This window comes from Pseudomonas segetis (genome assembly GCF_900188155.1).
Taxonomy (GTDB): Bacteria; Pseudomonadota; Gammaproteobacteria; order Pseudomonadales; family Pseudomonadaceae; genus Aquipseudomonas; species Aquipseudomonas segetis.
The window spans coordinates 312412-768827 of the sequence record NZ_FZOG01000002.1 but is presented as its reverse complement, the minus strand read 5'-3'; the positions used below and the strand labels follow the sequence as shown (position 1 = coordinate 768827).

Sequence of the window (456416 nt, the reverse complement as noted above, 5' to 3'; positions counted from 1 at the left end):
CAAGTACCTCGCCGCTGCTGGGGGCTTCACCGTATTGTTCCTGTTTATCCTTATCGCGGCGTCGGCAGCTCGGGTGTTTGTGTTCAAAAAAGAAACACTGGACAGCCAAGAGCGTGTCAGTCGCGAGCAGTTAGGGGTGGTAAATGAACAACCCATTGCCTGATGTATTGCTGAGCGAAGCGCCGGTTACCTGGTCTGATGTCGTCAACGTGGCGCGCCATGGCGCGCGCATGGAGCTGTCGGCTTATCGCTGGATGCGGGTTAATGAAGCCCGTGAGGCGGTGATGGCGATTGCACATTCAAGCAAGCCGCACTACGGCATCAACACTGGCCTCGGTGCCTTGTGCGATGTGGTGTTTGCCCCCAGCGAGCTGAGCAAGCTTTCGCGACACACCCTGATGAGCCATGCCTGCGGTGTGAGTTCACCGCTGCGCAGCGAGCAGGTGCGGGCCATCATGTGCTGCGCGGTGGTTAACTACAGCCACGGTTATTCCGGGGTGAGCGCCGATGTGGTCAACGGTCTGCTGAACTTGCTTAACCAAGGCATCACGCCGGTGGTGCCCGGGCAGGGCTCGGTCGGTTACCTGTCGCACATGGCGCATATTGGCCTGGCGCTACTGGGTATTGGCGATGTCGAGTTTGCCGGGCAGATTGTGACCGCCAGCCAGGCCTTGGCCAGTATCGACATGCAGCCTGTTGAGCTAGGTCCCAAGGACGGCTTGTGCCTGGTCAACGGCACGCCGGCGATGACCGGTCTGGCCTGCTTGACCCTGGCGGATGCTTATCACCTGGCGAGCTGCGCCGATGTGGTCGCGGCGATGAGTTTCGAGGCCTTGGGCTGCCAGTTGGATGCGATCAGTTTTGCAGCCATCCAGCGGAAAACCCATGCGGGCATGCAGCAGACCATGGCCAATCTGCATCAGTTGCTAGCGGGCAGTGAAGTGGTCGCCAAGAGCCAGGGCGCGCATCTGCAGGACGCCTTGAGCTTGCGTGCCATCCCGCAAGTGCATGGAGCTTGTCGGGATCAGCTGCAGCACGCGGCGCGCCAGGTCAGTGACGAGCTGAACTCGGCCACCGACAACCCATTGGTGGTCAAGGAAGGCGCTGAATATCGGATCATTTCCCAGGCCAACCCCCACGGCGAGTCGGTGGCCATGGCGTGCGACCTGTTGACCATCGCGGTGTGCGAGTGGAGCAGTATCTCCGAGCGCCGGGCTTACCGTCTGGTCACGCCGCAGGCCAATAAGCTGCCGCCGTTTTTGACCAAGGGTGGTGGGGTGAAATCCGGGATGATGATCGCGCAATACAGCGCAGCTTCCCTGGTGGCGGATAACAAGCGCCTGGCATTGCCAGCAGTGACCGACAACTTCCTGACTTCCGGGCTGCAAGAAGACCATCTGAGCCTGGGTGAAAGTGCCGCATTGAAGCTGGACAAAGCCATAGAAAATGCGTTTTACGTCCTGGCGATCGAGTATCTGCTGGCAGCCCAGGCGTTCGACTTCATTGAGGTCCGGCCATTCGGCCAGGGCACAGGTTGTGCCTGGGGCTTGTTGCGCGAACTGGTGGCCAGCTATGAAGAAGAGCATCCCTTGTATCAGGATATTCGTCACACCTATGAAGTGCTGCGCGATGTGAACACGCTGTTCGCCCTGCGTCAGGCGCTGCCGAATTTCGATCTCTGAGTGGATACCATTATGTCCGTTTTGACCTTGATACCGGGCCAGTTGAATCTTGCCCAGTTGCGCAATTTTTACCAGCATCCACAACAGGTAGTGCTCGATGCGAGTGCTGACCAGGGGATTGAAAACAGTGTTGCCTGCGTGCAGGGCATTCTTAGCCAGGGCCGCACGGCCTACGGGATCAACACCGGTTTTGGTTTGTTGGCGCAGACCCGTATTGCGACTGAAGATTTGGAAAACCTGCAGCGCTCGCTGGTGCTTTCCCACGCCGCCGGTATTGGTGAACCGCTGGATGACGCCATGGTGCGCCTGATCATGCTGCTCAAGGTCAACAGCCTGTCGCGTGGTTTCTCGGGTATCCGGCGCAAGGTTATCGATGCCTTGCTGGCGTTGATCAATGCCGAGGTATATCCGCATATCCCGCTCAAGGGGTCGGTGGGCGCATCCGGTGACTTGGCGCCATTGGCGCATATGTCCCTGGTATTGCTGGGTGAAAGCCAGGCCCGTTATCGCAGTGAATGGATGCCTGCAAAAGAAGCATTGGCAGTCGCTGGGCTGGAGCCTCTGACGCTGGCTGCCAAAGAGGGCTTGGCGCTGCTCAATGGCACGCAGGTTTCCACCGCTTACGCACTGCGCGGCCTGTTTGAGGCCGAGGACTTGTTTGCGGCCGCGTCGGTCTGTGGCGCCTTGAGTGTTGAAGCCATGCTCGGTTCGCGGGCGCCCTTTGATGCTCGGATTCATCAGGCCCGCGGCCAGCGTGGGCAGATTGATGCGGCGGCGGTATATCGCTATTTGCTGGAATCAAGCAGTGAGGTTGGCCGCTCCCACGAAGCCTGCGACAAAGTGCAGGACCCCTACTCGCTGCGTTGCCAGCCTCAGGTCATGGGCGCTTGCCTGACGCAGTTGCGCCAGGCAGCTGAAGTGCTTGAGGTCGAGGCCAACGCGGTGTCGGATAATCCCTTGGTGTTCGCCGCCGAAGGCGATGTCATCTCGGGTGGTAATTTCCATGCCGAGCCAGTGGCCATGGCGGCGGATAACCTGGCGTTGGCCATTGCTGAAATCGGTGCGTTGAGTGAGCGCCGCATCTCGCTGATGATGGACAAGCATATGTCGCAGTTGCCGCCATTCCTGGTGGCCAATGGCGGCGTCAATTCAGGTTTCATGATCGCCCAGGTGACGGCTGCGGCGCTCGCCAGCGAGAACAAGGCATTGGCCCATCCGCACAGTGTCGACAGCTTGCCAACCTCGGCCAACCAGGAAGACCATGTTTCCATGGCGCCCGCTGCCGGTAAGCGCCTGTGGGAAATGGCGACCAATACCCGTGGGGTATTGGCGGTTGAGTGGCTGGGGGCCTGCCAGGGCCTGGATTTCCGCGCCGGGCTGACAAGTTCCGCACGCCTGGAACAGGCGCGCAAGGTGTTGCGCGATGCTGTGCCTTATTATGTTGAGGATCGCTTTTTCGCACCCGATATCGCCGCCGCCGATGAACTGCTCAAGCAACGCGTGCTGTCGGGCCTGATGCCTGCCAGGCTATTGCCATCGCAACCTGTGGAGGCGTAGCAGGCGAGTGGTCGCGACAGTTGTAACGGGCTGTGCATGTGGCTCGTCCTAATCTGTCGCGGCCTGTATTATTAGGACGACGCCCCCACACAAAGGAATCTACGTGGCCAGCAAGACCCCACGTTATCGTGTTATCGAGGAGCACCTGCTGGAGCGCATCAGCAGCGGGGCATATCCGGTTCATCACCAAATTCCTCCCGAGGAACAATTGGCCCGCGATTTTGGCGTAAGCCGAATGACGGCGAACAAGGCTATTCGCGATTTGGTGCAAAAGGGTTATCTGATCCGCCAGGCCGGGCTTGGCACCTTTGTTACCGACCGCAAGGCTGAGTCGTCGCTGCATGAGGTGCTCAATATCGCCACCGAGGTCATCAGTCGTGGCCATGCCTACAGCAATGATGTGATCCGCTGTGAGGCCATCGAGGCAGATGATGAAGTGGCGCTGCGCCTGGGTGTGCGTCTCGGCACCGAGGTGTTCCATACCATTTTGGTCCATCGTGAAAGTGGCGTGCCTATCCAGCTCGAAGATCGTTTCGTCAATCCGCGCTGGGTGCCTGATTACCTGCAAACCGACTTTTCGCAAAAAACACCCAATGAGGTGCTGGTCGCCAACTGCCCGATTTCGGATGTCGAGCATGTTGTCGAAGCCTTGTTGGTCGACAGCCAAACTGCCCAGTGGCTGGATATCGACACTGCCGCGCCGTGCCTGAGCATGGTTCGTCGCACCTGGTCGGATGAGCACTTGGTCAGTTACGCCCGGTTGATACATCCCGGTGACCGTTACAAGCTGCGCTCGCGTTCCAGCCGGCGTGGTTGAGCCGGGCTCGACTCGATAGCCGACAGTAAAATGCCGGGCCACAGTTGGCCCGGCATTTTTGCAATTGTCACAGGCGTCTATTTCACCCTGGTTGCCGGGAAGGCTTGGCTACCCAGGACGCTGCCATCAAGCTCCTTGCCGTAATAGCCGTTGTCATCTGCGTGAAACGTCTTGGCCGTAGTGGCTACATCCTTGGTGAAGCGCGGGTCCTGCGGGCGTTCGCGACTGTTCATGTAGGCGGCTACATCCCAGGCTTGTTGAGGGGTGAGCTGTACGGCCTTGCCCAATGGCATGTTCTCGAAAATGAAGGTCGCTGCAGTATTGACCCGGTGCATGCCGGCGCCCCAGTTATAGGACTGCGCTCCCCAAAGGGCCGGAATGACCGGCACATCCGCCATTACCCTGCCTTGGCCTTCGCTGCCGTGACACAAGGCGCAGTGTTGCTCATAGACCTTGGCGCCCCGCGCAGGCGAGGGGGCTTGCGCAGGCTTGTCGAGTGCAGCGAAGGCGCGCCCCGGCATATGACCGCGAGCGTCGAGCTTGACCTTGTCGGTCAAGGGACCGGGCAGTTTGAATGAAGCCACATTACCGCCTTCTTGCAGGGCTTTGTCGCTCATCTCTGGCACAGGCTGGTCCTGCATGCCGAATGCATCCAGCAAACCGCCCATCAGCAGCCAGTACGAATAGGCCGATATTGCGACCAGCTCTGGCGAGTCGATTGCCGGGGCCTTGCCGTTCATGGAAAAGTTGAAACAACCCTGGACGCGTTCGGCAAAGTTGCTGATCCTATTGTTTTTCTTACGAAACTCAGGGTACGCGAGATACGCGGCCCACATTGGCGCTGCATAGGCCTTGCTGCCTGCGTCGAGATGGCAATTGGTGCAATTGAGTTGATTGCCCACATATTGGCCGCTCAGTTGCTGGCTGTTGACGAACAGTTGGTAGCCCTTGCGGATCTTGTCGCCAAAGGCGCCTTTAGGAATCTCACTCAGCTCACGGGGCTTGAAATAATCCAGGTTTGCCGCTTTGGGTTGCGCCGGGATTTCATCTTGCATGTCGGCCATCGGCACCTCGGCGCGAGCGAATCCGCTAGCAGCCAGTAACAGGAACAGCCACGCTTTGTTGATAGGCATAGGTCGCTCCTCTATTGGATGGCTGACAGGTAATCGGCCAAAGCCTGGATTTCACTGTCTTTGAGTTTGCTGGCGATGTGGCCCATGGTGTTGTCCGGGTCGCCGCTGCGTTGTTTTTTTTGCCAGGCGACTAGCTGGTCTTTCAAATAGCTGCTCTGTTGTCCCGCCAGGCGCGGAAAGGGGCCACCGCCAACGGCTGATGGGCCATGGCAGCTGTAGCAAGCAGGCAGTGAACGGTGCGGGTCACCTTGGTAATAGAGCTTTTCAGCACCTGACTGAACCAGGGTGTCACCGCGTTTTTGCAACTCAGGCGCAGTACCTTGCTCGGCGTAGTAGGCCAGTGCTTGTTGGCGAACATTGAGGTCGACCAGACTCTCAGCCATTAATGTCATGACCACGTTTTTTCGCTCGCCAGAAATGAAATGCTCGATCTGTGCGTTCATATATAGGCTGGTAAGCCCGGCGAGCTTGGGACCTTGTGATGTGCCTTGCCCTTGCGCGCCATGGCAGACAACACAGCTTTGCGCGGCCTCGGGCACTTCAACTGCACTGGCGTGGTTTACCAGAAACAGTGTCAGCAGCGAGCTGATAGCTAAGTGTTTGTTCATACGATCCTTCGAGTGAGCATGAATATGCCTTAATCATAGGCGCCTTCGTCAGCCCCGCCACTGTTTCATCGGTTGGTACTCGCAGGCAGGGCATGATCCCCGAGCCCTTGATCTGGAGCAGTAAGGCGACCAGCAATAGCCCAGATAATGTTTGTGCTACTCGCAGTGCAAGGTGCGAGAACCTGCATAAATAACAGTCAGGCTCTGGTGTGAACGAGCTCCGGCCTTCTCACGCACAGGCCATGAGCAGCTATATTTTCAACCGCATGCCCGGTTGATGCCCGACCCGTTTAAGGAGCAACCATGAAACCGATCCCGGCGTTAATCGCCTTGACCATTGCTCTGTCGATTTGGTTTGTTATTCCTGTCCCTCAAGGCGTAACGCCCGAGGCCTGGCATTTATTGGCGATCTTTATCGGCACTATCGCCGGTATCATCGGCAAGGCAATGCCCATAGGCGCGCTGGCGATGATTGGCATCATGCTGGTGGCGATTACCGGGGTGACCAGTGATAAGCCCAGTGTTGCGATCAAGGATGCCTTGAGCGGGTTTTCCAATTCGCTGATCTGGTTGATCGGTATTGCCATCATGATTTCGCGGGGGCTGATCAAGACAGGCCTGGGCAACCGTATTGCGTATTACTTTATTTCGATATTCGGCAAGCGCACTTTGGGTATCGGCTACGCGCTGGCGCTTTCAGAGTTGACCCTGGCGCCAATCACACCGAGCAATACGGCCAGGGGCGGGGCGATCATGCACCCGATCATGCGCGCCATCGCCAGCAGCTTTGGTTCCTCGGCGGAGCAGGGCACGGAAAAGAAAGTCGGCGAGTACCTGGCGCTGGTCAACTACAACGCCAATCCTATCACCTCGGCGATGTTTATTACCGCCACGGCCCCCAATCCCCTGATTGTCAGCTTGATCGCCAAGGGGACCGGCAGCCACATCGAGATATCCTGGGCCATGTGGGCATTGGCGGCCCTGCTGCCGGGGCTTGTGGCGATTGTACTGATGCCGCTGATTCTCTATGTCTGCTTCCCGCCAACGCTAAAGCAAACCCCGAATGCCACGCTGTTTGCCAAGCAAAAGCTGGAGGAACTGGGTGGTTTTAAAGGGCCGGAGAAGATCATGCTGGCTGTATTCGCCCTGCTGTTGTTGCTTTGGGCAGGGGTTCCCGCCATGGTCTTTGGCGAGGCCTGGAAGTTCGATGCCACCACTGTTGCGCTTTTAGGGCTTTCGATACTGCTGGTAACGGGTGTCTTGACCTGGGAAGACATTCTTAAAGAAAAGACCGCCTGGGACACCATTACCTGGTTTGCTGCCTTGGTCATGATGGCCAGCTTCCTTGGCAAGCTAGGCTTGATTGGCTGGTTTTCAGGGGTGATCCAGCAGCAGATTGGATCATTCGGACTGGGCTGGGTTGGAGTGATCGCCTTGCTGGTGCTGGTGTACTTCTATTCACACTATTTCTTTGCCAGCACCACGGCGCATATCACCGCGATGTACGCAGCTTTTCTGGCAGCGGGTATTGCCTTGGGCGCGCCACCATTACTCTTGGCCCTGATCCTGGCGTTTTCCTCATCCTTGATGATGTCACTGACCCATTATGCGACCGGAACCGCGCCTATTGTCTTTGGTTCAGGCTATGTGAGCCTTGGGCGCTGGTGGATTGCCGGGCTGGTCATGAGTATCGCCAACCTGGCTGTTTGGGGTGGAGTCGGTGCGTTCTGGTGGAAGGTTCTGGGCTATTGGTAAGTGACAGGCTGGACGGGTTGTTTCAGCCGATGCGTTGGGAGATGTGATTGTGAACCCAGCGATGGTGGGCAAGCTTCGCCTTGCCGCACCCTGAGTATGGACACAACCGCGCGGGTGGATGAGGTGCTTTATCCACCCGCGAGTAGCTCTCAATAGTTGTACCACTTGAGTTCCAGCATCAAGGTGTTTTCTGGCGTGCTCTGGTGGCTGAAGTCACGGGCGGCGCTGAAACGCACACCAAGGTCGCGTGAGATCTCCCATTGCTGGGTCAGGTTGATGCTGCGACGTACCTCGCCGTTATAGAAATAGTCGGCCTTGCCTTCCAGGAGCAGGTTGCCCAGAGGGTTGCGCCATAACAGCCCGCTATTGAACCCGGCTGCTGGGGCGACAAAGGCGGCAAAGTCACGGTTGTTTTCAATACGTGCAGTGGCCAGCGCAAAGCCGATGGTGTTGCCAGCCAGTTGCCATGTGCCGCCACCGCCGCCAGTCAAATAGGTCGCCAGGGATTCGTCGTCATCCTTGCCCGAGACGCGTTCCGCTCCACCTGAAACCTGCCATGACCAGGGTTGCAGCAGTTCATTGCGTGGTGTCAGCGAGCGAATCTTGGCCAGGTCGAGTTGCTGCAACTGCCAGTGGTTGTTTTCATATTGGCGCAGTTTGAGCTGGGCGATCTCAATCTGGGCGCCTATGGGGAAGCCGTAGAGGTTGTCGTTGAGGTCGTGATAAGCCATGCGCAAGCCATATTCGGCAAAGGCCTTATCACCACGGCTACCGGCACCCAGTTGCCATGTGCGTGACTCGTGCCCCTCTTCTGGCAAGTCGGGGCGCTCAAGGTCGAGCAACGGCGGCGGGTTCTGATTAATGGCCTTGAGTAGATTGAAGCTGCGCGCAGCAGTTGTTGCGTCACGTTCGCCACTGGTGGACTGATAGCGCAGCAAGCGGAATGCACCGTCTTGAATCAATGCCCGGCGCTTTTCGGGTAGTTGCCCAAATGCCGGGTCATCCAGTGCGGACTGATCGGCCGCCAGGCGCAGCACCCATTGTTGCTCGTCATCTGTGAGCTCAACGGCGCGGCCGAGCAGTTCGCGCTCACGGGATGGGCGGTAGTCAATGCGTTCGATCAGCCCGGCATCCTTGACTGCACGCACTGTGTCGGTCGGAATGGCTGTAATCGGGAAGTCGTCCGTCAGCTCGATGCCGGGCCGTGCGATTTCAAGTAATTCAAGCAGGCGATACGAGCAGTTTTCATCGAAAAAGAAGTAGTCGAACTCGATATCCTTGAGCTCCCAGACATGCTCCATCATGCGCCGGGTTTCCTGCGGGGTCAGGTTAAGCCGGTACTCCCACAGGTCGCGATTTTCCAGGCTGCGATATTCCGCCAGTTTTTCCCGGTAGGGCACCACTGCAAAAAAGCCGGGGTAGCCGCCCATCAGACCCTTCCAGGCGTAGAGCATGCTGTTGTCCATGCCCTCGATAAAGGCCCCGAAGTTGAGCGCGTAGCTGAGCAGGGCCGTGTTGTTGCTGTCCACGTCAGCCTGGTCGATGCGCAGCAATGTGTGGCCAAACATCGAGGACGGGCTGTTCAGATAGGCCGCCGGGAACACCAGTACGGTGCTGTTGGGCGAGACTTCAGTCATCCACTCGCTGTATTTCTGGCACTGCGGTTTCGGCAGGTCGGTCAGCGAAAGCTGCTCGTTCAGCCAGCGGGTGCGCGCCGGATATTTGCACTGGGCATGCTGGTCGGCGAGTGTGGCGGGTGCATACAGCGCTTTGACGGTGGCGCTCAGCTCAGCCGCAGGATCGCTGTCGCCATTGCTGGCGATAAAGAAGTCGTCGTCATCGATATAACTGCGCCAGCCGCCAAGCTTGCCGGTTTCATAATGGCCCAGGGATATCCAGAAGGGTTGCATAGCCAGTGCTTGCAGCTGAGCTTCAGGGATATTCGGGGCGGCGTGTAGCGCTGCGCAGCAAGACGCCGCCAAGACTGCCAAAATCCGTTTCAATGTTTAGATTCTTATACGAAAAGTCAGACAGGAGCTTTGGCGATGCTGGCCGCTGGTGTCAAGGTTCTGAATCAAGATCTCAGCTATCCATCTAAATTAGTGGCTTGGAAGGTGCAGGTTTCCCAATAAAGACACACACTGTATGCAGATGATCAGCGAGGAAGCAGCCATGACTGACTTCGATCCCTCTGCGTTACTCGATGCCTTGCACCACGAGTACAACGTGCGGGCGACGGCTATTCGGGCAAGTCTGTCCGGCAGTCACTCGCCGGACTTTACCGAACAGGCCGCGCAGCGCCAGAACGATGAGGTGCTCGAGGCCCTGCTGGCAGATGCAGAAGAGGGCCTGCATGCGGTCGGCCTGGCCAAGCTTCGCCTGGCTGAAGGAACCTATGGTCAGTGCATGAAGTGCGCCGCACCCATTGAGCTGGCTCGACTGCAAGTGTTGCCGACAGCTGTTTATTGCCTGGCATGCGCCGAGCAAAGCGCAATCAGCGACTGAGCCCGAAGGCAAATAGGCCCAGATCGGAATTAGTCGGCATTGATCCGCTGCTTTAGCTTGTGATCAGCGTCCGAAGCGGCGATTATTTCTATCGTATGTGCCCTCCGTACAAGGATCTCCAATGCCTGATTCTGTTGCTACCCAATTGCGGCTAGCGCCTGATGCTCTAACCCGTCCCTTTGCTCCCGAGCAGTTCAACTTTACGACCACAGATGACTTGGAGCCATTTCGCGGTATTTTGGGCCAGGAACGTGCAGTAGAAGCCCTGCAGTTCGGCGTGGCGATGCCCCGTCCCGGTTATAACGTTTTTGTCATGGGTGAGCCCGGAACCGGCCGCTTCTCGTTTGTGCAGCGTTACCTCAAGGCCGAAGGTAAACGCATGGACACGCCTGCCGACCATGTCTATGTCAATCATTTTGACGAGCCGCGCGAGCCCCGCGTGCTTGAACTAAGCGCGGGTTCCGCTGGCGAGTTCATTGCCGATATCAACCTGCTGATCGACAACCTGCTGGCGACATTCCCGGCAGTGTTCGAGCACCCCTCGTATCAGCAGAAGAAGAGCGCCATCGACCGCGCCTTCAATAAGCGCTATGACCAGGCGCTTGATGTGATCGAGCGCCTGTCATTGGAAAAAGGCATCGCGCTTTATCGCGACAGCAGCAACATTGCCTTCACCCCCATGCTGGAAGGCAAGGCATTGGATGAGGCCGAGTTTGCGCAACTGCCCGAAGCGGATCGCGAGCGCTTTCATCTCGATATTGCAATGCTTGAGGAGCGCCTGAACGAAGAGCTGGCCAGTTTGCCGCAGTGGAAACGTGAGTCGAGCAACCAGTTACGTCAGCTGAACGAAGAAACCATCACTGTTGCCCTGCAGCCGCTGTTATCGCCTCTGTCGGAGAAGTACGCCGAGAACGCAGAAATTTGCGCCTATCTCCAGGCAGTGCAGGTCAATCTGCTGAAAACCGTAGTTGAACAGCTGGTTGATGTTGAGAAGGTTGACGCCCAAACCCGCAAATTGCTTGAGGAGCAATACTGCCCAAGCCTGGTGGTTGGCCATCACGTCGACGGCGGTGCTCCGGTTGTTTTCGAGCCGCATCCGACCTACGACAACCTGTTCGGCCGTATTGAATACAATAATGACCAAGGCGCGTTGTACACCAGTTATCGCCAGCTACGTCCAGGGGCGCTGCACCGCGCCAATGGCGGCTTCCTGATTCTAGAAGCCGAGAAAATGCTCGGTGAGCCCTTTGTCTGGGACGCACTCAAGCGCGCCTTGCAATCGCGGCAACTGAAGATGGAGTCGCCGCTGGGGGATCTCGGCCGGATTGCGACCGTCAGCCTCAATCCCCAGGTTATACCGCTGCAGATCAAGGTCATCATCATCGGCGCGCGCCAACTGTATTACGCATTGCAGGACCATGATCCAGACTTCCAGGAAATGTTTCGCGTGCTGGTCGATTTCGACGAGGACATTCCCTTGGCCGATGAAAGCCTGGAGCAGTTTGCCCAGTTGATGAAAACCCGCACCTCAGAAGAAGGCATGGCGCCCTTGACTGCGGCGGCAGTAGCGCGCCTGGCCACCTTCAGTGCCCGGCTGGCAGAGCATCAGGGACGCTTGTCGGCGCGTATTGGCGACTTGTTTCAACTGGTCAGCGAGGCTGACTTTATCCGCCAACTGGCCAGTGAAACCGTGACCGATGTCGGCCATATCGAGCGCGCGCTCAAAGCCAAGGCAACCCGCACCGGGCGCGTTTCTGCGCGGATTATCGATGACATGCTGGCCGGGATTATCCTTATCGACACCAGCGGCGCGGCCGTGGGCAAGTGCAACGGCCTGACCGTTTTGCAGGTTGGTGATTCTGCATTCGGCGTGCCTGCGCGAATCTCGGCAACTGTGTATCCGGGCGGCTCCGGCATTGTCGATATTGAGCGTGAAGTTAACCTGGGGCAGCCGATTCACTCCAAGGGCGTGATGATTCTGACCGGGTATCTCGGCAGTCGTTATGCCCAGGAGTTTCCGCTGGAGATCTCCGCGAGCATTGCGCTTGAGCAGTCCTACGGCTATGTCGATGGTGACAGCGCCTCGCTTGGCGAGGTCTGCACGCTGATTTCAGCCTTGTCGCGCACACCGCTAAAACAGTGCTTTGCGATTACCGGCTCGATCAACCAGTTTGGCGAAGTGCAAGCCGTTGGTGGTGTGAACGAGAAAATCGAAGGCTTCTTCCGCCTTTGCGAGGCGCGTGGGCTGACGGGCGAGCAGGGCGCGATTATCCCGCAGTCCAACGTCACGACCCTGATGCTCGATGATCGTGTGCTGCAAGCGGTTCGTGACGGGCAATTCCACATTTATGCGGTGCGCCATGTCGATGAGGCGCTGAGCCTGCTGGTTGGCGAAGATGTGGGCTCGCCAAACGACAAGGGCCAGTTTTCGACGGGCAGTGTCAACGCACGGGTGGTTGAGCGTCTGCGCGAGATCGCTGAAATCGACATGGGCGAAGAAGACAAGGAGCCTGAAGCTCTAGCCGAAAAGGTCGCCAAGGCGGTGCCAACGCCGTCCGATAAAAAGCCGCCTGCCAAAAAGCCTGTGCCAGCCAAACCTGCTGTATCCAAGACGGAAAAGCCTGAGTAAGGCATTGCCCCTATAGCGTTCGGTACCGGGCAAGTTGCCCGGTATTCGAGCGCGGCGCGGCAGGCTCCTGGCGCGGGTTCATCCACACACTTACCCACAGGCCGGGCGACCGCGCCTGTGGCTTCCCTATCAGTGCTTTTCGGGTGTAGGCTGTAGACCTGATCATGAGAGGGTCGCCGCGATGTCGCGTAGTCTCTGCCTCACACGTCAATGCCTGGGCTTGGTCACGCGTATCGAATGCGTGGTGTTGCCACTGGCCGGCGAAAATGGACTTTGGACGCTGATCTGCGCCGCCGGTATTTCCGGGTCTCAACCTTCTGTAATCAAGGCGCAAGGCCCATTCTACGGGCCTTCTGTGGCAGAGGGGGTCTTGGCGGGAATCGCCGAAAGCCTGGCTGATCAAGGTTATGGCTGTTGTCCTGATCTGCTCATCTGGCGCTTGCATATACAGTCTGAGTTGCGTCAGTTAAATGGCCATCGCTGCCGTAATCTTGGCGACTACCAGTTCCATCCGGAAAACTGATCAAAGGATTGCCAAGGGCTTTTCGGCAAGGCTTGTATCTTCTGCGTTTGCGCGGTTAATCCCGAGCCTCTCCACAGAGTTATCCACAGTTGGCCGAATAAGTCTTCAAGGTGTTTCAGAGGGCTTTTACGGCGCAACCGCGCAGGTATAATCGCGAGCCAATCTATCCCTGGTGAGGCTTCATGGAACGCTTTATTGAAAATGCGATGTACAGCTCGCGTTGGTTGCTCGCACCTATCTATTTTGGCTTGTCGTTGGGGCTGCTGGCCCTGGCGCTCAAGTTCTTCCAGGAAGTCTTGCATATCCTGCCCAACGTGTTTTCGATGGCTGAAGCCGACCTGGTCCTGGTTATTCTTTCGCTGATCGATATGGCGCTGGTTGGCGGGCTGTTGGTCATGGTGATGCTTTCGGGCTACGAGAACTTTGTCTCTCAACTCGATATCGACGCCGGCAAGGAAAAGCTCAGCTGGCTGGGCAAGATGGACTCAGGTTCATTGAAGATGAAGGTCGCGGCGTCGATCGTGGCCATTTCCTCCATTCACTTGCTTAAAGTGTTCATGGACGCGAAGAACATTCCGGACAACAAGTTGATGTGGTACGTGCTGATCCACATGACTTTCGTGCTCTCGGCATTTGCCATGGGTTACCTGGACAAGCTCACCAAGCACGAGAACTGATCCAGTCCTTTACTTGCGTGCCGGTTAGAGCCTGGGCCTGGCTTTGTGCTAGGCTTGCCGGCCTTTTAAACCCGCAGCGGAGCAGTTCATGTCCGAACTTAATCTTTCTACTGACGAAACACGCGTCAGCTACGGCATTGGCCGTCAACTTGGCGGTCAACTGCGTGACAACCCGCCACCGGGCGTGAGCTTGGAAGCGATCCTGGCTGGCCTGACCGATGCTTTTGCCGGCAAAGAAAGCCGCGTTAGCGAAGCTGAGATGAACGCCAGCTTCAAGGTGATCCGTGAAGTCATGCAGGCTGAAGCCCAGGCCAAGGCCGAAGCGGCAGCCGGCGCTGGCATCGCCTTCCTGGCTGAGAACGCGAACCGTGACGGCATCCAGGTTCTGGCCTCCGGCCTGCAGTATGAAGTGCTGGCTACAGGTGACGGCGCAACCCCGACTCGCGAAGACACCATTCGTGCCCACTACCACGGCACCCTGATCGACGGTACTGTTTTCGACAGCTCCTACGATCGCGGCCAGCCTGCTGAATTCCCAGTCGGCGGCGTGATTGCCGGTTGGACTGAAGCACTGCAGTTGATGACTGCAGGCAGCAAATGGCGCCTGTATGTGCCTAGCGAACTGGCTTACGGCGCCCAAGGCGTTGGCAGCATCCCGCCGCACAGCGTTCTGGTGTTTGACGTCGAGTTGCTCGAAGTCCTGTAATTCCAGTCCGTACTGAGTCCGGCAGCGGTTATGCCGGGCTCAGAAACGCTGAGTGCCGTGATTGCTGTGTTCTGGCATAGCGTTCACGCAGTGTGATTGCGCGCTTTTTGCGCAAAGCAAGGGTTTGATCGTCCAGGCGCAATGCCCGGGCGTAGCAGAACAGGAACAGGTTGCGCACCAGTTCTTTCAGCACCAGGGGTTCGCTCGAACTCAGTTCGTGTAGATCCAAATCGCCCATGTCCCGCAACTCATCCAATGCTTCTTCCTCAAGCACTACGCAGACTTCACCTGTGTCACGATTGAGGATGCGCAGATAAGGATGTGGCCGATCAAGCCAGGCATCAATCAAATAAGTCATATCTCATCTCCCTGTAAGTGTTAGATGATAATAATTCTTATTCGCATAATAGCAAGGATCAATTGGTGTTATTCGTCGGGCATCAAAAAGCCCGTCACTTGGACGGGCTTCACGGGGAGCAGGCAATGCCTCAGTTCGTTCGGGCCACGGCAAAGCGGCTTAATTCGACCAGTGCATCGCGGTATTCGTTGGCAGGCAGCACATCCAGGCAGGCGATTGCCCGTTCAGCATAGTCGCGAGCCTGCCTGGCGGTGTAGTCCAGTGCGCCAGCGGCTTCGACTGCGTTGCGAATGCTTTCGAGGTTCTCGATGCCGCCTTTCTGGATCGCTTGGCGCACAAGGGCGGCTTGCTCGGCTGTACCTTCGCGCATGGTGTAGATCAGCGGTAGGGTCGGCTTGCCTTCAGCCAGGTCGTCGCCGACATTCTTGCCCAAAGTGGCCGCGTCGCCGCGATAGTCGAGCAGATCGTCAACCAGTTGGAAGGCAACGCCAAGGTGGTCACCAAAGGTGCGCAGGGCTTCGGTCTGTTCTGCCGTGGCACCGGCCAATGCTGCAGCACTGTGGGTCGAGGCCTCGAAAAGCATGGCGGTTTTGCCGCGAATGACTTCCATGTAGGTCGCTTCAGTAGTACTGGCATCGCGAATCTTTGACAGTTGCAGCACTTCGCCTTCTGCAATCACGCGAGTGGCTTTGGAGAGGATTTTCATGACCGGCATCGAGCCAAGCTCGACCATCATCTCGAAGGAGCGCGAATAGAGGAAGTCACCGACCAGTACGCTGGGGGCATTACCCCACTGGGCATTGGCGGTGCTGCGCCCGCGGCGCATATCGGACATGTCGACCACGTCGTCATGCAGCAAGGTGGCGGTGTGCAGGAACTCGATAGTCGCCGCGAGCAGGCGCAGGTTCTCGTCCTGCAGTCCAAGTGCCTTGCCGCTGAGCAGGACCAATAGAGGACGCAGGCGCTTGCCGCCGGCTGAAATAATGTAGTCGCCGATTTTCTCTACCAGCGGTACACGCGAGACAAGTTGTTGACGGATAATGCCATCAACGGCGGTAAAGTCGTCCGCCACCACGCGGTAGAAAGCCTGGGGTTGCATCAGTTGCAGGTGCTCCTCTAAGGTTGCGCGGCATGCTAGGCGGCAGGCTCAGGGCTGTCAAGGTAATGGCCAGAGTCGCTTGAGCAGATTAAGGTGTTTGGATGACAGCTTAACAAAGGCTGAGCGCAGCTATATTACTGTCATAAAATGCAGCGCTGCATCAATATACTGCACAGCGTCCCATGGCCTCCTGTTGCTTGGTGATTGTGGGGCTTGCGCGGCGTTACCAGCTTGCGTACAATCGCGCACCCTGAACTTCCCCCTGGGCATTTCCCTGCCTTACGCAATTGCAAGGGCGTCTTTTCCGGCCCCGAGCAGCCATGCCAGCCGATAACTATCCCTCTAAAGAGCTGGGTGAGCAGGATTAACGGAGATATACCATGTACGCTGTAATTGTTACTGGTGGCAAGCAATACAAAGTCACCGAAGGCGAATTCCTGAAGATCGAAAAACTCGAAATCGGCACTGGCGAATCCGTCACTTTCGATCGCGTTTTGTTGGTCGGCAACGGTGACGACGTTCAAATCGGTGCACCGGTTGTAGATGGCGCTAAAGTTGTTGCAGAGGTTGTGGCGCAAGGTCGTCACGATAAGATCCGCATCATCAAGTTCCGTCGTCGTAAGCACCACATGAAGCGTCAGGGCCACCGTCAGTGGTTCACTGAGATCAAAATCACCGGTATTTCGGCCTGATTCATTTCAGCCTGATCCCTTTATAGGAGTATTGACTCATGGCACACAAAAAAGCTGGCGGTTCCACCCGCAACGGTCGCGACTCAGAAGCCAAACGCTTAGGCGTTAAGATGTATGGCGGCCAGGCTATCAAAGCAGGCAACATCATCGTGCGTCAGCGCGGCACCCAATTCCACGCTGGTTACGGCGTTGGCATGGGTAAGGATCACACTCTCTTCGCTAAAATCGAAGGCGTGATCAAGTTTGAAGTAAAAGGCGCCTTCGGTCGCCGTTACGTGAGCGTTGTCGCGGCTTAATCGCGGCAAGGTTAAAAGCCCTGTCCTTGCGACGGGGCTTTTTTGTTTTTGTATTCTTGGGGTTCTTGCCAAACTGTCCTGATAAAAGGCTTATGATTAAGCTCTTGTGCTAGGTCAATTTTGCAAGCACCTGTGTTCTTTGATTGTTGTTGACCCGCTGTACTGGTGGGAGGCGTGCTCATGAAATTCGTCGATGAAGTATCGATTTTTGTAAAAGCCGGTGACGGTGGAAACGGTTGTATGAGTTTCCGTCGTGAAAAGTTCATCGAAAATGGTGGGCCGAACGGCGGTGATGGTGGTGATGGTGGCTCGGTGTTCTTGATGGCCGATGAGAACCTCAACACCCTTATCGATTACCGTTACACCCGGCGTTTCGATGCTGAGCGTGGCTCCAACGGTGGCAGCACCGATTGCACGGGGCGCAAGGGTGAAGAGTTGGTCCTGCGTGTGCCGGTTGGTACCACGGTGATTGATGCGGGCACCCAGGAAGTGATTGGTGACCTGACCAAGGCGGGTCAGCGCCTGATGGTTGCTCAGGGTGGTTGGCACGGCCTGGGTAATACCCGGTTCAAGTCCAGTACCAACCGTGCGCCGCGCCAGACCACGCCGGGTAAGCCGGGTGAGTCGCGTGACCTCAAGCTTGAGCTTAAAGTGTTGGCTGATGTCGGTCTGCTGGGTTTGCCTAACGCCGGTAAGAGCACCTTTATCCGGGCGGTCTCGGCGGCCAAGCCGAAGGTTGCAGATTACCCTTTCACCACACTGATCCCTAATTTGGGCGTTGTCAGTGTCGATCGCTACAAGAGTTTCGTGGTTGCCGATATTCCAGGCTTGATTGAAGGTGCCTCCGATGGTGCTGGCCTGGGTATTCGTTTCCTCAAGCATCTGGCGCGTACGCGTCTGTTGCTGCATCTTGTCGATATGGCGCCGCTGGATCTGACCGATCCGAGCGAGTCGGCGGTCACTATCGTTGACGAACTGACCAAGTTCAGTCCGGCGCTGGCTGAGCGTGATCGCTGGCTGGTGTTGAACAAGTCGGATCAAATGCTCGAGGAAGAGCGTGATGAGCGTGTGGCGGAGATTGTTGCAAGCCTCGACTGGAAGGGGCCTGTCTATGTAATCTCGGCTATTTCTGGCGAAGGCACCCAACGCCTGTGTCAGGACATCATGACCTACCTTGAGGCGCGTACCGAGAAGATCGCTGAAAACCCTGTGTTTGCTTCCGAGCTGGCTGAGTTGGATCAGCGCATCGAAGATGAGGCGCGTGCGCGCCTGCAGGCCTTGGATGATCAGCGTGCGTTGCGTCGTTCGGGTGTCAAGAGCGTCGAGGATGTCGATGAAGACGACTTCGATGATGAAGATGACGACGACGGCCCGGAAATCTTTTACGTCCGGGATTAAGCCATTATCAACGCCGCTTAATAGCGGCGTTTTTGTATGTTTCGTGACTGGTAAATGTTTTGCATTTTGCTGCAAGGCTGGGGTTGAGGAATCATGCGTGACAAGGTAACTGGCGCACGGCGCTGGGTGGTTAAGATCGGCAGCGCGCTGCTGACTGCAGATGGTCGTGGCCTGGATCGCGCGGCGATGGCTGTGTGGGTCCAGCAAATGGTCGCACTGCGTGAGCAGGGTGTGGAGCTGGTGTTGGTGTCTTCGGGTGCCGTAGCCGCTGGTATGAGCCGTCTGGGCTGGTCGTCGCGGCCAAGTGCGATGCATGAGCTGCAGGCCTCGGCCGCCATTGGCCAGATGGTGCTGATCCAGGCGTGGGAGTCGAGCTTTGCCGAGCATGGCCGGCGCACAGCGCAAATTTTGCTGACCCATGATGACCTGTCTGATCGCAAGCGCTATCTGAATGCACGCAGCACCTTGCGCACCCTGGTCGAGCTCGATGTGGTGCCGGTGATCAATGAAAACGACACCGTGGTCACTGATGAGATTCGCTTCGGCGACAACGATACCCTGGCGGCGCTGGTGGCCAATCTGGTCGAGGCTGACTTGTTGGTGATCCTCACTGACCGCGACGGGATGTTCGATGCCGATCCGCGTAATAACCCAAATGCCAAGCTGATCCACGAGGCGCGTGCCGATGATCCGGCCCTGGACGCCGTGGCAGGAGGTGTGGGTGGTGCTCTGGGCCGTGGTGGCATGCAGACCAAGCTGCGTGCTGCGCGTCTTGCTGCGCGCTCGGGGGCGCATACGGTTATTGTCGGCGGTGCCATTGAGCAGGTTCTGGCGCGGCTCAAGTCGGGCGAGCGCCTGGGTACGCTGCTGGCGCCTGAGCGCGGTATGTTGGCGGCGCGCAAGCAGTGGCTTGCCGGGCACTTGCAGACCCGCGGGACATTGGTTCTGGATGATGGTGCGGTCAAGGCGCTGTCGACTGGGCGTAAAAGCCTGCTGCCTGTTGGTGTGCGCGCGGTAAAAGGCAGCTTTCGCCGTGGTGAAATGGTGGTCTGTGTGGCTGCTGATGGTCGGGAGATTGCGCGTGGCTTGGCCAACTACAGTGCGCTTGAGGCGCAAAAGATCATTGGTCAGTCCTCCGATGCGATTCAGGGTTTGCTGGGTTATGTTGATGAGCCGGAATTGGTTCATCGGGATAATTTGATACTGGTCTAGGAGGGCGCTTTATGCGTATGGCAAATGGATTGCTGGGTGCGTTGCTGATATTGCCTGTGCTGGCTTCGGCGGAGGAGATCGGCGAGGTATCCACCGTTTTCAAGTGGATGGGGCCCAATGACAAGATTGTCGTTGAGGCTTTCGATGATCCCAAGGTCCAGGGCGTAACCTGTTATCTGTCGCGCGCCAAGACCGGTGGTGTCAAAGGTGGCTTGGGGTTGGCTGAGGATCGTTCTGATGCCTCGATTGATTGTCGCCAGACCGGGCCGATCAGCTTCACTGGCAAGCTTAAAGAGGGTGAAGAGGTGTTCAAGCAGCGCACCTCGCTGGTATTCAAGACCATGCAGGTGGTGCGTTTCTTTGATCAGAAGCGCAATGCGCTTGTCTATCTGGTGTACAGCGACAGGGTGATCGAGGGCAGTCCGCAGAACTCGATGGCGGCAATTCCAATCATGCCCTGGCCGGCAGCCAAGTAGGGCGCGACAACTCCAAGCTTGTCCGGCTCAGGCGGCTGACCTTTAAATTGCAGGCAATAAAAAACCGGTCATGAGACCGGTTTTTTAAGGCGTTACGCCAAGAACTGACTGCTAATTAAGCAGCAGTGCTGAGTGCCTTGATGTGGGCATTCAGGCGGCTCTTATGACGAGCTGCTTTGTTCTTGTGCAGGATGCCTTTGTCAGCCATGCGGTCGATGACCGGAACAGCTGCAGTGTAAGCAGTTTGGGCCAGGCCAGCATCTTTAGCGTCGATAGCTTTCACAACGTTTTTGATGTAGGTACGGACCATCGAGCGCAGGCTGGCGTTATGGCTACGACGCTTCTCAGCCTGTTTTGCGCGTTTTTTGGCAGAAGGTGTATTGGCCACCGTCAAGCTCCTCGAAAATTTGGGGTTGCAAACAAATAAGGCCGCGAATCATGCCTAGAAGGTATTCGTCTGTCAAGACTAATGACGTTTCCCAGCTATAGCCTGACAAGTGGCAGGCCGCTACACTCGACGCCTTCGTGAGCCGGTGGATTGTCCGCTGGCTCACTTGCATGCGGAAAAATCATTATCTCATGAATTTGCTCAAGTCGCTGGCCGCCGTTAGTTCCCTGACCATGCTTTCGCGTGTTTTAGGTTTTGTGCGCGATACCATTATTGCCCGCACATTCGGTGCTGGCGTGGCTTCGGACGCCTTTGTGGTGGCTTTCAAGTTGCCAAACCTGCTGCGAAGAATTTTTGCCGAAGGGGCATTTTCGCAAGCCTTTGTTCCTATTTTGGCTGAGTACAAGACCCAACAGGGCGATGAAGCGACGCGAACCTTCATTGCATTCGTCAGCGGATTGCTGACCTTGGTGCTTGCATTCGTGACCTTGCTTGGCGTCCTGGCGGCGCCGTGGATCGTGTGGATTTCCGCGCCGGGCTTTGCCGATGAGCCCGATCGCTTTGCGCTGACCACTGATCTTCTGCGGGTTACCTTTCCTTATATATTGCTGATATCCCTGTCGTCGCTCGCCGGGGCTGTGCTCAACACCTGGAATCGCTTCTCGGTGCCGGCCTTCGTGCCGACCTTGCTTAACCTCAGCATGATAGTGTTTGCCTTGTTTTTGACCCCTTACTTTGACCCGCCGATCATGGCGCTGGGCTGGGCGGTGTTGGTCGGTGGGGTATTGCAGTTGCTTTACCAGCTGCCGCACCTGAAGAAGGTGGGAATGTTGGTGTTGCCGCGCCTGAACCTTAAGGATCGCGGCGTATGGCGCGTTCTCAAGCAAATGGGACCAGCGATTTTTGGTGTGTCGGTCAGTCAGATTTCACTGATTATCAACACCATATTTGCTTCGTTTTTGGTCGCGGGCTCGGTTTCATGGATGTATTACGCTGATCGCCTGATGGAGCTTCCATCTGGTGTGCTTGGCGTTGCGCTGGGTACCATTTTGCTGCCGGCGCTGTCGAAAACCTATGCCAGCGCCAACCGTGAAGACTACTCGCGTCTGCTCGACTGGGGGTTGCGCCTGTGCTTTGTCCTGGTGCTGCCAAGTGCGGTAGCCCTGGCGGTATTGGCTGAGCCCTTGACCGTATCTTTATTTCAGTACGGCAAATTCAGCGCCACTGATGCACTGATGACGCAGCAGGCGTTGATTGCCTACGCCGTGGGGTTGCTCGGGATTATCCTGGTGAAGATTCTGGCGCCTGGCTTCTATGCGCAGCAGAACATCAAGACGCCGGTAAAAATCGCAATCTTCACTTTGTTTTCAACCCAGCTTATGAACCTGGCCTTTATCGGTCCGCTAGCCCATGTGGGGCTGGCCTTGTCCATCGGTTTGGCGGCGTGCCTGAATGCAAGCTTGCTCTATTGGCAGTTGCGCAAGGCTGATATGTTCCAGCCGCAGCCGGGCTGGGCGATGTATCTGGTCAAGCTGGTGGTGGCGGTAAGTGTGATGGCCGGGGTGTTGTTTGGCGTCATGCATTTCATGCCGCAATGGTCCTCCGGCGGAATGCTTGAGCGTTTGTTGCGCCTGGGCGTGTTGGTGGCGGCGGGCTTGCTCAGCTATTTCGCCAGCTTGCTGTTGATGGGCTTCAGGTTGCGCGACTTTTCACGCAAGGCCATCGCCTAGCTTGCAACTTAACTTTTCAGCCCTAAATCAGTAGGGTGGGTACCGCTTTTTGCCCGCGATCTGTCTGCACAAATATTTGGATAATGGGTTGTGTTTGGTGGGCAAGCTTCGGGTTGTCACACTCTAGAGGTGATTTAGGGCGGACAGCGCTTTTCTGTCCGCCGCTTAGGGCGCGGAGCAAGGTTGTTTGTTGGCAGTGATGGAACGGCTAGCGTTTTTTACTCACGCTTGTCCGTTCGATGAATCGAAACCGGGTTAATTGAGTAGCAGATTTCTGATCTGCTGCGACGTTGTTGCCTGTTGTCTGCGGTCGGGTATGCGTATAATCGACCACTTTATGAGCAAGAAGCGCGTTATGCAGCTGGTACGAGGCCTACACAATCTGCGCCCCCAGCATCGGGACTGTGTTGCCACCATTGGTAATTTCGACGGCGTCCATCGTGGCCATCAGGCTATTTTGGCGCGTTTGCGCGAGCGAGCCGCAGAGCTTGGCGTACCCAGCTGCGTGGTGATTTTTGAACCACAACCCCGTGAGTTTTTTGGTCCGGATACCGCGCCGGCACGGCTGACCCGCTTGCGTGACAAGCTCGCACTGTTGGCGGCTGAAGGGGTTGATCGGGTATTGTGCCTGGCGTTCAATCGCCGTTTGCGTGAGCTGAGCGCCGCAGAGTTTGTGCACAAGGTGCTGGTTGAAGGCCTGGGCGTGCGTCACCTGGAAGTGGGTGACGACTTTCGCTTCGGTTGCGATCGTGCCGGTGATTTTGCGTTTTTGTCCGCCGCCGCCAAGCGCGAAGGCTTCAGTGTCGAGGCCGCGACCACAGTTGAGCTCGATGGCATCCGTGTCAGCAGTACGCGGGTTCGTGAGGCGCTGCAAAACGCTGACTTCAGCCTTGCAGAGCACTTGCTGGGGCGACCATTCCAGATCGCGGGGCGCGTGTTGCACGGCAAGAAGCTGGGGCGCCAACTGAATGCGCCAACCGCGAATATTCAGCTCAAGCGCCGTCGTGTGCCGCTGACCGGGGTTTATCTGGTCAGCACTGAAATTGACGGTAAGACCTGGCCCGGGGTTGCCAACATCGGCGTACGGCCCAGTGTGGACAGTGATGGTCGCGCCCACCTTGAGGTGCACCTTTTGGATTTTGCCGGTGATGTCTATGGCCGGCGTTTGACGGTGGCGTTCCACCACAAGCTGCGTGATGAGCAGCGATTTGCCTCTCTTGAGGCGCTGAAGACGGCAATTGCTGCCGATATTGCCGCCGCCCGTGCCCATTGGCAGGGCCAACCGCTTAAGTGAAGAGCCGAGATGACCGACTATAAAGCCACGCTAAACCTGCCTGATACCAAGTTCCCGATGAAGGCTGGCCTGCCGACGCGCGAGCCGGAAACCCTGAAGCGCTGGAACGATATCAACCTGTATCAGAAACTGCGCGAGCTGGGCGAGGGCCGTCCAAAGTTCGTGCTGCACGATGGCCCTCCATACGCCAACGGCAGCATTCACATCGGTCATGCGGTCAACAAGATTCTCAAGGACATCATCACCCGCTCGAAAACCCTGGCCGGCTATGATGCGCCTTACGTTCCGGGTTGGGATTGCCACGGCCTGCCGATCGAGCACAAGGTCGAGACCACGTTCGGCAAGAACCAGCCCGCCGATCTCACCCGTGAGCGTTGCCGCACCTATGCGGGCGAGCAGATCGAAGGCCAGAAAGCCGACTTCATCCGCCTCGGTGTGCTTGGTGACTGGGAAAAGCCTTACCGCACCATGGATTTCGCCAATGAAGCCGGTGAAGTGCGCGCTCTGGCTGAGATGGTCAAGCAAGGTTTTGTCTTCAAAGGCCTCAAACCAGTCAACTGGTGTTTCGATTGCGGCTCGGCCCTGGCTGAGGCTGAAGTTGAGTATCAGGATAAAAAGTCCGACGCCATCGACGTCGCCTTTGCCTGTGAAGACAACGATAAGCTGGCCGCTGCATTCGGCTTGGGCAGCCTGCCAAAGCCTGCCAGCATTGTTATCTGGACCACCACGCCATGGACCATCCCGGCCAACCAGGCGCTCAACGTTCATCCCGAGTTCAACTACGCACTGGTTGATGTCGGCGACAAGTTGCTGCTGCTCGGTGAAGAACTGGTACAAAGCAGTCTTGAGCGTTACGGCCTGCAGGGCAGCGTCATTGCTACCGCCAAGGGCGAGGCGCTGGAACTGATTCGTTTCCGCCATCCGTTCTACGAGCGTTTATCGCCTGTGTATCTGGCTGATTACGTCGAGATGGGCTCCGGTACCGGTATCGTTCACTCCGCTCCGGCCTATGGCGAGGACGACTTCCGTTCGTGCAAAGGCTACGGCATGAGCAACGACGATATCCTCAGCCCTGTGCAGAGCAACGGCGTCTATGTTGAATCGCTGCCATTCTTCGGTGGCCAGTTCATCTGGAAGGCCAACCCGAATATCGTCGCCAAGCTCGATGAAGTGGGCGCGTTGCTCAAGCACCAGCCAATCCAGCACAGCTACATGCATTGCTGGCGCCACAAGACACCGCTGATCTACCGTGCGACTGCGCAGTGGTTCGTCGGTATGGACAAGCAACCCAATGAAGGCGGCACGCTGCGTGAGCGCGCGCTGGGGGCAATTGAACAAACCGAGTTTGTGCCAGCCTGGGGCCAGGCGCGTCTGCACAGCATGATTGCCGGCCGTCCTGACTGGTGCATCTCGCGTCAGCGTAACTGGGGCGTGCCGATTCCGTTCTTCCTGCACAAGGAAAGCGGCGACCTGCACCCGCGCACCGCTGAGCTGATGGAAGAAGTGGCCAAGCGCATCGAGGTCGAAGGTATCGAGGCCTGGTTCAAGCTCGATGCAAGCGAGTTGCTCGGAGATGAAGCAGCGCAGTACGACAAGATCAGCGACACGCTGGACGTCTGGTTCGACTCGGGCACCACACACAGGCATGTGCTGCGTGGTTCACATGCCTTGGGTCACACCTCTGGCCCGCGTGCGGACCTGTATCTGGAAGGCTCTGACCAACACCGCGGCTGGTTCCATTCTTCGTTGCTCACTGGTTGTGCAATCGATGGGCATGCGCCTTACAAGGAACTGCTGACGCACGGCTTTGTGGTCGATGAAAATGGCCGCAAGATGTCCAAGTCGCTGGGCAATGTGGTTGCGCCGCAGCAAGTCAACGACAGCCTGGGCGCAGACATCATGCGTCTGTGGGTGTCGTCGACCGATTACTCTGGTGAGATGGCGGTGTCTAACGTCATCCTGCAGCGCAGCGCTGACTCCTACCGTCGTATCCGTAACACTGCGCGCTTCCTGCTCTCAAACCTCAGCGGCTTTGACCCAGCCGAGCACGCATTGCCAGTCGATGAAATGCTTGCGCTGGATCGCTGGGCTCTGGATCGCGCCTTGCTGTTGCAGCGTGAAATCGAGGAAGCCTACGACAGCTACCGTTTCTGGAATGTGTACCAGAAGGTGCACAACTTCTGCGTGCAGGAGTTGGGCGGTTTCTACCTCGACATCATCAAGGATCGCCAATACACCACGGCGGCCAATAGTGTTGCGCGCCGCTCTTGCCAGACTGCCCTGTTCCACATCGCCGAAGCGCTGGTTCGCTGGATTGCACCAATCCTGGCATTCACCGCCGATGAAATCTGGCAGTACCTGCCGGGCGAGCGTAACGAGTCGGTGATGCTCAACGGCTGGTACCAAGGTCTGACCGAGCAATCGCAAGACGTGGAAATGAACCGCGAATTCTGGGAACGGGTCATGGCGGTCAAGGTTGCGGTCAATAAAGAGCTGGAAAACCAGCGCAAGGAAAAAGCCATCGGTGGCAACCTGCAGGCTGAAGTGACTGTATACGGTGAAGACAGCCTGATTGCGGACTTGAACAAGCTCGGCAACGAGCTGCGCTTTGTGCTGATCACCTCGACGGCAAGCCTGGCTCCACTCAGCGCTGCGCCAGCCGATGCGGTAGAAACTGAAGTGGCTGGCCTGAAGCTGAAAGTGGTCAAGTCGACTCATGCCAAGTGCGGTCGCTGCTGGCACCACCGCGAAGACGTGGGCGTGAACCCGGCCCATCCGGAGATCTGTGGTCGCTGTGTCGATAACATCGAAGGCGCGGGCGAGGTTCGTCATTATGCCTAATGTCTCAAGCCGCTTTGGGCGGCTTGCCTGGCTGTGGTTGACGCTCTTGGTGTTCGTCATCGATCAGGCCAGCAAGTTCTATTTCGACAACACCTTGAACATGTACCAGCAAATCGTGGTGATTCCTGATTTGTTCAGTTGGACGCTGGCCTACAACAAGGGCGCGGCCTTTAGCTTTCTTGCTGCTGAGTCTGGCTGGCAGCGCTGGTTCTTTGCTGCAATTGCGATTGTAGTGAGTGTGGTTCTGGTGGTCTGGTTGAAGCGCCTCAAAGCCGATGAAACCCTGCTTGCGGTGGCGCTATCGCTGGTCTTGGGCGGTGCTGTCGGCAATCTGTTCGACCGTATTGTGTTGGGCCATGTGGTCGATTTTATTCTGGTGCACTGGCAAAACCGTTGGCACTTTCCTGCATTCAACTTTGCTGACAGCGCAATCACTGTAGGTGCAATCCTGTTGGGGCTGGACATGTTCAAAAGTAAAAAGTCCGAGGAGCAAGCGGATGTCTGATGTACGTATTGGTCCGGACCGGCAAGTGACTCTGCATTTCGCCATAAAGCTGGAAAACGGCGACGTGGTCGACAGTACCTTTGACAAGCAACCCGCCACCTTCAAGGTGGGTGACGGCAACCTGCTGCCGGGCTTTGAAGCGGCCCTGTTCGGGTTCAAGGCTGGCGACAAGCGCAGCATTGAAATCCTGCCGGAGCAGGGCTTTGGCCAGCCAAACCCGCAAAACCTGCAGGTGATGCCGCGCAGCCAGTTCGAGGGCATGGATTTGTCCCCAGGCTTGCTGATTATTTTCAATGATGCAGCCAACGCCGAGCTGCCGGGTGTGGTCAAAGAGTTTGATGATGCCCAGGTAACGATCGACTTCAACCATCCCCTAGCCGGTAAAACCCTGAGCTTTGATGTTGAAATCATCGAGGTCAAGGCGCTCTAATCAGGCATCGGGGGCGGGCATCTGTAAGGTGCCTGCCTGCAAACAGGCCGTCACTCGGCGTTAAACTGGGCATTCCGTATCAATTCAATCGCACGGCGCAACGAGGCCAATATGCAGATCAAACTCGCTAACCCACGTGGCTTCTGTGCCGGTGTCGACCGTGCTATTGAGATTGTGAACCGTGCCCTGGAAGTCTTTTCGCCGCCGATCTATGTGCGTCATGAAGTGGTGCATAACAAGTTCGTGGTCGAGGATTTACGCGCGCGCGGGGCAGTATTTGTCGAAGAACTGGACCAGGTGCCAGACGATGTGATCGTTATCTTCAGTGCTCACGGCGTATCCCAGGCTGTGCGTGCCGAAGCAGACCGTCGCGGGCTAAAGGTCTTTGATGCGACCTGCCCGCTGGTGACCAAAGTGCATATGGAAGTGGTGCGCTATAGCCGGGAAGGGCGTGAATGCATTCTTATCGGTCATGCCGGACATCCTGAAGTCGAAGGCACCATGGGCCAGTACGACGACAGCAATGGCGGGGCTATCTACCTGGTCGAAGACGAGAAAGACGTCGAAAAGCTTGAAGTGCGCAATCCGGATGCCCTGGCTTTCGTCACTCAAACCACGCTGTCGATGGACGACACCAGTAAAGTCATCGACGCCTTGCGCAGTAAATTCCCGGCGATCGGTGGACCGCGCAAAGACGATATCTGCTATGCCACGCAAAACCGCCAGGATGCTGTAAAACAGCTGGCTGCCGAATGCGATGTGTTGTTGGTCGTCGGCAGCCCCAACAGCTCCAACTCCAACCGCTTGCGCGAGTTGGCAGAGCGCATGGGCACGCCAGCCTACCTGATCGACGGCGCAGAAGACCTCAAGCAAGAGTGGTTTGCGGGTGTGGATGGCATCGGCATCACCGCCGGCGCCTCGGCACCAGAGGTCCTGGTACGCGGGGTTATCGCCCAGTTGCACGCCTGGGGTGCAACCGGCGAAAGCGAACTCCTCGGCCGACCCGAGAACGTAACCTTCTCGATGCCTAAAGAGTTGCGGGTGAAGCAGGTTTAGTTGTTCCGCTAATTTCTCCAATAAAAAACCGCACAGTGTGCGGTTTTTTATTGGTAGTTTTGCGCTTACCAGCAGTCTTGGAAGCTGGCGGCGGTACCGCTTTCACCTTTGGTTCCGCGACTGTTGAGGGTTAGGGTGCCGCACTCGTTATCTTGGGCCTGGGCACCGCGAGGCGCTGCACTTAGCATCACGCAGTTGGCTATTGTTACGTTGGCGCAGGCTGCAGCTGTAATGCTGTAGCGCTGGTCTTCTGAGATTACAGCAGCGTTTGCGTTACCGGCCATTGCCAGTCCACCTGCGCCCAGATTCGTAGTGTAGGTCTGGTTTTGTGAATAGAAACGCTCCTGCGCCTGCATGATGCGCATCAGCCACGCCTGCCCATCTGAGCGGCCGCTGCGCAAGACATAGTTCTGATAGCTCGGGTAAGCAATCGCACTCAAAATTCCGATGATCGCGACGACGATCATCAGCTCCATCAGGGTAAAACCCTTTTGCCTAGACATTAATTCTCTCTCCAATACAGACCGCGAATTGGGTTCTTGATTTCACAGAGTTTTTCGCCTTCAGCGCAGGCTATATCACCCTCTTCATCGCCATCGCCACGGTCCTTTAGGCAGCTCTCGGCACCGCAAAGCAAGCCTACGGCATTGCCATCGCTTAATACAGTTGCAGGCACAGAAGGAATACCGCCGTGGGTGAGGTCAAAGCTGCGCTTGGGTGTTTTGGTTCCAGATATGGTCTGGGTAAACACCGCGCTTGCGTCCGTAATGTTCAAGGCGTAGAAGCGACCGCTACCAACGTCAGGGCCGCAGGTTGTCACTTGCGATCCGTTAGGCCGGAAGGTGGTGAACAATACAGCTCCAGCGAAGGTCGTCGAGTTCGCCAATACTTTCTCACCTGCCGGGAAGCGTATAAACCAGCCGCTGCTGTTGGCTAATGTAGTTGCATCAGGCGTGTAGTCGTCGCCTGGGGTGAGCTGAGCATACAAGTCATTGATCTCAGTGCGTTTGCCCGGTATTTGCGCCGCAGCTATCGCCTGGGCCTTGTTGATCAAGTAGTTGTAGGCATCAAACATGGTCAACGGAGCAACTGCGTCATTGGCGGTTGCATCGGCCAATTCGGTTGCTGTAAGCACATTGCTACTTGGGTCGTAGGCGGTATCAGCAAGGGCTTGGATATCAGCTTGTAGTCCGGAGGCCACACCAGCTAGCGCCAGGCGCTCGCTTTGCAGCGTTTGCAGCAGTTGAGCCTGAGTCACCAGGGGAGAACTGACCTCTTCAAGTGCAGCTTGGTCAGTTGCTACCGTTTGCGCCAGTAAGGCGGTGTTATCTATACCGCTTGGTGCCGCGGGCAAACCGGCAAGCAATGCTTCGAGTTCTGCTTGCTTGGACGCTAGTTGAGCTTTCTTTGCATCGCCTGTGGCTATGTCGCTTGAGTTGTAGGCATTGAAGGCTTCCTGCTGTAGCGACTTGACCTCAGTCATGGCGGCGTTGATTGCGGCTGCTTGGTCAACGACTTCGGCGCGAGCCATAACATCTGACGAGTTTTGATAATTGTCGTTCAGAGTGTCCAACTCAGCTTCAAGTGCTGTGGTGTCGCCGTCTACTGCTCTGGTCTCAATGATCTGTTGTTGCTTGGCAATAATCGCGTTGTAGTCATTTTCCAGCGCAGGTGACGTGGTTAGAGCCGTTAATCTGGCCTGAATGGCGCCCCAGTCGGTGGCATCATCATTTTGCAACTGAGCGGCTTTGAATGCCGAGGCTTCGGCAGTGGTCGGCTGCAGGTCGGATATTTGTTTCAGGCCATCCTGGGCAACTACTGTCAGGCTGTGCAACTGCGTTTGCTGATCCGCTTCTTCTGCATGCGCTGTGACGTATGGATCGTTCGTTAGAATTGCATCAATTGCACTTTGTTTCTGGTTGATGCTGGCATTGGTCGTCAACAACTGCTCTGCCTTGGCGGTGTAGCCGATAGAGCTTTGATAGTTGCTGAAGCTTTCCCGCGCCGATGTCTCGTTGGCGGTAAGTGCATCGATTTCAGCACGTTTTACATCGATTTGGCGCTGCAGATCTGCCGCCTGGCTGGTCGACAAATTAACGCTACTAACGTCGGTCAGATTGCTTTCTGTTATCGAGGTGTAGGTCGATGGTGCGGCGTATACGTTCGTATCTTTGATTACATAGAAGCGATCAATGGCTGCTTCGCTCAATGGGTGGCCGCGATAGCCAGAACCGATGCTGATGGTGAAATAGGTTTTTCCGCCGCGCTCTTTGATCAGAGAAACGTCTGGTTTGTTGTAGAAACGACGGTTGTTCAACTGATCAGTGCCAGCAATATTGGCAATTCGACCACCGGTTGCAAAGTTGCCGGCTCCAGTGTTGTTGGACTTGATATCGAAGCGGAAGATTTGACCGCGGGTATCGGAGGTGAAGATGGTATCGATCAAACCATCGCCGCCCAGGTCAACCAGGGTTGGGTCAGCGGGCATGCTGTTGGTCATGGTTGCTAGCTTCAGGTTGGCATCGGTATCCCCGCTAGGACCAGCCATCCACAGTTTTTGTCCTGTCGCGGCGTCAACCACATAAAGCGCATTGCCATAAGTATCTGTTTTTGGGAGGTCCGGTGTGGTGTCGTTGTCTTGGATAGGATCATATCCGCCAGTGAAAATCAGTACGTCTTTCGCATTGCCATTCCAATTGACCTTGGCAACTTTAGGTGTCGACCAGGTTTGGCCCAGGCGAGCAAAGCCTGTGCTTGCGCCGCCGCGGATGACCCAATTCAGTTTAGGGCTGATGGACGATGGGTTGCCCGCTGTGTTGGGTGTTACGTCCAAGGAATAATAGTTACGACCACCACGGCCCATACCCGCATATAAGTTCACTGCAGTTACCGTGCGCAACTTGGTCGTTTGATCAACATTGCCATAGCTAACTTTTAGGTCGAACTGGCCATCGATGCCGTATTTCTTATTAACGCTGCCCTGTGGGTCTTCGTAATAGGCCTTTAGGTTGCCCAGCAGTTCTTTAGGCACGAATGAAAAATACTCAGCGCCTGTCTCAGGATTGATTGCGCCAATGAAGCCTTCGTTGGTGCCATAGAACAGCGCCAGTTTATCCTGGTTGTTACTGGTGTTAGCCCGGGTCAGGTCTTCATCGCTGGTGTAAGCGACGACTTTGGGGGTGTTATGCAGAATATCGCCGATCTGGTAGCGAACCGAGTTATCTGCCGGGTTGGTTCCCCGTGCCCAAGTCAGAATGTTGGTTTTCTGGGTATTGGACATTGCGCTGTCACCGAGCATGGCCTTGGTGATAGCGCTGTTGTTTGTCGTCAGCAGATTCGCGCTGGTGGTCAAGTTGACAGGGGAAGGGTTTGCACTGGGCTCGAGGCTACTGCCCGTATAGGTGTATATATTTCGGGTCGATGGGTTGTTCAAGTGGCTGGCTGCACCACCCGCTTCGGCGTTTTTGCCATCAACGGACGGACTCCAAAAGCTTTGGGCGCTATCGCTAAAAAAGCCTGTGCTGGAATCGATCGCATTTTGCCCCCTACTGTCGGTGACGACCAGGTCGCCATTGACGGTGGTGGCTTTATATTTCTTGACGTTGCCGACCCAGCGAGCACCCTCAGCCGGACGAAAAAGGGCGTAATAAAGATCATTGCGATAACCAAAGTTACTGTAGGCACTCACCGAAACTGTTGGTGTGGTGAAGGTGGTGTTTTCGGCCAGAATATCGGTAACGATGGATTTCAAGGAGCTGACCAGGCCAGATGTATCAGAGGTGACAAAGAATTTCCCCTGACCGTATGTAGCTGTGTCTTGTAGCAGTCGAGTGTCGCTGATGTTGCCGAAGCCAATGGTGTAGGTCGATACTGTCTGTTTGCCAGTCAATGAGGCAGGGCCGCTATCGTTATTGGCCATCCATTCTGCCAAGCCTGGCATCCAGCAACCCGCATTGCTTTCACCGTCAGTCGGGTAGCCGCGGTTGCATGATGTGTACTGGGTGTTGGCGACCCCGGTTCTTACCAAGCTGGAGATGGTGTTGTTACTGCTACTGTCTCCGTTGGGCAAGCCGTCGGTCAGTACAATGATGTTGGATTTCTGGCATGAATTTGTAATGGGCGATATATAAGTGTTGCCATTTCGAGAGCCGCTGTTACTGTTTTCGTTGCGTGAAGTCGAGCCTGTACCATTCTCATAGACGCCACGGGAGCTGTTGCCATAAATGAGATTGCTGCCGCGCATATATTGTACGGCTTCATGGTAACTCTCAAGTAAAGGCGTTGATCCACTTGCATAGTAGCTGGAAAGGTTCGATTTGAACGAGTTGGCAGCAGTGCTGGCCTGCTTGACAGGGTTATTGATAAACCCGCCTTCGTTGTCAGAACTAAAGCGTGCCAGTCCGATATTTGAATCATCGGTGATCGCGAGTTCGTCGACTAATTGGTTGACGACCTGTTTTACAACTTGTAAACGTGTGAGTTGGCCATTGTTATTCTTGTCGCTCCGTCCTTCGGTGCTGGTACACCAGTCCCGCGGCATACCATTCCTGTCATTGTAAATAGGTGTGAGGCTGTCGCAGTCAGTACCGGGTACGCCGCTCTGCATTGAGCCTGAAGTGTCAATCAAAAATAGAATGTTTGGCCTGACCCGCTGATCTGCCGGAAGATCGCGGGTGGTATAAATTTCGGTGTCATCCGCCAGTGCAGTGCTGAGTGATAAGGCTAAATAGGTAAAGGCTGAGGCGCCAATTGCGAGTTTACGTTTCAGGCTCATGGACGAGTCCTCAGTTTTGATTCAAAAAAAGTTCAGTTGCAACCGGAATGCGAGACGGTGTGTAAAACACAGAGCCTTGCCAGTCAATTTTGAGGCCCAGTTGATTGTATTCCACGGGCTTGCCGTTTAAATAAACTACTGTGTTGTTATCTAACTTCAGTGTCAGTGGTGCACAGCCAGTGCAGGGTGTCGCTAGTACGGTGCCGTCAATACTTCCTGGTGCTGAGTTTTTAATGTTTAAAATAAATACGGCGCTTTCAATATATTGCGGCTCTTTATCATCAGCATTTGAGCTGGTGGCTAATGCTGCAGTTGTAAGGATCAGGCCAATGAGTGCAATTAATTTTTTCATTAAGGGTCTTGTCCTTATTTAAGGTTGAAGAAAACAAAACCCTGAGTCTGATCAGAGTAAGCGCTGTCGGCTATTGTTGAGCGTGCTTTCAATTCATATTGCTGACAGGTGTAGGCGTCGAAAGAATAACCCTCGCCGTATGCTGCGCAGTCGAGTTTGCCCATGCTGCGCAACTGATTAGCTTGGGTGAGGCCTGGGGCGGTGGTTAATGCCGTTAAATTAGTGAACACTCTCAGATCCGGGAAGCGTTGCCTTAATGTCGCATTCGGTTCAGCCGCCGCATTAGCTTTAGTGAGGTCGATTGCCGTTTGTAATTGTCCCCGGTTGGCTTGGTTGCCGAAAAATGCCATCTGCGATCTTATTTCGGTTTGCGCTAACTGAAAGGCGGTATTGCGGAACTGATTACTGCTGGCCATTCGTTCTTCGTTGGTGGCGAAGCGTGCAGCGGTTATACCGGCAACTGTCAGTACAACCAGAAAGATAAGTGCTACTAATAGGGTTGCACCTTGCTGCTGCTCTAGAGAGTGTTGAGTGATTTTCATAATGATATCTCTAGATGTTTTTCAGCTGGATGGTGGTAGTGAAAATCTGTCGTGCCAGGCCGTCATCAGGTGCAATCGGTGGTGCGTCGAGCAGGTAAAAGTTACGAACAGGTGGGCGAGGGCTGATTGTGTCTATGGAGGTTGCCAGCAGTGCAATACGCACCGAAAGGACCTTGCCCCAGTTAGTTACGCGATCCGCTGATACGAATTGATTGACGCTGGTGGAGTCGCCTCCTGCATCTATCCCGTATAGCACCTGCATATTCTCAACCCCGTCAATCAGGCGCGAGGTCGGGCTGACTGGCTGATTTGTCGTGCGATTGAAGGATCGGCAGGCCAGCGCCGGCGAGGGATTATTGGCATCCGGCGCGGCAATGAAGTAGGTGTTAATGATGATTTGGTTATCCGGTATAACCACGCCAGCGCAGTCGCGCTTTGCACCATCGATAGAAGGGGGTTCAAAGGTAAAGCTGACAGTGTCAGAGACATTGCCCCCGCCATTTGCCGAACAGGCGGCGCCACTGTTGAGTGCGCAGTTGCGAGGTTCGATGGGGAAGGGTTTGCTCAGGGGCGTGCCGGGTGAGGTATAGCCTGCAATGCGCGCGCTTTGCGAAATGAACTCCAGGCCAAAGCGCCCATTCTCTTGAAGCTTTGACATCGCGTCATTGACAGCAAGGGTTTGGCGGCTCGAGAGAAAAACTTGAATCACGCCCAGCAGCAGGATAAGGCCCAAGGCCATGCCAATCATCAACTCAACCAGGCTGAGGCCGGACTGCCTGTTCTTGGCTGCATATTTTAGTGGGTTTCTCATCGTTCAACCTGCACAGTGCCGGACATGTTTTCTGGGGTTGCGCCGCTGGTGTTCGTGGATTTGCTTTGCCAGTTCGCGGTAATGGTAAATACGTTGCCATTCGCGCCAATGTCTAAAGGCGCAACACCTGCCGCTGCTGGTCCCAGAAAGTCGCGACTGGTGTAGCGCGCGTCTGCGGCTGTGGCATTAGCTCCATAGGCAGCGGTTGCGCCGTAGCTGCACTGGGCTTCCCAGCGATCAAATGTGGCCATCTGTGCGGCCGAACAGTTGCTGGCGTTTACTTTCGCGCCACTCAGTGGGTCAAAATAGTCGCTGCATCGCTGCGGGGGTAAGCTTGCACAGTCGACCGCTGCGGTGTAGTCGGCAACATCGGCATCGGGGTTTGCGCGCATGCGTTCAGCCAACTCCTGCACCACCCAGGTGGCTTGAGTGCGAAAGCCACTGTCGCTTGAACTCTGCAAAGCACTGAGCTGCAGAGCGGCAAAGCCCAGCAGGCCGACAGTGAATACCAGGAGCGTAACCAGGGCTTCAATCAGCGATGTGCCGTTCTGAAAGCGCCGCATCTCAGCAGTCATCATCACGATTTACCTTTTTGTAGGAGGCCTTGCCGATTGCGCCAATATAGATGCAGCGTGCTTTTGTACCCGTGGCCTCGAGTTTCGGAGAGGTTATTTTGAATGCCTGTGCACTCACCCCAGAAAGCAGTGTGCCGTCACGGCGAAACGTCAAGCGATTGGCCGACTGCAGATAAGGCGCGGTAATCTGTACGCCGCTGCTGGCCGACTGGAAGTTGCGGATGACGTTGTCACTGGTGCAGTTGGCCATGTCGGTTGGACCTACACACCAACCGTTGCTCCAGCCGGATGAGCTGTTCGTCGCGGGTATGACGGAGACATTGGCGTTAAGTTTGGTTGCCTCGGTACGAGCGAATGCCAAGGCATTCAGTAATTCACTGGATTGGCTGCTCACGCTCTGGGAGACAATGAATGTACTCATGTTTGGCGCCGCAACAGCGACTACGATTGCAAGCACTACAATCGTGACCAAAAGTTCTATGAGGGTGAAACCGCGTTCGCGTTGCATGAGTATCCCCTTTGCCGAGCCTGCAACTTAATCAGTCGCAATCATAGCTACAATCAGCAGTTTACTGACTGGCTGTTGCAAAGGGATGAGTGGTTTCGCACAGAATTATTTTGTCGGCTGCGTCACTTTTTTGATTTTTACTTTGCCGAGTCGGCTAACGATAACGTGGCGTCTTTGCTCGTTTTTTTTCACACCGAGACGAAATGTGCCGTTGCTGATTGATGTGATTCCTCGACCGTTGAAATGCAGCGATTTACCTGCGCCGACTCCGCGCCAATTCAGATCAATCTGATCTGGGATCTCAAGCACCTTCATCAGCCTGTCCTTAGGGTCTAGTTTACGATTGCCATCAAGGTCTTCGAATACGCTTATTTGTTTTGCCCAAACCTTGGTGCAATTTTGTGACTCATCGAGCGGGCACATTGTTATCCGTTTGCCCCTGGCCAATGCCTGGTGGCGGGTGAAGCGTATAAAATTGACTAGCTCGGCACTGAACGAGGACAGGGCGTTGGCCTGCTGTATACGTTGTAGCCCGGGAAGGCTGATACTCAGAATAATTGCTAAAACGACGAGTGTTATGAGCAGTTCAAGCAAGCTTAGTCCTTGCTGTTGTTTAATATGCATATTGCAATTTCCCTTCCTTGGAATCTTGCGGTAGATGCTTCTGGGAGTCTGATGTGGTCGCTGTAGTCGTTGGTGGTGGTGTTATTGGTCTTTTGTCTGCGCTGAATCTGGCAAAACACTGCGATGTGGTTTTGCTTGATTCGACAGCCGTTGGTACTGAGGCGTCCTGGGCGGGTGGTGGCATCGTCTCGCCGCTTTACCCGTGGCGATACAGCGATGCGGTAACAGCCTTGGCGCAGTGGTCGCAGGACTTTTACCCAGGTTTGGGGGCGCAACTGCTTGAGACCACGGGCATTGATCCTGAGGTGCATTCAACAGGTTTGTATTGGTTGGATCTGGATGATGAAGCCGAGGCATTGGCTTGGGCCTGCGCTGCGCAAAAAAATCTCAGGTCCGTGGATATCACTGATGTCCAGGCACAAGTACCGGCTTTAGGGATGGGCTATCAGCGGGCGATTCATATGCCGGGTGTGGCCAATGTGCGCAATCCCAGGTTGGTCAAGGCGTTGCGTGCCGCCTTGTTGCAACTGCCCAATGTCAGCATCAAGGAACACAGTCCGGTCAGCGGCTTTATCCGGGATGGCCAGCGAGTGGTTGGCGTGCAAACGGTTTCGGGCGCGATCATGGCCGATCAGGTTGTGTTGGCAGCAGGTGCGTGGAGTGCCGAGCTGCTCCGGCCACTTGGTATTGAGCTTCCGGTGGAGCCGGTCAAAGGGCAGATGATCCTGTACAAATGCGCTGATGACTTTTTACCGAGCATGGTGTTGGCCAAGGGACGCTATGCGATCCCGCGCCGTGATGGGCATATCCTGATCGGCAGCACACTGGAGTATGAAGGCTTTGATAAAACGCCTACCGACGTCGCGCTGCAAAGCCTGAAAGCCTCGGCCGAGGAGCTTTTGCCTGCGTTGGCTGATGCGCAAGTGGTTGGCCACTGGGCCGGTTTGCGCCCGAGTTCGCCTGAAGGTATTCCGTTTATTGGCCCGCTGCCTGGATTTGACGGGCTGTGGCTCAATTGTGGCCATTACCGCAACGGTCTGGTCCTTGCGCCTGCATCCTGCCAGTTGCTTGCTGATTTGATACAAGGCCGCACACCTATCATCGACCCGGCGCCTTATGCGCCAGAAGGCAGGCTTTGACTCGCGTGGTCGAGCAGGATGCGTCCCCACGTAGCTTGTTCGCCAGATAGCGCCAAGCAAACAATCTGCGTGGCAAATGGCGGACAGAAAAGCGTTGTCCGCCCTACAGGATGAAATCGTCGCTTGGGGTTGGAGGGCGTGAAGCTTGTTCGGCAGTCATCGACAAATAACCAAGCTGCGCGTGGCAAATGGCGGACAGAAAAGCGTTGTCCGCCCTGCAGGATGAAGTCGCCGCTTTGGGTGTGAGGGCGTGAAGCTTGTCCACCGGGCGTGGTCAGTCAATTCCGAGTTTCTTCAGCCTGTAGCGCATCGAGCGAAAGCTCAAGCCGAGGCGTTGTGCCGCCGCCGTGCGATTCCAGCGGGTTTCCTCCAGTGCCTGGACGATAAGCTTGCGCTCGATATCTTCCAGGTAGTCTTCCAGATTATCGATTTGCGCCAGGCTGGTTTCACCTTGCTCGGACGATGAACTCGTATCTGCAAGGCGCAGGTCGCTCGCAGTGATCTGGTCGTTTTCGCAGAGGGTGTAGGCGCGTTCGAGCATGTTTTCCAGCTCGCGAACGTTGCCGGGAAAACGGTAGCTCTTGAGCTTTTCCAGCGCATCTGGCTGTAGCGTTGCAGCGTTGGCGCCATCACCATTGGACAGGCGCTTGAGCATGATGCCTGCGAGTTCGGCAATATCTTCGCGCCGCTCACGCAGGGCAGGGACCCTGAGTTCGATCACGTTTAGCCGGTAGAACAAGTCTTGGCGAAAACGCTCGGCGGCAACTTCGGCAGCAAGATCCTTGTGGGTCGCGCAAAGTATGCGCACATCAACCACCACTTCATGCTGGCCACCGACAGTGCGCACGGCTTTTTCCTGGATCGCCCGCAGCAGCTTGACCTGCATGGCCAGTGGCAAGTCGGCCACCTCGTCGAGAAACAGGGTGCCGCCATTAGCCGCCTGGAACAGCCCTTGTTTATCTTCCACTGCGCCAGTAAAGCTGCCCTTTTTGTGGCCGAAAAACTCACTTTCCATCAGCTCGGACGGGATTGCGCCACAGTTGACCGGAACGAAAGGCTGTTCTGCGCGCGGACCTTGTTCGTGGATCAATCGCGCCACGAGCTCTTTACCACTGCCTGACTCGCCGCTGATGTAGACCGGCGCCTGGCTTCGCGCAAGCTTTTGGATCTGTTTGCGCAGCGTGCGCATTGGTGGGGAATCACCGAGCAGACGACTGTCTACAGGCACTTCCTTGCCGTCAGCAGCCTGAATGCGCAGGGCAGTGGTGACCAGTTCGCGCAGACGCCCCAGGTCGACCGGCTTGGTGAGAAAGTCGAAGGCGCCTGATTTCAGTGCATTAATCGCAGTATCGAGGCTGCCGTAGGCGGTAATCATGGCGACGGGCATTTGCGGGTGACGCTGGGCGATGTATTGCACCAGGTCCATGCCGGTCCCGTCAGGCAGGCGCATGTCGGTCAGGCATAGGTCGAAGGGCTCTTTGGCCAGCCATTCGCGTGCTTCTTTGACATTGCGTGCACAGCGTGTGTCGAGTTTCATCCGGCCTAGGGTTATTTCTAGAAGCTCGCGGATATCGGGCTCATCGTCGACGATCAGGGCTCTCTGGCGGGTCATTGTAAGCTCAGTTTGCTGGCGTGGGCGAAGGTGATGCGAAAGCAACTACCGCCCTCTTCGCGGGGTTTATAGTCAATGTGGGCCTGATTGCTCTCGCATAGTTCACGAGAAATATACAGGCCCAAGCCGGTGCCTTTGGCTTCAGTGGTGAAGAAGGGCTCAAAGATATTTTGGCTCTGTTCTGGTGAGACGCCCGGACCATCATCGAAGATCTCCAGCACGGGCAAATCGCGCTCAGGCTCGCGGAACAGCTGTAACCAGACCTGGCCTCGCGGGTTTTTTTGCGAGCTGTAGCGCAAGCCGTTTTCGACCAGGTTGGTCAGCACTTGAGTGAGCTGGTTGGGATCCATACGGGTCTGGATCGTGCCCACTTGCGTGTCTAGGTGCAGGGTTTGGTTGGCGGGCATATTGCTGCGGAATTCGCTGGCAAAACGGTGCAGCCAGTACTTTAGGTCGAGAAGCTGTGGTTCGGCCTGGCGCCGACGTGAAAGTTGCAGAACGTTCTCGATCACCAGGTTCATGCGTCTTGTGTGATCGTGAATGATTTGTGCCAGGCGCTGGTCTGGCTGGCTGAGCTCTTCAGACTCTTGGAGCAATTGCGCGGCATGGCTGATTGCACCGAGCGGGTTGCGAATTTCATGGGCAATGCCGGCTGTCAGGCGGCCAAGCGATGCGAGCTTGAGCTGCTGGGCCTGCTGGGCGATCTGCGAGACGTCGTCCAGGAACACCAGAATATGACGTTGCTGGCCGCGCTGCAGGGCAATAAAGCTGGGTTGCACTATGGGGCCGTCCGCAACCGCTTGCAGGCTGGCCGGGCGCATGGCCGGGTTTTGTCGCCATTGCTGCAGGCGTTTCACCAGCTCGGGTGTATGCGGGTCAAGTATCTTGCCGGCCAGGGCGTCAGCGCCGAGCAGGGTCAAGGCGCCCTGGTTGGCCAGCAGGACCCGGTGCATGTTGTCCAGTACCAGAATGCCAGTACGCATGCGCTCAATAATCAGGGCGTTGAGGGTTTCCAGGCTGGCAACGTCCGCGGCACGCTCGCTGGCCAGTTGTTCGCTGTCATGCAGGCGCCGGGTAATGCCCTGGACAAACAGCGCCGCCGCGAAACAAAGGGCGCCAAGGGCACCAGCCTGGATATATTGGCTGGCAGCGGCGGGGCGACTGAGGCTCAGGTAGAAGGTCAGGTAGATCAAGCCAACGGCGGCGGTGGCGGCTATAAAGATGCCGATGCGCCCGCGCAGCAGGATGTTGGAGATGGCGACCGCGACGATCAGCAGGTTGCCTATGCCACTGGGCGTGCCGCCCGCTGCATAAAACAGGCAAGACAACAGGATAACGTCGACCATCGCCAGGCTGACAACCTGCATCGAGCGCTTTGGTTGCTGGACTGCAAGCGTGACCAGCACGTTGAATATCAAGTAGAACCAACTGATGCTGCGAAACAGTGTTGCATGGCTCATTTCCAGCAACTGGACGTCCATTTCGCTTGATATCAGTAGCACAAGCAGCAGGCCAATGATCAGCCTGTATAGGTGATACAGCTTGAGAATCCGTATGCCCTGGGTGCCTCCCAAGGCCAGAATGTCAGTGGTCACCTTGCTGTGGGCCTTGCTTCAGGTGCTCTGTACTGCAAAACCATTGCGGTCCATTTTGCTTTGCATGCTCGCGGGGCAGGTGCACGCCGCAATTAGCGCAGCGCACCATGGGTTCTGGCTTAGCAGGCGCTACTGGCTTGGTAGCGCTGCGGGCTCCAATATAGCGGCGCCATAGCCAGTAAAGGGTTGCGGCGATTGCCAGCACAAGTAACAGACGAAATAGGCCCATAACAGACTCTTCTTGATTGATAGCGGCAGTTTAACCAAGCACGCGTGCGCGGCACAGTCGTTATGTCACGCAACGAGCATCTGCTTTGGCGATTGTCATGGTTTTTGCCGGTTGTGAGTGACGCCTGGCTGCATCCGCACGCGCATGGCTTTTGCCGGCAATAAAAAAGGAGGCCAGTGATGGCCCCCTTTTCGGTCACGCAAGAGTGCAGGCTATGTTCAGTCGAACAGGCCGAATGTCATGTAGCTGAACCATGAGCGGTCTTTGCCTTCGGCTTCATCGAGCTGCTGGTCAACATCCTTGAGTTCATCCGGAATTTCGTCTTCGGCTTCTTCGTACTGGCGGATGACGTCTTGGCTGGCGCGTGTCTCGCCTGGCGGCAGTGGCGCGTCGTTTTCGATCAGGCCCAGGGTGACTTTACTCAGCCAGGTCCGGTCATCGTCATCCTGGCGCAGCGGTACGAATTCGCCGTCTTCGAGGCTGGCGTTGTCCGGATAGTTGAGCTTGAGGGTTTCCAGGCTGCTTTGCGCCAGGTCATTGAGCGTCAGGTGCTGGTAGGACTCGACCATCACCGCCAGGCCGTCACCGACAGAAGGGGTTTCCTGGAAGTTTTCCACCACATAGCGGCCACGGTTGGCGGCTGCGACGTAAGCCTGGCGGCTCATGTAATAGTGGGCTACGTGAATTTCGTAGGCCGCCAGCAGGTTGCGCAGGTAAATCATGCGTTGCTTGGCATCCGGCGAATAACGGCTGTTCGGGTAGCGGCTGGTCAGCTGGGCGAACTCGTTATAAGAGTCGCGTGCGGCACCCGGATCCCGCTTGGTCATGTCGAGCGGGAGAAAGCGTGCAAGCAGGCCACGATCCTGGTCAAAGGATGCTAAGCCTTTCATATAGTAGGCATAGTCAACGTTGGCGTGCTGCGGGTGCAGACGGATAAAACGCTCGGCGGCAGAGCGCGCGGCTTCTGGCTCGGCGTTCTTGTAGTAGGCGTAGATCAGCTCCAGCTGTGCCTGTTCGGCGTAGCGGCCGAAAGGGTAGCGTGACTCGAGCGTCTTGAGCTTGGTCACCGCGCTGGTGTAGCTATTATTGTCGAGATCCGTTTGGGCCTGCTGGTACAGCTCAGACTCGCTGAGGTTGTCATCCACGGTTTCCTTGGATGAGCAGGCGGCAGTAACGGCGAGAATGGCGATCAGCAGCAGGTGTTTCACTTGCATGGCGGCTTGCGTCCCTGTGACGGCGGCTGTCTTGAACAAAGCCGTCCTGTTATGATGGGCGCCCCTGGCACTCCCGGGGCAAAGACGCCGTATTTAACCACAAGCGCGTAGCTGAAACCAAAGGCTATGCCCCCGCCGTTGCAGAGCATGTCATCTATAAATAAGCAGTCCATACAATTAAGTGCCGAAGTACCGAGTGATTTAGGCGGTCAAAGGCTAGACCAAATCGCCGCGCAGCTCTTTGCGGAGCACTCGCGTTCGCGCCTGACGGCGTGGATAAAAGAGGGCTTGCTGACGGTTGATGGCAAGGTCATTCGTCCGCGCGATATCGTTCACGGCGGCGCCCAGCTTGAGCTAAATGCTGAGCAAGAGGCCCAGGGTGAGTGGATTGCGCAGGACATCGCCCTGGATATCGTTTACGAAGACGATGATATTTTGGTGATCAACAAACCAGCAGGTTTGGTGGTGCATCCGGCTGCGGGGCATTCCGATGGCACCTTGCTGAATGCCTTGTTGCACCATGTTCCAGACATCGTCAATGTGCCGCGCGCCGGGATTGTTCACCGTTTGGATAAAGACACCACCGGCTTGATGGTGGTTGCAAAAAATATCCAGGCGCAGACGCAATTGGTTGATCAGTTGCAAAAACGTACCGTTAGTCGCATTTATGAATGCGTGGTGATTGGTGTTATCACTGCTGGCGGCAAAATTGATGCGCCTATTGGTCGCAGCTCATCGCAGCGCCAGCGTATGACGGTGACAGACGGTGGTAAGCAGGCAATCAGCCATTACCGCGTGCTTGAGCGTTTCCGCTCTCATACCCATGCCCGGGTCAAGCTGGAAACAGGGCGTACTCACCAGATTCGTGTGCATATGAGCCATGTCGGCTTCCCGCTGATCGGTGACCCGGTCTATGCCGGGCGCTTCCGTATTCCGCCAGCGGCGAGCCCAACGCTGGTGCAAAGCCTGAAGGAATTTCCGCGCCAGGCCCTGCATGCACGGTTCCTGGAGTTGGATCATCCGGTGACGGGTAAGCGCATGAAGTGGGAATCAGCGCTGCCAGACGACCTGGTTTGGTTGCTGACCTTGCTGCGTCAAGACCGCGAGGCGTTCGTCGGGTGAAACGCGTTGCTCATGATTGGTTGATTCCTGACTGGCCGGCGCCGGTGCGAGTCAATGCTTGCGTCACCACCCGCAGCGGAGGCATCAGCCCTGAACCCTTTGCCAGCCTTAACCTGGGCCTGCATGTTGATGACGACCCGGTTGCCGTGGCTAAAAATCGCCAGCGCCTGATCAGCCAGGTTGGCTGCCAGCCCGCGTGGCTGAACCAGGTGCACGGTATCGTGGTCGCCGAGGCGGATACCCGTCGAGTGATCGAGGCAGATGCCAGCTGGACACAAGCGCCGGGCGTAGCCTGTGCAGTGATGACTGCCGATTGTTTGCCGGTGTTGTTTTGCGACCGGGCTGGCAGCCGTGTCGCGGCGGCCCATGCCGGTTGGCGCGGGCTGGCCAATGGCGTGCTGGAGGCGACCCTGGATGTGCTCGGCTTCGAGCCTGCGGAAACCCTGGTCTGGCTCGGTCCGGCCATCGGGCCTGACGCCTTTGAAGTTGGCCCGGAAGTGCGTGAGGCGTTCGTCAGCCAGCACCCGCAAGCCGCCGAGGCTTTCGTGCCAAGTCGCAATGCCGGACGCTTTATGGCGGATATCTACCAGCTGGCGCGAATTCGCCTGGCGGCGCGGGGTGTGACCGCGGTCTATGGCGGCGGTTTTTGCACATTCAGCGATCCGCGCTTCTATTCCTACCGCCAGGCATCGCGCACTGGGCGCTTTGCTTCTTTAGTCTGGCTGACTGACTAAAAGCATTTATCGGGCAGACTTGAAAAACGGTCTTGACAGCCTCATCTATTATCCATCTCGGCAGGCTTCCTTGATTAAAAACTAATCAAGTGCTCACTAGCGCGATTTCTATAGCGCGGCCTGCTTTTTAAAGGAAGGATGACGCCATGCGAATAGACCGTTTAACCAGTAAGTTACAACTCGCGCTGTCCGATGCCCAATCTTTGGCCGTCGGCCTTGACCATGCCTCAATCGAGCCGCTGCACCTGATGCAAGCGCTGCTGGATCAGCAGGGTGGTTCGATCAAGCCGCTGTTGATGCAGGTTGGCTTTGATGTCAACAGCTTGCGCCAGGCGCTGAGCAAAGAGCTTGATCATCTCGGTAAGATTCAAAACCCAACCGGCGATGTGAACATGTCGCAGGACTTGGCACGTCTGCTCAACCAGGCTGACCGCCTGTCGCAGCAGAAAGGCGACCAGTTCATCTCCAGTGAGCTGGTGTTATTGGCTGCATTAGACGACAACACCAAGCTTGGCAAGCTGTTGCTGGGTCAGGGCGTGAGCCGGAAGGCGCTGGAAAACGCCGTCAATAACCTGCGTGGCGGCGATGCAGTCAACGACCCCAATATCGAGGAAGCGCGCCAGGCATTGGATAAATACACGGTCGACCTGACCAAGCGTGCCGAAGAAGGCAAGCTTGACCCGGTTATCGGACGTGACGATGAAATTCGCCGAACCATCCAGGTGCTGCAGCGCCGGACGAAAAACAACCCGGTACTCATTGGTGAGCCTGGCGTGGGTAAAACCGCCATTGCCGAAGGTTTGGCGCAGCGCATTATTAATGGCGAAGTGCCGGATGGCCTGAAGGACAAGCGTCTGTTGGCGCTGGATATGGGCGCACTGATTGCTGGTGCCAAGTTCCGTGGTGAGTTCGAGGAGCGCCTCAAGGCGGTGCTTAACGAACTGTCCAAGCAGGAAGGCCGGGTGATCCTGTTTATCGACGAGTTGCACACCATGGTTGGCGCCGGTAAAGCCGAAGGTGCAATGGACGCGGGCAACATGCTCAAGCCGTCCCTGGCCCGTGGCGAGTTGCATTGTGTCGGTGCGACCACGCTCGACGAATATCGCCAGTACATCGAGAAGGATGCCGCCCTTGAACGGCGCTTCCAGAAAGTGCTGGTCGATGAGCCGAGCGAGGAAGATACCATTGCGATCTTGCGCGGTTTGAAAGAGCGCTATGAGGTGCATCACCGTGTCGCCATTACCGATAGCGCGATTATCGCGGCGGCCAAACTCAGCCATCGCTACATTACCGACCGGCAGTTGCCCGACAAGGCCATTGACCTGATCGACGAGGCGGCGAGCCGTATTCGTATGGAGATCGACTCCAAGCCAGAGGTGCTTGATCGCCTTGAGCGGCGCTTGATTCAGCTTAAGGTTGAGCGCGAAGCCCTGAAGAAAGAGGACGATGAGGCAACCCTCAAGCGTTTGGAGAAACTCAAGGACGACATTGCGCGCCTGGAGCGTGAGTACGCTGATCTGGAAGATATCTGGAAGTCGGAAAAAGCCGAGGTCCAGGGCTCTGCGCAGATTCAGCAGAAAATTGAACAGGCACGCCAAGAGCTGGAAACGGCCCGCCGCAAGAGTGATCTTGAGGCCATGGCCAAGCTGCAATACAGCGTGATTCCTGATCTTGAGCGCAGCCTGCAAATGGTCGATCAGCACGGCAAGACCGAGAACCAATTGCTGCGCAGCAAGGTGACCGAGGAGGAAATCGCCGAAGTAGTGTCCAAGTGGACCGGCATTCCAGTGTCGAAAATGCTCGAAGGCGAGCGTGACAAGCTGCTTAAAATGGAAGATCTGCTGCATCAGCGGGTTATCGGCCAGAACGAAGCTGTGGTTGCCGTCGCCAATGCGGTGCGCCGTTCGCGTGCTGGTTTGTCCGACCCGAACCGGCCAAGTGGTTCGTTCCTGTTCCTCGGCCCGACCGGTGTGGGCAAGACCGAATTGTGCAAGGCGCTCGCCGAGTTCTTGTTCGATACCGAAGAAGCCTTGGTGCGCATTGATATGTCCGAGTTCATGGAGAAGCACTCGGTTGCTCGGCTGATTGGTGCGCCGCCAGGTTATGTGGGTTACGAGGAAGGCGGCTACTTGACCGAGGCCGTACGTCGCAAGCCGTACTCGGTGATCCTGCTCGACGAAGTTGAGAAGGCGCACCCGGATGTCTTCAACGTGCTGCTGCAGGTGCTTGAGGATGGGCGCCTGACCGATAGCCATGGCCGTACCGTTGACTTCAAGAATACGGTCGTGGTGATGACCTCGAACCTGGGTTCCGCACAGATTCAGGAGCTGGTGGGAGATCGCGAGGCGCAACACGCTGCGGTGATGGACGCCGTTACGACCCATTTCCGTCCGGAGTTCATCAACCGTATTGATGAGGTTGTAGTGTTTGAACCTCTGGCGCGTGAGCAAATCGCGGGTATCGCCAAGATCCAACTGGGCCGCCTGCATCAGCGTTTGGCTGAACGTGAGTTGAGCCTTGAGTTGAGTGACGAGGCGATGGATAAGCTCATCGCCGTGGGCTACGACCCGGTTTATGGCGCGCGGCCGCTCAAGCGTGCGGTGCAGCGTTGGGTCGAGAACCCATTGGCGCAGCTGATTCTGTCGGGCAAGTTTGCACCGGGAAGCACAGTTACCGGTACTGTTGTCGACGACCAGATCAGCTTCAGCTAAGCCTGAGTCATGACCTTGAAGCCCTGCATTATTGCAGGGCTTTTTTATTGGCCTGGGGATTTTGGTTGACAAGCTTCGCGTTGTCACACCCTGCGCGTGTGATGTAGGGCGGACAGCGCTAGATGAGGCAGGGCGTGTCTTACAGGTGTTTGAGCAGGGTTTCGAGCAATACTGCCTGGTCATCGGCGATATCGATGATATGAAAGCCGGCCCAGCAATGCTGGCCATCCGCACCGGGGCGGCTCCACAGGCAATCCGCACCCAGCTGTACCTCTCCAATCCCCTCAATCAATTGCTCGCTGACAATCCGGCACTCAATAAGCGCATCGACCGCCAGCGGGGTATCGCTAAACAGCATGAATCCTTCGTTGGAAAGGTCTACAACTCGGCCCAAGCGTTGTCCTGAATGTAAGTCGAAGACTTCCAGCTGCAATTCGGTGCTTAGCCGATTGTGCTGACGACGATCCTCCATGTGAGCTCCTTAGGTTGTTTCGGCTGCGCGGCCGGTAAAGCGCTGCAGCACACGATAAATTGAAGACAGCGCCCGGTCGACCAGTGGTACGTTGCGCTCTGCTGGAACGACCCGGGCGAGTCCTTGCTCCATTTCTGTGGCGAGGGTCGCTAAAGGTTTGATCGCAACGCGCTGGCCGCTGTGATCGACAAACATGTAGTTACGGGTTGTCGGGCTAAACCACGAAAGCTTGAGGCGCTGGGTCTGTCCATTGCTGAAAAATTCAAACCAGGTGTCAAAATCGATCTGGCTGAGCTCCTTGGCGATGGCTTGAGCCCGAGATGACAGCCCGGAAACCGATGGTGCCTGGCTGGCCAGCGCTGCATCCTCTCCCAGCATGGCGCCGAGCTGGCTTTCCAGTAGTTGCGGGCTGAGCTTGGCGGCGACCTGGGGTTGGTTGGCCTGCACGGCATGCTGGCAGGTTACCAGGTCCTGGAGCAGGCGACGGATACCGTCCTCGTGATAGCCACCGAGCAGTCGCAGGCCCTTGCTCAAGTCTTCAAGCAGGCTCACTCGTATGCTTTGCAAGCGGCTCGCACCGGCCTCATCAAGCACTGTGCCGCTCCAGGCAAGCTGTTCGGCAATCTCGCAGGAGCGCAGCCATTCTGAGCTTGTATCACCGTGGCGCAGTAGCACGAAGACCAATACATCGGCCCAGGTCAGTTCAAGGAAGTTGCGAATGATCGCGGGAGGCTGGCGATTGCTCAAAGACGCATTGATGACTTCGATGGCTTGCTGGCGAGCGCCGAGAAGTTTGTCGCGGCCCTTGGCGGCCTCTACTGCGCGACGCTCACGCAAGTCCACCTTATGCTTGAGGGTTGCGACGAACTCATTGAATTCCTCGAGTAAATTATCAAATAGCTGCAAATCACCGCTGAAACCATGGATGACACGCTCGACTACCCAATGCATTTTGGCCAGCAGGCCGCGTTCATCACCTTCGCCGCCATAGAGCACGCCGGCCTGCGCCATGCTGTTGAGCAGCTTGCGCGCCGGGTGGTGATGTTGGGTGAACAGGGCTTTATCAAGCAGCGCGACTTTGAGGTAAGGCGTATGCAGGTGGGACAGCGCGGTTTTGCAGTTGTCGGGCAGGTTGTCGTCATCAAGGATGAAGTCAAACAACATGCCGACCAGGTCGATAATATCGGCTTCTTGATCCGAGACTTTCTGCTGTCCCGGCAGTTCGCTGTGTTCTTCGAGTTGGCTTTGCAAGTCGGCTTTCAGGCCATCGACCTGTTGCGGCTGATGCAGGCGCTGGGCAAAGTCATCCGCTGATTGACGTTGCATCCTGTTCAAGGCGTCAATCAGCTCGTTAGCACTGTAGGTCCGGGTGGCCTCGGCCGGGGCAAAACTGCTGATACTGCGTGTATTGCCTTGCAGTGGCGTATTCGGAGCGCGCCGCCGATGCTCGTTGAGCAGTGAGGCCAGGCTGTTAAGTAGCGCCGTGGGATCGCTGGGCAGCGGGGCATCCGCTGCGGGAGGTGGCGCGTAACCATGTTCGACGCTCGACATCCTCCAGCCCGTGCCTGGCTGCGCTGCGCCTGCAGGCTGTTCGGACGAGCCCTGTTCATGCGTCGTTTTGCTGGCAGGATTGCTGTTGCGCGGCGCCGTGTATTTCAGGTTTGGCAGGATGCCGCCCTCGATCAGGCGCTGGTTGAGTCCGTCATAAAGGCTGTCGAGGCTGCTCATGACATGCTGGTCGAACAAGGTGTAGAGAATGACTTTGATGCGCAGTGGAAAAGGGCAGGGTTCAAGGGCTTCACGAAATGCCATGGCGATCATCTGTGGCCCAAACGGATTATTGTCCTCCACCAGCTTTACACCATTGTTAAGCAGTGCAAGTCGCTGTTCCAGGGCAAATAACGGTTGGGCGCAGCGCGCCTTTACCCGGCTCACCATATTGGTTACTTGCAGGCTTTCTTCATACTCTTCGTTCTGGATCAGGCTAAGGGCATCAGCCTTGATCTCGCTGACCGCATCGGCGGGCTTGAGCTTGCCTTCAAGAAATTCAGAAAAGTTATGCGCTATTTTCTGGTGGTACATGCGCTCAATTTGTGGCCGCTGCTTGCGGATCTCGCGCATGTTGTCAAAAAAAAGCGTCTGTACCTGGTTGTTTTCAGCCTTTTCGGCGCACTCGAACAGGGTATCGTCGACCTGGCCGAATACACCGGTCAGGTGCTCCGCCAGCCGGTTCATCACTAATTGCCTGCAATGCTGTACCAGCCCACCAAAGCGCGGTTGAATGCCGCGGCTGGCGAGTGTGCGTCCAGATATTGGGTGAACGTTCGGTGGGCCTGGTTTGCTCATGTACTTTCCTAGCAAAAGTGCTTCTAGCCTTTGCATCCTGCGCTGGCTTTATTAGTAGAAGATATAGCAGGCGTTGGGCGCCGTGCAAAGCATTGTCATAAAAGCAAAAAAGGGGGTTGACAGTACGGCCGTAAACCGTAAAATGGCGCGCCTCAGATACGGGAAAGGACTTGAGTCCAGACGCATATCTGAGGCTTGAAGGTATGTAGTTCCGCGATAGCTCAGTCGGTAGAGCAAATGACTGTTAATCATTGGGTCCCAGGTTCGAGTCCTGGTCGCGGAGCCAAACTTTCAATATCGGGGTATAGCGCAGTCCGGTAGCGCGCCTGCTTTGGGAGCAGGATGTCGGGAGTTCGAATCCCCCTACCCCGACCATTTTTGGGTCGTTAGCTCAGTTGGTAGAGCAGTTGGCTTTTAACCAATTGGTCGTAGGTTCGAATCCCACACGACCCACCATTTTCGCTCTTGCTGTTGATAAGAGTTGAATCTTAGGAACAGAGTCATTCACTCTGTTCCAATTAAAAAAGCGCCGATAAGGCGCTTTTTTTATGCCTGCAATTTGCTGCCGAGCCTGTGTCACATCCAAGTTACTGATATGTACCTTGTAGGGCGGACAGTGCCTTTCTGTCCGCCATTTGCGGTTGTGGATCGCTGGAGGCATTGCCTCGACTCGCTGCTTCGTCAAGCCTCATTCTCCGAAACTACCCTGCTCATGCGTAGGGCTGGCGCACCAGTCTTCGGAGTAAATACCCATTGCAACTGCTCGGTGAAAGCTCGAATAGGGCCAGTCAGCCAGCCTTTGAGCATGCTTATGTTTCAGTGGGTTGTAGTGAATGTAATCGAAATGCAGTTGGTAGTCCCTTGGGTCGCGAATCAAGTGCTCCCAATAACGGCGTTGCCAGATACCGCGTTCTCTGCGGTTGAGTTGGCAGCCTGTTCGTGGTTCGGTTTTCGGCAGGCGTTTGCTGAAGGTCTGTTTAATTACCTTCCAGCGCAGGGCGAACTCGTGGTCGTTCGGTGGCAGTGTCCACATGCAGTGCATGTGCTCGGGCAGCACCACCCAGGCATCGATATGAAATGGGTGACGAGCCCTTGTTGCGCGGACTGTATCGCGCAATAAGTCGATTTCGCGGATCAGCAGATCGCTTTTTCGATCACGCAGATTAACGGTAAAGAAATAAGTAGCACCCCGAACACAGGCGCGGCGGTAATTAGGCACAGCGGCTCAATCTTGAGTGGCTAGGTACCTAAGCCATGGTGGACAAGCTTCGCGTTGTCGCACCCTACCGTTCGGTTGGAGTGCGCTTGCGATGCTGCGTAGGGCGGACAGTGCCTTTCTGTCCGCCACTTGTGCCTATGGTTGTTGGTTCTGTGTGTCGATTAGTGCAGCTTGAGCCTTGGTTCTGTGCTGCGGCCTATGCGGTCGCTGAGCATCAAGAGCGCGGTGCGAAAGAAGCCGTACAGCGCCATTTGGTGCATGCGATAGAGCGATACATAAAACATCCGTGCCAGCCAGCCTTCGAGCATCACGCTGCCGGTCAGGTTGCCCATCAAGTTGCCCACTGCCGAGAAGCTCGACAAGGAAATCAGCGAGCCGTAATCGCGGTACTGGTATTGCGGCAACTCTTTATCCAGGCCCAGCACGCGGATCTTAAGGGTTTTCGCCAGTAGCGATGCCTGTTGGTGGGCGGCTTGAGCGCGTGGTGGCACGTTGCGCCCTTCGGTGCCGGGATGCGGGCAGGCGGCGCAGTCACCAAAAGCGAAGATGTCGTCATCTTCGGTGGTTTGCAGGGTCGGGCGCACCACCAGTTGGTTGATGCGATTGGTCTCCAGGCCAGCGATTTCCTTGAGGAACTTGGGTGCGCGAATGCCGGCTGCCCAGATTTTCAGGCTGGCAGTGATGGTTTCTCCGTTTGCGGTAACCAATGCATCGGCCGTCACTTCGCTGACCGCTGAATTGGTCAGCACCTTGACCCCGAGTTTTTCCAGGGTTTTATGCACTGGCTGGCTGATACGCTCAGGCAGCGCGGGAAGCACGCGCGGTCCCGCCTCAATCAAGGTGATGCGCATGTTTTCCGGCAGTATGCGGTTAAGGCCGTAGGCTGCAAGTTCGTGCGCGGCATGGTGGAGTTCGGCTGCCAGTTCAACACCTGTGGCGCCGGCACCGACAATCGCCACGCTGATCTGCTCGATGTTTTCGCTTTGGCTGGCATGTGCGCGCAGGTAGTGATTCAGCAGTTGGTTGTGAAAGCGCTCTGCCTGCTCACGGGTGTCAAGAAACAAACAGTGTTGCGCAGCGCCCGGTGTGCCGAAGTCATTGGTGGTGCTACCCACTGCGATAACCAGGCTGTCGTAGTGCAGTTCGCGCTGGGGAACCAAAACCTGGCCGTGCTCATCCAGCGTGGCGTCCAGGCGGATTGTCTTGTTGTTGCGATCCAGCCCGGACATGCGCCCGAGTTGAAACTCAAAATGATTCCATTTTGCCTGGGCGACATAGTTCAGCTCGTCGCCTGATGAGTTGAGTGAACCTGCCGCCACTTCGTGCAGCAATGGTTTCCAGATGTGGGTGAGATTGGCGTCGACCAGAATTACTTTGGCTTTACCGCGCTTGCCCAGGGATTTACCCAGGCGGGTAGCAAGCTCCAAGCCGCCGGCGCCACCGCCGACGATCACGATTTGATGGCTCATTTAATAGACTCGCAAGGCTTTGAAAAGAAGAGTTAACACGGGGTAGGGCGAGCGCTAGGCAGCTCATAGCACCAAACTCCCAAGAAATCGGCTGAGGAACCCGAGGGCGATGACTATACACAGCACCACCAATAGCAGGCGCCAGACCTTAAAAGGGCGGCGTTCGACTTGGTGTTGTGGGGCGCTCAGATACTGGTCAACACGTTGTTGGTCGACAGGCTTAAGGCGGCTGGTCATGGAAACCTCGATGGTCGAGTGCATCATGGGCCTGATTATAGAAAAATTCCCAATTGCTTACAGGCTCTTGTGCGTTCAAGCCTAGCGCAATTAACCGGACAGGGCGTAATTGATGTTCAGCTGCTGGCCTGTAACAAGCTGGTGCAGGATTGCCTCTTAGTCCGTATCTGCCAGGGGTTCTACCGTCAAGCTGTCGCCGCAACGAATGATGCCACTTTGCAGCACTCTGGCGGTAATGCCGCCGTGGCCCCTCATCGCCTGGAATGTGCCTAACCCAAGCCGTTCTTCCAGGCGTGCGCAGGGTTGGCACCAACCTGTGGTTTCGAACACCGCTTGCCCGATTCTGAAGCGTCGGCCCTTGAGGCTGAATAGGTTGATACCGCTGATTGCGATATTGCGGCGCAGGTCTTCGGCGCGAATCGGGTTGTCTGCGTGGCGATTCAATAATGCGCTTACGACCGCGAGGTGTTCCCACTGGATAAAGGTGACTTGGCGAGCATTGCGCGGGCCAGGGCGGCTGTGATCGCCGGTCAGGCCTTCATCGCGTCGCGCTTCCACGGCATCGAGCATGATCATTGGCGCGCGCGATGCGGGGCGTACACCAATCCAGCGTACCTGACCCTGTTGCGGAACTGCTGCGAGTAATGCTTTGAGCGGGCTCATTGAATGGTCCGAGTTTGATTTGTGAGTGGTGGACAAGTTTCGCGTTGTCGCACCCTGCGAAGGGCGATTCATTGGGGCGGACAAGGGTGTTTTATCTGCGAAATACTGACTGCGATTATTGGCAGATATTACGTTTACAGGCTCATGCCTGCATCGAAAATGACGCTGCGACCAAGGTTGTTGCGTAAAAAGTCGGGCGCATCGGCGTGAGCAAAAATCACCCGGGCGAAGGTCGGGGCAACCACCGAAAGCGAGCGCCAGCCTTGACGAAGGAAGTCGGTGGGCGGCGGGAAGTGGCTGTTGAAATCAAGTATCGAGCGTTTCAGGTTGATGTAGGCGACTAGATCCAGTTCGCCAAGATCAAGGTTGCGTTCACGGTAGTTGTGGGCTTTTTTGCTCAGTGTGGGGGCAAGGTGGGCGAGCAGATCCTTGGCCGGGATGCGTTTGGGCTTGGCCTCGCGTCGGACCAGCTGGCTCAGGGAGAATGCCCGCCGACGGCGTTCGAGTTCGGCCCGCCACTCATCATTGAGGCGGCGACCTTCATCGAGCACAAAGAACACCTCGAAATTGGCCTCGCGAAATAATACATCGGGCGGTTCATTACCGGGCGCATTGAACTCTTCAAGCCTGTGGCGCAGGTTGAACGCTTGCAGCAAGCGGTGGCAAACCCAGCGCTCACGCTCCCATTTACGTGCATTCGACAGGAATGTATTGGCTTGCTCGGCATGGTCGGTGAGCAGGCGCAGGTAGTCAGAATCATCCATCTACTTAGCTTAGCTCTATTGTTTGGCCACGCGTGACGATCAGCTGGCGGTTTAGAGCCTTTGGTCAGCGGTGTAGACTGTCGCTCATCTGTCCTGGCTGAGGTGTGGCGAGATGATTGGTGCCGAGTTACTCACGACCACTAGCACGCTGGCAGGCTGGCTGTTGTATGCGCCCGTCGTGCTCTGGGCGATTTGGCGTGCGCCCTGGGTGGCGCTGATCAGCGACCTGCGCCGCCAGCATCTGGTGTTTGCCACGGCTTTGGCGTTGTTTTTGTTATGGCTGGTGCGGCGAGATTTCGAGTCGGGCCTGTCCTATCACTTTATCGGCATGACAGCTGTGACCTTGCTGCTCGACTGGCCGCTGGCGGTGCTGGTTGGCCTGCTGGCGCAACTTGGGTTGCTGGCGTTGGGGCTGCAGGACTTTTCGGCGCTTGGTGTAAACGGTGTGTTGTTGGTGGCGCTGCCGGTGCTGGTGACCGAGTTGTGTGCGCTACGTGTCGAGCGCGAGCAACCGGAAAACTTGTTCGTGTATATCTTCTTTTGCGGCTTTTTCCCGGCGGCGTTGGCGACCTTGCTGGTCATACTCTCGGCATTTGGTCTGTTGTGGCTGGATGGCGTGTTCGAGATGCCGCCCTGGATTGAAGACTACATCGGCTATTTATGGTTGGTGATATTTCCAGAGGCCTTTATCAATGGTTTGGTGGTGAGTGCGCTGGTGGTGTTCTATCCGGACTGGCTGGAAACCTTCAATCGCAGCCGCTATTTGTCTGCGCCCTGGAAAAACGACAAGCAACCACCCGATTCGTAAGGGAACCTCTGAAAAACTACTGCGCTAGATATTACGGCGTTAAAAAACTGCTCAAAATGCTCATTTAGGCCACTAAACTCCGCTTTTTCGCAGTTTTTTGCCTTGTACTATCGTCGCTCGCTACCTTTTTCAGAGGTTCCATAGGGTGGATGACGCTTTTTTCATCCACCATTTACACTGGCCGATTTGTTTGTTGATCGGGTTAGGGTGGGCAAACTTCGCGTTGCCCACCCTACGAAGGGTATGGAGCCCTTTGTCAGTGGGTGCGCGGCGGGATTTCCTCGGAAAACACATCGTCTTCCAGTTCATTACCGGGTATCGCATGCTCCTCGGATGCCCAGGCGCCCAGGTCGATCAGCTTGCAACGTTCCGAGCAAAACGGCCGGCTAGGGCTTTGTGGGCCCCATTCAACAGGTGCTGCGCAAGTCGGGCAGGCGACGAGTGTGGGTGTGGTCATGGTTGGCCCCTATTTAGAGTCAGGTAAAAAGTATGCAGGCGTTCAACTTCGCTGCGCAGCCAAATGAGATCGCGGTCGTTTACCAGTACGTCATCGGCTATTTGCAAGCGCTGCTGGCGTGTAGCCTGGGCGTTAAGAATCGCCTGCACCTGTTCGAGTGAAGTATTGTCGCGCATCAGCGTGCGTTCAATCTGCAGCGTTTCGGGTGCGTCGATCACCAGTACGCGCTGGGTCAATGCGTGCTGGCCGGTTTCCACCAGCAAGGGAGTGACCAGAATTGCATAAGGCGAGGTTGCCTGGGCCAGATACTGGATGATCTCTTGATTGATCAGCGGGTGCAGTAAGGCTTCGAGCCAGCGTCGCTGTTCGGCATCCTGAAAAATCAGCTTGCGCAGCGCTGCGCGATCAAGCTGGCCATCCGCTTGCAGGATAGCTTCGCCAAAGTGCTCGGTTATCTGGCGTAGGGCAGGGCGACCAGGCTCAACCACCCAGCGCGCCGCCTGGTCGGCATCCACCAGATGCACGCCAAGGTCGATAAAGCATTGCGCAACCGCGCTTTTACCGCTGCCGATGCCGCCGGTGAGGCCCAAAATCCAAGGTTTCATGCGCGTGCAGTGGCTCTAATCAATCAAACAGACTGCAGATTGTAGAGCAGGGGGCTTGTTGCTGGCGACCCGGAAGATGAGATGCATGATGAGCGCATGGCCAGTGCGCTCGATCGAGCTATTTCATGCCGGCAAATTGCAGGTAGGTTGAAGTGATCTGCTCGCCCCAGATCAGGGCTATCCAGCCCGCGATAGCCAGGTAAGGACCAAAGGGGATTGGTGTGCTGGTTTCGGCATTGCGCATGCGCAACATGATCACGCCAAGGACTGCGCCAACCAGAGACGACAGCAAGATTGTCAGCGGCAGGATCTGCCAGCCCCCCCAGGCGCCTAGCATGGCCAGTAACTTGAAGTCGCCATAACCCATGCCTTCCTTGCCCGTGACCAGCTTGAACAGCCAAAACACCGTCCACAGGCTCAGGTATCCGGCAACCGCACCCCAGAGTGCATCGCCAAGGCTGGTAAACAGGCCAAAGTAGTTGGTGATCAAGCCGAGCCAGAGCAGCGGCAGCACCAGTACATCGGGTAGCAATTGGTGGTCGGCATCAATCAGGCTCATTGCCAGCAAGCCCCATGTGAGCAAGAGCATCAAGCCGGTTTGCCAGGTAAAGCCAAAGTGCCAGGCAATAAAGAATGACAGCGCCCCGCAGGCCAGCTCAACCAAGGGGTAGCGCTTGCTGATCGGGGTTTTGCAACTGGAGCATTTGCCACGCAGTGCCAGGTAGCTGACGACCGGGATGTTCTCCCAAGGGCGAATCTCATGCTTGCACGAAGGGCATGCTGAATTGGGCAGAAACAGGTTGAAGCTTTGTTTAGGGGCTTCGGCAGGCAACTCCAATGCTTCACGCGCCTGGGCCTGCCAATCGCGCTGCATCATGATGGGCAGGCGATACACCACAACATTCAGAAAACTGCCAACCAGCAAGCCGATAACCAGCACGCATAAAGAAAAGGCCAGCGCAGAGCTGGCCAGAAAGTCGAGTGTTTGCATGGGTTAGACGACGTTGCCCAGTTGGAAGATGGGTAGGTACATGGCGATAATAAGGCCGCCAACGAGGACACCTAAAACAGCCATGATGACTGGCTCCATTAGGCTGGTAAGGCCATCGACCATATTGTCGACTTCTTCTTCGTAATAACTCGCCACTTTGCTCAGCATGTCGTCGAGTGAGCCAGATTCTTCACCAATAGCAGTCATCTGGATAGCCATTGAAGGAAACACTCCTGTTGACCTCATGGAGAAGTTCAGCTGCATGCCTGTCGATACATCTGACTTTACTTTGTTAGTTGCATTTTTAAAAACAATGTTGCCCGTGGCGCCAGCTACTGAGTCAAGGGCGTCCACAAGTGGAACACCTGCGGCAAATGTAGTTGAAAGTGTTCGTGCAAAACGGGCAATGGCGGACTTGTATATAATGTCGCCTACCACGGGCATCTTAAGCAACATTCGGTCTATCGAATCTCGGAATTTTTGTGACCGTTTATGGGCTTCTTTAAAAATTATGCCGAGTAAAAATGCTCCAATGATGAATACGTACCACCACCTTTGTAGACCTTCGGAAATATTGATGACCATTAATGTAAATGCTGGTAGCTCTGCGCCGAAGCTATCGAATACTTCTTGAAACTGCGGAACTACTTTGATCAGAAGGATTGAGGAAACAATGATTGCTACCACAATTACGGCAATCGGGTAGTTCATTGCTTTTTTGATTTTTGCCTTGAGAGACTCGGTTTTCTCTTTGTAGGTTGCAATTCTGTCTAATAAACCTTCAAGAGCTCCCGCCTGTTCGCCAGACTCAACCAAATTGCAGTAGAGTTCATCAAAATACTGGGGTTTTGTTCGTAGGGAGGCAGCAAAACTATTACCTGCTGCGACCTGTTGCTTGATCTCATCAACTAGCTTGCGCATATTAGGGTTGTCAAAACCCTCGCTGATAATATCGAACGACTGCAGTAGCGGCACCCCAGCTTTCATCATGGTCGCCATTTGCCTTGTAAACAAGGCAATGTCCATGGGCTTGATCTTTTTGCCTGCACTGAAGATTGAGGCAGATTTTTTGCGTACCTTGGTGGGGTTGATACCTTGTTTGCGCAGTTGGGCTTTGACCAAGGCAGGGTTTTGGCCGTTAAGCTCGCCTTTGACCACTGCGCCTTTCTTATCTTTACCTTCCCAGGCGAATACGCTGGTTTTTAATGCTTTTGCCGCCATGGTTAATCCTTGGTTACGCGGTTGACTTCCTCAAGGCTGGTGACGCCTTGCATCGCTTTCACCAGTGCCGAGGTGCGTAGATCATTAAAGCCGTCTTTGCGCATCTGCGCGGAAATGTCGATGGAGTTGCCTTCCTCCATGATAATCCGTTGCAGGTTAGGCGTGTTTTTAACCACTTCATATATTCCGACACGGCCTTTGTAACCGCCTTTGCAATTTTCACATCCCACGGGGCCGAAAATCTTGAATGTGCCAATTTTTGCCTCGGGGAACCCTTCTCCCAAAAGCGTCTCGCGCGGTACGTCAATTTCTTTTTTGCAACTGCTGCACAGCTTGCGCGCCAGGCGCTGGGCAATAATCAGGTTGACCGAGGTGGCGATGTTAAACGACGGCACGCCCATATTGCGCAGGCGAGTCAGGGTTTCTGCGGCACTGTTTGTGTGCAGGGTCGACATCACCATATGGCCGGTTTGCGCGGCTTTTACCGCAATGGAGGCGGTATCGAGGTCGCGGATCTCGCCAACCATGATGATATCCGGGTCCTGGCGCAGGAATGCGCGCAGTGCCTGGGTAAAGTCCATGCCCTGCTTGGGGTTGACGTTGACCTGGTTGATGCCCTCAAGGTTGATCTCGACCGGGTCTTCGGCGGTGGAGATGTTTACATCTGGCGTATTGAGGATATTCAGGCCTGTATAAAGGGAAACGGTTTTGCCTGAACCGGTCGGGCCGGTAACCAGAATCATGCCCTGCGGTTGTTTGAGGGCCGTCATATACAGCTCTTTTTGATCTTCCTCATAGCCCAGCGCATCAATGCCCATTTGTGCGCTGGTGGGGTCGAGAATCCGCATCACGATCTTCTCTCCCCACAGCGTGGGCAAGGTGTTGACCCGGAAATCGATGGACTTGGTCTTGGAAATACGCATTTTTATCCGGCCATCCTGCGGTTTGCGCCGCTCGGAAATATCCAGGGAGGCCATGACCTTAAGGCGAGCGGAAATTCGTGGCGCAAGCTGAATCGGCGGGCGCGCCACTTCATGCAGGATGCCGTCAGTGCGCAGGCGTACGCGATAGCTTTTTTCGTAGGGCTCAAAATGCAGGTCGGAAGAGCCGCCTTTGATTGCATCCAGCAGCATCTTATTAACGAAGCGCACCACCGGCGCATCATCGGCTTCCTGGCCGCCATCACCACCACGCGGCTCATCATCTACCGCTTCAACATCCAGCCCGTCCAGGTCAACATCGGCAAGGTCTTCCATGCCGTTGGTGCCTGAGTCGAAGAACTTCTCGATGGCGTCGCCAAGCTTGTCATCTTCAACCAGGATGGCTTCGGTATTGAGGCCGGTGCTGAACTGGATATCCGTGACCGCTTGATGGTTGGTCGGGTCGGATACGCCAATAAACAGCTTGTTACCGCGCTTCCAAAGCGGAATCACCCGGTGTTGGCGCACCAACTTCTCGCTGACCAGGTCGCGTGGTTGGCTTTCTTTGTCTATGGCACCCAAATCAACGAATGACACACCAAACTGGTCGGAAGCCAGCTCGGCCAGTGCCCGGCTTTTAACCAGCTTGTTTTGCACAAGGTAGGTCACCAGCGACATTTTATTGCGCGTGGCTTGCTGCTGGGCTTGCTGGGCTGCTTTTTCATCAAGCAGCTCAGCGATAACCATTTGCTTGGCCAGGCCAGTGAGAGAGACGACGTCGTTCATTGCGGGCTCCAGAAACTATGCCTGCGTTATAGCCTAGTTGAAGGGCAGAACCAAATTGACATTCCAAGACTGACAAAATGCGTCACATAATGTCGCTAATCAGGATCGCTTTTAGCTGTATAGAGATCTTTGGACGGGGATTTTCGGCATTTTGGAAGTTGGCACAGTGAATGCATTGATCTGGTCAGGTCGTTGGGCCTATTCATTTCTAGGAGAGTTACATGAAAGCTCAAAAAGGTTTTACCCTGATTGAATTGATGATCGTAGTTGCGATCATCGGTATCTTGGCTGCTATCGCTATCCCTCAGTATCAGAACTATGTTTCTCGTACTCAAGTTACTCGTGCCGTTGGCGAATTATCTGCACTCAAGACTGCAGCAGAAGAGCGGTTTAGTCGTAATGATCCTGCAACTACTGCTGCTGAACTAGGGTTCACGACTTCAAGTCTCATGAATGCTGCGCCAACTGTTACTATGGATACTGCTGCTGGAACTGCTCTTATCCAAGGCACGCTCAATGGGAGTGTTGCTTCTGCAGTGAACGGTGCAGTAGTTAACCTGCGTCGTACTGCTGCTGGTGCTTGGACCTGCAGCCTTACAGCATCTTCGAACTCAGGTTGGGATGATACCTTTGCTCCCGCTGGTTGCCCAAGAAGCTAATCTAGTTTTCTATATTTGATTTACTTTAGAACGCCTCGCACATGCGAGGCGTTTTTTATGAGATACAGTCTCTTGTAGAAGGCTTGCCATGGATTTCAATCGGCTAGAGTTTCAGAAAGTTTCGGCTTTAGTGGTAGTTTTTTTTGCGTTTTCTTTTTTTTCAATATCTTGTGTGTTGATTTTTATATCAGAATTAAAGTGGCATGATCAGCAACGAGTCGCCCAGTTGATATTGCTGTTTTTTGCTTTGATAGGGTTTGTGTTCTCAGGGGCGCAAAGGTTTAGTCATCAGTTCTTTTTCATTTTTGTTTTTATTTTTATTTGCGGGCTTTTTTCGTGCGCTGACTCGGAATATGTTATCTGGTCTTTGAAAGAGTGGGCGTGTTATGGGGGGCTTGTTATTTTGGCTTTGTATGTTTCGGAATTGCCGCTTCGTACGCATGTGGTGTTTCCGGGAATGATTGTTTTTGTTTTGGTGTTGTTGTCGTTTCAGTTTTTAGTAGCTTATATATCTGCTTACTTAAGTGGTATATATATGCTTGAGTCTAATGTTTTGATTGGTGGTTTTTCTAATCCACGGTTTTATGGCCAATTCCAGGTTATTGCCCTGCCGATTGCAACTTGTGCTCTTCGATGGTTGTGGTCGCGTGACAATAAGGTAGGGGCAGTTTTTTTGTTCGGAGTTTTGAGCGTTCAATGGGTAGTTGCTTATTGTTTGGCTGGGCGTGGAGTTTTGGTTGGTTTGATGGTGGCGAATATAGCTCTATTAATTGTTGCGGTTAAATTTTGGCGTATCGTTGCTTTGCAAGCCGCTGTCGCAGGTGTTGGGCTAGGTTTGTATTTGGTGTTTTTCTTTTTAATTCCAAGCTGGTTTGATATTGATGTAAACCTAAGAGACGGCCTAAGGACTTCATTGTCGGGGCGAGAAGTGATTTGGGGGATCGCCTGGGAGCTATTTATAGCCAATCCAGTTTTGGGTGTTGGTCCAATGAATTTTTCCGCGGTATTAAATCCGATTGCAGCTCACCCTCATCAATTTATTTTGCAACTTCTAGCTGAATGGGGTGGCGGAGTGGCTGTTGCCGTTTTGCTTTTAATGATTTATGCGGCGAGAGCAGGTTGGCGATTTATTAGGTCGGGCTTAGCTACGGATTTTGATGCAGTGCTTGCTATATCGCTTGTTTCTGCAGTTGTTCTTGCTCAGGTTGATGGTGTATTTGTTATGCCTTATACAGAAACATGGCTTGCAATTATTGCTGGCCTGGCAACTGCGCGCTGGACTCAAAATGCTTCTTTTGGTTATTCAGCGACACGCTACAAGCTTATGGGTGTAAGGCTGTTAAGTATTCTGTTTTTAGTAGTTATCGGTTATACGCTAATGATTGATGTGCCGGATTTGCAGAATAAGCAACAAGCGTATCTCGATTCACACTTCGCAGGTTACATGCCACGCTTTTGGATTTTAGGTCAAATTCCCTGGGAATAGGCCTCACAACCCCAACCGCATCGACAAATCCACCGCCTTTATATCTTTGGTCAGCGTACCAATCGACACATAGTCCACGCCGGTTTCGGCGATGGCTCTTAGTGTGGACTCGTTGACGCCGCCTGAGGCTTCGAGTTTGGCTTTGCCTTGGGTGATGGCGACGGCTTGGCGCATGTCATCGAGTGACAGTTCGTCGAGCATGATGATATCGGCGCCGGCGTCCAGCGCTTCTTGCAGTTCAATCAAGTTTTCGACTTCGACTTCCACTGGCTTGCCCGGTGCGATCTTGTGTGCGGCCTTGACGGCAGCGTCGATATTGCCGCAGGCGGCGATATGGTTTTCCTTGATAAGGAAGGCGTCGAACAGGCCGATGCGGTGGTTGTGGCAACCGCCGCAGGTGACGGCGTACTTCTGGGCGAGGCGCAGGCCCGGCAGGGTCTTGCGCGTGTCGAGAATCTTGATCTGGGTGCCTTGCACTATATCGGCGTAGTGCTGGCAGCGAGTGGCCACGGCAGAGAGGGTTTGCAGGAAGTTCAGTGCACTGCGTTCGCCGGTGAGCAGGGCGCGTGCCGGGCCTTCAAGATGGAACAGCGCCTGGTTGGGTTCGACGCGATCGCCGTCAGCCACTTGCCAGTGCACTGCCACGCGGTCGTCAACCTGGCGAAATACCGCATCCACCCAGGCGGTACCGCAGATCACCGCTGCATCGCGGCTGATGACGGTCGCGTGAGCCAGTCGCTCGGCGGGGATCAGTTGGGCGGTGATGTCACCGCTGCCCATGTCTTCTGCCAGTGCCCGGCGAACGTTGGCCTCGATTTCGGCGGTTAGGTCGGCGAGGGTCAGGTTAGGCATGGTGCGCTCCATTTTCGGTGAGCCGCGATTATAAAAGCAGATTTCGCTGCTCTGCAGCTATAAATGCCGGTTTGGCGCAGGCATTGGCCGGCTCTGTCAGGTTGGCTGCAGTTTTTCAGGGGCGCCTTAGAGTGAATCATTTGATGATTTGATGCTCTTAGAACCTAACTGGCTGGTGATCTGTACCGCTCGTCAGTTGGGGCTGCCATGTGTGACCTGAGTCATGCCTGATGCTGTTGAAGGCTTGGTAAGTTGTGCTAGATGGCTATAATGCGTTCATATATAGATTATTGACGCCATTGTATTGACGTTCAGTGCTGGCGATTGAGTGCATGCAGAGATAGCAGCCATGGAGGGCGATCTGCAGGAGACGGACAACTATGACAACTGACGCTAAGGTGGTTCACCTTAATCCTCTGACTGCGGAGCAGAACAACGCTGCCTCTGCGGCGAGGCTGCCTGCCGCCTTGATTCAGTTGCGCGACAAAGCTGCACTGCAGCTCAAGCAGGCTTTGCAGGCCCTGTTTGATAATGCCGACGACACGCTGTTTGAAATGGCCGATCGCGCTACCAGCAACGGTGAGCAGAATGCCTTTTTCGAGGCCATGCGTGACCTGCGCTTGAAGCGAAAGAACGTCGAGCGCGAGTTTCTGCAAGCCATCTTCGAGTCTTTCTCCAGCCTCAATCAATACGCCATTGGCAAAGCGCCAGCCCTCGATAGCGTTTCGTTCGACAGCTTGTCGCTGGTACAGAACGATGAGCTTGAGGAGACGGTGGCCACTGATGCGATGGTCGCCAAGGTGCTCAGCCGTGACAGCCAGGCGCTGGGCCACCTGACTACACGCTTGAATGCAGTGATCAGCCGCAAGCTCGATGACAAGAGCAATCCCTTGGGGCCGGCTTCCTTGTGCGCGGACTTCCTGAGCGCTTGTGCCAGCTTGGGTGTGGATATTCGCGTCAAGCTGATCATCCTCAAGCTGTTCGAAAAATTTGTCCTGGCCGATCTTGATCAGCTTTATGCCGAGGCCAACCAGCAATTGGTCGCGGCAGGTATTTTGCCTGAGTTGAAATCGACACCTGTTCGTCGCTCGCCCAGCCAGGGGCAAGCTGCAAGCCGTGGCGTTGCCGGTGAGGCGGTATCGCACTCGGCCGTCGCTGGTGAGTTTGCCGAACAAGATGTACAGGAGGTTTTCAGCGCACTCCAGGGGTTGTTGTCACAGGCTCGCGGCTCGCTCACCCAGCGCCAGGCGCCGGTCGATGCGATGCCTATTACCAGCAATGACCTGATGCGCCTGCTGTCCCATATGCAGCAGCGTGCGCCTGCGCAGGCAAGCGCCGAGTTCGACTTGCGTGACCAGCTCGAGCAACTGCTCAGCCGGGCCAGTGCCAAGAGCGGTAAGACACGGGTTGTGGGTGAGGTCGATGAGGACGTCATCAACCTGGTGTCGATGCTGTTTGAATTTATCCTTGATGACCGCACCTTGCCAGACTCGCTAAAAGCGCTGATTGCGCGCCTGCAGATTCCGATGCTCAAGGTGGCGGTACTCGACAAGACATTTTTCAGCCGTGGCAGTCACCCGGCCCGCCGCCTGCTCAACGAAATTGCTGCCGCCTCGCTGGGTTGGGGCGATCAGGACAACGCGCAGCGCGACAGCCTGTTCCAGAAGATCGAGCAGATTGTCCAGCGTCTGCTGAATGACTTTGTTGACGACCCACAGATTTTCTCCGAGTTGCTTAGCGATTTCATGGCGTTCACCGTCGATGAGCGCCGCCGCAGCGAGTTGCTTGAACAACGCACCCGGGATGCGGAAGAGGGCAGTGCCCGTTCCGAGTTGGCGCGCAAGCAGGTCGAGCAGGCGCTTAACCAGCGTTTGCTGGGCAAGAAGCTGCCCGAAGTTGTGGTGCGTTTGCTGCAAGAGGGCTGGAGCAGCGTGCTGACGTTGACTTGCCTCAAGCACGGGGTTGAGTCAGACGAGTGGAATGCTGCGCTGGCGACCATGGACGATTTGATCTGGAGCGTCGAGCCCCATGACGATCCCGAGGCGCGCCTGCGCTTGCTGGAATTGGTGCCGGGCTTGCTCAAGGCGTTGCGCGAAGGCATGACCAGCGCAGCCTTTGATCCCTTTGCCACCAGCGAGTTCTTCAGCCAGCTCGAGAGTCTGCACGTTCATGCCTTCCAGCGTTTCAAGCGGATCATGGCCGCGCCGGTGGCCGAGAAAACCCGCGAGCAAAACCAGGCCTTGCTTGATGCCGGGATCGAAGTGCCGCTGCTGGAAGTGCCACCCGCTGATGAGCCTGATGTAGCGCCCATGGTCGAGGTGGTCGAGGAGATTGTGCTCCTGGCTCCTGGTGAAACCGAGGCGCCGCAGCCTGAAGTCGCCTTGCCGGACGATGATGAAATGCTGCCCAAGGTTGATGCGCTGCGTGTGGGCAGTTGGGTTGAGTTTATTGAGGACGATGAGCACAAGCTGCGTTGCAAGCTGGCGGCGATCATCAAGCCAACAGGCAAGTACATCTTCGTGAACCGTACCGGCATGAAGGTTCTGGAGAAAACGCGCATGGCCTTGGCCATTGAGTTTCGGCGCAATGCCATACGCTTGCTCGATGATGCGCTGTTGTTTGATCGTGCGCTTGAGTCGGTGATCGGGAATTTGCGTCGCTTGAAGAACGGCTGATTTCTCAGTAGCGCTTCAAATAAACGCCCGGCCTAGTGTCGGGCGTTTTGCTGTCTGGGGCTCGCTTATTGTGGTGGCGTGGTGGGCAAGCCAAGCGTTGTCACACCCTACGGATGATGTTTATCTCGTAGGGCGGACAGCGCTTTTCTGTCCGCCGTTTATGGTGCGCAAGGCTTTGAGCGGTTTTCCCCCTTGGCCCTGTCATGCTGCTGCTCTAGAGTAGTCGCCTGTTTAGAGGAAATTGTATGCAACTGGATTCTCGTACAGGTTGGTTTCAAGGGGTTCGCCACTGTCCGTCACCGAATTGCAATGAGCGCCCGGCGGGTGAGATCTCGTTGTTGGTGATACACAATATAAGCCTGCCACCAGGCGAATTCGGTGGCGGCCATGTACAGGCTTTTTTCCAGAACCGGCTCGATGTTGACCAACATCCCTATTTTGCTGAGATTGCAGCGCTGACTGTTTCCGCGCACTTCCTGATTGAGCGTGATGGCAGCATCACCCAGTTTGTCTCCTGTCTGGACCGAGCCTGGCATGCGGGCGTTTCGTGTTTTGACGGTCGCGAAAACTGTAATGATTTTTCCCTGGGGATCGAACTGGAAGGCACCGATGAACTCCCTTTTAGCGATGCGCAATATCATGCATTGAAAACCCTGACTTTAGCCTTGCAACGTGCTTATCCGCAGATCACTCTTGAGCGCATGCGCGGCCACAGTGATATTGCTCCTGGACGTAAAACCGATCCGGGCCCGGCGTTTGATTGGCAACGTTTGCGCTCTGGCTTGACTGAACAATGAGGCGGATATGAATTTTCTGGTGTTACTGCTGGTGCTCTGGGTAGAGAAGTTTTCGTCCTGGCGCAGTGCCGTCCAGCAAGATGGCCCCTGGTTGCGGCTGCTGGCCAAGGTTGAACGCAACAAAAAGCAATTGGCTAGCCCCTGGTTGACGCTCGTTGGCATGCTGGCCTTGCCACTGGTTATCCTGGCGCTGGTTCTCGCTGTGTTGTCCACTGTTGCCTATGGATGGTTGGCCCTGCCTGTTCATTTGCTGGTCGTGGTCTACAGCCTTGGGCGTGGCGACTTGTGGGTCGCGCTGGGGCCTTTTCGCGACAGTTGGCGGCGCAGTGACAGTGAGTCGGCTTATCTTGTGGCGCGGCGCGACCTGGGCATTGATGCGCAGACTCCCGAAGCCTTGCTGTCCGATGTGCAGCAATACCTGGTCTGGCAGGCCTATCAAAGTTTCTTCGCTGTTATTTTCTGGTACGCCTTGCTTGGCCCACTGGTTGCGCTGGCGTATCGGCTATTGGCATTGATCGAAGAGCACTCGCAACAACCTGCATTGCAAGTGCGAGCCAGCCAGCTGCGTCATGCCTTTGACTGGCTGCCCGCTCGGCTGCTCTGCGTCAGTTTTGGCCTGGTCGGTAACTTTGTGGGCGTCAGCCGGGCGTTGCTGCATGAGTTACTGAGCTGGGATATCAGCGCTGCACGGCTGGTCACCAATGTCGCCAGGGCCGCCAGTGAAGTGACTGCGCCCGTGCTGGGGGAGGCTGGGGTCAATAGCCTCGATGAGCTCTGGCAATTGCTGGTGCGCTGCGCAATTCTTTGGTACGCCATCTTTGCGTTGTGGACCCTGTTCCTCTAAGCCTCTGCAGCTTCCCGAGCGTCTCAACCTGCCAGGCCAAGGGCCGGTTGAGCGCTTGATCGCGAAGCGTTGCGCCGCTGAGTGTGTGGTCGTTTATCAGGCGATATTCAGTTCGTCACTTACCTTAAGTTACAGAGAATCAGGTCGATAACAGGTATACATTGTCCCTCGCAGGTGTGATGGATTGTGCTGCCTGGCCAATCGTCCTGTTCTGCTGCGTTGAAGTGCGCGTGAGAAGTTAAAGGTAGTCCGTCTGAGAACTACCAATTAATAAAAATAATTCGATCTGGAGACGTCTTGTGAAGACTGCGTTGTATCCGGCCATCGCTCTGATGAACCGCCTCAGCTTCGGCATGAAGTTTGGTTTGATCAGTATCTTGTTTTTCCTGCCCATGCTGGTGACCAACTACTTCCTGATGCATGACGCTTACCGTCAATATCAGGTGAGCGAGTCTGCGCGCAACAGCATTGAGTTGCTGTCGAGTTCGTTGAAACTACGTCGAGATGCCGAGCTTTACGCTAATTTACTCAGTGTCGATGCCGAACTGGGCAGTAATAGCACTGGCAGTGGCCTGGCTGACGAGTTGAGCGCGACTAAATCCTCGATCGAGAATAATCTGGCTGGCATGCAGCCTGCTGTCAGTTCAGAGGCGGATCTTGCGGAGTTCAACGCCCAGTACGAACAGGTAAAGGCGGCTCTGGAAGCGATTGAGGCAGAGCCATCGCTGCGCAGTAAAGTCAACCTGGGCCGTGAGCTGCTAAGTCGGGCCGGCGTGTTTAGCAAGTTGATCGCCAGCCAGGCTGGCTTGATCCAGGACAGTGAACGGGCTGTACGCCAACTGACGAACCTGCTGATCAGCAGCATGCCCCAGGTGACCCAGGCCTTGGGCCAGGGGCGCGAATTGGGGGCGGCAACCCTGGGACAGGGGCTGTTGAATTCGGCCGACAGCAACACCTTCGCGGATTTGCTTGAGTTTCTGGAAACCCTCGGCAGCGCCTATTCTGTTGATGTCCAGCAGGCCTTGAGCGCTAGCGAGGATGTGCGCTCGGCACTGGCGGGACTGGCCGATGCCAGCCAGAAATCGCTGCCTGAGGCGATCCGTTTGTTCGAGGATCGAGTGGTAGTAGCCGACTCGCTCAATGCGCCATGGCGCGCCTTCTTTACTGATACCACGGCCTTGATCGCCAAGACCTATGATTTAAGCGATGCCGTGGTCAGCCTGCTTGACCAGCGTCTTGAAACGCGGGTGCAAGCCAGTCAAAACCGAATGGTGCTGATGGCTGTAGCGCTGGGGCTGGTTTTGCTGCTCATCTTCTATCTTTACAGCGGTTTCTATGTGTCGGTTCGTACCAGCCTCAAGCAGCTTGGCCTGACCATGAACCAGGTTGCCACTGGTGATATGACCGTTAGCTTCAAGGCCAGCAGCCAGGACGAGGTCGGGGAGCTGGGGCTGGTGTTCAACGGCACCGTGGTGAAAATCCGCGAGCTGATCAATCGCGTGGGGCAAACGGTTGTCGAGGTTGAGCGCCAGGCTGGGCGGGTTGAGTCGGTGTCCGCGCAGAGCAACCAGGCGGTGGCGGGGCAACTGGGGCAGATCGAGCAGGTCGCCACGGCGATGAACCAGATGTCTGCGACCGCGCAGGAGGTGGCAAGTAGCGCTGCGGCTGCGGTAGGCAGCGCCAACAGTGTCAATGATGAAACCATCAGTGGCCGCGCCTTGCTTGAGTCGCAAGTCAGCAGTATTCAGCGGCTTGCCGGCGAGATAGATCAGTCGGTTCTGGTCATCAATCAGTTGGCCAGCGACAGCGCGTCGATTTCCCAGGTGCTGGACGTGATCAAGGGCGTGGCCGAGCAGACCAACCTGCTGGCTCTCAATGCCGCAATTGAAGCTGCACGCGCCGGTGAGCAGGGCCGGGGCTTTGCCGTGGTTGCAGATGAGGTGCGTAACCTGGCCAAGCGCACGCAGCAATCCACTGAAGAAATTGAAGTGATGATTTCAAAACTGCAGGGCGGCGTGGGCGCGGCAGTGAAGACAATGGGCGTGAGCCATAAAATGGCTGATGACACGGTGAGCGAGTCGAGCAAAGTGCAGGCCGCGCTGGAAAATATCCTCGGCGCAGTGGGCATGATCGTTGACCAGAACCAACAAATCGCCGCCGCCGCCGAGCAGCAGACGGCCGTTGCCCATGACATCGACCAGAACATCGTGCAGATCAATCAGGCGGGCGAGCGAACCGCAGAGGGCGCCAGCGATACCGAACAAGCCAGTCGTGAGTTGTCGGCGCAAGTGTCGCAGCTCAAGCAACTGATTGGTGCCTTCCGCGTCTGAACCGGCGGGCAAGCCCCCCGTCAGGCGGGTCTTGCCCGAGTGCAGGGGTGCGCAGGGCATGTCTGCGCACCCCGCGTCCCTTAAACCTCGGCGCTGCAATCATGCAGGCAGGCGTTCGGCAATGCGCGCCAGCTGTTGTAGGATGGTGCTTGCGCGCGGTAGATGTTCCAGCCATTGGTTATCGACAGTTCTCCCCCGCCATGGATTGCGCTGATGCGCCATTGCGACGGTCATCCGTGCTTCAGGATTGTCCGCGTTCATGACTGATTCGCGCACTGCCAATCGCTAAATTCACGCTCATACAGGAGGCGCTCCATGCTCGAGATAGAGGCTGCGCAGATCCAGATGGGTCGTAATGCAGGCGATAAGCACGAAGTACTGTGCATGCTGGCTAAAAGGTTGGCTGACGATGGTTTAGTCATGCCCGGTTATCTGGACAGCATGCGCGCGCGTGAAGCGCAGAATTCGACCTTCCTCGGCCAGGGTATGGCGATCCCGCACGGCACTGCGGATGGCCACGACCTGATCATCAAGTCCGGTGTGCGTTTGATCCACTTCCCGCAGGGCGTCGATTGGGGGGATGGCCAGCAGGTGTATCTGGCTATCGCCATTGTTGCGCAGACTGATGAGCACTTACGTCTCCTGCAATTGCTCACCCATGCCCTGAGTGATGAAGGCCTGGGCCGGGCCCTGCACCAAGCCACTGAAGCCGAAACCATAGTCGCTTTGCTGCAAGGCGCGCCGCAGGAACTGTTGCTCGACAGCCAGCTGATTCGCCTGGGTGTCACGGTGGAGGATTTTGACGAGTTGGTATGGCAGGGCGCGCGGCTGCTGAAAAAGGCTGGCTGCGTTGACTCCGCTTTTATTGCCAAGCTGATGCAGGCCGAGCCGCTGGCCTTGGGCGATGGCTTGTGGTGGCTCGGTTGTGAGCAATCGGTGCAATTGCCAGGTTTGTCTTTTGTTTCGCCCAAACGCGCCGTTGAGCTCAATCAACAGCCGGTCAAGGGACTCTTCTGTCTGGCCAGTCTGGGAGAAGCGCATCGCCCGGTACTTGAGCGTTTGTGTGACCTGTTGATCGAGGGACATGCCGACAGATTCAGCCAGGCTAGATCAAGGCGTACCGTGCTCGAGGCATTGGGTGGCCAAGTACCGGCTGACTGGAGTCGGGTCTGTGTCACCCTGGCCAACTCACATGGCCTGCATGCCCGGCCAGCCAAGGTGTTGAGCGAGCTGGCCCAGGGTTTCATGGGCGATATTCGCGTGCGTCTCGCTGAGGAACCGGGGCTTGGCGTGTCTGCCAAGAGCTTGAGCAAGCTGCTTGGGCTGGGTGCGCGGCGTGGCCAGGTGCTTGAGTTCAGCGCCGAACCCAGTATTGCCGAACAGGCATTGGCTGCCCTGAAAACCGCAGTTGAACAGGGCCTGGGTGAACAGGTCGAGCCATTGCCTGTGTATACCGAGCCTGCCGTCCAGGCAGCGATTGAGGATGCGCTGAGCTCGACGCAAAGGCTTGATCAACCCACTGCCGGTTCACGCATGCGTGCGGTTGCCGCGTCTCCGGGGATCGCCATTGGCCCTGCCTTGGTGCGAGTGCCGCCAGTGCTTGAGTATGCGGCAGAAGGACGGGGCGAGCGTCACGAGCGTCAGCGGCTTGATGATGCCCTCGAAGCGGTGGCCGCCGATATCCAGGTGGTCGTTGATCAGTGCCAGGAAACCGATGTGCGCGATATTTTGCTGATGCATCAAGCGATGCTGAGTGACCCGGCGCTGCATGATGACATTCAAGCAAGGCTGGCAGGCGGTGCCAGTGCCGAGGCGGCCTGGAGCGTCGAAGTCGATACCGCTGCCAGGCAACAGGAGTCCTTGCACGATGCCCTGTTGGCGGAGCGTGCAGCCGACCTGCGTGATATCGGTCGGCGCGTCCTGGCCAGCCTGTGCGGCGTGAAACCGTTGGAGGAGCCCGATGAGCCTTATGTGCTGGTCGTTGAGGAAGTTGCGCCCTCGGATGTTGCCAGTCTCAACCGCCAGCGCGTTGCCGGTATTTTGACTGCACGCGGTGGCGCCACGGCGCACAGTGCAATTATCGCCCGGGCGTTGGGGATTCCTGCGGTCGTCGGTGCTGGAGAAAGCGTGCTGGCCTTGTCGCAGGGTACGCAATTGTTGGTCGATGGTGATCACGGCATGGTGCGTATCGCGCCCGACGAGCAGGCCTTGCAGCAAGCGCTGCAAGAGCGCGAGGTGAGCCAGCAGCGACAAGAGCGCGCCTATGCCGAGCGCTCGAAGCCCGCCATCACGCGCGACGGTCATGGCGTCGAAGTGGCGGCCAATATAGGTTCGAGCAGTGAGGCCGGGCTGGCGATCGAGTCCGGCGCTGAAGCGATAGGCTTGATGCGCACCGAGTGGATATTCATGAACCATGCCCAGGCGCCGGATCAAGCGACCCAGGAGCGTGAGTACCGGCGCGTGCTTGATACCCTTGATGGCTTGCCGTTGGTGGTGCGCACCCTTGATGTTGGCGGCGACAAGCCACTTGCCTACTGGCCTATGCCAGCAGAAACCAACCCCTTTCTTGGCGTGCGTGGGATCCGCATGAGCCTGTTGCGCCCTGAGCTTCTCGAAACCCAGTTACGGGCATTGTTCAGCTGTGCCGGTGAGCGTCCGTTGCGGGTGATGTTCCCGATGGTTGGTGGGGTTGAAGAGTGGCGTGCCGCGCGGGATATAGCGCTAGATGTCCGCGCCCAGGTTCCGGTTAAAGATTTGCAATTGGGCATCATGATTGAAGTGCCAAGCGCTGCCCTGCTGGCGCAGGTTTTGGCCCGGGAAGCGGATTTCTTTAGCATTGGCACCAACGACTTGACGCAGTACACCCTGGCCATTGATCGTGACCATCCAAGGTTGTCGGCGCAGGCCGATGGCTTGCATCCGGCGGTGCTAGGCCTGATCCACCAGACGGTCAGCGCTGCTCATGCGCATGGCAAATGGGTGGGCGTTTGCGGCGAGCTGGCCACTGACAGGGTGGCGGTGCCTCTGCTGGTTGGGCTTGGGGTTGATGAGTTGAGTGTTTCTGCGCGTTCGGTTGCGCGAGTCAAGGCGCGGGTGCGAGAGCTTGACTGGGGGCTTTGCCAGCAACTTGCACAACAGGCGCTTGGGCAAGACAGCGCCAGTGCAGTGCGTGCGCTGGTCGAGGCTATTTAGCTCGACCAGCCGAATAGCGCTGCGGCATTGGCGCTGGTGATTGATGCAAGCTGTTCGGCGTCGAGCTTGAAGTGTAGGGCCAGCGCATGGCAGATATCCGGCAAGTGTTCAGGGCTGTTGCGTTGCTGCGGATACATGGCCGGCGGCATATCCGGCGAGTCTGTTTCGAGCACTATCGCGTCGAGGGGAAGTTGCGGCAGTACGCGGTGCATGCGCAATGCTTGTGGCCAGGTCGGTGCGCCGCCAAGGCCGAGCTTGAAACCGAGCTTGATGTATTCGCGAGCTTCCTCATAGCTGCCGGAAAACGCATGGATAATGCCGCCACGCTTTAGCCTTATGCGCTTGAGTGTGGCGATAACCTTGGCATGGGTACGACGCACATGAATCAATGCCGGAAGTTCGAACTCAGCTGCGAGCTGCAATTGTGCTTCGAACCAGGTTTGTTGCTGTTGCCGGTCGAGTGTCTCAATAAAATAGTCGAGACCAATTTCACCCACGGCGCAGAGTTGCGGGTGACCTTCAAGGCGTTGCAGCCACTCGCGCAGCTCCTGCAGGTGATGGGGCTGATGTTCTGCCAGGTAGATCGGGTGTAGTCCCAAGGCGGCGTACAGGTTCTTGTCGCCCTCAACCAATTGCCAGACACGTTGCCAGTTGGCCTGATGCACGCCCAGGATCACCAGGCGTTCAACTCCCAGCTCGCGGCTGCGCGCCAGCACATCAGTGCGGTCGGCATCGAAGTCGGGAAAGTCGAGATGAGTGTGTGTATCGATCAGGCGCATAAAGGCAGGGATGTCTTGGGACGTCTGCCTAGCATCGACGATTTAACCCAGAATCGCCAGTTCTAAGGCTGGCCCTGTTCAGGGTTGCCTGGCTCCGGCGCCTGTTTTGTCTGCGCTTGGGCGGCTGCAGCTGCGCTGTCCTGCTGTCTTTTGCTGCGCCGCTTGGCAATGGATTCACGCTCGACGTCCAATAGCTGCGTGGCCAATGCGCGGTAAAGCGGTACGGGGGAGATGCGTCCAGAAATAGCACTGGCCAGCAGGCTTGCGGCCAGGATGGGCAATGCCATGTCCTGGCTGTGCGATAGCTCGATGGTGATGACCGTGGCGGTCAGCGGTGTTCGGGTGACGCCGGCAAGGTACGCAGCCATGCCAATCAAGCCTGCCGCCTGCAAGCTGATACCGGGTATCCAGTCGGTCACCCAGGGGGCAAAGCTGGCGCCCACCGCCAAAGAGGGAGAAAACAGCCCGCCGGGAATACCGGCCAGGTAGGAGACGACATTGGCGAGGAACTTCCAGATGACAAAACTGGCATCGGTGACCGGCTGGCCTTCAAGAATTGCCCGGGTTTCGGCATAGCCGGTGCCGAAAACATGCTGTCCGGAGATCAATCCAAGCAATGCCATGACCAAACCACAAATACCCGCGAAGATCACCGGACGCCTTGCCCGCCAGGCTGCCATCAGCGCCAACGGGCCTAGTTTGGCCGGCAATACCAGGCGACAGTACAAACCACCTGCCAGACCGCCTGCCGCCCCGCAAACCAACACTGCAAGCCAGTCGCGACTCAGCGGTAGCTCGGCACTGAGTTGGCCGAAGTAGCTGTAGTGGCCCATCAAGCCAAGGGTGACCATGCCGCCGATCAAGACCGCAGTCAGCACCAGGCCATTGAGACTTTGCTCAAAGCGGTGGCTGAGTTCCTCAATCGCGAAAACAACCCCGGCCAGTGGTGTATTGAATGCCGCGGCGATACCCGCCGCGCCGCCCGCGATGATCAACCCGGAGCCCGCGCTGCGTGCCTGCAAACCCAGGCGCCTGCCGAATGTGTACATCAATGCCGCGCCAACATGCACGGTCGGGCCTTCACGCCCAATCGAGGCGCCCACCAGCAGGCCCGCGACTGAAAGGACCATTTTTACCGCAGCAATAGGCAGCGACAGCACCCGGTTGCGGAAGCGGCTGGATGGGCGCTCAAGTGTGGCAATCACCTGCGGGATACCACTGCCCTTGGCGTTTCTGAACCAGCCTTGAGTGGCCCATGCCAGAGCAGCGAACCCTAACGGGGTGACCAGCCACGGCCAGTAATTGCTATGGTTGAGCATCCGTTGGAAATAGATATTTGCCTCATCCGCCAGCCAGGCAAAAGCAAGTGCAACCAAACCAACCAGCAGCGCCCCAACCCAGAATGCAAGGCGCTGTCGCAAAACGCGCAGGTAGCGACGCCGGGCGCGAAAACGTTGGCGCGCAGTTGGGGTTTTCTGGGCTTCAGAATTGCTGGGCATAAGGCACTGGACCGCATAAGGAAGAGGTCAGGCAAGCCCATGGCGGGCTTGTTGTAATATCTTGCCACATATCGCCGTATGATGCCCCATGGTCTAGGCTGATAACCGTTCCCTGCAGGTGATATTGCCAGGCCAACCGGGGTAGATCGGCACCATATGCATAGCGCCCTGGGTTGATTTCAGTTCTGTAGTAATTCGAGTAAGCCTATGAATGTGCTGACGCCGAATATTGTGCTGGTCATCGCCTGCCTGGTCTTTGCAGCCGTATTCTTTTATCCGCGCCTGATCCGGGCAAACCTTTGGCGGGCGACTGTTACGCCACTGGCTTCGATCATTGGTTCGGGCTTTTTGGTAGCTGGGCCGATCCTTGCCCACGCCGCAGGTGCCTGGGCTTGGCTGGCGATGCTGGCGCTATGTCTGTTGGCATATTGGTTCGGCGCTGCGATTCGCTACAACATCACCCATCTTGAAAAGCACCTGGATGATAATCCGGCGCCTTACCATGCCTGGCTTGAGCGACTTTCTGAATTGGCTCTAGCTCTGGCCTATTTCGTTTCGGTCGCGTACTACCTCAACCTGTTTGCCGCGTTTGGCCTGCGCATTGGCGAGGTGCTTGACACCTTGTGGATCCGCATTGTGTCGACGGCAGTCATCGCGGCTATTGGTCTTTTGGGCACATTGCGCGGCCTGGCGGGTCTGGAGCGACTCGAGGTGTGGGTTGTTTCACTGAAAATGACGTTGATTGGTGGCCTTCTGGTCGCGCTGGCCTTGGCTAATTTTCATGAGTGGCAAGCGGGTGAACTGGTTTGGGCGGTCAAGCATCACGATCAGGGCATGCAGTCACTCACGGTGTTGCTGGGGCTGGTGATCCTGGTGCAGGGCTTCGAGACGTCACGCTACCTAGGCTCGAAATACAGTGCCGAAGTCAGGGTGCGCAGCATGCGCTGGGCACAGTGGATTGCCACCGCGATCTACATTGCTTTCCTGTTGCTGATTACCAGCCAGTTCAGTGGCGGCCTGCCAAAGCAGGGCGGTGAAACCGCAATTATTGATTTGCTCAAGCCCATTGGTAGCTTGCTCGGGCCATTATTGATTCTCACGGCATTGTCGTCGCAACTGTCAGCTGCGGTCGCTGACATGAATGGCGCAGGCGGCCTGTTGGCAGAAGCCTCGGGGCGACGCTTTCCTGTACGCATTGGCAATCTGCTAACGGCCTTGGTGGCAATCGGCATCACCTGGTTTGCCAATATCTACGAGATCATCACCTACGCCTCGAAAATGTTTGTGGCCTATTACACCTTGCAGTCGCTGCAGGCGATGCTGATGTCCTGGCGTAAAGGTCACAAACTGCGGGCGGTGTTTTTTGCGTGCGCGGTGTTGATTGGGCTATGCGTGATTATCTTCGCCCAGCCGGTAGAAGCCTAGGCACTGCAGCAACGCTAAGCTTGTCCGCCCGGATCAAACTGCGAGCATGCTGGAGTTCGGGCATCTGCAGAGGCGCCAATGGTGGATGAAGAAAGCGTCATCCACCATTGGCGATCCGCTCGTTTAATGGTGCTCGCGAGTGGCGCGGAACTTGATATCCGGCCAGCGTTCTTCCATCAGCGCCAGGTTGACGCGGGTTGGCGCCAGGTAGGTCAGGTGTCCGCCACCATCAATGGCCAGGTTCTCATGGGCCTTGTTCTTGAAGTCTTCGAGCTTTTTCTTGTCGCTGCATTCGATCCAGCGCGCCGACCATACGGTGATCGGCTCGTAAGCGCATTCGACCTTGTACTCGCCCTTCAAGCGGCTGGCAACCACATCAAACTGCAGTACACCAACCGCCCCCAGGATGATGTCGTTGCTGCGCTCCGGGAAGAACACCTGTGTTGCGCCTTCTTCGGCAAGCTCCTGCAAACCTTGGCGCAGTTGCTTGGACTTGAGCGGGTCTTTCAGGCGAACGCGACGGAACAACTCTGGGGCGAAGTGCGGGATGCCGGTAAAACCGAGGCTTTCACCTTCGGTGAAGGTGTCGCCAATCTGGATGGTGCCGTGGTTGTGCAGGCCGATGATGTCGCCGGCGTAGGCTTCTTCCAGCTGTTCACGCTCGGATGAGAAGAAGGTCAGCGCATCGGGTACGCGTACATCCTTGCCCAGGCGTGCGTGACGCATCTTCATGCCTTTTTCGTACTTGCCCGAGCATATGCGCATGAAGGCGATACGGTCGCGGTGCTTGGGGTCCATGTTTGCCTGGATCTTGAACACGAAACCGCTGAATTTTTCCTCGGTTGGTTCAACCAGCCGCTCATGGGCAGCCCGAGGCAATGGTCGCGGTGCCCAGTCAACGACGGCATCGAGAACGTGATCAACTCCAAAGTTGCCCAATGCGGTGCCGAAGAAGACCGGGGTCAACTGACCGCTTAGGAACTCGTCCTGATCGAATTCGTGGCAGGCGCCTTGCACCAGTTCGAGTTGCTCTACAAAACGCTCGTATTCATCGCCAAGGTGCGCACGGGCTTCGTCAGAATCGAGGTGCTTGATGATCTTGGTTTCAGTGCGCTCGTGGCCGTGACCTGCGGTGTAGACGATGATGTAGTCTTCGCTGAGGTGGTAAACACCCTTGAAGTCGCGGTAGCAGCCAATCGGCCAGGTGATAGGCGCGGCTTTGATCTTGAGTACGGCCTCAATCTCGTCAAGCAGTTCGATCGGGTCACGTATGTCGCGGTCGAGTTTGTTGACGAAGCTGACAATCGGCGTGTCGCGCAGGCGGCAAACATCCATCAGGGCGATGGTCCGTGGCTCAACCCCTTTACCGCCGTCGAGCACCATCAGCGCACTGTCCACAGCGGTCAGTGTGCGGTAGGTATCTTCCGAGAAGTCTTCGTGGCCGGGGGTGTCGAGCAGGTTGATCATGTGCTCGCGATAGGGGAACTGCATCACCGAGGTGGTAATCGAGATACCACGCTGCTTTTCCATTTCCATCCAGTCGGAGGTCGCATGGCGGTCGGATTTTCGCGATTTGACGGTACCCGCCACTGCAATGGCTTTACCCATCAGCAGCAGTTTTTCGGTAATGGTGGTCTTACCGGCGTCGGGGTGGGAAATAATGGCGAACGTGCGACGTTTCGCGACTTCGGCGGCCTGAGTGGTCATGGGTGATTGCCTGACTGAATACGGTTGCGGGCGGGCGAACGACAGCCGACCCGTAAAACCGCCAATTATAACGTGAAAAGCAGCTACATTTGGTGAATCAGCCGATCAGCAGTCAGGCATGTGCCAATTTGTATTGCCGGGGGGCCGCAATGGGCGGCTCAGATCGACCACTCAACTGGCTGCAAAGGTTGTCATCCTGGATTCACATTCTGGGCCGATAGTGGCCTCAATGCTCAATTCGTGCAGCATAAAACACGTTTTGTTTTGAATCTAAAACGATCAGCTGCTTATGGGTCAAATAGGGCTAAAAAAGCGCTTATTGGTGATTGATATACAGGGCGCATGGCCCTAAAGTTCCGCCCCGAACGTCCATGCTGGCAACGATCCATCCGGCTCAAGTACAGACGACGAGAGGTCGCTCTTTTGTGAAAACAGCACAAGGGTGATTCTCGGCGAAATGCCTTGGGAAGTAGGCGACCAAAGTGGGGAGACTGATCAGACGTTCAAAGTTGATGCAGGCGCCGTAAACCTTGGTTACTGCCTCAATTTGCGTTGTTTCGACTGACTGTTGCCAAGGCGCTTTCAATCGAAACAACCGGCCCCGCCGAATAATTGAACCCTAGCGGACTCAGTTACTCGAAATTTATGTATTCCGGTTTAGCCAAATGGAGTCCACGCATGTCGATCAATGTTGATGATTACTACGCACCCGCCACTTTCCAGAAGATGAAGGCGTTTGCCGATAAGCAAGAAACGCCATTCGTGGTGATTGATACCCAAATCATCAGCAAGGCATACGATGACTTGAGCGCAGGCTTTGAGTTCGCCAAGATTTATTACGCGGTCAAGGCCAACCCGGCCGTGGAAATCATCCAACTGCTCAAGGATAAAGGCTCGAACTTCGACATCGCCTCCATCTATGAACTGGACAAGGTGATGGCCTGTGGCGTGAGCGCCGACCGTATCAGCTACGGCAACACCATCAAGAAAGCCAAGGACATCCGCTACTTCTACGAGAAGGGCGTGCGCATGTACTCCACCGACTCCGAGGCGGACCTGCGCAATATTGCCAAGGCCGCACCTGGCTCGAAGGTTTATGTGCGTATCCTCACCGAAGGTTCGACCTCGGCTGACTGGCCACTGTCGCGCAAGTTCGGTTGCCAGACCGACATGGCGCTGGACTTGTTGATCCTGGCCAAGCAACTGGGCCTGGATCCGTACGGCATCTCGTTCCATGTGGGTTCGCAGCAGCGCGATATCGACGTCTGGGATGCGGCAATCGCCAAGGTCAAGGTGATTTTCGAGCGTTTGAAAGAAGAAGACGGCATTGTCCTGCGCATGATCAACATGGGCGGCGGTTTTCCGGCCAACTACATTCAACGCACCAACAGCCTGGAAACCTACGCTGAAGAAATCATCCGTTTTCTCAAGGACGATTTCGGTGATGACCTGCCGGAAATCATTCTTGAGCCGGGTCGTTCGTTGATTTCCAACGCCGGTATCCTGGTCAGCGAAGTGGTACTGGTTTCACGTAAGTCGCGCACTGCGGTCGAGCGCTGGGTGTTCACTGACGTCGGCAAGTTCTCGGGCCTGATCGAAACCATGGACGAGGCAATCAAGTTCCCGATCTGGACCGAGAAGAATGGCGAGATGGAAGAAGTGGTCATTGCCGGTCCAACCTGTGATAGCGCCGACATCATGTACGAAAACTACAAGTACGGCCTGCCACTGAATCTGGCCAGTGGCGATCGCCTGTACTGGCTCTCGACCGGCGCCTACACCACCAGCTACAGCGCCGTGGAATTCAATGGTTTTCCACCGCTCAAAGCCTTTTACCTCTAAGCGATAGAGCAATGCAAAAGCCCGCCAATTGGCGGGCTTTTGCGTTTTTGGTGTTGTGGAATCGTCAATGGCGTTTATGCGCACCGACGAGTGCTAGGCCGCTTAGCTGTTGATGGTTTCGGCGTGATGGCAAGCCACTTGCCGTGAATCGATCAGGCGCAGTTCCGGGCGTTCGACTTCACATTGTTCGGTCGCATAGGGGCAGCGCTTGTGGAAGGCGCAACCTGTTGGCGGGTCGAGCGGGTTTGGCAGCTCGCCACTGATCTTGATCTTGGGTTTGCTAGGGTCTGGATGAATGGCGGGCGTCGCAGACAGTAGCGCCTTGGTGTACGGGTGCAGCGGGCGTTGGTAAATCTGCTCGCTTGGCCCCATCTCCGCTGGCCGGCCCAGGTACATCACCAGCACGTCGTCGGCTACGTGACGCACCACCGAAAGGTTGTGCGAGATAAAGACATAACCGGTATTGAGTTCTTCTTGCAGGTCCATGAACAGGTTGAGCACCTGGGCCTGGATCGATACGTCCAGCGCCGAGGTCGGCTCATCCGCAACCAAAACCTTGGGCGTCAGCATCATGGCGCGGGCCAGGGCGATACGCTGACGTTGGCCACCGGAAAACATATGTGGATAACGCTGGTAATGTTCTGGTCGCAAACCGACTTGCTGCATCATGGCCTGGACCTTTTCGCGCCGCTCGCTTTTCGACAGCCCTGTGTTGATCAACAGTGGCTCGGCCAATTGGTCACCAATTTTTTGCCGGGGATTGAGCGATGCATAAGGGTTCTGGAAGACCATCTGCACATCGCGGCGCAGCTGCTTGCGCTGGGCCTTGTTGGCACCTGTGACTTCCTGCCCGGCAATTTGCAGCGAGCCCGAGCTGGGCTCCTCAATCAAGGTCAGTGCTCGCGCCAGGGTAGATTTGCCGCAGCCGGATTCACCAACCACCGCCAGGGTCTTGCCTGCGGCCAGTTCGAACGAGACGCCATTGAGTGCCTGCACCGTGGCGTTGGGCTGGAACAAACCGGTTGATACCGAATAGTGTCGGGTGAGGTCGCGGGCAGACAACACGCTGTTAGTTGTAGGCGTGCTCATCAAGCCACCTCCGAAGTCAGGTTAAGCGGGAAGAAGCAGCGCACGGCGCCTCGCTCATGCGCCTCAAGGGCCGGCCGTTGCTGGCGACATTGCTCCTGCACGTAAGGGCAGCGTGGCGACAGCAGGCAACCCTGTGGCCGGTCGTAGCGGCCGGGAACGATGCCCGGCAATGTCGATAAACGTTCGGCGCCGAGAGAGTGTTCGGGGATCGCCTTGAGCAACGCCTCGGTGTAAGGATGGGTTGGGTTGTTGAACAGCTCAGGCACCGAGCCGACTTCCACTGCCTGGCCTGCGTACATGACGCATACGCGCTGCGCGGTTTCGGCAACCACCGCAAGGTCGTGGGTGATCAGTACCAGCGCCATGTCCTGCTCACGCTGCAGGTTGACCAGCAGTTCCATGATCTGCGCTTGAATGGTTACATCGAGGGCGGTGGTCGGTTCGTCGGCGATCAGCAATTTAGGTTCGGCGGCAATGGCCATGGCAATCGCAACACGCTGGCTCATACCGCCAGAGAGCTGATGCGGATAGGCTTCGAGCCGGCTGGATGCTCCCGGTATTTCGACTTTCTCCAGTAATTCCAGCGCCCGTTGTCGCGCGGCTTTGCCTTTGAGGCCCATGTGCTGGCGCAGCACTTCTTCGATCTGGAAACCAACGGTGAAGCTCGGGTTGAGTGCGGTCATCGGGTCCTGGAAGATCATCGACAGGTCCTTGCCGATGATGTTTCGACGTTGCTTGCCCTTGAGGCGCAGCATGTCGGTGCCGTCAAACTGCAGGCTGTCAGCGTTAACTCTGCCCGGTGCTTCGATCAAACCCATCAGCGCCATCATGGTGACTGATTTACCTGAACCCGATTCGCCAACAATCGCCAGCACTTCACCTTTGTCGACACTTATGTCGAGGCCATCCACAACCGGAACGGCATTCGCGTCGCCGAAGCGTACGCTGAGGTTTTTAATATCAAGCAAACTCATTGTGGGCTCCTCACACTGCGTTCTTGAGTTTCGGGTCTAGCGCATCGCGCAAACCGTCACCCATCAGGTTGATTGCCAGAACGCTGAGCAAAATGGTCAAGCCGGGCAGGGTTACTACCCACCACGCGCGCTCAATGTAGTCGCGTGCCGATGCCAGCATGGTGCCCCACTCAGGTGTTGGTGGTTGCACCCCAAGCCCCAGGAAGCCCAGTGCCGCGGCATCGAGAATGGCAGATGAGAAGCTCAGGGTTGCCTGCACGATCAGGGGCGCCATGCAGTTGGGCAGCACCGTAATAAACATCAGGCGGGGCAGGCTGGCGCCAGCCAGGCGTGCCGCTGTTACGTAGTCGCGGTTGAGTTCGCCCATGACGGCTGCACGGGTCAGGCGCACATAGGATGGCAGCGAGACGATGGCGATGGCGATTACGGTATTGATCAGGCCAGGGCCGAGAATGGCCACAATCGCCACCGCCAGCAGTAGCGATGGCAAGGCCAGCATCACGTCCATCAAGCGCATGATCCCCGGGCCCATGACCCGTGGAAAGAAGCCTGCAACCAGCCCGAGGAAAATGCCGGGGATCAGTGACATCAGTACCGATGCCATGCCGATCATCAGCGACAGGCGCGCACCGTGAATCAATCGTGACAGCAGGTCGCGGCCGAGTTCATCGGTGCCCAGCAAGAATTGCCATTGGCCACCTTCGAGCCATGCCGGTGGCGTCAGCAGGAAGTCGCGAAACTGCTCGCTCGGATTGTAGGGTGCTACCCAGGGGGCAAACAGCGCACAGAACACGATCAGGATCATGAACATCAGGCCTGCCACTGCGCCTTTGTTATGGGCGAAGGCTTGCCAGAATTCTTTTAGCGGTGAGGGGTAGAGCAAGCTCTGATCAACCGCCGGGAGGGAGTTAGCTGTAGTCATTTCAGGCCTCCTTAGCGCTGATGGCGAATGCGTGGGTTGGCCAGGCCGTACAAGATATCGACGACGAAGTTGACCATGATGACCAGGCAGGCGATCAGCAGGATGCCGTTTTGCACCACCGGATAATCACGTGCGCCAATGGACTCGATCAGCCATTTGCCCACCCCGGGCCAGGAGAAAATAGTTTCAGTCAGCACCGCGCCTGCGAGCAGCGTGCCGACCTGTAGACCGATCACCGTGAGCACCGGGATCAGCGCATTGCGCAGGCCATGAACGAAAACCACCCGCGCTGGCGACAGGCCTTTGGCGCGCGCGGTACGCACATAGTCTTCGCGCAGCACTTCGAGCATGGCCGAGCGGGTCATGCGGGCGATGACGGCCAGTGGAATGGTGCCAAGCACGACTGCCGGCAAGATCAGGTGTTGCAGGGCGTCGACAAAGGCGCCTTCTTCATCCGAAAGCAGGGTGTCGATCAGCATAAAGCCGGTGCGCGGCTCTATGTCGTAGAGCAGGTCAATGCGTCCTGATACGGGGGTCCAGCCAAGCCAGACCGAGAAGAACATGATCAGCAGCAGGCCCCACCAGAAAATCGGCATGGAGTAACCGGCCAGTGATATGCCCATGACGCCGTGATCGAACAATGATCCCCGCTTGAGCGCTGCAATCACGCCGGCAATCAAGCCGACGGTTCCTGCAAACAACAAGGCGGCCAGCGACAGCTCAAGGGTCGCAGGGAAGAGAGTGATGAACTCATGCCAGACACTTTCGCGGGTACGTAGTGACTCGCCCAGGTCGCCGTGGGCAAGGTTGCCGATGTAGTCGAAATACTGGGCATACAGCGGTTTGTCCAGGCCCAGGCGATGCAGTGCCTCGGCGTGCATGGCTGGGTCGACACGGCGCTCGCCCATCATCACTTCCACCGGGTCACCGGGAATCATCCGGATCAATGCGAAGGTCAGTAGGGTCACGCCGAAGAAAGTCGGGATCAGTAGTCCCAAACGCCTGGCAATAAAAGACAACATAGGGTTTTAACACTCCAGCAATTTTCGGTTCACCTGGCTGCGTGGCCTGGCGATGTTGTTATAACGAGTGCGCAACATGACCCAATACAGTGTTTGCATTCGGTCAGCCTCGGCTATTAAGGCTTGATGCTCACGCGCGCGTAGTTATTTGAGCCCAGGGGACTCTGCACAAAGCCCTGCACATTGGTGCGCAGGGCGGTGAACTGTTTTGGATAGGCAAGGGCAATCCAGGGTGCCTGGTCCTGAAATATCGACAACGCCTCGCGATAGAGCGCAGCACGTTGCGAGCGTTGGTTTACCCGGCGTGCTTCATTGAGTAGGGCGTTGAAGTCTTTGTTACACCAACCTGACATGTTTTCACCGGACTTTGCCGCAGCGCATGACAGGTTTGGCGTGAGGAAATTGTCTGGGTCGCCGTTGTCGCCAGCCCAGCCCATAAACACCAAGTCGTGTTCGCCGTTTTTGGCACGCTTGATCAACTCGCCCCATTCATAGACGCGGATATCTGCTGTGATACCGATGGCGGCGAGGTCTGCCTGAAGCATTTGCGCGCCAATGCCGGGGTTGGGGTTGGTCGGGCCGCCACCTGGGCGCGTCCAGATCGACAGCTTGAAGCCATCGGCGTGCCCCGACTCTTCAAGCAATTGCCGCGCGCGCTTTACATCATTGGGCCAGCCAAGCAATTGTGCGTCATGGCCCCAGAGCGTCGGTGGATAAGGCGCAACGGCAGGCGTTGCACCTTCCTCGCCATATTGCGCGCGTACATAGGCGGCCTTGTCGAATGCCATGTTCAGCGCCCGGCGTACACGCACATCGTCCAGCGGTGGTCGGCGGGTGTTGATCGCGATGTAGGCTGTCAGCAGCGAGTCCAGCGCCTGGACCTTGATCCCGTTGCTGGTCTTGAGCGCCGCAATGTCAGTGGGCCGTGGATAGAGCGCTATCTGGCAGGCGTTGGCCTTGAGTTGCTGAATGCGCACATTCGGATCAGGGGTGATGGCGAACAGCAGCTTCTTGATGGCTGGCGTGCCGTCCCAGTAGTCCGGGTTGGCGTGAAAGCGTATTTGCGAATCCTTGCTGTAGCGGTCAAACACAAAGGGGCCGGTGCCAATCGGATGGCTGTTGAGCTGCTTGCTGTTGTTTTGGGCCAGTAGCTGGTCGGCGTACTCGGCAGAATAGATAGAGGCAAAGCCCATCGCCATATCGGCCAGAAAGGGTGACTCAGGGTGATTCAGGGTGAAGCGCACTGTGTGGTCGTCGAGCTTGTCGATGCGCTCAATGATGCTGGCCATGCCCATTGATTCTGCGTAGGGATAGCCGCGCAGCGCCTGGTCGTGCCATGGGTGCTTGGGATCGAGCTGGCGGTTGAAGCTCCAGAGTACATCGTCGGCATTGAAGTCACGGGTTGGGGTAAATGTCTTGGAGTGGTGGAACTTGACGTTCTGGCGCAGGTGGAAGGTGTAGCTCAGGCCGTCCTCGGAAATATCCCAGCGTTCGGCGAGCGCCGGTTCCAGGTCGGTGGTGCCCGGGACGAACCGGACCAGTCGTTCAAGCACTGTTTCTGCCGAAGCATCGGCAGTGACCGCCGCGCTGTATTGCACTACATCAAAACCTTCGGGGCTGGCTTCGGTGCAGACAATCAAGCTGTCTTCGTTCGCGGCTTCAGCGGCAGCGGTATCAAGGCCGGTGGCGAGCAACAGCAGGCTGAACAATACGAGTGATTTGGGTTTGGGCATTGAGTAATCCCTGATGCGTATGCGGAATGCGAGCAGCAGCCGTGTAGGGTGCCGGCGCCCGGTTATCCAGCCGAGGATTGCTCGGCTGGATAACAGCTGCCAGGGTTATTTCTCCACGCTTACACCGTAGAACGAGTTAAGGCCGAATGGACTGATTTTGAAGCCCTTGACCGATTTGCTCATTGGCTGGAATACGGTTGAGTGGGCGACCGGAGTGATAGGCACGTTGTCCTTCAGGATGTGCTGCGCCTGCATGTAGAGCTTGCTGCGCTCATCCTTGTCGTTGAGGGTTTTGGCTTTCTTGACCAGGCCGTCGAAGTCCTTGTTGCACCAGCGGCTGTAGTTGTTGCCGCCGATGGCATCGCAACCGTAGAGCACACCCAGCCAGTTGTCCGGGTCCCCATTGTCGCCAGTCCAGCCGATAAGGAGCGCATCGTGTTCACCTGCCTTGGCGCGCTTGTTGTACTCGCCCCACTCATAGCTGACGATCCTGGCCTTGATCCCGATCTTGGCCCAGTCTGCCTGCAGCATTTCAGCCATCAGCTTGGCATTCGGGTTGTAGGGGCGTTGCACCGGCATGGCCCATAGGGTGATTTCTGTACCTTCTTTGACACCCGCGTCCTTGAGCATCTGCTTGGCTTTTTCAGGATCGAAAGGGGCATCCTTGATGCTGTCGTCATAAGACCATTGGGTCGGCGGCAAGCTGTTGACGGCCAGCTGGCCCGCACCTTGGTAGACCGCGTTGATAATGGCTTTTTTGTTGACCGCCATATCCAGCGCCTGGCGCACTTCGAGTTTGTCGAATGGCGGGTGCTCGATGTTGTAGGCGATATAGCCAAGGTTGAAGCCTGCCTGGTCCGGCAGTTGCAGCTTGGCATCGGCCTTGAGCGATTCGATGTCCGCAGGACGTGGGAACACGCTGACCTGGCATTCACCAGCCTTGAGCTTTTGCATGCGCACCGAGGCGTCGGTGTTGATGGCGAAGATCAGGTTGTCGATCTTCACATCGTCCGGGTTCCAGTATTGCTTGTTGCCGGTGAAGCGAATCTGCGCATCTTTCTGGTAGCGCTTGAACACGAACGGGCCAGTGCCGATTGGCTTTTGGTTGATGTCGCTGGCTTTGCCTTCTTTCAACAGCTGAGCCGCATACTCGGCGGACTGGATGGAGGCGAAGCTCATGGCCAGGTTCTGGATAAATGCCGCATCGACGCTGTTGAGGGTGAAGCGCACCGTCATGTCATCGACCTTGTCGATTTTGGCGATGTTTTGATCCATGCCCATGTCGGTGAAGTAAGGAAACTCTGTTGGATAGGCTTTGCGAAATGGATCGTCTTTGTTGAGCATGCGGTGGAAGGTGAACAGCACGTCATCCGCATCAAAGTCGCGGCTTGGCTTGAAGTAGTCGGTGGTATGGAACTTGACGCCAGGGCGCAGGTGGAAGGTGTAGGTCAGGCCGTCATCGGAGATATCCCACTTTTCGGCAAGGCCAGGAATGACTGTGGTACCACCCCGTTCAAATTGAGTCAGGCGATTGAATACGGTCTCTGCGGCCGCATCAAAGTCGGTGCCCGTGGTGTAGAGCGCAGGGTCGAAGCCTGCAGGACTGCCTTCTGAACAAAACACTAGATTGCTTGCGGCCTGGGCAAATGGCGCGCTGGCGAGTAGTCCAGCTACGAGCATTGCCTGGATGACGGCATTCTTACGCATAGAAACCTCATGGTTGTTGTGGTTATGTTGAGGGGCCCCTTGTGGAGACCTTGGATCAAACTATGCAGGGCACATGCCGGAGACAAGTGCGCCAAGTCATAAACAGGGCTATCAGTAGGTGTGGTGTAACTTGCTGTCGCATTTAGACAAAATTTAGGCCAGAACATGGCGAAACGCCGCTATAGAAGCATAGCGGCGCTGAGCGATTATGGTGCTGTGAAGTGTTACCTTTTAGGGCATCTGCACTTCGATGACGCCATCGGCATTAACCGTGACCTGGCTGGTGCCAGCCTCAACTTCCGGTGGCGCCGAGTCCATCATCATTTTCATGCTTGAGCCGCGCGCCATGCGAATGGGCATTGGTGGCTGGAACCCCCCGCTGTTGATGTTCAGGCTCACCAGCTTATAGCCTTTGCCGCCCAGGGCTTGGGTGGCCAGGTCTGCGCGGGCTTTGAAGGCTTCGACTGCATCCTTGAGCATGGCGTCTTCCTTGCTCTTGCGCGTGTTGTCGGCAATGCTGAAACTCATTGAGCCCATCTGCATGGTTTTCAGCATCTCACCGGTTAGCTTGGATAGCTTGGCAAAGTCTGCACTCTCAAGGCGCACTTCGGCGCGCTCGCGCCAGGCGATGATCTTCTTGCCTTTGTCGTCATACACCGGATAACTGTTGCGGCTGCCGGTTGCCACGCTGACACCCTCCACGGCGCGCGCTTGTTTCAGGGCCGCATTGAGGGTTTGGGTGGTTTCTGCAGCGAGCGCTGCGGGGTCAGTATTTTGCGACTCGGTATAGAAGGTCACGTGCATCAGATCATGGGCGATTTCTTGACTGACTTCAGCGCGCAGCGCCACTTGGTTGTAGTGGGCTTCATCGGCATGTACCGAGAAGCTCAGCAGGCTGCCGGCTGTCAGCAACAGGGCAGTGGCAAAGCGTGGGAGGCGTGAAATTGGTTGCATGGAGACTTCCTTAGTTGTCGAGTTGGCGCACATGCGCACTGGGTTCAAAAGAGTAGACGGCGTTTATTGTCGATTGGGGTTAAACAAAATTAAAAAAATAAATCGACCGGGCGGCAGTCTGTTTATTGGCCTGTTTAACCAGGAGCAGGAATTGCTCGCCTGGCTATCTGAAATGACTTCGAGTGCTCTGGCCCGATGTTGTTCAGCCGACAGCTGTTGCAAAAAGCGTCGGCTGCGGCGTGTTGACGCACTAAGCCGTTTGGTGGCTTGGTTATACTCGCCAGACTTGTTACAGGCGTTCTTGGAGAGCTTATGCTCGCACCGGTGCAGTTGTTGTCGGCCAGTCGGCAAAATCTCAGGCGTTTGATCCTGATTCGCTTTTTGGTGCTCGCCGCCCAGGCGGGCGCGGTGGGGCTGGTCTATAAATCGGGTTTGCTGGTGCTGCCCTGGTTTGAACTGAGTATTACCCTGGGCCTGTCTCTGGTCCTGTGCTTGCTTACGGCCCTGCGTTTGCGAGGGCCGTGGCCGGTGACCGAGCAGGAATATGCGCTGCAGCTGAGTTTCGACTTGATTATCCACAGCGTCTTGCTGTTCTACTCTGGCGGCTCCAGCAACCCCTTCGTGTCTTATTACCTGGTGCCCTTGACCATTGCAGCCGCGACCTTGCCCTGGCTCTACACCGTGACTTTGTCAGGACTGGCGCTAACCGGTTATACCTTGCTGTTGGTCTGGTCGCATTCGATTGCCGTGCCCCAGGAACAGCGCCAGAGCCTGCTGATCTACGGCATGTGGCTGAGTTTTGCCATGGCCGCCGGGCTGATTACCTTTTTCGTTGCGAAAATGGCCGAAGAACTGCGTGGCCAGGATCAACAGCGCGCAGAGCGGCGCGAAGAGAACCTGCGTGACCAGCAATTGTTGGCGGTTGCCACCCAGGCGGCCGGAGCTGCACATGAACTGGGTACGCCACTGGCGACCATGAGCGTGTTGATCAAAGAGTTGCGCCGTGAGCATCCCGAGCCATTGCTGCAAGAAGATCTGGCTGTGCTGCAGGAACAGGTGAAGCTGTGCAAAGACACGCTGCAGCAGTTGGTTCGCGCCGCCGAAGCCGACCGCCGCCAGGCCGTTGTCGAACAGTCGAGTGTTGAGTGGCTGGAGGTCACGCTCAATCGTTGGCACCTGATGCGCCCTGAAGCGAGCTATCGTTACCAGTGTCTGGGCCGTGGTACGCCGCCGCGGCTGATGCCGCCAGCAGATCTGACCCAGGCCTTGCTTAACCTGTTGAATAACGCTGCCGATGCCCACCCAGACAAACTGGATATCCGCCTGAACTGGGACCACCAGTGGCTGTACCTGACCATCCGCGATTTTGGAGCCGGTGTGCCGCTGGCGATTGCCGAGCAACTGGGGCGCCCCTTCTTCACCACCAAGGGCAAGGGATTTGGCCTGGGCTTGTTTTTAAGCCAGGCCAGCGTTACGCGGGCAGGCGGTACGGTTAAACTGTATAACCATGAAGAGGGTGGCACGCTTACCGAGTTGAAACTGCCGCGTGCCTATGGCCGCGCATAAATGCGACCTGCAAGGGAGCCGATTGCTCGCCCCCTCTTGAGGGCTGTAGCAAGGACTGCCCTAGCACGGGCTGCCCCAGCATGGGCTGCCCCAGTAATACCGAACACAGTAGTTTTTCAGCGGTTTCCAAGGAGTTAAGCATGTCTGAAGAGGCACTATTTGAAGGTGACGAGCAGCCGCATCTGTTGTTGGTCGACGATGACCCAACCTTTACCCGGGTCATGGCGCGGGCGATGAGTCGTCGTGGCCTGCGTGTATCAACCGCAGGTTCTGCCGAAGAAGGCTTGCTATTGGCCGAGCAGGATATGCCGGAGTACGCAGTTGTCGACCTGAAGATGGATGGTGATTCAGGCCTGGTACTTTTGCCTAAACTGCTTGAGCTCGATGCCGAGATGCGGGTGGTCATACTTACCGGATATTCGAGCATTGCCACTGCTGTCGAGGCGATCAAGCGCGGTGCCTGCAATTACCTGTGCAAGCCGGCGGATGCCGATGACGTGCTGGCGGCCCTGCTGACGCAACATGCCGACCTCGACAGCCTGGTCCCGGAAAATCCGATGTCGGTCGATCGCCTGCAGTGGGAGCACATTCAACGCGTATTGGCTGAGCACGAAGGCAATATCTCTGCGACTGCCCGTGCCCTGGGCATGCATCGACGGACCTTGCAGCGCAAGTTGCAAAAGCGACCGGTGCGTCGCTAAGGCATCTGCGAAAAACTACCGGGCTAGGCTTTACCGGGCCAGCCCATCCGCTGTGTGCAAATAGCTTGAGCATCTAGCCGCGACGGCGGCGGATGAAAAAAGCCGCATCGACCCGATTAGCCAAATCTTTTCATTGGCAAGCTTGCTATTATTGTTAGCAGGCTACGGACTTGTCCTGTTCTCCAGATCAAAACGTGCCTAGATACCTGGACGCCTGGAATTGGACTGAGGCAGCTGTGTTCGAAATCGTTCTGCAAACCGTCAGCATTACCGCACCTGTATTCGCCATGCTGTTCCTTGGCGTGGTGCTCAAGCGCTTGCGCTGGATTGATGACAACTTTATCGGCACGGCTTCGGAGCTGGTATTTCGCGGCACCATGCCGACCTTGCTGTTTCTCGGTATCGTCAACGCCGACATGAGCCAGGCCTTCAAGCCGGGACTGATAATCTATTTTGTGCTTGCCACCCTGGTCACCTTCGCCGTGGCCTGGGGCTGGGCGGTGCTGCGTTGCCCGGAGATTGAGCGCGGCATCTATACCCAAGGTGCATTTCGTGGAAACAATGGCGTCGTTGGCCTGGCCCTGGCGACCAGCATGTACGGTGACTATGGCCTGGCGATAGGCAGCGTGCTCGCCGGAGTGGTGATCTTTTGCTACAACATCCTCTCCGTGCTGGTGCTGGCGATATATAGTCCCGGTGCCAAGACTGATCCGGGCACATTGTGCAAAAGCATCCTGACCAACCCGCTCATTATCGGCGTGGCACTGGCGGTCCCCTTCGCCTATTGGCAGATAGAGCTGCCGCAATGGCTGCTGGCGTCGGCCGAATACTTCGCACACATGACGCTGCCTTTGGCGCTGATCTGCATTGGCGGCACACTGTCCCTGGCCTCCATGCGCCAGAGCAGCGATATTGCAATCGGCTCAAGTATGATGAAGCTGGTCTGGTTGCCGCTGCTAGCCACGCTTGGCGCATGGCTGGCGGGCTTTCGCGATGCTGATCTGGCTGTTTTGTTTCTCTACTTCGCCAGCCCAACTGCGGCGGCGAGCTATGTCATGGCTCGCGCGGCCAATGGTAACCATGAACTGGCAGCGGCGATTATCGTGATCACCACGCTAGGCTCTGTGGTTTCCATCAATATTGGCTTGCTGATATTGCAAGCTCTTGGCTGGATCTAGGCCCTGATACCGCCCTGGTTTGTTTGCGCTCGGCCACATAGCGGTTGAAGGCATCGAAATCACTGGTACAGAGGAGCGGGGCGATGGCCCTGATTTCTTCGGCAGGCCAGTCCCACCAGGCGGACTCTTGCAGCATCTGCCGGGTTGGTTCATCGAAGCGCCAGCGGATCAGGCGTGCAGGATTGCCCCCCACCACTGCGTAGGCCGGAACATCTTTGGTGACAACGGCACCCGCAGCGACTATTGCACCATCGCCAATGGTCACGCCAGAAAGAATCATGGCCTTTGAGCAGATCCAGCAATCATTGCCGATGATGACGTCACCATTGCTGCCGTGCGCATCCACGATATGAGCGAGTTCTTCCATCTGCAGTGGGAATGGATAGCTGGTTATCCAGTCGGTGCGGTGATGACCACCCAGGTAGATATTTACGTCACCCGCAATTGAGGTGTAGGCACCCACATGCAGTTTGGTGCCTTCATTCCAGTCATGGACTGTGGGCTTGCCGTAGGTCCCGTCGCCGAAGCTGTATTCTGGGTAACGCTGACGCAGTTTCAGCGCTCCTCGATAGAGCCTTGGCGAGTTTTGAATATACTTTCTGGCGCTGCGTTTAAGCAGCTTGGTTAAGCATTTCATATGTATCCCATCCATAGGATCGAAGCTATCCGCTAGCTAATACAAATATTACGGTAGTGTGATGTTGGTGATTTCTGTCGCTGTTTGAAGTTTGATGCGTGACAGACCAATAAAAGGTTCAGGCAAGGCGCTATTGTAAACGGCTCCGCGAACCAGTAAACGGGGCAGTTCGTCCGGATTTTTCTTGCCTGGGCATCAGTTTTTTTGCTGATGCTCGTCAATGATTTCCTGTGCGGCGCGGAATGCATCGATTGCAGCGGGGGCACCGGCGTAAGCTGCGCAATGGAGCAGCGTTTCGCGGATTTCCTCGACGCTGCAGCCATTGTTCAAGGCGCCGCGCACGTGGCCTTTTAGTTCCTGCGGGCACTTGAGCGCGGTGAGTGCAGCAAGGGTAATCAGGCTGCGGGTTTTGCGCTCCAGCCCTTCACGGTTCCAGACGGCACCCCAGGCATGGTTGTTGACGTAGTCCTGCAGTGGCTGGGTGAAGTCCGTGGCGTTGCCCAGGGCGCGATCGACGAAAGCATCGCCCATGACTTCGCGGCGCACCTGTTCGCCGTCTAGGGGTTTATTACTCATATTCGCCTGCTCCCGTGATTTGAGTATCAAGTCAGTCGCTGTTTCTGCCAGCTACGCACGCTGATAATAATCAAGGTGACCACTGTAAGTGGAATGACATAGCCGATCATGGCGTGGCCAAAGGTTTCAACAATCGGTCGGCCAGTGGCGAACAGCACCAGGTACAGGGTGTAGGCACCGTAATAGGCCAAAAACAGCAAGCCTTCCCAGCGATTGATTCGGTAGCCGGTGAAGAAAATCGGCAGGCAAGCCACTGCCACGGCAATCATCACCGGGAAGTCGAACGCCAGTGCATTGGGCGATACCGAAATAGGGTTTGGCGAAACCAGTGCCGCCAGCCCAAGTACGCTGAGCAGGTTGAACAGGTTGCTGCCGACGATATTGCCCACGGCGATATCGCGCTCGCCCTTGAAGGCGGCCAGGATCGAGGTGGCCAGTTCTGGCAGGGAGGTACCGATGGCGATTACCGTCAAGCCGATGACCAGTTCAGACAGACCCAGGGCGCGGGCCAGTGTCACTGCGCCTTCAACCAGGAAGTGCGAGCCGCCGACCAGCAGTGCCAGGCCAATGATGATCAGTATCAGGTTGATCAGCCATGCATTGGGTTTGGCTGGCTGGTCGAGCCCGAACTCTTCGGCAAACTCATCGTTGTCTTGATCAGCGCCTTGCTTACGGCTGCTGCGCACCAGAAAGAAGGTGTAGGCGACGATGCCCGTGAACAATATTGCGCCATCAATGCGGCTCAGGTCGCCGTCATAGGCGAGGCCAAAGGTGAGCAGGCTGGCGCCGATCATCAGGGGCACATCCATGCGGATCAACTGGCGCGAGACAACCAGCGGTGCAACCAGCGCGGTGGCACCCAGTACCAGCAATACGTTGGCGATGTTGCTGCCCACCACGTTGCCAATGGCCAGGTCGCCACTGCCGCTCATTGCCGACTGCACGCTGACGGCGGTTTCCGGGGCGCTGGTGCCGAAGGCAACCACCGTCAGGCCGATCACCAGCGGTGGTATGCCGAATTGGGCTGCCAGCTTGGCTGCGCCACGTACCAATACTTCAGCGCCAGCCACCAAGAGCACCAGGCCGGCGATCAGGTATACAAATGTCAGTAACGTCATACAGGGCTCCAGAAAGATGCGGCTAGTTTAGCCAGTCGCAGATTCGGCGCTAGAGGTAAATAAGGCGATTGGTAACCAGTCTTTACAGCTGATGGCTAGGGTTCCAGTAGCTTGATGCTGACCGGTACGACGCCATCGCGCAGCATGTCGAGTTGTTCGGCGGCTTTTTTTGACACGTCGATTATTCGTCCGCGAGCAAATGGGCCTCGGTCATTTATGCGCACTATCACGGTTTTATCATTGCGCAGGTTGGTCACCTGTACACGGCTGCCGAAGGGCAGGCTGCGGTGCGCCGCGGTGAGCGCGTTCTGGTCGAAGCGTTCGCCATTGGCGGTTTTCTTGCCATGATGCTGGGCGCCGTAATAGGAGGCGTTGCCCGTTGCGCTATAGCCCGCGCCAGTAGTCGAAGTGCGAGGGCTGTCGATGGTGTTGCTGGCGCAACCGGCCAGTAGGCTGAACAGTCCGAGGATCAACAGCGTAGGTCGCATACAGGCTCCGAAAAAAATCCTGAGCTGTTGCAATGCGTAGCTTGCCTGCCCTGCACAGCTCAAATTCTTGCTTACGACTAGCCACCTCTGGTGGCATTCGTCATCAGCCCTGCAAGCCAGAGGCTCCAGCTTGCAGGGCGGCGGCGCGAAGCTGATCTTGAAACAGTCAGCTCGTTTGTCGCGCGATGACTTGTTAGCCTTCGAGTTTCTTCTTGAGCAGTTCGTTCACTTGTTGCGGGTTGGCTTTGCCTTTGGAGGCTTTCATGGCCTGGCCGACGAAGAAACCGAACATCTTGCCGCGCTTGGCTTCTTCTGCTGCGCGGTATTGTTCAACCTGTTCGGCATTGGCGGCGAGCACCTCATCAAGCATGGCCTCGATTGCACCGCTGTCAGTCACTTGCTTGAGGCCTTTGGCTTCGATGACCTGATCAGCAGAGCCTTCGCCGGCGGCCATGGCTTCAAAGACCATCTTGGCGATCTTGCCGGAGATGGTGTTGTCCTTGATGCGCAGGATCATGCCGCCCAGTTGCTCGGCGCTGACCGGGGACTGCTCGATATCGAGGTTGTCCTTGTTGAGCAGGCTGGAAAGCTCGCCCATTACCCAGTTAGCGGCCAGCTTGGCGTCACCGCAGGTTTTTTCCACCGCCTCGAAGTAGTCGGCCATTTCACGGCTGGCTGCCAGCACGTTGGCGTCGTAGGCCGACAAGCCAAATTGCGCCTCGAAGCGCTCGCGTTTCTGCACGGGCAGTTCCGGCAGGGTGGCGCGCAAGTGCTCGAGGTAGCTCGGTTCGATAACCACAGGCAGCAGGTCCGGGCAGGGGAAGTAACGGTAGTCGTTGGCTTCCTCTTTGCTGCGCATCGAGCGGGTCTGGTCTTTGTTCGGGTCGTACAGGCGGGTTTCCTGAACAACTTTGCCGCCATCCTCGATCAACTCGATTTGACGCTGTACTTCATGGTTGATGGCTTTTTCAATGAAGCGGAACGAGTTGACGTTCTTGATCTCGGCGCGGGTGCCAAATTCAGCCTGGCCCTTGGGGCGTACCGATACGTTGCAGTCGCAGCGCAGCGAGCCTTCGGCCATGTTGCCGTCGCAAATGCCCAGGTAACGCACCAGTGCATGGATCGCCTTGACGTAGGCCACGGCTTCCTTGGCGCTGCGGATATCCGGTTCCGAGACGATTTCCAGCAGCGGCGTGCCAGCGCGGTTGAGGTCGATACCACTCATGCCCTGGAAGTCTTCGTGCAGGCTTTTGCCAGCATCTTCTTCAAGGTGGGCACGGGTGATGCCGATGCGCTTGACGGTGCCGTCTTCCAGGGTAATGTCCAAATGGCCGATGCCGACGATTGGGTCGTCCATCTGGCTGGTCTGGTAGCCTTTTGGCAGGTCCGGGTAGAAGTAGTTTTTACGCGCAAAAATATTGCGCGGGGCGATATGGGCATCAATTGCCAGGCCGAACATGCATGCCATGCGCACGGCTTCGGCATTGAGCACCGGCAGTGTGCCGGGCATGCCCAGGTCAACCAGGCTGGCCTGGGTATTAGGCTCGGCGCCGAATGTGGTGGCGCTGGCCGAGAAAATCTTCGACTGAGTCGCGAGCTGTGCGTGAATTTCCAGCCCGATCACGGTTTCCCATTGCATCTGAGTGATCCTTAAAATCCGGCTGGCACGCGAGTGTGCCAATCAGTGACTTGTTGATATTGGTGCGCCACGTTAAGCAGGCGACCCTCCTCGAAATACGGTGCCAGCAACTGCACGCCGACCGGCAAGCCGTCGATGAAACCGGCAGGCATCGACAAACCGGGAATGCCGGCCAGGTTGGCGGTGATGGTGTAGATGTCTTCAAGGTAGGCCGCGACCGGGTCGTTGCTCTTCTCGCCAAGTTTCCAGGCCGGGTTGGGCGTGGTCGGGCCAAGAATCAGATCGACATCGTTGAATGCAGCCACGAAGTCGTTCTTGATCAAGCGGCGGATCTGCTGCGCCTTGATGTAGTAGGCATCGTAATAACCGGCAGACAGGGCATAGGCCCCCACCATGATCCGGCGCTTGACCTCGGCACCGAAGCCTTCACCGCGCGAGCGCTTGTAAAGGTCTTCAAGGTTGGCCGGGTTCTCGCAGCGATAGCCAAAGCGCACGCCATCGAAGCGCGACAGGTTGGACGATGCTTCGGCAGGGGCAATGACGTAGTAGGCCGCAATCGCGTTCTGGGTGTTGGGCAGGCTGATGTCTTTGACTGTGGCACCCAGGGCTTTCAATTGCTCAACCACGGCCATTACCGCGTCTGCGATACGGCTGTCGAGGCCAGCGCTGAAGTATTCCTTCGGCAAGCCAATGCGCAAGCCTGTCAGCGGCTTGGTCAATGCGGCAAGGTAATCATCAACCGGCTGATCGACACTGGTGGAGTCTTTGGGGTCGAAACCGGCCATGGCCTGCAGCATCAGTGCGCAGTCTTCTGCCGTGCGGGCCAGTGGGCCACCCTGATCGAGGCTGGATGCATAGGCAATCATGCCCCAGCGGGAGACGCGGCCATAGGTCGGCTTGATCCCGGTGAGGTTGGTCAGCGCGGCCGGTTGACGAATCGAGCCGCCGGTGTCGGTGCCTGTAGCTGCAGGCAGCAGGCGCGCAGCTACGGCCGCTGCCGAGCCGCCAGAGGAGCCGCCCGGGACGCGCTCGAGGTTCCACGGGTTCTTGACCGCGCCATAGTGGCTGGACTCGTTGGCCGAACCCATGGCGAATTCGTCCATGTTCAGCTTGCCCAGGGTTACCGCGCCAGCCGCCGCCAGTTTTTCAACCACGGTGGCGTTATAGGGGGCTTTGAAGTTGTCGAGCATCTTCGAGCCGCAGCTGGTGCGAATGTCGAGGGTGCAAAACAGGTCTTTATGACCGATGGGGGCGCCGAGCAGGGCGCCAGTCTCGCCTGCGGCTCGACGTGTGTCAGCGGCTTTGGCTTGTTGGATCGCGAGGTCTTCAGTGACGCTGATAAAGCTATTGAGTTGCGGATCGAGTTGCTGAATACGCGCCAGCAGGGTGCGGGTCAGTTCTTCGGATGAGAATGTCTTGTCGGCGAGTCCGCGGGCGATCTCGGCCAGAGTCAGTGGATGCATGCTAGGCTCTTTCCCTTACTCGATAACTTTTGGAACAAGATAGAGTCCGCTTTCGACCGCCGGGGCAATTGCCTGGTAGTCGTCGCGATGATTTGTTTCAGTCACTTCGTCGGCTCGCAGGCGTTGTGTCGCCTCCAAGGGATGAGCCAAAGGTTCTATACCGTTGGTGTCGACCGACTGCATGTGGTCAATTAGGCCGAGAATGTTGTTGAGGGTCTCGGTAGTTTGTGGGATTTCGCTGTCATTAAGGCCCAGTCGTGCCAAATGGGCGATTTTTTCCACTTCGGAGCGTTCAAGCGCCATTGGATTTCCCTGTGTTAAGCCGCCTGTAAAAAGGCCGCCTTAAAGTGTGATTGAGTCGTCATGCATGCGATATGCAGGGAACGTATTTCGCAAACCTGCGGTCAAAGGCCGCGATGGTGGGGCACAAGCCCGGAAAAACAGGCAATCTAACACATTGGTGCCTTGCTCAAAATCCCTTCCATTGTTAGAGTTTGCCGCACTTTTTTTACCCACGCGTTTCCTAGGGTCCTATATCCCATGTTCAAAAAACTGCGTGGCATGTTTTCCAGCGATCTCTCTATTGACCTGGGCACTGCCAATACCCTTATTTATGTTCGCGAGCGCGGAATTGTTCTCAATGAGCCTTCCGTCGTTGCTATCCGTACCCACGGTAACCAGAAGAGCGTCGTTGCTGTCGGTACAGAGGCCAAGCGCATGCTGGGTCGTACACCGGGCAACATTGCCGCAATTCGCCCGATGAAAGACGGCGTTATCGCCGACTTTAGTGTCTGTGAAAAGATGCTGCAGTACTTTATCAACAAGGTTCACGAGAACAGCTTTCTGCAACCCAGCCCACGGGTTCTGATCTGTGTGCCATGCAAGTCGACCCAGGTTGAACGTCGCGCCATCCGCGAATCTGCAATCGGTGCCGGTGCCCGCGAAGTGTTTCTGATCGAAGAGCCAATGGCAGCGGCGATCGGTGCCGGCCTGCCGGTTGAAGAAGCGCGTGGCTCCATGGTCGTGGATATCGGTGGTGGTACCACTGAAATCGCCCTGATCTCCCTCAACGGTGTGGTTTACGCTGAATCCGTACGTGTCGGCGGTGACCGTTTCGACGAAGCCATCATTACCTACGTGCGTCGTAACTACGGCAGCCTGATCGGTGAGTCGACGGCTGAGCGCATCAAGCAGGAAATCGGTACTGCCTATGCGGGTGGCGAAGTACGCGAAGTTGATGTCCGTGGCCGCAACCTGGCTGAAGGCGTGCCGCGTAGCTTCACGCTCAATTCCAATGAGGTGCTCGAAGCGCTGCAAGAGTCGCTGGCGACTATTGTCCAGGCAGTCAAGAGCGCGCTGGAGCAATCCCCCCCAGAGTTGGCTTCCGATATCGCCGAGCGTGGCCTGGTGCTGACCGGTGGCGGTGCGCTGCTGCGTGACCTCGACAAGCTGCTTGCCCAGGAAACCGGTCTTCCGGTGATTGTTGCCGAAGATCCGCTCACCTGTGTTGCACGTGGCGGCGGTAAGGCGCTAGATATGATGGATCGCCACACCATGGACTTGCTGTCCACGGAGTAAAGCCTTCCGTTTTAGGGATTCTCTGAAAAAGGTAGCGAGCGTAGATAGTACAAGGCAGAAAATGCGAAAAAGTGGCGTTTAGCGGCCTAAATGAGCATTTTGAACAGTTTTTTAACGCCGTAATATCGAGCGCAGTAGTTTCTCAGAGTCTCCCTAAACAAAAGCTGCAAGGCGGGCCCCAGGCTCACTTGCAGCTTTTTGTTAATGTCTGATGCTACGAGGACCCGCCTATCAAACCGCTATTTGCCAAAGGACCTTCGCTCGGTGTGCGCCTGCTGGTGCTGGCCGTGCTTTCGGCTGCCTTGATGGTGGTGGATGCGCGTTTTGATGTGCTCAAGCCTGTGCGCAGCCAGTTGGGCGTGATTGTCGAGCCGGTGTATTGGCTGGGTAGCTTGCCTGTGACGCTGTGGGAGAACACCACCCAGGAGCTGAGTTCGCGCACCGAGTTGGTGGCCGAGAATGAAAAGCTCAAGACCGAACGCCTGTTGATGCAGCGGCGCCTGCAAAAGCTGGCGGCGCTGACCGAGCAGAATGTGCGCTTGCGCGAGTTGCTCAATTCGGCGGCACTGGTTGATGACGATGTGCTTGCGACCGAGCTGATCGGTATTGACCCGAACCCGTTTACCCATCGCATCCTGATTGATAAAGGCTCCAAGGACGGCGTGGTCATTGGCCAGCCGGTGCTTGATGCGCGAGGGCTGATGGGGCAAGTGGTCGAAGTCATGCCTTATTCGGCGCGGGTCTTGCTGCTCACCGATACCAACCACAGTATTCCTGTTCAGGTGAATCGTAACGGTTTGCGAGCGATTGCCAGCGGCACCGGTAACCCCGAGCGGCTTGAGTTGCGCCATGTGGCCGATACAGCGGACATCAAGGAAGGCGACCTGTTGGTGAGCTCTGGCCTGGGCCAGCGTTTTCCGGCGGGCTATCCGGTGGCGACTGTGTCGCAGGTGATTCACGACTCGGGCCAGCCTTTTGCTATTGTCAGGGCCATTCCAACCGCCAATCTCAACCGCAGCCGCTACATGTTGCTGGTGTTCACCGACCCGCGTTCGCCAGAGCAACGGGCCACTGAGTCTGCCGAAGCGCAGGAAGCCGAGGATCGCCAGGCAACCGAGCCAGGGGCGCGCACTGCGCCACCTGCAGGCGAACAGGCTCCGGCCGCCGCGCCAGCGTCTTCCAGTCCGGCTCCGGCGCCGCCAGTACCCGCGCAACCAGAAGGGACGCAGCAATGAGCAGTGTGCGTGCACGCAATACCTGGGTCGTCTGGCTGAGCTTGATGTTTGCGCTGTTGCTCAGTGTTTCGAGCCTGCCTGCGTTCATGGAAATTGGTCGGCCGCTGTGGCTTGCGCTATTTCTGACCTATTGGGTGCTGGCGCTACCGCACCGGGTTGGCATGGCAACCGCCTGGGTATTCGGCTTGTTGGCGGATGTGCTCAATGGCTCCCTGCTCGGCCAGAACGCGCTGATCCTCAGTCTGATCACCTTCCTGGTGTTGAGCCTGCACCAGCGTTTGCGGATGTTCCCGATGTGGCAACAGTGCCTGGTGTTGATGGTCGTATTTGGCCTGGCGCAGTTGGTACAGTTGTGGCTTAACGCACTAACCGGCAGTCGGCCGCCGACCCTTGCCTTTATCCTTCCGGCGGTGATCAGTGTGCTGCTTTGGCCGTGGGTCAGCGTTATCCTGCGCAGTATCCAGCAGCGCTTGGGCGTCAATTAAGCTGGCACTTTCAAATTCGACAAGGAGAATTCTGCATGGCCACGTTGTATCTGGCGTCAGGTTCGTCGCGTCGGCGTGAGTTGCTCACCCAGATTGGCGTACCCTTCATCACCCAAGTGAGCTCGATAGATGAAGCCGTACTGCCCGATGAGCAGCCAGGTACTTATGTAGAGCGCCTGGCCCGGGCAAAGGCACAGGCAGTCTTCGAATCCCTTGATTCACCGGCCGACGCTGTCGTGCTCGGGTCGGATACGGCGGTCGTTCTCGACGGCAAAATCCTCGGCAAGCCAGCCGACCGGAGTGAGGCGCTGGCGACCCTGCAGGCGTTGTCGGGGCGCGAACATCAAGTATTGACTGCGGTCGCGCTGGTCGCGCGCGATAAAACCAAAGCCTTGGTGGTGACAAGTCAGGTAACCTTTAGATGTATTTCAGAGGCTGAAGCACAGGCATACTGGGCCAGCGGTGAACCGCAAGATAAAGCGGGCAGCTATGGCATCCAGGGGTTGGCGGCCGTGTTCGTCAGCCAATTGCAGGGCAGTTATTCGGCAGTGGTTGGCCTGCCCCTGTGTGAAACAGCTGAGTTACTCGCAGAATTTGCAGTTCCGTGCTGGCAAACCTTGCCAGTCCACACTTAAGGAAGTTGTAGGTCACGGGCGAGCGGGCTCCCCGAGTTTGCAGCTTCATCTCAAAAGAGATGGACGCATGAGTGAAGAAATCCTGATCAACATCACGCCGATGGAATCGCGCGTGGCAGTAGTCGAAAACGGTGTGTTGCAGGAAGTCCATGTCGAGCGTACACAGCGCCGCGGGATTGTCGGCAACATCTACAAGGGCAAGGTGGTTCGCGTGCTGCCAGGGATGCAGGCAGCGTTTGTCGACATTGGCCTTGAGCGTGCCGCCTTTATCCATGCGTCTGAAATTTCCAGCCGCGAAGGCGCTGCCGTCGAATCCATCAGCGCCCTTGTGCATGAGGGGCAGAGCCTTGTGGTGCAGGTCACCAAGGACCCGATTGCCAGCAAGGGGGCGCGGCTGACCACGCAGCTATCCTTGCCCTCGCGCTACCTTGTCTACATGCCGCGCACCAGCCACGTTGGCATTTCCCTGAAGATCGAAGACGAGGCCGAGCGTGAACGCCTCAAGCAAGTGGTCGCCGATTGTGTCGGTGCCGAGGGCAGTGAAGAGGCCGGTGGCTTTATCCTGCGCACTGCCGCCGAAGGTGCGGGTGCCGATGAAATTCTGGTGGATATCCGTTACGTACGCCGGTTGTGGGGACAAATCGCCGGGCAGATGAAGTCCGCGCCGTCGCCCTCGGTGATCTATGAAGACCTGAGCCTGGCCTTGCGTACATTGCGTGACCTGGTCAGCCCGCGCACCGAGAAAATCCGCATTGATTCGCGTGAAACCTTCCAGAAGATCACCCACTTTGTCAGCGAGTTGATGCCGGAGATTTCCGACCGCCTTGAGCATTACCCGGGCGAGCGACCGATTTTCGATCTCTATGGTGTTGAGGACGAGATCCAGAAAGCCCTCGACCGCAAGGTACCGCTGAAGTCCGGAGGCTACCTGGTGGTCGACCCGGCTGAGGCGATGAGCACCATTGACGTCAATACCGGCGCTTTTGTCGGGCATCGCACGCTAGAAGAAACCATTTTCAAGACCAATCTGGAAGCCGCCACGGCCATTGCCCGGCAACTGCGTTTGCGCAACCTGGGTGGGATCATCATCATCGACTTCATCGACATGGAAGATGAAGAGCACCAGCGCCAGGTTCTGCGGACCCTGGAAAAACAATTAGAGCGCGATCACGCAAAGACCAATATCATTGGGATTACCGAGTTGGGTCTGGTGCAGATGACCCGCAAGCGCACGCGCGAGAGTCTTGAGCAGGTGCTCTGTGAACCTTGCGCTTGTTGTCAGGGACGCGGCAAGTTAAAAACCCCGGAAACCACCTGCTATGAGATTTTCCGGGAAATATTGCGTGAAGCAAGAGCCTATCAGCCAGAGGGATACAGGGTGTTGGCCAATCAAAAAGTTGTAGACCGTCTGCTCGACGAAGAGTCAGGCAACGTTGCAGATCTAGAGGCGTTCATCGGTCGCACCATCAAGTTCCAAGTGGAAACCATGTACTCCCAGGAACAATACGATGTGGTGCTGTTGTGACGTACTTGCCCGCTAAACAGGTTTGAGTTAGTTGGCACGCTCAGGAGGCTGGCTGGCAAGGGTTCTGCGTTGGAGCCTCGGGCTCTGTGCGCTGGTGTTAATTACCACGGCGCTGCTGGTCAGTCTTGGCCGGCTGTTCACCCCGATGGTTGCCGAATACCGCATCCAGGTCGAAGACAAGGCGCAGGCAGTCTTGGGCCTGCCTGTGTCCATAGGCTCGCTGGTAGGTAGCTGGCACGGCCTGGCCCCGGTATTTGTGGCCCACGACGTGACCCTGGGCAAAGGCGCAAATGCCGTACGCCTTGATCAGATTCGCCTGATTCCCGATCTGGTCGCCAGTGCAATGGCCATGCAGCCTCGCGCCGAATTACTGGCGATCGATGGGCTGCAGTTGAGTGTGGTGCAGGGCGACAGCGGCCAATGGCAGGTCGAAGGCCTACCCAGGCCGCAAGACGATACAGCGATTGATGTCGAAAAACTGCTGGCCCAGTTGAAAATGGTGCGACACCTGTCGCTGCTCAACAGCCAGGTGACCCTGGCGGCCGCAGGCCAGCCCGCACATAGCTTGCGTTATGTGAACCTGACATTGGGCTTTGCTGGCGGTCATCAGCGCCTGGACGGACGTTTGCAGTTGCCGGATGGCAAGCCCATGGAGTTGCAGGTGCGCACGCAGATGGACGTCAAGAAGTGGCGCGACCTGCAAGCTGAGGTTTACCTGCAATTACCCGAGACCGACTGGGCCAGCTGGTTGCCACAAGGTCTGACGCAAGAGTGGTCCTTGAGTCATTTGCAGCTTGGCGGGCAATTCTGGCTGTCCTGGGCCGACGGAGCCCTGCAGCGGGCGGTCACGCAAGTCAAAGTGGCCAGGCTTGAAGGCCAGTACGCTGAGCGCAAGCCGGCAAGCCTGACGGACATGCAACTCAACAGCTACTTCGGGCGTGATGCCGAAGGCTTGCAAGCCCAGTTGGCGAATTTTTCGGCGCGCGCAGGTGAGCAACAAATCGGCCCCATGAACCTTACCCTGCGACAGCATGCCAAGCAGGGAGATGCTACCGAGTTCTGGACGCTCAGTTTTGATCGCCTGGAGGTTGCGCCCTTGCTGCCGCTGGTGGAGTCACTGGCGCCAATACCAGACAAAGGGTTGTCGGCACTGGCCACGCTTAATCCTCGTGGCGCCCTGACCAACGCCACGGTTGGTTTTCACCCTGATGCAGAGGGTGATAAGAGGGTGCAGTTCGCAACCAATACCGATGCAATCAGCTTTTCGGCCTATGATCATGTGCCGGGCATTGAAAATATCACTGGCAGCGTCACCGGCGACCTGGGTTCGGGCACTATTCTGCTCGACGCCAAGGAGTTCTCGCTCGACCTGGCGACCTTGTTCCCCAAGGCCTGGCTGTATCACACCGCCCGTGGCCAGGTTGACTGGCGGATCAACGAGCAAGGCCTGACGTTGCGCAGCCCCTATGTCCAGGCCACGGGCGATGAAGGCAAGGCTGCGGCTGACTTTCTTATTCGCTTGACCGGTGATCCCGAGGTCGAGGATTACATGGATCTGCGTGTCGGCATTACCGAAGGCGATGCGCGTTTCACAGAAAAATACCTGCCCACACGGGTTCCGGAGTTCAGTCCGGAACTGGCCAATTGGTTGAAAACCTCGATCAAGGCCGGCGCTGTCGATCAAGGCTATTTCCAGTTTCAGGGCTCGCTCAACAAGGGGTCGAGCAAGGCATCCCACAGCATCAGCCTGTACTTTGCCGTGCATGACGCCGAGTTGGCCTATCAGCCGGGCTGGCCAGAGCTCAAGAATGCCCGGGGTGAAGTGCTGATTGAAGACGATCAGGTGCGCATACGTGTTCCACAAGGCCAGGTGTTGAACAGCACGGCGAAGAACGTCCAGGTCAGCATTCCACTTGAACGTCCGGATACACCACCAAACCTGCTGTTGACCGCCGACCTGGAAAGCAGTGTGGTCGATGCCCTGAAGATTCTTAAGGAAGCGCCGATTGGCACCTCCGACATCTTTGCCGGCTGGCAGGGCAAAGGTGATTTAACCGGTGCTCTGGACTTGGATATTCCTCTGCACAAGGGTGCGCCCCCCAAGGTGATCGTGGATTTCACGGCGAAGGATGCCGAGGTCAAAATCGGCAATCCCAAGCTTGATCTCAGCCATGTCTCTGGTGCGTTCCGTTATGACACGGCAAAAGGCCTGAGCGCGCCGAGCATCGAGGCCCAGTTGCTGGGCCATAAAGCCAGGGGCAAGGCCGTTGCGCAAGCGGTTAACGGCCGGGCAACCAGTTTGATTGATGTGAGCGGGCAAGTCCCGTTGCAGAGGCTGACCCAGTGGCTGGCGGTTACCCAGCCTATCCCTGCCAATGGCAATTTGCCCTACCGATTGCGCTTGAACATCGATGGTGAGCAAACCGGCCTGCAGATAGATTCCGGGCTTAAAGGTCTGGCAATCGACCTGCCAGCGCCCTTTGGCAAGTCTGCCGAGGATCAACGCAATGCGACACTGGAACTGGGGCTTGGCGGGGACCAGCGGAGCTACAAGCTGCGTTATGCAAACCTGCTGAGCTTCAATGGTGTCGCTCCCGCCAGTGATTTTCTGCAAGGCCGTGGCGAGTTGCGCTTGGGTGGCGGTTTGGCGCAACTGCCATCGCAGAAGGGGTATCGCTTACGCGGCTCGGTCGCAGAGCTGGACTTGTCCGATTGGCAGCGGGCAATCGAACCCTACATGAACTCATCCAAGGGTTCGGCGTTGCAGGCATTCAGCGATGCGCAGTTGGATATCGGACGCTTTGTCGGTTTTGGTAAAACGGTCAACAACCTTGGCTTGGGCGTGCGTCGTTCGGGGGCGGCCTGGGCCTTGTCAGTCGACAGTACGCTGGCCAAGGGCAATGTGATATTTCCAGATGCGTCATCCCGGCCAATCAGCGCGGACCTTGCCTATATCCACCTACCCGAAGATAAGCCAGGCACCACGGCTAAAGAAGAGGGACCCGATCCGCTGGCGGATGTAGATCCGCGCAAGATTCCTTCGATTGACCTCAAGGTGGCTGAAGTCAAACTGGGTAAGCAGTCGTTGGGGGCGTCGTCCTTGAAAGCTCGTCCGGCGGCCAACGGTGTCCAGTTCAGTGACCTGAATATCAACCTCGCGGGGTTGAGGGTTAACGGCACAGCAGGTTGGCAAGGTGAAGGCAGTGGCGCCAGAAGCTGGTACAAGGGCCGCTTTGAAGGCGAAAAGCTGCAAGATGTCTTGAAGGCCTGGGGCTTTGCTCCGACTGCAACCAGTGAGCATTTCCGCCTCGACGTGGATGGCAACTGGCCCGGCTCGCCCTTGAATCTTAGTCTGGCGCGGTTCAGTGGCGCTATGAACGCCTCGCTGCGCAAGGGCCAGTTCGTCGAAGTGCAAGGCTCGGCATCGGCATTACGGGTCTTTGGTTTGCTCAACTTCAACTCGATCGGCAGGCGCCTGCGTTTGGATTTTTCCGATTTGCTGGGTGAAGGCTTGAGTTACGACCGGGTCAAGGGTGATCTGCAGGCGACCAATGGCGTGTATGTGACCAGTCGGCCGATCACCCTCAAGGGGCCATCAAGCGACCTGGAACTCAATGGCACGCTGAACATGGTTGACGAGTCGATCGATGCCAAGTTACTGGTGACGCTACCCGTTACCAATAACTTGCCGATTGCCGCGCTGATCGTTGGCGCACCGGCAATCGGGGGGGCATTGTTTGTCGTCGATAAACTGCTTGGCGATCATTTCGCGCGCTTTGCCAGTGTGCAGTACGATGTCAAAGGGCCGATCCAGTCACCGAAGATCGACTTCGATAAACCCTTTGAAAAACCCAAATGAGCGGCTCGCCCGGCCTGCCAGAATATTGCCAGGGGCGTAGACTGACGGGAAACAGCTGTCTCGTCGGGGAGAGATCATGAGCCTCTCAGTTATTCAGATGGTTAGCCAGGATGATATTCCGGCTAACCTGCAGCAAGCGCGCAGGCTGCTTGAAAATGCTGCCGAGCAAGGTGCCCGCCTTGCTGTACTGCCGGAAAACTTTGCCGCAATGGGGCGTCGTGACTACAACCAGATTGGTCGTCAAGAGGCGCTGGGGCAGGGGCCGATTTTGCCATGGTTGAAACAGGCCGCTCGCGACCTCAGGTTATGGATAGTGGCCGGCACTATTCCATTGCCGGCTGATGGCAAGCCAGACGCCAAGCCCAATGCCTGCTCTTTGTTGATTGATGCGGATGGCGAGCGCGTTGCGCGCTATGACAAATTGCACTTGTTTGATGTTGATGTCGCAGATAATCGTGGTCGCTACCGAGAGTCGGATGACTATGAGTTTGGCGCCCATGTGGTGGTCGCCGATACCCCCGTCGGGCGTCTTGGATTGACGGTCTGCTACGATCTGCGGTTTCCTGAGCTTTATGGCGCCCTGCGTGAAGCCGGTGCCGAGTTGATAACAGCGCCGTCCGCATTTACCGCAGTGACCGGCGCTGCACATTGGCAGGTGCTGATACGTGCGCGTGCCATTGAGACGCAATGTTACCTGCTGGCTGCCGGGCAGGGCGGTGTTCACCCTGGCGGTCGAGAAACCTATGGTCATTCAGCCATTGTGGATCCATGGGGCCGCATTTGTATAAGCCAGGCACAAGGCGAAGGTGTCCTGGTTGCACCGCGAGACGCTGTCGAGCAGGCTTCGATTCGTCAACGCATGCCCGTGATGGGGCATAAACGATTTTTTGCAGCGGCCGAACCGCGGCTGCCAGGTTTGGAGTAGTTATGAGCGAGATGTTGGTGTCGGTGAGCGATCACCTGTTAAGTCCGGGTGGCCTGACTATCGATAGTTTGCCGGGCGTTCTGGGCGAACTGGCCGGGCCTGGAATTGATGCGGCTGATTTGTACTTTCAAAGCCAGGTATCTGAAACCTGGGTGCTGGAAGACGGTATCGTCAAAGAGGGCAGTTTCAATCTTGATCAAGGTGTTGGTGTACGTGCCCAATCCGGCGAGAAAACCGGCTTTGCCTATAGCAATGCGATCACCGCCGAGGCCTTGAGTCAGGCCGCTTTGGCTGCGCGCTCTATTGCTCGTAGCGGCCAAAACGGCTGCGTTCGCGCCTTTAGTGCCACAGATGTTACTGCGCTGTATGCGCCAAACAACCCGCTTGATGTCATGAGTCGTGCCGAGAAGGTTGAGCTGCTAAAACAGGTTGACCAGGCAACCCGAGCGCTCGATTCGAGGATCAAGCAAGTCACCGTAAGCCTGGCTGGCGTGTGGGATCGTGTCATGGTCGCCTCGACCGATGGCGCGCTCGGTGCTGATATTCGCCCCTTGGTGCGTTTTAACGTCAGCGTTATCGTTGAGCAAAATGGACGCCGTGAACGCGGCGGGCATGGCGGCGGCGGACGCACCGATTATCGCTACTTCCTCAACGAGGATCGCGCCATGGGCTACGCCCGCGAAGCCTTGCGTCAGGCCTTGGTCAATCTTGAAGCCATCGCTGCACCGGCTGGCAGCATGCCGGTGGTGATGGGGGCAGGCTGGTCGGGTGTGCTGTTGCATGAGGCCGTTGGCCACGGTCTGGAAGGTGATTTCAATCGCAAAGGCAGTTCTGCTTACAGCGGCCGCATGGGCGAAAAAGTCGCATCGAGCCTGTGCACCATCGTCGATGATGGCACCTTGGCTGAGCGGCGTGGTTCCCTGAGCATGGACGACGAAGGAACGCCTACGCAGTGCACCACGCTGATCGAAAACGGCGTGCTCAAGGGCTATATGCAGGACAAGCTCAATGCTCGCCTGATGGGCGTTCGTGCCACGGGTAACGGGCGGCGTGAGTCCTATGCGCACTTGCCCATGCCACGTATGACCAACACTTACATGCTGGCAGGCGAAAGCGATCCGCAAGAGATTATCCGTTCGGTGAAGAAGGGCCTTTACTGCGCCAATCTGGGTGGCGGGCAGGTCGATATCACCAGCGGCAAGTTCGTTTTTTCAACCAGCGAAGCCTATCTGATCGAAGATGGCAAGATCACCGCCCCCGTCAAGGGCGCAACCCTGATCGGTAACGGCCCTGAAGCCATGAGCCGGGTTTCGATGGTAGGGAATGATCTCGCGCTGGACAGCGGCGTAGGCACATGCGGTAAAGATGGCCAGTCTGTCCCGGTCGGGGTGGGCCAGCCTACCTTGAAAATTGATGCTATTACCGTCGGTGGTACCGGCGCTTAAGATTAAAAGGCTGCAATCTTTAATGCAAAAAGCTGCAGGGCGAGCCGTTGCAGCTTTCAGGCGCGGGAGGGACCCCGTGCAGTGGTGTTGGACAGATCAGCGCAGGCCGCGCTTGCTCTCGTCCAGTTCGCGGATGTATTTGAAGATTTTACGCGAGGCCGTAGGCGCCTTGTTTTGTGCGGTTTCATGCTGGCCCTGGCGGATGAGTTGGCGCAGGTGCTGACGATCGGCCTCGGGGTATTCGCCGACGAAGCTTTCAAGGGTTTCGTCGTTGCCGTTGAGCAAGCGGTCGCGCCAGCGCTCAAGGTTGTGAAAGCGTTCGTTGTACTGGCGGGTCGAGGCGTCCAGTTGATCGAGCAGGGTCAGGATCGCGTCAGTGTCCTGATCGCGCATCAACCGGCCGATAAACTGGCTATGGCGTTTTTTCGCCGAATTAGCCGTGTGTTTGGGCGCTTCTGCCAGCGCGGTACGCAGCTCTTCGGTGAGAGGGAGTTTGTTTAGCAGGTCAGGCTTGAGGGCCGCCAGGCGTTGACCGAGCTCTTGCAAGGCATGCAGTTCGCGTTTGACCTGGGTTTTACTCTTCTCTGTGGAGAAGTCGTCAAGGTATTCAGACATGGGGGCGATCCAGTGGAAAACCCCGTCATGATAGCAGTTAGTTCCGAGTTGTAAGCGGTTGGGCCCGACAGGGTGCGGCTCACAACGAAAATAATTTCAGGAGTAGGTATGAGTTCAGTAGACGTCGTTGGCCCACAAGCGGTGCCGCAGTTACAGGCTCAGGTGGAGCAGATCATCGCCGAAGCCAGGAAGCAGGGCGCAAGTGCCTGTGAGGTTGCGGTTTCTGTTGAGCAGGGCTTGTCGACCACGGTGCGCCAGCGTGAGGTCGAGACCGTTGAGTTCAATCGTGACCAGGGCTTCGGCATCACCCTGTACCTGGGGCAGCGCAAAGGTTCTGCAAGTACCTCGGCCACGGGTGATGCGGCTATTCGGGAGACGGTAGCGGCTGCGCTGGCGATTGCCAAGCACGCCTCTGAAGATGAATGCGCGGGCCTTGCAGATGCAGCGTTGATGGCGCGGGATCTACCGGATCTGGATTTATACCATGGCTGGTCGATTACTCCCGAGCAGTCGATCGAACATGCCTTGCGCTGCGAAGGCGCAGCATTCGACGCCGACAAGCGAATCAAGAACGCCGATGGCACCTCCTTGAGTACGCATCAGGGCTGTCGTGTCTATGGCAACAGCAATGGTTTCATCGGCGGTTACGCAAGCACCCGGCACAGCTTGAGCTGCGTGATGATCGCCGAAGACAAGGGGCTGATGCAGCGCGATTACTGGTATGACGTCAATCGCCAGGGCGAACTGCTGGCCAGTCCGGAAGCCATTGGTGCGCGCGCGGCCATGCGTGCTGTCAGCCGTCTTGGTGCACGGCCGGTGCCAACCTGTGAAGTACCGGTGTTGTTCGCCGCTGAGTTGGCCACGGGCTTGTTCAGCAGCTTTCTGGGGGCTATTTCGGGCGGCAGTATCTATCGCAAGTCTTCGTTCTTGGAAGGGGCTATTGGCCAGCAGCTTTTCCCGCAGTGGCTGAGTCTTGATGAGCGTCCGCATATTCCGCGGGCAATGGGCAGCGCGTCGTTTGACGGCGACGGCCTGGCGACTTATGCCAAGTCCTTTGTCGAGAACGGTGAGTTGCTGTCCTATGTGCTCAGTACTTATTCCGGGCGCAAGCTGGGAATGCCAAGCACCGCCAACGCCGGTGGCGTGCATAACCTGTTTGTCACCCATGGCGATGAAGACCAGCAAGCACTGATCAAGCGCATGGGACGTGGCCTGCTGGTGACCGAGTTGATGGGCCACGGCCTGAATATGGTGACGGGTGATTACTCACGCGGTGCCGGCGGTTACTGGGTCGAAAACGGCGAGATCCAATTCCCGGTCCAGGAAGTAACCATCGCCGGCAATATGCGGGATATGTTCAAGCAAATCGTTGCGGTAGGGAATGATCTGGAGTTGCGCAGCAGCATCCGCACCGGTTCCGTGCTGATCGAGCGCATGACAGTTGCAGGTAGCTGATCAAGCAGGGCGGATGATTTGTCATCCGCCCATTGGTTTGCGGCAATCGCGCACTATTCGCCTTCATCGAAGTAGTTGTTGATCAACTCGAGCAGGGCATCGAGCGCCTGTTCATCCTGCTCGCCTTCGGTTAGCAGGTGTACCGAGGTGCCTTTGCCTGCCGCCAGCATCATCACCGACATGATGCTTTTGCCGTCGACCAGGCTCTGTGATGTACGGCCAATCTTGATGCTGCAAGGATACTGTGTGGCAACGCCGACAAATTTGGCGGCAGCCCGTGCGTGCAAACCGAGCTTGTTGATAATGGTTACTTCGCAGGCGGGCATCGCGGCAATTCCTTAACTGAGGTCGCGGTGGCGAGTCTGGACGTTTTTGAGCTGGGCCTTGAGCGCTTTGCCCAGGCGGTTGGCGATATACACCGAGCGGTGATGCCCACCCGTGCAGCCAATGGCGATCGTCACATAGGCGCGATTGCTGGCCGCGAAGCGTGGCAACCATTTGCTCAGGTAGGCATGGATGTCCTGATACATCTCCTGGACATCCGCCTGGCTGTCAAGATAGTCAATAACGGGTTTCTCAAGCCCCGAGAAATCGCGTAGTTCAGCGCGCCAATACGGGTTTGGCAGGCAACGCACATCAAATACCACATCTGCGTCAACCGGCATGCCTCGCTTGAAACCAAAGGATTCAACCAGAAATGCAGTGCCCGGATCCGGCTTGTTCAGCAGGCGCAAGGCCAAGGTGTCGCGCAGTTGGTAGAGATTCAGGTGGGTGGTGTCTATCTTCAGGTCGGCCAGATCAATGATTGGCTCAAGCAGCAGGGTTTCATCGGTAATGGCTTCCGCCAATGACCGATTGTCGTTGGTCAGCGGATGGCGCCGGCGCGTTTCAGAGAAGCGTTTGAGCAGCGTTTCTTCGTTGGCGTCCAGGTACAGCAGGTCGCACTGAACATTGCGCGCACGGACTTGCTCAAGCAACTCGGGAAACATGTTCAAGTCGCTTGGCAGGTTGCGGGCATCGATCGACACCGCGACATTGGGGTGAGCTGAATCTTTCTGCTGAAACGCTCGTTCAGCTAGCTGGGGAAGCAAGCTGGCCGGCAGGTTGTCTATGCAGTAGAAACCGTTGTCCTCAAGTACATCAAGGGCGGTGCTTTTACCTGATCCTGAACGCCCGCTGACTATTATCAAGCGCATGTAGGTTCTCTGTCGTTTAGCTGTTGTTCTGTACGTCGACAACAACCTGGTACAGGGCTTCATTGCTTTGTGCCTGGCGCAGTCGCTCACGGACGTCGCTGCGGTCAAGCATGCTCGCTATTTGACGAAGCAGCTCTAGGTGTTCATCCGTAGCGGCTTCAGGAACCAGTAGCACGAACAGCAAGTCAACCGGAGCGCCATCAATCGCGTCGAAGTCGACAGCTGAGTCGAGCTTGAGCAAGGCGCTGATGGGGGCATTGCATGCAGGCAAACGGCAGTGTGGAATGGCAATGCCATTACCAAAACCAGTGGACCCGAGTTTTTCGCGGGCGATCAGGCTTTCGAAAATGTCTTGTCCATCGAGGTCGGGCAATTCGCGCGCAACCAGGTTGGCAATCTGTTCGAGAACGCGTTTTTTACTGCCGCCCGGCACGTTCACCAGGGAACGGCCGGGGGTCAGGATATTTTCAAGTCGGATCATAGGAGTAGGGCGATATCAACGGGCCATTGCGCCCTGTTGACGGTCGAGCTGCTTTTCCTTGTGCTTGATAAGTTGTCTATCGAGTTTGTCGGTCAGTAAATCGATTGCTGCATACATGTCATCATGTTCGGCGTTGGCGACTATCTCGCCGCCTGCAATGTGTAAGGTGGCTTCGATCTTCTGCTTGAGCTTCTCGACCTCCATAATGACTTGTACGTTCGTGATCTTGTCGAAGTGGCGCTCTAGTCGACTGAATTTTTCGTCGATGTACTCGCGCAGGGCGTCGGTCACATCCAGTTGGTGTCCACTGATGTTGACTTGCATACCGCTTTCTCCTTGTTGCCGTGTGTAAGAGACAGGCCGAGTTGCCTGCCGCCGGAACACTGTGGCGCGTAAGACCCCCAGTAACCGAGCCTGACACCTTTACGCCCTTAGTATGGCTGCTTTTAGCTAAGAGCGGGTCAGTTCGATAGTGATTGAGACGATCTTCCTGTTCATCAGCTGTTACATCAATCGCTTGCGTTCACTTGAAGGCGCGATACCGAGTGATTCCCGGTATTTAGCAACTGTGCGTCGAGCTACTTGAATGCCTTGTGTCTCCAGTAAACCAGCGATCTTGCTGTCACTCAACGGCTTTTTTGCATTTTCCGCTGCAACCAGTTTTTTGATGATCGCGCGGATCGCTGTAGACGAGCATTCTCCGCCTTCGGAGGTGCTGACGTGGCTGGAGAAGAAGTATTTCAACTCGTAAATGCCACGGGGGGTGTGCATGAATTTCTGGGTGGTGACCCGGGAAATGGTCGACTCGTGCATGCCCACCGCTTCGGCGATATCGTGCAGCACCAGTGGTTTCATCGCCTCGTCGCCGTAGTCGAGAAAGCCCCGTTGATGTTCAACGATCTGGGTCGCAACCTTCATCAGCGTTTCGTTGCGGCTTTGCAGGCTTTTGATAAACCAGCGGGCTTCTTGAAGCTGGTTGCGCATGAAGGTGTTGTCGGCGCTGGAGTCAGCGCGGCGCACAAAACCCGCGTATTGCGCATTGACGCGGAGTCGGGGCATGGCTTCCTGGTTGAGTTCAACCAGCCAGCGCTCGTTGTGTTTGCGCACAATGACATCGGGTACCACGTATTCGGGTTCGCTGGACTCAATCTGCGAACCCGGTCGTGGGTTGAGGCTCTGGATCAATTCGATGACCTGGCGTAGCTCGTCTTCCTTGAGCTTCATGCGGCGCATCAGCTGGCTGTAATCGCGGTTGCCCAGCAAATCCAGATAGTCATTGGCGAGTCGTTGCGCTTCGGCAAGCCAGGGGGTCTTGGCTGGCAGCTGGCGCAGTTGCAGGGTCAGGCATTCGCGCAGGTCGCGGGCGGCAATGCCTGAGGGTTCAAACTGCTGGATGCGGTGCAGGACGGCTTCTATTTCGTCCAGTTCGATGTCCAGTTCCGGGTCGAAGGCTTCGAGAATCTCTTGCAGGGTTTCTTCGAGGTAGCCCTGGGGATTGATGCAGTCGATCAGGGTAACCGCAATCAGGCGATCCTTGTCGGACATGGGGGACAGGTTGAGCTGCCAGAGCATGTGGCTCTGCAGGCTATCGCCGGTCGAAGTGCGCGTGGTGAAGTCCCATTCGTCGTCATCGCTGCTGCTGGGCAGGCTGCTGGCGCTGGTTTGGTAGACATCTTCCCAGGCGGTATCCACTGGAAGTTCGTTGGGGATACGCTCGTTCCACTCGCCATCCTCGAGGTTGTCCACGGTTTGCGGAGCATCCTGGAAGCTGGTTTCCTGGAAATTGTCCTGCTGTGCAGGCTGCTCGGCGGTGGCGGTCTCGGCGCCGTCGGCCATGGGGTCCGAGTTGTCGAAGTCTTCGCCGTCTTCCTGACGTTCGAGCATTGGGTTTGACTCCAGTGCCTCTTGGATTTCTTGCTGGAGATCCAGGGTCGACAGTTGGAGTAAGCGAATGGCTTGTTGCAGCTGAGGAGTCATCGTCAGCTGCTGGCCCATCTTCAGGACTAGCGATGGTTTCATTGCAGACCTTATTTACCGGCGTCTTTGCGCAATCCACTACAGGGCGCCTGATGGGCGCCTCAAGGAAGCAAATTATATGCCCGAATTGCAGTGCTTTGCCTAGCAGTTGACGCTAATCGGTTGAGAAAAACCGGGTTAAAGGCGGAATTCATGGCCCAGGTAGACTTCTTTTACCGTCTGGTTGGCCAGAATCGCTTCCGAGTTGCCTTCCGCAATGAGCTGGCCGTCGCTGACGATATAGGCTGTTTCGCAAATATCCAGCGTTTCGCGCACATTGTGGTCGGTGATCAGCACGCCGATACCCTTGGCTTTCAAGTGGTGGATGATTTGCTTAATATCGCCAACCGAGATCGGGTCAACACCGGCAAATGGCTCATCAAGCAAGATGAATTTCGGTGCTGTTGCCAGGGCGCGGGCGATTTCAACCCGGCGTCGCTCACCGCCGGACAGGCTCATGCCCAGGTTGTCGCGAATATGGTGAATATGGAACTCCTCAAGGAGGCTTTCCAGTTCAGCTTCACGGCCAGCACGGTCAAGTTCTTTGCGAGTCTCAAGAATCGCCATGATGTTATCGGCAACGCTGAGCTTGCGGAAAATCGATGCTTCTTGAGGCAGGTAGCCAATGCCGGCACGTGCGCGGCCGTGCATGGGCTGATGGCTGACGTCGAGGTCGTCAATCAGGATGCGTCCCTGGTCAGCCTGCACTAAGCCCACGATCATGTAGAAGCAGGTGGTCTTACCTGCACCGTTAGGGCCAAGCAGGCCGACGATTTGGCCGCTGTCGATGCTCAGGCTAACGTCACGGACAACCTGGCGGCTTTTGTAGCTTTTGGCCAGGTGTTGGGCTTTCAATGTAGCCATTAATTACTGCCCTTGGGTGGGTTTGTTCTTCGGCTGGATCACCATATCGATGCGTGGGCGCGGCGAGGTCACCTTGGTGCCTGTTGCGCGGCCAGCATTGACGATTTGGCGCTGCGTGTCGTAGACGATTTTCTCGCCTTCGAAGGTGTTGCCCTCTTGAATGACCTTGGCTTGGTCAATCAGGACAATACGTTCATTGGCTGCAAAATATTGGATGGTCAGGCCGTAGGCTTTGACGATTTCTTTGTCTACCGCAGGTTTCTGCTCATAGTAGGCCGGGCGTCCGACTGAAGTGAAAACGTCGATTTCGCCTTTGGCATTCTGGGTAATGGTGACCGTGTCACCGGTGATTTTCATCGTGCCTTGAGTGATGACGACATCGCCGCGATAAACCGCAACACCTTGCTTGTCGTCAAGTTCTGCGCTGTCTGCCTGCACGCGAATCGGTTGATCGCGGTCAGTTGGCAAAGCCCAGGCATGAACGCTTCCTAGCGATGCACCCAAGCTGAGCAGAAGGGGGAGGGTTTTAACGAACCTCATGCTGGCCTCTTACGTTGGACAGCAAGAGCATCCTGCTGTCATTTAAATACGCTTTCATTCCTTGCGCCGTGGTCACCCCATTGGCTGCGTCGATTCTAACGGCTTGCTGCGTCTGCGCATATTCCTTATCGGGAATTACAGTCAGGCGACTGGTCGTAAGCAGTGTTGGCCGCCCCTTTGCATCGGTGCGTTCAACGCGAACCTTGTCAATCAGCTCGACCTCCTTACCGCCCGGGGAGACTTCGCCTTTTTCACTTTGGACATGCCAGGGCAGCTCTGTTCCGCGGTATAGCAGCAAGTCGGGTTGTGTCAGGTAGGAGATGTCCGAGGCTTTGGCATGCTCGACTTTGTCGGCTGTGAGCTCGTAATGCAATTTCCCGTCGGGTTGATATTGCACGGTTTTGGAGTTGACCACATAAAAGTCAATTGTACTTTGCGACGTGGTCTTTGCAGGTTTGTCCGCGAAGCTGTCCGGGTTGATATTCCAATACCCGGCAGCTGCCACGAGCAGTACGCCGAGTATGAGGAGCAGTATGTTCAGTGGCTTGCGCATAGTTTGCTGTTCTACAGGTAGGCTGCTTGAGCAGCTTCAAGGGTGCCCTGGGCGAGCATGATTGATTCGCAGAATTCGCGTGCTGCGCCTTCTCCGCCCCTGGCTTGGGTTACCGCGAACGCGTGTTGACGCACAAAAGAATCAGCGTTGGCTACCGCGACACCCAGTCCCACCCGGCGAATCACTGGCAGGTCGGGCAAATCATCTCCCAGGTAGGCAACCTGTTCATAGTCTAGGCCGAGTTCGCCAAGGAGCTCGTCGAGCACTGCAATTTTGTCTTCTCGGCCTTGGTAAAGGTGTTGAATCCCCAGGTTTTGTGCACGACGTTCCACCACAGGGGTTTTGCGTCCGCTGATTATTGCGGTGCGTACGCCCGAGTTGATCAGCATTTTTATGCCGTGGCCGTCGAGCGTATTGAACGTCTTGAATTCGCTACCATCGACCAGGAAGTATAACTTGCCGTCCGTCAGCACGCCGTCAACGTCAAAAATCGCCAGTTTGATCGCACGGGCTCGTTCTTTGAATTCTGGGGTCATCACATTACTCCGGCACGTAGTAGGTCGTGCATGTTCAGCGCGCCAATTGGGCGGTCGTTGTCATCAACGACCACCAGCGAGCTGATTTTATGGTCTTCCATGATCTTCAAGGCCTCGGCGGCGAGCATTTCGGCGCGGGCGGTTTTGCCACGGGCGGTCATGACTTGATCGATGGTTGCTTCACGTAGATCAATTTCCCGATCCAGAGTTCTGCGCAAGTCACCATCTGTAAAGATTCCGGCCAGTAAGCCGTTTTCATCGATCACGACTGTCATGCCCAGGCCTTTCTGGGTCATGACCAGTAAAGCCTCGCGAAGCGAGGTGCCTCGCTTGACTGTAGGCAAGCCGTCGCCGGTATGCATGACGTTTTCCACTTTCAGCAACAAACGCCTGCCGAGGGCACCACCCGGATGCGAAAAGGCAAAGTCTTCAGCAGTAAAGCCGCGAGCCTCAAGCAGGGCGATCGCCAGTGCATCGCCCAGCACCAGCGATGCGGTGGTCGATGAAGTGGGGGCCAGGTTAAGCGGGCAAGCCTCTTTCGATACGCTGGCATCGAGATTGACTTCGGCGGCCTTGGCCAGAGCCGACTCGGGGTTGCCTGTCATGCTGATCAGTTTGATGCCCAGGCGCTTGATCAGTGGCAATAGGGTCACGATCTCAGCGGTCGAGCCCGAGTTGGAAAGCGCGAGTACCACGTCGTCGCGGGTGATCATGCCCATGTCGCCGTGACTGGCTTCGGCGGGGTGGACAAAAAAAGCCGTGGTGCCCGTGCTGGCCAAAGTAGCGGCGATCTTGTTGCCGACGTGACCTGATTTACCCATGCCGACTACAACGACCCGGCCTTTGCTTGAAAGGATCAGCTCGCAGGCGCGGATGAAATTGTCATCAATCCGGGGCAGCAGTTCTTCAACTGCTTCGAGCTCTAGGCGAATGGTGCGCTGCGCGGATTTGATCAGGTCGTTTGACTGGTTCATAGCGGTCGGCCAGGTCGTGCTCTGTAAAAGCCAGCGATTATAGCCCGAAAGCGTTGCTGGCTCATCTTAGAATTGTGTCGCACTTGTGTGCTGGTTATGAGTATGAGTGCTTTGCCGTGTTTGCTAATATTGGGAGCGCTTCTGGGGGTGGTGGTATGCTGCATCCCCAATTCGGCCCTAATGGTTGGCATGGTGTCTTCGGTTTAATGCCATGCGTCTACCAAGGGAGTTGTTCGTAAGGAGTTTAGATGGGCGCCGATAGTCATTACGCGGTTGAGCTTAAAAACGTCAGTTTTAAGCGCGGTGACCGAGATATTTTCAAGAATATCGATGTGTGCATCCCGCGCGGCAAGGTGATCGGCATCATGGGGCCTTCCGGAAGCGGAAAGACGACCCTGCTGAGGCTGATAGCCGCTGAGCTTAAGCCCTCTGCCGGGGAGGTGTGGGTCAATGGAGTCGACCTGCCGACGTTGTCGCGCAGTGAATTGTTCGACATGCGCAAGCAGATGGGCGTGCTGTTTCAAAGTGGCGCGCTGTTTACCGATCTCGATGTATTCGAGAACGTGGCCTTTCCCTTGCGTGTGCATACCAAGCTTCCAGACGAAATGATTCGCGATATTGTGCTGATGAAGCTGCAGGCTGTCGGCCTGCGCGGCGCAATCGACCTGATGCCGGATGAGTTGTCGGGGGGCATGAAGCGTCGCGTGGCGCTGGCGAGGGCCATTGCTCTTGATCCGCAGATTCTGATTTATGATGAGCCTTTTGTTGGCCAGGACCCCATCGCGATGGGGGTGCTGGTTCGATTGATCCGTTTGCTCAATGACGCACTGGGTATCACCAGTATCGTGGTTTCCCATGACCTGGCTGAAACTGCCAGTATTGCTGACTACATCTATGTCGTGGGCAATACCCAGGTGTTGGGACAAGGCACGCCCAGTGAGTTGATGAAGTCGGACAGCCCGCGAATTCAGCAATTCATGCAGGGCGCAGCCGACGGCCCGGTACCCTTTCACTTTCCGGCGGCTAGTTACCGCGACGATTTACTGGGGGCGCGCTAATGCGCAAAAGAACACCAATCGAACGGGTGGCATTGCTGGGGCGCGCCGGTATTGATGTGGTCGCAACCCTGGGGCGCTCATCAATGTTCCTGGTGCGTGCCCTGTTAGGGCGCGGTACCTCTGGCAACTCATTTCACCTGCTGGTCAAGCAACTGCATTCGGTGGGGGTCATGTCCCTGGCGATCATTGTGGTGTCCGGCCTGTTTATCGGCATGGTCCTGTCGTTGCAGGGCTTCAATATTCTGTCCAGCTACGGCTCGGAACAGGCGGTTGGGCAAATGGTTGCCCTGACCCTGTTGCGCGAGCTGGGACCGGTTGTTGCCGCGTTGTTATTTGCCGGGCGTGCTGGTTCCGCGCTAACGGCCGAGATCGGCAACATGAAATCCACCGAGCAACTTTCAAGCCTGGCCATGATCGGTGTCGATCCGCTCAAGCATATTGTCGCGCCAAGGTTGTGGGCCGGCTTTATCTCGATGCCCTTGCTGGCGATGATCTTCAGCGTGGTCGGTATCTGGGGTGGCGCCATGGTCGCGGTCGACTGGCTGGGCGTTTATGAAGGATCGTTCTGGTCGAACATGCAAAGTAGCGTGTCCTTTACCGATGACGTGCTCAATGGTGTGATCAAGAGCATCGTTTTTGGATTTGTCGTGACCTGGATTGCCGTGTTTCAGGGCTATGATTGTGAGCCGACCTCGGAAGGCATCAGTCAAGCCACTACCCGAACAGTGGTCTATGCCTCTCTAGCTGTATTGGGCCTGGACTTTATTCTGACTGCTTTGATGTTTGGAGATTTCTGATGCAAAACCGCACACTGGAAGTTGGTGTCGGCCTGTTCTTGCTGGCCGGATTGCTGGCATTGATGTTACTGGCTCTGCGCGTCAGCGGTCTGACAATGGGTAGCTCTGAAGATACCTACAAGGTCTATGCCTACTTTGACAATATTGCGGGCCTGACCGTGCGTTCCAAGGTGACCATGGCCGGGGTGACAATAGGCAAGGTCGTGGCGATAGATCTGGATCGTGATAGCTATACCGGCCGCGTCACCATGTCCATCGACAAGGAGGTCAATAATTTGCCAGAAGATTCGACCGCCTCAATTTTGACGGCCGGCCTGTTGGGTGAGAAATACATCGGTATCAGCGTGGGGGGAGAAGAAGAGGTGCTCAAAGATGGCGGCACCATTCATGACACCCAGTCGTCGTTGGTCCTAGAAGACCTGATTGGTAAGTTCTTGCTTAATTCCGTAAACAAAGACGAATCCAAATAACGGGGACTGATAATGCTCAAAGTACTTCGTAACAGCCTTGTCGTATTGCTGGCGGCGTTGCCGCTGCTCGCCGTTGCTGCGCCAAGCGCAAACGAGGTGGTCCAGCAAACCACCACCAAGCTGCTCAATGACTTGAAAGCCAATAAAGAGCAATATCGCAGTGACCCTGATGCCTTTTATCACGCTCTGGACTCGATCCTGGGCCCGGTCGTCGATGTTGATGGTATCTCGCGTGGGGTCATGACCGTGCGTTATTCGCGCAAGGCAACCCCGGCGCAAATGGAGCGCTTCCAGACCAACTTCAAGCAAAGCCTGATGCAGTTCTACGGCAATGCGCTGCTTGAGTACAACAACCAGGACATTCGTGTCCTGCCGCCCAGCGGTGCTCAGGATCCAGAGCGGGCTACGGTCAACATGGAAATCAAGGACGGTAACGGCACCATTTATCCGTTGGCCTACACCATGGTCAACAAAGGCGGTTCATGGGTGATGCGCAACATGATCATCAATGGCATCAACGTCGGTAAGCTGTTCCGCGACCAGTTCTCACAGTCGATGCAGAAAAATGGCAATGATTTGGACAAGGTGATCGACACCTGGCCTGAGACCGTTGCCAAAGCACGCCAGGCCAAGGGTGAGTCGTGAGCCAGGCAAGTATCGATGAGCTATCGCCCGGGGTATTCCAGCTTTCGGGTGTGATTGACTACAGCTCCGGGCCGCAGTTGCGTAAAGAGGGTGGCAAGCTGCTCAAGGCATGCAATGCCAGCACCTGCGTCATCGACTGCGGTGCAGTGGAGAAATCCAGCAGTGTCGGGCTTTCGCTATTATTGGCCTTTATGCGCGATGCCCAGAGCAAAGGTAAAAGCCTGGAAGTGCGCAACCTGCCTAAAGATATGCAGGAAATTGCCAAGGTTTCCGAGCTGCTGGAGATTTTGTCTGGCCAGCAGAGCCCCGGAGCGACAAGCCCAACTCTACCTTCGGTCGAGTAGTAGTGCCGCACCCTTACCTGCGGATGCTTGTGGATTCGCAGGTTCCTGGCTTTTTTTGTATGATGCGCGACCCCGAGAGCTCAGGCTCCGCTGTCGCTAATGAATACGCTGATTGAGGTTGATCATGCAGGCCCTAGAAGTAAAAAGTCTCCTGGAGGCTAAACTGCCGAATACACAAGTCGAAGTTGAAGGCGAAGGCTGCAACTTCCAGTTGAATGTGATCGGCGATGAAATGGCTGCCCTGAGCCCCGTTAAGCGTCAGCAGCAGGTCTATGCACACCTGAATCCATGGATTGCCGATGGCAGTATTCATGCTGTGACTATGAAATTCTTCAGCCGTGCCGCATGGGCCGCGCGTTCCTAGAGGCAGCGAGACAGTAATGGATAAATTAATTATTACCGGTGGCGTTCGTCTTGATGGCGAAATCCGCATTTCTGGTGCAAAGAACTCCGCACTGCCGATCCTGGCTGCGACCTTGCTCGGTGATGCCCCGGTCACCATCTGCAATTTGCCGCATTTGCACGACATCACGACGATGATCGAGCTGTTCGGGCGCATGGGCATCGAGCCGATTATCGACGAGAAGCTTTCCGTCGAAGTGGATGCGCGGGCGATCAAAACCCTGGTGGCGCCTTACGAGCTGGTTAAAACCATGCGCGCTTCGATTCTGGTGCTGGGGCCAATGGTTGCACGTTTCGGCGAAGCCGAAGTCGCGCTGCCTGGCGGCTGTGCCATTGGCTCGCGTCCGGTCGATCTGCATATTCGTGGCCTTGAAGCCATGGGCGCAGTGATCGATGTTGAAGGCGGCTACATCAAGGCCAAGGCACCGGAAGGTGGTTTGCGCGGTGCCCGTTTCTTCTTCGATACCGTCAGCGTCACCGGCACTGAAAACATCATGATGGCCGCCACCCTGGCCAAGGGCCGCAGCGTACTTGAAAATGCCGCGCGCGAGCCTGAAGTGGTTGATTTGGCAAACTGCCTGATCGCCATGGGCGCCAAGATCCAGGGCGCCGGTACCGACACCATTACCATTGATGGCGTTGAGCGTCTCGGTGGGGCACGCTTTAGCGTAATGCCTGACCGCATTGAAACCGGTACTTACCTGGTTGCCGCTGCTGCGACCGGTGGTCGGGTCAAGCTCAAGGATACCGACGCCTCGACGCTGGAGTCGGTGATTTCCAAGCTTGAAGAAGCGGGCGCTGAAATTACCTCGGGTCCTGACTGGATCGAGCTGGACATGAAGGGTAAGCGTCCCAAGGCCGTGACCTTGCGTACCGCGCCTTATCCTGCGTTCCCAACCGATATGCAGGCTCAGTTCATTGCGCTCAATGCAATTGCCGAAGGCAGTGGCGCTGTGATCGAAACCGTTTTCGAAAACCGCTTTATGCACGTCCACGAGATGATCCGCATGGGCGCGCAAATCCTGGTTGAGGGCAACACTGCCGTTGTAACTGGCACCGATAAGCTCAAGGGCGCGCCTGTAATGGCCACCGACCTGCGTGCTTCGGCCAGCCTGGTTATCGCCGCATTGGTGGCTGAGGGCGATACCTTGATCGACCGCATCTACCACATCGACCGTGGTTATGAATGCATTGAAGAGAAACTGCAACTGTTGGGCGCCAAGATTCGCCGCGTTCCGGGCTGAGTTGCAACGCATGTCCCGCCAGTCAGATTGCGGGTAACGCGAACTTGGAACTTCAAGTTCGCGACGTTTAGCTTTTAAGGATTTACAACCATCATGCTCACCATCGCGCTGTCGAAAGGCCGCATTCTTGATGACACTCTGCCGCTGCTTGCTGCTGCTGGGATTGTGCCTACCGAGAACCCTGAAAAAAGCCGCAAGCTGATTATCCCGACCACTCAGGATGATGTGCGCTTGCTGATTGTCCGGGCGACCGATGTGCCGACCTATGTTGAGCATGGTGCCGCCGATTTGGGCGTTGCCGGTAAAGATGTGCTGATGGAGTACGGTGGTCAGGGCTTGTACGAGCCGCTGGACTTGCGGATTGCCAAGTGCAAACTGATGACCGCAGGTGCAGTGGGTGCTGCCGAACCCAAGGGGCGCCTGCGTGTGGCAACCAAGTTCGTCAATGTGGCCAAGCGTTACTACGCCGAGCAGGGGCGCCAGGTTGATGTGATCAAGCTTTACGGTTCCATGGAACTGGCGCCGCTGGTCGGCCTGGCAGACAAGATCATCGATGTTGTCGATACCGGTAATACCCTGCGCGCCAATGGTCTTGAAGCGCAGGAACTGATTGCAACCATCAGCTCACGCCTGGTGGTCAACAAGGCTTCGATGAAAATGCAGCATGGGCGTATCCAGGCATTGATCGACACCTTGCGCGAGGCCGTCGAGTCCCGACACCCCAATTAATACCTCTACGCAGCCCAGTGCTGCGTCCGCCTATCCGTGTCATAGCCAGAATTCTCAGGTGCCCGCGCGGTGCGGCTGGTATTCTACGGGCGCTTGAGCATTTGCTAATTCAAGAGGCCCGATATGACCGCTCCCATCGCTATACGTCGACTCAACGCCACTGATCAAGGCTTTGCCCATGACCTTGATCATTTGCTGAGCTGGGAGAGTGTGTCGGACGACGGCGTAAACCAGCGGGTGCTGGAGATCATCGCCGCTGTGCGCAGTCGGGGTGATGCCGCGTTGGTCGAGTACACCCAGCGTTTCGATGGCCTTGAAGTGGCCAGCATGGCTGACCTGATCCTGCCCCGTGAGCGCCTGGAGCTGGCGCTGACCCGCATTACTCCGGCTCAGCGTGAAGCACTGGAAGTCGCTGCGCAGCGCGTGCGCAGCTATCACGAGAAGCAAAAGCAGGATTCATGGCGTTATACCGAAGCTGATGGCACCGTCCTTGGCCAGCAGGTCACGCCGCTGGATCGTGCGGGCCTGTATGTCCCGGGCGGCAAGGCAACCTACCCGTCGTCGGTGCTGATGAACGCAATTCCGGCCAAGGTTGCCGGAGTGGCCGAAGTGGTCATGGTTGTGCCGACCCCGCGCGGTGAGATCAATGAGATCGTACTGGCGGCCGCTGCCATTGCGGGTGTCGATCGGGTCTTCACCATTGGGGGTGCCCAGGCAGTAGCGGCACTGGCCTATGGCACCGAGAGCGTGCCGCCGGTCGACAAGATTGTCGGCCCGGGCAATATCTATGTGGCAACGGCAAAGCGTCACGTCTTCGGCAAGGTGGGTATCGATATGATTGCCGGCCCTTCCGAAATCCTGGTGGTGTGCGACGGCCAGACCGATCCGGACTGGATCGCCATGGACCTGTTCTCCCAAGCCGAGCACGATGAAGATGCCCAGTCGATACTGGTCAGCCCGGATGCCCAGTTCCTCGATAAGGTCGCGGCATCTATCGCCAGGCTGCTACCAACCATGGAGCGGGCTGAAATTATCCGCACCTCGCTACAAGCGCGTGGCGCCTTGATTCAGGTGAGCGACATGGAGCAGGCCATTGAGGTGGCGAACCGGATTGCCCCGGAACACCTTGAGCTGTCCGTGGCAGAGCCCGAGCAGTGGTTGCCGCAGATTCGTCATGCGGGCGCGATCTTCATGGGTCGCTACACGGCTGAGGCCCTAGGCGACTACTGCGCGGGGCCGAATCATGTGTTGCCGACATCGGGCACTGCTCGCTTTTCATCGCCACTTGGGGTCTATGACTTCCAGAAGCGCTCTTCAATTATCTACTGCTCGGCCGAGGGCGCCTCCGAACTGGGTAAAACCGCTTCAGTTCTGGCGCGCGGTGAGTCGCTGACGGCTCATGCACGTAGCGCCGAGTACCGGATTAAAGACTGATTCAGTCAATTTGGGGTGGACGGCTTCACCCCGTCGGATTTTAGGAGAGTAGGGCAATGAGTAAGTTCTGGAGCCCCTTCGTCAAGCAGTTGGTGCCCTATGTGCCGGGTGAGCAGCCGAAGCTGGCAAAGTTGGTCAAGCTCAATACCAACGAAAACCCCTATGGGCCGTCGCCTCAGGCGATTGCGGCAATGCAGGCTGAGGTTAATGACCAGTTGCGCCTGTATCCCGATCCGAACAGCGATCGCCTGAAACAGGCGATCGCGCAGTTCCATGGCGTGCAAACAACGCAAGTGTTCGTCGGTAACGGCTCGGATGAAGTGCTCGCCCATGCATTCCATGGGTTGTTCCAGCACGGCAAGCCACTGCTGTTCCCGGACATCAGCTATAGTTTCTATCCCGTCTATTGCGGCTTGTATGGAATCGAGCCCGGGATTATCGAACTCGATGAGCAGTTCAAGATTCGGATCGAAGACTATGCCCGCCCCAATGGCGGCATTATCTTTCCCAACCCTAATGCGCCGACAGGTTGCCTGTTGCCGCTTGAGGCTATCGAGCGGTTGTTGAAACTCAACATCGAAAGCGTTGTGGTGGTGGACGAGGCCTATATCGACTTCGGTGGTGAGTCGGCGATTAGCCTAGTGGATAAGTACCCGAACTTGCTGGTGACCCAGACCTTGTCGAAGTCACGCTCCCTGGCCGGCTTGCGTGTGGGTTTCGCGGTGGGGCATGCCGATCTGATCGAGGCATTGGAGCGGATCAAGAACAGCTTCAACTCCTATCCGCTGGATCGCATTGCGATTGCCGGTGCAGCTGCAGCATTTGCCGACACCGCGTATTTCGAGCAGACCTGTCAGGCGGTTATCAACAGCCGTGAGGAGGTGGTTGTGGGGCTGGAGCGCTTGGGCTTTGAAGTGCTTCCTTCCGCCGCCAACTTCATCTTTGCTCGCCACGCTGGGCGGGACGCCGCGCAACTGGCTGCCCAGTTGCGCGAGCAAGGGATCATAGTGCGTCACTTCAAGCAGGCGCGTATTGCCCAGTTCTTGCGTATAAGCATCGGCACGCCAGAACAAAACCGAGCATTACTGGACGCCTTGCAAGGCATTTGCTGAGCAATGCACTGCAGTCGCCTCGATTGAGGGGCGGCTGCGTATCAGCCGTGGTGTTACTGGTTCTCGTCAGTCCTGATTGAAGCTGGTGGTCGAACACCCACTTCTGCGGTGAGATCCATCGGCTTGCCATTACGTAGAATTTCTATGCGAATCTTGTCGCCGGGCTTGGTGCGGGCCACTTGATTCATCGAGCGACGGCCATCGCCTGCCGGTTCGCCGTCGATGTTCATGATTAAATCACCGGGTTGCAGGCCAGCCCGCTGAGCAGGGCCGTCGCGATAAATGCCCGCGACAACAATACCTGGACGACCTTCAAGGCCGAATGACTCAGCCAGCTCCGGGGTTAGCGGCTGTACTTCAATGCCAAGCCAGCCACGGATCACTTGGCCGTGCTCGATAATCGCCTGCATCACTTCAAGCGCCAGCTTCACTGGAATCGCAAAGCCGATCCCCTGCGAGCCGCCTGATTTGGAGAAGATCGCGGTATTGATACCAACCAGGTTGCCATCGGCATCCACCAGTGCGCCACCCGAGTTGCCGGGGTTGATGGCGGCGTCCGTCTGGATAAAGTCTTCGTAGGTATTAAGACCCAGCTGATTGCGGCCTGTGGCACTGATGATGCCCATGGTGACGGTCTGGCCGACCCCGAATGGGTTGCCAATGGCCAGGGTCACGTCACCAATCCTGATGTTGTCCGAGCGGCCCAGGGTGATTGCCGGCATGTTATCAAGGTCAATCTTGAGCACCGCCAGGTCGGTTTCCGGGTCGCTGCCAATCACGCGGGCCAATGTTTCGCGGCCGTCCTTCAGGGCTACAACAATTTGGTCGGCACCTGCGGTCACGTGATTGTTGGTCAGCAGATAACCTTCCGAACTCATGATCACCGCCGAGCCCAGGCTTGACTCCATGCGGCGCTGTCTTGGCAGGTTGTCGCCAAAGAATTTCTTGAATTGAGGGTCTTCAAACAGTGGCAACGCGGGCTTGTTGACGTATTTGGTGGTGTACAGGTTGGCGACTGCAGGCGATGCCAGGTTCACTGCATTTGCATAGGAAGCCGGGCCAACAGATTGGCTGCGCCTGTTGTTTGGCGTCTGGCGAACTTCTACATCATGGCTAGGCAGGCCAACCCATTCTGGAAATTGCTGGATAAACAGCAAGGCGACCAATATGCCAACGAGCAAGGGCCAGCCAAAGTAACGCACTGCTTTGAGCATCAAAGAAGTCCTGAGAGTTGCGAGGGGCAACTGAGCCCCTTAAGGTGGATCATTATAAAGGCCCCTGCGCGAACATTGCATTGGCAAGTATCAATCAAAGAGGAAACAAAATGGCAATTGCCCTGACCACTCTGGTTGCAGAGGCTCAGCGATATTTGAATGCGGACAGCATCAGCGACTATTGCCCCAACGGCTTGCAGGTCGAGGGTCGGCCCAATGTGCAGCGACTGGTAACGGGCGTCACGGCCAGCCAGGCGCTGATCGATGCTGCGATTGAGGCCGAGGCGGACGTAATCCTGGTTCACCATGGCTATTTCTGGAAGGGCGAGGATCCATGCGTTACCGGCATGAAGCAGCGTCGTCTAAAGGCCTTGCTGGCCAATGATATAAGCGTGCTTGCCTATCATTTACCCCTCGATGTGCATCCTGACGTGGGCAATAACGTTCAGCTTGCCGCGCAGTTGGGAATCACCGTCGAGGGGCCGCTCAACCCGGATAATCCACGCACTGTTGGCTTGGTTGGCTCTTTGGATGAACCGCAGAGCGCTCGTGACTTTGCGCGACGCGTGCACCAGGTCCTGGGTCGTGAGCCGCTGCTGGTGGAAGGGCAGCAGATGATTCGCCGGATTGGTTGGTGCACGGGCGGTGGCCAGGGGTATATCGATGAGGCCGTAGCGGCCGGTGTGGATCTGTACCTGACGGGCGAGGCTTCGGAGCAGACCTTCCACAGCGCCCAGGAGAACGGCATCAGCTTTATTGCCGCCGGGCATCACGCCACCGAGCGCTACGGCGTCCAGGCGCTCGGTGAGTACCTGGCAAAACGCTTCGCTATCGAACATATATTCATTGATTGCGCCAACCCGATTTGAGGCTTGATTAAGCATGTTGCGCTGCTTTGGGCGGTTCGGCTGAGCGATTCCTGAGCAAAATACTGAGCATAAAGTTAGATCGTTTTGATCTAGCAGGCGGCCTGAATAGAAGCTAGCGCTGTGCTAGAGTGCGCCCATGTCCACGGCCCGCTGGCCCCATTACAAAGCAAATCGTGAGTAGCTATGCTCGACAAAATGACCCACCTGAAAGAGCTCGAGGCGGAGAGTATCCACATCATTCGTGAAGTGGCCGCCGAATTCGACAATCCGGTAATGCTCTATTCCATTGGTAAAGATTCCGCCGTGATGCTGCATCTGGCACGCAAGGCGTTCTTTCCTGGCAAGCTGCCGTTCCCGGTTATGCACGTCGACACCCGCTGGAAGTTTCAGGAGATGTATAGCTTCCGCGACAAGATGAAGGCTGAGATGGGCCTGGATCTGATTGTCCATGTCAATCAGGAAGGTGTTGCCCAGGGCATCAACCCGCTGACCCATGGTAGTGCCAAGCATACCGATATCATGAAGACCGAGAGCCTCAAGCAGGCGCTCGACAAGCATGGTTTCGATGCGGCCTTCGGTGGTGCCCGTCGCGATGAGGAGAAGTCCCGTGCCAAGGAGCGCGTGTACTCCTTCCGTGACAGCAAGCACCGCTGGGACCCGAAGAACCAGCGCCCCGAGCTTTGGAATGTCTACAACGGCAAGGTGAAGAAGGGCGAGTCGATTCGCGTCTTCCCCCTGTCAAACTGGACCGAGTTGGATATCTGGCAGTACATCTACCTGGAGCAGATTCCAATTGTGCCGCTGTACTTTGCAGCCGAGCGCGAGGTGATTGAGAAGAATGGCACCCTGATCATGATCGATGATGAGCGCATTCTCGAGCACATGTCCGACGAAGAAAAATCACGTATCCAGAAGAAGATGGTGCGCTTCCGTACGCTGGGCGACTACCCGCTGACAGGCGCGGTTGAGTCGCAGGCGACTACGCTGGCCGACATCATTCAGGAAATGCTGCTGACACGTACCTCCGAGCGCCAAGGTCGTGTAATTGACCATGATGGTGCAGGTTCGATGGAAGAGAAAAAACGTCAGGGGTACTTTTAAGATGTCGCACCAATCTGAATTGATCAGCGAGGACATTCTCGCTTACCTGGCCCAGCATGAACGCAAGGAACTGCTGCGGTTCCTGACCTGTGGCAATGTCGATGACGGCAAGAGCACCCTGATCGGGCGCCTGCTGCACGACTCGAAGATGATCTACGAAGACCACCTCGAAGCCATTACCCGGGACTCGAAGAAAAGTGGCACCACTGGCGAGGAGGTCGACCTGGCCCTGCTGGTCGATGGCCTGCAAGCCGAGCGTGAGCAAGGTATTACCATTGATGTGGCGTACCGTTATTTCTCGACTGCCAAGCGCAAGTTCATCATCGCCGATACACCGGGTCATGAGCAGTACACCCGCAATATGGCAACTGGTGCTTCTACCTGTGATCTGGCGATCATCCTGATTGACGCGCGCTACGGCGTGCAGACGCAGACCAAGCGCCACAGTTTCATCACCTCCCTGCTTGGCATCAAGCACATCGTTGTCGCCATCAACAAGATGGACTTGAAAGACTTCGATCAGGGCGTCTTCGAGCAGATCAAGGCCGACTACCTGAAGTTCGCTGAAGGTATTGCGCTGAAGCCGACTTCGCTGCATTTCGTACCTATGTCGGCGCTCAAGGGCGACAATGTCGTCAGCAAGAGCGAGCGCTCGCCGTGGTATGACGGCCAGTCGCTTATGGAGATTCTTGAGACTGTTGAGATTTCTGGTGACCGCAACTTCAATGACTTGCGTTTCCCGGTGCAATACGTCAACCGTCCGAACCTGAACTTCCGTGGCTTTGCCGGTACGCTTGCCAGTGGCATCGTGCACAAGGGCGACGAGGTGGTTGTCCTGCCGTCTGGCAAGGGCAGCCGTGTCAAATCGATCGTGACCTATGAAGGTGAGTTGGAGCAGGCGGGGCCGGGTCAGGCGATAACCCTGACCCTTGAAGACGAGATCGATGTGTCCCGTGGTGACATGCTGGTTCACGCCGACAGCAAGCCGCAGGTGACCGATAGCTTTGATGCGATGCTGGTATGGATGGCCGATGAGCCCATGCTGCCGGGCAAGAAATATGACATCAAGCGCGCTACCAGCTATGTGCCTGGCTCTATTGCCAGTATTGCTCACCGGGTTGATGTTAATACCCTGGAAGAGGGGGCTGCGAGCAGCTTGCAGCTCAACGAGATCGGCAAGGTGCGTATCGCACTGGATTCCCCTATCGCGTTGGATGGCTACGCACACAACCGCACTACAGGCTCGTTTATCGTGATTGATCGCCTGACCAACGGCACTGTTGGCGCGGGCATGATCATTGCTGAAGCTGTTGGTTCTCAAGGTACGGGGCATCACGGCAAGCTGGCACATGTCTCGGTAGAGGAGCGTGCGGCAAGGCTGGGGCAGAAGCCCGCCACCGTGTTGTTCAGTGGTTTGTCGGGTGCAGGCAAAAGTACCTTGGCATACGCGGTAGAGCGCAAGCTGTTCGACATGGGCCGTGGAGTCTATGTACTGGATGGCCAGAACCTGCGTCATGACCTCAACAAGGGTCTGGCACAGGATCGTTCGGGGCGCACCGAAAACTGGCGCCGTGCCGCTCATGTGGCGCGTCAATTCAATGAGGCTGGCTTGTTGACCCTGGCTGCTTTCGTGGCGCCGGATGCAGAAGGCCGTGAACAGGCCAGGACACTGATTGGTGCCGAGCGCCTGATCACTGTCTATGTCCAGGCTTCGCCGCAGGCTTGCCGTGAGCGTGATCCGCAGGGGTTATATGCGGCTAATGGCGACAACATCCCGGGTGAGTCATTCCCCTACGATGTGCCTCTCGATGCCGACGTGGTTATCGACACGCAGACCGTCTCGGTTGATGAGGGCGTGAAAATGGTCCTGGCTGCGTTGCGCGAGCGTGGTGTGATCTAACCGCAAGGCATAAAAAACCCGCTTAATGCGGGTTTTTTATGCCTATGAACAAAGCGCTTTAGCGCTTGCTCTTCAGACCGTAGTTTTCGTCGAGCATGCCGGGAATGTTCTCCATTTTCGGCGCGTAGTCCTTGGGTGTTTCGTGATCGCGTGGCGGTGTCAGGCGTTCGCGCTTGTCGCGTTTATCACCACCTTCGTCTGCATGCAGTGCAGCCATCAGGCGTTGCCGAGTCAGCTCGTCGAGGGCCAGTTTGCTGGTGCCCTCGGTAAGGTGCTCTTGGACGTCCTGATAGCTCTGGGTCAGTTTCTTAACCAGATTTGCAGTGGTGTTGAAATGGGTGACGACATCACTCTGATAGTTGTCAAAACGTTCTTGCAGGTCGTCCAGCTGGCGTTGAGTCCGGCCAGGAACTGCATTGGGCGCCAAGCGCGCAACTAGAAATCCTATTGCGATACCTGCAACCAGGGCTATGGCCGGTATCAGCCAGGCTGTTAGCGTCTGTTCCACGAGTCCTTCCTCTCTAAACGGCTTTGCTTTACGTTAGCGGTTGGCGCCTGCGCTGTATAGCGTAATGCGAGCCGATATGTTTTTGGCGCAGGCTGACAGCCTAGACGAATCGACCCTGCGATGGGTCACGGAGTTCACTTTTGCTTACCCGTGAAACTGCTTTATTTATTCAAGGTCCGAGCGGCCAGCTTGAAGCCCTTTCTCTTGAAGTGCCCGATGCACGCGGCGTTGCGCTTGTATGTCACCCCAATCCTGTGCAGGGCGGCACTATGCTCAACAAGGTGGTCTCGACTTTGCAGCGTACTGCGCGGGACTCAGGCCTGCACACTCTACGCTTTAACTATCGCGGTGTCGGCAATAGCGAGGGTACGCATGACATGGGCGCCGGCGAAGTCGATGATGCCGAGGCTGTAGCACAGTGGCTGGGTGAACAATACCCGAATATGCCGCTGACCTTGATGGGCTTTTCGTTTGGTGGTTTTGTTGCGGCCTCTCTCGCCGGGCGACTGGAAGCGCAAGGCATCGAGGTGCAACAGCTGTTCATGATCGCGCCGGCGGTCATGCGCCTGGAAAAAACACCCCTGGCGCAGCGCTGCAAGATGACCGTTATACAACCTGAGGCTGATGAGGTGGTCGAGCCACAGCTGGTTTATGACTGGTCAAGTGCGCTAGAGCGCCCACATGAGTTGTTGACCGTGGCAGAATGTGGGCACTTTTTTCATGGCAAACTGACCGATCTAAAAGATTTGTTACTGCCGCGCCTCTAATTAGTAAGCGAACGCACATGACCACTCGTATTCTTACCGGTATTACCACCACAGGCACGCCGCACCTGGGCAATTACGCTGGGGCAATCCGACCCGCGATTGTTGCCAGCCGCAATGCCGATGTGGATTCGTTTTATTTCTTGGCTGACTACCATGCGCTGATCAAGTGCGATGATCCGCTACGCATTCAGCGTTCTCGCCTGGAAATCGCTGCAACCTGGTTGGCCTGTGGCCTTGACGTCAACAAGGCGACCTTTTATCGCCAGTCGGATATTCCGGAAATTCCTGAGCTTTGCTGGTTGCTGACCTGCGTAGCGGGCAAGGGCCTGCTCAATCGTGCGCACGCCTACAAAGCCTCTGTTGACCGGAATATCGAGCTAGGTGAAGACCCGGATGCGGGTGTGACCATGGGCCTGTTCAGCTATCCGGTGTTGATGGCCGCTGATATCTTGATGTTCAACGCGCACAAGGTGCCAGTGGGGCGCGACCAGATACAGCATGTTGAAATGGCGCGAGACATTGCCCAGCGCTTTAATCACCTGTTTGGCCAGGGTAAGGAGCTCTTTACCTTGCCTGAGGCGGTGATCGAAGAAGATGTGGCGACTTTGCCTGGCCTTGATGGTCGCAAAATGTCGAAAAGCTACGACAACACCATTCCATTGTTTAGTGGCGCCAAGCAAATGAGTGACGCGGTGGCGCGCATAGTGACCGACTCCAAGCTGCCGGGCGAAGCCAAGGACCCCGATAGCTCGCACCTGTTCACTCTCTACCAGGCATTCGCTACGCCTGAACAGCAAGCCCAGTTCCGCGCCGAGTTGATTGATGGCATGGGTTGGGGGGATGCCAAGCAACGGCTTAATGATCTGTTGAATGCTGAGTTGGGCGAGCCCCGGGAGAAATACCAGGCCTTGATTGAACGCCCCGCGGACCTGGAAGACATTCTTCTGGACGGCGCAGCCAAAGCACGCAAGATCGCCACTCCGTTCCTGATCCAGCTGCGTGAAGCCGTTGGCCTACGCTCGTTTCGCTCGGTTACCACCAGCACCGAGTCGTCGAAGAAGAAAGCCAGCAAGCGTGCACGTTTTGTCAGCTTCCGTGACGACGACGGCAGCTTCCGCTTTCGTCTGCTCGATGCTTCTGGAGAACAATTGCTGCTCTCGAAGTCCTTTACTGATGGCAAGTCGGCGGGCATGGTCAATAAGCATCTGCAGTCCGGTGAGCCACTTGATGTGCGTGAGCAGGGCAATGGTTTTGCTGTTTGGCTCGATGGTGAGAGCGTGGCAACCAGCCCTGAATTTGCGGATGCAGGGGCCATGAAGGCTGCCGTTGAGCGCTTGCGCGAGGCTTTGGCGCCTGAGCAAGCCTAATAACTCGGCGTTTTGCGCTGATAGCTGATTGATTATCTGCGGGGCAGGGCCTAAAGTACCTGCCCCGTTTTTGTTGCTCAGCTAACGAATATGACTCCGCTAGAACGCTATCAAGCCGATCTCAAACGTCCAGACTTCTTTCATGATGCGGCGCAGGAAGTGGCTGTGCGCCATCTGCAGCGCCTGTATGACGACTTGGTCGCGGACGTGCAAAACAGCAAGCCGGGTTTGTTCGGCAAACTATTCGCCAAGAAAAGCCAGGCGCCGATCAAGGGTCTGTATTTTTGGGGGGGGGTAGGCCGCGGCAAGACCTACCTGGTCGATACCTTTTTCGATGCTCTGCCTTTCGAGCAGAAGGTGCGTACTCACTTCCACCGCTTCATGAAGCGTGTGCACGAAGAGATGCGCGGCTTCAAGGGCGAGAAAAACCCACTGACCATTATCGGTAAGAAGTTTGCCGAAGAGGCGCGGGTTATCTGCTTCGATGAGTTCTTTGTTTCGGATATTACCGATGCAATGATTTTGGCGACCTTGCTCGAAGAGTTGTTCAAAAACGGCGTCAGCCTGGTTGCCACTTCGAACATCGTGCCCGATGGCCTGTACAAGGATGGCTTGCAGCGTGCGCGCTTCTTGCCGGCCATTGCTTTACTTAAAGAGCATACCGACATCGTGAACGTCGACAGTGGTGTTGATTATCGCTTGCGTGCCCTTGAGCAGGCGGAGTTGTTTCATTGGCCGCTAGGTGCTGAGGCCGATGCCAGCCTGCACAAGAGCTTCAAGAGTTTGCTGCCCGATTGCACGCATGCGGTTGAGAACGAGTCGATCAGTATCGAGAACCGGCAGATCACCGCGGTGCGAGTCTGTGAGGACGTGGCCTGGTTCGAGTTTCGTGAGTTGTGTGATGGCCCGCGTAGCCAGAACGACTACATTGAGCTGGGCAAGGTGTTCCATGCGGTACTGTTGGCGAATGTCGAGCAGATGGGCGTTGCCACTGACGATATGGCGCGGCGCTTTATCAACCTTGTTGATGAGTTCTACGACCGTAACGTCAAGTTGATCATTTCGGCAGAAGTTGAGCTCAAGGATCTATACACGGGTGGGCGCTTGACCTTTGAGTTCCAGCGTACGCTCAGTCGCTTGCTGGAAATGCAGTCCCATGAGTTCCTGGCGCGAGCGCATAAACCGTAAACTGCCGTTCAAAAGGCTGCCAATGGGCAGCCTTTTTTATATGTGCCTTGCACTCAATTGTTCGCGAAGCGCTCCTTGAAGCCCGCCAGCAACTGCTTGGCCTGGGCAATCTCCAGTGATTCCATGGCGCTTATTGGTGTGAATGACGCTGCTTGCTGAAGATGCTGCAGGGCTTTGCTGGCTTGATCGTCACCGTAGACGTAGGTCAGCGCATTGGCATATTCATAATGGCCAATGGGAAGGTCGTCGCTAACGGCAAAGGCGCGTGCGAAATAGGCTTCCATTTTTTCTGCGCTGACGCCGTAAGTGAGGCCGCCAAGCATGGAGCCGACCTTGCGAATCACTCCAGCCTGATAGCCACCGTACAGGGTCAGGGCATAAGGTTGCAGTGGTTTCTTGCTGAGCATGGCGTCGAGTTCATCGGGAATCTGTGAGGAATAGCCACGCTTGAGTGATACGGGAATTGGCAATTCTTCGCCCAGACGTGCCTTAGCGTAGGTTCGGCCGAATTGCGCCACTATGTCCAGCTTGATCAGTTCGCCGGCTTCATCTGTCAGCTCAATCACTTGCTCTAGCAGGCGATGTTTCTCGTCTTGATCGGCCTCGAGAAACATTGCATAGATGACTTGCGAGAACATCGCCGGTATTTGCCCGCCAAAACCCAGGGCCATGCCTTGTTCCTTGGCTTGGGCAAAATCACCCCTGAACATGCTGCGCCATGCATCCTGGAGCTTTGCGGCATAAGCGCTGGCAAGTTCCTCCGGCGTGCCTTGGGCCTGCGAGGCAATAATGGGGGCGCCGAGAATTTGCGGATGCAGTTTGGCCATCTTCAATACCCAGGCTTCGTCAGGGTAGGGGTAGTCCGTGCCGAAGCCGCGAGTAAGCTGGGGCCACGCCTGGCGCAGTTTGTCGCCGGAGTAGTCGAAAGCCGATTGGTCGTATGGGAAGGGTTTCCATGCATCCTGCGCGCTGGCGCAGAAACATAGGGTGGCAAGCAGGGCGAAAAGCAGGCTGCGCATGGGAGCGTCCTATGGTTGTTATTGGAGGCCTTGCAAAGGCTGTCTCCGATCATAGGACGCTGGGTTTTAACGCCTACCTATCCAAGGGTTTGCGTTGTATTTGCCTTTTGCCTAGACAGGGCCGTTCTTGTGCTGGAACTGGCGACGGTAAAGGTTGGGTGACAGTTCGGTGTGCTGGCGAAACAGGCGGGCAAAAAAACTGGCGTCGTCGTAGCCCACTTCATAGCTGATGGTCTTGATGCTTTTTCGGGTGGCGCTGAGCAGGCTCTTGGCTGTTTCGATGCGTAACCTTTGCAGGTAATGCAGCGGTTTGTCGCCGGTGGCGCTCTGGAAGCGGCGCATGAAATTGCGAATGCTCATGCCGTGTTCGCGAGCGACGTCTTCAAAACGAAATTTGTCGGCGTAGTGCTCTTCAAGCCACTGCTGGATTTGCAGGATCGTCAGGTCGTGATGCAGCTTCTGGCCGCCAAAGCCAATACGTCCAGGGGTATAGTTGCGTTGCACCTCAAACAGGATGTCGCGGGCCACGCCCTGGGCGACGCTGGCGCCGCAGAATTGCTCGATCAGGTAGATGAACAGGTCGCATGTCGATGTAACGCCACCTGCGCAGTACAGGTTGTCCGCATCCGACAGATGTTTGTCCTGGTTGAGTATTACCTTGGGGAATCGCTCGCTGAACTCGTTAAAAAAGCGCCAGTAGGTGGTGGCCTCCTTGCCGTCCAGCAGCCCGGCCTGGGCCATCCAGAAAACCCCGGTGGCTTCTCCACAAATAGCGCTGCCTGCCGCGTGGCACTCTTGCAGCCAGGTGAGTACGTTGGGATGGCGGTGGCACAGGGTATCGAAGTCATCCCAGAACGCCGGCAGGATGATCACATCCGCCGGTTCCAGGTCGCTGTCGACGGGAATCACCACATCGCTGAAGCTGCGCACAGGCATCCCGTCAGGGCTGACTATATTGATTTCAATGGTTGGGGTCAGGCCCAGGCCTTGCTGCTTGCCGTGGCGCAAGCTGGCCATGTGGAAGAAGTCTTTGGCTTGCAGGACGGTTGAGGCAAACACACCAGTGGTTGCCAAAATGCATACGCGCTTGAGCGGGGTCGAATGAGGGATGATCATGATCTATTTATTCTTATTGAGTGCGGCGTTTGATCAAGGCTGCAATGGTTGCGGTTGCAGGGCTTCAAGCCGTGTATTTCTTATTGAGTCGGTGCCTCTGGCCGAGCATTAATCCATGGGCAGGGGCGATTTGGTCAAGGTACGGCCTGATCGTCTTATTTTTTGGCGCTTGTGTCCAGTGTGACTATCCAGGCTACTGCCCTAAAGTCACACCAGGTTTGAAAACTGACGATTCCAGGTGAAGGCATGATTCCAAGAACAATATTCAGCTCTGACCATGAACTTTTTCGCGACAGCGTGCGCAAGTTTCTTGAGCAGCACGCCGTACCTTTCCATGGGCAGTGGGAAAAAGAGGGTCACATCGATAGAGCGCTGTGGAACAAGGCCGGTGAGGCTGGAATGCTCTGCTCGCACATTCCCGAGGAGTATGGCGGCATAGGCGCTGACTTCCTTTACAGCACAGTGGTGATTGAGGAAGTAGGCCGCCTGGGGTTAACCGGGATCGGGTTTTCACTGCATTCGGACATAGTTGCACCCTATATCCTGCATTACGGCTCCCAGGAGCTTAAGCAAAAGTACCTGCCGAAGATGGTCAGTGGCGAGATGGTCACGGCTATCGCCATGACAGAGCCCGGTGCGGGCTCGGATTTGCAGGGTGTGAAAACGACTGCTGTGCTCGATGGGGACGAATACGTTATCAATGGTTCGAAAACCTTTATCACCAACGGCTTTCTGGCAGATTTGGTAATTGTGGTGGCCAAGACCGATCCTGCGGCGGGCGCCAAGGGCACCAGCTTGTTCCTGGTTGAGGCCAACACACCTGGTTTTTCCAAGGGCAAGCGCCTGGAAAAAGTCGGGATGAAAGCGCAGGACACCTCCGAGCTGTTCTTCCAGGATGTACGTGTGCCCAGGGAAAACCTTTTGGGGCAGGCGGGTATGGGCTTTGCCTACCTGATGCAGGAGCTGCCGCAGGAGCGCTTGACTGTCGGTATTGGTGCCCTGGCTTCGGCTGAGGCGGCCTTGCAGTGGACGCTCGAGTACACCCGTGAACGCAAGGCATTCGGCAAGGCTGTGGCTGATTTTCAGAATACGCGTTTCAAGTTGGCGGAAATGGCCACCGAAATCCAGATCGGCAAGGTGTTTGTTGATCGCTGCCTGGAACTGCATCTGCAAGGAAAACTCGATGTGCCTACGGCGGCCATGCTCAAGTACTGGGGCACGGACCTGCAGTGCAAGGTGCTTGATGAATGTGTGCAGTTGCATGGCGGTTACGGGTTCATGTGGGAATACCCGGTCGCGCGGGCCTGGGCTGATGCGCGGGTGCAGCGGATTTACGCGGGCACCAATGAAATCATGAAGGAGATTATTGCGCGTTCGCTTTAAGCAGGGTGCGCCAATACACAAAAAATCCCGGCTCGTGCCGGGATTTTTTGTAGACGGCTGGTGCTTAGGGAGCTGGGTTGGGCTGTGTCTTGTGGATAGCGTCAATTGCTACGAGTACTTCGCTTGTTAGCTTCAGTTCGCTGCTTTTGAGGTTACTTTCAAGTTGCTCAAGCGTAGTCGCGCCTATGATGTTGCTGGTGACGAATGGTCGGGAGGTTACAAATGCCAGGGCCATTTGCGCGGGGTCCAGGCCGTGCTCCTGGGCCAGGGCGACGTAGCGTGCGCAAGCCGACTCCGATTCAGGGTTGCTGTAGCGCGCGAAGCGACTGAACAGGCTCAGGCGTGCCCCTTCAGGGCGTGCGCCGTTGGCGTATTTGCCTGAAAGCATGCCAAAGGCCAGTGGCGAGTAGGCCAGCAGGCCGCATTGTTCGCGAATTGCAATTTCGGCCAAGCCTACTTCAAAGCTGCGGTTGAGCAGGTTGTAGGGGTTTTGGATCGACACGCTGCGCGGCCAGCCCCGGCTTTGCGCCAGTTCGAGAAACTTCATGGTGCCCCATGGCGTTTCGTTGGATAGGCCAATGTGGCGAATCTTGCCGGCCTTGACCTGTTCGTCGAGCGCTTCAAGCACCTCCTCGATTGGAGTGAAGTCGCTGTCTTGATGCTTGTAGTCAAGCTGGCCGAAGAAGTTGGTCGGGCGTTCGGGCCAGTGCAGTTGATAGAGGTCGATCCAGTCGGTCTTCAGGCGCTTGAGGCTGGCGTCGAGTGCGGCAGTGATATGTGCTCGGTTGTGTTTGAGCCTGCCGTCGCGAATGTAGTCGATGCCGTTGCCTGGGCCGGCGATCTTGCTTGCCAGCACCCAGTCGGCGCGGTCACCGCTCCTGGCGAAGTATTCACCAATGATCTGCTCGGTCTTGGTGTAGGTTTCTGCGCGCGGCGGCACGGGGTACATTTCCGCGGTGTCGATAAAGTTGATGCCGTAAGCCTTGGCTCGCTCAATCTGGGCGAAACCTTCCTCGCGAGTGTTCTGTTCGCCCCATGTCATGGTTCCCAGGCATATGGCGCTAACTGAGATATCGGTTTTACCTAGTTTGCGAAAATCCATTACTTCGTCCTCTGGAAAAAGAGTTATACAATCAGGTTGCTAATTTTTTCGCAATCTGCATAATTGCGCAGCTCTTTCTGCAGTGGAAGTGATGCGCCGTCTGCCGAAGAAATCTTGCCGTGTAACGGACGCGCTGACCCGAGCCCCCGATAGCGTCTGTCTCCGGCTGCCTTTGACCTTGTCAAAGTACGCACTATTCAGTAAGATCCGCCGTCTTATTTATCAGGGCGGCCCCTGAGGCTATAAAGAATGAAAACTTTTACTGCTAAACCAGAAACAGTAAAGCGCGACTGGTTTGTCGTCGACGCTGCTGGTCAGACCCTGGGTCGTCTGGCTACCGAAATCGCTACCCGTCTGCGTGGCAAGCATAAGCCTGAATACACTCCGCACGTTGATACTGGCGACTACATCGTCGTAATCAATGCTGAGCAGGTACGTGTTACCGGTGCCAAGACTACCGATAAAATGTATTACTCTCACTCCGGTTTCCCGGGTGGCATCAAGTCGATCAATTTCGAAAAACTGATCGCCAAGGCGCCAGAGCGCGTGATCGAGACCGCGGTTAAAGGCATGTTGCCGAAGAATCCGCTGGGTCGCGACATGTACCGTAAGCTGAAAGTCTATGCGGGCGCTGCTCACCCTCATACTGCTCAGCAGCCCCAAGAACTGAAGATTTAACGGAATAGTTCATTATGTCGGCGACTCAAAACTACGGCACTGGCCGTCGCAAAACTGCAACCGCACGCGTTTTCCTGCGTCCGGGCAATGGCAGTATCTCTATCAATAACCGCACTCTGGACGTGTTCTTCGGTCGCGAAACTGCCCGCATGGTAGTTCGTCAGCCGCTGGAACTGACCGAGATGACCGAAAAGTTTGATATCTTCGTTACCGTTGTTGGCGGTGGTGTAAGTGGTCAGGCTGGCGCAATCCGCCACGGTATCACTCGTGCGTTGATGGATTATGACGAAACTCTGCGTCCGGCTCTGCGCAAAGCAGGCTACGTGACTCGTGATGCTCGTGAAGTTGAACGTAAGAAGGTTGGTCTGCGTAAAGCGCGTAAGCGTCCGCAGTACTCGAAGCGTTAATTCGCTACCTGCGTTCAAAAGCGCCCAGTTTCCTTTCGGAGCTGGGCGTTTTTTATGGGTGCTAAACTAGTCTGCGACATCGTGACGCATACTTGAATTGCGCGCGTGCTAAGGTATTTAGAGCTTTTGCTGGGGTAATTAACCTTGTCACAAAAGGGGCTTTTCTTTACCATTTGGCGAATTTTTTGCGCGACCAGAATTTTACTTAGTATAGGTCTGAATAACAGGCCACAAAGCTGATGGGAGACGACTGAATGAGCAATGACGGCGTGAATGCAGGCCGGCGTCGCTTCCTCGTAGCGGCCACCTCTGTGGTGGGTGCTGCAGGAGCGGTGGGTGCCGCGGTCCCGTTCGTGGGGTCATGGTTCCCAAGCGCTAAGGCCAAGGCTGCCGGTGCACCTGTGAAGGTGAACGTTAGCAAGGTCGAGCCGGGGCAGCAGATGGTTGCTGAATGGCGGGGGCAGCCGGTATTTATCGTGCGCCGCACTGAGGAAATTCTCAGTAACCTGACCAAACTCAATGACCGTGTAGCGGACCCTGAGTCCAAGGCCTCGGTACAACCTGAATATGTGGACCCGGTAACGCGTTCGATCAAGCCGGAAATACTTATTCTCGTAGGTATTTGCACGCACTTGGGTTGCTCGCCGACTTTCCGTCCAGAAGTTGCTCCGGCAGATTTGGGGCCAGATTGGCTGGGCGGTTATTTCTGTCCTTGCCATGGTTCGCACTACGACTTGGCTGGCCGCGTATTCAAAGCGCAGCCTGCTCCGTTGAATCTGCCAGTGCCGCCATATTCATATGACTCGGATGACATTGTCACCGTTGGCGTGGATCAGGAGAAAGCTTGATGAGCAAATTCATGGAATGGGTTGATGCCCGTTTTCCCGCCACAAAAATGTGGGAAGACCACCTCAGCAAGTACTACGCACCCAAGAACTTCAATTTCTTTTATTTCTTTGGCTCGCTTGCCCTGTTGGTTCTGGTAAACCAGATCCTGACGGGTGTCTGGCTGACCATGAGCTACACGCCGTCGGCTGAAGAGGCGTTTGCTTCGGTCGAATACATCATGCGTGATGTCGACTATGGTTGGATCATCCGTCTGATGCATTCAACCGGTGCTTCGGCATTCTTCGTTGTAGTCTATATGCACATGTTCCGCGGCCTGCTGTACGGCTCGTACCAGAAGCCTCGTGAGCTGGTCTGGGTCTTCGGCATGCTGATTTACCTGGCGCTGATGGCTGAAGCTTTCATGGGCTACCTGCTGCCTTGGGGCCAGATGTCCTACTGGGGTGCCCAGGTTATTATCTCGCTGTTCGGTGCCATCCCGGTTATCGGCGATGACCTGACTCAGTGGATTCGTGGTGACTACCTGATTTCCGGGATTACCCTGAACCGTTTCTTCGCCTTGCATGTCGTGGCCCTGCCGATTGTCATTCTCGGCCTGGTTGTGCTGCATATCCTGGCGCTGCACGAAGTGGGCTCGAACAACCCGGATGGCGTTGACATCAAGAAAAAGAAAGATGAAAACGGCGTTCCGCTCGATGGCATCCCGTTCCATCCGTACTACACCGTAAAAGATATCGTGGGTGTGGTGGTGTTCCTGTTTGTCTTCTGCGCGATCATCTTCTTCTTCCCTGAGATGGGTGGTTACTTCCTCGAGAAGCCTAACTTCGAAGTTGCAAACGCGTTCAAGACCCCAGAGCACATTGCCCCGGTCTGGTACTTCACGCCGTTCTACGCAATTCTCCGTGCGGTTCCCGATAAGCTCCTGGGCGTAATTGCCATGGGTGCAGCTATTGCCGTGTTGTTTGTGTTGCCTTGGTTGGATCGCAGCCCGGTCAAATCGATGCGTTACAAAGGCTGGCTGAGCAAAATCTGGTTGCTGGTATTCTGCATCTCCTTCGTCATCCTCGGCATTCTGGGTGTGTTGGCGCCGACCCCAACGCGTACGTTGATCTCGCAGATCTGTACTTTCCTGTATTTCGCGTACTTCATCCTGATGCCGTTCTATACCAGGATGGAAAAAACCAAACCGGTTCCGGAAAGGGTGACTGGCTGATGAAAAAACTATTTGCTGCAATGATCGTGGCGTGTCTGCCGGTATTCGCATTCGCGAATACTGCGGGTGTTCACTTGGACAAGGTCGATATCGACCTGACGGACAAAGCTGCTATGCAAGATGGTGCACGCACCTTTGCCAACTATTGCATGGGTTGCCATGGCGCCAAGTTCCAGCGTTATGAGCGTGTTGCCGATGACCTTGGTGTTCCGCACGAAGTCATGCTCGAAAACCTCGTTTTCACTGGCGGTAAGATCGGTGATCACATGCAGAGCAGCATGCGCTCTGAAGACGCCAAGGGCTGGTTCGGTGCTGCGCCGCCGGACCTGACTCTGGTTGCGCGTGTGCGCGGTAATGACTGGCTGTACAGCTACTTGCGTAGCTTCTACGAAGATCCATCCCGCCCACTGGGTGCGAACAACACTGTTTTCCATAACGTGGGCATGCCTAACGTTCTGGTTGGGTTGCAGGGTCGTCAATACATGGGCTGCAAGCAGGTCCAGGTGGTTGAGGATGGCAAGAAGCAATACGATCCGCTGACGGGTACACCTATTACCCACAAGGCCTGCGACCAATTGGTTGTCGAGCCTAAGACAGGCTCGCTGTCGGAAGAAGAGTTTGATGAGAAGATCAAGAATCTGGTGACCTTCCTCGCTTACTCGGCTAACCCGGTGAAACTGGAAAGCCAGCGTATTGGTACCTACGTTCTGCTGTACCTTGCCTTCTTCTTTGTATTTGCCTACTTGTTGAAGCGTGAATACTGGAAGGACGTGCATTAATCTGTAATTCTCTGTTGTTGACCTGCGCGCCCTACTGGGCGCGCAGGTTTTTCTGCTTCATATAACTTTATAAGCGAGGAGGACCGCCATGGGCGTGACCAATCGGTTGGCCTGTTACTCCGACCCCGCCGACCACTATTCCCACCGCGTACGTATTGTGCTCGCCGAGAAGGGTGTCAGCGCCGAGATCATCACTGTCGAGCCGGGTCGTTACCCGCCAAAGCTGCTTGAGGTAAATCCTTATGCCAGCTTGCCGACGCTGGTTGATCGTGACTTGGCGTTGTATGAGTCGACTGTGGTGATGGAATACTTGGATGAGCGTTATCCACACCCACCGCTCTTGCCGGTTTATCCGGTGGCTCGTGCAAACAGTCGTTTGTTGATTCACCGTATCCAGCGTGACTGGTGTGCCTTGGTCGACCTGATTCTCGATCCGCGCAGTAAAGAGCCCGCTCGCGTGCAGGCGCGCAAGGAACTGCGTGAGAGCCTGACTGGCGTATCTCCACTATTTGTCGACATGCCCTACTTCCTCAGTGAGGAGCTGAGCTTGGTAGACTGCTGCTTGTTGCCAATTCTCTGGCGTTTGCCAGTCTTGGGTATCGAGTTGCCAAAACCCGCTAAACCGCTGCTCGACTACATGGAGCGGCAGTTCGCCCGTGAGGCCTTCCAGGCCAGCCTGTCCACGGTTGAACGTGATATGCGTTAACGCGCGAGGAGAGACCTATGAACTCGAGTCGTCCCTACCTGGTTCGTGCTCTGTATGAGTGGATTGTTGATAACGATTGCACGCCACACTTGTTGGTCAACGCCGAGTATCCGGGTGTGCAAGTGCCTGCCGGCTTCGCCAACGACGGGCAGATAGTGCTCAATGTGTCACCCAGTGCTGTGCGTCACTTGCATATGGATAACGAGGCGGTGAGTTTCGAGGGGCGCTTTGGTGGTGTGGCGCATACGCTGTACGTGCCGGGGCCCTCGATACTTGCGGTTTACGCCCGTGAAAACGGCCAGGGCATGGTCTTTGACCTGGAGCCGCCTGCTGTTGATGAAGATGCAGTGCAAGCTCCTGATGATCAGGGCCCGCCCGAGACCGATCCGCCACGTCCAAGTGGTCGGCCAAGCTTGAAGGTCGTGAAGTAGCTACAAGGCAATCGACAAAAAAGGCGATCCGAGGATCGCCTTTTTTGTGCCTGCAAGCTGCTAGTTGATGTACTGGAACAGCTTTATGATCTTCTGCACACCAGACACGCCCTGTACTACCTGCGCGGCGCTCTGGGCCTCCTGGCGCGTTACCAGGCCCAGCATGTAGACGATGCCGTTCTCGGTTATAACCTTGATATTGGTGCTCGGAACATTGCTGTTGGCAAGCATTTCAGCCTTGATTTGCGCGGTAAGCAGCGAATCATTGCTGCGAGCGATCAGTGAGGTCGGCGGCAGGATTTGCAGTTCGTTGTAGACCTTCTTCACGCCTTGAACGCTATTGGCCGCTTTTTCGGCGGTTTGCTTGAGTTCTTCGCGCGGGGTTTGCCCGGCCAGCAGTACGATGCCGTTATAGCTGCTTACCACTATATGCGAGGTCGGACTGGTCAGGTCCGGGCTTGCCTTTTGCACGGCGCTGCGTACGTCCGGGTCGAGCAGCTTGTCGTCAATCGAGTTGCCGATGCTGCGGTTGCTGCAGCCACTAACCAGCAGGGTTAGTGCGAGTGCTGCAATAGCCAGTGGTGAACGGATCATTCTTCACTCCCAAATAGTAGGCTGTCGATTAGGTCGCACAAGCAGTGAATGGTCAGAAGGTGAACTTCTTGTATGCGTGCGGTGGATTTTGCTGGAACGCGGATTTCCACGTCCTCGGGCAGCAGCAGCGAGGCCATGTTACCGCCGTCACGGCCGGTAAGCGCAACCACGGTCATTTCACGATCGTGTGCGGCCTGGATGGCTTGAATGACGTTGGCTGAGTTGCCGCTGGTGGAAATTGCCAGGAGTACGTCACCAGGTTGGCCCAGTGCGCGTATTTGCTTGGAAAAAATCTCGTTGTAGCTGTAGTCATTGGCAATCGAGGTGATTGTCGAGCTGTCGGTGGTCAGCGCGATGGCCGGCAGGCTTGGACGCTCACGCTCGAAGCGATTGAGCAGTTCCGAGGAGAAATGCTGGGCATCGCCAGCCGAGCCGCCATTACCACATGCGAGAATCTTGCCCTCGTTCAGCAGGGCGTTGACCATCGCCATGCTGCCTTGCTCGATGAGTGGTGCAAGGACTTCCATTGCCTGCTGTTTAGTGTCGATGCTGGCTTGGAATAACTGGTGAATACGGGCTTGCATATCCATCGAAGATGTCACCTTAAGTTTTGCGGGTGCTGAGGTTTAAGCGAGTTGGAGCTGCCTTGTTGTGACAATGAATGGCGAGGTCGTTCATGTATCAAACGCATTTTTAATCCAATTCAATTGCAACTTGCCTTTGCTGTCGGGGTTTATGGCGACGACATCAAAGCGGCAGGGGTGTTGGTTCCAGCGTGACTCTTGTTGCAAAAAGGTCATGGCCGCTTGCGTGAGTTTACCGCGCTTGCGCCTATCAACGCTTTCTGTCGCGCCGCCCCAGGCGTTGTGGTGGCGATAGCGAACTTCAACAAATACTACTGTATCGATGTCGAGCATGACCAGATCAAGCTCGCCGCTCCTGCACCTCCAGTTTTTTGCGATGAGGCGCAGGTGGTGTTGCTCGAGATGTTGGCAGGCCATCGCCTCGGCAGCGTTGCCGCTGCTCTGGCTGCTGGTGCGATCAATCAAGCGGGGTGTCTGGCAGGCGCTGGATCTGGCCGCCAGTGAATTGTGCCCAGGGCAGCTGGCGTACAACTCGTTGCTGGGCGTCCAGGCTCAGGCTGCCGGTAAGTCCGTCGATGCGCGTGCTTGGCAGTGCCTTCAGCTGATCCAGGCGTGGTGCCAGGATAAAGGCGTCAGCGCCCATCGCGTAGAGACGACCAAGGCTGCCGCCTGCTTGAGGCCACTGGTTGATTATGAGTTGGCGAGTTGGGTCGTCGGTGTTGAGCATCCACGGGGTTTCGGAGAACTCAATGCCTTCCATGTCCAGATACTGGGCCTGGTTGTATACGCCGCTATTGAGGGTTGATGTGGCGTAGACCGGCATATCGCCTGCGTACTGGAACACCAGCGTTGGCTTTATTTGTTGTGCCTGCTGCGGTGTAGCGGCGAGGAACATGAAATCGACATCCTGGCGACGCGAAGGCTGTGCGGCGACTTCGGTGCCAAGTTTTTCCTCGATGCTTTTGCTGCGCGCTTCACTTTGGCGCAGTTGCAGTAGCTTGCCGATTTGCTGGGCCAGTTCAACGGGTTGGGCGATGCTCTGGGCTGCAAGCAGTTCGCCGCCCTGGGCCTCCCAGCTCTGGCGGAATGCGGCGAGGACGCGATTGCCCCAGTCGCCGCTCGGCGCTAGCGCGATGGCGCGGCGCATGCCGTCAGACCAGGCGCGGCGTGCTGCTTCGCGTGCTTCATCTTCGGCGGCGAGGCCAAACTGGAACAGTTGGGGAGGCGCTTCCTGTTCGTTCTGGCTGTAGTTAAGGGCCAGGGTAGTGATGGGCAGTTGTTCGCGGCTGCTGAGTTGGGTTACCAATTCTTTTTCCAGCGGGCCAATCACCAGTTGTGTGCCGGCGCTCTGCGCTTGCTGGTAGAAGCTGTCCATGGAGCGGATGCGCGAGCTGTCGTAAATCTGTACGTCGGGCAGGGTTTCACCCGCTTGCTGGGCTTGGTAGTACGCCGCCATGAACCCATCACGCAGGGCGCGACCAACACTGGAAAGCTTGCCTTCTTGCGGCAAGAGCAGGGCAATTTGGCCAATCGGTTCGCTCGACAGTTGCTTCAGGTCTTGCAGGGGCTTGGGTAATTGCACGGCTGCCGGGTGGGCTGGGTGCGTTGCAACCCAGTTATCAATGGCAGCTTGCTGCTGTTCGAGGGTTGCTGCGCTCTTTGATGCGCTGGCAAGTGCCAGCCAGCCTGTAAGGTCGGCATCGCCGGTGGTTTGCAGCTGATTGGCGGGCAGGCGTGAAACCAGAGCCCAGATGGCTTCGTGGTTGCTCGCGGCCGTCGCATCGCTGAGCAAGGGCGCAATGTAGATGCGTTCGCGGGCTGCGGCGAGCAGTTGGCCGTCTTGCTCCAATGCCTTGGCGCGGGTCAGCTGGCTGCGGATCTGTTGCTCGACCGGTAGCTCGCCGAGGCGCTCGAAGCTTGGGTGGCTAAGCGCTTGAAGGGCGGCCTTGGGGTTTTTCCGTGCCAATGCCAGCTCGGCAGCAAGGGTGCTGGCGAATATCTGTTGGGCAGGCTTGAGTGTTTCAAGCTGGACTTGTTCGAGAATGCTGCTGGAGCGGCCAATATCCTTTTGTTTGTAGGCCTGGTCTGCAGCGGACAGGCGCAATAAGTTGGCTTCCTCGGTCTGCGCATCTCCAGCCTGCTGGAGCAATTGCTCAATGCTGGCTTGAGGTGTGCGCGGTAGTTCACCGACAGAGTTTGATGAGCTGGCACAGGCGGCAAGCAAGCCGACAAGGCAAAGGAGGAGAAGCGGGCGCAGGCGGGCGATCATGTAAGCGTTCCTGATACTTGATCAAATGAGGGGTGAATTGTACCCAAGCTATGCCGAAGGTGCGATGTCGGCGGCGCTAAGGAACCTCTTAAAAACGACTGCGCCAGGTATTGCTGCGTGGGAAAAGTGCTCAAAATGCTCATTTAGGCTAACTAAACTGCGCTTTTTCGCACCTTTTCGCCTTGTGCTACCGGCACTCGCTACTTTTTTCAGAAGATTCCTTAAACGGGCTACAATGCGCGTTTTAGTGATAAATGAGGCGTGTGCAGTGACTTCTACAGATGCGTTGAGTTCAGCTTTGGGCACGCTTTATGTGGTTGCCACGCCCATTGGCAACCTCGATGACATGAGTGCCCGTGCCTTGAAGGTGCTGGCAGATGTGGCCCTTATTGCTGCAGAGGATACCCGGCATTCTGCGCGCCTGATGCAGCACTTTGGTCTATCTACGCCTCTGGCTGCCTGCCATGAGCACAATGAGCGTGATCATGGTGGCAAATTTTTGCAGCGCTTGCAGGCGGGTGAAGATGTTGCGTTGATTTCCGATGCGGGTACGCCGTTGATTTCCGATCCCGGTTATCACCTGGTGCGCCAGGCGCGGGCCGCGGGTGTCGCCGTGGTGCCTGTGCCCGGTGCCTGTGCATTGATCGCCGCACTGTCGGCTGCAGGCTTGCCGTCTGATCGTTTTATCTTCGAGGGCTTCTTGCCGGCTAAGTCGGTGGGGCGTCGCTCGCGATTGGAACAGGTCAAGGAAGAGCCGCGCACGCTGATCTTTTATGAGGCGCCGCATCGTATTGCCGAGTGCCTTGAGGATATGCGTTCGATCTTTGGTGATGAGCGCCCGGCATTGCTGGCGCGTGAACTGACCAAGACTTTCGAAACCCTCAAGGGCCTGCCGCTGGGTGAGTTGAGTGCATGGGTGGCGGCTGACAGTAACCAGCAACGCGGTGAATGTGTCGTGCTGGTCGCGGGCTGGCAAGCCCCGGAAGGAGATACCGCAGTCAGTGCCGAGGCGCTGCGTGTGCTCGATTTGCTGTTAAAGGAGATGCCGTTGAAGCGTGCAGCGGCTTTGGCGGCGGAAATCACGGGTGTGCGCAAAAACTTGCTCTATCAGTTGGCGCTGGAGCGTCAGTCGACGAAGTAACTGCTGAAGCCCACTGGTTTCGTGCTTTGTGTGCGTTTTTTTGTGACGTGTCTTGCCTGTTGGTCAGGTGGTTGATATCGGGTTTTTGCCGCGCCAATGCTCGGTTGCGCTTGTTCTAATGTCCAAGTGCAATTACCCTAGTCGGCGGAGAGTCGATCGGACAGTCGCTGCCGTGCTTTGTTTACAAGGTACGGGGGAGGAAAGTCCGGGCTCCATAGGGCGGAGTGCCAGGTAATGCCTGGGAGGCGTGAGCCTACGGAAAGTGCCACAGAAAATAACCGCCTAAGCGCTTCGGTGCCGGTAAGGGTGAAAAGGTGCGGTAAGAGCGCACCGCACGGCTGGTAACAGTCCGTGGCTAGGCAAACCCCACTCGGAGCAAGACCAAATAGGGTTTCATTGGCGTGGCCCGCGCTGAAACCGGGTAGGTTGCTAAAGGCGTGCAGTGATGTACGTCGTAGAGGAATGACTGTCCTCGACAGAACCCGGCTTACAGATCGACTCTCCACCTTTCTACTTGGTAGTACGCTTGGTGTCCTTCCTTGCGATTCTAATACCTAAATAATCTTACTCTTAACAAACTACTTTAAGTTTGAAGCGCAGTTGCGTGTGTATGCTGGCATTTAATCTTTGAATGTCGACTTGAGCTGTTCTCCCACCTTCGTAAAATTCGCTAAATCTCCGTTCTATAAGGGTTTTTCCCTGTTTAAGCACCTTGACTGTGGGGTATGCGCGTTCCTATAGTGTGCGCAGGTGGTAAGAAGTGGCGAAAAGTGGGTTTTTTGGGCATGGATAGCTAAATAACAAGGGGAAACGCAATCGTGTTTCGTGGAGCCAACACCATAAGTCTCGACGCAAAAGGTCGACTCGCGATGCCCAGCCGGTATCGCGACGAGCTCGTGTCGCGCTGTGCTGGCCAACTGATCATCACGATTGATGCGATCGACCCTTGCTTATGTGTGTATCCCCTGACCGAGTGGGAACTTATCGAAGCCAAGCTCCGTGAATTGGCCTCCTTTCGTGAAGAAAACCGTCGTTTGCAACGCCTGTTGATCGGTAATGCGGTTGACCTTGAGCTCGATGCCAGCGGTCGCTTCCTGGTGCCGCCACGCTTGCGCGAATACGCCAAGCTGGACAAGCGCGCCATGCTGGTCGGCCAACTCAATAAATTTCAATTGTGGGACGAAGATTCCTGGAATGCAGTGGCAGATGCCGATTTGGCAGCTATCAAGCAACCGGGTGCTTTGTCTGACGATCTACGTGACTTGATCCTGTGACTATGAATAGCGATTTTCGCCATATAACCGTGCTACTCGACGAGGCTGTCGAAGGGCTGGCTGTGCGCGCGGGTGGTCGCTATATAGATGGCACCTTCGGCAGGGGTGGGCATAGCCGGCTTATCCTTGACTCGCTCGGCCCTGACGGCCAATTGCTAGGGTTCGACAAAGATCCCCTGGCAATAGCCACAGGGAAAGCGCTAGCGGCCGAAGACGGCCGCTTTGTCGTTGTACAGAGAAGTTTTGCGGAACTTTCTGCCGAGGCGGCTGTCCGCGACCTTTCGGGTAAGGTCAGCGGCATTCTCCTTGACCTCGGTGTTTCCTCGCCCCAGTTGGACGATGCCACTCGTGGCTTCAGCTTCCTCAATGATGGCCCGCTGGATATGCGCATGGATCCATCGCGTGGCGTCAGTGCGGCGCAGTGGATTGCCAGTGCCAGCGAAGAAGAGATTGCCCGCGTTTTCAAGGAGTATGGCGAAGAGCGGTTCGCCAAGCGGATGGCGCGTGCCGTGGTCGCGCGCCGCGCGGAGCAACCTTTCGAGCGCACGGCCGATTTGGCGCAAGTACTGACCGTTGCCAACCCTGCGTGGGAGAAAGGTAAAAACCCAGCTACCCGTGCATTCCAGGGCTTGCGTATTTATATCAATAACGAACTGGGTGATCTGGAAGCCGGGCTTGACGCTGCCATGGAGACCCTGGAAGTTGGTGGGCGCTTGGTGGTCATCAGCTTCCATTCGCTGGAAGACCGGATTGTTAAGCAGTTCATGCGTAAGCACGCCAAGGGCGAGCAGGACAAGCTGCCGCGTGATCTGCCGATTATTCCAAAAGCCTTCGAGCCACGCCTGAAGCTGATCGGTAAGCCGGTTTTTGCATCTGAAGCCGAACTCAAGGCCAATCCGCGCTCACGCAGCGCGGTCATGCGCATCGCGGAGAAGTTGCGATGAACCTGCGCATGGCGAAATCCTTTCCGCGCGGCAGCGTGCTGATGCTGGTGCTGTTTATTGCAGTGCTGGGTTCATCGCTGGCTGTCTCCTATTGCGCGCATTGGAATCGCCAACTGCTCAATGAGCTTTACGCTGAGCTGAGTGTGCGCGACAAGGCCCAGGCCGAGTGGGGGCGTTTGATCCTTGAGCAAAGTACCTGGACTGCACACAACCGTATCGAGACCCTGGCCAGCGAACAGCTGAATATGCGCATCCCGGACGCCGCAGAAGTGCGCATGGTGAAGCCATGATCAAGCTCGAAGGCGCGCTTTATCCATGGCGTTTCCGTCTTGTGCTGCTGCTTTTGGCCGTGATGGTCGGTGCAATCGTTTGGCGAATCATTGACCTGCAGATTTTTGACCACGACTTCCTGCAGGCGCACGGTGATGCGCGCAGCGTTCGCCATATCCCAATTCCTGCCCATCGTGGCCTGATGACTGATCGCAATGGCGAGCCGCTGGCGGTGAGCACGCCGGTGACCACCCTTTGGGCCAATGGCAAGGAGTTGCAAGCCGCCAAGGCTATGTGGCCGACCCTGGCTGAAGCCCTGGGGCAAAAGCCGGATGATTTCGCCAGGCGCCTGCAAGCTAACGCCAATCGCGAGTTTATGTACTTGGTGCGTGGCCTGACCCCGGAGCAAGGTCAAAAAATCCTCGACCTCAAGGTGCCTGGGGTTTATTCGATCGAAGAATTCCGTCGTTTCTATCCTGCCGGCGAAGTGGCTGCCCACGTAGTTGGTTTCACCGACGTCGACGATCGCGGGCGTGAAGGCATGGAGCTGGCGTTCGATGAATGGCTGGCGGGTGTGCCAGGCAAGCGTCAGGTGCTGAAGGATAGGCGCGGCCGCTTGATCAAGGATGTGCAGGTCACCCAGAACGCCAAGGCCGGCAAGGCATTGGCGTTGTCCATTGATCTGCGCCTGCAATACCTGGCACACCGCGAACTGCGCAATGCACTGGTTGAGTTCGGTGCCAAGGCAGGCAGCCTGGTGATGGTTGATGTCAAGACCGGGGAAATCCTGGCCATGGTCAACCAGCCTACCTATAACCCCAATAACCGTCGCACCATTCATCCGGCAGCCATGCGCAACCGGGCAATGACCGATGTATTCGAACCGGGCTCGACAGTTAAGCCGTTCTCGATCAGCGCTGCCTTGGAAACAGGGCGCTGGAAGCCAACCGACACGGTAAACGTAGCGCCAGGCTGGTTGCGTATCGGCAAGTACACCATTCGCGATGTATCACGTAACAGCGGTGTGCTCGACCTGACCGGCATCCTGATCAAGTCGAGCAACGTCGGGGTCAGCAAGGTCGCCTTCGACATCGGTGCTGAAGCCATCTACAGCGTTATGCAGCAAGTGGGTTTTGGCCAGGATACGGGCCTGAGCTTCCCAGGCGAGCGAGTCGGTAACCTGCCGAACCATCGCAAGTGGGGACAAGCCGAGACAGCCACCCTGGCTTATGGCTATGGCCTGTCTGTTACCGCTGTACAGCTTGCCCATGCCTATTCGGTGCTGGCCAACAACGGCCGCTCGGTGCCCTTGTCGCTGATCCGCGTCGACAAAACACCCGATAGCGTCCAGGTTATTCCTGAAGACATCGCCAAGACCGTGCAGGGCATGTTGCAGCAAGTGATTGAAGCGCCGGGCGGTGTTTATCGCGCCAAGGTGCCCGGCTATCACGTAGCTGGCAAAAGCGGCACGGCGCGTAAGACCACCGCAGGTACCAAGGGCTATACGCCGCACTCCTACCGCTCGCTGTTCGCCGGATTTGCTCCTTCGCATAACCCGCGCATTGCCTTGGCCGTGGTGATTGATGAGCCAACCAAGGACGGCTACTACGGCGGTCTGGTTTCGGCGCCGGTGTACAGCCGTGTCATGGCTGGTGGCCTGCGCTTGATGAACGTGACACCTGACAATTTGCCATCTGAAGAAGATGTGAAAACAGTTGATGCAACATCGAATAAAGGAGGGCGCGGCTGATGCCAATGCCTCTTAATCAGCTGTTACCTAAAGCGAGCAGCAGTGTTTTGATTCGCGAGCTGACACTCGACAGCCGCAAGGTGCGTCCGGGCGATCTGTTTTTGGCAGTGCCGGGCCTGAGCCAGGACGGTCGCGAGCACATCGCCGATGCGCTTGAGCGTGGTGCTGCTGCCGTTGCATATGAAGCGGGCGGCGCCTTCGACATGAGTGTCGACAAGGCCGAACTGGTTGCAATCAAGGACTTGGCCGGTCAACTGTCGGCGATCGCCGGGCGCTTTTATGGCGAACCAAGCCGCGGCCTGCATATGGTCGGCATCACTGGCACCAACGGCAAAACCAGTGTCAGCCAGTTGCTGGCCCAGGCGTTGGACAAGCTCGGCGAGCCTTGTGGGATTGTCGGCACCCTGGGCAATGGTTTTTATAACGGCCTGGCCCAGGGGCTGCACACCACACCTGATCCCATTGGCGTACAGGCGGTGCTGGCTGACCTGAAAAAATCCGGCGCCCGCGCGCTGGCGATGGAGGTCTCGTCGCATGGTCTGGACCAAGGCCGGGTTGCTGCACTTGATTTCAACGTTGCGGTCTTTACCAACCTGTCCCGTGATCATCTCGATTACCACGGCACCATGGAAAACTATGCCGCGGCCAAGGCCAAGCTCTTTGCTTGGCCAAACCTGCGTTGCCGGGTGATTAACCTTGATGATGCATTCGGCAGGCAGTTGGCCGTGCAGGGTCATGAGTCGCGCCTGATCAGCTATAGCCTGGATAACGCCGAGGCCTACCTGCATTGCCGTGACGTGCAGTTTGACGATCATGGCGTGCGCGCGACACTGGTTACGCCCCGTGGCGAAGGCAACCTGCGCAGCGCGTTGCTCGGTCGCTTCAACCTGAGCAACCTGCTAGCCGTGGTAGGTGCCTTGCTTGGGCTGGATTATGCCTTGGATGAGATTCTCAAGGTGTTGCCAGGCCTGCAGGGGCCTATTGGTCGCATGCAGCGTCTCGGCGGGGTCGAAGTTGCTGGCGTCAAGCAGCCACTGGTTGTAGTCGATTATGCCCACACGCCGGATGCCCTGGAAAAAGTCCTTGAAGCATTGCGTCCGCACGTCAAGGGCAAGCTGCTCTGCGTGTTTGGCTGCGGCGGTGATCGTGATCGCGGCAAGCGTCCACTAATGGCTGCCGTTGTCGAGCGCTTGGCGGATCAAGTCATAGTCACCGATGACAATCCGCGTAGCGAGAAACCTGAGCAAATCTTCGCCGATATTCGTGACGGTTTGGTGAATGCCGATAACGCACAGTTTATTGCCGGGCGCGGCGTTGCCATCGCCCAGGCGATAGGCGCTGCCAGTGCTGACGACGTGATAGTGCTCGCCGGTAAGGGCCACGAGGATTACCAGGAAATCAACGGTGTGCGTCAACCATTCTCCGACTTGCAGGAAGCGGCCAAGGCTTTGTCCGCATGGGAGGTGGCTCATGCTTAAGGCTCTGCGACTAAGTGAAATTGCCGATGCCTTGAATGCACGCCTGATTGGCGAAGACTGCGCATTTTCTGCCGTGAGTACCGATAGCCGCTCGATCAAGCCCGGGCAGCTGTTTATCGCCCTGAGCGGGCCGAATTTCGATGGCCATGACTATTTGGCCCAAGTGAGTGAAAAGGGCGCCGTTGCCGCGCTGGTTGAGCGTGAAGTGGCAAATGCGCCGCTGCCACAGTTGCTCGTTGCCAATACGCGCCGCGCCCTGGGCCAGTTAGGCGCACTTAATCGCCAGGCGTTTGGCGGTCCATTGGTGGCGGTGACCGGCTCCAGCGGTAAAACCACTGTCAAGGAAATGCTCGCCAGCATCCTGCGTGAAGCCTTTGTCGAGCATGGCTCTGCGGTATTGGCCACGCGCGGTAACCTGAACAATGAGTTGGGCGCGCCGCTAACCCTGCTTGAACTGGGACCCGAGCACAAGGCCGCAGTGATCGAGCTGGGTGCGTCCGGGGTCGGCGAGATTGCCTATACAGTCTCCCTGGCCCAGCCGCAGGTTGCGATTATTACCAATGCTGGCACCGCGCATGTGGGCGAGTTTGGCGGGCCTGAAAAAATTGTCGAGGCCAAGGGCGAAATTCTGCAAGGTCTCGGTGATGACGGCGTGGCGGTGCTCAATCGAGATGACAAAGCCTTCGATACATGGGCTGAAAAGGTCAAAGGCAAGCAGTTGCTGAGTTTCTCGATGGGCAACAGCGCGGCTGACTTCTTCGCCAGCGAGATCGGCCGCGACAGCCGTGGTTGCCCGAACTTCCACCTGCACAGCGAGCAAGGACAAGCACGTATCCAGCTCAATGTGCTGGGTGAGCATAATGTCGGCAACGCCTTGGCTGCAGCTGCTGCGGCAAGCGCATTGTCAGTACCGCTGGTCGATATCAAGACCGGTCTTGAAGCGCTGCTTCCGGTCAAGGGCCGTGCGGTCGCACAGTTGACCGCCAATGGCATGCGCGTCATCGATGACAGCTACAACGCCAACCCGGCTTCAATTTGCGCGGCGATTGACATCCTCAAGGGGTTTTCAGGGCGCAAGGTGCTGGTCCTGGGCGACATGGGCGAGCTTGGCACTTGGGCCGAGCAGAGCCATCGCGATGTAGGCAAATATGCCAAGGGCAAGGTTGATGCGCTGTTCGCCGTCGGCCCGCTCATGGCGTATGCCGTAGAAGAGTTTGCCAGCAATGGCCGGCACTTTGCCGATCAAGCCAGCTTGATCGAAGCCTTAAAGGCCGAAAGCAACGACACCACAATTCTAATTAAAGGCTCACGCAGCGCCGCGATGGAAAACATCGTGGCGGCGCTTTGTGGCATATCCGGGGAGAAACACTAATGCTGCTGCTGCTGGCTGAGTACCTGCAACAGTTCCACACTGGTTTCGCGGTGTTCCAATACCTGACACTGCGCGGGATTCTTGGTGTGCTCACGGCGCTGGCGTTGTCGCTGTGCCTGGGGCCGTGGATGATCCGCACCCTGCAAATCCGCCAGATTGGCCAGTCGGTGCGCAATGATGGCCCGCAGTCGCACCTGTCGAAGAAAGGCACGCCAACCATGGGTGGCGCGCTGATTCTCTCTGCGATTGCCGTCAGCACCTTGCTTTGGGCGGATCTGAGCAATCGCTATGTGTGGGTGGTGTTGGCCGTGACCCTGCTGTTCGGCGCCATTGGTTGGGTCGATGACTATCGCAAGGTGATCGAGAAGAACTCCCGTGGCTTGCCGAGCCGCTGGAAGTATTTCTGGCAGTCCGTGTTTGGCCTCGGTGCGGCGCTGTTTCTGTTTGTCACTGCGCAAACGCCAGTTGAAACCACGCTGATCCTGCCGTTGCTCAAGGATGTGAGCATTCCGCTGGGTGCTGGTTTCGTGATCCTGACCTATCTGGTTATCGTCGGCTCAAGCAACGCGGTCAACCTGACCGATGGTCTCGATGGCCTGGCCATTTTGCCAACCGTTATGGTCGGCGGTGCCCTTGGCATCTTTTGCTACCTGTCGGGCAACATCAAGTTTGCCGATTACCTGTTGATTCCCTATGTACCAGGCGCTGGCGAGCTGATCGTATTCTGTGCCGCATTGGTCGGTGCAGGCCTGGGCTTTCTCTGGTTCAACACCTATCCGGCCCAGGTGTTCATGGGCGATGTTGGCGCGCTGGCGCTGGGTGCAGCGCTGGGCACCATAGCGGTGATCGTGCGCCAGGAAGTGGTGCTGTTCATCATGGGCGGTGTGTTCGTGATGGAAACCCTGTCGGTGATTATCCAGGTCGCATCCTTCAAGTTGACCGGCAAGCGGGTGTTCCGCATGGCGCCGATCCATCACCATTTTGAACTCAAGGGCTGGCCTGAACCACGGGTCATCGTTCGTTTCTGGATCATCACCGTGATTCTGGTGTTGATCGGCCTTGCCACTCTCAAACTGCGCTGAGGACGAGATGAGTCTGATTGCTTCTGACCACTTCCGCATTATTGTCGGCCTCGGCAAGAGCGGCATGTCCCTGGTGCGCTTCCTTGCGCGCCAGGGTGTGCGCTTTGCCGTGGTCGATACGCGTGCGAATCCGCCGGAGCTGGGCACCTTGCGTGAACAGTTCCCGCAGGTTGAAGTGCGTTGTGGCGATCTGGACGTTGAATTCCTTTGCCGCGCCAGTGAACTGTTGGTGAGCCCAGGCATCGCGCTGGCGACCCCTGCATTGCAGGAGGCGGCGAGCCGCGGGGTGAAACTTTCCGGCGATATCGAGCTGTTCGCGCGTAATGCGAAGGCGCCAATCATCGCGATCACCGGTTCCAACGCGAAAAGCACGGTAACCACCCTGGTCGGTGAGATGGCTCAGGCAGCGGGCAAGAAAGTGGCGGTCGGCGGCAACCTGGGAACGCCGGCGCTGGATCTGCTCAGCGACGACGTTGAGCTGTACGTCATGGAATTGTCGAGCTTCCAGCTGGAAACAACCGACCAGCTCAATGCGCAAGTGGCGACATGCCTGAACATCAGCGAAGACCACATGGATCGCTACAGCGGTTTGCCGGCATACCACTTGGCCAAGCACCGGATCTTCCGTGGCGCCAAGCAGGTCGTGGTCAATCGTGATGATGCCTTGTCGCGGCCGCTCATTGCCGATCAAGTGCCTTGCTGGAGCTTTGGCTTGGGTAAGCCGGACTTCCAGCGCTTTGGCCTGATCGAAGAGCAAGGTGAAAAATACCTGGGCTTCAAGTTCGATCGCCTGATGCCTGTTCGCGAATTGAAGATTCGCGGCGCACACAACCAGTCAAATGCATTGGCGGCACTGGCCCTGGGCCATGCTGCAGGCTTGCCGATGCAGGTAATGCTGGACACTCTGAAGGAATTCCCTGGCCTGGCCCATCGCTGCCAATGGGTGGGTGAGCGCAATGAGGTGGGTTACTACGATGACTCCAAGGCAACCAACGTCGGCGCTGCGTTAGCGGCAATTGAGGGTTTGGGCGCTGATATCCAGGGCAAGCTGGTGTTGATCGCCGGTGGTGATGGCAAAGGGGCTGATTTCTCCGCCCTGCGCCAACCTGTTGCCCGTTTCTGCCGTGCCGTCGTGCTGCTGGGGCGCGATGCCGAGCGTTTGGCGCAGGCCTTGGGTGATGCTGTGCCATTGATCCAGGTTAAAACCCTTGCACAAGCCGTACAGCGAAGTGCCGAGTTGGCCGAGCCAGGCGATGCGGTATTGCTGTCGCCGGCCTGTGCCAGTCTCGACATGTTCAAGAACTTTGAAGAGCGCGGACGTTTGTTCAGCCAGGCAGTGGAGGCACTCAACTGATGTTGTCCTTCCTGCGTCCTTATCCTTCGCCACTGTTCAGTCGTCGCGGCTTTGACATGGATTTCGCCATGCTTGCCGGTTGCCTGGCATTGCTTGGGCTGGGCCTGGTGATGATTTCATCGGCTTCAACCGAAGTGGCTGCGGTCAATACCGGCAATCCGCTGTACTACATGATTCGTCATTTGGTGTACCTGTTGATCGGGCTTGGCGCTGCAGCTGTCGTGGTGATGATTCCGCTGGCCACCTGGCAGCGTTGTGGCTGGGTCTTGCTGATTGCCGCGATAGGGCTGCTGGTCATGGTGCTCATCCCGGGTGTAGGGCGCGAGGTCAATGGTTCGATGCGCTGGATCGGCTTTGGTGCTTTCAACGTGCAGCCCTCTGAAATCGCCAAGGTCTTTGCAGTGATCTATCTGGCGGGCTACCTGGTTCGCCGGCAGGAAGAAGTACGCGAAAGCTGGGCCGGCTTCTTCAAGCCCTTTGTCGTGCTGTTGCCTATGGCCGCTTTACTGCTGGCCGAGCCTGATTTTGGTGCCACTGTCGTGATGTTCGGCGCGGCCGCGGCCATGCTGTTTCTGGGGGGCGTTGGCCTGTTCCGCTTTGGCCTTATGGTATTGCTGGCCGTTGGTGCGGTCGTGGTGCTGGTACAGGACCCCTATCGCTGGGCGCGTATGACCAACTTTGCCGACCCATGGGCCGATCAGTTCGGTGCCGGCTACCAGCTTAGCCAGGCCTTGATTGCCTTCGGCCGTGGCGAATGGTTCGGCGTTGGCCTGGGCAACAGTATCCAGAAGCAGTTCTACCTGCCTGAAGCCCACACCGACTTCGTGTTTTCAGTGCTTGCCGAAGAGCTGGGCATGGTTGGTGCGCTGGTCACTGTCGGCCTGTTCGTATTTGTCTGCGTGCGTGCGCTATACATTGGCTTGTGGGCTGAGCGCGCGAAACAGTTCTTTGCCGCTTACACCGCCTACGGCCTGGCATTCCTGTGGATTGGTCAATTCCTGATCAATATCGGAGTAAACATCGGTCTATTGCCGACCAAAGGCTTGACCTTGCCATTCCTCAGCTATGGCGGCAGCTCGCTGGTGATCTGTTGCATCAGCCTGGCGTTGTTGCTGCGAATCGAGTGGGAATGTCGCAATCAACTCGGCAGTGAAGACGCCGACTTTGATGAGTCGGACTTTGCAGAGGAGCTGCCGCTCAAGCCCGGTTCTGCCAAGGAGGCCACTCATGCGCGGTAATGTGCTGATCATGGCCGGCGGTACCGGCGGGCACGTCTTCCCGGCATTGGCCTGTGCGGCTGAGTTCAAGGCGCGTGGCTACAGCGTGCACTGGCTGGGCACGCCGCGCGGTATCGAAAACGAATTGGTACCTGCTGCCGGCCTGCCGCTGCACCTCATTGATGTGTCGGGTTTGCGCGGCAAGGGCAAGCTGTCGTTGCTCAAGGCACCTTTCCAGCTGATCAAGGCCTTGTTACAGGCACGCAAGGTGATGCGCGAGCTGAAGCCTGTATGTGTACTGGGCATGGGCGGTTATGTCACGGGGCCCGGCGGCTTGGCTGCCAGGCTGTCTGGTGCGCCCTTGATCATCCACGAGCAGAATGCCGTTGCGGGTACGGCCAATCGCAGCCTGGTGCCTTTTGCCAGCCGCGTGTGCGAAGCCTTCCCCAATACCTTTGCGGCCTCGGCTAAGCGCCGCACAACCGGTAACCCTGTGCGTGAGGAACTGTTTCTCGAAACCCCGCGTGACAGCTTGCAGGGCCGTAAACCACGGTTGTTGGTGATGGGCGGCAGCCTGGGCGCCGAACCCCTTAATAAATTATTGCCGGCGGCGTTGGCCCAAGTGGCTGTCGAGCTGCGTCCTGAAGTGTTCCATCAGGCGGGCAAGCAACACGCTGAAATTACCGGCGAACGTTATCGCGAAGCGGGCGTCGAAGCGCAGGTCGCCCCATTCATCAAGGACATGGCGCAAGCCTATGCCTGGGCTGATTTAGTGATTTGCCGTGCTGGTGCGCTGACCATCAGTGAGCTGGCGGCTGCCGGGCTGGCTGCCTTCCTGGTTCCGCTGCCCCACGCCATTGACGATCACCAAAGCCGCAATGCCGATTATCTGGTGAGCGAGGGCGCCGCCGTCCTCCTGCCACAACGCTCCACTGATGCAGCCTCGCTCGCTGCACAGCTGACCGAGGTTTTGATGCATTCCGAACAACTGACCGCTATGGCCGCCAAGGCACGCCAACTGGCGAAACCTGATGCAACTCGCACTGTCGTCGATATCTGCCTGGAGGTGGCCCATGGTTGAGAATCAAAAAGCTTACCCGCAGCCTGAGATGCGCCGCATTCGCCGTATCCACTTCGTTGGTATTGGTGGCGCGGGTATGTGCGGTATTGCCGAGGTGCTGCTGAACCTGGGCTATCAGGTTTCTGGCTCGGACCTCAAGGATTCAGCAGTAACCGAGCGCCTGAAAAGCTTCGGTGCGCAGATATTTATCGGCCACCGCGCTGAAAACGCCGAGAGCGCCGATGTGCTGGTGGTGTCGAGTGCAATCAATACCTCGAACCCGGAAGTTGCAGTTGCCCTTGAGCGACGCATTCCAGTGGTGCCTCGCGCCGAGATGCTCGCCGAGTTGATGCGCTACCGGCATGGCGTCGCGGTTGCCGGTACCCACGGCAAAACCACTACCACCAGCTTGCTGGCCTCGGTATTTGCCGCAGGCGGTCTTGATCCGACCTTTGTCATCGGCGGACGCCTCAATGCAGCAGGTACCAATGCCCAGCTGGGCACCAGCCGCTACCTGATTGCCGAAGCGGATGAAAGCGACGCCAGCTTCTTGCACCTGCAGCCCATGGTTGCGGTGGTTACCAATATCGACATGGACCACATGAGCACCTACGAGGGGGACTTCAATCGCTTGAAGAAGACCTTCATCGAATTCCTTCACAACCTGCCGTTCTATGGCCTGGCGGTGATGTGCGTCGATGACCCGGTGGTGCGTGAAATCCTGCCGCAAGTGGCACGTCCGACCATGACCTACGGTTTTGACGAAGGTGCAGACGTGCGCGCGATCAATGTTCGTCAGCAAGGCATGCAAACCTTCTTCACTGTGTTGCGCCGCGACAGCGAGCCACTTGATGTCTCGGTCAACATGCCCGGCAACCACAACGTTCTCAATGCCCTGGCGACTATCGCCATTGCAACGGACGAAGGCATCTCCGACGAAGCCATCGTCCAGGGCTTGTCGGGTTTCCAGGGTGTGGGTCGTCGCTTCCAGGTCTATGGCGAGCTGCCAGTTGAAGGCGGTGAAGTGATGTTGGTCGACGACTATGGCCATCACCCGCGTGAGGTGGCTGCGGTCATCAAGGCGGTTCGTGGCGGCTGGCCTGAGCGCCGTCTGGTCATGGTTTACCAGCCGCATCGCTTCAGTCGTACCCGCGACCTGTACGACGATTTCGTGCAGGTGCTGGGTGAAACCAACGTGCTGTTGTTGATGGAAGTGTATCCGGCGGGTGAGGAACCCATTCCGGGCGCCGATAGCCGCCAGCTGTGCCACAGCATTCGCCAGCGCGGTCAGCTCGACCCTATTTATATCGAACGCGGCGTCGACCTGGCGCCGCTGATCAAGCCGCTGTTGCGTGCCGGTGACATTCTTCTGTGCCAGGGCGCCGGCGATATCGGTGGTTTGGCCCCACAACTGTTGCAAAGCCCGCTGTTTAAAGCGCCGGCAGGTAAGTCGAAATGAGTGATCAACTGTTTTCCGGTTTGAAGTCAGAGCTGCCCGTCAGTGCGTTCGGGCGCGTGGCCGTGTTGTTCGGCGGCAAGAGCGCCGAGCGCGAGGTTTCCCTGAAATCAGGCAATGCAGTGCTTAGCGCGCTGCAAGCCGCCGGTGTCGATGCCTTCGGTATCGATGTCGGTGACGACCTGCTGCAATCTTTGCTCAACGAAAAAATTGATCGGGCTTTTATCGTCCTGCACGGCCGTGGCGGTGAAGACGGCAGCATGCAGGGCTTGCTCGAGTGCGCCGGTATTCCTTACACCGGTAGCGGCATCCTGGCCTCGGCCCTGGCCATGGACAAATTGCGCACCAAGCAGGTTTGGCAGAGCCTTGGCTTGCCGACACCACGCCATGCCGTGTTGGCCAGTGTCGAAGACTGCCGGGCTGCGGCTGACGACCTGGGCTTTCCGCTGATCGTCAAGCCGGCACATGAGGGTTCAAGCATCGGCATGGCCAAGGTCAACAGTGCCGAAGAGTTGATTGCCGCCTGGCAAGACGCGAGCAAATACGACAGCCAGGTGTTGGTCGAGCAGTGGATTCACGGCCCTGAGTACACCGTGGCGACCTTGCGTGGCCAAGTGCTTCCGCCGATTGGCCTGGGCACACCGCACAGCTTCTATGACTACGACGCCAAGTACCTGGCTGATGACACCCAGTACCGTATTCCCAGCGGCCTGGATGCGGCCAAGGAGCAAGAACTCAAGGCGCTGACCGAGCGTGCCTGCGATGCAGTCGGTGTGCAGGGCTGGGCGCGGGCCGATGTGATGCAGGATGCCAATGGGGCTTTCTGGCTGCTGGAGGTCAACACTGTTCCGGGGATGACCGACCACAGCCTGGTGCCAATGGCTGCCAAGGCTGCAGGCCTGGACTTTCAACAGTTGGTGTTGGCGATTTTGGCCGACAGTATCGAGGCTCGGGGTTAAGTCATGAACGCCATTGCCCGCCATCAGCCAGGAGCGACCCGTACCCCAGTACGCGGTAAGCCTGTGCCGCGTGGCGCCAGTCGTTTGGTGGATAAGGAGCCGCTTGGTTCGCGCTTGCGCAAACCCGACCTTAAGTTCCTCAAGCGTCTGGCGTGGCCGCTGCTGTTGCTGGCATTGGGTTTTGGTGCTTATGAGCTGTCAGTGCGCCTGATGCCCTACGTCGACCGGCCGATTGCCAAGGTCAGTGTTGAAGGTGACTTGAGCTATGTCAGCCAGCAAGCGGTGCAGCAGCGGATCGCGCCATTTATCAAGTCGAAGTTCTTCAGTGTCGACTTGACCGGCATGCGCCACGAGCTTGAGCAAATGCCCTGGATTGCCAGTGCAGCAGTGCGTCGTGTGTGGCCTGACCAGATTGTGGTCAGCCTGGAAGAGCAGATGCCAATCGCCCGCTGGGGCGATGGTTCGCTGCTGAATAACCAGGGCCAGGCATTTGCGCCAGAAGAGTTGGCTCATTACGAACATTTACCGCAGTTGTATGGTCCTAAGCGTGCGCAACAGCGGGTGATGCAGCAATACCAGGTGCTTAGCCAGATGTTGCGGCCAATGGGTTTCTCGATCGCACGACTTGAACTGCGTGAGCGCGGAAGCTGGTTTTTAGTGACATCACAGGGGGTCGAGCTGCTGTTGGGGCGCGATCACCTGGTCGAAAAAATGCGCCGTTTCATTGCCATTTACGACAAAGAATTGAAAGAGCAAATCGCGAATATCGCGCGTATCGATCTGCGTTACTCCAACGGCCTGGCCGTTGCGTGGCGTCAGCCGGTAGCGCCCACGGCGGCTGAAACCGCTGCTGTGCAGTGAATCAGGAGAAGGCAAGACACATGGCAAACGTTGAGAGTGGCAAGATGATCGTTGGCCTCGACATTGGCACATCCAAGGTGGTGGCGCTCGTGGGCGAAGTTACGCCAGATGGTCAATTGGAGATCGTCGGCATCGGTACACATCCGTCGCGTGGCCTGAAGAAGGGCGTGGTGGTGAATATCGAGTCAACGGTGTTGTCGATCCAGCGGGCCGTCGAGGAAGCACAGCTGATGGCGGGTTGCCGGATTCACTCGGCTTTCGTCGGCGTGGCGGGGAATCACATCCGTAGCCTCAACTCCCACGGGATTGTTGCGATCCGCGATCGCGAAGTCAGTCGTGCCGACCTAGAGCGTGTGCTTGACGCTGCCCAGGCGGTTGCCATTCCTGCGGATCAACGTGTGCTGCACACCTTGCCCCAGGACTACGTGATCGATAACCAGGAAGGCGTTCGTGAGCCGCTGGGCATGTCTGGCGTGCGCCTGGAAGCCAAGGTCCATGTGGTCACCTGTGCCGTCAATGCCGCGCAGAACATCGAGAAGTGCGTGCGTCGCTGCGGCCTTGAAGTCGACGACATCATCCTCGAACAACTGGCTTCGGCCTATGCCGTGCTGACCGACGACGAGAAAGAGCTGGGCGTGTGCCTGGTCGATATCGGCGGCGGTACCACTGACATCTGCATCTTCACCGAAGGCGCTATCCGTCATACCGCCGTGATCCCTATTGCGGGGGATCAAGTCACCAACGATATCGCCATGGCACTGCGTACCCCAACCCAGTACGCCGAAGAAATCAAGATTCGTTATGCCTGCGCCCTGGCCAAGCTGGCCGGTCCTGGTGAAACCATCAAGGTGCCGAGCGTGGGCGATCGTGCGCCGCGTGACCTGTCTCGCCAAACCCTGGCCGAGGTGGTTGAACCGCGTTATGACGAACTGTTCACCCTGATTCAGGCCGAGCTGCGCCGCAGCGGTTATGAAGACCTGATTCCGGCAGGCGTGGTGCTGACTGGCGGTACCGCGAAGATGGAAGGGGCGGTAGAGCTGGCAGAGGAAATTTTCCACATGCCGGTGCGCCTTGGCGTCGCTCAGGGCGTTAAAGGCCTTGGTGACGTGGTGCGCAACCCGATTTATTCGACAGGCGTTGGCCTGTTGCTCTACGGACTGCAAAAGCAGGCCGATGGAATTTCGATGTCTTCAGTTGGCAGCAATGGCTTCAGCGAAGACAAAAAAGAACCGGTACTCGAGCGCTTGAAGCGCTGGGTACAGGGCAACTTCTGATTGATCAGTGGTTGTTTAAGCGTGTGCAGTAGGCGTTACAAAACTAGAAATATAGGAGAGGGAAAATGTTCGAACTCGTAGATAACATCCCGCAAAGCGCAGTTATCAAAGTTATCGGCGTCGGTGGCGGTGGCGGCAATGCCGTGAACCACATGTGCGTCAGTAACATTGAAGGCGTTGAATTTATTTGCGCCAACACCGATGCCCAGGCGTTGAAGAACATTGGTGCACGCACCGTGCTGCAGCTCGGTACCGGCGTGACCAAGGGCCTGGGTGCTGGTGCCAATCCCGAAGTTGGCCGTCAGGCGGCCATGGAAGACCGCGAGCGCATCGCCGAAGTGCTGCAGGGCACTGATATGGTCTTCATCACCACGGGCATGGGTGGCGGTACCGGCACCGGCGCTGCCCCCGTGATTGCTGAAGTCGCCAAGGAAATGGGGATTCTGACCGTTGCAGTGGTCACGCGTCCGTTCCCATTCGAAGGCCGCAAGCGCATGCAGATCGCCGAAGAAGGCATCCGTGCTCTGTCGCAAAGCGTTGACTCGTTGATCACCATCCCTAACGAAAAACTGCTGACCATCCTCGGCAAGGACGCCAGCCTGCTGTCGGCCTTCGCCAAGGCTGACGATGTTCTGGCCGGTGCGGTGCGCGGTATTTCCGACATCATCAAGCGTCCAGGCATGATCAACGTCGACTTTGCCGACGTTAAAACCGTGATGAGCGAAATGGGCATGGCGATGATGGGCACTGGTTGCGCCAGTGGTCCGAACCGCGCCCGTGAAGCGACCGAAGCGGCTATCCGCAACCCACTGCTGGAAGATGTAAACCTGCAGGGCGCGCGTGGCATCCTGGTTAACATCACAGCCGGTCCTGACCTGTCGCTGGGTGAGTACTCCGATGTCGGTAACATCATCGAGCAATTTGCTTCCGAGCACGCCACTGTCAAGGTAGGCACAGTGATTGACCCGGATATGCGCGATGAACTGCACGTCACCGTTGTTGCAACTGGTCTGGGTGCGAAAATCGAGAAGCCGGTCAAGGTTATCGACAACACTGTACAGGTCAGCTCAGCGCCGGTTTCGGCTCCGTCGACCGCTCAACAGGCGCCTGCTGCCTCTGCAGCACCGCGTAGCGAGCAAAGCGTCAACTACAAAGACTATGAGCGTCCAACCGTTCAGCGTCAGAGCCACGCCGGCGCTGCGACTGCAGCAAAAATGAATCCGCAGGACGATCTGGATTACCTGGACATCCCTGCTTTTCTGCGCCGTCAGGCCGATTAATGAAATGTATCAGGAGCATTAGGGTGATTGGTATTCAGCAAAGGCCGGTTCTGCTATTATCGCCGGCCATTGTTGAAAACAATTCGCAACTAGCGCTATAGCGGCCAGAGACATGATCAGACAACGCACCTTAAAGAACATTATCCGCGCCACTGGCGTCGGCCTGCATTCGGGGGAAAAGGTTTACCTGACCCTGAAGCCGGCACCTGTGGACACCGGTATCGTGTTCAGACGTACCGATTTGGACCCCGTCGTGGAAATTGCTGCGCGGGCGAGCAACGTCGGTGAAACCACCATGTCAACCACCTTGGTTAATGGTGACGTCAAGGTGGATACGGTAGAGCACTTGCTTTCGGCCATGGCAGGCCTGGGCATCGATAACGCCTACGTCGAACTCTCTGCATCCGAAGTACCGATCATGGACGGCAGTGCGGGACCTTTTGTATTCCTGATTCAATCCGCTGGCCTGCAAGAGCAGGAAGCGGCCAAGAAATTCATCCGGATCATTCGTGAAGTAACTGTGGAGGAGGGCGACAAGCGCGCCACCTTCGTGCCTTTCGAAGGATTCAAGGTGAGTTTCGAGATCGATTTCGATCACCCTGTTTTCCGTGACCGTACGCAAATGGCAAGCGTTGACTTCTCCAGTACCTCCTTTGTCAAGGAAGTCAGTCGAGCGCGCACATTTGGTTTTATGCGCGACATCGAGTTCCTGCGTTCACAGAACCTGGCACTCGGCGGCAGTGTAGATAACGCGATCGTGGTGGATGAAAATCGCGTGTTGAACGAAGATGGTCTGCGTTATGAAGACGAATTCGTTAAGCACAAGATTCTCGATGCGATCGGTGATCTTTATTTGCTGGGTAACAGCTTGATTGGTGAGTTCCGTGGTTTCAAATCCGGACACGCCCTGAACAACCGTTTGTTGCGTGAGCTGATCGCGCAGCCGGATGCCTGGGAAACCGTGACCTTTGACGACCCCAAGAACGCGCCGATTTCCTACATGCGTCCAGTGGCTGCGGGTTAAACCGAACACTCTCCGCTTTACGCTTAAGGCCACCTCATGGTGGCCTTTTTTATTGGTCTTCAGATCTTGAGCGACGTTTCAGTTTCTGGTCTCGGAAAGTTCTGACTTTGTAGCGGTCGTGCGAATCAGTCGGCTGGCTTGGTGTGCTTGGCCAGTCGCTCCAGGGCCGCGCGCAGCGTCGGGTCGCTTATACCTTCAGCTGTGGCTTGAATATTTTCTGCCGCACTGTCCGAAAGGATAATTGTGCGACCTCCCGCACGCCTTTCAGCTGTTGATGGTTGCACCTTGAAGTGGATCTTGGTTAATGTCGCGAACGCTTCGAGTGCCTGCAGCTGTTTGAGCAGGCGCTTTTGCTGATAACGCAGGCGGGTGGCCCAATGGCCATCAGTGACAATAAGAAGCAAACAACCGGCACGCCAGGTCGCAACATGACAGTGTTCTCTGGCAGCAGGCTGAAGCTGGCTTTCAAGCAAGCGCTGCAGTTTTTCAAGCCTTTGGGCCTCATTAAACAAGGCTTGCAGGGGCTTTGCTTCGCGCAATAGCGCGGCAGGTGCTTTAGCTGGCAAAGGACGAAAAGACATGGCTGGACGCCTACGATTGTGGAGCCGCCATGGTAGCAGAAATGCTGCTGCCAACTTGGGCACCACCAAAAGGGGAAGTCGTGCAAATAATTCTATTAAGTCGGCGTCATGGCGCCGCTCGTACCTTGAGCTTCGATTTAAGATGGCTGGTGGCGGGATTGTTCATCCTGGTGGCCGGCTCGCTTAGCCTCGGTACTGTTGTCGGCGTGTGGATGTCACCTGATGCCCAGGTGGTCGACCACGATGACACGCAAATAATTACTCAGGCACTGGATGAGCAGCGCGCAGAAGTGGGGGCCGTGCGGGTAGATGCGCAGCGCCAACTGGATGCATTCGCGGCCCATGTGGCCGACTTGCAGGCACGCCTGACGCGCCTTGATGCTTTGGGCGAACGCCTGACCGAATTGGCTGATATCGACTCAAGCGAGTTCGATTTCTCGCTTAATGTGGGTCAGGGCGGTCCAGAAGAGCCATACGGCACCGCCGCCTATGCGCCTCCGGCGTTCATGAGCACCCTCGATGAGCTGGCCTTGCAACTTGATAGTCGAGAGCAGCAGTTGGAGGTGCTTGAGCAGTTACTGGCCGAGCGCCGCCTCAATGAAGCTGAGTACCTTGCGGGGCGTCCGGTTTTGCAGGGCTATGTTTCTTCTCCCTTTGGCCGGCGTACCGATCCACTGACCGGTCGTGCCAGTGTGCACAAGGGGGTGGACTTCGCCGCCAAGGCAGGTAGCCCTGTGGTATCGGTGGCCGCAGGTGTCGTGACCTTTTCCGGGCGTAAGAATGGTTATGGTAATGTAGTAGAAATAAGTCATGCAGATGGCTATGTAACCCTCTACGGGCACAATAAGCGTAACGAGGTACAGGTCGGTGATCTGGTCAAGCGTGGGCAAACAATTGCTCTGGTTGGCAGCACGGGACGCTCTACCGGTTACCATGTGCACTTTGAAGTAACCAAGCTTGGTCGAGTGGTAAACCCTTCCAGCTACATAGCTCGTGTAAGCGACGAAAAATAACGTCGCTTTCATCATCTTCATTTCCGGGTAGAATGCCCCCTTCGCACGCAGCCATTAGGGCTGCATGGGCGACTCTTGGGCCGCCCTCCATCCATACGTGTGGGAAGAACCTGTCGATATGTTTGCGCCTTTGTTGAAAAAACTCTTTGGAAGCAAGAATGAGCGTGAGGTTAAGCGCATGCTCAAGGCGGTTCAGTCCGTTAATGGTTTTGAGGAGCAGATGCTTGCTCTCACGGATGAGCAACTGCGTGCCAAAACCGATGAGTTCAAGGCTCGTTTAGCCAAGGGTGAAACCCTCGACCAACTATTGCCTGAAGCCTTTGCCGTGGCTCGTGAGGCCGGCAAGCGGGTAATGGGCATGCGCCACTTCGATGTACAGCTGATCGGTGGCATGACCCTGCATGAAGGCAAGATCGCCGAAATGCGCACCGGTGAGGGTAAGACCCTGGTTGCAACCCTTGCTGTTTACCTCAATGCATTGGCCGGTAAAGGCGTGCACGTGGTTACGGTCAACGATTACCTGGCCCGCCGTGACGCCAACTGGATGCGTCCGCTGTACGAATTCCTCGGTATGAGCGTCGGCATCGTCACTCCCTTCATGCCGCCCGAAGAAAAACGCGCGGCCTATGCTGCCGACATCACCTACGGCACCAACAACGAGTTCGGTTTCGATTACCTGCGCGATAACATGGCGTTTAGCCTTGAGGATAAGTTCCAGCGTGAACTTAACTTTGCCGTAATCGACGAAGTCGACTCGATCCTGATCGACGAAGCCCGTACCCCGTTGATCATCTCGGGTCAGGCTGAAGACAGCTCGAAGATGTACGTTGAGATCAACAACCTGATCCCGCGACTTGAGCTGCACGTCGAGGAAGAAGAAGGCGTTGTGACCAAAGAAGGTCACTACAGTGTTGATGAGAAAACGCGCCAGGTTGAGCTTAATGAGCAGGGTCACCAGTTCATTGAGGATCTTCTGACCCAGGCGGGCTTGCTCGCTGAAGGCGAGAGTCTTTACTCGGCACATAACCTTGGCCTGCTGACTCACGTCTATGCCGGTCTGCGTGCGCACACCCTGTTCCATCGCAATGTCGAATACATAGTGCAGAACGATCAAGTGCTGCTCATCGATGAGCACACGGGTCGTACCATGCCGGGTCGTCGCTTGTCCGAAGGCTTGCACCAGGCGATCGAGGCGAAGGAAGGCCTGAACATCCAGGCTGAAAGCCAGACGCTTGCATCGACCACCTTCCAGAACTATTTCCGCCTGTACAGCAAGTTGTCCGGCATGACCGGTACGGCCGACACCGAAGCATTCGAGTTCCACCAGATCTACGGTCTTGAGGTCATGGTGATCCCGACCAACCGTGCACTGGCGCGCAAGGACTTCAATGACCTGGTCTACCTGACCCAGGAAGAGAAGTACGCGGCCATCGTTGCGGATATCCAGGAATGCCAGGCGCAAGGTCGTCCGGTCCTGGTGGGCACGGCTTCGATCGAAACCTCCGAGTACATGTCGGCCCTGCTCAACAAGCAAGGTATCGAGCACAAGGTGCTCAACGCCAAGTTCCACGAAAAGGAAGCTGAAATCATTGCCCAGGCGGGTCGTCCGGGCGCGCTGACTATCGCCACCAACATGGCGGGTCGTGGTACCGACATTCTGTTGGGCGGCAACTGGGAGGTCGAAGTCGCGGCCCTCGAAAACCCTACCGATGAGCAGGTTGCCCAGGTCAAAGCCGACTGGCAGAAGCGCCATCAGGCGGTGATCGAGTCGGGCGGTTTGCATGTAATTGCCTCCGAACGCCACGAGTCACGTCGTATCGACAACCAGTTGCGCGGTCGTGCCGGGCGCCAGGGCGACCCAGGCTCCAGCCGTTTCTACCTGTCGCTGGAAGACAGCCTGATGCGCATCTTTGCCTCTGACCGGGTGAAGAACTTTATGAAGGCGTTGGGCATGCAGCAAGGCGAGGCGATTGAGCACCGTATGGTGAGCAACGCTATTGAAAAGGCGCAGCGCAAGGTTGAAGGTCGTAACTTCGACATGCGTAAGCAATTGCTCGAGTTCGATGACGTGGCCAACGAGCAGCGTAAAGTGATTTATCACATGCGCAACACCTTGCTGGCCTCGGAAGAAATTGGTGAAACCATCGAGGAGTTCCGCAAGGAAGTTGTCGAAAGCACCATCAACGAGCATATTCCGCCGCAGTCGCTGCCTGAACAGTGGGATATCACCGGTCTTGAGTCGGCGATCTACACCGGTTTCGGCATCAACCTGCCGATTCAGCAATGGCTGGATGATGACCACAAGCTCTATGAGGAAACCCTGCGCGAGCGGATTCTTCAGGCGTTGGTCGAGGCATACAACGAGAAAGAAGAGGAGGCCAGTGCTGAAGCGCTGCGCACCTTCGAGAAGCAGATTCTGCTGCGTGTGCTTGATGACCTGTGGAAAGATCACCTCTCGACCATGGATCACCTGCGCCACGGTATTCACCTGCGTGGTTATGCGCAGAAGAACCCGAAGCAAGAATACAAGCGCGAGTCGTTCACCCTATTCCAGGAGCTGCTTGATTCGATCAAGCGCGACACCATTCGCGTGCTTTCGCATGTTCAGGTTCGTCGTGAGGACCCAGCCGAAGAAGAAGAGCGCCTGCGCCGGGAAGCTGAAGCCATGGCTGCGCGCATGCAGTTCCAGCATGCGGATGCTTCCGCCCTGGAGCAGCCAGAGGCTGAACCGCAAGACGACACGGCTGTGGCAACCGCGCCCGTGCGAGCGGAGCAGAAGATCGGGCGCAACGAGCCTTGCCCTTGCGGTTCGGGCAAGAAGTACAAGCATTGCCACGGGCAGTTGGGCTAGTTGATGTGACCCTGGTCAGCCGCTGGCTGTCCAGGTTTATTGCAAGTAGCCAGGCTCGACTGACCCGTGAACGCCGCGACCGGTTGAACCGATCGCGGCGTTTTACCATCCACTTAATGGCGTGACGCCGCAACATCTCAAGGAGTTTATTCATGGCTGTAGGTCTTGGCCCGCTGTCTGCCCTGCATCCGGTTGCAGGCTTTGAACTGGGAATCGCGAGCGCTGGTATCAAGCGACCAGGGCGAAAGGATGTTGTCGTCATGCGTTGCGCCGAAGGCTCAAGCGTTGCGGGTGTATTCACCCTGAACTCATTTTGTGCAGCCCCTGTAACTCTTGCAAAAAAGCGCGTGCTGGGGCCTGTGCGTTACCTGCTTACCAATACAGGTAATGCCAATGCGGGCACTGGCGAGTCCGGGCTTGAGAATGCTGCGCGCACCTGCGCCAGGCTGGCCGAGCTTGCGGGCGTCGATGAGCAGTCGGTGTTGCCATTTTCGACCGGTGTGATTGGTGAGCCGCTACCGGTCGAGAAGATCGAGGGCGCCCTGCAAGCGGCGCTGGATAACCTGTCAGAGAATAACTGGGCCGATGCTGCAACCGGCATCATGACCACTGACACCTTGCCCAAAGGCGCCAGTCGCCAGTTCGTGCATGAAGGTGTCACAGTTACCGTCACCGGCATCAGTAAGGGCGCGGGCATGATCAAGCCAAACATGGCGACCATGCTCGGCTATATCGCCACGGATGCCAAGGTCGCCCAAGGCGTGCTCCAGGACTTGTTGCGTGATGCCGCCAATAAGTCGTTCAACCGCATCACCATTGATGGAGATACCTCGACCAATGATTGCTGCATGCTGGTAGCAACGGGCAAGGTCGAGTTGGACGAGATCACCCAGGCCAGCGGTGCTTATTTTGCAGCCTTGAAGCAGGCCGTGTTCGAGGTATGCATGGAGGTCGCGCAGGCCATCGTCCGTGATGGTGAAGGTGCGACCAAGTTCGTCACTGTCGTTGTAAACGGCGGCGCGACCCATCAAGAATGCCTGGATGTTGGCTACGCGGTTGCACATTCACCACTGATCAAGACCGCACTGTTTGCGTCCGACCCTAATTGGGGACGCATTCTCGCGGCTGTTGGCCGTGCAGGCGTTGCCCAGTTGGATGTGAGCAAGATCGACGTGTTTCTCGGCGATATCTGCATCGCCAGTAAAGGCTGTCGGGCTGAAACTTACACCGAAGAGCAGGGCGCGGCGGTGATGGCTGAAGAGGAAATCACCATTCGCATTGAACTGGGCCGTGGCGCGACCAGCGAGACGATCTGGACCACTGACTTGTCGCACGAGTACGTCAAGATCAATGCCGAATATCGCACTTGATACAACGTCCTGGCTCGACTGAGGGGTAGTCGGCTGCTCCTCGGTTACTAGGTCATTCAATGAATTACCGGAGAACTGCAATGACCCTGCAACTCGTCATCGGTGATAAACGCTATTCATCCTGGTCTTTACGGGCGGCGCTGGCACTGGAAATCGCTGGCGTCGATTACGACGAGGTCTTGATCGCGCTGAACAAGCCCGATACTGCCCAACTCATCGCCCAGCACTCGCCAAGCGGTAAGGTGCCACTGCTGAAAACAGCCGATGGTCCGGTTTGGGATTCCTTGGCGATCGTCGAGTACCTTGCCGAGCAGTGTCCCTCACTCTGGCCAAAGGACGTATATGCCCGTGCGGTGGCGCGCAGTGTTTGCGCGCAAATGCACAGCGGTTTCGCGAGCTTGCGTACACATATGCCGATGGATCTGCAGCGTGCCCAGCCGCTGGCCAATGTAGCGGCGGACGTTACTGGCGACATAGAGCAGGTGTGTCGTTTGTGGGCCGAGTGTCGCGCCGGGTTCGGTCAACAAGGTCCGTTCCTGTTTGGCCAGCCAAGCGCTGCCGATGCCTTTTATGCGCCGGTGGCCAGCCGTCTGCGTAGTTATCAGGTGGAACTGCCGCCCGAAGCCAGCGCCTATGTCGAGGCCATCTACAACTGGCCTGCTTTTCAGCGCTGGTACAAGGCCGCACAAGAGGAACAGTTGGGTTGAAACGAGTACATGTTGTAGCTGCAGTCATCCGTGGAGACGATGGTCGGATTCTTATTGCCAAGCGCGCGGATGATCAACATCAGGGCGGTTTATGGGAGTTTCCCGGCGGCAAGGTGGAGGCGGGCGAGGCTGTTGAAACAGCGCTCGCACGCGAGTTGAGCGAAGAGCTGGGCATAGTTCCAACCGCCGCTCGGCCGCTGATCCAGATCCGTCACGACTACCCGGACAAGCAAATCCTGCTCGACGTCTGGGACGTGACTGCCTTTGAGGGCCAACCGCACGGCGCGGAAGGCCAGCCCTTGAAGTGGGTCAATAACCGCCAACTGCTGGAATATGAGTTTCCGGCAGCGAACCGGCCCATTGTGGCTGCCGCGCGCTTGCCCGAGCAATATTTGATTACCCCGCAAGACCTCGATGCAGGGGACCTTTTGCGGGGAATCAAGCGCGCTGTCGATAGTGGTGTTCGCCTGCTGCAGTTGCGGGCGCCTGCCATGTTTGACCCACAGTATCGTGACCTGGCCCTCGACGCGGTGGGCTTGTGCGCTGGCCGTGCTCAGTTGATGCTCAAAGGCCCCCTGGAGTGGCTCAGTGATTTTCCAGCCGCAGGCTGGCACCTAACCTCCAAACAACTGCATCAGTTGGCTTCTGGTGAGCGGCCTATCCCGGCGGAGCGCTGGCTGGCCGCATCCTGTCATTCGGCGCAAGAGCTGTTGCTGGCCCAACAACTGAAGGTCGATTTCGTCACTTTGTCCCCGCTTCTCGCAACCAAAACCCATCCAGATGCGCAGCCATTGGGCTGGCAGCAGGCCGAAGCGCTGCTCGAGGGGGCGCAACTGCCGGTCTATCTGCTCGGCGGTGTAGGTCCGCAAGACGCATCCCGAGCGCGCCAGCTTGGCGCCCAGGGCGTGGCGGGGATTCGGGCATTTTGGCCGCAGTAGCCAAGTAACTGTATCAAGCCATTAGCAGGTTTTCCTGCCGATGCAGCGCCAGTCAAAGAGCTTTCATCGCTGGGGAATCTTGAGTTGAGTCGTACAAGAATGTGGCTGCGATCTTTCTGGCCCGCACCAATGGCAATCAGCAAGAGCCAGCAGGCCGTGAGTTGTCTCGGTGCTTTTTGCGGCTTGTCCTTCACCGCCTGGTTTTGCCATTCAGTCCTCGGTCAGGCCAGTTTATGGCTGATCGCTCCCATGGGGGCCTCAGCAGTCTTGTTGTTTGCCGTGCCTTCAAGTCCTCTGGCGCAGCCTTGGTCGATTCTCGGAGGCTGTATTGTCTCGGCCCTGGTCGGTGTCAGTTGTGCGCGCTGGCTGGGGCATGCCGGCTGGGTTGCAGGTTTGGCGGGAGGCCTGGCAATAGGCGTGATGTTCGCCCTGCGTTGCCTGCATCCGCCTGGTGGTGCCGTGGCCTTGTCGGCCGTCTTGGCGGGTGAGCCTGTCGCTCGGCTGGGTTATCACTTTGTGGTTTTCCCGGTGGCGATAAATGCCGCGATGATGTTGTTGATCGCGCTATTGTTCAACAACCTGCTGAAGCGGCGTTATCCACATCGTCCGGCTGACCATCACAACCCGCATAAAACCGCTGATGCGGTACCACGTGACCGAGTGGGGTTCACGCCTGATGATCTTGATGCGGTGCTCAATGCTCGCGGTGAGTTGTTGGACATTGCCCGCGATGACCTTGAAGAGATCCTTCGACAAACCGAGGAGCGCGCCTACCGCCGCCGGTTTGGCGAGATACGCTGCGGCGATATCATGTCGACGGATGTTCTCAGTGTGAGTCCGCAAACACCTGTCAGCGAGGCCTGGACGCTTTTGCTTGAGCACCGCCTGAATGCGCTGCCGGTGGTCAATCAAAACCGACAATTGCAAGGGATGTTGAACTTGCATGATCTCTTGGCTACAGCCGATGCCCATGGCGAGTGTGAGCACATCATGCAGCGCAATGTACTGACCTGCAAAGGCGAATGGCCGGTGTCCTATTTGCTCGAAAGCCTTGGATCTTCGCCTGAGCACCGGATGCCGGTTCTGGGAGAGGATAAAGTCTTGCTGGGTATCGTCACCCAGACCGACCTTGTCGCGGCGTTGTATCGAACCGCACTTGAGACCCGTGGCTAAGGTTTTGTCTGGCAGGCTGTAGCGCCGGTTGGCAGCCTTGGGCTCTGCATCCGGCAGTTTATTTTTGTAAGGGATCTGTTTTTTTATGGCGTCAGTGCTGAGTATCATCCTGCCGATTTTTGCACTCATCCTGGCGGGCTTCGCATGCCGGAAGTTAAAGCTGTTAGGGCCCGAGGCAGCCTCTGAAATCAACCGGATGGTCGTCTGGCTGTGCCTGCCAGCCATGTTGTTTGAGGCCACGGCTACTGCTGTGTGGTCGCATATCTGGCAGCCTGGATTCATTTGGGTCTATATCCTCGGCACCCTGCTGGTGTTCATTGGCACCTTGATTTGGCGCTTGCGCAAGTCCGGGGATTTGGCGGATGCCAGCATTCAGGGGCTGAGCGCTTCATACGCCAACACCGGGTATATGGGGATTCCCCTGTGCCTGCTGGTATTTGGGGACGATGGCTTGGAGCCCGCGCTTATCGCCAGCTTGATCGTTATTTGCGTGCTGTTCGCACTGTCAGTGGTGTGCATCGAGGTGGCGCTGCAGGGTGAAAAGAACATGTTGCGGGCAGTGCGCAAGGTGGCCCTGGCACTGGCTAAGAATCCTTTGGTGATATCCCCGGTCCTGGGTGGTTTCTGGGCCGTTTCAGGAGCACCGCTGCCCGAATCCGTGCATTCTTTTTTGACCTTGTTGAGCAATGCCACTGCGCCCTGTGCGCTGATATCCCTTGGCTTGTTCCTGGCGCACAAGCAGTCCGGGCAAAGTCAGGGCAGTGTTGCATTGGTCTTGTTGAAACTGTTTTTGCACCCGCTGCTGGTCTGGGTCCTGGCATTCTGGATATTTCAGCTTCCACCCTTATGGGCAATGTCGGCGGTGTTGTTGGCTGCGCTGCCGACCGGGACCGGGCCCTTTATGCTTGCGGAGTTCTATCGACGTGACGCCGCTGTGGTCTCAAGCAGTATCCTGTTGTCGACGGTAGGCTCGCTGATCACTCTGTCGCTGTGCTTGTACTGGATTGAAACGATACGCCAGGCGTCTGGGATGTAGCTGCCGAAGGCCTGTAAAGCACCAGGCAATAGCTGCCCAGGCTGATCAGCCAGCAAAACAATGCCGTCCACAGGTTGTGCGAAAAGAAGTGCGCCCCCTGCAACATCCGCCCGACAGAAAATACCGTGCCGAGGGCGAGAGTGAAAAGCAATGCGGCTTTCGCCAGCTTGGGCCGACGGTCGCGCAGCACGAAAAACAATGCAAACCAGGCGAAGCCGGCAGTGGCATGACCACCTGGCCAGCAGCGGCCAGGTTTCTCGGTTGGTGCGCGTTCGCTGAGTAGCGGGGTGTAAATTTCATTGCCGCCGAACTCAGTCAGGCTCCATGGGCAATGCACTCCCGTAAGGGCCTTTAGCGGCGTCACAAAGCTGGTGGACAGCCCCAGTGCCAGCACCATGTAGCCCAGCGGTTTGCGCAAGTGGTGAAATGGCTTGAGTGCCAGGCTGCTGATAAATCCAATGACGGTAAGCACGCCAACCAGGATAACTGCCTGCTTGGCCCGGTCATGCAGGATATCCTCGAGAAAAAAGCTGTGTTTGCCAATAAATCCCTGGCCGGGCACGTAAGCGAGTCTCTCGAGTGCAAAATCGAGTTGTGTTGGGTCTGCAATCAGCAGCACGGCCATGATCAACAAGGGCACACCAAAGCCTAGATAAAGATTGAATGGCCTTGAAACGGGCAGGCTAGCAGCGCTCATGGAGTTGATCCTGTATCAATAAGGTGCGCAGTCTTACCGACCTGTTGTGAGCCCGGTGTCATAAGTCTGTGAAAGAAACGTTAAGGTGATTGGGGCTCGGGGCAGCAGTCGAGCCGATACATCGACCGCTGCAAGGGGATTGGTGTTTAATACCAGGACATCGTATTACCACAGCATTGTCCGGGGGCATGATCAAGATGCGTATTCTGGTGGTTGAAGACAATCGGGATATCCTGGCCAATGTCATGGATTACCTGGCACTGAAAGGCTACACGGTTGACTGTGCACAGGACGGGGTCAGTGGTTTGCACCTGGCCGTCACCGAGCATTACGACCTGATCGTGCTCGATATCATGCTGCCAGGCATGGATGGCTACCAGTTATGCAAGCGCCTGCGCGAGGATGCCCGCAGTGAAACGCCGGTCATCATGCTCACGGCCCGCGATGCCCTGGATGATCGTCTGCAGGGCTTGGGTGTAGGGGCTGATGATTACCTGCTAAAACCATTTGCACTTTCTGAACTGGTCGCGCGGATTGAGGCTGTATTGCGTCGCAGCCAGGGTAGCCGTCAACGCAAGATGCAGGTTGGCGACCTGGTTTATGATCTCGATACGCTGTTTATCACGCGTGCCGACCAGCCATTGAAGCTCAATCCGCTGGGGCTGAAGCTGCTTGCTGTGTTGATGCAAAAAAGCCCGGCCGTGGTTCGTCGAGAAGTCTTGGAAGAAACCCTGTGGGGGGACAACTGCCCGGACAGCGACAGCTTGCGTAGTCATATCCATCAGTTGCGCCAAGTGCTGGACAAGCCATTCGACAGGCCCTTGCTGCACACCATTCACGGTGTTGGATACCGCCTGGCGGAGTCTGCCGATGGTGTCTAAGCAGCCGCTGCTGCGGCGCATTGTCATTGCTTTTGTGCTGATGACGTTTTGTGTCAGTGGGCTCTTTTCGTTAAGCATCGTGGCGGTTGTTCACTTCATCGAGGCGAACCTGGTTTCACAAGAGCTGGATGAGGAGCTGCTGGGGGTTTTACAGCATGATCTTGCCAATGGCCTGCCGCCAAGGCTTGATTCGCGAACGCGCTTTTTTGCTTCGGACATACCGCGCTATGCAGTGCCTGAGCAGTATGCAAAAGCCCCCGAAGGCTACTCCGAGTCGGTAGACGACACAAATGCCGTATATATATTCAAGCGAAACATTAATGGCCAGAGCTACCTTCTGGTGCAGGAACAGCATGAGTTTGAAGAGCGTGAAGTGGCGCTTTATCGTGCTGTACTGGCAGGTTTTGTCTTCAGTGTGATCCTGGCCTGGGTATTGGGCTTATGGCTGGCTCGCAGGATAGTCGCGCCGGTTGTGCGTTTGGCGGGCCAGGTACGCCACCGCGACCAGCTGCATCACCTTGCACCGAATATCGCGCCTGATTACGCCGATGATGAGGTGGGGCATCTGGCCCAGGCTTTTGACAGCACGCTTGGGCAGTTGCGTAAGTCGCTGGAGCGTGAGCAGCTTTTTACCAGTGACGTAAGCCATGAATTGCGCACCCCGTTGATGGTGATCAACTCATCGTGCGAGTTGCTTGAGGTGGCGCCTAATCTTGAGCCAAGACAACGGGTAACGCTCCAGCGGATCAAGCGCGCAACTGATGAAATGGGCGAGCTGGTACAAACATTTTTGCTCTTGGCACGTTCTACCAACAATTGGTCCATTGAAGGCGGAACCTCCACATTAGGGGCCTTGGCGCAGGAGCAGGGCGCGCGTTGGGGGGAGATGATCAAGGCAAAGGGCTTGCACTTTGAGGTGGTTGATCAAGGTGCCGACGATACGAGCTACAACCTGACATTGCTGCGTACCGTCATGTCCAACTTGTTGCGCAATGCCTTGCACTACACGGAAGAGGGAACTGTGCGCCTGGTGTTAACGGCTGATGGCTTTTGTGTCGAGGACAGTGGCGTGGGTATTCCGCCCGAGCAACATGAGAAAATGTTCCAGCCTTTTGTACGGGGCCAGCAGGCACGTGGCGAAGGTTTGGGGCTCGGTTTGTCCTTGGTCAAGCGTATTTGCGCCCATGAAGGTTGGACTGTGAACGTGAAAAGCCTGGCGACTGGTGGCAGTGAGTTCAGGGTCATTTTAAAAGCGGTTTAAAACCGCTCAGGTAATATCCTGCATCACTTAAAGGCCCCGTATAACGGGGCTTGAGTCGGTTTCACGGTTTTTTCACATTGTCTTGACGCCAGGCTGATGACTGGCTGGTTAGCTTGAGTTCAGGTTATCTACTGAGATCAGGCAATGTCTAAAAACCCTCCAATTGAGCTCGAGTTCTCCGGCAAGTACGATCGCGAGCACGCCAACATGTACCTGAACAAGCACAAGACAGGTTTGTCTCGGCGCCTGTCTCATTGGCGTGAAGTACAAATTGCCCGGGCCGCATTGAAAATGGCGGGTGACCCGAATCTGGTGCTTGATTTGCCATCGGGTGCAGGGCGCTTTTGGCCGATGCTTTGTGAGCAACCCAATCGCATGATCCTGGCTGCCGATAATTCGCAAGACATGCTCGATGCTGGTATGAGCGGGCAGGCACCTGAGGTTACCGCCCGGGTCAAGCCGTTTCAAACCTCGGCTTTTGCTATCGACCTGGGTGAAAATGCTGTGGACTGCATCTTCTCGATGCGGCTGATGCACCACATCGGCAAGGCTGATCATCGCCAGGCCATGCTCAAGGAATTCAGGCGCGTAACCCGCGATACCCTGGTGATTTCTTTGTGGGTGGACGGTAATTACAAGGCCTGGAAACGCAAGCGCAGCGAAGCTCGCCGCCCAGCCGCGCAACGCGACCCCTTGTTGCAAAACCGCTTTGTGATTCCACGCGAGACAATTGAGTCAGAATTCAAGCAGGCCGGTTTTAAAATCGTTGGCCACAAGGATTTCATTCCAGGCTATGCCCTGTGGCGCATATACGTCCTGCGCAAGCTCTGAATATCAACGCGGGTGAGGGCCGTCATTGATTTGGCCGGCTTGCCTGGTTCACGCGGCTCAGTTTATAGGTTTGGTTTATGAAGGTTGAATCAGCGACAGCTGACACCCCTGATGCGAGCGGTTTGAAGGGACGCACCGGGATACGTCGTATTCTTCAGGCAGCCGGGTACTCCCAGGCTGGCCTGCTTGCAGCATTCAAGGGCGAAGCTGCATTTCGCCAATTGGTCTTGCTTAACCTGCTGTTGATCCCGATTGCATTGATGCTTGATGTGAGCAAGGTCGAGCGTGCGCTGATGATCGCCGTATGTCTGCTGGCGCTAATCGTCGAGTTGCTTAACTCGGCAATCGAAGCCACTGTCGACCGTATCTCCTTGTCACTGCACCCGCTTTCCAAGCAGGCCAAGGATATGGGCAGTGCCGCGCAGTTTGTGGTGTTGAGCATGATTGCTGTCGTCTGGGCGGTGATTTTGCTCTAGCAGTTGCGGTGCTCGGCGCGACTGCGGCCTAATAGGCTATTGCTTCTGTAGTTCGTCACCGAGAGTCTGAATGCCTGTTCAAGCCCGCTCCCCGTCAAATATGCGTCCGAGCACCGTCCACTTGCCGCAAGGCCAATGGTCAACGGTGCTGGATTGCTTGTGCGCGCACTTTTCGGGCATCGCCCGGGATGTCTGGATCGATCGTTTTCAGCGTGGACGCGTATTGGACGCCGACGGTGCGGCGCTGGGTTTGCAGCATCCCTACAAGGCCGGCTTGCGAGTGCATTACTTTCGAGAAGTACCGGTTGAGCTGCCGATTCCCTTCGAAGAAGTCGTGCTGCACATTGATGAGCATTTGATGGTGGTCGATAAACCGCATTTCCTGCCGGTCATGCCTTCTGGTGGTTATGTCGAACAGACCCTGCAGGCACGGCTGACCAAGGCTTTTGCCAACCCCGATATCGTGCCGCTGCACCGTATCGACCGGCATACGGCAGGGCTGGTGCTGTTTTCGACCAACGTGCAAACCCGTGGTTTGTATCAAGCCCTGTTTCGTGAGCGAAAAATGTTCAAGCGCTATGAAGCGCTCGCCAAGGCATTGCCTGAGTTAACTTTCCCCTTGCTGCGCAGAACTCGCTTTGCTCCTGGCGAGCCGTTCTTTCGCATGCAGGAAATCGAGGGCGTGCCCAACACCGAGACGCGTATCGAAGTTGCCCAGAAGCTGGGGGAGCATTGGCTGTATGCCTTGTATCCCCTGACCGGTAAAAAGCATCAGTTGCGGGTGCACCTCGCTTCCTTGGGTGCGCCAATCTGCAATGACCCTTTCTATCCCGATGTGATTGATACCCCAGATGTACCTGATGACTACAGCAAGCCGCTGAAACTATTGGCGCAAGGCCTGGGCTTCACTGACCCAGTGAGTGGCGAGGAGCGCTGTTTTCAAAGTCAGCTGAGCTTGCTCTAGGCAATAGGCGCGGCAGCGCCAGGCCTGCTACTTACTCAGCCTGTTTGGGCGCGGCCTGCCAGAGCACTTCGCTGACATTTTGATGCCGTGCGATGACTCTTGCCGCGACAAACAGCAGGTCGGACATGCGGTTGATATAAGCCAGGCCGACCTTGCGCACGGGCTCCTCAGCGTTCAACTGCTGGCAACGCCGTTCGGCACTACGGGCCAGGCTCCGACAGATATGGGCTTGGGCGACGAGTTTCGAGCCGCCGGGAAGGATAAAGTTCTCCAGCGGTCCCAGCACCTCATTCCAACGATCAATTGCCTGCTCCAAGCGCTCGATCTCGGCGACCTGAAGGGCTTGGTAGTCGGGCATTGCCAACTCACCACCCAGGTCAAACAAGCGATGCTGGCAGGGTTCGAGAACCGCAATCACATCGCCGAACCCAGGATGCCGGTCTGCCAGCGCCTGTAACTCTGCAATCAACAGGCCGATGTGGCTATTTAGCGTGTCTACTTCGCCCATGGCTTCAACACGGGGGTGGTCTTTAGCCACTCGGCGCCCATCGGCCAGGCCGGTTTCGCCAGTGTCGCCAGTGCGTGTGTAAATTTTCGAGAGTCGAAATCCCATATCTATAAACCTGTAGTCTGAGCTGGCGCTGTCAGGGGCAAGCGCAGGATAAAGCAGGTGCCTTTATGCTTGTTGGCTTGCACCTCCATCTGGCCTTTGTGGTTGTTGGTGATAATGAAGTAGGACACCGATAGACCAAGGCCGGTGCCCTGGCCGACTTCCTTGGTGGTGAAGAAGGGTTCGAATATGCGTTTGCGCACGGATTCAGGCATGCCAACGCCATTGTCTTCAACCTCGATGATTGCCCATGGCGGGCTCAGTCGGGTACGTAAGCTGATCTGTCCAGGCGTACGTTGATCATCGCGCTGGTGGATGGCCTGCGCTGCATTCTTCAGCAGATTGAGCAGAACCTGCTCCAGCTCATTCGCGGTTGCCGGAACCGGGCCGAGCATTGGGTCGAACTCGCGCTCGATAATCAGGCTCTTGAAGTCGAAACGCTCGGTCAGGTCGAAGTCATTGCTGGCGATTTCCAGCGCCTGGTCGATGAGCCCGGGCAGGTTGCACGGGATCAACTGGCGGTTGCTCAGGCGGCTGAAGTTGAGCATGTGGCTGACGATCTTGGCGGCCCGGGTGCCCGCTTGCTGGATTCCTCCGAGCAGTTGGGGAATATCCCTGGCTTGCAAGTAGCGGTCGATGGCTTCCAGTGAAATATCTTCTTGAGTGGCTATCTCGCGGTTTCGCTCAAGCTCGGGAGATAAGCGCCGACGAATGTTTTGCACGTTATGCAAGATGGCGCCGAGCGGGTTGTTGATTTCATGGGCCATGCCGGCCGCCAAACCGCCGACGGAAAGCATTTTTTCGGATTGCACCATGACTTCCTCAAGATTGAGGCGCTGGGTGATGTCGTCAATTCGGATTACCACGCCGCGTCCGCTAACGCCGGTCAGAGGATAGAAGGTGAGGGCAAAGTGGTGCGGCTGGCCATCCCGACTCCAGGTAATGCGCTCGATCTTTTCTACCTGATGCCTGTCGATCGTGCGCTTGAGTTGGTTGAGATAGAGCTTCAGGTGCGGGAAGGCCAGAAATACGGGCTGATTCAGCGCCTCATCCAGGGTGGTACCCGATAGTGCGCTCGCTTCCTGGTTCCATTGGGTGACGTAGAGCTCGTCATCCAGGGCAATGAGCGCGGAGGGCATCGAGTCGATGATGCTGTTGAGGTAGTTCTGGAAGCCGGTAAGCTTCTTTTCTATCTTGCTGCGAAATTGTACTTCCAGCTCAAGCTTGCGGTTCGAGTGGCGGGTTTCTTCAGCCAGCTGCTGGGCCTGGCCAAACGCTGTTTGTGATTCGTCGCGGGCGCGTTTTAGCTGTTGTTCACGGGCCTCGATGCGCATCAGCATGGTGTTGAACGCATCCGCCAGGCTGCCAATTTCGTCTTTATTGCCACGTTTGGCGCGCAGTGAGTAGTTTTCTTCGCGGGTTACCTGGCGGGACAGTTCCTCAAGCTTGCGAATCGGCTTGGTGACCAGGCGCCGGATCTGGCGTGCGACCAGGAACCAGAGCATGGCGCTGATGATCAGGATGACCAGGCTGGCGGTCCAGGTGCCGGTATAGAAGGCTCCCGGAAGCTCGCTGGACGCCACCAGCAGCAGGTGCCCTGGCTGGCCGTTGGGCTGGGGCAGTTCAATCAGCTGGTTGCTGCGAAATTCGGTCACGCGCCAGGAATCAAGCTCGTCCAGGCGCTCGGGCATATCGAGTTTTTCTCCGCGCTGTAACTGCGCGAGGCTGCGCCCGTCACTGCCGTAGATCACCGCGCCGCGTAGCGGAGGGTAGTCATCCAGTCGCTTGAGCAAGGCTTGCGCTTGATCGGCGGAACTCAGGGCCTGCTGACTCAGCGCCGGGCTGGCGATAATCCGGCCAAGGGTGTGCATGGCCTGTGGCGCCATGCTTTGCTGGGAAATCCAGTAAGCGGCGCTGATAAAGGCCAGGTTGGCAACCAGCAACACGGCGATGACGAGCACCAACAGCGCTGCGAGCATTTTCCGGCCAACTGGCAGGTCTTCTAGATGTTGGCGCAGGGACATGGCGGCACAGATCGCAATGGCTAAAGTGCTATGAGGGTAGCGTGGTGCTAGTGGCGGGGCAATCCGTGTGCAGCAAGGTAGTTGCCAAGCCTGCTGTTCAGGGCACTTAACTTCGGCAACTGTAGTTGCTTGCGTTCGGCACCCGCACAAGCGTAGCCAATCAGGTAGGCGACCTCGGTGCGGCGTTTCTGCGCAACGTCCTGGTGCATCGACGAATAGTTTGCCGCCGTAGCGGTGATAACGCGCAGCACCTCTTCATGCAATCCGGCTGCTGTCGATGGAGTCGTGTAGGCATGGAGTAACAGGCTGAGTTCGTTGCACAGGCTGGCCACTTCAGCCTGATGCTCCAGCAGCCCGCCGTTACGGCAGTCATACAACACCGTGAGCGGGTTAATTGCGCAGTTGAGTGCCAGTTTGCGCCACAGGCGACTGGCGATATCCTCTGTCCAGTCATGATTGATCTGGGCGCGCTGTAGATCTTCAAGCCAGCTTGGGCTGCTGGATTGCTGCGGATCGCCAAGCCAGGTATGGCCCTGTCCGGCAAACACCGTGGAAAAATCTGCCTGACGAAATGCGCCTTCAGTGCTCGAAGCCAAGATGCAGCGAGCCTTTGGGATGAGCCTTGCTACTTGGTCCTGGCTGCCCAGGCCGTTTTGCAGCAGGATAACCTCGGCATCGGCGGTGAGCAGGGGGGCTAGCTGGCTGATGGCCGCTGAAGCATCGTAGGCCTTGCAGGCCAGCAGCAATAGTGACACCGGGCCACAGTTGTCGATGCTGGTTGCGGGTACCGGGTAGCAATGGACCTGTCCGTTTTCGGTCAGGGTCAACCCACCGGCTTGCTGGTATTGCGCAAGGCGTTGCGGGCTGCGCAGAATCAACTCTACATCGCAACCGCTGCGATACAGCCGCGCGGCCCACAGGCTGCCCAGCGAGCCAGCGCCGAGCACATGCCAGCGCCTGTTCACACTGCCTCGGGCAAGCGCATCGCTGCAACGCGGCCACTGGCATAGGCTTCGGGCAGAAGACGCTTGGCGCTGTTGATCAGGTCTGCAGGGCTGACCGGCAAATTGCGATTATCCAGGCCGATCAGGCAAACCCCAGCCTTGAGGCTGATAAAGCCTTCGCTGGTTTTGAAGGCCTTGAGGTTGAGGCCCTCATGCAGGCGCTTGAAGCTACTCGGCGAACACTCTTGCAGGTTGGACAGCAGGGTAATCAGGCCAAAGTGATTGTCATCCAGGCGGGTCAGCACATCCAGTGGGCGCACCAGTTGTTGCAGGCGCCTGCCTACACTGTGCAACAGCTCGTTATAGAGTGTTTCCCCGTGCTGGCTGCGCAGCTCGTTGGCTTCTTGCAGGCCAATCAGCAGGTAACCCAAGGCTCCACCGCGTGATTCAACGTTGCGCAGGCCTGTTTCAAGCTTGCGCTCCAGGTAGCGCGAGTTGCCTAGCCCGGTAAGGGAGTCGACCAGGTTGCGCTGCTCAAGGCTGGCGATATTGTCGGTCAGCAGGCGATTCTCGATCAGCAGACGCTGCAGCGTGTTGCAGAGTCGGTCGGCGGCGAACACACGCGGCACCAGTTGCTCATTCATGGCTGATTTGTTGATGAAGTCGTCCACGCCGCTGTCAAAGGCTTCGCTCAGGATGTTGTCGCCTTCCTTGCCCGTGAGCAAGATCACATAGGTGTAGTGGTCCGAGGTTTCATCCAGTTGGCGAATCTGGGAGGTGAGCATCAGGCCATCTGTTTCAGGCATCAGCCAGTCGGCCAGGACCACACTCGCGGGGCGTGCCTCGAGCTGTCTGAGCGCCTCGCTGGCGCTGTTGGCGTAGCGGATATCGATGTATCCGGCCTGGCTCAACGTGCGACCGATGATTGCACTGGAGAACTTGGCATCGTCCACCACCATGATACTGAGGTGTGGGTTGGGCATTTGAAACTCACAAAAGGTGGCGTGAACGGGGACACCGCTGGGCACTCGATGCCGCTGGCGATATATAATGGCTAAGTTTTTTAATCGTCAAGCAATCTGCGGTCCATTCGTGATGTGGGTCGCGCCAAATACAGGAGGAAACCCATGCCTTCGTTCGACGTGGTGTCCGAGCTGGATAAGCACGAAGTGACCAATGCCATCGACAATGCCATGAAAGAGCTGGAGCGTCGTTATGACCTTCGTGGTAAAGGCAGCTTCGAGGCCAAGGATTTAACGGTGACCATGACTGCTGATGCAGACTTCCAGCTTGAGCAAATGGCTGAGATTCTCAAGCTCAGCCTGGTCAAGCGCAAGATTGACGTGCAGTGCCTTGAGTTCAAGGATGCCTACGCGTCCGGCAAGTCCATGAAGCAGGAAGTCATCCTGCGTGAAGGTATTGATAAGGAGTTGGCGAAAAAAATTGTCGCTCACATCAAGGATGCCAAGCTTAAGGTGCAGGCTGCTATTCAAGGCGAGCAAGTGCGCGTAACCGGCAAGAAACGTGATGACTTGCAGGAAGCAATCGCCGTGCTGCGTGCCAAGGAGTTTGGCATGCCGTTGCAATTCAACAATTTTCGCGATTAAGTCCAAGAGGATTGAACCTTGCTGGCGCTTTGCCGTCGCAAAAAGGTGTAGTTGTAATTCAATCGCCATGGCATGCCGTGGCGATTTCGTTTTGCGTATCTGGTTGGGTGCGTAGTCGTTTAAAAGGGAGTGCTCCATGGATATAACTGTCGATCAAATTCTCACGATGTCCGAGGCATGGTTGCCGATTATCGTGAGTTACAGCTTGAAGTTCGGTTTGGCTTTATTGACCCTATGCATCGGCTGGTGGTTGATCAATTCATTGACTCGCCGCGTTTCGAACATGCTCAGCGCGCGCAAGTTTGACCCTGCGCTCAATGGCTTTATTGGCAGCCTGGCCAATATCATCCTGAAAATACTGCTGGTCATCAGCGTTGCGTCAATGATTGGTGTTGAAACCACTTCATTCATCGCCGTGATTGGTGCCGCTGGCCTGGCGATTGGCCTGGCCCTGCAAGGTAGCCTGGCCAACTTTGCCGGTGGTGTTCTCATCATGATGTTCCGCCCGTTTCGCGTCGGTGACTGGATCGAAGGTCAGGGCGTAGGCGGTACGGTTGATACCATTCAGATCTTCCACACCACACTGAAAACGGCCGACAACAAGGTCATCATCGTACCGAACGGCAGCCTGTCGAACGGCAATATCACCAATTACTCGCGTGAGCCCAAGCGGCGTGCAGATATCGCAGTGGGTATCGATTATTCCAGCGATATCAAGAAAGCCCGTGAAGTGCTGCTCAAAATCGCCCAGGACCCTCGGGTACATACTTCGCCAGAGCCTGTGGTGTATGTGACGGGGTTGGGTGAAAGCTCGGTCAACCTGGTGCTGCGCGTTTGGGTTGCGACGGGGGATTACTGGCCAGTGACGTTCGATTTCACTGAAAGAACCAAGGTGGAGTTGACTGAAGCCGGGATTGGCATTCCGTTCCCACAGCGTGTCATGCATATGGTCCAGGCGCCCACAGCCTAAGGCTGCAAGTGTTACGGATACAGCCCCCGCCAGGCCGCCTGGCGGGGTCGTTAAGCTTTGATCAGTCGGGCAGCTCGCTCAACGTGCGACCAAATTCCTGTTCGTAAGCGTCTTTAAGGATTTTCCAGTCGACTGCACTCCAGTTGGAGTGGCGGCGCAACTGTTTCATGTCGTGCAATGCGGCTTGTTTGCTGGTCAGGCGTTGGCGGCATTTTTCCAGATCCAATAGCGCTGCATGGGCCTTGGCCGAAGCGCCTTTTCCTTCGACATAAACAAACACGTGCTTGGCGTAGATGCAGCCATGCTGCCAGCGCGCGCGGTTCAGACGGGCGATGTTTACGCCTACGGTCTGCAGCAACTGGCTATGCAGTTCTTCGCCATATTTCTCGCGTCCGCCGCCAGCGTACCAGTCTTCAATGGTCTGATAGCCTTCCAGTGCAGCCGTAACCAACAGGCCGCGCTCACCGCTGGTGGCGCAGTAGACTATCTTTGGTACATTGACCCCAGCCTGGCTTGCGCCAGTAAGCGCGTCACGTTCGCGCAGAACCGTCAGCCGGCCAAATGGGTGCAGCCAACTGCGGTGTATATGCCCGGTCTGGCGCTTGGCATAGAGCAGGTTGCCATTGTCGTCATGAATACGCTGGACACCGCTTTCGCCGCCGCGCCTGACATTGGGTTCTTCAACCCATTCACCTTGTTTTGCCCACCAGGCTTCAAACATATTGTCTTCGGCGCTGGAGGCTGAATGTTGCACTGAATGCATATGTGCTCCGTAGCGAAAACCAGTCACTTTTGCCATGCAGCAAAATCAGCATTGCTGCGGCTTCGTCAAGTAAGGTGCTGGTTTCATTATTATTAGGGCTTGGTAGCCCTGGTAAAAATTTCAAGCAAGCCCCCAACGATACCACCACTTTTAGGTGATATCGCCGTAGTTAACCCTTAATTTGTTACTAAAGTGCGTTTGCTGTTGTCGGCAGACGCGGCTTTGGGGTGGGCGTCAGGCTTGCTTGGTCGAACCAGGCGCCTGGGGCGTTTGGGCAGGTGCGTGCGAGTCGCCATGGGGTTGTGAGCCATCACGGCGCCATTGGATGAGGATCAGAAATAGCGTTGGCACACCCATTAACGAGGTAATCAGGAAGAAGTGCGGGTAGCCAAATTTTTCGACCATAACCCCGGAGTAGCCACCGATCAGTCGCGGCAAGAGCAGCATGATGGAGCTGAGCAAGGCATATTGGGTCGCCGAGAACTTGAGGTTGGTCAGGCTGGATAAATAGGCAACGAATGCCGCCGTGGCGAGCCCGGCACTGAAGTTATCGGCTGATATGGTAATGATCAGCATGTTCAGGTTCGCGCCCATGCCTGCAAGCATGAGAAACAGCAGGTTGGTGGCTGCCGAGGCGGCTCCGCCGATAAACAGGATAGGTAGAATCCCGAAGCGTACGATCAGCAACCCGCCAAAGCCGGCGCCCAGCAGGGTCATGACCAAGCCGAACAATTTGCTGACACCGGCGATCTGGTCCTTGGTGAAGCCCTGGTCGATATAGAACACGTTAGCCATCACGCCCATCACGGTGTCGGACATGCGATAGGTGGCAATCAGGCCAAGCAAGACAAAGGCCTGCCAGCGGTAGCGCATGGCAAAGTCGTTGATTGGGGTCAGTACCGGCGCCAGGCTGCGACGGCCCATGGTCGACAGGCACAGGGTGGTGAGGATGGTATAGAGCAGGGCCCGTAGAAATGCCCGGTCGGTGAGCAGCAAGTCAAGCATGCTCATCTGGCCCGATATAACGCTGGCGAAGTCGGTGTTATAGAGCTGGGTGAACATTGCCGGTACTGAAACAAGCAGCACAATCAGCACCAGTACCGAGGCAATCTGATGGCTAAAACCATAACGTGCGGCAGCCATCTGTGTGCGGATCGGCACATCAGGTTCGCGCATCCACAGGCTGGTAATAAGCGCAGGCACCATCAGCAGGGCAAACACGAGGTAAGTGCTCGACCAGGCGCTGAACTGGTAAAGCTGTGTGGTTGAGCCGAAGCCTTCTGCAAAATACAGGGCGCCAGCAGTTGCCAGCAGTGATGCCACGCGGTAGCCAGCCATGTAACTGGCGGCCAGGGCAGCCTGGCGGCTGTCGTCGACGATCTCCAGGCGGTAGGCGTCGACTGCAATATCCTGGGTGGCTGAGGCGAACGCGACCAGTACCGCCAGCGCAATCAACCAGGTCAGGCGGGTTTGCGGGTCGCACATGGCCATGCCGGCCATGCCGACCACGATCAACAACTGTGAGAGCACCAGCCACGAGCGGCGACGCCCAAGTCTTCCAAGCAGCGGAAGGCTCCACTGGTCGAGCAAAGGGGACCAGACCCATTTGAAGGCGTACGCCAAGCCTATCAGGCTGGCAAAACCGATGGTTTCACGAGCGACACCAGCTTCACGCAGCCATACCGAGAGCGTGGAAAATACCAGCATGTAGGGCATGCCGGCAGCGAAGCCAAGCAGCAGCAGTACCAGGGTCGAGGGGCTAGAGTAGGCGGCGAGTGCTTCGCGCCAGCTTTTTTGAGGCATTGGGCAGGTTTCAGCCTAGAGAAATACATAACAAAGGGCGCACTCTAACCGCTGTGCTCCATTGGACGCCAGCCGTGCCGTCGGATATCCACCTTTTCTCCTCGAATTGTTATGCCTTCTGCACGCAATCTGGCACGTTGCTCCGCTCCACTATGGCTGCCTGCACTCAAGCTCAGTCTGCCCCCGGCTGCCACCACGCGATGCCAGGGCAAGGTGCTGCCGTCGGGCAGTTTGCTCAGGGTGCTGCCAACCCAGCGCGCGGCCCGCCCCAAGCCGGCGAGCTCGGCCAACTGGCCATAGCTGACCACGCAGCCCTCGGGAATTTGCGCCAAGACGGTATACAGCGCCGTTCGCCGCTCTTGTTGGCTTGCCTTGGATGATGGCAAGGCGGCATCCTTGGCTGATTTAACCTGTCCAATGTCTGGGTGATCAATCATGTGGCTGCGTACCTGTTTGCTCTTAATCTCATTGGGGGTTGCTACGCCGCTTATGGCCGATACGGTCTGGCTGAATAATGGTGACCGCATCAGCGGCAAAATTATTCTGCTCGAGGGCGGGAAATTGTCGTTAAAGACCAAGTATGCAGGCCAAGTATTAATCAACTGGTCTGATATCGAAACACTAAGCGCCGAGCAGCCACTGTTAATCCGACGCCATGGCCTGGACAGCAAGCACAGCGAACGCCTTGCCGCAGCTGGCAAGGGGATGGTGCGCATCACTGATGGCACCACTGAAACCGTGCCGCTGGCCAGTGTCACGCGCTTGGTTCCGCCCCGTGAGTTCCTCGAAGACTTTACCTGGGAAGGTAATCTGGACGCCAAGCTCGACCTGCAGCGCAAGGACGATAATTCCGATGAGTTCAAACTCAAGGGCGATACCCGGATCGAGCAAGGTCGCTGGCGGCAGGTCATGAATGGCGAGTTTCAGCGCGAGACGAAAAATGGCCGGGTAACCGATGACAACTGGGATCTTGAATACGACATCGACCGTTTTCTGACCGAGCATTGGTTTTGGCGTATTGGTGGTGAACAGCAGGTCGACCACATTGAGTTTGTCGAAAAGCAGCAAATCATTGGCACCGGTCCAGGCTACCGGTTCTGGGATGATTCCCTGGGGCGCTTTGATTTGATTGGGCAGGTCAATCGCATCAAGTTCGATTATCCGGGTGGCGACTTGAGCTTTCGCACCTACTCAGTGGTTTGGGATTACAAACGCCTGTTGTGGGGGACCCGGCTGGAGTTCTACACCAACGCAGAAATCCATTTCCCTGAAATCAGTGAAATTGACTATGTATCGGAAGGCGAGGTGGGTCTGCGCTATCGCCTCAATGACTGGGCACGGTTGTCGATTTTGTATGAGCTTGACCGAATTGAAGCGCAGGCGGGTGATAACAGTGACGAGAGTTTTCTCATAGGCGTGGGCGTGGGTTGGTAGGCAATACCCGAGTCATTTGATCGGAAAATCCTGAACTTGGCTGTAAAAGCCCGGTCAGTGCTTGTTCAGGTGTCGTGGATGTAGATAATGCGCGACTTTTCTAGAATCCGAGCAGTCATAGTCCAACTATGTTTTCACAAAGCGTTTTTCGTACCTTATTGAGCCTCAGCTTGTCATTGGTCGCATCCCCACTTTTGGCCGATACCGTCTGGCTAAAAAACGGTGATCGCCTAACCGGGACAATCAAATTCTTTGACGGCAACAAACTACTCCTGCAAACCGATTATGGCGGAGCTATTCCGTTGGCCTGGAGCAAGGTCAAGACGCTGGAAAGCGATCGTGAGCTGCTGGTCAAGGAAGACGACACCACTGGCGAACGCGCAAAGTCATTGCGTGCTGGCGAGGAGGGGCAAGTAGTGCTGGTCAATGGTGAGGCACCTCGCACCGTTGAGTTGGCGAGCATCAGTCAGATAATGAAACCCAAGCCGGTTGTCGAAGACTTGACGTGGCGGGGTAATATCGATGCAGCCTTCGATTTCAAGCGCTCAGAGAGCGACACCGACGATTACGACCTGGACCTGAAAACCCAGGCCCGCCACGGTCGCTGGCGACACAATGCGACTGCCGGCTATAACCGGGAACTGTCGGATCATGTAGTGACAACCGACAACTGGGATGCCGAGTATGCACTCGACCGCTTCCTTGATGAGCACTGGTTCTGGCAGGGGCGACTTGAGTACAAGCGTGACAAGGTCGAAGACCTGGAGCGTCAGCGCACCGTCGGTACCGGTCCCGGTTACCAGTTCTGGGATGACGAGTTGGGCGCGTTCTCGGTTGCCGGCTTGGTCAACCGTACCGATTACGAGTATGCCAACGGCGACGAGTCTAATTTCTACGCCATCAGCGGCAAGTGGGACTACAACCGTTATTTACTGGGTAAAGCGGTCGAGTTCTTTACTACGGGCGAGGTCGGCAAACCGCTTGATAACGTAGCGGAATACACCTTCGATGCCGAAGTGGGGCTGCGCTACAAGGTGACTGACTGGGCCTCGCTCAATATGAAGGCCGAGAAGGACCTGGTCAGTGGTGGCGACTCCGAGAGCGAACTGGATGAAACCCGTTACAGCCTGGGGTTTGGCGTCGGCTGGTAATTATCCTCGATGCAAGTAAAAAGCCCCGCATGCGGGGCTTTTCCATAACGCCAGTGGGCTTGCTTGCGATCAGAGGCGCAGGCCGCCATCAAGCTCGAGAATTCGACCTGTGTAGTAATCGTTTTCGAGAATGTAGGCCACTGAGTGGGCGATTTCATCCGGCTTGCCCAGGCGGCGTAGCGGAATGCCCGAGGTCATCTTCTCCAGTGCTTCAGGCTTCATGCTGGCAACCATCTCGGTTTCAATAAAGCCAGGCGCAACGCCCGCCACACGAATGCCGTAGCGCGCCAGTTCTTTGGCCCAGACCACGGTGTCAGCAGCCACACCAGCCTTGGCGGCCGAGTAGTTGGCCTGGCCCATGTTGCCTGCGCGTGAAATCGACGAGATGTTGATGATCGCGCCTTGATTCTTGAACTCGATCATCTTGGCTGCAACTTCACGGGTGCAGAGGAACACGCCCGTGAGGTTGACGTCGATAACGGCTTGCCACTGCGCCAGGCTCATTTTGCTCATCTCGCCGTCTTTGACTTTGACGGTCAGGCCGTCGCGCAGGATTCCGGCGTTGTTAACCAAACCATTGATGGCGCCAAAGTCTTCAGCCACCTGGCTGACCATGTGCGTGACCTGTTCTTCATTAGCGACGTTGCACAGGTACGAGCGAGCCTCTGTGCCCAGTGCCTTGCATGCCGCGACGGCCTCATCGAGGCGTTCTTGGTTGAGGTCGACCAATGCCAGTTTGGCGCCCTTGCTTGCCAGGTATTCACCCATGGCGCGTCCCAGGCCCTGGCAGCCGCCGGTGATGATGATGACTTTGTCTTGCAGTTGCATGGATTACCCTCTTGAAAAGTGTTCTGTAGACCCCTGCTGGCGTCGCTTGTTAGCTTTAGACACAGGCGACTGGAGTGTTCGACCTATGAAATCTACTGAATAACCTGGGCGGCAGCGCGTAAACTGTCCGATTCAGCGGATATCTAGCACTGGTTGAAACAGGCTGGCTCGCGCCTAAGGGCGAGTGGCTGCTTGGTCAGTGCTGTTTTTGACGAATTATCAGCAGGGAGTCATTTAATGAGCGTGAGCGCGGCTAAGCATGCCCGAGAATTGCTGCTCAAGGAATACCGGGGCGTAATCTCGACGCATTCCAAGAGCATGCCTGGTTTTCCTTTCGGCTCCGTGGTGCCTTATTGCCTGGATGCGCAGGGTTATCCCCTGATCCTGATCAGCCGGATTGCCCAGCACACCCACAATCTGCAGCGTGATCCAAAATGTTCGCTACTGGTTGGCGAGCGCGAGGCTGACGATGTTCAGGCCGCCGGGCGACTGACGCTCTTGGCCGAGGCCCGCAAGTTGGAAGATCCACGGTCAATTGAGGTCGCTGCTGCGCGCTATTATCGCTATTTCCCCGATTCTGCGGATTATCATCGTGCCCATGACTTTGACTTTTGGCGCCTTGAGCCGCTAAGGAGCCGCTACATTGGCGGTTTTGGTGCGATCCACTGGATTGACCAAGTGACCCTAGACAACGCCTTTGCCGGGGAAGCAGAGCAGGGCATGCTCGAGCATATGAATGCCGATCACAGCAAAGCCATTGCGCACTATGTCGAACTCGCGGGTTTGCCGACCAGCACCCCGGCCCAGTTGGTGGGGATTGATAGCGAGGGTTTTCACCTGCGTATCGGCAAAAGTATCTATTGGTTGGCCTTTCCAACAATTTGTAACACTGCTGGAGCGGTGCGCCAGGCCTTGGTGGCACTGGCTCATGCCGATGAATGGCCGGGAAAAAATCCTGCTTAAGCTTGAATTAAGTGCGCCAACCCATACTTCATCCCTACAGGAAGCTGTTCTTCCGTTAAGGAAACTCCGATGCGTGCTTTTTTGTTTCTATTTCTTTTATTCCCGCTCATAGAGCTGGCCGTATTGATCAAGGTGGGTGGCGCCATTGGTGCGATACCGACCATTTTGCTGGTAGTCGGCTCTGCCGTACTGGGTAGCATTCTTCTTCGTGTCGCCGGGATTGCCACGGCATTTCGCGCCCGCGAACGACTGGCCCGTGGTGAGCTGCCGGAGCAGGAAGTCCTTGAAGGCTTGATGATTGCCGTCGGTGGTGGCTTGCTGCTGCTGCCAGGTTTTATCAGCGATATTTTTGGCCTGCTTTGCTTGGTTCCGTTCACGCGCCGCATCTTCGTTGGAAAAATCCGCGCTCGGGCAGCTGAACAAGCCGCGCGCCAGCGTGCATTTGCTGATGACCTGGCTGCGGCACAACGTCCAGGTGGCTCGCGTCCCAATGTGCTTGAAGGCGAATATGAGCGTCGCGACTAATCCAGTGCCAGCGTCGTCTGTATGAAAACCGGCCCGCGCTCAGCGCGGGCTTTTACTTGCTGGTATCAGTTGTCGATCCAGGCTATTCAAGGCGACAGCAGGCGCCCGCCGAGGCCTGTAAGTGCCGGGTTTATTGTAAAAAAAATTACTTGGCGCCCTTGAAATCCTCTTTTACGCCCACATGTACCAGACACCGCAAGGTTTTCTGTCATTACAGACAGAACAGACTTCAGCGTTGCGCATCGCGCAGCGCTACCGGCAACGCCGGACTTTGCTAACCGTCGGTGACGACACCGGCTGATAAAACAATCTATTGGGAGAGATCGACAATGAAGCTTCGTCCTCTGCATGACCGCGTAGTGATTCGCCGCAGCGAAGAAGAAACCAAAACCGCTGGCGGTATCGTGCTGCCAGGTTCCGCTGCAGAAAAGCCTAATCAAGGCGAGATCGTTGCCGTAGGCACTGGTCGCGTACTGGACAACGGCGAAGTTCGTGCACTGGCCGTCAAGGTTGGTGACAAGGTTGTGTTCGGCCCTTACTCCGGTAGCAACACCGTCAAAGTTGATGGCGAAGACCTGTTGGTAATGGGTGAAAGCGAAATCCTGGCTGTTGTTGAAGCCTGATTTCCACGAATCTCCGTTTAACCGTCAAGAATTGAGGAAGCATTTCCATGGCTGCTAAAGAAGTTAAGTTCGGCGACTCCGCTCGTAAAAAAATGCTCGCCGGTGTAAACGTCCTGGCTGACGCTGTTAAAGCAACACTGGGCCCTAAAGGCCGTAACGTGGTTCTGGAAAAGAGCTTTGGCGCTCCAACCATCACCAAGGACGGCGTGTCCGTTGCCAAAGAAATCGAGCTTAAAGATCGCTTCGAAAACATGGGCGCTCAGCTGGTTAAAGACGTAGCCTCCAAAGCGAACGACGCTGCAGGCGACGGTACAACCACTGCAACTGTACTGGCTCAAGCCATCGTCAACGAAGGCCTCAAGGCTGTCGCTGCTGGCATGAACCCAATGGACCTCAAGCGCGGCATCGACAAGGCGACCATCGCCATTGTCAAAGAGCTGAAGAGCCTGTCCAAGCCTTGCGCTGACACCAAAGCCATTGCCCAGGTTGGTACTATTTCGGCCAACTCCGACAACTCCATCGGCGACATCATTGCCGAAGCCATGGAAAAAGTCGGTAAAGAAGGCGTGATCACTGTTGAAGAAGGCTCGGGCCTGGAAAACGAACTGTCTGTTGTAGAAGGCATGCAGTTCGACCGTGGCTACCTGTCGCCATACTTCATCAACAAGCCAGACACCATGGTAGCTGAGCTTGAAACCCCACTGATCCTGCTGGTCGACAAGAAGATCTCCAACATCCGCGAAATGCTGCCGGTGCTGGAAGCTGTTGCCAAGGCAGGTCGTCCGCTGCTGATCGTTGCCGAAGACGTTGAAGGCGAAGCCCTGGCGACTCTGGTTGTGAACAACATGCGCGGTATCGTGAAGGTTGCAGCTGTCAAGGCACCAGGCTTCGGTGACCGTCGTAAAGCCATGCTGCAGGACATCGCGATCCTGACTGGCGGTACTGTGATCTCCGAAGAAGTGGGCCTGAGCCTTGAAGGCACTACCCTTGAGCACCTGGGTAACGCCAAGCGCGTAATCCTGAGCAAAGAAAACACCACCATCATCGACGGTGCTGGCCAGCAGGTTGATATCGAAGCCCGCGTTGCTCAGATCCGCAAGCAGGTTGAAGACACTTCTTCGGACTACGACAAAGAGAAGTTGCAAGAGCGTCTGGCCAAACTGGCTGGCGGTGTTGCGGTAATCAAGGTCGGCGCTGGTACCGAAGTTGAAATGAAAGAGAAGAAGGCCCGCGTTGAAGACGCCCTGCACGCTACCCGTGCTGCGGTTGAAGAAGGCGTGGTTCCTGGCGGTGGCGTGGCACTGGTTCGCGCTCTGCAGGCTATCGTTGACCTCAAAGGCGACAACGATGACCAGAACGTTGGTATCGCTCTGCTGCGTCGCGCGGTTGAAGCGCCACTGCGTCAGATCGTTGCCAACGCCGGTGACGAGCCAAGCGTTGTAGTCGACAAGGTCAAGCAAGGCGAAGGTAACTACGGTTACAACGCTGCGACTGGCGTGTACGGCGACATGATCGAAATGGGTATCCTCGATCCAGCCAAGGTGACTCGTTCGGCGCTGCAAGCGGCTTCCTCTATCGGCAGCCTGATGATCACTACCGAAGCGATGATCGCTGAAGTAGCTGACGACAAAGCCCCTGCAATGCCTGATATGGGCGGCATGGGTGGTATGGGTGGCATGGGCGGCATGATGTAATCCAGCTCCCTACCGAAAACCCCGCGCTTGTCGCGGGGTTTTTTTTGCCTGAAATTCCTTAACCATTGATCGATAAACTGAGGAAATGCTTTCCTTGGATTCGAAATTGACAGGTTTTTCACAAGCTAAAGGTGAATATCAACCAGGTGATGGAACCAATCACGGGCGACAAGGTTCGAACCCTGGCTTGAGTCAGCATCTGGCTGCTGCAATCTTGCGCCGACCGCTTGTCGCATAAGCTGACAAGATTTCGCTAGCTGTTCTAGGGTAAGAAAACAGCGTTTGGCAGCGCTATCAAGAGGTTGCAGTAATGAAGTTAGAATTTGCTCGAGGTTTGTTCCTGGCCGGTGCCTTGGGGGTCACGTCCGTGGCATTTGCCGCCTGGAATGAAAGCAGCCCGCAAGTCATTACCGGCTTCAGCCAGGGCTATTGCCCATTGCCGGCCAGCCAGCGGGCGGACACGCCGGAAAAGCCTGACGGCGACTTGCTGCTATTTATGTTTGGCATGTCACAAGGCATGCGCTAGACCGGCTTGATACCAGGTCCGTGGCAAACAAAAAGCCCTGCGAATGCAGGGCTTTTGCGGGCTTGGGCCTAAGGTTTGGCTCAGGTTGTGACTGGCGCTTGCTCACCAGTGGTATCAGCTTTCGTGTCAGGGTGAGCAATGAGCGTATATACGCAAGGCAGCACGAACAGGGTGAACAGGGTGCCTACGGTCATGCCCGTGGCAATCACCAGGCCGATATCAAACCGGCTCACGGCGCCTGCACCTGTTGCCAGAATCAGTGGCACCATGCCGAAGACCATGGCAGCGGTGGTCATCAACACTGGCCGTAGGCGAATCGAGGCCGCCTCTTCAATGGCCTGGCGGCGCGACATGCCTTTTTCGCGGCGCAACTGGTTGGCAAACTCTACGATCAAGATGCCGTGCTTGGTGATCAATCCGATCAAGGTCACCAAACCCACCTGGGTGTAGATGTTCATACTCGATAGCCCGAGAAACAACGGTACTAATGCGCCACAGATCGACAGCGGAACCGTGACCATGATCACCAGCGGGTCGCGGAAACTCTCGAATTGTGCCGCCAGTACCAGGAAGATCAGCGCCAGGGCGATGCCGAAGGTTGCATAGAGCGCAGTGCCTTCCTGAATGTACTGTCGTGCAGAGCCGGCATAGTCGAATGAGTAGCCTGCCGGGGCTTCTTCCTCGGCGATCTGGCGCACCGTGTCGATGGCCTCGCCCATGCTGACAATCGGAAAGCCCTGGATGATGGCCGAGTTGAGCTGCTGGAACTGGTTGAGCTGGGTTGGTCGTGCGCGATCACTGACTTTGATCAGCGTGGACAAGGGTAACAGCTCGCCACTTTCACTTTTGACGTAGTAACTGCTCAGCCAGTTGGCGTTATCGCGGTAAGCCCGCTCGACTTGTGCAATAACCTTGTAGCTGCGACCCTCGATGGTAAAGCGGTTGATCTCGCCTTCGCCGAGCAGGCTGGAAAGGGCAGTGCCGATGTCCTCCATCGATACGCCCATCTGCGCGGCTTTTTCGCGGTCGATATCGACCACAACTTCTGGCTTGTCGAAGGCCAGGTCAACATCGAGAAAGGCAAATTTGCCGGATTCCTCTGCACGCTTTTTGATCTTGTCGGTCACCGCCAGCAGCGACTCGTAATCATTTGGCGTGTTGACTACGAACTGGAAGGGCAAGCCATCGCCTGTGCCTGGCAAGGAAGGCAGGTTGAAGGCGAATACCTGCAAGCCCGGGATCTGGTCGAGCTTGGCCTGTACTTCGGGCAGCAACTCCATTTGAGTGCGTGAGCGTTGGTCCCAGGGCGTCAACTGGAAGCCGCCAATACCCGACTGCACACCATTGAAACCGTTGATCTGGAACCAGGAGTTGTACTCCGGAATGTCCTTGAAGATCGGCAGGAACTGATCGGTGTATTTGTTCAGGTAATCAAGGTTGGTCGGTTGTGGAGCATTGGAAAACATGAAGATGATGCTTTGATCCTCTTCGGGCGCCAGTTCGTTTTTGGTGAACTTGAGCAGCACCGGAATCAGGCACATGACGATGATCGCAAAGACCAGTACTACAGCGCGGGTCTCGAGGGTGCTGTGCAAGCTGCGCTGGTAACGGTTCTTCAGGGCATCGAAGATCCTGTCCAGCTTGTGGGTCAGGCCGCTGGGCTTTTCTTCGTGACGCAGCAGTTTAGAGCACATCATCGGCGACAGCGTCAGGGCGACGATGCCGGAGATGATCACCGCGCCTGCCAGGGTCAGGGCAAACTCTTTAAATAGCGCTCCCGTGAGGCCTGTGAGGAAGCCGATAGGGGCATAGACCGCAGCCAGGGTGATGGTCATTGAGACCACTGGCACGGCAATTTCGCGCGCGCCTTCAATCGCTGCATCAAACGGGGTTTTACCTTCCTCGATATGCCTGTGGATGTTTTCCACCACGACAATCGCATCGTCGACCACCAGGCCAATCGCGAGCACCATCGCCAGTAGCGTCAGCAGGTTGATCGAGTAGCCCATGATCTGCATGAAAAACAACACGCCAATCATCGACAGCGGGATGGTGATCACCGGAATCAACACCGAACGCAGCGCGCCGAGGAACAGGAATACCACGATGATGACGATCAGGATGGCTTCGCCAAGGGTCTTTACCACTTCGTCAATCGACGCCTGGATAAACAGCGTGGCGTCGTAGGCGATCGAGACCTTGAGGTTGGGGGGCAACTGCGCCTCAAGCGACGGCATGATCTTGCGCACTTCCTTGATCACGTCCAGCGGGTTAGCGCTTGGCGTGCCTTTGATGCCGATGTAGACCGAGGGAATGCCATCGAATGAGCTGATTGAGTCGTAGTTTTCAGCGCCCATCTCGACACGTGCAACATCACCGATCAGGACCCGGCTATCGCCAACGGTTTTCAGGGGGATTTTAGAAAAGCCTTCAACCGTTTTCAGGTCGGTCTCGGCATTAATGCTGGTGACCACGTACTCGCCTTTGACCTCGCCAGCGGCGGACAGGAAGTTGTACTTGCGCACTGCGCTGTTCACATCACCGGCGGTGATGCCATAAGCCGCCATTTTTACCGGGTCGAGCCACAAGCGCATGGCAAACACCTGGTTGCCAAGGATTTCGGCTTCGGCCATGCCCGGCAGCGTCGCCAGTTTCGGCTGGATGACGCGTGACAGGTAATCGGTGATTTGCGGGTTGGTCAGTTCATCACTGTAGAAACTCACGTACATCAGCGCCGAGGCGTCAGCCGCCTCCTTCGACAGCACCGGGTCCTCGGCTTCTTGTGGCAACTGGTTCTTGACCTCGTTGGCCTTGGCCAGCAGTTCGGTAAACAGGCGGTCGCTGTCAGACCCAATACGCGCGTAAATCGAAATTACCGAGAAGTTCTGGCGACTCACCGAGGTCATGTAGTCAATACCCTCGGCGCTGGCCAGGCTCTGCTGCAAGGGCTGGGTAATGTAGCCCTGGATCGTCTCGGCATTCGCCCCGGGGTAGGAGGTGGTGACTGTGATCAGCGCGTTTTCGAGTTGCGGGTATTCACGGATAGTCAGTTTATTGAACGCCTGCAAACCAAGCAGGATGATCAACAAACTGACCACGGTCGCCAACACTGGGCGCCGGATAAAGGGGTCAGTAAAAGCCATGTCTATTCCTTGGGCTAGGCGCCGCTTATTGTTCGGCGCCAGGCGTGCTGGCCGCAGCTGGAGATGGGTCGACGATCTTTATGTGCGCGTCGTTATCGAGCTTGAGCTGGCCTGAGGTCACCACTTGCTCCCCGGCCTGCAGGCCTTTGAGAATGATGACCTTGCCATCGCGTCGCTCGCCGGTTTCAACCACGCGGCGCTGGGCAACCAGTTGAGGCTTGCCATCCTCTTCCTTGACCAAATTGCCCTGTTCGTCTTTCTTTTCGGCGACCACGTATACCGAATTGCCGTAGAGGGTGTAGGTCACCGCTGTTTCAGGCACGATTTTTTGCGCGCTGTTGTCAGCCAGCAGCAGCTGCAGGTTGGCGAACATGCCCGGCAACAGTTTGTTGTCCGGATTGTTCAGGGTCGCCCGGACCTGAACGTTGCGTGTGCTGTCCTCTACTTTAGGGTTGATGGCGGAAATGGTTGCACTGAAATCCTGCTCTGGATATGCCGCGACCTTGAAGTCGATAGCCTGCCCAAGCGCAATCTCGGGTACGTCCTGCTCAGGCAGGAAGAAGTCCAGATACAGTTGCGAGGTGTTCTGCAAGGTGGCGATATAAGTACCTGATGAGAGGAAGTCGCCCACATCCACCTGGCGGATACCTATGGTTCCGCTAAAGGGGGCAAGGATGCGCTTTTTCGCCAACAAGGCTTCGAGCTGGGCAACGCTGGCATTGGCCTTGGCGTTCTCTGCCGCGAGTCGGTCGTATTCACTTTTCGACAGGTTCTGTTGCGCGACCAGTTTTTTACCGCGCGCAAATTCCACGCGCGCAAGATCAAGGTCTGCTTTGGCGGTCGCCAGATTTGCAGTCTCGACATCGCTATTCATTTGTACCAGTGCCTGGCCCTGCTTGACCTGCTCGCCTGAATTGAACAGCAGGTCCTGGACAATGCCGCTGACTTCGACGGTCAGGTCGACGCCTTGAATTGCCTTGAGCGTGCCAATCGCGGGAATCCGCTGCTGCCAGGGGAGTTCTTCCACAGGGCTGGCGCTGACACTGATCGCCGGCTTGGGTGCTGAGAACATTTGTATTTGCTGGTAGATGGTGTAGCCCTTGTAGCCGCCCAGCGCGAGCACCACAAGCACAACCACGCCTATCATTATTAGCATCCGGCGAAGCAACATGTTGCATATCCTTGGCAGATAAAGGAAGGCCTAAATTTTGGCCAAAGACGAACATTAGTGCCCTTGCGTGGGCAAGTCAAAGACTGCAATTAACAAATGATTTCTAGCTGTGATCGGGCTCATACCCGCAGCCATTGAGGTGTTTGTCCCGCGGTACGACCGTCGTGATGACGGCCATACCTGGCTGCGAGGTTCAGGCGATACGCAGGTGGTTGTCCCATAAGCCAGCGGGCAATTGCAGGGGCTGCATGGCTATTTTTTCTTCCCGGCAATCGTACAGTCGGCAGCGGCCCTGACCGGAGCTGACCACAAAGCCCTGCTCGACAGCACCAACGCCTGCGCAATCGGGCAGCGGGGCGTCGAGTCTTACCGCGCCGCTATCAAGGTCCCAGATAAATACCCGGTTGCCGCGTGGCGCGGTCATGGCCAGCAGGCGTAGCTCGCTGTTGATTGCAACGCTTGCGGTGTACTGGCGCATGGCCTGGCGTTGTTCTTCGGCCAGGGGAAAATGTTCGAATGGCTGCCCTGGGCGTTTGATCGCCAGCAAGGGTACTTTATCCGCCATATCGCCCATGTACTGCTGGCCGCTGACAATGGTGCCGTCGCTGGCAATTGCCAGGTGGCGAACGCTGTTCATGCGTTCGGGGAGCTGTTCCTTGCTGATCAGACTGCCGTCGCGCCTGAGCAGGACCAGGCTCGGTTCCATGGCGTCGAGGTTCATGTCGACACGGCTTTCGGCCTCGGTCCGAATACCACCGTTGGCGACAACCAGCGTCTCTCCGTCAGGCAGCCACAGCAATTGGTGTGGCCCTACACCATGGGTCGACAGTTCGTGGTCGCGCTCAAGCCTTGAGCCTTGCACACGATACACGCTGATGACGCCACGACCGGGTTCGGATGTGTCGTTTTCCGTCGCATAAAGCCAGTCGCCATCCTTGTGGAATGCGCCATGACCATAGAAGTGACGGTCGGCAGGCGAAGTCAGGGTTTGCAGCAGCTTGCCGTCGCGGGTGTCGATCAGGTAGCTCTCGGTGCTTGGGCGACGGCCAACGAACAGGGCCATTGGCAAGCTCGGGTGCGGCACGACGTCGTGGCAGCGCTCTTTGACCTGAGTCGCGAATGCCTGGCTGCCATCGAGATGGTAACCGACTGCGTAGTGCTGGCCATCGCTGCCGTCACGGGCCGAGACCAGCAAGGGTTGCGAATGGTTGTTGACCAGTGTCCAGCCGCCGAAGGCGCTAGCTGCAAGTGCGGTGCCGGCTAGGCCGAGGAATGCTCTGCGTTTCATTCAGTCTCCGTCATTGGCATTAAAACCGAGTTGGATGCCCAGGGTTCTTGCCAGCTCACCTTCGTGCAAACGGTGCAGCACATTGAGACTGTCGTAGAATTCATTGAGAACGGCGCGGCCGTCTTCTTCCTTGAGTAATTCGGACAGTGGGCGTTGCAGTGCTGCCAGACGTTGACGAGTGTCGAGATAAGCGGCGTCGATGCGTTTTTTCAGTGCGTCTTGATCGCTGCCGAGTAAGCTTTGCATGCCATCCTGATTGGCGCCGTGCCACAGGCGTTCGGCGCTGGCCAGGGTCGCGGCGATGTTGGCCAGGCTTGCGTTACTGCGCCAGGCTTCTGCCTGGTAGGGTTGCGGCTGGCCTTTGCTTTGGCGACCCAGTGGTGTACCGAGTTTCTTCTTCAGTACATCAATGGCTGTCACCTGGCTGCGCAGCACGTCGGCCAAGGCCTCAGGTGCTTCAGCGTAGCGTGGGTTAGGGAACTCCTTGAACTGGCTGGCAACGCCATCTTTAGCCTGCCAGTCAGCCAGTATCTCGGCCGAGAGTTTTTGCTGGTGCTTGCCGATTGCCGTAATCAAGGGGCAATAGCTGTTTTTCTGTTGCGCATCGGTCAGGTCGATTGATTCGTCGTAGAGGATGTACTCATAGGCGGTCAGGCCCTGAACGACAACGCTGGATTTCTCCAGGTCGGCAGCGCTGAGTTGTGGATATTTCTTCAGCAGACCTTGTACTTGCCGGGCGACAAGGTTCTTTTTGTCTGGCCAGAACTGTACCTGCCAGGCTCGGTTGCCTTCAGTGATCGGTCCGACCAGAACGGTTTGCAGGCCCGCCCAGGCGCTTTGCGCGGCCCGAAACGCTTCACGTGCTTGCGGCAGGTCTTGCTGGCCTGCACAAAACGCCTGGCCACTTGCAGCCAGCTTTTGGTCGGCTTCCGCCCAGGAGCTGTAGGCGGGCAGGATCACGCCATCGGCTAGGGCAGAGGTGACTTTCTGTTGTGGATCAGCAGGCGTGCAAGCGCCGAGTAAAACGCTCAACAGTGCGAGGGTTAAAGGTGAGCGATTCATGTGCAGCTCCTATAGCGAATTCAGAAAGGCCAGCAGCGCCTTGCGCTCCTCGGCGTTAAAGGCAAAAACGCGTTGTTTGGCCGCTTCGGCCTCGCCTCCGTGCCAGGCAATAGCTTCAAGCAGGTTGCGTGCGCGACCGTCGTGCAAAAACTGGGTGTGGCCATTGACCGCTTGGGTCAGGCCGATGCCCCACAGCGGCGGAGTACGCCATTCTTGTGCCGTGGCGGCAAACTCAGGTCGATTGTCAGACAAACCTGGGCCCATGTCATGTAGCAGCAGGTCGGTGAAAGGGCGGACCGCCTGGTTCGCCAGCTCAGGTTCGGCTGCATCGGCAGCGGTGGTGAACTTCTCCACATGACAGGCATTGCACTGCGCCTGGTAAAACAGGTTCTTGCCCTTGAGCACTTGCGGGCTGTCGACGTCACGGCGAACCGGCACTGCCAGGTTACGGCTGTAGAACAGGATGCTGCCAAGCAACTTGTCGCTGACTTCGGGTTCGCCACCATTGGGTGCGGCCAGGCAATCGACCTGTGCCGCCGTGCAATCGTCGTGTTGCAACAGGCTGGTGGTGAGGCCCATGTCGCCGGCAAAGGCATGGGCGTTTTGTTGATTGAGGTTGGGTTGTCCCGCTTTCCAGCCAAAACGCCCGAGTACGGTCTTGCCGCGCACATCGTCCCAAACCTGATTGGGCCTGCCTGATATACCGTCACCATTGCTGTCGTCCGGGTCGGCGTTGGCAAGTATGTCAGGCTCGGCAATGGCCTCGAGCAATCCCAGGCCAATCATCGGCGGTGCGATGCGTGCCGAGAACATGGTGTCTGGATGCATCGGGCCGTAGCCGAGCTGGGTGATTGCCAATGTCGGTTTGCGCAGCTCAATCTTGCTGCCATCTGCTAGCTCGACACTGCTCAAGGTATAGCCCATGCGTACCTTGCCTTCGGGAGCAACGCCGGGGTTGGCCATATCCTGCAGCTGGCCACTGTAGGTCGGTTCGGGAACTACGCCGAGTTTTTCAATGATTTTCGCTTGTTCAGCCGTGGTTGCCGGGATCGACAACCGCACCAGCATTGAAGTGGCGGTAACGGCATTCGGCTCGGGCGGATGTCCGCGACCGTCCTTGATGTGACAGTTTTGGCAGGCGTTGGTATTGAACAGCGGGCCAAGTCCGTCACGAGCAATTGTGGTGGCCGGTGCAATGACCCATGGATTTCGGAAGAAGCTGTTGCCAACACTGAAATCCAGACGCCGCAGCGGCGACAGGTTTGCCGAGGGTTGGGAAAAGGCATTGTGATCTGCCTTGGACACGCTGGTGCTGCCACCGGAGAGCGCTTCACCAGGCTCGGCCTGGGTGAACTGCACAGGCTTTTCACAGCCGCTCAAGGCCAAGGCTAAAACCAGGCCGGCCAGCAGGAGAGGGCGTTGTAGCAGCGCGGGCATCAGCATCAATCCAAGAAAAACTGCGCGCAATAGTACCAGTACAACGAGGTTTAAATAAGAGCGATTTGCGTTATCAGCAAGATTTAGCCGCGCCTGCGCCACTCGGTCGCAGGGTGGAAGGTGGCCATTCGGTTACAAGCGCTGCTGTACAGGCATAAAAAAACCGGTACGCTGTTAACGCACCGGTTTTGTCGACAAGCCTTTCGCTTAGAACTCGTGATCGGCGTTGTCTGGGTTGAGGTCGCTGATGCCGAGCTTGCCAGCAGCTTGCTCGATAGCGCCAGTTTGCTTGACCAGTGCCGCGATCGCATCGCGAACGATCTGGTTGCCTTTGGCGTTGTCAGCAGCGATCAATTGGTCGTAGTGCTCGCCATTGTTGGCGCTGTCGACCATGACCTGCAATTTGGCTTCGGTGTCAGCCAGGTCGGCCTTGAGAGTCTCGTCGGTTTTTGCGTCGGCCTTGGCAACCAGCGAAGACAGGCTTGGGCCGGTCAGCATGGTGCCATCAACTTTCTTGTACTCGCCCAGGTAGATGTTGCGAACACCTTTGGCATCGTAGAAGTGTGCATTGTGGGTGTTGTCGCTGAAGCAATCCTGCTCGTCTTCAGTCGAGTTGGCTTCCAGGGAAACCTTCATGCGCTCGCCAGCCAGCTCGCCCAGCGACAAGCTGCCCATGCCGAACAGCATTTTACGCATGCCGTTCTTGGCGTTGTCTTTTTCAAGGCTGGCGCGATAGTTATCGGCAACACCGGCTTGCCATTGGCCAACCATTTCATCGAGATCGCTGACCAGCAGGTCGGCAGCGGCTTTGAGGTATTCACGGCGACGCTCGTTATGGCCGCCCGTTGCACCTTCGCCCACAACGAAATCAGTGGCCGGGCGATCACCCGCGCCAGGGTTGGTGCCGTTGAGGTCTTGGCCCCAAAGCAGGAACTCGATGGCGTGGTAGCCGGTGGCAACGTTGGCTTCGGAGCCGCCAAGCTCATTCAGGCTGGCCAGTACTTCCGGGGTGATTTTGCTGACGTCGACTTTATCTTCACCAACCTGGATTTCAGTGTTGGCCACGATATTGGCCGTTGCACCTGGGTTGCCCAGCGCATGCTGGTAGTCCTTGGCAACGTAGTCGATCAGGCCCTCGTCCAGGGGCCAGGCATTGAGCTGGCCTTCCCAGTCGTCGACCACAGCGTTACCAAAGCGGAAGACTTCGCTTTGCATGTAAGGGACGCGTGCGGCGACCCAGGCTTCGCGAGCAGCCTTCAGGTTGGCGTCGTTTGGCGTGGCGAGAAAGGTGTCGATTGCCTCGTGCAGTGCCTTGCCGGTGCTGGCAGCGTCGCTGAACACTGCAAAGGCGATGTCTGCATAGTGAGATACAACAGCTTTGGCAGCCGCTTCATCATAGGCATTGGTGTTGTCGGCTTTCTCTGCAGCAGCCGTTGGAGTGGCTTGTTTAGATTCAGCAGCAGGGGCGGCTGCCTGGGTGGTAGGCGCCTTTTCTTCGCCACAGCCAGCGAGAGAGATAGCGATGGCCAGTAGGCTGGCGGAGGCCAGGGGCATACGAATCATGACAAAATCCTTTGCAGTTGGTTAGAAATAATGAGTGTTGGCACTTCTAAATTCATAACATAATGCGAAAGATTTGCATTCCGTGTAAAGAGCGTTGCGATTAATTCTTATAAAAAACCCATGCACTGAGTCACTGTGTTGGTAACTCGATGCCGCTAGAATGCCATTACTCGCGCCTTTGCGGTGTTCCGGAGAATCCTTTATGAGCATCACCAGTGTTGTGTTGATTGTTATCCTAGTGCTGCTCGCGGGTTACGCAGTGATCTTGTACAACGCCTTGGTGCGCCTGAAACACAGCATCAGTAAAGCCTGGGCCAATATCGACGTGATGCTCAAGCAGCGTCATGAGGAACTGCCCAAGCTGGTCGATACCTGCAAGCAATACATGCAGCACGAGCGCACCACGCTCGAGCGAGTCGTCGCTGCCCGCCAGGCGGTCTCCAGCGCGCGCGAGCGGGGCGATGTCAGCGCCCTGGGCAAGGCCGAAACCGGTCTGCGTTCAGGCCTGGGGCAGTTGTTTGCCTTGGCCGAGAACTACCCCGAACTCAAAGCCAATGAGAGCTTCCAGCACCTGCAACAACGCATTAGTGGTCTGGAGAGCGGTATTGCGGATCGCCGTGAGCTGTATAACGAGGCGGTCAACCTGAACAATGTACGCATCGAGCAATTTCCGGATGTGCTGGTGGCCCGGGCAATGGGCTTCAAGTCCGGTGAGCTGTTGCAGTTCAGTGAGGCTGAAAAAGCCGATGTGGATATCAAATCGTTGTTCAACTGAGTTCTGGTCATGCAAGCGTATTGGCTGAGTTTGCTGCTGAGTGCCGGTGCGGCAGTGGTAGGGATGTGGTGGTGCCTGCGCTGCATTTCACAAGCCCGGCACTTACTGGATACGCCAACCTCCAAGATCCGCTCTGCCGCGCAAGGTTATGTTGAGTTCTATGGCGTTATCACGGCCCGGCCCGACGATGCCATGGTCGGGCCGCTAACCGGCAAACCATGTGTGTGGTGGCGCTTTCGGATCGAAGAGCATGTGCAAGAAGACAACAAACGCAGCTGGCGTTCGCTGGAGTCAGGCGTCAGTGATGCTTTGCTGGCGCTGAGCGATGGTACTGGGGAATGTTTGATTAATCCCAAGGGCGCACAGGTGCGTACCACCACTCGGGAGGTTTGGAGCGGCAATCAGCGCCATCCGCGACTGCCGAGAAAGAACGGCATGCTTGGTTTTCTCAGTATTGGTAAACACTATCGCTACACCGAAGAACGCTTGCAGGTCGGCCAGCCGCTGTATGCGATTGGTGATTTTCGCAGTTCCGGCGGCGGCCGCCAGGGCTTGGATCTGGCCGCGCAGCAAGGTGCCGTGATTCGTGAATGGAAGTCCGACTTTTCTGGCCTGTTACAGCGTTTCGATAGCGATAACAATGGCCAGCTTGATGAGCAGGAGTGGAGTCGTGTGCGCTTGGCTGCGCAGTTGGAGGCCGAGGATCGTCATAGGCTTGAGAGCCTCAGGCCGGTTCAGCATCACATGGCCAAACCGCGGGAGGCGCAACCCTTTGTGCTTTCAACCACGGGTGAGGATGAGCTGGCGCGAGGGTACTACTGGCAGGCTGCGGGCGGCGCGGCCCTGTGCCTGGTGGGGGCGCTGAGTCTTGCATGGCAGCTTGGGCTTCAGCACTGAGCCCAAGCTGTAGATTCGCAGGCGGTTACAAGGCGGCCGAGTCTGAGGCTGCATGTATGCGCCGCGCTTGCTTGAGGTAGAGAGTCAGTTCGCGGGCCGGCAATGGCTTGCTGTAAAAGTAGCCCTGACCTTCGTGGCAGCCTTCGCTGATGATGTAGGCTTCCTGGGCAGCCGTTTCGACGCCCTCGGCGATAACCTGCATGCCCAGGCTCTTGCCCAGTTGGATGATGGCGCGGACGATGGTTGCGTCGTCTTCATCTTCGAGCAGGTCCTGAACGAAGCTCTTGTCGATCTTGATCTTGTCCAGCGGCAGGCTCTTGAGGTAGCTCAATGAGGAATAACCCGTACCGAAGTCGTCAATCGCGATCAGTGCTCCGGCGCGGCGCAGGCTGAGCAAGTGCTGGGCTGCGGTGCTGATATCTTCCATCAGGCCGGTCTCGGTGACTTCCAGTTCAAGGCTGCGCGCAGGCAAGCGATACATTTGCAGCAGGTTGTTAACCATTCTCGGCAGTTCCGCGTGATGCAGTTGCACGGTTGAAAGGTTGATTGCCATGCGCAAATGGTTGAAGCCTTGATCATGCCAGTCACGCAGTTGCCGGCAGGCTTGATCGAGCACCCACTCGCCAATTGCAATGATGCTGCCGTTCTGTTCCGCCAGCGGGATGAACTGGTCGGGTGGAATCCAGCCAAGTTGTGGATGTTCCCAGCGCAGCAGGGCTTCGACCCCAACCACATGCTTGGCCTGGTAACTGATTTGCGGCTGATAGACCAGGTGCAGCTGGTTGCCCTCGAGGGCGATGCGCAGGTCTTTTTCCAGCTCCCGTAGGCGACGCATTTCACTGTCTACGCTGGCGATATAGAACTGATAACGGTTACGCGAGCGACTTTTCGCCAGCGTCATGGTTTGCTCTGCTTTTTGCAGGAGTTTTTCCGTGCTGTCCCCGTCTTCCGGGAACAATGTGATGCCGATGGTTGCGCGCAGGTGTACCAGATGGTCATCGAGGGTGAAGGGGTTGCTTATGTCATCGAGAACGCTCTGCGCCAGCTCGGCAGCTTCGTAGGGCTGTTCTATGTCGGCTTGCACCAGGGCGAACTGATCACCACCCAGCCGCGCCAGGACGCCGAGCCGTCCCCCATGGCCACGCAGGCGGTCAGACAAGGCCAGCAGTAACTGGTCGCCCGCCTGGTAGCTGTACTGTTCATTGACGCCCTTGAAGTCATCCAGGCCCACGCAAAGCACTGCGACACGGCGTTGCAGGCGGCCTGCGTCATTCAGGATCTGATCAAGTTGATGCTGCAGTTGCTGGCGGTTGGGCAGGCCGGTAAGGAAATCATACTGGGCCATGCGTTGCAGGCTGTTCTCTGCTTCGTGACGAAGGCTGGTATTGCGCTCTATGGATTCGAGCAGTTGATTGGCGGTATTGACCCACACGCCCAGCTCATTGTGCTCGTTGCCTTTTATCATCGGCAGCTTGTGTGCGCTGGGGCGATCCGGGTTGATGTCACTCAGGTGTTCAATGATTTTTGCCAGCGGCTTGGTCAGCAGCCAGTGGTAAACCAGATACAGCACCAAGCCCATTGCCAGCGCGCGCAGTACCCCGGAGATAAAGATAATCACCGAGTTGGTGATGAAGTTTTCACCATAGGCCGCAGTGTCGAGGGTGATGTTGAGGTCGCCGTAATACTCGCTGTAAGGGCCCTTACCCACCAATTGGGTCGAGTATTTCTGTGCTTTGCCAAGGATAGGGTCGGTCAGCCAGCGTGTTGCAATTTCTGCCGGTGGCCGCTCACGCTCGGCGAGCATCGGCTCATTCGGGTGGCCGATCGAAGCCATTTGTACCGACTCGTGCTGGAACAGACCTTCGATAACCTGCATGCCCATTTCTCGGTCGAGGCTGTACACCGCCTGGGTCGAGGGGTCGCGAAACATTCCCAGGATTCGGTGGGCATCGTTTGCAACAGACTGTTTGGTCTTATACGCATCAAAGACAATCTGCGCACAACTCAGGACAACGCCGACTATCAATGCCGACAGCAGTACGACCCGGAGTAATCTCAGTGACAGTCTGTTTTTCAGTTCCAACTTCAAAAGATAGATCCTTGTGATGCCGGTTGCCGTAAGGCGCTAAGAGTATTGGCAAACTCAGGGTTGCAGTCAAAAAGCCATTGCTGGTTGAGTGCTTCACGGCTACTGAAATCGATGTCACGCTTGCTAGGCTTGTTGGGGCGATACTGGTATATCGGTGTTAATTGCTCTGGCTTTAATCCATCAAGCAGACTTTCTAGTGTAGTACTTCTGACCAGGATGGCGTTGGGCCATAGTATTTTTAGTACGCTACCGATATCTACAAAATAGTGCAAAAAAAACCCGGCGTTTGCCGGGTTTTTCAAACAAGCACGAGGCTTGTTGTGACGCTGGATCAGGCCGCGAAGTTTTTCGCAACGAAATCCCAGTTCACCAGGTTCCAGAAAGCTTCTACGTACTTCGGACGCGCATTGCGGTAGTCGATGTAGTAAGCGTGCTCCCAGACGTCGCAGGTCAGCAGTGGAGTGTCGCCGCTGGTCAGCGGGCAGCCAGCGCCAATGGTGCTGGCCAGGGCAAGGGAACCATCAGCTTTCTTGACCAGCCAGCCCCAACCAGAACCGAAGGTACCGATCGAAGTCTTGCTGAACTCTTCCTTGAACTTGTCGAACGAACCGAATGCGGAGTTGATCGCGTCGGCCAGTGCGCCAGTTGGTTCGCCGCCGCCGTTAGGGCTCAGGCAGTTCCAGTAAAAGGTGTGGTTCCAGATTTGAGCAGCGTTGTTGAAAACACCACCCGAAGAAGTCTTGATGATTTCTTCCAGGGTTTTGCCTTCAAACTCGGTGCCAGGCACCATGTTGTTCAGGTTCACAACGTAGGTGTTGTGATGCTTACCGTAGTGGTAATCCAGAGTCTCGGCGGAAATGTGCGGCTCGAGGGCGTTTTTCTCGTACGGCAGCGGTGGCAATTCAAAAGCCATGGTTAATCTCCTACTCAGGTCATGTGCGGTGAGCGCAAGGCCGATCACGGGCGGCCATACAATACAGACTGTGTGAAAAAGACTGCGTTCGGCGCAAGGTCGATATAACCCGACAGAAACTACAGGGTGACGTGCTGTCAGCCCAGCCTGCCAGTGTTCGCTGCGCTCTCTACATTTTCACATTAAGGCTGCTCGCGTCGATGATAACTGTTTTTAGAACCTGTTCACCGTATGGGCAGGCTCACAACGACGCAGGCCCATGATGATAGCACCGGCGCTGCGCCATAACCACGCAACAACTGTGTGGGAAAGCATCTGCACCGGAGCTTTCGGCTGGATCAGGCTTCAGACCACTTCGCTTAACAGCTGCCAGGCAATACTGAACATCATCAGGGCAACACCCAGGTCAATCAGGCGCCAGGTAATGGGACGGGCCAACCAGGGCGCCAACCAGGCGGCACCAAGTGCAAGGCTCAGGAACCACAGCAGTGAAGCGCTTGTCGCCCCCATCACATAGGCACCGGGCATGCTTTGTTGCGCACCGAGTGAGCCAATCAGCAGCACTGTATCGAGGTACACATGGGGGTTGAGGAGGGTGACTGCGAGTGTTGCCAGAATCACCGCCTTGAGCGAGCGCGGCAAGGGCGATCCCTGTTGGTCCAGCGCCTGTGGTCGCCAGGCGCGACGCAATGCCTGGCTGCCATACCAAAGTAGAAAGGCTGCACCGCCCCAGCGGGCAATCCCCATCAAGGTTGGGCTCTGGCTGAGAATTGCAGCCAGGCCAAATACCCCGGCTGCAACCAGAACGGCATCACAGGCAATGCATAACAGTGCGGCAGGCAGGTGATGCTCACGGCGCAGGCTTTGAGCGAGGATAAAGGCGTTCTGCGCGCCAATGGCCATGATCAGGCCGATCGCCACCAGCAGTCCGTTGGAATAGCTTTGCCACATGCGATTACTCCTGTGTAGCGGCTTGTCGACTCAGTTGTTGCAAGACCGCCAAGGCCTGTTGACCTTGGCTGGCATCGACAAAAATGTGGTCGTGGTAATAACCGGCAATCACATTGCAACTGATGCCGTGTTCAGCCAGTGCATTGGCAAATGCGGCAGTGAGGCCCACGGCACTCAAGGCGGAATGAACCTCGAGGGTCAGCCATGCTGCTATGTAGTCGGTCTTGAGCGAGAGCTGTTGCGCCTGGGCCTGGGAAATAATCACCGTGAGGCCTTCGCGTTCACGAAAGCTGCCTAGCGGTTCGATGTCACCCAACTGCTTCAGCGACTCGATACTGCAAAACACATAGACGCCTGGGTTTAACCGGGGTGTCATGCTGCGTAGCAAGGTTGGCAAGGATGTTTCGCCGGACATGAGCGGCTACCTCTTGATTGGGATAGCCAGTTTGATAGCTTTGGCTGTATAAGGAAAAACAATCTTGCTCATGCGTCATTAGGAAAACTGATTTGTTCGATTACAAATTACTCGCGGCCTTGGCGGCGGTGGTTGAACAGGCAGGCTTTGAGCGCGCCGCTCAAGTGCTGGGCTTGTCGCAGTCTGCGGTGTCGCAGCGGGTCAAGTTGCTGGAGGCTCGTGTCGGTCAACCGGTATTGGTGCGCGCAACGCCGCCAACACCCACGGAGGTTGGCCGACGCTTGCTCAATCATGTTCAGCAAGTGCGCCTGCTTGAGCGTGACTTGCAGGGGCAGGTGCCAGGCCTGAATGACAACAGCACGCCGGAGCGTTTGCGGGTTGCCTTGAATGCCGACAGCTTGGCGACCTGGTGGGCGGGGGCGGTTGGGCAGTTCTGTGCGGACAAGCATTTGCTGCTGGAGTTGGTCGTGGAGGATCAGGATGTTGGTCTCAAGCGCATGCGTGCTGGTGATGTAGCTGGCTGTGTTTGCGCCACCGATCGTCCGGTGGCTGGAGCGCGCAGTGTCGCACTGGGGGCGATGCGTTACCGGGCCTTGGCCAGTCCTGCGTTTATTCGTCGACATTTCAGCCGCGGGGTGAGCGCCGAGGGATTGATCAAAGCGCCGGCTATAGTGTTTGGGCCAGATGATTTTCTGCAGCATCGGTATCTGGCTGCACAAGGTGTCGAGGGCGGCTTCTTGCACCACCTGTGTCCATCGTCCGAAGGTTTTCTGCGCATGGCCCAGGCGGGTTTGGGTTGGGGCTTGGTGCCCGAGCAGCAAGTGATCAATGAGTTGGCCAGTGGTGAGCTGGTGGAGCTAAGGCCACAGCAGCCAATTGATGTGCCGCTGTATTGGCATCATTGGCGCAATGGTGGCGAGTTGCTCAACCAACTTACAGATCATTTGCTCGGCACGGCGCCTGCTTGCTTGATTGCGCCTTAAGTCCCTGTATGGCTAGTTGATCGTGATCTTGCCTGAGCCTGGCAATTGTTCGATTACGCGAGCACCAAGCAATTTTGTTGGAGTGAAATAGCCTCCATCACCTTGGTAGTCAAGCAGGTGTCGCACCGAATGAAGCACGCCATGAACTGTCACATCATAACCGTTGGCGGTTTGCAAAGAGGCGCTCTTGATCTCGCCAGCGTCGTTGCGCACTTCGCCCCAAAGCCAGGTGCGCTGGCGCTTGCGCTGCTCTTCGCTGGGGCCCTTGATGAATTTTTCGACCAACCCCTTCAAGCCATTCTGGACCGCGCTCAGGCCAAAAAGCCTACGCACTGGGTTGAGTAATGACATGGCAATCGCCACGGCCGAGGGCGCGGGCAGGTAGACCTCGATATTATTGATTGCCGTTGAGTAATAGGCGGTTGCAACATCGCCCCAAGGAATGGTTACTGCCGCTTTAGTGCCACGACCAAAGTCGATCTGGCGGCGCTTATAGCCCAGGGGTACATCGGTAATAACCCCGGCACGGCGGATTTTTCCGCCCAGGCTCAAGCCTTCGATTGTGGTTTTGGCGGTGCCGGGTGATAGCCCGCTTGAGGTTTCAAAGCCCAGTGCCAGTTGCGTTGCGTCAGGCATGGCTTGATGCAGGCAAGCGGCAATGCAGTCAGTCGGTATTACATCAAAACCAACGCCGGGGCAAAGTACCACGCCGGCTTCCCGTGCTTGTTGGTCGCGGGCATACGCCGCCTCGAACACGCTGATTTCGCCGGTGATATCCAGGTAATGGCTTTTGCTGCTCAGGCACGCCGATATCATGGCTGCGCTGGTGGCGGAGAAAGGGCCGGCACAATTGGCGACTACCGCCACATCAAGCAAGGCGTGAGCCGCTTGCGCATGTTGCTGAGGGTCGAAAACCCTGCATTTGAGACTGTGCAGGGTGCCGAGCGCATGAATGGCCGCCGGGTCTCGCCCCGCCAGTATCGGCGTCATTCCCTGGGCCACAGCTTGCGCCGCAATCAGGTGGCCGGTATAGCCGTTGGCACCGTAGATCATCCATTTGTTCTTGGTCACGCAGCAGCCTCCTTACAGCCGGTGTCAGTTAGTTGAGGTTAGCAGATTGCACAAAAAAGCCAGGCCTTGACCTGGCTTTTACGGTTGATAGGCGCCTGCTATAGCAAGTTTTTCAAGTCTGAGCTGAAGGTCGGGTAGGCATAAATCTGTTCTTTTAGTTGGGTGCGGGTGATGTTGAAGCGCATCGCCAGTGCAATCAGGTTGATCAACTCTTCGCCTTGATGGCCGAGCATGTGCGCGCCAAGAATCAGGTCGGTATCTTTATCGACGATTACCTTTGCCCAGGCATGCTTGGCCAGCACGTTCTGGCTGGAAAACCAGTTCGCCATGTCATTACTGACAACTTCGATCGCGGCCTTCGAGTCACGAGCTTCTTTTTCAGTCAGGCCAACGCTGCTCAGTGCCGGAATGGTATACACGGCTGTCGGCAGTACCCGGTAGTCGCTGGTCGAGCCGTTGCTGAGAATGTTGTTGCCGACAATCTGACCCTCGTAGGTGGCCACTGGCGACAACTGCGGCGTAGTAGCGAGGGCATCGCCAGCCACCCAGACATGTGGGTTGGAGCTCGACTGGAAGTTCGGATTGACCTCGATACGCGCGCCGTCATGGCTAATCCCGGCCGCTTCGAGGTCGAGGCCGTCGATATTGGCGACGCGTCCGGCGCCGTTGACCACTGTGTCCGCCTTGAGCACCAAGGCTTTGCCCTGGTGTTGAATATGCACGTTCAGACCTGTTGCATCCTTGCTGATTTTTTCAACAGTGACGCTGGTTTTGACCTCAATGCCAAGCGCCTCGGTCGCGACTTGCAGGGCGGCCACGGCGTCGGCATCAAGGCGCGGCAATAGCTGCGGCATAGCTTCAACAATGGTCACGTTAATGCCTGCGCGGGCATACACATGGCTGAACTCCAGCGCGATCACGCCTCCACCGATAAACACCACGTCCTTGGGCGGTTGGCTGTTGGAAAGCACCTCGTCAGAGGTGATCATCAACTCGGCGCCTGGGATGGGCAGTGGGCGGGTTTTCGAACCGGTGGCGATGATGATGTGCTCGGCTTCAAGGACCTGCCCGTTCACTTCAACCCGGTTTTTGCCAACGAACTTGCCCTGGCCGGTGAAGACCTGCCCACGCTTTTCGGCCAGGCTTTTCATGGCCCCCGGAATAAAGTCGATCATCCGGTCTTTACGGGCGATCAGTGCAGCCCAATCAATACTTGGTTCTCCAACGCTGATGCCATGCCCAGCCGCTTTACCAATTTCATCAAGTGACTTGGCCGCTGCGACCAGAACCTTTTTCGGCGTGCAGCCGCGATTCGGACAGGTGCCTCCAAACTCGGCCTGTTCAATGAAGGCAATGGTCTTGTTGGCCTTGGCCAGGATCGAGGAAACGCCAAACCCGGCGTTTCCTCCACCAATGATAATGACGTCAAATTTATCTGACATTCGAGCATCCTTTCTGTCGATTATTGAGTGGGGCGCCTTGGCTGGCTTGCCGAAACACGCACTTTCATACAAAGGATACTAGGGGGTTGGGGGCATAAGGTCACGCCGGTGTGTGTGGGCGCGAGCGTCAAAAGAGCCGCTTCATGATTGTAATAAGCCCTTGCGTGATGGTTTTTAGGGCGTTTCCTACGGGTGAGGGATTTGTAATGGTTTAGTGTTTCGCGCGTCGAATACAGCGGCACATGAATAAGTATTCGCCGCAAGTCGCAACGCGAGCGGCAATTGAACCGTGCTTGAGGTTGCCTGGGGGAAACACTCAGGCAGCGATTAATACCTGACGAGAGTAGAGGGATCTATGGCCAATCTAGGCAATGAAATCAAATTTGGCGATGTAACCATCAAAATATTGAGCAACAGTGATGACCTGACTGTTTCCGAGCTTGAAATTCCGGCCGGCGCTATCGCAACGCCACATCAGCACCCCCACGAAGAGGTGAATTATGTGGTCAGCGGCTCTTTGGATTTTATGTCGGAAGGTGAAACTGTCACTCTGCATGCCGGGCAGTCGATCACCATCGATCCAAACCAACTGCACAACATTACCAATAGTTCAAACACGACCGGCGTCGTCCTTAGCGTCTGGACGCCTTCTCGCAAGGATCTGATTGCCAAATTGGCCTAGATCGATCCTGTCAGGGCGCTGTTCATGCAGCGTCCTGATGCCTGTGCGGCAGACTCATGCAATATCCTTCCTCCGGCAAATAAGCCGTCCGCGCATTCACAAGCGTGCATAAACCGCTCACGCCATGCCCTGCTCAGCACAGCGGCGCAGGTTCTATCCTCAGGTTTGCCGGTGCCGTTGACTGGCCTTTGCCAGCGCTTGGTTTCCTACTGCACCTGAACGGCTTATAAAGACGTGATTCTGGCATGTTCCGACAGGCCATCAGGCACGCCATGCTGCTAAAGTGCAGCATCTGTCGATAATAATCCGGGGTGCTCAATGAAAATTCTCGTGACCGGCGCAAGCGGTTTTATTGGCGGACGCTTTGCTCGCTTTGCCTTGGAGCAGGGTTTGCAGGTGAGAGTCAATGGACGCCGGCCCGAGGGCGTTGCGCATTTGGTCAAGCGTGGTGCCGAGTTTATCCAGGGTGACTTGAGCGATCCTCAATTAGCCCTGGCGCTCTGTGATGATGTTGAGGCCGTGGTGCATTGCGCAGGCGCGGTGGGCGTCTGGGGTAAGTACGAGCACTTCCACCAGGCCAATGTGGTTGTCACTGAAAACATCATTGAAGCCTGTTTGAAAAAGCATGTGCGGCGCCTGGTGCATTTATCCTCTCCTTCGATTTACTTCGACGGCCAGTCCCATGTCAATATCAGCGAAGAGCAAGTGCCCAAGCGCTTTTCTGATCATTACGGCAAGACCAAATACCTGGCAGAGCAGCAGGTGTTTGGTGCGCAGGAGTTTGGTCTTGAAGTATTGGCCGTGCGGCCACGCTTCGTTACGGGTGCTGGTGACACCAGTATTTTCCCGCGTTTGATCAGGATGCACGGCAAAGGCCGCCTGTCGATTATCGGCAACGGCTTGAACAAGGTCGACTTTACCAGCGTGCACAATCTCAATGATGCCTTGTTCAGTTGCCTGCTGGCCGCTGGGCCTGCGCTGGGCAAGGTCTACAACATCAGTAACGGCGCGCCGGTACCGTTGTGGGATGTGGTCAACTATGTGCTGCGCCAGATGGGCTTGGCCCAGGTGACGCGCCATATACCCTATGGCCTTGCCTACAGCGCAGCGACTTTGAACGAAGGCATTTGCAAGCTGATTCCTGGCCAGCCAGAACCGGGGTTGTTCCGCCTGGGGGTTGCGGTGATGGCCAAGGATTTCTCACTGGATATCAGCCGGGCACGGGAATTACTGGATTACGATCCGCAAGTTAGCCTGTGGACAGCGCTCGATGAGTTTTGCCAGTGGTGGAAGCATCAGCAGGAATGACTCAGGTGTAAACGCGCTGGCCACGGTACATGCGCAATGACCCGGTGGGCTCTTTCGGCTGGATTGGTACTATACCGGACTGCAACGCCTTGCCTGGGGCTGGAAGCGATGTGTCACTGAAACCTGCCAGTTTTTGACCCAGCAGGCGGGTTTCTTCGTTATTGGAGTCGAGGCAGGCACTGAGCATTGCCGTAATGGCGTCTGGCTGGCTAAGGCGAATATCAATCGACATTTCCTCGCGCAGACGTCGACGCAAGCTTTGCATGCAATCGAGCACAGCTTTATTCAACTCCATAGGGTCACCCTCGTAACGGTCAGATTCTTTTAGATTAGAAACTTGGTACGGGCAGACACCGCATTCATGGCGGTTTGGCTGTGCTTGAATCTTTGCAAGGTGCATACCAGTTCACATAATGAGGAACTGTGCGGGTTCTGGCGGGTCGATCTGCTGAGGATTTGACCGGCTTCAGTGCAGCATGCACTGGCTTGGCGCAAAACTGCCTACAGCCCTGCGAGTCGTTATACTAACCGTCGTTTGCCCATGGCACTCGAGCCAGTGCCAGGCAGTTGATTGCCTGCCCTGCCATGCAAAGCATAGGGCTGGTGCTTTGCTCCAGGGCTTTGCAGCTCTTTCTGTGTTTTTTGTTTGAAGGTTTAACCATGCGTAACGATGCTAATGATGAAATTGATGATGTGCCCAGCTTGTCTGTCGGTACGCGTGAGGAAGAAGAATATGTTGCGCCGCGCCGCGCCGCTGCGCCCGAAGTGACGCCACATCGTGTCGCCGCACCGGTAAAAACGGCCAGTACCGGGCCACTCTGGGCGCTGGTGGGCGCCCTGATGATTGCTTTCGCCGGTCTTGGCTGGTGGAGTTTCCAGCAGATCAACCTGATGGAGCAGCAACTTGTTGCCACCCAGGAAAGCTTCGCGCGCATCAGCGAGGAAGCCGCCGGGCGAATCAAGGATATTTCCGGCAAGGTGGTCGCCACCGAGTCATCCGTTACCTCCGGCAGCGAAGCGCTCAAGCTGCAAGTCAAGCAACTGGAAGCCAAGCTGGCCGAACTGAGCAAGCAACAGCAAGGCAGCAGCGGGCAGCAAGGTGATTTGAACAAGCGCCTGGAGCAAGTCAGCGGCGAGCTGAAGGCGCAGCAGGAGGCTAACGCTGAGCTGAGCAAGACCTTGAAGGCGCTGGCTGCTGAACAAACGACCTTGGCCGGGGCCCAGACGGAGCTGAAAAGCACAGTGGCCGAGCAAGCCAAACTGTCGGGCCAGCTCAAGGATCTCAATACGGATGTGCAGGCGCTGAAGAAGGTGGGCAACCCAACCCAGGCCATTAATGATCTGCAAGATGAGCTGCTGGTGCTCAAGAGCACTTTGGATAATCGCCCGGCGCCGAAGAACAACACCGCCGAGTTTGATGCCTTCCGTGCCCAGGTAACCCGTACAACCAGCACTTTGCAGGCGCAGATCCGTAATCTACAGGATCAGATCGACGCCAAATAACTGCAGGCTGTAGAACTAAAAAACCCGCTGATGCGGGTTTTTTAGTACCTGATTGTGCAAATTACAGGCGAGGATAGTCGATGTAGCCTACGGGGCCAGAACCGTAGAACGTCTCTGGTTGTGGTTCATTGAGCGGCGCATCGGCTTGCAGGCGAGCAGGCAAGTCCGGGTTGGCAATAAAGGGCACGCCGAAGGCAATGGCATCGGCCTTACCCGTTGCCAGCCACTCGTTGGACTGTTCTTTGGTGAAGCGCTCGTTGGCGATGAATACGCCGCCAAACGCTTGCTTGAGACTTGGCGCCAGGCTGTCGTCTGCTGCTTTTTCACGGGCACAGATAAAGGCAATACCGCGCTTGCCAAGCTCGGAGGCTACGTAGGTAAAGGTTTCGCTGCGTTGCGAGTCGCCCATGTCATGGGAGTCGGCGCGAGGAGCCAGGTGAACCCCAACACGGCCAGCACCCCAGACCGAGATGACCGCATCAGTCACTTCGAGCAGCAGGCGTGCACGGTTTTCAATCGAGCCGCCGTAACGGTCGGTACGCTTGTTGGTGCTGTCTTGCAGGAACTGATCGAGCAGATAGCCGTTGGCGCCGTGGATTTCCACCCCGTCAAAACCCGCAGCCTTGGCGTTTTCCGCACCCTGGCGATAGGCTTCGACAATGTCATCGAGCTCTTCGGTTTCCAGCGCGCGTGGCACTGGATAATCGCGCAGTGGTCGCAGCAGGCTTACATGGCCTTTGGCCGCGATTGCACTGGGCGCAACGGGCGCTTCGCCGTTAAGGAAGCTTGGATCCGAGATGCGGCCAACATGCCACAGTTGCAGAACAATCTTGCCGCCATTGGCGTGTACCGCCTGGGTAATGTTGCTCCAGCCGCGGATCTGCTCATCGGACCAGATGCCGGGTGTATTGGCATAACCGACGCCCATTGGCGTGACGGCGGTGGCTTCCGAGATGATCAGGCCCGCGCTGGCGCGCTGCACGTAATACTCGGCCATCAGGGCGTTGGGTACGCGACGCTCATCCGCACGGGCGCGGGTGAGTGGAGCCATGATGATGCGGTTGTTGAGTTCAAGGTCGCCGATTTTGATTGGATCAAACAGAGTCGTCATTGCTTGGTTCTCCATCAGGATTATTCGTTGAGTGCAAAAGTTGCAGTCGGTTCAGTGGCAGTTACTGCGTCAGGTCGACGCGTGTTGTAGGTCAGTAAAAGGGCAAACAGCGCCAGAACAGCCAGGGCAGCGGCGGCAAAAGGCACACTTGAGAGGCCGAAGCCCTGGGCGATAACCACGCCACCGAGCCAGGCGCCAAGGGCGTTGCCGACGTTAAATGCGCCGATATTCAGGGTTGAGACCAGGTTGGGAGCACCGCTACCGAAGGTCACGACGTTGACTTGCAATGCAGGCACGGCGGCAAAGGCTGCCACGGCCCACAGGAACAAGGTGATCTCAGCAGGAATCAGTGCCTGGCTGGTCCAGCTAAAGAGCGTTGAGATAGTCGCCATGGAGGCGAATACTGTGATCAGGGTGAGTTTCAACTGGCGATCAGCAAAACGCCCGCCGAGCACATTGCCCAGGGTCAGGCCGAGGCCAATCAGCAGCAGCGTCAGGGTGATGCCATGGGGCGATACGCCGGTGACTTCGCCGAGCAGCGGGGCAATGTAGGTGAACAAGGCAAACATCGAGGCAGAGAACAGCACGGTGGTGCTCAGCGCCAACCATAAGCCTGCGTTGTTGAGTGCACGAATTTCGCTGCGCAGATCGGCTTTTTCAGCGTCATGCCGGTTTGGCAGGTAACGCCACAAACCAATCAGGGCGAGTACACCAATCAGGGTGACGGCCCAGAACGTCGAGCGCCAGCCCGCTGCCTGGCCAAGGGCGGTTCCCAGCGGTACGCCAAGTACGTTGGCCAGGGTCAAACCGGTAAACATCAGGGCAACTGCAGAGGCGCGGCGGTTGGCTGGCACCAGGCTGGCAGCGACAACCGAGCCGATGCCAAAGAAGGCGCCATGACAGAGTGCGGTGACGATGCGAGCGGCCATAAGCATTTGATAATCGGGTGCCAGCGCGCAGAACAGGTTGCCGGCGATAAAAATGCTCATCAGGGTCATCAGCGCGGCTTTGCGCGGCCAGCTGGAGGTCGCCAGGGCCATGATCGGGGCACCAATCGCGACGCCCAGGGCATAACCTGTCACCAGCCAACCGGCGCCAGGAATTGAAACGGACAGGTCCGTTGCGACTTCAGGCAACAGGCCCATGATCACGAATTCTGTGGTGCCGATGGCAAACGCAGATAAAGCAAGAACTATTAGCGCAATGGGCATACCCGCGGCTCCGCTATCAAGAATGTGGATTGAATAATCAGACTCAAAGCTGTTGGCTGAGCTGGCTCAGAAAGGCTTGAATGGTTGGTTCGTTACGTTTGAAGAAGTGCCACTGGCCAACTTTCTTGCTGGTGATCAGGCCCGCTTTCTGCAACGTGCGCAGGTGGGCGGAGACGCTTGATTGGGAAAGCCCGGTGCGTTGATCAATCTTGCCGGCACAAACACCGATCTCCAGTGGATGATCCTGATCGGCAAAATACGCCTCAGGGGTTTTCAACCACGCCAGAATGTCACGGCGAACCGGATGAGCCAGGGCTTTGACTATTTCATCAAGGTCGAGTTGTTGCTGGCTCATGGGATTACCTCCGCGATCTGTTTGTGGCCGGTAGGTTTATATCGGCTTGGGACGAACTTTATATCGGGTTTGCACGATATACAGATCGTTTGTGCCGATAGCCTTTATCGACATCATTGATAAAGCTGTCGCAGCCATTCAGGGCGTGTTTTGCTGGCTCGCCAATATTGCGCAGGCGCAAGAACAGGTAAGCTGTCGCCATGAACTATCTTGCACACCTTCATCTAGGCGGCAATGCGCCGGCCCAGTTGCTCGGCAGTCTCTACGGTGACTTCGTCAAGGGTCCGCTTGCAGGTCAGCGGCCGTCCGATATCGAGGCGGCAATTCGCCTGCATCGGCGGATTGATGTATTCACCGACAACCACCCGCTGCAACTGCAAGCTCGGGCTCGGTTCCCTGCGGCGCGCAGGCGTTACTCAGGCATTTTGCTGGATCTGTTCTTTGACCATTGCCTGGCCTTGAACTGGAGGCAGTTCAGCGATGAGCCGCTTGAGCGGTTCACGACCCGGGTTTACCAGGTCTTGAACGATGAGCCTGAACTGCCTGAACGGCTGGCATATATTGCACCACGCATGGCTGCGCAAGACTGGCTCGGTAGCTACACCGACTTTGCCGTGTTGGAGCAAGTGATTTACGGCATGCAGCGGCGCTTGTCGCGCCCCGAAGGGCTGGCCGGTTCAATGGCTGAACTGAAACAGCTGTATCAGCCGCTGATGGGTGACTTCCAGCTGTTCTATCCGCAGTTGCAAGCCTACGTCGCCGAGCAGTTGGCCTTGGGCTAGGCCGCTTCGAGCTCACTGTCGCTGGTAGCCGGCGCTAAGTTGCTGCCAAACAATGCCGCTGTGATTGCCGTCTGGGCCTGGCGTGCCAAGGCGTTGCGGTTGAGGTCGTGGCTTGCAATGGGCGTCAGCAACTGGATCTCGACTTCGGCGCGGTCGCTGCGAAACAGGCGCAACAGATGCGAGAGCATGTCGTCATCGCCAATAAAGGGGGCAATTTCATCGCGCTTGCCATTGCGTAGGTAACGAATTGCCACCGGTTGCAGTGCCACCGAGCTATCAATCGCACTGCTCAACAAGCGGCCATGAAAGGTGCGTACTGCCTGTCCGTCGGTGGTTGTACCTTCCGGGAACATCAGCAGGTTGCGCGATTGCTGCAAGTGGCGACTCAGTTGCTGGTTGAGCACCGTGCTATCGCCCGCGCCCCGGCGAATGAACAAGGTGCCGGCTTTTTGCGCCAGCCAGCCAGCCACTGGCCAGCTGCGCACTTCGGCTTTGGACAGGAACGAAAGCGGAGCAAGCATGCCCAGCAGTGGAATATCGGTCCAGGAAATGTGGTTGCTGACCCACATCATTGGCGTTTCCGGCAGCCTTCCGCTGACCCTGACGCGAAACGGCAAAGCCGCGCTGAGGCGTGCCATGAACCAGCGGGTCAGGCGTTGGCGGGTGCTCATCAGGTCATGCTTGACGATACGTTCGGCAACGCTGATAACGCCAGCCAGCAAGGCTCCAAGGCCGATGACTGCAAGCAGGCGCAACAGGCGGAAATACAGGCGCAGTTTAATCATTGGGCCCCCATGGCTGGCGAAACGACCAAGTGTACAGGCTGCAAGCGCCTGTGCGCATCAGCCCACCGCTTTGAAGTGACGGGCATAACGCGGGCACAGTTCATCGCGTTTTAACAGAATGAACACGTCGGCCACATGGAAGTCCGGGTCCCAGCAGGGCTCACCGCAGATCTTCGCGCCCAGGCGCATGTAGGCTTTGAGCAATGGTGGCATCTCGGCAATGATGTTGCCGGGGATATCCAGGTTTGGCAGTGGCGTCTTGGGCTCGGCGCGGAGGTGTTCGGTGCACAGGTAACGCTCGCGCAGGCGTTGCATGATGGCCTGGGCCTGAATGCCACCATCTTGCATGGGTATGCTCGCGCAGCCCATCAGGTAGCTGTAGCTGCCCTGGTTGAGGACTTCCGCCAGTTCGCTCCAGAGCACGGCGATAGTGCCCCCATTGCGGTAGGCCGGGGCGACGCAGGTGCGACCGATTTCAAGCACTGGTCCCTGCAAATGCGCCAGGCCGTGCAGGCTGAACTCTTGCTCGCTGTAAAAATGCCCCAGGCTGGCAGCCGCTTGATGATCGAGCAGACGCGTGGTCGCCACAAGCTCGCCCGTGCTGAGGTCGCGCACGCCGATGTGGCTGCAGTGAACGTCGTAGTCATCCATGTCCAGGCCGAATTCGGCACCCTTGAGCTTTGCATCAAACTCACTGCTGAATACGCGAAAGCGCAGTGCCTGGGCTTCTTTAAGCGCGGAACTGCCAATCAGTCGTTCAGCTTGCAAGCGGCGAGTTGCAGTGCTTTTGTCGTGCGCTACCTGAGTCATAACGTTCTCTCCGTTAGCCGACTGTCCTGTGCTGTTGTCGAACCTTGTTGTTCGAAAACCGGCTCAATGCCTTGCAGTCGATCAGTCTTGTTAGGCAAGCTCAGGCTAAGTAGGGCGGGTGTCATCACTGTGAAGCTTTGGTGATGCTTGTGTGACAGCGCCCGCTCAACGCAATACTGCAGAGGACAGACCCATGCCTTGGGACAAGTTGTTGCAACCCTGCCAGCGGATGGCGGATGGACAGGCGCTCGACGATTGGTACACCGCTTTGCTTGAGCACCTGGCAGAGCCATCAGCTTTCGAGCTGGCCGTGCTGGGTGGGCGTTTGGCGCCAACTCCCGGGCTGGCGTTCCTGGCTGGATACCAGGGCGCCTTGCGCGCGCTCTGGCAATCGGCGCCCTGGACGCTGGGGGCACTCTGCGTCACCGAGAACAGAAGCGTTCGGCCTGCTGACATGCAGACTCGCTTGAGTCAGTTACAGCTCAGCGGCCGCAAGGATTTTGTCACCGCTGGTGATGCCGCGCAGTGGCTGCTGGTGGCGGCGCGGGAGGAGGGCGATGGGCTCGCGCCGCAGGTCGCGGTTACTGTGGTGGCCAACGGCGCTGCAGGCGTGCAAGTTGAGCAATTGCCTGCGCTGGGCTTTATGCCGGATGTCAGCCACGCCCGGTTGCAGCTCGACCAGGCCGCTTGTGAACGCCTGCCTGGCGATGGTTGGGATGATTATGTAAAGCCCTTCCGCAGTATCGAAGACCTGCATGTGCTGGCTGCGATATGCGCCTGGTTATACGGCATCGGGCACGAGTCTGCCTGGCCCGTGGATCTGCAGTTGCGTTTGCTGGGCCTGCTCAGTGGCTGTGCCGAGGTCAGCAGGGCGAGCGCCAAGGCGCCCACCACCCATGTGTTGCTTGGCGGCCTGTTCGCCCAGTTCGCGGCATTGGGCCCTGAACTGGATCATGCGCTGGCGGCCGGTGATGAGCACTGGGCGGCACTTTGGCAGCGTGATAAGGCATTGATGTCCATTGCCAGGAGTGCGCGCCAGGCGCGTTTGCAAAAAGCCCTGGCGCAATTGGCCGGCCAGGTTTTCGCGAGTTGAGTTGACCCAGGTCAGTAACAAGTCGGTGCAAGCTGGCTAACGTCGCTTGGTTTGGGGAGAGAACAAATCCATGCGCCGCGAGCCAATTGTGTTGTTTGAGAAAGATGGCCATCAATGCCTGATGTTTGATGACCTGGTCAGCGGCGAAGGCGTACAGTCCAACCAATTCCTGATTATCAATGATGATCAGTACCTGCTTCTCGATCCGGGCGGTGACCTGACCTACACACCGCTTTCGCTGGGGTTATCGAGGTACATAGAGGTCCAGGACCTTACCTATATTTTTGCCTCCCACCAAGACCCGGACATTATCGCTTCGCTGGACAAGTGGTTGTTGCACACCCGCGCCAAAGTGATCTGCTCAAAACTGTGGGCGCGATTCCTGCCGCACTTGACGGCCAATTACCTGGCCATAAACCACGGCATATCGACCTATGACCGGATTATTGCCTTGCCTGATCGCGGTGAGACATTTGCCCTGGGGCGCAGCAAACTGAAAGCCATTCCCGCGCACTTCCTGCACTCGGTCGGTAACTTCCAGCTCTATGATCCACTGAGCAAGATCCTGTTTAGTGGCGATATGGGTGCATCGCTGGTTGATGATGCCAACCCGGTAAACGACTTTATGAACCATGTGCCAAACATGCTCGGTTTCCACCGGCGCTACATGGCAAGCAACAAAGTCTGTCGGCTGTGGGCGGCAATGGTTCGGCAAATGGATATCGAGATGATCGTGCCCCAGCACGGGCGTCCCTTTGTGGGCAAAGAGATGATCAATACATTTTTGCTGTGGGTTGAAAACCTCGAGTGCGGCTTGGATCTGCTCAGCCAGGATGACTTTCGCGAGCCGCGTGATTAAAAGATGTGCCTAATTGCCATGTAATCCGGCGCGTTCGGTACTATTTCGGTCATATTGGCCGTGCTAGGGTGCTGCCTCGAAACTGACAAGAGGCGTATCAATGCCCGCTCCAATTTTATCCAGGCTGAGCTTTGCACTGTTGCTCTGCTTTGCCAGCATCACGGCCCACGCCGAGCACTGGCCGATACCTGATTGGTCGACGCAAACCAGCAGCCATGACGCCGCGCAACAATCGGCGCTGGCGGCACTGGAGGATTACGCCTTTGCTGCGCGTGATGACCAGAGCCGCAAGGGAGTGCGTACCGATGCATTGCTTGTGGTGCGTGATGGCCAGATTGTTTATGAACGCTATGCCGGACCAACCAAGGTCGACACACCACACCTGACCTGGTCCGTGAGCAAGAGCATCTTTGCCGCGGTGCTGGGTGTCGCCTACGGCCAGGGACGTTTCAAACTGGATGCGCCGGTGGCTGATTATTACCCGCCAATGGCGGCGCATCCCGACATCAAGATGGGTCACTTGCTCAACTGGGCGTCGGGGCTCGATTGGGAGGAAGATTACGAGTATGCACCGCTGAAATCATCGGTGGTGGCCATGCTTTACACCCGTGGCCGAGATGACATGGCCGCCTTTGTTGCCAATCATCCAAGCGATGCCGAACCGGGCCAGCGCTTCCGTTACTCCAGCGGTGACAGCACCATGCTCGCCGCAGCGCTCAAGGGCATGCTTGATGCCGAGCAATACAAGAACTATCCGTGGACAGCCTTGTTCGAACCGCTGGGTATCAAGTCCGCGGTCTGGGAAACCGACCCGACCGGTACCTTTGTCGGTTCATCCTATGCGTATATGAGCGCCCGCGACCTGGCCAGGGTTGGCTTGCTGATGCAGCGTGACGGCCGTTGGGGCGAGCAGCAGTTACTGCCCAAGGCCTGGGTGGATTTCAACCTGACAGCCTTTGCCAACTATCAGCCCGATCCGCAACAACCCAATGCTGCGGTTCCGGGTGGCCAGTGGTGGTTGAACCAGGGCGTGAATGGCTCTGGCAAGCCCTGGCCGGATGCACCGCAGGACAGCTTTGCCGCACTCGGCCACTGGGGGCAGAGCCTGTATGTGATCCCCAGCAAAAAACTGATCATCGTGCGCTATGCCGACGACCGCGACGGCAGTTATAACCACAACCAGCTGCTGAAACTTGCGCAGGCAGCCTTTGCCAGGGTGCAACCATGATCCGTCGCTTGCTTATCCGGTTGTTAATCATATTGCTGGCGCTGCTGGCAGTCTGGACATGGTTGAATCGCGAGCACTTGCAGGCATTCCCCGGCATCCTTGGCGCCTACACTGCCAAGGAGTATTGCTCTTGCCGCTATGTAATGGATAACCCGGAGCAGTATTGTGTGGGCTACGCCAAGCAGTATCTGCCGCTCAGCGGATTCTTCGATGACGTGGCCAACAAGCGCGTGACGGCGCGCGCCCTGGGCAGTAGCCAGTCGGCGCAATGGCTCGGGCCGCGTCAAGGTTGCCAGTTGTTGCCGCAGGCTGCGGACTTGCCTGAGTAAGGCGGGCTAGACCGAGGTCGATTTCAGCAGGGGTTTGCAAGGCGTGCTCATGCAGCTATCGTTGCGCATGAGCCGCTGCGCTCAATTGCCAAGCAACCTGCTGATTTCGGAGATTTATGCGCCTGTTGTTCGCCATACTGCTGAGCCTGGGCATTGTGCTGCCGGCTCAGGCCAAATGGTATCTAGACAACGAGTCTTCACGCCTGTCATTTATCTCGACCAAGAACCTCGATACCTCCGAAGTCCATCGCTTCCTGACCTTGCACGGCACTGTGAGCGACAGTGGCGAAGCCAGTTTGCGGGTCGAGCTGGAATCAGTCAGCACCGGGATATCCTTGCGTGATGAGCGAATGCGTTCACTTTTATTCGATATCGCCAAGTTTCCCCAGGCCAGGGTGTCCGCGCAGTTGGATATCCGGCCAATCAGTACGCTTGCGGCGGGCGCGCAACTTGAATTGAGCCTGCCCTTGACCCTGACGCTGCACGGTCAAAGCCACAGTTATAGGGTGGAGCTATTGGCCACGCGCCTTGACGACCACCGCTTCCAGGTTGTCACGCTTGCGCCATTGGTGCTCAACGCCGCCGACTTCGACCTGCTCAAGGGGCTTGATGCCTTGCGCAAAGTGGCTGGGTTATCGGCAATTAGTCGCTCAGTGCCGGTTGGCGCTGTCCTGATCTTTACACACCGCTGATGGCCGGCCTGATTTTCAACTGGCGCCAGGGTAATCGTTTTACCTTGCTCAGCGACGGACCTGAATTCTTCCCGCGCATGATTGATGCCATCGACAGTGCGCGGCAGCAAGTCGAGTTCGAGCTTTACCTGATTGAAAGCGGTACCTGCGCCGATCAGGTGTTGCGTGCCTTGTGTGATGCGGCCCAGCGCGGCGTTACCGTGCGCTGTCTGTTTGACGCCTATGGCGCCCAGGCGTTGACCAAAGCTGATCGTGCACTGCTAAGCAATGCCGGTGTTGAGATGCGCTGGTACAACCCGATACGCTGGCGCCGGGGTATACGCAATTTCTATCGTGATCACCGCAAGCTGCTATTGACCGATGGGCGGCTGGCGTTTGTCGGTGGCGCCGGGGTAACAGACGACTTCTGGTGTACGGACAACCCAGAAAGCGCCTGGCACGAGACCATGGTCGAGATCGATGGTCCGCTGGTCGAGGATTGGCAACAACTCTTCGAGCGCCAGTGGCAGGCGTGCAATACGCGCCTTTCATGGCGGCCCTCGGCAACTGCCGGGCTTAATCGTCTGCCGGTATCGCCGCCAGTAGGTGTCGGCCTTGGTCGTGTTGCCTATGCGGACGCCAAGCAGCACCGCGACATATTGCAATCGATGGTGCGCGCACTGCAGTCTGCCGAGGGCCGCATCTGGTTTGCAACGCCTTATTTCTTGCCGACATGGAAGGTGCGTCGGGCCTTGCGCAAGGCGGCGGCCCGGGGTGTCGATGTGCGTCTGTTGCTCAGTGGGCGACGCACGGATCACCAACCCGTGCGCCTGGCCGGTCACCGTTACTACCCGCGCCTGCTGCGTGCAGGCGTGCAGATCTTCGAGTACCAGCCACGTTTTTCGCATCAAAAAATAGTGCTGGTCGATCAGTGGGTGAGCATCGGTTCATGCAATTTTGACCACTGGAATCTGCGGTTTAACCTTGATGCCAACCTTGAGGCGCTGGATAAACCCTTCACCCAAGCCATAGTCGATCGTCTTACGGCTGACTTTGCTGACAGTCGTCAGGTTGACCTGGATCTATGGCTTGCCCGGCCACTGTGGAAGCGTCTGCAACAGCGGCTTTGGGGCTGGATTGATCGCATTGCGGTCAATCTGCTGGACCGGCGCCGCTAGGCAGCTCCTGAAAAACTAATGCGCCAGGTATTGCTGGGGCCGCTCTTGGTGCTCAGGCTTCGGACCAGTCTTTGGCTGTTGCGTTGCGCCTTGTTCTTCCGTCGCTTGCTACCTTTTGCGAAGGTTCCCAGGGTCGGCTTCAAGTGCTGCACTTTTGTCGGGGCGTCGTTGCTGCAGCCCAGGGCTATGCTCGGCCCATAACAACAAAAGGAATGGTTATGCGCTGCCTTCATCCCTTGCTCATACTGCTCATGCCGATGTGTTTCGGGCTTGGCGCCTGTTCAACCCTAGGTGGATTTTTTGGCGATACACAAGGCGCGGCATATACTGCGCAGCAGCCTACGGCCCCTCAGCGGGCAATTGTCTATCTATACCGGCCCAAGAGCACTTGGGCTGATCAGGAGCTTGAGGCTCCTGGGCTGTTTGTGAATAACCAGCTTCAAGGCAGCTTGCCAAGTAATGGCTACCTGGCATTCGAGATCGATCCTGCGCACTACCAGATCGAGCTGCGCCGCCCATTGCTGGGCAGTTACTGGACCTGGCTCGCTGATAGCTCGTTCGACTTTGTCAGCATCGCCAAATTGACTCTGGTCAGTGAGGCGGGGAGTCGCTACTTCTTTCGCTATGACGAGCTTAATCCGCCACTGGGGAAGAGCCCTGTACCCGCCGTTGGTGATGGGCCGGTGCAACAAGTCCCAGCTGCCGTGGCCGAGACCGAGATCATTCATACGCGCCAGCTCCAACCCTTGCGCGCTGTCACGCCAACTGCTCATGAACCTGATTTCTGGAGCGAGCCTGCACGCTATCTCGGGCTCTGATTCAGTCAATTTGCACATCTGCTTGAAGTAGTTACCGGCTATTACCTGTCTATCCTGCAATGGGCAGATACTGCCTGCCGAGATTAACCACCGAGCGAGGAATGCAAACATGGCTGCGAAGAAAATTCTGATGTTGGTTGGTGACTACGTCGAAGATTACGAAGTAATGGTGCCGTTTCAAGCGTTGCAGATGGTTGGCTATACCGTTCACGCGGTCTGCCCGGATAAAACCGCCGGGCAGTCTGTGCGCACGGCCATTCACGACTTTGAAGGTGATCAGACCTACAGCGAGAAGCCTGGGCACAATTTTGCTCTGAACTTCAGTTTTGCCGATGTCAAAGCCAAGGATTATCAGGGCCTGGTCGTACCTGGCGGACGTTCGCCCGAGTACTTGCGCCTCAATGCCGATGTGCTCAAGTTGGTACAAGCCTTCGCCAAGGCCGATAAACCGATTGCGGCTGTTTGCCACGGCGCGCAATTGCTTGCTGCAGCTGGCGTGCTCAAGGGGCGTGAATGCAGTGCTTATCCCGCTTGTGCGCCGGAAGTGACCCTGTCTGGAGGTACTTTTGTTGAGATCGCCGTTGACCATGCCCACGTTGAGGGTAACCTGGTGACCGCCCCTGCATGGCCGGCGCATCCGAACTGGTTGGCAGGTTTTCTGATGCTGCTGGGAGCCAAGATTTCCCTGTAGGCTAAAGCCATCGAAGCCATGTCTTTATGGCTTTGCCTGGCATGTGAAGGAGGATGAGCCCGTGTGTGAGCTTTATGTAAAAGCCGACCCGATTCTGTACGAGTCGCGTTCGCGCTCTCTGCGAATTCGCGGCGTGGTCACGACCTTGCGCCTGGAGAATCAATTCTGGGACATCCTCCGCGAGATTGCCGAGGCAGATGGCATGACCACCAACCAGTTGATCAGCAAACTCTACGACGAGGTCATGGACTATCGCGGCGAGGTGGTCAACTTCGCTTCCTTTTTGCGGGTGAGTTGCAGTCGTTACCTGGCTCAGCGGCGTGGTGCCGTGGCCGAGTTAAGCCTGGTTGGGCGTGCTGGTTGAGCGCCTGCCAGGAACGCATGCCCTGGGTAACTCAACGCTGACTTCAAGGCCCCCCAAGGGGGAGTCAGTCAATGCAATGGTACCGCCATGCAACTCTATTACCCTCATTACAATTGAAAGGCCAAGCCCGGCACCTTGGCCGTCACCTTGACGGTAAAAGCGTTCAAAAACCTTTGCGCGCTGGTTCTTATCGATGCCTGGGCCACTGTCTTGAACTCGAATCCGCAAGCTATCGGCACTTGACTCTATGCAAACCTGTACATGGCCACCTGCCGGTGTGTATTGCACCGCATTACTGATCAGGTTTTGCAGTAACGTACCGATGCTCGGGCTATCGCCATGCAGGTTGAAGTCGGCATTCTCATCCGCATCGAGGGTCAATTCCTGATTTTTTTCGAGGGCAAGGGGAGTCAGCTCCGCCAGCTCATTCCGGCTGTAGGCCAGCAGGTCGAAGTCAACCATCGCCAGTTGCACAACGTGGGGATCAAGCCGGGCGAGCGTCAACAACTGAGCCACCACCCGGGTTGCCCGCTCGACGCCAACGCCAAGCTGCCTCAGGGCTTCATCGCGGTCGCTCGGGTCGGTGGTTTGCAGCGCGTTCTGCGCATGGATGCGTAGCACCGCAAGCGGAGTACGCAACTCATGCGCGGCATCGGCGATAAAGCGCTTTTCCTGATTGAGCAATTGGTTGACCTGCATCAGCAATCGGTTGAGCGCCGCATTCATTGGTTCCAGTTCCGAGGGTAACGGACCCACGATCATGGGGGAGAGATTGTCCGGGGCCCGCCGCTTGATGTTGTTTGCCATGGTTTGTAACGGACGTAGACCCCAACCTACAGCGCCCCACACCAGCAGTGCGAGCAAGGGCAGGCCGAATAGATCGGGTATCAGGCTGCGCTTGGCTATTTTACTGACCAGTTCTCCTCGTACATCTCCTCGCTCACCGACCATGATCCAGTGGTCATCCTGGAGGTCCCTGAGCATGAATAGCCGCCATTGGTTCTGGTCCATTTTGATGTCGTGATAGCCAATCAGGCTGCGTTCGAGCGCCGAAAGAGGTTCGCCTTCTGTGTGATTGTGCGCGGGAAGGTTCTGCATATGCAGTTTCGCGAGAATACGTTGCAGCGCAGGTTCGGGGGCACTGGCCGAATGCAGTAATACTTTGCCCTGGTCATCAATCACCTGGAAGGCCAACTTGCCTTCGTAAGGATGGCCACCGAGCATTTTCTCGTCGCTACGGCTGTCGGCCAGCGCTTGATTGAGTGCATTCTGGAGCAGGGCTCGCGAGCCGTCGGGCATATCGGCGCCGACGAAGCCCGCCAGCAAGCGGGCGGTTTGTGCAAGTTGCGCGTCAAACAGTTCTTCGGTTTCATGCCTGGCGTCATGGTAGCTCTTGAAGGAAATAACCGTCATGGTCACGCTTAACAAGCCGAGAACCAGCGCCAGTGTCCGTGAACGAATCGAACGCATCATGCTTTATCGACCAAATAACCTACGCCACGGATAGTGCGAATTAACTCAGGGAAAAACTTTTTACGCAAATGGTGCACATGGACTTCAAGTGCATTGCTTTCAATTTCTTCACCCCAGCCATAGAGTGCTTGCTGCAATTTGTCTCGGCTCATGACGCGGCCAGGTTGAGCAAGTAATTCATGCAGCAACAAATACTCTTTGCGTTGCAGGGTGATCGTCTGGCCTTGGTAGTTGACCTCATGGCTGACCGGGTCGAGGCTGATTCCGCGATACTCCAGTGCCGGTTGCGGGCGATTGAAACTGCGGCGCAACAGCGCGCGTAACCGGGCTTTGAGTTCGGCCACATCAAAGGGCTTGATAAGGTAGTCATCTGCACCTGCGTCCAGGCCCTTGATGCGATCAGCCGTGGAGTCGCGAGCCGTCAGCACTAAAACAGGCACCGGATTGGCCGCCGCCCGCAGATGCTTGAGCACTTGCAGGCCATCCATGCGCGGCAAACCCAGGTCGAGCACTGCCAGGTCGAAGGCTTCTTCGCTCAGGGCATGCAGGGCACTTTTACCATCTTGCAGCCAATCAACGGTATACCCCTCGGGCTTGAGTGCCGTACGGATACCTTCGCCCAAGGCTTGATCGTCTTCGACAAGCAGAATACGCATTTGTAACTCCTTTCTTGCTATTCAAGCCTGTCCCAAGTTTATTACTTAAGCTCTGCGTCGATCTTTTTTAGCAGTAAACTGATGTCTTGCATACGACCTTTGTCGGCTGTTTCCCGACCTGGGCGTGGCGCTGCCTGCTGAGCTTTAAGCGCAAATTTTCTCGCGTCTTGGTAGTGTTTCTGGCGAAACAGAAAGTCGGCGTAGAAGTAGTTTGGATCGATGCCACTCGGGTTAATTGCCAGCGCTTGTTTGAGCATAGTCTCTGCTTTGCTGTCGTCACCAAAGCCAATGGGCCAACCGGGTACCTGGTAGTACAAGCTGCCCAGGCTGGTGTAGGCCGATCCGCTTAGCGCGCGCGGGTCTATTTGCAGCGCTTGTTCGAGCTTGGCTTTAGCGTCTTTGACCAAGCCCAGTGCTCCGAGCCCACCTTTTGCACCCGCATAGGTGCTTAGGATAATGCCATTCCAGATCAACAGTTCTGCTGAGTCCGGTTCGGACTTCACAGCTTGTTCGGCGCTGACACTGAGCTTTTCAAAGGCTGCTTCACGCTGGTCAGCTGGCAGGCTGTAATTGATTTCAGCCCAGCGTTGTTGCAGTTGCTTGAGGTTGTCTTGTCCTTCGCTACTGAGTGCCAATGCAGGCAGGCTCGCCAGGCAGAGCAGGATACAGGCAGCGTTACGAATAAATGTGGGCATGGCTGGAGCCTCCTAGTCGTTGTGACGTACAAAGCGTTGGATTGTGGGTAGTTGCTTGCGTAGAGCCTGGTCAACGACACGCGGCAGCAAGCTGTTGAGACGAACAAACAGTTTCTCGGGCCAACCGAGGTAAGACTCTTCGGTTTCCTTGTCTATGGCGTTAGCCAATTGTGCGGCGACTGTTTCAGGAGCATCCATGGCGACCTTGAGCTCGTTGTTCATCGCAACGACAGTATCGGAGTTCATGCGGGTTTGGGTGGCTCGTGGGGCAAAGTACAGCACCTTGATTTGAGTATCGGCGAGCTCGCGGCGCAGTGCTTCAGAGAAGCCGCGCAAGGCGAATTTACTGGCGCAATAGGCGGTGAAGCCTGGATAGCCTATAGAGCCAAATGTTGAGCCCAGGTTAATGACCAGAGAGCGGCCTTGCTGGCGCAGAATAGGCAGCAGACGATGAGTCAGTTGCAGGGTCGAGGTGACATTCAGCTCGATCATCTGGGCTAACTGGTCTTCATCATGCTGCTCAAGCAGGCTGAAGTGATTGAGGCCAGCGCCGTTGATCAATGTATTTATACCGCCGAAACGCTGGGCCGCAGCAACCACCGCTTCACGGCCATTACGCTGGCTGATATCGGCCTGCACGATCTCTAGGTTATTCGGATAGCGCCGGGCCAATGCCTGCAGCGCATCCGTTTGTCGACCGACCAGCAGCAGTCGGGCGCCTCGGGTGGCGAGTTGTTCAACAATGGCTTGGCCAATCCCACCACTTGCGCCGGTTAACAGGGCACGGCATTGCGAGAGATTCATCATGATTTCCTAGGCTGAGAGCGGCAGGCTGCGAAACATATCGCCGTACAGGCGATAAACCACTTTGGCGGTATGGACCACGGCCGCTTGGTCATCTGTGTTATCGAGACGGTTCATCAGCTTTTTGTAGAATTCGATATGTTCGATGTCCAAACTGCCGTGCGAGCTCAGATAGCTAAAGGCGTTGTTGGGCAGTTGCAGCTTGTCTTGGATCACCCCGGCTGCTTGTGTGGCCAGGGTGATGCTGGTGCCTTCGAGCACGTTGACCATGCCAAAGAAACTCACCGGGTTGCTGCGAGCGATACGGTCGTAGACATAGCTGACCATCAACTCTGTCGGCAGCTTGGGTGTCCCGTTGCGTACGGCTTCAGGGTCGCCGCCGCAGGCCGCGATATCATTGAGTACCCACTCCTGGTGGCCGTATTCCTCTTCAACGTATTCAGCCACCGCAGCGCGTAGCCATTCCAACCGCTCAGGCAAGCGTGAGCCGCATGCCATCAGTAATGGAACCGTGTGCTTGACGTGGTGGTATGCCTCGGTGAGAAAGCCAATGTAGCTGTTCAGACTGACGATGCCTGACATGGCCTGCTGGATGATAGGTGCACTGAGTAGGTAGTCACGTTCCTCAGTGGTTTGCTCGAGTAGCGAGTCATAAAAGTTCATGGGAGGGCTCCGGTCATCGGTACATCGGCGATTAAATGGGTAATCGCCTCTTGATAATGCTGCTGCACCGCATTGCGGCGTAGCCGGCCATTGGCTGTGGTCATGTCATTGGTAACGCTGAAGGGCTGTTCGGCGCGTAACCAGTGATGAACTTGGGCGTAGTCCGGCAGTTGCTGATTAACTTCCTGCACCGCAGCCGCCAGGTCTTCATCTGTGGTGTCGGGAAATCGTGGGACCAGTACCGCTACGTTCTGCGCCATGGCTTCGCCTTGAACCCATGCCTGAGCGATGGGAAGTCGCTGGGTGAGTTCGGCTTCCACCCATTCAGGGTTTACGTTGCGCCCGTATGCGGTAATGAATTGGTGCTTCTTGCGGCCATGCAGTACCAGGTAATCGCCGTCAAAGTGGCCAAGATCGCCGCTGGCAAGCCATTCGTCCTGCGCTTCAGCCTCGCCGACATAGCCGAGCATGTGCGGCCCTTTGATCATCACCTCGCCGTCACTGGCCAGGCGGATCTGTAAATGCCCAAGCGGTTTGCCAACAGTGCCAACCTTGCGGGCTTCAGGAGTGTTCAAGCACACGACCGAGGCACATTCCGATAAGCCGTAGCCTTCAAAAACAGGCAAGCCGAGTTCACCGCACCGATCCAGTAGCTGGGGCGCGACTCGACCACCGCCGACGGCGATAAAGCGCAGGGATGAAGGCAGCGGTAGGCCACGCTCAGCTGCTGTAACAAGTGCCAGCAGCAGTTGTGGCAGCAGAATCAGGCTATGGGGTTGCAGCTCATTCAAACTGGTTAGAAATTGCATGAGGTTGAACTGACTGGCACCTTGCAACCCAGATTTAGCCATCGGAATCAGTTCAACCTGTGCGCCCGCTATCAGCGGTGCGTAAACACCTGCCAGGTTTTCCAGCAGCGTCGCCAGGGGAAGAATGCACAGGTGCCGCTCAACCGAGCACGACAAGCTGGCGAGGTAAAGACTGTTGGCTACCTCAAGCTGCGTGGCAATGTCCAGGCACACGCCTTTAGGGTTGCCAGTGGTTCCTGAGGTGTAGGTGATTTTGCAGGTCCCGGCAGGCAGTTCAGGGTAGTGCCCTTGCTTGCGCTGTAACCAGCCTTCAGCATTTTCACTGAACCCCAGTGATTGGCTTGTTTCATTTGGGAGGCCGATCAGGCAATCGACGCCAGCGCTGTCCATGACATGCTTTTGCTGGGCTGCCGAAAAAAATCCAGGCAAGGGGATGCATACCAGCCCCGCGTGCAAAATGGCCAAGTCCCACAGCACCCATTCGATGCCATTGTCCAGTGCCAGCGCGACGCGGGTTACACCCTGTGCTAGGAGTCTTTCGCTGCGTGCACTGACTTCGTCGACCAGTTGGCAGTAGCTCAGGGTGTCAGTGCCTTGGCGCAACGCGACTGAGTCATTGCGGCTGCGCAGTTGCTGGAAAAAGCGCTCAGCTACAGGCCACATTAGGCATTTCCTCAAGTGCGTAGAGTGCTTTGTGACCAAGGCGTGGATAGGCACCGAGTTGCATCAAGCGCTGGTGGCCATTGAAGATATCGCCAGCCATCACCTGCGGATTACTTTCGTAGTAGCTGCCCCAGTCGACTAACTCATCGCCCATGCATTTGGGGTCAGCAGGGCCTAATGCCAGCGGGGTCAGCCCCAGGCGTTGGAAGCTGTTGAGCAGGGCAGGCGTGCTGGTAAATGTTACCCAGCGAAACCCCATGGCTACCAACAAGTCGGTAATGGCAACAATCAGCAGGCGCGCTGCACCGGCGCTATTCGCGGCTAGATTACCGACTTCGACCAGTTGCTCGCGGGTTGGCGCAAGTGTGCCAATGGATTGTGCAATGACGATCTCGGTTTGTTGCCCCAGGTAGCGCTCAAGGAATAAAGGGCCCTGCGCGGCGCTGCGCAGTCCGACAGCACCCAGAAGCTCCCCGTTTTCACTTTCGAGTCCGAATAGACAGGGCATGAAGTGATGCACATTGGCTGCGTATTGTTGAGCAAACCGGTGCCGGATAAACGCCTCGACCTGCAGGCGATGAGCACTGCCTGGGTGGGCGATAATCAAGTTGAGTGGCTTATCACGGCCGATCTTGGCGATTACCTGATCTTGGTCGGTCCAGGGTAAATCCATGGTAGTACTCTCAACGCGGGGGGCTTGATGTGCATCGTGCTTAAAGAGTCTTAACGGATTATTAAGTTACACGCCGGGCTGGATCAATCGCCGACGAGGGGCATGGAACCAAGTTAAACGGCCTATTCACTTGGCTTGCCTGGTATGTATCAATGTATTACTGGCTTAATCCTTTGCCGCTTTGGATCCAGGCAGCACAATGCAAAACGCCCCGAACCAGTCGGGGCGTTTTGTGTTTTGCAAGCCGCGCGCATTCAGCTCGCGGAACCTGCCTTTACTTGACTTCTACCGCCAGGCTTTCGGTAATCTTCTTGTTCCAGATCGCCGGGCCTGTGATGTGCACGGACTCGCCCTGGGTGTCGACTGCGACAGTAACCGGCATGTCCTTGACCTCGAACTCGTAGATCGCCTCCATGCCCAGTTCGGCGAATGCCAGCACTTTGGACTTTTTGATCGCCTGCGACACCAGGTAGGCTGCGCCGCCGACAGCCATGAGGTACACCGCTTTGTTGTCCTTGATCGCTTCGATGGCGATTGGGCCGCGTTCGGATTTACCGATCATGCCCAGCAAGCCTGTGCTTTCGAGGATCTGGCGGGTGAACTTGTCCATCCGCGTCGCAGTGGTCGGGCCTGCCGGACCTACGACTTCGTCACCCACGGGATCAACCGGGCCCACGTAGTAGATGAAGCGACCTTTGAGGTCGACGGGCAGTTCTTCACCACGGTTAAGCATTTCAACCATGCGCTTGTGCGCGGCATCGCGACCGGTCAGCATCTTGCCGTTGAGCAAGACTGTTTCGCCTGGCTTCCAGCTTTGTACGTCTTCCGGGGTCAGGGTGTCGAGATTGACCCGGCGCGCCGATGGACCGGCTTCCCAGACGATTTCCGGGTAGGCGTCCAGCGATGGAGCTTCAAGCTCAGCAGGGCCGGAACCGTCGAGTACGAAGTGAGCGTGACGCGTGGCCGCGCAGTTGGGAATCATGCACACCGGCAGCGAGGCGGCATGGGTCGGGTAGTCCATGATCTTGACGTCGAGCACTGTGGTCAGGCCACCAAGGCCCTGGGCACCGATACCCAGCTGATTGACCTTTTCAAACAGCTCAAGGCGCAATTCTTCAAGGCGGTTCTGCGGGCCGCGGGCCTTGAGCTCGTGAATGTCGATCGACTCCATCAACACTTCCTTGGCCATCACTGCCGCTTTTTCAGCCGTGCCGCCAATGCCAATGCCAAGCATACCTGGTGGGCACCAGCCCGCACCCATGGTCGGTACGGTCTTGAGGACCCAGTCGACGATTGAGTCGGACGGGTTGAGCATGGCCATCTTCGACTTGTTCTCGGAGCCGCCGCCTTTGGCTGCGACGTCAACTTCTACCTTGTCGCCAGGCACGATGGAGAAGTGGATAACCGCTGGCGTGTTGTCCTTGGTGTTCTTGCGAGCGCCTGCCGGGTCCGCCAGGATTGAGGCGCGCAACACGTTTTCAGGCAAGTTATAGGCGCGGCGCACACCTTCGTTGATCATGTCGTCAACGCCCATGGTCGCACCATCCCAGCGAACATCCATACCCACGCGGATAAAGACAGTGACGATGCCGGTGTCCTGGCAGATCGGGCGATGCCCCGTCGCGCACATGCGCGAGTTGATCAGGATCTGGGCCATGGAGTCGCGTGCAGCCGGCGACTCTTCACGCAGGTAGGCTTCGTGCATCGCCTGAATGAAGTCAACGGGATGGTAGTAGGAGATGAACTGCAGGGCGTCTGCAACGCTCTGGATCAGATCGTCTTGCTTGATCACGGTCATGCTTGGCGCTCCTTTATTTGGGCAGGAACTTGATGGGTGCACCGATAGGGCTATCCGGTGTGCGTACGGTAAAAAAGGGCGCGTAGTATAGCGCGCAGCCAGGCTGGCGGGCACCCGCCTGATGCGGTTTAGATTCTGTACATCCGCGGCTAGTTAGTTGACAGAGTTAAAGGTACAGTAGTGGCAAGATGCCTTTATGGGATGGAGTCCATGAGTAAAAGTGCTCAAGCCCTTGCTAGCCGCACCCTGCAAAGCCTCATGCTGAAGCGCTTTGGTATGGCAGTCTTTACCTATTTTCTAGCGATGGCTCTGGGCACTGTCGCCTTTATCTACAATCACCTGGAGATACCGTTGAGCAATTTTCTATTGCTCAACGCTGGTGTCGTAATCAGCCAGTTGGTGTTTCTGGGCCTGTTTCTTTCGGGTAGGAACCTGCTGTTCCAGGACCCCAGCCTGACCGAGCCGCAGGTGCTGGTTGGCTTGGTCCTGCAGACCCTGAGCCTGTCAATGCTCGATGACGCCCGTGGCCCGATGCTGATCATGTATGTACTGATCCTGATGTTCGGGGTTTTCCAACTAAGGCCAAAGGTGTTCGTGCGCTGTGCCATAGTGGCGTTTATCGGCTTTGCCGGTTTGAATATTGTTGAGGCCTACAATCTCAAGCTATCCCGGCCGGAACTGGCGGTACTGGAGGTTTGTGTGCTCAGCGTGGCACTGGCCTGGCTGAGTCTGTTCGCCAGTTATGTGCACAGTATGCGCCAGCGCATGCGTCAACGCCGCTTCGCGCTGCAGGCTCACCAAGACACCTTGCGCGGGATGATGCGCCAGCTTGAAGACCTGGCCTCAACCGATGAACTCACAGGTCTGTTCAATCGTCGGCATTTCCTCAATATTGCCTCGCGTGAATTATCCAGCCTGCGCCGTGGGCACAAGCATGGCCTGGCGCTGATTGACCTGGATCATTTCAAGCGGATCAACGATATCCATGGCCACGCGTCTGGCGATAGGGTGCTGCAGACATTCGCCAGCGTGGCACAAACCTGCCTGCGTGATGGCGATGTAGTTGCGCGTTATGGCGGCGAAGAATTTGTGCTGCTTTTGCCCGACACCGAGCCTGACCACTTCGTCGCCTGTTGCGAGCGCTTGCGCGAGGCCTTTAGTCGGGCGGAGCCTTTAGGTATAAAGGTGGACAACCTCAGTCTATCGATTGGAATGACCTTGTTGGAAATGGGCGACGACCTCGACGAAGCGCTGCACCGAGCCGATCAAGCGCTGTACCAGGCCAAGCGTACTGGCCGCAACCGCTGCGCGGCAGCCTGGGCCAGCGCGGATGCCTGAGCTGCGTGCGGCAGGGCAGGTATTCGACGTTGCACCGGCTGCAAACCTGCTCGATACCTTGCTCAATAACGGCTTGAAGGTGCCCTACAGCTGTCGGGCAGGCAGTTGCCATGCCTGCATCGTGCGTTGTGTGGCTGGCGAACTGCATGACAACCAACCGCAGGCGCTGGATGCCCAAAGTCGGGCCCAAGGTTGGCGGCTGGCTTGCCAATGCCAGATTGTCACTGACCTGAGCATTGAGCTTTATGACCCGAATAAGCAGGCAAGGCGTGCAACCATTTCAGCATGCGATTGGCTCAGCACTGATGTATTGCGGCTGCGCCTGATCCCCGAGCAGCCCGTGGCTTACCGTGCCGGCCAGCATGTCTTGCTGTGGACGGCCGATGGCATTGCGCGGCCATATTCATTTGCCAGCTTGCCCGGGGTCGATCCTTTTCTGGAGTTTCATATCGATTGTCGGCGTAGCGGGGCGTTTTCCAATGCGGCGCGCATGTTCAAGGTCGGTGAAGACTTGCATGTCGGCGTGGTGAGTGGTGGCGCCTTGCACTACGAGCAGGATTGGCAGGAACGCCCCTTGCTTCTACTGGCCGCAGGTACTGGACTGGCCCCTCTTTATGGCGTGCTGCGCGATGCCCTGGCGCATAATCATCAAGGCAGGATTCGGCTTATTCACAGTGCCCATGATACGCAGGGGCTGTATCTGCGCGAGCCTTTGAACGCTTTGCTGGCAAAGGCTTCTCAGCTGGAGATCCAGCAAGTCAGCACGGCTGAGTTGCCCGCGGCTTTGGCGCAACTGCGGCTTGTTTCCCGGCAAACACTGGCCTTAATCTGCGGTCAACCCGACAACGTCGAGTTGTTTGCGCGCAGCCTGTATATGGCAGGCGTGCCGCGTAACCAGACCTTTTCAGATATTTTCTTGCCGCACGCTTAGTCCTTTCATGTGCTTGCGGGCTGTTACCAGGAGTTCGCATGAGTGAGCACATACTGACTGAGCGCGAAGGCGCGGTGATGATTGTGCGTATGAATCGCCCGGAGAAAAAGAATGCGCTGACCCGGGCGATGTACAAAACCATGGCCGAGGTGCTGACCCGGGCCGATCAGGATGCCAGCGTTCGCAGTGTATTGATCACTGGCGGGCATGACTGCTTCACCAGCGGCAATGACGTTGCCGACTTTCTACAGGCTCCGCCGAATGGACTGAACAGTGAAGTGTTCATGTTTATGCAAGCCCTGTTTGACTTCACCAAACCTGTAGTCGCGGCTGTTTGTGGCCCAGCCGTGGGTATCGGGACGACCCTGCTCCTGCATTGTGACCTGGTTTATGCCAGCCGCGATGCAACCCTGAAGATGCCATTCGTGAGCCTGGGGCTTTGTCCTGAGTACGGTTCCAGCATGATTCTGCCGCAGTTGGTCGGTCAGGCAAAGGCTACCGAGCTATTGCTGTTGGGCAGCGCGTTCAGCGGCGAGCAGGCGGCTGCCTGGGGCATTGCCAATCAAGCGCTACATGATGGCGCGGCGACAACCGCCAAGGCCTTTGATATGGCCCAGCGTTTTGGCTCGCTACCGCCTACGGCACTGGCGGACAGTAAACGATTGATGCGAGCGCCCAATCGCGAGCAATTGCGCAAGGTGATTGTTGAGGAAGGCGAGTTGTTCAGCCAGCGCCTGCACTCGCCGGAAGCACGCGAAGCCATGACCGCCTTTATGCAGCGGCGTAAGCCTGACTTTTCTAATTTGTAGGCGCACCTGTTGCACCTTTGAGTGACCAGGCGCGGCAACACAGGATCACGCCCAGAATGTAAAGCTCGCCCGATGCATGCACCGGGCGAGCTTTGCCGAGGCTTAGATCAACGCCTCGCCGACATGCAGGATCTTCATGCCGTTGGTGCCACCGATGGTGTGGTAGCTGTCGCCCTTGGTCAGGATGACCCAGTCGCCTGGCTCAACAACGCCGCGCTTGAGCAGTTCGTCCACCGCGGCCTGGCTGACTTGCTCGGGGGGCAGTTCAGCTGGGTCGAAGGGCACTGGGTAAACGCCGCGGAACATGGCTGCGCGTGCCTGTGTGCCACGGTGCGGTGAGAATGCATAGATAGGCACCGAGGAGCGAATCCGCGACATGATCAGTGGCGTGTAGCCGCTTTCGGTCAGGGCAATAATCGCTTTAACGCCCGGGAAGTGGTTGGCGGTGTACATCGCCGCCAGTGCAATGCTCTCGTCACAGCGCTGGAAACGCTCGCCCATGCGGTGCTTTGAGGTCTTGCTGGTTGGGTGTTTCTCGGCACCGGCACAAATACGGGCCATAGCCTGTACCGCTTCGAGCGGGTAGGCGCCAGCGGCGCTTTCTGCCGAAAGCATGACGGCGTCGGTGTAGTCGAGCACGGCGTTGGCAACGTCGGAAACCTCGGCGCGAGTTGGCATCGGGTTTTGAATCATCGACTCCATCATCTGCGTGGCAGTGATTACAGCCTTGTTGTGCGTTCGCGCATGCTGGATGATTTTCTTTTGAATGCCGACCAGCTCAGCGTCTCCAATTTCAACGCCAAGGTCGCCGCGGGCAACCATCACGGCATCGCTGGCGCGGATCAGGCCATCGAGGGTTTCGTCGTCGGCAACCGCTTCGGCACGTTCAATCTTGGCGACCAGCCAGGCAGTACCGCCCGACTCATCGCGCAGTTGGCGTGCGTATTCCATATCAGAGGCATCGCGCGGGAACGAGACTGCAAGGTAGTCCAGGTCCATTTCTGCGGCGAGCTTGATGTCTGCCTTGTCTTTTTCGGTCAGCGCTGGCGCGGTCAGGCCGCCACCGCGACGGTTGATACCCTTGTGGTCCGAGAGCGGGCCGCCAATCAGTACCGAGCAATGCAGGGCATCACCCGTGGCGGACTCAACGCGCATGACCACGCGGCCGTCGTCGAGCAGCAACTCGTCACCCACGCCGCAGTCTTTCACCAGGTCCGGGTAGTCGATTCCCACGATTTGTTGCGTACCTTCTGTCAGCGGGTGGCTGGTTGAGAAGGTAAAGGTGTCGCCAACCGCAAGCTCGATACGCTTGTTGGTGAATTTAGCGATACGAATCTTAGGGCCTTGCAAGTCTCCGAGTAGTGCTACGTGGCGGCCATGCTTGGCTGCCAGGTCACGAACCAGTTTGGCCCGTGCTTTATGCTCGTCGGGTGTTCCGTGGGAAAAGTTCAGGCGAGCGACATCAAGGCCAGCGAGAATCAGTTGTTCAAGCACCTCGGGCGAGTTGCTGGACGGGCCAAGTGTGGCAACGATTTTGGTACGACGAAAGGTCATGCACAGACTCCTTAGTTGAAGCTGGCTGGGAGGCTACTACGCTGTAAGGCTGTAGTCATTGTTCATCTGCACTACCGGCTTATTTAATCCGTCGCGGCCTGGAAACCACGGAAAAACTACTGCGCTAACCTTTTTACAGATTGCCTTGGTTACACGAATGCAAACCGGGCATGTTATTGCCCGCCATGACGGGCTTAGTAGCACCCAATACCGCCAGTGCTACCTTGCCTATTTCCAGCCAAGGCAAGGGTTCTCGCGATAAGAGTTTAGGCCTTTTAGGTTGCAGCTAATGTTCGTCAGCGCTTTGTGCTGAAGCTTTTTGCGAGCGTGCCGATAGCCTCTTCATTGAAGGAGAGAATATATGCGAACCCTATTGTTGATCGCACTGCTGATCGCCGTGTCGGGCTGTACGCGCTGGGCGCTTGATCGCCATCTGAACAGTGCCTATCAGGCCTATGACAAAGGCAATTGTGAGGCGGTGATGCTGGAATTGTCCCAGGCGGAGCGGTATAGCCGTTCCAGGCGCTATATACAGCCGGAGATCTCATTGCTGCGTGGGCAGTGTCTCGAGCGTCAGAACCTGTTTGTCGATGCCGCGCAGACCTATCAATTCATAATCAGTCGCTATCCGGCTAGCGAGTATGCATATCGTGCGCAAGCCCGGTTGCAAACGCTGAGTGAGCTGGGGCATAAAGTCACGCCGGCCAGGCTGAAAACAACTGGTACTTCGCTCTAGTGAAGGGAGCCGCATGCGCTCGGTTGGCAAGGTTCTCAATTTGCTGCGGTGAGGAATGTATGCGGTTGTTTGTATGGCTGTTGCTGTTGCCGGGATTGGCAACTGCAGAGATTTATCGATGGACCGACGCTAATGGCCAGGTGCATTTTGACCAGAGGCCAGTCGGGCAGGGCGCCGAGGTTGTCGAGGTCAAGCCGCAGGTCATCGAGCGTGACCAGGCCACCCGCAACAGTGAGCAGCGCTCTGAGCGATTTTATGATGCGCGCCGCCAGGAACAGGCCGAGGCAAACGCGGCTTCTGCCCAACGGCGCAATGAGCGGGCTGCGAAATGCCAGGCGTTACGCAATAACCTGGCGCAAATGCCGGAAGGTCGTCGTTATTACCGGGTTGAGGCTAATGGCGAGCGAACGTACTACAGTGATGAGCAACTGGATAAGGCGCGCGCACAATTGCGCAAACAGATAGCCAGTGATTGTCAATGAGCTGGTCTAAATACCCAAGTGCAGCCATACTAACTGACAAAAATAGCGATATGCCATCATGCCAATGCAGCGACACATTGAGCGCCACCAACTACCTTACTACTTGAAGGTATACAATCGCGTCACTGATAAACCTATGGGGTATATAGGCAACGTATCGGTTGACGGCATGTTACTGGTCAGTCAACTACCGATGCTGGTGGGTGGTCGCTTTGACATGCGGATCAAGATTCCGGGCCAGTCGGCACAATGCTTTATCGACTTTACTGCGACCTGCCAATGGTCCCGCGAGGATGTGACGCCAGGTTGCTATGACTCGGGGTTTTCCCTGGTTGCACCACCCACCGAGTACATCGAGATGGTTGAAGCACTTCGCGTCTACTTCAGCTTTCACCCGCTTTCGGCGTCTGCCTGAATCACTATCACACAAGCCACACAACTGCTCTGAGCCTTGCACACAGCTAAGGGTGGCTCGCAGTTCGCCACCCTGCAAGCATAGCCTGCAGGGTGTCGGGATGGCGCGTGCCGCCGTTGCCGGCGGCCTTGATGCAGTTAGCTTAACTCGGCCTGGGCCATTTCTGGCTCGGTGAGTTGCAGAAGTCGGTCGCAGCGCGCCTGGACCTCGCGGTAGCGCTCGGCATCTGTCGCCAGCACATCACTCATTGCCGGGAAGATGGTGTTGAGCTTGTTGCTCCACTGCTCGGACTTGGCCTGCTCAGGGAAACAGCGACGGATGAGATCAAGCATGATCGAAACCGTCACCGATGCGCCTGGTGAGGCACCCAGAAGGGCCGCCAGAGAGCCATCAGCCGCAGCCACGAGTTCAGTACCAAATTGCAGGATACCGCCACGCTTGGGGTCTTTCTTGATGATCTGCACACGCTGGCCGGCAACTTCGAGGCGCCAGTCAGCCGGGTTCAGTTCAGGGTAGAAGCCGCGCAGGGTTTCAATGCGTTTCTCTTCCGACTGCAGCACTTCCTTGATCAGGTAGCGGGTCAGGTCGAAGTTATCGCGGGCAACGGCGAGCATCGGGCCGATGTTGTTTGGCCGTACCGACAGCGGCAGGTCCATCAACGAGCCATGACGCAGGAATTTGGTCGAGAAACCTGCGTAGGGTCCGAACAGCAGGGATTTCTTGCCATCGACAACGCGGGTGTCCAGGTGAGGCACTGACATTGGCGGGGAGCCAACCGCTGCCTGGCTGTAGACCTTGGCTTGATGGTGCTTGACCACTTCAGGGTTGTCGCAGCGCAGCCATTGGCCGCTGACCGGGAAACCGCCAAAGCCTTCACCTTCAGGAATGCCTGATTTCTGCAGCAATGGCAGAGCCGCGCCGCCTGCGCCCAGGAAGACGAACTTGCTCTGTAGCTGGCGGGTGCTGCCATCCTTGGTGTGCTTGATGGTTACGCGCCAGCCATCACCGCTACGCTCAAGCCCGGTGACTTTCTGGTTGCACTTGATCAGCGCATCAGGCTGCTTGCTCAGGTGGTCGAGCAGATGCTTGGTCAAAGCCCCGAAGTTGACGTCGGTACCGGCCATCACACGGGTGGCTGCATTGCGCTCGTTCGGGTCGCGGCCAGGCATCATCAGCGGCATCCACTGTGCCATGGTTTCGCGATCTTCGGTGTATTCCATCTGCTCGAAGGCGTGATGCTTGCTCAACGCTTCGAAGCGGGTCTTGAGAAATGCAATACCCTTCTCGCCGCGCACGAAACTCAAGTGCGGCACCGGATTGATAAAGCTTTTCGGAGAGCCAAGGCTGCCTTGCTCAAGCAGGTAGGCCCAGAATTGCTTGGATTCCTCGAATTGAGTATTGATGGTGACCGATTTTTTGATGTCGATCGAACCATCCGCCGCCTCAGGCGTGTAGTTCAGTTCACACAGCCCAGCGTGGCCGGTGCCTGCGTTGTTCCAGGGATTGGAGCTTTCAACGGCTCCGGAGTCCATCAGTTCAACAATTTCAAGCTTGATGCTCGGGTCGAGTTCTTTCAAAAGCACGGCCAAGGTCGCACTCATGATACCGGCACCGACAAGCACCATATCTACTGCTTCGTAATCGTTTTGCGCCATTACCACTTCTCCAAAATCAGCACCCAAATCTCGGCTTATAGCCTTCGCGTGAAACTTCGCAGGTCAGCTGTAGCCGAGGTCTCCGCTGGCTTGGGGTTGAGTGATAACAGAGCGTTTACCATACGCAATGCTGTTCATATTCTCGCCACACTCTTGTGAAGTTGTTAAAACCGTTTTTTTCACGCTCTTTTGGAGTCGTGAACCTCAAAAGTTCGCGCCGCTGTTTGGCATATGTCAGCCGTTGGCTCAACCGATGCGGCACAAGATGCCAGCATTGTTGCACGACCAAGCAATTGATTGCAGCCAAAGCAGGGTGCGAAGTGGGCGACTCTCTGGGGCATTGCCGATGGCTTGTGCATCAGCGGGACGGCGAGGCCGATCAGGAGGCGTCCTTATAATCGGGGCGCGATTATAAGGCGAAAGCGGAAAAATTGATCGTCTCGTGTGACTTTTATTCTTCCGCCGGTCAGGCAGCCAACGGTTTTTTGCGATTTGAGTATGTGACGACCGGTGCGATTCTGGCGTATGGCGGCAATGGTTGATTGAGCCAGTTGAGGTGTAGCTCGGCAATCTCAACCCAGCCAACGCCAGACGGGGCCTGGGTTGACTGCCTGAAGGCTCGGCACAGGCCATAGCTATCGAGCAGCGCAAAGGTACGGACTGGGCGGTGTGGTGCGAACAGCGAACGCAATAATGACATGGCTAATACCTCGCTTTCACAAAGACTAAGGTTCCTCGGAAAACTGCTGTGGTGGCTATCACTGGGACAGTTCATGCCAGGCGACCGTGGATGATGGTCGTAGAGGCTTGTACCAGTAGCGCTTGTTGCGCCTTCTGAAGACCTTGAAGGTTTTATCCCACAAGCGCATTACAAGGCGATTACAGGAACCGGTGGTGGCCTTTTGCAGTCTTAGTGCTTGACGCTGTTAGCGCCCCCGCTGGCTGGGTATACTGCCGGCAACTTTTTGCGTCTCAAATTAGGGAGAAACGAGCATGCTGCACCGCCTGTTTATTGGTCTGTTAGCTGTAGCGAGCCTGACATTGGCTGGCTGCGCACTCAGCCCTCAACAACTTAATCCCGATCCTAAGCTGACCGGCCCGCTGACAGCCGTTGGTCGCGGCCAGCCGGTTGTGGTCCGTGTGGTTGATGGTCGGCCGTCCCCGGTGCTGGGTACGCGTGGTGGCTTGTACCCGGAAACCAGTTCGATCTCCGTTTCGTCCAACAGCATAGTTCCCAAGCTCCAGGCCCAGGCTGAGGCCGCCGTGCGCCTGCTTGGCTTCACACCAACGGCCAATGCCGTCAATGCACCGACCCTGACCCTGACCCTGGCTGATCTGAAGTTCCAGTCGCCCAAGGACAACATGTTCGTCAATGAGTCTGACATCAGTGCAACCATTCGTGCTGAAGTGCAGAACAGCACCCGTCGCTACACCGGGCGTTACGGCGCTTCGCTGAACCAGCGTTCCGGAACTGCGCCGAATCAGGAAACCAACACCAAGTTGGTCAGCGATGTACTGAGCGATGCGCTGACGCGCAGTTTCAAAGATCCGACTATTGGCCAGATCCTGGCTCAGTAGGCATGGAAACCTCTGCAAATCGTTGTGCTAGAGGTTCTTGGTCGAGTAACAGCAAAAAGCCCGCATTCGCGGGCTTTTTGCTGGGTGTTTAACCGTTTTCATGCGGCGTCGTCATAGAGTTCGGGCAGGCTGAAGCCTGTGTGCATGTCGATATCGGGCAGGTCGTAATGTTCATGACCGCCCATTGAGCAGTACACCAGCCAGTGATTGTCCTGGACGTTGAAAGAAAGCTCGTCGATCACATCGTCCACTTCGTCCAGCGATTCGATCATGTAATCGTGGTCAACAGGTTGTGGGTTGAGCATGACAGTTTCCTCTTCTCTAACCTAGGAGGCGCGCCGCGCAGTATTGCGTGAGTGCGTAGCATGGAGGATTCAAACATTAGGCCAGTTATATGACGATTTTCAGACAGCTTTGATCTGAAATTTTCATTCGTCGGAAGTGAATCATCTAAGCGACGGGTTCGCGTAAACTGCAGCGCTTTATTGCGGGCCTTTCAGGGCATCGAGGGCTTTGATGCCGATGTTCAAGCCCCGCTGAAACAGGGCTGCAGGCAGTTCGATCCAATGGTCTCAAGCGTAAATGGCGTGACCTGGTCCAGGCTTTTTCGGCAGTTTCGGGGTGATTTGTCCCCTTGCTGGTGCAGGCGATTGCAAGTTGCACCAACTTAGATGTGGAGATGTGGATGTTCTTGCAGGCGTTATGGTCGTTGTTTTTGGCATATCCAGGGCGAACGCTTAATAGCTTGGCGTTGTTCTTTGCCCTGGCTGGCGCTGCGTTGCTACTCATGACCCGTTTCCGTGAGCAGCGTGCGTTGGCGCGTATGGCCGGCTGCGATGCAGAGGAGCAAGCTGATGGTGCGGCAATGATTGAGCTGCCGACCCAGCGTTTGAATCCGTTTTTTTACAGCTTCGCCAGTGCGGCGCTGGTGCTCGGCTTGCTTTTGTCCGAGTTGAGCACACGATTTTAGGACATCTCTGAAAACAACCGCGCGGGCCAATGTTGATCCATCCCGTTGCTTGTCGTGCCTTGTCCGGTTTTCGTGAGCTCGCTATTCAAGGGGCTCCTTTGGTGTTTCCAGAGTCAAAAAGGCAGCCATCAGGCTGCCTTTTTTGATTAAGCGCACTGGCTTATAAGGCCAGCCCCGCCTTGACCCGGTATTGGTTGCGTACCGGGTTGGCGTATTGCAGGATCAGGTACGGCTGCTGTTCAGCCGGGCAAGCGGCCAAGCGCTTTTGCCACTGCTCTTTGGCAGTATCAAGCTCATCCTTGCCGAACAGTTCAGCAGCTGTCGGCACCTCTAGTTGTGGGTCACGTTGGGCCCACATTTCGTAAGCCAGGTAGTGGACCGGGAACAAGCGGTAGTCGCCGAGGATGCATTGATCCATTTTTAGCGCCAGTTGCTTGCTGTCTTCGCACTCGTCTTCTATCGGCTTGCCAAAGTGGATATGCACGCGACCTTTGTAGCCTGTGATGCCCAGTGCGATGCTCAGGTCATCTTCGCCCGCGGCCTTTTCATAGCTGCCGGTGGTTGCGCGGATATACAACTCGCGTGCTTTCGCCAGATCGCAGGGGTCGTATTCATAGCTGATCGATACCGGGGTCAGCTTCAGTGAGCGGATCACGTCACCGAACGGCTCGGTTTTGCGACTCATATGAAACATCTTGAGGATTGCCGAGTCAGTTCTGTCGTCACCGTCCTTGGCACGGCCTTCGGCCTGGGCGATCCAGATCGATTCGCAGTCATTGACAATCGAGTGGCTGATATAGGCCGAGAGCAATTGGTAGGCTGCCATTTTCTCGCGGCGGCCACTGATCGTGCGGTGCACGATAAAACTCTTATTGAGGCGCATCAGGTCGCTGACGAAAGGCTTTTGCAGCAGGTTGTCGCCAATCGCGATTCGTGGTGTCGGCAGGCCTGCGTGGTATACGGCGTAGTTGACGAACGCCGGATCCATGACGATGTCGCGGTGGTTGGCAAGCAGTAAATAGGCACTGCCGCGCTTGAGCCCTTCAACACCTGAATAGGTGACGCCGTCGGTGGCATCTTCAATCGAGCGGTCGACATAGGGCTCAACTTTGTCCTGCAGCGCAGAGACAGAATTGACGCCAATAAACTCTTTGCGCAGCCGATAGGCTATAAGTGGTTTAAGCAACCAACCGAATGACTTGGCCAAGCGCGGGAAACGGAACTGGGTGAGGATGCCGAGAAATACGTCGTCCGCAAGCAAGCGCGCCAGAACGGCGGGAACTTCTGCGTCGGCGTAGGGCCGTATGGAATCGAATTCGCCCATCATGATCTCATGTGATTAGCTGGCAACCTGCTGCCAGGCTTTGAAGTAAAGGTCCTGCAAGTACTGCGAATCTGCATCGAGGCGCATATCAACAGTAAGTGCATGGGCTTGCAATAGACCCGCCATTATACGCTCAAGTCACAAGGAGGCTTAGATGCTCGAAAGTCAGATGTATCAATGCCCGTATTGCGGTGAGACCGTTGAGGCCTTGCTCGACCTGTCCGCGGGGGATCAACAGTATATTGAAGACTGCGAAGTGTGTTGTCGGCCGATTGTCTTTGACCTCTCGACTAATGGCGAGGACTGGACATTGGACGTCAGAGGGGAGAATGACTGATGCAACGGATCTATGAACCGCAGGACCTGATCGAGGCTGAGCTGTTGCTCGGCATGCTCGCCAGCGAAGGGATCGAAGCCTTTATTTCAGGGCAACACCTGGCCGGGGCTGTTGGCGAGTTGCCAGCCAGCGGTTTGCTCGGGCTGATGGTCAATGACCGGCAAGCCGGGAAGGCACGCGAGCTGATCACTGCGTACAATGGCGCACAACCGCTACCGGGTGATGAGCCCGAGAGTTATCTGGGCGAACTGGTCTGTTAGAGAAGCTCGTCAAACCCGGCATGCCATGCGCAGCATTGCATGCCCTGCTGCTCAATTGAGTCAAACCATGTGTGGACGTTATGCCTTTTTCCGTTGGTCGCCGGCGTTTTCCGGGTTGCCCGGTTTTCCATCGGACCAACAACCACATTGGAGTATTTCGCCCAACTCCCAAGTGCTTTTGCTGCATCGTGAAGCCGGCGAGTCAAGGCTTAGTCGCGTGCGTTGGGGCCTGACCCCAGCCTGGTTGACCGATCTCAGTAAAACGCCTGCCCAGGCGCGTGCCGAAACCGTCGCCGACCAGCCGATGTTTCGTGATGCATTTCGTCAACGTCGAGGATTGCTGCCCGCCAATGGGTTTTACGAATGGCGTGGTACCACTCGCAAGCGTCCATACTGGCTGGCGGGTGATGCGCCGACCTTGTATTTCGCTGCACTTTGGGAGGCGTATCCAGTCGATGGGGCAGTTTATCTAAGCGCTGCTGTGATTACCCAGGCTGCGGCCAACCAGCGTCGACCACTGATTTTGAATGAGGCCCAGCAGCAACTCTGGCTTGATGAACAGACGCCCCTGGATGTGCTGTTGGACATACTCAACAGCCCGCAACCGCAATTGCGTGAGCGGGTCCTGGCGAATCTGGTCAATGATCCAAAGCTCGATGCCCCCGAATGCCTGACCCCGGCGTAATTGCGCTGCAACCGCTGCCTGCCTGATGTTTTTACAGTTGCTCGGCGGCGCGGTGCGGCCTAGCATATCGGCCTTACTCAAAGGAGATTCAGGATGAAGAAGTCGTTGTCCGTAACGGCGCTCGCTGCGGCCCTGCTGCTGGCAGGATGCCAAGCTGTGAACACCACCAGCGGTGGTGCCGTGGGCGTCGATCGCAAGCAGTACATGTTCAGCATGCTCTCGAGCGAGGAAGTCAATCAGTCTTACGCACAGACCTATAAAGAGACAGTGACTGCAGCTTCAAGCAAGGGCAAGCTGGAAAAGAACACTGCCGATGCCAAGCGCTTGCAAGCCATCGCCAATCGTTTGATCAAGCAAGCGCCGAACTTTCGCCCTGACTCTGCGCAGTGGCAATGGGAAGTCAACTTGATCGATAGCCCAGAACTGAACGCGAATTGCGGCCCAGGCGGCAAGATTATTTTCTACAGTGGCCTGATCGAAACATTAAAGCTGAGCGACGACGAAATTGCTGCTGTCATGGGCCATGAAATTGCCCATGCCCTGCGTGAGCACGGGCGTGAAGCCATGTCCAAGGCCTACGGCATAGAGATCGCCAAGCAGGGGGCAGGTGCATTACTGGGGCTGAGCCAGGATGTCATGGGGCTTACCGACTACGCCGTGCAATATGGCATGACGCTGCCCAATAGCCGTTCAAATGAAAACGAAGCGGACTTGATTGGTCTGGAACTGGCCGCGCGGGCCGGTTACGACCCGAACGCAGCCGTCAGCCTGTGGAACAAGATGGCCAAGGCCAGTGAGGGCGCTCCACCGGAGTTCATGAGTACTCACCCTTCATCAGATAGCCGTATTGCCTCGCTGAAGGCTGCTATTCCGAAGGTTATGCCGCTGTATCAGCAGGCCAAGCACTAACCCAGTGAGGTAAATTGCCCTGCGAGCGCTTAGCTTCTCAGGGCTTTCTATCGGCGAAGGTGATGTTGTGAAGTACGCAGTCATTGGCTCTACAGGTTTACTGGGCCACCACGCCGCACGAGCCATTCGTGCGGCTGGGCATGAGTTGGTGCTGATTCATCGGCCGTCATCACGTATCGAGCGACTTGCCTATCTGAACCCCGAATATCGAGTTGCCGATCTGTTTGATCATGAGGCACTGGCTCAGGCGTTAAGGGGCATTGACGGCGTCATCTTTAGTGCGGGCTATTATCCGACTCGGCCCAGGCGCTGGCAGGACGACGTATCGAGCGCACTCGACCTCAACAGTCACTTCTATGCGGCGTGCCTGGCTGCCGAGGTGCCACGTATTGTCTACACGGGCGCGGCAATCGCCTTGCCGCGTCATCCTCAGGGTGAGCCTGGACATGAGGGCTTGTTCTACTCATCCATGCCGAGCTGGCGCAACGGCTATCTACTGAGTAAATGGGCGCTTGATGAACAAGCCCGTGAGCAGGCTCGCAGCGGACTGCCGGTGATAACGGCGATTCCGGCCATGACCTTGGGCGAATACGATTATGGTCCAAGCACGGGCCGCATGATCACCGCCATCGCCAAGGGGCAAATGACGCGCTATGTGCAAGGTGCGCGCAATGTGATCGATGCGGCCGAGGCTGGGCGCGGGCTTTTGCTGGCGCTGGAGAAGGGGCGCTTTGGCGAGCGTTATCTGTTGACCGGCGAAAACATCATGCTGTCCGAGCTCAGCGCGAAAATTGCCCGGCAATTGGACGTACCGGAACCCAAGCCTGTGTCGTTGAGAGTTGTGCGGGTTATTGCTGCCTTGGGGCGCGTTGGATATCGGCTGACGGGTAGGCTGCCGTTACTCAATGACACCACAATCGCGGTGATGGCTGGGGGACAGTTTCTCGATGGCACCAAGGCCCGTGAAGAGCTGGGTTTTGTCGCCGAGCAGTCACTGGATAAGACGTTGCTGCGCGCTATCCAGTGGTTTCGAGACAATGGCTATATCGATAAATAACTGCGCTGGTTCAGGTGGTGCGGCTGGCTGTCTTCGGTAGCTGCACCACCCGGATCTATTGCGATTTATAGATAGCCGCTGAGTTTCAGTGCCTGGTAGGCCGCGTACAGCGCCAGAACCGCAAAGGCGCTTGCCGCCAGGCGACGAATCAAGGTCAGAGGCAGGCGTTCAGCGGCAAAGTTACCCACCAATACCACGGGTACGTTAGCCACCAACATGCCCAATGTGGTGCCGATCACCACCAGGATCAAATGAGGGTACTGCGCTGCCAGCATCACGGTCGCGACTTGGGTCTTGTCACCCATTTCGGCCAGGAAAAAAGCGATCAGGGTCGTCAGGAAAGGACCATAGCGCTTGAGGCTAGAGGCTTCGTCGTCATCGAGCTTGTCCGGCACCAGGGTCCACAAGGCTACGGCGATAAACGAGATGGTAAGCACCCAACTGAGCGTCGCGGGGGAGAAAAGCCCGGCCACCCAGTTGCCTACGGCTCCGGCGACAAAGTGATTGGCCAGGGTGGCGACTATGATGCCTGCGATAATTGGCCAGGGTTTACGAAAACGTGCCGCCAGCAATAGCGCGAGCAGTTGTGTCTTATCGCCGATTTCAGCCAGGGCGACGATCAGGGTAGGTACGGTTAGGGATTCAAGCATCAAGCTTCCTAAGGGGCGGGTCAAAACGGCTATGACACGTACGACCTCCCCGCCCCGGGTAAGGTGTGCGTGTCATAGGTCTTGTCAAACCGCTGGCCGCTTGGGCCTGGGTCGCACTCGCCATGGCCTGTTGGCCAAGTATGTTGACGAGCGCCGGGCAAACGCGCTGCTGGGCAGGGCTTGCGGGAGACTACTCCCCTAGGACGGCGGGGATTCTGCCAGAGAAGGATGTGAAAAACAACGGCGCCTGCCGAAGCACTGCTAAAGACGCTTATGGGACCTATCGGTTTGGCGTGCCCGACTTTAGCGGAGCTGTTTCTGTCGCTCGTAAAGCCGATTCACAACTGGCAATGGATGGGCCTCGGGGAGGCCGCGCGTCATTTTTTTCGTGCGTCGTAGATACGAAACCCCTTGGCTTCATCCAGGATTGTGCAAGCGCCCAGGTGTTGTTCGATCAGGGGTGGGTACTTCAGGAAACTGTTCGCGACCAGGCGTAGCTGACCATTGGCGTCAAGGTGTCTGGCAGCCTGGCGCAGCAGGTTTTCACTGGCCTGGTAATGGGTGTGCACACCTTGGTGAAATGGCGGATTACTGAGGATGGTGCTCAACCCAAGGGGGGCGGCATCGATTCCGTCGCCGCAAATAACCTCGGCCTCCAGGTTGTTGTGCGCCAGGGTCAGGCGGCTACTGGCAACGGCAAAGGCATCGACATCCAGCATGCTGATCCGGCTGTCTGGATAACGGCGTTTCAGGGCTGAGCCGAGTACCCCGGCGCCACAGCCAAAATCGAGCATATGCCCCGGTTGCAGGCCATCCAGGTGTTGGAGTAGCAACTGGCTGCCCACATCCAGGCGGCCGTGGCTGAACACGCCGGGCAAGCTGACGACTGTTAATGGGCCATCTGCCAGTTGCAGGCTGTAGTACTGCGCCAGTGCCTCCAGGTCGGGGGCGGGTGGCACGTTATCGACTCGGACTTGCCAGAGCTGGCAATGACGCGCGCTGTCGAGTTTTCGTGGTTTGCCGAACGCCGCCATTTGCTTGGCTGCGCGTTCAATGCCGGCACGCTTTTCGCCGACCAGAAATAAATCGCCGCCAGCCAGTTGAGCCGCCAGGGCACTGAGCAGGTATTCGGTTAGGTCACGGGATTTGGGCAGGAACAGCACCGCTGCTGGTGCTGCTACTGGCGCAGGGGTGACGCCAAAGTGATTGCGCCCGGCAAAACGTGATTCAAGCAAACCATGGTCACCTGCGTGCCAACTCCAACTCCGGGCATTGGGTAAATGCCCGAGCAGGTCATCGCTGGGCAGTCCCGCCAAGAGCAGTGGGCCAGCAAACAATTGTGCCTGTCGCAGCAATACTTCACTTCGCGGGTCCATGGTCGCTCCTCGGTGTAAAAGGCGCGCAGCTTAGCTGACTACGCGTCGCGCTGCACCGCTGAAAAATGCCTGAGCATTTTCTGCCATCTGTACCACGATACGCTGGCGTGCCTCTATGCTGCCCCAGGCGCTGTGCGGGGTGATAATCAGGCGTGGAATGTCTCCTGCCAGTAATGGGTTATCGCCGCTGGGCGGCTCCTGGGTCAGGACATCGGTGGCCGCGCCACCCAGGTGACCGCTGCGCAAGGTGTCAGCCAGGGCTTGTTCATTGATCAGGCCGCCACGTGCGGTGTTGATGATATAAGCGGTTGGCTTCATCAATTTGAGTTGTTCGGCGCCGAGCATGTTTTCAGTATCGGCATTGAGCGGGCAGTGCAGGGTCAGCGCATCAACCTGGGGCAGCAGTTCGGCCAGTGGCAGGCGATCAGGGCGGGCCGGGCGACCAGGAATCTGCCCAATCAGAATACGCATGCCAAAGGCCTCTGCCAGTTTGGCCACGGCACCGCCCAGTTCGCCGTGGCCGAGTACGCCAAGGGTCTTGCCTTCGAGTTCGACGATCGGATAGTCCAGCAGGCAGAACTGTGAAGATTTCTGCCACAGGCCTGCCGCAACATCGCGTTGATAGTCGGGAAGTCGAGTCGCCATGGCCAGTAAGAGCATCAGGGCGTGTTGCGCGACTGAAGGCGTGCCGTAGCCTTGGCAGTTGCACACGGTGACTCCGTGCTCGCGCGCGGCCTTCAGGTCGACGTTATTGGTACCGGTGGCAGAGATCAGAATTAACTTGAGGTCAGGGCAGGCAGCCAATGTTTCAGCGTTGATGACGGTCTTGTTGATGATGGCGACCTGGGCACCCTGCAAGCGTTCAATGATCTGTTGCGGCGTAGTGCGATCATGCACGCGGAGCTCGCCAAAGGCCTGTTGCAAAGGCGCCATATCGAGGTCACCGAGGTCAAGAGAACTGTGGTCGAGAAATACTGCGAGGTGACTGTTGCTCATCAGCTATACCTTTATCTGGCGGGTGGAAAGGGCGTAGTCTTGCGAGATTAACAGACTCATGGGAACTAAGACTGCCATGTATTGGGCCGAGTTTTTTACCGTAGCACTGATTCATCTACTGGCCGTTGCCAGCCCGGGGCCGGATTTTGCAATTGTTGTGCGCGAGAGCGTTGGCTTTGGGCGGCGAGCAGGGATTTACACTGCCTTGGGTGTGGGCGTTGGTATTTTTGTCCACGTAGCTTATTCATTGCTCGGCATTGGCCTGATCGTATCGCAATCGATCGTACTCTTTAACGCCTTGAAGTGGCTGGCGGCAGCTTATCTGCTGTATATCGGCATCAAGGCACTGCGTGCTAAACCGGCAGATCCGGCGAGCCTCGATCTGGATAAACCGGCTGGTGAGCGCAGCGCGCGCGGTGCCTTCGTAACAGGGTTTGTGACCAACGGACTCAACCCGAAAGCCACCTTGTTCTTCCTGTCGCTGTTTACCGTCGTGATCAACCCGCATACACCGCTGCTGGTGCAGGCTGGCTACGGCGTGTACCTGGCGGCTGCAACTGCATTATGGTTCTGTTTGGTGGCCATGCTTTTCAGCCAGCAGCTTGTGCGGGCCGGCTTCGCCCGATTGGGGCACTGGTTTGACCGCCTGATGGGCGTGGTTCTGGTGGGCCTGGGAATCAAGCTGGCGTTTACTTCGCTGCGCTAGGTGCTAGCCAGCCCAGCTGAGAGGCTGGTTGCACAGGCGTATTGGCCTGTTGCGGACAGTTGGATTGCGTTTATTGCCAGGTAGACAGCACAGCACTGTCCACCTGGCTGCGATTGGGGTTACAGCAGTTCAACCGCAACAGCCGTGGCCTCGCCACCACCAATACAGAGTGCCGCAACGCCACGCTTGCCGCCCGTGTTCTTCAGTGCATTGATCAGTGTCAGGATAATCCGCGAACCGGTAGAACCCACGGGATGGCCCTGGGCGCAAGCACCGCCATAGATATTGACCTTGGCGTGATCGAGATTGTGTTCACGCATTGCCAGCATGGTGACCATGGCAAAGGCTTCGTTGATCTCAAACAGGTCAACCTGATCCTTGGTCCAGCCGGTTTTATTGAACAGGTTGGTCATTGCACCAACCGGCGCCAGGGTGAACTCGCTTGGCGCTTGGCTTTGCGTGGCATGGCCGACGATTTTAGCCAGCGGCTTGAGGCCACGCCCGGCTGCTTCTTCCGCCGTCATCATGACCAGTGCAGAGGCTCCGTCGGAGATGGAACTGGCATTGGCGGCGGTGATGGTGCCGTCTTTTCTGAATGCAGGACGCAGGCCGGGGATCTTATCCAGGTTGGCGTTATGCGGCTGCTCATCATCTTTTACCACGATATCGCCTTTGCGGCTGCTGACGGTCACCGGGACTATTTCTGCATCGAGCGAGCCATTATTGATGGCCGCCTGGGCGCGCTTGAGCGACTCAATGGCGTAGGCATCCATTTCTTCACGGGTAATGGCGTGGGTATCTGCGGTTTCCTGGGCAAAAGAACCCATCAGCCGGCCCGTGGTTGCATCTTCCAGTCCATCGAGGAACATATGGTCCTTGATCTCCCCGTGGCCCATGCGCAAGCCGTTGCGGGCTTTTTCAAGGACATAGGGTGCGTTGGACATGCTCTCCATTCCGCCAGCGACCATGACTTTATTCGTACCCGCTTTGAGCAAGTCATGGGCGAGCATCACTGCCTTCATGCCCGAGCCACAGAGCTTGTTGATAGTGGTGCAGCCGGTTGCACTCGGCAGCCCGGCATTCAACGATGCTTGGCGGGCAGGGCCTTGCTTGAGACCGGCAGGGAGCACGCAACCCATGATCACTTCTTCCACATCGGCCGGGGCAATGCCCGCACGGTTGACCGCTTCACGAATAGCGGTTGCGCCAAGTTCGACCGCACTAATACTCGCCAGGCTGCCCTGAAAGCCGCCCATTGGGGTGCGAGCGCCGCTCACGATAACGATGTCAGGCATGGTGGTTACCTCTAATGTAAGAACTGCAAGCTGTTTCGGTGACTAATAGTGACCGGTTTGTGGAAGGATTGTATCCGGTGACCAATATCGACCAAAGAGTCACGTCGCAAATCATTCTTTTGGCTGATTTGCTGCCAGCAGCAGGTATCTAGAGTCGTATCAACTTTAACGACCGACTGTAGACAGGTGCCAAATGTTGCAAACCCGGATAATTCCCCCCGCGGCTAACGCTCATCAATCGCCGTTATTGATCAAGCGCTTGTTGCTTTCAGGCGGTCGCTATGAGAAGACCCGAGAAATCGTTTATCGCGACAAGTTTCGCTACGACTACAAGACACTCAACGAACGTATCGCACGCCTTGCCAATGTGCTGAGCGAGGCCGGGGTCAAGGCCGGTGATACGGTCGCGGTGATGGATTGGGACAGCCATCGTTACCTGGAATGCATGTTTGCGGTGCCGATGATCGGGGCTGTACTGCATACCATTAATATCCGCCTGTCCGCCGAGCAAATCCTCTACACCATGAACCACGCCGAGGATAAGTTTGTTCTGGTCAATACCGAGTTCGTCGAGCTTTATAACGGCCTGGCAAGTCAGCTCACTACGGTTGAAAAGACGCTGTTGCTGACGGATACCGAGACTAAAACCTCCAATCTTCCTGGTTGTGTCGGTGAATACGAGCAATTGCTCGCCAACGCCAGCGCGCATTACGATTTTGCCGACTTTGATGAAAACTCGGTGGCGACCACCTTCTATACGACGGGCACCACGGGGAATCCAAAAGGGGTGTACTTCACCCACCGCCAACTGGTGCTGCACACCCTGGCATTGGGCACCACGGTTGGCTCCCTCGACAGTATCCGCCTGCTCGGTAACAGTGATGTGTACATGCCCATCACCCCGATGTTTCACGTACACGCATGGGGTATTCCCTATGTGGCGACCATGCTCGGGATCAAGCAGGTTTACCCAGGTCGTTACGAACCTGAGTTGTTGTGCAAGTTGATTCGTGAGGAAAAGGTCACCTTCTCCCACTGTGTTCCGACCATTTTGCAAATGCTGCTCAACAGTCCTGGCGCCAAGGGCCATGATTTTGGCGGTATGAAGATGATCATCGGCGGCAGTTCGCTCAATCGCGCGGTCTATGATGCTGCCAAAGCGACAGGTATCCAGTTGACTGCTGCATACGGTATGTCGGAGACCTGCCCGCTGATTTCCTGCGGCTATCTCAATGCCGAATTGCAAGCGGGCAGCGAAGACGAGCGCATCACCTACCGTATCAAGGCCGGCGTTCCAGTGCCCATGGTGGAAGCGGTCATCATGGATGGCGCAGGCAAGATTCTCCCATCTGATGGCGAAACCCAGGGCGAGCTGGTGTTGCGCTCACCCTGGCTGACCCAAGGTTATTTCCGTGAGCCGGAGAAGGGGGAGGAGTTGTGGGAGCACGGCTGGATGCACACCGGGGACGTTGCCACTATCGATGGCATGGGGGTTATTGATATCCGCGACCGCATCAAGGATGTGATTAAAACCGGCGGCGAGTGGTTGTCTTCACTGGCGCTAGAAGACCTCATCAGCCGCTGTAGCGCAGTGCGTGAAGTGGCCGTGGTGGGCGTGGCTGATCCGCAGTGGGGAGAGCGGCCCTTTGCATTGTTGGTGTTGCATGAAGGCCAGCAGTTGGATGCCAAGGGGCTCAAGGAACATCTCAAACCCTATGTTGAGCAAGGCCACATAAATAAGTGGGCAATCCCAACGCAAATTGCGCTTGTTACTGAAATTCCCAAGACCAGTGTCGGCAAGCTGGATAAGAAACGAATTCGCGTGGATATCGCTCAATGGCAGGAGGCCGGAAGTGAGTTTTTGTCGACGCTTTAGCCAGTGTCAGTCGAAGGATTGAATGTGACTGATCAGTCAAACAAGCGTTTGGCTTGCTAATTGCTGTTTTACAGCCATTCTTGCTCTGACGGCACATTGTCATGGACATTGAAACCGTTGAGCCAGAGTGGTTGCTGATCTACAAATCACACTTTCGAGGGATCTATCCGTACTACCTGCTGGATATAGTCGAGCCATAAATAAAAATAAAACACCATGGAGTTGTGTCGATGACAATAAAAATAAGTCCACAGTGGCGTTTGGCGAAATTGCCTTTGGCAGTCGGCCTCGCCTCTACTCTTGCAACACCTGCATTTGGTGTGACCTTCAACATCGGTGAAATTGAGGGTCAATTCGACTCATCACTTTCCGTGGGTGCCAGTTGGTCTACCGAAAGCCCTGACAAAGACCTGATCGGCGTCAATAACGGCGGTCGGGGCCTCTCGCAAACCTCTGACGATTCGCGTCTTAACTTCAAGAGCGGCGAGACATTCTCGAAGATATTCAAGGGTATTCACGACCTTGAATTGAAGTATGGCGATACCGGCGTATTCGTGCGTGGCAAGTATTGGTATGACTTCGAACTGAAGGATGAAGACCGTCTATTCAAAGACATCGACGATCACAACCGTAAAACCGCGGCGCAGGCATCGGGTGCTGAAATCCTCGACGCCTTCGTTTATCACAACTATGCCATCGGCAATCAGCCGGGCACCGTGCGTTTGGGTAAGCAGGTGGTCAGCTGGGGTGAAAGTACCTTCATCCAGAACTCGATCAACTCGATCAACCCGGTTGACGTTTCCGCTTTCCGACGCCCAGGTGCGGAGATCAAGGAAGGCCTGATCCCCGTCAATATGTTCTACGTTTCCCAGAGTCTGACCGACAACCTCTCGATGGAGGCGTTCTATCAGCTGGAGTGGGACCAGACTGTTGTCGATAACTGCGGCACCTTCTTTTCCCAGCCTGACGTAGTCGCCGATGGTTGTGATCAAAACCTGGCCGTGCTCTCCAATGACCCGGCTGCGGTCAATCTGATCAACAGCATCCTCGGTGGTGCTGGCTTGGGCGTCACTCCATCGCCTTGGGATGAAGGCCTCGTTGTGAAGCGTGATGGCGACCGTGACGCCAGGGACAGTGGCCAGTTCGGTGTGGCGTTCCGTTACTTCGCCGACCAGCTCGACACCGAGTTCGGCGCTTATTTCATGAACTACCACAGCCGTCTGCCGATTTTCAGTGGCAAGGGGGCTTCGGTAGACGCAACCAATACTATCAACTCGGTGGCAACTGGCGCTGCTGGCTTGGTCGGGGCCTCAACTGCTGCACGCCTGGCGGCAGCCGCCACTGCGGGCAACGGTAGCTACTACATCGAATACCCTGAAGATATTCGCCTGTATGGCTTGAGCTTCTCGACCACCTTGCCTACCGGTACCGCCTGGAGTGGTGAAGTGAGCTACCGGCCGAATGCGCCCGTTCAGCTTAATACCACCGATATCCTGTATGCCGGCTTGAACCCGATCAGCATTGGCGGCAACGCGGTATACGACAACGCTTCGTTGCTGGACGGTCAGGCAGGCCAGGACTTGTCAGGTTATCGCCGTAAAGAAATCACCCAACTGCAAACCACCTTCACTCACTTTATCGATCAGGTGATGGGCGCTAGCCGACTCACCTTGGTGGGTGAAATTGGCTGGACCCATGTAGGCGGTCTTGAAAGCACTAGTGACGTCCGCTATGGCCGTGACCCTGTCTTCGGTCCAGGTGCTTTGCCGGGCCAGATTGGTGGCGCTCCGTCTTGTGAGGCACTGAACGCTGGTACTTTGGGCAGCCCGACTGCCAAGAACGTCAGCCGTTATTGCAACAACGATGGTTTCACCACTGCTGATTCCTGGGGTTATCGTGCTCGGGCAATCTGGGAATACCCGGACGCCATGGCAGGGGTCAACCTCAAGCCAAGCGTTTCCTGGTCGCATGACGTTGATGGTTATTCCCCAGGCCCTGGCGCCAACTTCGAAGAGGGCCGCAAAGGTATAAGCCTGGGACTTGATGCCGAGTACCAGAACACCTACACCGCAAGCCTGTCGTATACCAACTTCTTCGGCGGCGACTACAGCACTCAGTCGGATCGCGACTTTGCTGCGCTTAGTTTCGGTATGAACTTCTAAGGCATCCAGATTTAAAGGAAGAGACTGTATTTATGAAAACAACAAGAAGTCTGCTCAAATCGAGTGCAATGATTTTTGCCTTGAGTTTACTTTCCACCAGCGTACTGGCTGCTGTTTCTGCTGAAGAAGCCGCCAAGCTGGGAACTAGCTTGACTCCAATTGGTGCTGAAATGGCGGGTAACGCCGCTGGCACCATTCCTGCCTGGACTGGAGGCTTGCCAACCAACGCCGGTACGGTTGACTCAGGCGGGTTCCTGTCCAATCCGTACGCCAACGAAAAGCCATTGTTCACCATCACTGCGGAAAACATGGAGCAGTACAAAGCTAACCTGACCCCAGGTCAGATTGCGATGTTCAAGCGTTATCCAACCACCTACAAGATGCCGGTCTACACCACGCATCGTTCGGCAACCGTGCCCGCCAAGATTATCGAGGCGACCAAGAAAAATGCCCTCAACACCAAGTTGATCGAGGGTGGTAACGGCATGGAAAACTTCGACACCGCCAACCCTTTCCCAATCCCCAAGGATGGCCTGGAAGTTATCTGGAACCACATCACCCGCTACCGTGGTGGCAGCATCAAGCGAGTGGTGGCACAAGCCACGCCGCAGCCAAATGGTTCCTACTCACTGGTGTATTTCCAGGATGAGTTTACCTTCCGTAACTCCTTGACTGACTTCGACCCGAGCAAAGAAAGCAACGTACTGTTCTACTTCAAGCAACGGGTAACAGCACCATCGCGTCTGGCAGGTAACGTATTGCTGGTACACGAAACGCTTAACCAGGTGAAAGAGCCTCGTTTGGCCTGGCTCTACAACGCCGGTCAGCGTCGTGTGCGTCGTGCGCCACAGGTATCCTATGACGGTCCAGGTACCGCATCAGACGGCCTGCGTACCTCGGACAACTACGACCTGTATAACGGTGCTCCAGATCGTTATGACTGGAAGTTGGTGGGCAAGGAAGAGAAGTACATCCCTTACAACAGCTATGACCTGGACTCTCCAAAGCTGAAGTATTCGGAAATCCTCAAGCCAGGCCACATCAATCAGGACTTGACCCGCTACGAGCTACACCGCGTATGGCATGTGACTGCAACCCTGAAAAAAGGCGAGCGCCATATCTACGCCAAGCGTGACTTCTTCATTGATGAAGATACCTGGCAAGCGGCTGAAATCGACCATTACGATGGCCGTGGCACCCTGTGGCGTGTAGCGGAAGCGCATTCGCAGTACTACTACAACTATCAGGTGCCGTGGTACACCGTGGAAACCCTGTATGACCTGTTGTCGGGCCGTTATTTGGCTCTGGGCATGAAGAACGAAGAGAAACAAGCTTACGACTTCAACTTCAAGGCCACTGAGAGTGATTTCACTCCAGCTGCACTGCGTCAGGCTGGCGTACGCTAAGCGTATTCAGTTGCTGTTAGAAAAACCGGCCTAGTGCCGGTTTTTTTATTGCCGTCTTAATACTGCAAGAGTCATAACGGCGCATTGGAATACCATCTGGCGCTATAAATTGCCTGGGTCTTGGACTGCGTAGGATTTTGCGGTTGCAAGGCGGGCTTATATGTGTGGTAACACCTGAGGGCTTCAAATGGCTTGATCTAAACGTTAGTCTGGGATTAAGTCATGTAGATTGCTCTCCCAACTAATCCAAGAACTGGCAAATGACCGATTTATCCAACCTGCCCGGCACCTCGCGGATCACCGCCCAGGGGGAATTACGTTTCTACAGGCCACCGCTGCCTGAGGGGCATATTCCCCGGTCCCGCCTTTGCCAGCGATTGCAGCATGGATTGCAAGGTCGTCTATTGCTTGTGTCGGCACCTGCCGGTTTTGGGAAAAGCTCCCTGGCCATCGAGTTTTGCGAACAGCTGCCGAGTAATTGGCAAAACCTGTGGCTGGGCCTGAGTGAGCGGGACAGTGACCCAGGCAAGTGTCTTGAGCGCCTGCTACTGGGGCTACAGCAACATTACCCCAGTGTTGGAGATGAGGCGCTCGGTTTGTTGAAGATGCGCCAGCGTCATCAGCCCTTTGCATTCGAAGAGTGGCTCGATGCCTTTCTTGATGACTTGAGCCAAGCACTGGACCCACGGCAGCCTTTATTGCTGGTGCTGGATGATTATCATCTGGCCCAGGGAGCAGTTCTTGATCGCTGCCTGCAATTTCTGCTGAATCATCTGCCGAGTGGGATGTTGCTCTTGGTAACGAGTCGCCAGCGTCCTGACTGGCACCTTGCCCGGCTGCGCTTATCCCAGCAGTTACTTGAGCTCAACGAACAGGACTTGCGCCTTACGCAGGATGAAATAAGCCAGCTGTTGGGCCGCCAAGGCGCAAGCTTGCCGGCTGAAGCTCTGGCCGAACTATGTGTTCGCAGCGAGGGGTGGATTGCGGGTCTGCGCCTATGGTTGCTGGCGGCGGCCGATGCAGGGCAGTTAGCTGACTTGCAGCATGTCATGGCGGTACCCCATGGTGCGCAAGGGCTGATACGCGAGTACTTGCTGGAGGAGGTCATTGAGCGTCAGCCCACAGACGTTCAGGCGTTCCTGTATGACACCGCAAGCATGGATCGTTTCTGCGCAGAGCTATGCGATGTGATTCGTGATAGCCGTGACAGTGCCAGTATTCTCGATTACTTGCAGACACATCAGGTGTTCCTGGTTCCACTCGATGAGCAGGGCAAGTGGTTTCGTTACCATCACCTGTTTTCTGATTTGTTACGCGCAAGACCTGTGCAGGATTCGGAAACAAAGGTTGCCCATATGCATTTACGGGCATGTCGTTGGTTTACCTCTCATGGTCTTCTGGATGAGGCCATTGAACAGGCCCTGCAGGCTGGCCAACCCGATGTCGCGGCAAACCTGGTGCAAAGCCTTTCAGAAGAGCAATTATTGGCGGAGCAAAATGTATCGGCCTTACTGCGCTGGAAGATGGATCTGCCCGATTACCTGCTCAGCAGTACTTCCAGGCTGATTCTGCTTTACAGCTGGGCTTTGGCCCTGGCCTGCCAACTCGATGCCGCTGAGGAGCTGGCCGCGCAGCTAAGCCGTTTCCTGCCTGCACCTTCTGCCCAGGATCAACAGGAGTTGGTGGCGCAGTGGCTGGCGATCAGTGGGGTGATTGCCCGGGGGCGTGGCGATAGTCCGCGAGCAATCGAATTCTGCACGGCAGCACTGGCTGGGTTATCCCATGAGCGTTATGGACCAAGGCTTACCTGTCTGTCTGTATTGGCGAACCTGGCAATAGTGCAGGGCGATTTATGGCGTGCGCGCGGCCTCAACCGCGACGCACTAGAGCTTGCCCAGCGCATTGGCAATCCGCTTTTTGAGGCGCTTGCATACTATGATCGCGCCCGCGTGCTACAGGCGCGGGGTGAAATCTGCCGGGCCTTGGTTGAGACGCGTCAAGGCCTGGAGCTGTTGCGTGATTTCCCAACGCACCGTTTTTATGCTGCCAGGGCCAGGCTTACGCTGTATGAAGGGACCCTGCTTTCATTCCGTATGCAGCCCCACAAGGCCGCCTCGCATCTACGCGCAGGGATTAAAGAAGCCCGTGCCTGTCGCGATATCAGCGTGTTGATAGGCTACTGCGTTCTAGCCAGTCAGGAAGGGCGTGAAGGGCACTTGTCTGAGGCTTTCGCATTGCTCAGTGATGCCGAGCGACTCATGCATATCTGGGACGTGCCAGCTGTTTATTATCTGGCCATGATCACCCTGATCAAATGTGAGTTGTGGTTGCGGCAAGGTCAGGTTGACCTTGCTGAGGCATGGCTTGAGCGTCTGGATGAAACCTACGGGACTGCTCAGGCTGCGACAGCGCCTGAGTATCACCCGCAATTGGCACTGCACATTGACTTTCACCTGGCCGTTCTTGAGCGGATCAAAGGCCGTACCAGTGAAGCTGAGCGCCGCTTGAAGGCTTTGGTCCAGCGTGCGCAAACAACCGGTGGGCAATTTATTGGCTCGTTTGCGCAAGTGCAGCTGGCTATGCTGGTACTCCACAGTGGGCGTGAGAGCGAGGCACAGCAACATCTTAACAGTGCACTGGACATGGCCGTTGGCGGGGGCTTGCTACAGTTCGACGAGCTCTTGGTGCATAAGCCCAAGTGGCTACGCGAACAACTTGTGGCGCGAACTACAACCCCTGTTACCACGGCCTTATTGGCATTGTTGCCTGTCTTGGAGCCTCTGCCGGAAGTTTCAAGCGACCATGCCAGCCTCACGGAGCCATTGAGCGGCCGGGAGCGGGCGGTACTGGAGTTGATTGCCAAGGGCTGCTCTAACCAGGAAATCAGCGAACGATTATTTATCTCGCTGCATACCGTTAAAACCCACGCCCGGCATATCAACAGCAAGTTGGGTGTTGAGCGGCGAACCCAGGCGGTCGCGCGAGCCAATAGCCTGGGCTTGCTCTGAAATGCGAACTGCCCGAGGCGCACCTAGAAAGGCAGGTCGGATGTGGATAAATCCAGACTCAGCTGTTGTTTGCGCTTGTGTCCATCGGGTCTGCGATTACTGGCGCTGATCTGCTTTTGCATATCATCTTGAAGCGCCACCAGCACCGGCTGTAGTGAGGCAAAGTTGGAGCGTACTGCCGGGTAGGTGTGAGACTTGGCAATAAGGTTGATTCTTTGCAGCAGTTGCTGGCGGGTATCGTTGGAAAGGTGCACAAACAGGCTCGGCAGTTGCTTGCTGAGTTCTGCGCTATACAGGACCAGGTCAGCACGGGCGAATTGCTGGGTGAGCCCTAGGTAATCCAGTGCGCTTTTAGTCAGTAACGCAGCGCCAGCCTTGGTTTCGGTCAAGCCGTTCAGGCGCACGGGATTACGCTGTTCGCTAGGCGAAAGGCTCATCCAAAACTCTGTCGTCAAGGTAAACAGCACCGCTTGTTGATTGAGTGAGTAGCTCATCAACCCCAGTGCCTCAGCCGCATAGGGCTGTTTGGTTGCTGTGAAGTCAAAGTACAGGCGCATCAATTCTTTGAGTTGAAACAATGCCTCCCGAGCCTCGTGCTGGCGTGACTCTAGTGGCCGGTAGATATTCAATTGCGCTTGCAGATTCTCAGTGCTCACCATGCGTCGATAAATGGGGCCGGTAAATTCACCGCTGCGTTTGGGCAGTGCATTGGCCTGGGTTTTATTTACCTGTTGCAGCGCTTCTATCAAGTGCTGGTAATCCCCGCTGCTCCAGGGACGCTGTATGTCCGGGATTGCTTGTCCCAGATAAAACAGTTGCCTGGCCTCGGCGATGTTTAGCCATAGCAATAGCAATACGACCAGTAGAAACCTGATTGATCGGCATGGGGACTTCAGTTTTACCCCGGGTTCTGTTTTGGCGCTCATCAAGTGAGGCTAGCGTGCCGGAGCTGCTTACGTCAGCCGAAGGAAAGTATGGAGTGATCTAGGTGTCGACAAGACGAGGGTGTTACCGCCACCGAGTCAGGCAGTAGCACTCGGGGTGGCCAAGCGCTTCGGCTGCACCTAGGTAAGGTTCCGCGCCAGATTTCCATGTGCTGTTATCCCAGAAGACTTTGTATGTGCTGGTTCATTGGCATGCGTCAGTGCCAACCGGCGGCTGCATCCATATCCTAGCTAAAACAATAGAGGGGCTTTCAATGTCGCTGCCCGGTACCGCGTTGTTCTCGCCTGTGACTAGGTTGTTCACCTCTATGGGGATTGGCTCCCTGACCTTGAATGACCTCACATCCATCTATGCCCCGGCCGGCAGTGGCTCAGCCTTTGTCGAACTCGATGGTTGCAATGTGCACTATCGTGATCAAGGTGACCGTGAGCTGCCTGTAATCATCATGATTCACGGTGTGGTCTCATCACTGCACACATGGGATGACTGGTTTTTCGAATTCAATCCGCATTACCGAGTCATTCGTTTCGATCTTCCGGGTTTCGGCTTGACGGGACCTAGCAAGGACGGTGTCTATACGGTTGAGCGCATGCTCAGGATACTAGGTTTGTTGATGGACCATCTGCATGTTGAGAGGGCCAGTTTCGCGGGTAGTTCTCTTGGAGGTTACCTGGCCTGGAACTTTGCTCTGAGCCAACCAAACCGTGTTGAAAAACTGGTGTTGATCGATCCGGCCGGCTATGCCATGGATAAACTTCCATGGATGATCGCCGCCTCTCAATTGCCCGGCTCAACCATATTGATGCCAATCTGGATGCCCAGGACATTAATCGCCCAGGGGGTCAAAGAAGTCTATGGCGACAGGAAAAGAATCAAGGCGAGTGTTGTTGAACGCTACTATCGACTGAGCCGTCGCCCTGGAAATCGTAGGGCCATGATGCAGATATTCAGGCAACTGGTGTTGACCAACCGTACCCAGCTACTGCAAACACCTGCTGCAGTTGCCAGGCTTGAAGTGCCTACCTTGCTGTTATGGGGCGAGGTTGATCGTTGGATTCCGCCAGCGCAGGTGCGGTTATGGCAGCGTGATTTACCAAGCATCCAAGTCAAGACTTATCCGGGCGTGGGGCACTTGCCCATGGAGGAAATTCCTTGGCAAAGTGCAGCCGATGCCCTGCAGTTCTTACAGGCCGGCGATTGCACTGCCTAAGCCATGAGTTGGCTATAGATTGTGAGCGAAGCCTCTTGTCAGGGCAGTGCGCGAACAGTGCAAGGCCTGGCTGCTCGCTGCTCTGGCCCGAGAGCATTGTTGGTTAGCTAGGCAGCGGCTGGCTCCTGTGCCTTATCAAACTCAAGGCGAGTGGCATACAGCAGTTCAATGTTGTTGTGCTGCCATGGATGAAAGTCTTCTTTGAAGAAGTCTTTATAGGTTTTGATCATCGGCCGGAACGCACCTTCCTTGCCCCACATCCAGCGCAACCCGTCACGCCAGACCCGCCAATTCCACAGCAAGCCGTCTTCTTTGAGCATGTGGGCCAGGCCAAGAAATGTGTCCTTGATGAAAAAAAACGTGCCTATGCGCATCGCCCGGTGAAGGATTTTTCTATTGCCGCCAACCTGATTGTAAACGTCGAAAGCTACCGCCTTATGCTCGGTCTCTTCCAGTGCATGCCAGCGCCACAATTGGCGCATCATCGGATGGGCGCCCTTCATTTGTTTGTCGTTACGCAACAGTTCGTCTGCCATGATCGCAGTAATGTGTTCCATGGCTGCGGTTGCGGCTAGCTGACGTTTTGCCGAGAATTTTTTTTGCGTGTAATGAATACGTTTTTTGGCGCGATTTTCCATGCGCGTAACGTCATAGCCCAGGTCTCTCAACCGGTCGCTGTAGACCAGGTGCTCGCGGCTATGGTGGCCTTCCTGGCCAATGAAACCGCGAATCTGTGCCAGCAGTTCCGGGTCTGTTATTTGTTCGCGAAAGTTGCGAACCGAATCGATAAAAAAGCGTTCGCCGTCGGGAAACAACACCGACATGGCGTCAAACAGATGGCTCTTGAACGCATCACCGCTATGCCAGTGGCGAGGCAGGGGATTGGGGAAGTCAAAGTCCATATGTCTGGGCTGAATCTTCAATCCTGCAGGCGTTGTGCTAACCATGCTGTCTCCTTCTTTTTAATTCTTCTAGAGCATCACTATGAGTGGCCGATGACTATTAGAAAAGGTTATCAACTGCCAATATTCAGGTCATATATGGCCATTGCGGACTTGCTGTGCCCTGGTCAACAATGCATTGAAAAGCTGATTTGGTCTGTGGTCATATCTGGCCAAACACAAAAAGAAAGGGAAGGGCCAACCTTGAACTTCAATGCAGAACTGGTGCCTGTCGCCTATGCAGAGGCGCTGCTTGAGTTATTGAACGAGCTAGGCGTCAACCGGGAGCAGGTTTATGCCCATGCCAATGTTCGCCCGCAGGTTCTGGATAACCCTAACGGGCGCTTGTCCCTTGTTGATTTCAACCTGCTTGCAATCAGTGCATTAGAGCTCTGCAATGAGCCTGCATTGGGGTTATTGCTTGGCCAGCGCTTGAATGTCTCGACACATGGAATCCTGGGCTACGCCGTGCTGGCCAGTGCCAATCTCGATAAGGCGATTCAATTTGCGTTGAAGTATTACCGGGTGCTCGGCATCAGTTTCGAACTTGAGCTTATCGAGTTGGCTGACCGGGTTGAGCTGCGAGCCAGGGAAAGCATGCCGCTGGGTAATCTCAATCGTTTTGCGGCAGAAGGTCTGCTCGCCAGCTTGTTCACCATTGCAGCTTTTCTAGTCGGTGAGCCGCTAAAGCATATTGAAGTGGGCTTCAGTTATGGCGCGCCGGATTATGCGGATCGCTATGAGCAGGTGTTTGGTGTGGGCGCAAAATTCGAGCAACCCTACCACTCCCTGAGCATGCCTATGGCCTACCTGGATAAACCGATGGCCTTGGCTAATCCTGCTACGGTTCAGATGTGCGAGCAGCAATGTGAAGTATTGCTTTCTACCCTGGCTGTTGAAGATCGATTGCTGACTCGGGTGCGGCGTTTATTGCTCGCCCGTCCTGGTGATTTTCCGGATCTGGCAAGCGCTGCCAAAGCCTTGAACACCAGCACTCGAACCTTGCGTCGGCACCTCTCCAATATGGGCACCAGCTACCAACAAGTACTTGATGATGTGCGCCGTGGCTTGGCGCTCCAGTACCTGACATCTACGCACCTGCCGCTATACGAAATCGCATATTTATTGGGTTTCAATGATCCTTCAAATTTTCGCCGGGCCTTCAAGAAATGGACCGGAAAACTGCCCAGTGCCTATCGCTGAAAACACTGTTCTTGACGTGTTGTGCGTACATTTTATGCTCAATATCCAATGCTGGGATGGATAACCATCTATACCGTTTGTCGGTTTTCTAGCGCGTTTGTTCTTTCATCTAAAAGCAGTGTCACTTGGCGATATCGGCCTGTACGGCGCAATTGCTGGCATCTGTGGCAGTGGCTTTTGCTGGTGCATATTTAGTCGGTCAATAACGAATAAGAGTTATTCAGCAAGTATTAGAAACTTGTCCTACGCTGTTTTTTTCAACTAGCCGAAAGTTTTGATTTTTATCAGTCGAGACTGGGCGTTTTGATGATTGAATCGTTGCTTTCAAACTGAACAGATACAGACAAGGATGGCCAGAATGATTGGAAGAACCAATAAAAAATTGATGATGCGTGTCTTGGTCGTCGATGATGATTTGGGCAATCCAAACAGCGCCCGCGGTCGGGTATTGACCGAGCTTGAAGAAGAACTCAGTGGTCGTAATGCCGAACTGGTATTGGCAACGTCTTATGAGGACGGCTTGGCCTGCGTTACATCTGATGCTGCCTTGCACTGCTTTTGTGTCGACTGGACCCTGGGACAAAACGATACCGCCAGCCACATCCAAGCTTTGGAATTACTGCGCGCTGTTCGCCAGCGTCACGAGCGTGCCCCGGTTTTCTTGATGGCTGATCGCGATGCCAAGAAAAGTATTACCGTCGAGGCGATGGAGTTGGCCGATGAGTTTGTCTGGATGCTTGAAGACACCGCACCCTTTATCGCCGGCCGAGTGGTAGCCGCGATCAATCGTTATCTTGAACATCTGCTGCCGCCGTTCACTGATGCATTGCTGCGCTACACGGTCAAGGACGAGCATTCCTGGGCGGCGCCCGGTCATCAGGGCGGCATTGCTTTTACCAAGTCACCAATTGGCCGGGTGTTTTTCGACTTCTTTGGTGAAAACCTGTTTCGTGCCGACAGTGGTATCGAGCGCGGCAACCTGGGTTCAGTGCTGGATCACAGCGGTCCGGTCGGGGAGTCTGAAGCCTATTGCGCGCGGGTGTTTGGGGCCCATGCCAGCTACGCTGTGCTTAACGGTACATCAGGTTCAAACCGCACCATCTTCATGGCGTGCGTAGGTGAGAACCAATATGCGTTGTGTGATCGCAACTGCCATAAATCAATTGAACAGGGCCTGGTTCTGACCGGTGGCTTGCCGATTTACATGACGCCTACACGTAACCGCTACGGCATCATAGGTCCGCTATTGCCTGCGCAATTTGAGCCCGAGCGAATCAATGCTGCGATTGCCTGCCATCCTCTGGCAGCGCAGGCCAAAGGTAGTAAGGCGGTGTATGCGGTGGTCACTAACTGTACTTACGACGGCATGTGCCTGAACGTCGAAAAGGCCGAAGACATGTTGGCGCAGAATGTGGATCGTATTCACTTTGACGAAGCCTGGTACGGGTACGCACGCTTTAACCCCATGTACGAAGGTCGCTTTGCCATGCGGGGCGAGGCCAAAGACCATCAGCCAGATCAGCCGACAGTATTCGCAACCCATTCAACCCACAAGCTGCTTGCAGCATTATCTCAGTCGTCTTTCATCCATGTTCGCAATGGCCGCAACCCGATTGAGCACAGCCGGTTCAATGAGTCCTTCGTAATCCAGGCCACTACTTCGCCGATGTACGCATTGTTCGCTTCTAATGAAGTCGGGGCGGCGATGATGGACGGCAATGGCGGTTATTCACTGACCCAGGACACCATTCGCGAAGCGGTTGATTTCCGGCAGGCGCTTGCCCGCACCCACCGTGAATTTGCCGAGCGTGGCGATTGGTTTTTCGAGCCCTGGAATGCCCCACAGGTCAAAGATGCCAAGACCGGTGAACTGGTTGACTTTGCCGATGCCGACGCCGAGCAATTGGCCACGGATCAGAGTTGCTGGACCCTGGAGCCTGGTGCGCAGTGGCACGGTTTTGAAGGGCTTGAAGATAGCTGGTGCATGCTCGATCCGATAAAGGTCGGAATCATGGTTCCGGGTATGGGCACCGATGGCAGGTTATTGGCCGAAGGGATTCCGGCTCCCGTTCTAGGGGCCTATTTCTATCGTAAGAATATCGTGCCTTCGCGCATTACCGACTTTATGGTGCTGTGCCTGTTCAGCATTGGTGTGACCAAGGGAAAGTGGGGCACCTTGATCAGCGTATTACTGGCATTCAAGCGTGATTACGATAACAACCTTCCCTTGGCGCAAGTGTTGCCAGAGCTGGTTGCTCAGGCACCTGAGCGCTATAGCGGCATGGGGCTGCGCGACCTGAGTCAAGAGATGTTTGAGTTTATGCGCAACAGCCGCATGGACGACCTGCAGGCCTCAGCATTTGGTTCCTTGCCCAAGATTGAAACCACGCCGCGTGCTGCGTTTCAGGCGCTGCAGGCCGGTGAGGCGGAATTGTTGCCTCTGGCCCAGGCTGCCAATCGGGTGACTGGTGTTGGCATCATGCCTTATCCACCGGGTATTCCAATTGTGATGCCGGGGGAAAACCTGGGCCCGCTCGATGGTCCTTGGATTCGTTATATCCAGGCACTGCAAGACTGGGGAAATCATTTTCCCGGCTTTGAGAAAGAAGTCGAGGGCGCAGTGCACAAGGACGGTGACTACCACTTCTGGTGCCTCAAGTAAGCCTCTAGCTGTCTTTAACACGCCTAATGGAGTGAGCGTAAATGGCCAATCGTAAACAGCCTCTGCCAGGACAACTTGCAGAGCAGTATCCCGTGTTGATTATTTCTCAGATACAGGAGCAAGCGGGCAGTGCAATGCTGCGCAGCGCTTTGGAAATCGGCGAGGCATTAGGTGCCTATGACCTGGGTTTTGAGACCGCAACCAGCCTTGAGGATGGTGAAGTTGCCTTGCTTGCAAGCCCGGCCTACAGCTGCGTCATTCTCGGTTGGGGGTTGTGCGAGCAAGACATGGCCAAGGCCATGGACATCATTGAGTTAATCCGCAAACGCACTGCGCAGTTGCCGATTATTGTTGCCATGAGCAAGTCCAAGCATAAGCAGGCGCCGCTAGAGTTTTTTGAGCAGATCGACGGCTTCATCTGGCATCCGGAAGACAGCCCCGCATTTATTGCCGGGCGTATTGCTGCCGCTTCCAAGCGGTATCTCGACAGCATATTGCCGCCGTTTTTCGGGGCCTTGGTCAACTTCTCCGGCACCCATGAATACTCCTGGCATACCCCTGGTCACACAGGGGGAACTGCTTTTATGAAAACTGCGGTAGGGCGTAGCTTTCTCGACTTTTATGGTGAGGAAATGCTCCGTTCAGACCTCAGTGTGTCGGTGGGCGAGCTGGGGTCATTGAATGATCATTCTGGCCCTGTGCTTGAGGCCGAGCGCAATGCCGCGCGAATTTTCGGTTCGGACTACAGTTTCTTTTCGGTCGGCGGGAGTTCGGCCAGTAACGAGATTGTGCTGCATTCTGCTGTGACTGATTCAGATCCGGTGCTGGTCGACCGCAACTGTCACAAGTCTCTCAACTATGCGTTGAACATGACTGGTGCGGTGCCCTTGTACTTGCGCCCACGGCGTAATGCACGAGGTCTGATCGGACCTGTTCCGCAGTCGGAAATGAGCCCGCAAGTCATCGCAACAAAAATTGCAGACAGCCCTTTGCTCGCCGACAAGAAACTCAAGCCGGTATTGGCGGTACTCACTAACTCGACCTATGACGGCCTTTGTTACAACGTGCAAACCACCACGCGCGAGTTGAGCAAGAGCGTTGACCGCATCCATTATGACGAGGCATGGTACGCTTACGCGCGTTTCAACCCCTTGTACGAAGGCCGCTACGGCATGCATCGGGGGCAGCGCCACGCCGATGACGCCACTGTGACTGTCACCCATTCGACGCACAAGTTGCTGGCGGCATTGTCCCAGGCATCCATGATTCATATTCGTTCCGGCAAGGTGCCAGTCAGGCCTGAACTGTTCAACGAAGCTTTCATGATGCATACCTCCACCTCGCCGCAATACAGCATCATCGCCTCGACCGATGTGTCGGCGAAAATGATGGATGATTCCGGCGAGTACCTGACCGATGAGTCGATTGGCGAGGCAATTGCCTTTCGCCAGGCGATGGTCAGGCTTGGCAATGAAATCAACCAGCGCGATTCAGGCGACTGGTGGTTCGGTGTCTGGCAGCCTGACCAGATTGGCGGCGTGCCCTTTGTCGATGTGCCCGTCGAGCAGTTGCGCAAAGGCCAATCCTGGGTGCTCAAACCGGAGGATAGCTGGCATGGCTTTGGTGATTTGGGTGCCGATTACTGCATGCTTGATCCAATCAAGGTCACCATCCTTACGCCTGGGCAAAGCCTTGAGGGGGAGATGCAAGAGGCCGGTATTCCGGCACCGCTGGTTTCGTCCTTTCTCTCCAGTCGCGGCATCGTGGTCGAGAAAACAGAACCTTATTCAATTCTCTTGCTGTTCAGCATTGGCATCACCAAGGGCAAGTGGGGCTCGTTGGTCGCAGGCCTCATGGAATTTAAAAAGCATTATGACCGCAACACGACGTTGGAGCAGGTCATGCCTGACTTGCTCGATAGCTATCCCGAGCGTTACAGCGGCATGGGCCTTAAAGACCTGGCCGATCAAATGCATGCCGAGATGCTCGCTTCGAAGCTGCTGCACAACATGGATGCTGCGTTCACCCTGCTACCGGATCAGGTCAGTTCTCCACGGGCGACCTACAGCCAGTTGGTAAAAGGGCAAATCGAGCAGATTCCTGTACGCGATTTGCTTGGGCGTACCGTGGCGGTGCAGATCGTGCCTTATCCGCCAGGTATTCCGCTGATGATGCCGGGAGAAAAAGCAGGGGCGGATAAGCGCGCAATCATCGATTATCTGCTGGCGATGGAGCTTTTCGACGGCCATTTCCCGGGGTTCGAGCATGATAACCACGGGGTTGAGATAGAGCGAAGCGCTGACGGTGATCTCACCTACATGGTGTACGTGGTCAAGACCTAATTCTGCACGGGGTTCGTGAAATATATTGCCGTCTAGTACAAGGAGCCTTTTATGGCGCAAACAAAGAAAATGGGCCTGATGGGGCTTACCACCCTGGTCTCGGTCAATATGATGGGCTCGGGCATCATCATGCTGCCTTCGAGTATGGCCCAGTTGGGTGCAGTGTCATTGTTGTCATGGATTATTACCGCTGTCGGGTCGATGGCCATTGCTTACTGCTTTGCCCAGTGTGGCATCTTTTGTCACCGTTCCGGGGGGATGTCTGCCTACAGTGAGGAGGCCCATGGCAAGTCGGCATTTTTCCTTTGCTCGTTTTTATACTTCCTCTCGTTGGCAATTGGTAACGTGGCCATTGGCATCTCGGCTGTGGGTTACCTGACACCGTTTTTCCCATGGCTGGGTAGCGGTGCGATCCCGCTGTTCATCGGTACCGTGGGTTTGATCTGGTTGACCACTGCGGCAAACTTCGGTGGGCCGCAGATCACTGGGAAAATTGGCGCCATCACCGTGTGGGGTGTGATCATTCCCGTAGCAGGACTCAGTGTCATTGGTTGGTTCTGGTTCAAGCCAGATGTACTGGTGGCTGCATGGAATCCGCACAACCTGGCCTTGAGTGATGCGATTGGCCAGAGCATTCCCCTGACCCTGTGGGCGTTCCTGGGGATGGAGTCCGCGGCCCAGAACTCCGACGCAGTTGAAGATCCCAAGCGCAACGTACCCTTGGCGTGCCTGTTTGGTACCTTGGGCGCGGCCGTGGTGTATATCCTGTCGACCACGGTGATTCAGGGCATTGTGCCCAATGCTGAGTTGGCAAACTCCAGTGCGCCATTCGCCGCCGTTTATGCCCAGATGTTCAACCCTCTGGTAGGGCAGGTCATCATGGGGCTCGCTGTGATGGCCTGCGTGGGTTCGCTCTTGGGTTGGCAGTTTACTTTGGCCCAGACGGCAAAGGTTACGGCAGACCAACGTATGTTTCCCAAGCTGTTTTCCCGCGTGACCAAGCACAATGCGCCGGTGATCGGCATGGTCGTGTGCGGCATCCTGCAAACCCTGATGGCGGTATCAACCATTTCGCCAAATGCCAGCGAGCAGTTCAGCAAACTGGTTAATCTGGCGGCCGTCACCAACCTGATTCCCTACGTCACCTCGCTTTCTGCCTTATTGGTCATCATGTACAAGGCCAAGGTGAGTGTCGGGGTATTTAGGCGCAATGTGGTGATCTTGCTGGTTGCAATGCTTTATTCCTTCTACGCCCTCTACGCCTCCGGTAAAGACGCGGTATTTGGTGCCATGATTGTCATGGCGATTGGTTACCTGATGTACGGCTTTATTGCCAAGCGGTTTGTCGATGAACCTGCAAGCCAGCCCACCAGCCCATAGTCGTGCTGCCTGCAACGCTTCGGACATCAGGAATCAAGGGATTAGGAAATGAATATGAAACATACCAAAAGACTACTCGGTTGTGCGTTTGCTCTGGCTATCAGCTTGCCCGTGTCGGCAACTGCTGCAACGCTCGATCGGGTGCGCAGTAGTGGTGAGATAACGATGGGCTATTTGCCGGATGTCGAGCCCTTTAGCAGCAAGCAAGGCGACAAGGTGGACGGCTACGCCATAGATATTTGTCGCAATATTGCAGCGCGGGTCAAGCAACAACTTGAGCTTCCCGAACTGCGATTAAACTTCCAGGCTGTTGGCGATGATCATGCCGTCAAGGCAGTCAGCACAGGTGATGTCGATATTCTATGCACGCCGCTGCCGCAAACACTTGCCCGGCGTAAACAGATCAGTTATTCGTTGCCGATCTACACCGCTGGCCTTGCTGCGCTGGTCCGTGATGATGCACCAGAACGCTTGGTGAGAATTCTCCAAGGCAAGGAAGGACACACCGGACCTACCTGGCGGGCGACCATAAATCGCGGTATTGCAACCCATACCTTCGCGGTGATCAAAGGCGGGGTCACCCTCGATTGGATTCGCCAGCAAATGAACAAATTGGGATTGGTCGCCAAATTGGTTACCGTCGACAATCATGAGCAGGGCATCCAGGCCGTGGCTGATGGCGAAGCTTCGGCGTTCATCTCCGACCGGATCCTGCTCACCAGCTACGCTCATAAATCTGCGCACAGCAACAGTGTCCGGGTGCTGGGCAATATCTACGAGCGAGCGCCGGTGAGCATGGTGCTTGAGCGCGGTGATGAGGACTTCCGGTTGCTGGTTGATACGGTGATCAGCGAGATGAGTGAGTCAGGTGACTTGCTCAAGACCTATCGCAAGTACCTTGGTGCTCCAAGTGCTGCCGATGAGTCTCTGCTCAAGCTTTATGCCCTGCCTGTTATTGAGTCCGATCACTAACCCGACACAGAGGTTGCGCCCGCATGGCGTGACCTCTGTGCTGTTTATCTAAGTGGCTTCATGCCCAAGGTTCGTTTGTTCAATGGCTTGCTCCAGCGCTCGCAAGGCGCTGGCCATTCGTTGCGCCTGTTCCTGGGCCTGGAGTGTATCGCCATCATTGCATGCCTGTTCCACGGCCACACAGCTGTTGATTAGCTCATTTGCCCGGATGATTGCCGCCGCACCCTTGATGCGATGCGCGAGTTCCGAAAGTGCATTCAGATCTGCGCTTTCTAACAGATGCTCGAGCTTGGAAAGATCCTCTGCGACAGTGATCTTTATCTGATCAAGCAGTCGGATGCTGACGGCCTTGTTGCCTCCGGATATGCGCTCGAGAGCCTCCTGGTCAAATGGCACTTCCCGGGCCACAGGCTCGGTAGGTGTTACTTCAGTCAGCGCATTGACCAGGTCATCAAGTTCGACCGGTTTGAACAGGCAGCCGTTCATGCCGGCGTCGATGCAAAGCTGAAGCATTTCAGGTTGTGCATTGGCCGTGAAGCCCAGGATCGTGCAGGGGGTTGCACCTTGCATCTGCTCCTTGCTGCGAATGGTCCGGCTCAGGGTATAGCCGTTCATGACAGGCATGTTGCAGTCGGTGATAACAAGGTCGAAGTGTTGCGACTGCCAAAGCGCAAAGGCGTTTTCACCATCCACGGCGCACTCTACCTGCTGCCCGAGAAACTCCATTTGCTGGGCCAGGAGCATGCGGTTGGCCGGATGGTCATCGACCACCAATATCTTGAGCTTGGGCAGCGCCTGTCTGGGGGCATGCTCGGGTGGGGATAAAGTAACGCTGGATTGCACCGGCTCCAAGCACAAGAGCTTTAGTGACACGCTGACGCAGGTTCCCATGCCTTCCTGGCTTTCCAACTCAAGGCTGCCTCCCATCATCTCGACAAGATTTCGACAAATCATCAATCCCAAGCCGCTGCCGCCTGAGGTTTCATGTACCTGAACGAAGGGTTGGAACAAGGTTTTCTGATTTTTGGGGGAGATACCTATCCCTGTATCTGATACTTCGACCCGCAATTGCAAGTAGTCGTCATCCAGTGCGGTACCGACCAGCTTGAGTAAGACATGGCCTCGCGCAGTGAACTTGATTGCGTTGCTGACAAGGTTTGACAACACCTGCCTGAAGCGCAGCGGGTCAAGCAGTACTTGTTCATCGAGGGCGCCCTCTAGTTCGAGGCGCAGCTCAAGCGATTTTTGTCTTGCCAACCCTTCGAAGACCCTGACCACACCTTCGGCTATTTGTCTGAGGTCGGCGCGTTCCGGGTGAATACTCAGGTGTCCGGACTCAATGTGGGCCACATCCAGGATGTCTCCAATCAGCTCCAGCAAGCCTCGGGCTGAGTTATAGGCCACCTCCAGTGATGCATGATCTGCTGGTGCATTGGTTTCACGTTTCAAGGCCAGTTCGAGCATGCCGATCACGGCATTGAGCGGGGTGCGAATCTCGTGGCTCATGGTGGCCAGGAAGGTGGTTTTGGTTCGATTCGCTTTATCTGCCTGGTCCTTGGCCGCACGTAGCTGCTCGATCAAGGCGCGTCGGTCACTGATATCGACCCAACCACCGATGATTCCCCGCACGACTCCCTTGCGGTCAACGTAGGGGAGTTTCCAGTGATAAATAACCCTGGGCTCGCCATTGAGTGTGATCTTTCGGTCAACAATTACCGGTTCACGCTCAGTGATGACCTGGTGATGATCGCGCATAATGGCCTGGGCATCTTCGGGGGAAAAGTGCCTGAGGTCTGCATGGCCAATAACGTCTTCTCTGGAGGCGCCCAATGCTTGCAGATAGCTGTCGTTACAGATGCGAACGCTCATGTCCAGGTCCCGGACATAGATCGGGTGAGGCGTACCGTTGATAAGCAGCTCCATGAACTGTATCTGTTCACTGAGCTCGCGCTCAGCCGCCTTGCGCTTGCGTATCTGATTACGTAGATAGAAATTCCAGCCGAGAAAAATCATCAGCACGATAACCGCAGCGGTTATTGCTTGATAGATCAGGGGTTTGTAGTTGCGCCAAGAAGGAGGGGACAACACGACTCGGCTGCGCCAGCGATTGATCAGCGCGCCATATTCATCTGGCGAGATTTCGACCAGCGCACTGTTGATGATCTCTTGGAGCTGTCGGTCTCCGCGGCGCAAGGCAAAGGATGCAGCCGATAATGGCTTGGTTAACGTCATGCTGATGTGCAGCTGTTTTTGATAGAACCGCGCGAGGTAGTAGCGGGCAACAAACAAGGGCTGGATGGTGAAATCCGCTTCGCCGGCAGCCACCATGGCAAAGGCATCTGGTGTGTCGGTGGCTTCGACCAGCTTCAGATTTGGGTACTGCTCGCGCAAGAAGGGTATCAATGCATGCTCATCGGCGATTGCGATACGTTTATTGCTTGTTTTATCGAGGGACAGAATCCTTTGTTGGCTTACCGGGCTGACAAGCGCGTAGGGCGTCGGTAGGTAGGATCGGCTGAATGTCATCCAGTCGCGCCTTTGATCCGATGGAGAGATATCGGCAAGCATGTCGACTTTGCCATTGATCAATGCTTCGATCATGTCATCGAGCTTGGCAAAGCGAATGATCTCTATTTCCAGATCGGTTTGTGTCTGGATCAGTGTGAGTAGATCGGACGTGATCCCGTAGTAGTGGTCGTCATTGCCGATATACGAGTAGGGTGGAAAATTCTCAGCTACACCAACGCGCAAGGTCGGGTGCGTCGCAACCCAGCGTTTCTGTAGCCGGGTTAATTCTGGCATCTTGATATTCGAGAGGCCGCCACCGTTCCAGCGTTTTATGATCAGCTTGCGCTGCTCGGGTGAAATACCGTTGCGGATAACATTATTGAGAATATTCAGAAGGCGTTGATTATCACTGCGTAATACAAACCGGGCGCCATCCGGGGGCTCTCCCCAAAAGGCATGGATAACTTTCAACTCGTTTGCGTAGAAGGTATTGACCAGGTAATTGGCGGACACAACATTACTGAGCACGGCGTCCTGTGAGCCGAATGCAACCGAGGAGAAGGATTCCAGGTCGCTTGAAAAAGGGGTGAGTATTGCTCCAGGTGCCAAGGCCTGAGCTTGCGAGCGACTTATGTCCAGGTAATTGTAGGCAATCTTGCTGCCTGATAAGTTCTTCTCCGTTGCCTGCCAGCCTTTTTCGGTGCCCTGGACCAACGCGGGTGTTAAATTAACGTAGCGCTTGGTTTTAAGGAGGTCGGGCGCACTTTCTATCGGGCCCAATGAGCTGAGCATGTCCAGCTCGCCGTTTTGGAGTGCCTCCACTGCAGCTTGGCGACTTTTGTAGAGATGGGCCTCGACCTTTATTCCAAGCTCCCGGCTGATAAGCGCGAGAATATCGGCTGTTACACCTGAAAACTCGTTACTGTCGGCGCCGAGCCTGAAAGGCGGGTAGTCTGTGCCATAGGTGCCGAGTACCAATGTTTCTTTCTTGCGTAGCCAGTTCCAGTCGTCCTCGCTTAATTGTGTGCGATGCAAGACTGGCTGCGAGAGGCCCAGTAGTTCCAGGCGCGTAAACTCTCCAGTCGTTTCAGCTGCATGCGCATCTGAGAGGGCGCACAGGCTTAACAAGAACACACAGGTAATGCGCAGGAAATTAGCCATCGGATTCAGGCAACGTTATTGCGCTTGGCAAATTCGAGCAACTCAACCAAAGACGTTGCTCCGAGCTTTTGCAGCAAGCGTGTCTTGTAGGTGCTCACCGTTTTGTTACTCAGCAACATGATGTCGGCAATCTGTTTATTGGTCATGCCCTTGGCTAAGTATTGCAGCACCATCAGCTCCCTGTCGGACAGGCTTTCCAGTAACTGGCTTTCGGGTTGCTCGCTGTCATGTGTCGAGCCAAAGATCCCGTAGGGGAAATAGGTATAGCCGGACAAAATCGCATTGACTGCGCTACAGAGCCCGGCCAGATCCTGGTCTTTACTGACAAAGCCTGCGGCGCCAACCTGCATGCATCTGTTCGCCAGGGTGCTGGCGGGTTGAGAGGTTAGCACCAGGACACGAGTTGAGCCGCCTGTCGCCTTCAGGCGGGAAATGACCTGTAGCCCGTCCAGCCTGGGAATGCCGATGTCGAGGATTACAACATCGGGATTCTTGTCCTTGGTCAATTGCAGGGCATCGACACCGTTGTCAGCTTCACCTACGATTTCATAGCCTTCCTGTTCGAGCAGTACCCGCACGGCTAGACGTATTACTGGATGATCATCAACAATCAGGATTTTGCGCATAAGTTTCCTAAATACTTTAATAACTATTAAGACTTCATGTTCAGGATCTTTTCCAGTAACGGCGTTGCACGGCTGTGGGGACCTTCAAGTTGATCTTCCATTGAGATGGGATCGGAGTCTCCACTGCTGGTCATCAGCCACAGTCCTCATCCTTGGAGTTGGCACGTACATCGAAGTCAGCTGAATCAACACATCGTATCTTTGGGCGAATCCGGTTTCTGTTTCCGATCGCCATGGAGATAGATTGCGCACCTATACATGTAGTTGCACTTCTCGGTGACTTTTGGCCAAGCACAGTCAAGAGTCTAGCTTAAGCAGCAGTCTTTACAGGCTCGTAAGTTTTAGCTTCTCCATTGGGTTGACTGACAACGCAATGGGCGTGAGTCAAAAATAATTATTAGCGTTCTGCTTACTCCAAGGCTTCTCATTGCTGTATTTGTTCCGTGAACTGGAAAGCAAACTTCAGTGCTCATTGGACTTGTTTCATAGTCCAAACCGTCGATTTAACCTTCGTGTGGTGCACGCTGAACGCTTATTAAAAAGCCTTGGGTCTGCATACTTTGATTCTATGTAATTCAACTCAAGCGGATGACCACCAGCTCGCACCGGGGCTATTGCTATGGTGGATAAAATACTATGGGTTTTATGTAAGGTTTTTCCTACCGAGAGGGTGATTGATTCTTAAGTGCCAGTACTTGCGGGGCAAACCATGACTAAAGGTTATGTCTGGGTCACTGTTGGTTATGGTTGATTGATTTTCGTTCGTTAAAGCACTTTGTTGCGATTAAGTACCGGCTGTGTTCTGTTCGCGGCGAAATAAACTTCTGTGCCAGAATCGCAGGGTCTACCCAGCAGGAACTCTCATGGACCCCATCAACTCAGCATTAATCCGCGAAACATTCCCTGTCGGGCCTTTGCAATGCAACTGCACCATCATTGGTGATCCCATCAGCAAGAAGGCAATTGTGGTTGATCCAGGTGGCAATCCCGATGAGATCATGGCTCGGCTTGATAGACATGGATTGAAAGTCGTCAGCATCATTCACACCCACGCGCATCTGGATCACTTTCTGGCCTCTGGGCAGATGAAGGAGAAAACCGGCGCGACGCTGCATCTGCACAAGGAAGACCAATTCCTGTGGGATAACCTTGAAATGCAATGCAAGATGTTTGGTGTTCCCTATGTTCCAGTGCCATCCCCCGATCAGTGGCTGGCCGATGACCAGGCCCTGGATTGCGGTTGCGGGGTTGCATTGCATACGCCCGGGCATACACCAGGGTCGATGAGCTTCTGGTTTCCGCAGGCGAAGCTGTTGATTGCCGGCGACACCTTATTTCGACGTGGTATTGGTCGTACGGACTTGTGGGGTGGGGATTACGCAACCATCGAGCGCTCGATCAAGCAGCGCCTGTATCGCCTTGATGAAGACGCGACAGTGGTGACTGGACACGGTTCCGACACCTTGCTGGGTGATGAGATGCGCGAGAACCCATTTATCAAAGCCTGAGCATCGAACGACTAGCAGCGGGCGAGTAAGAGTTGGTATTGTCGTCAGCCTGAGGGCACAGGTACATGCCTGTTTAACCTATGAAACAAAGGAATCTTTATGAGTAATGTGCGTAATTTTGCACTGATAGTTGCAGCTTCCACTTTTCTTGCAGCATGTACGAACAACCCGTACACCGGGGAAAGCGAGGCGGGCAAGGCTGGTATTTATGGCGGTATTGGCGCCGTTACAGGTGCTGTCATTGGTGCCGCGACCTCAAGCAAGAAGGACCGCGGCAAGGGTGCATTGATCGGTGCTGCCGTTGGCGGTGCTGCCGGTGGTGGCTATGGCTACTACGTTGACAAGCAAGAAGCTCAACTGCGCCAGAAGCTGGTGGGAACCGGGGTTCAAGTCCAGCGTAATGGCGACCAGTTGACCTTGATCATGCCGGGCAATATCACCTTTGCCAGCAACTCTTCCGATATTTCCAGCAGCTTTTACCCAACGCTGAACTCACTGGTAACCGTATTCAAGGAATTCGACAAGAACGGTATCGATATCACCGGCCATACCGACAGCACCGGTTCGCTGGCGCTGAACCAGAACCTGTCCAATGCGCGTGCACAAAGCGTCGCCTCATACCTGGCTGCAAACGGCGTGGCGAGCAATCGCATATCAGCCTTTGGTGCCGGCCCGAACCAGCCGATTGCCAGCAACGCAACCGAAGCAGGTCGTGCACAGAACCGTCGCGTAGAGATCACCCTTCGCCAGCTATAATTCAGGCGAAACACTAAGCCCTCGAATCGAGGGCTTTTTTGTGCCTGTAATTTAGCGGTGCTGGCATAGTGCTATTTTTCGACGGCTAGCTAGACTTGGGTAGAACTGAGATTCAAGAAATCCGTGCCAGAGTCGACAGCAGTGTTATAGGCCAAGGCTGAAAAACACGGGCGCAGGGTTTGGGGGATGCATGTTAGAGCCGCAATTGGATCAGGCCCCGGCTGTATCGGTGGTATTGGTGGTCGATGACCTGCAAGACAACCTGGATGCCATGCAGGAGCTACTCGAGGAACCGAGTCGAGCGATACATTGCGTTGATAATGCCATCGCCGCCTTGGCTTTCCTGCAGTGCCATGACGTCGATCTTATCTTGCTTGATGTGCAGATGCCGGACATGGACGGCTTTGAGTTCGCCAGGCGTTTGCGCGAGCAACCCAAAACGCTTTTGACCCCGATCATCTTTCTCTCCGGGCTGGATCAGACTGATGCCGTATTGGCTCGCGGCTATGCCTCCGGGGCGATTGATTTTATCAAGAAGCCATTTGATCCGGCCGTGCTCAACCACAAGGTCAGGGTGTTGCTTGCACTCGAGCGGCAACGCCGGGAGCTGAGTGCCTTGACCATGCAACTCGAAAGTGCCCGCGCATTCAATGCCTCCATCCTGGAGAATGCTGCCGAAGGCATTATGGTGGTGTCCGAGCAGGGCGAGGTGCGCTACGCCAACCCGGCAATTGCAAATATGTTGCAGCGCTCGATTGATGAGGTTATGGGCAGCCAGGTCCTGGATTTTCTGCAGGCCGAGCCTGTTGCCGGAACATGGCAAGCATCAGACTATTACCAGCGCTGGATGAACGGGGAAACATACTGCGTGCATGATGCAATGCTGTTTGCTGCCAATGCTCAGACCCTGCCCGTGGCATTGTCGTGTTCGCCGATCCCCGCGCAGCGGGCGATGGTTTTCATGGCGCTGGATATGTCCGTCACCAATAGCTTGCATGAGCAACTTGAATCGCTGGCCCTGTCAGATGCCTTGACGGGATTATTGAATCGTCGTGGCTTTCTTCAGGCCATGGCGGGCGCCTTGTCACGCCGTGATCGCAGTGGCAAGGATCTGGCGGTGTTGTACATGGACCTGGATGGGTTCAAGCGGGTCAATGACTTGCTTGGTCACGATGCGGGCGACGCACTTTTGTGTCAGGTCGCCCAACAGTTGCGCGAATGTATTCGCTCGTACGACACACTTGGGCGAATGGGGGGCGATGAGTTTACCTTGCTGCTGGACAGCCTGAGCCGGCCAGAGGATGCAGAGAGTGTCGCCACCAAGTTGATTGGTGTTGTATCCGGGCGACGCAATCTCAATGGATTTGATTTTAATCTGGGCGTCAGTATCGGCATTGCCTATTTGCCTGAAGAGGGCATGAGCATCGAGGCATTGCTGGGTGCGGCAGATATGGCGATGTACGAGGCCAAGCGTGGCGGACGTCGCCAGTACCGTATCTATACCGAGGAAATGCGCGGTCGCGAGAACTCGAAGCGTGCATTCGAGGATCAGTTGCGCAGCGCCGTGAGCCGGCAGCAATTCGCGCTCTGCTATCAGCCACAGGTTGACCTGGCAACAGGGGAGGTTCGCGGCTTTGAGGCCTTGTTGCGCCTGGGGCAAGCTGACAACAGCAGCAGACCTGCCGCCGAGTTCATCCAGGTGCTGGAAGATACGCGCCTGATCAATGAGTTGAGCTTGTGGATTTTCCGCCAGGCGGCTGAGCTGCGCCGGTCACTGGTCGGCAAGGTGGCGGATCAGGTGCGGGTGAGCATCAATATCAGCGCACTGCAGTTTGGTTTAAAGGGATTGGTCGATGAGCTGAACCTTGCACTGCGCGAGTTTGGGCTCAAGCCCGGCCAGATCGAATTGGAAGTCTCGGAAGCTGCGCTGATGCAAAACCTTACCCACAGCCGTGAGCAACTCAAGCGCTTGCGTGCCTTGGGGGTTAAAACCGCGTTTGATGGCTTTGGCCGCGGGCAGTTTTCGCTCGCGGATTTGCGTTATCTGGAGTTGGACTGCCTGAAGATCGATCGCCAGTTCATCAGTGCTATGCTCGAGTCGCAGGCTGATGCGGCAATGGTCAAGTCGATCATCGAGCTGGGGCACAATCTCGGGCTTGAGGTGATTGCCACTGGTGTCGAGAGCAAGGCACAGCGCGACTGGCTGGTGCTCCACCAATGCGATGCGCTGCAAGGCTACTTGATTGCGGCCGAACTCAGACCCGAGGAAATCAGGCTGAGCTGGGCCAATCGTTCGATTGAGCTGCAGCCGGCAGGCTAGCCGACTGCACTGTGTGCGTGGCTAGTGATGCAGGCGAGCGAGCTCGTCGTCTTTTTCTTGCCACAGCACATTGACCCACTGCTGGAACGCCTGGCGGTATTCGGCATCCTGGTCATAGTTCTTGCCAATAAACTCACGTGGGATTTTCAACTCCCTGAAATTGACCACCACCTCCTTGACTTCGCCACTTAGCAGGTTCCAGAAGCCCGGGATGCCTTGCGGGTAGTAGATGGTCACATTGACGATGCTATGCAGTTGCTCACCCATTGCATCGAGCACAAAAGCAATACCGCCTGCCTTGGGCTTGAGCAGGTATTTGTAAGGAGATTGCTGCGCCGCATGCTTGCTCGGGGTGTAACGCGTGCCTTCGAGAAAGTTGAAAATGCCTACCGGGTTTGCGCGGAATTTGTCGCAGGTGCGCCGTGTTGTCTCGAGGTCCTTGCCTTTCTTCTCCGGGTGCTTTTCCAGATAGGCCTTGGAGTAGCGCTTCATAAATGGAAAACCCAGCGCCCACCAACAGAGGCCAATCACCGGCACCCAGATCAATTCTTGTTTCAGGAAGAATTTCAGCGGGCGAATGCGCCGGTTGAGCAGGTATTGCAGTACCAGAATATCGACCCAGCTCTGGTGATTGCTGGTGACCAGGTAAGAGTGCTGGTAATCCAGATCCTTGAGGCCCTCGACCTGCCAGCGAGTGCTGCAGACCAAGTCCATCCATAGTTTGTTGCAGCTTATCCAGAACTCATGGATGAAGTTCATCAGCCAATTACACACCCGCTGTGCCGCAGCAAACGGCAAGCATATTTTCAGGAGCGTGACGGCAAACAGCGGTATGCAGCAAAACAGTGTGTTTAGCGCCAGGCAGCACACACCAATGATGCCGCGCAAAAAAGCAGGAAGGAAACTCAACATGGGGGCAAATGCCTCCAACAAGTGGGCGCGTGCGCCGATTCAGTCAAAGTCTGCAGTTTTTTACCGCAGATCGGTTTGGCGCACAGGTTAACTTGAACTGTATGAAGTTCAACTACTGCCGGGGCGGGTAGTTGCAAAAAAACGGAATTGCAAGGTTGTCGATTGATATCGCCGGGCCAGGCATGCCAAGCCGCCCGGCGATATGATTGACCCCGTTGCCTAGCTTGGCAGGTTGGCGGCCTGGATCGCGGTGAGGGCAATTGTGTAGACGATGTCGTCCACCAGCGCCCCGCGAGAGAGGTCGTTTACCGGTTTGCGCAGACCCTGCAGCATGGGGCCGACGCTGATGCAGTCGGCGCTGCGCTGGACTGCTTTGTAGGTGGTGTTGCCGGTGTTCAGGTCGGGGAATACGAAGACAGTTGCACGCCCTGCTACGGGGCTGTTGGGCGCTTTTTGGCGGCCAACGGACTCGATTGCCGCGGCGTCGTATTGCAAGGGGCCGTCGACGAGCAAACCGGGCTCACTCAACTTGGCCAGGCGGGTTGCTTCGCGCACCTTCTCGACCTCCTCGCCGGTTCCTGAGTCTCCAGTGGAGTAGCTGAGCATGGCCACGCGCGGTGGAATACCGAATGCGGTTGCCGAGGCTGCGCTTTGCAGGGCTATTTCGGCAAGCTCTGACGCACTCGGGTCAGGGTTCACCGCACAGTCGCCATACACCACGACCTGGTCCGGCAAGAGCATGAAGAATACCGAGGACACCAGCTTGTAGCCGGGTGCGGTTTTGATCAGCTGCAGCGCGGGGCGGATGGTGTTGGCGGTGGTGTGAACGGCGCCGGAAACCAGGCCATCGACTTCATCAAGGGCCAGCATCATGGTCCCGAGAACCACACTGTCTTCGAGTTGGGCGCTGGCCATGGGAGCATTCAGGCCTTTGCCTTTACGCAGCTCGACCATGGGGTCGACGTAGCGCTCGCGGATCAAGTCAGGATCCAGGATCTCGAGCCCTTGCGGCAGCTCAATGCCTTGGGCTTTCGCCACGCTCATGACCTCTTCTGGCTTGGCCAGCAACACGCAGCGAGCAATGCCGCGCTCATGGCAGATCGCAGCAGCCTGGATGGTTCTGGGCTCGTTACCTTCTGGTAGCACGATACGCTTGTTTGCCGCCTTGGCACGTTGCACCAACTGGTAGCGGAAGGCCGGCGGCGACATGCGCAATTCACGCAGGGTGCCACAGCGTTTGCCCAGCCATTCATGGTTGATGTGGTTGGCGATAAAGTCGGCGACCTTTTCCGCGCGCTCCTTATCGTCCACCGGAATCTCGCGGTTGAGACGATTGAGGTTAGTGGCGGTGTCATATGAACCGGTGCTCACCGCCATGACGGGCAAGCCGCTTTGCAGGGCACCACGACAGAGTTCGACAATACGTGGGTCCGGCGCGAAGTCGCTGCACAGGAGCAAACCGGCCAGCGGCATGCCGTTCATGGCGGCCAGGCTGGCGGCGAGGATAATGTCGTCCCGGTCACCTGGCGTCACCACCAGGGTGCCGGGCTTGAGCAATTGCACTGTGTTGGCCACGGCACGAGCACAAAGCACGATCTTGAGCATGCGCCGCTGTTCGTAATCACCTGCGTTGAGTACCCGGGCGCCGAGTAGATCGGCAATGTCGCGGGTGCGCGGGGCATTGAGTTCCTCTTCCCATGGAATACAGCCGAGGAGCAGGAAATCATCGCGCCTGAACAGTGGTGACTGCTCTGCTAGGCGCGCGGCAAATGCCTCCATGCCCTCGTCGCAGCGCACCTTGTTGAGGATGGCACCCAGTACCTTGGGGTCTTGGGGGCCGCCGAACATCTGTGCCTGGATTTCAACCCGATCACATAGTTCGCTCAGGCTTTCCTCCTCCGGTGCCGAAACCAGGATCACGTCGGCGTCGAGGCTTTTGGCAAGGTGGAAGTTGACCCGCGCGGCATAGCTGGCCTGGCGGGTTGGCACCATGCCTTCGACTATGACCACATCTTTATCAGCGGCAGCGATTTGGTAGTAGCTGATGATTTCTTCGAGCAACTCATCGAGCTGACCATCGCCGAGCATGCGTTCAACATGGGCAAGGTCAAGCGGTTTGGGGGAGTTCAGGCCGTGGGTGCGGGCAATCAGCTCGCTGGAACGTTCGGGTCCCAAGTCACCCTGATGCGGCTGTGCTATGGGTTTGAAGAAGCCGACCTTGAGCCCCGCACGCTCCAGGGCGCCGACCATGCCGAGGCTGATGGATGTCAGGCCAACGCCGAAACCGGTGGGAGAGATGAAGAAAGTATGCATGCTAGGTCCTGTCGTTAAACCCATGGGGCAGGTGTGCAAGTATGGCGCAGCGGGCTGGCGTGATCATGAGGTGTGTTGTTTCAACAACCCTAGTGTATCGAGCGCAATTTGCCGCTCCTCGTTGGTGGGGATGACCAGTACGCGAGGGTGACCCTGGGTGTGAATCGGGCCGGCCACGCCACGAACACACAGGGCGTTGGCTTCGCGGTCGAGTTGTATATTGAGCAGTTTGAGGTGCTCCACGGTTTTATTGCGGATCAGCGGTGAGTTCTCGCCAATACCGCCGGTAAAGACCAGGCCGTCGAGGCGCGTCAGTGCGCAGCTCATCGACGCCAGTGATTTGGCCAGGCGATAGCAAAATACTTCGATGGCCAGTGTGGCGCCGACATGTCCCTGCTCACGCGCCTGTTCGAGGGTGCGCATATCATTGGACAGTCCGGATAGACCGAGCACACCGCTTTCCTGGTTGAGGACACGGTCGATTTCATCGAGGCTCCAACCCAGTGTTTTGGCGAGATGACTATGCAGGTTAGGGTCGACATCACCACTGCGCGTACCCATCACCAATCCTTCCAGAGGGGTCAGGCCCATGCTGGTGTCGCGGCTTTGACCATTGACCACGGCGCAGGTTGAGCAACCGTTGCCCAGGTGAGCGATCAGCCAACTGCTGTCGCCATAGGCAAGGCCACTGAATGAGGCTGCCTGCGCGCTTACATAGCGATGACTGGTGCCGTGGAAACCATAGCGGCGCACGCCGTGCTGACGGTAGAGCGCCTCAGGCAGTGCGTAGCGAAATGCATGTTCCGGCAGGCTTTGATGGAAGGCGGTATCGAATACTGCAACCTGGGGCAGTTCGGGAAACAGCTTTATAGCCGCCTCGATTCCTTGCAGGTTTACCGGGATATGCAGCGGTGCGAGCGGCTCAAGGGATTTGATTTGTTGCAAGGCTTTGCTGTCGATGCGGCTGGCAGCAGTAAAGTGTTCCCCGCCATGCACAACGCGATGGCCAATGCCCAGCAACTTACCTTGGGTGGCATGCTCGACCAGCGGCAGGAGCTCGGCAAGTGCCAGGCGGTGGTCGGCATTGGCGATGGGTTTTGAGTCTTTGCTGCCACGATGCTGCCAATGCAATACAGCATCGGCACTACCCAGGCGTTCGGCCAGTCCACTGAGGGTGAAGTCGGACTCTGATGGGTTGACCAAGGCAAATTTGATCGATGAACTGCCGCAATTAATCACCAATATATTGCTTGGCTGCATATAGCGTTCCTTAGCACTCTGGAGCTGTGTTTGTAGCTTGCTTGGAGGCGGCTGCGCACCATCCGCAGTCAAAGGGCTTACCCAGCTGCGCACGGCGCAGTTCCGGGTTTTGCACCCATGGGCGGTTTTGCCACGGAGGCTCATGGCGCAAGTGTTGGGTATGGCCGCATGACAATACTGCCACCCAATGACCGTCTTCGTCCTGACGCAAGTCAAGCAAGCGTACGGGCATACTGCCAGTCCGTCCGTCCGGGGCGGGTTCGCTTTCGGGCGATGGCTTGGTTAAACTTGTCCGTTCTTCATTCATAAGCAAAAGGTTCCGCCCCATGCTGATCGCTGCCAATAAGGCCGTATCCATCGACTATACCCTGACCAACGACGCTGGTGAGGTGATAGATAGTTCCGCTGGCGGCGCACCGCTGGTTTACCTGCACGGCGCTGGCAACATCATTGCCGGCCTTGAAAAAGCACTGCTGGACAAGAAAGTTGGCGATGAGCTGGAAGTTTCCGTTGAGCCTGAAGACGCCTACGGCGAATACAGCGCTGAACTGCTGGCAACCCTGAATCGTTCGATGTTTGAAGGTGTTGATGAGCTGGAAGTGGGCATGCAGTTCCACGCTTCCGGTCCAGACGGCAGCATGCAGATCGTGACCATTCGCGAGCTGGACGGCGACGATGTGATAGTCGATGGCAACCATCCTCTGGCGGGTCAGCGCCTGAACTTCAAAGTGAAGGTCGTTGATATTCGCGACGCCAGCGAAGAAGAAGTTGCTCACGGCCACATCCATGGCGAAGGCGGTCACCAGCACTGATTGCTGCGTGCCCTTTGGTCACACAATACGACTTATGGTCCTGTTATAAGTGTGGCTGACTGCTAAGCTACAAGTGAGTCAGAAAGGGGCGCCTCAAGGGCGCCCTTTTTGTCCCATGGGGAATGTGCTGCAAGCTCAAGGAGCAAGCCATGAGTGCCTTTCACGATATAACTTTGCGGGCTCTTGATGGCCAGGAGCTACCGCTGGCGCCACTTAAGGGCAGGGTCGTTCTGGTGGTGAACGTGGCTTCCAAATGTGGTCTGACCCCGCAATACGCCGGTTTGGAAAAGCTCTACCAGGAATATCGCGACCACGGATTCAGCGTGCTCGGTTTGCCTTGCAACCAGTTCGCCGGACAGGAACCGGACAGCGAAGAGGCTATTGGAGCATTCTGTACTCGCAACTATGGGGTGAGCTTCCCATTGGCCAGCAAGATCGAGGTCAATGGTGCCGAGCGCCATCCCCTGTATCGCTTGCTGGCGGGTGAGGGGGCTGAGTTTCCCGGCGATATCACCTGGAATTTCGAGAAGTTCCTGGTCGGCCCCGATGGGCGCGTACTGGCGCGCTTTTCGCCTCGCATGACGCCGGAAGATCCTGCATTGATTCAGGCCATTGAAAGTAGCCTGGGTATTTCCGAGCCAGCCCTCTCTGCCAAGTAATGGACCCATTCATGTCTCCCGCAGGCAGCACGATGGTTGTGCTGCCCACAAGGCATATGACCCTTCAGCGCTGTTGTAGGCATAATCACTGACATCAATAGTGCTGGGCTTGGCGCTTGCCCGGTTCTATTGTCGCGCTCAACACATTAATGCTGCCCCTGTGGCGAATTGCACCTCGATAGCGCGGTACTGCTCTATCGTCGGACTTGCATTGATCATCATTGAATCTGTTTTGTCTGTGCGCGCATCACTCCGTCGAGTTTGATCGTGCCTGCGCTGTTGGAGAACACATGACCGCACAAGCCCTGTTTCAGCCATTTAACCTGGGCCAGTTGAGCCTTTCGAGTCGCGTGGTGATGGCGCCCATGACGCGGTCGTTCTCGCCAGGCGGGGTGCCTAACAGCAAGGTAGTCGAGTATTACCGGCGCCGGTCTGCGGCCGGGGTTGGCTTGATCATTACCGAGGGCACGACCGTTGGCCACAAGGCTGCCAACGGGTATCCGAATGTGCCGCGCTTCTATGGCGAGGATGCATTGGCCGGCTGGAAAAAAGTGGTTGATGCGGTGCATGCCGAAGGCGGCAAGATCGTGCCCCAGCTCTGGCACGTCGGAAATGTGCGCAAGCTCGGAACCGAACCTGACGCGACTGTGCCCGGCTATGGCCCGAGCGAGAAACAGAAGAACGGTGAAGTGGTTGTCCACGGCATGAGCCATGAAGATATCCGCGAAGTGATCGCAGCATTTGCCCAGGCCGCGGCTGATGCCAAGCGCATCGGAATGGATGGGGTTGAGTTGCACGGTGCGCACGGTTACCTGATCGACCAGTTTTTCTGGAAAGGCAGCAACCAACGAAGCGATGAGTATGGTGGTGACCTGGCCCAGCGCTCACGCTTCGCGATTGAATTGATCAAGGCCGTACGCGCCGCTGTCGGGCCGGACTTTCCAATTATCCTGCGTTTCTCACAGTGGAAGCAGCAAGACTACAGCGCTCGCCTGGTGCAAACCCCACAAGCGCTTGAAGCCTTCCTCAAGCCGTTATCTGAGGCCGGCGTGGATATCTTCCACTGCTCGACCCGGCGCTTCTGGGAACCGGAGTTTGAAGGCTCGGAACTGAACCTGGCTGGTTGGACCCGCAAGCTGACTGGCAAGCCAACCATCACTGTCGGCAGTGTGGGGCTTGATGGCGAGTTCCTGCAGTTCATGGTCAACACAGACAAGGTTGCGCAGCCGGCCAAGCTCGAAGGCCTGCTTGAGCGTTTGAATAACCAGGAGTTTGATTTGGTTGCAGTTGGCCGCGCCCTGCTGGTCGACCCGGACTGGGCATTGAAAGTCCGTGAGGGCCGCGAGGAACAGATCTTGCCATTTAGTCGCGAAGCCCTGATGAGCCTGGTTTAAGCGTTAGGTTTGCTTGACCGCATACTGGTTAGGCACACTCCTTGGCCCCGGCACATCGGGGCTTTTTTAGGCCTGGGATTTGAGGCCGTTGTCTTGTTTGGGCCTCAGGGTTGAGTACGGGCTGTTGGCAGGTCGGCGATGGGGATAAGTGCGTTGCGCAGATGTTGCTCAAACAGGTCAATGATAGTCGACCAGCCTTGGCGAGCAGCGTGCTGGCGGCCATTGAGACGCACCCTGCGCAGGCTTTCCGGTGTTTCGAGCAGCCAGCACGCCGCCTCGATAAAAGCCTGGTGATCCTGGGGCATTGCCAAGGCGCCATTGTGCCCATGGCGAATATGCTGGCTGGCGGCAGCTTGATCGTAAGCGACCACGCCAAGGCCAGAGGCCAGTGCTTCAAGTAACACATTGCCGAAGGTCTCGGACAGGCTGGGAAAGACGAACAGGTCGCCTGAGGCATAGTGTGCGGCCAATTGCTCACCGCGCTGCACGCCACAAAATACTGCCTCGGGTAGTTGTGCCTGCAGTTGCGCGCGTTGCGGGCCATCGCCAACCAGAATCAGCTTCAGGTTGTGTTGCGGGTAGCGTTGTTGCAGCGTCCTGAAGGTTTCGGCCAACAGCTTCAGGTTTTTCTCGGCAGCCAATCTGCCAACGTGAATGACCGCCGTGTCGGATTCTTCTAGCCCCCACTGTTTACGCAGCTCGCTGGAGCGCTTGGCCGGATTAAACAGTTGGCTGTCCACGCCGCGCGCAAGCAGTTCCACGCGCTCGAAGCCGCGACGCTCCAGTTCAATTTGCTGGCTGACACTGGGCGCGAGGGTCATGCGTGAAGCATTGTGGAACCAGCGCAGGTAATTGGTGATCAAGCGCGTCAGTATGGCCGCACCATAGTGCCCGCTATATTGCTGGAAATTGGTATGAAAGCCGCTTACAACCGGGATATTCAAACGCCTGGCGGCACTCAATGCCGACCAGCCAAGCGGCCCTTCGGTGGCGATATATACAACATCGGGCCGCTCCTTGCGCCAGCGGCTGAGCAGCTTGTGCCGCGCCGACTGTCCCCACTGTAGCCCAGGATAACCGGGCAGTGGCCAACCGCGTGTGAGTAGCAGGTGTTCGTCGCTTTTGCGCGTTTGGTCGCTGCTTTGCCGAGGCCTGACCAATTGCAACTGATGGCCGCGCGCGCGTAGCCCGTTGACCAGTCGCTCAAGAGTATTGGCCACGCCGTTGATTTCAGGCGTGAAGGTTTCGGTGACTAGCGCGATATACAAGGATGATGTGCTCATGACAGCAGTCTCGACTGCCGTCATGTAGCGAGTGTGACGCTTTTATTGTGAAATTATGACGCTGCTTGGCCGGGCGCCTTGGTGGCGCGAGTGTCCCCGCGCTCACGCACCCAGAACAGGGTTGCGCCCGCCACGGCTGCGGGCATCATCAGGATGTTGACAAAGGGTATCAGCAGCGCGGCGTAGGTAATGCCGCCGAAACCAAGGCTCTGCCAGCGCTTTTCGCGTAGCCAGGCAAGCATGTCCTGCCAGCTCATCTTGTTGTTGTCGGCGGGGTAGTCGATGTACTGGATCGCCATCATCCAGACGCCGAACAACAGCCACAAAGGCGCAGCAATAATGTTGACCACCGGGATAAACGACAGGATGAACAAGCCAATGGCCCGCGGCAAAAAGTAACCCAGCTTGCGCATCTCGCGGCTCAGCGTGCGCGGGATCATTGCCACCAGTTCGCCCCAGCTGAAGGGTGGGAAGTTGTCTTCCCCGCGTACGACTACTTCGACTTTCTCGGCAAGAAAGCCGTTGAAAGGGGCTGCGACAATATTGGCGAGCATGGTGAATGTGAAGAAGATCATCAGCAACACCAGGACCACAAACAGCGGCCAGATGATGTACTCCAGAAAGCTCAGCCAACTGGGCAGGTTGGGCATGAAAGTGTCGACCCAACTACTGAATTGCTGGGTGGCAACGCCTACCAGGGCGCCAAACAACAACAGGTTGATCAGCAGAGGCAAGAGTACGAACAGGCGCAATCCAGGGCTAAGCACCAGTTTCAGGCCTTCGCTGAGGTATTGCGGTCCAGACAGTACGGGAGCAGGCATGGAGATTTCCGTGAATAACAAGTTGTGCCGACCTTACCGGCTTTGGCGCCCTGGGGAAAGTCTGCGCTAACGCTGGTAGGCCGACTTTAGAGGCTTATAGTCGCGCTCTATGCGTTGAATTGTTAAAGCAAATTTCCAACACTCAAAGTGCCTCGATACTCTTGGCCCCAGTTAAATTTTGGGGCTACTGCTTTGACCATGACCTTCCCCTAGGTGTCCGGGTAGTCCCGCTTTATTTGTCAGGCTCAGCGCCTGTAGGAGTCAACTATGTCGGCTACACGCCATGCACGCGTCATTATTCTCGGTTCCGGGCCTGCCGGTTACAGTGCTGCGGTCTATGCCGCACGCGCCAACCTCAAGCCGCTGCTGATTACCGGCATGCAGGCGGGCGGCCAGCTCACAACCACCACTGAAGTCGATAACTGGCCAGGTGATGTGCACGGTTTGACCGGCCCGGCCTTGATGCAGCGTATGCAGGAACATGCCGAGCGCTTTGAAACCGAGATCGTTTTCGACCACATTAATGCCGTCGATCTGGCCGGTAAGCTGTTTACCTTGGTGGGCGACAACGCCACCTATAGCTGCGACGCGCTGATCATCGCGACCGGCGCCAGTGCGCGCTATTTGGGGTTGCCGAGTGAGGAAGCCTTTATGGGCAAAGGCGTTTCAGCCTGCGCCACTTGTGACGGTTTTTTCTACCGCAATCGCGAGGTCGCGGTGGTTGGCGGGGGTAATACCGCTGTTGAGGAAGCCTTGTACCTGGCCAATATCGCCAGTAAGGTGACCTTGATCCACCGTCGTGAAACCTTCCGCGCCGAGAAGATCCTGCAAGACAAGCTGCAGGCGCGGGTTGCCGAGGGCAAGATCGAGCTCAAGCTCAACGCCCAGGTTGACCAGGTGCTGGGCGATAACATGGGGGTTACCGGTGTGCGCCTGCTCAATAATGACGGCAGCCACGCGGAGTTGAAGGTCGACGGGCTGTTCGTCGCCATCGGCCATACCCCGAATACCACATTGTTCGAGGGCCAGCTTGCGCTAAAGGATGGCTATCTTGTGGTGAATGGCGGTCGTGATGGCAATGCCACTGCGACCAGTGTGCCGGGTGTGTTTGCCGCAGGTGATGTGGCCGATCATGTCTACCGCCAGGCGATCACCTCAGCGGGTGCAGGCTGCATGGCCGCGCTGGATGCCGAGCGCTACCTTGATGGCCAGTAAGGATCAGGTCAGTTAACAAAAGCCCCGCATCATGCGGGGCTTCTGGTTTGGGCTGTAGCGTGCTTATGCAGCGCGGGAAAGCGGCTGCTGGGCAAATTTGACTGCGCTCAAGCCATGCACCATCAGCGCACGGATGTTGGCGTGATCCGACCCTTCAGGGGTCGCCAACACGCTGCGATAGTGTTCGCCAAAGCAGCGCAAGGCTTCTTCGTTGCTCAGTTGTTCGAGTAACGCAAGGCCCAGGGTCTTGCACGAGCCTTCATTTTGCCCGGCTGGGTTTTCAACGCCGCCATTGGTAAAGGCGCTGGGCTGGTAGACATAATGCTTGGCAATAAAATCCAGGGTTTCGGCAAAGGTGAATGTGTCGCTATTGAGACGTGTACGAAACGCGTGCAGGGCACTCATGCAACTTATCCTTTGCTGGTTTTATTGTTCATCGCAGCCAATTGTTCGGCTGTGGCTTCTTTCTGGTATTTGGCTTTCCAGTCGGCGTACGGCATGCCGTAGATTTCTTCGCGTGCCTGGTCTGGCGTAATGGCTACACCACTGTCATCAGCGGCTGCCTTGAACCATTTTGACAAACAGTTCCGGCAGAAACCGGCCAGGTTCATCATGTCGATGTTCTGCACATCAGGCCGGCTGCGCAGGTGTTGCACCAGGCTACGGAAAGCCGCAGCTTCGAGTTCGAGACGTTCTTGGTCAGTCATGGCAATGCTCCGGGTGGGCAGGGCAATAATGCGCCGATAATAAAAGGCCAGCAGGCGGGCGGCAATCCTGCCTAGCGATGTCCGGCCAGGGTGATGGATACCGATTCGGCAAAGCGCAGGGCATGTGGCTTGTCGACCTCTACTTCAGCGTAGCGTACGGCCTCGTTGCGCATGACCAAATCGAGAATTTCCTGGGTCAGGCGCTCGAGCAGGGCGAAGCGGTTGTCTTCAACATGCTGGATGATAGCCTTGGTGATGGTGCGGTAGTTCAATGCGTGGTCGATATCGTTGTCGCGCACAGCTTCCACTGCCGGGTACAGAATAGTCAGGTTGATCAACACATCCTGCTTGTTGTTAATCTCTTCCTCCTTGATCCCGATAAAGGTGCGCAGGCGTAGATCCTTGACGCGGATGCGCGCCATTCCCGGTTCCAGTCGCGGCATGGTTATTTACTCCGTCCGATCAGTTGCAAAAATTCGTGGCGGGTATTGTACGACTCACGAAAGGCACCCAGCATCACCGATGTATTCATGATCGAGTTCTGCTTTTCGACACCGCGCATCATCATGCACATGTGCTGGGCCTCAATAACCACTGCAACACCCGCTGCCTGGGTCACTGCCTGGATCGAGTCGGCAATTTGCCGCGTCAGGTTTTCCTGAATTTGCAGGCGACGGGCGTACATATCGACTATTCGGGCTATTTTTGACAGGCCCAGCACTTTGCCGGTCGGGATATAGGCAACATGCGCCTTGCCAATAAAGGGCAGCAAGTGATGCTCGCACAAGGAGTAGAGCTCGATATCCTTGACGATGACCATTTCATCGTTATCGCTGGCAAAAAGAGCACCGTTTACCACTTCCTCAAGGCTCTTGTCGTAACCATGACACAGGTATTGCATGGCTTTGGCCGCACGCTTTGGCGTGTCCAGCAAGCCTTCTCGCTCGGGGTTTTCGCCCACTGCGATCAATATTTCACGGTAGTGCTCGGACAGTTGGTCGTTCATATTGAAACCCTCGGGGTCCGCCTCACTTGAGGTGGCGGCCGCCATTTACGGTAAGCGTGGTGCCCGTGGTGTATGGCGAGTCGAGCAGATAGCGTACGGACTGGTAGATCACAGCTGGACCGGGCTCAATGCCCAATGCTGATTTGTTCAAGGCTTTGTTGCGGTAGTCTTGGTCGTCATCCGGGTTGAACATGATCAGCGCGGGGGCAATGCTGTTGACCTTGATGCGTGGTGCATATTTGGCGGCAAAGGACAGGTTCAGGCTTTCCAGGCCTGCCTTGCTCGCGCAATAGGCTATATGTTTGGCGCTGCCCTTGCGCGCCACATCATCGGTAATGTGGATGATATCGGCGCAGGACGACTGCTCCAGCAACGAGGCACAGTGCAGGTTGATCAGGTAGGGCGCCAACATGTGCACGTTGCTCATTTGCTGGAAGGTTTCGGCTTCGTGGCCCGGTTGTTCGGCCCGCCAGCTGGAGGCATTGTGAATAATGGCCCGCAGGCTTTGGGTCTGCTTTTTCAGTGTCTCGATAAACTCGAGAATACTGGCCTCTGAATTGAAGTCGGCCTGTATCGCCCTTGCTCCACGTTCACGTAGATGCTGAATGCTTTCGCGTTCGGTCCGATAGGTGACGATAACCGCATGGCCCTCTTCCAGCAGGCGCTCGGCGCAGTACAGGCCAATGCGTTGACTGGCTCCGGTAATCAGGATCGGGGCTGGGTTGGGGCTCATGCTTTACTCGGGTTGAAGGTGGAGGCTGTTCAGTCAGGTGCGAGCGCGTGCCGAACCCTGCCTAAAGCTATACCAGCAGTGGGTGTTGTACAACCATGCGGGCATATGCCTCCTGGCCAGCATGGAGGTGGCGCCTTGCCGGGGACAAAAGGTGGTTGGCCTGCCGGGCGGCAGGCCAACATGTGGTCACTTACTTTGATTCGTCCAAAAAGCTTACAAGTGGCTCGATAAATCGATCGAAGGTCTCGATATGCGGCATATGACCGACGTTGTCGAGTTCAACCAACTTGGCGTTGGGAATCGCTTCAGCTGTTTGCTTGCCCAGTCGGTCGTAGCGACCCAGTGAGGCTTTTACTTCACCGCTGACACGGTCCTTGCCCAGTGCTGAGCGATCACGAGTGCCAATGATCAGCAAGGTCGGCATGCTCACTTGTCCGAACTCGTAGACCACCGGCTGGGTGAAGATCATGTCTGCGGTCAACGCCGCATTCCAGGCGAAGCGCGGGTAGTCTTTATCCTTGGTGATTCCAGCCAGGAGGTTGACCCATTCGTCATAGCCAGGTTGCCACTTGTTATCGTAGTAGCTTGTGAGCTGGTACTGCTTGACCTGCTCATAGTTGGTGGCAAGTGTGGATTTGTAGATAGCATCGATTGAGGCGTAAGGAACCTTGGTTTTCCAGTCTTCAAGGCCGATCGGGTTGACCAGGATCAGCTGTTGCGTGAAGTCACTGAACATCAGGCTGAAGCGAGTGGCGAGCATCCCGCCCATGGAATGCCCCAGAATGCTAGCTTTTTCGATTCCAAGGGAGTCGAGCAACTGCTTGGTGTTATTGGCCAGTTGCTGGAAGCTGTATTGGTAGGCGATGGGTTTGGTCGATTTACCAAAGCTGATCTGGTCCGGGGCGATCACGCGATATCCAGCGCTTGTCAGTGCCTTGATGGTGTCGCGCCAATAGGCACTGTTGAAGTTTTTGCCGTGCATGAGCACGACGGTCTTGCCGTTACTTTTGCCTGACGTGGGCGCAACGTCCATATAAGCCATTTTCAGCGGTTCGGTTGTTCCCGCGTGTTGTTGGCTGTTCAGCTCAAAGAAGCTGACGGGATACGGATATTGGTAATTGCTCAGGTCGATGTCGTAAGCCGGTCGCGACGTTGTCGAGGCGCTCGTTTTGGCTGGTTCGCTGGTGGTTGCAGCATTGGCGGGGAGAGAGGCCAGGCTCAGGCTGATAAAGGCAGCAGCCGTGGCAATTAAATTGCTCGAAAAATAGCGGGTCATATAGAAACAGTCCATTTGCGCGCAAGGTTCAGCTCAGGCTGTAAAGCAGAGCTACGAAGAAGGTTGTGCGTTGCTGGCAGTGCCACTTGCCTACAAGTTCGTAGGCTAAAAGTCAGCGGCTTGTGAACAGTCTATAGGAGCTTTTTGGCGTGCTTTCCTGGATTTTGTAACCCCAAACTACCAAGGCAGGTCAGGGCTGCCGAGGTTTAGCTCAACGCGCAAAGTATTGAGCTAAACGGCCTCCGATGTGCTTATCGAGGGCTTGCGGCTTCAAGGGGGCGCAGTGTGGAGCGTCTGCGGCCATGCAGCCAGGGCGCCAGCAGGCGAGTAGACAGCGGGATAAACAAATAGGTCATCAGTGGTGTGAGCGCCAAGGTCGAGAGCAGCACGCGGCTGACCAGTGAGAAGTCGCTCAGCCAGTGGCCGAATATAAGGTTGAAACACAGGGACACCGGGAAGAACGCCAACCAGATCGCCACGCTTTGTTTCCAGCGTGGTGGTTGACGGTTGGTGGCACCAAACCAGCTGTCAATACCGACTGCCCGTTGCTCCTGTGGCTGGGCAAACAAGCCGGTGCCGCGTGCAAGCCAGGCGGTGCGGGAAGCCGAATGTTCCCATGAGGCCAGGGTTTGCTCGTCGGCGAAGCGGAAAATAATCTGGAACTCATCGTCGCCAGGGGGCGGAGCAAGCACGCCCGAACCCAGGTAGCCTGGAAAGTCGGTGGCCAGGTGTTCTCCTTCATGCAGCCAGGCGATGAGGTCGTGATAGCGTCCGCTGGCAACGCGGCGCGCCACCATCAGGGTGACGGGATGTGCAGACATTGTGTATCTCCATTAAACCAGGCCTGTATCCAGGGTATGAATGCAGGCAGTAGGTGGCTCGGGGTGTTGAGCCGCGCTAAATATAAGCAAGGATTATTCCGGTTTTTCACAAATAAGCCAGTCCAGACTTGGTTGCTGTTGCGGCAAGCTGGAAAGTGGCGGACATGCACCGCTCCAGTGCAGTATTCGCCTGAATGTTCAGGTCGCGGGCGGGAGGGGCGAGCACAAGCGGAACTAAAGTCGCATGCGTATGTTTGTGCAGTTTTCAACCAATATGCGATTCAGCCAGCTGAGTTACAATGCCGTGACTTCATCTTGCAGAAATCACCTGCTATGCCAGATCCCGTTGCTGCAATGCCCTCTGGTTCCGATGCTCCTAAGCAGGACGAGCTAATCCCAATTCGTGAGGTTTCACGTTTGACGGGCGTCAACCCCATCACCTTGCGTGCGTGGGAACGGCGCTACGGGCTTGTACAGCCGACGCGCACTGAGAGTGGGCATCGCTTGTATTCTCAGGAGGATGTCGAGTCGGTACGCAGCATCCTGGCCTGGATCGAACGGGGCGTTTCGGTTAGCAAGGTGGGCAAGATTCTCGCCAAGCGCGACGCGGTCAGGGCGGCTAAAGCACCTGTCTATGAGGTGGTTACTTCATCAGAGTGGCAGCAGTGGCAAGACCAGGTACGCAATGCCATAAGCGGCTTTGATGACATCCAGCTTGATCGCCTGTACGGCCAGGTTTTTTCCAGTTACCCGTTGCCAGTTGTCTTCCAGGAAATCCTGATGCCGCTCTGGCAGGACTTGCTTGTCCGCCATGATGATGTGAGCCAAGCCAGTGAGTGGCTGTTCTACGATAGTTTCCTGCGTGGTCGGGTCATGCAGCGCCTGCATCTGGCCCGCAGCCAGGCTGAGTCGCGTGTGCTATTGGCAGCGCTGCCTGGCCATTGTCGTGAGCTTGAACTATTGGTGGCAGGTTTGTTGCTCACCGACTCCAGTGTGTCGGTGAGCGTTCTGGGTGTTGGCCAGCCACTGGGTGAATTGGCGTATCTGTGCGAGCGCATCAAACCCTCGGGGCTGGTGCTGTTTTCCAACCAACCACCCAGCGAGCAGTTGGCGCAGACGCTCAAGCGCCTGGCCTTGTCGGTCAATTGTCCGGTCAGCCTGACGGGGGCCTGTGCCGATTTGATCGAGGATGCGCTGAGTGATTCAGCTATCGCGTGCCTGGGTAATGAAGGGCGCTTGATGTCCCGTCGCCTGCGGCAGTTTCTGGCCGGGCATTTGGATACATAGCCAAAGCAGCCTGGCGATCTATTCCGGATGCGCCTGTGGATACAGGGCGCGGTGCTGCAGATAGAGAAACTGCTGCAAGCGTTCGCTACTGAGGCTGTCCATTGCCTCCAGTTGATAGGCAAGATGCCTTTTGGTCGCTCTGCGCACGAACTGGCCCTTGACCGAAATGGGCTTTTGCTCGCCAAGCGGCAATAACAAGCTGAACTGGGTCGGGGCCTTGCGGTTGGCGGGTTGCTCAATCAGCAGGCCGTTGAGCGACAGTTCATGTACCAGCAAACCCGTTGCACTGCCGTTGAGGTTGCGCAGTTCGATTGGCGGGGTCAAAGGCAGCCGCCACGCGCGCCTGTCAGTGCCGGACTCGTCGAATATCTGCGGGGTGCCTAGCTCAAGATGCTGATTGTGCTGGGCATCTTCGGAGACGAACGGGGTAAAGATCATCCGTTGGTTGGCAAAACGAGCGTCAATGGTCAGCTTTTCGACGTTTGCATAATTGCTTAGCAGGTCTTTCAGCGATTCTTCTAGGTCAATTTGAACAGACAAAGCCCCAGGCTGCTTGGCAGCAGGTCTGTTGTATAGGTGCTGGATAAACTCCAGCTCATCGTCTGTCAGGAGCACTGGGTCTTGCATATCGAACTCTACGCCAAGCGTTATTGTGATATGACAGTTCAGAATAGGTTTAGTTTTACGCCTGGATTAGGTAATAGCGTCCGTTAGTCGGATTTTCAGCTGTGCAACTTCAGCTTCCAGTTGTTTGACGCGTTCCTGAGCTTTTGAGTGCATCGCTGTGTTTGGCTGGATACCAAGTTCGCAGCCAAGTTGCCCGAATTCAGTGTAGACAGGAATAATTGATTGCACATGGCCTTGTTGATTAACAACTCGTACGTCAACGGTGATTTTTTCAAGGTTGCTATAGCCACTGATCAGGTCGTTTATTGATTCTACGAGATCAACTTGGTCGGGCAACGTTTCGGGCTGCTCACTCTCAGGCTGGTTATAAAGCTGCTGAATAAATGCTACTTCTTCATCCGTGAGTAGTGCCGGTTCGTCCATGAGCAACTCTTACGTCAGATATTCAATCACCAGAGAAAAACAACCTAGCATTCAGGCGGCAGGGGTGTAGCTGCGAGTTGGGCTTTGAGTCGTGCAACTTCATCCTCCAACTGTTTGATACGCTCCTGTGCTTGAACCTGCTCCGTAACATTTTTCTGGATGCCTATAAAGTAGACGAGGTTATCACTTTCGTTATAAATCGGCGTAATTGATAGCTCGTTCCAGAAAGGTGAGCCGTCTTTTCGGAAATTTCTGAGGACTTGTCGGCAGGGTTTACCCTGTTTGAGGGCGTCGCGAATGAGCTGCAGCCCCTCTTGGTCGCGGTCTCCGCCCTGGAGGAATCGACAGTCCTGATACAGGATGTCTTCCCTGGCGTAGCCGGTTAACCTCTCAAAAGCCGCGTTGGCGTAGATCAGGATATTGTCATCACCTTCCTGCTCGGCAACCACAATGCCATCATGGGAGGCGTCTATTACCAGCTGTAGCAGTTTGGCGCTGATCATGCACAGAATTCCAAGTCTAGGTTAAGGCATTCTAAAACATCCGTTGAGGCTGTCCAGTTACGGCATAATAGCGCCCAAATTCGATAGTTTTTGGAGCAGTTTTATGAAAGTCGCGATCTTTTCTGGCTCGGTTTATGGCACCGCTGAAGAAGTCGCTCGTCATGTGCAGGGGCTATTGAAGGCCGCGGGGTTCGAAACCTTCTATGATCCGCGAGCTAGCTTGTCCGATGTCCAGGCTTTTGCCCCCGAGGCTTTTCTTGCGGTGACTTCAACCACCGGGATGGGCGAACTGCCGGATAACCTGCAGCCGCTGTATTACGCCATTCGAGATCATCTGCCTGCCTGGAGCGGGCTGCCGGGTGGCGTTATTGCGCTGGGTGATTCCAGTTATGGCGATACCTTTTGTGGTGGGGGCGAACTAGTGCGTGAGTTATATGCCGAACTGGGTATTCGTGAAGTCCAGGACATGCTGCGGCTTGACTCCAGCGAAAGCGTGACCCCGGAAACCGATGCAGAGCCCTGGGTGGCCCGCTTTATTGCGGCGCTCAAGGCCTGACCGCTCTTATTCAGTGGCTGAATATCAGCTGTTAACCCACCGTCCTGACTCGCTGGGCCACTAAGCTGGCTGCCAGGGCAACTAGGCAAGGGCCAGGCACTCGCTAGACTCAATACAGGTCATAACAATAACTGTAGAGGTGTCGAGGATGAGTGCTGCCCAAGAACTGCCCCCTGTAAGTCTCAAAGACCAGGTGTCTGCTGCTGAATGGCAAACCCGTGTCGATCTGGCCGCTTGCTATCGGCTGATCGCGCTGCACGGATGGGATGACCTGATTTTTACTCATATCTCGGCCAAGATCCCCGGTGTTGATGAGTTCCTGATCAATCCATTCGGGTTGATGTTCCACGAAATCACGGCCTCCAGCCTGGTCAAGATCGACCTTGCCGGCAATAAGCTGATGGACAGCCCGTATGAGATCAATCCGGCGGGCTACACCATCCATAGCGCGGTGCATGAGGTTCGTCACGACGTCGCCTGTGTCGTCCATATCCACACACCGGCGGGTATTGCCGTTTCAGCACAGAAACAGGGCTTGCTGCCCTTGTCGCAGCAGTCCTTGTTTGTGCTTTCTAGCTTGGCTTACCACGGTTATGAAGGTGTTGCACTGAACCACGACGAGAAAGCGCGTTTGCAGGCTGACCTGGGCGACAAGAACTTTATGATTCTGCCCAACCACGGCTTGTTGACCGCCTCCTCAAGCATTGCTGACACCTTTTTGATGATGTTCACCTTGCAACGCGCATGCGAAGCCCAGGTCATGGCCCAGAGCGGCGGCGCAGAGTTGATACATATTCCCCAGCAGATTCTCGATGGCGCCAAGGCCATGGTCGCTGGTGTAATGAAGAGTCCGCAAGGCATGGGCGGCTCCCTGGCATGGCCAGCCCTGTTGCGCAAACTCGATCAGCAAATGCCAGGCTACGCCAACTGATGGCGCTGCCAGGCATCGCACTGGATCAGTGGCGCGCCCAATGCCAGCACTTCGAGTTCAAGGGACATCAGCTTTGCTACTGGACCGCCGGGCCTGAGGATGCGCCGCCATTGTTGTTGATCCACGGCTTTCCCACCGCCAGTTGGGATTGGCATTATCTCTGGCGGCCGCTGGCCGAGCATTATCGGTTGATCGCCTGTGACATGCTCGGCTTTGGCTATTCGGCCAAGCCTGCCGGTCACGCCTACAGCCTGCTTGAACAGGCGGATTTGCATCAGGCGTTATTGGCACAGCTTAGGATTACCGACGGTGTGCATCTGCTGGCGCATGACTATGGTGACAGCGTTGCCCAGGAATTGCTGGCGCGCCATCAGGAAGGACGTATCAAGCTGGCGAGTTGTGTGTTTCTCAATGGCGGGCTGTTTCCTGAAACCCATCACCCGGTGTTAGTGCAAAAACTGTTGCTGAGTCCTGTTGGGCCCTTGATCGGCCGCCTGTTCAATCGGAAAAAACTCGAGGCAAGTTTCGCCAAGGTGTTCGGGCCCGATACCTTGCCTGGCAGCGCTGAGCTTGATGATTTCTGGACATTGATCAGTCATGACAATGGCCCGGCAATCATGCACCGATTGATTCGCTACATGCCCGAGCGGCGCCAGCAACGCGACCGCTGGGTGGCGGCGATGCAGGCAACCCAGGTGCCTATGCGACTTATTGATGGTGCTGTTGATCCTATTTCCGGGTTGCACATGGTTGAGCGTTACAGGGTGCTGATTCCCCAGGCCGACACAGTGGTGCTCGATGGCATTGGCCATTACCCGCAAACTGAAGCGCCCGAAGCAGTGCTGGCGCATTACCTGGAATTTCGCCAGGCAGTGGCACAAGCAGCGGATTAGCCTTGCTTGGGTGGCGGCCGATTGATCTGCCTGATCAAGGTCGCCATGGCTTATCTCCTTGTCTTATCGGGCACCATTCAGGGCCACCCGTCATAGTTGTGACTATTATGGCCCTGGTCGACACTCAGCCCAATCATTAACACTGCCAGGAGCCTTTCGATGAGTGAAGCCATTCGTTTCCAGGACCAAGTTGTAATTGTTACCGGCGCCGGTGGCGGCCTCGGTCGTGCCCATGCGTTGCTGTTCGCCAAGCATGGCGCCAAAGTGGTAGTCAACGATTTGGGTGGCAGCACCCACGGCGAAGGCGCCAATGCTTCGGCAGCCGACAGGGTTGTCGAGGAAATCCGCGCTGCGGGTGGCACTGCTGTGGCCAACCACGACTCGGTAACCGATGGCGATAAAATCGTCGAGCATGCCTTGGATGCCTTCGGACGTATTGATGTAGTGGTCAACAATGCTGGCATCCTGCGTGATAAAACCTTCCACAAGATGGAGCAGGTCGACTGGGACCAGGTCTATCAAGTACACGTTGAAGGTGCGTTTAAAATCACACGCGCAGCCTGGCCGCACATGCGTGAGCAAGGCTATGGCCGGGTGATCTTTACTTCGTCGACTTCCGGCATCTACGGCAACTTTGGGCAGTCAAACTACGGCATGGCCAAGCTGGGCTTGTACGGGCTGACGCGTACCCTGGCGATCGAGGGGCGCAAGCACAATATCCTGGTTAACGCGATTGCGCCGACTGGCGGCACACGTATGACCGAAGGCCTGATACCGCCGCAGGTATTCGAGCAACTCAAGCCAGAGCTGGTCAGCCCGCTGGTGGTTTACCTGGCCAGCAACAGCTGCGAAGAAACGTCCGGCCTGTTCGAAGTGGGTGGCGGCTGGATGGGCAAAGTGCGCTGGGAGCGAAGCCTCGGTGCGGGCTTTGATCCGCGTGCCGGTTTCAGCCCTGAAGATGTTGCCGCGCACTGGGCCCAGATCTGCGACTTTGAAAACGCAGCGCACCCAGCCGATAACGTCGAGGCATTGAAAGAGATGATGGCCAACCTGCAAAAATTTGCCATCTGATTCAAGTTGTTGCCTGTGACCATTTAAAGTAGGGGCCAGCCATGTGCTGGCCTTTATTGTGCGGCATGCTAACGGACATATTGCTGGAAACGAGGCAGCCATGAACATCCTTATCGACAAGGCCGGACCTGTTACCACCTTGACCATCAATCGGGCGCAGGTACGCAATGCTGTTGATCGGCCTACCGCAAAGGCGCTGGCGGACGCCTTGCGTGCATTTGAAGCCGATGAGAATGCCAGGGTTGCGATACTGACCGGGGCCGGTGATGGCTTTTGTGCTGGCGCAGACCTTTCAGCCGTTGCCGATGATGCATTGCGCGCCAACCGACTTGAGCGGGACGGGGATGGGCCAATGGGGCCGAGCCGCATGCAGCTAAGTAAACCCTTGATTGCAGCCATTGAAGGTCATGCGGTTGCAGGCGGCCTGGAGTTGGCGCTCCTGGCCGATCTGCGCGTGGCCGCCCAAAGTGCCGTGCTTGGAGTGTTTTGTCGACGCTTTGGCGTGCCTTTGATTGATGGCGGGACTGTGCGTTTGCCACGGATTATTGGTCAGGGACGAGCGCTGGACTTGATTCTCACTGGTCGTCCTGTACTGGCCGACGAAGCCTTGCAAATGGGCTTGGTCAATCGGGTTGTGCCAACAGGCACTGCTTTGGCGGCGGCGCAGGCCTTGGCGCTTGAAATCGCCGGTTTACCGCAAGGCTGCATGCTCAGTGATAGGGCAAGCAGCTATGAACAATGGGACCTGGGTTTCACTCAGGCCCTTGATAACGAGTTTGAACGCGGCATGGCTGTGATTAACAGCGGTGAAACCCAGGCTGGAGCCAAGCGCTTCAAAAGCGGTCTTGGGCGTCATGGCAGCAAGACCTAGTTCTTGCCGGGGATGCCATATTTGCGCAGCCGCACTGCAATAGCGCTGTGCGAGGTGCGCAACCGGCTTGCCAACTGACGGCTGGAGGGGTGGCTGGCGTAAAGCTTTTCGAGCAGTGCTTTTTCAAAGCCAGCAACCGCCGACTCCAGGCTTTCGACCTCATCACTCGATGAGTGGGCTGCGATCGCGGTACTTGCAATATCCAGGTCGTCGATCTGTACCAGGTTGCTTTCACTGATGGCTGCTGCCCGGAAAATGACGTTTTGCAATTGGCGTACGTTGCCCGGCCAGCGATTGCTCAGCAGGGCCGGATAGGTATCCGGCGCAAGGCGGCAGGGCGGTCGTTGGATCTGTGCGCAAGCCTGGCGCATAAAATGGCGAGCCAGTAGCAGGATATCCTGGCCACGGGCGCGCAATGGCGGGACCTCAAGATTGAGTACGTTGAGGCGGTAGTACAGGTCTTCTCGGAAGCTGCCTTCGCTGACCATTTTTTCCAGGTCACGGTGGGTGGCGCTCAGGATGCGAACATCCACCTTCACCTCGCGTTCACCGCCTACCCGGCGAAATGTCCCGTCATTGAGGAATCGCAAAAGCTTGGCTTGCAGGTAGGGCGACATTTCAGCGATTTCATCGAGAAATACCGTGCCATGGTTGGCCAGCTCCAACAAGCCGGGCTTGCCGCCGCGCTGGGCACCGGTAAAGGCGCCGGGGGCGTAGCCAAATAGCTCACTTTCGGCGAGGTTCTCTGGTAATGCCGCGCAATTAAGTGCCAGGAAAGGAGCGTCGCAACGCGTGCTGCTGGTATGGCAGGCCCGTGCCACCAGCTCCTTGCCGGTTCCTGTTTCCCCCTGGATCAACAGCGGGGCATCCAGGGTCGCAACCCGCTGCGCTCGCGCCTTGAGCGTGCGAATCGGTACTGAATCGCCGAGCAGTGAGTCAAAGCCTTCAGCGTGATCATGGTGCAACGCCGAAAGGCGAGCGCCAATTCGGCTGGGTTCATACAGGGTCAGCAGGGCGCCCGCGAGTTGTAGCTGGCCCGCGTCCGCGGTTTCGCTAATCGGCATGGCATCAAGCAGCAAGGCCTGACCGTGAAGGGTGACTTCGCGAAGTGGCAGGCGGAAATGCTGTTCCAGCAGTTCATGCTGCAAGGATGGGTTGGCGAATAAATCGCCCAGGGCCAAGCCTTCCGGCTCCTGTTCGCACAGGGCAATCAAGGCGGGATTGGCCAGCAGCACCCGGCCTTGAGCATCAACGGCAAGCACCGGGTCTGTCATTGCCGCGAGCAAGGCATCGAGCTGCAGGCGTCGGCGTTGGCCAGGGAGAATATCGACGATGGTAACGGCCTGTACCCCCTGAACCTTGAACAAGGCCTCGCGCAATTCATCCAGCACTTCGGAGCTGAGTGTGGGCGCGTCGATATAGACGTTTGGCGGCACCATCTCGACCGCATCCAGGTTCAGGTTGCGCCCGCCCAGCAGCGCAAGCACTTCCTGGGTGATGCCTACACGGTCGATGAAGGTGACGTGGATACGCATGCTGTCTACTGGCCAAGGGTGAATGGCCAAGTATGCCCGGTCTGCGCGCAGAGGTTAACTGTTGCTGCTGACTGTGTGACGACAAAACAAACGTTACGATTATCGTAACGTTTGCATCCAGTGGTTGATTGATGGCCATTGGCACTGGCTCCTAATGTGGCATCACGACAGCGCACACCTGGAGTTAGCATGACAACAATAATATCCCCACCGCCGCAGTGGTCACGTCGTCGAGCCGAGAAACAACGGCGTCTCGAGACAGTCCGCGCCCTTGCCGACGGTGTGGTTTTGCCCAGCGATAAAATCGTAGCGGCGCTTGAAGCATTGATTGCCCCGGGTGATCGCGTGGTGCTTGAAGGCAATAACCAGAAACAGGCCGATTTCCTTTCCCGCTCACTGGCAAAAGCCAGCCCTGAGCGCCTGCATGACTTGCATATGATCATGCCGAGTGTCAGCCGCGCTGAGCACCTTGACCTGTTCGAGCGCGGTATTGCGCGCAAGCTGGATTTCTCCTTTGCAGGGCCACAAAGCCTGCGCATCAGCCAGTTGCTCGAGGACGGTCTGCTCGAAGTAGGGGCGATTCACACCTACATCGAACTCTACTCGCGATTGTTGGTTGACCTGATCCCCAACGTTGCCCTGGTGGCCGGATTCAAGGCGGATCGGGAAGGTAATATCTACACCGGGCCAAGTACCGAAGACACCCCCGCACTGGTTGAGCCGACCGCATTCAGCGATGGCATCGTTATCGTTCAGGTCAATGAGCTGGTCGATGATGCGAGCGAGTTGCCGCGTGTTGATATCCCGGGCTCCTGGGTCGACTTTGTCGTGGTGGCTGACAAACCCTTCTACATCGAGCCGTTGTTCACCCGTGACCCACGCCACATCAAGCCGGTGCATGTGTTGATGGCGATGATGGCCATTCGCGGCATCTATGAAAAACACAATGTGCAGTCGCTTAACCATGGCATTGGTTTCAACACTGCAGCCATCGAACTTATCTTGCCAACCTACGGTGAAAAGCTTGGGCTCAAGGGCAAGATCTGCCGCAACTGGACACTTAACCCCCACCCGACCCTGATCCCGGCGATTGAGACGGGTTGGGTCGAAAGCGTGCACTGCTTCGGCACCGAGCTGGGCATGGAAAACTACATCGCCATGCGGCCCGATGTGTTCTTCACTGGCCGTGACGGTTCGATGCGTTCAAATCGGATGATGTGCCAGTTGGCCGGTCAATACGCAGTCGATCTGTTTATTGGCGCCACCTTGCAAGTCGATGGCGATGGCCACTCATCCACTGTAACGCGTGGGCGCCTGGCAGGTTTTGGCGGCGCGCCAAATATGGGGCACGACCCTCGTGGACGTCGCCACGCGACACCTGCATGGCTGGATATGTGTTCCGATACCGGCGCTCCGGTGACCCTGCTTGAGCGCGGTAAAAAGCTGGTAGTGCAGATGGTCGAAACCTTCCAGGAAGGTGGTAAGCCCACCTTTGTCGACACCCTCGATGCAGTTGAGGTGGCGCGTAAAAGTGGCATGCCGCTGGCGCCGATCATGATCTATGGCGACGACGTGACCCACCTGCTGACCGAGGAAGGCATTGCCTACCTGTACAAGGCGCGCTCGCTTGAGGAGCGCCAGGCAATGATCGCCGCAGTGGCAGGCGTGACCAGTATCGGATTGCGCCATGACCCCAAAGATACCCTGCGCATGCGCAAGGAAGGCTTGATTGCCTTGCCCGAAGACCTGGGCATTCGTCGCGCGGACGCCAGCCGTGAGTTGCTCGCGGCCAAGAGCATCGCCGAGCTGGTTGAGTGGTCGGGCGGCCTGTACAACCCGCCCGCCAAGTTCAGGAGCTGGTGATGACAGCCTTACAGGTTAAACATACGCAACTGAGCCTGGCGGAGTGCCTGGCCGACCTGGCGGTTGAAGTGCTGATTGATGAAGCCGATCTGTCGCCCAAGCCAGGACTGGTTGATCGCCGGGGCAATGGCGCCCACGACGACCTGCACCTGGGCCTGATGCATTCTTCGGCGTTGTCGCTGTGGCCGGCCTTCAAGGAAATGGCCGAGGCGGCGTGCGAGCACGGCGAAGTCAATCAGGCATTGCGAGAGACGCTGGGACGCATCGGTCGTGAAGGCGAGGTTGAAATGCTGCGCGTTACTGGCGGCGTCAACACGCACCGAGGCGCCATCTGGGCGCTGGGTTTGCTGTGTGCAGCCGCAGCGCTGGATGATCAAGCGCTGGATGCCGGCCAAGTCACCTTGCGCGCCGCGCGAATTGCCATGCTTGACGACCGGGCCTTACCCGTCACGACTGAAAGCCATGGCCAGCAAGTTTGCCGGACCTTTGGCTTGCCCGGCGCGCGCGAGCAGGCCCAGCTGGGTTTCCCGGCAATCATCCAGCATGGGTTGCCGCAACTGCTGCGCAGCCGTTCGGAGCGGGCGGGTGAGCAGAATGCAAGGCTCGATGCGCTGCTGGCGATCATGAGCCAACTGACTGATACCTGTGTGCTGTATCGCGCTGGCCTGAGCGGGCTCGATTGCATGCAGGGCGGGGCACGAGCGGTTATCGAGGCGGGTGGTTGTGTCAGCCTCGAAGGGCGCCGATTGCTGCGCGATCTCGATAACGACATGTTGAGGCTGCGTGCCTCACCCGGCGGGGCAGCTGATTTACTCGCCGCGACTTTATTCCTCGACCGCCTTGCGCCTGCCTTGCACGCGCCAATAGGGAGCGTCTGATTATGCAAACCCTGTCTTTTCAATTCAGTGCCGGGCAGCCCGCCCAAGGCCGCGCGCTGGTCGGATGCGTCGGCTCGGGCGATCTTGAGGTGATGCTTGAACCCGGTACCAGCGGCACCTTGGCGATTGAGGTCGTGACTTCGGTCAATGGCAGCGATGCCCGTTGGCAGCAGCTGTTTCAGCGCATGTTCAGTGAGCAGCAGATGCCTGCGCTGAACATTTCGATCCATGACTTTGGCGCGACGCCGGGTGTGGTGCGTTTGCGTTTGGAACAAGCAATGGAGGCCCTGGCTGATGACTGATGCAAATACAGACAACATTGCGCGCTTGCTGCAGCAGCGCAGTTTTATCGAGCTCGGCGCACGCCAGCGTGCACGCGCATTGCTCGACGCCGGCAGCTTTCGCGAACTGATAGATCCATTCGCCAGGGTGACCTCGCCCTGGCTGCCCAAGCAAGGCATCGTGGTGCAGGCTGATGATGGTGTGATTGTCGCCAAAGGCACAATCGATGGTGAGCCTGCAGTGGTTGCGGCAATCGAGGGCGCTTTTCAGGGCGGCAGCCTGGGCGAAGTGGGTGGGGCGAAAATTGCCGGTGCGCTGGAACTTGCCGCTGAAGATAACCGCAAGGGTATTCCTACTCGCGCCTTACTGTTGCTGGAGACCGGCGGGGTTCGCTTGCAAGAGGCCAATCTTGGGCTGGCGGCCATCGCGGAAATCCAGTCGGCGATTGTCGACCTGCGCCAATATCAGCCGGTCATTGGCCTGATTGCCGGCCCGGTTGGCTGCTTCGGTGGCATGTCTATCGCAGCGGGTCTTTGCAGTTATCTGCTGGTGACACAGGAAGCCCGACTCGGTCTCAACGGGCCGCAGGTCATTGAGCAGGAAGCCGGTATTGATGAATACGATTCAAGGGATCGACCTTTTATCTGGAGCCTGACCGGCGGTGAGCAGCGCAATGCCAGCGGCTTGGTCGATGCCTATGTGGTCGATGATCTCGAGGTTATCAGCGAGCAGGTCAGGTCCTTGTTCAAGCAGGGCGTGCCGGTACTTGAGCGCAGCCGCCGACATGCCTGGTTTCTCGAGCGCCTGACAGCGCTTGATGCCACGTCGCAACTCGATGCAGCCCAGGTCCGCAGTCTTTATCAAGGAGAGCAGCCATGAATACAGCTACCGAACAGCGCGGCCGTCATTGGTTCCAGCTGTTGGCTGGCGACGCAGTTGCCGTTGCAGGCTTGCCGGACTCCCTGCTGGTTGCTGACGGCAGTCTCGATGGCCAGCCAGTGCGCTATCTGGCCGTGGTTGCCGACAGCCACAACCCCTTTGTGCGTGCGCGCAATGGCGAGGTCGGGTTGCTTGAGGGCTGGGGGTTGGCCCAGGCGATTGACCAGGTAATAGAGCTGGATCGCGAGCGTAAAGATAAACGCGCGCTGATTGCCATCGTCGATGTGCCGAGCCAGGCATACGGCCGCCGTGAAGAGGCGCTGGGTATTCACCAGGCGTTGGCCGGTGCGGTCGACAGTTATGCCCGTGCGCGGCTGGCAGGTCATGCGGTGGTTGCCTTGCTGGTTGGCAAAGCCATGTCCGGGGCGTTTCTGGCCCACGGTTATCAAGCCAATCGGTTGATTGCCCTGCGCGACCCCAATGTGATGGTGCATGCCATGGGCAAGGAATCTGCCGCACGAGTGACCTTGCGCAGTGTTGATGAGTTGGAGGCATTGGCTGCGACCGTTGCGCCAATGGCTTATGACATTGAAAACTACGCCAGCCTTGGCCTGCTTTGGGAAACCCTGAGTGTGAGTAATGCCGCTCAGCCGCAGGCCGATGACGTAGCCAAGGTGCAGGACTGCCTGGGTAATGCGCTAAAGGATATCGCCAATGGCCCCCTCGACCTGAGCAGCCGACTCGGTGCCAGTAATCGCGAGGCATCGTCCCGGGTGCGTGAACTGCTCCGGGCGCAGTGGTGAGTTTCCCCTAGGGCAACAGGAGTCTAACCAGTGAACGATCGCCTCGATCAAACCAGGCAACAGCACTATCAGGCGCATGATCTGCTCTGGGGGTTCGCCCCTGAGCATCTGCCGCTGAATGCACCTGCCTGGGTGGTTGAGGCATTGCAGGTCGAGCCGCCGGTTGTGGTCAGGCGGGCACAAGGCACCGCGGGCACTATCGCCGTGGGCGTGCGCGGCAAAACCCGTGATCAAAGGTTTGCCTGCTGGATGCCGCGCTCGGCGGTCAGCCACAGCGTGCAGCCGGAACAGTTGATTGAACCTGGGCTTGCTCAAGCGCATCGCGATTGGCCTTTGTTCAAGGCACTCGCACTGTTGGCGGAACCACTTGACCAGAGTGGCTTGCGCTGGGGTGTGACCGGCAGTCTTGGATTCCAGCTGGCCAGCGGTATCGAGGTGATTCATCCTGCCAGCGATCTTGATTTACTGCTGCGAACCCCCCAGCCGATATCCCGCGAACAAGCAAAGGCCTGGCTGGAGTTGATTGCCCAAGCGCCGGCAAGGGTCGATGTGCAGTTGCAGTGTCCGGCGGGTGCCGTTGCGCTAGCTGAGTGGGCAACGAGTAGATCCCAGGTGTTGCTTAAAACCCAGGTGGAGCCGCTACTGGTGGATGATCCCTGGGCTGTGGAGCATGTAGCCCCATGAGCAGCCTGTGGGCTTTCCCCGGTCAAGGCGCGCAGCAGCCGGGGATGTTGCATGCGCTGGTGGACTCGTCTGAGGGGCGCGAGTGCCTGGAGCAAGCCAGTGCGGTCCTGGGGCAGGATGCCTTGGCACTGGACAGCGCCGCTGCGCTCGCCAGTACCCGTGCGGTGCAGCTGTGCTTGCTGATTAGTGGGGTTGCAGGTGCTCGTATCTTGATGCGCCGGGGCCATCGTCCTGATTTTGTCTCGGGCTTGTCGATTGGCGCCTACGCTGCTGCGGTGATCGCAGGCTCCGTCAGTTTCGCCGATGCCCTGCGCTTGGTCAGCTTGCGCGGCGAGCTGATGCAGCAGGCTTATCCGCAAGGCTTTGGCATGACCGCAATCCTGGGCCTGGAACTTGGCACTGTTGAAGAGTTACTGGTGCAGGTAAACAGCCCTGAGCAGCCGGTGTACCTGGCCAATATCAACGCCCAGGCGCAGCAGGTCATCGCGGGCAGTCACAGCGCCATGCAACAAGTCGCTGCGCTGGCGAGAAAGGCCGGCGCCGGGTGTGCAAAACAACTGGCAGTCAGTGTACCTTCGCACTGCCCATTGCTTGAGGCGCCAGCAACAGAGCTGGGCAATGCATTTGCCGGGGTTAAGGTCGAGCCGCCTACGACTCGCTACCTGAGCAGTAGTAATGCGCGCCTGCTGAGCAAACCCGACCAACTACGTGATGACCTGGCAAACAACATGTGCCGCGTTGTCGACTGGCATAGCACGCTGCGCACGGCTTATGAGCGTGGTGTCAGGTTGCACCTCGAATTGCCTCCGGGAAATGTACTTACAGGCTTGGCCCGGCGGCTATTCGAACCGGGTCAGGCCATCGCGTTCGAAGGGGCTCGTCTGGATACATTGGACGCCATGTTGCGTCAGGAGGCGAGCCGCGACTTTTGAACTGAGCTGTACCGCTTGATCGTTACGAAGACAAAAACAACAACTTCGCACGGGTTCATGAGGATAAAAATAATGATTATTTATGGTGTCGCGTTTCTTGCGTTCTGCACCCTGGTCGGCATCACCGTCGGTGAGCTGCTGGGGAAATTGATTGGTGTTCCGGCCAACGTCGGCGGTGTCGGTATCGCCATGATGATGTTGATTTTTCTTGGCGGCTATCTACAAAAGCGCGGTTACCTGAACCTCAAGTCAGAGCAGGGCATCGAGTTCTGGAGCGCCGTCTATATTCCTATCGTGGTGGCAATGGCTGCCCAGCAAAACGTTTATGGTGCGCTTAGTGGCGGGCCAATGGCGATTCTTGCGGGTGTGGCGGCTGTGGTTCTGGCGTTTGTCCTGGTTCCGGTTCTGGATCGGATGGGTCAAAAAAAACCAGAGCAACAGGATGATTCAGAAGTATCCCCCTTGCCTAAACTGCCACGGTGATAGCCATGTACGACAGTATTCTAAAAGTATTCAGCGCCTACAGCCTGGTCGCAGGCTTCGCCATTATCGGCATCACCATGTGGCTGTCTTACTGGCTCTCCGACAAACTGACCCATGGGCGCTTGCATGGCTCGGCCATTGCCATTCTCTTTGGGTTGCTCTTTGCTTATATCGGCGGTGCCTACACGGGAGGCAGCAAAGGCCTGGTCGATATACCGCTGTTATCCGGGATCGGTATTTTGGGCGGCGCGATGCTGCGGGACTTTGCCATTGTCGCGACTGGCTACGGGGTCAATGTTGATGAATTGAAACGTGCCGGAATGGTGGGCGTATTGGCGCTGTTCGTCGGCATTGCCTCTTCATTTGTCGCCGGTGTCGGTGTGGCCATGGCGTTTGGCTATACCGATTCGGTGAGCCTGACCACCATTGGTACAGGCGCCGTGACCTATATCGTCGGACCAGTAACTGGCGCGGCAATTGGGGCAAGCTCCGAGGTCATGGCGTTGTCCATTGGCGCCGGTCTGGTCAAGGCGATCCTGGTCATGATCGCAACCCCGTTTGTGGCGCCCTACATCGGCCTGAACAATCCACGCAGTGCCGTGATCTTTGGTGGTTTGATCGGGACTTCGAGCGGCGTGGCTGGAGGCTTGGCGGCGACTGATCCGAAGCTGGTGCCTTACGGTTGTCTGACGGCTGCCTTCTACACGGCCCTGGGCTGCCTGCTTGGCCCGTCGCTGCTGTTCTTGATCATGCGTGGCCTGATGGGCTGAAACTGATCGAACCTTAAAGTGCGTCTTATCCAGCCTGGGCATTAGTATGCTCAGGCTGGATTGTTGATGCTGTACATCCGGCACTCTGCCAGCAGCGCCAACAGATTGGGATCGCGCTCCTTGGCCTTGAGGAACACCACGCCAATGTGTTGTTGCATGCGGTATTTGGCCTGCAGGGAAATCAGCTTGACGCGGTTTTCATACACAGCAGCAATCCGGCCCGGAAGCAGGGCATAGCCAACGCCTGAGCTGACCATGCTCAGCAGGGTGAATATATCGTTCACCTGCATCGCGACCTTAGGTTCAAACCCCGCATGACGAAACACCTGCGCACCGTCCTGGTGGGTGGCAAAGCCATGGGTCAGGGTAATAAAGGTGGATTCCCTGAGCGCTGCCAGATCCACATCGGTTTGCTCGGCGAAGGGCGAGTCCGTTGGCACCGCAAGAAAAATATCATCAGAGAACAACGGTAATTGCTCGCAGTCCTGATCATTAATATGTTCGTTCAGCGCCACCAGGATTGCATCGACTTCGAGGTTCTTGAGCTTGAACATCAAGTCGACATTGGAACCTAGAATCAGGTCGATATTCAGCTCGCTGCGCCGCAGCTTCAGGCCCATGATCAATTGCGGAACCGTCTTCACCGTCAGCGAATACAGCGAGCCGAGCTTGAAGCGTTCAGCCGAGAAACCTGCCGCTTCCCGGGTCAGCCGTATGGTATCGAGCACATCCTGGATCAGCTTCTGGGCGCGATCCTCGAGCAGGTAGGCGCTCTCCAGCGGGATGAGGTTGCGTCCTTCGTGCTTGAACAGCGGGCAACGCAGCGCACTCTCAAGTGAATGAATCGCGCGATGTACGCTTACGTTGCTGGTCTCAAGCTCGGCAGCTGCACGACTGAGGTTGCCACTGCGCATGAACGCCAGAAATGTCTCAAGTTTCTTCAGTGTGAACTCGTCGTCAATCTGCATGCGTCAGTGCCTGGAGGGGTCGATGGCCTGCAATATCAGCCGCAGGTGATGCGGTCAATCACATCTGCTTCATCGGTGTCGATGTTCAGGCGAGATGACTTGTAATCCATGGTCATTGGGTCGGCTGGGCCAAGTACACGAACGCTTTTGGCGCCGGATTTTTCTTTGATCTGCTTGCGCAGTTCTGGGGTAACACGTTTACCGAGCATGTCCTGAACGACATCGGCATTGCACTTGTCCTTGAAACGATCAGTGGTCGCCGTCTCGGCGCTGGAGCTGCTGTTATCCACCGAGCTGCAGGCGCTCAGCGATACGATTAGGGCCAGGCCAGCGAGATGTTTAAGTTGCATGAAGATATCCTCTGATCGTGTGGTAGCGGCACAGCCTGTGCAAAATTGACGTGCTTGGCAAGCGCAAAGCGACGATCCAAGGCTGTCGGTCGTCGCCCAGCATAACCATCTCGGTGATTACGACCAAGCCCGGGATAGACCGGTATGTGCCGGCAGTCGCTTGCAAAGTCCGAAGGGCCGGCCAGCAAGTTGTGTGTCGTGCCTGATGTTGCAGCTCTTCGCCCATATCGACGGCCTGCAATAAACCCGCTGGCTGTTTTGAGGTCGAACATCCAGTTAGGTAGACTGTGGCAATCTAACATGCGGCTAGAAAACGCTGAAAAAGGTAGTGGGCGACGATAGTACAGGGCGCAACGACTCACGGGAGTAACAGCCAAGGGCTGCCCAACTAAAGTTCGTTCAACCTGAAGGCTGTGAGCAGCTTTTAACAGCCCGATATCGAGCACAGTCGTTTTTCAGAGGTTCCCTAATTGCCCCTCAGACAAGGTGGTTGTGTGCAACCGGTTATCTCGATACAGCAGTTGAGCAAGGTTTATGCCTCGGGCCATACGGCGCTGCAAACCATCAATCTGGACATTCACAAAGGCGAGATTTTTGCGCTGCTCGGACCTAATGGTGCCGGCAAGACAACCCTGATCAGCATCATCTGCGGCATTGTCAATCCGGGCACCGGCAAGGTCCTGGTTGACGGTCACGACATTATTTCGGACTACCGCGCGGCGCGAGCCAGGATTGGCCTGGTGCCCCAGGAGTTGTTCAACGAAGGCTTTGAAAGCGTGCTGGCCACCGTCAAGTTCACCCGCGGCTTGTTTGGTAAGCCGGCCAACCCGGCTTATATCGAGCAACTGCTTCGCGATTTATCGCTCTGGGACAAAAAAGACGCGCGCATCTTTGAGTTGTCCGGCGGCATGAAGCGCCGCGTGATGATCGCCAAAGCCTTGTCCCACGAACCGCAGATCCTGTTTCTCGACGAACCAACGGCGGGTGTCGACGTCGAACTGCGCCGTGACATGTGGAATATGGTGCGGGGCCTGCGCGAGCGCGGCGTTACTATCATCTTGACCACTCACTACATTGAAGAAGCCGAGGAAATGGCCGATCGCATTGGCGTGATCAGCAAGGGCGAAATCATTCTGGTCGAGGACAAGGCTGCGCTGATGCACAAGCTTGGCAAGAAACAACTGACCCTGCACCTGCAACAGCCCTTGACCCATATTCCAGAGGCGCTCGCCAATAACTATCCACTGGAGTTGGCCGACTCAGGCCACGCGTTGGTATTTACCTTTGATGTGCAGCGTGAGCACACCGGCATCGCCGAACTGCTCAAGGACCTGGCGCAGCAGGGGATCGACTTCAAGGACCTGCAATCGAGCCAGAGCTCGCTGGAGGATATTTTCGTGAACCTGGTGAGGAGCCGCGCATGAATTTCTACGCGATTCGCGCCATTTACCTGTTTGAGCTTGCGCGCACCTGGCGCACCTTGTTGCAAAGTATCGCCACGCCGGTAATCACCACTTCCCTATATTTCGTGGTGTTTGGGTCGGCGATTGGCTCGAGCATGACCCAGGTGCATGGCGTCAGTTACGGGGCCTTTATCATTCCAGGCCTGATCATGCTGGCGCTGTTGACCGAAAGCATCTCCAACGCCTCGTTCGGCATCTATATGCCTAAGTATTCAGGCACCATCTACGAGATACTTTCCGCACCGGTTTCCTACCTTGAAATCCTTATTGGCTATGTGGGCGCCGCGGCGACCAAATCCATTATCCTGGGTTTGATTATCCTGCTGACTGCGCGCCTGTTCGTGGATTTCGAGATTCTTCATCCGTTCTGGATGGTGGCATTTCTGATTCTTACCGCCGTTACCTTCAGCCTGTTCGGCTTCATTATCGGGGTCTGGGCCGATGGCTGGGAAAAGCTGCAAATCGTCCCCGCGCTGATCGTTACGCCCCTGACCTTCCTTGGTGGCAGCTTTTACTCGATCAACATGCTGCCGCCGGTCTGGCAGACGGTCACTCTGTTTAACCCGGTGGTTTACTTGATCAGTGCATTTCGTTGGAGTTTTTACGGCGTTTCCGATGTCAGCGTCGGCATTAGCCTGGCCATGATCCTGGGCTTTCTGGCACTGTGCATTGGTGCTGTGGCCTGGATATTCAAGAGCGGATATCGGCTGAAAAATTAGAGCGCTGCTCAAGGGAGGTGCAGTTGAGTACGCCTCAGGCGTTGAACCAGCAACTGGAAGCGCTTTATCGCACTGAGTCGCGGCGCGTCCTGGCGACCCTGATTCGCTTGCTGGGTGACTTCGACCTTGCCGAGGAAGCCTTGCACGAGGCGTTCCGTGCGGCGCTGGAACAATGGCAAAGCCAGGGCGTGCCAGCCAACCCTCGTGCCTGGCTGGTGTCTGCCGGGCGCTTCAAGGCCATTGACGGTTTGCGCCGCAATGCCCGTTTTGAGTCGTTGGATAGCCATGATCAAGTGGCTGGTGATGGGCCAGGCGTGGAGGATTTTGACAGTGTTGAAGACGATCGCCTGCGCCTGATCTTTACCTGCTGCCACCCGGCGCTGGCAGATGACGCCCAGGTTGCCCTGACCTTGCGTGAAGTCTGCGACCTGACAACCGAGGATATCGCCAGGGCCTATCTCACCACCGCCAGTAATATCGCCCAGCGAATCGTGCGTGCCAAAGCGAAAATCCGTGATGCCCGTATTCCCTACGAAGTCCCTGGGCACAGTGAATTGCCGCAGCGCCTGGCTGCGGTATTGCGGGTGATCTATCTGGTATTCAACGAAGGCTATTTTGCCAGTTCGGGCGAGTCGGTCATCCGTAGCCAGCTGTCGACAGAAGCCATTCGGCTGGGGCGATTACTGCACGAGCTTTTGCCAGAGCCTCCAGTAAAAGGCTTGCTGGCATTGATGTTATTGCACGAGTCACGCCGCCCGGCACGGGTTTCCCTGGACGGACAGGCGGTGTTGCTCGAAGAGCAGGACCGCAGTCTATGGTCGCCAGCCTATATTGCCGAAGGCCAGGCGCTGGTCCTGCAAGCACTGCAACAAGGCGGGTACGACGGCTACAACCTGCAAGCTGCGATTGCTGCGGTGCATGCAGAGGCTGCGACGGCGGCAGATACCGACTGGCAGCAGATTGTGGGCCTTTATGACGTGTTGTTGCGCGTGCAGCCCTCGCCGGTGGTGGAGCTTAACCGGGCGGTGGCGGTATCCATGTGTGACGGGCCAGGCGCAGGGCTTGCCCTGATCGAGGCGTTGCTTGTACGTGGTGAGCTTGGACGCTATCACCTGGCGCAGATGGCCAGGGCCGATTGCTTAAGGCGTCTGGGCGATCGAGCGGCAGCACGAAACGCCTATCGCAACGCCCTGGAGATGGCTGGTTCAAGCCCCGATCGCCTGATGATCGAGCGACGCCTAAGTGAGTTGCAAGACTAAGCCAGCCCGGAATTGATCCTGGGTTTTGTTGGCTGAATAAACCTGAATGTGAAGCGAAAAGTGCGTAGAATCCGCCCCTTTTTCTGCGACAGGAGTGCTCAATGAGTTTTAATCTGGCGAACAAATCCGCTGAAGAGCGTAATGCTGGAGAGGCTGAGAAAGCGCGTTTGTTCGAGTTGTGGCAACAAAACCTGCAGCGCTCGAAGGTCGATGCCGCGCGCCTGTTTGGTGAGAAGAGCAAGCGCAAGGGCAAGTGGGACGAGTGGGTGCGTGAGCAGGTTGCGCAACTCACGCCGCCTGAATACGCGAGCATGGTCCAGCGTGAAGTGCGCCGCTTGAACAGTCAGCGCTAGGCATCAAAAACCGCTGCGGCCGCGCGCGCAACAGATCAATGAACTGTTGGGCGCGCTTTTTAGCCGGTGACTCGGGCCTTGAGTCGCGAGCTGTCAGCTATCGTCGCTGAGGCGCTTGTTGTGCCAGCCATCGCCACCCGGCAGCACCAGGTTAAGCAAGATCGCGACTATACCGCAGAGCGAGATGCCCTTGAGGCTGACATCGCCAGCACCAATGACCATGCCGCCAATACCAAACACCAGGGTGACAGCAACCACAACCAGGTTACGCGCCTCGGAGAGATCCACCTGATGGCGGATCAGGGTATTTAGCCCGACCACCGCGATGGAGCCGAACAGCAGGCATAGAATCCCGCCCATCACGGGCACAGGGATGCTTTGCAGGACGGCACCGAACTTACCAATGAATGCCAGGATCATGGCAATGAGTGCTGCCCAGACCATTACCTTGGGGTTGAAGTTCTTGGTCAGCATTACCGCGCCAGTGACTTCCGAATAGGTTGTATTAGGCGGGCCGCCGAGCAGGCCGGCGGCCGATGTTGCCAGGCCATCACCGAGCAAGGTGCGATGCAGGCCTGGCTTCTTCAGGTAGTTCTTGCCCGTGACAGTGCCAATTGCCAACACATCGCCTATGTGCTCGATGGCTGGGGCTATGGCCACCGGTAGCATGAAGAGTATTGCGCTCCAGTTCAGCTCGGGGGCCACAAAGTTGGGCACTGCCAGCCAGGGCGCTGCGGCAATCGGGGCGAACTCGATTACGCCAAGCACCCAGGCCAGGCTATAACCGACCGCCACGCCAAGCAGGATGGGAATAAGCTTGAAGATGCCCTTGCCGACCACCGCGACTATCAGGGTCGTAATCAGCGCCGGAAGCGAGATCATCAGGGCCGTGTCATAAGGCACCAATTGGGCGCTGCCATCACCGGCTTTACCCATGGCCATATTGGCGGCGACGGGCGCCAGGCCCAGGCCAATGGACATGATGACAGGGCCAATGACCACCGGAGGCAGTAAACGGTCGATAAAACCGGTGCCCTTGATTCTGACCGCCCCGGCCAGAAGCATGTAGACCAGGCCCGCAGCAACCAGGCCGCCGAGCGTGGCGGGTAGGCCAAAGTCAGCTTTAGCCGCCAGGATGGGGGCAATGAAGGCGAAAGACGAGGCGAGAAATACCGGGACCTGGTTCTTGGTGACCAGCTGGAAAATCAGTGTGCCAAGACCTGCTGTAAACAGCGCGACATTGGGGTCCATGCCGGTGATCAGTGGCATCAGCACCAGCGCGCCGAATGCCACGAATAGCATTTGTGAACCGGCCAACGCCTGACGCCACGTGGCGTCTTGCATCTGGTCTTGCATGCTTAGGCGTCCTTTTGCTTGGTGCCGAAAATTTTATCGCCCGCATCACCCAGCCCAGGAATGATGTAGCCATTTTCGTTGAGGCGTTCGTCGATAGACGCGGTGTAGATCGAAACGTCCGGGTGAGCGTCCATGACTGCCTTGATCCCTTCAGGCGCCGCAACCAGCACCATGGCGCGGATTTCCTTGCAGCCAGCTTTCTTCAGCAGGTCGATAGTTGCAACCATCGAGCCGCCGGTCGCCAGCATCGGGTCGATAATCATTGCCAGGCGCTCATCGATTTCCGGGACCAGTTTTTCCAGGTAAGTGTGTGCTTGCAGGGTTTCCTCATTGCGCGCGACACCAACGGCACTGACCTTGGCGCCCGGGATCAAGCTCAGTACGCCTTCGAGCATGCCAATCCCGGCGCGCAAAATAGGTACGACCGTGATTTTCTTGCCAGAGATCTTTTCCACTTGAACCGGACCGCACCACCCGGCAATCTCGTAGGTTTCCAGCGGCAGGTCCTTGGTTGCTTCATAGGTCAGCAGGGCGCCGACTTCCTGGGCCAGTTCACGGAAGTTCTTGGTGCTGATATCAGCGCGACGCATCAGGCCGATTTTGTGGCGAATCAGCGGGTGACGAATCTCTTGGATTGGCATGTGTTGGAGCTCTCCGACTGGGCTGGCAAAAAAAACTGGCTTAGATTAAAGCATTAAGTGCAATAAAGGGCGGCACTGTTCTACTTCGATGTCACCTGAATTAAGGTGGGTTTGGTTGATTTGTGGCAATTATCCTCAAAAAAGCCAGAATACCTTGCACAAATAACGCTACGTTTGTCTGCGAAGGCTTGCTCGAAGGCAGACAGATGCGTACCTTTGCCGACTTTTATTTTGACGCACCGATCAGGTTTTCGTGTTGCGCTAACCCCAAGAGGAACGACCATGTCTGCTGATCTCGCGCACATCCGCCAGGTAATGGCTGAGGCTGATTGTCTGTATACCGACGAGCAGGTCGAAGCGGCCATCGCAAAAATGGCTGAAGTTATCAATGCCGAGATGGCTGAGACCAATCCAGTGGTTTTCTGTGTCATGAACGGTGGGCTGATCTTCTCCGGCAAGTTGCTGCCCAAGCTCAACTTCCCGCTGGAACTGTCCTACCTGCACGCGACCCGTTATCGCAACGAGACCAGCGGCGGCGACCTGTTCTGGAAGGCCAAGCCCGAGGTCTCGTTTATTGATCGCGATGTCCTGATCATTGATGACATCCTCGATGAAGGCCACACCCTCGGCGCTATTATCGACTTTTGCCACCATGCAGGCGCTCGCGCTGTGCATACTGCGGTGCTGGTTGATAAAGATCATGACCGCAAGGCGCGTCCGGACCTGAAAGCCGACTACGTTGGCTTGCCCTGCATTGATCGCTACATCTTTGGCTATGGCATGGACTACAAGGGTTACTGGCGCAACGCCGCGGGTATCTTTGCCGTCAAAGGCATGTAAGCCCGTGCGCAGCCCTGCATTTCTCGACCAGGCCTTGTTTGCCGATCTAGCGCGCAAGGCTGAGCAGAATCCGCGCCAGCGCCAGCATCACAATTTCCATGAAATGCAGGAACCCTGTCATCGCATGGCTATTGGTTTGCAGCCAGACACCTACATCCCGCCTCACCGCCACCTTCGTGCGGACAAGGCTGAAGCGCTGCTGGTGGTAAAGGGACGCCTGGGCCTGTTGATATTCGACCAGGACGGGGCCGTGCAGGATAAGCGAATTCTGGCGGCGGGTTCTGATTGCGTGGGGGTTGATCTGCCACCGGGGATCTTCCATGCCTTGGTCGTGCTTGAGGCCGACAGCATTCTGTTTGAATGCAAGGCCGGTCCCTACCTGCCGATAGGTGAGGGCGAGCATGCCAGTTGGGCGCCGCGCGAAGGCAGCCTAGAGGTGGCGCAGTACCTGGGTTGGATGCGCGCCCAATTCGAGTCGCTCGACTGAGCGTTGAGCGCAATGGGTCTGCGGGGTACACTTGCCGCCCCGTGAAGCCCGGTTTAGCTGGAGTCTGTGATGCGTAAAGACAAGAAACAAGTGATTGGTGAAGAGATTGGTGACGAGCCGATCAAGTTGTTCCTCGATGTCGAACCCGCTGATGACACGCCACCTTCGCTGCACAAGCTGGTAAAAGCCTATCGCGGGCTGCGCATCGATGATTTCGAGCGTTTCCTCGGCTTTTTCGTGGCAGCCGGCTATGACGTCAATGCCAAGGACGCCGACGGCAAGGACTTTGTTGCCTTGATTGAAGATCAACGCAATGCCCAGCCTTACATCGAGTTGATCAAGTCCATCGCCTGATCATCATCGCGCAGGCCGAAACCGCTTTATAAGCTGCTCTGACTTTGGCAGCAGCTTATAACAGCGGTTTTTTTGTTTGTGGCTAGATAACGCCTGCTTTCTTCCAGGCTAGATAACGGCTGACCAATTCCGGCCCCAACTCGCTTGGGCGGGCATCAAGCACCGGGACATTGTTGGCCAGTAGCCGCTCGTGCAGTTTGTCGCGGGCGTTGAGATAGTCGACCGTGCCGCAGTAAGCCAGTGCTGAATCGAGGTTCTGCACGGGTGTCTGACGCAACGCATCCAGCACCTCTTCGCGCAAGCTGGCGACCAATACGCGATGCTGGCGGCCCAGGCGTTTAACCGCATTAAGCAGCTCCTGGTCATCCTCATCGCGCAGGTTGGTGACTATCACCACCAGTGCCCGGCGACGCTGGCGGCTCAGTAGCGCATCAGTCGCCGCGCTATAGTCGGCCGGCAGTTGAGTGCTCTTGAGGTCATAGACTGCGTTGAGCAATACATTGAGCTGGGCAACGCCTTTGACAGGTGCGAGGTAGCGGTGCTGGTCGCTGGCAAAGGTGCTCAGGCCCACTGCGTCTCCCTGGCGCAGCGCTATGTAGCTCAAGAGCAGGCTGGCGTTGAGGGCATGGTCGAAATGTGAAAGCTCGCCGTCCTGGCTGCGCATGCGTCGGCCGCAGTCGAGCATAAACACAAGCTGCTGGTCGCGTTCGTCCTGATATTCGCGGGCGATTGGCGTGCGCTTGCGAGCAGTGGCTTTCCAGTCGATCTGGCGTAGGGAGTCGCCATCGCGAAATTCACGTAGTTGGTGGAACTCCATGCCCAAGCCACGCCGTTGATGCTGGCGGACACCGATCTGGCTCAACCAGTCGTCGACCGCCAGCAGCTGTGCGCCGTGCAGGCGCGCAAAGTCAGGGTAAACCCGGGTTTCCCCAGCCAGTTCAAGCCGTCGCCGGCCGTTCCACAAGCCCAGGCGGCTAGGCAAGCTGATCTCAGCCCGTGGGAAGCGGAAGTGGCCACGTACCAATGGTCGCACCCGGTAGCTGGTGCGGGTTTGTTCACCGGGTCTCAATACCACGTCTTGGGGTAGATGCTCGGTGGCCATGTCCTGGGGCGAGTGGTCGAATAACTGCACTTGCGTCTGTTGGTTGTAGCCATGGTGCAGGGTCAGTTGCACATCGCTCCAGCGTCCCAGCGGCAGTTGCCCGGGCAAGTTACGTTCGAGGCTCGGCGAGGGCGCTTTGTGCAATAGCCAGGCATCAATCAGTGCTGCCACGCCGAGTAAAATCAGCAGTGTCCACCAGAGCGAGTTGATGATCGCGGGCAGCTCTATTGCCAATGCATCCAAGGCCCCGAGCAGCAAGGCGCAGAGCAGCAGGATCGCCATGGCGATAAGCAGGCGAGGTGCCGGTTTCATCGCGCAGCCAGCCAATAGCAAGTGATGACAGTTGTCATAGACGTGGCGCCGGTACCTGGTCGAGTAGCTGTTGCAGGACCTGGTCAACCGACAAACCTTCAATATCCAGCTCGGGTGACAGCCTTACGCGATGGCGCAGAATCGCCAATGCACAGCCTTTGATGTCGTCCGGGATAACGAAATCCCCGCCGCGTAATAGCGCACGGGCCCGGCTGCCGCGTACCAGTGCAATCGAGGCGCGGGGACCGGCGCCGATTGCAAATCCAGGCCAGCTGCGCGTGGCGCGGGCCAGGCGTACGGCATAGTCAAGAACCTGCTCGTCAACTGGCAAGTCGCTGGCGATCTTCTGCAAGGCTTGCACGTCTTTGCCTTGCAGCAGAGTCCGTAGCGGGGCGACTTCAAGCATGTCGGCCTTGCTGGAGCGGGTCACCTGGCGAACCATGAGCATTTCTTCGTCTTGCTGCGGATAATCCATGCGCAGCTTGAGCATGAAACGGTCGAGCTCGGCTTCTGGCAACGGGTAGGTGCCTTCCTGTTCGATGGGGTTTTGCGTGGCCAAAACCATAAAGGGCAGCGGCACGACCAGCGCTCGGCCTTCAAGGGTGACTTGGCGCTCCTGCATCACCTCAAGCAGTGCCGCCTGGGTCTTGGCTGGGGCGCGGTTGATTTCATCCGCCAGCAGCAGGTTGGTGAATACCGGGCCTTTACGCAGTTTGAATTGCTCGCTTTGCAGGTCGTAGACCGCATGCCCTGTGACATCGCTGGGCATCAGGTCCGGGGTGAACTGGATTCGCGAGAACTCACCGCCAAAGCATTTGGCCAGGGCGCGTACCAGCAAGGTCTTGCCCAGGCCGGGGACGCCTTCAATCAATACATGGCCGCCTGCAATCAATGCGGTCAGTACATCGTCAATGACCTGGGCCTGGCCGATCAGGGCCTTTTGCAGTTCCAGGCGCAGCGCTTGGGCGAGTTGGCTGGCGCGCTGGCGCTGTTGTGCCGTATTGGCAGCCGAACTGGCCGGTGCTGGGCTGGTTGCAGGGCTGGCGCTGGGCTGGTCCGGAGTATGTTCGCTCATAGGGCATTCCTGAGGGTTTGCAGGTTGGCAACCTGGCGGGTGAAGTCGGTGGCGGTTAGCCGTTGCTGAGGCAGTGGCCGCATGGCTTTACCAATTGTGCTGGTGGAAAGGCGTGTCAGCCGGCTGAGAACCAACCATTGGTCTGCCACTGGCAAACGTTCAAACCCAGGGTGGCGCTTGCGTGCGCGACGTTGGATATCCAGTTGCAAGCCTTGGAGCAGAGTCTGTTGGCCGCTGCGCCTGAGGCTGAAGTCGGCGCTGGCGCGGATATGTTCTTGCAGCTGTCTGCGGCTGAAGCTTGCCGGTAGTTGCAGCGGGCCCTGGCGCATGCCGACGCTCCAAAGCGTAAGTGCCAGGAGCAAGCCAAGGGCCAATAGCGCTTGTGGGAAGTACTCCCAGAGCAAGCTCAGCAGGCCATCATGGTCGGCGCGAAAGAGCATGGTGACGTCGCTTTCCTGGGTCAGGTACCAAAGTAGCCAGGCATTGTCGTACTTGGCGATTTTATTGTTTTGCCAGATCCAGCTATCGGTCAATACCGTGATCAAGCCGTCGCCATGATAGAGCTGGAGCATGTGGGTTGATTGCGCGCTATTGGCCCAGGCTGTGGCAAGGTTCTTGGCGTCATAAAGATGAAAGTCGGTGTCGAAGCCGATGTAGGCCGGCGCTTGCTCGTTTTCAAGATAGAGCTTGGTCAGCTTGGGATAGGCATCTTGCTCTTTGTCAGGTGCCGGGGCTGCGGCCTGCGCTTCATCGGGATCGCTTTGCGACAACTGCTCCAATTGTGAAAGGCCATGTTGTTCTGCCTCATCAGTTTCGCCCTGGGTTGCAGCGGCAGGTTGCTCGGCTGCGCCCTTGGCGTCTTCGGGCTTGTCGAGGTCATCGCTTTCAAGTTGCTGGATGCCCAGGCTGTCGAGAAGTAAATCACCACTCTTGCCTTTCTTGTCATCCCACAAGCGTTCCGCGACAAATATCAGATGTCCGCCTTTGGCTGCCCAGTCGAGCAGCCGCTGGGTTTGCTGTGGCGTGACTTTCTCGCGATCCCCCAGCAGTAACAGGCTGTGTCCGGCACTGGGCAGTTGGCTCAGCTTGGCCAGGCTGTCGGCGGTCTCAACCTTGACACCTTGGGCGCGTAAAAAGGACTGCGCGGCAAAGTAGGGGTTGGCTTTAACTTCAGGCGCCGCGCCATGGTCGATTACCCTTTCATAGGATTCAGCCCGACCCAGCAAATAGCTGGCAAGCCAGCCAAGGGCAAGAATCAGCAGGGCGCCGAGGAGAAAACCGGTACGACGGTTCATGCCTCGACTCCAGGCTCAAACAGCTGGCGCCAACTGTTGCACAGTGATTGCTTGGCCGTGGCTGGCGGCAGGCGGTGTCCGTAGGCCAGGTTTTGCCAATGCAGGGTCAGGCTTGAGCTGAATTGCTCAAGCGAAGGCTGTTGCAGGCTTGCAACCAGTTGCAGCACTTCTGACTCGGTGTGGGCGCTTTTCAGGGCGAGTTTATAGTCATGCAGCAAACGGCTGAGCAAGGCGCGGTAGAGCAGGCTCAACGCTGCGCGTGGCTCATGCTCCCAGAGTTGGCTGACTTCACGGCAAATATCATCGGGCAGGCTTTCAGGCGTGACCTCCAGGCCAAACATCTGGCTCGGCGGTAGTTTGTGGGGGCGCTGGGGCAAGCCAAAACGGCCGGTGAAAGTGCTTAACCAGTCTCGATAACGCCACAGTACCCATGCGATAAGGGCTAGCAGCCCAGCCCAGAGCAGAACTGAGAATACTCTGGCCAGGGTTTCCATTGACTCCCACAGTTTTCCCAAGGTCTTCAAACCTGAAAACAGTGACTCTAGAAAGTCTGGGTCCGGCGTGAACTCTTCCTTGTTGGCGTCGGCCTCGTCCCGCAAGCGCCAGCGCGTGACTGTTTCCGGGTTTTTAAACGGTGGTTTATCGAGAAGCTGGGTAATGCTCTGCTGCGCTGCCTGGCTGCTAAGGGCCTGCTTCTGCAAACGCTCGGCGTGCGGTCCAAGAGGGTCGGGGGTGAGATGTGGCCCGCTTGTCAATTCAGCGCTGGTACTGGAGGCCTTTAGTTCCGGGTTGGCCATGGCGGTGCCGGGTAACTGGCTGAAGAGCAGGCCAGCGCCCAGTAGCAGGGCATAGGCTATGCCTTTGAGGCGTTGCTGCAGTTGGCGAAATACCAGTTCGATATCCCAGGCTTCCAGCGCGGTGCGGCGATTCAGGTACAGGCAAAAGCCGCAGGCTACATAGACCGGCTCCCAGACAATCAGGAGCAAGGCATAGAGTCCGTTGGACAGGTGTTCGAGCCACATCCAGTCGTTCTGGCCAGGGGCAATCAGGCTTTGCCAGCTCCAGTCCAGTTCGAGTTGCTGGGGCAGCATCAGGTAGAACAGGGTGGCCAGGCCAAGGCTCAGGGCCATTTCAAGGTGGACGCCGACGACTGTCAGCCAGGTTGCGGTCCCGGTATTCTTGTGGCCGAGCACTGCCAGGCGCTGGCTGCGGGCTGTTCCGGATAGGCCTTCGAGCTGCATGACCGGCATGTCAAAGCTGCGCGTTGTGCTCAGGCGGCGCCAGGTCAAGCTGGCCAGTAGTTGCGGCTTGAGCAGGCGGGGATAGGCTTTGAGGGCTTGTTTTAGTGTCGGCGTATTGCCAAACAAGCAGTTGGATAAAATGTATAGCGGTAATCGTTCATAGGCTGGCTTGAGCCACCAGAATACGAACATGGCAATGCCCGGCGAATCCCAGAATACCAGGCAAAGCAGGGCGAATATCGGCAGGGTGACCAGTGCCCAGCTGGCCATCAGTAACCCGGCATGTCGCCGCGCAAGCAGCACTCCCAGGTCCATTGCTTCCCAGTTGCTGCGTGGCCGAATTGCTACGCTGGCTTCAGTCAGGCGCATGTACACCTCGGCCTGCAAGGGTCAGGTAACTCAAGACCAATGCCCAGAGCGCGGCGCCTACCGCGTATTTAACATGCGGTGTGGCAAAGGTCATGGATGACCAATAGGCCTCGATAAACGCGGCGAGCAACAGAAACACTGCAGCCCCGGCAACCAGGCGAATGCTGACTGCCGCGGCCAGGCGCAAGGCCTCCATGCGCGGCAAGCGGCCGGGAGCGAGTAATGCCCAGCCAAGTTTCAAACCCGCAGCACCAGCAAGGGCGATGGCGGTTAGCTCGAAAGCACCATGACCGATGACGAACGACCAGAATGTTTCGCTGTAGCCTATTTGTGTCAGGTGGCCGGCCACCGCACCTATCATCACGCCGTTGAACAGAAGGAAGAACAAGCTGCCCAGGCCCAGTAGCAAGCCGCTGGCGAATGTCTGGAAGGCAATGCCGATGTTGTTCATGATGTAGAAGCCGAACATCATCCAGTCGTCGCCGGCGCCACGCTCACTGAAGCGGCCGAGGCGACTTGCTTCCGGGTCGTACATGCTTTCCATGCTGGCCACCTGTTGCGGGTCGACCACGCTGTAGACCAGGTGAGGGAACAAATAGACCAGCAAGCCCATGGTGATCAGGCTGCCAAAGAACAGCAGGCTGGCAGCGGCTACAAAGCGCCACTGGGCTCGAACCAGACGGGGGAAGCCACTGAGCAAGAAGCCCACAAGTTGCGCACCAATGGTGCTGCGATGCCGGTAGAGCTGCTGATGGCCACGCAAAGCCAGTTGTTGCAGATGCTCAATCAAGTAGTTGCTGTAACCGCGGGCCTGGGCCAGCGAGAGGTGCTGGCAAATGCGCCGGTAATCGGCTGCGAAGCCTTTGCTGTGAGCTGCATCGGTCTTGCCGGTTTTTTCCAGGCCATCCAGCTTGCTGGCAAAGTCTTTCCAGCTGGCTTGGTAATGGCTTTCGAATTGGCTCTGCTTCATCTTGGCCCCACCAGGCTATGGGCAATCCCATTGAGCCTGTGCTCGGCTTGTTCGGCAGGTACCTGCAGCTGTTGCGCGATGATGCCTGCCAGTTCGATACGGCGTTCTTTCGACAGACCATTGGCGCGTTCAGCGAAGCCAAGAATTGCGCGTTGTTCTTTCAGGCTGAGCGCGAAGGGAGCGCGTATGGCCTCCGCTTCAGGCAGGATCGGGGGCTGCGGTTTTTCCTCGCGGTAAACTACCAGGGTACCGGCGGCGATATCGCCCAAACGCTTGAATGTCGGGCTGTTGAGGCAACTGAGAATGCCAAAGGTGTAGCCCATCGGCAGGATATCGACAAAGCGCAACAGGTTGCGGGTCAGCGAGGCCGGCCAGCCAACCGGCGTGCCGTCGTCGTGCACCACGCGCAGCCCCATCCATTGCTTGCCAGGTGAGCGGCCCTGGTTGAGCACCTCAAACAGAACCATGTACCACCAGGTCACCAGGAACAGCAAAATAGTGCCCAGGCCCATGCCCAGTTTGCCGAGCATGCCCAGCAACAGGTACATCAGGCCCATGACGACGCCACGAATAATCAAGTCGATGCTGTACGCCAGCGCGCGAGGGACAAGTCCCGCTGGACGCAGGGTGAGATCGATACCTTCTGGTGTTTCGACTTGGTAGCGCGTATCCAGCAGCCCGGCACTGGGCTGGGCCGAGGTCTGGCTGGTGGCGTGTTCTGGGCTGTTTTCGATATGCGGCATCGGCTGACTGCGATGAATAAAGCCCGATGCTAGCCAGCGCGAGGCGCCGAGGCAACCTGTCTCGGCACAATCTGTGGATTAAAGCCGCAACTCAATCTTTTGATTGGTCAAAAGATTGGACCCATAAGCGATGTTAGACTGCACAAGCCATTTGCTCAGGACATGACAGTGACTTCAAGTATCTTCTGGTACGACTACGAGACGACCGGTATCGACCCGCGCCGCGATCGCCCTTTGCAGGTGGCCGGTATTCGTACCGATGAACAACTGAACGAGATTGGCGAGCCGCTCAATATCTACTGCAAGCCCAGCGACGATATTCTGCCGCATCCCGCTGCTTGCATGATTACCGGCATAACGCCCCAGGTATTGGCGGAGTGGGGGCTCGATGAAGCCCAGTTCATGGCTCAGGTCCATGCACAGCTATCGCAGCCTGGTACTTGCGGTGCGGGCTACAACAGTATCCGGTTTGATGATGAGGTCACGCGCTACAGCTTGTATCGCAACTTCTTTGACCCTTATGCGCGTGAATGGCAAGGCGGCAATAGCCGTTGGGACTTGATTGATCTGGTGCGCACGGCTTATGCGTTGCGCCCCGAAGGTATTGTCTGGCCCGAGCTGGAGGGGCGGGTCAGTCTCAAGCTGGAGTTGCTGACCGCGGCCAACGGTATTGAGCATGGTCAGGCGCATGATGCCTTGTCCGATGTGCGCGCAACTATCGCCCTGGCACGGCTGCTGCGCGACAAACAACCCAAACTTTATTCTTATTTGTATGAGCTGCGTAGCAAGTCACGGGTATTGGATCAGGTCAAGTTACTGCAGCCGATGGTGCATGTTTCCGGCCGCTTTGCCGGGGACAACCACTATCTTTCGGTAGTGCTGCCACTGGCCTGGCATCCGCGTAACCGCAATGCGCTGATTGTGTGTGACTTGCAACGTGACCCCAGCGTGCTTCTCGACGAAACCGCCGATTCACTGCGCGAGCGTTTATACACCCGCCATGATGCACTGGGCGAAGGCCAGTTGCCGGTGCCCTTGAAGTTGCTGCATATCAACCGTTGTCCGGTGGTCGCGCCATTGAGTGTGCTGCGAGACACTGATATCCAGCGTTTGCAGCTCGATTTGTCAAAACTCCAGGGGCGCGCCGATCAGCTAATCGCTGCACAGTCCCAGTGGCAGGCGAAAATGCCCGAGATCTACCGCGATGAAGCATTTGCCGGTAGCGATGATCCGGAACAACAACTCTACGACGGCTTTATTGGTAATCGCGACCGTAACTTGTGCGAGCGAGTGCGCAGCTGTGAACCTGAACAGCTGGCCACAGAAAGTTGGCCGTTCGATGATGGGCGGCTACCCGAGCTGCTGTTTCGTTATCGGGCCCGCAACCTGCCATCAAGTTTGAGTGCGGAAGAGCAAGTGCGTTGGCAAGTTTTTTGCCAGCACCGTTTAACGCTGCCCGAATATGGTGCGCCCAATACAATAAGCCAGTTTGCCGAGGCCATGAACCAGGCGCTTTTAACTGCAACAGCTTCTCAACAACTAATTTTGCGTGAATGGCAAGCCTATGTTGAGCAGTTGGCTGTGCGCTACGGGCTTTCTTAGTCGATTATTTTCGCCTGTTAGTGTAGGACTGCGGGCCGTGCTCGGTAGGCATTAATAACAGGGTTAATATTTTTCTGGGGCGGCAGGGGCCAAACTATAGTTGGCAATGATTTTTTGGCATAAAAAACGCCGGTTTAACCGGCGTTTTGTTGAAACAGTGAACAACTTGCGGACGATTAGCCCAGCAAAGTAGCCCAGCTTTCAACCACGTCACCACCCCACTTGGCTTTCCACTCTTTCAGCGTCTTGTGGTTGCCACCTTTGGTTTCGATGACTTCACCATTGTGCGGGTTCTTGTACTGCTTGACCTTGCGAGCACGTTTGGTGCCGGTGGCCTTGCCGGCGCGGGCGTTCTTGCTGACTTTTGCATCTGGATCGAGCAGCGCGATAATGTCGCGCAGGGATTTTTGGTATTCGCCCATCAGTTTGCGCAGTTTGCCTTCAAACTCCAGTTCTTTCTGCAGCTTGTCATCTTGTGACATATTCTTCAGGCGTTCTTGCAGTTCTTTGATGGCTTCTTCTGTAGCGCGGTATTCGTTGATCAGCGACATATTGTGTACCTTGATTCATTCTGAGGTGTCTACGTATAACAAATAATAGACATGCACTTTTCACAAGTAAACAGGTTTATAAAGAAAAGTCACACTCTTGCAAGTAATAGGTTGTTTTACCCTGGGCTAACAACGGAGTGTGTGAAAAAACAATGCCCCTTATTTGCTGTGTCTATTGTCTGGGGCTGCTGATTGGGTGGGGGTTAAGCATTTTTGTATGCCCCATACTGTCAGGATTAATGCGGTTTTTTCTCGCACTGTCTAGAATGGCGCCTTTGTGAATTCAGCAGGAGCTTTTCATGCGCACTTTTCGGCTGGTAATTGCCTGCCCAGACCGTGTTGGTATTGTGGCCAAGGTCAGTAATTTTCTGGCTACTTATAACGGTTGGATTACCGAGGCCAGCCATCACTCGGATAATCAGACTGGCTGGTTTTTTATGCGTCATGAAATTCGTGCTGACTCGCTACCCTTTGATATAGACGGCTTCAAGCAGGCCTTCGGTCCGATTGCCCGTGAGTTTTCGATGGAGTGGCGAGTTACCGATTCGGATCACAAGAAGCGTGTCGTGCTGATGGCGAGTCGTGAGTCCCATTGCCTGGCTGACTTGCTGCATCGCTGGCACAGTGGCGAACTGGATTGCGAAATACCTTGCGTGATATCCAACCACGATGACTTGCGCAGCATGGTGGAGTGGCATGGCATTGCTTTCTTCCATGTTCCTGTTGATCCACAAGACAAGCAGCCGGCCTTCGATGAAGTGGCACGTTTGATCGAGATGCATCAGGCGGACGTGATTGTACTTGCACGCTACATGCAGATATTACCGCCGCAGTTGTGTCGTGATTACGCGCAACGCGTGATCAATATCCATCACAGCTTCTTGCCATCCTTCGTCGGTGCCAAGCCCTATCACCAGGCGTCGTTACGAGGCGTCAAGCTGATCGGCGCGACCTCGCACTATGTCACCGAGGAACTGGATGCAGGTCCGATCATCGAGCAGGACGTGGTACGTGTGAGCCACCGTGAAAGCATCGAGGAGATGGTGCGTCTTGGTAAGGACGTTGAAAAAATGGTGCTCTCACGTGGGCTACGCTATCACTTAGGAGATCGTGTTCTAGTGCACGACAACAAGACGGTTGTATTCGATTGACCGCCTTGTAGACGCCAGCCGGGCGACGCTTAGAGGAATTCGATTATGCTCAAGTCAATCAAGGTTCGTGACTACATGACCACCCACTTGGTGACATTTCGCGCCGAGACCGATTTATTCACAGCAATCAATCGATTGCTTGAGCATCGGATTGCCGGGGCTCCGGTGGTTGATTCACAGGGGCGTCTGGTGGGCCTGATATCGGAGGGGGATTGTTTGCGGGCAACCCTGTCTGGAGCCTATTACGAGTCGATTGGCGGTACGGTTGGTGACTACATGAGTCGCAATATCGAAACCATTACCCCGGAAACCAGCGTAATCGAAGTCTCCGAGCGCTTTTTGCAAGGCAAGCTGGGACGTATGCCGGTGATTGCCGATGGTCGGCTGGTCGGGCAGATAAGCCGCAGTGATGTGCTGCGTGCCGCCAAGGAGTTTGCCCAGCATGAACAGGGCAGGTCGCAGGCGGATTGATTAAGCTGTTTGCCAAGCCACTGGTCATTTCGCACAAGGAGATAACCCATGTCTGACCCATTTGATCGTGCGGTGTCCAAGGCGCCGGATACGGTTGGCGAGGGTTGCCTGAGTCGTTACGACATTGATCAATTAAGCCCCGAGGACGGTGCAGACTTCTCTGCTGCGCAGGCGCTGCTCAAGCAAACGCAGAATATTGATCAAGAGGATGAGCGGGACGATCCTCGCCAGGAGCCGCATGACCAACCCCACAATTAAACAGGGCGCCATGATGGCGCCCTGTTTGAAGCCCTTGTCGCGCTAGATACGGAAGCTGCCCACCAATTGATTGAGACGGGTTGCCTGGCGCTCCAGATCGCTACAGGCGCGAAGTGTGGCCTGCAGGTTTTCGACCCCTTCCTGGTTCAGGGTGTTGATCTCGATGATGTCCATGTTCAGTGATTCGATTACCGAAGTTTGCTCCTCGGTTGCAGTGGCCACCGACTGGTTCATGCCGTCGATCTCGCCAATACGTTGGGTAACACTGCCAAGGCGTTCGCCGGCCTGGTTGGCAATGGCGACGCTTTCCTCGCTGTAACGTTGACTTTCGGTCATGGTCGTCACCGATTCGCGTGAGCCGACCTGCAACTCTTCGATCATGCTTTCGATTTCCTGCGCCGACTCTTGTGTGCGGTGTGCAAGGTTGCGCACTTCATCGGCGACCACGGCAAAGCCGCGTCCTGCTTCGCCGGCCCGTGCGGCTTCAATCGCTGCGTTGAGTGCCAGCAGGTTGGTCTGTTGCGAGATGCTTTTGATCACTTCAAGGATCTGGCCGATGTTTACGGTCTTGCTGTTCAGCGCTTCGATGTTGCTGCAAGAGGTGCTGATTTTTCCGGACAGGTCATTCATCGCCGCGATTGTGCGCTCAACCACCGATCGACCGTCCTCTGCTTGCTCACGCGCATCCGAGGCCTGGGTTGATGCGTCTGCAGCATTGCGCGCGATTTCCTGGGCTGCGGCGCCAAGTTCATTGATTGCGGCGGCGACACTGTTGGTCCGGCTGGCTTGCTCATCAGAGTTGAGCATCGAGGAGTTCGAGGCGTTTACCACCAGTTTGGCAACTTCATTCACCTGGATGGTGGCCGAGGACACTTCTCGAATCGAGCTGTGAATCCGTTCAACGAACTGATTGAACGACTTGGCCATTTCTCCGAATTCATCGTTGCTGGTTGTGGCCAGGCGTTGTGTCAGGTCGCCTTCACCCATGGCGATATCCCGCATGGCCTGGCCCATCGTATGCAGCGGCTGCATAAGTACACGCATCAGGGCACTTAGCAACAGCATGATCAGGACCACGGCAATGATGGTCGCAACAATGGCTGATGTACGGAATTCACTGAGCATCGCATAGGCTTTGTCCTTGTCGATTGAAAGGCCCAGGTACCAGTTAACCGACGGCAAGCCCTTTACCGGGGTGAAACTTATGATGCGCTTGCTGCCGTTGATCTCAGCCTCGCTGATAGTGTCGCTGATGGTTGGCGCATTGGCAGCGTAGACATCCTTGAGTGATTTCATGACCAGCGACTTGTCCGGATGAACCAATATTTGACCGGACGAATTGACCAGGAAGGCAAAGCCGATGCCACCAAAATCCAGGGAGTTGATGGTCTCGACCAGGGTTTTCATGCTCAAGTCGCCGCCAACCACGCCCGCATTCGGAGCGGGTGTGGCGATAGTGATAATCAAACCGCCTGTTGCCGCGTCAACATAGGGCTCGGTCAGCGTGGTGCCTGCTGTGGCCAGCGCTTCTTTGTACCAGGGCCGGGTGCGTGGGTCGTAGCCATCTGGCATCTTGTCGTCCGGGCGCATGGCAAAGCTGCCGTCGGTGCCGCCCAGGTAAGTAAAATCGAAGGTTGAAGTCAGGGCTTTCTGTTCAAGCAGGCCGACAGCCGCTGCGTTATCCGGGTTCTTCGATATTGACTGGGCAGCGCTCTCAACCAGCAGGATTCGGCCGGATAGCCAGTTTTGGATGTTGCTGGCGGTTATGTCGCCCATTTCATGCAGGTAACTTTCGAGGTCCTCGGCAATGGCATTGCGTTGCAGATAATCGTTATAGAGTGTGAAAATCGAGAATGCTGCAACTACCACCAAGGCAGCAGCCAGCAGTATCTTGTGACTGAATTTCAAATTTGTGTTCATACACGCTTGCGCCCCTAGGGTACTGAAGCCAGTCTTTGAGAAGGATATATACGCGGCAACGCAAACTAGCGGCCTTAAGGAACCTGCAAAAAACGCCTGCATCACATTTTTCAGTGGCTCCACAGTCGGATATGTCGGCAGTCGGGCCCAGAAGCTTTAATCCAGAGGACGGTAAATATGGCTGTAGCAAAGCAAATAATCCTAGGGGCTGATCTTGAAGGACAGCCGGTCGGTCAATCCTTGCGTCTGGCCAATCGCCACGGTTTGATTGCAGGCGCAACCGGCACCGGGAAAACAGTGACGCTGCAGCGTTTGATTGAAAGCTTTAGCGATGCCGGAGTCGCGGTGTTCGCTGCGGATGTGAAAGGCGATCTATGCGGTGTCGGCGCCCAGGGCAATCCTCAAGGCAAGATTGCCGAGCGTATTGCCAGCATGCCCTGGCTTAACCATGTGCCCAGGGCCTACCCGGTTTCACTCTGGGACATCAACGGCGAAAGTGGCCATCCGCTGCGCACCACCTTGAGTGAAATGGGGCCTTTGCTCCTCGGTTCGCTGCTGGAGCTCAGCGACAGCCAGCAAGCAGCACTCTATGCTGCATTTAAAGTGGCGGATCGGGAAGGCTTGTTGTTGCTCGACCTCAAAGATCTGAAAGCCTTGCTCGGGCATCTGAAGGATCATCCCGAAGTGCTCGGTGAGGACGGCGCCCTATTTACCAAAACATCAGGCCAGGCTTTGCTGCGCCGGCTTTCCAGTCTTGAGCAGCAAGGTGCCGAGGCCTTGTTTGGTGAGCCGGCCTTGCAGCTCGAAGATATTCTTCAGCCCGATCCAAACGGCCAGGGTCGCGTGCATTTGCTAGACGCCAGTCGCCTGGTGCATGAGGCACCGAAAGTCTACGCCACCTTCCTGTTGTGGTTGCTGGCCGAACTCTTCGAGCAACTGCCGGAGCGCGGCGATGCAGATAAGCCAGTGCTGGCGTTGTTTTTCGATGAAGCGCATCTGTTATTTGCCGATACGCCCAGGGCTTTGCAGGAGCGCCTGGAACAGGTGGTGCGCCTGATTCGCTCCAAAGGCGTCGGGGTGTATTTCGTCACACAGTCGCCAAGCGACTTGCCCGACGATGTGCTGGCGCAGCTGGGCTTGCGCATTCAACATGGCTTGCGCGCATTTACCGCGAAAGAACAGAAGTCCCTACGCGCGGTCGCCGAGGGTTTTCGTCCCAATCCCGCGTTCGACACGCTCAGCGTGCTCACCGAGCTTGGTATTGGCGAGGCGCTGGTCAGTACCATGGAAGAGAAGGGCACTCCAGGCATGGTCCGGCGTGTGTCAATCGCCCCGCCGCAGTCGCGTGTCGGGCCATTGACCGAGGCCGAGCGCAGCACCTTGATCAAGCAGTCGCCGCTGGCTGGACGCTATGACAAGCCAATCGACCGTGAATCCGCCTATGAGTTACTGACTGCGCGAGCGGCCGCCGCCGAGGTTGAGCAAGAGGCCCAGGCACCCGCTAAGACCACAGGCAAGAACAAATCCGTCAAGCAAGACGAAAGCTTGGTGGATATGGCCACTGATATGCTGGGAGGCTTTGCCAGCCAGGCCATGAAAACCGCCGTACGCCAAGCCGCTAACCAGTTTGGCCGACAGTTGGTGCGTGGTTTGCTGGGGTCTTTGCTAGGCAGTAAAAAACGCTGAAAACATCAGGTCGAGTCAGCCAGATGGAGGTCCAATAGCTCTGTCTGGCAGTCGATGACTCAAGGTCCGGTTTTTTCTTCCAGCTCTTTTTCGATTTTCTGTATCTCTTTATCAAAGGCTTGATCGAGAAGAGAGGCTCTTTTACGCCAAGGCTTGCGTTCCGGTTCCGGCTGGGCGGCGTAGGTCAGTACTTCCCCGCCGTAGACATCCTTGTAACGCTGCGCCTGGCGCTCAAGTTCGGCGCGCAGTTCGTCTTTGGTCACGTTAAATCCCAAGGTCTGAGTTATCTATTGAAGTGACAACGCGAGCGGGTTGGGCTCGTTGTTACGGTCACTATTAATGTGGAAGCGTACTGTCAGTTTTCAATTGGCAATAAAACACGCCGACTGGGCGGCTTTAAATACAGTCAATGAAAATAACGCTTGCTGGGTATAGACGCCGACTTTCACTGTCGATCTGAAGCAATTATCGCGATCAGTTGAAAAATGTCCAGCCCTTGCACCACTTGGTTCAGTATTCAGATCGTCATTTGTTGCCTCGTTAGTTGGTAATGGGAGCATGGCCCTGACTGTTGGCTACAGGCGCGAGGCCGTCATGCGTTGTGTATGACTTGCCCAGGGTTAAAAGATTACAGATTGGCAGCCTGGCTTTAAGAAAAATTAAGCGCTGTGTATTTTTTTTGAATTTTTTAATTACCGGTTTTTGCCCTCTAGGACGAGGGTTTCCAGCTGTCAGGGAACTTTGGCTTGAGCTAAATGGAACGGGCTGTGTCGAATGCTAATATCCTCAAACGACTAGATCATAAGCATCACCTACACAGCGCCGCGAAGGAGGCCGTGATGAAGTATTTATGCCTGGTTTACAGCAATGAACAACAATTACACACCTCACCGGACAGCCCGAAAGACGAGGAATGCTGGGCCTATGCAGAAGCGGTGCAACGAAGTGGCCGAATGATTGCCGCCGAAGCGTTGCAGCCGGTGCACAGTGCAACGACCGTGCGTAAGCGTGGTGGCCAGCTCTCAATCACCGACGGCCCTTTTGCCGAAACCAAGGAACAGCTGGCCGGGTTCTATTTGATTGATGCACGTGACTTGAATGAAGCAATTCAATTGGCCGGTGATATTCCAGCCGCACGAGTGGGGTGTGTGGAAGTTCGCCCGGTCAGGGAGTTGGATATTTGAATCGCAAGTCTCGGTTCGAGCGCAGCTCTAGCCGAATGTTCTCATCGGCCAGAGCTTGCATGGTAGCTCACAAGTAGAATTTAGCTGTTTCAATGAGCTGTTCGGAGTGATTGTAGATGTCATCTACGCTCTGTATTGGGTGGCGTGTTTCATTTTTGTTTTGGTCGAAAACCCCCAGATATTTTTGGCTACGATTGAAGTGAAGGCGGCAGATTGGTTTGCGATTGTTATCGTCTAGCAGGACTCCGCAATAGCTCTGGTTATCCCGCATTGCTATACGCTTGACGTCGGTCGCGTGACGAACAATTGCCTTTACAATCATGAACCCCTCGATTTCCTCTTCCGTGGTTTCAATCCTGTTATCAATATCGTCTTGAGGTTCTGAAGAGCTGGAGGTTGAATCTTTTGCTTCATATGTAGCGGGAGTGCTCCCGCTAATCGCGGACTTCAAGCGGTCATTCGCTTGGTCGTTGAGAAACTGCACGGAGGCTTTGCGGGTGAGCTCAGCAAACAGCTCACGTACTTTTTGGGTCACCGCACCGTCATAGACACGTGATGCCACAAACTTTATGAAATCTTCGTCAGGGTTGCTCATCAATCCTGATAGAAACCGCTTAATTTGGCTTACGTATTTCAGCTCTCCAGCGGCATTCACGATTGACTCGATATCAAAAGCAGTTTTGGTCAGCTTCAATAGTTCGGGCACGGCATGCTCATCGATGTTCAATAGGTCAAGCTCCAAGAAGGGCTTCTCATCCATCTTGTTTGGAGCATCTAAGTCGGTAAAGAATTTATAAATTTGACCGTTGGTTAGGATGGCGATGCGAGCATTGGTTACGTGAAAATAGCGAAATAATTGGCTAGCGTTGTTGAGTGTTAGTAGCTCACCAATTTTTTTGCATTCCATTAGTATCTGGATTTCACCTGCCTTTAGGATTGCGTAATCGATTTTTTCTCCCTTTTTGGTACCTACGTCGCACACGTATTCTGGTATCACCTCGCTTGGATCAAATACGTCATAACCTAGAACGGCATGGATAAATGGCATTACAAATGCGTTCTTGGTTGCTTCTTCTGTCTGTATGGATGCGCCCTGTTGGCGAATTTTGACGGACAGACTCTTCAGCTTTTCGGCAAATTCCATGCAAGCATCCCCGAGAATAAAAAAATGAGACTAGCCTAGTTTCAAGGGATAGGTGGGGTTTGCTCTATGCAGGTGCGGTTACAGGCACTATTGAAACTAAAACTCCCGCAATTGCGGGAGTCTTGTTATGCAGATTGTATAGCCACTCCGATTTTGCTGACTAAGGCGTTTGCAGTTTCTTCAATGCTTCGCAGCTAACCGCATAGTTTGCTTTGCAGGCTGCGCTGTAGAGCGCCTTGGCCTGATTGGGGTCGCGGGTTACGCCGTGTTCGCCGGTGAAGTAGAGGTTGCCGAGAATATGCTGGGCCATTGGGTTGCCCCCAGCTGCTGACTGGTTCAAATACTTGAGCATGGCATCGCGATTGGCAAAGGATGCGTCATCACGGCCAGTGTAGAGGTAGGCCAGGCTAACGGCTGCCATGGAGTGGCCCTTGTCAGCGGCTTTTTTCCACCAGAATTCGGCTTGCTTGAGATCCTTGACCGGACGGCCGACGAAGTAGGCGCTGCCAAGCTTGAATTGACTTTCCACGTCGCCGCTTTCGGCCGCTTTTCGCAATTGATCAAACTCGGGGTTGGCAGTTTGTTCCTGGGTGGTTTCGGGTGAGGTGGCAGGAGCGCTTGTATCAGTGCCCGCATCTTTGCTGGCGCAACCGCCGAGGACAAGCAGGGTAAACAGCACGGCTGGTAGGGTTGGGCGCGCCAGTAGATTGGTTTTGATCATGGTTGATTCCTGATTTGACGAGAGCATGGTGCATAAGGCGGCATGACTAAAGAAGCCTCAACAAAGACAACAGTGACGGGAATAAGTTGGCAAAGCCATGGATTTCTTGGTGGATTGAAATTTATATAGTAAATTTTCATGAAATTAAGAGTTGAATATTTCATGAGGCAGCCATGTTCAAACAGTCCGCCCAGCACGTTCAGAGTTATTATGCCGCAACCTATCCAGAACCTTTGCGTTTGCGCGATACCCTTGAGGCGTCGCTGAGTACCGAGGTGCTGATCATTGGTGGTGGCTTTAGCGGGCTGCATTGTGCGTTGCGATTGTTACAGGCAGGCAAGCGCGTGGTGGTTCTCGAAGCCAGTCGGTTGGCATGGGCGGCATCGGGGCGTAATGGCGGCCAGGCGCTGCTCGGTTGGTCATGCGATATGCCGCCGTTCGAAGCGGCGCTGGGTTTGAGTGGTGCGCAACAATTGTGGCGCAGCATGCAATGGGCCGCAGATGAAATACGTGAGTTGCCCAGGCGTTATGGTTTTGATATCGATTACCGTCCGGGCAGCCTCTACACTGCGGTATTGGCGCGGCGAGTGACCCAGTTGCAGGACGCCGAACGCGAAGCGCATGAAAAATGGAACAGCCCGGGCGTGCGCTTTATTGCCGGGGATGAATTGCGCGACTGGATAGGCAGTGATCGTTATCAGGCGGCGCTCTATGACCCGCAGGGAGCGCACATCAATCCGCTGAAACTCGCCCAGGGCCTAGCTACTGCAATTGAGCAACTGGGCGGGCAGATTTTCGAACAGAGTCAGGTATTGGATTACCGGCAGACGGCTGAAGGTTACCGCGCGCGAACAGCCAACGGTGAGGTGCGTGCTGATGTGCTGGTCCTGGCCTGCAATGCTTATATTGATCGTCTGGAACCGACATTGAGCCGGCGCATATTGCCCGTGGGCTCCTATCAAGTTGCAACCGAGCCGTTGGAGGCGGAACTAGCCCAATCGTTGCTGCCGAAAAACAGTTGTGTCATCGATAACCAGTTCGTCCCGGACTACTTCCGCTTGACCCCCGATAACCGCCTGTTGTTCGGCGGTGGCTGCACTTACCTAGGTGGAATTCCCAAGGACGTTGCGGCCGCAACCCGGCCTTATCTCGAACGGGTATTTCCTCAACTGCGCGGAGTTGCGCTGGACTATGGGTGGGGCGGTCATATCGACTGCACCATGAAGCGCACTCCGGATATTGGTTGCGAAGGCCTGCGTTACTGGTTGCAAGGGTTTTCCGGCCATGGCGTTTTACCCACCCTGGCCGGAGCTCGGGCGGTGAGCGATGCGATTCTTGGCGATAGCGAGTTGCTGGCTCTCTACCAAGGGATGCACAACCCGGCTTTCCCCGGTGGTTCCCGTCTTGCAGCGCCCATCGAGGCCCTGGGCAAGGCCTGGTACCGCCTGCGCGATGCGCTTTAGTTCATGCTGTTTGAGGATTCGATATGGATATGCAAGACGAAGTCGAAGGACTGGCGATACTGATTCGTGACCTGCGCAAGCACAAAAAGGTCAGCCTCGAGGCCCTGGCTGGACAGGTGGGGCGTTCAGTGGGCTTTCTGTCGCAGGTTGAACGGGCGATTTCAAAGCCTACGGTAGCTGACCTGACCGCTATCTCGGAGGCGTTGGGCGTCTCTACCAGTTATTTCTATAACCTCAGCAAACCCCGTGAGGTGGCTTGGGTGACCCGTCCCGATGAACGCCGGACCCTGTATTACGCTGGCGGGATTACCGACGTGCTCGTTTCACCAAGCATGTCGGCCGGTTTCTCTATGCTGGAAAGTCATCTGGCGCCTGGCGCCACCAGTGGTGAAGGGCATTTGGATGACAGCTCCGAGCAAGGCGGGTTTGTGCTCGAGGGCGAACTGACCATCTGGATTGGGGATGCTGGCGATGAGCAGGCCAGTCCGGTGACCTTGCGCGCCAACGATGGTTTTCAGTTGCCGCCACACAGCCAGTTTCGCTATGCGAACCTCAGCCAGCAAATGACGCGCGTGCTTTGGGTCTTCAGGTAGGCTGGCCTGCGCGGCCCCATTAATCGCAATTATTTTGTCGTGTTTGGCGTTTGCAACTGGGGCTGGAGCTGCGATGCTTTAGATGGTTTTCTGAATTTAATGTTTTCGAGGTGGGTATGCAGATCAGTTGTGATTTCGACAGTGGCAATATTGAGGTCATTGATGACAGTAATCCTCAACGGGTCCTGCTGGCGATACGACCTGATCTGCGCAGCCATCATTTCCAGTGGTTTCACTTCAAGGTGGATGGCCTGACGCCGGGTCGCCCGATTGGCTTCAGCCTGACCAATGCCCACAATTCTGCGTACAGTCACGCCTGGAGCGGGTACGACACCGCTGCCTCATATGACCAGAAAAAGTGGTTCAGGGTGCCAAGTCGCTTTCAGGATGGGGCGCTGGATTTTGAGTTGGCACCGCACCAGACGCAGATCTGGTTTGCCTATTTCGAACCCTATAGTCGCGCTCGTCATGACCAGTTGATTGCCAGCGCGATTGCCGATGCCGGCGCGCAGCTTTTCGCCACCGGCAAGAGTATTGAAGGGCGTGATATCCAGTTGCTGAAAGTCAGCCGCAACCCCAAGGCGCAACGCAAGGTCTGGATCATCGCTCAGCAGCATCCAGGCGAACACATGGCCGAGTGGTACATGGAAGGTGTGATCGAGCGACTTAAAAATCGTGATGACGCACAGCTCAACCACTTGCTTGAGCAAGCTGATCTGTACCTGGTGCCGAACATGAATCCAGACGGCGCCTTTCGTGGGCACCTGCGCACCAATGCCGCCGGTCAGGACCTTAACCGGGCTTGGCAATCGGCAAGTCCGGAACAGAGTCCTGAGGTGTACTTCGTCCAGCAGCAGATGCGCAAGGTCGGCGTCGACATGTTTCTGGACATTCATGGCGATGAAGAAATTCCCCATGTGTTTGCGGCCGGTTGCGAGGGCAACCCGGGTTTTGACGCGCGCCTGGAGGCGCTCGACAACGAGTTCCGCAGCCGACTGGTTGCCAGTGGTGCTGAGTTCCAGACACGCTTTGGTTATCCGCGCAGTGCGCCTGGCAAAGCCAATACCACCTTGGCGTGCAACTCGGTTGGTATGGAGTTCGACTGCCTGGCGTTCACCATCGAGATGCCATTCAAGGATCACAATGACACGCCGTGCCCACGCACGGGCTGGAACGGGCAGCGTTCGGCGCAATTGGGCAAGGATGTACTTGGCGTCATCGCCGATATGGTCGAGCAATTGCGCTGAGCAGTCGGCCAGGCGGGGGCAGGGCTCTGAACATGGTTTGTAACGCTTGAGGCGTTGGTTTTACTGAACCCTTGATTGAATCTATAGGTCGCAGTTGTCTGCCTGGATAATGATGTTCAGGTGTAACCGTTCTCAAGGACAGTGAATGCTCAGCGTTAACCTTGGCCCCTTGACCATGTCGGTCGCTCATTTGTTGTTATTAGGCAGTTTGTTGGTGGCTACGCTGGTTGGCTGGTGGGTTGGGCGCAATGCCGGGAGCAATCCCGAAAACCGCCTGTTCCTGATGTTCTTGGCCGGGGTGCTCGGTGCCCGTTGCGCATTCGTCGTGCGTTACTTCGAACAGTTCAAGAGTGACCCGTGGCAAGTGATCGATCTGCGCGATGGTGGCTTTATTGCCTGGCCTGGCATCCTGCTGGCGCTGTTACTGGGGCTGTACTGGTTGGTCAGGCAACCGCCGATGCGCCGTCCGTTGGCGATGGCATTGGTGGCCGGGTTATTGGCCTGGGGATCGGGCTCGGCAGTTATGCGCGCGCTGGAGCAGGGCACCCGTTTGCCGGATGTTGCATTGACCACGCAGGATGGCAAGGCGGTTGAGCTGAGCGACTATGTTGGCAAGCCGTTGGTGGTCAATCTCTGGGCAACCTGGTGTCCGCCGTGCCGACGTGAGATGCCCGTATTGGCCGCAGCGCAGGAACGTCATGCCGATGTAACTTTCCTGTTCGTCAACCAGGGCGAGACCGAGGATGAAATCAAGCGGTTTCTCAATGCCGGCCAACTCAATATGGATAATGTACTGCTTGATAGCCATGCGCGCCTGGGGCCAATGCTTGGCTCGCGTGCATTACCCACCACCGTGTTCTACGACGCCCAGGGGCGACAGCTTGGCAGCCACTTGGGTGAGTTGTCTGAAGCCAGTCTGCTGCAGGTATTAGACCTGTTTAAAAAGGATGATAAACAATGACCAAGTTGATACTTGAGCCTTCTCGCTGGTTGACGCTGGCGCTGTTGAGCGCTGCTGCGACGAGCCTGCATGCCGAGCAATGGCCTGCGCCAATCAAGGCCGTCGAGGCGCGCGGCGCTGAAATTGTCGGCCGTTTCGATGCCCCGGGTGGCATGCAGGGGTTTGCCGCCAAATACAATGGCCAAGGCATGGCGCTGTACCTGATGCCGGACGGCAAGCACGTGCTGCTCGGTACATTGCTCGACGAGCAGGGTGCCGATCTCAGCGAAGCGCCGCTGGAGCAACTGGTCTACCAGCCGATGGCCAAGCAAATGTGGGCGCGAATGGAGAAAAGCCACTGGGTTGGCGATGGTAAGGACGATGCACCGCGTGTCGTGTACGTATTCAGCGACCCCAACTGCCCGTACTGCACCCTGTTCTGGAAGCAGTCGCGGCCCTGGGTCGAGGCAGGCAAGGTGCAGTTGCGCCATATCATGGTGGGTATCATTCGCGAGGACAGCGAGGCCAAGGCGGCCACCATTCTTGCGGCCAAATCGCCAGAGCAAGCGCTTAACGAGCATGAGTCTGCTGGGCAATCCAGTACGCTGGCGCCGCTAAAAACCATTCCGCCACACATCCAGAAGCAGCTTGATAGCAATCTTGAGCTGATGAACGAGCTGGGTGGCCAGGCGACCCCGGCGATTTTCTATCTGGATAAAGACTGGCGCCTGCAGCAGCAACAAGGTGCGCCGCGTCCAGATGCCTTGAAAGCGATCATGGGTGAGTAGGGATGTAGGGCGGACAGCGCTTTTCTGTCCGCCATTTATCGCAAGTTAAGGTCTATCGCAAATAACTGGACTCTGGTGGGCAAGCTTCGCGTTGCCGCATCCTAGGAAACACACAATGGCAGACAAGGCTTGCTTGTCCGCCATTGCTGCCAGCTGATCAGCCGCGGTAGTAGCGCTGCTCAACGAAAGGTGTCTTGGCCACTTTCATCGGCACACGCTTGCCCCGCACTATTGCCCAGACATCACTGCCAACCGGCACATGACTCGCCTGAACGTAGCCCATGGCAACCGGCGCGCCCAGAGTAGGGCCGAAACCGCCGCTGGTGACTGCGCCTATGATGTTGCCATCGGCATCGACGATTTCAGCCCCCTCGCGTACTGGTACGCGCTCTTGCGGCAACAGGCCCACGCGCTTGCTGGCAACGCCGGCTTGTTGTTGGGCGAAGATCTGCTCTGCGCCGGGGAAGCCGCCAGCACGGGCACCATCGGCGCGACGTGGCTTGGACATGGCCCAGAGCAGGCTGGCCTCGATTGGCGTGGTGCTGGTGCTCATGTCATGGCCATACAGGCATAGGCCAGCTTCCAGGCGAAGTGAGTCACGGGCACCAAGGCCAATGGCTTCGACTTCTGGCTCGGCCAGCAGGCTGCGGGCCAGGGTTTCAGCGCTTTCGTTAGGCACTGAAATTTCGTAGCCGTCTTCGCCGGTATAGCCCGAACGGCTCACGTAGCAATCAACACCGAGCAGGCGAACCTGGGCGAATTGCATAAAGGTCATCTTCGCCACTTCTGGTGCGAGGCGGCTGAGTACATCAACGGCTTTAGGGCCTTGCAGGGCCAGCAGGGCCCGCGTTTCAAACAGGCTCTCGATCTCGCACTGCTCGCCAATGTGCTTGCGCATGTGCGCCAGGTCCTGGTCCTTGCAGGCCGCGTTGACCACCAGGAACAGGGTGTCGTCGCCGAGGTTGGCGACCATCAGGTCGTCGAGAATGCCGCCGTTTTCATCGGTGAACATTGCATAGCGCTGCATGCCAACTGGCAGGTCGATTATGTCGACCGGTACCAGGGTTTCCAGCGCCTTGGCTGCATTGGCGCCGCGCAGCACCAACTGGCCCATGTGCGAGACATCGAACAAGCCAGCTTGGTCGCGAGTCTGCAAGTGTTCCTTCATGACGCCGAGCGGATACTGCACCGGCATGTCATAGCCTGCGAATGGCACCATGCGTGCGCCCAGTTCAAGGTGCAGTGCGTGCAGTGGGGTTTTTGCGAGTGTTTCGGTAGTCATGCAGGTCTCCTTGGTATTCTGTTCACTGTGCTCCTGTGCGGAACGCAGCGCTCAATCAGCATTCGATAATATTGACAGCCAGGCCGCCGCGAGCGGTTTCCTTGTACTTGCTTTTCATGTCGGCGCCGGTCTGGCGCATGGTGCGAATCACCTTGTCCAGCGAGATAAAGTGCTGGCCGTCGCCGCGCAGTGCCATGCGCACTGCATTGATGGCCTTGACCGAACCCATTGCATTGCGTTCGATGCAGGGCACCTGGACCAGGCCACCAACGGGGTCACAAGTCAGGCCAAGGTTGTGCTCCATGCCGATTTCCGCCGCGTTTTCGACCTGTTGCACGCTGCCGCCAAGCACTTCGCACAAGGCGCCCGCCGCCATTGAACAAGCAACGCCTACTTCGCCCTGGCAGCCGACTTCGGCACCGGAGATCGAGGCATTCTCCTTGTAGAGGATGCCGATGGCCGCCGCCGTCAACAAAAAGCGCACCACGCCATCGTCGTTGGCACCGCTGATAAAGCGTGTGTAGTAATGCAAGACCGCCGGAATGATCCCGGCTGCGCCATTGGTTGGTGCAGTCACGACGCGGCCGCCGCTGGCATTTTCTTCATTGACCGCCAGGGCATAGAGGTTGACCCAGTCAAGCACGCTCAATGCATCGCGCATATTGGCTTCGGGGTTCTTGCACAGTTGGCGATACAACGCCGCTGCGCGCCGTTTCACTTTCAGGCCGCCGGGCATGATGCCTTCGTTGTTGCAGCCCGCCGTGACGCAATCTTGCATCACCTGCCAGATGTTCAGCAGACGTTCACGGGTTTCCGCTTCGGGACGCCAGGCCGCTTCGTTGGCCAGCATCACTTGGCTGATCGACAGATTATGCTCGGCACAATGGGCCAGCAGCTGTTTGCCGGTGGTGAAGGGGTAGGCCAGCTGGGTTTGATCCTCCACGATACGGTCGGCGCCTGCGGCTTCATCGTCCACCACAAAACCACCGCCAACCGAGTAGTACTCGCGGCTGCGCACTTGCAGGCCGGCTTGATCAAAGGCGCGGAAGATCATGCCATTGGGATGGAACGCCAAGGGTTTGCGGATCATCGCCAGGTGTTCTTTTTCGACAAAACGAATGGTTTTTTCGCCGAGTAGATCCAGTTCGCCAGCGGCTCGAATCGCCTTGAGGCGCTCATCAATGGTGCTGGTGTCGACGCTGTCGGGTTGTTCGCCGAGCAAACCGAGCAAGACCGCTTTGTCGCTGCCGTGGCCCTTGCCGGTGGCGCCCAGCGAGCCATAGAGCTCGACCTTGACCTGCTCGGTAGCTGCCAGCAGGTCATCGCGGCGCAAACCTTCGACAAAACGTGCAGCCGCTCGCATCGGCCCGACCGTGTGCGAGCTGGAGGGGCCGATACCAATTTTGAACAAGTCAAAAACACTGAGTGACATATAACCTCGTGGGGCTGCGCCTGTAGCGCGAGCCGCATCAATAATGGCTTGTGAGGCCAGGTGCGCCAGTCGCCTTGTGAGCGGCTGGCGAGCCTTGCTTATTCAGCGTAGACCGGGAAGGTCTTGCAGAACTCGCTGACCTGACCACGTACACGTTCGATAACTGCAGGGTTGTCCAGTTCATCGAGAATGTCGCAGATCCAGCCCGCCAGCTCACGGCATTCACCTTCCTTGAAGCCACGGGTGGTCACGGCCGGGGTGCCAATGCGGATGCCCGAGGTGACGAAAGGTGACTGCGGGTCGTTTGGCACTGCGTTTTTGTTCACGGTGATATGCGCCGCGCCCAACGCTGCATCGGCAGCCTTTCCGGTCAGGCCTTGCTTGATCAGGCTCAGCAGGAACAGATGGTTATCGGTGCCCCCGGAAACCACTTCATAGCCGCGTCCGACAAAGACTTCGGCCATGGCCTGGGCGTTGTTGATGACCTGCAGTTGATAGGCCTTGAAGCTTGGCTCCATGGCTTCCTTGAAGCACACCGCTTTACCGGCAATAACGTGCATCAGCGGGCCGCCCTGGCTGCCGGGGAAAACTGCCGAGTTGAGTTTCTTCTCGATCGCTTCGTTGGCCTTGGCCAGAATCAGGCCGCCGCGTGGGCCGCGCAGGGTCTTGTGCGTGGTGGTGGTGACCACGTCAGCATAGGGCAGAGGGTTGGGGTACAGGCCTGCGGCGACCAGACCGGCAACGTGGGCCATGTCGACGAACAGGTAAGCGCCAACCTTGTCGGCGATTTCGCGGAAACGGGCGAAGTCCAGGGTGCGCGAATAGGCAGAGAAGCCCGCCACTATCATCTTGGGCTTGTGCTCAAGGGCCAGGCGCTCGACTTCGGCGTAGTCAATCAGGCCTTGCTCGTCGATGCCGTACTGGATAGCGTTGTAGAGCTTGCCGGATGAGCTGACGTGGGCGCCGTGGGTCAGGTGGCCGCCATGGGCCAGGCTCATGCCGAGGATGGTGTCGCCAGCCTGCAGCAGCGCCAGGTAGACCGCGGAGTTGGCGGACGAACCCGAGTGTGGCTGGACGTTGGCGTAGTCGGCACCGAACAGCTGCTTGGCGCGCTCGATGGCCAGGCTTTCGACCACATCAACGTGCTCGCAGCCGCCGTAATAGCGCTTGCCCGGATAGCCTTCGGCGTACTTGTTGGTCAAGCCGCTGCCCTGGGCTTCCATCACCGCTGGGCTGGTGTAGTTTTCCGAGGCGATCAGCTCGATGTGGTCTTCCTGGCGGCGGTCTTCTGCTTGCAGGGCGCGGGCCAGGGCAGGATCGTATTCGTTCAAAGTCAGGCTTTTGTAGAACATTGCGGCTGTCCTTAAAGTCGGGCGCGAGCGGTTATCGCTCGCGCCATGTTGAGTTAGCGTTGCAGTGATTCAACACTGCGCTTGACGATGTCAGGGTTGAAATGATCGCGGGTCAGCTTGACCACGACCGGGCTCAACAGCAGCAGCGAGAGCAGGTTGGGCAGGGCCATCAAGCCGTTGAGGGTGTCGGCCAGCAGCCAGGCAAAGTCGAGCTGGGCAATAGCGCCAAACGGCACGGCCAGTACCCAGATAATGCGAAACGGCAGGATCGCCTTGGTGCCGACCATGAACTCCCAGCATTTTTCGCCAAAATAGCTCCAGCCAAGAATAGTGGTGAAGGCAAATACCACCAGCGCAATACTCAGGAATGCGCCGCCGAAACCGGGCATTGCCGACTCGAAGGCCGAGGCTGAAAGGGCTGCGCCACTGACGCCGCTGGTCCAGACGCCTGAGCAGATGATGGCCAGGCCGGTCATGGTGCAGATCACCAGGGTGTCGATAAAGGTTCCGAGCATGCCGATCATGCCCGAGCGTACCGGACTATTGGTGGTGCCGGCCGCCTGGGCGATACCGGCCGTACCGAGACCTGCTTCGTTTGAGAAAATACCGCGCGCCACACCAAAGCGGATCGCTGCCATGACTGCTGCGCCAGCAAAACCACCGGTGGCGGCTGCAGGGCTGAAGGCATAGGTGAAGATCATGCCGAACGCATTGGGGATCTGGTCGGCAAACACCACCAGCACCACGATAGAGGCGACGATGTAGGCAACGCACATGAAGGGCACCAAGGCTGCGGCGACCACGCCAATACGCTTGATGCCGCCAAGGATAACCAGGCCAACGGCAACCATGCTGACGACGCCAGTTACCCACAGCGGAACATTGAAGGTGCTTTCAAGGGCATGGGCCATGCTGTTGACCTGGACCATGTTGCCGATGCCAAAGCCAGCCAGGCCGCCGAAGATGGCGAAGGCAGTGCCAAGCCAGAGCCACTTCTGGCCCAGGCCATTCTTGATTGCATACATGGGCCCGCCGACATGCTCGCCGCGGTCATCTTTCTCACGGTAATGAACTGCCAGAACCACTTCGCAGTACTTGGTCGCCATCCCGACCAGCGCGGTACACCACATCCAGAATAGCGCGCCAGGCCCGCCAAGGAAGATAGCGGTCGCCACACCGGCAATGTTGCCGGTGCCCACGGTTGCCGCCAGGCAGGTCATCAACGCCTGGAATGGGCTGATTTCGCCGCTGGCATCATCGTCTTTCTTGCGACCTTTCCACATCAGGCTGAAGCCCGCGCCAATCTTGCTCAGCGGCATGAACTTCAGGCGCAGCATCAGGAACAGGCCTGTACCGAGAATCGCCACCAGCATCGGTGGGCCCCAGACAAGTCCGTTTATTGAGTTAACCAAAGTGTTGATAAATTCCATGGAACGCACCTTTTTGTTGTTGTTAGCGTCAGGAGGAGCCTGCGCTCGATAGGGGCTGTTAGCAGTGGTCTTACTGTAGCTTGCTGGTTTTGCGCAGTGGCTGACTGCAGTCATGCAGCCAGTTGTTGAATAATCGGGCCACCTAGGCCCGCGACAAACGCCCGCAAGCAGTACGGGCGTTTGCCGGGTGCTGCATCAGGCGTCTTGGTACGCTTCGATAGACGGGCAGGCGCAGATCAGGTTGCGATCGCCAAACACGTTGTCGACACGACCCACTGGTGGCCAGTACTTGCCGTCGATCAGCGAGGCGACCGGATAGACCGCCTGCTCACGGCTGTAGCTGTGCGTCCACTCACCAACCAGCTCAAGGGCAGTGTGCGGTGCGTTTTTCAGTGGGTTGTTCTCTTTGTCGAGATCACCGCGTTCAACCGCGCGAATTTCGTCACGGATGGCAATCATCGCGTCGCAGAAGCGATCCAGTTCTTCTTTGGACTCACTTTCGGTCGGCTCGATCATCAGGGTGCCGGCAACCGGGAACGACATGGTCGGCGCGTGGAAGCCGAAGTCGATCAGGCGCTTGGCCACGTCATCAACGCTGATGCCGCTGGCGTCTTTGATCGGGCGAATATCGAGAATGCACTCGTGGGCAACCAGGCCATTGGTGCCGCTGTAGAGCACCGGGTAGTGTTCCTCAAGGCGGCGGGCAATGTAGTTGGCGTTGAGAATAGCCAGCTGCGAGGCACGCTTGAGGCCTTCGCCACCCATCATGGTGATGTACATCCAGGTGATCGGCAGAATGCTCGCGCTACCAAATGGCGCTGCGCTGACAGCACCTTCCTTGCGCGTCATATTGGCGTGGCCCGGCAGGAACGGGATCAGGTGTTCCTTGACGCCGATTGGGCCAACACCCGGGCCGCCACCGCCGTGCGGGATGCAGAAGGTCTTGTGCAGGTTGAGGTGCGAAACGTCGCCGCCGAACTGGCCTGGGGCGCAGAGCCCGACCATGGCGTTCATGTTGGCGCCGTCGATGTACACCTGGCCGCCGTTGTCGTGAATGATCTGGGCGATCTCGCGGATGCCCTCCTCAAACACACCGTGGGTCGATGGATAGGTGATCATCAGTGCGGCGAGGCGATCCTTGTGCTCCACAGCCTTGGCGCGCAGATCTTCGATATCCACGTTGCCACGGGCGTCGCAGGCGGTAACCACCACGCGCATGCCAACCATGCTGGCGGTCGCCGGGTTGGTGCCATGGGCCGACTGCGGGATCAGGCAGATGTCGCGCTGATCGTCGCCACGGCTGATGTGGTAGGCACGAATGGCCAGCAGGCCTGCGTACTCGCCCTGCGAACCGGCATTAGGCTGCAGCGATACACCGTCATAACCCGTCGCGGCGCAGAGCATCGCTTCCAGTTCGTCGGTGAGTTGCTGGTAACCCTGGCTTTGTTCGGCTGGGGCAAATGGATGCAGGTTGCCGAACTCAGCCCAGGTCACCGGGATCATTTCACTGGCGGCATTGAGCTTCATGGTGCAGGAACCCAGCGGGATCATGCTGCGATCCAGCGCCAGGTCCTTGTCAGCCAGCTTGCGCAGGTAGCGCATCAACTCGGTTTCGGAGTGATAGCGGTTGAATACCGGGTGGCTGAGAATGGCTGATTGACGCAGCAATGCCTGCGGCAGGCGAGTGGCAACGGCCTTGGCCAGTTCAGTGAAGCTTGGCAGGCTGTTGCCTGGCTCGGCAAAGACTTCCCACAGGCTTTCGATTGCAGCCTGATCGGTGGTTTCGTCAAACGACACACCAACCCGCTGTGCATCCACCACGCGCAGGTTGATCGACAGTTCACGGGCCTGCTTGTGCAAGGTCGCGGTGCGCTCACCGGTGGCAATGGTCAGGGTGTCGAAGAAGTTGTCCTGCTCAACCGCAAAGCCCAGCTTGGCCAGGCCTTGGGCAAAGATTGCGGTCATCTGATGTACGCGCTTGGCAATGCGGGTCAGGCCTTGTGGGCCGTGGTAGACCGCATACATGCTGGCGATATTGGCCAGTAGGACCTGTGCGGTACAGATGTTGCTGGTGGCCTTTTCGCGGCGGATATGCTGCTCGCGGGTTTGCATGGCCAGGCGCAGGGCAGGCTTGCCGAAACGGTCAACCGAGACACCGACCAGTCGGCCAGGCATGTCGCGCTTGAACGCATCACGGGTGGCGAAGTAGGCGGCGTGCGGGCCACCAAAACCCAGTGGCACACCGAAGCGTTGGGCACTGCCCAGAGCCACGTCGGCACCGAACTCACCCGGAGGCGTCAGCAAGGTCAGGGCCAGCAAGTCGGCTGCAACCGCAACCAGCGCATTGGCCGCGTGGAACTGCTCGACCAGTGCGCGGTAGTCGAAGATGTCACCGTTGCTGGTCGGGTATTGCAGCAGGGCGCCGAAGTAGGTACTGGCGTCAGTGATTTCGGCTTCATCGCCGATTACAACGTCAATGCCCAGCGGCTCGGCACGGGTGCGCAGCACGTCGAGGGTTTGCGGGTGGCAATGCTTGGAGGCAAAGAAGCTGTTGCTGGCCTTGTTCTTCGACAAGCGCTTGCAGAAGGTCATTGCTTCGGCGGCAGCGGTGGCCTCGTCGAGCAAGGACGCGTTGGCGATAGGCAGGCCAGAAAGATCGCTGACCAGGGTCTGGAAGTTGAGCAGCGCTTCCAGGCGACCCTGGGAAATTTCAGGCTGATAAGGGGTGTAGGCGGTGTACCAGGCTGGATTTTCCAGCAGGTTGCGCAGAATCGGCGACGGCGTGTGGGTACCGTAATAGCCCTGGCCAATAAAGGTCTTGAACTGCTGGTTCTTGGCGGCGATCGCCTTGATCTTGGCCAATGCAGCGGCTTCGCTCAGGCCCGGAGTCTGGCCCAGTACGCTGGTGCCCTTGATGCTCTCGGGAATAACGCTGGCGCTGAGTGCCTCGAGCGAGTCAAAGCCCAGCTGCTGGAGCATGGCGTTGATGTCAGCGTCACGCGGGCCGATGTGGCGCGCAATAAATTCGTTTTCGGTCGTCAGGTCAGTCATCAGCTAGCCTCAGGCGTCAGCGTTAGCGTTTAGCAGGCGATCGTAAGCAGCCTGGTCGAGCAGATCATTGATGGCACTTGGATTGGCAGGGCGGAAGCGGAAGAACCAACCCTGGCCCAGCGGATCTTCATTGACCAGTTCAGGGCTGGCTTCGAGGTCGGTGTTGACTTCAACCACTTCGCCATCGAGCGGCATGGTGATGTTGCTGGCAGCCTTGACCGACTCCAGCACGGCGACTTCGGCTTCAGCGCTGTAGCTTTGCGCTTCCGGCAATTGCACGAATACCACGTCACCCAGTGCTTCTTGGGCAAAGGCAGTGATGCCAACGGTTACCAGGCCATCTTCTTCCAGGCGCAGCCATTCGTGCTCGACGGTAAAACGCAATTCGCTCATGTGAACTCCTCAAGTGACAGTCTCGCCTGTTTCTGTTGCAGACGATGATTCAGGTGCCCGCCATGGACGGGCGTCTTGCCCAGTTTGTCTGCAAACTGGGTGCCATCGTTAAAATATCGAGAAAAATCAAAGGATTGAGGCGATTTTTGGGATGTGGATTTGTTCTGCTGTGTATCGAAATCAATACGGCTTGAGACAGCCATCTTCGAGTAACCAGAGCGAAGCCACTGGAACCGCAAGTTATCGAGTCTGTATTGATTTATATACGATGTATTGATTTGAATACATGGTGGAACGAGAGCCTGTGCAGGCCCGGGCTTTTATCGCGCAAGCAGTCTAGCTCAAGGGGCAAGTGGCTGTCATAGCCAGGCTGGGCGCGGGTTGGCAGGCTGTTGGCTCATTATTCAGTCACTCAATAATGCACCATTGTGCATGCCGATTGACGTCCTGAAACCCCGTGTTGGCGGGGGGATTCACTCTTTCGGCTGACATCCAAAATACCTCTTTCGGGCGCTTATCGCCCGAGGTCGCTCTGGGTAGGTTGGCGGCAACACTCAACACATCGCTTTCAGGAGCGTCGCATGACAACAAAAACAAGACATGCATTCTTTCAGCCTTGTGCGCTGGCTGCTGCGGTCGCGCTCGGCTGTACAACACAAGCCCAGGCTGTGAACTTCAACATTGGCCCAATCGAGGCTCAGTTCGACTCCTCGCTTTCCGTGGGGGCGAGTTGGGCTACCCGTGACGGCGACAAGGACTTTATCTCGACTGCCAGTGGCGGGACTGCCTCGTCGCGCACCTCGGACGACGGCCGGCTCAACTTCAAGAAAGGGGAAACCTTCTCGAAGATCTTCAAGGGTATCCACGACCTCGAGTTGAAGTATGGGGATACTGGCGTGTTTGTCCGCGGCAAGTACTGGTACGACTTCGAAACCAAGGATGAAAGCCGTCTGTTCTACGACATCGACGACCACAACCGCAAAGAAGCGGCGCAATCCTCCGGCGGCGAGATTCTCGATGCCTTCATCTACCACAACTACGCCATTGGCGATCTGCCCGGCAGTGTGCGGGTTGGTAAGCAGGTCGTCAGTTGGGGGGAAAGTACTTTCATCCAGAACTCGATCAACTCGATCAACCCGATCGACGCCGCTGCTTTCCGTCGCCCAGGTGCGGAAATCAAGGAAGGCCTGATCCCGGTCAACATGCTCTATGTCTCGCAAAGCCTCACCGACAGTGTGAGTATGGAGGCCTTCTACCAATTGGAGTGGGACCAGACTGTCGCGGATAACTGCGGCACCTTTTTCTCCACCTCGGACGTGGTCGCCGATGGCTGCGAAGACCGCCTGGTGGTGGCTGGCCCGGACCTGCCGCCTGGCGAGTCGACCAACTCCTTTGTCGATAACGCCTACATTCCGCGTGCCGGTGACCGAGATGCACGGGACAGCGGCCAGTATGGCCTGGCCCTGCGCTGGTATGCAGAGTCGCTCAACGATACCGAGTTTGGCCTGTACACCATGAACTACCACAGCCGTGGGCCGGTGTTCAGTACCATCCGCACCACCTCGCCAAGCGCTGCGTTCATTCCGGGTGCACCAGATGCACGCTACTTTATCGAGTACCCCGAAGACATCCGTCTGTACGGTTTGAGCTTCGCCACCAACGTCAATGGCACCGCGCTTTCCGGTGAATTGAGCTACCGGCCGAATATGCCGCTGCAGATCAACTCGACCGACATGTCATTTGCCGCGTTGGGCCTGCCGTTCTCACCGATCTTTGTTTCCGGTGACTCGCAAAACACGTCAGCGGCTGACCTGCATGGCTACGAGCGCCGTGAAGTGACCCAGGCGCAGATCACAGCTGTGCAATTCATCGATCGGGTATTGGGGGCCAGTCGCCTGACCTTACTCGGCGAGGTGGGCTATAACTACATCAGTGGGATCAGCGATGACGTTGGAGAGGTGCGCTTTGGCCGCGATCCAATCTTTGGTGCTGGTGAGTTTACCGCTCCCGGTGTTTGCGAGGCGTTCAACGCCGCTAATCCTGACGAATGTAATGACGATGGTTTCTACACTTCAAGCTCCTGGGGCTACAGGTTGCGTGCCAGCGCCGACTACAACAACGTTTTCGCCGGTGTGAACCTGACTCCAAGCCTGGCGTGGTCGCATGACGTCAGCGGTTATGGGCCTAACTTCACCGAAGGCAGCAAGGCTATCAGCATTGGCTTGAGTGCCGAATACCAGAACACCTACAACGCCAGCCTCAGCTACACCGATTTCTTTGGTGGTGACTACAACGTGATTACAGACCGTGATTTCGTTGCACTGAGCCTCGGCGTCAACTTCTGATCAACGATAACCAAAGGATCCGTAATCGATGAAAAACAAAAGAATCCTATCGGCAGGCGCGTTGCTCCTGACATTGCTGGCAAGCAGTGTGATGGCTGCCGTGTCTGAGCAGGAAGCTGCCAAGCTAGGAACAAGCTTGACGCCGCTTGGCGCTGAAAAAGCCGGAAACGCCGATGGCACTATTCCTGCGTGGGATGGCGGCCTGCCGAAAACGGCCGGGGCGGTCGACGCGGCCGGTTTTGTCACCGACCCCTTTGCCGACGAGAAGCCCCTGTTCGTGATTACCGCGAGCAATGTCGACCAGTACAAGGACAAGCTTTCCGCTGGCCAGTTGGCGATGTTCAAGCGTTATCCACAGACCTACAAGATGCCGGTTTACCCCACTCACCGTACAGCCGGAGCTCCGCCTGAAATCTATGAGGCCGCGAAGAGAAGTGCGCTCAATACCGTAGGTGTCGATGGTGGTAACGGCCTGCAGAACTTCAGCGACAGTCGTTACTATGCCTTCCCGATCCCCAAGACCGGGGTGGAGGTGATCTGGAACCATATCACCCGGTATCGCGGTGGCAACGTGCGCCGGCATATCGTCCAGGCCACGCCGCAGGTAAATGGCTCATACAGCCTGGTCAAGTTTGACGACGAAGTGGCATTCCCGACCGAGCTTGAAGGTGCTGATCCAGCCAAGACCAGCAATATCCTGCTGTACTTCAAGCAGCGGGTAACGGCGCCGTCGCGGTTGGCCGGTAACGTGTTGCTGGTGCACGAGACCATTGACCAGGTCAAGGAGCCACGCCTGGCGTGGATCTACAACGCCGGCCAGCGTCGTGTTCGTCGCGCACCGCAAGTGGCCTATGACGGTCCAGGTACCGCGTCTGACGGCATGCGTACCGCCGATAACTTTGATGTGTTCTCGGGTGCTCCAGACCGTTATGACTGGAAGCTGATCGGCAAGAAGGAAATGTATATTCCCTATAACGCCTACAAGCTGGATTCGCCGAAGCTCAAGTACGACGAGATCATCAAGGCCGGTCATATCAATCAGGATCTTGCTCGCTATGAGCTGCACCGGGTGTGGGAGGTCGAGGCAACGCTGAAGCCGGGCGAGCGTCACATCTACGCCAAGCGTCACTACTTCGTGGATGAAGACAGCTGGGAGATCGTTCTGGCTGATCACTACGACGGTCGTGGCCAACTCTGGCGCGTTGCCGAAGGCCATGCCCAGTACTACTACCCGCGGCAGATGACCGGTTATACCGTGGAAACCCTCTACGACATAATCGCGGGTCGCTACATTGCGCTGGGCCTGAAAAACGAAGAAAGCACTGCCTATGAGTTCGGTTTCAAGGCCAGTGTTGCCGACTACACGCCAGCGGCTCTGCGCGCATCCGGGGTGCGTTGATTCGAGCCTAGGGCAGACTGACACTCCATGTTTAGAGCGGCCTTCGGGCCGCTTTTTTTATTGGCCGGCATCAGTCGGGCTTATGGAGCTTCATCCTGGGCGGGATAGGGGTTAGCGTCCTATGCTATCTGCTCCACAACAATAATTATGAGTGGCTATGAGCGCTTACGCACTTTCAGCTGGCGTGGCACTTCCCGTCTGCGCCAAAACCACATTGCCCAGAGTGCCGCCTGGGCACGTTGTCCGTTCACAGCTACAACAACGTTTGCTGGCTGAAAACTGTCGCCTGCGCCTTTTGGTTGCACCGGCCGGCTTCGGCAAATCGGTGTTGCTGGCTGATTGCATGCGCCAGTGTCCAGCCGACCTTACAGTGGTCTGGCTCAATTGTGCCGGGGCGAACTGGAGCAGTGCCGAGCTGTGCCAGCAACTGTCCAGCGCCTTGGGTTATTCGCAGGCGCTTTCAGAGAACTCGTTGTTACTGGCAATTGGCGCCGAGACGCGCAAGCTGTGGATCGTGCTTAACGATTATTCGCGTGAGCCCAATGAGCAGCTCGACAGTTGCCTTGATCGCCTGATCAGTAGCGCGGCCGACAGTATCAATTGGTGGCTGGGCAGTCGCCGACGTCCACAGTGTAATTTCCCACGGTTGTTGCTTGAGGGCGAGTTGTTCGAACTGGGCAGCAACGAACTGGCTTTCAGCTACGACGAGCTCTGCCAGTGGTTGGGTAATACAGATGTCGCCCACTTGCCGCATGCGGAACAGTTATTCGATTACTGCGCTGGCTGGCCGGCAGCCATGCGCCTGCTGCACCTGGCTGCCAGCCATTCACGCTATGAAAGCCATCATGAGCTCAGTGGCAGCAGCAGTGTGTTGCTCGATTACATTGAGCATGAAGTGTTCTGCGGGCTGGCGCCGGAATTGCGCCAGGCCCTTTTGCAACTGGCACAGTTGCCGCGCTTCAACGCCGAGCTTTGTGAGCATGTTCTGGGGGTGGGTGAGGGCGCCAATTGGTTGCAGGCGCTACGTGCACGCGGTCTGTTTATCCAGCCGATCGATGACCAGAGTGATTGGTTCCAGCTGTTTGAGCCCCTGGCGACACAGCTTCGGCATTGCGCGCCCAATACGTCCGTAACCGCTATCCATTTGCATGCCAGCCAGTGGTTTGCCAGCAATGGCGATATTCCCGCAGCGGTCGAGCATGCGCTCAAGGCTGGCCAGCCAGAGGTGGCGGCAAGTTTTCTCGAGCGCTTTACCGAAGAGAACTTGCTGCAGGGCAAAGACATAGGCCTGATATTGCGCTGGCGTGCGGATTTGCCTGAAGACCTATTGATGAGCACGCCGCGGCTGGTGGCCTTGAATGGCTGGATCATGCTATTGGCCGGGCGCCTGGACGAGGCAAGCCATTGCGCGGCGGCGCTGGGGCGATTTCAGCCTCGGCCTGATCCGGCCCGTACCCGTGAAATGTTCGCCCAGTGGCAGGCTTTGAAAGGCGTCGAGGCCTGTTCGCGAGTGCGCAGCGATGAGGCCATTGAGCATCTGCAGCAGGCGCTTCAATACCTGCCTGAAAGTGCCTGGGCACAGGCGCTGATCTGCCGCTCCGTGCTGACCCAGATGGCGATTGGTGAGGGCCGTCTGGATGAGGCCCAGCGCCTGGCCCACGAAGCGCTCAGGGTCGCGCGAAGTCATGGCAGTGCGGTGTTCGAGGCGCTATTGGAACTTGACCACGCGCTATTGCTTGAAGTGCGGGGCGAGTTTATTCGTGCGCAGGCGTTGCTGGAACGGGTACGCGACCAATACCAGCATCAGGCATTGCGCAAAACGCCAATTCTGGGGCGTATTTATCTGCGTCTGGGGCGCCTGGCAATTCGTCAGGGCCAGTTCGAGGATGCCCGCTGTTTACTGCGCACGGCCTTGAACGACGCGCTCGATTATGGTGATCCGGGCGCTTTCTACAGTTATCTGGCCATGGCCGAGTTGGCCGCTTATGAGGGTGATATCGCTGGTGCCTTTGCCTTGCTTGCGGAGGCCGAGCGCCTTATGCAGCGTCACCGCGTGGCCGATACCTTGTATCGCGGCGTGTTGCTGTTGGCCAGCAGCCAGTTGTGGATAGGCCAGGGTCATCATGAGCGCGCGCGCGAGGCGCTGACTCAAGTGCTTGCCTATCACCGGCGCGAGCATGCCATGTTGCCGCCACAATATTATCCCGAACTCATCGTACGCCTGCGCTATTCACTCTTGAGTATTGATCTTGACCAGGGCAAGGATGTGCGTGGGCCCGTGTTACAGATGCTTGAAGAGGTCATCGAGCAGGGGCGGCTGGTGGTGGCGTGCGAGCTTTGGGCATTGTTGGCCCGCGCGTGCGAGACGATGGGCGACAGGGCGGGTGAGGCCAATGCCCGTAGCCAGTTGCATGAGCTGGCTGCGCGCTTGAACTATAAGCGTTTGTGGGCCCAGCGCGGCATGGAGGCACCTGTTGCCGCGGATAACGTCGATACCCTGCTCAGTTGCCGCGAACTTGCAGTGTTGAGGTTGATTGCCCAGGGTTGCTCCAACCAGGAAGTCGCCGACCAGCTGTTTATCTCGCTGCATACGGTCAAGACCCACGCGCGGCGCATTAATGGCAAGCTTGGGGTGGCGCGACGTACTCAAGCCGTTGCCCGTGCCAAGGCACAGGGTTTGCTGTAGTCGCCGGGGCTGTCAGTGCAAGGGTTGGGCGTGACCCAGTCTACGCAGGCGTTCGCCAAGGGCTAACTGGGTCACGCCGTCTTCGCTGAGCATCAAGGCCCGCTCAACATCGAAACGCTCGGCTTGCGGGCAGGCCAATTGTTGATAGATATCGGCACGCGCCAGGTGGTCCGCTACGCTGGGAGGGCCAAGCAGGAGCACGCGTTCGGCATCCTTGAGGGCTGCAAGGTAATCATCATCCTGCACATGCAGGTGTCGCAGGTTGCGCGACATGCGCTGGAGCATGCTCGGAGGATCGCAGGCTGTGAAGTTGTCTGCATGCAACTCCCTGTTGCTGCCAAAGTGGCGGATCAACAAGGCACGGCAATCCTGGGTGTACAGGCGACGGCCACTGCAAGGGTCAAGCATATGATCGGCGCCAGGCACCCGGACTAGAAAGTGGCCGGGAAAATTCACCCCCTGCAGCGGTATGTCCAGGCGTTGCGCCAGTTCCAGGGCAATTATCGCCAGCGCCAGGGGTTGCCCGCGACGGCGTCGCATTACCAGGTGCAGCAAGCTTGCCTGGGGGCGCAGGGGCGCGCTGTCATCCTCGTGAAAATCCAGGTCGCCCAAGCAGCGTAGCAGTGGCATTGCCAGTTGAGCGGCTGGCAGCACCGGCAGTCGCGTCCGTACCTGGTGCAGCAACTCATCAAACGCCGCAAGCGTTTCGGTCGGCTGCAGGGCCGGATCATGTTCAGCCGCAAGCCACAGCGCCGCTTCAAGCAAGGCGGGTGGGTTCTGGTCTAGACAGGCAAAGCAGCGTTGGCGTGGGCTCATGGCGATACCTCTGGTCTGCCATTTGTAACCCTCTTGCGACCTGGCGTCCATAGCCGAAAGTTAAATCCAATATGGCAATTTGTCGGTTTATCCAGCGGCTTGCAGGCGCCTGCTTATGCACACAGCGTAGGCCGCTGTACTGGCTTATGCTGAGCCAGTCAGTTGCTTTTTAAGGGGCAAGCTATAATTGCATCAATCCGCATTGGGGGCTGCCACCGTTTCACCGCAGCGCGGCTGGTGATGAAAGGGCGGCAGACCCTAGGGAGCCTTATCATGTTCGACATCATGGACGCCGCCCGGTTTGAGACGCTCCATCTCGCGCAGGATCCGCAGACAGGTCTCAAGGCAATCATTGCAATACACAACACCCAACTGGGGCCTGCGTTGGGTGGCTGTCGATTTTTACCCTACGCCAATACACAGCTTGCGGTGCAGGATGCGATTCGTCTTGCCCAGGGCATGAGCTATAAAGCGGCGCTGGCCGGTTTGGACCAGGGCGGTGGCAAGGCGGTGATCATGCGCCCTCCACATATCAATGACCGCGCCGCGTTGTTTGAAGCATTTGGCCGGTTTATCGAGAGCCTCGATGGCCGCTATATCACTGCCATGGACAGCGGGACTTCCAGCGTTGATATGGACTGCATCGCCCAGGCCACCCAGCATGTCACCAGCACCACCCAGGCAGGTGATCCATCACCCCATACCGCCATGGGCGTGTTTGCCGGTATCAGGGCCACGGCCTACGCGCGCTTGGGTTCCGATGACCTGGAAGACTTGCGGGTGGCGATCCAGGGCTTGGGTAACGTTGGTTACGCGCTGGCGGAACAGTTGCACGCAGCGGGCGCGGAACTGTTGGTCAGCGATCTGGATCTGGGCAAGGTGGAATTGGCGATCGAGCAGTTTGGCGCGCATCCGGTGCCCAATCACGAGATTCTCAGCGTTCCCTGTGACATCCTGGCGCCTTGTGGGGTGGGCAGCGTGTTTGATGAGTTGGCGGTGTCTCGCCTGCGGTGCTCAGCGGTTGCTGGCGCTGCCAATAATCAATTGGCCAGTCCTGATATCTCTGATGCGCTGCAAGCCCGGGGGATTCTCTACGCCCCGGATTATGTGATCAACGCTGGCGGGTTGATTTACGTCGCCCTCAATCACCGTGGCGAAAGCCTGCCGTCGATCACTGCGCATTTGGCCAGGATATCTTCTCGGCTGACCGAGATATTTGCCCATGCCCAGGCGGACAAGCGACCTCCGGCGCGAGTGGCCGATGCGCTGGCAGAGCGCTTGCTATACCCCTGAAAGGCCTGGGATCGGCCAGCCAGATGCCAAGTCAAATATAAATGGCCCGCTGTACCGGGCCATTATGGTGTCCGCCGGGCCCGGTCAGTAACCGAGCAACCTGGGGAGCGTCAGGCTGATTGCCGGCACGCAGGCAATGATAAAGGTCGCAATGGTCAGTATCGCCACGAATGGCAGGGCACGCTTGGATATATCTTCGATAGCGGTGCCGGATATGCCCGAGGCAATAAACAGGTTTTCGCCCATGGGCGGCGTCATGAAACCAATGCTCAGGCAGCAGATCAGTACTATCCCGAAATGCACGGGATCAATTCCCAGGGTGTAGGTGATCGGCAGAATCACCGGGGTCAGGATCATGATCGCGGCCAGGGTTTCCATGAACATGCCGACAAACAGCAGGAAGCCGATAATCAGTATCCAGATCAGGTAGATGTTGTCGGTCAGGCTGAGCATCGAGTCGGCCACTACCGCAGGAATCTGATTCTCTACCAGCAACCGGCCAAATACCGTGGCGGTGAACAGGATGACCAGCACCCGGCCAGTGATCCATGTGGTTGTCTCAAGTGACTTGAAGATCTCCTTGAAACTCAGCTCCCTGTGGATAAACAAGCCGACAAACAAGGTATAGAAGATCGCGACTATGGCCGATTCGGTCGGAGTGAACAGGCCGGTATAGATGCCGCCGAGAATCACGAATGGGGCGAGCATCGACCAGAATCCTTCACGCATGGCCTTGCGTATCCTGCTGGATGACCAACCTTCGCTACTGCCGGTGTAGCCCAGCTTTTTGCAGCGAATGTAGTTCATGGCCAACAGGCCTCCGGCCAGCATCAGGCCAGGCACCACGCCCGCGATGAAGAGTTTCGGAATCGACACCGTATCGAATGCACCGTATTTCTCGATAGCGGCAGGCGGCGGCAGCATGCCCATGGCTGAAATGCCGAAGATGACCATCGGAATCGACGGCGGAATGATGATCCCCAAGCCGCCAGAAGACGCCGTAACCGCCGAGGCATAGCCCTTGGCGTAACCGCGCTTGACCATCGCCGGGATCATCAGCATGCCCACGGCAGCCGTGGTCGCGGGGCCCGACCCTGAGATGGCGCCGAAGAACAGGCAGGCCAGTACCGCAGCGGCCGAGATGCCACCGGTTATGGGGCCTGCAAAACTTTCGGCCAGCGCTACCAGGCGCCTGGAAATGCCCGCTGCCTCCATTAATGCGCCTGCCAGAATAAATGCCGGCAGCGCCATCAAGGGAAACGATCCCACCGAGGTAAAGGCGATCTGAACGAACTTGATCGGGTTTTCGCCAAGGTAGAGAAAAGAGGCCAGGGCCGAAACCGCCAATGAAATACTGATCGGCGTGCCAATCAGCAACAACAGGATAAAGGAGCCAAACAGGATATAAACAACAGTGGTATCAACCATGAACCCGCTCCTGTAGATGAGTTACCTGGCGCGTACTTGGGGGTTGCCCGGCTGTCTGGGCTTGAGCGTCGTGGATGATCTTGTCCAGTTCCTGAGCTTCCGGATCACGGATATCGATGCCCTTGACCAGTTTGTAGTAGTTGACCTGGAGCACGCGCAGGGTCATCAAGCTGAAGGCGATAGGCAAGATCAGGTAGAGGTATTTCATGGGTACGCCCAGAGTCTGTGATTTCCAGAAGACATTGGCCTTCATGAAGAACATCACGCTGAGGTAGACGAAGTAGCAGTTGAAGCAGATCCAGATCAGGTCCGAGAGTGCTTCAAGTGCAACTGCAACCTTGCGCGGCATCAGCTTGAACTGGAACGTCACGCGGTTATGGGCGGCCAGTTTGGCGGCGTAGCTGGCACCAAAGAAGGCGAACCAGACAAACATGTAGGTCACCAGCTCTTCTGTCCAGGAGAGCGAGTGATTGAACAGGTTGCGGCTGAGAATCTGGGCAAACAGGATAATTACAAACAGCGCCAGGAGTACCCGGCAAATGTAATTTTCAAGGTTGTCGATAATGTTGAATAAACGGCTGGAAGATTTCATAGCGCTTTCCCGAACGCGTACCCGGCAATCGGGCTTTGCGCTCTACAGCGTGAGCGGTCAGCCATCGGCGGGGGTTGCACCGATGGCGGTTTCAACGTTCAGGTGCTGGCTTAGATGGTCTCGCGACCCAAGGCCTTGAGCACCACATTGACTTGCTCCTTGCCGCCGAGCTGCTCGTAGTACTTGGGCCAGACCTTCGACACGGCCAGATCAATCCATTCTTTCTCACCGTTGGCCGGATCGCTGATTTCCATGCCCTTTGTGACCAGCTCTTGCTTGATCCTGTCTTCCTGCTCAACCAGCCACTTGGCGCTGTGCAGCGTTGCCGCCTTGCCCGCATCGAGGATGATTTGCTGCATTTGCGGGCTTTGTTCCTGGAACATCGATTCACTGACAATCAGTGGTTCGATAGAGAACAGGTAGCGCAGGTTGGTGACATATTTTTGCACCTCGTCAAACTTCATGGCATTGACGGTCAGGTAAGGGTTGTCCTGACCGTCAACCACCTTCAGCTGCAAGCCGGTAAAGGTTTCGGACCAGGCCATTGGCGTTGGGTTGATGCCCCAGGCGCGGTAGGTGTCGATCATGATTTCGTTCTTGGGTACGCGAATCTGCAGGCCTGCCAGGTCTTCCACTGTCTTGACCGGCTTCTTCGAGTTGGTCAGGACCCTGAAGCCTGAGTAGGCCCAGCCGATAATGCGCACACCGGCATCGCGCACAGTGTTGTCGATCAGGGTCTTGCCGATATCGCTCTGGGTCAGGGTTACGGCGTCATCGAGGCTTTGGATCATGTAGGGCATCGTCAGGATGCCAACCGAGGGCGAGAATGGCGTGACGTTGTTGATGGCCAGGATCGAGAAGTCCAGCGTACCCATGGCCGCGTTGCTGACGGTGTCTTCTTCGCTGCCGAGCTGGCCATTTAAGAAGAGCTTGGCGTCATCCTTGCCACCGGTCCGGGCTTTCAGTTCTTCAGCAAACTTTAGGCCCAGCTCATGTTGGGTGCCACCGGCACCATCGCCTACGGCAACGCGGAAGGTTTTCGCTTGGGTAATGCTGCTGCCCATGACTGCCGCCAGTAAGCATAGGGCGAGGACAATCGGTCGGGTGAATCCTTTGCTGGTTGTCATAACTGCGTACTCCGTTCTAGTTGTTTTGGATTACGAAAGTGCAGATCGAGCGACTGCTGTGTAAGCAAGGCTCGAGTAAGGCTTAACGGGCGCTCCAGGTGCAGTATTGCTGCAAGTGCAGCCGGTTATAACCCGTCAATTACATTTGACCTGATCAATAATCCGCCTGTGTTGCCGGGCTGTTTAGGGCCACATTTGTGGCCTGTCTAGGGCCAGTTTTCCATGCTCGAATGAGGGGCGGAAAAACGCGATAAATCAGGTGCTTGCACCAAAAGACAGCGCAGGTTTCAGGGGTGTTTGGCAGTGCTGGAAGGTGCCAGATAATAGCGGATCTGCATGCTCAGAGACGCCGTTGCAGTAGCTGCAGGATTTCATCGAATATGCGGTTGTCGAAGCTGCTTGCAAGGTCTAGCTCAAGGCTGTTGTGGTAGTAGTTGCTTAGGTCCAGGCCAACCCCAAGTGCATAGAGTTGTACCGCAGATTGCTGCTCGATCTGCCGGGCAACTTGTTTCAGGTGCAGATCGAGGATATCGCTGGTGTTGGCCTGGTGCGTCGCGCCGTCCATTGGGCAACCATCGCTGACGATGATCAATATGCGCCGCGTGGCTTGCAGCTTCAGCAGCCTGCGCTGGGCCCAAAGCAGGGCTTCTCCGTCAATGCTTTCGCGGAACAGGTCGGATTTGAGTAGTGCGGCGATGCTAGGTCGCGCCTTACGCCAAGAGGTGCTGGCGTCTTTGTAGATGCGATGCTCCAGTTCATTCAAGCGGCCAGGTTCGGCGGGCTGGCCGCTGGCACGCCAGTGCTTTAACGGGCGCCCACCATTCCACTGTCCGGTTGTGAAACCGAGTATTTCTGTCTGGGCTCCCGCCAGCTCCAAGGCGCGGGTCAGGCTGTCGACCAGCAAGGCGATGGCGTCGATGTGGTTACGCATGGAGCCAGAGTTATCAATCAGCAGGCTGACTGCGCAATCGCATTTCGGGCGCAGGCGTTCTTGACGGAAAATTTCCTGCTGTTGCGGGCTGATGATCAGGCGACTGAGCCTGCTAGCATCGATCTGGCCGTCCTGTTGGGCAAAGGCCCAGCCATCGCGTTGGGGGCGGGCAAGCAATGCGCTCAGGCGTTTGGCCAGGCGTGGCAGGTTGAGGCCCTGAGCCGCCATGCGTTGGTCCAGGCGCTGGCGTAGTTGTCTAAGCAGGTCTGCGCGAACCAGGTTGTGGGCCAGTACTTCGCGGTCATATTCGCGGCTAAACACCTGATAGCTGAACGTCTGCTGGCTATTGCGTGAGTTGCCCTGGGTGTTGGCATGACTGCTGTCTTGCTCTTCGCCGTCGCCTTCAGCGTCGTCAAGCAGCAGGGCAAAGGCGAGCTGTACCTTTTCGGTGGCTTGGGATGCGTTGCGCTCATCCTTTTGCACATCAAGTTGATCGAGCAGTTCGACGATTTTTTCGGCGATAAACCGCGCATGCAGGCCGTATATCGATTGTTGATGGCGGCAACGGCGCAACAGACCAAAGTGTGGGCCGAAATGTCCAAGCAGGCTCAGCCTGGGGGCCTCGATCAACATCTCAGTCTGCTCGCTGGCCCGCCCGCCGCACAGCAAGAACCAACTCATTTGCGCCAGGGTGTAGAGCATCAGCCCTACATGGCCCTCGGCTTGACCTGAATCGAGAAACTGCTGGCTCCACTGCGCAAAGCGCTGCATCAGGTTACGGCGTACGCCCGGATGACTGTCGCTGACCAGCGACTCAACCCGTAGCTGTTCGAGCAGCTCGAAGACCAGGCGGGCGATCGGCTGGTCTGGCAATTGCGTTTGCAGCAATGCTCTGTCGCTGTGCTTGAGGCGCAGTGCCAGGCTGTCGGCAACGCCACGATAGGCCGAAAAATCATCATGTTCCGGGTTGGGGTGCAGATGGGGGGCGCGTACTGCTATTCGTTGCCCATTGACCTCCAGGCGGGCGCCACGATAACGCAGGCGGCGTTCTCCCGAGAGTGCGCGCAAGGTCGCCGCGCATAGTTCCTCGAGTTGTTGCTGGTGCTTTTCACGCCGAGGCGGCTGCATTTGAATGCTCAAGCCAGTGCCAGCTTGGGCAGGGCGGATTCTTCAAGCTCATGATCGAAGCAGCGCTGGTAATACTCGGCAACTATGCTGCGTTCTGCCTCGTCGCACTTGTTGAGGAAGGACAAGCGAAACGCCAACGCGGTGTCCGCGAAGATCTCCGTGTTTTCCGCCCATGAAATAACGCAGCGTGGCGACATCAGGGTCGAAAGGTCGCCGCAGGCAAAGCCTTCGCGGGTCAGCCCGGCAACGGCAACCATCGCGGCCAGCAGGCTTGAGTCATAAAGCCCAAGCAACTGTGGCACGCGGGCGGCGACAATGGCTTGCTCCTCCTCGGGTGGCAAGTAATTGAGGGTGGCGACGATATTCCAGCGATCAAGCTGCGCCTGGTTGAGCACTTGCGTGCCGTTGTACAAGCCGTTGAGGTTGCCCAGGCCCACGGTATTGGAGGTGGCGAACAGGCGAAACAGCGGATGCGGGGTAATGAGCTGGTTCTGATCGAGCAGGTTAAGCTTGCCGTCGCGCTCGAGAATACGCTGGATAACGAACATCACATCTGGGCGCCCGGCATCGTACTCGTCGAAGATCAGCGCCACCGGACGGCGCAGCGCCCAGGGTAGAATGCCTTCCTGAAACTCGGTGACCTGCTTGCCCTCGCGCAACACTATTGCGTCCTTGCCGATCAGGTCCAGGCGGCTGATATGACCATCCAGGTTGACCCGCACACAGGGCCAGTTGAGCCGTGCGGCGATCTGTTCGATATGGGTGGATTTACCCGTGCCGTGCAAACCTTGCAGCATGACGCGGCGGTTGCGGGTGAAGCCGGCGAGCACCGCCTGGGTGACCTCCGGGTTAAAGCGGTAGGCGCTGTCGATCTCGGGTACTTGATCATCCTGCTTGAGCAATACTGGCACGCGCATCTTGCTGTCTATGCCAAAGAGTTCGCGAGCAGGCACCAGGCGGCTGGCAGGTTCAAGCTTCAGGTCGGTCATGGATGGTGCCTCGATAACAGGACAATGACCTGATTCTAAAGACGCCCATACCGTGGCGAAGGGGCCAGTTGGCTGTGGCTTATACGGCCAACGGTGAGTGGTAAACAGCTGATCGGTATTGCTGGCGCCACCCCTGGTAGCGAACTGGCTCTATTGTCTGGAGCTGAACCCACTAAGGATGGGGCCAGGCTAGCGAGAGGTTTACCCATGCCCACAGATACCCTGATACTCCCGGTCAACAAGCAGTTGCTCGACCTGTTCAAGCGCTATGAGGCGCATACCCAGGTGACGCCCGAGCAATATATAGAGGCGCTTCTGGAGAAAACCCAGCCAACGTTGCAGGCGGTGGTCGATGCCCTGGATGAATCGGGAGGCGACGCGAATGCACTGGCTCAGCTTTTTGCCAGCAAGATGGCGCAGATGAGCACTGCTGCTGAGCCAGTTCAGAGCTAAAACCGCTTCAGCCGAGGCACTCGGCTGCTGGACGAGCTTCAGCTAGCCGGTTTGGTGCGGCCGGGTTCACAATGGCAAGCGGCTCTGCCTGTGGTGCCGGCCGTTGTTGCGCTGTGAGCTGCTCGAGCTCGACCAGCGCGCTGCGCAATACCGGGCTGCTTGGAGCTAACTCAGCGAAGGACTGGCTAAGCCGACTTTGCCCGGGAATGGCCTTGCGCGGATGGGCAAAGGTGAACTTCTGGCTGGGCGAGCGCAGTGCCTTGGCCGGGCGATAAAAGTGAATCTTCAACACATCGCGGTCACTCTCGCGGCGCAGGCTGAAGCGCTTGATGGTTGCGGTAGCGTGGATGCCCAGCTCTTTCAGGGTCGGATAGTCGTTCATGGCAGTGGTTCTCAAGTGTCAGTAATATTCGGCTCCATTTCATACGCACAGCAAAGAATCCAACTGGCTTATTCAGCAGTCGCAAGCTTGGCGCATTGTTATTGTTTTGGTGTTTCCCGATCTGCAGCCTGGGTGCAAGGCGCGATGTTACAAGCGGGAAGGGAGGCGACTCTCCTTTGGAGAGGTGGCTAAAGTCTAGTGCGTCACTGACTTTGGCCAAGAGCCAGGACTGGCAGCTTTATGGGGCCAGTTACGACCAGCCGCCCCGCTTGGATCAACGTCTAAGCGGGGCGGCTGTTTTCCAATTGCCTAGCGACTGGCGGCGGGGGCCGTATTCAGCAGTGACTCACTGGCTGAGCGCTTGTTGCGGTTGCCAATCCACCAGGCGGAGTAAGCGCTCACCGCACCGGCGAACAACACATACAGGCAGGTCGTCCAGGGCTGACCGTCGTTGCTGCGCATCAGCGCGGTGGCAATCATCGGGGTCAGGCCGCTGGCGAAGATTCCGGAGAATTGATAGACAAACGAGATCCCCGTGTAGCGCACCTTGGCGTCAAACAGCTCGCAGAACAGCGCTGCCTCAGGCCCATAAACCGCTGCATAGAAAATACCGAGCGGCACCACAATGGCCAGCCAAATGATGAACATATTGCCGCCGCTGGTCATCATCAGCCAGAACGCCGGAAAGGCTGAAATGGCGGTAATCAGTGATCCCCAGAAATAGACCCGGGTACGGCCAATGCGGTCGGACAACGCGCCAAACATGGGAATGCTAAAACACATGACAACAGCGGCAACCATGACGCCAATCAGAGCCTCCGAGCGTGGCAAGTTGAGTGTTTGCGTCAGGTAGCTGAGCGAGAACACCCCGAAAACATTGAAGAACACGCCGTCGATATAGCGTGCACCCATGCCGGCCAGGACATTTTTCGGGTAGCGTTTCATCATGTCGACAAAGGGGATGGCCGCTTCGGCGTTTGCAGCCTTGACCTTGGCAAACTCCGGGCTCTCCATGACATTGAGACGAATCCAGGTACCGACAAATACCAGTCCCGCGCTGAGCAGGAAGGCAATTCTCCAGCCCCACTCAAGGAATTGCGTATCCGTGAGGAAATATGACAACAGCCCGACAACACCTGAGGCCAGGCACAAGCCGATGGCCAGGCCGATTTGTGGCAGGCTGGCGTAGAAACCGCGTTTGTGTTTTGGCGCATATTCAAAGGCCATCAGCACTGCGCCGCCCCATTCGCCGCCCAGGCCGATGCCCTGGAAGATGCGTAACAGCAGCAAGATAAGCGGCGCCCAGATGCCAATGCTGTCATAGGTGGGCACCAGGCCAATCAGGAAGGTGGCAACGCCCATGATCATCATGGTCATGACCAGCATGCTCTTGCGGCCGATCTTGTCGCCGAAATGGCCGAAAATCACGCCGCCGATTGGCCTGCTCAGAAAGCCAACGGCAAAGGTACCGTAGGCCAGCATGGTTGAAATAAGCGGGTCGTCGCTTGGGAAATACAGATGGTTGAACACGATGCCGGCAACGACACCGTAGAGAAAGAAGTCGTACCACTCAATGGTGGCGCCTATGACACTTGCGACTACGACTTTGCGCACGGGGTTGGACGTGGACATGTCAGTATTCCTATGTGTTTGGCTGGGCAATAAAGCCTGCTTGCAGCTAGCCGACGCGCAGCGCTGGCTTCACTGCTGTCGGTTGCTCAGAGCGCGTGGGAAAGCGCTTCCGAGGACTGTGCTGCAATAGCATTGGGTACAACAGACCTGGGTTTGACGGCGTCTTCGAGAATCATGGTTGCGGCTTTCTCGGCGATCATGACCACCGGCACATTGGTGTTACCGGAAACCAGGGTCGGCATGATCGAGCAATCAACCACCCGCAAGCCCTGGATGCCATGGACACGCAAACGTGAATCAACCACTGCCATGGGGTCGTGCCCCATTTTGCAAGTGCCCGAGGGGTGGAAAATGGTCGCGCCGTACTGGCGACAGAATTCAAGAATCTGCTCGTCACTCTGCTGCTCGATTCCCGGCAGGTGCTCACGCTTGATCAGCTCCTTGAGCGGCCCTGTTTCGGCCAGCTTGCGCGTGTAACGCACTCCGGCAATCACGGTTTGCCGGTCCAGTTCGGTGGACAGGTAGTTGGGCTGCATCGAAGGTGGCTGGTTTGGGTCACTCGAGACGATTCGCACATAGCCACGGCTCTCTGGCCGTAACTGACAGACCGACATGGTGAACCCGGAAAACGGATGCACCTTGCCGCCCGCGGAATCAGCGCTGAGCGTGCCGAAGTGATACTGGATGTCGGGCGTTTTGCTTTGCGCCATGACCCGGGTAAACAAGCCGCCCTGGTTGATACCAATGGCCAGCGGCCCACTGCGGGTGAAGAGCCATTGCAAACCCATGCGCAGTTTGCGCCAGGGCGAGCGCAGCTCATCGTTGGTGGTAATGGGCCGGGTGCACTCGTAGATCATGCGGATCTGCAAATGATCCTGCAGGTTTTCACCGACCCCAGGCAGCTCGTGAACCAGTGGTATCGAGAATTGCTTGAGCAACTCGGCTGGGCCAACGCCTGAAAGCTGCAACACCTGTGGTGACTGCAAGGCACCGGCGCTGAGTATCACTTCGCGTCTGGCATGGATGGTCTGCAGATGACCGTCTTTTTCGAACACCACGGCTGTTGCGCGCTTGGCTTCGAACAGTATCTTTTGCACCTTGGCCAGGGAAATGATGCTCAGGTTGCTGCGCTTGCGCGCCGGGTGCAGATAAGCCACTGCCGTGCTGCAACGCAGGCCCTTGCGAGTGGTCAGCTGGTAATAACCGACCCCTTCCTGGTTACCTGTATTAAAGTCATTGGTGCGCGGTACGCCCAGTGCCTTGGCGGCGTCGATAAAGCCCTCGGTGAGCGGGTGGCGTGCCTTGATGCTGGAGGCGCATAGCGGGCCTTCGGTGCCATGGGTCGGACCGGATCCAAGATCGTTGTTTTCAGCACGGCGGAAGTAAGGCAGAACATCCTTCCAGCCCCAGCCCTGGTTGCCTGACTCGGCCCAGGCATCGTAATCAGCTTGCTGGCCGCGAATGTAGATAAGTCCGTTGATTGAGCTGCAACCGCCCCAGACTCTCCCGCGGGGCCAGTAGATGCGGCGGTTGTTCATGCCGGGGTCAGGGTCAGTGTAGAAGCCCCAGTTATAGACCGGGTGGAACATGGTCTTGGCGTAGCCAATGGGGATGTGGATCCACGGATAGCGATCGGGTGGGCCCGCTTCCAGCAAGCAGACGCTGTAGCGCCCGTTCTCGCTGAGCCGGTTTGCTAGCACGCAGCCTGCTGAACCAGCACCCACTACGACGAAGTCATAGGTGAGCGACATTCGAAATCCTCTTTGTTTTTATTAGTGTGAAACCGAAGTTCGAAATCAAATTAGAACAAAATGGTTCATTAATGTTGGGCCAGAAATGTGTTTCGCTTGAGTCCAAGGGCTTGCTATAACTGGTCTGTGGCGATATTTGTTTTATAATCATGCAGTTAATTTAGGGATGAATTTTTCAAGTGATTAATAAAGTGGAACAAAACGTGTCGAAATTAGAGGTTTTGTCGGCTGGTCTGGATTCGTCTGCAAATCCTGACCGGAGCCTGCGGGCGTTGTTAGTGCTCGAAGCCATTGCCCTGGCTGATGCCCCCATGTCATTGGCCCAGCTGAGCCACCGCCTGGCCACGCCCAAGGCCACGCTGCTGCGTATGGTCCAGGCGCTGGAACGCTTGGGTTTTCTGTTGCGCGAAGTGGATGAAAAGACCTATTTGCTTGGCCCTCGCGCCACTCAACTGGGCTTGCGCTTATTGCGCAACGATGTGGTCATGCAGCGTCATCGGCTGATTCTCGAGTCCTTGGTGCGTACGCTGGGCGAGACCTGCAACCTGACCGCGCTGGATGGAAATCGGGTGATCTATATCGACCGGGTAGAAACCTCCGAGCCTTTGCGGCTGCATGTGGAGCCCGGCACGCATGTGCCCTTGCATTGCACGGCCAGTGGCAAGTTATTCCTGGCCGAGATGGCTGCCGATGCGCGTCAGCAGTTATTGCAATGCCTGCAGTTGACTGCGCAAACCCCGCGCACCATCACCGACATGGGGCTGTTGCAGGCTGAGCTTGAACGCATTGGCAGCCGTGGCGTGGGTATCGACAGCGAGGAGTTTGTCGCTGGGATGGTGGCGGTGGCGGTGCCTATTCGAGATGTGCATGGCCATTGCGTGGCGGCCCTGGCCTGTCATGCGCCTACGGCTCGTAAAAGCCTGAATGACCTGATCGATGGGATTGAGTCGATGCGGGATGCGGCTGCGCAGTTGGCAGCCATGTTCAACCCCAACCTCTAGACATGGGTGTTAGCGGGCAGGCGGGCTAGAGAAACAACCCGCCCAGGGGGGAAGAGGCGTCCCCATCTAGGCGGCGCGGCATACGTCCGGCCAGGTAGGCCTCGCGACCGGCGCAAACGGCTTGGCGCATGGCCGAGGCCATGCGGATCGGCTCCCGGGCGCGGGCAATGGCGGTGTTCATCAATACCCCATCGCAGCCCAGTTCCATGGCAATTGCTGCGTCCGAGGCGGTGCCGACACCTGCGTCGACAATCACTGGAACCTTGGCGTTTTCAACGATCAGCCGGATGTTATACGGGTTACGAATGCCCAGGCCCGAGCCAATAGGCGCCCCAAGGGGCATGATTGCCACGCAGCCCAGCTCCTCCAGGCGGCGTGCAATAAGCGGGTCATCACTGGTGTAAACCATCACTTTGAAACCCAGCTCAACCAGTTGCCGTGCTGCTGCCAGCGTTTCGGTAATGTCGGGATAGAGTGTCTGGCTGTCGCCCAGTACTTCAAGTTTGACCAGGTCATGACCATCCAACAGCTCGCGTGCCAAAAGGCAGGTCCGCACCGCATCCCTGGCGGTGTAGCAGCCGGCGGTGTTGGGCAGCAGTGTGAAGTGCTGCGGTGCAATTGCGTCGAGCAAGTTAGGCGCCTGGGCATCCTGGCCGATGTTGCTGCGACGCACGGCAAAGGTGACTATTTGCGCAGCGCTGGCAGTGACCGCAGCCTGGGTTTCGGCGAGATCGGCATAGTGCCCAGTACCGACCAGTAAACGTGATTTGAAGGATTGTCCGGCGATGATCAGTGGATCATCCAATGGCGTCGCAAGCGTCATATCGACTCCCAGATATAGTAATGGATGGCGCCTGATCAGCCGCCGCCGATGGCATGCACGATTTCAAGGTTATCGCCGCTTTGCAGGTACAAGGCCGGGAACTGGCTACGTGGAATCACCTGCCGGTTGAGCTCAACGGCCAGGCGTCGATTTCCGAGGCCTTGGTCCGCAAGCCACTGGCCAAGGCTCAGGTTGGCAGGCAGTTGCTGAACCTCGCCGTTAATCGTGACTTCAATCATTGCGGCTCCATAAAGAATAGCGTGGCTTGCCATGCGTCATGTTTGTCCTGATCCCGACGTGCCTGAAGAGCCAATGGTGCCAGCCTTATTGGTCCAGCCCGGGGCGGCGCAAGTACCGGGTTGCGGCCCTGGCACCTCAGTTGGGTAACAACTGGTTCTATCTGCGTTGGCGCCATGCTCTTAGTTTCGTCATCAGAGGCTGGCCCAGGTTTTTTGCCCAGCACAGCCTATTGCTGGATGACCGCGCCGCCTGCATGAGCAGGCTGGCCGCTGACAATAACAAGGTTCCACGCAGGAGGTTGGCATGAACAACATGACGAATGAATTTGATGCAGCTGAAGTGCTTGCCAGTGATCGTAGCCACGTTTGGCACCACCTCACCCAGCACAAGCCGCTGGAGCACAATGACCCTATGGTGATTGTCGAAGGCAAGGGCATGCGCGTCCGGGACATCAAGGGCAACGAATACCTGGATGCGGTTTCTGGTGGTGTGTGGACAGTGAACGTGGGATATGGCCGTGAGCGCATTGCCGACGCGGTGCGCGATCAGTTGGTCAAACTCAACTACTTTGCCGGTTCTGCCGGCAACATTCCCGGGGCGTTGTTTGCCAAGAAGCTGATCGAGAAAATGCCTGGCCTGAGCCGGGTGTATTACTCCAACTCGGGTTCGGAGGCCAACGAAAAGGCCTATAAAATCGTTCGCCAGATTGCCCACAAGAAATACGGCGGCAAGAAGCACAAGATTCTGTTTCGCGAGCGTGACTACCACGGCACCACCATCACGGCGCTGAGTTCTACCGGCCAGTTTGAACGTAAAAATCAATACGGCCCTTTTACGCCCGGCTTTGTGGAGTTTGCCCACTGCTGCGAATACCGATCACAATTTGGTGATGTGGCCGACTACGGTGTGCGCGCAGCGCTGGAGATGGAGAAAGTCATACTTGCCGAAGGTCCGGACACTGTTGGCGCCGTTGTGCTTGAGCCGATCACGGCGGGTGGTGGGGTGATCACACCGCCAGTTGGCTATTGGGAAACCATCCAGGCGATTTGCAAAAAATACGACATCCTTTTGCATATTGACGAGGTTGTTTGCGGGCTGGGCCGCACCGGCAAATGGTTTGGTTACCAGCACTATGGTATCCAGCCGGATATCGTGACCATGGCCAAGGGCGTTGCCAGCGGTTACGCCGCGATCTCCTGCACGGTAACCACCGAAGCCGTGTTCGAGGCATTCAAGGATGATGCGGATGATCGCATGGGGTACTTCCGGGATATCAGCACCTTTGGCGGTTGCACTGCAGGACCGGCTGCAGCCCTGGCCAATATGCAGATAATCGAGGAGGAAGGCCTGCTCGAAAACGTTACGCAAATGGGGGAGTACTTCATGGCTCGCCTGCGTGAATTGCAAGACAAGTATCCACTGATTGGCGATGTGCGGGGCAAAGGCCTGTTTTGCGGTATTGAGCTGGTCAAGGACCGCCAGAGCAAGGAGCCGGTTGCCGAGAGTGTTGCCATCGCTATCGCCGCTGACTGCATGCGTCAAGGCGTAATCATTGGCCGCACCAACCGCAGCTTCGAGCAGTTCAACAATACCCTGTGTTTCAGCCCGGCATTGATTGCGACCCGGGCCGACCTGGATCAGATTATCGATGCCCTGGATAACGCCCTTGGGCGGGTTGCCTAAGTAGCGGGCAGGCGCCTACCAAGCCGGGCTGGTGATCAGCCCGGCTTTGGCGTTCTCCCAAAAAATTGTTTTAAATCCTGCCTGGGGCCTGGGTCTTGATGGGGTTTTTGGTTGGATAGTCTTGTCTGACTCTTGGTGCTAGTCTGCCCCGCAGCCACCGCACTTTTGGCGCATTGCAAAGTGGAGTTGCTGGGTTGAACCATAGGGATTCCAGCATGTGCAGTTACTACAACTGAGGCCGCGATATGTTTCATCTATTTCATTTGTCGACTGATAAGCCAACTGGCTTGCAACAGCAGTTACGTGAACAGATTGCCCAGGTCATCCTCAATGGCAATATCCCCCTCGACAGCCCATTGCCCTCCAGTCGCAAACTCGCCAAGCAACTGAATATCGCACGTAATACTGTAGTGCTGGCGTACGAACATTTGCTCGATGACGGCTATCTGGTCGCCCGTGAACGCAGTGGCTACTACGTTAATCCCGACATTCTTGCGCGCAAGGTCGAGCCGGTTAAGGCGCCTGTCGAATCCTCCTTCGATGGCACGCCCGACTGGTCCAGCCGGCTGGTGGTAAAGCCCAGCGAACAACGCAATATGAGCAAGCCGCGAGACTGGCAGAAATACCAGTACCCCTTTATTTATGGCCAGTTCGATCCCGTATTGTTTCCCACTGCCAACTGGCGTGAATGTTGTCGCGACGCAGTGAGTATTCCGGCCATTCGTGATTGGGCGTCCGATCGTTTCGATAATGACGATCCCTTGTTGATGGAGCAGATTCGCACGCGCTTGCTGCCGCGCCGGGGCGTGTGGGCATCGCCCGAGCAGATCCTGGTCACGGTCGGCGCCCAGCATGCGCTCTATATGTTGGCCCGCCTGTTATTGCGCCCCGACAGCCTGATGGGTATCGAAGACCCTGGCTATATGGATATCCGCAACATTGCCATGCTCAATCCGTCGCGGGTGCAACCGCTGGCGGTCGATGCACAAGGGCTGGTGCTCAGTGATCAGCTCAATGCCTGCGACCTGGTCTACACCACACCGAGCCATCAGTGCCCGACAACAGTGACCATGCCGCTGGAAAGACGCTATGAATTGCTGCGCCGTGCCAATGAGCACAACTTCCTGATTATTGAAGACGACTACGAAAGCGAAACCAACTTCAAGGCCAATCCGATCCCGGCGCTCAAGAGCCTGGATAAAAACGACCGGGTGCTTTATGTCGGCAGTCTTTCCAAGACCTTGGCGCCAGGCCTGCGCGTGGGTTATCTGGTCGGCCCCGAACCCCTGATTCGCGAGGCACGCGCCTTGCGCCGGTTGATGGTGCGCCATCCAGCCGCGAACAATCAGCGCTCGGTTGCCCTGTTTCTCGAGCGCGGATATCACGATGCATTGATCATGAGCCTGATGCGAGCCTACCAGGACCGGCACCAGCAAATGGGCGATGCCTTGCGCGAGTACCTGCCGGACTCATCGCGCGAACCGAGCTTTGGTGGGTCCTGTTACTGGGTCAAGGGTCCTGAAGGGCTGGATGCACGCGAACTGCAAAAACAGACTGCCAAGCACGGCATCCTGATTGAGCCGGGCGATATTCACTTCTACGCTGAGCAGCCGCCCTTGAACTATTTTCGCCTGGGCTATTCCTCAATTGCCGCGGAGCATATCCGTCCCGGCATCAAGCTATTGGCCGGGCTGATCGAGCAGCTCAGTGGAGGGGCAACTGAACCGCGACTCCACTAACCGGCAGGGCGCTGCTGGTTCTTTGGTTTTCTGCTAGTGCCTTGCGCTGGCGGTGATCGCGGCATCATCTGAACAACAGCATCAATACACAACTCACCGCAGTCCTTGCCTGTGGTGAGTTGTCGTGCGCGCCAATAAACACTGGATATGCACTGGCGCAACAACTGGCCCGCAACTGGTTCTATCGGGCTGCTCTCTGACGCTCCTACTCTAGGTCCAGTCCAGACGAACTGGCATTCGATGGCGAGTGCCGGGTTTGACTGGGCTGACAAGGCTTCGTCACAAGAATAAGAGGAGAGCGCTACATGCCTAATGGCATCTCGAACATGACCAACTGGCTTGATATGGGGCCAGTTACAGCACTTGTGACGCAGCAGCTGAATACTCAAACAGGGCAGCAGAGCTGTTCTGAAGTTGCCGAGTTTCTCGGCTATCCCTGTGCGCCGATGCCGCTCTGCGGCTAAGCCCCGATTAACCGGCGGCTTGGCCGTCGTACCCTAAGTACTGAGAGGAAAGTCGATATGGCACGCATGACACCCAGCGAAGCGCTTGTTGAAACCATGGTCGCCAATGGCGTAACCGATATTTTCGGGATCATGGGCTCGGCCTTTATGGATGCGATGGATATTTTTGCCCCGGCTGGCATTCGTTTTATCCCGGTGGTGCACGAGCAAGGCGCCGGTCACATGGCTGACGGTTACTCGCGAGTGAGTGGCCGCCATGGCGTATGTATCGCGCAGAACGGCCCCGGCATCACCAATTTTGTAACGGCTATCGCCGCAGCTTATTGGGCGCACAGCCCGGTGGTGGTGATCACCCCGGAAACCGGCTCCATGAGCCAGGGCCTGGGCGGTTTCCAGGAAGCTCAGCAACTGCCGTTCTTTGAAACCATCACCAAATACCAGGGGCACGTGGCCAACCCTGCGCGGATGGCTGAATTGACCGCGCGTTGCTTTGACCGTGCCATGCAGGAAAATGGCCCGACCCAGCTGAATATTCCGCGCGACTTCTTCTATGGCGATATCAATGTTGATATTCCAACCCCCATGCGCATCGAACGTAGCGCGGGTGGTGAGAACAGCCTCAACGAGGCCGCGCAGTTGCTGGCCTCTGCCAAGAACCCGGTGATCATTTCCGGTGGTGGCGTGGTGATGGGCGATGCCGTTGATGCCTGTAAGGCGCTGGCTGAATACCTCGGCGCGCCGGTGGTGAACAGCTACCTGCACAACGACTCCTTCCCGGCGAGCCACCAACTGTGGTGCGGTCCGCTGGGCTACCAGGGTTCGAAAGCCGGTATGAAGCTGCTGTCGCGCGCTGATGTGGTCTTGGCCCTGGGCACGCGTCTCGGCCCATTCGGTACGCTGCCGCAGCACGGCATGGATTACTGGCCAAAGCAGGCCAAGGTGATCCAGATTGATTGCGATCCGAAGATGCTTGGCCTGGTTAAAAAAATCTCGGTGGGCATCTGTGGCGATGCCAAGGCCGCAGCGCAAAACCTGCTCGCTCGCTTGCAAAACCTGGATGTGCTGTGCCTTGAAAACAAGGGCGCCCGCGCTGAAGAAATTGCCATGGAGAAAGCCAATTGGGAAGCTGAGCTGAGCGCCTGGATTCACGAGAAGGATGAATACTCGCTGGATATGATCAACGAGCAGAAAGGCGAGGATGGCAACTACCTGCACCCGCGTCAGGTATTGCGTGAGTTGGAAAAAGCCATGCCGGCCGACGCCATGGTTTCGACCGATATTGGCAACATCAACTCGGTCTCCAATAGCTACCTGCGTTTTGAACAACCGCGTTCCTTCTTTGCCGCCATGAGCTTTGGCAACTGTGGCTATGCCTTGCCAACCATCATCGGTGCCAAGGTGGCTGCGCCGCACCGCACGGCGATTTCCTATGCCGGTGATGGCGCCTGGGGCATGTCGATGATGGAGATCATGACCTGTGTTCGCGAGAACATCCCGGTGACCTCGATTGTCTTCCACAATCGCCAGTGGGGCGCCGAAAAGAAAAACCAGGTCGACTTCTACAACCGTCGTTTCGTGGCGGGCGATCTCGAGAATCAGAGCTTTGCCGGGATTGCGCGATCCATGGGGGCTGAAGGTGTGACTGTGGATCGGCTGGAAGATGTGGGCCCGGCGTTGAAGGCGGCCTGTGACGCGCAAAAAGCCGGCAAGACCACGGTGATTGAAATCATGTGTACCCGTGAATTGGGTGATCCGTTCCGTCGCGATGCCTTGTCCAAGCCTGTGCGTTTCCTCGAGAAGTACAAGGACTACGTGTAAGTCGCGACTGCAACCTGCGGTAACCCCCGTAGCGGCGCCTTTGGGCGTCGCTGCCCATCACCTGTAACGGAGATAAATTATGTTGAGCACCATTGCGCATGAGTGCCCAGCGTTTCTGCTCAACCAGGCCAAGACCCTGCCGCGAGTTGTCACTGCGGTGGTCAATCCGGTCAATACCCTGAGTTTGAGCAGCGCCAGGCAGGCCTGCGATGAAGGCTTGATCGAGCCAATCCTGGTTGGCGATGTCGGTCAGATTCAACAACTGGCAGAACAGCTGGATTGGGACCTGCACGGACTGCGAATCGTCCCGGCCGCTGATGAGGCGCACAGCGCCGCGCTCAGTTGTGCCTTGGCGGGCAAGGGTGAGGCGGGCGCCCTGATGAAGGGGCATCTGCATACCGACACCTTGCTGCGTGCTGTGCTCAAGCGCGATGCCGGATTACGCACTGCAAGTCGGCTCAGCCATGTATTTCATATGACGCTGCCGGGCAGTGATAAAGCCCTGTGCATTACAGACGCGGTGATCAATGTCCAGCCGTCGATCATCGACAAGGTGCATATTGCACGTAACGCCATTCAACTGATGCATGCACTGGGTTATGACTCGCCGCGCATGGCCATACTCTCCGGTACCGAGGAAGTGAGCAGCAGCATGCCGTCGAGCCAGGATGCCGCCGAGTTGGCCAAACTGGCGGCAATCGGCGCAATCAGCGGCGCGCGCGTCGAAGGCCCGCTGGGGTTCGATAACGCCATTTCCTCAGAGGCAGCACGTATCAAGGGCATCAGTGGCCAGGTCAGCGGCAATGCGGACATCTTGCTGGTGCCGAATCTTGAGTCGGGTAACTTCCTGTTCAAGCAGATGGTTTATTTTATGAGTGCAACTGCGGCCGGCCTGGTCCTGGGCGCAGCTGTACCTATCATTCTCACCTCACGCGCAGACCCACTGGAAGCCCGTCTGGCCTCATGTGCCCTGTCTTCCATTTTTGTCGAGTACTGTGCGCAAGGTCCTGAACGGGCCGTCGCGGTTTAATCATTGAGCAAGGGGCATTACTGATGGCTGTGCAACGCTACGGCTTTATCTTCAAGGCACCGGGTATGGATTTTATGACCCATAACGGTCAGCTCGAGTCAGACCGCTTTGCGGCAACCCTGTGTGGCGTCGCCGATGTCGAACAGGCGGTGATGGTGGCGCTTGAGCTGCTGACACGGCATGTGGAATTGATCGAGTTGTGCGGTGCATTTAGCGCAGATGAAGTGGCGCAGATCCGACTGGCGCTCGGCGACAAGATCCCGCTGGGTGCTGTCCAGTACAGCGCCGAAGATCGTCAGCGCTTGCAGTCGGTAGCATCCTGAATATTTACTCCCCGGCAGCTTTGTTTGTTGCTTGGGATTGCCAGGCGCTGAAAACGCGCCGACGCCACCAGTCACTGCCTTCGATCAACTGGCGAATCAATGCCTGCTGCTGCGCGCTTCCTGTAAATACTTGGGGGCGGGGTAGAACTGGCAAGCTGTTGAGCTGTTCCTGATCGGCCAAGGGGTGTTCGCCGATCAACAGGGGCAAGTGCGGGCAAAGATAAAATAATATCGGGCCGGTTTGAGCATGCATGACCGGCGCTTCGAACAGCACCTGACTGGCCTTGTCGAGCAGCTCCCGCGTCAGCTCTATGCCAGCGTTGCCATGACTTCGACGGATCAGGTCCCAGCGGGGCGCCAGCTCGCGGCGTATGAACCCGTCCAGCCGCGTAGCCAGCTCATCGGCACTCAAGCCCTGCATGTCCAACCCGGTGCACTGCCCGACAATGCGCAAATAGGTCTTGTCGATCAGCGCGCGCCCGGCGTTTTGCCACTCATAACCGGCAGCCTTTTGCAGGTTGCCATAGAACAGCAACAGCAAGCCGTTTTCGCTGGAGCGTTGATCGTTACCGCCTGCGAACAGAGGGTTTGGCTGTTGCCAGCCTACGCATAGACGCTCACTTGTATGGATCAGTCCAGGATTGTCCATCAACGCTGTTGCCGCTGTGGTCTCGTCACTTTTAAACACGCTCAATCCTGTCAGATAGATACATAGCAAGCTGCAAACTAGCGCGCTGCAAGCTACCCGGCTAGCACCAGCTGTGGGCTTGCATTGGGCCAGTTGGGCTGGCCCCTAACAAGGTTCCGCAGTGGCCCTAATGAGTGGGGCCAGCTTTCACTAGCATCGGTGGTCAGTTATGAACCAAGGGTGTAGGTGAAAATAATGGCAACAAAACAACACCACACGATTCCTCCGGTAGCGATGCAGGTCGGTGCCCAGGATGGCGCCTCTGAGTCATGGTTAAGCCGCCGTACTCAGAAATGCAAACTCATATTGCCCGGCCTGGTCACCTCGGCAGTGGTTGGGGTCAGTGCTTCATTTCTTTCCGAGCACTACGGTGCGCCTGTGATGCTGATGGCGTTGCTATTGGGCATGGCCTTGGGTTTTCTTTCGGAGGAAGGCCGGGCGGTTGCCGGGATTCGTTTCACCTCCAGCACCATTTTGCGCATTGGCGTCGCGCTGCTGGGCATGCGCATCACCCTTGAGCAAATCATGTCGTTGGGGGGCACCTTGCTGGCAGTGGTGATTGGCGGGGTATTGCTGACCATGACCTTTGGCGTGGTGCTGGCGCGGATACTTGGCCAGTCGCGGGATTTCGGTATCTTGAGCGGTGGCAGCGTCGGCATATGCGGTGCTTCTGCGGCACTGGCAATCTCCGCCGTGTTGCCCCAGGACAAAAACAGCGAGCGCAATATCATCTTCACCGTGATCAGCGTCACCGCGCTGAGCACCATCGCCATGATCATTTATCCGCCCATTGCCCAGTGGCTCGGGCTTGATGCCCGCCAGGCCGGGGTTTTCCTCGGCGCGACAATCCACGATGTGGCGCAAGTGGTGGGGGCGGGCTACAGCATGTCCGATGAAACCGGCGATACCGCCACAGTGGTCAAGCTGCTGCGTGTAGCCATGCTGGTGCCTATCGTGTTTAGCCTGTCGCTGCTGCTGCGCAAGCGCAGTGACGGACCTCGCGCCGCGTTGCCGCTGCCCTTGTTTATCATCTTCTTTGTGGTCTTTGTTGCCATTAACAGCAGCGGTATTGCCACGCCGGTCATTCGTGATTTCGCCGTGAGCGTATCGAGTTGGTGCCTGGTCACTGCGATTGCCGCACTGGGGATGAAGACTTCGCTCAAATCCCTGCTCGAAGTGGGTTGGCGGCCAGCGACCCTGTTGGTCAGTGAGACGCTGTTTCTCGCGACCCTGATTCTGATCTGCGTTCACTGGATGGGATAAGGTCTATGGCTTCATGACCCTGCAACTGCACCTGATGTTCCTGGGCTGCGTGCTACTTGCCACCCTGGCCCAGAATCTCACAGGATTCGCCTTCGGCCTGATCCTGCTGGGCATGGTTGCCTCCATGAACCTGATTCCACTGGCCGAGGTGGCAATTATCATCAGCCTGCTGACCGTGGGTAATGCGCTGGTGAACCTGGGCGGGCCCAGGCCTGAACTGGACCGTAGCGTCTTGATGCCGGTGTTGCTCAGCAGCCTGATCGGCGTGAGCATCGGGATGTGGGGCCTGGGTGCGTTGAATGAGTCGCAGATGACCTGGCTGCGGCTCCTGCTTGGTTGCGTGATTGTGATCGGCAGCCTGCTGCTGGTCGTGCAGAGCAAGCCACGGGAGCGCCTTTCGCGGCAACCAGCCTTCTGGTTGTCGGGCGGCTTGTGTGGGCTGCTCAATGGCTTGTTCTCCAGCGGCGGGCCACCCCTGGTGTACCACCTCTATCGTCAGCCACTGGGTTACGAGGTGATCCGCAACACCTTGATTACCGTGTTCGCGGCAAACTCAGTCACTCGCCTGGGCCTGGTCATCGCTCAAGGTCAGATGACCTGGCACGTGATCTGGTTGAGCCTGGAAGCCTTTCCGTTGGTGCTTGTGGTGACTGTCCTGATGCGACGCTACCCGCCCAGGCTTTCGCTGCGTGCCGTGCGTTGGCTGGTCTTTTGCCTCTTGCTATTGGCAGGGGGAGGCTTGATCCGGGATGCCTTGCCGGGCGTTCTGATGGCTTCAGCCTGACCCAAGGCGAGCGAGTGCGCCTTGGGCCGGTTTGGCGCTTGTATCAGCCTCTACTCGGCAGGCTCCTGGTTCAGGTCCTGCAATGCGTCGGGCTGGTTTTTAAAGGCCTTGGCAAAAATATCGCGGTTCTTGGCCATATAAATACCCAGTTCTTCACCTTGGGTCTCGTTCAGGCTGGGCACTGCCTTTTGCAATACATCGGTGAGCAATTCAGCCAGCTCAAGCATTTTGTCATGACGATCAGCTTCGGCTTTATCCATGAACAAACGCTCCAGATCTCGACTGCTGCGGTACACCACTTCGACGGCCATTCATCACCTCTACGCCTTCACGCTGATTAATATAGCTGGTTATTCATACAGTGCCTGCAAGGATAAAGAACTTGCAGGCATTTGAACAGCAGCAATCCGTGCGCCAATCATCAGAGCGCCGCGAATTGCTTGCCCTGGCTAGCGATCACTGCGAATCGGGCCAAACTCGGTTGGCACCCATGCATAGGCGTCACCTTCCTTGCGTACATGTCCGATACCCGGGAAAGGCAAGTGTGCGCCCGCGACCCAGAGTTTATCCTCGGCTGCTTCGGCAAACAGCTTCTTACGCGCTTGCACGGCCTTGGCGCTGTCGCTATCGAACTCGATTGTCACTTCCGGATGGCTGAATTGCACCGAATGGCTGTGCACTATATCGCCCCACACCAGCAGGTCCTGGCCTTTTGAGCTGAACATATAGGATGTGTGGCCTGGCGTATGGCCGTTGCTAGGTACCACAGCGACGCCTTCGGGTAGCTTGCTATCGGGCTTGAAGGTCTGCATCTTGTCGGCCGCTGCATAGGGTGCGACAGCCTTCTGGCTCATGGCGAACCGGCCACGAGTGGCTTCTGGCGCCTTGGCTTGTTCGGCGCTGCTCAGCCAATAGTCGGCATCGCCCTTGGGGATGTATATGGTCGCATTCGGATAAGCGCTTTTGCCATCGGCGCTCAGCAAGCCGCATGCATGGTCAGGATGCAGGTGGGTCAGCAATACGGTATCGACCTGTTCTGGTGTGTAGCCTGCTGCCTTGAGATTGTCCTGGATGTTGCCCAGTGCAGGGCCAAAGCACTTGGCGGCCCCGGTATCGACCAGCACCAGGTTGTTTCCGGTGTTGATCAGAAAGGCGTTTACCGCTGTTTGCACGCCGTTACTTGAGTCCAGGAACATCTTGGCCAGCAAGCTTTGAATATCGTCGGCGCTGGCGCCCTTGAGCAGTTGCGTACCGATATCGACATAGCCGTCATAGAGTGCGGTGACTTCAAAGTCACCCACCATCATGCGGTAGTAACCGGGAACCTGGTTGTTTTGCTTGGCAACTGGCTCGGCACTGGTGCTGGCCGCCAACAGTGTGCTGGTCGCAACAGTCAGTGTTAGCAGCGCACGGCGAGTAAAGGATTGAATAGTGGTCATGCTAAATCCTGGTCTGGTAAAGGTTTAATCCGTGCATCAAGTGTTAGACCCCCTTGCCAAGGTTTGTCCAGTGCAATTGCATCTTGTTGTGTTACAGGCTGGCAGATTGTGCTTTGCTTGCGATCAGAAACCGATCCAGCATACTTTTGTCGTTGCTGGCGCTGTGGCTAAGCATTTTTAGGGGAATTCGTGATGAAGTGGGTCGATCGCAGCCGCGAGCAAATGCACAAAAGTGCCAATTCGGTGGGAAACCTGTTGGTAGAAGGCTTCCATTACCTGGGGCTGTTCGCCATTGGTGCAGTCACTGCATGGGCGTCAGTCATGGCGTTCATGGCCATGCTCGAGAAAGGCCAGGCCAGCATTGACGATATCCTGCTGCTGTTCATCTACCTGGAATTGGGGGCGATGGTCGGCATCTACTTCAAGACCAATCATTTGCCGATACGTTTTCTGTTGTATGTGGCTATCACTGCACTGACGCGTTACCTCATTGGTGATGTTTCGCACCACCGGCCACCGGATATTGGGCTGGTATATTCCTGTGCCGGTATTTTCCTGTTGGCCCTGTCGGTTGTCGCGGTCAGGTTTGCCTCGTACAGGTTTCCCTCGAGCAAGCCAATTGACTCAACCGGCGAGGTCATTGGCAAAAACACCGGTCAATAAGGGCTACTCGGCTCAGGGCGCCAACGGCTCAAGCAATGCCTGCAGGTCTTCTTCAGTGAGTTGCCACTTGGCCTGGCTGCCACCGTCGAGAACACCACGGGCGAGGTTGGCCTTGGCCTGTTGCAGGTGCTGGATTTTTTCCTCGACGCTGCCACGGGTGATCATCTTGTATACAAACACGGGTTTGTCCTGGCCAATGCGATAGGCGCGATCACTGGCTTGCGCTTCGCTTGCCGGATTCCACCATGGGTCGAAGTGAATCACAGTGTCGGCGGCAGTCAGGTTCAAGCCTGCGCCTCCGGCCTTGAGGCTGATCAGGAAGATCGAGTGATCGCCAGCCTGGAACTGCTCGACCGGGGTGCGCCGGTCCTGGGTGCTGCCAGTTAGTTTTACGTAGCTGATATTGCGTGCGATCAGCTCGGTTTCGATCAAGGCCAGCATCGAGGTGAACTGCGAAAACAGCAGCACCTTGCGACCCTCGGCGAACAATTGCTCGAGCATGCTGAGCAGCGCACTGAGTTTGCCTGAATCACTGCTTTTCAATGATGGGTCGCTCTCGTCGAGCAAACGCAGGTCGCAGCAGGCCTGGCGCAAGCGCAGCAGGGCCTCAAGGATGACGATCTGGCTGCGGGCCAAGCCCTGGCGGCTGATTTCGGCACGCACCTTTTTATCCATGGCCAGGCGCAAGGCTTCATAACGATCACGTTGCGCCGCGCTCAGGTCGACCCAGTAGGTCATTTCGGTCTTGGGTGGTAACTCACGGGTCACATCCTGTTTTTTACGGCGCAGGACAAAGGGTTTGATCCGGCCGTGTAGGTGCGCCAGGCGTTGCTCGTTGCCTTGTTTTTCGATTGGCGTGCGGTAGTCGCGGCTGAAGCTTTTGGCGTCACCGAGCCAGTCGGGCATCAGGAAGTTGAACAGTGACCATAACTCGCCCAAGTGATTCTCAAGCGGCGTTCCGGTCAGGCACAGGCGTTGGCGTGCACGAATCTGTCCGGCGGCGATGGCGGTCTTGCTGCGAGGGTTCTTGATGTTCTGTGCCTCATCAAGAATCATCAGGCGATAGTTGTGCGCGCTCAAGGCTTTCAAGTCCCTGGGCAAGAGCGCATAGGTGGTCAACACCACGTCGTGCTGATCAATCAGCTTGAACAGGCTGCGGCGTTTGCTGCCATGCAGTGCAAGCACACGCAAGCTCGGGGCAAAGCGTGCGGCTTCATCCTGCCAATTGGGTATCAGGCTGGTTGGCATCACGATCAAGGCTGGCTGCTGCAAGCGACCTGCTTGTTTTTCGCCGAGAATGTGAGCAAGGGTTTGCAGGGTTTTCCCCAAGCCCATGTCGTCTGCCAGCAGCCCGCCCATTTCCAGCTCGCTCAAGGCTTGCATCCACGCCAGCCCCTGAACTTGATAGGGGCGCAACTTTGCGTTGAGGTCCCGGGGGACCTTGGCCTTGAACTCCGGCAAGGCCTGCAGGCGATGGGCGAAGCTGCGTATGGGCTCGCCGCCGTTCCATTCAAGCGGTGGGCCGTCGCCTAGGCGGTTCAGGCGCGGTGCATCAGCCCGTGGCAGGCGAATCTTGTTGTTGACCTCGCCAGGTTCGCGGAAGAACAGCTCGCCAAGCGTGGCAAGCATTGGCTTGAGGCGGGCAAAGGGCAAGGCCACGCGCTGATCGGTTTGCGTCAGGCTGACCAGCAGCATCTCTTCGTCCTGGCGCTGGGCTACGGCTTCGCCATTGAGCAACCAGGGCGTGCGGCGGATGGCCTGGAGCAACACAGGTAACAGGCTGACGCGTTGACCCTCGATGGTGATGCCCAATTCAAGGTCGAACCAGTCATGTTCGGCCGACTCTTCAATGTCGGCGTACCAGTGGTCAATCTGCGCCAGATTGTAGTGAAAACCGGGTTGCATCTCGATTTTCCAGCCTTCGGCGCGTAGCGTGGGCAGGTGGTTATCGACAAAGCGCAGCCAGGTGGCTTCATTGGGCAATTCAAAGTGCTCACCCGGGTGTTCGCCCAAGGCTTCGCTCTGGCGCAGGGCAATACTCAGGCCCATGTCGGTCAAGCGCTTGCGCAGCAGGCTTTCCGCACTGGCGTCACGGATGACGCGCAGGTTCAGGTCGGGTTGTTGGCGGATCAACAAATCCTTGCCCTGGCGACCGTAGGCCAGGTGCCCTTGGTAGTCGAATGCAAGTGCGGCACGGTGTTGCGTTTGCTCCTGCATACGGCCTTTGCGAGCGTCAAAATGCACCCGCGCGTGACTGCCCAGGCTCAATATGGGTTTCGGCATGATGCCTTCGAGGCGCTGTTCGGCGACTTTCTGGCTGGGTGTTATCAGGGCGCTGTGATCCACGGCAGACTTTTGTTGGCGCTCAAGGGTTAGCAGGGCTGCGGCTACATGCTTGCAGTTATAGCCCACCGGGCAACTGCAGTGACCATTAATGCTCCAGCCGTGCGCGGTTGGGAACAGCTTGATGCGCTGCTGGTAGATTTGCCCCGACGAGCCTTTGCAACTGGCAAGCAGATTGTTGTCCGTCAGGTTAAGGAGGGTGCTGCGTGTTTCTTCGGCGTAGCCAAGCCCCCGGCGAAAATGCCCGGCATCGAATGTAGAGCGCCAGTTATCCTGACTCAACTGCAGGATATTCAGGGCCATCGTTGGAGGTCTGCTGGGTGGGTCATCGCTGCGCCGTGAAATTAAGCAAAGCCGATGATTCTTGCACAGTTAAGCGGCCTGATGCAGACCGTTGGGGCAAATATTTTGATTGCCTGCGTCGTCACCGACCGGGGTGATGCACTGGCCGATTAGCTTGCAAACACGGCGCGGTACTGGCTGGGCGTTGCGTGATATGCCTGGCGGAAACGGTTGCTGAAGTGACTGGCGCTGGCAAAGCCACAGGCCAGGGCGATCTCAACCAGTGAGCCTTGGCCGTTGCGCAGTAGCTGCGAGGCCAGGTGCAGGCGCTGCTTGAGCACATAACGGTGCGGCGGCAAACCAAAACTCTGGGTAAACATGCGAGCGAAGTGGTACTCCGACAGTGCGCACATACCCGCCAACTGGCCAAGGCTCAGCGGTTGGTCGAGGTGACTGTCGATAAACTCACGTAATCGCCTACGCTGGGCTGGCGCCAGACCGCCACTGACTTTCAGGCCATCACGCTTGCCCACCTGCGAGAGCAGGGCGTGGTCGAGCAGTTGGTGAGCGATGCTGTTGATCAGCAGGTGCTCGCCGGGTTCATGCCAGTTCATCAGGCTGAGCTGGCGAAAGCGCTGGGCTTGCTCGGCGTCATCAAGAAAGGTGCCTTCGCGCAATTGCAACTCGCGCGGCTCGCGGTCGAGCAAGCGCACAGCCGCCAAGGCAAAGTGTTCCTCGCTGATATACAGGTGGGCCAGGTTGATTTCACCGTTGATGATCCACTTTGAGTGATGCCCGGCTGGCATTACGCAGAGTTTGCCGGGCGCGCCCTTGTTGTCGGGTCGCTCGCGGCGAAATGTGCCGGTGCCGCCCGCCAGATAGCACGACAAGGTGTGATGGGTCGGCGCTTCGTAGTCGCGTACATCATGGCTGTTGCTCCACAATGCAGCGGCCAGGCCGTCGCCTAGCTCGGCACTGTGGTGCAAGCGTGCGTTGGGCGATTGGCCCATTGCTTGGAATACCTGGCTTTCTTCGAGTTGCGCCATACATACCTGTCCTCTAGCCCGAACATGCTACTCCGCCGTGGGGCTGCTGCCAGCCCCCGGCGTGAAAAAAGCGCAAGATTGTGTAAGTCGCGCGGGGCCGGCGCGTGGGCGCCATGCAGTGAAAAGCGCAATTTTGTGCAAGCACGCCGGTAGCGGCAGGCGCAGACTCGCTTTATCTACTGGGAGTTGTGCGATGAACCTGTCGTTGTATTTGATGACCGTACTGATCTGGGGCACCACCTGGATCGCCTTGAAATTGCAATTGGGCGTGGTGGCTATTCCCCTCTCTATTGCCTATCGATTTGGCCTGGCGGCTGCGGTGCTGTTTGCGATCCTGCTGCTCAGCGGGCGCTTGCAGAAAATGGATCGGCGCGGACAAATGATATGCCTGGTACAGGGGCTCTGTCTGTTCTGTATCAACTTCATGTGTTTCTACACGGCCAGCCAGTGGATTCCCAGTGGCCTGGTCGCGGTTATATTTTCAACCGCCACGCTGTGGAATGCGCTTAATGCCAGGCTGTTCTTCAAGCAGCGAATTGCAGCCAACGTATTGGCCGGCGGTGCGCTGGGGTTGTGCGGCCTGGGCTTGTTGTTCTGGCCCGAGCTGGCAGGGCATGAGGCAAGCCCCGAGACGTTGCTGGGTATTGGCCTGGCAGTTATCGGTACGCTGTGCTTCTCCGCAGGCAACATGCTCTCGAGCTTGCAACAAAAAGCGGGCCTCAAACCGCTTACGACCAACGCCTGGGGCATGCTTTATGGCGCCTTGATGTTGCTGGTGATCTGCCTGGTTACAGGCACGCCGTTTACCTTTGAGGCCAATAGCCGCTATATCGGCACCTTGTTGTATCTGGCGATCCCGGGCTCGGTTATCGGCTTTACCGCTTACCTGACCCTGGTTGGACGCATGGGCCCGGAGCGGGCAGCTTATTGCACTGTGTTGTTCCCGGTGGTGGCATTGAATATCTCGGTATTTGCCGAGGGCTACCAATGGACCGCACCTGCGCTATTGGGCCTGGTGTTGGTGATGCTGGGCAATATCCTGGTGTTTCGCAAGCCCAAGGCGCCCGCAGCAGCAGTGGTCGTTGCGCGCTAGCTCTGCGTGTTGCCAAGCGCCTGCAATGCAGGTGCTTGGGTGAATGCTTCAGGCTACTGCGGGTGAGCGCTTTGGCGGGGAATCAGGCACACTGCGAGCAGTACCGGGTAGCACAGGTAATGCAGCCAGAACAGGATGTGGCCAGCCCTGCCGGGCTCATCCTTGAGGTACATCATGGCGAGCAGACCCAGGTACAAGACTCCAAGCACCGCCGCATAGATAGCGACCATCACCCAGCGTTCCCGGCGTTCGGGAAACCGTTGGTTGCGCCACTGAAATACTCCGCGCACGGCAAGGCCGACAGCCACGGCGACCAGCAAGGTGGCGGGCAAGCCACCGAGTTTTACCCAGGCGCGCACCATCAGGTTGAGTACGGCCACAGCCACAACCGCGCCGAATGCGTAGTAATGCAATCTGGGTTGCTTCATCAGAGGGTCCGGTTGAGGCCAAAGCGTTTCATCAGCCCTTTTTCGAGCAGTGCCTTGGGCAGTAGGTTGGCCAGCAGCGGCAGCATATGGCTGCCGTTGCCCAGGCGGATAAGCCGAGGACGCTTGTCGCGTTGCACGGCTGCCAGCAGGTTGCGCGCAAAGTGCAGGGCGGGGGTCGGGTTGTCTTGCGATGCATTGGCTCGGGCGCGAATACCCTCGCGGAGGGGCCACCAAGGTGATTTTTCGTCGATTAACTGCTCTGCCTGCTGGCTGGCATTGCTGCCGAAACTTGATGCAATCGCGCCCGGCTGAACCTCCATCACATCAATTGAGAAGGGCGCAAGCTCCAGGCGCAGCGCATCGGTCAGCGCATGCACCGCGGCTTTTGAGGCGCAATAGGCGCCGGCAAAGGGCGTTACAAGCACCCCTGAAACACTGCCGATATTGACCACCAGGCCTTTATTGCGGCGCAGCAAGGGGAACAGGGCGCGGGTAATGCCGACGAGGGCAAAGACGTTGGTCTCGAATTGCTTGCGCATGCCTTCAACCCCGCCGTCCAATAGCGGGCCCATGGCGCCATAGCCGGCATTATTGATCAGTACATCAAGGCCGCCAATCTCTTCGGCAAGACGGGCGCCCAGCTGCTCAACGGCGGATGCATCGTTGACGTCGAGCTGTACCGCATTGAACCCGGCAGCACTGAGGGCCGCCAGGTCAGACTCCTTCCGGGCCGTGGCCCAGACCTTATATCCGGCGGCCTGGAACACCTCGGCCAGGGCGCGACCAATACCGCTGGAGCATCCAGTGATCAATGCAGTGAACTGGGTCGTCATAGCGTTATCCTGAGCTGAATTGGAATGGGTTCAGAATAAGCCAATGGCGGTTCGCAAACCTAGCGTGAATATCCTGTCATGCCCGTCCAGTCAGTCGGCAAAGCTGCCTTGTATGCGCTGCGCCCGAAACTCAAGGCTGCTGGCCCGATATCCGCTGCGCAGCGGAGGTAAAGGCAGGCAGCTTTCCCAGGTCGAACCAGGCAGCAAATCGCCGGGGCCGGTGTAGCGGGGCGAGTCATAGTTGTTTTCCACCAGGTTGACACTGTCCCCAGGACGGAAGGCTGCCATTTGCCATTGCAGGTCGAGCAAGGGCTTGGGGCTGGCGTTTTTCAGGCTCAATGCCAGTGGCTGGTCTGCCGGGCAATTCTGCGGGTCGTAGGTAAAGCGCATTTCCAGTTCTGCCAGGTGACTTTTCTCACGGTTTTCTTGCCAGATCACGATCGAGGCGACAATAAACAAGCCGACAACGGCAACCAGCGTCACGGGCAGGGCTTTGCTCGGGTAGCGAATCAGCAGGATAAACCAGCTGAGAATCAGGATTGCACCGAATAACATGGTGATGACCTTGGGCGGCGAACATCTGTTCATCCTACACAAGCTGGCGCGGTGGGAAAGGAGGAGGGGTTAAAAAATGTAACCGGCAAAGTGCTGAAGTCGCTTGAGTCACCCTCGAGCCGTCTTCTGCTTTGCTGTAGTGCAGCGAACGGCAGCGGTACCGGCTGTGGGCCCGCATCTCGCGACGAATCGCAGCTGACCAGCAATAGGTCCGCATGGATGAAGCTCCAGCGATTTGTCACATAAGCATGCCAGGCCGGCCAGTAGACCAGCGCAACAAAGGCGTACCTCAAGCCGTCATGCTTGCCGAAGTCCTACGCGATCACGGGTATTGGGCTTACCGTGCACGATTGAGCGCGGCCAGCCCGTCGGGAGCAAGGCTCGAGGTACTTGCTCATCTGGGAATTGATCCTGAGGAATGTCCAGCGACCATGCTGCTACTGCGTATCGAGATGCCTGACTCTGCATCGCAAGCCCAGATGCCCACTCTACCTGTTGGTTGGTCGACAGATCCCCGAGCTCACCCGAGGAATAGGCAACCAGTTCCTTGACGAGTGCAGCGCACTGCTACCAGTGCCGAGCGCGATCATACCGAGCACAGTCAACTACCTGTTCAACCCCCGGCATCCCGAAGCACAGAGCGCGACAATCCATATTGAACTTTTCACCCCCGGTTCGAGGCTGTTCTAGCGAACGCCTCTAAACAGCAAAAAACCAGGCAGAAACGCGGGCTCCGTTGCAGAGCCCGCATTGGCTTTAGCGTACTTCTATGCGTGCAGCCTCATCGTGGCTGCGGCCGTAGACATCTTCAAAGCGTTCGATGTCGTCCTCGCCCAGGTAGGTTCCCGATTGCACTTCAATCAGCTCAAGGGGGATTTTGCCTGGATTGCTCAGGCGGTGAACGGCGGTCATCGGGATGTAGGTCGACTGGTTTTCCGTCAGCAAGAAGGTGCGGTCATCACAGGTCACCTCAGCGGTACCGGCCACCACAATCCAGTGCTCGGCACGGTGGTGATGCATCTGCAGCGATAACTGCGCGCCCGGCTTGACCGTGATGTGCTTGACCTGGAAACGGCCACCCATGTCGACCGAGTCGTACGACCCCCACGGACGGTATACCTCGCAGTGGTTTTGCGCTTCGCAGCGGTTCTTGGCGTTGAGTTCGTTGACCACGTGCTTGACGTCTTGCACGCTGTTGCGGTGGGAGATCATGGTCGCATCCTTGGTCTCGACCACAACGATGTCGTCCAGGCCAATGATCGATACCAGCTTGCCGTTGCCCTGTACCAGGCAGTTGCGGCTGTCGTGAACCATGACATCGCCCTTGACGACATTGCCGTGTACATCCTTGTCGTGCACATCCCAGATCGACGACCAGCTGCCGACGTCATTCCAGCCCGCATCGAGTGGCACTACGCAGGCGCGATCGGTTTTTTCCATGACGGTGTAGTCGATCGAGTTGTCCGGGCAGCAGGCGAAGGTCGCTTCGTCGATATTGACCACATGGTCGGTCTCGTTGCTGCGCTCCAGGGCCAGCAGGCAGGTGTCATAAATGTCGGCATCGTGACGCTTGAGCTCTTCGAGGTAGCGGCTGGCACGGAACATAAACATGCCGCTGTTCCAGAAGTAATCGCCGGAAGCCACAAACTCAACGGCGCGTGCGGCATCCGGTTTTTCGACGAAGCTCTCGACCCGCACCACGCCTTGCGGCAAGCTCTGATCAGCTGTCGAGCGAATGTAGCCGTAACCGGTTTCAGGGCTGTTGGCCGGTACGCCGAAGAGCACCATTTCACCTTTTTCGGCGGCCGACCTTGCAATGGTCAGTGCCGCCTCGAATGATGCCTGGTCGTCCAGTACGTGATCGGCCGGTAGGACCAGCAACAGTTCATCGCGCCCTTCGGCAACCAGTTTCATCGCTGCAATTGCAACCGCTGGCGCGGTGTTACGGCCAAATGGCTCGAGCAGGATCGACTGCGCACTGAGGTTCTGTGTGCTCAGTTGTTCCTGGATGATAAAGCGATGCTCTTTGTTGCACACCAATACGGGGGCTTCCATACCTGCAAATGACAGACGCTTGATGGTCTGTTGAAACATGCTATCGCTGCCTGTCAGCGCCAGGAACTGTTTGGGATACTGTTTACGCGAAAGAGGCCAGAGTCGCGAACCGCTGCCACCGGAAAGAATTACTGGGATCATGTGTTCAACTCCTGAAACGTTCATAGATTTGGCTGGTATCACGCGTTATTGCGAGAACACCCGTTAGCAAGCTCATATGAGCCGTAGAGGACTTCTCCGTAGCGCCTGCCTTGGCGGCGCTATCTTTTAGCGACCTGATTTGCGGTCTTTGTATTGTGGGTTCTATCAATCGGTTTTGGCGGGGCGCTTGACCCAGTTCGGCGAGATCTTTGAACCGCTGCCCGTAACGTACAGGCTGACCACTTCGCCGCGGGCCAGGGCAACTGGCTTGAGGTCGCTGATCTTGTTGTCACCCTTGAACAGTGCCAGCTTGATCTTGACCGGGTTGACTTCGCGCTCGCCGTGGCTTGCAGGGGCAACGCTGTCGACTACCTTGGTCTTGCCGTCGGCCGTCTTCAGGGTGACGTTGCTGTCAGAGAGGTTCTGGACCCGTAGCAAGGCCTTTTGCTTGTTCTTGAACGCTGGATCCTCAACCAGCTTTGGCTCAACGCCCGGCTGGCTGACCAAGGTGTAGTAATGGTCGGCATCGAGTTTCACCGGGATGGTCTTGTCGCCCACCTGGGCGCTGTAGCTGCCCGCGGGCATAAAGCTGAAATCACTTGAACCAAGCGGCGAAACTTCATTGAGCGAGGTGTTGCCCACACTGACACTCAGTTCCGTATTGCCAGCGTTGTAGGCGCGAACGAAGGTCGATCCCTTGGGAGCGATAGGTGCATACAAACCACCTTCTCCGGCACTCGCATGGAAGCTGCCAAGGCTCAGCGCTACTGCGCAAGCGAAAGTGGTCAAGTTGCGATTTGTCAGTAAGGCCATCGGTATTTCTCCATCTTCGTTTCACACAACGGCATTGCAGCCGTTAATTAAGCGAGGTGTCATGCCTCTCTATTACTGTTACGCGCTGGCAAGCGATGCCGGCGCGCGGGTTGGCGCATCAGCGGCTGCCGGTAAGCGCCAGGTTTTGCTCATTGCCAAGTGCTTTAAGCTTTGCGATCCATTGCGGGTCGAATTCACTAAGGTCGTTGGGCATGGGCAGGTAACGCTCGGGGAACTCCCAGATCACCACCTCGGGCGGTGAGTTCTTGAAGTCGTCACTCTGTAGGTACTTGAGCATCGGCAGAATCGGGCCACGACCGTCTTCGGCGTAGTTGCTCAAGTCATGTTGCAAGTGTTCGCGTAGCGCACCCTCGAAATTCCAGTTGGGGTTGGCGCTATAGCTGGTGCCCACCAATGCCACCGGTATTTCGTTGTCAGCAAACAGGGCATCAGCGCCTTCGGTTTGCGAGACAGCTTCGGTGCTGCGTTTCTGCAGTTGATCAGGACGTGGCATAAGGCTTTTGAACAGCGGATCGAGCGGGATAAACCGGGTCAGGTCGCCATGGTATGGCTCGGTTTTACGCGCCGAAGTGACGTACTCCTGTGGCTCGCCTGGTAACTTGAAGTTGTTGTGTACTGTCTCGCTCAAGCGCTTGGCGGCAATGTCGGCGCCCAGTGGCGTCCAGTGGGTATCGGTACGCAGGAATACCTGGCCTTGCGCTTTGGCCGGTTTAAGCACGGCCAGCAGGTCTGGCGCAGTGATTCCGGCACGCCGCAACGCGGTGCGAAAGCGTTGGTACAGATCTGCATGGATCGCGCTGGCGTGGTTGTTCCCCGTGTATTCGGGATACAAGCGCGCCTTGGCGGGCACAACTGCCATCACCAGCTTGACGTCATGCTCGGCCAGCAGATTGCGTACGCCTTCAACTGTATTGAGGTTGTCACGCAGGTTTTGCGGGCCCTTGGCGTCGGGCTTGAACTCTTCATCCGAGTAGAGCCAGCCTTCGACACCAATCTTCACGCCCTGGCGGCCTTCGTTGAACAGTAGGTAATCAAGGGCTGCCCAGACATTGGTGCCAATGTCCTTGAGCGGCAATTCCTTGTCGTAATGATGTTCGAAGCTTTGCGCCAGGTTGCCATCAAGCACGCTGTAGGTCTTGGGTTGCTTGTAGTCGAGTACGCCGCTCATCGAAGAAATGAAGCCCAGCGACAACACAGTAATAAACGAGGCGATATAGATTTTTTCTGCGGTTCTTTTCATGGTCGGCCTCACTCAGAACTGGAAGTAAAGGAAGGGCGAGTAGCTCTGCGCCGAGAGCTTCAACAGCGAGGCGCAAAACAGCAGGAACAGCGCCGTACGCACCAGGGTTTGCGCCATGGCCGGGTTTTGCTGTGCCATTACGCTTGCTGTCGCGGTAGTGGAGCTGATGACCGGGTCGCTACCCAGCGTGGCGTCTTTCTCGGGACGCTTGCTGGAGCGGTGACGGTTGAACTCGCGCACGCCACAGACCGCCAGCACCAGGTAGGCGATGACCAGCGTTGCGATTTGCAGATCATTGATATTGGCGCTGTTCAATTCGCTGAGCTGCCAGCCGTTGAAGCTGAACATCGCGCTGTACATGCGCCAGGCGATGTCGAGGTTTTCCGCGCGAAAAATCACCCAGCCAAGCATGACCAGCAAGAAGGTAAAGGCCCATTTGAAGGGGTTGAGTACCCTGGGCGCAGCCTTGACACCCAAGGCGCGTTCAATGGCAAGCCAGGTGCCGTGCCACGCGCCCCAGATCAGGAACGTCCAGTTGGCGCCATGCCAGAAACCACCGAGCAGCATGGTCAGGAACAGGTTGCGATAGGTGTTGAATGTGCCATGGCGGTTGCCGCCCAGGGGTACATAGAGGTAGTCGCGCAGCCAGGTCGACAGGCTGATGTGCCAACGGCGCCAGAACTCGGTGATCGACTGGCTGATATAGGGTTGATTGAAGTTTTCCATAAAGCGGAAACCCATCATCAAGCCAAGGCCGATGGCCATGTCGCTGTAGCCGGAGAAGTCGAAATACAGCTGCGCGGTATAGGCCAGCATGCCCAGCCAGGCATCACCGGTACTTGGGTTGCTCAGGGCAAAACAGTGATCGACCAGCGGTGCCAGGGTGTCGGCGATAAACACCTTCTTGACGAAACCCTGCATAAAGCGCGTGGCGCCTTCGGAGAATTTGTCGATGCTATGGGTGCGATCAGTGAACTGGTCGGCCAGGTCTTTGTAGCGCAGCACCGGGCCTGCAATCAGTTGCGGGAACAGGGCGATAAAGGCTGCGAAGTTGATCAGGTTTTCCGTGGGTTCGGTATCGCCACGGTAAACGTCAATCAGGTAGCTCAGCGACTGGAAAATGTAGAAGGAAATCCCAATCGGCAAGATTACATGGGTCAGTACAAAGGGCTCGAAGCCTGCTGCCTCCATCACCTTGTTGATATTGGCCACACCGAAGTTGGCGTACTTGAAGTAACCCAGGGTCGCCAGGTTACCGGCCACGCCCCAGAGCACCCAGCGTTGTGCGGCCTTGGTACGGACTCCCGCGCGGTATATGCGCAGGCCAAAGCCGTAGTTCCACAATGTGACAGCCACGAATAACAGCAGGAAATCGACTCGCCACCAGGCATAGAAGCTGTAGCTGCCAATCAGGATCAACAAGTTGCGGTAGCGTGCGCCACTGAGGTAGTACAAGCCGAGGAAGATCGGCAAGAACAAAAACAGGAACACGTTGGATGAAAAGACCATCCGTGCTTCTCCATTAACAGGTCAATAACAGAGCTCTTGAGCTCGTCGCCCCGCCAAACCACTTGGCGGGGATGGGGTAGAACGTGGTTTAGCCGCCCTGATGCCTAGGGTTGAATACGCTGCTGACATCACCGCCGAGGCGGAATGTCTTGAACGGGCCAAACTTCTCAATGCCTTTCTCGAAGTCCGCCGAGCAGCTGTAAAGCGTGCAATAGGGCGCGAGCCAGGAAAACTTGGCGCGTTTCCTGAGATCGGTCATGTCCTGCTTGTCTCCGGTCTTGTCCTTGAACTCATCGGGCTCGGACACCCCCTCCATGACCCGCTCGGCAAGGCGCTTGAGCGCTTGCTGGTTTTCCGGGCGGACATCCACGCCATTGGCCTGGGCAAATGCAGCAATCATGGTCAAAGGCGGCAGGCTGTAGTTGTGGTACGCCAGCGCGCGCTGCTTGCGCCTTAGCTCGTTAGGCAGATACCCCTCGTCGTCGACCTGGTTGGCGGCTACCTGAAACTGCTTGATCGACCAGTCGAACAAGTCGCGCCTGTTGGTTGCGACTGCCGTGGCCATCACTGACCAGGCCGCCCAGTAGCTGTGGTTGTTGATCTTGCGTTGCGGCAGGTCGCTCCAGTCGTGGACGGTCAACTCGGCCAGCTTGACGAACCACTGCTCGATTTCCTGCGCCTGCTGGGGGTAAGCCTTGAGCGGTTGGCTCTCGGAGAACTTCAAGCGCAAGTAGGCTGAAGACATGCTGCCCAAGGCCCATTTGCGCATTGATTTGCCGGTGTGGTTGTAATCCGTGCTGAGCAGGGCGCCCGCTTGCGCCCAGCTGTCCATCCACTGCAGCGCGCATTCAAGTTGCTTGGGGTCACCGTTTTGCATGTAGCGCATGATGTAGCGGTTGCTGCCACGCTCCATGGTGGTGATGTCGGCGGTGCTGTCGCGAAAGGCTTTCTCGGCGACTTTATTGAGTGTCGAGCGGGCCTTGTCCGAACCCTCATATTTACTGCGAAACACCAGGCTGCCGGTGTAGGGCTTTGGCGCTGGGTCACAGGACTGCGGCTTCTTCTCGGTGCTGATTACCGGTGCGTAGTAGCCAGCCGGCGGCACCAAGTCACTGGCAAAGCTGGCCTGGGCAAATATCGCACTGGCCAGTAAACAGGGGGTAAGTAGCCATTTCTTCGCTTGCATGGTTGACTCCATCCTCAGTCGGCTTTCGCCGTGAGGTTTTTGCCGGAAGTCGATGGTCGCTTGCACAGCGTTGCTTCAACGCTCAGGCCCGCGGGCATTTGTTCCGGGCTTTGGATTTCAAGGGCGAGCAGGTTGAGATCACGCCAGTCAGGGTCGTTCCTCAGTTCAAAGACATAGCGGCCGCCGGTATCGACGCGATCGCTTTGCTCAATTTTGAATTTTTCCCGGCGGCCATTGAGGTACCACAGGGTGGCTTTGGACTCATGCACACTGGGATCGCTGAAGGTCAGGTCAACCTGGTAGTCGCCCCCGCGTATATCGCGCAACGCGGTGTCTTCACCGTTGACCAGGACCTGGTTGTTACCGGGTTTCATCTTGATTTTGTTATGCATCACCGCCGGGCGGCCTTCGCAGCCGTTGTCGACCATGGGCAGGGCCTGGCGGTAGAAACTGTCTTGCGCCAGGTCGTAGTGGGTGGCGAACTCCCAGATCAGGATCTTTGGCGGATTGGTGCGAAACTCCTCGCTGGCCATGTATTGCAGCAGCGCGCTGTCGAAACCACCGCCACTGACCGCCATGTTCAGCACTTCGGCACCGCTGTACTGCTGCAGGAACCCGGGGAAGTTGTACGCCGGGCCGCTGTTACTGGTGCCGACAATGGCGATTTGCGGAACCGATTCATCACCAAACAAGCTGTCGGCGTCCGCAGCACCAACTGGCTCGGTTTCATATCGAGGCACATATTGAGTGGCGTAGCTGACGCCGCAGAATTCGGCTGCGGTTTTGTGCAAGGTGCCCGCCTTGGGCAGCAGGCCGACAACGTTGCTTTCAAATTCCTTCTTAGGAATGTCATCGAAGCCGGGGATTTGCTTTAGCGTCTGGGCGACCAGTTTGGCTGTGCGTGAGGCACCTGCTGGCGTCCAGTGATGGTCGGCTTCGAAGTAATAAGGCGTCTTGACGTCCTTCTCATCGAACAAGGGCGAAAGGTCGGTCACCCAGATACCGGTCTTGCGTAAATCCGCGACGGCTTGCAAGTAGTTCTTTTTTGCCAGTGCGTAGTTGAAACGTGACTTTTCGGCGTCCGTCAGTTGCTCGCGATTGACCAGGCCCCGGGTGGGTTGATAGACGATCATCAGTTCGATGCCCTTGCGCTTGAGTGCATCACGCAGGCGCTTGAACTGTTGGTAGCCGTGCGCCGTGGTGCCAAAGTCGGTACGCAGGTCATTACGGCTACGAAACAGCCAGTCGCCTTTGCCCTGTACCAGCGCGGTAAAAAAGCTCAGGTACTTGGTGTTGTAGTTCGCCGGGTTTTGCGCGGCCGGGCACAATGGACCAACCCGCTGCACGCTATAGCTGGGTTCAGCCATGGCTGCGCTGGCGGTGCCGAGCAAGACACCGGCTACAGCAAGTTGGCGCAGTTTAAAAATCTTCTTACTCACGTTATTTGCCCTCAATTCTGCAGTTCTGCCTGGCTTTCGACTGGGTCGATCAGCACCGCCAACTTGCGCCGTACCAAGAGGTCGAGAATCTCTTCCTGGCGCTTGCCGAGCACACCCGAGAAACTGATGCCGGTGCTTTTGGTGGGGGCAATCATGTTCACGCGGTACAGCTCAAGGCTTAGCGGTGAGTCGATGGACAGGGGGCCGGAGCCGTTCGCTGCCAGCGTGCCGCCGACCAGAATCATCGACACCTTGGTGTCGAAGGGGTCGAGGTCAATGTCGCGATCGGTGTCCGACAGGTCCTTGATGTGGCCGTACAGACCGGTCAACTTGTTGCCGGCCGAAAGGTTTTCGTAGATGCGAATGTTGACGCTGTTACGCACCCGGATACCGTGGCGGGAGTTGTTCAGTACCTTGTTGCCCCACAGCAGGTTGTGGCTGCTTTCATACAGGGTGATGCCGTCCGAGTGGTTCTGGTAAACCTCGTTGTAGGCAATCAGGTTATTGATGCTGTTACGGTCGATTACGATGCCGGAGAGCTTGTTGTCATAGCTCTTGTTGTTGATGATCCAGCTGTCATCAACCTCACGGGAGATGATGATGCCGTGCTTTTTCTTGGTGCCATGAACGGTATTCTCGGCAATGATCAAGCGGCGTGAGCGGTCGTGCGGGTCAATCCCGTAGACGATGTTGTCGCGGTAGGTATTGCCCTTGAGCACCACATCGTCAGCCTCGTAGCAATAAAAGCCATACCAGTGATCGACAAAGGTCGAGTTAATCAGCCAACCGGTCGGGCGAGGGCGCTTGAGGCGCTTATCCATGCCGGGTGAGTACTGGGTAACACTGATGCCGTAAGACTTACTCTGGTTGTAGCCCAGGCTGGTTATCTCGCTGTTGGAGATGTACAGCTCACTGCCGCCCCAGGACACCAGGAACGGGCGGAACTCATTCGGCGTGCGGAAGGTCGCCGGTCCGTTATCAGCCTCACGCCAGGCGGTGAGCCTGGAATCGGTGATAAACAGCATGCCGTCATTGACCATGAAGGCGCCGCGCTCTTGCGACAGGCGCAGGTCCTTGGTGTCCTTGCCAACCTGCAGGGTTGCACCCTGTGACACCACGATGGGCAAGCGCGCCAAATAGACGCCGGGAGAGGTTTCGGCAAACTGGCTATCGGGCAGGGCCTTGGCGATATCCGCCGGGGTTACGTAGCCACCTTCGATAAAGATGGCGTGGGGCATGCCTTTCTGGCGTTTAACCCATTCGCGCAACCGCTCGTTACCGCCGATGAAGTCTTGCAACTCGACCTGTTGAAGCATGCGCCGCACCACAACCTTGCCGCCGGGTTTGTGCTCGATCTTGGCGGCGACCGCCTCAGCGGTATAGCCGGAGAGATCGGGCAGCTTGGGCTTGTCCATCAGCAAGGGTTCGATTGGCGCGCTGCTGACGGTGTAGTTGTTGGTTTCGTTCAGCACTTTTGTCGAGTCAGGCGCATGCCTCACGGCGCTGTTCGGAGTGCCTTGGCTGTCCAGCGCCAACGCCAACGGCGCGCTGAGCAACAAGGTGCTCAGGAGCAGCAGGTTGATCCCCGCAGTGATCCTGAGTTTGTCAGGTTGTGGATACATGAGCAGTCCTCAGAAGCGCCAGATGACGTCGACAAATGCACGGTGCATGACAGAGTCAGTGCCTTTGGCGTAGGCATCGCCCGGTAGAAAGACGCCACCGCGCAAGCGCACCAGGGCGGCACCTTCATCGACCTGTTCAGCCAATGCAGCGGGCAACAAGCCCTGCTTGAAATAGCGCGTGACAACCAGGTCAACCTCCTGGCCTACGTCTTTTTCACCGTTTTCAAGGTTGGCGATAATCCCGCTGTCACCAATGTCCTGCTTGTCATCGACCCGCCAGAACTTGTGATAAACCAGGCTGGCGTCGTACTCGTCTTGCAACTGCCAGGAGCCAAACAGGGTCGCCGCTTGCAGGTTGCTCAGCTCACCGCGGAAGGCCTCGCCAAAGCGGTGCAGGCGAGCATTGGTCCCGGTGAAGTTGGAGCGATTGCTTTCCATGCCGGTCTGGCGGAACTGTTCCGAGCTGTCGTCATCGCCGCCGCCACTACCTCGGGCGTAAGCACCACCGACTTTCCAGTTCTGGTCGATGTTCCAGCGCAGGCCAAGGTCCATGGCCCAGGCATCGACATCCACATTGCGCGAGCCGTTCGCGAGTTTTTGGTCGCCGACATTGGCGAGTTCCAGTTCGTTGATGTCACCGGTCAGCCAGGTGGCCTGTGCCCAGTAGTTGAGCGGTTGGGTCGAGCGACGGTTGTAGAAATCACCGTCGGCGCTGATGCCCAGCCACGTCAGGTCACCGGTGTAGCGTTTGCTCAATTCATCCACTTCTTCACCGATATTGGGCAGGCTGCCGTTGTCGCGACTGTGGTGCGCCTTGAGGCCAACCCAGTGGCCGGGTTTCCACTGAGTGGAGATGCCACCAAAGTAATGCTGGCGATCTTCATCTTCCGGGGCCAGGTCATCCAGGTCGGTCCGGTAGTCGGAGAACCGCTCGGCCACGCCCAGGTTGGCGCGCAGCAGGGTGGTATCGAATTCCCAGTTCAGCGCTTCGATATTGGTGTCCCACCAGGTGCCTTCGTCGCTGCGAACGCGCTGACGACCGAGGCGCAGGTGCTCGCCGGGATAAGCGGTCAAGCCGGCGTAGTCGACCCAGAACTCGCGCATGGCCAGGTAGCTCTTGTCTGGTTCGCGTCCGTCATTGCTGTTGGCGCTGCTGCTGTCGCTGTCGTCTGCATTGTTTTGCAGGGTGTCGGTTTCAATGATGTCCGTGGCGGTCACCGCCTGGCCCATGGCAAACGCACTCCAGTTGCCGCGCTCGCCGTATAACCAGGGGCGCAGGTCCAGACCGATACCGTTGACGTCGCCGCCACTGCGGGTGCCCAGGTCGCGGTCGTCTTCCGATTGCGCGGTAATCTTGGCGGTGAGGCCGAAGTTCTGGTCCGGGCTGTTCGCCGCAAATGCGCTGGCGCTGGATAAAAGGGTCAGGCCCAGACCGAGGCTCGCTGCGATGCTGTTGAGTTTTGTCGTCGGGTTCTTATTCATTGAAGCTGTGCCTGTAGCTGAGTTTGGTTTTGCAAGGCGGTGCCACGCAGTTCGCGTTCCTCACGGAGCTTTTGCTCGGCTTCACTGCGTTGGGCTGGCGTTAGCTTTTGCGCAACCTCGTTGGCCAGGTCGGTGCTTGCCTGCGTGTTTTTGGGGAGTGCCAGCTGGCTGAAGACATAGGCGTTGCTCAGGTTTGGCACTATGCCTTTGCCTTGCGAGTACATTTGCGCCAGGGCGTAGTCGGCATTGATCTGGCCGCTCCGTGCAGCGCTCAACAGGTGGTCGAGTGCCTGCTGCGGGTAGATATCGCCCAAGTAGCCGCGCAGGTAGATTTGCCCCAGCAGGTAGTTGGCCGTCGGCTCGCTGGGAGCTGCCTTGCGCAGGTGCTCTTCAGCTTTTTTCGGGTCTTGCGGGACCATCTTGCCTTCGTAGTACAGGCGACCCAGCAGCAACTCGGCGCGCGGCAGAGAAGCTTCCCGGCCCTTGTCGAGGTAGGTCATCATGGTTTCGCTGTCGCCTAGCGCCGGGTAGTCGTACAGCAGTCGAGCCAGGCTGACCCAGGCCGCCGGGTAAGTCGGGGCGATGGCTTCAAGCAACTCTTTTGCCTGGCTTTCGTCAGGCTTGCCCAGTTCCGCGTCGGCCAATACCTGGGCGACGGCTTCAACCCGGCGCGGTGGCAAGGCACGGCTGTGGTATTGGTTCATCATGTCGGCGATCAGCGCTTCCTGTTGCTCGCTGTTGCCTTGCATCTGATACACGGTCGCCAGCTCGACATAGCAGGCGTCGGACTCGCTGATCAGTTTCTGGCAGATATCTTCGATCTCTGTCAGGTGCTGGTCGTAGGTGCCTTGAGTGCGATAAAGGAGGATCTGCGCCAGCTCTGCCTGGGCAAAACCTTGTTGGCGCCAGCTAGAAATTTGCTCTTGCACGTTCATAGCGGGAAAGTCCTGTGGGTATTGCAGGTAGAGCATGGTCAGGGGCAGCAAGCTATTGGGTTCGCCGGCACTGAATGCTTCCTTGAGCAATGTCGCCGCTTCGGTACGTTCGGCATGGGTGCTGTCTGGCTTGCGCGCCAGCAGGCGACCCAGGCGTCCCTTGGCGCGAGGTGACTGATCCATTGCCTGGCGGTAGGTCCGCTCTGCTTCCTTGAGGTCTTCTTCAGTGCCGCTGGCGACTTTCATGTCGGCCAGGCCCACTTGTGCCTTGACATAACCCAGCTCAGCCAGCTGTTGGAAGTTGCGTTCTGCGGTGACGGTATCGCCCCGCTTGAGCGCTTCGCTTGCCAGGCGCTGGTCCGGCAAGCCTGCACAGCCAGCCAGGGTGACGGCGGCTGCGAGCATGATGAGTTGAGGATGAGCAGTAGCCACGTGTCGGTCCTCCTTAGTAGCCAGCTGCAGTCGCTTTCTCGATCACCCAGTCGAGGGAGGGGCCGCGATCAATTTCGACTTCGACAGGCTGGCCAGCCAGGGTGCTTGGCAGGGTCTGGTCCGGTTCGATAGTGGCGCGGATATCAGACGACAAGCCGCCGTTGTGCAGATTGGTGCTGATGATCTTGCCGCTGCGTGGCTGGTCATCGCCCGCGACCCAGAACTTGATTCGCGTGCCAGGACGCGCTTCGGCAAACTTGCGATAGGGGAAGCTCGCCAGGACCCTGGCCTTGGTGTCTTGCGGGACCATTTCAAAGATCACGTCGCCTTTGCTGGCGAACTGGCCGTCGGCCACCAGTTGCCGGGCGATTTTGCAATTGCACGGGCTGGTCAAGGTGCCTTTCATCTGTTTGCTGAACAGCTGCTCGATGTTGGCTGGGGTCAGCTGTTCATCGCTGAGCTGGCCTTTGAGCATTTCCAGCATGCTGGCGGAGAACGTCGCAACCGGTGCGCCCTTGTTGATGATGCCGTCGGCGCCAACCAGGCTTTGCACTGTGCCTTCACGTGGCATGGTGATGTTCAGGCTGGGGACGTCGACCATGCCGGATGAGGCGTGGGTGACGAAATACAAGCCGTAGATGGATTTGAAAATGTAGCCAAAGGCGGCGACGCCGACTGCAAAGATGGCAATGCTGAAGGTCACTGCCTTGATCCGGCCGAAAGCACTCATGCCGCCGCTGTTGCCTTGCTTGCGTGGCTTGGTGAAATTTTCCCGTTGCAAGGTGTTGAGCAGGTCGCCGGTGGAGACAATCTCACCGCTCAGGTGTGCGCTGATCAGGTAGCGCAAGGTCGCTATTTCGCGGGGCTTGAGGTTGTGAAACTGGCAGCCCACACGCTTGTTGACCGGGTCGGTCGAGCACACCTGAAACTCGATATCCAGGCTCAGGTTGAGGCTGTCGAGCTGGAATTGCATGCGCGCCTTGTGATAGTCGCCGACATTGGCCGGGGCTTTTTCGTTGTTGAAGCTGAATCCTCCCGCCGACAGGTCGAGCACACGGACTTCAACCTGTTCGCGGTTTTTGGCGATGTAGCGCAAAGTTGCTGGGATTCTGACCCGGGCGTGCTGGCGCTGAGCTTCCGATTCATGGACCACGTTGACATTGACGGCTGTGTTCATGGGTTTGATTTCCTATTCAGTTCTGGTCACACCAACGCGAGAAGCGCGGCGATGAATACGCTGGTGGCAGTAAAAGTCATGGCTCGCGAAGACCAGCTGTTGAACAGTCGTGAAAAGCTGGCCAGGTCTCGGTTGAGTTTGGTGGGCTGACGGGTCCAGGATTGCTGGTCAAGGCGGAAGAACACATAGATCTTCACCATGGCGCCGACAATCTGGTTGTAATAAAGAATCGCGGGGTAGGCTGGGCCGATGCGGTGGCCGCTGAGACTGAGCAAAAGCGTCAATACCAAGCGTGTAATGCCGATCCACAACAGGTAGATGATGATAAATGCCGGGCTGTACTTGATGCTGGCGATCACGGCTACGGCCAAGCCCAGCAAGCTTGTCCACATCGACACGCGCTGGTCGAACAAGACCAGGCTGGTGAAGGCGCCCAGGCGATTTATTCCCAGGCGCAAGGCCCGTGAGTTCTGCCGCAGGTTGTTGCCGTACCAGCGGAACATCAGCTTGCGGCTGGCTTTGATAAAGCTCTTTTCTGGCGGATGTTCGACGGTATTGATTGCCGCGTCTGGCACGTAGAAGGTGTCATAGCCGAGGCGCATCAGGCTGAACCAGCTGGATTTGTCGTCGCCGGTCAAGAACTGGAAGCGACCCAGGCGCCAATGCTCAAGGTGATCACTTTCAACATCGGCAATAAATTCCGGGTTGGTTACCACCTGGGCGCGAAATACAGACATGCGCCCGGTCATGGTCAGTACCCGCTTGGACAAGGCCATGGAACACATGTTGAGGTGACGCTGAGCGAAGCGCAGCTTGTGCCATTCACTCATGATGTAGCTGCCGCGAACCTCGCAAAACTCATTGGTGGTCAGGCCACCAACATTGGGAAACAGCTGAAACCAGGGCACGGTTTTACGCACCACGCCGACATCCAGCACGGTGTCGCCATCGATGACTGCAACCACTGCGTTGTTGTCCGGCATTTGCCGCGAAATGGCGCGAAAACCATAGGCCAGGCCATCACGCTTACCCGTGCCGGGAATGCGCACGAAGTCGAGTTTGACGTGGGCCGGAGGATTCATTTTCTCCCACATGCTTTTCACCAACAGCTCATCGGAAAGCTCGACGATCGAACACACCATGGTTGTTGGGTAACCGCACTCAATGGCCTCGCGTATGACCGAGCGATAGACCATTGCAGTGGTAAGCGCATCGATACGAAAGCTGGTGACCATCAGGAATACATGGGATGGGTCGGCAGCAGTCCCGAGCTTGCGGACCTTGCGCTTGTAATAGGGGTAGACCAGGTAAAGGAACAGGCAGCCACGCACGAAATGTATGGCACCCATGGAATAACGCCAGATACCGACGGCGCCAATCAGCAGCAGATAGTGCTTCGATTCAGGGTCGAAGGTACTGGTCGGCAAGGCCAAGGCGAGCAACATCAGTAATGACAGGTAAAACAGCCAGCCAGCAGCCTCCAGGAGGCCTGTCTTGAGCTTATCCATATGCGTTTCCATCGAATTCACTGGACTCGCCCCGGGCATACGCCTTGCGGCCTGGACCCGGGGCGGGTTCATTTACCAGCAGATGCCTTCGGCACCGCTGCGAGTTGCCGTGGTCATGAAACCAACCAGGTCGATGACGTGCTTGCCTTCGAACTTCTCGTCAGCCAATGGCGCAAAGTCCTTGTCGCCATTGCCCAGCACTATCACGTCGGCATCGGCGACCACTCTTTCGAAATCGCTGTTGAGCAGCGAGGACACGTGAGGGATTTTCGACTCGATGTAGTCTTTGTTCGCACCGTAGACACGGGCGTACTCGACGTTGCGGTCGAAGATGCTGAGGTCGTAGCCCTTGCCGATGAGCATTTCAGCCAGCTCAACCAGAGGGCTTTCGCGCAGGTCATCGGTCCCAGCCTTGAAACTCAGGCCGAGCAAGGCAACCTTGCGCTTGTTGCAGCGCGAGATGATGTCGAATGCCTTTTGCACCTGGACCAGGTTGCTGCGCATCAACGAGCTGATCAGCGGGGCTTCGACGTCCAGGGATGTGGCGCGGTAGGACAGGGCGCGAACGTCCTTCGGCAGGCAGGAACCGCCGAATGCAAAACCTGGGCGCATGTAGTATTTGGACAGGTTGAGCTTGTTGTCCTGGCATATCACGTCCATGACTTCGCGGCCGTCGACGCCAACCGCCTTGGCAATGTTGCCGATCTCGTTGGCGAAGGTCACTTTGGTGGCGTGCCAGACATTGCAGGTGTACTTGATCATTTCAGCGGTATCGATGGTCTTGCGAATGATCGGTGCATCCAGCTCGCTGTAGATGCTTTCAAGCAGGTCGCCGGAGGTGGTGTCCGACTCGCCAATCACTGTCATTGGCGGGAAGTCGTAATCCTTGATGGCCGTGCTTTCACGCAGGAACTCAGGGTTCACTGCAACACCGAAATCGACACCGGCTTTCTTGCCAGAGCAGTCTTCAAGGATCGGAATCACGACATTACGAACGGTGCCAGGCAAGACGGTGCTGCGTACAACTACGGTGTGTCGAGCGCTCTTGTCGCGCATGGCCATGCCGATTTCACGGCACACGCCTTCGATGTAGTTGAGTTCAAGGTCACCGTTCTTTTTGCTCGGAGTTCCGACGCAGATAAATGACACTTCGCTGTCCGCAACTGCGCTGGCTACATCAGTAGTTCCGCGCAGTTTTCCGGCGGCCAGGCCTTTTTGCAGTAGTGCCTCCAGGCCGGGCTCGACGATAGGCGATTTACCATTGTTGATCAGGTCGATTTTAGTGGCGGAGATATCCACGCCGATAACTTCGTGGCCCCGAGCAGACAAGCAACCGGCACATACGGCGCCGACATAACCTAAACCAAAAATACTAATGCGCATGGTCTTAACCTCATTCAGTTATTACAGAATTAATTATGTTTCGCGGGTTTCGATGTGCTGTTTCCTACCTGTATTGTTATCTCGCTTACTTATTACAGTCGCGTTAATGCCCGCCCGCTTAGTTAGGGGCGTGATCAGGCAAATACTGTTTTTACTCATTTCACGGGCGTGAGCGTTCCGCTCAAAAACCTCTTTGAAATGATTGGTTTAGGTGCAAACTGCCATCAGCTACCTAGTCTTTTATCTTGTCTGTCAAATTATCCAGGTGAACAGTTACCTCGACTGTCTTATCGAGAGTTAGGGCAGTTTGGTTCGCGCCAAAAGTTGCGCGAAGAAGTGTGTTACGCGGAATATGAGTGTAGGAAAATTCTGTAAGTTCAGACCGTTCGTCAACTTTTTTTCAAGATAAGTCAGTGGTGCAACTATTAAGTAATTGCACTTTGATGGCAATTAATGGTGGCACTTTGTAATTGTCACGCCCGCGAAGCCGGGTCGATTAAGTGTGGTGTTGAATCTATTTGGATTTCCACTGAACTATTCGTTAGTTAAGTGATATATCAAGTATTGCTGGGCGAAGCGGCTCAACGGGCTGGATATCCAACCCGTTGGAAGAGGAGGGAGTGTCAGCTATTTTGTTGCTCGCGCAGGAATACCAGATTGTCGGGTTTCGAGCGCTCGGGTGCGTAGCGATACCCTTGGTCGTTAAAGTTCATCAGGTCGCGTACGTCGGAAATTTTTTCCTTGATGACGTATCTCGCCATCAGCCCTCGTGCTTTTTTGGCATAGAAGCTGATGATTTTATACTCGCCATTTTTTTCATCGCGGAACTCGGTGTTGATGATGCGGGCATTCAGGGCATTCCGTTTGACTGCGCCAAAGTACTCATTGGATGCCAGGTTGAGCAGAATGTCGTCACCTTGCTCGGCCAATGCGTCATTAAGCCAGCCACTGATGCGCTCCCCCCAGAAGGCATAGAGATCCTTGCCCCTTGGGTTTTGCAGCTTGGTGCCCATTTCCAGGCGGTATGGCTGCATCAGGTCCAGCGGGCGCAGCAGGCCATAGAGCCCCGAGAGCATGCGCAAGTGCCGCTGGGCAAAGTCAAAGTCGGCATCGTTGAAGTCTTCTGCCGCCAGGCCGGTGTAGACGTCACCTTTGAATGCCAGCAGAGCCTGTTTCGAGTTTTCTGGGGTGAAACTCGTCGACCAACTGCCAAAGCGCGCGGCATTAAGGCCAGCGAGCTTGTCTGACAGGTGCATCAATTCGGCAATTTGCTGCGGCGAGTAGTCACGCAATTGACTGATCAATGCGCCGGCATGATCAAGGTGTTGTGGCAAGGTAAAGCGTTCGGTCACAGGCGGCGTCTCGTAATCGAGGGTTTTCGCCGGAGAAATCACCATCAGCATAAAGTCTGCTCCTTAAAGTCTGGAGCGATTTTATGCCTAGCTGGCCTGTGGACTCTAGCTATTAAGCCAATGGGCTAAGCTAATGAACCTTTTCCGATGCCCGGTAAGCTTCGAAGCGCCTCTTTTCGGCCCATTACCAGCAAGGATGTCAGCATGAACGACTGTGATCATTCGCGGTGGCAGCAATCTCACAACTACCGCCCACTTGAAACCCATGCAGAGCGCCAGGCCTGGCGGGTTACTGCGTTGACCGGTGCAACCATGCTGGTCGAGATCATTGCCGGCTATCTGTTCAACTCGATGGCACTGCTCGCTGATGGCTGGCACATGGCCTCGCATATGGTTGCCCTGGGCCTTAGCGCCTTGGCCTACTTCATGGCGCGGCGCTACGCCAATGACCAGCGCTTTGCCTTTGGTACCTGGAAGGTTGAAGTCCTGGCAGGGTTTGCCAGCGCGTTGATGCTGGTTGTAGTCGTGGTCATGCTGGCGTTTGAATCATTGTTGCGGTTATTCAACCCACAGGTGATTGCCTTTGATATGGCCCTGGTTGTCGCGGTCATTGGCTTGCTGGTTAACCTGCTGTCGGCATGGCTGTTACGCGATCAGCATGAGCACGGCCATGCTCATGGGCATGGTCACGAACATGGCGAGTCACATGCAGGGCGGGATCTCAATCGTCATGCTGCCTTTATCCATGTCCTGGCCGATGCCCTGACTTCGGTAGCGGCGATTGCGGCATTGCTCGGCGGGATGTTGCTAGGCTGGGATTGGCTGGACCCCTTGATGGGGGTAATCGGCTCGGTGATCATCGCGGTCTGGGCCAAGGGCCTGCTGGTCGAGACCGGCAAGGCGCTGCTTGATCGGGAAATGGATCATCCGGTTGTCGCGCGCATTCGCTCCACCCTGGAGCAGCATGCCGATACCCATGTCACCGACCTGCATGCCTGGCGGGTGGGGCGCAGCCAGTTTGCTTGCATTGTCAGCCTGGTGACGCACCAGCAGGTCACCGCAGATTATTACAAGCTGCAGTTGGGGCAGATAAGGGAGTTGGTGCATGTGACCGTGGAGGTCAATCGGTGCGAGGCCCCAGACGAGACTGAACATCTTTCGTGCTGATGTTGAAGGTTGTGACGCATTGCAGGGAAATGCCTGGAAAGCGAAATTTTTACTGGCAAAAGCATCGATGGGACTTACGACTTTAACGGCTCATGGCCAGCTCGCCAAGCGCTATTCGTCTGTCCGACAAATAAACATAAAAAAACTGAAATCTTCGTTTAACTGTCATGTTTTTTGGAGTATCAAAGAAGCAGACGCCGAACCCTGCAGTCAGGTGGCGATATTGCTCTTCACCTTGCTTGCAGCTTCTCAGTCGCCCCTGAGAAGTCGGCGGTCCTGTGCAGCGGAGCGCTGATCTGGCATTCCGTTGCTTGGCTTCTACTAGAAGGTGAACGAGTATGGATGACCACGGACGCTGTAAGCCCACCGCTCCAACCCTCTACGCCCTCGACACCAATGTGCTGATCCACGATCCCAACGCGTTGCTCAATTTTGAGGAACATCACGTCGCCATCCCGATGACGGTGTTGGAGGAGTTGGACAAGCTCAAAACGGGTAAGCAAGGGGTAGCTGCTGAATGCCGTCAGGCGATTCGATTGATCGACAAAATTCTGGGGAGCGCATTACCTGAGGAAGTGGAGCACGGCGTACCGATTCAACGAGAGAAGAGCGGCGCATGCGGCTTTTTATCGATCCTGATGAGCAAAAGCGCAGCCCCCATCACCTGGCTGCCGGAAGACCTCAACGACAATAAAATCATTAACCAGTTGGTCGAGCTGAAGTCGCGCCGTCCTGGTTTGTCCGTGGTGCTGGTCACCAAGGACATCAATATGCGCTTGAAGGCGCGTGCCTGTGGCATCGATTCCGAGGATTATCACACCGACCAACTAGTCGATGATGTCTCGCTGTTGTCGCAGGGTTATCACAACATGTCTGGCGGTTTCTGGGACCGTGTGAGCAAGGTCGAGACGCGCCAGGACCACGGCCGAACCTGGCACCGTGTCCAGCTTACCGACAACCTGCCTTCGGTCCATGTCAACGAGTTCATCATTGATGAGCAAGGCTTTGTCGGCTGGATCAAGGAGATCGATGAGGGCGAGATCCTGATACTTGATTTGCATCAGGAGCCGCTGATGCACCAGGAAGCCTGGGGGCTCAAGCCGCGCGATATCTATCAGGCGCTGGCGCTCTACGCCTTGCTGGACCCGGATATTCACCTGGTCAACCTGTCGGGCGCGGCAGGCTCGGGCAAAACCATCCTGGCCCTGGCCGCCGCGATCGAGCAAACCATGGTCAGCAAGCGCTATCGGCGCATCATCGCCACGCGCAGCGTGCAGGGGCTCGACCAGGAAATCGGTTTCTTGCCCGGCACCGAGGCCGAGAAAATGGAGCCCTGGCTGGGCGCTATTACCGACAACCTCGAAGCCTTGCACATGGATGATGAAAACACCCATGGCAGCGTCGACTACATCCTGCAGAAGGTACCGCTGCAGTTCAAATCCCTTAACTATATTCGCGGGCGCAGCTTCCAGCAGAGCCTGATCCTGATCGATGAGTGCCAGAACCTGACACCGCACCAGATGAAAACCATCATCACCCGTGCGGGTACAGGGTCCAAGGTGATTTGCCTGGGCAACCTGGCGCAAATCGATACGCCATATTTGTCAGCACCCAGTTCTGGCCTGACCTACCTGACGGAGCGATTCAAGGATTTCTCCCACGGCGTGCATATCACCTTGCAAGGCGTGCCGCGCTCGATTCTGGCCGAGTACGCTGAAACCCACATGTAATAACCGAACCTGGATCAAAGCCCTGCCGGCGTCAGCTTGCAGGGCTTTTTTATGGGCCACATATGAGTACTTATTGATATTCGCAGGTGCCGAAAGCTGACTCTGGGGTTTACAATCGGACCATCCTAGCTTGGAGTAACGCTGTGCTCACTCATCTTGATTCACAAGGCCGTGCCAATATGGTCGATGTCAGCGACAAGTCATCGACCGTGCGCGCGGCCGTGGCCGAAGCCCTGGTGCGTATGCGCCCGCAAACATTGCAGATGATCGTCGAGGGTGATCACCCAAAGGGTGATGTCTTTGCTGTGGCACGTATTGCCGGGATTCAGGCCGCGAAGAAAACCTCTGACCTGATCCCGTTGTGTCATCCCCTGATGCTGACCAGTGTCAAGGTCGAGCTGAGCGCCGAGGGCTCTGATGCGGTGCGCATTCAGGCACGCTGCAAGCTGAGCGGGCAGACAGGGGTCGAGATGGAAGCACTGACCGCCGCCAGCGTTGCCGCCCTGACTATTTATGACATGTGCAAGGCGGTTGACCGCGGCATGACGATCGAGAGCGTGCGCCTGCTGGAAAAACTCGGCGGCAAGAGCGGCCACTTCAAGCATTCGGCCGCTCAAGTGGAAGGTGAGCAATGATTCGTGTGCAGTATTTCGCCCGCTACCGTGAAGCCTTGGGCCTCGATGGCGAGCAGTTGAGCAACAGCGAAGATTTTTCCACCTTGAACGATGTGCGTGAGTTTTTGCTGGCGCGTGGCGGTGCCTGGCAGGTCCTGGCCGAGCAGAACCTGATGTGCGCACGCAATCAGGAGTTGTGCAGCCTTGATGAGGCCGTGGCCGAAGGTGATGAAGTGGCGTTTTTTCCAACCGTAACCGGAGGCTAGTGATGAGCATTCGGGTTCAGCCTGATGCGTTCGACCCTGGCGACGAGCTCAGCAGGCTGCATGCGCAAAATCTCGGTGTGGGCGCTGTGGTGACCTTCGTCGGCTATGTGCGTGATTTCAACGAAGGGCGTGATGTCGGCGGCATGTTTCTTGAGCACTTTCCCGGCATGACCGAGAAAGCGTTGGCCAAGATTGTTGATGAAGCCACGCAACGCTGGCCATTGCTCAAGGTCGAGTTGATCCACCGTATTGGCCGCCTTGAACCCGGTGAGCCGATTGTGTTTGTCGGCACCAGCAGTGCCCACCGTGAAGCTGCATTCGAGGCCTGCGCGTTCATCATGGATTACCTGAAAACCCGTGCGCCATTCTGGAAAAAAGAAGACACCGCAGACGGCCCTCGCTGGGTCGAGGGGCGCTGCAGCGACCAACAAGCAGCGCAACGCTGGAAGCAGGATTAAGCTCACGACGGACATCCGTCATTTCTGGTGGACAAGCTTCGCGTTGTCGCACCCTACGCGGTGATATTTATCCTGTAGGGCGGATAGCGCTTTTCTGTCCGCCATGTGCGGCGCGGAGCTTGGTGATATGGCCATTTCTGGTGGACAAGCTTCGCGTTGTCGCACCCTACGCGGTGATATTTATCCTGTAGGGCGGACAGCGTTTTTCTGTCCGCCATTTACGGCGCGGAGTTTGGATGCTTGGCGATTTCTGGTGGACAGGCTTCGGGTTGTCGCACCCTACAAGGTGATGTTTATCCTGTAGGGCGGACAGCGCTTTTCTGTCCGCCATTTACGGCGCGGAGTTTGGATGCTTGGCGATTTCTGGTGGACAGGCTTCGCGTTGTCACACCCTACAAGGTGATGTTTATCGACGGATTATTGTCTGCGGAGCGCCTCAAGGCTGCTGATCTGCTGGCCTTGGCTGTCGAAGTTGGCAACGTCCAGCCAGCGCCTGAACGCATCGCGGCATCGCGGCCATTCACTGTCGACTATCGAAAACCAGGCGGTGTCCCGGTTGCGGCCTTTGACCACCATGTGCTGGCGGAATATGCCTTCATGGACAAACCCGAGGCGTTCGGCCGCGCGCATTGAACGGGCATTTTGCGCGTTGCATTTCCACTCCAGCCGCCGGTAGCCAAGGTCTGTCATTGCCTGATTGGCCAGCAGCCAAAGGGTTTCGGTTGAGCTCGGGGAACGCTGCATGACTTTGCCAAAGGAGATATGACCAATTTCGATGGTGCCGTCTTCAGGGTTGATCCGCAGATAGCTGAGCAGCCCGACTGCACGCTGGCTGGCGTTATCGATCACGCTATAAAACAGCGGGTCACTGCTGGCCTGATTGGCGTGGAGCCAGGCATCGAAAGCCGCACGCTCAGGAAAGGGGCCAACCGCCAGATAATCCCATAGCTTGGGGTCCGATTCCGGGCCTTGCAGTGCATGCCACAGGTCGTCACCGTGCTGACTTGCCTGCAGCGGCTCCAGGTGTACAAACCTTCCGCTCAAGACGCTGCGTTGCGGCATCGCAGCCGCCTGCCAATCGAGTGGGTGATCGTTGAGTTGGTAAGTCATCCGGATGCCTCGGTCAAAATAGTTTGCGGTACTGGACAAAGCCTGGGCGGTCGGCAATACGGTCGTAGAGCTGCATCGCGTCGGTATTGGTTTCATGGGTCAACCAATGCACCCTTGAAGCGCCCGCAGCTGCCGCCTGAGCGTAGACGTGCTCAATCAACTTGCGGCCAACACCTGAGCCGCGCAGCTGTTGGGCAACGAATAGATCCTGCAGGTAGCAGTAGTCACCAACAGTCCAGCACGAGCGATGAAATATCCAATGCACAACACCAACCGGTTCGCCGTCCTGCCAGGCGATAGCCGCATGCATTGGCTCGGCGGGGTCGAGAAAGCGTTGCCAGGTGACGGCGCTGGTCGCAGCACTGATTTCGGTTTTATAGAACTGCTGGTAACCCTGCCAAAGTGGCAGCCAGGCGCTTTGATCGGCAGCGGTTACAGGGCGAATTTCAAGAGACATGGCTTGATCCTCCGGTTTAATCGGCGCAGGGCATACGCCCGGCAAGTAACTGGTCGCGTGGGTCGGTGCTGCTTTGCAATCCAGCGCGAACACCCTGTCGATCGGCCGGGTCGCGGTTCTGGCTGAGTTTGTATTTGCCTTCAAGGTGCGCAATGGGCAGGGCAAAGCCGACGATGGCACGCAACATCTTGTCGATGTAGTCAGCGGGCGCGTCATCCACAGACCATGGCTTCTGGCGAGGCGCTTCGTGTTTGTCGCTCAGGCGGCTGACCAGTTGCAGCAGGCGCTGCGGGTCATCGAACAGCTCGATCGGGCCGCGTGCGTGGACACTGATGTAGTTCCAGGTCGGCACCACTTTGCCGTGTTCTGCCTTGGCCGGGTACCAGGCAGGGCTGATATAGCCATCCGTGGTGTTGAACATCACCAGGGCATCGCTGCCCGCTTGCCAGTCGCGCCAATGGGGATTGGCCCGCGCCAGATGACCATAAAGGGTGCCGTACTGGCCTTCCTCGCGAATCAGCAACACGGGCAGATGAGTGGCTTGCAAACCGCTTGCACCGTGGCTAACTACTGTCGCCAAGCGGGCTTTATCGATCTCCTCATGCAGCACACCAAGATCATCCTGACGAAACGCTGTGGGTAAATACATGCTGGCTCTTCTGATGCAGGGTTGTGGATTGATGGCTGCATGCTAGGCAGAATATTGGTCTGTTGTAAGGTCCATTTTTTTTCAACTTGAAGGTGCCAATTATGGTGGTGAATGCACCCTTGCCGGTTGATCTGTCCGGCGTGCGGCTTGGGCCCGGACCTGGCTTGGCACGCCAGCTGTATCAGCGCCTGCGCGAGCGCATCCTCGACGGGCGCTTGCCGGGTGGGGCGCGCTTGCCAGCCAGTCGTGATCTTGCCGACTTGTTGAGTGTGTCGCGCAATACGGTGACACGGGCGTTCGACCAGCTATATGCCGAGGGCTACATTGAGGGCCGGGTTGGCGATGGCACCTATGTTGCCGAGCTTGCGAGCGTTACCGCTGTTGCGGCGGTGCAAGTTGCCAGTCCCGCGCCGAGCGATGCCCTGCGCCTGCTAGATGATCATTATCTGCCCAGGCCACCAGAGGGCGCGCCACGGGCATTTCGAGTGGGCGTTCCGGCATTCGACCTGTTTCCCTTTGAAACCTGGGCAAGATTGTCGGCACGCTTCTGGCGCAAGCCATCGCCAGCCCGGCTGGGTTACGGAGATCCCGCCGGGGACCGTCAGCTGCGCGAGCTGATAGTGGCGTACCTGCGCAACAGTCGTGGCTTGCAGTGCGATCCGGCGCAGGTGGTGATCACCAGCGGAGCGCAACAAGCCATCAGCCTGTGCGCGCAGTTGATGTTGCAGCCGGGCGACCGGGTGGCGGTTGAGAACCCGGGGTACCGCGCAGCTGGCCATGCATTTGCCGTTGCTGGCGGCCGGTTGCAGGGCGTGGCGGTCGACGAAGAGGGTATTGATACGGCGGCGCTTGAGCGGTTGGGGCATTGCCGCTTGGCTTATGTGACGCCTTCACATCAATACCCAACTGGGGTGACCTTGTCGTTGCAGCGTAGGCTGGAATTGCTTGAGTGGGCTGAGCGGCACGACAGTTGGATTGTCGAGGACGATTACGATGGCGAGTACCGTTATCGTGGAACACCTCTGGCGCCCTTGGCTGCACTCGACCGGCGGGGGCGGGTGCTGTATGTCGGCACGTTCTGCAAGATTACCTTTCCGGCCTTGCGCCTGGGTTATCTGATTTTACCGGCGAGCCTGGCAGAGTCCTTCTCGAGGCGCCGCGCCCTGGATATGCGCCATTCAGAGATCGGTACCCAGGCCGTGATGGCCGAGTTTATCGCCGCCGGGCATTTTCAACGGCATATCCGTCGCATGCGCAGTGCCGCCCGCAGTCGCCGCGATGCGCTCTTGGCGGGTTGGCCCAGCACCATTGACGGTTGCGCAGCCATGCCTGCGGTGGACGCCGGGCTTCACCTGTGTGTCAGGGTCGAGACCGTTGCGCGCGAGCAGGAGTTGATCGCAGCGGCGGCGGCGGTCGGTGTTGAAATCAATGCGTTGAGCAGCTATTGGTTGCCCGATAGCGAGCAGACGCCAGACCAGAGGGCTGGCTTGGTACTCGGTTTTGCTGCCGTGTCCGAAGCCGATATCGAGGCAGCGTTGAGCGCCCTGCGCATTGCCTGGAGTGTTTAACAGGCTGTCGAGCGTTTAGTGCCCGACAGCCTGCGTGCCGGCTTACTTGACGACGCGGTAGCAGGGCACGTAGTCGGCGCCGCCTGGCAGTTTCATGCGGTGCTGATCGACAAATGCCTGTAGCAACTCGTCCAGCGGTTGCATAACAGCCTTGTCACCATGAATCTGGTATGGGCCTTTCTCTTCTATCAAGCGAATGCCCTTGTCCTTAACGTTGCCGGCAACTACCCCGGAGAACGCCCGGCGCAGGTTGGCAGCCAGCTCGTGGGCGGGCAGGTCTCGGTTCAATTGCAGGCTGGCCATGTTCTCGTGTGTCGGATCGAACGGACGTTGCAGGCTTTCGTCGATTTTCAGCAGCCAGTTGAAGTGGAATGCATCATTGCGTTCGCGGCGAAACTGTTTTACCGCTTTGAGGCCTGCGGTCATTTCACGGGCGACCTCCGCCGGGTTGTCGATGATGATCTTGTAGTGGCTCTGCGCCTGCTCGCCCAGGGTCGCGCCAACAAAGCTATGCAGTTGCTGGATAAAGGCTGCGGCGCTCTTGGGGCCGGTGAGAATGACCGGGAAGGGCAGTTCGCTGTTGTCCGGGTGCATCAGGATACCCAGCAAATACAGAAACTCTTCCGCCGTACCAGCGCCGCCCGGGAAGACGATGATGCCGTGACCCACGCGAACGAAGGCTTCCAGGCGCTTTTCGATGTCCGGCATGATCACCAGCTCGTTTACGATCGGGTTCGGGGCTTCGGCGGCGATGATGCCTGGCTCGGTCAAACCCAGGTAACGGCTGTTATTGATACGCTGCTTGGCATGGGCGATAGTCGCGCCCTTCATCGGGCCCTTCATCACGCCGGGGCCACAGCCGGTGCAGATATCCAGGCTGCGCAGGCCAAGTTCGTGGCCGACTTTCTTGGTGTACTTGTATTCGTCCGTATTGATCGAGTGACCGCCCCAGCACACGACCATTTTCGGTTCCAGCCCCGGACGCAGGGTGCGGGCGTTGCGTAGCAGGTGAAACACATAGTCGGTGATGCCTTCCGAGCTGCTCAGGTCGATGCGCTGGCTGTCGAGTTCATTCTCGGTATAGACGATGTCGCGCAGGGCGCTGAATAACATTTCCCGGGTGCTGGCGATCATCTCGCCATCAACGAATGCATCGGCCGGGGCGTTGAGCAGTTCCAGGCGGACACCGCGATCCTGTTGGTGGATGCGGACTTCAAAGTCTTGGTAGGCATCGAGAATGGTCTTGGCATTGTCGATATGGGCACCGGTGTTGAGGATAGCCAGTGCACACTGGCGAAACAGTTTGTAGATGCTGGCTGAGCCGGCTTCACTGAGTTGCTGGACTTCCCGCTGAGAGAGGGTTTCGAGGCTGCCCTTCGGGCTTACGGAAGCATTTATTACGTTTCGTTGGGCCATTCTTGGCTCCTTTAGTGCGACCCCGTGGACTCACAACTGCCACAGGCGTCTGAAAATTTGATGCCCGCGCCGGAGCTTGCCGAGCGCTTGCACAGCGCTCAAGGCAGAACAGGCGGGTGAGAATGTGCAAGGCATAGTCTTTTCTACAACGACGCAGGGCCAAGCGAAACCCCTTGAATGAAAAATATCCGCTGGCTCAAGTGTTTAGCTCACTTTTTGCACAATTTGGCCGCTTGCTTTGCAAGCCGGCCTGCATGGATAAGCCATGGCGACGCAGTTCATCTGGCCAGGGGCTTGTAGCCGGGCGTTTTGCACTGCGCCCTAGCGGCGTAAAGCGGGGAGGAAGTTCTGCCAACTTGTGGGTATCTTGCTGCGAAGTTGGGCGCTAAATGCATCCCGACGCTTTTGGTACATCAGGCCCAAACCAATGACCGCAAGGCCAATCAGGCTAAGGATGATCGGGAACAGCAGCGAGTCCGCAAAGACTTCATAGGATAAATGGCCGAGATAGGCGGCGACTCCAAGCCCGCCAAAGATCATGAACAGGCTACGCCGCAGTAGCACGGCAACGGCCATCAAACCGAGGTTGATCAGGCAATACAAGGCTTTGCCCAGCTCGCTGTTGCTGTCCATCAGGCTCAGGCCGCCCCAGAACGCCAACAAGCCTGCCAGATATCCCCAGAATGCATAGTCACGCTGGGTGCGGCCATCAATCCAAAGACTGCCCAGCAACACCAGCAGGCCAAACCATAGCGAGGTCCAGCGACGTTGCTCCCAGTTGAAGCTATCGCTGAACAGCAGTTCGGTCAGGTCCATCGACATAAACCACAGCGCCAGCGCAATCGGCATGACAATAAAGGGGAAGGGCAGCAGGCGTAGCATCAACAAGCCAACAACCAGGGTGCCGGCTTCCATCACCAGCCAACTGCCTTGTACATATCGGTAATAGGCGTCGTAGTTGCCCAGGCCGTCATCCTGCGGCCACCAGCCCATCAGGTGTTGCAGTGCAAATATCAACAGCGGTGTCATGCTGACGGCCACGGCCCCGAGCAAACCACCGGGAATTTGCTGGCCGCGTTGCCACATGCTGCGGCCACACAGGGTAAAGAACAGCATGTAGGCCGCACTGAATAGCAGCAGCGCGCCTTCGCCAATGTTCATCCAGGCTTCGGTCAGCAGCCAACCCATGGCCCCGATGATCAACATGGCGCCAAGGTAGTAGGCGACGTGTGCCAGTTGAAAACTGGCCCGTTCAGGATGTTGCTGCTGTAAAAAATTCAGCAATGCCGCGTCTTGGCCGGGGACAAGCACTCCAGCAGCGACGGCGTTGCGCAGATCGGCGGGCTCTAGTGTCAGGCGCATTTGGGACTCCATTTCCGCAATTTAATTGCTTCAAGACTAGCGCGAAGGGTGGTCAACGCGCAGCTTGTACACCATGACTCAAGCGACCATAGGTGCAATGACCGGCATCTGCCTGCGATTTTGATGGTCGTTTAATGGTGGGCGGTAAAAGCGTCACCCGCCCTACAGTTTGTATGACAACGCTGGGTTTGTTGCAGGCACAAAAAAGGCGAAGCTGTTGGGCTTCGCCTGTTTCAACTGTGCGGCCTAACCTTTGCGGGGCACCGGCTTGAGCAGTTCATCGGGTGGCATTTCACAAGAAATCTTGCGACCCAGTAGTTGCTCGATTGGCGGCAGCGCGTAGGCGTCATCTTCGCCGGCAAAGCTGATCGAAGTGCCATTGGTGCCAGCACGGCCTGTTCGGCCGATGCGGTGAACATAATCGTCCGGGTCTTCGGGCAAGGTGAAGTTGATCACGTGGCTGATGGCGTCAACGTGAATACCGCGGCCAGCCACATCGGTTGCCACCAGAACGCGGATTTTGCCTTCACGGAAGCCTTCAAGCACCTTGATCCGCTTGTGCTGCGGTACGTCTCCCGACATTTGCGCGGCACTGATGCCGTCGCGCGTCAGGCGCTCTTCAATTCGCCGTACCTCGTCCTTGCGGTTAGCGAAGACCATCACCCGAATCCAGTCGTTCTGCGCGATCAGGTTGTACAGCAACTTGTATTTATCGCTGCCGGCAACGGCATAAACGTGTTGCTCGACCGTATCACTGGCCACGCTTTCCGGCTCGATCTCGACAATCGCCGGATTGGTGGTCCATTGCTTGGCCAGGTTCATGACATCTTCAGTGAAGGTTGCCGAGAACAGCAGGGTTTGCCGCTCGCCTTTCATCGGGGTCTGGCGAATGATTTGCCGAACCTGTGGGATAAAGCCCATGTCGAGCATGCGGTCGGCTTCATCGAGCACCATCACTTCAACCATGTCGAGGTGAACTTCGCCGCGCTGATTGAAATCAAGCAGGCGCCCAGGCGTTGCCACGAGGATGTCGCAGTAGCGCGACTCCAGCAGTTTCAGTTGTTTATCGAAATCCATGCCGCCGACAAAACTCATGACATTGAGGTCACAGTATTTAGTCAGGTCCTGGGCATCCTTGGCGATCTGCACGACCAGCTCGCGGGTTGGAGCGATGATCAGCGCGCGTGGCTCGCCCATGTAGCGCTCTTTCGGCGGAGGGGTCTGCTGCAGCTGGGTGATGATCGAGATCAGGAATGCTGCGGTTTTACCTGTACCGGTCTGGGCGCGACCGATAGCATCCTGGCCGCTCAGGGTATAACCCAGAACCCCAGCCTGGATTGGCGTGCAGTACGGAAACCCAAGGTCGTGAATGGCATGCATCAGGCCTGGGGTGAGGTTGAAATCGTGAAAGCGTGTTTTGCCTTCAGCGGGCTCAACCACGAAATCGCTGAGTTTCCAGTTATCAACCGGTTTGGCGGCTCGCTCGCGGCGTGGCCTTGTCGCTTTAGAGGCGTCATTGCGGGCTGGCTTCGCACCAGTTGCGTCAGCCTTTGCTTTGCTTGAGTCACGGTTTTTATCGCGTGCTTTGCTGTTGCGGCCGGTGTTGACTGGTGCAGTATCAAGTGGCGCAGCTGGCTGGTTTACTGGGCTTGGCTGCTCGCCGTCGGCTTTGCCGAACATTTTCTTTAGTGCTTTGAGCACGGTCATCTCGTCAATTGGTTAAGGAGTGAACTGCGCCAGTGTAAAGCAAGAACACGGCGCGGCGAAGTGCCACAGCCGTTTGCTGTTGGCAAGCCGCCTATTCATGGGCGGATTGGCTTTAGGGATACTCCTAATAAGGGGAGCGAGCGAAGATAGGGCAGGGCAATAAATGCGAAAAAGCGACCGGGGTCGCGCTCGACTTAGTTGGTCTCAATGAGCATTTGATTTGCTTTGCTCACCCCTTTGGGGTCGCAGCAAGGGCGGCTCCAGTAAGGACTGCCCCAGCGAGGGCTGCCCCAGCAATATCGAGCGCAGTCGTTTTTAAGCCATGCCTTAGTGGCGCAGGCAGTTGCGGCCTTGCTGCTTGGCCTTATAGAGCGCGCTGTCGGCCCGGGTGAGCATGCTTTGCAAGGTGTCCTGGCTGCACATTGATGACAAGCCTATGGATACGGTAACGCCGGGCAGCGGGCCCATGGGGGAATAAAAGATCGAGACAGCCTGCAAGCTCAAACGCAGGCGTTCAGCGATGCGCAGTGCTTCGTCGATACCCATTTCAGGCAATAAAATGACGAACTCTTCGCCGCCATAGCGAACCAGGCTGTCCTTGTTTCGCAGTTGGTCGGTCAGTGTCTGCGCGACCATGCGTAGTGCATAGTCCCCCGCCAGGTGACCATGTTGGTCGTTGTAGTCCTTGAAGTGATCAACATCGAGCATCAGCAAGCTGAAAGGTTGCTCATTGAAGGCACAGCGCGTGGCTTCTCGTTCAAACACATGCTCCAGCCAGCGGCGGTTGAAGGTGCCGGTAAGGGTGTCGATATTGGCGTGTTGTTCACTGCTGAGGATGGTGCGGTTGCCCTGGCGAACCCGCTGGCACAGTAGTTCAAGCAGGTTCTGCATGAGCTGGGGGGAGTGCTGGAATAAATTGACCAGTGAAGCGCGATGCAGTCGTAGCACCCGGCTGGGCTGGCTGGCCATTACGAATGCACAGGGGTGGTCGTTGTCAATGAAGCTGATTTCGCCAGCACAGTCGCCGACATATAAAGTGCTCACTGGCTGGTTTTCGAGTGAGCCCAGGTAGACTTCGAGCTGGCCGCTGACGAGCACATATAGATATTGGTTGCGGGTTGTCGGCGACAGCAGGATTTCTCCGGCATCGATGTCGTAGGCCAGGAACTCTTTAAGCAATTGCTCGATATTGCTTAGCGCCACCTTGTCGAACAGGCGCAGCTTATCCAGATGCTGCGTCTCGGCTTGCCAGTGAGCTGGTTTCACTGGGGCCACCTGTAGGCGCAGGCCCATATAACCCAACACATCCCTAGCGCTCCCCGCGTGATGAGTCGATCTTGTCATTGCTATGGACAGATTAGCCAAGAACGCCTGATGTACCTTGCCAGCCGACCAGCGGCATGCTGCGCCAGCAAAGGGCTGGGCGCGCACTCACTGAATGGCTATACGGGCCGGCTGGCGATTGCCGAACTCAGGCTAAGCGGAATATTGACGGGGCCGCGCTCTAGGGCGCCCGGTTGCCCAATTGCGCGCTCAGCCAGCTAGCTATGTCATGGATTTGCTGAGGCAGCACTTCGTGTGCCATTGGGTATTCCTGCCATTTTGGGTCGCATCCTCTGCTTTTCAGCCAGTCATAGGCTGCGCGCCCCATGCTTGGCAGCACCACATCATCGTGGCTGCCGTGTTGGCAATAAACCGGCAATTGCTGTTTATCTTGCTCAAGGTCGAGGTCTTCAGCAAAGCCGGGAGCATAGGTCGAGAGCGCCAGCACCCCGCCGAGTGGCCCGGCCCAACGCATAAAGGCGGCGTGGTAAACCACTGCGCCACCCTGTGAAAAACCGGCCAGGAATATCCGCTTGGGGTCAATTCCACTGTCACGGGCCGCTTCTATCAAGGTTATGACCTGTTGTGCCGAGGCTTCCAGTTGCTCGCGGTTGATCGCTCGGGCCGGGCTCATTGCCAAAATGTCATACCAACTGGGCATTTCGAAGCCGCCGTTAATAGTCACGGCTCGCGTTGGTGCCTGGGGAAGCACGAAGCGAGTCGTGGGTAGAACCTGTTGCAATGCTTCGGCGACAGGCAGGAAGTCGTAGCGATCTGCGCCCAAACCGTGCAACCAGATTACGCACGAATCCGGTGCGTGTGTGGGCTGAAGAATCAAGGGTTCGCTCATGTTTGGCTCCATGGTGGTGCTTAGGCTCTAAATTGGTGCGAGCTAAACTTTAGATAGTGGCTATTCTCTGAATTAGATGTCGCAAGGTTGCAAGTTTTGCTATTGACCTGCCTTTATCGTGCTAGTGGCACGGTGCTGGTACGAGGTTTGCTACATCCAACCGGACTGGGGATGTTGTCCGGTGGCAGTAACACTTTTAGGTATTGTTGCCGGATGCAGAACAGACGGGAAGCCAATTTGATCCGGGTTTCCAAAAGGTTCGCCAGAAGCAGTTTTTTTGGTGATGAGCAAATTGCTATCCGTCTCACGTTCGATCTATCGATCAACGTGCGCAAGTTCAAAGCCGATTGAAAAAACGGCAACATAACTCGCGCTAATGCTCAATCCGTGGTTAATTGCGTCGCTGCCAACGTAATTGACTCACCCCACAAGGGTACGGTGGTAGGGCTGAGACTCCAACACAACAAAAGCAACTGGAGGTTTTTAATGAAGATGGTGAAATCCACTCTGGCTATTCTGACTACCGCGACTGTTCTCGGTGTCAGTGGCTTTGCTCAAGCGGGCGCAACGCTGGATGCTGTACAAAAAAAGGGGTTTGTACAGTGCGGTATCAGTGACGGCTTGCCTGGCTTCTCGTACGCAGATGCCAAGGGTAACTACCTGGGCCTCGACGTTGACGTCTGCCGTGCAGTTGCTGCAGCTGTTTTCGGTGACGCAACCAAAGTCAAATACAGCCCACTGACTGCTAAAGAGCGCTTCACTGCGCTGCAATCCGGCGAGGTTGATGTGCTTTCGCGTAACACCACCTGGACCAGCTCTCGTGACGCAGGCCTGGGCCTGAACTTCGCTGGCGTCAACTACTATGACGGCCAGGGTTTCCTGGTTAACAAGAAACTGGGCGTTTCCAGCGCCAAGGAACTCGATGGTGCAACCGTTTGTATCCAGGCCGGTACCACCACTGAGCTGAACCTGTCCGACTACTTCCGTGCCAACGGCATGAAGTACACCCCAATCACTTACGATACTTCTGACGAAAGCGCCAAGTCGGTTGAAGCTGGCCGTTGCGACGTGCTGACCTCTGACCAGTCGCAGCTGTACGCACAGCGTATCAAGCTGGCCGCTCCGGATGAGTATGTAGTGCTTCCGGAAGTCATCTCCAAAGAGCCTTTGGGTCCTGTGGTTCGCCAGGGTGACGAAGAGTGGTTCGACATCGTGCGTTGGTCACTGTTCGCCATGGTTAACGCCGAAGAGCTGGGCATCACTTCGAAAAACGTAGAAGAAATGGCTAAATCCACCAAGAACCCGGACATCGCTCGTCTGCTGGGTGCCGAGGGTGAGTTTGGTAAAGACCTGAAACTGCCGAAAGACTGGGCAGTGCAGATCGTCAAGCAAGTGGGTAACTACGGTGAAAGCTTTGACCGTAACGTCGGTGCCGGTAGCGATCTGAAGATCGAGCGCGGCCTCAACGCCCTGTGGAACAAAGGTGGTCTCCAGTACGCACCACCAGTGCGCTGACCGTCAGTGCCCACATCTGTTCTGGATGTGGGCATGGTTCTGATGATGTGAACCCCATGCCCGCTGATGCGGGTGTGGGTGTTCCAAGAGGGCTTATATGCAAACTAGTGCAAATGCCTCTCACCCCAAGGGCTCCGTCTGGACTGACCCCAAGGTGCGTGCGTGGATATTCCAAATTCTTGCCGTTATCGCTGTCGTGGCGCTCGGCTGGTTCTTGTTTGACAACACCCAGACCAATCTGGATAAACGCGGTATTACCTCCGGCTTTTCGTTCCTCAACAACAGCGCCGGCTTTGGTATCGCCCAACACCTGATCGAATATACGGAAAGCGATTCGTACGGCCGGGTCTTTGTCATCGGCTTGCTCAATACCCTGCTGGTATCGGGCATTGGTATCGTCGGTGCAACCTTGCTTGGCTTTATCCTGGGTATCGCCCGGCTGTCGCCCAACTGGCTGGTCAACAAGCTGGCGACCATCTATATCGAGACTTTCCGTAATATCCCACCACTGCTGCAGATTTTCTTCTGGTACTTCGCGGTCATGCTGGCCATGCCGAGCCCGAAGCAGAGCCTTGAATTTGGCAGCATGTTCTTTATCAACAACCGGGGCCTGTACCTGCCTTCGCCTTCGGCAACGGATGCATTTACCCCCTTCCTGATTGCCTTGGTCCTGACCATTGTGGCGATCGTCTTCATGGTTCGCTGGGGGCGTGCACGGTTTGAGAAAACCGGTCAGCCGTTTCCACTGCTGTTGACCTCGCTGGCAATGCTGCTGGTGATCCCGGGCTTGACCATCGTGTTGTGGGGTAACCCATTGTCGTGGCAGATCCCGGAACTCAAGGGTTTCAACTTCCGTGGCGGCTGGGTAATGATTCCCGAGCTGATTGCCTTGACCCTGGCACTGACGATCTACACCGCGGCCTTTATTGCTGAAATCGTCCGTTCGGGCATCCAGGCGGTAAACCATGGGCAGACCGAAGCGGCTCGCTCGCTGGGATTGCCAGCCGGGAAGATCCTGCGCCTGGTGGTTATTCCGCAGTCGCTGCGGGTGATCATTCCGCCGCTGACCAGTCAGTACCTCAACCTTGCGAAGAACTCGTCCCTGGCAGCCGGTATCGGCTATCCGGACATGGTCTCGCTGTTTGCCGGTACGGTCCTGAATCAGACAGGGCAGGCTATTGAGGTCATCGCCATCACCATGAGCGTGTACTTGGCGATCAGCATCAGCATTTCGCTGTTCATGAACTGGTACAACAAGCGCATTGCGCTGATCGAGCGGTAAGGAGCAGCCATGCAAACTCATACCTTCAAACCTGATTTACCACCTCCACGCCTGAGCGTCGGCGCGCTTGGCTGGCTGCGCAGCAACCTGTTCTCCAGCGTACCCAATACCCTGTTGACCATTGTTGCGGTGTACTTGATCTGGCTGATGATCCCGCCATTGCTAGATTGGGCGTTCTTCAGTGCTGACTGGGTCGGTACAACCCGCGCCGACTGCACCAGCGATGGCGCTTGTTGGGTGTTTATCCAGCAGCGTTTTGGCCAATTCATGTATGGCTTCTACCCAACCGAACTGCGTTGGCGCGTTGACTTGACGCTGTGGGCGGCGATTATCGGCGCAGCCCCCTTGTTCGTACCGCAAATGCCGCGCAAGGCCATGTATGGCCTGGGCTTCCTGGTGGTCTATCCAATCCTGGCCTACGTGCTGTTGCATGGCGGTCACTTCGGTTTGGAAACCGTGCCCACCAGCCGCTGGGGCGGTTTGATGCTGACCTTGGTGATTGCATCCGTGGGGATTGCTGGCGCTTTGCCGCTGGGGATCCTGCTGGCGCTTGGACGTCGTTCGGAAATGCCGGCCATCCGGGTTATCTGCGTGACCTTCATCGAGTTCTGGCGCGGCGTGCCCTTGATCACCGTGCTGTTTATGTCCTCGGTCATGTTGCCGTTGTTCCTGCCCGAAGGCATGAGCTTCGACAAGCTGATGCGTGCCTTGATCGGGGTGATCCTGTTCCAGTCGGCCTACATCGCGGAAGTGGTGCGGGGCGGCCTGCAGGCCATTCCAAAGGGGCAATACGAAGCGGCTGCGGCGATGGGGCTGGGATATTGGCGCATGATGGGCCTGGTGATTCTGCCGCAAGCGCTGAAGATGGTCATTCCCGGTATCGTCAACACCTTTATCGCCCTGTTCAAGGACACCAGCCTGGTCATCATCATTGGCCTGTTTGACCTGCTCAACAGCATCAAGCAAGCGACCACAGACCCGGCATGGCTTGGTATGTCGACAGAGGGCTACGTGTTTGCAGCTCTGGTTTACTGGATTTTCTGTTTTGGTATGTCCCGCTACTCCATGCATCTGGAGCGCAAGTTGGACACTGGCCACAAGCGTTAGGAGCGAGTCAGATGAGTGAAGCAATTAAAAAGCCTGAAGCTGTGGAAAGCATGATCCAGATGCAGGGCGTACATAAATGGTATGGCCAATTCCATGTGCTCAAAGACATCAACCTCGATGTCAAGTCGGGCGAGCGTATCGTCCTGTGCGGGCCTTCTGGCTCGGGCAAGTCGACGACCATTCGTTGCCTGAACCGCCTGGAAGAACACCAGCAAGGGCGTATCGTCGTTGATGGCACCGAGTTGACCCATGATCTCAAGCAGATTGAAGCGGTTCGCCGCGAAGTGGGCATGGTGTTCCAGCACTTCAACCTGTTTCCGCACCTGACCGTGCTGCAGAACTGCACCCTGGCGCCGATGTGGGTTCGCAAGATGCCCAAGCGTCAGGCAGAGGAAATCGCCATGCACTATCTAGAGCGTGTACGCATTCCGGAGCAGGCAAATAAGTTTCCCGGACAGTTGTCGGGCGGCCAGCAGCAGCGTGTGGCCATTGCCCGTGCCTTGTGCATGAAGCCAAAAATCATGCTGTTCGACGAACCTACCTCGGCCCTTGATCCGGAAATGGTCAAGGAAGTATTGGACACCATGATCGGCCTCGCCGAAGACGGCATGACCATGCTCTGCGTGACCCACGAAATGGGTTTCGCGCGTACGGTGGCCAACCGTGTGATCTTTATGGACAAGGGTGAGATCGTCGAACAGGCTGAACCCGACAAGTTCTTCACCAACCCGGAGAACGAGCGGACCCAGTTGTTCCTCAGCCAGATCCTGCACTGATCGTCAGTGCCTTGACAAGGGAGCCTTATGGCTCCCTTTTTTGTGGGGCGCGCGGCCAGTCGAGGCAAGGATTTATACATCGCTACTGCTCAATCTGCCCATGGGCATTAATACGGACTTCGGGCTAGTCTAATAAGAATCATGGAGACAATTACCCAATGAACCCTGCCAACGGCCGACTCATTCAAGATTTTTATACTGCTTTCCAGCAACTCGATGCCGAAGCCATGGCGAATTGCTACGCAAGTGATGTGCGCTTTAGCGACCCGGTATTTCCCGATTTGCGCGGCGAAGATGCCGTTGATATGTGGCGCATGCTGACTCAGCGCGCCACGGACTTCAGCTTGAGCTTCGATAATATCCAGGCCGACGAACAGCGGGGCAGTGCGCAGTGGGTGGCAACCTATGTGTTCAGCCCGACGGGTAACACCGTGGTCAATCGTATCAACGCCCATTTCAAGTTCGCCGATGGCAAGATAGTCGAACATCGTGACCAGTTTGACCTTTGGCGCTGGGCTGCCCAGGCCTTGGGCCTCAAGGGGCGACTACTGGGCTGGACACCCCTGGTGCACAAGGCTATTCGTGGCCAGGCAGCCAAGGGGCTGGCGCAGTTTCAGGCCGCGCGGACATAACGGCGCAACCTGAAGTTTTATGCGGCCAGGGGATAAAGTGGAACATAATGGACAGGTTTTCGGTCTGATATGCATTGGCCTGAACTGACAGGCCACCACGCTGTGAGAAACTTACTGCCATGAATAAAACCGCGCCACTGAGAGAACCGACCATGCAAGGATTGCTGTTGCGACTGGCTCAGGCCAAGGCTTGGGGTGTTCATGCAATGACCGCCAGCGGTGTGATCCTGGCACTGTTAGCCCTGCTCGCTGTGCTTGATGGTAATCCCCGGGCCTCGTTGCTCTGGCTTGGGCTGGCGCTGCTGGTTGATGGCCTCGACGGCACTTTGGCGCGCAAGTACGACGTTAAAACCGTGCTGCCGCAGTTTGATGGCACGACTCTCGACCTGGTCGTCGATTACCTGACCTATGTGTTTATCCCGGCGATTTTCATCTATCGCTTCGTCCCCTTGCCTGAGTACACCCCGCTGCTGGCTGTCGGCTTGATCCTGCTGTCGTCATTATTCTGTTTCTGCAACGTCAACATGAAGAGCCAGGACAATTACTTTGTTGGCTTCCCGGCGGCGTGGAACGTGGTTATCGTGTATTTGTATCTACTCGATGTCACGCCTTGGATGAGCGTAGCCTGCATCCTTGTGCTTTCGGCACTGACCCTGAGCACCATGAAGTTCCTGCACCCGTTCCGGGTCAAGGAGTTCATGCCAGTCAATATCACCATGACCCTGATCTGGATGCTCTGTTGCTTGCTGCTGATACTGCAGTATCCACAGGCGCCGGCCTGGTTGATGGCGTTATGGGCAGTGTCTTCGGTGTATTTCGTGGCGGTTTGCGTTTGGCGCACCTTACGTGAGTGGTTGCGCTGACAGATGACCGCAGTGCCTGATAAAACCTGGTCGGTGTATCTGGTCAGGGCGCAGAACGGCGCCCTGTATTGTGGTATCAGTGATGACCCCCAGCGACGTTTTGCCAAACACCAAAGTGGCAAAGGCGCGCGCTTTTTCTTTTCCAGCCCGGCTCAAGCATTGGTCTATACCGAGGCTTGCGCCGACAAGGGCGAGGCTTTGCGCCGCGAACGGGCGATAAAAAAACTCAACAAGGCGGCCAAGGAAAGCCTGGTCAAAGGCCATCAGGCCGTTATCGCCTTGGCTGATGCTGTGCTATCAACTTAAGCGAGTTGTGGCCTGGGTATTAGGCGCCTGGGCGTTCGGCGCGTAAGCTAGTGGTCTACCAATAATCAGGAATCTTCTGAAAAGATCGCGAGCGATGATCGGGGCATGCGCAACGGCCAACGGGAGTAGCAGCCTAAGGCGGCCCGATGGGCGAGCGCCAGCGAGTAAAAAATGCGAAAAAGCGACCGAGTTCGCGCTCGGCTCTAGTGGTCTAAATGAGTATTTGTTTCGCCTTGCTCGCCCATTTGGAGTCGCAGCAAGGACTTCCACTAAAATGCGTTCAGCCTAAAGGCTGTGAGCCATTTTTTAACGCGGCATGGGCTGTCCCAGTAGTATCGAACGCAGTCGTTTTTCAGAAATTCCTCAGCGGAGACCACCATGCACGAGTTGATCCTGCACCACTACCCTACATCGCCATTCGCCGAAAAAGCGCGCTTGATGCTGGGCTTCAAGCAGCTCTCCTGGCGTTCGGTGATGATACCTCCGATTATGCCGAAACCTGATTTGACCGCGCTGACTGGCGGTTATCGCAAGACGCCGGTGCTACAGGTTGGTGCTGATATTTATTGCGACACGGCGCTTATCGCGCGTCGTCTCGAGGCTGAAAAGGCCACGCCTGCGTTATTCCCGCAAGGGGCAGAATTCACTGCCAGCAGTTTTGCCCAGTGGGCTGACTCCGTGGTGTTCCTGCATGCCGTGAGCCTGGTGTTCCAGCCCGAGTCGATTGCCGCGCGTTTCGGCAAGCTGCCACCCGAATTTCTCAAGGCATTTGTGGCCGACCGCTCGACCCTGTTTGATGGTGGCCTGGCTACGCGCTTGCCAGCCCAGCAGGCCGCTCACCAGTGGCCTGCACTGATGCAGCGTTTGCAGCAGCAGTTGGCGAGTAGCGAGGGGGATTTCCTGTTCGGCGAAGCCTGTATCGCAGACTTCTCGATGGCGCATCCTCTGTGGTTCTTGCGTGGCACGCCCGTGACCTCGCCCCTGGTGGATGATTACCCGGACGTCGCCGCATGGCTGGGCCGTGTACTTGGCATGGGCCATGGCTCGTTGAGCGAAATGAAGAGCGAAGATGCGATTAGCGTCGCTCGCGATGCGACCCCAGCTGCGCTGCCGGATGAAGACTTTGTTGATCCAAACGGCTTCAAGCCGGGCCAGCAGGTTAGCATCAGCGCCGTTGACTACGGGGTTGATCCTGTCGAAGGTGAACTGCTGTTCTGTGGCCGTGAAGAACTGATCCTGCGCCGCGAAGACCCGCGTGCGGGCACTGTTCACGTTCACTTTCCGCGCCTGGGGTTCAAGATCAACGCTGCATAACCAGGACAAGCTTGGCGTACTTGGAGGTAGGGCGGACAACGCTTTTCTGTCCGCCATTTTCGAACCCTACCGGCGCTTGAGCTGATCGGTCAGCTGGGTCGGCAGGTTGCGGATAATCAGCGTGTCCTGCTCCTCGTTATATTCAACCTTCGAGCCCAGCAGGTGCGCCTCGAAGCTGATCGACAAGCCTTCAGCGCGGCCGGTAAAACGCCGGAATTGGCTGAGGGTGCGTTTGTCTGCCGGAATTTCAGGTGACAGGCCGTAGTCCTTATTGCGAATGTGGTCATAGAAGGCTTTGGGACGCTCTTCATCGATCAGGCCGGACAGCGCTTCAAGGGTCATGGGTTCGCCGATCTTGGCCTGGCTGGTAGCATAATCAACCAGGGTATCGGTCTTTGAACGCGCCTGCTCCTCTGGCAGATCCTCGCTTTCGACGAAATCGCTGAAAGCCTTGAGCAGCGTGCGCGTTTCGCTGGGTGAATCGACCCCTTCCTGGCAGCCAATAAAGTCACGGAAGTACTCCGAAACCTTCTTGCCATTCTTGCCTTTGATAAACGAGATGTATTGCTTGGAGTTGGCGTTGTTGCGCCATTCGGAGATGTTGATCCGTGCGGCCAGATGCAGTTGCCCAAGGTCAAGGTGCTTGGCTGGCGTGACATCCAGCTCGTCATTTACCGCAACGCCTTCACTGTGGTGGAGCAGGGCAATGGCCAGGTAGTCGGTCATGCCTTGCTGGTAATGGGCGAACAATACGTGGCCACCGACTGACAGGTTTGATTCTTCCATCAGTTTTTGCAGGTGCTCGACCGCCTTGCGGGTAAAGCCGGTGAAGTCCTGGCTGTCGTCCAGGTATTCCTTGAGCCAACCGCTGAAGGGAAACGCTCCGGACTCCTCGTGGAAAAAACCCCAGGCCTTGCCTTGCTTGGCGTTATAGCTGTCGTTGAGATCGGCCAGCATATTCTCGATCGCTTGCGAGGCGCCCAGCTCGGTTTCACGGGCATGGAGAATGGCGGGCGTGCCATCAGGTTTTTTGTCGATCAGGTGGACGATGCTATGGCGGATCGGCATGAGTATTCTCTTGAAAATCAAATACGGGGTAGCGGGGCTGTGACCTGGCCAGCAGCCCTCGCGAATGAACGGTAGTTTACCTGATTAACCGGCTGACTCCTCGCTCTGCTGGCGACGCTTTTGCAGGGTTTGCAGGCGCTCGATTACATAGCGCAGATGTACGTGCAGGTCATAGAGTTCGTTGGAGTAAGACAGCGGTACATCAACGCTGGCCAGCTCGTCCTGCAGTTGATCAAGGCGCTCGATTTCGGCGTCCAAATGCTCAGGCAAACTGCCTTTATCCAACTGTCGGTCGATTTCACGCAGGTATTTGTACCAGCGGTAGATCCGTGCCCGGATTCGCCAGCGGTAAAGCGGGCCCACTGCCTTGAACAACGGAAAGAGCACGACCAGCAATGGAATCAGCAGGATAATATAGCGATCAGCCAGCGAGGCGACGCGGAAGGGTAAATAGCGTTGCAGCAGTGGCAAACCGTTTTTGTAGTAATGTTCAGCATCGCTGGAAAGTTTGAATGTCTGTGGCTCAGCGCTCGGGAATTGGCCGGCCTTATCCAGCAAGGTCCCGCTTTTCATCACTTCGCGGCTGGCCTCGAGAAACAAGGCAACCAAGCCTGGGTTGAAGTCATCATTGACCACCAATGTCGCAACTGGCGACAGGGTTACCACTTCGCGTGATGGCGCGTTATTGGCCAGGTTGAGCAGGCCTTCGCCCACGGTCAGGCGGTTGAAGAAGGGCAGGCGCGCTTCATAGGCATCAGCCCGGCGAAAGTTGGCAAGGGCAATATCTGGGGCCGCCGCCAGCTTTTGCACGTTATCGTTTTCTGCCGGGCCAACCAAGAAGACGGCATCCAGATCATCATCAAGCAGCGCTTCTGCGGCTTTGCTGCCACTGATGTTTTGCCAGGTCTGGGGATACTGCTCAGGGCGGATGGCGTTGGCTGTAAGGATCGCCTCGGTCGCCGCTTGCGTACCGCTGCCCTGGCTGCCAAGCGCCAGGCGCAGAGGTAGCAGGTCTGCGATACGATCAAGATTGATGTCACTGCGATAAAACAACCAAAGCGGTTCGTGATAAACCGCGCCCAGCGTTTGCAGTTGCTCGCGTTGTTCAGGCGCAAGTTGTCGTTCCAGACCACTTTGCACCAGCGCGATCTGTACGCCTGAGTCTTCATCCAGTAGCTTTTCGATATTATCCCGCGAGCCGTTGCTGGGCATTAGCTTCAGTTCAAAGCCTTCTTTTGCCAGCTCATCCTTGAGGCGCTCGGCAAATATCCGGTAAGCCCCGCCTTCGGCGCCTGTGGCCATGGTCGCGCTTAGCGGCGGCGGTGGGGACACGAAGTAAAACACCGCCCCGACCAATAGCCCCAATACCGGCACCACCCAGAAATTGGCCAAAATCATTATTTTCAGGTCATTCAAAAAGCGGGGCATGGTGCGTCCTTATAAAAGATCCTCTATCAGGATAGAGCCTAGCGGCGCTCAGGGCTAAATATGAGTGGGTGAATTTAGCAAATGCGCTGTTCTGAATAACGGCTGTTGCGGTGGTTGAGGCCGAGCATAAGGCGGGAAACTGCTATAAGGTAAAAGCGCGTGTGGCTGTGCTTATTGCAAGCACAGCTACAACGTGCCCTATGAACACCGTGGATTCGGTGCCTGATCTGGAGATGAATATGTCGAATGAAGGTTATCACGAGCCCATCGGCGAACTGTCCGATGAAACCCGCGATATGCATCGTGCGATTACTTCACTGATGGAGGAGCTTGAAGCGGTTGACTGGTACAACCAGCGGGTCGATGCCTGCAAGGATGATGAACTCAGGGCCATCCTGATTCATAACCGTGACGAAGAAAAGGAGCATGCGGCCATGGTGCTTGAATGGATCCGGCGCCGCGACCCCGTGCTCAATGATGAGCTCAAGGATTACCTGTTCACCACTAAGACCATCGCTCATAAATAAGCCCGTCTGAGTCTTCACGCCAAGGCCGTCATGGTGGCGACCTTGGTGGATCAGCCAGCCTCTGTCATGGGTGAATCATGGCTTTTTTTGCAGCCAGTCCAAGCCGCCAGCTGTTTAGTTTGTCTATCACCAGCAGCATGGCCAGCAAGCCGACCGCGTAGCCGGCATCGATGCCGAGAAACGCCAGCACTATTGTGCAAAGTACTGCGCTGAAGCCTGCGAGCCAACGCCAGATGCCCTTGAGCAACAGCCAGCCTGCCGCCATGCTCAACAGGTAGATAAGGATAAAGTTACCGTTGGCGTAGCGGATAAGCTGGTCTATCGAAATTGACAGGCTCCATGCCAACGTAGCGCAAATGGCGCAGACCAGGACCACCAAGAGCAAGGCACGACTGGGTACGCCGTGGCTATTGCGCTGGGCCAGACCGGCCGGCAGTTTTTGCTCGTCAGCCAGGCTCCAGATCAGCCGTGAAAAACCCTGGATATAGACATTCATCGAGGCGAAACAGGCCAGGTAACCGATGATGGCGCTGATCCAGCGGGCCTTGTCACCTGCCAGTAGATCAAGCATGCGAGGCAGTGAGCTGGCATCGGTATTGACGTTGCCATACACCTCGAAGCTCAGCACCGCGACCGAGCAGGCCCAATAGATCAGCCCCGCCAGCAAGACCCCAAGCAGCAGGGCGATTGGAAAGTCGCGCTGCGGGTTCTTGAATTCTTCCCCCATGTGGGTAAAGGCCTCGATGCCGACAAAGCACCAGAACATCACGCCAAGCGCGACGGGTATCAAGCTCCAGTCGCTGTTTTGTGGCAGCAGCGGCTGGCTGCTGCGCGGCAAGTCGCCGGCCCACCAGATATAGCCAATGGTCAGGATAATGGCCATGGCGATCAGGCTTTGGATCATGCCCGAGGCTTTTGCCGGGCGTTGGCCGAGCAGCAGGATCAGGCCTAGCGTGCCGAGCTGGACCATCAACAACTGGCTGCTATCAAGGTCGAACAATGCTTGCCAGAAGCCGCTGGCAATATTCAGTGCGGCCGGCAAGCCCACGGGTAAAACCGCCAGGAACAGCAAGGCACTGACGCGCTCCATGCGCGCACCAAATGCCCGGCCAATCAAGTGCGGCGCACCGCCTGCATGGGGGAAGTGACGCCCGAGCTGGGCGAAGGTAAAGGCCACCGGTAAAACCAGCACAATCAGTATCAACCATGCCCAAAGCGATGCCTGCCCGGCACTGGTCGCGGCCAGCGCAGGGATAATGAATATTCCCGTTCCCAGCAGTGACGTACTGAGTAATCCGATACCTTGTAGCAGGCTTAGTTCTTGGTTTAGGCGGCTCATGCGTTATGCTCTGGTGGCGAATCATCGGGCGCTGGCGCGGCATGCTAACAGGTGCTGTCTAGAGCCGCTTGGAGGCGCCTTAATAATAAATTGGCGGGCCGCGTTAAGCTTCGCTCGAAATGGCGGTAGTTGCCGTCAAAGTGGCGGAAATAGTCGTCAACCTGTATGCCTGGGATGTTTGAAGTGGACAAATTTGATCAACAGATCATTTCGCTGTTGCGCGCAGATGCGCGTTTATCCGTCAGCCAGATAGCGCGGGAGATAAACCTTTCGCGCTCAGCGGTGAGTGAACGTATCCGCCAACTCGAAAACAACGGCACTATCCTCGGCTATCACGCACGCTTGGCCGAACCGAGCGCCGTGGCGGTCAAGGCCTATCTCGAGCTGTTCTACAGCGGCGGGCGTTGCGTGAACTACGCTGAGCGCATGCGCGTCTTCAGTGAAGTGCGCCGATGCAGTGGTATCAGCGGGGAAACCGACATGCTGGTGTATATCGAAGCACCGAGCATGGAGCGATTCAGCGAAATACGCGGTGAAATCGAAAACTACCCAGGCATGCAAAAAGTTAAAACCCACGTAATAGTCAAAGACTGGGTGATGAGCTGAGCATGCGTATTTTGCACACATCCGACTGGCACCTTGGCCAGCACTTCATGGGCAAGACCCGCCAGTTTGAGCATCAGCAGTTTTGCTCCTGGTTGATAGAGCAAGTGCAGGAGCATCAGGTCGATGCGCTGATTATCGCCGGTGACATCTTTGATACCGGGGCGCCGCCGAGTTACGCCCGCGAGCAATACAACCGCTTTATCGTCGAGTTGCGCAGCACCCGCTGCCAGTTGGTGGTGCTGGGCGGTAACCATGATTCAGTGGCGATGCTGGGTGAGAGCAAAACCTTGCTCGAGCAGCTCGATACAAGGGTCATTCCCGGTGTGTGCACAAACATCGCCGATCAACTGCTGGTGCTGAACCAGCGCGATGGCACGCCAGGCGCGCTGCTTTGTGGAATCCCGTTTATCCGTCCGCGAGATGTGCAGCAAAGCCAGGCAGGGCAAAGTGCCGCTGAAAAGCAGTTGTCGCTGCAACAGGCTATTGCCGCTCATTACCAGGCGCTGTTTGATTTGGCTCAGGCCAGGCAGGCAGAACTGGGCGCCAAGGTGCCCATTATTGCCACGGGTCACTTGACCACGGTCGGCGCCAGCGCCAGCGAGTCGGTGCGTGAGATATACGTAGGTGCGCTTGAGGCATTTCCAACCAATGCGTTTCCAGCGGCAGACTACATCGCCCTTGGGCACATCCACCGGCCGCAGAAAGTCGCCGGGCTTGAGCATATCCGCTATTGCGGCTCGCCAATTGCGTTGAGCTTCGATGAAGCCCGGCAACAAAAGGAAGTTCTGCTGGTCGAGCTTGATGGCAACGGCCTACAGCAGGTCACGGCGCTGGCGGTGCCTCGCGTACAGCCATTGTTGTCGCTGCGAGGATCGCTCAAGGAGCTGCAAGCAGCCATTATCGATGCGGCAAAGCAAGGCTCCAGCGAGCGCCCTGTTTGGCTGGAGATCCAGGTCAGCACCGATGACTACCTGAGCGACCTGCAAACGCGGATCGCTACGCTTTGTGAGGGCTTGCCGGTTGAGGTGCTGCGCATCCGCCGTGAACGCGGCGCTACCACTGCCAGTTTATTCAGCGAGTCCAAGGAGACCCTCGATGAACTCAGTCCGGAGCAGGTCTTCGCCCAGCGCCTGGGCAGCGAGACATTGGACAAGTCAGAGCAGCTCAGGTTGACCGAGTTGTATCGTCAAACCCTGGAGCAATTGCAGGGGAAATAGAACGGCTGGTTGTTGTAGAGGTCTGCAGTAAGAAGCTGTCAGACCTTTATTACTCAGAGTGAGCCCCCCGGCCTATGCTAACCATCATCGTCATCCTTGCTGTTTCAGGAGCCTTGCTGCTCGGCGCTGCGTGGGGAATCTACGGAAGGCTTTCAAAAGCGCTCGAAGGCTTTATCGTTGCGGTTGCGGGCGGCGCGCTGATTATTTCGGCGGTATTGGAACTGATCCAGCCTGCCACCGAAAAAGCTTCGCTTTGGGCGGTTTTTGCCTTTGTCCTTCTAGGCGCGGGGGTCTTTACCGGGTTGGCCTATCTGGTGAAAAAGAAATGGGGTTCAGACAGCGGCGGTGGGCTTCTAGCTGCAATCACCCTCGATGGTATCCCCGAGAACCTGGCCCTGGGCGTAGCTTTGATCGGCAGTGGCCCGATGCAGGTCGCCGCGCTGGCCGGCTCCATATTCCTCTCCAACCTGCCCGAAGCGGCAGGCGGGGCCAAGGAAATGGCCAAGTCCGGACACTCGAAAGCCAAGGTCTTTGGTTTGTGGGCCGCAACCGCAGTCATACTTTCCATTGCGGCCCTGGCCGGCAATCTGCTGATGACCGACGTACCCGAAAGCATTCTGGCCCTCATCAAGTGTTTTGCCGGCGGTGCAGTTGTCGCTTCGTTGGCAACCGAGGTATTTCCCAAGGCATTTAAAGAAGATGCCTACTGGGCTGGAATAGCCACCACCATTGGCTTGGTCTTGGCCCTGTTTCTAGACCAGTTGGGGTAGGTGTAGCTCTAGAGGAAGCACAAGTTAAGAGCGCCGGTTTTAAACAAAGCCTTATGCCAACCCCCTGACGCGGAGTGTGGAGGCCTGAGTAAGTAGGGTGCGACAACACCAAGCTTGGCCACCCTGGCTTACACAACCGTCTGCCAAGGCGCAGCCTTATCGAAGAGCAAATAGCCGGGCATGTCCCTGCAAACACCCTGCGAAAATGCCAGAATAGCCGCTTATTACAGACTGCGACCCTTGCATGAAAATCCTTAGCCTGCGCCTCAAGAATCTCAACTCCCTCAAGGGCGAGTGGAAGGTTGATTTCACTGCTGAGCCTTTCAAGGACAATGGTCTTTTTGCGATTACCGGACCGACTGGCGCGGGTAAAACCACCTTGCTCGATGCTATCTGCTTGGCGTTGTATCACCGCACGCCGCGGATGAATACGGTGTCTGCCAGCAGTAATGAGTTGATGACCCGGCATGCCGCTGAGTGCTTGGCTGAGGTTGAGTTTGAGGTTAAAGGAGTCGGTTACCGGGCGTTCTGGAGCCAGCGCCGGGCTCGCGATAAAGCCGATGGAGCCTTGCAGGCGCCGAAGGTCGAGCTGGCGCAGATGGCCAGCGGGCAGATCATTACCGACAAGATCAACGAAAAGCTGCGCGAAACCGAGCGTCTGACCGGTCTCGACTTTGAGCGCTTCACCAAGTCGATGTTGCTGGCCCAAGGTGGTTTTGCAGCTTTTCTTGAGGCCAATGCCAACCAGCGAGCGGAGTTGCTTGAAGAACTTACGGGCACCGACATCTACGGGCAGATTTCACAGCGCGTATTCGAGCAAACCCGTGAAGTGAAAGTGGTGCTAGATCAGTTGCGGGCCAGGGCTGAAGGGGTTGAGCTGCTCAGCCCTGATCAACGCGCAGTGTTAGCCGAAGAGGTTGCACGCTTGACCCTTGATGAGCAGCGCCTGGCGACTGAGCAACAGGGGTTGCAGGCGCAGCAGCAATGGCGCGAAGCCAGGCTCAATGCGCAGGGACAATTACAACGTGCCAAACAGCAAGCGGGTGCTGCCCAACAAGCGCTGATCGATGCCCAGCCACAGTTGCAGCGACTCACCGCAAGCGAGCCAGCTGCTCAATTGCAGCCGCTTTATCTGGCGCAACAGCAGGTCAGCCAGCGATTGCATGCCAGCCAGCAACTGGCCCGGCAACTAGGCCAAGAGCACGCTGGCGTGCTGCAGTCGATTTCCCAGCAGGCATGGCAGGGGCACGGGTTGAGCCAACAACTGCTGGACATTGAGCAGCAGGCCCTGAATACCTTGCAGCAACGTGCCGATCGAGTTACCCAGCGTTTGGCCACGCAGCCACAGCGTGCGCAGTTGGGCGAGCACCTCAATGCCTGGCAACAGCAGTTTGCAGCGCTGCAACAAGGCCAGCAAGAGCAGGGCGCAGAGCAATCCAGGCAATTGCAGATTAGCCAGCAGTTGAGCCAGCTAAGCAGCGAGTTGGAGCAGCGACAGACAGCGCTCAGCTCAGCCCAGGCATCCCTGGCCGAGGCAGAGCAAGTCGCCAGGCTGGCGCAACAACAGCTCGATACGCTTTTGGCCGGGCAGACAGATAGTGCGTTGCGTGAGCAATCGCAACAACTGGCGGATCAAGCCAGACAACTTGAGCAGCTCGAAGCATTGGCAAGCCTGCGCCACAAGTATGTCGAGCAACGTCGCCAGGCACAGGAACAGCTCGTCGCCCAGCAACAAGAGCTGGTGGAGCAGAACCGGCGGCGTGATGTGCTGCGCACTCAGTTTGTCGATCTCAAACAGCAGATCAGCGATAAGCAAAAGCTGCTTGAGCAGGAGCAGCGCATTCAACAGCTGGAGCACTATCGAGCGGCCTTGCAGCCCGGCGAAGCATGCCCGTTATGCGGCTCGCTCAGCCACCCGGCGATTGCTGAATACCAGGCGCTGAACCTGTCAGAAACCGAACAGGCACTGCAGGCCAAGCAACTTGAGCAAGATGAGGTGCGCACCAAAGGGGAAGCCTTGAGTGCCAAGCTCGAAGTGACCAAGGCTCGAATCGAACAAATACAGGGGCAAATTGGCACGGCTGAACAAGCCATCGCCGAGTGTGATCAGCGTTGGCAACAAGGCTGCGAACTGCTTGGCCAGGCACTTGGCGACGCCGGTGAAGTGCTTGCCGCGCAGCAGTTGAATAATCAGCAAGTGATGCAGCAACAGCAGCGTTTGGCCCAGCTCGACCAACTCAAGCAAGCTGCGCAGCATAGCGCTCAGCAGTTGATGCAGGCTGAGCGCGAGGTCAACCAATGTGTTGCACAGGTCCAGACGCTGCTGGCCCAGCAAAACCATCAACAGCAACGTCAGCAAGACAGTGTTAGCACGCTGCAAAAGCTCGAGTCCGAACATACAAAGCGTCTGGCCGAGCTGCGCAGCAGCTTGCAGGTATTAGGCTTGACCTTGCCCGAGGACCCACAACGCTGGCTGCAAGAACAGCAGCAGGCCTGGCTGGATTGGCGTGGTGATCAAGAGCTGAACCAGCAACTCATTAGCCAGATAAACGAGCAGCATCATCAGCTCAAGCAGGCCCGCGAACAAGCGCAGACCTGGCAACAACGCTGGGCCGAGCAAGGCGAAGATGATCGTGCAGAGGTCTCACCCGTTGCCCAACCGCAAGAACAGCTGCGCAGCTTGCACAATGCCTGGCAACCCGCCCAGCAGCAGCGCGATCAGCTACAGGGTCAGCTACAAACCGTGCTCAAGCGAATCGAGGATGAGCAGCAGGAGCAACTGCAGCACAATCAGGCCTGGCAGGCTGCGCTGACGGCCAGCCCCTTTGCTGACGAGGCTGAGTTCTTGGCTGCTGTGCTCGATGATGAAAAACGCCAAGCATTACGCGAGTTATTGCAGCGCCTGACCCACGACATTACTGCTGCGCAGGCGCTGGAGCAGGATTGTGAGCAGCGTTTGAGCAGGCTGCAAGCCACCGAACAGGCAACACTGTTCAGTGAGATCGCTGATGAGCAGTTGTTGATCGATCTGCAAAGAGTCAATGGTGAGCTCAAGGCCCTGACCGAGCGTCGGGGCGAGATTCGTGCCCAGCTCCAAGGCGACGATGCTCGCCGTGAAAGCCAGCAAGAGCTGTTCGCACAGATCAGTGCGCAGCAGGCCGATTTCGACTTATGGCAGCAACTCAACAGCCTGATTGGCTCGGCCGACGGCGCCAAATTCCGCAAGTTTGCCCAGGGCCTGACGCTTGATCATCTGGTCTATTTGGCCAACCAACAGCTTGATCGCCTGCACGGGCGTTATCAGTTGGGGCGTAAGACTCAGGGCGAGTTGGAGCTTGAGGTCATTGATACCTGGCAGGCCGATGTCGCGCGCGATACCAAGACCTTATCCGGCGGCGAGAGTTTTCTGGTCAGCCTGGCGCTGGCGCTGGCGTTGTCCGACCTGGTCAGTCACAAGACCAGCATCGACTCGCTGTTTCTCGATGAGGGCTTTGGCACACTCGACGGCGAAACGCTGGAGGTCGCGCTTGATGCGCTGGACAACCTCAATGCCAGCGGCAAGATGATTGGCGTGATCAGCCATGTCGAGGCGCTCAAGGAGCGCATTCCTGTGCAGTTGAAAGTGCACAAGGGGGTCGGCATGGGACACAGCACCTTGGACAAGTGCTTTGCTGTCTAGATAAACACCGCTGTAGCGCCAAGCGCTACAGCGGTTCGACCTGTTAGTCAGAGATGTCGATCATCATGCCGATCCCGGCGCCGATCATGCGTCCAGCATCTTCATCGCCCGCCATGCGGCCGACACCGCCGCCTATCATGCCGCCAGCCACGGTGGCGCATGCCGATAGAATGAAGGTCGCGCATATCAGCGCTGCGGTTACCGAGTAAATTCGCTTCATCTGCTTCACTCCTTGATTGGCTCAGTGTTTAGCCTTGACCACTGCCTGCCAAAGCACGCCCATTACCGGCACGCTCTGCTGAGTCGGATTGGCTTGGTACCAATTGGTGATGCGCGCCTCGATGTCTGGCAGCTTCAGGCCAGTGACACCGTTGGCGATCTGGGCACCCATGGGTGGCGCCTCAAGACCATGCTTTTTGGCGTAGGCCGCTTCAGCGATCAGCATGTTGGTTACACCGATCATAAAGGCGTGGCGTTCACTGCTTGAAGAACTTAGCCAGTCATTACCGGTGACGACCACGGCGGACGCTTTTTGCTCAGCAAATCCTGTGCTGCAAATCAATGCCAGGCTGAATGTGAGGATGTACTTGCTCCACTTCATGTCTCTCTCCTGTAAAGCATTGAATCAAGGGCATGCCAACGGCAAATGGCGAGTCGTTCACCTGTGAAGTAAAGCAGATGGCTCGTTGTAAGCGACTGCTGGCTGCATAAGTCTTTGGATACGGATTCTGCAGCGTATGACGGATTACTTAGCGATGCTTTAGAAGTATCAATGAATGCCTAATTGATATTATACAAATCATCATTCGCGCTTTAAGTTTGGGTTGCTGTCGTCGCGTGCAGAGCTGGATCAGAAACCCTGGCCAGCGGTTTCATCAGAACAACAAGTGGGGCAAACCTCACAGAACATCGCAATAACGTCTATCTGCCATTCCAAAAATAAGCATATGTAGTAGAGGACTGATAATGGAAAGTACATTCCACGGCGTAATGGCTTTCGCCTTGCTCGCCAGCATGCTGTTGCTGGGCAGTGTCTTGCGTAATCGGATCGGCTTGTTTCGCAACTCATTGGCGCCAGCAAGCATCATTGGTGGCATGCTCGGCTTCATCTTGCTGTCTTTGGGATTGATTCCAGGATTTGAGGCAGGTGATTTCCAGGCGCTTACTTTTCACTTTTTCACCCTCAGCTTTATGTCCCTGTGCCTGACCGGCAAGAGCAAGAATGCCTCGCTTTCCGGGGGCAGCGTGGTCCGTGGCGGGCTTTGGCTGAC

The 456416-nt window shown here is 56.8% G+C and carries 426 protein-coding genes, 3 tRNA genes, 1 other RNA gene, 4 pseudogenes and 1 riboswitch (2 of these 435 only partly in view); of the genes and pseudogenes, 232 read left to right on the top strand and 202 right to left on the bottom strand.

Annotated features, from left to right (window positions below):
- From CHB79_RS09450 to hutC, 4 genes are all read left to right on the top strand, one after another.
- Positions 1-163 carry the 3' portion of a BCCT family transporter gene (locus CHB79_RS09450; protein ID WP_089359679.1) on the top strand. The gene continues 1442 nt to the left of window position 1, outside the view, so the window shows 163 of its 1605 coding nt (coding positions 1443-1605); its start codon lies off the left edge, out of view; the stop codon is at positions 161-163.
- On the top strand, positions 144-1682 hold the full coding sequence (locus CHB79_RS09445; protein WP_089359678.1) for an HAL/PAL/TAL family ammonia-lyase: 1539 nt from the start codon (positions 144-146) through the stop codon (positions 1680-1682). The genes CHB79_RS09450 and CHB79_RS09445 overlap by 20 nt, the downstream gene beginning before the upstream one ends.
- 12 nt (positions 1683-1694) lie before the next feature.
- Positions 1695-3239 (top strand): histidine ammonia-lyase, encoded by a 1545-nt coding sequence (hutH, locus tag CHB79_RS09440; RefSeq protein ID WP_089359677.1) that lies wholly within the window; start codon positions 1695-1697, stop codon positions 3237-3239.
- Positions 3240-3342: 103 nt separating this feature from the next.
- Entirely contained in the window at positions 3343-4056 is a 714-nt protein-coding gene (gene hutC / locus CHB79_RS09435) for a histidine utilization transcriptional repressor HutC (protein ID WP_089359676.1), read from the top strand.
- A gap of 77 nt (positions 4057-4133) precedes the next feature.
- On the opposite strand, the gene CHB79_RS09430 is transcribed toward hutC, so the two are convergent.
- Together CHB79_RS09430 and CHB79_RS09425 are read right to left on the bottom strand one after the other, a co-directional pair.
- A complete protein-coding gene (locus CHB79_RS09430; RefSeq protein WP_089359675.1) occupies positions 4134-5189 on the bottom strand; it encodes a c-type cytochrome in 1056 nt (351 codons plus the stop codon).
- Positions 5190-5200: 11 nt separating this feature from the next.
- Positions 5201-5797: a c-type cytochrome gene (locus tag CHB79_RS09425; RefSeq protein WP_089359674.1), complete on the bottom strand. Its 597-nt coding sequence runs from the start codon at positions 5795-5797 to the stop codon at positions 5201-5203.
- A gap of 303 nt (positions 5798-6100) precedes the next feature.
- Between CHB79_RS09425 and CHB79_RS09420 the strand changes: the two genes are divergently transcribed.
- Positions 6101-7552 (top strand): DASS family sodium-coupled anion symporter, encoded by a 1452-nt coding sequence (locus tag CHB79_RS09420; RefSeq protein WP_089359673.1) that lies wholly within the window; start codon positions 6101-6103, stop codon positions 7550-7552.
- Positions 7553-7701: 149 nt separating this feature from the next.
- Here the strand turns inward: CHB79_RS09420 and CHB79_RS09415 are convergent, their stop codons facing one another.
- A complete protein-coding gene (locus tag CHB79_RS09415) occupies positions 7702-9555 on the bottom strand; it encodes a DUF7840 domain-containing protein (protein WP_089359672.1) in 1854 nt (617 codons plus the stop codon).
- Positions 9556-9724: 169 nt separating this feature from the next.
- Between CHB79_RS09415 and CHB79_RS09410 the strand changes: the two genes are divergently transcribed.
- The 5 genes from CHB79_RS09410 (at position 9725) to bamJ (ending at position 14592) form a co-directional block, all read left to right on the top strand.
- Entirely contained in the window at positions 9725-10057 is a 333-nt protein-coding gene (locus tag CHB79_RS09410; RefSeq protein ID WP_029529661.1) for a TraR/DksA family transcriptional regulator, read from the top strand.
- 121 nt (positions 10058-10178) lie between these two features.
- Positions 10179-12686, top strand: a complete 2508-nt coding sequence (locus tag CHB79_RS09405) for a Lon protease family protein (RefSeq protein ID WP_089359670.1) — start codon at positions 10179-10181, stop codon at positions 12684-12686.
- 181 nt (positions 12687-12867) lie between these two features.
- A complete protein-coding gene (locus CHB79_RS09400; RefSeq protein ID WP_010489651.1) occupies positions 12868-13209 on the top strand; it encodes a PA4575 family protein in 342 nt (113 codons plus the stop codon).
- A gap of 182 nt (positions 13210-13391) precedes the next feature.
- A complete protein-coding gene (locus CHB79_RS09395) occupies positions 13392-13886 on the top strand; it encodes a TIGR00645 family protein (protein ID WP_010489653.1) in 495 nt (164 codons plus the stop codon).
- Between the two features lie 88 nt (positions 13887-13974).
- Positions 13975-14592: a BamJ family beta-barrel-assembly machinery protein gene (bamJ, locus tag CHB79_RS09390; RefSeq protein WP_089359669.1), complete on the top strand. Its 618-nt coding sequence runs from the start codon at positions 13975-13977 to the stop codon at positions 14590-14592.
- A gap of 136 nt (positions 14593-14728) precedes the next feature.
- On the opposite strand, the pseudogene CHB79_RS09385 reads toward bamJ, so the two are convergent.
- Positions 14729-14950: pseudogene (locus CHB79_RS09385) on the bottom strand (PA4570 family protein); the annotation flags it as partial.
- Positions 14951-15080: 130 nt separating this feature from the next.
- Complete coding sequence (locus CHB79_RS09380; protein ID WP_010489658.1) at positions 15081-16049, bottom strand: polyprenyl synthetase family protein; 969 nt, start codon at positions 16047-16049, stop codon at positions 15081-15083.
- Between the two features lie 380 nt (positions 16050-16429).
- Between CHB79_RS09380 and rplU the strand changes: the two genes are divergently transcribed.
- From rplU to CHB79_RS09355, 5 genes are all read left to right on the top strand, one after another.
- Positions 16430-16741 (top strand): 50S ribosomal protein L21, encoded by a 312-nt coding sequence (gene rplU, locus CHB79_RS09375; protein ID WP_010489660.1) that lies wholly within the window; start codon positions 16430-16432, stop codon positions 16739-16741.
- Between the two features lie 38 nt (positions 16742-16779).
- The gene (rpmA, locus tag CHB79_RS09370) at positions 16780-17037 is read left to right on the top strand and encodes a 50S ribosomal protein L27 (protein WP_053134655.1); all 258 of its coding nucleotides are present in this window, start codon (positions 16780-16782) and stop codon (positions 17035-17037) included.
- A 180-nt stretch (positions 17038-17217) separates the two neighbouring features.
- Entirely contained in the window at positions 17218-18435 is a 1218-nt protein-coding gene (gene cgtA / locus CHB79_RS09365; protein ID WP_010489664.1) for an Obg family GTPase CgtA, read from the top strand.
- A 93-nt stretch (positions 18436-18528) separates the two neighbouring features.
- The gene (gene proB / locus CHB79_RS09360) at positions 18529-19647 is read left to right on the top strand and encodes a glutamate 5-kinase (RefSeq protein WP_010489666.1); all 1119 of its coding nucleotides are present in this window, start codon (positions 18529-18531) and stop codon (positions 19645-19647) included.
- Between the two features lie 11 nt (positions 19648-19658).
- The gene (locus tag CHB79_RS09355) at positions 19659-20123 is read left to right on the top strand and encodes a CreA family protein (RefSeq protein ID WP_089359668.1); all 465 of its coding nucleotides are present in this window, start codon (positions 19659-19661) and stop codon (positions 20121-20123) included.
- Between the two features lie 115 nt (positions 20124-20238).
- Here the strand turns inward: CHB79_RS09355 and rpsT are convergent, their stop codons facing one another.
- Positions 20239-20511 carry a 30S ribosomal protein S20 gene (gene rpsT / locus CHB79_RS09350; RefSeq protein WP_010489670.1) on the bottom strand — a complete coding sequence of 91 codons (273 nt, stop codon included), beginning with the start codon at positions 20509-20511 and terminating at the stop codon, positions 20239-20241.
- Positions 20512-20702: 191 nt separating this feature from the next.
- On the opposite strand from rpsT, the gene murJ reads away from it, so the two are divergent.
- The 6 genes from murJ (at position 20703) to ispH (ending at position 28367) form a co-directional block, all read left to right on the top strand.
- Complete coding sequence (gene murJ / locus CHB79_RS09345) at positions 20703-22241, top strand: murein biosynthesis integral membrane protein MurJ (protein ID WP_089359667.1); 1539 nt, start codon at positions 20703-20705, stop codon at positions 22239-22241.
- A 355-nt stretch (positions 22242-22596) separates the two neighbouring features.
- Positions 22597-23535 carry a bifunctional riboflavin kinase/FAD synthetase gene (gene ribF, locus CHB79_RS09340; protein WP_089359957.1) on the top strand — a complete coding sequence of 313 codons (939 nt, stop codon included), beginning with the start codon at positions 22597-22599 and terminating at the stop codon, positions 23533-23535.
- Between the two features lie 9 nt (positions 23536-23544).
- On the top strand, positions 23545-26376 hold the full coding sequence (gene ileS, locus CHB79_RS09335; RefSeq protein ID WP_089359666.1) for an isoleucine--tRNA ligase: 2832 nt from the start codon (positions 23545-23547) through the stop codon (positions 26374-26376).
- Positions 26369-26881: a signal peptidase II gene (gene lspA / locus CHB79_RS09330; protein WP_089359665.1), complete on the top strand. Its 513-nt coding sequence runs from the start codon at positions 26369-26371 to the stop codon at positions 26879-26881. The genes ileS and lspA overlap by 8 nt, the downstream gene beginning before the upstream one ends.
- A complete protein-coding gene (locus CHB79_RS09325) occupies positions 26874-27311 on the top strand; it encodes an FKBP-type peptidyl-prolyl cis-trans isomerase (RefSeq protein ID WP_010489677.1) in 438 nt (145 codons plus the stop codon). Before lspA ends, CHB79_RS09325 begins: the two co-directional genes overlap by 8 nt.
- 111 nt (positions 27312-27422) lie before the next feature.
- Entirely contained in the window at positions 27423-28367 is a 945-nt protein-coding gene (ispH, locus tag CHB79_RS09320) for a 4-hydroxy-3-methylbut-2-enyl diphosphate reductase (protein WP_089359664.1), read from the top strand.
- 65 nt (positions 28368-28432) lie between these two features.
- Here the strand turns inward: ispH and CHB79_RS09315 are convergent, their stop codons facing one another.
- From CHB79_RS09315 to CHB79_RS09280, 8 genes are all read right to left on the bottom strand, one after another.
- Positions 28433-28870, bottom strand: a complete 438-nt coding sequence (locus CHB79_RS09315; protein WP_089359663.1) for a type IV pilin protein — start codon at positions 28868-28870, stop codon at positions 28433-28435.
- A complete protein-coding gene (locus CHB79_RS09310; RefSeq protein ID WP_089359662.1) occupies positions 28870-33141 on the bottom strand; it encodes a hypothetical protein in 4272 nt (1423 codons plus the stop codon). Before CHB79_RS09310 ends, CHB79_RS09315 begins: the two co-directional genes overlap by 1 nt.
- Positions 33142-33151: 10 nt before the next feature.
- Entirely contained in the window at positions 33152-33493 is a 342-nt protein-coding gene (locus CHB79_RS09305; protein ID WP_089359661.1) for a hypothetical protein, read from the bottom strand.
- A 14-nt stretch (positions 33494-33507) separates the two neighbouring features.
- Positions 33508-34035, bottom strand: coding sequence for a pilus assembly PilX family protein (locus CHB79_RS09300; protein ID WP_010489683.1), 528 nt, complete (start codon positions 34033-34035; stop codon positions 33508-33510).
- Between the two features lie 10 nt (positions 34036-34045).
- Positions 34046-34846 carry a PilW family protein gene (locus CHB79_RS09295; protein ID WP_089359956.1) on the bottom strand — a complete coding sequence of 267 codons (801 nt, stop codon included), beginning with the start codon at positions 34844-34846 and terminating at the stop codon, positions 34046-34048.
- On the bottom strand, positions 34843-35424 hold the full coding sequence (pilV, locus tag CHB79_RS09290; protein WP_010489685.1) for a type IV pilus modification protein PilV: 582 nt from the start codon (positions 35422-35424) through the stop codon (positions 34843-34845). Before pilV ends, CHB79_RS09295 begins: the two co-directional genes overlap by 4 nt.
- Positions 35411-35929: a GspH/FimT family pseudopilin gene (locus tag CHB79_RS09285; RefSeq protein WP_010489686.1), complete on the bottom strand. Its 519-nt coding sequence runs from the start codon at positions 35927-35929 to the stop codon at positions 35411-35413. Before CHB79_RS09285 ends, pilV begins: the two co-directional genes overlap by 14 nt.
- Positions 35930-36034: 105 nt before the next feature.
- Positions 36035-36553, bottom strand: coding sequence for a GspH/FimT family pseudopilin (locus tag CHB79_RS09280; RefSeq protein WP_089359955.1), 519 nt, complete (start codon positions 36551-36553; stop codon positions 36035-36037).
- A 53-nt stretch (positions 36554-36606) separates the two neighbouring features.
- Here CHB79_RS09280 and thiO point away from each other — a divergent pair, with 53 nt between their 5' ends.
- Complete coding sequence (gene thiO, locus CHB79_RS09275) at positions 36607-37692, top strand: glycine oxidase ThiO (RefSeq protein WP_089359660.1); 1086 nt, start codon at positions 36607-36609, stop codon at positions 37690-37692.
- Between the two features lie 274 nt (positions 37693-37966).
- Here the strand turns inward: thiO and CHB79_RS09270 are convergent, their stop codons facing one another.
- The 4 genes from CHB79_RS09270 to CHB79_RS09255 form a co-directional block, all read right to left on the bottom strand.
- Positions 37967-39304, bottom strand: coding sequence for a sigma-54-dependent transcriptional regulator (locus CHB79_RS09270; RefSeq protein WP_089359659.1), 1338 nt, complete (start codon positions 39302-39304; stop codon positions 37967-37969).
- Positions 39301-40899 carry a two-component system sensor histidine kinase NtrB gene (locus CHB79_RS09265; RefSeq protein WP_089359658.1) on the bottom strand — a complete coding sequence of 533 codons (1599 nt, stop codon included), beginning with the start codon at positions 40897-40899 and terminating at the stop codon, positions 39301-39303. The genes CHB79_RS09270 and CHB79_RS09265 overlap by 4 nt, the downstream gene beginning before the upstream one ends.
- The gene (locus CHB79_RS22185) at positions 40889-41128 is read right to left on the bottom strand and encodes a PP0621 family protein (protein WP_010489695.1); all 240 of its coding nucleotides are present in this window, start codon (positions 41126-41128) and stop codon (positions 40889-40891) included. Before CHB79_RS22185 ends, CHB79_RS09265 begins: the two co-directional genes overlap by 11 nt.
- 218 nt (positions 41129-41346) lie before the next feature.
- Entirely contained in the window at positions 41347-42342 is a 996-nt protein-coding gene (locus tag CHB79_RS09255; protein WP_089359657.1) for an outer membrane protein assembly factor BamD, read from the bottom strand.
- A gap of 147 nt (positions 42343-42489) precedes the next feature.
- On the opposite strand from CHB79_RS09255, the gene rluD reads away from it, so the two are divergent.
- The 3 genes from rluD to clpB all read left to right on the top strand — a co-directional run bounded on the left by rluD (position 42490) and on the right by clpB (position 46909).
- A complete protein-coding gene (gene rluD / locus CHB79_RS09250) occupies positions 42490-43464 on the top strand; it encodes a 23S rRNA pseudouridine(1911/1915/1917) synthase RluD (RefSeq protein WP_029529662.1) in 975 nt (324 codons plus the stop codon).
- Positions 43461-44198, top strand: a complete 738-nt coding sequence (gene pgeF, locus CHB79_RS09245) for a peptidoglycan editing factor PgeF (protein ID WP_089359656.1) — start codon at positions 43461-43463, stop codon at positions 44196-44198. The genes rluD and pgeF overlap by 4 nt, the downstream gene beginning before the upstream one ends.
- Before the next feature lie 146 nt (positions 44199-44344).
- Positions 44345-46909, top strand: coding sequence for an ATP-dependent chaperone ClpB (gene clpB, locus CHB79_RS09240; RefSeq protein WP_089359655.1), 2565 nt, complete (start codon positions 44345-44347; stop codon positions 46907-46909).
- Positions 46910-47048: 139 nt separating this feature from the next.
- Here clpB and CHB79_RS09235 read toward each other — a convergent pair whose 3' ends face one another.
- Together CHB79_RS09235 and CHB79_RS09230 are read right to left on the bottom strand one after the other, a co-directional pair.
- Positions 47049-47381: a PilZ domain-containing protein gene (locus CHB79_RS09235; protein WP_089359654.1), complete on the bottom strand. Its 333-nt coding sequence runs from the start codon at positions 47379-47381 to the stop codon at positions 47049-47051.
- Between the two features lie 9 nt (positions 47382-47390).
- Positions 47391-49727, bottom strand: a complete 2337-nt coding sequence (locus tag CHB79_RS09230; RefSeq protein WP_089359653.1) for a DUF1631 domain-containing protein — start codon at positions 49725-49727, stop codon at positions 47391-47393.
- Positions 49728-49937: 210 nt separating this feature from the next.
- Between CHB79_RS09230 and CHB79_RS09225 the strand changes: the two genes are divergently transcribed.
- From CHB79_RS09225 to CHB79_RS09215, 3 genes are all read left to right on the top strand, one after another.
- Positions 49938-50013, top strand: a tRNA-Asn gene (locus CHB79_RS09225).
- Positions 50014-50025: 12 nt separating this feature from the next.
- Positions 50026-50102 (top strand) — tRNA-Pro (locus CHB79_RS09220).
- A 5-nt stretch (positions 50103-50107) separates the two neighbouring features.
- Positions 50108-50183 (top strand) — tRNA-Lys (locus CHB79_RS09215).
- Positions 50184-50415: 232 nt separating this feature from the next.
- Here the strand turns inward: CHB79_RS09215 and CHB79_RS09210 are convergent.
- From CHB79_RS09210 to CHB79_RS09190, 5 genes are all read right to left on the bottom strand, one after another.
- Positions 50416-50946 (bottom strand): REP-associated tyrosine transposase, encoded by a 531-nt coding sequence (locus CHB79_RS09210; protein ID WP_089359652.1) that lies wholly within the window; start codon positions 50944-50946, stop codon positions 50416-50418.
- A 161-nt stretch (positions 50947-51107) separates the two neighbouring features.
- On the bottom strand, positions 51108-52415 hold the full coding sequence (locus CHB79_RS09205) for an NAD(P)/FAD-dependent oxidoreductase (protein WP_089359651.1): 1308 nt from the start codon (positions 52413-52415) through the stop codon (positions 51108-51110).
- Between the two features lie 63 nt (positions 52416-52478).
- Entirely contained in the window at positions 52479-52652 is a 174-nt protein-coding gene (locus CHB79_RS09200) for a DUF3094 family protein (RefSeq protein ID WP_010489710.1), read from the bottom strand.
- Between the two features lie 156 nt (positions 52653-52808).
- On the bottom strand, positions 52809-53315 hold the full coding sequence (locus tag CHB79_RS09195) for an MOSC domain-containing protein (RefSeq protein WP_089359650.1): 507 nt from the start codon (positions 53313-53315) through the stop codon (positions 52809-52811).
- A gap of 134 nt (positions 53316-53449) precedes the next feature.
- Entirely contained in the window at positions 53450-54079 is a 630-nt protein-coding gene (locus CHB79_RS09190) for a DUF1780 domain-containing protein (RefSeq protein WP_010489713.1), read from the bottom strand.
- Between the two features lie 112 nt (positions 54080-54191).
- Between CHB79_RS09190 and CHB79_RS09185 the strand changes: the two genes are divergently transcribed.
- On the top strand, positions 54192-54887 hold the full coding sequence (locus tag CHB79_RS09185; RefSeq protein WP_089359649.1) for an energy-coupling factor ABC transporter permease: 696 nt from the start codon (positions 54192-54194) through the stop codon (positions 54885-54887).
- Positions 54888-55143: 256 nt separating this feature from the next.
- On the opposite strand, the gene yacG is transcribed toward CHB79_RS09185, so the two are convergent.
- The 5 genes from yacG to pilB form a co-directional block, all read right to left on the bottom strand.
- Entirely contained in the window at positions 55144-55344 is a 201-nt protein-coding gene (yacG, locus tag CHB79_RS09180; RefSeq protein ID WP_010489719.1) for a DNA gyrase inhibitor YacG, read from the bottom strand.
- Positions 55341-55949: a dephospho-CoA kinase gene (coaE, locus tag CHB79_RS09175; protein ID WP_010489721.1), complete on the bottom strand. Its 609-nt coding sequence runs from the start codon at positions 55947-55949 to the stop codon at positions 55341-55343. Before coaE ends, yacG begins: the two co-directional genes overlap by 4 nt.
- Before the next feature lie 118 nt (positions 55950-56067).
- Positions 56068-56940 carry a prepilin peptidase gene (locus CHB79_RS09170; protein ID WP_089359648.1) on the bottom strand — a complete coding sequence of 291 codons (873 nt, stop codon included), beginning with the start codon at positions 56938-56940 and terminating at the stop codon, positions 56068-56070.
- A gap of 3 nt (positions 56941-56943) precedes the next feature.
- Positions 56944-58161 carry a type II secretion system F family protein gene (locus tag CHB79_RS09165; RefSeq protein ID WP_089359647.1) on the bottom strand — a complete coding sequence of 406 codons (1218 nt, stop codon included), beginning with the start codon at positions 58159-58161 and terminating at the stop codon, positions 56944-56946.
- Positions 58162-58163: 2 nt separating this feature from the next.
- A complete protein-coding gene (gene pilB / locus CHB79_RS09160) occupies positions 58164-59867 on the bottom strand; it encodes a type IV-A pilus assembly ATPase PilB (RefSeq protein WP_089359646.1) in 1704 nt (567 codons plus the stop codon).
- Positions 59868-60088: 221 nt separating this feature from the next.
- Here pilB and CHB79_RS09155 point away from each other — a divergent pair, with 221 nt between their 5' ends.
- Both CHB79_RS09155 and CHB79_RS09150 read left to right on the top strand, forming a co-directional pair.
- A complete protein-coding gene (locus tag CHB79_RS09155) occupies positions 60089-60526 on the top strand; it encodes a pilin (RefSeq protein WP_089359645.1) in 438 nt (145 codons plus the stop codon).
- 88 nt (positions 60527-60614) lie between these two features.
- Complete coding sequence (locus CHB79_RS09150; protein WP_089359644.1) at positions 60615-62012, top strand: O-antigen ligase family protein; 1398 nt, start codon at positions 60615-60617, stop codon at positions 62010-62012.
- Positions 62013-62015: 3 nt separating this feature from the next.
- Here CHB79_RS09150 and nadC read toward each other — a convergent pair whose 3' ends face one another.
- A complete protein-coding gene (nadC, locus tag CHB79_RS09145) occupies positions 62016-62864 on the bottom strand; it encodes a carboxylating nicotinate-nucleotide diphosphorylase (RefSeq protein ID WP_089359643.1) in 849 nt (282 codons plus the stop codon).
- 380 nt (positions 62865-63244) lie between these two features.
- Between nadC and CHB79_RS09140 the strand changes: the two genes are divergently transcribed.
- The 4 genes from CHB79_RS09140 (at position 63245) to CHB79_RS09125 (ending at position 69510) form a co-directional block, all read left to right on the top strand.
- Positions 63245-65539, top strand: a complete 2295-nt coding sequence (locus CHB79_RS09140) for a DUF1631 domain-containing protein (protein ID WP_089359642.1) — start codon at positions 63245-63247, stop codon at positions 65537-65539.
- A gap of 245 nt (positions 65540-65784) precedes the next feature.
- The gene (gene ampD, locus CHB79_RS09135) at positions 65785-66336 is read left to right on the top strand and encodes a 1,6-anhydro-N-acetylmuramyl-L-alanine amidase AmpD (RefSeq protein WP_010489735.1); all 552 of its coding nucleotides are present in this window, start codon (positions 65785-65787) and stop codon (positions 66334-66336) included.
- A 7-nt stretch (positions 66337-66343) separates the two neighbouring features.
- Positions 66344-67180, top strand: a complete 837-nt coding sequence (gene ampE / locus CHB79_RS09130) for a regulatory signaling modulator protein AmpE (RefSeq protein ID WP_089359641.1) — start codon at positions 66344-66346, stop codon at positions 67178-67180.
- 299 nt (positions 67181-67479) lie between these two features.
- Entirely contained in the window at positions 67480-69510 is a 2031-nt protein-coding gene (locus tag CHB79_RS09125) for a methyl-accepting chemotaxis protein (RefSeq protein ID WP_010489739.1), read from the top strand.
- Between the two features lie 99 nt (positions 69511-69609).
- On the opposite strand, the gene CHB79_RS22035 is transcribed toward CHB79_RS09125, so the two are convergent.
- The gene (locus tag CHB79_RS22035) at positions 69610-69771 is read right to left on the bottom strand and encodes a hypothetical protein (protein WP_176443162.1); all 162 of its coding nucleotides are present in this window, start codon (positions 69769-69771) and stop codon (positions 69610-69612) included.
- 54 nt (positions 69772-69825) lie between these two features.
- Here CHB79_RS22035 and ptsP point away from each other — a divergent pair, with 54 nt between their 5' ends.
- Positions 69826-72702, top strand: coding sequence for a phosphoenolpyruvate--protein phosphotransferase (gene ptsP, locus CHB79_RS09115; protein ID WP_089359639.1), 2877 nt, complete (start codon positions 69826-69828; stop codon positions 72700-72702).
- On the opposite strand, the gene CHB79_RS09110 is transcribed toward ptsP, so the two are convergent.
- Positions 72699-73481, bottom strand: coding sequence for a TatD family hydrolase (locus tag CHB79_RS09110; protein ID WP_089359638.1), 783 nt, complete (start codon positions 73479-73481; stop codon positions 72699-72701). The genes ptsP and CHB79_RS09110 overlap by 4 nt on opposite strands.
- 62 nt (positions 73482-73543) lie before the next feature.
- Complete coding sequence (locus CHB79_RS09105; RefSeq protein ID WP_089359637.1) at positions 73544-74980, bottom strand: chloride channel protein; 1437 nt, start codon at positions 74978-74980, stop codon at positions 73544-73546.
- Positions 74981-75187: 207 nt separating this feature from the next.
- Between CHB79_RS09105 and CHB79_RS09100 the strand changes: the two genes are divergently transcribed.
- Positions 75188-76405 carry a hypothetical protein gene (locus CHB79_RS09100; protein WP_089359636.1) on the top strand — a complete coding sequence of 406 codons (1218 nt, stop codon included), beginning with the start codon at positions 75188-75190 and terminating at the stop codon, positions 76403-76405.
- Between the two features lie 123 nt (positions 76406-76528).
- Here the strand turns inward: CHB79_RS09100 and CHB79_RS09095 are convergent, their stop codons facing one another.
- A complete protein-coding gene (locus tag CHB79_RS09095) occupies positions 76529-78112 on the bottom strand; it encodes a peptide chain release factor 3 (RefSeq protein WP_089359635.1) in 1584 nt (527 codons plus the stop codon).
- Positions 78113-78790: 678 nt separating this feature from the next.
- On the opposite strand from CHB79_RS09095, the gene CHB79_RS09090 reads away from it, so the two are divergent.
- A complete protein-coding gene (locus CHB79_RS09090; protein ID WP_089359634.1) occupies positions 78791-79954 on the top strand; it encodes a type III PLP-dependent enzyme in 1164 nt (387 codons plus the stop codon).
- Between the two features lie 102 nt (positions 79955-80056).
- Here CHB79_RS09090 and CHB79_RS09085 read toward each other — a convergent pair whose 3' ends face one another.
- The 7 genes from CHB79_RS09085 to CHB79_RS09055 form a co-directional block, all read right to left on the bottom strand.
- Positions 80057-81043, bottom strand: coding sequence for a peptide ABC transporter ATP-binding protein (locus CHB79_RS09085; protein WP_010489749.1), 987 nt, complete (start codon positions 81041-81043; stop codon positions 80057-80059).
- Positions 81043-82017 carry an ABC transporter ATP-binding protein gene (locus CHB79_RS09080; RefSeq protein WP_089359633.1) on the bottom strand — a complete coding sequence of 325 codons (975 nt, stop codon included), beginning with the start codon at positions 82015-82017 and terminating at the stop codon, positions 81043-81045. The genes CHB79_RS09085 and CHB79_RS09080 overlap by 1 nt, the downstream gene beginning before the upstream one ends.
- A gap of 10 nt (positions 82018-82027) precedes the next feature.
- Entirely contained in the window at positions 82028-82939 is a 912-nt protein-coding gene (locus CHB79_RS09075; protein WP_089359632.1) for an ABC transporter permease subunit, read from the bottom strand.
- Positions 82940-82950: 11 nt separating this feature from the next.
- Positions 82951-83961, bottom strand: coding sequence for an ABC transporter permease subunit (locus CHB79_RS09070; RefSeq protein WP_010489754.1), 1011 nt, complete (start codon positions 83959-83961; stop codon positions 82951-82953).
- Between the two features lie 116 nt (positions 83962-84077).
- Positions 84078-85694: an ABC transporter substrate-binding protein gene (locus CHB79_RS09065; protein WP_089359631.1), complete on the bottom strand. Its 1617-nt coding sequence runs from the start codon at positions 85692-85694 to the stop codon at positions 84078-84080.
- A 105-nt stretch (positions 85695-85799) separates the two neighbouring features.
- Positions 85800-87401, bottom strand: a complete 1602-nt coding sequence (locus CHB79_RS09060) for an ABC transporter substrate-binding protein (protein ID WP_089359630.1) — start codon at positions 87399-87401, stop codon at positions 85800-85802.
- Between the two features lie 231 nt (positions 87402-87632).
- Positions 87633-88346, bottom strand: a complete 714-nt coding sequence (locus CHB79_RS09055) for an SIMPL domain-containing protein (protein WP_089359954.1) — start codon at positions 88344-88346, stop codon at positions 87633-87635.
- A gap of 321 nt (positions 88347-88667) precedes the next feature.
- Here CHB79_RS09055 and CHB79_RS09050 point away from each other — a divergent pair, with 321 nt between their 5' ends.
- The 3 genes from CHB79_RS09050 (at position 88668) to CHB79_RS09040 (ending at position 91800) form a co-directional block, all read left to right on the top strand.
- Positions 88668-89921: an ATP-binding protein gene (locus CHB79_RS09050; RefSeq protein WP_089359629.1), complete on the top strand. Its 1254-nt coding sequence runs from the start codon at positions 88668-88670 to the stop codon at positions 89919-89921.
- A 140-nt stretch (positions 89922-90061) separates the two neighbouring features.
- A complete protein-coding gene (locus CHB79_RS09045) occupies positions 90062-90622 on the top strand; it encodes a response regulator transcription factor (RefSeq protein WP_010489763.1) in 561 nt (186 codons plus the stop codon).
- A gap of 236 nt (positions 90623-90858) precedes the next feature.
- Positions 90859-91800: an AEC family transporter gene (locus CHB79_RS09040; protein ID WP_010489765.1), complete on the top strand. Its 942-nt coding sequence runs from the start codon at positions 90859-90861 to the stop codon at positions 91798-91800.
- On the opposite strand, the gene CHB79_RS09035 is transcribed toward CHB79_RS09040, so the two are convergent.
- From CHB79_RS09035 to gatC, 7 genes are all read right to left on the bottom strand, one after another.
- Positions 91757-92437, bottom strand: coding sequence for a CatB-related O-acetyltransferase (locus CHB79_RS09035; protein WP_089359628.1), 681 nt, complete (start codon positions 92435-92437; stop codon positions 91757-91759). The genes CHB79_RS09040 and CHB79_RS09035 overlap by 44 nt on opposite strands.
- Positions 92438-92632: 195 nt before the next feature.
- Positions 92633-93013 carry a carboxymuconolactone decarboxylase family protein gene (locus CHB79_RS09030; protein WP_010489769.1) on the bottom strand — a complete coding sequence of 127 codons (381 nt, stop codon included), beginning with the start codon at positions 93011-93013 and terminating at the stop codon, positions 92633-92635.
- Between the two features lie 26 nt (positions 93014-93039).
- The gene (locus tag CHB79_RS09025; RefSeq protein WP_089359627.1) at positions 93040-94131 is read right to left on the bottom strand and encodes a calcium/sodium antiporter; all 1092 of its coding nucleotides are present in this window, start codon (positions 94129-94131) and stop codon (positions 93040-93042) included.
- Positions 94132-94226: 95 nt separating this feature from the next.
- A complete protein-coding gene (locus tag CHB79_RS09020; RefSeq protein ID WP_029529666.1) occupies positions 94227-94619 on the bottom strand; it encodes a septal ring lytic transglycosylase RlpA family protein in 393 nt (130 codons plus the stop codon).
- Positions 94620-94812: 193 nt separating this feature from the next.
- On the bottom strand, positions 94813-96258 hold the full coding sequence (gatB, locus tag CHB79_RS09015; protein ID WP_089359626.1) for an Asp-tRNA(Asn)/Glu-tRNA(Gln) amidotransferase subunit GatB: 1446 nt from the start codon (positions 96256-96258) through the stop codon (positions 94813-94815).
- An 11-nt stretch (positions 96259-96269) separates the two neighbouring features.
- Complete coding sequence (gene gatA / locus CHB79_RS09010; protein WP_089359625.1) at positions 96270-97721, bottom strand: Asp-tRNA(Asn)/Glu-tRNA(Gln) amidotransferase subunit GatA; 1452 nt, start codon at positions 97719-97721, stop codon at positions 96270-96272.
- Between the two features lie 15 nt (positions 97722-97736).
- Positions 97737-98024: an Asp-tRNA(Asn)/Glu-tRNA(Gln) amidotransferase subunit GatC gene (gene gatC / locus CHB79_RS09005; RefSeq protein WP_089359624.1), complete on the bottom strand. Its 288-nt coding sequence runs from the start codon at positions 98022-98024 to the stop codon at positions 97737-97739.
- 237 nt (positions 98025-98261) lie between these two features.
- Here gatC and mreB point away from each other — a divergent pair, with 237 nt between their 5' ends.
- The 8 genes from mreB to tldD all read left to right on the top strand — a co-directional run bounded on the left by mreB (position 98262) and on the right by tldD (position 109408).
- Positions 98262-99299 carry a rod shape-determining protein MreB gene (gene mreB / locus CHB79_RS09000; RefSeq protein ID WP_010489781.1) on the top strand — a complete coding sequence of 346 codons (1038 nt, stop codon included), beginning with the start codon at positions 98262-98264 and terminating at the stop codon, positions 99297-99299.
- 266 nt (positions 99300-99565) lie between these two features.
- On the top strand, positions 99566-100534 hold the full coding sequence (gene mreC, locus CHB79_RS08995; RefSeq protein WP_245851400.1) for a rod shape-determining protein MreC: 969 nt from the start codon (positions 99566-99568) through the stop codon (positions 100532-100534).
- Positions 100531-101019, top strand: coding sequence for a rod shape-determining protein MreD (gene mreD, locus CHB79_RS08990; RefSeq protein WP_089359622.1), 489 nt, complete (start codon positions 100531-100533; stop codon positions 101017-101019). The genes mreC and mreD overlap by 4 nt, the downstream gene beginning before the upstream one ends.
- A 35-nt stretch (positions 101020-101054) precedes the next feature.
- On the top strand, positions 101055-101654 hold the full coding sequence (locus CHB79_RS08985; RefSeq protein WP_089359621.1) for a Maf family protein: 600 nt from the start codon (positions 101055-101057) through the stop codon (positions 101652-101654).
- 67 nt (positions 101655-101721) lie between these two features.
- Positions 101722-103179: a ribonuclease G gene (gene rng, locus CHB79_RS08980; RefSeq protein WP_089359620.1), complete on the top strand. Its 1458-nt coding sequence runs from the start codon at positions 101722-101724 to the stop codon at positions 103177-103179.
- Between the two features lie 31 nt (positions 103180-103210).
- Positions 103211-107038 carry a YhdP family protein gene (locus CHB79_RS08975; protein ID WP_245851399.1) on the top strand — a complete coding sequence of 1276 codons (3828 nt, stop codon included), beginning with the start codon at positions 103211-103213 and terminating at the stop codon, positions 107036-107038.
- Positions 107039-107114: 76 nt separating this feature from the next.
- A complete protein-coding gene (locus CHB79_RS08970; RefSeq protein WP_089359619.1) occupies positions 107115-107963 on the top strand; it encodes a carbon-nitrogen hydrolase family protein in 849 nt (282 codons plus the stop codon).
- 2 nt (positions 107964-107965) lie between these two features.
- The gene (tldD, locus tag CHB79_RS08965; protein ID WP_010489794.1) at positions 107966-109408 is read left to right on the top strand and encodes a metalloprotease TldD; all 1443 of its coding nucleotides are present in this window, start codon (positions 107966-107968) and stop codon (positions 109406-109408) included.
- 96 nt (positions 109409-109504) lie between these two features.
- On the opposite strand, the gene yjgA is transcribed toward tldD, so the two are convergent.
- Entirely contained in the window at positions 109505-110023 is a 519-nt protein-coding gene (yjgA, locus tag CHB79_RS08960) for a ribosome biogenesis factor YjgA (protein ID WP_010489796.1), read from the bottom strand.
- Positions 110024-110131: 108 nt separating this feature from the next.
- Between yjgA and pmbA the strand changes: the two genes are divergently transcribed.
- Positions 110132-111478 (top strand): metalloprotease PmbA, encoded by a 1347-nt coding sequence (gene pmbA, locus CHB79_RS08955; RefSeq protein WP_010489798.1) that lies wholly within the window; start codon positions 110132-110134, stop codon positions 111476-111478.
- A gap of 53 nt (positions 111479-111531) precedes the next feature.
- Here the strand turns inward: pmbA and CHB79_RS08950 are convergent, their stop codons facing one another.
- From CHB79_RS08950 to CHB79_RS08905, 10 genes are all read right to left on the bottom strand, one after another.
- Entirely contained in the window at positions 111532-111804 is a 273-nt protein-coding gene (locus CHB79_RS08950) for an HPr family phosphocarrier protein (RefSeq protein ID WP_089359618.1), read from the bottom strand.
- A gap of 12 nt (positions 111805-111816) precedes the next feature.
- Positions 111817-112674 carry an RNase adapter RapZ gene (gene rapZ, locus CHB79_RS08945; RefSeq protein ID WP_089359617.1) on the bottom strand — a complete coding sequence of 286 codons (858 nt, stop codon included), beginning with the start codon at positions 112672-112674 and terminating at the stop codon, positions 111817-111819.
- A 16-nt stretch (positions 112675-112690) separates the two neighbouring features.
- Entirely contained in the window at positions 112691-113155 is a 465-nt protein-coding gene (gene ptsN / locus CHB79_RS08940; RefSeq protein ID WP_010489804.1) for a PTS IIA-like nitrogen regulatory protein PtsN, read from the bottom strand.
- Between the two features lie 15 nt (positions 113156-113170).
- The gene (gene hpf, locus CHB79_RS08935; protein ID WP_010489806.1) at positions 113171-113479 is read right to left on the bottom strand and encodes a ribosome hibernation-promoting factor, HPF/YfiA family; all 309 of its coding nucleotides are present in this window, start codon (positions 113477-113479) and stop codon (positions 113171-113173) included.
- A 180-nt stretch (positions 113480-113659) separates the two neighbouring features.
- On the bottom strand, positions 113660-115174 hold the full coding sequence (locus CHB79_RS08930) for an RNA polymerase factor sigma-54 (protein WP_089359616.1): 1515 nt from the start codon (positions 115172-115174) through the stop codon (positions 113660-113662).
- Positions 115175-115309: 135 nt separating this feature from the next.
- Positions 115310-116035, bottom strand: coding sequence for an LPS export ABC transporter ATP-binding protein (gene lptB, locus CHB79_RS08925; RefSeq protein ID WP_010489809.1), 726 nt, complete (start codon positions 116033-116035; stop codon positions 115310-115312).
- Positions 116036-116038: 3 nt separating this feature from the next.
- Positions 116039-116575 (bottom strand): lipopolysaccharide transport periplasmic protein LptA, encoded by a 537-nt coding sequence (lptA, locus tag CHB79_RS08920; protein ID WP_010489810.1) that lies wholly within the window; start codon positions 116573-116575, stop codon positions 116039-116041.
- Positions 116562-117128 carry an LPS export ABC transporter periplasmic protein LptC gene (lptC, locus tag CHB79_RS08915; RefSeq protein ID WP_010489812.1) on the bottom strand — a complete coding sequence of 189 codons (567 nt, stop codon included), beginning with the start codon at positions 117126-117128 and terminating at the stop codon, positions 116562-116564. Before lptC ends, lptA begins: the two co-directional genes overlap by 14 nt.
- Positions 117129-117139: 11 nt before the next feature.
- Positions 117140-117664 carry a KdsC family phosphatase gene (locus CHB79_RS08910; protein ID WP_010489814.1) on the bottom strand — a complete coding sequence of 175 codons (525 nt, stop codon included), beginning with the start codon at positions 117662-117664 and terminating at the stop codon, positions 117140-117142.
- Positions 117664-118638 (bottom strand): KpsF/GutQ family sugar-phosphate isomerase, encoded by a 975-nt coding sequence (locus tag CHB79_RS08905; protein WP_089359615.1) that lies wholly within the window; start codon positions 118636-118638, stop codon positions 117664-117666. The genes CHB79_RS08910 and CHB79_RS08905 overlap by 1 nt, the downstream gene beginning before the upstream one ends.
- A 248-nt stretch (positions 118639-118886) precedes the next feature.
- On the opposite strand from CHB79_RS08905, the gene CHB79_RS08900 reads away from it, so the two are divergent.
- The 10 genes from CHB79_RS08900 (at position 118887) to hisC (ending at position 126873) form a co-directional block, all read left to right on the top strand.
- Entirely contained in the window at positions 118887-119696 is an 810-nt protein-coding gene (locus CHB79_RS08900; protein ID WP_089359614.1) for an ATP-binding cassette domain-containing protein, read from the top strand.
- Positions 119696-120493, top strand: a complete 798-nt coding sequence (gene mlaE / locus CHB79_RS08895) for a lipid asymmetry maintenance ABC transporter permease subunit MlaE (protein WP_010489822.1) — start codon at positions 119696-119698, stop codon at positions 120491-120493. Before CHB79_RS08900 ends, mlaE begins: the two co-directional genes overlap by 1 nt.
- Complete coding sequence (mlaD, locus tag CHB79_RS08890) at positions 120493-120963, top strand: outer membrane lipid asymmetry maintenance protein MlaD (RefSeq protein WP_010489823.1); 471 nt, start codon at positions 120493-120495, stop codon at positions 120961-120963. Before mlaE ends, mlaD begins: the two co-directional genes overlap by 1 nt.
- Positions 120964-120975: 12 nt before the next feature.
- Positions 120976-121608 (top strand): MlaC/ttg2D family ABC transporter substrate-binding protein, encoded by a 633-nt coding sequence (locus tag CHB79_RS08885; RefSeq protein ID WP_089359613.1) that lies wholly within the window; start codon positions 120976-120978, stop codon positions 121606-121608.
- Positions 121605-121952 carry an STAS domain-containing protein gene (locus tag CHB79_RS08880; RefSeq protein ID WP_010489827.1) on the top strand — a complete coding sequence of 116 codons (348 nt, stop codon included), beginning with the start codon at positions 121605-121607 and terminating at the stop codon, positions 121950-121952. The genes CHB79_RS08885 and CHB79_RS08880 overlap by 4 nt, the downstream gene beginning before the upstream one ends.
- Positions 121953-122076: 124 nt before the next feature.
- On the top strand, positions 122077-122316 hold the full coding sequence (locus CHB79_RS08875; protein WP_010489829.1) for a BolA family protein: 240 nt from the start codon (positions 122077-122079) through the stop codon (positions 122314-122316).
- A 16-nt stretch (positions 122317-122332) separates the two neighbouring features.
- Positions 122333-123598, top strand: a complete 1266-nt coding sequence (gene murA, locus CHB79_RS08870; protein ID WP_010489832.1) for a UDP-N-acetylglucosamine 1-carboxyvinyltransferase — start codon at positions 122333-122335, stop codon at positions 123596-123598.
- Between the two features lie 93 nt (positions 123599-123691).
- Positions 123692-124327, top strand: coding sequence for an ATP phosphoribosyltransferase (gene hisG, locus CHB79_RS08865; RefSeq protein ID WP_010489834.1), 636 nt, complete (start codon positions 123692-123694; stop codon positions 124325-124327).
- Positions 124328-124450: 123 nt separating this feature from the next.
- On the top strand, positions 124451-125761 hold the full coding sequence (hisD, locus tag CHB79_RS08860; RefSeq protein WP_089359612.1) for a histidinol dehydrogenase: 1311 nt from the start codon (positions 124451-124453) through the stop codon (positions 125759-125761).
- Positions 125762-125817: 56 nt separating this feature from the next.
- A complete protein-coding gene (gene hisC / locus CHB79_RS08855; protein WP_089359611.1) occupies positions 125818-126873 on the top strand; it encodes a histidinol-phosphate transaminase in 1056 nt (351 codons plus the stop codon).
- A 53-nt stretch (positions 126874-126926) separates the two neighbouring features.
- Here the strand turns inward: hisC and algW are convergent, their stop codons facing one another.
- Entirely contained in the window at positions 126927-128087 is a 1161-nt protein-coding gene (gene algW / locus CHB79_RS08850; RefSeq protein ID WP_089359610.1) for a Do family serine endopeptidase AlgW, read from the bottom strand.
- Positions 128088-128197: 110 nt separating this feature from the next.
- Between algW and CHB79_RS08845 the strand changes: the two genes are divergently transcribed.
- The 3 genes from CHB79_RS08845 (at position 128198) to cysN (ending at position 131957) form a co-directional block, all read left to right on the top strand.
- Positions 128198-128956, top strand: coding sequence for a Nif3-like dinuclear metal center hexameric protein (locus CHB79_RS08845; RefSeq protein ID WP_010489841.1), 759 nt, complete (start codon positions 128198-128200; stop codon positions 128954-128956).
- A 183-nt stretch (positions 128957-129139) separates the two neighbouring features.
- Positions 129140-130057 (top strand): sulfate adenylyltransferase subunit CysD, encoded by a 918-nt coding sequence (gene cysD / locus CHB79_RS08840; RefSeq protein ID WP_010489843.1) that lies wholly within the window; start codon positions 129140-129142, stop codon positions 130055-130057.
- A gap of 1 nt (position 130058) precedes the next feature.
- On the top strand, positions 130059-131957 hold the full coding sequence (gene cysN, locus CHB79_RS08835; RefSeq protein ID WP_010489845.1) for a sulfate adenylyltransferase subunit CysN: 1899 nt from the start codon (positions 130059-130061) through the stop codon (positions 131955-131957).
- Between the two features lie 58 nt (positions 131958-132015).
- Here cysN and CHB79_RS08830 read toward each other — a convergent pair whose 3' ends face one another.
- On the bottom strand, positions 132016-132465 hold the full coding sequence (locus CHB79_RS08830) for a Z-ring associated ZapG family protein (protein ID WP_010489846.1): 450 nt from the start codon (positions 132463-132465) through the stop codon (positions 132016-132018).
- A 140-nt stretch (positions 132466-132605) separates the two neighbouring features.
- On the opposite strand from CHB79_RS08830, the gene CHB79_RS08825 reads away from it, so the two are divergent.
- The 3 genes from CHB79_RS08825 (at position 132606) to zapE (ending at position 135787) form a co-directional block, all read left to right on the top strand.
- A complete protein-coding gene (locus CHB79_RS08825; protein WP_089359609.1) occupies positions 132606-133232 on the top strand; it encodes an alpha/beta hydrolase in 627 nt (208 codons plus the stop codon).
- A 17-nt stretch (positions 133233-133249) separates the two neighbouring features.
- Positions 133250-134599 (top strand): tryptophan--tRNA ligase, encoded by a 1350-nt coding sequence (locus CHB79_RS08820; protein ID WP_089359608.1) that lies wholly within the window; start codon positions 133250-133252, stop codon positions 134597-134599.
- A gap of 90 nt (positions 134600-134689) precedes the next feature.
- Positions 134690-135787, top strand: a complete 1098-nt coding sequence (gene zapE / locus CHB79_RS08815; protein WP_089359607.1) for a cell division protein ZapE — start codon at positions 134690-134692, stop codon at positions 135785-135787.
- A gap of 53 nt (positions 135788-135840) precedes the next feature.
- On the opposite strand, the gene CHB79_RS08810 is transcribed toward zapE, so the two are convergent.
- Both CHB79_RS08810 and CHB79_RS08805 read right to left on the bottom strand, forming a co-directional pair.
- Positions 135841-136806 carry a hypothetical protein gene (locus CHB79_RS08810; RefSeq protein ID WP_089359606.1) on the bottom strand — a complete coding sequence of 322 codons (966 nt, stop codon included), beginning with the start codon at positions 136804-136806 and terminating at the stop codon, positions 135841-135843.
- A gap of 111 nt (positions 136807-136917) precedes the next feature.
- Positions 136918-137823 carry a GlxA family transcriptional regulator gene (locus CHB79_RS08805; RefSeq protein WP_176443173.1) on the bottom strand — a complete coding sequence of 302 codons (906 nt, stop codon included), beginning with the start codon at positions 137821-137823 and terminating at the stop codon, positions 136918-136920.
- Between the two features lie 345 nt (positions 137824-138168).
- Here CHB79_RS08805 and CHB79_RS08800 point away from each other — a divergent pair, with 345 nt between their 5' ends.
- Entirely contained in the window at positions 138169-139305 is a 1137-nt protein-coding gene (locus tag CHB79_RS08800; protein ID WP_089359604.1) for an acyl-CoA dehydrogenase family protein, read from the top strand.
- 64 nt (positions 139306-139369) lie between these two features.
- Here CHB79_RS08800 and CHB79_RS08795 read toward each other — a convergent pair whose 3' ends face one another.
- A complete protein-coding gene (locus CHB79_RS08795) occupies positions 139370-140407 on the bottom strand; it encodes an NADP(H)-dependent aldo-keto reductase (protein WP_089359603.1) in 1038 nt (345 codons plus the stop codon).
- A gap of 249 nt (positions 140408-140656) precedes the next feature.
- Here CHB79_RS08795 and rplM point away from each other — a divergent pair, with 249 nt between their 5' ends.
- The 7 genes from rplM to CHB79_RS08760 all read left to right on the top strand — a co-directional run bounded on the left by rplM (position 140657) and on the right by CHB79_RS08760 (position 145467).
- A complete protein-coding gene (gene rplM / locus CHB79_RS08790) occupies positions 140657-141085 on the top strand; it encodes a 50S ribosomal protein L13 (protein ID WP_069897891.1) in 429 nt (142 codons plus the stop codon).
- 14 nt (positions 141086-141099) lie between these two features.
- On the top strand, positions 141100-141492 hold the full coding sequence (gene rpsI, locus CHB79_RS08785; protein WP_010489856.1) for a 30S ribosomal protein S9: 393 nt from the start codon (positions 141100-141102) through the stop codon (positions 141490-141492).
- A gap of 254 nt (positions 141493-141746) precedes the next feature.
- Entirely contained in the window at positions 141747-142340 is a 594-nt protein-coding gene (petA, locus tag CHB79_RS08780) for a ubiquinol-cytochrome c reductase iron-sulfur subunit (RefSeq protein WP_010489858.1), read from the top strand.
- Positions 142340-143551 carry a cytochrome b gene (locus CHB79_RS08775; protein ID WP_089359602.1) on the top strand — a complete coding sequence of 404 codons (1212 nt, stop codon included), beginning with the start codon at positions 142340-142342 and terminating at the stop codon, positions 143549-143551. The genes petA and CHB79_RS08775 overlap by 1 nt, the downstream gene beginning before the upstream one ends.
- On the top strand, positions 143551-144330 hold the full coding sequence (locus tag CHB79_RS08770) for a cytochrome c1 (RefSeq protein ID WP_010489861.1): 780 nt from the start codon (positions 143551-143553) through the stop codon (positions 144328-144330). The genes CHB79_RS08775 and CHB79_RS08770 overlap by 1 nt, the downstream gene beginning before the upstream one ends.
- A gap of 88 nt (positions 144331-144418) precedes the next feature.
- Positions 144419-145036, top strand: a complete 618-nt coding sequence (locus CHB79_RS08765; RefSeq protein WP_010489863.1) for a glutathione S-transferase N-terminal domain-containing protein — start codon at positions 144419-144421, stop codon at positions 145034-145036.
- 17 nt (positions 145037-145053) lie between these two features.
- Complete coding sequence (locus CHB79_RS08760; protein WP_010489864.1) at positions 145054-145467, top strand: ClpXP protease specificity-enhancing factor; 414 nt, start codon at positions 145054-145056, stop codon at positions 145465-145467.
- A gap of 60 nt (positions 145468-145527) precedes the next feature.
- On the opposite strand, the gene CHB79_RS08755 is transcribed toward CHB79_RS08760, so the two are convergent.
- The 4 genes from CHB79_RS08755 to CHB79_RS08740 all read right to left on the bottom strand — a co-directional run bounded on the left by CHB79_RS08755 (position 145528) and on the right by CHB79_RS08740 (position 148914).
- Positions 145528-146061 (bottom strand): BON domain-containing protein, encoded by a 534-nt coding sequence (locus CHB79_RS08755; RefSeq protein WP_010489866.1) that lies wholly within the window; start codon positions 146059-146061, stop codon positions 145528-145530.
- Positions 146058-146651, bottom strand: a complete 594-nt coding sequence (locus CHB79_RS08750) for a phosphoheptose isomerase (protein WP_029529668.1) — start codon at positions 146649-146651, stop codon at positions 146058-146060. The genes CHB79_RS08755 and CHB79_RS08750 overlap by 4 nt, the downstream gene beginning before the upstream one ends.
- 84 nt (positions 146652-146735) lie before the next feature.
- Positions 146736-147110 (bottom strand): YraN family protein, encoded by a 375-nt coding sequence (locus CHB79_RS08745; RefSeq protein ID WP_010489870.1) that lies wholly within the window; start codon positions 147108-147110, stop codon positions 146736-146738.
- A complete protein-coding gene (locus CHB79_RS08740; protein ID WP_089359601.1) occupies positions 147103-148914 on the bottom strand; it encodes a penicillin-binding protein activator in 1812 nt (603 codons plus the stop codon). The genes CHB79_RS08745 and CHB79_RS08740 overlap by 8 nt, the downstream gene beginning before the upstream one ends.
- Positions 148915-149149: 235 nt before the next feature.
- Between CHB79_RS08740 and rsmI the strand changes: the two genes are divergently transcribed.
- The 18 genes from rsmI (at position 149150) to lpxC (ending at position 168710) form a co-directional block, all read left to right on the top strand.
- Positions 149150-150055: a 16S rRNA (cytidine(1402)-2'-O)-methyltransferase gene (rsmI, locus tag CHB79_RS08735; RefSeq protein ID WP_089359600.1), complete on the top strand. Its 906-nt coding sequence runs from the start codon at positions 149150-149152 to the stop codon at positions 150053-150055.
- 148 nt (positions 150056-150203) lie between these two features.
- An RNA gene (gene rnpB / locus CHB79_RS08730) (RNase P RNA component class A) lies at positions 150204-150561 on the top strand.
- A 312-nt stretch (positions 150562-150873) separates the two neighbouring features.
- The gene (gene mraZ, locus CHB79_RS08725) at positions 150874-151329 is read left to right on the top strand and encodes a division/cell wall cluster transcriptional repressor MraZ (RefSeq protein WP_010489877.1); all 456 of its coding nucleotides are present in this window, start codon (positions 150874-150876) and stop codon (positions 151327-151329) included.
- A gap of 2 nt (positions 151330-151331) precedes the next feature.
- Entirely contained in the window at positions 151332-152273 is a 942-nt protein-coding gene (rsmH, locus tag CHB79_RS08720; protein ID WP_089359599.1) for a 16S rRNA (cytosine(1402)-N(4))-methyltransferase RsmH, read from the top strand.
- Positions 152270-152563 (top strand): cell division protein FtsL, encoded by a 294-nt coding sequence (gene ftsL / locus CHB79_RS08715; protein ID WP_010489881.1) that lies wholly within the window; start codon positions 152270-152272, stop codon positions 152561-152563. The genes rsmH and ftsL overlap by 4 nt, the downstream gene beginning before the upstream one ends.
- Positions 152560-154293, top strand: coding sequence for a peptidoglycan D,D-transpeptidase FtsI family protein (locus CHB79_RS08710; protein ID WP_089359598.1), 1734 nt, complete (start codon positions 152560-152562; stop codon positions 154291-154293). Before ftsL ends, CHB79_RS08710 begins: the two co-directional genes overlap by 4 nt.
- Positions 154293-155771 (top strand): UDP-N-acetylmuramoyl-L-alanyl-D-glutamate--2,6-diaminopimelate ligase, encoded by a 1479-nt coding sequence (locus CHB79_RS08705; protein ID WP_089359597.1) that lies wholly within the window; start codon positions 154293-154295, stop codon positions 155769-155771. Before CHB79_RS08710 ends, CHB79_RS08705 begins: the two co-directional genes overlap by 1 nt.
- A complete protein-coding gene (locus CHB79_RS08700; protein ID WP_089359596.1) occupies positions 155764-157143 on the top strand; it encodes a UDP-N-acetylmuramoyl-tripeptide--D-alanyl-D-alanine ligase in 1380 nt (459 codons plus the stop codon). Before CHB79_RS08705 ends, CHB79_RS08700 begins: the two co-directional genes overlap by 8 nt.
- Complete coding sequence (gene mraY / locus CHB79_RS08695; protein ID WP_089359595.1) at positions 157143-158225, top strand: phospho-N-acetylmuramoyl-pentapeptide-transferase; 1083 nt, start codon at positions 157143-157145, stop codon at positions 158223-158225. Before CHB79_RS08700 ends, mraY begins: the two co-directional genes overlap by 1 nt.
- A gap of 7 nt (positions 158226-158232) precedes the next feature.
- The gene (gene murD, locus CHB79_RS08690; RefSeq protein ID WP_089359594.1) at positions 158233-159579 is read left to right on the top strand and encodes a UDP-N-acetylmuramoyl-L-alanine--D-glutamate ligase; all 1347 of its coding nucleotides are present in this window, start codon (positions 158233-158235) and stop codon (positions 159577-159579) included.
- Complete coding sequence (gene ftsW / locus CHB79_RS08685; RefSeq protein WP_176443161.1) at positions 159579-160817, top strand: putative lipid II flippase FtsW; 1239 nt, start codon at positions 159579-159581, stop codon at positions 160815-160817. The genes murD and ftsW overlap by 1 nt, the downstream gene beginning before the upstream one ends.
- Positions 160807-161877, top strand: a complete 1071-nt coding sequence (gene murG / locus CHB79_RS08680) for an undecaprenyldiphospho-muramoylpentapeptide beta-N-acetylglucosaminyltransferase (protein ID WP_089359592.1) — start codon at positions 160807-160809, stop codon at positions 161875-161877. Before ftsW ends, murG begins: the two co-directional genes overlap by 11 nt.
- The gene (gene murC, locus CHB79_RS08675) at positions 161870-163315 is read left to right on the top strand and encodes a UDP-N-acetylmuramate--L-alanine ligase (RefSeq protein ID WP_089359591.1); all 1446 of its coding nucleotides are present in this window, start codon (positions 161870-161872) and stop codon (positions 163313-163315) included. Before murG ends, murC begins: the two co-directional genes overlap by 8 nt.
- Positions 163312-164271, top strand: coding sequence for a D-alanine--D-alanine ligase (locus CHB79_RS08670; RefSeq protein WP_089359590.1), 960 nt, complete (start codon positions 163312-163314; stop codon positions 164269-164271). The genes murC and CHB79_RS08670 overlap by 4 nt, the downstream gene beginning before the upstream one ends.
- Positions 164272-164274: 3 nt before the next feature.
- Positions 164275-165132 carry a cell division protein FtsQ/DivIB gene (locus tag CHB79_RS08665; protein WP_010489900.1) on the top strand — a complete coding sequence of 286 codons (858 nt, stop codon included), beginning with the start codon at positions 164275-164277 and terminating at the stop codon, positions 165130-165132.
- A 20-nt stretch (positions 165133-165152) separates the two neighbouring features.
- The gene (ftsA, locus tag CHB79_RS08660; protein ID WP_010489902.1) at positions 165153-166406 is read left to right on the top strand and encodes a cell division protein FtsA; all 1254 of its coding nucleotides are present in this window, start codon (positions 165153-165155) and stop codon (positions 166404-166406) included.
- Positions 166407-166471: 65 nt separating this feature from the next.
- Positions 166472-167686: a cell division protein FtsZ gene (gene ftsZ / locus CHB79_RS08655; protein ID WP_010489904.1), complete on the top strand. Its 1215-nt coding sequence runs from the start codon at positions 166472-166474 to the stop codon at positions 167684-167686.
- A gap of 112 nt (positions 167687-167798) precedes the next feature.
- Positions 167799-168710: a UDP-3-O-acyl-N-acetylglucosamine deacetylase gene (lpxC, locus tag CHB79_RS08650; RefSeq protein WP_089359589.1), complete on the top strand. Its 912-nt coding sequence runs from the start codon at positions 167799-167801 to the stop codon at positions 168708-168710.
- 125 nt (positions 168711-168835) lie between these two features.
- Here lpxC and CHB79_RS08645 read toward each other — a convergent pair whose 3' ends face one another.
- Positions 168836-169291, bottom strand: coding sequence for a DUF721 domain-containing protein (locus CHB79_RS08645; RefSeq protein WP_089359588.1), 456 nt, complete (start codon positions 169289-169291; stop codon positions 168836-168838).
- A gap of 80 nt (positions 169292-169371) precedes the next feature.
- On the opposite strand from CHB79_RS08645, the gene CHB79_RS08640 reads away from it, so the two are divergent.
- The 7 genes from CHB79_RS08640 to CHB79_RS08610 all read left to right on the top strand — a co-directional run bounded on the left by CHB79_RS08640 (position 169372) and on the right by CHB79_RS08610 (position 178379).
- Positions 169372-170304 carry a M23 family metallopeptidase gene (locus CHB79_RS08640; RefSeq protein ID WP_010489909.1) on the top strand — a complete coding sequence of 311 codons (933 nt, stop codon included), beginning with the start codon at positions 169372-169374 and terminating at the stop codon, positions 170302-170304.
- A 118-nt stretch (positions 170305-170422) separates the two neighbouring features.
- Entirely contained in the window at positions 170423-173155 is a 2733-nt protein-coding gene (secA, locus tag CHB79_RS08635) for a preprotein translocase subunit SecA (RefSeq protein ID WP_089359952.1), read from the top strand.
- Between the two features lie 152 nt (positions 173156-173307).
- Entirely contained in the window at positions 173308-174525 is a 1218-nt protein-coding gene (argJ, locus tag CHB79_RS08630) for a bifunctional glutamate N-acetyltransferase/amino-acid acetyltransferase ArgJ (RefSeq protein WP_089359587.1), read from the top strand.
- Positions 174526-174605: 80 nt separating this feature from the next.
- Positions 174606-175232, top strand: a complete 627-nt coding sequence (locus CHB79_RS08625) for a glutathione S-transferase family protein (RefSeq protein ID WP_089359586.1) — start codon at positions 174606-174608, stop codon at positions 175230-175232.
- Positions 175229-176170, top strand: a complete 942-nt coding sequence (locus tag CHB79_RS08620; RefSeq protein WP_089359585.1) for a Nudix family hydrolase — start codon at positions 175229-175231, stop codon at positions 176168-176170. The genes CHB79_RS08625 and CHB79_RS08620 overlap by 4 nt, the downstream gene beginning before the upstream one ends.
- Before the next feature lie 99 nt (positions 176171-176269).
- Positions 176270-177343: an HPP family protein gene (locus CHB79_RS08615; RefSeq protein ID WP_089359584.1), complete on the top strand. Its 1074-nt coding sequence runs from the start codon at positions 176270-176272 to the stop codon at positions 177341-177343.
- 85 nt (positions 177344-177428) lie between these two features.
- Entirely contained in the window at positions 177429-178379 is a 951-nt protein-coding gene (locus tag CHB79_RS08610) for an AEC family transporter (protein WP_089359583.1), read from the top strand.
- Here CHB79_RS08610 and CHB79_RS08605 read toward each other — a convergent pair.
- Positions 178321-179076: a phosphatase PAP2 family protein gene (locus tag CHB79_RS08605; RefSeq protein WP_176443160.1), complete on the bottom strand. Its 756-nt coding sequence runs from the start codon at positions 179074-179076 to the stop codon at positions 178321-178323. The two genes, CHB79_RS08610 and CHB79_RS08605, sit on opposite strands and share 59 nt — an antisense overlap.
- Positions 179077-179273: 197 nt before the next feature.
- Between CHB79_RS08605 and CHB79_RS08600 the strand changes: the two genes are divergently transcribed.
- The 5 genes from CHB79_RS08600 to CHB79_RS08580 all read left to right on the top strand — a co-directional run bounded on the left by CHB79_RS08600 (position 179274) and on the right by CHB79_RS08580 (position 183489).
- Complete coding sequence (locus CHB79_RS08600; protein ID WP_089359950.1) at positions 179274-179957, top strand: response regulator transcription factor; 684 nt, start codon at positions 179274-179276, stop codon at positions 179955-179957.
- Complete coding sequence (locus CHB79_RS08595) at positions 179947-181218, top strand: sensor histidine kinase (protein WP_089359582.1); 1272 nt, start codon at positions 179947-179949, stop codon at positions 181216-181218. Before CHB79_RS08600 ends, CHB79_RS08595 begins: the two co-directional genes overlap by 11 nt.
- Before the next feature lie 144 nt (positions 181219-181362).
- A complete protein-coding gene (locus tag CHB79_RS08590; protein WP_089359581.1) occupies positions 181363-182049 on the top strand; it encodes a class I SAM-dependent methyltransferase in 687 nt (228 codons plus the stop codon).
- A 77-nt stretch (positions 182050-182126) separates the two neighbouring features.
- Complete coding sequence (locus tag CHB79_RS08585) at positions 182127-182525, top strand: diacylglycerol kinase (protein ID WP_089359580.1); 399 nt, start codon at positions 182127-182129, stop codon at positions 182523-182525.
- A gap of 70 nt (positions 182526-182595) precedes the next feature.
- A complete protein-coding gene (locus CHB79_RS08580; RefSeq protein ID WP_089359579.1) occupies positions 182596-183489 on the top strand; it encodes a pseudouridine synthase in 894 nt (297 codons plus the stop codon).
- Positions 183490-183520: 31 nt separating this feature from the next.
- Here CHB79_RS08580 and CHB79_RS08575 read toward each other — a convergent pair whose 3' ends face one another.
- The 4 genes from CHB79_RS08575 to CHB79_RS08560 are packed head-to-tail and all read right to left on the bottom strand — an operon-like array spanning position 183521 to position 188050.
- Positions 183521-184102 carry a cob(I)yrinic acid a,c-diamide adenosyltransferase gene (locus CHB79_RS08575; RefSeq protein WP_089359578.1) on the bottom strand — a complete coding sequence of 194 codons (582 nt, stop codon included), beginning with the start codon at positions 184100-184102 and terminating at the stop codon, positions 183521-183523.
- Positions 184103-184104: 2 nt separating this feature from the next.
- Positions 184105-186123, bottom strand: a complete 2019-nt coding sequence (locus tag CHB79_RS08570; RefSeq protein WP_089359577.1) for a sensor histidine kinase — start codon at positions 186121-186123, stop codon at positions 184105-184107.
- 47 nt (positions 186124-186170) lie between these two features.
- Positions 186171-187088, bottom strand: coding sequence for a putative 2-dehydropantoate 2-reductase (locus CHB79_RS08565; protein ID WP_089359576.1), 918 nt, complete (start codon positions 187086-187088; stop codon positions 186171-186173).
- Positions 187085-188050 (bottom strand): response regulator, encoded by a 966-nt coding sequence (locus CHB79_RS08560; protein WP_010486210.1) that lies wholly within the window; start codon positions 188048-188050, stop codon positions 187085-187087. Before CHB79_RS08560 ends, CHB79_RS08565 begins: the two co-directional genes overlap by 4 nt.
- A 144-nt stretch (positions 188051-188194) precedes the next feature.
- Here CHB79_RS08560 and CHB79_RS08555 point away from each other — a divergent pair, with 144 nt between their 5' ends.
- Both CHB79_RS08555 and CHB79_RS08550 read left to right on the top strand, forming a co-directional pair.
- The gene (locus CHB79_RS08555) at positions 188195-188674 is read left to right on the top strand and encodes a YajQ family cyclic di-GMP-binding protein (RefSeq protein ID WP_010486212.1); all 480 of its coding nucleotides are present in this window, start codon (positions 188195-188197) and stop codon (positions 188672-188674) included.
- Between the two features lie 136 nt (positions 188675-188810).
- Positions 188811-189644 (top strand): mechanosensitive ion channel family protein, encoded by an 834-nt coding sequence (locus CHB79_RS08550; protein WP_089359575.1) that lies wholly within the window; start codon positions 188811-188813, stop codon positions 189642-189644.
- Between the two features lie 61 nt (positions 189645-189705).
- On the opposite strand, the gene CHB79_RS08545 is transcribed toward CHB79_RS08550, so the two are convergent.
- From CHB79_RS08545 to CHB79_RS08535, 3 genes are all read right to left on the bottom strand, one after another.
- A complete protein-coding gene (locus CHB79_RS08545) occupies positions 189706-190407 on the bottom strand; it encodes a lipopolysaccharide kinase InaA family protein (protein ID WP_089359574.1) in 702 nt (233 codons plus the stop codon).
- Between the two features lie 234 nt (positions 190408-190641).
- A complete protein-coding gene (locus tag CHB79_RS08540; RefSeq protein ID WP_010486216.1) occupies positions 190642-192210 on the bottom strand; it encodes an AmpG family muropeptide MFS transporter in 1569 nt (522 codons plus the stop codon).
- A gap of 44 nt (positions 192211-192254) precedes the next feature.
- Entirely contained in the window at positions 192255-192647 is a 393-nt protein-coding gene (locus tag CHB79_RS08535; RefSeq protein ID WP_010486217.1) for an MGMT family protein, read from the bottom strand.
- Here CHB79_RS08535 and CHB79_RS08530 point away from each other — a divergent pair.
- A complete protein-coding gene (locus CHB79_RS08530; RefSeq protein ID WP_010486219.1) occupies positions 192646-193644 on the top strand; it encodes a DUF481 domain-containing protein in 999 nt (332 codons plus the stop codon). The genes CHB79_RS08535 and CHB79_RS08530 overlap by 2 nt on opposite strands.
- 128 nt (positions 193645-193772) lie before the next feature.
- Entirely contained in the window at positions 193773-194795 is a 1023-nt protein-coding gene (locus CHB79_RS08525) for a DUF481 domain-containing protein (protein WP_089359573.1), read from the top strand.
- Between the two features lie 69 nt (positions 194796-194864).
- Here the strand turns inward: CHB79_RS08525 and CHB79_RS08520 are convergent, their stop codons facing one another.
- Positions 194865-195623 (bottom strand): SDR family oxidoreductase, encoded by a 759-nt coding sequence (locus CHB79_RS08520; RefSeq protein ID WP_089359572.1) that lies wholly within the window; start codon positions 195621-195623, stop codon positions 194865-194867.
- A gap of 237 nt (positions 195624-195860) precedes the next feature.
- Between CHB79_RS08520 and CHB79_RS08515 the strand changes: the two genes are divergently transcribed.
- From CHB79_RS08515 to CHB79_RS08495, 5 genes are all read left to right on the top strand, one after another.
- Complete coding sequence (locus CHB79_RS08515; protein ID WP_089359571.1) at positions 195861-196586, top strand: HugZ family pyridoxamine 5'-phosphate oxidase; 726 nt, start codon at positions 195861-195863, stop codon at positions 196584-196586.
- Between the two features lie 69 nt (positions 196587-196655).
- Positions 196656-197111 (top strand): FxsA family protein, encoded by a 456-nt coding sequence (locus CHB79_RS08510; protein ID WP_010486226.1) that lies wholly within the window; start codon positions 196656-196658, stop codon positions 197109-197111.
- A gap of 329 nt (positions 197112-197440) precedes the next feature.
- Complete coding sequence (locus tag CHB79_RS08505; RefSeq protein WP_010486228.1) at positions 197441-197734, top strand: co-chaperone GroES; 294 nt, start codon at positions 197441-197443, stop codon at positions 197732-197734.
- 47 nt (positions 197735-197781) lie between these two features.
- Entirely contained in the window at positions 197782-199428 is a 1647-nt protein-coding gene (gene groL / locus CHB79_RS08500; RefSeq protein WP_089359570.1) for a chaperonin GroEL, read from the top strand.
- A 310-nt stretch (positions 199429-199738) separates the two neighbouring features.
- Positions 199739-199954 (top strand): hypothetical protein, encoded by a 216-nt coding sequence (locus CHB79_RS08495; protein ID WP_010486231.1) that lies wholly within the window; start codon positions 199739-199741, stop codon positions 199952-199954.
- Between the two features lie 80 nt (positions 199955-200034).
- Here the strand turns inward: CHB79_RS08495 and CHB79_RS08490 are convergent, their stop codons facing one another.
- The 6 genes from CHB79_RS08490 to CHB79_RS08465 form a co-directional block, all read right to left on the bottom strand.
- Positions 200035-203097, bottom strand: a complete 3063-nt coding sequence (locus tag CHB79_RS08490) for a multidrug efflux RND transporter permease subunit (RefSeq protein ID WP_089359569.1) — start codon at positions 203095-203097, stop codon at positions 200035-200037.
- A 25-nt stretch (positions 203098-203122) separates the two neighbouring features.
- A complete protein-coding gene (locus CHB79_RS08485) occupies positions 203123-204268 on the bottom strand; it encodes an efflux RND transporter periplasmic adaptor subunit (protein ID WP_010486234.1) in 1146 nt (381 codons plus the stop codon).
- A 193-nt stretch (positions 204269-204461) separates the two neighbouring features.
- Positions 204462-205556, bottom strand: coding sequence for a DUF1513 domain-containing protein (locus CHB79_RS08480; protein ID WP_010486236.1), 1095 nt, complete (start codon positions 205554-205556; stop codon positions 204462-204464).
- Positions 205557-206618, bottom strand: coding sequence for an imelysin family protein (locus tag CHB79_RS08475; protein WP_089359568.1), 1062 nt, complete (start codon positions 206616-206618; stop codon positions 205557-205559).
- Between the two features lie 9 nt (positions 206619-206627).
- Positions 206628-208055 carry a di-heme oxidoreductase family protein gene (locus CHB79_RS08470; protein WP_089359949.1) on the bottom strand — a complete coding sequence of 476 codons (1428 nt, stop codon included), beginning with the start codon at positions 208053-208055 and terminating at the stop codon, positions 206628-206630.
- 207 nt (positions 208056-208262) lie between these two features.
- Entirely contained in the window at positions 208263-209618 is a 1356-nt protein-coding gene (locus CHB79_RS08465; protein WP_089359567.1) for an imelysin family protein, read from the bottom strand.
- A 202-nt stretch (positions 209619-209820) separates the two neighbouring features.
- Here CHB79_RS08465 and CHB79_RS08460 point away from each other — a divergent pair, with 202 nt between their 5' ends.
- A complete protein-coding gene (locus tag CHB79_RS08460; RefSeq protein ID WP_089359566.1) occupies positions 209821-210393 on the top strand; it encodes a LemA family protein in 573 nt (190 codons plus the stop codon).
- A gap of 9 nt (positions 210394-210402) precedes the next feature.
- Positions 210403-211290, top strand: a complete 888-nt coding sequence (locus CHB79_RS08455; protein WP_089359565.1) for a GIDE domain-containing protein — start codon at positions 210403-210405, stop codon at positions 211288-211290.
- Positions 211291-211315: 25 nt separating this feature from the next.
- Here CHB79_RS08455 and CHB79_RS08450 read toward each other — a convergent pair whose 3' ends face one another.
- The 4 genes from CHB79_RS08450 to CHB79_RS08435 all read right to left on the bottom strand — a co-directional run bounded on the left by CHB79_RS08450 (position 211316) and on the right by CHB79_RS08435 (position 215658).
- A complete protein-coding gene (locus CHB79_RS08450) occupies positions 211316-213379 on the bottom strand; it encodes a putative bifunctional diguanylate cyclase/phosphodiesterase (RefSeq protein ID WP_010486244.1) in 2064 nt (687 codons plus the stop codon).
- A 331-nt stretch (positions 213380-213710) separates the two neighbouring features.
- A complete protein-coding gene (sodB, locus tag CHB79_RS08445; RefSeq protein ID WP_010486246.1) occupies positions 213711-214292 on the bottom strand; it encodes a superoxide dismutase [Fe] in 582 nt (193 codons plus the stop codon).
- A 345-nt stretch (positions 214293-214637) separates the two neighbouring features.
- Positions 214638-215243 (bottom strand): LysE/ArgO family amino acid transporter, encoded by a 606-nt coding sequence (locus CHB79_RS08440; protein WP_089359564.1) that lies wholly within the window; start codon positions 215241-215243, stop codon positions 214638-214640.
- A 4-nt stretch (positions 215244-215247) separates the two neighbouring features.
- Positions 215248-215658 carry an ACT domain-containing protein gene (locus tag CHB79_RS08435; RefSeq protein WP_089359563.1) on the bottom strand — a complete coding sequence of 137 codons (411 nt, stop codon included), beginning with the start codon at positions 215656-215658 and terminating at the stop codon, positions 215248-215250.
- A gap of 92 nt (positions 215659-215750) precedes the next feature.
- On the opposite strand from CHB79_RS08435, the gene CHB79_RS08430 reads away from it, so the two are divergent.
- A complete protein-coding gene (locus CHB79_RS08430) occupies positions 215751-216641 on the top strand; it encodes a LysR family transcriptional regulator ArgP (protein WP_089359562.1) in 891 nt (296 codons plus the stop codon).
- Positions 216642-216653: 12 nt separating this feature from the next.
- On the opposite strand, the gene CHB79_RS08425 is transcribed toward CHB79_RS08430, so the two are convergent.
- Together CHB79_RS08425 and CHB79_RS08420 are read right to left on the bottom strand one after the other, a co-directional pair.
- On the bottom strand, positions 216654-217694 hold the full coding sequence (locus tag CHB79_RS08425) for a saccharopine dehydrogenase family protein (protein ID WP_217898860.1): 1041 nt from the start codon (positions 217692-217694) through the stop codon (positions 216654-216656).
- 116 nt (positions 217695-217810) lie between these two features.
- Positions 217811-219154: a dihydrolipoyl dehydrogenase family protein gene (locus tag CHB79_RS08420; RefSeq protein WP_089359560.1), complete on the bottom strand. Its 1344-nt coding sequence runs from the start codon at positions 219152-219154 to the stop codon at positions 217811-217813.
- Positions 219155-219509: 355 nt separating this feature from the next.
- On the opposite strand from CHB79_RS08420, the gene CHB79_RS08415 reads away from it, so the two are divergent.
- Both CHB79_RS08415 and CHB79_RS08410 read left to right on the top strand, forming a co-directional pair.
- Entirely contained in the window at positions 219510-219836 is a 327-nt protein-coding gene (locus CHB79_RS08415; protein ID WP_089359559.1) for a cupin domain-containing protein, read from the top strand.
- A gap of 318 nt (positions 219837-220154) precedes the next feature.
- Positions 220155-221144, top strand: coding sequence for an NAD-dependent epimerase/dehydratase family protein (locus CHB79_RS08410; protein ID WP_089359558.1), 990 nt, complete (start codon positions 220155-220157; stop codon positions 221142-221144).
- Between the two features lies 1 nt (position 221145).
- Here CHB79_RS08410 and CHB79_RS08405 read toward each other — a convergent pair whose 3' ends face one another.
- Positions 221146-221439, bottom strand: coding sequence for a hypothetical protein (locus CHB79_RS08405; protein WP_089359557.1), 294 nt, complete (start codon positions 221437-221439; stop codon positions 221146-221148).
- A 365-nt stretch (positions 221440-221804) separates the two neighbouring features.
- Between CHB79_RS08405 and CHB79_RS08400 the strand changes: the two genes are divergently transcribed.
- Positions 221805-222647, top strand: coding sequence for an ATPase (locus CHB79_RS08400; RefSeq protein WP_089359948.1), 843 nt, complete (start codon positions 221805-221807; stop codon positions 222645-222647).
- Positions 222648-222708: 61 nt separating this feature from the next.
- Here the strand turns inward: CHB79_RS08400 and CHB79_RS08395 are convergent, their stop codons facing one another.
- Genes CHB79_RS08395 through CHB79_RS08385 form a run of 3 tightly spaced genes read right to left on the bottom strand, consistent with a single transcriptional unit; the run spans position 222709 to position 225324 of the window.
- Positions 222709-223758, bottom strand: coding sequence for an alkene reductase (locus CHB79_RS08395; RefSeq protein ID WP_010486260.1), 1050 nt, complete (start codon positions 223756-223758; stop codon positions 222709-222711).
- Positions 223759-223778: 20 nt separating this feature from the next.
- Entirely contained in the window at positions 223779-224969 is a 1191-nt protein-coding gene (locus tag CHB79_RS08390; protein WP_089359556.1) for an MFS transporter, read from the bottom strand.
- Between the two features lie 43 nt (positions 224970-225012).
- Positions 225013-225324 carry an ArsR/SmtB family transcription factor gene (locus tag CHB79_RS08385; RefSeq protein ID WP_089359555.1) on the bottom strand — a complete coding sequence of 104 codons (312 nt, stop codon included), beginning with the start codon at positions 225322-225324 and terminating at the stop codon, positions 225013-225015.
- Between the two features lie 200 nt (positions 225325-225524).
- Between CHB79_RS08385 and CHB79_RS08380 the strand changes: the two genes are divergently transcribed.
- The gene (locus CHB79_RS08380) at positions 225525-226106 is read left to right on the top strand and encodes an acyl carrier protein phosphodiesterase (protein ID WP_089359554.1); all 582 of its coding nucleotides are present in this window, start codon (positions 225525-225527) and stop codon (positions 226104-226106) included.
- On the opposite strand, the gene CHB79_RS08375 is transcribed toward CHB79_RS08380, so the two are convergent.
- Together CHB79_RS08375 and olsB are read right to left on the bottom strand one after the other, a co-directional pair.
- A complete protein-coding gene (locus CHB79_RS08375) occupies positions 226103-226891 on the bottom strand; it encodes a lysophospholipid acyltransferase family protein (protein ID WP_089359553.1) in 789 nt (262 codons plus the stop codon). The two genes, CHB79_RS08380 and CHB79_RS08375, sit on opposite strands and share 4 nt — an antisense overlap.
- A 57-nt stretch (positions 226892-226948) precedes the next feature.
- Positions 226949-227701, bottom strand: a complete 753-nt coding sequence (gene olsB / locus CHB79_RS08370; protein WP_089359552.1) for an L-ornithine N(alpha)-acyltransferase — start codon at positions 227699-227701, stop codon at positions 226949-226951.
- 193 nt (positions 227702-227894) lie between these two features.
- Between olsB and CHB79_RS08365 the strand changes: the two genes are divergently transcribed.
- The 9 genes from CHB79_RS08365 (at position 227895) to CHB79_RS08320 (ending at position 234932) form a co-directional block, all read left to right on the top strand.
- A complete protein-coding gene (locus tag CHB79_RS08365; protein ID WP_089359551.1) occupies positions 227895-228794 on the top strand; it encodes an acyl-CoA dehydrogenase middle domain-containing protein in 900 nt (299 codons plus the stop codon).
- A gap of 70 nt (positions 228795-228864) precedes the next feature.
- A complete protein-coding gene (locus CHB79_RS08360; protein ID WP_089359550.1) occupies positions 228865-229653 on the top strand; it encodes an oxygen-binding di-iron domain-containing protein in 789 nt (262 codons plus the stop codon).
- A gap of 100 nt (positions 229654-229753) precedes the next feature.
- Complete coding sequence (locus tag CHB79_RS08355; RefSeq protein WP_089359549.1) at positions 229754-230881, top strand: serine hydrolase domain-containing protein; 1128 nt, start codon at positions 229754-229756, stop codon at positions 230879-230881.
- The gene (locus CHB79_RS08350) at positions 230878-231210 is read left to right on the top strand and encodes an amidase (protein ID WP_089359548.1); all 333 of its coding nucleotides are present in this window, start codon (positions 230878-230880) and stop codon (positions 231208-231210) included. The genes CHB79_RS08355 and CHB79_RS08350 overlap by 4 nt, the downstream gene beginning before the upstream one ends.
- A gap of 116 nt (positions 231211-231326) precedes the next feature.
- Positions 231327-231902, top strand: coding sequence for a YceI family protein (locus tag CHB79_RS08345; protein ID WP_089359547.1), 576 nt, complete (start codon positions 231327-231329; stop codon positions 231900-231902).
- Positions 231902-233059 carry a phospholipase D-like domain-containing protein gene (locus CHB79_RS08340; protein WP_089359546.1) on the top strand — a complete coding sequence of 386 codons (1158 nt, stop codon included), beginning with the start codon at positions 231902-231904 and terminating at the stop codon, positions 233057-233059. The genes CHB79_RS08345 and CHB79_RS08340 overlap by 1 nt, the downstream gene beginning before the upstream one ends.
- A gap of 218 nt (positions 233060-233277) precedes the next feature.
- Positions 233278-233877, top strand: coding sequence for a DUF2846 domain-containing protein (locus tag CHB79_RS08330; protein ID WP_245851395.1), 600 nt, complete (start codon positions 233278-233280; stop codon positions 233875-233877).
- A gap of 109 nt (positions 233878-233986) precedes the next feature.
- On the top strand, positions 233987-234568 hold the full coding sequence (locus CHB79_RS08325; protein WP_089359544.1) for a DJ-1/PfpI family protein: 582 nt from the start codon (positions 233987-233989) through the stop codon (positions 234566-234568).
- A 61-nt stretch (positions 234569-234629) separates the two neighbouring features.
- Positions 234630-234932, top strand: a complete 303-nt coding sequence (locus CHB79_RS08320; RefSeq protein ID WP_089359543.1) for a ribbon-helix-helix domain-containing protein — start codon at positions 234630-234632, stop codon at positions 234930-234932.
- Here the strand turns inward: CHB79_RS08320 and CHB79_RS08315 are convergent.
- The 8 genes from CHB79_RS08315 to CHB79_RS08280 all read right to left on the bottom strand — a co-directional run bounded on the left by CHB79_RS08315 (position 234906) and on the right by CHB79_RS08280 (position 243166).
- A complete protein-coding gene (locus tag CHB79_RS08315; protein ID WP_089359946.1) occupies positions 234906-236402 on the bottom strand; it encodes an ATP-binding protein in 1497 nt (498 codons plus the stop codon). The two genes, CHB79_RS08320 and CHB79_RS08315, sit on opposite strands and share 27 nt — an antisense overlap.
- Positions 236402-237061 (bottom strand): response regulator transcription factor, encoded by a 660-nt coding sequence (locus tag CHB79_RS08310; RefSeq protein WP_089359542.1) that lies wholly within the window; start codon positions 237059-237061, stop codon positions 236402-236404. The genes CHB79_RS08315 and CHB79_RS08310 overlap by 1 nt, the downstream gene beginning before the upstream one ends.
- Before the next feature lie 41 nt (positions 237062-237102).
- On the bottom strand, positions 237103-237756 hold the full coding sequence (locus CHB79_RS08305; protein ID WP_089359541.1) for a tetratricopeptide repeat protein: 654 nt from the start codon (positions 237754-237756) through the stop codon (positions 237103-237105).
- A 12-nt stretch (positions 237757-237768) separates the two neighbouring features.
- Entirely contained in the window at positions 237769-238560 is a 792-nt protein-coding gene (locus tag CHB79_RS08300) for an SDR family oxidoreductase (protein ID WP_089359540.1), read from the bottom strand.
- Positions 238561-238569: 9 nt separating this feature from the next.
- Positions 238570-239223 (bottom strand): iron-containing redox enzyme family protein, encoded by a 654-nt coding sequence (locus tag CHB79_RS08295; protein ID WP_089359539.1) that lies wholly within the window; start codon positions 239221-239223, stop codon positions 238570-238572.
- Positions 239220-240695, bottom strand: coding sequence for an AMP-binding protein (locus CHB79_RS08290; protein ID WP_089359538.1), 1476 nt, complete (start codon positions 240693-240695; stop codon positions 239220-239222). Before CHB79_RS08290 ends, CHB79_RS08295 begins: the two co-directional genes overlap by 4 nt.
- Positions 240679-241368, bottom strand: coding sequence for a thermostable hemolysin (locus CHB79_RS08285; RefSeq protein ID WP_010486292.1), 690 nt, complete (start codon positions 241366-241368; stop codon positions 240679-240681). Before CHB79_RS08285 ends, CHB79_RS08290 begins: the two co-directional genes overlap by 17 nt.
- A gap of 274 nt (positions 241369-241642) precedes the next feature.
- Entirely contained in the window at positions 241643-243166 is a 1524-nt protein-coding gene (locus tag CHB79_RS08280; protein ID WP_089359537.1) for a fumarate hydratase, read from the bottom strand.
- Positions 243167-243376: 210 nt separating this feature from the next.
- Between CHB79_RS08280 and CHB79_RS08275 the strand changes: the two genes are divergently transcribed.
- From CHB79_RS08275 to CHB79_RS08265, 3 genes are read left to right on the top strand one after another with little or no spacing between them, the layout of a single operon-like run.
- The gene (locus tag CHB79_RS08275; RefSeq protein ID WP_010486294.1) at positions 243377-244504 is read left to right on the top strand and encodes a GGDEF domain-containing protein; all 1128 of its coding nucleotides are present in this window, start codon (positions 243377-243379) and stop codon (positions 244502-244504) included.
- Positions 244497-245435 (top strand): iron-sulfur-binding ferredoxin reductase, encoded by a 939-nt coding sequence (locus CHB79_RS08270; RefSeq protein ID WP_089359536.1) that lies wholly within the window; start codon positions 244497-244499, stop codon positions 245433-245435. The genes CHB79_RS08275 and CHB79_RS08270 overlap by 8 nt, the downstream gene beginning before the upstream one ends.
- Before the next feature lie 38 nt (positions 245436-245473).
- The gene (locus CHB79_RS08265) at positions 245474-246244 is read left to right on the top strand and encodes an enoyl-CoA hydratase (protein ID WP_089359535.1); all 771 of its coding nucleotides are present in this window, start codon (positions 245474-245476) and stop codon (positions 246242-246244) included.
- 102 nt (positions 246245-246346) lie between these two features.
- Here the strand turns inward: CHB79_RS08265 and pyk are convergent, their stop codons facing one another.
- Complete coding sequence (gene pyk / locus CHB79_RS08260; RefSeq protein ID WP_089359534.1) at positions 246347-247798, bottom strand: pyruvate kinase; 1452 nt, start codon at positions 247796-247798, stop codon at positions 246347-246349.
- 361 nt (positions 247799-248159) lie between these two features.
- Between pyk and CHB79_RS08255 the strand changes: the two genes are divergently transcribed.
- The 3 genes from CHB79_RS08255 to CHB79_RS08245 are packed head-to-tail and all read left to right on the top strand — an operon-like array spanning position 248160 to position 249431.
- Positions 248160-248534: a tetratricopeptide repeat protein gene (locus tag CHB79_RS08255; protein ID WP_010486301.1), complete on the top strand. Its 375-nt coding sequence runs from the start codon at positions 248160-248162 to the stop codon at positions 248532-248534.
- Between the two features lie 59 nt (positions 248535-248593).
- Positions 248594-249016 (top strand): DUF4124 domain-containing protein, encoded by a 423-nt coding sequence (locus CHB79_RS08250; protein WP_089359533.1) that lies wholly within the window; start codon positions 248594-248596, stop codon positions 249014-249016.
- Positions 249017-249074: 58 nt separating this feature from the next.
- Positions 249075-249431 carry a PilZ domain-containing protein gene (locus CHB79_RS08245; RefSeq protein ID WP_010486305.1) on the top strand — a complete coding sequence of 119 codons (357 nt, stop codon included), beginning with the start codon at positions 249075-249077 and terminating at the stop codon, positions 249429-249431.
- Positions 249432-249568: 137 nt separating this feature from the next.
- On the opposite strand, the gene mqo is transcribed toward CHB79_RS08245, so the two are convergent.
- Together mqo and CHB79_RS08235 are read right to left on the bottom strand one after the other, a co-directional pair.
- Entirely contained in the window at positions 249569-251086 is a 1518-nt protein-coding gene (mqo, locus tag CHB79_RS08240; RefSeq protein WP_010486306.1) for a malate dehydrogenase (quinone), read from the bottom strand.
- A gap of 466 nt (positions 251087-251552) precedes the next feature.
- Positions 251553-251786, bottom strand: coding sequence for a hypothetical protein (locus tag CHB79_RS08235; protein WP_010486308.1), 234 nt, complete (start codon positions 251784-251786; stop codon positions 251553-251555).
- A gap of 293 nt (positions 251787-252079) precedes the next feature.
- On the opposite strand from CHB79_RS08235, the gene CHB79_RS08230 reads away from it, so the two are divergent.
- A complete protein-coding gene (locus tag CHB79_RS08230) occupies positions 252080-252664 on the top strand; it encodes a YajG family lipoprotein (protein ID WP_010486310.1) in 585 nt (194 codons plus the stop codon).
- A gap of 98 nt (positions 252665-252762) precedes the next feature.
- Here CHB79_RS08230 and CHB79_RS08225 read toward each other — a convergent pair whose 3' ends face one another.
- On the bottom strand, positions 252763-252969 hold the full coding sequence (locus CHB79_RS08225; RefSeq protein WP_010486314.1) for a hypothetical protein: 207 nt from the start codon (positions 252967-252969) through the stop codon (positions 252763-252765).
- A 380-nt stretch (positions 252970-253349) separates the two neighbouring features.
- On the opposite strand from CHB79_RS08225, the gene CHB79_RS08220 reads away from it, so the two are divergent.
- Positions 253350-253634, top strand: a complete 285-nt coding sequence (locus tag CHB79_RS08220; RefSeq protein WP_010486316.1) for a hypothetical protein — start codon at positions 253350-253352, stop codon at positions 253632-253634.
- A 160-nt stretch (positions 253635-253794) separates the two neighbouring features.
- Here CHB79_RS08220 and CHB79_RS08215 read toward each other — a convergent pair whose 3' ends face one another.
- Complete coding sequence (locus CHB79_RS08215; RefSeq protein WP_029529462.1) at positions 253795-254958, bottom strand: 1-acyl-sn-glycerol-3-phosphate acyltransferase; 1164 nt, start codon at positions 254956-254958, stop codon at positions 253795-253797.
- 154 nt (positions 254959-255112) lie between these two features.
- Between CHB79_RS08215 and CHB79_RS08210 the strand changes: the two genes are divergently transcribed.
- The 5 genes from CHB79_RS08210 (at position 255113) to CHB79_RS08190 (ending at position 258206) form a co-directional block, all read left to right on the top strand.
- On the top strand, positions 255113-255295 hold the full coding sequence (locus tag CHB79_RS08210) for a CPXCG motif-containing cysteine-rich protein (RefSeq protein ID WP_010486319.1): 183 nt from the start codon (positions 255113-255115) through the stop codon (positions 255293-255295).
- Positions 255295-255555, top strand: a complete 261-nt coding sequence (locus CHB79_RS08205; RefSeq protein WP_010486321.1) for a putative signal transducing protein — start codon at positions 255295-255297, stop codon at positions 255553-255555. The genes CHB79_RS08210 and CHB79_RS08205 overlap by 1 nt, the downstream gene beginning before the upstream one ends.
- 67 nt (positions 255556-255622) lie before the next feature.
- Entirely contained in the window at positions 255623-256240 is a 618-nt protein-coding gene (locus CHB79_RS08200) for an SOS response-associated peptidase (protein WP_089359532.1), read from the top strand.
- Positions 256241-256333: 93 nt separating this feature from the next.
- Positions 256334-257149: a M48 family metallopeptidase gene (locus tag CHB79_RS08195; protein WP_089359531.1), complete on the top strand. Its 816-nt coding sequence runs from the start codon at positions 256334-256336 to the stop codon at positions 257147-257149.
- Between the two features lie 67 nt (positions 257150-257216).
- The gene (locus CHB79_RS08190) at positions 257217-258206 is read left to right on the top strand and encodes an NAD-dependent epimerase/dehydratase family protein (protein ID WP_089359530.1); all 990 of its coding nucleotides are present in this window, start codon (positions 257217-257219) and stop codon (positions 258204-258206) included.
- Between the two features lie 65 nt (positions 258207-258271).
- Here the strand turns inward: CHB79_RS08190 and CHB79_RS08185 are convergent, their stop codons facing one another.
- The 3 genes from CHB79_RS08185 to CHB79_RS08175 all read right to left on the bottom strand — a co-directional run bounded on the left by CHB79_RS08185 (position 258272) and on the right by CHB79_RS08175 (position 261228).
- Positions 258272-258856 carry a TMEM165/GDT1 family protein gene (locus CHB79_RS08185; RefSeq protein ID WP_089359529.1) on the bottom strand — a complete coding sequence of 195 codons (585 nt, stop codon included), beginning with the start codon at positions 258854-258856 and terminating at the stop codon, positions 258272-258274.
- A 14-nt stretch (positions 258857-258870) separates the two neighbouring features.
- Positions 258871-259067, bottom strand: a riboswitch (yybP-ykoY riboswitch).
- 166 nt (positions 259068-259233) lie between these two features.
- Positions 259234-260232 carry a methyltransferase gene (locus CHB79_RS08180; RefSeq protein WP_089359528.1) on the bottom strand — a complete coding sequence of 333 codons (999 nt, stop codon included), beginning with the start codon at positions 260230-260232 and terminating at the stop codon, positions 259234-259236.
- Positions 260233-260262: 30 nt separating this feature from the next.
- Entirely contained in the window at positions 260263-261228 is a 966-nt protein-coding gene (locus CHB79_RS08175) for a 2-hydroxyacid dehydrogenase (protein WP_089359527.1), read from the bottom strand.
- Positions 261229-261304: 76 nt separating this feature from the next.
- Between CHB79_RS08175 and CHB79_RS08170 the strand changes: the two genes are divergently transcribed.
- On the top strand, positions 261305-261934 hold the full coding sequence (locus CHB79_RS08170) for a LysE family translocator (RefSeq protein ID WP_089359526.1): 630 nt from the start codon (positions 261305-261307) through the stop codon (positions 261932-261934).
- Between the two features lie 119 nt (positions 261935-262053).
- Here the strand turns inward: CHB79_RS08170 and CHB79_RS08165 are convergent, their stop codons facing one another.
- Positions 262054-263229, bottom strand: coding sequence for an acetyl-CoA C-acyltransferase (locus tag CHB79_RS08165; RefSeq protein ID WP_010486336.1), 1176 nt, complete (start codon positions 263227-263229; stop codon positions 262054-262056).
- Positions 263230-263422: 193 nt separating this feature from the next.
- On the opposite strand from CHB79_RS08165, the gene CHB79_RS08160 reads away from it, so the two are divergent.
- The 4 genes from CHB79_RS08160 to CHB79_RS08145 all read left to right on the top strand — a co-directional run bounded on the left by CHB79_RS08160 (position 263423) and on the right by CHB79_RS08145 (position 271681).
- Entirely contained in the window at positions 263423-265105 is a 1683-nt protein-coding gene (locus CHB79_RS08160) for a fatty acid--CoA ligase (protein ID WP_089359525.1), read from the top strand.
- Positions 265106-265335: 230 nt separating this feature from the next.
- Positions 265336-267267 (top strand): DUF1302 domain-containing protein, encoded by a 1932-nt coding sequence (locus CHB79_RS08155; RefSeq protein WP_010486340.1) that lies wholly within the window; start codon positions 265336-265338, stop codon positions 267265-267267.
- 32 nt (positions 267268-267299) lie between these two features.
- The gene (locus CHB79_RS08150; RefSeq protein WP_089359524.1) at positions 267300-268673 is read left to right on the top strand and encodes a DUF1329 domain-containing protein; all 1374 of its coding nucleotides are present in this window, start codon (positions 267300-267302) and stop codon (positions 268671-268673) included.
- 260 nt (positions 268674-268933) lie between these two features.
- Positions 268934-271681, top strand: coding sequence for a winged helix-turn-helix domain-containing protein (locus CHB79_RS08145; protein WP_089359523.1), 2748 nt, complete (start codon positions 268934-268936; stop codon positions 271679-271681).
- A gap of 23 nt (positions 271682-271704) precedes the next feature.
- Here CHB79_RS08145 and CHB79_RS08140 read toward each other — a convergent pair whose 3' ends face one another.
- Positions 271705-272607 (bottom strand): hypothetical protein, encoded by a 903-nt coding sequence (locus CHB79_RS08140; protein ID WP_245851393.1) that lies wholly within the window; start codon positions 272605-272607, stop codon positions 271705-271707.
- A 272-nt stretch (positions 272608-272879) separates the two neighbouring features.
- Here CHB79_RS08140 and CHB79_RS08135 point away from each other — a divergent pair, with 272 nt between their 5' ends.
- Positions 272880-273836, top strand: coding sequence for an alpha/beta fold hydrolase (locus tag CHB79_RS08135; RefSeq protein ID WP_089359522.1), 957 nt, complete (start codon positions 272880-272882; stop codon positions 273834-273836).
- Positions 273837-273943: 107 nt separating this feature from the next.
- Here the strand turns inward: CHB79_RS08135 and CHB79_RS08130 are convergent, their stop codons facing one another.
- Complete coding sequence (locus tag CHB79_RS08130; protein ID WP_010486349.1) at positions 273944-274783, bottom strand: metal-dependent hydrolase; 840 nt, start codon at positions 274781-274783, stop codon at positions 273944-273946.
- Between the two features lie 93 nt (positions 274784-274876).
- On the opposite strand from CHB79_RS08130, the gene CHB79_RS08125 reads away from it, so the two are divergent.
- The 5 genes from CHB79_RS08125 to CHB79_RS08105 all read left to right on the top strand — a co-directional run bounded on the left by CHB79_RS08125 (position 274877) and on the right by CHB79_RS08105 (position 283336).
- A complete protein-coding gene (locus tag CHB79_RS08125; protein ID WP_245851439.1) occupies positions 274877-275980 on the top strand; it encodes an AraC family transcriptional regulator in 1104 nt (367 codons plus the stop codon).
- A 358-nt stretch (positions 275981-276338) separates the two neighbouring features.
- A complete protein-coding gene (locus tag CHB79_RS08120; RefSeq protein WP_089359521.1) occupies positions 276339-278642 on the top strand; it encodes an Orn/Lys/Arg family decarboxylase in 2304 nt (767 codons plus the stop codon).
- A gap of 41 nt (positions 278643-278683) precedes the next feature.
- Entirely contained in the window at positions 278684-280984 is a 2301-nt protein-coding gene (locus tag CHB79_RS08115; RefSeq protein ID WP_089359520.1) for an Orn/Lys/Arg family decarboxylase, read from the top strand.
- Between the two features lie 51 nt (positions 280985-281035).
- Positions 281036-282364 carry a putrescine-ornithine antiporter gene (potE, locus tag CHB79_RS08110; protein WP_010486356.1) on the top strand — a complete coding sequence of 443 codons (1329 nt, stop codon included), beginning with the start codon at positions 281036-281038 and terminating at the stop codon, positions 282362-282364.
- Between the two features lie 54 nt (positions 282365-282418).
- A complete protein-coding gene (locus tag CHB79_RS08105; protein ID WP_089359519.1) occupies positions 282419-283336 on the top strand; it encodes an amino acid ABC transporter substrate-binding protein in 918 nt (305 codons plus the stop codon).
- 48 nt (positions 283337-283384) lie between these two features.
- On the opposite strand, the gene CHB79_RS08100 is transcribed toward CHB79_RS08105, so the two are convergent.
- On the bottom strand, positions 283385-287005 hold the full coding sequence (locus CHB79_RS08100; RefSeq protein ID WP_089359518.1) for a transporter substrate-binding domain-containing protein: 3621 nt from the start codon (positions 287003-287005) through the stop codon (positions 283385-283387).
- 5 nt (positions 287006-287010) lie between these two features.
- Positions 287011-287631, bottom strand: coding sequence for a response regulator transcription factor (locus tag CHB79_RS08095; RefSeq protein ID WP_089359517.1), 621 nt, complete (start codon positions 287629-287631; stop codon positions 287011-287013).
- A gap of 863 nt (positions 287632-288494) precedes the next feature.
- Here CHB79_RS08095 and CHB79_RS08090 point away from each other — a divergent pair.
- From CHB79_RS08090 to CHB79_RS08080, 3 genes are all read left to right on the top strand, one after another.
- The gene (locus CHB79_RS08090) at positions 288495-289139 is read left to right on the top strand and encodes an MBL fold metallo-hydrolase (RefSeq protein ID WP_089359516.1); all 645 of its coding nucleotides are present in this window, start codon (positions 288495-288497) and stop codon (positions 289137-289139) included.
- A 99-nt stretch (positions 289140-289238) separates the two neighbouring features.
- On the top strand, positions 289239-289895 hold the full coding sequence (locus tag CHB79_RS08085) for a YiaD family glycine zipper/OmpA-like lipoprotein (RefSeq protein WP_010486367.1): 657 nt from the start codon (positions 289239-289241) through the stop codon (positions 289893-289895).
- A gap of 190 nt (positions 289896-290085) precedes the next feature.
- The gene (locus tag CHB79_RS08080; RefSeq protein ID WP_089359515.1) at positions 290086-292215 is read left to right on the top strand and encodes a putative bifunctional diguanylate cyclase/phosphodiesterase; all 2130 of its coding nucleotides are present in this window, start codon (positions 290086-290088) and stop codon (positions 292213-292215) included.
- A 21-nt stretch (positions 292216-292236) separates the two neighbouring features.
- On the opposite strand, the gene CHB79_RS08075 is transcribed toward CHB79_RS08080, so the two are convergent.
- Positions 292237-293076 (bottom strand): acyltransferase, encoded by an 840-nt coding sequence (locus CHB79_RS08075; protein ID WP_245851438.1) that lies wholly within the window; start codon positions 293074-293076, stop codon positions 292237-292239.
- Here CHB79_RS08075 and CHB79_RS22180 point away from each other — a divergent pair.
- Positions 292964-293218, top strand: a complete 255-nt coding sequence (locus tag CHB79_RS22180; protein ID WP_245851444.1) for a hypothetical protein — start codon at positions 292964-292966, stop codon at positions 293216-293218. The two genes, CHB79_RS08075 and CHB79_RS22180, sit on opposite strands and share 113 nt — an antisense overlap.
- A gap of 128 nt (positions 293219-293346) precedes the next feature.
- Here CHB79_RS22180 and pta read toward each other — a convergent pair whose 3' ends face one another.
- The 3 genes from pta to CHB79_RS08060 form a co-directional block, all read right to left on the bottom strand.
- Positions 293347-295440 carry a phosphate acetyltransferase gene (gene pta, locus CHB79_RS08070; RefSeq protein WP_089359514.1) on the bottom strand — a complete coding sequence of 698 codons (2094 nt, stop codon included), beginning with the start codon at positions 295438-295440 and terminating at the stop codon, positions 293347-293349.
- 63 nt (positions 295441-295503) lie between these two features.
- Positions 295504-296700: an acetate kinase gene (locus tag CHB79_RS08065; protein ID WP_089359513.1), complete on the bottom strand. Its 1197-nt coding sequence runs from the start codon at positions 296698-296700 to the stop codon at positions 295504-295506.
- A 10-nt stretch (positions 296701-296710) separates the two neighbouring features.
- Positions 296711-297058 (bottom strand): DUF3565 domain-containing protein, encoded by a 348-nt coding sequence (locus CHB79_RS08060; RefSeq protein ID WP_089359512.1) that lies wholly within the window; start codon positions 297056-297058, stop codon positions 296711-296713.
- On the opposite strand from CHB79_RS08060, the gene CHB79_RS08055 reads away from it, so the two are divergent.
- From CHB79_RS08055 to CHB79_RS08045, 3 genes are all read left to right on the top strand, one after another.
- The gene (locus CHB79_RS08055; RefSeq protein ID WP_010486378.1) at positions 297027-297512 is read left to right on the top strand and encodes an FKBP-type peptidyl-prolyl cis-trans isomerase; all 486 of its coding nucleotides are present in this window, start codon (positions 297027-297029) and stop codon (positions 297510-297512) included. The two genes, CHB79_RS08060 and CHB79_RS08055, sit on opposite strands and share 32 nt — an antisense overlap.
- A gap of 149 nt (positions 297513-297661) precedes the next feature.
- A complete protein-coding gene (locus CHB79_RS08050) occupies positions 297662-298171 on the top strand; it encodes a glutathione peroxidase (RefSeq protein ID WP_010486380.1) in 510 nt (169 codons plus the stop codon).
- 290 nt (positions 298172-298461) lie between these two features.
- Positions 298462-299565 (top strand): NADH:flavin oxidoreductase, encoded by a 1104-nt coding sequence (locus tag CHB79_RS08045; RefSeq protein WP_089359511.1) that lies wholly within the window; start codon positions 298462-298464, stop codon positions 299563-299565.
- A gap of 104 nt (positions 299566-299669) precedes the next feature.
- On the opposite strand, the gene CHB79_RS08040 is transcribed toward CHB79_RS08045, so the two are convergent.
- Together CHB79_RS08040 and cysZ are read right to left on the bottom strand one after the other, a co-directional pair.
- Entirely contained in the window at positions 299670-300872 is a 1203-nt protein-coding gene (locus CHB79_RS08040) for a glycosyltransferase family 4 protein (RefSeq protein WP_089359510.1), read from the bottom strand.
- A 29-nt stretch (positions 300873-300901) separates the two neighbouring features.
- Positions 300902-301669, bottom strand: a complete 768-nt coding sequence (cysZ, locus tag CHB79_RS08035) for a sulfate transporter CysZ (RefSeq protein WP_089359509.1) — start codon at positions 301667-301669, stop codon at positions 300902-300904.
- A gap of 267 nt (positions 301670-301936) precedes the next feature.
- Here cysZ and trxB point away from each other — a divergent pair, with 267 nt between their 5' ends.
- Positions 301937-302884 carry a thioredoxin-disulfide reductase gene (trxB, locus tag CHB79_RS08030; protein WP_089359508.1) on the top strand — a complete coding sequence of 316 codons (948 nt, stop codon included), beginning with the start codon at positions 301937-301939 and terminating at the stop codon, positions 302882-302884.
- Positions 302885-302947: 63 nt separating this feature from the next.
- Here the strand turns inward: trxB and CHB79_RS08025 are convergent, their stop codons facing one another.
- The 7 genes from CHB79_RS08025 to CHB79_RS07995 all read right to left on the bottom strand — a co-directional run bounded on the left by CHB79_RS08025 (position 302948) and on the right by CHB79_RS07995 (position 307427).
- Positions 302948-303289, bottom strand: coding sequence for a HopJ type III effector protein (locus CHB79_RS08025; protein WP_089359507.1), 342 nt, complete (start codon positions 303287-303289; stop codon positions 302948-302950).
- A gap of 5 nt (positions 303290-303294) precedes the next feature.
- Positions 303295-303591: a DUF1244 domain-containing protein gene (locus CHB79_RS08020; RefSeq protein WP_010486394.1), complete on the bottom strand. Its 297-nt coding sequence runs from the start codon at positions 303589-303591 to the stop codon at positions 303295-303297.
- 71 nt (positions 303592-303662) lie between these two features.
- Positions 303663-304034, bottom strand: a complete 372-nt coding sequence (gene folX / locus CHB79_RS08015; RefSeq protein ID WP_010486395.1) for a dihydroneopterin triphosphate 2'-epimerase — start codon at positions 304032-304034, stop codon at positions 303663-303665.
- Between the two features lie 2 nt (positions 304035-304036).
- On the bottom strand, positions 304037-304597 hold the full coding sequence (gene folE, locus CHB79_RS08010; RefSeq protein ID WP_089359943.1) for a GTP cyclohydrolase I FolE: 561 nt from the start codon (positions 304595-304597) through the stop codon (positions 304037-304039).
- Between the two features lie 22 nt (positions 304598-304619).
- Positions 304620-305330, bottom strand: coding sequence for a dihydromonapterin reductase (folM, locus tag CHB79_RS08005; RefSeq protein WP_089359506.1), 711 nt, complete (start codon positions 305328-305330; stop codon positions 304620-304622).
- Between the two features lie 190 nt (positions 305331-305520).
- Positions 305521-306606, bottom strand: a complete 1086-nt coding sequence (locus tag CHB79_RS08000; protein WP_089359942.1) for an alpha/beta fold hydrolase — start codon at positions 306604-306606, stop codon at positions 305521-305523.
- Between the two features lie 251 nt (positions 306607-306857).
- The gene (locus CHB79_RS07995; RefSeq protein ID WP_010486402.1) at positions 306858-307427 is read right to left on the bottom strand and encodes a putative antibiotic biosynthesis monooxygenase; all 570 of its coding nucleotides are present in this window, start codon (positions 307425-307427) and stop codon (positions 306858-306860) included.
- Positions 307428-307760: 333 nt separating this feature from the next.
- On the opposite strand from CHB79_RS07995, the gene CHB79_RS07990 reads away from it, so the two are divergent.
- Complete coding sequence (locus CHB79_RS07990; protein WP_089359505.1) at positions 307761-308714, top strand: MerR family transcriptional regulator; 954 nt, start codon at positions 307761-307763, stop codon at positions 308712-308714.
- 18 nt (positions 308715-308732) lie between these two features.
- On the opposite strand, the gene CHB79_RS07985 is transcribed toward CHB79_RS07990, so the two are convergent.
- The 3 genes from CHB79_RS07985 to CHB79_RS07975 form a co-directional block, all read right to left on the bottom strand.
- Positions 308733-309341: a PilZ domain-containing protein gene (locus CHB79_RS07985; RefSeq protein WP_089359504.1), complete on the bottom strand. Its 609-nt coding sequence runs from the start codon at positions 309339-309341 to the stop codon at positions 308733-308735.
- A 66-nt stretch (positions 309342-309407) separates the two neighbouring features.
- Complete coding sequence (locus CHB79_RS07980; RefSeq protein WP_089359503.1) at positions 309408-309764, bottom strand: hypothetical protein; 357 nt, start codon at positions 309762-309764, stop codon at positions 309408-309410.
- 44 nt (positions 309765-309808) lie between these two features.
- Complete coding sequence (locus CHB79_RS07975; RefSeq protein WP_010486409.1) at positions 309809-310267, bottom strand: PAS domain-containing protein; 459 nt, start codon at positions 310265-310267, stop codon at positions 309809-309811.
- 103 nt (positions 310268-310370) lie between these two features.
- On the opposite strand from CHB79_RS07975, the gene CHB79_RS07970 reads away from it, so the two are divergent.
- The 5 genes from CHB79_RS07970 to CHB79_RS07950 all read left to right on the top strand — a co-directional run bounded on the left by CHB79_RS07970 (position 310371) and on the right by CHB79_RS07950 (position 314589).
- Complete coding sequence (locus tag CHB79_RS07970) at positions 310371-310823, top strand: flavodoxin (protein WP_089359502.1); 453 nt, start codon at positions 310371-310373, stop codon at positions 310821-310823.
- Positions 310824-310971: 148 nt separating this feature from the next.
- Positions 310972-311754, top strand: coding sequence for a class II aldolase/adducin family protein (locus CHB79_RS07965; protein ID WP_010486411.1), 783 nt, complete (start codon positions 310972-310974; stop codon positions 311752-311754).
- Positions 311754-312647 carry an alpha/beta fold hydrolase gene (locus tag CHB79_RS07960; RefSeq protein WP_089359501.1) on the top strand — a complete coding sequence of 298 codons (894 nt, stop codon included), beginning with the start codon at positions 311754-311756 and terminating at the stop codon, positions 312645-312647. The genes CHB79_RS07965 and CHB79_RS07960 overlap by 1 nt, the downstream gene beginning before the upstream one ends.
- A 159-nt stretch (positions 312648-312806) precedes the next feature.
- Entirely contained in the window at positions 312807-313718 is a 912-nt protein-coding gene (locus CHB79_RS07955) for an SDR family oxidoreductase (protein WP_010486413.1), read from the top strand.
- 100 nt (positions 313719-313818) lie between these two features.
- Positions 313819-314589, top strand: a complete 771-nt coding sequence (locus CHB79_RS07950) for a crotonase/enoyl-CoA hydratase family protein (protein ID WP_089359500.1) — start codon at positions 313819-313821, stop codon at positions 314587-314589.
- Here CHB79_RS07950 and CHB79_RS07945 read toward each other — a convergent pair.
- Positions 314586-316124, bottom strand: a complete 1539-nt coding sequence (locus CHB79_RS07945) for a sigma-54-dependent transcriptional regulator (protein ID WP_010486415.1) — start codon at positions 316122-316124, stop codon at positions 314586-314588. The two genes, CHB79_RS07950 and CHB79_RS07945, sit on opposite strands and share 4 nt — an antisense overlap.
- 189 nt (positions 316125-316313) lie before the next feature.
- Between CHB79_RS07945 and mdcA the strand changes: the two genes are divergently transcribed.
- The 9 genes from mdcA to madM all read left to right on the top strand — a co-directional run bounded on the left by mdcA (position 316314) and on the right by madM (position 323698).
- On the top strand, positions 316314-317987 hold the full coding sequence (gene mdcA / locus CHB79_RS07940; RefSeq protein ID WP_089359499.1) for a malonate decarboxylase subunit alpha: 1674 nt from the start codon (positions 316314-316316) through the stop codon (positions 317985-317987).
- Complete coding sequence (locus CHB79_RS07935) at positions 317987-318865, top strand: triphosphoribosyl-dephospho-CoA synthase (protein ID WP_089359498.1); 879 nt, start codon at positions 317987-317989, stop codon at positions 318863-318865. The genes mdcA and CHB79_RS07935 overlap by 1 nt, the downstream gene beginning before the upstream one ends.
- Before the next feature lie 2 nt (positions 318866-318867).
- Positions 318868-319167, top strand: a complete 300-nt coding sequence (locus CHB79_RS07930) for a malonate decarboxylase subunit delta (protein ID WP_010486417.1) — start codon at positions 318868-318870, stop codon at positions 319165-319167.
- The gene (locus tag CHB79_RS07925) at positions 319160-320026 is read left to right on the top strand and encodes a biotin-independent malonate decarboxylase subunit beta (RefSeq protein WP_089359497.1); all 867 of its coding nucleotides are present in this window, start codon (positions 319160-319162) and stop codon (positions 320024-320026) included. The genes CHB79_RS07930 and CHB79_RS07925 overlap by 8 nt, the downstream gene beginning before the upstream one ends.
- Positions 320023-320829, top strand: a complete 807-nt coding sequence (gene mdcE / locus CHB79_RS07920; protein WP_089359496.1) for a biotin-independent malonate decarboxylase subunit gamma — start codon at positions 320023-320025, stop codon at positions 320827-320829. The genes CHB79_RS07925 and mdcE overlap by 4 nt, the downstream gene beginning before the upstream one ends.
- A gap of 30 nt (positions 320830-320859) precedes the next feature.
- Entirely contained in the window at positions 320860-321513 is a 654-nt protein-coding gene (locus tag CHB79_RS07915; protein ID WP_089359495.1) for a malonate decarboxylase holo-ACP synthase, read from the top strand.
- A complete protein-coding gene (gene mdcH, locus CHB79_RS07910) occupies positions 321510-322445 on the top strand; it encodes a malonate decarboxylase subunit epsilon (RefSeq protein WP_089359494.1) in 936 nt (311 codons plus the stop codon). The genes CHB79_RS07915 and mdcH overlap by 4 nt, the downstream gene beginning before the upstream one ends.
- A gap of 72 nt (positions 322446-322517) precedes the next feature.
- Positions 322518-322928: a malonate transporter subunit MadL gene (madL, locus tag CHB79_RS07905; protein WP_010486423.1), complete on the top strand. Its 411-nt coding sequence runs from the start codon at positions 322518-322520 to the stop codon at positions 322926-322928.
- 5 nt (positions 322929-322933) lie between these two features.
- A complete protein-coding gene (gene madM, locus CHB79_RS07900; protein WP_089359493.1) occupies positions 322934-323698 on the top strand; it encodes a malonate transporter subunit MadM in 765 nt (254 codons plus the stop codon).
- Between the two features lie 50 nt (positions 323699-323748).
- On the opposite strand, the gene CHB79_RS07895 is transcribed toward madM, so the two are convergent.
- Positions 323749-324666 carry a LysR family transcriptional regulator gene (locus CHB79_RS07895; RefSeq protein ID WP_089359492.1) on the bottom strand — a complete coding sequence of 306 codons (918 nt, stop codon included), beginning with the start codon at positions 324664-324666 and terminating at the stop codon, positions 323749-323751.
- Positions 324667-324701: 35 nt separating this feature from the next.
- A complete protein-coding gene (locus CHB79_RS07890) occupies positions 324702-325016 on the bottom strand; it encodes an I78 family peptidase inhibitor (protein WP_010486429.1) in 315 nt (104 codons plus the stop codon).
- Between the two features lie 494 nt (positions 325017-325510).
- On the opposite strand from CHB79_RS07890, the gene CHB79_RS07885 reads away from it, so the two are divergent.
- The 4 genes from CHB79_RS07885 (at position 325511) to CHB79_RS07870 (ending at position 328810) form a co-directional block, all read left to right on the top strand.
- On the top strand, positions 325511-326440 hold the full coding sequence (locus CHB79_RS07885) for an ABC transporter ATP-binding protein (protein ID WP_010486431.1): 930 nt from the start codon (positions 325511-325513) through the stop codon (positions 326438-326440).
- Positions 326437-327198: an ABC transporter permease gene (locus CHB79_RS07880; RefSeq protein ID WP_089359491.1), complete on the top strand. Its 762-nt coding sequence runs from the start codon at positions 326437-326439 to the stop codon at positions 327196-327198. Before CHB79_RS07885 ends, CHB79_RS07880 begins: the two co-directional genes overlap by 4 nt.
- 23 nt (positions 327199-327221) lie before the next feature.
- Positions 327222-328457 (top strand): RNA polymerase sigma factor, encoded by a 1236-nt coding sequence (locus tag CHB79_RS07875; protein WP_425439589.1) that lies wholly within the window; start codon positions 327222-327224, stop codon positions 328455-328457.
- 101 nt (positions 328458-328558) lie between these two features.
- Positions 328559-328810, top strand: coding sequence for a hypothetical protein (locus tag CHB79_RS07870; protein WP_010486434.1), 252 nt, complete (start codon positions 328559-328561; stop codon positions 328808-328810).
- Between the two features lie 93 nt (positions 328811-328903).
- Here CHB79_RS07870 and CHB79_RS07865 read toward each other — a convergent pair whose 3' ends face one another.
- Entirely contained in the window at positions 328904-330166 is a 1263-nt protein-coding gene (locus CHB79_RS07865) for a uracil-xanthine permease family protein (protein ID WP_089359490.1), read from the bottom strand.
- Positions 330167-330168: 2 nt separating this feature from the next.
- Positions 330169-330807 (bottom strand): uracil phosphoribosyltransferase, encoded by a 639-nt coding sequence (upp, locus tag CHB79_RS07860; RefSeq protein ID WP_010486437.1) that lies wholly within the window; start codon positions 330805-330807, stop codon positions 330169-330171.
- 282 nt (positions 330808-331089) lie between these two features.
- On the opposite strand from upp, the gene CHB79_RS07855 reads away from it, so the two are divergent.
- The 3 genes from CHB79_RS07855 (at position 331090) to CHB79_RS07845 (ending at position 332488) form a co-directional block, all read left to right on the top strand.
- Complete coding sequence (locus CHB79_RS07855) at positions 331090-331647, top strand: hypoxanthine-guanine phosphoribosyltransferase (protein WP_089359489.1); 558 nt, start codon at positions 331090-331092, stop codon at positions 331645-331647.
- A 4-nt stretch (positions 331648-331651) separates the two neighbouring features.
- A complete protein-coding gene (locus CHB79_RS07850) occupies positions 331652-332134 on the top strand; it encodes a WbuC family cupin fold metalloprotein (protein WP_089359488.1) in 483 nt (160 codons plus the stop codon).
- Between the two features lie 69 nt (positions 332135-332203).
- Positions 332204-332488 carry a PA4642 family protein gene (locus CHB79_RS07845; RefSeq protein WP_010486442.1) on the top strand — a complete coding sequence of 95 codons (285 nt, stop codon included), beginning with the start codon at positions 332204-332206 and terminating at the stop codon, positions 332486-332488.
- Between the two features lie 82 nt (positions 332489-332570).
- Here the strand turns inward: CHB79_RS07845 and CHB79_RS07840 are convergent, their stop codons facing one another.
- From CHB79_RS07840 to CHB79_RS07815, 6 genes are read right to left on the bottom strand one after another with little or no spacing between them, the layout of a single operon-like run.
- On the bottom strand, positions 332571-333902 hold the full coding sequence (locus CHB79_RS07840) for a DUF58 domain-containing protein (protein ID WP_089359487.1): 1332 nt from the start codon (positions 333900-333902) through the stop codon (positions 332571-332573).
- Positions 333903-333936: 34 nt separating this feature from the next.
- Positions 333937-334977 carry an AAA family ATPase gene (locus CHB79_RS07835; RefSeq protein WP_010486446.1) on the bottom strand — a complete coding sequence of 347 codons (1041 nt, stop codon included), beginning with the start codon at positions 334975-334977 and terminating at the stop codon, positions 333937-333939.
- A complete protein-coding gene (locus tag CHB79_RS07830) occupies positions 334974-336272 on the bottom strand; it encodes a DUF4350 domain-containing protein (RefSeq protein ID WP_089359486.1) in 1299 nt (432 codons plus the stop codon). Before CHB79_RS07830 ends, CHB79_RS07835 begins: the two co-directional genes overlap by 4 nt.
- Entirely contained in the window at positions 336269-337882 is a 1614-nt protein-coding gene (locus CHB79_RS07825) for a DUF4129 domain-containing protein (protein WP_089359485.1), read from the bottom strand. The genes CHB79_RS07830 and CHB79_RS07825 overlap by 4 nt, the downstream gene beginning before the upstream one ends.
- The gene (locus tag CHB79_RS07820) at positions 337869-338852 is read right to left on the bottom strand and encodes a stage II sporulation protein M (protein ID WP_010486449.1); all 984 of its coding nucleotides are present in this window, start codon (positions 338850-338852) and stop codon (positions 337869-337871) included. Before CHB79_RS07820 ends, CHB79_RS07825 begins: the two co-directional genes overlap by 14 nt.
- Entirely contained in the window at positions 338849-339595 is a 747-nt protein-coding gene (locus tag CHB79_RS07815; protein WP_089359484.1) for an RDD family protein, read from the bottom strand. The genes CHB79_RS07820 and CHB79_RS07815 overlap by 4 nt, the downstream gene beginning before the upstream one ends.
- Before the next feature lie 162 nt (positions 339596-339757).
- Here CHB79_RS07815 and sbcB point away from each other — a divergent pair, with 162 nt between their 5' ends.
- Entirely contained in the window at positions 339758-341197 is a 1440-nt protein-coding gene (gene sbcB, locus CHB79_RS07810; protein ID WP_425439588.1) for an exodeoxyribonuclease I, read from the top strand.
- Positions 341198-341373: 176 nt separating this feature from the next.
- Here sbcB and mvaT read toward each other — a convergent pair whose 3' ends face one another.
- A complete protein-coding gene (gene mvaT, locus CHB79_RS07805; RefSeq protein ID WP_010486454.1) occupies positions 341374-341748 on the bottom strand; it encodes a histone-like nucleoid-structuring protein MvaT in 375 nt (124 codons plus the stop codon).
- Between the two features lie 299 nt (positions 341749-342047).
- On the opposite strand from mvaT, the gene purU reads away from it, so the two are divergent.
- From purU to CHB79_RS07790, 3 genes are read left to right on the top strand one after another with little or no spacing between them, the layout of a single operon-like run.
- On the top strand, positions 342048-342899 hold the full coding sequence (gene purU / locus CHB79_RS07800; RefSeq protein ID WP_010486456.1) for a formyltetrahydrofolate deformylase: 852 nt from the start codon (positions 342048-342050) through the stop codon (positions 342897-342899).
- 45 nt (positions 342900-342944) lie between these two features.
- On the top strand, positions 342945-343370 hold the full coding sequence (locus tag CHB79_RS07795) for a CBS domain-containing protein (protein ID WP_010486458.1): 426 nt from the start codon (positions 342945-342947) through the stop codon (positions 343368-343370).
- Between the two features lie 48 nt (positions 343371-343418).
- Positions 343419-343628 carry a hypothetical protein gene (locus CHB79_RS07790; RefSeq protein WP_089359482.1) on the top strand — a complete coding sequence of 70 codons (210 nt, stop codon included), beginning with the start codon at positions 343419-343421 and terminating at the stop codon, positions 343626-343628.
- Positions 343629-343670: 42 nt separating this feature from the next.
- On the opposite strand, the gene CHB79_RS22405 is transcribed toward CHB79_RS07790, so the two are convergent.
- The gene (locus CHB79_RS22405) at positions 343671-344435 is read right to left on the bottom strand and encodes a methyl-accepting chemotaxis protein (RefSeq protein ID WP_425439594.1); all 765 of its coding nucleotides are present in this window, start codon (positions 344433-344435) and stop codon (positions 343671-343673) included.
- Between the two features lie 93 nt (positions 344436-344528).
- Positions 344529-345548 (bottom strand): annotated as a pseudogene (locus tag CHB79_RS22400) (HAMP domain-containing protein); the annotation flags it as partial.
- A 177-nt stretch (positions 345549-345725) separates the two neighbouring features.
- Here CHB79_RS22400 and CHB79_RS07780 point away from each other — a divergent pair.
- On the top strand, positions 345726-347234 hold the full coding sequence (locus CHB79_RS07780; RefSeq protein ID WP_089359480.1) for a helicase HerA-like domain-containing protein: 1509 nt from the start codon (positions 345726-345728) through the stop codon (positions 347232-347234).
- Positions 347235-347293: 59 nt separating this feature from the next.
- Here the strand turns inward: CHB79_RS07780 and CHB79_RS07775 are convergent, their stop codons facing one another.
- Positions 347294-347497: a hypothetical protein gene (locus CHB79_RS07775; protein ID WP_010486464.1), complete on the bottom strand. Its 204-nt coding sequence runs from the start codon at positions 347495-347497 to the stop codon at positions 347294-347296.
- A 576-nt stretch (positions 347498-348073) separates the two neighbouring features.
- Here CHB79_RS07775 and CHB79_RS07770 point away from each other — a divergent pair.
- Positions 348074-348418, top strand: a complete 345-nt coding sequence (locus tag CHB79_RS07770) for a YciI family protein (RefSeq protein ID WP_010486465.1) — start codon at positions 348074-348076, stop codon at positions 348416-348418.
- Between the two features lie 67 nt (positions 348419-348485).
- Here CHB79_RS07770 and CHB79_RS07765 read toward each other — a convergent pair whose 3' ends face one another.
- Entirely contained in the window at positions 348486-349562 is a 1077-nt protein-coding gene (locus CHB79_RS07765; RefSeq protein WP_089359479.1) for a type I restriction enzyme HsdR N-terminal domain-containing protein, read from the bottom strand.
- A 160-nt stretch (positions 349563-349722) separates the two neighbouring features.
- Positions 349723-350283 (bottom strand): tetratricopeptide repeat protein, encoded by a 561-nt coding sequence (locus tag CHB79_RS07760; protein ID WP_010486467.1) that lies wholly within the window; start codon positions 350281-350283, stop codon positions 349723-349725.
- Positions 350284-350456: 173 nt separating this feature from the next.
- On the opposite strand from CHB79_RS07760, the gene CHB79_RS07755 reads away from it, so the two are divergent.
- The 5 genes from CHB79_RS07755 (at position 350457) to dsbG (ending at position 355314) form a co-directional block, all read left to right on the top strand.
- Positions 350457-351746 (top strand): NAD(P)/FAD-dependent oxidoreductase, encoded by a 1290-nt coding sequence (locus CHB79_RS07755; RefSeq protein WP_089359478.1) that lies wholly within the window; start codon positions 350457-350459, stop codon positions 351744-351746.
- A 23-nt stretch (positions 351747-351769) separates the two neighbouring features.
- On the top strand, positions 351770-352339 hold the full coding sequence (locus CHB79_RS07750; RefSeq protein WP_010486470.1) for a helix-turn-helix domain-containing protein: 570 nt from the start codon (positions 351770-351772) through the stop codon (positions 352337-352339).
- 116 nt (positions 352340-352455) lie between these two features.
- Positions 352456-353586 carry a M14 family metallopeptidase gene (locus CHB79_RS07745; protein ID WP_010486472.1) on the top strand — a complete coding sequence of 377 codons (1131 nt, stop codon included), beginning with the start codon at positions 352456-352458 and terminating at the stop codon, positions 353584-353586.
- A 145-nt stretch (positions 353587-353731) separates the two neighbouring features.
- Positions 353732-354547: a TlpA disulfide reductase family protein gene (locus CHB79_RS07740; protein WP_089359477.1), complete on the top strand. Its 816-nt coding sequence runs from the start codon at positions 353732-353734 to the stop codon at positions 354545-354547.
- Entirely contained in the window at positions 354544-355314 is a 771-nt protein-coding gene (dsbG, locus tag CHB79_RS07735) for a thiol:disulfide interchange protein DsbG (protein ID WP_089359476.1), read from the top strand. Before CHB79_RS07740 ends, dsbG begins: the two co-directional genes overlap by 4 nt.
- 157 nt (positions 355315-355471) lie before the next feature.
- Here the strand turns inward: dsbG and gcvT are convergent, their stop codons facing one another.
- The 6 genes from gcvT to gcvH all read right to left on the bottom strand — a co-directional run bounded on the left by gcvT (position 355472) and on the right by gcvH (position 364254).
- Positions 355472-356596 (bottom strand): glycine cleavage system aminomethyltransferase GcvT, encoded by a 1125-nt coding sequence (gene gcvT / locus CHB79_RS07730; protein ID WP_089359475.1) that lies wholly within the window; start codon positions 356594-356596, stop codon positions 355472-355474.
- Positions 356597-356651: 55 nt separating this feature from the next.
- The gene (locus tag CHB79_RS07725; protein ID WP_089359474.1) at positions 356652-358028 is read right to left on the bottom strand and encodes an L-serine ammonia-lyase; all 1377 of its coding nucleotides are present in this window, start codon (positions 358026-358028) and stop codon (positions 356652-356654) included.
- Between the two features lie 98 nt (positions 358029-358126).
- Positions 358127-359380, bottom strand: coding sequence for a serine hydroxymethyltransferase (gene glyA / locus CHB79_RS07720; RefSeq protein ID WP_089359473.1), 1254 nt, complete (start codon positions 359378-359380; stop codon positions 358127-358129).
- 53 nt (positions 359381-359433) lie between these two features.
- Positions 359434-360810, bottom strand: a complete 1377-nt coding sequence (locus CHB79_RS07715; protein ID WP_089359472.1) for an alanine/glycine:cation symporter family protein — start codon at positions 360808-360810, stop codon at positions 359434-359436.
- A gap of 195 nt (positions 360811-361005) precedes the next feature.
- Positions 361006-363861 (bottom strand): aminomethyl-transferring glycine dehydrogenase, encoded by a 2856-nt coding sequence (gene gcvP, locus CHB79_RS07710; RefSeq protein WP_089359471.1) that lies wholly within the window; start codon positions 363859-363861, stop codon positions 361006-361008.
- Positions 363862-363870: 9 nt separating this feature from the next.
- Complete coding sequence (gcvH, locus tag CHB79_RS07705; protein ID WP_089359470.1) at positions 363871-364254, bottom strand: glycine cleavage system protein GcvH; 384 nt, start codon at positions 364252-364254, stop codon at positions 363871-363873.
- A 581-nt stretch (positions 364255-364835) separates the two neighbouring features.
- On the opposite strand from gcvH, the gene CHB79_RS07700 reads away from it, so the two are divergent.
- The 4 genes and pseudogenes from CHB79_RS07700 to CHB79_RS22395 all read left to right on the top strand — a co-directional run.
- The gene (locus CHB79_RS07700; protein WP_010486488.1) at positions 364836-366599 is read left to right on the top strand and encodes a DUF1302 domain-containing protein; all 1764 of its coding nucleotides are present in this window, start codon (positions 364836-364838) and stop codon (positions 366597-366599) included.
- 28 nt (positions 366600-366627) lie between these two features.
- Entirely contained in the window at positions 366628-367998 is a 1371-nt protein-coding gene (locus tag CHB79_RS07695) for a DUF1329 domain-containing protein (RefSeq protein ID WP_089359469.1), read from the top strand.
- Between the two features lie 157 nt (positions 367999-368155).
- A pseudogene (locus CHB79_RS07690) lies at positions 368156-370447 on the top strand (winged helix-turn-helix domain-containing protein); the annotation flags it as partial.
- A 48-nt stretch (positions 370448-370495) separates the two neighbouring features.
- Positions 370496-370684: pseudogene (locus CHB79_RS22395) on the top strand (response regulator transcription factor); the annotation flags it as partial.
- 12 nt (positions 370685-370696) lie between these two features.
- Here the strand turns inward: CHB79_RS22395 and CHB79_RS07685 are convergent.
- Positions 370697-371500, bottom strand: coding sequence for a SirB1 family protein (locus CHB79_RS07685; protein ID WP_176443158.1), 804 nt, complete (start codon positions 371498-371500; stop codon positions 370697-370699).
- 273 nt (positions 371501-371773) lie between these two features.
- Between CHB79_RS07685 and CHB79_RS07680 the strand changes: the two genes are divergently transcribed.
- Positions 371774-372793 (top strand): Leu/Phe/Val dehydrogenase, encoded by a 1020-nt coding sequence (locus tag CHB79_RS07680; protein ID WP_089359466.1) that lies wholly within the window; start codon positions 371774-371776, stop codon positions 372791-372793.
- Between the two features lie 84 nt (positions 372794-372877).
- On the opposite strand, the gene CHB79_RS07675 is transcribed toward CHB79_RS07680, so the two are convergent.
- From CHB79_RS07675 to CHB79_RS07655, 5 genes are all read right to left on the bottom strand, one after another.
- Positions 372878-374221, bottom strand: a complete 1344-nt coding sequence (locus CHB79_RS07675; RefSeq protein WP_089359465.1) for a TRAP transporter large permease — start codon at positions 374219-374221, stop codon at positions 372878-372880.
- Positions 374214-374813 (bottom strand): TRAP transporter small permease, encoded by a 600-nt coding sequence (locus CHB79_RS07670; RefSeq protein ID WP_010486496.1) that lies wholly within the window; start codon positions 374811-374813, stop codon positions 374214-374216. The genes CHB79_RS07675 and CHB79_RS07670 overlap by 8 nt, the downstream gene beginning before the upstream one ends.
- A gap of 110 nt (positions 374814-374923) precedes the next feature.
- Positions 374924-375940: a TRAP transporter substrate-binding protein gene (locus CHB79_RS07665; protein WP_089359464.1), complete on the bottom strand. Its 1017-nt coding sequence runs from the start codon at positions 375938-375940 to the stop codon at positions 374924-374926.
- Between the two features lie 340 nt (positions 375941-376280).
- Positions 376281-377999, bottom strand: coding sequence for a cobaltochelatase CobT-related protein (locus tag CHB79_RS07660; protein WP_089359463.1), 1719 nt, complete (start codon positions 377997-377999; stop codon positions 376281-376283).
- Between the two features lie 8 nt (positions 378000-378007).
- Entirely contained in the window at positions 378008-378988 is a 981-nt protein-coding gene (locus tag CHB79_RS07655; protein ID WP_089359462.1) for an AAA family ATPase, read from the bottom strand.
- Positions 378989-379195: 207 nt separating this feature from the next.
- On the opposite strand from CHB79_RS07655, the gene CHB79_RS07650 reads away from it, so the two are divergent.
- Positions 379196-379441 carry a hypothetical protein gene (locus CHB79_RS07650; protein WP_089359461.1) on the top strand — a complete coding sequence of 82 codons (246 nt, stop codon included), beginning with the start codon at positions 379196-379198 and terminating at the stop codon, positions 379439-379441.
- Positions 379442-379448: 7 nt separating this feature from the next.
- Here the strand turns inward: CHB79_RS07650 and CHB79_RS07645 are convergent, their stop codons facing one another.
- From CHB79_RS07645 to CHB79_RS07635, 3 genes are all read right to left on the bottom strand, one after another.
- Positions 379449-379823 (bottom strand): DUF3461 family protein, encoded by a 375-nt coding sequence (locus CHB79_RS07645; RefSeq protein WP_089359460.1) that lies wholly within the window; start codon positions 379821-379823, stop codon positions 379449-379451.
- A gap of 309 nt (positions 379824-380132) precedes the next feature.
- A complete protein-coding gene (locus CHB79_RS07640; RefSeq protein WP_010486506.1) occupies positions 380133-381455 on the bottom strand; it encodes an MFS transporter in 1323 nt (440 codons plus the stop codon).
- An 86-nt stretch (positions 381456-381541) separates the two neighbouring features.
- Positions 381542-383206, bottom strand: a complete 1665-nt coding sequence (locus tag CHB79_RS07635) for a GMC family oxidoreductase (RefSeq protein WP_089359459.1) — start codon at positions 383204-383206, stop codon at positions 381542-381544.
- Positions 383207-383409: 203 nt separating this feature from the next.
- Between CHB79_RS07635 and CHB79_RS07630 the strand changes: the two genes are divergently transcribed.
- Entirely contained in the window at positions 383410-384207 is a 798-nt protein-coding gene (locus tag CHB79_RS07630) for an IclR family transcriptional regulator (RefSeq protein WP_245851390.1), read from the top strand.
- A 25-nt stretch (positions 384208-384232) separates the two neighbouring features.
- On the opposite strand, the gene CHB79_RS07625 is transcribed toward CHB79_RS07630, so the two are convergent.
- Entirely contained in the window at positions 384233-385030 is a 798-nt protein-coding gene (locus tag CHB79_RS07625; protein WP_141133420.1) for a thiazole synthase, read from the bottom strand.
- Between the two features lie 35 nt (positions 385031-385065).
- Positions 385066-385266, bottom strand: a complete 201-nt coding sequence (gene thiS / locus CHB79_RS21900; protein WP_217898858.1) for a sulfur carrier protein ThiS — start codon at positions 385264-385266, stop codon at positions 385066-385068.
- A 307-nt stretch (positions 385267-385573) separates the two neighbouring features.
- Between thiS and CHB79_RS07615 the strand changes: the two genes are divergently transcribed.
- The 6 genes from CHB79_RS07615 (at position 385574) to CHB79_RS07595 (ending at position 392327) form a co-directional block, all read left to right on the top strand.
- Positions 385574-386953 (top strand): aminotransferase family protein, encoded by a 1380-nt coding sequence (locus CHB79_RS07615; RefSeq protein WP_089359456.1) that lies wholly within the window; start codon positions 385574-385576, stop codon positions 386951-386953.
- Positions 386954-387198: 245 nt separating this feature from the next.
- Positions 387199-388692 carry a MocR-like pyridoxine biosynthesis transcription factor PdxR gene (pdxR, locus tag CHB79_RS07610; RefSeq protein ID WP_089359455.1) on the top strand — a complete coding sequence of 498 codons (1494 nt, stop codon included), beginning with the start codon at positions 387199-387201 and terminating at the stop codon, positions 388690-388692.
- A 305-nt stretch (positions 388693-388997) separates the two neighbouring features.
- Entirely contained in the window at positions 388998-389156 is a 159-nt protein-coding gene (locus CHB79_RS22030; RefSeq protein WP_176443157.1) for a hypothetical protein, read from the top strand.
- A 57-nt stretch (positions 389157-389213) separates the two neighbouring features.
- On the top strand, positions 389214-390974 hold the full coding sequence (gene xsc, locus CHB79_RS07605) for a sulfoacetaldehyde acetyltransferase (RefSeq protein ID WP_089359454.1): 1761 nt from the start codon (positions 389214-389216) through the stop codon (positions 390972-390974).
- Positions 390975-391053: 79 nt separating this feature from the next.
- The gene (locus CHB79_RS07600; protein ID WP_089359453.1) at positions 391054-392004 is read left to right on the top strand and encodes a bifunctional enoyl-CoA hydratase/phosphate acetyltransferase; all 951 of its coding nucleotides are present in this window, start codon (positions 391054-391056) and stop codon (positions 392002-392004) included.
- A gap of 23 nt (positions 392005-392027) precedes the next feature.
- Positions 392028-392327 carry a DUF6506 family protein gene (locus tag CHB79_RS07595; protein WP_010486524.1) on the top strand — a complete coding sequence of 100 codons (300 nt, stop codon included), beginning with the start codon at positions 392028-392030 and terminating at the stop codon, positions 392325-392327.
- A gap of 4 nt (positions 392328-392331) precedes the next feature.
- Here the strand turns inward: CHB79_RS07595 and CHB79_RS07590 are convergent, their stop codons facing one another.
- Positions 392332-393015 carry a hypothetical protein gene (locus CHB79_RS07590; RefSeq protein WP_141133418.1) on the bottom strand — a complete coding sequence of 228 codons (684 nt, stop codon included), beginning with the start codon at positions 393013-393015 and terminating at the stop codon, positions 392332-392334.
- 234 nt (positions 393016-393249) lie between these two features.
- Between CHB79_RS07590 and CHB79_RS07585 the strand changes: the two genes are divergently transcribed.
- Together CHB79_RS07585 and CHB79_RS07580 are read left to right on the top strand one after the other, a co-directional pair.
- The gene (locus CHB79_RS07585) at positions 393250-394278 is read left to right on the top strand and encodes a YeiH family protein (protein WP_010486527.1); all 1029 of its coding nucleotides are present in this window, start codon (positions 393250-393252) and stop codon (positions 394276-394278) included.
- Between the two features lie 13 nt (positions 394279-394291).
- The gene (locus tag CHB79_RS07580; RefSeq protein ID WP_089359451.1) at positions 394292-395062 is read left to right on the top strand and encodes a TSUP family transporter; all 771 of its coding nucleotides are present in this window, start codon (positions 394292-394294) and stop codon (positions 395060-395062) included.
- A gap of 50 nt (positions 395063-395112) precedes the next feature.
- On the opposite strand, the gene CHB79_RS07575 is transcribed toward CHB79_RS07580, so the two are convergent.
- Both CHB79_RS07575 and CHB79_RS07570 read right to left on the bottom strand, forming a co-directional pair.
- Positions 395113-395373, bottom strand: coding sequence for a YebG family protein (locus CHB79_RS07575; protein WP_010486531.1), 261 nt, complete (start codon positions 395371-395373; stop codon positions 395113-395115).
- Between the two features lie 138 nt (positions 395374-395511).
- The gene (locus CHB79_RS07570) at positions 395512-396501 is read right to left on the bottom strand and encodes an MBL fold metallo-hydrolase (protein ID WP_089359450.1); all 990 of its coding nucleotides are present in this window, start codon (positions 396499-396501) and stop codon (positions 395512-395514) included.
- Positions 396502-396693: 192 nt separating this feature from the next.
- Here CHB79_RS07570 and CHB79_RS07565 point away from each other — a divergent pair, with 192 nt between their 5' ends.
- Positions 396694-397164: a phosphate-starvation-inducible protein PsiE gene (locus CHB79_RS07565; RefSeq protein WP_089359449.1), complete on the top strand. Its 471-nt coding sequence runs from the start codon at positions 396694-396696 to the stop codon at positions 397162-397164.
- A 12-nt stretch (positions 397165-397176) separates the two neighbouring features.
- Here CHB79_RS07565 and CHB79_RS07560 read toward each other — a convergent pair whose 3' ends face one another.
- Positions 397177-399810 (bottom strand): DEAD/DEAH box helicase, encoded by a 2634-nt coding sequence (locus tag CHB79_RS07560; RefSeq protein ID WP_089359448.1) that lies wholly within the window; start codon positions 399808-399810, stop codon positions 397177-397179.
- Between the two features lie 149 nt (positions 399811-399959).
- Positions 399960-400835: an AraC family transcriptional regulator gene (locus CHB79_RS07555; RefSeq protein WP_089359447.1), complete on the bottom strand. Its 876-nt coding sequence runs from the start codon at positions 400833-400835 to the stop codon at positions 399960-399962.
- Between the two features lie 193 nt (positions 400836-401028).
- On the opposite strand from CHB79_RS07555, the gene CHB79_RS07550 reads away from it, so the two are divergent.
- Positions 401029-401928 (top strand): DMT family transporter, encoded by a 900-nt coding sequence (locus CHB79_RS07550; protein ID WP_089359446.1) that lies wholly within the window; start codon positions 401029-401031, stop codon positions 401926-401928.
- A 53-nt stretch (positions 401929-401981) separates the two neighbouring features.
- Here CHB79_RS07550 and CHB79_RS07545 read toward each other — a convergent pair whose 3' ends face one another.
- The 3 genes from CHB79_RS07545 to CHB79_RS07535 form a co-directional block, all read right to left on the bottom strand.
- The gene (locus CHB79_RS07545; RefSeq protein ID WP_089359445.1) at positions 401982-402356 is read right to left on the bottom strand and encodes a hypothetical protein; all 375 of its coding nucleotides are present in this window, start codon (positions 402354-402356) and stop codon (positions 401982-401984) included.
- A complete protein-coding gene (locus CHB79_RS07540) occupies positions 402356-403189 on the bottom strand; it encodes an SDR family oxidoreductase (protein WP_089359444.1) in 834 nt (277 codons plus the stop codon). Before CHB79_RS07540 ends, CHB79_RS07545 begins: the two co-directional genes overlap by 1 nt.
- Positions 403190-403279: 90 nt before the next feature.
- Positions 403280-403744 carry a hypothetical protein gene (locus CHB79_RS07535; RefSeq protein ID WP_010486546.1) on the bottom strand — a complete coding sequence of 155 codons (465 nt, stop codon included), beginning with the start codon at positions 403742-403744 and terminating at the stop codon, positions 403280-403282.
- 573 nt (positions 403745-404317) lie between these two features.
- On the opposite strand from CHB79_RS07535, the gene CHB79_RS22390 reads away from it, so the two are divergent.
- The gene (locus CHB79_RS22390) at positions 404318-404434 is read left to right on the top strand and encodes a hypothetical protein (protein WP_425439586.1); all 117 of its coding nucleotides are present in this window, start codon (positions 404318-404320) and stop codon (positions 404432-404434) included.
- A gap of 66 nt (positions 404435-404500) precedes the next feature.
- Here the strand turns inward: CHB79_RS22390 and CHB79_RS07525 are convergent, their stop codons facing one another.
- The 13 genes from CHB79_RS07525 to yaaA all read right to left on the bottom strand — a co-directional run bounded on the left by CHB79_RS07525 (position 404501) and on the right by yaaA (position 422090).
- Positions 404501-405940 carry a mannose-1-phosphate guanylyltransferase/mannose-6-phosphate isomerase gene (locus CHB79_RS07525; protein WP_089359443.1) on the bottom strand — a complete coding sequence of 480 codons (1440 nt, stop codon included), beginning with the start codon at positions 405938-405940 and terminating at the stop codon, positions 404501-404503.
- Positions 405941-406105: 165 nt separating this feature from the next.
- Positions 406106-406753 carry an alginate O-acetyltransferase AlgF gene (locus tag CHB79_RS07520; protein ID WP_010486553.1) on the bottom strand — a complete coding sequence of 216 codons (648 nt, stop codon included), beginning with the start codon at positions 406751-406753 and terminating at the stop codon, positions 406106-406108.
- 118 nt (positions 406754-406871) lie between these two features.
- A complete protein-coding gene (locus CHB79_RS07515; protein WP_089359442.1) occupies positions 406872-408014 on the bottom strand; it encodes an alginate O-acetyltransferase in 1143 nt (380 codons plus the stop codon).
- Positions 408015-408026: 12 nt separating this feature from the next.
- The gene (locus CHB79_RS07510; protein ID WP_089359441.1) at positions 408027-409523 is read right to left on the bottom strand and encodes an MBOAT family O-acyltransferase; all 1497 of its coding nucleotides are present in this window, start codon (positions 409521-409523) and stop codon (positions 408027-408029) included.
- A gap of 88 nt (positions 409524-409611) precedes the next feature.
- Entirely contained in the window at positions 409612-410709 is a 1098-nt protein-coding gene (locus tag CHB79_RS07505) for a mannuronate-specific alginate lyase (protein ID WP_089359940.1), read from the bottom strand.
- A gap of 14 nt (positions 410710-410723) precedes the next feature.
- Positions 410724-412148, bottom strand: a complete 1425-nt coding sequence (locus CHB79_RS07500; protein ID WP_089359440.1) for an alginate O-acetyltransferase — start codon at positions 412146-412148, stop codon at positions 410724-410726.
- 11 nt (positions 412149-412159) lie between these two features.
- Positions 412160-413770: a mannuronan 5-epimerase AlgG gene (algG, locus tag CHB79_RS07495; RefSeq protein WP_089359439.1), complete on the bottom strand. Its 1611-nt coding sequence runs from the start codon at positions 413768-413770 to the stop codon at positions 412160-412162.
- 9 nt (positions 413771-413779) lie between these two features.
- Positions 413780-415252: an alginate export family protein gene (locus tag CHB79_RS07490; protein ID WP_089359438.1), complete on the bottom strand. Its 1473-nt coding sequence runs from the start codon at positions 415250-415252 to the stop codon at positions 413780-413782.
- Positions 415249-416592 carry an alginate biosynthesis TPR repeat lipoprotein AlgK gene (gene algK, locus CHB79_RS07485; RefSeq protein WP_089359939.1) on the bottom strand — a complete coding sequence of 448 codons (1344 nt, stop codon included), beginning with the start codon at positions 416590-416592 and terminating at the stop codon, positions 415249-415251. Before algK ends, CHB79_RS07490 begins: the two co-directional genes overlap by 4 nt.
- Positions 416593-416632: 40 nt before the next feature.
- The gene (locus CHB79_RS07480; protein WP_089359437.1) at positions 416633-417796 is read right to left on the bottom strand and encodes a PilZ domain-containing protein; all 1164 of its coding nucleotides are present in this window, start codon (positions 417794-417796) and stop codon (positions 416633-416635) included.
- A 26-nt stretch (positions 417797-417822) separates the two neighbouring features.
- Entirely contained in the window at positions 417823-419304 is a 1482-nt protein-coding gene (gene alg8 / locus CHB79_RS07475; protein WP_089359436.1) for a mannuronan synthase, read from the bottom strand.
- 72 nt (positions 419305-419376) lie between these two features.
- Positions 419377-420687 (bottom strand): GDP-mannose 6-dehydrogenase, encoded by a 1311-nt coding sequence (gene algD / locus CHB79_RS07470; protein WP_089359435.1) that lies wholly within the window; start codon positions 420685-420687, stop codon positions 419377-419379.
- 623 nt (positions 420688-421310) lie between these two features.
- Positions 421311-422090, bottom strand: coding sequence for a peroxide stress protein YaaA (gene yaaA / locus CHB79_RS07465; protein ID WP_089359434.1), 780 nt, complete (start codon positions 422088-422090; stop codon positions 421311-421313).
- 153 nt (positions 422091-422243) lie between these two features.
- On the opposite strand from yaaA, the gene dmeF reads away from it, so the two are divergent.
- The 5 genes from dmeF to moaE all read left to right on the top strand — a co-directional run bounded on the left by dmeF (position 422244) and on the right by moaE (position 426274).
- A complete protein-coding gene (dmeF, locus tag CHB79_RS07460) occupies positions 422244-423206 on the top strand; it encodes a CDF family Co(II)/Ni(II) efflux transporter DmeF (protein ID WP_089359433.1) in 963 nt (320 codons plus the stop codon).
- A 338-nt stretch (positions 423207-423544) separates the two neighbouring features.
- On the top strand, positions 423545-424936 hold the full coding sequence (locus CHB79_RS07455; protein ID WP_010486581.1) for a PhoH family protein: 1392 nt from the start codon (positions 423545-423547) through the stop codon (positions 424934-424936).
- Positions 424937-425079: 143 nt separating this feature from the next.
- Positions 425080-425571, top strand: a complete 492-nt coding sequence (gene moaC / locus CHB79_RS07450) for a cyclic pyranopterin monophosphate synthase MoaC (protein ID WP_089359432.1) — start codon at positions 425080-425082, stop codon at positions 425569-425571.
- Positions 425568-425816: a MoaD/ThiS family protein gene (locus CHB79_RS07445; protein ID WP_010486584.1), complete on the top strand. Its 249-nt coding sequence runs from the start codon at positions 425568-425570 to the stop codon at positions 425814-425816. The genes moaC and CHB79_RS07445 overlap by 4 nt, the downstream gene beginning before the upstream one ends.
- A 2-nt stretch (positions 425817-425818) precedes the next feature.
- Positions 425819-426274, top strand: a complete 456-nt coding sequence (gene moaE / locus CHB79_RS07440; protein WP_089359431.1) for a molybdopterin synthase catalytic subunit MoaE — start codon at positions 425819-425821, stop codon at positions 426272-426274.
- A 417-nt stretch (positions 426275-426691) separates the two neighbouring features.
- On the opposite strand, the gene CHB79_RS07435 is transcribed toward moaE, so the two are convergent.
- From CHB79_RS07435 to CHB79_RS07425, 3 genes are read right to left on the bottom strand one after another with little or no spacing between them, the layout of a single operon-like run.
- Positions 426692-427384, bottom strand: coding sequence for a GNAT family N-acetyltransferase (locus CHB79_RS07435; protein ID WP_089359430.1), 693 nt, complete (start codon positions 427382-427384; stop codon positions 426692-426694).
- 13 nt (positions 427385-427397) lie between these two features.
- On the bottom strand, positions 427398-427841 hold the full coding sequence (locus CHB79_RS07430; RefSeq protein WP_089359429.1) for a GNAT family N-acetyltransferase: 444 nt from the start codon (positions 427839-427841) through the stop codon (positions 427398-427400).
- 16 nt (positions 427842-427857) lie between these two features.
- On the bottom strand, positions 427858-428490 hold the full coding sequence (locus CHB79_RS07425) for an FMN-binding negative transcriptional regulator (RefSeq protein ID WP_089359428.1): 633 nt from the start codon (positions 428488-428490) through the stop codon (positions 427858-427860).
- A 101-nt stretch (positions 428491-428591) separates the two neighbouring features.
- On the opposite strand from CHB79_RS07425, the gene pdxR (CHB79_RS07420) reads away from it, so the two are divergent.
- Positions 428592-430058: a MocR-like pyridoxine biosynthesis transcription factor PdxR gene (gene pdxR, locus CHB79_RS07420; protein WP_089359427.1), complete on the top strand. Its 1467-nt coding sequence runs from the start codon at positions 428592-428594 to the stop codon at positions 430056-430058.
- A gap of 42 nt (positions 430059-430100) precedes the next feature.
- Here the strand turns inward: pdxR (CHB79_RS07420) and ppnN are convergent, their stop codons facing one another.
- The 5 genes from ppnN to CHB79_RS07395 form a co-directional block, all read right to left on the bottom strand.
- Positions 430101-431474 carry a nucleotide 5'-monophosphate nucleosidase PpnN gene (ppnN, locus tag CHB79_RS07415; RefSeq protein WP_089359426.1) on the bottom strand — a complete coding sequence of 458 codons (1374 nt, stop codon included), beginning with the start codon at positions 431472-431474 and terminating at the stop codon, positions 430101-430103.
- A 321-nt stretch (positions 431475-431795) separates the two neighbouring features.
- Positions 431796-432836 carry a DUF2157 domain-containing protein gene (locus tag CHB79_RS07410; RefSeq protein WP_089359425.1) on the bottom strand — a complete coding sequence of 347 codons (1041 nt, stop codon included), beginning with the start codon at positions 432834-432836 and terminating at the stop codon, positions 431796-431798.
- Between the two features lie 246 nt (positions 432837-433082).
- Positions 433083-434537 carry an ATP-dependent RNA helicase RhlB gene (rhlB, locus tag CHB79_RS07405; protein WP_089359938.1) on the bottom strand — a complete coding sequence of 485 codons (1455 nt, stop codon included), beginning with the start codon at positions 434535-434537 and terminating at the stop codon, positions 433083-433085.
- A 333-nt stretch (positions 434538-434870) separates the two neighbouring features.
- A complete protein-coding gene (locus tag CHB79_RS07400; RefSeq protein WP_089359937.1) occupies positions 434871-435809 on the bottom strand; it encodes a GGDEF domain-containing protein in 939 nt (312 codons plus the stop codon).
- Between the two features lie 238 nt (positions 435810-436047).
- On the bottom strand, positions 436048-436716 hold the full coding sequence (locus tag CHB79_RS07395; RefSeq protein WP_010486604.1) for an alpha/beta hydrolase: 669 nt from the start codon (positions 436714-436716) through the stop codon (positions 436048-436050).
- Between the two features lie 486 nt (positions 436717-437202).
- Between CHB79_RS07395 and CHB79_RS07390 the strand changes: the two genes are divergently transcribed.
- The 8 genes from CHB79_RS07390 (at position 437203) to CHB79_RS07355 (ending at position 444511) form a co-directional block, all read left to right on the top strand.
- Positions 437203-438231 carry an amino acid ABC transporter substrate-binding protein gene (locus tag CHB79_RS07390; RefSeq protein WP_010486606.1) on the top strand — a complete coding sequence of 343 codons (1029 nt, stop codon included), beginning with the start codon at positions 437203-437205 and terminating at the stop codon, positions 438229-438231.
- A gap of 97 nt (positions 438232-438328) precedes the next feature.
- Positions 438329-439513: an amino acid ABC transporter permease gene (locus CHB79_RS07385; protein WP_089359424.1), complete on the top strand. Its 1185-nt coding sequence runs from the start codon at positions 438329-438331 to the stop codon at positions 439511-439513.
- Between the two features lie 9 nt (positions 439514-439522).
- On the top strand, positions 439523-440620 hold the full coding sequence (locus CHB79_RS07380; RefSeq protein WP_089359423.1) for an amino acid ABC transporter permease: 1098 nt from the start codon (positions 439523-439525) through the stop codon (positions 440618-440620).
- An 11-nt stretch (positions 440621-440631) separates the two neighbouring features.
- Positions 440632-441396 carry an amino acid ABC transporter ATP-binding protein gene (locus CHB79_RS07375; RefSeq protein WP_010486610.1) on the top strand — a complete coding sequence of 255 codons (765 nt, stop codon included), beginning with the start codon at positions 440632-440634 and terminating at the stop codon, positions 441394-441396.
- Positions 441397-441554: 158 nt separating this feature from the next.
- Positions 441555-442028 carry a nuclear transport factor 2 family protein gene (locus CHB79_RS07370; RefSeq protein WP_010486612.1) on the top strand — a complete coding sequence of 158 codons (474 nt, stop codon included), beginning with the start codon at positions 441555-441557 and terminating at the stop codon, positions 442026-442028.
- Positions 442029-442180: 152 nt separating this feature from the next.
- Positions 442181-442891, top strand: a complete 711-nt coding sequence (gene pcsA, locus CHB79_RS07365) for a phosphatidylcholine synthase (RefSeq protein WP_029529482.1) — start codon at positions 442181-442183, stop codon at positions 442889-442891.
- Between the two features lie 3 nt (positions 442892-442894).
- A complete protein-coding gene (locus tag CHB79_RS07360) occupies positions 442895-443197 on the top strand; it encodes a GIY-YIG nuclease family protein (RefSeq protein ID WP_010486616.1) in 303 nt (100 codons plus the stop codon).
- Positions 443198-443575: 378 nt separating this feature from the next.
- Entirely contained in the window at positions 443576-444511 is a 936-nt protein-coding gene (locus tag CHB79_RS07355) for a glutathione S-transferase family protein (protein WP_010486617.1), read from the top strand.
- Between the two features lie 66 nt (positions 444512-444577).
- Here CHB79_RS07355 and yejK read toward each other — a convergent pair whose 3' ends face one another.
- Both yejK and CHB79_RS07345 read right to left on the bottom strand, forming a co-directional pair.
- Entirely contained in the window at positions 444578-445579 is a 1002-nt protein-coding gene (gene yejK / locus CHB79_RS07350; protein WP_010486620.1) for a nucleoid-associated protein YejK, read from the bottom strand.
- An 84-nt stretch (positions 445580-445663) separates the two neighbouring features.
- Entirely contained in the window at positions 445664-447007 is a 1344-nt protein-coding gene (locus CHB79_RS07345; RefSeq protein WP_089359422.1) for a TAXI family TRAP transporter solute-binding subunit, read from the bottom strand.
- 239 nt (positions 447008-447246) lie between these two features.
- On the opposite strand from CHB79_RS07345, the gene CHB79_RS07340 reads away from it, so the two are divergent.
- Complete coding sequence (locus CHB79_RS07340) at positions 447247-447534, top strand: encapsulin-associated ferritin-like protein (protein ID WP_010486623.1); 288 nt, start codon at positions 447247-447249, stop codon at positions 447532-447534.
- A gap of 64 nt (positions 447535-447598) precedes the next feature.
- Here CHB79_RS07340 and yjeH read toward each other — a convergent pair whose 3' ends face one another.
- The gene (gene yjeH / locus CHB79_RS07335; RefSeq protein WP_089359421.1) at positions 447599-448873 is read right to left on the bottom strand and encodes an L-methionine/branched-chain amino acid transporter; all 1275 of its coding nucleotides are present in this window, start codon (positions 448871-448873) and stop codon (positions 447599-447601) included.
- A gap of 183 nt (positions 448874-449056) precedes the next feature.
- Between yjeH and CHB79_RS07330 the strand changes: the two genes are divergently transcribed.
- The 4 genes from CHB79_RS07330 to CHB79_RS07315 all read left to right on the top strand — a co-directional run bounded on the left by CHB79_RS07330 (position 449057) and on the right by CHB79_RS07315 (position 455145).
- Positions 449057-449479 carry an Lrp/AsnC family transcriptional regulator gene (locus tag CHB79_RS07330; protein ID WP_089359936.1) on the top strand — a complete coding sequence of 141 codons (423 nt, stop codon included), beginning with the start codon at positions 449057-449059 and terminating at the stop codon, positions 449477-449479.
- A 2-nt stretch (positions 449480-449481) separates the two neighbouring features.
- Complete coding sequence (gene sbcD, locus CHB79_RS07325; RefSeq protein WP_089359420.1) at positions 449482-450696, top strand: exonuclease subunit SbcD; 1215 nt, start codon at positions 449482-449484, stop codon at positions 450694-450696.
- Positions 450697-450770: 74 nt separating this feature from the next.
- Positions 450771-451466, top strand: a complete 696-nt coding sequence (locus tag CHB79_RS07320; RefSeq protein WP_089359419.1) for a ZIP family metal transporter — start codon at positions 450771-450773, stop codon at positions 451464-451466.
- A 244-nt stretch (positions 451467-451710) separates the two neighbouring features.
- Positions 451711-455145, top strand: a complete 3435-nt coding sequence (locus tag CHB79_RS07315) for an SbcC/MukB-like Walker B domain-containing protein (RefSeq protein ID WP_089359418.1) — start codon at positions 451711-451713, stop codon at positions 455143-455145.
- A 43-nt stretch (positions 455146-455188) separates the two neighbouring features.
- On the opposite strand, the gene CHB79_RS22025 is transcribed toward CHB79_RS07315, so the two are convergent.
- Positions 455189-455365, bottom strand: coding sequence for a hypothetical protein (locus CHB79_RS22025; protein ID WP_157998235.1), 177 nt, complete (start codon positions 455363-455365; stop codon positions 455189-455191).
- A gap of 21 nt (positions 455366-455386) precedes the next feature.
- Positions 455387-455746 carry a hypothetical protein gene (locus CHB79_RS07310; RefSeq protein ID WP_010486636.1) on the bottom strand — a complete coding sequence of 120 codons (360 nt, stop codon included), beginning with the start codon at positions 455744-455746 and terminating at the stop codon, positions 455387-455389.
- A 365-nt stretch (positions 455747-456111) separates the two neighbouring features.
- On the opposite strand from CHB79_RS07310, the gene CHB79_RS07305 reads away from it, so the two are divergent.
- Positions 456112-456416: the start of a sodium/glutamate symporter gene (locus CHB79_RS07305; protein ID WP_245851388.1), read on the top strand. 1099 nt of this gene lie beyond the right edge of the window; the window shows 305 of its 1404 coding nt (coding positions 1-305); the start codon lies at positions 456112-456114; the stop codon falls past the right edge of the window.

What these genes read in the sequence shown, in the direction of transcription:
- CHB79_RS09445 (WP_089359678.1), top strand. Translation starts at nt 144, where the DNA reads ATGAACAACCCATTGCCTGATGTATTGCTGAGCGAAGCGCCGGTTACC.
- hutH (WP_089359677.1), top strand. Translation starts at nt 1,695, where the DNA reads ATGTCCGTTTTGACCTTGATACCGGGCCAGTTGAATCTTGCCCAGTTG.
- CHB79_RS09430 (WP_089359675.1), bottom strand. Translation starts at nt 5,189, where the DNA reads ATGCCTATCAACAAAGCGTGGCTGTTCCTGTTACTGGCTGCTAGCGGA.
- CHB79_RS09425 (WP_089359674.1), bottom strand. Translation starts at nt 5,797, where the DNA reads ATGAACAAACACTTAGCTATCAGCTCGCTGCTGACACTGTTTCTGGTA.
- CHB79_RS09420 (WP_089359673.1), top strand. Translation starts at nt 6,101, where the DNA reads ATGAAACCGATCCCGGCGTTAATCGCCTTGACCATTGCTCTGTCGATT.
- CHB79_RS09410 (WP_029529661.1), top strand. Translation starts at nt 9,725, where the DNA reads ATGACTGACTTCGATCCCTCTGCGTTACTCGATGCCTTGCACCACGAG.
- CHB79_RS09405 (WP_089359670.1), top strand. Translation starts at nt 10,179, where the DNA reads ATGCCTGATTCTGTTGCTACCCAATTGCGGCTAGCGCCTGATGCTCTA.
- CHB79_RS09400 (WP_010489651.1), top strand. Translation starts at nt 12,868, where the DNA reads ATGTCGCGTAGTCTCTGCCTCACACGTCAATGCCTGGGCTTGGTCACG.
- CHB79_RS09395 (WP_010489653.1), top strand. Translation starts at nt 13,392, where the DNA reads ATGGAACGCTTTATTGAAAATGCGATGTACAGCTCGCGTTGGTTGCTC.
- bamJ (WP_089359669.1), top strand. Translation starts at nt 13,975, where the DNA reads ATGTCCGAACTTAATCTTTCTACTGACGAAACACGCGTCAGCTACGGC.
- CHB79_RS09380 (WP_010489658.1), bottom strand. Translation starts at nt 16,049, where the DNA reads ATGCAACCCCAGGCTTTCTACCGCGTGGTGGCGGACGACTTTACCGCC.
- rplU (WP_010489660.1), top strand. Translation starts at nt 16,430, where the DNA reads ATGTACGCTGTAATTGTTACTGGTGGCAAGCAATACAAAGTCACCGAA.
- rpmA (WP_053134655.1), top strand. Translation starts at nt 16,780, where the DNA reads ATGGCACACAAAAAAGCTGGCGGTTCCACCCGCAACGGTCGCGACTCA.
- cgtA (WP_010489664.1), top strand. Translation starts at nt 17,218, where the DNA reads ATGAAATTCGTCGATGAAGTATCGATTTTTGTAAAAGCCGGTGACGGT.
- proB (WP_010489666.1), top strand. Translation starts at nt 18,529, where the DNA reads ATGCGTGACAAGGTAACTGGCGCACGGCGCTGGGTGGTTAAGATCGGC.
- CHB79_RS09355 (WP_089359668.1), top strand. Translation starts at nt 19,659, where the DNA reads ATGCGTATGGCAAATGGATTGCTGGGTGCGTTGCTGATATTGCCTGTG.
- murJ (WP_089359667.1), top strand. Translation starts at nt 20,703, where the DNA reads ATGAATTTGCTCAAGTCGCTGGCCGCCGTTAGTTCCCTGACCATGCTT.
- ribF (WP_089359957.1), top strand. Translation starts at nt 22,597, where the DNA reads ATGCAGCTGGTACGAGGCCTACACAATCTGCGCCCCCAGCATCGGGAC.
- ileS (WP_089359666.1), top strand. Translation starts at nt 23,545, where the DNA reads ATGACCGACTATAAAGCCACGCTAAACCTGCCTGATACCAAGTTCCCG.
- lspA (WP_089359665.1), top strand. Translation starts at nt 26,369, where the DNA reads ATGCCTAATGTCTCAAGCCGCTTTGGGCGGCTTGCCTGGCTGTGGTTG.
- CHB79_RS09325 (WP_010489677.1), top strand. Translation starts at nt 26,874, where the DNA reads ATGTCTGATGTACGTATTGGTCCGGACCGGCAAGTGACTCTGCATTTC.
- ispH (WP_089359664.1), top strand. Translation starts at nt 27,423, where the DNA reads ATGCAGATCAAACTCGCTAACCCACGTGGCTTCTGTGCCGGTGTCGAC.
- CHB79_RS09315 (WP_089359663.1), bottom strand. Translation starts at nt 28,870, where the DNA reads ATGTCTAGGCAAAAGGGTTTTACCCTGATGGAGCTGATGATCGTCGTC.
- CHB79_RS09310 (WP_089359662.1), bottom strand. Translation starts at nt 33,141, where the DNA reads ATGAGCCTGAAACGTAAACTCGCAATTGGCGCCTCAGCCTTTACCTAT.
- CHB79_RS09305 (WP_089359661.1), bottom strand. Translation starts at nt 33,493, where the DNA reads ATGAAAAAATTAATTGCACTCATTGGCCTGATCCTTACAACTGCAGCA.
- CHB79_RS09300 (WP_010489683.1), bottom strand. Translation starts at nt 34,035, where the DNA reads ATGAAAATCACTCAACACTCTCTAGAGCAGCAGCAAGGTGCAACCCTA.
- CHB79_RS09295 (WP_089359956.1), bottom strand. Translation starts at nt 34,846, where the DNA reads ATGAGAAACCCACTAAAATATGCAGCCAAGAACAGGCAGTCCGGCCTC.
- pilV (WP_010489685.1), bottom strand. Translation starts at nt 35,424, where the DNA reads ATGATGACTGCTGAGATGCGGCGCTTTCAGAACGGCACATCGCTGATT.
- CHB79_RS09285 (WP_010489686.1), bottom strand. Translation starts at nt 35,929, where the DNA reads ATGCAACGCGAACGCGGTTTCACCCTCATAGAACTTTTGGTCACGATT.
- CHB79_RS09280 (WP_089359955.1), bottom strand. Translation starts at nt 36,553, where the DNA reads ATGCATATTAAACAACAGCAAGGACTAAGCTTGCTTGAACTGCTCATA.
- CHB79_RS09270 (WP_089359659.1), bottom strand. Translation starts at nt 39,304, where the DNA reads ATGACCCGCCAGAGAGCCCTGATCGTCGACGATGAGCCCGATATCCGC.
- CHB79_RS22185 (WP_010489695.1), bottom strand. Translation starts at nt 41,128, where the DNA reads ATGGGCCTATTTCGTCTGTTACTTGTGCTGGCAATCGCCGCAACCCTT.
- CHB79_RS09255 (WP_089359657.1), bottom strand. Translation starts at nt 42,342, where the DNA reads ATGCAAGTGAAACACCTGCTGCTGATCGCCATTCTCGCCGTTACTGCC.
- rluD (WP_029529662.1), top strand. Translation starts at nt 42,490, where the DNA reads ATGTCATCTATAAATAAGCAGTCCATACAATTAAGTGCCGAAGTACCG.
- clpB (WP_089359655.1), top strand. Translation starts at nt 44,345, where the DNA reads ATGCGAATAGACCGTTTAACCAGTAAGTTACAACTCGCGCTGTCCGAT.
- CHB79_RS09235 (WP_089359654.1), bottom strand. Translation starts at nt 47,381, where the DNA reads ATGGAGGATCGTCGTCAGCACAATCGGCTAAGCACCGAATTGCAGCTG.
- CHB79_RS09230 (WP_089359653.1), bottom strand. Translation starts at nt 49,727, where the DNA reads ATGAGCAAACCAGGCCCACCGAACGTTCACCCAATATCTGGACGCACA.
- CHB79_RS09205 (WP_089359651.1), bottom strand. Translation starts at nt 52,415, where the DNA reads ATGAGCCATCAAATCGTGATCGTCGGCGGTGGCGCCGGCGGCTTGGAG.
- CHB79_RS09200 (WP_010489710.1), bottom strand. Translation starts at nt 52,652, where the DNA reads ATGACCAGCCGCCTTAAGCCTGTCGACCAACAACGTGTTGACCAGTAT.
- CHB79_RS09195 (WP_089359650.1), bottom strand. Translation starts at nt 53,315, where the DNA reads ATGAGCCCGCTCAAAGCATTACTCGCAGCAGTTCCGCAACAGGGTCAG.
- CHB79_RS09190 (WP_010489713.1), bottom strand. Translation starts at nt 54,079, where the DNA reads ATGGATGATTCTGACTACCTGCGCCTGCTCACCGACCATGCCGAGCAA.
- CHB79_RS09185 (WP_089359649.1), top strand. Translation starts at nt 54,192, where the DNA reads ATGATTGGTGCCGAGTTACTCACGACCACTAGCACGCTGGCAGGCTGG.
- yacG (WP_010489719.1), bottom strand. Translation starts at nt 55,344, where the DNA reads ATGACCACACCCACACTCGTCGCCTGCCCGACTTGCGCAGCACCTGTT.
- coaE (WP_010489721.1), bottom strand. Translation starts at nt 55,949, where the DNA reads ATGAAACCTTGGATTTTGGGCCTCACCGGCGGCATCGGCAGCGGTAAA.
- CHB79_RS09170 (WP_089359648.1), bottom strand. Translation starts at nt 56,940, where the DNA reads ATGCAAACACTCGACTTTCTGGCCAGCTCTGCGCTGGCCTTTTCTTTA.
- CHB79_RS09165 (WP_089359647.1), bottom strand. Translation starts at nt 58,161, where the DNA reads ATGGCGGCAAAAGCATTAAAAACCAGCGTATTCGCCTGGGAAGGTAAA.
- pilB (WP_089359646.1), bottom strand. Translation starts at nt 59,867, where the DNA reads ATGAACGACGTCGTCTCTCTCACTGGCCTGGCCAAGCAAATGGTTATC.
- CHB79_RS09155 (WP_089359645.1), top strand. Translation starts at nt 60,089, where the DNA reads ATGAAAGCTCAAAAAGGTTTTACCCTGATTGAATTGATGATCGTAGTT.
- CHB79_RS09150 (WP_089359644.1), top strand. Translation starts at nt 60,615, where the DNA reads ATGGATTTCAATCGGCTAGAGTTTCAGAAAGTTTCGGCTTTAGTGGTA.
- nadC (WP_089359643.1), bottom strand. Translation starts at nt 62,864, where the DNA reads ATGCCTAACCTGACCCTCGCCGACCTAACCGCCGAAATCGAGGCCAAC.
- CHB79_RS09140 (WP_089359642.1), top strand. Translation starts at nt 63,245, where the DNA reads ATGACAACTGACGCTAAGGTGGTTCACCTTAATCCTCTGACTGCGGAG.
- ampD (WP_010489735.1), top strand. Translation starts at nt 65,785, where the DNA reads ATGCAACTGGATTCTCGTACAGGTTGGTTTCAAGGGGTTCGCCACTGT.
- ampE (WP_089359641.1), top strand. Translation starts at nt 66,344, where the DNA reads ATGAATTTTCTGGTGTTACTGCTGGTGCTCTGGGTAGAGAAGTTTTCG.
- CHB79_RS22035 (WP_176443162.1), bottom strand. Translation starts at nt 69,771, where the DNA reads ATGAACGCGGACAATCCTGAAGCACGGATGACCGTCGCAATGGCGCAT.
- ptsP (WP_089359639.1), top strand. Translation starts at nt 69,826, where the DNA reads ATGCTCGAGATAGAGGCTGCGCAGATCCAGATGGGTCGTAATGCAGGC.
- CHB79_RS09110 (WP_089359638.1), bottom strand. Translation starts at nt 73,481, where the DNA reads ATGCGCCTGATCGATACACACACTCATCTCGACTTTCCCGACTTCGAT.
- CHB79_RS09105 (WP_089359637.1), bottom strand. Translation starts at nt 74,980, where the DNA reads ATGCCCAGCAATTCTGAAGCCCAGAAAACCCCAACTGCGCGCCAACGT.
- CHB79_RS09100 (WP_089359636.1), top strand. Translation starts at nt 75,188, where the DNA reads ATGAATGTGCTGACGCCGAATATTGTGCTGGTCATCGCCTGCCTGGTC.
- CHB79_RS09095 (WP_089359635.1), bottom strand. Translation starts at nt 78,112, where the DNA reads ATGACCACTCAGGCCGCCGAAGTCGCGAAACGTCGCACGTTCGCCATT.
- CHB79_RS09090 (WP_089359634.1), top strand. Translation starts at nt 78,791, where the DNA reads ATGTCGATCAATGTTGATGATTACTACGCACCCGCCACTTTCCAGAAG.
- CHB79_RS09085 (WP_010489749.1), bottom strand. Translation starts at nt 81,043, where the DNA reads ATGAGCACGCCTACAACTAACAGCGTGTTGTCTGCCCGCGACCTCACC.
- CHB79_RS09080 (WP_089359633.1), bottom strand. Translation starts at nt 82,017, where the DNA reads ATGAGTTTGCTTGATATTAAAAACCTCAGCGTACGCTTCGGCGACGCG.
- CHB79_RS09075 (WP_089359632.1), bottom strand. Translation starts at nt 82,939, where the DNA reads ATGACTACAGCTAACTCCCTCCCGGCGGTTGATCAGAGCTTGCTCTAC.
- CHB79_RS09070 (WP_010489754.1), bottom strand. Translation starts at nt 83,961, where the DNA reads ATGTTGTCTTTTATTGCCAGGCGTTTGGGACTACTGATCCCGACTTTC.
- CHB79_RS09065 (WP_089359631.1), bottom strand. Translation starts at nt 85,694, where the DNA reads ATGCCCAAACCCAAATCACTCGTATTGTTCAGCCTGCTGTTGCTCGCC.
- CHB79_RS09060 (WP_089359630.1), bottom strand. Translation starts at nt 87,401, where the DNA reads ATGCGTAAGAATGCCGTCATCCAGGCAATGCTCGTAGCTGGACTACTC.
- CHB79_RS09050 (WP_089359629.1), top strand. Translation starts at nt 88,668, where the DNA reads ATGCTCGCACCGGTGCAGTTGTTGTCGGCCAGTCGGCAAAATCTCAGG.
- CHB79_RS09045 (WP_010489763.1), top strand. Translation starts at nt 90,062, where the DNA reads ATGTCTGAAGAGGCACTATTTGAAGGTGACGAGCAGCCGCATCTGTTG.
- CHB79_RS09035 (WP_089359628.1), bottom strand. Translation starts at nt 92,437, where the DNA reads ATGAAATGCTTAACCAAGCTGCTTAAACGCAGCGCCAGAAAGTATATT.
- CHB79_RS09030 (WP_010489769.1), bottom strand. Translation starts at nt 93,013, where the DNA reads ATGAGTAATAAACCCCTAGACGGCGAACAGGTGCGCCGCGAAGTCATG.
- CHB79_RS09025 (WP_089359627.1), bottom strand. Translation starts at nt 94,131, where the DNA reads ATGACGTTACTGACATTTGTATACCTGATCGCCGGCCTGGTGCTCTTG.
- CHB79_RS09020 (WP_029529666.1), bottom strand. Translation starts at nt 94,619, where the DNA reads ATGCGACCTACGCTGTTGATCCTCGGACTGTTCAGCCTACTGGCCGGT.
- gatB (WP_089359626.1), bottom strand. Translation starts at nt 96,258, where the DNA reads ATGCAATGGGAAACCGTGATCGGGCTGGAAATTCACGCACAGCTCGCG.
- gatA (WP_089359625.1), bottom strand. Translation starts at nt 97,721, where the DNA reads ATGCATCCACTGACTCTGGCCGAGATCGCCCGCGGACTCGCCGACAAG.
- gatC (WP_089359624.1), bottom strand. Translation starts at nt 98,024, where the DNA reads ATGGCGCTTGAACGCTCCGAAGTGGAAAAAATCGCCCATTTGGCACGA.
- mreB (WP_010489781.1), top strand. Translation starts at nt 98,262, where the DNA reads ATGTTCAAAAAACTGCGTGGCATGTTTTCCAGCGATCTCTCTATTGAC.
- mreD (WP_089359622.1), top strand. Translation starts at nt 100,531, where the DNA reads ATGAGCAGTGTGCGTGCACGCAATACCTGGGTCGTCTGGCTGAGCTTG.
- CHB79_RS08985 (WP_089359621.1), top strand. Translation starts at nt 101,055, where the DNA reads ATGGCCACGTTGTATCTGGCGTCAGGTTCGTCGCGTCGGCGTGAGTTG.
- rng (WP_089359620.1), top strand. Translation starts at nt 101,722, where the DNA reads ATGAGTGAAGAAATCCTGATCAACATCACGCCGATGGAATCGCGCGTG.
- CHB79_RS08970 (WP_089359619.1), top strand. Translation starts at nt 107,115, where the DNA reads ATGAGCCTCTCAGTTATTCAGATGGTTAGCCAGGATGATATTCCGGCT.
- tldD (WP_010489794.1), top strand. Translation starts at nt 107,966, where the DNA reads ATGAGCGAGATGTTGGTGTCGGTGAGCGATCACCTGTTAAGTCCGGGT.
- yjgA (WP_010489796.1), bottom strand. Translation starts at nt 110,023, where the DNA reads ATGTCTGAATACCTTGACGACTTCTCCACAGAGAAGAGTAAAACCCAG.
- pmbA (WP_010489798.1), top strand. Translation starts at nt 110,132, where the DNA reads ATGAGTTCAGTAGACGTCGTTGGCCCACAAGCGGTGCCGCAGTTACAG.
- CHB79_RS08950 (WP_089359618.1), bottom strand. Translation starts at nt 111,804, where the DNA reads ATGCCCGCCTGCGAAGTAACCATTATCAACAAGCTCGGTTTGCACGCA.
- rapZ (WP_089359617.1), bottom strand. Translation starts at nt 112,674, where the DNA reads ATGCGCTTGATAATAGTCAGCGGGCGTTCAGGATCAGGTAAAAGCACC.
- ptsN (WP_010489804.1), bottom strand. Translation starts at nt 113,155, where the DNA reads ATGATCCGACTTGAAAATATCCTGACCCCCGGCCGTTCCCTGGTGAAC.
- hpf (WP_010489806.1), bottom strand. Translation starts at nt 113,479, where the DNA reads ATGCAAGTCAACATCAGTGGACACCAACTGGATGTGACCGACGCCCTG.
- CHB79_RS08930 (WP_089359616.1), bottom strand. Translation starts at nt 115,174, where the DNA reads ATGAAACCATCGCTAGTCCTGAAGATGGGCCAGCAGCTGACGATGACT.
- lptB (WP_010489809.1), bottom strand. Translation starts at nt 116,035, where the DNA reads ATGGCTACATTGAAAGCCCAACACCTGGCCAAAAGCTACAAAAGCCGC.
- lptA (WP_010489810.1), bottom strand. Translation starts at nt 116,575, where the DNA reads ATGAGGTTCGTTAAAACCCTCCCCCTTCTGCTCAGCTTGGGTGCATCG.
- lptC (WP_010489812.1), bottom strand. Translation starts at nt 117,128, where the DNA reads ATGCGCAAGCCACTGAACATACTGCTCCTCATACTCGGCGTACTGCTC.
- CHB79_RS08910 (WP_010489814.1), bottom strand. Translation starts at nt 117,664, where the DNA reads ATGACCCCAGAATTCAAAGAACGAGCCCGTGCGATCAAACTGGCGATT.
- CHB79_RS08905 (WP_089359615.1), bottom strand. Translation starts at nt 118,638, where the DNA reads ATGAACCAGTCAAACGACCTGATCAAATCCGCGCAGCGCACCATTCGC.
- CHB79_RS08900 (WP_089359614.1), top strand. Translation starts at nt 118,887, where the DNA reads ATGGGCGCCGATAGTCATTACGCGGTTGAGCTTAAAAACGTCAGTTTT.
- mlaE (WP_010489822.1), top strand. Translation starts at nt 119,696, where the DNA reads ATGCGCAAAAGAACACCAATCGAACGGGTGGCATTGCTGGGGCGCGCC.
- mlaD (WP_010489823.1), top strand. Translation starts at nt 120,493, where the DNA reads ATGCAAAACCGCACACTGGAAGTTGGTGTCGGCCTGTTCTTGCTGGCC.
- CHB79_RS08885 (WP_089359613.1), top strand. Translation starts at nt 120,976, where the DNA reads ATGCTCAAAGTACTTCGTAACAGCCTTGTCGTATTGCTGGCGGCGTTG.
- CHB79_RS08875 (WP_010489829.1), top strand. Translation starts at nt 122,077, where the DNA reads ATGCAGGCCCTAGAAGTAAAAAGTCTCCTGGAGGCTAAACTGCCGAAT.
- murA (WP_010489832.1), top strand. Translation starts at nt 122,333, where the DNA reads ATGGATAAATTAATTATTACCGGTGGCGTTCGTCTTGATGGCGAAATC.
- hisG (WP_010489834.1), top strand. Translation starts at nt 123,692, where the DNA reads ATGCTCACCATCGCGCTGTCGAAAGGCCGCATTCTTGATGACACTCTG.
- hisD (WP_089359612.1), top strand. Translation starts at nt 124,451, where the DNA reads ATGACCGCTCCCATCGCTATACGTCGACTCAACGCCACTGATCAAGGC.
- hisC (WP_089359611.1), top strand. Translation starts at nt 125,818, where the DNA reads ATGAGTAAGTTCTGGAGCCCCTTCGTCAAGCAGTTGGTGCCCTATGTG.
- algW (WP_089359610.1), bottom strand. Translation starts at nt 128,087, where the DNA reads ATGCTCAAAGCAGTGCGTTACTTTGGCTGGCCCTTGCTCGTTGGCATA.
- CHB79_RS08845 (WP_010489841.1), top strand. Translation starts at nt 128,198, where the DNA reads ATGGCAATTGCCCTGACCACTCTGGTTGCAGAGGCTCAGCGATATTTG.
- cysD (WP_010489843.1), top strand. Translation starts at nt 129,140, where the DNA reads ATGCTCGACAAAATGACCCACCTGAAAGAGCTCGAGGCGGAGAGTATC.
- cysN (WP_010489845.1), top strand. Translation starts at nt 130,059, where the DNA reads ATGTCGCACCAATCTGAATTGATCAGCGAGGACATTCTCGCTTACCTG.
- CHB79_RS08820 (WP_089359608.1), top strand. Translation starts at nt 133,250, where the DNA reads ATGACCACTCGTATTCTTACCGGTATTACCACCACAGGCACGCCGCAC.
- zapE (WP_089359607.1), top strand. Translation starts at nt 134,690, where the DNA reads ATGACTCCGCTAGAACGCTATCAAGCCGATCTCAAACGTCCAGACTTC.
- CHB79_RS08810 (WP_089359606.1), bottom strand. Translation starts at nt 136,806, where the DNA reads ATGCGCAGCCTGCTTTTCGCCCTGCTTGCCACCCTATGTTTCTGCGCC.
- CHB79_RS08805 (WP_176443173.1), bottom strand. Translation starts at nt 137,823, where the DNA reads ATGGCCAGCTTGCGCCACGGCAAGCAGCAAGGCCTGGGCCTGACCCCA.
- CHB79_RS08800 (WP_089359604.1), top strand. Translation starts at nt 138,169, where the DNA reads ATGATTCCAAGAACAATATTCAGCTCTGACCATGAACTTTTTCGCGAC.
- CHB79_RS08795 (WP_089359603.1), bottom strand. Translation starts at nt 140,407, where the DNA reads ATGGATTTTCGCAAACTAGGTAAAACCGATATCTCAGTTAGCGCCATA.
- rplM (WP_069897891.1), top strand. Translation starts at nt 140,657, where the DNA reads ATGAAAACTTTTACTGCTAAACCAGAAACAGTAAAGCGCGACTGGTTT.
- rpsI (WP_010489856.1), top strand. Translation starts at nt 141,100, where the DNA reads ATGTCGGCGACTCAAAACTACGGCACTGGCCGTCGCAAAACTGCAACC.
- petA (WP_010489858.1), top strand. Translation starts at nt 141,747, where the DNA reads ATGAGCAATGACGGCGTGAATGCAGGCCGGCGTCGCTTCCTCGTAGCG.
- CHB79_RS08775 (WP_089359602.1), top strand. Translation starts at nt 142,340, where the DNA reads ATGAGCAAATTCATGGAATGGGTTGATGCCCGTTTTCCCGCCACAAAA.
- CHB79_RS08770 (WP_010489861.1), top strand. Translation starts at nt 143,551, where the DNA reads ATGAAAAAACTATTTGCTGCAATGATCGTGGCGTGTCTGCCGGTATTC.
- CHB79_RS08765 (WP_010489863.1), top strand. Translation starts at nt 144,419, where the DNA reads ATGGGCGTGACCAATCGGTTGGCCTGTTACTCCGACCCCGCCGACCAC.
- CHB79_RS08760 (WP_010489864.1), top strand. Translation starts at nt 145,054, where the DNA reads ATGAACTCGAGTCGTCCCTACCTGGTTCGTGCTCTGTATGAGTGGATT.
- CHB79_RS08755 (WP_010489866.1), bottom strand. Translation starts at nt 146,061, where the DNA reads ATGATCCGTTCACCACTGGCTATTGCAGCACTCGCACTAACCCTGCTG.
- CHB79_RS08750 (WP_029529668.1), bottom strand. Translation starts at nt 146,651, where the DNA reads ATGGATATGCAAGCCCGTATTCACCAGTTATTCCAAGCCAGCATCGAC.
- CHB79_RS08740 (WP_089359601.1), bottom strand. Translation starts at nt 148,914, where the DNA reads ATGATCGCCCGCCTGCGCCCGCTTCTCCTCCTTTGCCTTGTCGGCTTG.
- rsmI (WP_089359600.1), top strand. Translation starts at nt 149,150, where the DNA reads ATGCGCGTTTTAGTGATAAATGAGGCGTGTGCAGTGACTTCTACAGAT.
- rsmH (WP_089359599.1), top strand. Translation starts at nt 151,332, where the DNA reads ATGAATAGCGATTTTCGCCATATAACCGTGCTACTCGACGAGGCTGTC.
- ftsL (WP_010489881.1), top strand. Translation starts at nt 152,270, where the DNA reads ATGAACCTGCGCATGGCGAAATCCTTTCCGCGCGGCAGCGTGCTGATG.
- CHB79_RS08710 (WP_089359598.1), top strand. Translation starts at nt 152,560, where the DNA reads ATGATCAAGCTCGAAGGCGCGCTTTATCCATGGCGTTTCCGTCTTGTG.
- CHB79_RS08705 (WP_089359597.1), top strand. Translation starts at nt 154,293, where the DNA reads ATGCCAATGCCTCTTAATCAGCTGTTACCTAAAGCGAGCAGCAGTGTT.
- CHB79_RS08700 (WP_089359596.1), top strand. Translation starts at nt 155,764, where the DNA reads ATGCTTAAGGCTCTGCGACTAAGTGAAATTGCCGATGCCTTGAATGCA.
- mraY (WP_089359595.1), top strand. Translation starts at nt 157,143, where the DNA reads ATGCTGCTGCTGCTGGCTGAGTACCTGCAACAGTTCCACACTGGTTTC.
- murD (WP_089359594.1), top strand. Translation starts at nt 158,233, where the DNA reads ATGAGTCTGATTGCTTCTGACCACTTCCGCATTATTGTCGGCCTCGGC.
- ftsW (WP_176443161.1), top strand. Translation starts at nt 159,579, where the DNA reads ATGTTGTCCTTCCTGCGTCCTTATCCTTCGCCACTGTTCAGTCGTCGC.
- murG (WP_089359592.1), top strand. Translation starts at nt 160,807, where the DNA reads ATGCGCGGTAATGTGCTGATCATGGCCGGCGGTACCGGCGGGCACGTC.
- murC (WP_089359591.1), top strand. Translation starts at nt 161,870, where the DNA reads ATGGTTGAGAATCAAAAAGCTTACCCGCAGCCTGAGATGCGCCGCATT.
- CHB79_RS08670 (WP_089359590.1), top strand. Translation starts at nt 163,312, where the DNA reads ATGAGTGATCAACTGTTTTCCGGTTTGAAGTCAGAGCTGCCCGTCAGT.
- CHB79_RS08665 (WP_010489900.1), top strand. Translation starts at nt 164,275, where the DNA reads ATGAACGCCATTGCCCGCCATCAGCCAGGAGCGACCCGTACCCCAGTA.
- ftsA (WP_010489902.1), top strand. Translation starts at nt 165,153, where the DNA reads ATGGCAAACGTTGAGAGTGGCAAGATGATCGTTGGCCTCGACATTGGC.
- ftsZ (WP_010489904.1), top strand. Translation starts at nt 166,472, where the DNA reads ATGTTCGAACTCGTAGATAACATCCCGCAAAGCGCAGTTATCAAAGTT.
- lpxC (WP_089359589.1), top strand. Translation starts at nt 167,799, where the DNA reads ATGATCAGACAACGCACCTTAAAGAACATTATCCGCGCCACTGGCGTC.
- CHB79_RS08645 (WP_089359588.1), bottom strand. Translation starts at nt 169,291, where the DNA reads ATGTCTTTTCGTCCTTTGCCAGCTAAAGCACCTGCCGCGCTATTGCGC.
- secA (WP_089359952.1), top strand. Translation starts at nt 170,423, where the DNA reads ATGTTTGCGCCTTTGTTGAAAAAACTCTTTGGAAGCAAGAATGAGCGT.
- argJ (WP_089359587.1), top strand. Translation starts at nt 173,308, where the DNA reads ATGGCTGTAGGTCTTGGCCCGCTGTCTGCCCTGCATCCGGTTGCAGGC.
- CHB79_RS08625 (WP_089359586.1), top strand. Translation starts at nt 174,606, where the DNA reads ATGACCCTGCAACTCGTCATCGGTGATAAACGCTATTCATCCTGGTCT.
- CHB79_RS08615 (WP_089359584.1), top strand. Translation starts at nt 176,270, where the DNA reads ATGTGGCTGCGATCTTTCTGGCCCGCACCAATGGCAATCAGCAAGAGC.
- CHB79_RS08610 (WP_089359583.1), top strand. Translation starts at nt 177,429, where the DNA reads ATGGCGTCAGTGCTGAGTATCATCCTGCCGATTTTTGCACTCATCCTG.
- CHB79_RS08605 (WP_176443160.1), bottom strand. Translation starts at nt 179,076, where the DNA reads ATGAGCGCTGCTAGCCTGCCCGTTTCAAGGCCATTCAATCTTTATCTA.
- CHB79_RS08600 (WP_089359950.1), top strand. Translation starts at nt 179,274, where the DNA reads ATGCGTATTCTGGTGGTTGAAGACAATCGGGATATCCTGGCCAATGTC.
- CHB79_RS08595 (WP_089359582.1), top strand. Translation starts at nt 179,947, where the DNA reads ATGGTGTCTAAGCAGCCGCTGCTGCGGCGCATTGTCATTGCTTTTGTG.
- CHB79_RS08590 (WP_089359581.1), top strand. Translation starts at nt 181,363, where the DNA reads ATGTCTAAAAACCCTCCAATTGAGCTCGAGTTCTCCGGCAAGTACGAT.
- CHB79_RS08585 (WP_089359580.1), top strand. Translation starts at nt 182,127, where the DNA reads ATGAAGGTTGAATCAGCGACAGCTGACACCCCTGATGCGAGCGGTTTG.
- CHB79_RS08580 (WP_089359579.1), top strand. Translation starts at nt 182,596, where the DNA reads ATGCCTGTTCAAGCCCGCTCCCCGTCAAATATGCGTCCGAGCACCGTC.
- CHB79_RS08575 (WP_089359578.1), bottom strand. Translation starts at nt 184,102, where the DNA reads ATGGGATTTCGACTCTCGAAAATTTACACACGCACTGGCGACACTGGC.
- CHB79_RS08570 (WP_089359577.1), bottom strand. Translation starts at nt 186,123, where the DNA reads ATGTCCCTGCGCCAACATCTAGAAGACCTGCCAGTTGGCCGGAAAATG.
- CHB79_RS08560 (WP_010486210.1), bottom strand. Translation starts at nt 188,050, where the DNA reads ATGCCCAACCCACACCTCAGTATCATGGTGGTGGACGATGCCAAGTTC.
- CHB79_RS08555 (WP_010486212.1), top strand. Translation starts at nt 188,195, where the DNA reads ATGCCTTCGTTCGACGTGGTGTCCGAGCTGGATAAGCACGAAGTGACC.
- CHB79_RS08550 (WP_089359575.1), top strand. Translation starts at nt 188,811, where the DNA reads ATGGATATAACTGTCGATCAAATTCTCACGATGTCCGAGGCATGGTTG.
- CHB79_RS08545 (WP_089359574.1), bottom strand. Translation starts at nt 190,407, where the DNA reads ATGCATTCAGTGCAACATTCAGCCTCCAGCGCCGAAGACAATATGTTT.
- CHB79_RS08540 (WP_010486216.1), bottom strand. Translation starts at nt 192,210, where the DNA reads ATGCCTCAAAAAAGCTGGCGCGAAGCACTCGCCGCCTACTCTAGCCCC.
- CHB79_RS08530 (WP_010486219.1), top strand. Translation starts at nt 192,646, where the DNA reads ATGTGGCTGCGTACCTGTTTGCTCTTAATCTCATTGGGGGTTGCTACG.
- CHB79_RS08535 (WP_010486217.1), bottom strand. Translation starts at nt 192,647, where the DNA reads ATGATTGATCACCCAGACATTGGACAGGTTAAATCAGCCAAGGATGCC.
- CHB79_RS08525 (WP_089359573.1), top strand. Translation starts at nt 193,773, where the DNA reads ATGTTTTCACAAAGCGTTTTTCGTACCTTATTGAGCCTCAGCTTGTCA.
- CHB79_RS08520 (WP_089359572.1), bottom strand. Translation starts at nt 195,623, where the DNA reads ATGCAACTGCAAGACAAAGTCATCATCATCACCGGCGGCTGCCAGGGC.
- CHB79_RS08515 (WP_089359571.1), top strand. Translation starts at nt 195,861, where the DNA reads ATGAGCGTGAGCGCGGCTAAGCATGCCCGAGAATTGCTGCTCAAGGAA.
- CHB79_RS08510 (WP_010486226.1), top strand. Translation starts at nt 196,656, where the DNA reads ATGCGTGCTTTTTTGTTTCTATTTCTTTTATTCCCGCTCATAGAGCTG.
- CHB79_RS08505 (WP_010486228.1), top strand. Translation starts at nt 197,441, where the DNA reads ATGAAGCTTCGTCCTCTGCATGACCGCGTAGTGATTCGCCGCAGCGAA.
- groL (WP_089359570.1), top strand. Translation starts at nt 197,782, where the DNA reads ATGGCTGCTAAAGAAGTTAAGTTCGGCGACTCCGCTCGTAAAAAAATG.
- CHB79_RS08495 (WP_010486231.1), top strand. Translation starts at nt 199,739, where the DNA reads ATGAAGTTAGAATTTGCTCGAGGTTTGTTCCTGGCCGGTGCCTTGGGG.
- CHB79_RS08490 (WP_089359569.1), bottom strand. Translation starts at nt 203,097, where the DNA reads ATGGCTTTTACTGACCCCTTTATCCGGCGCCCAGTGTTGGCGACCGTG.
- CHB79_RS08485 (WP_010486234.1), bottom strand. Translation starts at nt 204,268, where the DNA reads ATGTTGCTTCGCCGGATGCTAATAATGATAGGCGTGGTTGTGCTTGTG.
- CHB79_RS08480 (WP_010486236.1), bottom strand. Translation starts at nt 205,556, where the DNA reads ATGAAACGCAGAGCATTCCTCGGCCTAGCCGGCACCGCACTTGCAGCT.
- CHB79_RS08475 (WP_089359568.1), bottom strand. Translation starts at nt 206,618, where the DNA reads ATGAATCGCTCACCTTTAACCCTCGCACTGTTGAGCGTTTTACTCGGC.
- CHB79_RS08470 (WP_089359949.1), bottom strand. Translation starts at nt 208,055, where the DNA reads ATGCCCGCGCTGCTACAACGCCCTCTCCTGCTGGCCGGCCTGGTTTTA.
- CHB79_RS08465 (WP_089359567.1), bottom strand. Translation starts at nt 209,618, where the DNA reads ATGATTCGTATGCCCCTGGCCTCCGCCAGCCTACTGGCCATCGCTATC.
- CHB79_RS08460 (WP_089359566.1), top strand. Translation starts at nt 209,821, where the DNA reads ATGAGCATCACCAGTGTTGTGTTGATTGTTATCCTAGTGCTGCTCGCG.
- CHB79_RS08455 (WP_089359565.1), top strand. Translation starts at nt 210,403, where the DNA reads ATGCAAGCGTATTGGCTGAGTTTGCTGCTGAGTGCCGGTGCGGCAGTG.
- sodB (WP_010486246.1), bottom strand. Translation starts at nt 214,292, where the DNA reads ATGGCTTTTGAATTGCCACCGCTGCCGTACGAGAAAAACGCCCTCGAG.
- CHB79_RS08440 (WP_089359564.1), bottom strand. Translation starts at nt 215,243, where the DNA reads ATGTGGCAAAGCTATTCCAACGGACTGCTGGTGGCGATCGGCCTGATC.
- CHB79_RS08435 (WP_089359563.1), bottom strand. Translation starts at nt 215,658, where the DNA reads ATGTCCGGCGAAACATCCTTGCCAACCTTGCTACGCAGCATGACACCC.
- CHB79_RS08425 (WP_217898860.1), bottom strand. Translation starts at nt 217,694, where the DNA reads ATGATCTACGGTGCCAACGGCTATACCGGCCACCTGATTGCGGCGCAA.
- CHB79_RS08420 (WP_089359560.1), bottom strand. Translation starts at nt 219,154, where the DNA reads ATGTCAGATAAATTTGACGTCATTATCATTGGTGGAGGAAACGCCGGG.
- CHB79_RS08415 (WP_089359559.1), top strand. Translation starts at nt 219,510, where the DNA reads ATGGCCAATCTAGGCAATGAAATCAAATTTGGCGATGTAACCATCAAA.
- CHB79_RS08410 (WP_089359558.1), top strand. Translation starts at nt 220,155, where the DNA reads ATGAAAATTCTCGTGACCGGCGCAAGCGGTTTTATTGGCGGACGCTTT.
- CHB79_RS08405 (WP_089359557.1), bottom strand. Translation starts at nt 221,439, where the DNA reads ATGGAGTTGAATAAAGCTGTGCTCGATTGCATGCAAAGCTTGCGTCGA.
- CHB79_RS08400 (WP_089359948.1), top strand. Translation starts at nt 221,805, where the DNA reads ATGCGTAACGATGCTAATGATGAAATTGATGATGTGCCCAGCTTGTCT.
- CHB79_RS08395 (WP_010486260.1), bottom strand. Translation starts at nt 223,758, where the DNA reads ATGACGACTCTGTTTGATCCAATCAAAATCGGCGACCTTGAACTCAAC.
- CHB79_RS08390 (WP_089359556.1), bottom strand. Translation starts at nt 224,969, where the DNA reads ATGCCCATTGCGCTAATAGTTCTTGCTTTATCTGCGTTTGCCATCGGC.
- CHB79_RS08385 (WP_089359555.1), bottom strand. Translation starts at nt 225,324, where the DNA reads ATGAGCCAGCAACAACTCGACCTTGATGAAATAGTCAAAGCCCTGGCT.
- CHB79_RS08380 (WP_089359554.1), top strand. Translation starts at nt 225,525, where the DNA reads ATGAACTATCTTGCACACCTTCATCTAGGCGGCAATGCGCCGGCCCAG.
- CHB79_RS08375 (WP_089359553.1), bottom strand. Translation starts at nt 226,891, where the DNA reads ATGATTAAACTGCGCCTGTATTTCCGCCTGTTGCGCCTGCTTGCAGTC.
- olsB (WP_089359552.1), bottom strand. Translation starts at nt 227,701, where the DNA reads ATGACTCAGGTAGCGCACGACAAAAGCACTGCAACTCGCCGCTTGCAA.
- CHB79_RS08365 (WP_089359551.1), top strand. Translation starts at nt 227,895, where the DNA reads ATGCCTTGGGACAAGTTGTTGCAACCCTGCCAGCGGATGGCGGATGGA.
- CHB79_RS08360 (WP_089359550.1), top strand. Translation starts at nt 228,865, where the DNA reads ATGCGCCGCGAGCCAATTGTGTTGTTTGAGAAAGATGGCCATCAATGC.
- CHB79_RS08355 (WP_089359549.1), top strand. Translation starts at nt 229,754, where the DNA reads ATGCCCGCTCCAATTTTATCCAGGCTGAGCTTTGCACTGTTGCTCTGC.
- CHB79_RS08350 (WP_089359548.1), top strand. Translation starts at nt 230,878, where the DNA reads ATGATCCGTCGCTTGCTTATCCGGTTGTTAATCATATTGCTGGCGCTG.
- CHB79_RS08345 (WP_089359547.1), top strand. Translation starts at nt 231,327, where the DNA reads ATGCGCCTGTTGTTCGCCATACTGCTGAGCCTGGGCATTGTGCTGCCG.
- CHB79_RS08340 (WP_089359546.1), top strand. Translation starts at nt 231,902, where the DNA reads ATGGCCGGCCTGATTTTCAACTGGCGCCAGGGTAATCGTTTTACCTTG.
- CHB79_RS08330 (WP_245851395.1), top strand. Translation starts at nt 233,278, where the DNA reads ATGCGCTGCCTTCATCCCTTGCTCATACTGCTCATGCCGATGTGTTTC.
- CHB79_RS08325 (WP_089359544.1), top strand. Translation starts at nt 233,987, where the DNA reads ATGGCTGCGAAGAAAATTCTGATGTTGGTTGGTGACTACGTCGAAGAT.
- CHB79_RS08315 (WP_089359946.1), bottom strand. Translation starts at nt 236,402, where the DNA reads ATGCGTTCGATTCGTTCACGGACACTGGCGCTGGTTCTCGGCTTGTTA.
- CHB79_RS08310 (WP_089359542.1), bottom strand. Translation starts at nt 237,061, where the DNA reads ATGCGTATTCTGCTTGTCGAAGACGATCAAGCCTTGGGCGAAGGTATC.
- CHB79_RS08305 (WP_089359541.1), bottom strand. Translation starts at nt 237,756, where the DNA reads ATGCCCACATTTATTCGTAACGCTGCCTGTATCCTGCTCTGCCTGGCG.
- CHB79_RS08300 (WP_089359540.1), bottom strand. Translation starts at nt 238,560, where the DNA reads ATGAATCTCTCGCAATGCCGTGCCCTGTTAACCGGCGCAAGTGGTGGG.
- CHB79_RS08295 (WP_089359539.1), bottom strand. Translation starts at nt 239,223, where the DNA reads ATGAACTTTTATGACTCGCTACTCGAGCAAACCACTGAGGAACGTGAC.
- CHB79_RS08290 (WP_089359538.1), bottom strand. Translation starts at nt 240,695, where the DNA reads ATGTGGCCTGTAGCTGAGCGCTTTTTCCAGCAACTGCGCAGCCGCAAT.
- CHB79_RS08285 (WP_010486292.1), bottom strand. Translation starts at nt 241,368, where the DNA reads ATGGATTTACCCTGGACCGACCAAGATCAGGTAATCGCCAAGATCGGC.
- CHB79_RS08280 (WP_089359537.1), bottom strand. Translation starts at nt 243,166, where the DNA reads ATGACCGTGATCAAGCAAGACGATCTGATCCAGAGCGTTGCAGACGCC.
- CHB79_RS08275 (WP_010486294.1), top strand. Translation starts at nt 243,377, where the DNA reads ATGAGTAAAAGTGCTCAAGCCCTTGCTAGCCGCACCCTGCAAAGCCTC.
- CHB79_RS08270 (WP_089359536.1), top strand. Translation starts at nt 244,497, where the DNA reads ATGCCTGAGCTGCGTGCGGCAGGGCAGGTATTCGACGTTGCACCGGCT.
- CHB79_RS08265 (WP_089359535.1), top strand. Translation starts at nt 245,474, where the DNA reads ATGAGTGAGCACATACTGACTGAGCGCGAAGGCGCGGTGATGATTGTG.
- pyk (WP_089359534.1), bottom strand. Translation starts at nt 247,798, where the DNA reads ATGACCTTTCGTCGTACCAAAATCGTTGCCACACTTGGCCCGTCCAGC.
- CHB79_RS08255 (WP_010486301.1), top strand. Translation starts at nt 248,160, where the DNA reads ATGCGAACCCTATTGTTGATCGCACTGCTGATCGCCGTGTCGGGCTGT.
- CHB79_RS08250 (WP_089359533.1), top strand. Translation starts at nt 248,594, where the DNA reads ATGCGGTTGTTTGTATGGCTGTTGCTGTTGCCGGGATTGGCAACTGCA.
- CHB79_RS08245 (WP_010486305.1), top strand. Translation starts at nt 249,075, where the DNA reads ATGCCAATGCAGCGACACATTGAGCGCCACCAACTACCTTACTACTTG.
- mqo (WP_010486306.1), bottom strand. Translation starts at nt 251,086, where the DNA reads ATGGCGCAAAACGATTACGAAGCAGTAGATATGGTGCTTGTCGGTGCC.
- CHB79_RS08235 (WP_010486308.1), bottom strand. Translation starts at nt 251,786, where the DNA reads ATGTCATTATTGCGTTCGCTGTTCGCACCACACCGCCCAGTCCGTACC.
- CHB79_RS08230 (WP_010486310.1), top strand. Translation starts at nt 252,080, where the DNA reads ATGCTGCACCGCCTGTTTATTGGTCTGTTAGCTGTAGCGAGCCTGACA.
- CHB79_RS08225 (WP_010486314.1), bottom strand. Translation starts at nt 252,969, where the DNA reads ATGCTCAACCCACAACCTGTTGACCACGATTACATGATCGAATCGCTG.
- CHB79_RS08220 (WP_010486316.1), top strand. Translation starts at nt 253,350, where the DNA reads ATGTTCTTGCAGGCGTTATGGTCGTTGTTTTTGGCATATCCAGGGCGA.
- CHB79_RS08215 (WP_029529462.1), bottom strand. Translation starts at nt 254,958, where the DNA reads ATGGGCGAATTCGATTCCATACGGCCCTACGCCGACGCAGAAGTTCCC.
- CHB79_RS08210 (WP_010486319.1), top strand. Translation starts at nt 255,113, where the DNA reads ATGCTCGAAAGTCAGATGTATCAATGCCCGTATTGCGGTGAGACCGTT.
- CHB79_RS08205 (WP_010486321.1), top strand. Translation starts at nt 255,295, where the DNA reads ATGCAACGGATCTATGAACCGCAGGACCTGATCGAGGCTGAGCTGTTG.
- CHB79_RS08200 (WP_089359532.1), top strand. Translation starts at nt 255,623, where the DNA reads ATGTGTGGACGTTATGCCTTTTTCCGTTGGTCGCCGGCGTTTTCCGGG.
- CHB79_RS08195 (WP_089359531.1), top strand. Translation starts at nt 256,334, where the DNA reads ATGAAGAAGTCGTTGTCCGTAACGGCGCTCGCTGCGGCCCTGCTGCTG.
- CHB79_RS08185 (WP_089359529.1), bottom strand. Translation starts at nt 258,856, where the DNA reads ATGCTTGAATCCCTAACCGTACCTACCCTGATCGTCGCCCTGGCTGAA.
- CHB79_RS08180 (WP_089359528.1), bottom strand. Translation starts at nt 260,232, where the DNA reads ATGGACCCGCGAAGTGAAGTATTGCTGCGACAGGCACAATTGTTTGCT.
- CHB79_RS08175 (WP_089359527.1), bottom strand. Translation starts at nt 261,228, where the DNA reads ATGAGCAACAGTCACCTCGCAGTATTTCTCGACCACAGTTCTCTTGAC.
- CHB79_RS08170 (WP_089359526.1), top strand. Translation starts at nt 261,305, where the DNA reads ATGTATTGGGCCGAGTTTTTTACCGTAGCACTGATTCATCTACTGGCC.
- CHB79_RS08165 (WP_010486336.1), bottom strand. Translation starts at nt 263,229, where the DNA reads ATGCCTGACATCGTTATCGTGAGCGGCGCTCGCACCCCAATGGGCGGC.
- CHB79_RS08160 (WP_089359525.1), top strand. Translation starts at nt 263,423, where the DNA reads ATGTTGCAAACCCGGATAATTCCCCCCGCGGCTAACGCTCATCAATCG.
- CHB79_RS08155 (WP_010486340.1), top strand. Translation starts at nt 265,336, where the DNA reads ATGACAATAAAAATAAGTCCACAGTGGCGTTTGGCGAAATTGCCTTTG.
- CHB79_RS08150 (WP_089359524.1), top strand. Translation starts at nt 267,300, where the DNA reads ATGAAAACAACAAGAAGTCTGCTCAAATCGAGTGCAATGATTTTTGCC.
- CHB79_RS08145 (WP_089359523.1), top strand. Translation starts at nt 268,934, where the DNA reads ATGACCGATTTATCCAACCTGCCCGGCACCTCGCGGATCACCGCCCAG.
- CHB79_RS08140 (WP_245851393.1), bottom strand. Translation starts at nt 272,607, where the DNA reads ATGAGCGCCAAAACAGAACCCGGGGTAAAACTGAAGTCCCCATGCCGA.
- CHB79_RS08135 (WP_089359522.1), top strand. Translation starts at nt 272,880, where the DNA reads ATGTCGCTGCCCGGTACCGCGTTGTTCTCGCCTGTGACTAGGTTGTTC.
- CHB79_RS08130 (WP_010486349.1), bottom strand. Translation starts at nt 274,783, where the DNA reads ATGGTTAGCACAACGCCTGCAGGATTGAAGATTCAGCCCAGACATATG.
- CHB79_RS08125 (WP_245851439.1), top strand. Translation starts at nt 274,877, where the DNA reads ATGGCCATTGCGGACTTGCTGTGCCCTGGTCAACAATGCATTGAAAAG.
- CHB79_RS08120 (WP_089359521.1), top strand. Translation starts at nt 276,339, where the DNA reads ATGATTGGAAGAACCAATAAAAAATTGATGATGCGTGTCTTGGTCGTC.
- CHB79_RS08115 (WP_089359520.1), top strand. Translation starts at nt 278,684, where the DNA reads ATGGCCAATCGTAAACAGCCTCTGCCAGGACAACTTGCAGAGCAGTAT.
- potE (WP_010486356.1), top strand. Translation starts at nt 281,036, where the DNA reads ATGGCGCAAACAAAGAAAATGGGCCTGATGGGGCTTACCACCCTGGTC.
- CHB79_RS08105 (WP_089359519.1), top strand. Translation starts at nt 282,419, where the DNA reads ATGAAACATACCAAAAGACTACTCGGTTGTGCGTTTGCTCTGGCTATC.
- CHB79_RS08100 (WP_089359518.1), bottom strand. Translation starts at nt 287,005, where the DNA reads ATGGCTAATTTCCTGCGCATTACCTGTGTGTTCTTGTTAAGCCTGTGC.
- CHB79_RS08095 (WP_089359517.1), bottom strand. Translation starts at nt 287,631, where the DNA reads ATGCGCAAAATCCTGATTGTTGATGATCATCCAGTAATACGTCTAGCC.
- CHB79_RS08090 (WP_089359516.1), top strand. Translation starts at nt 288,495, where the DNA reads ATGGACCCCATCAACTCAGCATTAATCCGCGAAACATTCCCTGTCGGG.
- CHB79_RS08085 (WP_010486367.1), top strand. Translation starts at nt 289,239, where the DNA reads ATGAGTAATGTGCGTAATTTTGCACTGATAGTTGCAGCTTCCACTTTT.
- CHB79_RS08080 (WP_089359515.1), top strand. Translation starts at nt 290,086, where the DNA reads ATGTTAGAGCCGCAATTGGATCAGGCCCCGGCTGTATCGGTGGTATTG.
- CHB79_RS22180 (WP_245851444.1), top strand. Translation starts at nt 292,964, where the DNA reads ATGAAGTTCATCAGCCAATTACACACCCGCTGTGCCGCAGCAAACGGC.
- pta (WP_089359514.1), bottom strand. Translation starts at nt 295,440, where the DNA reads ATGCATACTTTCTTCATCTCTCCCACCGGTTTCGGCGTTGGCCTGACA.
- CHB79_RS08065 (WP_089359513.1), bottom strand. Translation starts at nt 296,700, where the DNA reads ATGCAGCCAAGCAATATATTGGTGATTAATTGCGGCAGTTCATCGATC.
- CHB79_RS08055 (WP_010486378.1), top strand. Translation starts at nt 297,027, where the DNA reads ATGCTGATCGCTGCCAATAAGGCCGTATCCATCGACTATACCCTGACC.
- CHB79_RS08060 (WP_089359512.1), bottom strand. Translation starts at nt 297,058, where the DNA reads ATGGATACGGCCTTATTGGCAGCGATCAGCATGGGGCGGAACCTTTTG.
- CHB79_RS08050 (WP_010486380.1), top strand. Translation starts at nt 297,662, where the DNA reads ATGAGTGCCTTTCACGATATAACTTTGCGGGCTCTTGATGGCCAGGAG.
- CHB79_RS08045 (WP_089359511.1), top strand. Translation starts at nt 298,462, where the DNA reads ATGACCGCACAAGCCCTGTTTCAGCCATTTAACCTGGGCCAGTTGAGC.
- CHB79_RS08040 (WP_089359510.1), bottom strand. Translation starts at nt 300,872, where the DNA reads ATGACGGCAGTCGAGACTGCTGTCATGAGCACATCATCCTTGTATATC.
- cysZ (WP_089359509.1), bottom strand. Translation starts at nt 301,669, where the DNA reads ATGCCTGCTCCCGTACTGTCTGGACCGCAATACCTCAGCGAAGGCCTG.
- trxB (WP_089359508.1), top strand. Translation starts at nt 301,937, where the DNA reads ATGTCGGCTACACGCCATGCACGCGTCATTATTCTCGGTTCCGGGCCT.
- CHB79_RS08025 (WP_089359507.1), bottom strand. Translation starts at nt 303,289, where the DNA reads ATGAGTGCCCTGCACGCGTTTCGTACACGTCTCAATAGCGACACATTC.
- CHB79_RS08020 (WP_010486394.1), bottom strand. Translation starts at nt 303,591, where the DNA reads ATGACTGACCAAGAACGTCTCGAACTCGAAGCTGCGGCTTTCCGTAGC.
- folX (WP_010486395.1), bottom strand. Translation starts at nt 304,034, where the DNA reads ATGCCGCGACTGGAACCGGGAATGGCGCGCATCCGCGTCAAGGATCTA.
- folE (WP_089359943.1), bottom strand. Translation starts at nt 304,597, where the DNA reads ATGAACGACCAACTGTCCGAGCACTACCGTGAAATATTGATCGCAGTG.
- folM (WP_089359506.1), bottom strand. Translation starts at nt 305,330, where the DNA reads ATGAGCCCCAACCCAGCCCCGATCCTGATTACCGGAGCCAGTCAACGC.
- CHB79_RS08000 (WP_089359942.1), bottom strand. Translation starts at nt 306,606, where the DNA reads ATGACCCGCTATTTTTCGAGCAATTTAATTGCCACGGCTGCTGCCTTT.
- CHB79_RS07995 (WP_010486402.1), bottom strand. Translation starts at nt 307,427, where the DNA reads ATGTCTGCACATCCCGTCACCCTGATGGTGGCGCGCCGCGTTGCCAGC.
- CHB79_RS07990 (WP_089359505.1), top strand. Translation starts at nt 307,761, where the DNA reads ATGCCAGATCCCGTTGCTGCAATGCCCTCTGGTTCCGATGCTCCTAAG.
- CHB79_RS07985 (WP_089359504.1), bottom strand. Translation starts at nt 309,341, where the DNA reads ATGCAAGACCCAGTGCTCCTGACAGACGATGAGCTGGAGTTTATCCAG.
- CHB79_RS07980 (WP_089359503.1), bottom strand. Translation starts at nt 309,764, where the DNA reads ATGGACGAACCGGCACTACTCACGGATGAAGAAGTAGCATTTATTCAG.
- CHB79_RS07975 (WP_010486409.1), bottom strand. Translation starts at nt 310,267, where the DNA reads ATGATCAGCGCCAAACTGCTACAGCTGGTAATAGACGCCTCCCATGAT.
- CHB79_RS07970 (WP_089359502.1), top strand. Translation starts at nt 310,371, where the DNA reads ATGAAAGTCGCGATCTTTTCTGGCTCGGTTTATGGCACCGCTGAAGAA.
- CHB79_RS07965 (WP_010486411.1), top strand. Translation starts at nt 310,972, where the DNA reads ATGAGTGCTGCCCAAGAACTGCCCCCTGTAAGTCTCAAAGACCAGGTG.
- CHB79_RS07960 (WP_089359501.1), top strand. Translation starts at nt 311,754, where the DNA reads ATGGCGCTGCCAGGCATCGCACTGGATCAGTGGCGCGCCCAATGCCAG.
- CHB79_RS07955 (WP_010486413.1), top strand. Translation starts at nt 312,807, where the DNA reads ATGAGTGAAGCCATTCGTTTCCAGGACCAAGTTGTAATTGTTACCGGC.
- CHB79_RS07950 (WP_089359500.1), top strand. Translation starts at nt 313,819, where the DNA reads ATGAACATCCTTATCGACAAGGCCGGACCTGTTACCACCTTGACCATC.
- CHB79_RS07945 (WP_010486415.1), bottom strand. Translation starts at nt 316,124, where the DNA reads ATGCGTATCCACGTCACCTTCATCGACCGTGTAGGCATCACCCAGGAA.
- mdcA (WP_089359499.1), top strand. Translation starts at nt 316,314, where the DNA reads ATGACAACAATAATATCCCCACCGCCGCAGTGGTCACGTCGTCGAGCC.
- CHB79_RS07935 (WP_089359498.1), top strand. Translation starts at nt 317,987, where the DNA reads ATGACAGCCTTACAGGTTAAACATACGCAACTGAGCCTGGCGGAGTGC.
- CHB79_RS07930 (WP_010486417.1), top strand. Translation starts at nt 318,868, where the DNA reads ATGCAAACCCTGTCTTTTCAATTCAGTGCCGGGCAGCCCGCCCAAGGC.
- CHB79_RS07925 (WP_089359497.1), top strand. Translation starts at nt 319,160, where the DNA reads ATGACTGATGCAAATACAGACAACATTGCGCGCTTGCTGCAGCAGCGC.
- mdcE (WP_089359496.1), top strand. Translation starts at nt 320,023, where the DNA reads ATGAATACAGCTACCGAACAGCGCGGCCGTCATTGGTTCCAGCTGTTG.
- mdcH (WP_089359494.1), top strand. Translation starts at nt 321,510, where the DNA reads ATGAGCAGCCTGTGGGCTTTCCCCGGTCAAGGCGCGCAGCAGCCGGGG.
- madL (WP_010486423.1), top strand. Translation starts at nt 322,518, where the DNA reads ATGATTATTTATGGTGTCGCGTTTCTTGCGTTCTGCACCCTGGTCGGC.
- madM (WP_089359493.1), top strand. Translation starts at nt 322,934, where the DNA reads ATGTACGACAGTATTCTAAAAGTATTCAGCGCCTACAGCCTGGTCGCA.
- CHB79_RS07895 (WP_089359492.1), bottom strand. Translation starts at nt 324,666, where the DNA reads ATGCAGATTGACGACGAGTTCACACTGAAGAAACTTGAGACATTTCTG.
- CHB79_RS07890 (WP_010486429.1), bottom strand. Translation starts at nt 325,016, where the DNA reads ATGCAACTTAAACATCTCGCTGGCCTGGCCCTAATCGTATCGCTGAGC.
- CHB79_RS07880 (WP_089359491.1), top strand. Translation starts at nt 326,437, where the DNA reads ATGAATTTCTACGCGATTCGCGCCATTTACCTGTTTGAGCTTGCGCGC.
- CHB79_RS07870 (WP_010486434.1), top strand. Translation starts at nt 328,559, where the DNA reads ATGAGTTTTAATCTGGCGAACAAATCCGCTGAAGAGCGTAATGCTGGA.
- CHB79_RS07865 (WP_089359490.1), bottom strand. Translation starts at nt 330,166, where the DNA reads ATGCAAGACCAGATGCAAGACGCCACGTGGCGTCAGGCGTTGGCCGGT.
- upp (WP_010486437.1), bottom strand. Translation starts at nt 330,807, where the DNA reads ATGCCAATCCAAGAGATTCGTCACCCGCTGATTCGCCACAAAATCGGC.
- CHB79_RS07855 (WP_089359489.1), top strand. Translation starts at nt 331,090, where the DNA reads ATGTCTGCTGATCTCGCGCACATCCGCCAGGTAATGGCTGAGGCTGAT.
- CHB79_RS07845 (WP_010486442.1), top strand. Translation starts at nt 332,204, where the DNA reads ATGCGTAAAGACAAGAAACAAGTGATTGGTGAAGAGATTGGTGACGAG.
- CHB79_RS07840 (WP_089359487.1), bottom strand. Translation starts at nt 333,902, where the DNA reads ATGAAACCGGCACCTCGCCTGCTTATCGCCATGGCGATCCTGCTGCTC.
- CHB79_RS07835 (WP_010486446.1), bottom strand. Translation starts at nt 334,977, where the DNA reads ATGAGCGAACATACTCCGGACCAGCCCAGCGCCAGCCCTGCAACCAGC.
- CHB79_RS07830 (WP_089359486.1), bottom strand. Translation starts at nt 336,272, where the DNA reads ATGAACCGTCGTACCGGTTTTCTCCTCGGCGCCCTGCTGATTCTTGCC.
- CHB79_RS07825 (WP_089359485.1), bottom strand. Translation starts at nt 337,882, where the DNA reads ATGCGCCTGACTGAAGCCAGCGTAGCAATTCGGCCACGCAGCAACTGG.
- CHB79_RS07820 (WP_010486449.1), bottom strand. Translation starts at nt 338,852, where the DNA reads ATGAAGCAGAGCCAATTCGAAAGCCATTACCAAGCCAGCTGGAAAGAC.
- CHB79_RS07815 (WP_089359484.1), bottom strand. Translation starts at nt 339,595, where the DNA reads ATGCCGCATATCGAAAACAGCCCAGAACACGCCACCAGCCAGACCTCG.
- sbcB (WP_425439588.1), top strand. Translation starts at nt 339,758, where the DNA reads ATGACAGTGACTTCAAGTATCTTCTGGTACGACTACGAGACGACCGGT.
- mvaT (WP_010486454.1), bottom strand. Translation starts at nt 341,748, where the DNA reads ATGTCGCTGATCAACGAATACCGCGCTACAGAAGAAGCCATCAAAGAA.
- purU (WP_010486456.1), top strand. Translation starts at nt 342,048, where the DNA reads ATGCGCACTTTTCGGCTGGTAATTGCCTGCCCAGACCGTGTTGGTATT.
- CHB79_RS07795 (WP_010486458.1), top strand. Translation starts at nt 342,945, where the DNA reads ATGCTCAAGTCAATCAAGGTTCGTGACTACATGACCACCCACTTGGTG.
- CHB79_RS07790 (WP_089359482.1), top strand. Translation starts at nt 343,419, where the DNA reads ATGTCTGACCCATTTGATCGTGCGGTGTCCAAGGCGCCGGATACGGTT.
- CHB79_RS22405 (WP_425439594.1), bottom strand. Translation starts at nt 344,435, where the DNA reads ATGCTCAACTCTGATGAGCAAGCCAGCCGGACCAACAGTGTCGCCGCC.
- CHB79_RS07780 (WP_089359480.1), top strand. Translation starts at nt 345,726, where the DNA reads ATGGCTGTAGCAAAGCAAATAATCCTAGGGGCTGATCTTGAAGGACAG.
- CHB79_RS07770 (WP_010486465.1), top strand. Translation starts at nt 348,074, where the DNA reads ATGAAGTATTTATGCCTGGTTTACAGCAATGAACAACAATTACACACC.
- CHB79_RS07765 (WP_089359479.1), bottom strand. Translation starts at nt 349,562, where the DNA reads ATGGAATTTGCCGAAAAGCTGAAGAGTCTGTCCGTCAAAATTCGCCAA.
- CHB79_RS07760 (WP_010486467.1), bottom strand. Translation starts at nt 350,283, where the DNA reads ATGATCAAAACCAATCTACTGGCGCGCCCAACCCTACCAGCCGTGCTG.
- CHB79_RS07755 (WP_089359478.1), top strand. Translation starts at nt 350,457, where the DNA reads ATGTTCAAACAGTCCGCCCAGCACGTTCAGAGTTATTATGCCGCAACC.
- CHB79_RS07750 (WP_010486470.1), top strand. Translation starts at nt 351,770, where the DNA reads ATGGATATGCAAGACGAAGTCGAAGGACTGGCGATACTGATTCGTGAC.
- CHB79_RS07745 (WP_010486472.1), top strand. Translation starts at nt 352,456, where the DNA reads ATGCAGATCAGTTGTGATTTCGACAGTGGCAATATTGAGGTCATTGAT.
- CHB79_RS07740 (WP_089359477.1), top strand. Translation starts at nt 353,732, where the DNA reads ATGCTCAGCGTTAACCTTGGCCCCTTGACCATGTCGGTCGCTCATTTG.
- dsbG (WP_089359476.1), top strand. Translation starts at nt 354,544, where the DNA reads ATGACCAAGTTGATACTTGAGCCTTCTCGCTGGTTGACGCTGGCGCTG.
- gcvT (WP_089359475.1), bottom strand. Translation starts at nt 356,596, where the DNA reads ATGACTACCGAAACACTCGCAAAAACCCCACTGCACGCACTGCACCTT.
- CHB79_RS07725 (WP_089359474.1), bottom strand. Translation starts at nt 358,028, where the DNA reads ATGTCACTCAGTGTTTTTGACTTGTTCAAAATTGGTATCGGCCCCTCC.
- glyA (WP_089359473.1), bottom strand. Translation starts at nt 359,380, where the DNA reads ATGTTCTACAAAAGCCTGACTTTGAACGAATACGATCCTGCCCTGGCC.
- CHB79_RS07715 (WP_089359472.1), bottom strand. Translation starts at nt 360,810, where the DNA reads ATGGAATTTATCAACACTTTGGTTAACTCAATAAACGGACTTGTCTGG.
- gcvP (WP_089359471.1), bottom strand. Translation starts at nt 363,861, where the DNA reads ATGACTGACCTGACGACCGAAAACGAATTTATTGCGCGCCACATCGGC.
- gcvH (WP_089359470.1), bottom strand. Translation starts at nt 364,254, where the DNA reads ATGAGCGAATTGCGTTTTACCGTCGAGCACGAATGGCTGCGCCTGGAA.
- CHB79_RS07700 (WP_010486488.1), top strand. Translation starts at nt 364,836, where the DNA reads ATGACAACAAAAACAAGACATGCATTCTTTCAGCCTTGTGCGCTGGCT.
- CHB79_RS07695 (WP_089359469.1), top strand. Translation starts at nt 366,628, where the DNA reads ATGAAAAACAAAAGAATCCTATCGGCAGGCGCGTTGCTCCTGACATTG.
- CHB79_RS07685 (WP_176443158.1), bottom strand. Translation starts at nt 371,500, where the DNA reads ATGAGCCCACGCCAACGCTGCTTTGCCTGTCTAGACCAGAACCCACCC.
- CHB79_RS07680 (WP_089359466.1), top strand. Translation starts at nt 371,774, where the DNA reads ATGTTCGACATCATGGACGCCGCCCGGTTTGAGACGCTCCATCTCGCG.
- CHB79_RS07675 (WP_089359465.1), bottom strand. Translation starts at nt 374,221, where the DNA reads ATGGTTGATACCACTGTTGTTTATATCCTGTTTGGCTCCTTTATCCTG.
- CHB79_RS07670 (WP_010486496.1), bottom strand. Translation starts at nt 374,813, where the DNA reads ATGAAATCTTCCAGCCGTTTATTCAACATTATCGACAACCTTGAAAAT.
- CHB79_RS07665 (WP_089359464.1), bottom strand. Translation starts at nt 375,940, where the DNA reads ATGACAACCAGCAAAGGATTCACCCGACCGATTGTCCTCGCCCTATGC.
- CHB79_RS07660 (WP_089359463.1), bottom strand. Translation starts at nt 377,999, where the DNA reads ATGCAGCCGCCTCGGCGTGAAAAGCACCAGCAACAACTCGAGGAACTA.
- CHB79_RS07655 (WP_089359462.1), bottom strand. Translation starts at nt 378,988, where the DNA reads ATGACCGACCTGAAGCTTGAACCTGCCAGCCGCCTGGTGCCTGCTCGC.
- CHB79_RS07650 (WP_089359461.1), top strand. Translation starts at nt 379,196, where the DNA reads ATGCCCACAGATACCCTGATACTCCCGGTCAACAAGCAGTTGCTCGAC.
- CHB79_RS07645 (WP_089359460.1), bottom strand. Translation starts at nt 379,823, where the DNA reads ATGAACGACTATCCGACCCTGAAAGAGCTGGGCATCCACGCTACCGCA.
- CHB79_RS07640 (WP_010486506.1), bottom strand. Translation starts at nt 381,455, where the DNA reads ATGTCCACGTCCAACCCCGTGCGCAAAGTCGTAGTCGCAAGTGTCATA.
- CHB79_RS07635 (WP_089359459.1), bottom strand. Translation starts at nt 383,206, where the DNA reads ATGTCGCTCACCTATGACTTCGTCGTAGTGGGTGCTGGTTCAGCAGGC.
- CHB79_RS07625 (WP_141133420.1), bottom strand. Translation starts at nt 385,030, where the DNA reads ATGACGCTTGCGACGCCATTGGATGATCCACTGATCATCGCCGGACAA.
- CHB79_RS07615 (WP_089359456.1), top strand. Translation starts at nt 385,574, where the DNA reads ATGAACAACATGACGAATGAATTTGATGCAGCTGAAGTGCTTGCCAGT.
- pdxR (WP_089359455.1), top strand. Translation starts at nt 387,199, where the DNA reads ATGTTTCATCTATTTCATTTGTCGACTGATAAGCCAACTGGCTTGCAA.
- CHB79_RS22030 (WP_176443157.1), top strand. Translation starts at nt 388,998, where the DNA reads ATGCCTAATGGCATCTCGAACATGACCAACTGGCTTGATATGGGGCCA.
- xsc (WP_089359454.1), top strand. Translation starts at nt 389,214, where the DNA reads ATGGCACGCATGACACCCAGCGAAGCGCTTGTTGAAACCATGGTCGCC.
- CHB79_RS07600 (WP_089359453.1), top strand. Translation starts at nt 391,054, where the DNA reads ATGTTGAGCACCATTGCGCATGAGTGCCCAGCGTTTCTGCTCAACCAG.
- CHB79_RS07595 (WP_010486524.1), top strand. Translation starts at nt 392,028, where the DNA reads ATGGCTGTGCAACGCTACGGCTTTATCTTCAAGGCACCGGGTATGGAT.
- CHB79_RS07585 (WP_010486527.1), top strand. Translation starts at nt 393,250, where the DNA reads ATGCAGGTCGGTGCCCAGGATGGCGCCTCTGAGTCATGGTTAAGCCGC.
- CHB79_RS07580 (WP_089359451.1), top strand. Translation starts at nt 394,292, where the DNA reads ATGACCCTGCAACTGCACCTGATGTTCCTGGGCTGCGTGCTACTTGCC.
- CHB79_RS07575 (WP_010486531.1), bottom strand. Translation starts at nt 395,373, where the DNA reads ATGGCCGTCGAAGTGGTGTACCGCAGCAGTCGAGATCTGGAGCGTTTG.
- CHB79_RS07570 (WP_089359450.1), bottom strand. Translation starts at nt 396,501, where the DNA reads ATGACCACTATTCAATCCTTTACTCGCCGTGCGCTGCTAACACTGACT.
- CHB79_RS07565 (WP_089359449.1), top strand. Translation starts at nt 396,694, where the DNA reads ATGAAGTGGGTCGATCGCAGCCGCGAGCAAATGCACAAAAGTGCCAAT.
- CHB79_RS07560 (WP_089359448.1), bottom strand. Translation starts at nt 399,810, where the DNA reads ATGGCCCTGAATATCCTGCAGTTGAGTCAGGATAACTGGCGCTCTACA.
- CHB79_RS07555 (WP_089359447.1), bottom strand. Translation starts at nt 400,835, where the DNA reads ATGGCGCAACTCGAAGAAAGCCAGGTATTCCAAGCAATGGGCCAATCG.
- CHB79_RS07550 (WP_089359446.1), top strand. Translation starts at nt 401,029, where the DNA reads ATGAACCTGTCGTTGTATTTGATGACCGTACTGATCTGGGGCACCACC.
- CHB79_RS07545 (WP_089359445.1), bottom strand. Translation starts at nt 402,356, where the DNA reads ATGAAGCAACCCAGATTGCATTACTACGCATTCGGCGCGGTTGTGGCT.
- CHB79_RS07540 (WP_089359444.1), bottom strand. Translation starts at nt 403,189, where the DNA reads ATGACGACCCAGTTCACTGCATTGATCACTGGATGCTCCAGCGGTATT.
- CHB79_RS07535 (WP_010486546.1), bottom strand. Translation starts at nt 403,744, where the DNA reads ATGTTATTCGGTGCAATCCTGATTCTCAGCTGGTTTATCCTGCTGATT.
- CHB79_RS07525 (WP_089359443.1), bottom strand. Translation starts at nt 405,940, where the DNA reads ATGATCCCAGTAATTCTTTCCGGTGGCAGCGGTTCGCGACTCTGGCCT.
- CHB79_RS07520 (WP_010486553.1), bottom strand. Translation starts at nt 406,753, where the DNA reads ATGGCCTTACTGACAAATCGCAACTTGACCACTTTCGCTTGCGCAGTA.
- CHB79_RS07515 (WP_089359442.1), bottom strand. Translation starts at nt 408,014, where the DNA reads ATGAAAAGAACCGCAGAAAAAATCTATATCGCCTCGTTTATTACTGTG.
- CHB79_RS07510 (WP_089359441.1), bottom strand. Translation starts at nt 409,523, where the DNA reads ATGGTCTTTTCATCCAACGTGTTCCTGTTTTTGTTCTTGCCGATCTTC.
- CHB79_RS07505 (WP_089359940.1), bottom strand. Translation starts at nt 410,709, where the DNA reads ATGCAAGCGAAGAAATGGCTACTTACCCCCTGTTTACTGGCCAGTGCG.
- algG (WP_089359439.1), bottom strand. Translation starts at nt 413,770, where the DNA reads ATGTATCCACAACCTGACAAACTCAGGATCACTGCGGGGATCAACCTG.
- CHB79_RS07490 (WP_089359438.1), bottom strand. Translation starts at nt 415,252, where the DNA reads ATGAATAAGAACCCGACGACAAAACTCAACAGCATCGCAGCGAGCCTC.
- algK (WP_089359939.1), bottom strand. Translation starts at nt 416,592, where the DNA reads ATGCTCGCAGCCGCCGTCACCCTGGCTGGCTGTGCAGGCTTGCCGGAC.
- CHB79_RS07480 (WP_089359437.1), bottom strand. Translation starts at nt 417,796, where the DNA reads ATGAACACAGCCGTCAATGTCAACGTGGTCCATGAATCGGAAGCTCAG.
- alg8 (WP_089359436.1), bottom strand. Translation starts at nt 419,304, where the DNA reads ATGGATAAGCTCAAGACAGGCCTCCTGGAGGCTGCTGGCTGGCTGTTT.
- algD (WP_089359435.1), bottom strand. Translation starts at nt 420,687, where the DNA reads ATGCGCATTAGTATTTTTGGTTTAGGTTATGTCGGCGCCGTATGTGCC.
- yaaA (WP_089359434.1), bottom strand. Translation starts at nt 422,090, where the DNA reads ATGCTGATGGTGATTTCTCCGGCGAAAACCCTCGATTACGAGACGCCG.
- dmeF (WP_089359433.1), top strand. Translation starts at nt 422,244, where the DNA reads ATGAACGACTGTGATCATTCGCGGTGGCAGCAATCTCACAACTACCGC.
- CHB79_RS07455 (WP_010486581.1), top strand. Translation starts at nt 423,545, where the DNA reads ATGGATGACCACGGACGCTGTAAGCCCACCGCTCCAACCCTCTACGCC.
- CHB79_RS07445 (WP_010486584.1), top strand. Translation starts at nt 425,568, where the DNA reads ATGATTCGTGTGCAGTATTTCGCCCGCTACCGTGAAGCCTTGGGCCTC.
- moaE (WP_089359431.1), top strand. Translation starts at nt 425,819, where the DNA reads ATGAGCATTCGGGTTCAGCCTGATGCGTTCGACCCTGGCGACGAGCTC.
- CHB79_RS07435 (WP_089359430.1), bottom strand. Translation starts at nt 427,384, where the DNA reads ATGACTTACCAACTCAACGATCACCCACTCGATTGGCAGGCGGCTGCG.
- CHB79_RS07430 (WP_089359429.1), bottom strand. Translation starts at nt 427,841, where the DNA reads ATGTCTCTTGAAATTCGCCCTGTAACCGCTGCCGATCAAAGCGCCTGG.
- CHB79_RS07425 (WP_089359428.1), bottom strand. Translation starts at nt 428,490, where the DNA reads ATGTATTTACCCACAGCGTTTCGTCAGGATGATCTTGGTGTGCTGCAT.
- pdxR (WP_089359427.1), top strand. Translation starts at nt 428,592, where the DNA reads ATGGTGGTGAATGCACCCTTGCCGGTTGATCTGTCCGGCGTGCGGCTT.
- ppnN (WP_089359426.1), bottom strand. Translation starts at nt 431,474, where the DNA reads ATGGCCCAACGAAACGTAATAAATGCTTCCGTAAGCCCGAAGGGCAGC.
- CHB79_RS07410 (WP_089359425.1), bottom strand. Translation starts at nt 432,836, where the DNA reads ATGCGCCTGACACTAGAGCCCGCCGATCTGCGCAACGCCGTCGCTGCT.
- CHB79_RS07395 (WP_010486604.1), bottom strand. Translation starts at nt 436,716, where the DNA reads ATGAGCGAACCCTTGATTCTTCAGCCCACACACGCACCGGATTCGTGC.
- CHB79_RS07390 (WP_010486606.1), top strand. Translation starts at nt 437,203, where the DNA reads ATGAAGATGGTGAAATCCACTCTGGCTATTCTGACTACCGCGACTGTT.
- CHB79_RS07385 (WP_089359424.1), top strand. Translation starts at nt 438,329, where the DNA reads ATGCAAACTAGTGCAAATGCCTCTCACCCCAAGGGCTCCGTCTGGACT.
- CHB79_RS07380 (WP_089359423.1), top strand. Translation starts at nt 439,523, where the DNA reads ATGCAAACTCATACCTTCAAACCTGATTTACCACCTCCACGCCTGAGC.
- CHB79_RS07375 (WP_010486610.1), top strand. Translation starts at nt 440,632, where the DNA reads ATGAGTGAAGCAATTAAAAAGCCTGAAGCTGTGGAAAGCATGATCCAG.
- CHB79_RS07370 (WP_010486612.1), top strand. Translation starts at nt 441,555, where the DNA reads ATGAACCCTGCCAACGGCCGACTCATTCAAGATTTTTATACTGCTTTC.
- pcsA (WP_029529482.1), top strand. Translation starts at nt 442,181, where the DNA reads ATGCAAGGATTGCTGTTGCGACTGGCTCAGGCCAAGGCTTGGGGTGTT.
- CHB79_RS07360 (WP_010486616.1), top strand. Translation starts at nt 442,895, where the DNA reads ATGACCGCAGTGCCTGATAAAACCTGGTCGGTGTATCTGGTCAGGGCG.
- CHB79_RS07355 (WP_010486617.1), top strand. Translation starts at nt 443,576, where the DNA reads ATGCACGAGTTGATCCTGCACCACTACCCTACATCGCCATTCGCCGAA.
- yejK (WP_010486620.1), bottom strand. Translation starts at nt 445,579, where the DNA reads ATGCCGATCCGCCATAGCATCGTCCACCTGATCGACAAAAAACCTGAT.
- CHB79_RS07345 (WP_089359422.1), bottom strand. Translation starts at nt 447,007, where the DNA reads ATGCCCCGCTTTTTGAATGACCTGAAAATAATGATTTTGGCCAATTTC.
- CHB79_RS07340 (WP_010486623.1), top strand. Translation starts at nt 447,247, where the DNA reads ATGTCGAATGAAGGTTATCACGAGCCCATCGGCGAACTGTCCGATGAA.
- yjeH (WP_089359421.1), bottom strand. Translation starts at nt 448,873, where the DNA reads ATGAGCCGCCTAAACCAAGAACTAAGCCTGCTACAAGGTATCGGATTA.
- sbcD (WP_089359420.1), top strand. Translation starts at nt 449,482, where the DNA reads ATGCGTATTTTGCACACATCCGACTGGCACCTTGGCCAGCACTTCATG.
- CHB79_RS07320 (WP_089359419.1), top strand. Translation starts at nt 450,771, where the DNA reads ATGCTAACCATCATCGTCATCCTTGCTGTTTCAGGAGCCTTGCTGCTC.
- CHB79_RS07315 (WP_089359418.1), top strand. Translation starts at nt 451,711, where the DNA reads ATGAAAATCCTTAGCCTGCGCCTCAAGAATCTCAACTCCCTCAAGGGC.
- CHB79_RS22025 (WP_157998235.1), bottom strand. Translation starts at nt 455,365, where the DNA reads ATGAAGCGAATTTACTCGGTAACCGCAGCGCTGATATGCGCGACCTTC.
- CHB79_RS07310 (WP_010486636.1), bottom strand. Translation starts at nt 455,746, where the DNA reads ATGAAGTGGAGCAAGTACATCCTCACATTCAGCCTGGCATTGATTTGC.